We start from the raw sequence: 461,373 nt of genomic DNA on the forward strand, positions 1-461,373 counted from the left end.
GCCTTGAAATTCCGGCCGGTTCGCGACGACTTGAAGTTCGTCAGCAGGTCCGTGCGGCCTTCTTCGAGCAGCTTGGCCATCTGCTCGCGGGCGATTTCCTGCTGCAGGATCACCTTGCCGGAGCGGAAGTCGCAAGTCTTCGGATTGGCGACCGAGTTCTCGCAGACGTAGCTCATGCCGTGCTCGAACACCCGGCCCTTGCACTTCGGGCACGCGCCGACCGGCTGCTGATCGGAGAAGTCGGGCGGTTCGCCGTCTTCGCCGCCGGCATCCTGGCCGAAGTCGAATTCGAGCTTGTAGTTCTTGATCTCGTCGTCGAACGAGAGCTTCAGGATCGCCGAGAACGGCCGGCCCATCTTGCTGCGGAAACCCGACAGCGGCCCGATCGTCTTGTTCTGCAGCAACTCTTCGACTTCCGGAATCTCGAACTGGCGTCCGCCCGGAATCTTCGAAATCGAGAACTCGCACTTCGAGCAGGCAAAGCGCCGGTAGTTCTCCTTCACCTGACCGCCGCAATTCGGACACGGCGTTTCCAGCGTTGCGTAGTCGCCCGGGATCGTGTCGGAGTCGTACTCTTTCGCGCGCTTCACGATGGTCTGCGTCATGCGGGCGATTTCCTGCATGAACGCGTCGCGCGGCAGGTTGCCGCGTTCCATTTGCGAGAGCTTGTATTCCCACTCGCCGGTCAATTCCGGCGCCGTCAGTTCCTTCACGCCGAGACCGCGCAACAGCGTCATGAGCTGGAAAGCCTTGGCGGTCGGAATCAGATCGCGGCCTTCGCGAATCAGATACTTTTCACCCAGCAAACCTTCGATGATCGCCGCGCGCGTGGCCGGCGTGCCGAGCCCTTTGGCGGCCATCGCTTCACGCAACTCGTCGTCTTCGACGAGTTTGCCTGCGCCTTCCATAGCCGACAGCAAGGTGGCTTCGTTGTAGCGTGCGGGCGGTTTCGTCACCAGTTGCTGGGCGGCGATCCTGTCCGTCTTGACCTTCTCGTCCTTCTGCACCGGCACGAGGTTCGCGTCTTCGCCGCTGATCTCGCGGCCGTAGACCTGCAACCAGCCCGGCTCGACCAGCACCTTGCCTTCGGTCTTGAAGTGATGGCCGACCACTTCCGTGATCCGCGTCGTCACCTTGAATTCGGCGGCGGGGAAGAACACCGACAGGAATCGCTTCACGACGAGGTCGTAGAGCTTCTGTTCCGGCTCGGACAGGTTCTTCGGCGCTTGCAGTGTCGGGATGATGGCGAAGTGGTCGCTGATCTTCGAGTTGTCGAAGATGCGCTTGTTCGGCTTCACCCAGCCCTTGTCGAGCACCTGCTTCGCGAACGGCAGATAGTTGTTGCTCTCCTTGAGCATGCCGAGCGTCTCTTTGACCGTATCCATATAGTCTTCCGGCAGCGCGCGCGCGTCGGTACGGGGATAGGTCAGCACCTTGTGCTTTTCGTACAGCGCCTGGGCGAGGCCCAGGGTGTTCTTCGCCGAGAAGCCGAAGCGGCCGTTGGCCTCCCGCTGCAAGCTGGTCAGGTCGAAGAGCGCCGGCGACAGTTGCGTGGACGGCTTCGATTCCTCAGTCACCGTGCCGATCTGGCCACGGCACGCGGCGACGATCGTCTCGGCCGCGGGTAGCGACCACAGGCGCGAATCACGTTTTTCCGGATCGAACTCGTCGCGCTTGAATTTCGGATCGAACCAGCGGCCCTCGTAGAAGCCGGCCGAGCAGACGAACTCCGCCTTGACTTCCCAATAGTCGCGCGGCACGAAGCGGCGAATCTTCTCTTCGCGCTCGACCACGATCGACAGCGTTGGCGTTTGCACCCGCCCGACGGTGGTCAGGAAGAAGCCGCCGCCCTTGCTGTTGAACGCGGTCATGGCCCGCGTGCCGTTGATGCCGACCAGCCAGTCCGCCTCCGAGCGGCAGCGTGCGGCATCGGCGAGCGGTTGCATCTCTTCGTCGCTGCGCAGACGGGCGAAGCCGTCGCGGATCGCGCCCGCCGTCATGGATTGCAGCCACAGGCGCTGCACCGGCTGCCTCGCTTTCGCGTGCTGCGCGATCAGGCGGAATATCAGCTCGCCCTCGCGCCCCGCGTCGCATGCGTTGATCAGACGGTCGACGTCCTTGCGCTTGAGCAGCTTGGTCAGCACCTTCAGGCGCGACTCGCTCTTGGCGATCGGGTTGAGATCGAAGTGCGGCGGGATGACGGGCAGATTGGCGAAACTCCACTTGCCGCGCTTGACTTCGTAGTCTTCGGGCGCGGCAATTTCCAGCAGGTGGCCGACTGCCGAGGAAAGGACGTACTCGTCGCTTTCGTAGTATTCGTCATGCTTGGTAAAGCCGCCCAAAGCGCGCGCGATGTCGTTCGCGACGGAAGGCTTTTCGGCGATGATCAGTGCTTTGGACATGACTCGATGTGAGGTTGGTAGATCAGGGTTGATGGCCGTGAGTGCGCTTTTAATCAGCGCGACCCTCGTTTGCGACCTTTGCGACCCATTAACGACCGCTTTATAGCACACGCCGCGAAACCGGCGTGTCAAGTGCCATAAAGCGCGCCATGATAATTGCGTGCTCAGGCATCGGGCAAGCGGCGGCGAACGCCTTGTGCGCCGTCCGCAACGCCCGGGCCGCCCGGCTCGCAGGCCGGCGGCGCAATCACGCCGTGGCTAGCGCGGGCCGCAGTTTGGGCGCGCCGCTGACGCCGGGCAGGGCCGTCAGATCAGACAACATCCGTTCCACAATCGCCGCATGCGGCAGCACGGTGCCAAAAAACCGCGTCGTAACCGAATCTTCGATCAGTATGGTCGGAAAATTCTCCACATCCAGATCGTCGAATCGGTCCGCATGAGTTTCAATGTCGATCCATGCGAAACAGATTTCCGGGTGCCGGTCGGCCAGTTTGTCGAACGCGTCCCGGTACTCACGGCAGGTTCCGCACCATTGCGCGCACAGGCAGGCAACGAATAGCGTCTCGGCTTCGTTGACGCGCTCGGCGATCCGGTCTTGGTCGGTGTCGAGATTCAGCGCGGGCATGGTGGTTCCTTGCGTACTTTTGTCAGGTGCTTTGGCGCGAATGTAGCATGGCCGATCGCGAATGGTCGCCGAACCTGGTCAATGCGGGGTTAGCCGTGGCTCGCCCGCATGAAGCGGCCGCCGGGCAGCACGGTGACCTGGCCGGCAAGTTCGAGTTGCAACAAGGTGCTTTGCAGCGTCGCGTCCTCCATCTCGGTGCGGGTAGCGAGAATTTCAAGCGTGGTGGGTGAATGGCCGAGTGCGGTGAGGAGGCGTTCGGCTTCGGGATCGACCGGTCGGTGGGCCGGCGCGGGGTTCGGGGCTGTTGCTGAGTCGGCGGCAGATGTCTCTGCCGTCTGCGCCGTTGCCGGTTTCGGCCGAACCGTTGTCGCGCCATTGACCGCTGGCGCCTTCCCTGAACCGGCATCGTTCCAGAGAATGGCGTGCGCCGGACCCGAAGCCGCCCGCGGTGCTTCCCGTCGCGTGAAGCCCAGTTCCTCCAGCACCTCGTCCGGCGTTTCCACCAGCTTCGCGCCTTGTTTGATGATCCGGTGACACCCGCGCGACAGCGGCGCGTGAATCGAGCCGGGCAACGCAAAAACATCGCGCCCCATCTCGTTGGCGAGCCGCGCCGTGATCAGCGAGCCAGAGCGCATCGCCGCTTCGACGATCACCACGCCGCTGACGAGCCCGGCGATCAGCCGATTACGCTGCGGGAAATTGGCGGCGCGCGCGGGCGTGCCGAGCGGCCATTCGGAGAGGATCGCGCCCTGTACCGCGATCTGCCGCGCCAGCGCGTGATGCGCCGACGGGTACACGAGGTCCGCGCCCGTGCCGATCACGGCGACGGTGCTGCCGACGCCCTCCAGTCCGCCCCGATGCGCGGCGCCGTCGATGCCGAGCGCGAGCCCCGAGATGACGGTGACACCGGCCACCGAGAGCTCCCGTGCGAAGCGCTCCGCGTCTTCGACACCTTGCGGTGTAGCGCTGCGGCTGCCCACGAGGGCGACCGCTCGCGTATGCAGCAGATTCAACCGGCCCTTTATATATAGCAGGGGCGGGGGATCGGGCATGGTCAGCAGTGCCGGCGGGTAAGCGGGGTCGTCGAGCGTGACGATCTGATTGCCGGGTTGCTCGCGCCACGCAATCACCGCGTCGAGCTGGGCGTCGAATTCGGGGCCGGTCGGCGCCAGCGCCGCGCGTGCCGCAGCCTCGCCGGCAATCGCGGCGAGTGCCTCGGGCGCCTGATCGAAGATCGCTTCAGGCAGTCCAAAAGCGCACAGCAGCAGGCGCAGTGCCGCGGGTTTCAGCCCCGGTGCGAGTGAAAGGCGCAGCCACGCGGCGAGTTCAATGTCGGTTGCAGGCAAGGTGCGCATTGCGTGTCGATCCTCCTACTGGGCCAGCGGGCAGGCGGGCGCCATGCTAAAATTTTCATCATCCGAAATAACTGCAGCGCCGCGCCCACCCGCGCGGGCTCGTCGTCTAGCGCATGTAGCGCGTTGAATCGAACCGGTTCGACACCATCTATCCTGTGCGCAACGCGACGAACCCACAACCTGGCCGAATGGCCAACGCGAGCCTTCCACCGGTCAGCGGCGCCTGAAAATCACACTCGAAATCATGGCTTTACTGAACATCATCAATTACCCGGACAAACGGCTGCACAAGATTGCGAAGCCGGTCGAAGCGGTCAACGACCGCATCCGCCGCCTCGTCAAGGATATGGCCGAGACCATGTACGCCGCGCCCGGCGTCGGCCTCGCGGCGACCCAGGTGGACGTGCATGAGCGTGTGATCGTGATCGACGTGTCGGACGACCATAACGAATTGCTTACCTTCATCAATCCGGAAATCATCTGGTCGAGCGACGAAAGAAAGCTGTCCGAAGAGGGGTGTCTCTCGGTGCCGGGCATTTACGACAATGTCGAGCGCGCGGAGAAAGTGCGCGTGCGGGCGCTCAACGAGAAGGGCGAAACCTTCGAGATGGACTGTGAAGGCCTGCTTGCGGTGTGCATCCAGCACGAAATGGATCACCTGATGGGCCGCGTGTTCGTCGAGTATCTGTCGTCGCTCAAGCAGACGCGCATCAAGAGCAAGATGAAGAAGCTCGCCCACGCAATGTAATGCGCGTTCACCTCGCCTACCGCCCCCGTTCATGAGTCATTCGTTGCGCGTCATCTTTGCCGGTACGCCGGAGTTCGCCGCGGCCGCACTGGCCGCGATCCACGGTGCAGGTTTTCCGGTGCCGCTCGTGCTCACCCAGCCGGACCGGCCCGCCGGGCGCGGCATGAAACTGCAGGCGAGCCCGGTCAAGCGCTATGCGCAGGAACATGGGCTCGCCGTCGCCCAGCCGCCTTCGCTGCGTCGCGCCGGCAAGTATCCTGAGCAAGCCGCCGCCGCGATCGGGCAACTGCGCGCCACGCCGCACGACGTCATGGTGGTGGCTGCTTACGGTCTGATCCTGCCGCAGGAAGTGCTCGATATTCCGCCGCTCGGCTGCATCAACATTCACGCGTCGTTATTGCCGCGCTGGCGTGGCGCGGCGCCGATCCATCGTGCGATCGAAGCGGGCGACGCCGAAACCGGCATCACGCTGATGCAGATGGACGTTGGTCTCGACACCGGCGCCATGATCTCCGAAACACGCACGGCGATTTCCGGCGACGACACCACGGCCACGCTGCACGACCGTCTCGCGCAAGACGGCGCGAAGCTGATCGTCGAGGCGCTGGTCGAACTGGAGCGCACCGGCAGGCTGGCGGCAACGCCCCAACCTGCGGAAGGCGTCACCTACGCGGAAAAGATCGGCAAGCACGAAGCCGCGCTCGACTGGCGCCGCCCGGCGGCCGTGCTCGCGCGCCAGGTGCGTGCGTTCGACCCGTTCCCCGGCGGCGTCGGCACGCTGGAAGACGGCACGTCGATCAAGATCTGGGCCGCGATTCCCGCCGATACAAAAGCTGGCGGCGCACCTGGCACGATCGCCGAGGTCACGCCCGAAGGCGTGGTCGTGGCTTGCGGCGAAGGCGCGCTGCGTCTCACGCAATTGCAGAAACCCGGCGGCAAGCGCCTGCCGGTGCGCGAATTCCTGGCCGGTTCGACGCTGGCCGTGGGACAACGCTTTCAACTTCCCGAAGCAAAGTAACACGCTTGCGCATGGCCTGAACATCGTCCGTTCGGCCGATGTTCGAGCCCCGCTGGACAAGCCGGCCGCGCGTTAGAATCCTCCCTGCAACATCCCGCATTTCAAGGATTCTCATGTTCGGCATCACCCATTTCGAATTTTTCGTCGTCGCGGTCTTTCTTCTGAACGTGACGCCGGGTCCCGATACGGCTTATATCGTTGGGCGTAGCGTCGCTCAAGGCCGCGGCGCGGGTCTGATGTCGGCGCTCGGCATCTCCGCGGGCTGCTGCGTTCACTCGCTCGCCTGCGCGTTCGGCTTGACGGCGCTGCTGGCAGCGTCGGCCGCGGCATTTACCGTCATCAAGTTCGCCGGCGCTATTTATCTGATCTATCTTGGTGTGCGGCTGATTTTCGCCAAACCGGCCGCCGATCAGGCGGCGGGCGAAGCGCGCGCGGCCGGCGCGCCCAAGTCGTTGCGGCAGCTTTTCCTGCAAGGCTTCTGGACCAACGTGCTGAATCCCAAGGTGGTGCTGTTTTTCGTGTCGTTCTTTCCGCAATTCGTGGCGCTCGGCAGCGACCACAAAGCGCTCGCCTTCCTCACGCTGGGCGCCGTGTTCGTCGTGATGAGCACGCTGTGGAACAGCCTTGTGGCGTGGGTCGCCGGCAGTGTGACGCGGCGCTTCTCCGGGCGGCCGCTGGTGAAGCAGTGGCTCGACCGCGGCGTTGGCGGCGCGTTTGTCGGCTTGGGCATCAAGCTAGCCACCGCGTCGAGATGATTGAATTTTCCTCGCGCGCCCATATCTAACGTTTCGCTTACAATCAGGCGCCGCGATCACGCGGTGCAGATATGAACCCCGCGTTAGGGCAAGGAGTTGCAGACATGTTCAATTGGGTCAAAACCGCGATGTTGATGGCCGCGATCACGGCCCTTTTCATCGTGATCGGCGGGATGATCGGCGGGTCGCGCGGCATGACGATCGCGCTCGTGATCGCCCTTGGAATGAATTTCTTTTCGTACTGGTTCTCGGACAAGATGGTGCTGCGCATGTACAACGCGCAGGAGGTCGACGAAACCAGCGCGCCGCAGTTCTATCGCATGGTGCGCGAGCTTTCCACGCGCGCCGGCCTGCCCATGCCGCGCGTGTACCTGATCAATGAAGATGCGCCGAACGCGTTCGCCACCGGCCGCAATCCGGAGCATGCGGCGGTCGCCGCCACCACCGGCATTCTGCGTGTGCTGTCCGAGCGCGAAATGCGCGGCGTGATGGCGCATGAACTCGCGCACGTGAAGCATCGCGACATTCTGATTTCAACCGTCTCGGCCACGATGGCCGGCGCCATTTCCGCGCTGGCGAACTTCGCGATGTTCTTCGGCGGGCGCGACGAAAACGGTCGGCCCACGAACCCGATCGCGAGCATTGCGGTCGCGCTGCTGGCGCCGATCGCCGGTGCGCTGATTCAGATGGCGATTTCGCGGGCACGTGAATTCGAAGCCGACCGCGGCGGCGCACAGATTTCCGGCGACCCGCAGGCGCTCGCTTCGGCGCTCGACAAGATCCACCGTTACGCGAGCGGGATTCCGTTTCCCACCGCCGAGCAGCATCCGGCCACCGCGCAAATGATGATCATGAATCCGTTGGCGGGCGGCGGCATCGCGAATCTGTTCTCCACGCACCCGGCTACCGAGGAACGCATCGCACGTTTGATGGAAATGGCGCGCACGGGGCGCTTCGAATAACGCCGCGACAACACCGCGCGCGGCGTTCAGGAAGGCGAGTCCGAGGGCTCGCCTTTTTATGCGGAACGCAAAGGGAAAACGAACGAGCGGCGGCGCTGCTGCCGGATCACCTGATCATCAATTGCATTCACGACGGTTGAGGGTGCCCGGCGCAGGGCCGAACCCGCGCTCGAACTCCAGCCTTTCCTGCGCGCCGTGCACGTGCAAAAGCCAACTCCGGCCGCTGCCGGCTGGCCGCGGCGGTCCGCGCACCGCGCCACGCTACAATGTGTGCTGATTGCGTCGCGCGCTCCGCGCGGCCCGCCTTAGCCTTCTTCATGACCATAAAGCCTTCTTCGCGCACTGCTTCCGCACCGGCGCGTCCGCGCGAATCCCGTTTGTCGATGCTGCATCTCGCGCCCGAGTCGCTCGGCTTCGCGCTCGACTGCGCGGGCCAGGCTGTCGGCGCAGTGCGTCTCGGCGCAGCGTTGCCGGCCGCGCTGCAATCCGTCTTCGTGTCCGCGCCCGAGGGTAGCGTCGCGGCCGCGCGCGGCGCGGTGCAGGACATCGCGTACCGCACCATGCGGCGTCTGGCGACCGCCGAGTGGCTGATCGCGAAGCTGGTGAAAAAGGCGCCGCCGCCGCACGTCGGTCATGTGCTCGCCTGTTCGCTGGCCTTGCTTGTCGACGACGAAGCGAACGCAGCCTACGCGCCGTTCACGGTGGTCGATCAGGCGGTGAGCGCGATCGCCGCGCGTCGTGAATTCGCTTTTGCCAAGGGGCTCGTCAATGCCGTGCTGCGCACTTTCCTGCGTGAGCGCGAGACGCTGTTGAGCGCCGCGCAAGCCGACGAAGTGGCGCGCTGGAACTACCCCGCCTGGTGGATCGATGCGGTGAAGCGCGCATGGCCCGACGCATGGCAGTCGGTGCTCGCCGCCGGCAACACGCAAGGTCCGCTGACGCTGCGCGTGAACGCGCGCCGTTCGACTGTGGACGCCTACCTGCAACTGCTGCAGAACCAGCACATTGCCGCAAGCAAGGCGGGAGACTACGCCGTCAAGCTCGCCACGCCGATGCCCGTTGACCGCATTCCGGGCTTCACCGACGGTGTCGTTTCGGTGCAGGACGCCGGCGCGCAACTCGCCGCGCAACTGCTCGGCGTGCACGACGGTATGCGCGTGCTCGACGCCTGCGCCGCGCCCGGCGGCAAGACCGGCCATCTGCTCGAACTGGCCAATCTTCAGCTCGTCGCGCTCGAAAGCGACGCCTCGCGTGCGCGCCGGATCGGCGAGAACCTGCAGCGCCTCAAGCTCGAAGCGGAAGTGCGGATCGGCGACGCCGGCACGCCCGCGAAATGGCACGACGACATCGACCAGCCATTCGACCGCATTCTCGCCGACGTGCCGTGTTCGGCGTCGGGCATCGTGCGGCGCCATCCGGACATTCGCTGGCTGCGCCGCGCGTCCGACATTCCCGCGCTGGTCGCCGAGCAGCGCCGCATTCTCGACGCGCTGTGGCCGCTCGTGAAACCAGGCGGCGAGTTGCTCTACGTTACGTGTTCGATCTTTCCCGAAGAAGGCGAGTTGCAGGCGCAGTGGTTTGGAAACAAGTATCAGGATGCGGTACGATTGGACGCGCCGGGGCAGCTGTTGCCTTCAGTCGCTCGCGCGCCCGCCGACGCATCGGCCGGTTCCCATGCCGGACAATCCGCTGAAGACAGCGCCGGCGCGAACTCAGACCACGACGGATTCTTCTACGCGCGCTTCCAGAAACGGTGACCATTAAACGCTTCTTCCCGCTTCGGCTCGCTGCCGTGCTCTGGATCGCGCTGGCCGTATGGCTGGCGGCGCCGGGCGTGGCGCATGCTGACTCGATCGCGGTGCAGCGTGCGTCGCTGCAAGCCGACAACACCGGCTGGAACCTCGACGCGCGTTTCGACTTCGACCTGAACAGCAATCTCGAAGACGCGGTCAATAAAGGCATCCCGCTCTATTTCACGACCGACTTCGAATTGAGCCGGCCGCGCTGGTACTGGTTCGACGAGCAGCCGGTGAGCGTGTCGCAAAGCATCCGCCTGTCGTTCCAGCCGCTTACGCGTGAGTACCGCGTGTCGAGCGTGTCGTCCGGCGGTTTGCAGCTCGGCTTCACCACGCTCAAGGATGCGCTCGCGGTCATCAAGCACATCACGTCGTGGCATGTGATAGACCGCAATGACGTGCACGCCGGGGAGAACTACACCGCATCGGTGCGTATGCAGCTCGACATCGCGCTGATGCCCAAGCCGTTTCAGATCGACGCGGTGAACAACCGCGACTGGAATCTCGCATCCGAATGGAAGCGCTTTACCTTTACGGTGACCGAACGTGCTAAATAAAGTGCGCTCCGCCACCAGTGTCAGCAGCATCGTCGTGCGCGTGCTGGTGTCCACGGTCGCGGTCACGGCCGTGTTGCTGCTCGTGCTGCTGGCCGCCGCCAGCGCGAACACCGAATTCTTCGACCGCTATTACCAGTGGCTCTATGCGGCCAATCTCGCGGTCGCGATGATCTTTTTGCTGGTGGTGGCGACGCTCGTCATCATCATCATCGCGCGGCTGAGAAAGGGTAAGTTCGGCACGCGGCTCCTCGCGAAACTTGCGTTCTTCATGGCGCTGGTCGGTGTCGTGCCGGGCGGGATCATCTACGTCGTGTCATACCAGTTCGTGTCGCGCAGCATCGAGTCGTGGTTCGACGTGAATGTCGAAACCGCGCTCACGTCCGGCCTGAATCTCGGGCGCGGCATGCTCGACGCGTCGCTGTCCGATCTGCAGACCAAGGGCCGTTTGATGTCCGAGCAGCTCGCGAGCGCGGACGCCGCCGGCACCACGCTCACGCTGCTGCGTCTGCGCGATCAGTTCGGCGTGCAGGATGCGACGATCGTCGAACCCACGCGCAGCATGTCGGGTGCGACGCCCGATATGCACGTGGTCGCGCAGGCATCCGGCAACTACGCGACGCTCGTGCCGAACGACCTGCCCACGCCGCTGATGATCGATCAGGCGCGCGGCCGCGGCTATGCGGCGATCGAAGGCGAAGTGGACGGCGATCCTCACGCGCATGGCAGCAAGGGCGTGCTGCGTCTGCGCGTGGTGCAGCGCATTCCCGACTCGAACGCATCGCTGCTGCAGCCCACCGAACGCTTCCTGCAACTCACGCAGCCGGTGTCGCCCTCGCTCGCGCGCAACGCCGATGCGGTGCAGCGCGCGTATCGCGAGTACCAGGAGAAGGCGCTCGGCCGCACGGGTCTGCGCAAGATGTACATTGGCACGCTGACGCTTGCGCTGTTCCTCGCCACCTTCATCGCGATGATGCTGGCGCTCGCGCTCGGCAATCAGCTGGCGCGGCCGTTGTTCCTGCTCGCGCAAGGCACCAAGGAAATCACGGAAGGCGACTACACGCCGAAGCGCGAAATCAAATCGCGCGACGAACTGGGCTTTCTCACGCAGTCGTTCAACGCGATGACACGGCAGTTGTCCGAAGCGCGCGCGGCCGTCGAGAACAACCGCATCGCGCTCGAACATTCGAAGGCGTATCTGGAAAGCATTCTCGCGAACCTGACCGCGGGCGTGTTCGTATTCGACCGGCAGTTCAGGTTGACCACGGCGAATCGCGGCGCCGAACGGATTTTCCGTCAGCCGTTCCAGGCCGTGATGGGTTCGGCGCTGGATCAGATCGGCGTGCTGAGCGAATTCGGCGGCATGGTCCGCAAGGCTTTTGCCGATCGCGAAGCGGCGAGCGGCGATGGTCACGACGATCGCGGCCACTGGCAGCAGCAGTTTTCGGTGCAGGTGCCGGGCGAAACCGAGCCGCTCACCTTGCTCGTGCGCGGCGCGCGGCTCGTCTCGGCAACGGATCGCGATGCGGAAGACATGCAGACGTCCGGCTACGTGGTGGTGTTCGACGATATTTCGGACGTGATCTCCGCGCAGCGATCGATCGCATGGGGCGAGGTCGCGCGGCGGCTCGCGCACGAGATCAAGAATCCGCTCACGCCGATCCAGCTTTCCGCCGAGCGTTTGCAGATGAAGCTCGCCGACAAGCTGTCGCCATCCGACGCCGATGTGCTGAAGCGCGGCGCGACCACGATCGTCAACCAGGTCGCCGCCATGAAGCAGATGGTCGATAATTTCCGCGACTATGCGCGCACGCCGCCGGCGGTGCTCGCGCATCTGCAACTGAATGATCTGGTCAGCGAAGTGCTCACGCTGTACGGTATCGAAGAAGGCAAAGGCGCGATCCAGGTCGAGCTCGCTGCGTTGCCGGCCATTCGCGGCGACGCGACGCAATTGCGTCAGGTGATTCACAACCTGCTGCAGAACGCGCAGGATGCGGTAGCGGACCTCGAGCATCCGCGTGTGTTGCTCGAGACGAGGACAGTAGAATACGGAGACCCCGACGCGGAAGGCAAAGTACGCGTCGCGGTGCGTCTGACGGTGTCGGACAACGGGCCGGGCTTCTCCGCGCGTATCCTCACTCGTGCATTCGAACCTTACGTGACGACCAAGGCCAAAGGTACGGGCCTGGGTCTTGCGATGGTCAAGAAGATCGTCGACGAACACGGCGCGCGCATCGACATCCGCAATCGTATGAAAGCGGGCGATGTCATCGAGGGCGCGCAGATCTCGATCCTCTTCCTTCAACTGGCAGACGATGCCGCGACACCTGGAACAGGGCCGCGTCCGGCGCACGGCGGTGCGTCGCAGGGAAAGACAAAAGCAACAGTGCAGACAAGGGCAGCGTAAATGGCAACCATCCTGGTGGTAGATGATGAAATGGGCATCCGGGAATTGCTCTCGGAGATCCTGAGCGACGAAGGGCATGTCGTGGAGGCCGCGGAAAACGCGCAGGAAGCGCGCGAGTTCCGTTTGCGCCAGGCGCCCGACCTGGTGCTGCTCGACATCTGGATGCCCGACACCGACGGCGTGACCTTGCTCAAGGAATGGGCGGCCCAAGGGCAACTCACCATGCCGGTGATCATGATGTCCGGCCACGCGACGATCGATACGGCGGTTGAAGCAACCAAGATCGGCGCGCTCAATTTCCTGGAAAAGCCGATTGCCTTGCAGAAGCTGCTGAAGGCCGTCGAGCAGGGCCTCGCGCGCGGCAACGCGGCGGGTGCGCCGGGCGGCGCGGCGGCCAAGCCGGTGTCGCCGGTGAGCGCCTCGGCGGTGGCTTCGGCGGCGGCCTTGCCGATGCTTTCCACCGACGGCCTCGGCAGCGGCGCGCTGGCTGCGCAAACTGCCTCGATCTCGTTCGATATACCGCTGCGCGACGCGCGCGATGCGTTCGAACGCGCGTACTTCGAATATCACCTCGCGCGTGAGAACGGCAGCATGACGCGCGTGGCGGAGAAGACCGGCCTGGAGCGCACGCACCTGTATCGCAAGCTCAAACAACTGGGCGTCGATCTCGGCAAAAACAAAGGTGAGTGAGGCCCGTGACCGGCGCAAGTGAGGTCCGGCGCTCCGCTTGCAGATTCCATGCTCACACATTTTTTCGACAAGGGGCTTGCCCCACTGCAGACCCTTTGATATTATTTCGTTCTTCGTTGGCCCGGTAGCTCAGTTGGTAGAGCAGCGGATTGAAAATCCGCGTGTCGATGGTTCGATTCCGTCCCAGGCCACCAGGATTCAGCCCCAGGAAATCGCAAGATTCCTGGGGCTTTTCCTTTGTGCGTCCCTATTGTGATGGGCATGGCGGGCGTCCATTGCTTCGGCTCGTGTGCGCCGCGCGGCGAGGGGCAGCCGGCGGGGTTCGGCGCAGCATGATAAAATCGCGCCAGTTCAAGGACTTGCACGTGAGTGCGTCGCCTGAGTGCCGCGCGGCAACGCCGCCACCAGCACCGAACCCTCGCCCGACGATTAACGGTATAAGCGCCCAGCGACTCTGCATGCGCAAGGCGCGGCCTATACTGCTTTGGGCCGGCAGCAGTGCCGGCACGCGTCGCGCCGCGTTGCTTGCATGGCGCACCTCGCGCAGCGCGACGTGGCACTCTTCATTCACGGAGTTTCACGGTGATCCGCAAAGACGCTAAACGTAGCGCTCTGGTGCTGTTTTCCGGCGGCCAGGATTCTGCCACGTGCCTCGCCTGGGCGCTCGAACGTTATGAAACGGTCGAGACCTTGGGCTTTGATTACGGTCAGAGGCACCGCGTCGAACTGGAATGCCGCGAGGGGTTCCGCAATGCCGTCGTGCGCGCGTTCCCCGCATGGGCAGACCGTCTCGGCGAAGACCATATGATCGATCTGTCGGTGCTCGGCGCGATCAGCGACACGGCCATGACGCGCGAGATCGAGATCGAAGCCACGGCCAACGGTTTGCCGAACACGTTCGTGCCGGGCCGCAATCTGATGTTCATGACCATCGCCGCGGCGATTGCCTACCGGCGTGGTTTGCAGGTGCTGGTGGGCGGCATGTGCGAGACGGATTTCTCGGGCTATCCCGATTGCCGCGACGACACCATGAAGGCGTTGCAGGTCGCGCTGAACCTCGGCATGGACACGCGCTTCCTGCTCGAAACACCGCTGATGTGGCTCGACAAGGCCGACACCTGGCGCCTCGCGCACGAGCTCGGCGGCGCTGAACTGGTCGAACTGGTGCGCGTCGAGACCCATACGTGCTACCTCGGCGAGCGCGCGGAACTGCACGCGTGGGGCTTCGGTTGTGGCGAATGTCCGGCCTGCCGCCTGCGCAAGCGCGGCTACGAAGCGTATCTGGCCGGCGAGAACGTCACGGAGCCGGTCTGACGTTTCCCGCACCGGCGCAGCTAGGGCACACACGGCTCAGGCAACTATTTCAGGAACAAAGGCAGAAAGCAGCATGACTTACGCGGTCAAGGAAATCTTCTACACGTTGCAGGGCGAGGGCGCGAATGCCGGGCGTCCGGCCGTCTTCTGCCGGTTCGCCGGCTGCAACCTGTGGTCGGGCCGCGAGGAAGATCGTGCGGAGGCGGTGTGTCGCTTCTGCGATACGGATTTCGTCGGCACCGATGGCGAGAACGGCGGTAAGTACCGCACGGCTGAAGATCTGGTGCGGATGATCGCGTCGCAATGGCCGCAAGGCGAGGGCGAGCGCTTCGTGGTGTGCACGGGCGGCGAGCCGATGCTGCAGATCGACCAGCCGCTCGTCGACGCGCTGCATGCCGCCGGCTTTGAAATCGCTATCGAAACCAACGGCTCGCTGCCGGTGCTCGAAACGATTGACTGGATCTGCGTGAGCCCGAAGGCCGACGCGCCGCTCGTCGTGACCAAAGGCAACGAACTGAAGGTCGTGATCCCGCAGGACAACCAGCGCCTGTCCGAGTATGCGAAGCTCGACTTCGAGTATTTCCTCGTCCAGCCCATGGACGGCCCTTCGCGCGAGATCAACACCAGGCTCGCGATCGACTGGTGCAAACGCCATCCGCAATGGCGCCTGTCGATGCAGACCCACAAGTATCTGAACATTCCCTGATTTGCCGTGCTGACGATTACACGAAAACTCGAATTCGACGCGGGTCACCGCATTCCCGATCACCGCAGCCAGTGCCGTAATCTGCACGGTCATCGCTATGTGCTCGAAATCACGCTGCAAGGCGATCTGGTCGACACCGAAGGCGCGCCCGACCGCGGCATGGTGATGGACTTCGCCGACGTGAAGTCGCTCGCCGTCGAGCATCTGGTCGACAAGTGGGATCATGCGTTTCTGGTCTATGAAGGCGACACGCAGGTGCGCGGTTTCCTTGAAACGATGGCCGGGCACAAGACGGTCGTGCTCGATCGCATTCCCACCGTCGAAAATCTGGCCGCCGTCGCGTTCGGCATTCTCGCGAACGTCTACGATGCCCACTACGGCGTGAATCTCCGTTTGCACAAGCTGCGTCTGTACGAGACGCCGAATTGCTGGGCCGACGTGATCCGCGACTAGACTCGGCGCCGCCGCATTCCCGCCGCATTCCCGCAGGAAGTCGCGTCGGGTGGCGCGCCAACCCTCGCGTTATTGTCACGGTATGATCGCTCCGATAACCACACGGAGCGAGACATGCCGGTCACCGCATTGCGTCGCAGCAGGCATCCAGGCCACCACGGCCTGAGCCATTGTCTTTCTCTTTCTCTAGCCCGTCACGCCGGCATTGCACGTTGCGGTTCGGGCGGCGCATGTCATCGCCGCTGCGGAGCGCGGCGATGAGCAGCCTGACCAATCCCCTCAAGCAGCGCCTCAAGGAAACCGGGCCGCTGTTCGGCCTGTGGCTCTCGCTCGGCAGCGATGCCGCGGCCGAAGCGCTCGCGCACGCCGGTTACGACTGGCTGCTGATCGACATGGAGCACGCGCCGAACGATAGCGGCGACGTCGCCTCGCAATTGCGCGCGATCGCCGCCGCGCATCTGCCGAGCGAACCGGTGGTGCGCGTGCCGGCCAACGAGGCATGGCTCGTCAAGCGCGTGCTGGATGCCGGCGCGCGTACGCTGATGTTCCCGAATATCGAGTCCGCGGACGAAGCGGCGCGCGCCGTGCGTCTCACGCAGTATCCGACCGCCGGCGCGCTCGACGGCGAGCGCGGCGTTGCCGGCGTGGTGCGGGCCGCGGCCTACGGCATGCGGCGCGATTACGTGCAGACCGCCAACGCGCAGATTGCGACCATCGTGCAGATCGAATCGGCGCGCGGCTTGCAGGAAGTCGAAAAGATCGCGGCGACGCCGGGTGTCGATTGCCTGTTCGTCGGACCGGCCGACCTCGCCGCGAGCCTCGGTCATCTCGGCGATTCGAAGCACGCCGACGTGCAGGCCGCGATGGCGCGCATCGTCAGCGCCGCGGACAAGGCGGGCATTGCCGCCGGGATTTTTGCTATGGACGTCGCGAGCGCAAAGCAGCATCGCGACGCCGGTTTTCGTTTTATCGCTCTGGCCGCCGACGTCATGTGGATGTTGCGCGCGACTCGCCAGGCGTTGCAGGAGGTGAGGTCATGAAGGGGATGGTGCAGTGCGTCGTGGTGCGTCTGGCGCTCACGGCGGCGTTGATGGCGAATGTGGCGGCGTATGCGCAGGACCGCGTCGCGAAGTCGGACGATCCGGAGACGCAAACCGCCGTCGCCGACTACAACGCCGGCAATCTCGGCGCGGCGCTGGCCGAGTTTCGCAAGGCCGCCGAGCGCGGCAGCCGGCTTGCCGAGTTCAACTACGCGATGATGCTGCTCAACGGCGAAGGCACCCCGGCCAATGTCGATGAAGGCAAGAAGTGGCTGCGCAAGGCTGCGGACGCCAACATGTCGCACGCACAATACGTGTACGGCAAGATGTACGACGATGGCGAGTTCGTCGGGCGCGATCCGGTGGAGGCGCACCGCTGGTTTCTGAAGGCGGCCCAGCAAGGGCATGTGCAGGCGGAGTTGGCGCTGGCCAATCAGTTCCTCGACGGGCGCGGCACCGAACGCGACAACAGGCAGGCGTTCGTCTGGTACAAGAAGGCGGCGCAAGGCGGCGACATGACCGCGCAATATGTGACCGGCTCGTTCTACGAGCGCGGCGGCGACGGCGTGGACAGGAATCTCAACGTGGCGCGCGCCTATTACGCCGCGGCGGCGGCGCAGGGCGATCCGGCGGCGCGACTCAAGTATCAGCAGCTCAGCGCGCAGTTGCGCGATCAGAAGGAAGTGAAGCCGCAGTAAATGAACAGGGGGCGCTCCGTGATGATGGTGCGCCCCCTTCGGCTTGTGTAGCGATGTTTCGGGCCATGTTCGCGCTCTGCAACATGCCCACCGCACTTGCTAGCTCTGCATCAACCGCTTCTGCCGCGCGATGCTCATGATGAGGCCGATGGCAACCCCCAACGTGGTCAGCGCCGTGCCGCCATAGCTCATGAACGGCAACGGCACGCCGACCACCGGCAGGATGCCGCTCACCATGCCGATATTCACGAATGCGTAGGTGAAGAACGCCATTGTCAGCGAGCCGGCCAGCAGGCGTCCGAATAGCGTCGCGCCATTGGCCGCGATATACAGCCCGCGCGCGATCAGCAGCATGTACAGCGTGAGCAGCACGATGCCGCCCGCCAGTCCGAACTCTTCGGAGAACACCGCGAAGATGAAGTCGGTGTGCTTTTCGGGGATGAACTCCAGATGCGCCTGCGTGCCCTTCAGCCAGCCTTTGCCGAACGCACCACCCGAGCCGATCGCAATGACGGCCTGGATGGTGTGGAAGCCCTTGCCGAGCGGGTCGGAGGTCGGATCGAGCAGCGTGCAGATACGGTGCTTCTGATAGTCGTGCATCAGCGGCCATTGCACTTCGGGCTGACAGATCTTGTCCTGGAAGGCGGCGATGGAGCCGACCGCGATCACGCCTGCAATCAGCACCGGCACGATCAGCTTGAAACTCAGACCCGCGAAGTAAATCACGAAGAAGCCGGCCGCGAACACCAGCACCGCCGTACCGAGGTCGGGTTGTTTGGCGATCAGGCCGACCGGCACTGCGAGAATTAGCAGACCGACCAGAAAATCGTACCAGCGCATCACGCCTTCGCGGCGCTGGTAGTACCACGCAAGCATCAGCGGCGTGGCGATCTTCAGGATTTCAGACGGCTGGATCACCACGCCGACATTGATCCAGCGCTTCGCGCCCTTGCGCGTGAGGCCGAATAGCGCCACCGCGACCAGCAACGCAATCCCGAATGTGTAGAGCGGGACCGCGAAGCGCATCAGCGTGGTGGGCGGAACATTGGCGAGCGCCCACATCAGCACGAACGTCAGCATGATGTTGCGCAACTGGTCTTCCACGCGGCCGGGGACGTCCAGACTCGCGCTGTACAGCGTGACGATGCCGACGCACAAAAGCAGAAACACGATCAGTGCGAGCGGACGGTCGAAGCCCGCGAACATCCGCTTGATGCGATCGAGCCAGGCGCGCTTGTCGAATTGCATGCCTTTCTCCTTACTCGTCGATGCCGCCGGAAACCGGCTGGCGTGGCGACGTGGCCTGAATACCGTCATCGCGCGACGGTGCCGCGGCGCTCGGCGCCGGCTCGCTGGCCGGACGGGGTTTATGCGGGGCGCCGGATTTACGCGGCGTCGGATTCTTTGCGGCAGCGGACGTGGAGGCGGCCACGGGCGCCGACGCGGCAGCAGATGCCGAGGCCGATGCCGCGCTCGCCGCCGAGGCAGCCGCCGCAGCGGAGGCCGCCTCTGCGGCCGAAGCCGCACCGGGAATCGGCAGGGCAGTGAAGCCCGCAGCGACCTTGACCGGCTGCACCGCCTCCTGTGGCGCCGGTGCGCCGCCGACTTCGGGCGCGGACGCGTCTTCGGTTGCCGATGCCGCTGCCTCGATGGCCGCCGCCTGAGCGCCCGGTTTGTTCTTGCCGACGAGGTAGTAGTCGAGCACCTTCCGCGCGATCGGGCCCGCCGCTTCCGCACCCCAGCCGCCGTTTTCGACGATCAGCGCGAGCGCGATCTTCGGCTGCTCGGCCGGTGCGAAGGCGATGAAGAGCGCGTGGTCGCGCAGATGTTCGGCGATCGCGTGGCCCTTGTAGTTCGCGCCTTGCAGCGAGTAGACCTGCGCCGTGCCGGTCTTGCCGGCCGCCTGGTACGGCGCGCCGACGAATAGTTTCGACGCCGTGCCATTGGTCACGACGCCTACCATTGCGCGCTTGATGATGTCGATATCCGATTGCTTCACCGCGATCCTGTCGCTCGGATCGCGCACGACCGGCCGGGTCTCTTTGGTGATCGGGTTTTCGATGTCGCGCACGAGGTGCGGCTTCATCACGACACCGTTGTTCGCGAGTGTGGCCGTGGCGTGAGCAAGCTGGAGAATGGTGAACGAGTTGTAGCCCTGGCCGATGCCGAGACTGATCGTCTCGCCTTCATACCACCGTTGCTGTTCGGGCTTGCGGTACGCCTTGCGCTTCCATTCGGTGGACGGCAGGATGCCGCGCGCCTCGCCCGAAATGTCGATGCCGGTGATCTGGCCGAAACCCCACGGCTTCATGAAGTTGGCAATATTGTTGACGCCGAGATCGTGCGCGAGCATGTAGAAATACGTGTCGTTCGACACCACGATTGCGCGGTTCATGTCGACCCAACCCTGGCCCGAACGCACGTCGTTGCGGAACGTGTGACCGCCGAAGGTGTACGAGCCCGGATCCTGGAAGCCCCAGCCCGGCGTGCGCTTATGCAGTGTGAGCGCGGCGAGCGCCATGAACGGCTTGTAGGTCGAGCCGGGCGGATAGGTGCCGTGCAGCGGCCGGTTGAGTAGCGGATGGTCGGGCGAATTGTTGAGATCGTCCCACGTCTGCTGGTCGATGCCGTCGACGAACGAATTGGGATCGAAGCTCGGCGCGGACACGAACGCGAGCACGTCGCCCGACGATGGCTCGATGGCGACCAGCGCGCCGCGCCGTCCCGCGAAGGCCTGCTCGGCGACCTGCTGCAAGCCGATATCCAAAGACAGCACGAGGTTGTTGCCCGGCGTTGCCTGGGTGCGCGACAAGGTGCGCACCGGGCGGCCGCCGGCGGTCACTTCCACTTCCTCGAAACCGGTCTGGCCGTGCAGTTCGGTCTCGTAACTCTGCTCGACGCCGATCTTGCCGATGTAGTCGGTGCCCTTGTAGTTGTTCGCGTCCAGCCGCGGATCGTAGTGGTCGGGATCGCTGTCGTTCTGGTCGCTGGCGTCGTCGATACGGTCCTGATCGCGCTGCGAAATCCGGCCGATGTAGCCGATCACGTGCGCCGCCGTCGGTCCGAGCGGATATTGGCGGAACAGGCGCGCGCGCACTTCCACGCCGGGAAAACGGAAGCGCTGCGCGGTGAAGCGCGCGACTTCGTCGTCGGTCAGGCGGGTGCGGATGGGCAGGCTCTCGAAGTTCTTCGAGTCTTCCTGCAGCTTCTTGAAGCGGCGGCGGTCGCGCGCGTCGATCGAGACGACGGTGGCCAGGTTGTCGATCACGTTTTCGAGCGAGTCGTTCAGCTTCGAGGGCGTAATTTCGAGCGTGTAGGCCGAGTAGTTCTTGGCCAGCACCACGCCGTTGCGGTCGGTGATGATGCCGCGGTTCGGTACGATCGGCGCGACGGAAATGCGGTTTTCATCGGCTTGCAGCGAGTATTTGCTGTAGTGCCAGACCTGCAGGAACAGGAACCGGAAGCCGATCAGCCCGAAGCAGACGAACACGAACAGACCCGCCGCCGCGACGCGCAGGCGGAACTTCGAGAGCTGTTGCTGGGTGTCCTTGAATTCGGTCATGCGATTCTGCAAAAGGCCGGATGACGGCCATGATGAGTGTGCGCCTTTTCCGGCCGGAACCGGAAGGCATGAACTGCGATGCGCGTCGAGCGGGCCGGCAACGTGGGTTCCATCAGAACGGCCGGCGGGCCCGATGCGTGATCAAATTGGCCGGGTATCGTCCGGATCGGCCGGGCGGCGCTGCGGCATCAGCAGCAGCATGCTGGCAATCGGCCACAGCGCGGCTTCGACGAAACCGTCGATCAGATAACCCCAGCCTGGAAACGCCGCGCCCGTGAGCAGACGGATCACGAACGGCACCAGTTGCGCGACCACCAGCAACGGCATGACCGCGAAGGTCTGCACGCCGAGCGACATCCACAGCACGCGGCGGTGGATGGTAATCGCGCCGTACGACAACAACGTATACGCCAGTGCGTGCTCGCCGAGCAGGCTGGCGTTGTGCACGTCCATCAGCAAACCCAGCAAAAACGCGATGCCCATGCCGACCTTGCGCGGCTGGTGCACGTTCCAGAACAGCAGCACGAGCGCCACGAAGTCCGGCACGCCGACAAGGCGCCCCCACGGCATCAGGTTCAGCAGGAACGCCGCGGCGAGGCTGAACGAAATGAAGTACGGATTGACCGGCTGCAGAATGTATTGCGGACGGTTCATGGCTGCGCCCCCGGCGTGGCTTGCGGCTTCGCGTTCTTCTCGGCGGCCGGTTTCTTTTCGGCGGCGGACTTCTTCTCCGCGGCTGCGGGTTTGGCCGGCGCCTTTTCGGCGGGCCTGGCCGTTGCGGGCTTCTCGGCTGCGGGTTTTTCGCCCGCTTTTGCCGGAGCTTTGTCCGCCGCGGCTTTGCCGTCCGCGGGCTTGCCGCCCTTCTTCGCTTTCGCGTCTTTTGCGGCCGTGGCTGCGTCGGGCTCTTCGGCGGGACGCGGCGGCACATTGTTCACGTAATGCAGCACCAGCAACTGACGCGCGCCGCGCACCGGCGCGACCGGCAGGCAGATCACGCGCGCGAACGCCGTATCGGCCTGCTTGTCGACCCGCACCACCCTGGCAACCGGCAGGCCCGGCGGATACACGCCGTCGAGTCCGCTCGTGACGAGTTCGTCGCCGGACTGGATGTCGGCGCTGATCGGCACGAAGCGCAGATCGAGCGTGTCGCCCTTCGGCGTGCCGTAAATCACGCTGCGCAAGCCGGTGCGCACGACCTGCACGGGCACCGCCTGATCCTTGTCCGTGAGCAGCGTGACTTCGGCTTGCAGCGGGAAGACGCGTGTCACCTGGCCGATCACGCCGTCTTCGTTGACGACCGGCGAACCGTTCTGGATGCCTTGCTGCGCGCCGCGGCCGATCACCACCTTCTGCGTGAAAGGATCGCGCGTGTCGTACTGGATCTCGGCGGGCAGCGATTGCGTGGTGGAACGCTGGGACAGTTGCAGCAGCGCCCGCAAATGCGCGTTTTCGGCGGCCAGTTCGGCGGCCGTATTCGCTTGCTGCGAGAGTTGCAGATCTTTGGCGCGCAGCTTGTCGTTTTCGCTGCGCAGCGTGGCGCTGGTCACGGCCAGGTCGGCCGCACCCACGAACATGTCGCGTGGCACGAGCGCCGCGCGTTGCAACGGATAAAGACCCGCGCCGAGCACGCCACGCACGATTTCGAGCGTTTTGAAGCGGGCGTCGGAGATCAGCAGGGCAAGCGCGAGCACGACGAAAAACACGAGTCGTGCGAGAGCGGACGGTCCTTGCTTGAACAGGGGCGGCGGACTGTATTCCATGGTCGGCGCCGGGGGCGTGAGCGGTTGGGTGAGACGGCGGCGCGCTAGGAGCGCGCGTTCAGCAAGCGGAGGCTGGCAGGCCCAGCCAACGGCAAACCGGCCCGCAAGGGGCCGTTTGCCAGATCCGCGCTACTGACATGGAGACGGGCTCGCTTACTCGTACGAGAAGATGCTGCCCAGCTTGTCCATGCGTTCGAGCGCCATGCCCGAGCCGCGCACAACGCAGGTCAGCGGGTCTTCGGCGACGAGCACCGGCAGGCCGGTTTCTTCGGCGAGCAGGCGGTCCAGATCGCGCAACAGCGCGCCACCGCCCGTGAGCATCATGCCGCGCTCGGCGATGTCCGCGCCGAGTTCCGGCGGCGTCTGTTCGAGCGCGATCTTCACCGACGACACGATCTGGTTCAGCGGATCGGTGAGGGCTTCGAGAATTTCGTTGCTGGAGATCGTGAAGCTGCGCGGAATGCCTTCCGACAGATTGCGGCCCTTCACTTCCATTTCCTTGACTTCGGAACCCGGGAAGGCGGAGCCGATTTCCTTCTTGATGGCTTCGGCCGTTTGCTCGCCGATCAGCATGCCGTAGTTGCGGCGGATGTAGTTGACGATGGCTTCGTCGAACTTGTCGCCGCCCACGCGCACCGAGCCTTTATAAACGATGCCGCCGAGCGAGATCACGCCGACTTCGGTCGTGCCGCCGCCGATGTCGACGACCATCGAGCCGGTTGCTTCCGACACCGGCAGGCCGGCGCCGATGGCGGCCGCCATCGGTTCTTCAATGAGGTAGACCTGCGAAGCGCCCGCGCCGTGCGCGGCTTCCTTGATCGCGCGGCGTTCGACCTGGGTCGAACCGCACGGCACGCAGATGATGATGCGCGGCGACGGCGAGAACATGCGCGATTCGTGAGCAGTTTTGATGAACTGCTTGATCATTTGCTCGGTGACGGTGAAGTCGGCGATCACGCCGTCTTTCATGGGGCGGATCGCCTCGATGTTGCCCGGCACCTTGCCGAGCATCTGCTTGGCTTCCTTGCCGACTGCCTGAATGGTTTTCTTGCCGTTGGGACCGCCTTCCTGACGGATCGAGACCACCGACGGTTCATCAAGAACGATGCCCTTGCCACGCATGTAGATGAGCGTGTTGGCCGTGCCGAGGTCAATGGCCAGATCGTTGGAGAAGTAGCTGCGCAAAAAACCGAACATTCAAAATCCTGTCTCGCTTGGGGCCGGGCCTCGCAACGTATGCGCAGGGCGGCAGCGGAAAAAATAACAGCTTCAACCGGGCGGAAGCGGCGCCACAGGAACTTGAAGCTGCGAGGGAGTCTACCGGAGGCCGGTGCAAAGCCAGGCCAGAAAATTCCGAACGATCTTTGGGAATAGTTCAGAAAGGCCTTGGTAAGTCGGTCCGGGTTTGGGTCGAACGCGTAATGATACCTTATAATTTTGGATGTTTTGAAGGAAACGGGCGGCACTTTTTGCCGCCGCTGGCCCCTTTTTCGAGGGCTTCCTCCAGCGTCGTAACCCGCTGTCGCAGCGCTGTTTTTGTGTGCTGCGGCGGTCCACCACATTTTCCGGTGACTGCATGGCTCTGACCCTGACCGATGTAAAACGTATCGCGCATCTTGCGCGGCTCGAACTGGCCGACGCCGAAGCTGAGCACACGCTCGTTCAGCTCAACGATTTTTTCGGCCTCGTCGAGCAGATGCAGGCGGTCGATACCACCGGCATCGCACCGCTTGCCCACCCGATCGAGCAGATCGAAGACGTCGCGCTGCGTCTGCGCGACGACACGGTGACCGAAACGGTCGAACGCGAAGCTTTCCAGCGCCCGGCGCCGGCCGTGCAGGACGGTCTGTACCTCGTGCCGAAGGTGATCGAGTAATACCCGCGCATCGGGCCCGGCGCGGAGTGCGGGGCAGCTTTCCTTCGACCTGCCGCCGTGCGGCATATCGACTCGTGGCCCCGGCGCTCGCGTGACCGTCGTCTCCGGCTTTCTCGGCTCGGCTTGCCGGCGGGCAGCCGAATGCCTCCACGGCAGCGTGACTGCGCTGCCGCGCTCTTCAGGATAAAACGCAATGCATGAAAAAAGTCTGACCGAACTGCGCGCCGCCTTGACGGCGAGGGAATGCTCCGCAGTCGAACTGGCGCAGCTCTATCTGAAGCGGATCGAAGCGGCCAACAGCCTGAACGCATTCATCCAGGTCGACCCCGATCTGACGCTCGCGCAGGCAAAAGCCGCGGACGCGCTGCTCCATACCGGCCACGCCGGCCCGCTGGTCGGCCTGCCGATCGCGCACAAGGACGTGTTCGTCACCAAAGGCTGGCGCTCCACGGCCGGCTCGAAAATGCTGTCCAACTACGAGAGTCCGTTCGACGCGACCGTGGTCGCGCGTCTGCAGAACGCCGGCATGGTGTGCGTGGGCAAGACCAACATGGACGAGTTCGCAATGGGCTCGTCCAACGAGAATTCGTACTTTGGTCCCGTGCAGAATCCGTGGGACGTCAAGGCCGTGCCGGGCGGTTCGTCGGGCGGTTCGGCGGCGGCCGTGGCCGCGCGCCTCGCGCCCGCTGCAACCGGCACGGATACCGGCGGTTCGATCCGTCAGCCGGCGTCGTTTTCCGGCATCACCGGCATCAAACCCACGTATGGCCGCGTGTCGCGTTACGGCATGATCGCGTTCGCCTCGTCGCTGGATCAGGGCGGGCCGATGGCGCGAAGCGCCGCGGATTGCGCCACGCTGCTCAACGCAATGGCCGGTTTCGACGGGCGTGATTCGACCAGCCTCGTGCGTGACGACGAAGACTACACGCGCTACCTCGGCCAGCCGTGGAAAGAAGACGGCGCCGGCAAACCGCTCGCCGGCCTGCGCATCGGCCTGCCGAAAGAGTATTTCGGCGCCGGTCTCGCCGACGACGTGCGTGCCTCGATCGACGCCGCGCTCAAGCAATACGAAGCGCTCGGCGCCACGCTGGTCGAGGTTTCGCTGCCGAAAACGGAGTTGTCGATCCCGGTGTACTACGTGATCGCGCCGGCGGAGGCTTCGTCGAACCTGTCGCGTTTCGACGGCGTGCGCTTCGGCCATCGCGCCGCGGAGTATCGCGATCTGCTCGACATGTACAAGAAGTCGCGCGCCGAAGGTTTCGGCCCGGAAGTGAAGCGCCGCATTCTGGTCGGCGCCTACGTGCTGTCGCACGGCTATTACGACGCGTACTACCTGCAGGCGCAGAAGATCCGCCGCATTATCGCGCAGGACTTCCAGGAAGCGTTCAGACAGTGCGACGTGATCATGGGGCCGGTCGCGCCAACGGTGGCGTGGGATCTCGGCGCGAAGGGCGACGATCCGGTGCAGATGTATCTGGCCGACATCTATACGCTGTCGGTGAGCCTCGCCGGTTTGCCGGGCATGAGCGTGCCGTGCGGCTTCGGCGCGGGCGCGAATGCGCAGCGTCCGGTAGGTCTGCAGATCATCGGCAACTATTTCAATGAAGCCCGGATGCTGCAGGTGGCCGACGCGTTCCAGCGCGCGACCGACTGGCACCGCAAAGCACCGGCAGGAGTGTGAGCACCATGACCAAGCAATGGGAAGTCGTGATCGGTCTGGAGACCCACGCGCAACTGTCGACCCACTCGAAGATTTTTTCGGGCGCCTCGACGCAATTCGGCGCTGCGCCGAATACGCAGGCCTGCCCCGTCGATCTGGCGTTGCCGGGCACGTTGCCGGTGATGAACCGCGGCGCCGTGGAGCGCGCAATCCAGTTCGGCCTCGCGATCGGCGCGACAGTGGCGCCGCGCAGCATCTTCGCGCGCAAGAATTATTTCTACCCCGATCTGCCCAAGGGCTACCAGATCAGCCAGTACGAAATCCCCGTCGTGCAGGGCGGCCAGGTGACGATTCAGGTGCCGGCCAATGAAAAGGCGAATACTCCGGCGTACGAAAAGGTCGTCAACCTCACGCGCGCCCACCTCGAAGAAGACGCGGGCAAGTCGCTGCACGAAGACTTCGCGGGCATGACCGGCATCGACCTGAATCGCGCCGGCACGCCGCTGCTCGAAATCGTCACCGAGCCGGAAATGCGCAGCGCGGCGGAAGCGGTCGCCTACGCGAAGACGCTGCATACGCTCGTCACGTGGCTCGGTATCTGCGACGGCAACATGCAGGAAGGCTCGTTCCGCTGCGACGCGAATGTATCGGTGCGTCCGGTCGGTCAGGCGGAATTCGGCACGCGTGCCGAGATCAAGAACCTGAACTCGTTCCGCTTCCTCGAAGAAGCGATCCAGTACGAAGTGCGCCGTCAGATCGAACTGATCGAAGACGGCGGCACGGTGGTGCAGGAAACGCGTCTGTACGATCCGGACAAGCGCGAAACGCGCTCCATGCGCAGCAAGGAAGACGCACACGATTACCGCTATTTCCCCGATCCCGATCTGATGCCGCTCGTGATCGACGCGGCGTGGGTCGAGCGCGTCAAAAGCGAAATGCCGGAACTGCCGGTTGCGATTCAGCAGCGCTTCGTCACGCAATACGGTTTGACGCCGTACGACGCCAACGTGCTGACGTCGAGCAAGGCAATGGCGGCGTACTACGAAGCGGTGGTGAGCAAGCTCGGCCCGGCCAACGCCAAGGCCGCGGCGAACTGGCTGATGGGCGAAGTGTCGTCGCAACTGAATCGCGAGGACCTCGACATCGCTGCGAGCCCGGTATCGTCCGCGCAACTTGCGCTGCTGCTACAGCGTATCGCGGACGGCACGATCTCCCACAAGATCGCCAAGGAAATTTTCCTGTCGATCTGGGAAGAGAAAGCCACCGACGAAGCCGCCACCGATCGCATCATCGAAGCGAAAGGCCTGAAGCAGATTTCGGATACCGGCGCGCTGGAAGCGATCATCGACGAAGTGCTCGCCGCGAATCAGAAGTCGGTCGAGGAATTCCGCGCCGGCAAGGAAAAGGCGTTCAACGCGCTGATCGGCCAGGCCATGAAGGCGACCAAGGGCAAGGCCAATCCGGCGCAGGTGAACGAACTGCTCAGGAAGAAGCTGTCCTGAACTGAAGCAGGGTTGAAAAAAGTACGGCCGAAGCGTTCGCGCTTTGGCCACCGCGGGCTGTTGCCGGAAACGAAAGTGGGGCAGCGGCCCGTTTCGTTTGCGGGTCCGTTTAAACGCAGATCACGGAGTGTGTGGATGGCCAGGCAACCCGAACTCGACGACTTCCGCGTGCCGTATTTCGGCGACGGCAAGAAGAAAAACAAATTCTCGCTCGACGGTTTCGATCCGGCTGCAAAACCATTTTCGGCCGGTTCGAAAGACGCCGACAAAACCCGGTTATCGGAAATCGGCGCGAAGCTCGACATCCAGCAGGAGCGTCTGCATGCGCAACAGCAGCGCCGTGTCCTGCTGGTGCTGCAGGGCATGGACACGAGCGGCAAGGACGGCACGATCCGCGCGGTGTTTCACGACGTCGATCCGCTCGGCTTGCGCATCGTGCCGTTCAAGGCGCCGACGCCCGTCGAAATGGCGCACGATTTTCTCTGGCGCGTGCATTCGCAAGCGCCTGCCGCGGGCGAACTGACGGTTTTCAACCGCAGTCACTACGAAGATCTGCTGGTGCCCACCGTGCTCGGCAATCTGGACGCGCAAGCCTTCGAGCAGCGCTGCCACCACATCCGCCAGTTCGAAGCGTTGCTGGCCTATAGCGGTACGACCATCATCAAGTGCATGCTGCACATTTCCAAAGACGAGCAGCGTGTGCGTCTGCAGGCGCGTATCGACGATTCGACCAAGCATTGGAAATTCGACGTCGCCGATCTCGACGCGCGCAAGCAGTGGGACAGGTATCAGGTGGCGTATGGTGAGGCGCTGGCCGCGACATCGACCGAATACGCGCCGTGGTACGTGATTCCCGCCAACTCGAAGACGCACCGTAATGTGATGGTGGCGGAGTTGCTGCTGCGCACGTTCGAAGCGCTGAAGCTCGAATATCCACCGGCCAAAGAATCGCTGAAGGGCATCAAGATCGTCTGACCGCTGCCCTTTGCTTCAGAAACGAATCGACCATACAAGGAACGACATGTTGCGTGTGATTACCGCCAACCTGAACGGCATCCGCTCAGCGGCGAAGAAGGGCTTTTTCGACTGGTTCGGAGAACAGAAGGCCGACGTGCTGTGCGTGCAAGAAATCAAATGCTCGCAAGACGACATGACCCCGGAATTCATGGCGCCGCACGATTTCACCGGCTATTTTCAGCACGCCGTGAAGAAAGGCTATAGCGGCGCGGGCGTGTACACCCGTCACGAACCGGACGAAGTGGTGATCGGCTTCGGCAGCGAGGAATTCGATCCGGAAGGGCGCTATGTCGAACTGCGTTTCGGCAAGCTGTCGGTGATTTCGGTGTACGTGCCGTCGGGTTCGAGCGGCGACGAGCGCCAGCAGGCCAAATACCGTTTCATGGACGAGTTCATGCCGCATCTCGCGGAACTGGCTCAGGAGCGCGAAGTGATCGTGTGCGGCGACGTCAACATCGTCCACAAGGAAATCGACATCAAGAACTGGAAGAGCAACCAGAAGAATTCGGGTTGCCTGCCGGAAGAGCGCGCGTGGCTCACCAAACTGTTCGATGAGGTCGGTTACGTCGACGTGTTCCGCACGCTCGACCAGCGGCCGGAACAGTACACGTGGTGGAGCAATCGCGGCCAGGCGTATGCGAAGAACGTCGGGTGGCGGATCGATTATCAGATCGCCACGCCGGGTATCGCGAGCAAGGCGAAACGCACCGACGTGTTCCGCGATATCAAGTTCAGCGACCATGCGCCGCTGACGGTCGACTACGACCACAAGCTCAAGAAGTAAGCGGAGTTCGCGTCCTCGCGGCAGAAGAGGCTGATGTCGGCCTCAGGGGGACGCTTCGTCAGCGCAGAGCCGCGGGTACGTTCTTCGGCCCGCGCAACTCAATCGCGGACCGGTTTGCGGCGCGGACGGCCCATGCCGGCGTAATCCGGCAACGTGTCCACTGTTTTGCCGATCGCTTTTGCATAGAGCGGCAGCATGTCGGGCAAGCGCTTGACGATGTCCTGGCGGCGCGCCGACGTGTAGGGATGCACGTAGATGAAGCCCTGCTCGCGGTTGCCGCGCGTGGCCTGCGCGAGCTTGTCCCAGAGCGTGACCGCCGCGCGCGGATCGAAGCCGGCGCGCGACGCGATATCGCTGCCGATCACATCGGCTTCGGTCTCGTCGGTATTCTCGTACTTCATTTCCAGCAGGCGCGAGCCGATGCCGAGCGGCGCCGCGCCGAGATCGGCGAGCCCGAATAGCTGCGGGATCGTGCCGGACGAGTCGAGCTGGCTCGCCTGCAACTGGCCGAGCCGCTCGCGTGCATGTTCGCGCAGCGCGTGCGCGATCTCATGGCCGATCAGCATGCCGAGTTCGTTGTCGTTCAGACGCGCGCGGTCGAGCAGGCCGCCATATACGACGATCTTGCCGCCCGGCAGGCAGTACATGCGGATATCGGTCGAGCGCACCACCGCTACATCCCACTTCCAGTTTTTGGCCCGCTCGTTCCATTTCAGCGAGTACGGGATCAGCTTGTCGACGATCGAGCGCACGCGCGTGACATGCGCATCGGTGTCGCCGTACAGACGGTTGGCGTGCTCGGCGCCGTACGCGATCTGGTTGAACTCTTCGGCGGCTTGAGCCTCGAGCATCGGCGATGGGATCAGGTTGCGGAACACCAGGTAGCCGCCGTAGCGCAACTGCGTGTTCGGGCTGTACGGTGCGGATGCGGCGGGCGCTTTGGCCGCTGCGGACGGCGCCGATGTCGCCGCGGGCGTCCTTGCCGTGACCGGAGCCGGTGGCGTCGATGGGGCCGACGAAGGCGGCGTGGCCGCGGCGGGAGCACTACCGGCGCTTGCGGCGCTGCTCGCGCCTGGCGCCGCCGACGTCGCGCTTTCCTGGCTCGCCGCGCCGGCCGCGGGCTTCGCCGCTGGTGTAGCCGAGGTGGCCGGTGACGGCGCCGACATCGCTGCCGGTGCGCTGGTAGCGGCCGCCGGCATGGCTGTCGCGTGGGCGTTCAACGGCGCGGCCAACGTCAGGCTCACACTGCCGAGTGCCCACACTGCCCGCAGCGCCGCGCGCCCGACCGTGCGTGCGGGACGCCGGGACCGGGTCGAGCGCAACACGCCCATCGGGAGACGCGCCTTCACGACTGCGCCCTCCACGGCGCAATGCGCAGCAGAAGCACCATGCCGGGCAACGCCAGCGCGGTACAAACGATGAAGTAATCGAACCAGCCGATCTGCGCGACCACATAGCCGCTTGCCGCGGAAGCCAGCGTGCGCGGCACCGAAGCGAGGCTCGTGAAGAGCGCGAACTGGGTGGCCGTGTAGCGCGGATCCGTGGTGCTGGCGATATAGGCGGTGAAGGCCGCCATCGTCAAACCGGTGGCGAAGGTCTCGAAGCCGTACACGAGCGCGAGCGCGACCGAACGCGGCTCGAGCTGAACGGCCCAATCGACGCCCACCAGCGCGAGCAGCTTCGTCGTGCCCTGGCTCAGCCAGACGGCGATGTCGTAAATCGCGACGAGACCTGGCGAGGCCGGTCCGAGATGCGCGAGCCACGCGAAGCCGAGCGTCGACACCATCTGCAGGATGCCGAAGATCCACAAGCCCCGGCCAATGCCGATTTTCATCAGCCAGATCCCGCCGACGATCCCGCCCGCCAGACTCGCGCCGAACGCCGTGGTTTTCGCGATCACGCCGATCTGCGTGCGCGAAAAACCGATGTCGAGAAAGAACGAGGTGGACAGCGTGGTCGCCATCGTGTCGCCGAGCTTGTACAGAAAGATGAAACCGAGCACGAACAGTGCGCCACGCCAGCCGTCGCGCTGAATGAATTCCTTGAATGGCTGCACGATCGCCTCGCGCAGGTTCCTGGGCGGCGTGCCGTGAACCGCGGGCTCGTGCACCACCAGCGTCATGACCATGCCGGGCAGCATGAACGCGGCCGTCACGATGAAAACGGTGCTCCACGGCAAATGGTCGGACAGGATCAGCGCGAGCGAACCGGGTACGAGCGCCGCGATCTTGTAAGCGTTCACGTGCACCGCGTTGCCGAGTCCCTGCTGCGTATCGCTCAGCAATTCACGCCGGTAGGCATCGATCACGATGTCCTGACTGGCACCGAAAAACGCGACCAGCGCCGTCAGAGCGGCCACCGTCCAGATCGACTCTTTGGGTGACACGAACCCTAAGGTTGCAATGGCGCCGGCCACCAGGATCTGCGTGACCAGCATCCAGCCGCGCCGTCTGCCCGGACGCCAGCCGGGGAAGCGCGGCACGTAGCGGTCCATTAGCGGCGCCCAGATAAATTTCCAGGTGTACGGGAACTGGATCAGCGCAAACAGGCCGATTTCCTTCAGATTGACGCCTTCGGAGCGTAACCACGCCTGCACCAGATAGACGAGCGTGAACAGCGGCAATCCCGACGTAAAGCCGAGAAAGACGCAGATCAGCATGCGCGTATTCAGGAACGCGCGCCAGCCGGGATGTTCTTCGTGAGCGGTAAGTGCAGGCGCCTCGTGCGGCGGGTTCGACATGTGGATAACTTGCGTTAGCTTTTCTTGACGCGATAGACCGCAAGACTACCACGCCAGTTCACGCCCCAGCGCACCACCTGACCCTCGTGGAGCACTACGCGGTCAAGAATTTCGATGCCGACTTCCGGCGCGAGCGCCTCGAAATCCTCGATGGTCAGCACCCGCACGTTCGGCGTGTTGTGCCACTGATAAGGCAGCGACTTCGACACCGGCATGCGGCCCCGGAGCACCGAGAGCCGATGCGCCCAGTAGCCGAAGTTCGGGAACGACACGATGCACTCCTTGCCGACCCGCACGGTCTCGCGCAGGATCGCGGCCGTCTGGTGAATGGTTTGCAGCGTCTGCGACAGAATCGCGAAATCGAAGCTGCCGTCTTCGAACAGGCGCAGACCGTCTTCCAGATTCTGCTGGATCACGTTGACGCCGTTTTGCGTCGACGCCAGCACGCCCGCGTCGTTGATCTCGATGCCGTAGCCCAGCACGTCCAGTTCTTCGCTCAGCAGCGAGAGCAGCGAGCCGTCGCCGCAGCCCAGATCCAGCACGGTGGCGCGCGGTTCGACCCAGCGGGCGATCGCGCGGAAGTCCGGGCGCAGCGCCAGATAGTCCAGGGCTCGCTGGTTCATGCGTTCACCTCGTTCGCAATACGTTCGTAGTAAGCGCGCATCAGGTTGTGATAGCGCGCGTCGTCGAGCAGGAAGGCGTCGTGGCCGTGCGGCGCGTCGATTTCCGCGTAGGTGACCGTGCGCTTGTGATCGAGCAGCGCCTTCACCAGTTCACGCGAGCGGGCCGGCGCGAAGCGCCAGTCGGTCGTGAAGCTGGCGATCAGATATTTCGCCGTGGTGTGCGCGACCGCGGCCGTCAGGTCGCCGGCGAAGGCCTTGGCCGGATCGAAGTAGTCGAGCGCGCGGGTGATCAGCAGATACGTATTCGCGTCGAAGTAGTCGGCGAACTTGTCGCCCTGGTAGCGCAGGTACGACTCCACCTCGAACTCCACGTCGAAGTTGAAGTTGTACGCGTCCAGCGCGCCTTCCGCGCGCCGCAGCGAGCGGCCGAATTTCTCGGCCATGTCGTCGTCCGACAGATACGTGATGTGGCCGATCATGCGCGCGACGCGCAGGCCGCGCTTCGGCTTAACGTTGTGCGCGTAGTAGTTGCCGCCGTGGAAGTCCGGGTCCGACAGGATCGCCGAGCGCGCAACCTCGTTGAACGCGATGTTCTGCGCCGACAGCTTGGGTGTGGACGCGACCACGATGCAGTGAGCGACGCGCTCCGGATACATCATGCTCCACGCGAGCGCCTGCATGCCGCCGAGGCTGCCGCCCATCACCGCCGCAAAGCGCGTGATGCCGAATTGATCCGCGACGCGCGCCTGGGCGTTGACCCAGTCTTCCACCGTCACGACGGGAAACGTCGCGCCGTACGGATTGCCGGTAGACGGATCGATGCTCATCGGCCCAGTCGAGCCGAAGCACGATCCGAGGTTGTTCACGCCGATCACGAAGAACTTGTCAGTGTCGAGCGGCTTGCCCGGGCCGACCATGTTGTCCCACCAGCCGATGTCCCTGGGGTTGTCGGCATACACGCCCGCCACGTGGTGCGACGCGTTGAGCGCGTGGCACACCAGCACCGCGTTGCTACGCGCGGCGTTGAGCGTGCCGTAGGTCTCGACCATCAGGTCGTAACCGGCGAGCGAACTGCCGTTCTGCAACGGCAGCGGCTCGGTGAAATGCATTTTTTGGGGAGCGACGATACCGATCGATTCCATTCATTCCGCCATTTAACAAAACAGGGCGGCTAGATGGCGTCGGCGAAGCACGGAAGAGAATGACTGTGTGCGCGGCTGACGACCTCTTTAGCCGCATTTATAGTGAGCCGCGGGAAACGTTTCCCGGCAGTTCGCGCGCCCGCAATCGAGTCAGCAAATCGGCGCGTACATGGTTTTTGATGCAGGTGTTCTGGGTGTTCTGTATGTTGCGGAGTGCGGCTCCAGATGCATCGGGGCGCCGCAGTCAGGCACAAAGTATAGCGGAAATTTTCATGCGGCAACGTCGCGGGGGGCGCGGCGCGGTGCACGCCGCGCGGACTACTGAAGAATCAGCAGCAGTTGCGCGTCGGCGTGTTCGGCGGGCGGCCGCGCGAAGCCGCTGCGTACATACCGGTGCCAGCGGCCGATGATATAGCTCAGCAGCAGACTCGCGCGAATGGCGGGATCGTAGTTGGCCGGCAGTGGGACGGTGTCGTGCTGTGCGATGGTGCCGTCAGCCGGACTCGCGCCGGCGTTCGCTTCCATTTGGGCGAGGCGCAGACATTGTTTCAGCGACGCTTCGACGCGCTCCAGCATCTGATTGACGCGCTCGGTCAGGCGTTCATGTTCGCCGACCAGCGCCTCGCAGGTCAGCACGCGCGTCATGCCGGGGTTCTTCGCGGGAAAGTTGAGCAGCATCAATGCGATTGCGCGGGCCTGCAGCACGCCGTTGCTTTCCTTGTCGGCGATCTGGTTGATCAACCCGAAGATGGTTTGCTCGATGAACTCGATGAGCCCTTCGAACATCTGCGCCTTGCTGGCGAAATGCCGGTACAGCGCGGCTTCCGATACGCCTAGCCGGGCGGCCAGCGCCGCGGTGGTGATCTTTTCGCTTTTGGGCGTTTCCAGCATCGCGGCGAGCGTCTGGAGGATGTGCACGCGACGCTCGCCCGGTTTCAGGCGTTGCGCGCGCGGGGCGGCGAGCGTGGTGGTCGGTTCGTGTTCGGCTAAGACTTGGTCAGGCTTGTCGATCGGCTGCATGGCTGTCGTCCCGTCTGCTGTCTCTTCAATCGAACCGAGCGGGTGCTCAGTCGTAGCGATTTTAACGAACGAATGGTCCGGTCGACATAGTGCGGCCGGCCGGTGCCCGGCAGGCGCGTCGGCACGCCGTCCGCGTGCGGCTTGCGCGGCAGGTGGCCGGTGATCCACACCGTGCGGATGCCGAGGCGCCGGTAGTTCTTCAGATGCGAGCGCGTGTCTTCGACGAGGATCACGTCCTTGAGCGAAACATGAGCGTCGCGCATGGCTTTGCGCAGCATCGCATGGTCGGGTTTGGCGCGCCAGAGGCGGCGGTCGCGCATGTGTTCGATGGCGATCACCTGCTCGAACAGACGCTCGATGCGCAGTTCGGCGAGCACCGCGCGCGCATAGGCTTCGGGCGCATTGGTCAGCACGATCTTGCGGCCCGGCAAAGCAGCCACGAGGCGCGCCACGCCGCGCTCGTGGCGGATCATCGAGCCGAGGTCGGGGAACGTGTGCACGACCTTCAGGAAATCGTTCGCGTCGAGCGGATGGTGGCGCGTGAGGCCGAGCAGCGCCGCGCCGTAGCGCTGCGTGTAGCCGGTGCGCAGACGGTTCGCTTCTTCGAGGTCCACTTGCAAGGCGTCGATGATGTACTGCGTCATGCCGTGATTGATTGCCGGAAAGATCGCGTGCGATGCGTGGTGCAGCGTGTTGTCGAGGTCGAACAGCCAGACCGGACGGCCACCTGCGATATGCGGACGATGGCGTCGGGAAGTAGGAGTGCGCATGATGGAGTACGCCGTTCAGGCGCGAACCGTCGCCTCACGCGGCGAACGCGAGCGGTTCACGGTGCGGGCGGCGAAAAAAGAAGGGAGAGCGGAGCGGCGCATTGCCGGCCGCCGTGGACGCTATGCGTGCCGACGAACGACCGGGCGGCGCGACTGCACGGCGCACACGGCACGTCATGCCGATGTGCCGTGCGCGCCGGATTCGAGGCAGGAATCAATGTGAGCGGATCATCGTGCCGAACGGCTGTTCGGTGAGAATTTCCAGCAGCACCGAGTGCTCGATGCGGCCGTCGATGATGTGCACCGACCGCACGCCGCTCTTGGCCGCGTCCAGCGCCGACGAGATTTTCGGCAGCATGCCGCCGGAGATCGTGCCGTCCGCGAACAGGCCGTCGATTTCGCGCGCGGACAGATCGGTGAGCAGATTGCCTTCCTTATCCATCACGCCGGGGATGTTGGTCATCATGACCAGCTTTTCGGCGTTCAGCACCACCGCCAGCTTGCCCGCGACCAGGTCCGCGTTGATGTTGTACGACAAGCCGTCTTCGCCGAACCCGATCGGCGAGATGACGGGAATGAACGCGTCGTCCTGCAGCGCTTTCACGACCGCCGGGTTGATCGCCTCGACTTCGCCCACCTGGCCGATATCGACATACTGGCCCGGATTGTCGCGATCCGGCATCAGCATCTTGCGGGCGTGGATCAGGCCGCCGTCTTTGCCTGTCAGGCCGACCGCGTGACCGCCGAAGTGGTTGATCAGCGTGACGATGTCCTGCTGCACTTCGCCGCCGAGCACCCATTCGACGACTTCCATCGTTTCTTCGTCGGTGACGCGCATGCCCTGGATGAAGGTGCCCTGTTTGCCGATCTTCTTCAGCGCCTGGTCGATTTGCGGACCGCCGCCGTGCACGATGACCGGATTGATGCCCACCAGCTTCAGCAGGATCACGTCGCGCGCGAAGCCCTGCTTCAGACGCTCTTCGGTCATGGCGTTGCCGCCGTATTTGATGACCACGGTCTTGCCGTGATACTGGCGAATGTAGGGCAGCGCCTCGGCCAGGATTTCAGCCTTCAGGGTGGGCGCAATCTGCGAAAGGTCGGGAAGCTCGGACATGGCGGCAGGCTCAGGCACGGAACAGTTGAATCAGGGCGAATTGTACAGGACTGGCGCGCTGCAACAGGGTTTTCGGTAGCCGCGCGAGCGGCGGGCGCAGCGGGCTTTGCGCGCCGCGCAATCGCGGGTCGCAGGTGCCAGCCGGGATCGAGCGTAGCGCGGTTTGGCGGCCCTGTGAATTAGCCGAACGGACGACTCACGGCGGTTCGCCAGACGTGGCATCATTTCCCGATCCAGGCTGAAGCGAGACCATCCGGCCCGTCATGAAACCGTCCGTCTCCCGCTCCCAAAGCAGCGCGCGCTGCCCGCGCTGCGGCAGCGCGTTCGATTGCGCCATGCATGGGCAGCCGTTCGACTGCTGGTGCCGAAAAATGCCGCCGTTACCGGCGGACAGGCTCGATCCGGGCGGACGCTGCCTATGCCCCGAGTGTCTCGCCGCCGAAATTGCGCGGGCGACTCAGGCGCCGCCCGGTGTGTGATTGACAGAAAAGTCCCGAGGAGGCGCTGTTTCACGGAAGCGCCCGGGCGAATCATGCCGCGCGGCGCTCGCCCGCCAATGCCTTCAGATCACGCGCCACCGCTGCCAGCGCCGGCTCCCATTCACCGAACCGCGGTTGGCGGTACAGCGTGGCGCCCGGATACCACGGGCTGTCGCGACGGTCGAGCAGCCAGACCCAGTGCGGGTTGACGTCGAGCAGCACCCAGGTGCGCTGACCGAGCGCGCCGCTCAGATGCGCCGCCGACGTGCAAACGGTGATGACGAGATCGAGCGCGCCCACAAACGCGGCGGTGTCGTCGAAGCTCGTGAATTCCGCGGTGCAGTCGGTCATTGACAGGCCGGCCGCTCGTGCCGCCGCGACCTCGTCGGTTGCGCCCGGCTGCAACGAATAGAACGCCACGTCCTGCATGCCGCCGAAATACGCCGCATAGCGTTCCCACCCGACACGGCGAAATGGATTGCGCTGATGGCTGTGGCTACCCGTCCATGTCAGCCCGACCTTGAGCCTCGATTCGCCCGCCAGCCTTTTTTGCCACGACCGGATCGCAGCCGGGTCTGCATGCAGGTAGGGCGCCGTGGCGGCCGGAATCGTTTCCTCCCGCGTATCGAATATCAGCGGCAGGCTGAGCAACGGGATTTCGTAGTCGAACGCGGGTAGCGATTCGACGCCGCCGCCCGCCGAGAACTCGTCCGCGTGAGCGCCCAGGCTGCGCGCGAGCAGTGCGCCCATTTGCGGGAACGAGTTCCAGACGAGCCTGCCGCCTTCGCGATGCACTCGCCCGGCGAGCATCGGGATATAGCGGCAGAACTGCAAGACGTCGCCCATGCCTTGTTCGCCCCAAACGAGCAGCGTCTTGCCGGCCAAAGGTTCGCCGCGCCAGAGGGGCGCCGGCATGACCGGGCGGTTCCCGCCCAACTCCGCGGAGCCGTCCCAGCGCGCCTCGTGCGAGGCCCAGCCGTGCTCGTAATCGGCACGAATGAGTTGCAGCATGGACAGGTTGGAGCGCAGGGCGGGGTCGTTCGGGCCCAATGCGCAAGCAGTCTGGGCGGCCCGCTCCGCCTCGCTCCAGCGTTGCGCCTCACGCAGCGTCAGCGCATAGTTGTTGTGCGCCAGCGGGCTATGCGGTGCGCATTGCACGGCTTTGACGCCGGCTTCGAGCGCGCGCGGCAGATCCCTATTCATGCGGTATGCGTTCGTCAGATTGGTCCAGCCGTCGCCCTCGCCGGGCTCGTCGCGGACCGCGCATTCCAGCAGCGCGATCTGCTCGTTCAGGTCGCCGCCGACGTGCGCCAGTGCACCCGCGAGATTGCTGCGCAGACACGGCAATCGCGGATCGATGGCGAGTGCACGGCGATAAGGTGCGATGGCCTCGCCATGCCGGTTCGCTATCTGCAATGCGTAGCCGTGACGAAAGTGCGCCAGAGCGCGGTGCGGATCGAGTTGGGCAATAATGGCGGCGAGTTCGATTGCGTCGCCGAGGCGGTGTTGTTCGAGCAGCGTAGCCGTGAGCGATGCGAGCGACGCGTCGTCCAGTGGATGGAGTCGCGCTGCGGCGTCGAGACAGCCGGCCTCGGTTTGCGCCGTGCCGTCGTGCCGGGCCGCTGCGGCTTCTCGCAAAACAGTCAGGAAAGCTGATGAGGCATCGGCCTCGCCGGAGGAAGTAGGTAGCATGGATAGGCTGCGCGACGGAGAAACCGATAACGAGGGATCGGTTCGTGCGGCGCTGTCGCAAAAATTCCCATGTTACCGGCGCAAGCTCGCAAGGTAAGTCGGACGAGTCCGAACAGGTAAACTAACGTCATGCATCGTATAACCAACACTGGCCGCGTCAATCTCGGGCATCTGTTCTGGCTGCGCAGTCTCGCGATCATTGGCCAGCTGATGACGATTGCGTTCGTGCAGACCTTCATCGGCGTGCAGTTGCCGTTGCCTGCCATGCTGCTCGTGATCGCGCTCGAAGTGATCTTCAATGGACTCACATGGTGGCGCGTTTCGCAGCAGCGGCCCGAATCCAACATGGAGCTGTTCGGCCAGATCTGGGTCGATCTGGGCGCGTTGTCCGCGCTGCTGTTTCTCTCGGGCGGCACCACCAATCCTTTCGTTTCGCTCTACCTGCCCTCTCTCGCGATTGCCGCGGCGGTGCTGCCGTGGCATCTGATGGCCTGGCTCGCGGCGTTCGCCGTGGCCTGCTATGCCGTGCTGGGTTTCGATTCGGTACCGCTGAATCTCGACAATCCCGCGAACCTGTTCGACTACTATCGCGCGGGCATGTGGGTGAACTTCATGGTCAGCGTCGGCCTCATTGCATGGTTCGTTGCGCGCATGTCGGGAGCGCTGCGGCTACGTGACGCAGCCCTCGGAGACGCGCAGCAGCGCTTGCTTCACGATGAACGCGCGGTCGCATTGGGCGTGCAGGCCGCCACTGTTGCTCACGAAATCGGTACGCCTCTGTCTACAATTGCAATGTTGTCCGAAGAATTGCGCGACGCCGCACGCTCCGACAAGGGTCTCGCGCCATACACAGCCGATCTCGAACTGCTCGAACAGCAGATGGCGCTGTGTACTTCGGCGCTTGCCCGGTTGCGCAGCCGGGCTTCCACGAGCGCCAGCCGGCAACCGGTCGGCGAGTGGCTCGAGTCGTTCGGCGAGCAGTGGCGCCTGCGTCATCCGCATGTGAAATTCGAGCGGCTCGGCATGCCGCCCGCGGAGGTCAGTCTTGACGATACCGTGGCCGTGAGTCAGATTCTCACGATTCTGCTCGACAACGCCGCGCGTGCAAGTCGCGATCACGTCACGCTGTCCTGCTCGCTTGCGGCGCGTGGAGATCAGATCGTATTCGAAGTCTGCGATGCGGGCTCCGGCATTCCGGCCGCGCTGCGCGGCTCGCTGGGGGCGATGCCGGTCGAGAGTACGCAAGGCGGGCACGGCGTGGGCCTCTATCTGGCTTTTGCGGCGGCCGCGCGTCTGAAGGGATCGATCGAGCTGACCGATGTCAGCGCGATCAAGCCGCGCGGTACGCGTGCGGTCCTGAAACTGCCGCTCGCCGCGCGCAAATTTTTTGGCTCGGGCCGTCATGGTGCCGAGCCATCCAACACGGAGAAACAAGTATGAGTGAAATGAATTTTCTGGTGATCGACGACGACGAGGTGTTCTCCGGCATCCTCGCCCGTGGTCTCACCCGGCGCGGCTACATGGTGAGCGAAGCGCACAACGCGGATGAGGCCATCAAGCTGGCGAATCAGCAGAAGTTCAGCCAGATCACGGTGGATCTGCATCTCGGCAATGACTCCGGCCTCACGCTCGTCGCGCCCTTGCGCGATCTGCAGCCCGACGCGCGCATGCTGGTGCTGACCGGCTATGCGAGCATCGCCACGGCGGTGCAGGCGGTGAAGGACGGCGCCGATAACTATCTGGCGAAGCCTGCCAACGTGGAGACGATCCTGTCCGCGCTGCAAAGTGAAGCGAGCGCGCTACAGGCAGAAGAGGCGATCGAGCATCCCACGCCGCTGTCGGTGGCGCGTCTTGAGTGGGAGCATATTCAACGCGTGCTCGCCGAACACGGTGGCAACATCTCGGCTACAGCGCGCGCGTTGAACATGCATCGGCGAACGCTGCAGCGCAAGCTCGCGAAGCGGCCGGTCAAGCAATAAGCGCGGCGTCCCGGCTGCGTTTGCCGTGAGCAAATGAAAACGGGCTGCCTTGGTAAAGGCAGCCCGTTTTTTATGCGGATCACATCAGATCAGATCTGTCACAAGCGGTGATGAACATATCACCGCCTGAGGCATTCTCCGCGCCGATATCACAGCACGTAACGCGACAGATCTTCGTCTTCCGCCACTTCGTTCAGTGCGCGATCGACATAGGCCGCGTCGATCTGCACCGTGCGGCCCGAGTGGTTGCCGGCCGCGAACGAGACTTCCTCGAGCAGCTTTTCGATCACCGTGTACAGGCGGCGCGCGCCGATGTTCTCGGTTTTCTCGTTGACCGCGTACGCGATTTCGGCGAGGCGCCGAATGCCGTCGTCGGCGAATTCGAGATGCACGTCTTCGGTGGCGAGCAATGCCTGGTATTGCTTGACGAGGCTCGCATCCGTAGACACCAGGATCGATTCGAAATCGTTCACCGACAGCGAGTCCAGTTCGACGCGAATCGGAAAGCGGCCTTGCAGCTCCGGAATCAGATCGCTCGGCTTGGCGAGGTGAAATGCGCCGCTGGCAATGAACAGAATGTGATCGGTCTTCACCATGCCGTACTTGGTGTTGATCGTGGTGCCTTCGACCAGCGGCAGCAGATCGCGCTGCACACCCTGACGGGAGACTTCGCCGCCGCCGGCTTCGTTGCGCGAGGCGATCTTGTCGATTTCGTCGAGAAACACAATGCCGTTCTGCTCGACGTTCTGCACCGCCTTGGTTTTCACCTCTTCGTCGTTCAGCATCCTGGCGGCTTCTTCGTCGGTGAGTGCTTTTAGCGCTTCCTTCACCTTCATCTTGCGGCGTGTTTTCTTGCCGCCGCCGATGTTCGCGAACATCGAACGGATCTGCTCGGTCATGTCTTCCATGCCGGGCGGCCCCATGATGTCCATGCCGACTTGCGGCTGTTCCACGTCGAGCTCGACTTCCTTGTCGTCGAGCAGGCCTTCGCGCAGACGCTTGCGGAAGGTCTGGCGCGTGGTGCTGCCTTCGTCCACGGTATCAGCGGCGCCAGAACTCGCGCCGAAGCCGACCGGGCGCGCGCTCGGCAGCAGAATGTCGAGGATGCGGTCTTCGGCCTGATCTTCGGCCTTGGTTCGCACCTTGCGCATCTCCGTTTCACGCGTCTGCTTGACCGAGATTTCGATCAGATCGCGCACGATGCTGTCCACGTCGCGGCCTACGTAGCCGACTTCGGTGAACTTGGTGGCTTCGATCTTGATGAACGGCGCGTCCGCGAGTTTTGCCAGACGCCGCGCGATTTCGGTCTTGCCGACGCCGGTCGGTCCGATCATCAGAATGTTCTTCGGCGTGATTTCCTGACGCAGCGGCTCTTCGACCTGCTGGCGACGCCAGCGGTTGCGCAACGCGACGGCCACCGCTTTCTTCGCGCGGCCTTGGCCGATGATGTGTTTGTCGAGTTCCGAGACGATCTCGGCAGGGGTCATGGTGCTCATCGTGGGTCCTTACTCGATCGTCTCGATAACGCGGTTGTGGTTCGTGTAGATGCACATGTCGCCGGCAATCTCCAGCGACTTCTCCACGATTTCGCGGGGCGACAGCTCGGTGTTATCAGCGAGCGCTTTCGCGGCGGCTTGCGCATAGGCGCCGCCCGAACCGATCGCGCAGATGCCGCCTTCCGGATCGAGCACGTCGCCGTTGCCGGTGATGACGAGCGTGGTGGTGGCGTCCGCGGCGATCAGCATGGCTTCGAGCCGGCGCAGCATGCGGTCGGTGCGCCAGTCTTTGGCGAGTTCGACGGCGGCGCGCGTGAGGTTGCCCTGATGTTTTTCCAGCTTCGCTTCGAAGCGGTCGAGTAGCGAAAAGGCGTCGGCCGTGCCGCCGGCAAAGCCGACCATCACCTTGCCGTTATAGATGCGCCGGACTTTCTTCGCGCCGCCTTTCATGACGATATTGCCCAGCGTCACCTGGCCGTCGCCGCCGAGCGCGACCTTGTCGCCGCGGCGCACGGAGACGATCGTCGTGCCGTGAAATTGCTCCATATGCGTTCCTCTTTGCAAAACGGGTAGGACGCGGCAGCGCAATGCGCTACCGCATGAATCCTGAAAGCGGACGGCGCGCGGCGCTGGAACCGAACTGGCCGGCGCGCGCTCGTGCAGCGCATGTCGGGTTTATTTTAGGGCGTGCGCGGTCATATCAAGAGCCGGCAAATGGCATAAGACAAAAAACACGCGATTCGGTGCGGGGGAGTGGGGGATGCAGAGAGGGCGTGTGCGAGCGGGCGCCGCACAAAAGAAAAAGGCGCACGGACCACCGTGCGCCTCTCGACGAAGCAGCGTTTCAGGGCGCGGAGCCGAAGCCGCGCCGCAAGCGTTCAGTCGCCGAACAGCTTCTGGCGCAATTCGCGGCGCTCCTGCGCTTCGAGCGACAGGGTGGCCGTGGGCCGTGCGAGCAGACGCGGAATGCCGATCGGCTCACCGGTTTCTTCGCACCAGCCGTATTCGCCCGAATCGATGCGCGCGATTGATTGCTGCACCTTCTTCAGCAGCTTGCGCTCGCGGTCGCGCGTGCGCAGTTCGAGCGCATGCTCTTCCTCGATCGTTGCGCGGTCGGCCGGGTCCGGCACGATGACCGTCTCGCGCAGATTCTCGGTCGTCTGGCCGGCATTGCGGAGAATGTCCGCTTGCAGCTGTTCGAGCTTGTTCTTGAAGAAGGCGAGCTGATCCTCATTCATGTAATCCTTGTCGCTCATCTTCAGGATTTCGGCTTCGGTCAAGAGTCGTTTCGTCGTCATCTGGCTAACTTCTTCAATGTGAGGCAAAACTCTTACGTAGTGCCCGCACTTTCGTATTGCCCGCAAAGGCACCTCGAGGACGCGGAGCGCCAGGGCGGGCACGGACGGTGGACTGCCGTGACGCCGAAGCGCCTCGTGCCCACACGCCGGGCGTCGCAACGCCAATGCGGGGCCGAACTCCTCTGGAAACCGATTCTCAAATGCTCCTGAGGTATTGCTTGCCGGCAACGGGCCTTTTCAGACTGTGCCAGCCGGCATTGTCGGCGTATTGTCCGGATAAGATTTTCCGGCGCCGTTTCAGGCCCGGCGCAGGATACGCGCTGACCGGGCAATTCGTTCTCATTCTCCAGTGGGCACGTATTGTAACTGAATCACAATCTGGCACCGCAACTGGTGAAAATCCCCCTGCGGCGCGCCGATATCCCGAAAATATAACGCGCGCTCGACCAAAAAGCGATGGTCGTGCACGCTTTAATACGGCAGGGTTTTCACGCGTTTTTCACACGCGTGCCTTTTCAACGGGCTTTCGGCCGCCGCCGGCGATATTCAGCAGATGATTATCCCGGACGCGCGTATTTTGCTAATGCGCGCGCCCGGGGCCAGCAGCACGATGCGTGCCGCGCCGCAGGTTTTCAGCGAGAGCCGATGCCACTCCGCGACGGTTCGCTTGGCCACGCTCAGACGAGGCAGGCGTCCAGACCGTCGGTGATCAGGTCTTGCGGCAGTTCGATACCGATAAACACCATCTTGTTGGTCTTTTTCTCGATCGGCTGCCATTTCGCGGCCAGATCGCTTCCCATCATCTGATGCACGCCCTGAAACACGACTTTGCGGTCTACACCCTTCATATACAGCACGCCCTTGTAACGCAGTAGCCGTTCGCCGTAAATCTGCAGAATGCCGCCGAGGAAGTCTTCGAGCTTGTTCGGATCGAACGGACGGTCGTTGCGGTAGACGAACGACTTGATCTTGTCGTCATGGTGCGCATGGTGGTGGTGATGCCCATGATCGTGGCCTTCGTGATCGCAATGGCCGTGATCGTGATCGCAGTTCGCGTGATCGTCGTGCGTATGGCCGTGCTCGTCATGCGCGTGAGCATGGCTGTGCGCGTGCTCGTCTTCGACGAGGAAATCCGGGTCGATCTCGAGCTTCGAATTCAGGTTGAAGCCGCGCAGGTCGAAGATTTCCTTGATGTCCGCTTCGCCGAAATTGACGACTTTGATCGCCGCCCGCGGGTTCATGTGCAGCAGACGGTGGCGCAGATCGGCCAGGTGCTTTTCATCGACCAGATCGGACTTGGTGATGAACAGGCGATCGGCGAAACCGACCTGGCGCTGCACCACTTCGTGTTCGTCCAGTTGGTGATTCGCGTGCTTGGCGTCGACCAGGGTGATGATCGCGTCCAGCAGGAATTCGTTGGCGATCTGGTCGTCCATGAAGAACGTCTGCGCGACCGGGCCCGGGTTGGCGAGGCCCGTGGTTTCGATCACCACGCGGTCGAAATCCAGTGTGCCGGCCTGCTTCTGCGCCGCCAGATCGCCCAGCACGCGCGAAAGGTCGCCGCGAATCGTGCAGCAGATGCAGCCGTTGCTCATCTGGATGATCTGCTCGCCCGTGTCCTGCACGAGGATTTCGTTGTCGATGTTTTCTTCGCCGAACTCGTTCTCGATCACGGCGATCTTCATGCCGTGCTTTTCATTCAGGATGCGCTTGAGCAGGGTGGTTTTGCCGCTGCCGAGAAAGCCGGTCAGGATGGTGACTGGAATCATGTTGGTCGCCTGTATTGTCGTGAAACGGTGCGTAGTCGAAGCCTGGGCGGGCGCGGCAGCCTGATGGCGCGCTGCCCTGTCCAGCCGGTTATTGAAACATATTCGCCGGGCCGGCGCTGGCGCGCGGATACGGGCCCCGCTTTCGCCCGGGCCGGCGGCGCCGGGAAATACCCCTCAAATTATGGGCGATCAGGCGATTTGCAACAGCAGGCCCTTCAGATACTCGCCTTCCGGAAATGCCGTCAGCAAGGGATGATCCATCCCGGCGCCAAGCCGCTTGAGAATCCGGGCATCCACGCGCGCGTCGGCGGCCGCGCCCGAGATGATCTTCTGAAACAGTTCGGAGTCGATCGCGCCGGAGCACGAATAGGTGAACAGCAGGCCGCCCGGCCGCAGCAATTTCAGGCCGGTCAGATTGATGTCCTTATAAGCGCGCGACGCGCGGTCCACATGTTCACGCGACGGCGCGAATTTCGGCGGATCGAGCACGACCAGATCGAAGCGCTCGCCGTCGTCGTAAAGACGGCGCAGCGTTTTGAAGGCATCGGCGTCGAGCCACGTGGCGCGTTCGGCGTCGAAACCGTTGGCCGCCACGTTCTGCTGCGCGATCGCCAGCGCGTCGCCCGACGAATCGATCGACACCACCCGTTTGGCGCCGCCTTTCAGCGCGGCCAGTGAGAAGCCGCCGGTGTAGCAGAAGCAGTTCAACATATCGCGATCCTGCGCGAGCTGCTGCACCAGCGGGCGGTTGTCGCGCTGATCGACGTAAAAGCCGGTTTTGTGGCCGTTGCGCACATCGACGTGATACCGCACGTCGTTCTCGCTCACGATCAGCGCTTCCGACGGCGGTTCGCCCGCCAGCACGCCGGTGATCTGTTCGAGCCCTTCCTTCTGGCGAATCGACACGTCCGAGCGTTCATACACATTCGGGCAGCCGGTCGCGCCCGTCAGCGCCGCGACGATCGCCTCTTTCCACGCCTCGACGCCCGCGGCCATGAACTGGCAGACCAGCTGGCTGCGCTGGCCTTCGTCTTCGGCCACGTAGTGATCGACGATCAGGCCGGGCAGGCCGTCCGCCTCGCCGAAAATCAGCCGCACCGCGCCGGTGTCGTGAACCATCGTCTGACGGTGCGCGAGCGCGCGCTGCACGCGGCGTTTGAAGAACGCGTGGTCGATCGGCTCGGTCTCGTCGAAGCTCCACACGCGGGCGCGGATCTGCGAATGCGGACTGTAGGCCGCGCGCGCGAGAAAGCGGCCATCGTGTGCGCGTACCAGCACGGTGGCGCCGGGCGCGGGATTGCCGTCGATCCGGTCGATCGCGTTGGCGTAGACCCACGGATGGCGGCGCAGCAGCGATTTTTCTTTCGACGGTTTGAGCGTAACGGTATTCATCAGGGTGGTCAGAGTGAGCAATGGGCCGCGCGGCTCGGCGCGCGCGGCAGGTAAAGCGAAGGCGGAGACCGTACGCCGCGACTCGCGTCGCGGCGTCAGTCGCGTTTCTTGGCGCGCGGATGCGCCTGATCGTAGACGTGCGCGAGATGCTGGAAATCGAGCGCGGTGTAGACCTGCGTGGCGGTGATGCTGGCGTGGCCGAGCAGCTCCTGCACCGCGCGCAGATCGCCGCTCGACTGCAGCACGTGCGTGGCGAACGAATGCCGCAGCACGTGCGGATGCACGTTGGCGGGAATGCCGGCGACCAGCGCCGCGCGCTTTACGCGCTCGCGCACCACGTTCGGTGACAGGCGATTGCCGCGCGCCGACAGGAACAGCGGATGCGGATCGTGCTTCACCATCTGGTCGCGGACCGCGAGCCAGGCGGCCAAGGCTTCCAGCGCCTTGCTGCCGACCGGCACGACGCGGCGCCGGTTGCCTTTGCCGAGCACTTCGACTTCAGCCGAGTCGAGCTTGATCCAGCCGGCGGAGCGGTAGCCATCGGCATCGGCGAAACGGGCGTCGAGGCCGACCAGTTCCGCGAGACGCAGGCCCGACGAGTAAAACAGTTCGAGCATGGCGTGATCGCGCAAACCTTCGGGCGATGCAGCGGGCGGGCTCTCCATCAGACGCGTGGCGTCGTCGACGGAAAGTGCTTTGGGCAGCGTTTTGGGCTGCTTCGGCGCGCGCACGGTCGCGACCGGATTGGCCGGCAGATCGACGCGGCCGGCGAGCCAGCGATAAAACGCGCGCCATGCCGAGAGGCGGTGGCTGATCGAGCGCGCCGTCAGGCCGCCTGCGTGCGCCCGTGAAACGGCGCCGCGAATGTCCACGGCGCTCAGGCTTTCGAGCGGCCGGCCTTTGGCCAGCAGCTTGAGTTCTTCCAGTTCGTGGGTGTAGCCGCGCAGCGTATGCGCCGAGAGCCGCCGCTCGTGTTCGAGATTCGACAGATAGGCGGCGATCGGGTCGGCGGCGGTCACGGTGGGCTTTTTTGAGCGGCTGGCGCTGAGTGGAGCGCCGCTTAGCGCGGCAGCAGACGGCTCAGCGCGGCGCTTGCCAGCGCGCCGATCTGGGTGAGGAAATCCGTTGCCATGCCTTCGTGAAAGCGGCGCGCGTCGGGCGAGCCCATCACCAGCAGGCCGAAAGTCGGGGCTTCTTCGTTGCCTTCAGGGTCGCGCAGCGCGAGCAGGGCGATCGACTCGGTGGCGTGCGCCGACTCGGGCCCCGCCTGGCCGGCCGCGCTCTCGTCGCCGCCGGATGCGCCGGACGGCGCCAGCCACTGCGCCGCTTCGAAACCGGTATTCGCGCCGCAATACGGCGTGGTCAGGCTGCCGGCGAAGATGCGCACTTCCTCGCCGACATGGCGCGCGAAGTCGGCCTGCGTGTAAGGCTCGGCGACGTCCCACACGCGCAGCGCTGCTTGCGGCACGTCGAAAATATCGCGCAAGCCGGTGGCGATCGTACGCGGCAGCGCGTACGGATCGCGCTCGGCGATCACGCGGATGGTCCAGCGGTTGAATTTCGACGCGATGCTGTCGTTCTCGTGGCCGTAGCGCAGGAGTTCGGCGAGGCGGCGTTCGAGATGCTTGTTCTTGTCGCGCAGCATTTCCATCTGCCGTTCCTGCAGCGACACCGCGGCTTTGCCGTGCGGATTCGCGAGCCGGATCGTCGCGAGCATCTCCGCGTGGTCGGCGAAGAATTCGGGGTTGGCGAGCAGGTATTCGGCGACTTCGCGATCGTTCATGGTTTCGGCTAAAAGACTTCGGGGCGACGCCTCGGGGCGGCGCGTCGGTCAATGAGTTCAGGCGGCCTGTGACGCCGCCGGTCAGTCGGGCAGCTCGATCTCGCCTTCGAAAACGGTCACGGCCGGTCCGGCCATGAGTAGCGGTTCGCCTTCTCGCGTGCTGTCCCACGAGATGGTCAGGTCGCCGCCGTGCGTGTGCACGCGCACGGGTGAGTCGAGCAGCCCGCGCCGGATGCCGGCCGCGACCGCCGCGCATGCGCCCGTGCCGCACGCCAGCGTTTCACCCGCGCCGCGCTCGTACACGCGCAGCCTGATTTCATTGCGGCCGACTATCTGCATGAAGCCCGCGTTCACCCGCTGCGGAAAACGCGCATGACGCTCGATCACCGGGCCTTCGGCCAGCACCGGGAACGCTTCGACGTCGCCGACGACCTGCACGGCGTGCGGATTGCCCATCGAGACCACCGAAATCCACCGTGTCGTGCCGCTCACGTCGAGCGGCCAGAGCGTGTCCGCTCCCTCGCGGCGGCCTTCGAGGCCTTTGGTGGCGAACGGCACGCGCTCCGGGTCGAACACGGGCGTGCCCATGTCGACCAGCACTTCGCCGTTTTCCTGCATGGTCAGCGTGATGGTGCCCTTCTGCACCTGCACGCGCACGCTGCGTTGATCGGTGAGGCCGCGCTCGCGCACGAACTTGACGAAGCAGCGCGCGCCGTTGCCGCAATGCTCCACTTCGCCGCCGTCGCAATTGAAGATGCGATATCTGAAATCGACACCGGCCACCGTGGGCTTTTCGACCAGCAGCAACTGGTCGGCGCCGACGCCGAAATGCCGGTCCGCGAGCGCGCGCACCTGCGCCGGCGTCAGGTTGACCGGTTGGGTGTAGCCGTCGAGCACGACGAAGTCGTTGCCCGCGCCGTGCATCTTGGTGAATTTCAGTTTCATCACGCTATTGTAAGTGACGCGCCCGCAGGTGAGCCGAACGCCGTATTTTTTCCGCGTCCGGTCGCTTTCCACACGGGCCGCGTGGGCGGCCGTTCAGTTCAGTACACGCTCGGGTCGCCGGGCGGCCGGGTCTTGAAGCGCTTGTGCACCCAGTAGTACTGCTCGGGCATCAACGGAATCTGCTCTTCGAGAAAGGCGTTCATGCGGCGGGCGTCCGCGTCGTCGTCGCCGGTCGGGTAGTTCTCCCACGGCTTGAACACCTTGAGCCGGTAGCCTTTGTAGTTCGGCAGCACCTCGCCGATGAACGGCACCACCTGCGCGTGCCCGACCTTGGCCAGACGCCCGACCGCGGTCAGCGTGCAGGTCGGCACGCCGAAGAACGGCACGAAGGTGGAGTTGCGCGCGCCGTAGTCCATATCGGCGCCGAGCATGACCGGTTTGCGCTCGCGCAGCCAGCGCAGCACGATGCGCGCGCTGTCGGCGCGGCTCGCCATGTCCGCACCGAAACGCGCGCGCGCCGCTTTGGCGACTGCCTCGAGCTCCGGATTCGACATCGGCTGATAGAGCGAGCCGCATTGGCGCCTGAGCGAATAGTTCAGGAAGATCGAGCCGGCCTCGATACCGACGAAGTGAAAGCCGAGAAACAGCGTGGGCGGCAGATTCGGGTCGGTCAGATCGATCGCGCTGTCGAGCTGGATCAATTTTTCGAGCTTCTTCGCCGAGCCGAACCACTGCACGCTGCGTTCGAGGTAGCTGCGGATCGCGTGGCGGAAATGCTTCTGCGCGACGTCTTCGCGGCGTTCGTCGCTCCATTCGGGGAAGCACAGCTTCAGATTGATGTGGACGATGCGTTTGCGCCGGCTCGGGATCTGATACAGCAGCCAGCCGAGGCCGTCGCCGAAGCGGGCGATCAGGCCGTAAGGCAATAGTGCAAACAGTTTCAACAGCCCGATCGCGAGTTTTGCGCCATAGCGGCTCAGCATGCCGCCTCCTGGAAAGAGGCGTTGCGCGTGACGGGCTTCAGGAAAGCGGAGAAGTTGACGTAATACCGCACTCGTGGACACTCTGTGACAATCTGAGGAAGTCGCTATAATAAGGGCTTCGCCGAGTTAATAGACAACTTGCGGGGCGAAGCCGGTGGCTGCAAACCATGTGATTTGCGCCTGTCGGTAAGGTAATCCGCTAAAGCGTCGCCGCTTCAAGGCTCCCGAAGCTGGCTACGTGAAACTCAACCGTAACCACAAAACAGGAGTCTGCAACGTGGCAAACGACTATCTCTTCACTTCCGAATCCGTCTCCGAAGGCCATCCCGACAAAGTCGCGGATCAGATTTCCGACGCCATTCTCGACGCCATCCTGGCTCAGGACAAATACTCGCGTGTCGCCGCGGAAACGCTGTGCAACACGGGTCTCGTCGTGCTGGCCGGTGAAATCACCACGACCGCTAACGTCGATTACATCCAGGTCGCACGCAACACGATCAAGCGCATCGGTTACGACAACACCGACTACGGCATCGACTATCGCGGCTGCGCCGTGCTCGTCGCGTATGACAAGCAATCGCCGGACATCGCCCAGGGCGTGGACCGCGCGCACGACAACAACCTCGATCAAGGCGCCGGCGACCAGGGCCTGATGTTCGGTTACGCGTGCGAAGAGACACCGGAACTGATGCCGTTGCCGATCCACCTGTCGCACCGTCTGGTGGAGCGTCAGGCGAATCTGCGCCGTGACGGCCGTCTGCCCTGGCTGCGTCCGGACGCGAAGTCGCAGGTCACCGTGCGTTATGTCGACGGCAAACCGCATTCCATCGACACCGTGGTGCTGTCCACGCAGCATTCGCCGGACATCGATCTGGGCACGCTGCGCGAAGCCGTGATCGAAGAAGTGATCAAGCCGACGCTGCCGGCCGACCTCATCAAGGGCGACATCAAGTTCCTCGTGAACCCGACCGGCCGTTTCGTGATTGGCGGTCCGCAAGGCGATTGCGGCTTGACCGGCCGCAAGATCATCGTCGATACGTACGGCGGTGCCGCACCGCACGGCGGCGGCGCGTTCTCGGGCAAGGACCCGTCGAAGGTCGACCGTTCGGCGGCCTACGCCGGCCGTTATGTCGCGAAGAACATCGTGGCCGCGGGCCTGGCTTCGCGCTGCCTGATCCAGGTTTCGTACGCGATCGGCGTCGCCCAGCCGACTTCGGTGATGGTGAACACGTTCGGCACCGGCCGCGTGTCGGATGCGGTCATCACGCGTCTCGTGCAGGAGCATTTCGACCTGCGTCCGAAGGGCATCATCCAGATGCTCGACCTGCTGCGCCCGATCTACGAGAAGAGCGCCGCCTATGGTCACTTCGGCCGCGAAGAGCCGGAATTCACGTGGGAATCCACGGACAAGGCGCTGGCACTCGCCGAAGCCGCCGGCACGGAACCGGTTGCCGCGTTGGCCGAGTAAGCGCAAGCCGTCCTTTCAAGTAAAAACCCCGCCCGGCGCGTTGAGCCGGGCGGGGTTTTTTTTATCGCCGTCGCCAGTCCATGAACTGAATGGCGACGTAATCGACCGATGGCTTCACCAGCCGCGAAGTCATGTCGTGTCGTCAGTCAATACGGAACTTGAGTCGCGCCAGGTCCGGCAGCGCGTTCTGTACTCGCGCGCCTTAACGGCTCGCAAACGCGAACGCGAACCAGCCGGTGCTGCCGTTCGTCGACATGCGACGCGGACGGCGGCTCGAATTCTGCGGCACGGCGACCGCTGCGCGCGGCGCGGCGAGACGCAACGGCGTGGGTTTGCGCAGCAGCGTGCGCAGCGAGAAACGGCGCGAACTGCCTTGCAGGCGCAGCGCGGAGAAGAACGTATTGAACCAGGTGCGAATGCCGTCGACAGCTTTGGCGTCGCGCCATTGTTCGCCCAGCGCGCGAGTGCGTGTGGCATGGTGACGCAGCGCGCGCACGACGTGGCGACGCGCCGGACGCGCCGCTTTCAGTGCGGCGCGGGTGAGAGGGGTGCTCAGGAGAGTATGCATGGCTTCACTGGTAGGCAACGTGTCGCGCGACGGAGTGTGCGCCATGAAGAGCACCAAATGTGCCAATGGCGATGTCGCAATGAACGGCGCGAAAGCCTCGAATGCGATGGAAAAGTGCACGGAATACAGCGGAGTCGGCCCTGTCGGCCTCGACGCGGCACAAAAGTGCGGGAATGGCGATCAACATGCAGCGCAGGTTACACGCGATTCGTGACGTCAGAAAGTCGGTTTTTACCCTGCGAATACGGGTTTTTCCGGGGTTAATCGTGAATCGCGGCGGCGGGGTCGTGCCCTTTGCGGGCGATTATCGTGCGCGCTTGCCCATTCGAAGTGCCGCGAAATCGCGCGCCGCGCGTGAAAGTAGTGCGTAAGGCTGCCGTTTTCGGACCGTGAAACAGCACACTGGGCGATCGCGCCCGTTTTACAATCGAGCATCAGCTAGTCGACAGTAACGGAACACCATGTCACTTCATTCCAAGAAAGAGCAGATTCAAACGTTGCGGGAGCAGGGTTTTGTCGTGGTGCCCGGATTGGTGTCGGCCGGGCGTTGCGAAGAACTGAAACAGATCGCGCAGCGCCAGCTGGAAGAGGCAGCCGCGCCGATCGAGTTCGAAGCGGATCTGCAATATCCCGGCGCGCCGGAGTCCAGGCAGGCAGCCGGCGGCCATACGGTGCGGCGGCTACTGGACGCGTACGCACGTCATCCGGGTTTTGCGCGCTGGGCGACCGCGCCGGAAATTCGCGGCTGGATGGAGTTGTATTTCGGTGAAGAGCCGCGCCTGTCGCGCGCGCACCATAACTGCATGATGACCAAGCATCCTGCGTACGGCAGTTTGACTGGCTGGCATCGCGACGTGCGGTATTGGTCGTTCGAGCGCGACGATCTGGTTTCGGTGTGGCTCGCGCTCGGTTCGGAGACGGTGGATAACGGCGCGCTGTGGATGGTGCCGAAGTCGCACAGCGCCGCGTTTACATCCGACCGGTTCGATCAGGCCAAATTCTTCCGCTCCGATCTGGAAGAGAATCAGGAATGGATTCGTACTGCGGTGTCACCTGAGCTCAAGGCCGGCGACGTGGTGTTTTTCCATTGCAATACGCTGCATTCAGCCGGCAAGAACATCACCGATCAGGTGAAGTTTTCACTGGTGTACACGTATCACGGCGCGAGCAACGTGCCGTTGCCGGGAACCCGCTCGGCCGCGAAGCCCGAGGTGGCGTTCTAGAATTTCCGGTTCCAGGTTTCCGTTCTTTCGCGGCGGCGCTCGCGGTCCCTGTACCCGATACCGCAAGCGCCGCATAGGCGCACTCGCTGTTACCGCTTGCGTCCCGACAAGGCCATGCCCGTCAGGCCGGCGATCGTCGCCGCCACGCCACCCACGAGCAGCAGGATCGCCTTGTTGGTCGGCGAGCCGGTAAAGACGCGCGAGACGTCGCTGCTCACCGAATTGAACGCCTGCCCGCCGAAATACAGCAGCACGATACCGCCGACAATCAACGCGATGGAAATCGCCTTCGTCATCTATCTCTCCCGTCAGCCTGAATCGGGCAAAGTGTAGGGGAGCCGCAAGCAATCGTCCATCCCGCATACTGGGCGTCTGCATGCATCACGTCGATTCGCTACCATAGCGGTCTGGCCGCATCCCCAGCTACAAAAAATAAAGCGGCACGCCTCCCGCAGCATGCAATTGCCCATGCCCGCACCGGTCGGGCGCCTTCACCATCAAGGACACTAGCAATGGCTTACGAAGCAGCTTCAGAACGCTATTCGGATATGCAGTACCGCGTCTGCGGCAAGTCGGGACTCAAGCTGCCGGCGCTATCGCTCGGCTTGTGGCACAACTTCGGCGACACCACGCCGATCTCCACGCAGCGCGACATCCTGCGCACGGCTTTCGACCTGGGTATCACGCACTTCGACCTCGCCAACAATTATGGGCCGCCGTACGGCAGCGCCGAAACCAACTTCGGCCGCCTCTTCAAGGACGACTTCAAGCCGTATCGCGACGAACTGCTGATTTCGTCGAAGGCCGGTTGGGACATGTGGCCGGGTCCGTATGGACAAGGCGGCGGCTCGCGCAAATACGTGCTCGCAAGTCTCGATAAGAGCCTGCAACGCATGGGCCTCGATTACGTCGATATTTTCTATTCGCATCGTTTCGATGCCGAGACGCCGCTCGAAGAAACCGCGGGTGCGTTGGCGAGCGCCGTGCAGCAAGGCAAGGCGCTGTACATCGGCATTTCGTCGTACTCGGCAAGCAAGACGCTCGAAATGGCGAAGCTGCTCGCCGAATACAAGGTGCCGCTGCTGATTCATCAGCCTTCGTACAACATGCTCAATCGCTGGATCGAGCATGAGTTGCTGGGCGCACTGGAGAAAGCCGGCGCGGGCGCCATCGCGTTCACGCCGCTGGCTCAGGGGCTGCTCACGAGCAAGTATCTGAACGGCGTGCCGGAAGACGCGCGCGTCAACAAGCCGGGCGGCGGTTCGTTGAAGCAGGAGCATCTGAGCCCGCAGAATATCGAGCACGTGCGCAAGCTCAACGACATCGCGCAACGTCGCGGTCAGAGCCTCGCACAAATGGCGCTCGCGTGGGCGCTGCGCGATCCGCGCGTGACTTCCGTGCTGATCGGCGCGAGCCGCGCGGAGCAGGTGCGTGAAAACGTCGGCGCGCTGAAGAACCTTGCGTTCTCGAAGGACGAGCTGGCCGAGATCGACCGCTACGCGACCGAAGGCGGCATCAACCTGTGGGAAAAGCCGTCGACGGATCAGGCGATCTGATTCCCGCGTCGTCTTTCACGCCGTAGAAGCAGCAAAGCCGCCCACGGGCGGCTTTTTTCGTCTAGACGAGCGCCGGCAAACCCTCGACCAGCACTACCGCGAACACCACGCCGATCAGCGCGCCCAGCACGCGCAGCGCGTTGTGCCGGAATTCCGTCTTGCAGGGAAGCGCACCGACAAACAAGGCCCCGGCCAACGCCATCGGAATGACCAGGATGAAATCGCCGATCGTGAAGTAGGTCGTCATTCTCGTCTCCTTTATATTTTCCGGCGCAGGCGGCGGCTCGATTTATGGAGTCATGCACCGCCCACGCTCGATTTGAGTATAGGAGACAGTCCAGTCGATATAACGGCGCTTTGCGGCGTTGCAGCGGCTATTCGCAAGCCGCTGAACCCGGCAGCGCATGGGCCGCCGCGATTACCGCGACGCAGCAAATACATCGAAAAAGATGAAGCGTTTGCTTACGCCGGGCTTACTTTCAGGCGTCATTCAATGCGGGTTGGGTCATAGAGCGATCACGCGAGAGGCTGCTCCCGTTTGCGCAGACGCGCCGCCGCTATCAGGCCGATGACGAGCAATGCGCCGACCAGTCCGGCGACGCCGTTCCATCCGTAACTCGTCCACATGTGGCCGCCATACGAGCCCACCACGCTCGAGCCGATGTAATACGCGAGCAGATAGAGCGCCGCAGCCTGACCTTTGGCATCTTTGGCGAGACGTCCGACCCAGCCGCTTGCCACCGAGTGCCCGGCGAAGAAACCGAACGTCACGCACGCAATGCCGGCCGCGATCGCCGTTAGCGGATGCAGCATGGTGAGCGCGAGACCGAACGCCATCAATAGCAGGCTGGCGGTGAGCACGCGTGCGCGGCCGAAGGTGTCGGCCATGCGTCCCGACCACGGCGAGGCCACCACGCCCGTCAGATACACGACGAAGATCGCGCCGATTTCCGTCTGATCCAATCGGTACGGCGGCGCCAGCAACCGGTAGCCGATGTAGTTGTACAGCGTGACGAAGCTGCCCATCAGCACGAAGCCGAGCAGGAACAGCAGAGGCAGGCCGGGCCGCGTGAACTGCCTGAGCAGCGCGGTACGGTGATGCGTGAAGCCGAGTCCGCGCCGCGGCACGAAATGACGCGACGGCGGCAGCAGCGCGCGAAACGCGAGCATGGACAGTAGCCCGAGCACGCCAATCGTCCCGATCGCGACGCGCCACGAAAAAAGATCCGCGACGACGCCGGTAATCACGCGCCCGGCCATCCCTCCGATCGCCGTGCCGCCGACATAGAGGCCCATCGCGAGGCCGAGGCCGTCGGGGTGCACTTCTTCCGCGAGATAGGCCATTGCGACGGCGGGCACGCCACCGAGCGCGAGACCTTCGAGCGTGCGCAGCACGAGCAGTTGATGCCAATGCGGCGCGATCGACACGCCGATGGTCGCCAGTGCCGAAATGGTGAGCGACAGCGTCATCAGCTTGTGACGGCTCCAGCCTTCGGAGATGAAGCCGGCGACGAACACGGCAAGCGCGAGCGCAGCCGTGGTCAATGAGAGCGACAGGCTGCTTTGTGCCGGCGTTACGTTGAACGCCGCGGAAAACGACGGCAGCAGCGGCTGCACACAATAAAGGAGCGAGAACGTGGCGTAGCCGGCGAACAGCAGCGCGATGCTGGCGCGCCAGTACGCGCGTGTGCCGCGTTCGAGATAGGGGATGTCGGGCACGGGGGAAGCGGGTTGCAAAGGACAAAAAGGGAGTTAAGGATACGCTGAAAAAGGGCGGCACGGGTCGCTGGAGCGCGCTGCGGGCCGCGGCCGCGGCGGGACCACGACGCAGCCATGACCCAACCATGACCCAACCACGACCCAACCACGACCCACCCACGACCCACCCACGACCCACCCACGACCCACCCACGACCCACCCACGACCCACCCACGACCCACCCAGGCGCCGTGCCCGGCCCCCTTTCACCGCATCGACAAACCCCGGCTACCCGTGCGCGGCTGCATCGCTCGCGGGTGGGGACGGATGCACGATCTGTTCGTCCGTCGGCAGCGCGGACTCGTCCCAGCCGCCGCCCAGCGCCTTGATCAGCGCCACGCTCGCGGCCATGCGCCGGCGCGCGATCGATACGGCATCGCGTTCATTGGTGAGCGCGGTGGTTTGCGCGACCACCACGTCGAGATAGGTGATCGCGCCGTTCCTGTAGCGGTCCGATACGACCGCCAGCGCACGTTGCGCGGCTGTCACCGCGTCGTCCTGCGCGCTCGCTTCCTGTTCGAGCACGCGCAGCGCGGCGAGATTGTCCTCGACCTGGCCGAAGGCGGTCAGCACGGTCTGCCGGTATTGCGCGACGCTTTCGTCGTAGTGCGCGCGGGCCTGTTCCTTGACGGAGGCGCGTCCGCCGAAGTCGAGCAGCGTTCCGGCCAACGTCGGCCCGAGCGACCACAGCCGGCTCGGCGCCAGCAGCCATTGGCTGTAGTTGGTCGCTTCGAGGCCGCCCGTCACGGACAAAACGAGGTTCGGGAAAAACGCCGCCGTCGCCACGCCGATCTGCGCGTTCATCCCGGCGACGCGCCGTTCCGCCGCCGCGATGTCGGGGCGCCGTTCGAGCAATGCGGACGGCACGCCCGCCGCCGCGACGACCGGCACCGCCGCGAGCGGCGCGACCGGCAATGCAAACGTGGAAGGCGGTTGGCCGATCAGGATCGCGATCGCGTGTTCGAGCTGCGCGCGCTGCACGCCGAGGTCGAGCGCTTGGGCCTGGGTGGTTTTCAGTTGTGTCTGCGCCTGCGCGACATCGGCGTCCGTGGCGATGCCGCCGGTATAGCGGTGCTGCGTCAGCTCCAGCGCTTGCCTATAGGCCTCGATCGTGTCGTCGAGCAGTTGGCGCTCCTGATCGAGTCCGCGCAGCTCGAAGTAGTCGGTGGCGAGTTCGGCCTGCATCGACAGCAGCGCGGCTTGTGTGTCGGCGGCGCTTGCCTGCGCTTCGGCTTTCGCGCCTTCGACACTGCGCGACACGCGGCCCCACAGGTCGGGTTCCCACGACGCGTCGGCTTGCACGAGGTAGTCATTCAGCGTGAGACCCGCGGTCGATTTGTGCAGCACGTTCTCCGATGAACGCGCGCGCGAATAGGCGCCGGTCGCGCTGACCAGCGGGAAGAAACTCGAGCGATATTGCGCGACGGTGGCACGGGCGGCGCGAAAGCGTGCTTCGGCAGCCTGCACGTTCTGGTTCGCGCTCGCGACCTGCTGTTCGAGCGCGTCGAGCGACGGATCCGCGTAGACGCTCCACCAAGCGCCGCGTGCGAAAGTGTCGGCGGGTTGCGCGGGTTTCCAGCCGGTGCCGTCGAGTTCCTTGTAGGTGGCGGCGGTGGTCGCGGTCGGCTTCACGTAGTCGGGGCCGACGGTGCACGCGGTGAGTGCGCACGCGCTTGCGAGTGTCAAGGCGCACGCATGCAGCGAGACGCGCCGCAGCGGCCGCACGACGAAACGGCGACGGGATGCCGGCGCGTTCATGACGATGCCTTTACGGACAGCGACGCGGCGACATGCGTGGTGGGCGTGTCTGCCGCAACAGCGTTGGAGCCGCCCGCCGCCCGATCATTGCCCGCGGCTGCGCCGCTGGCGCTTGCCGCACCATCGCGGCTCGCCGCGGCGCCGGATGCGCCCGCCGTGCCCTCACCACCCGCCGCCGAGCCGGAAGCACCGGTCGCTCCTGACGCGCCCGTGGCAGTTCCCGCTTTCGCCGCCACGATCCGCACCGGCGCGCCGTCGATGATCGAGTCCTGCGGATTCAGGATCACCTGCTCATCGCCCTGCAGGCCGGACGCAATCGCGACACGCGTGCCGAAGTCCGTTCCCAGCGACACCGCGATCAGCTTCACCTTGTGCTGCGCGTCGACGGTCGCGAGTTTCACGCCATCCGGGCGGAACAGCAGCGCGTTACCGGGCAGCGTGAACGGCGCCGCGCCTGTGCCCAATTCGAAGTGCACTTGCGCATACGCGCCCGGCAGCAAATCGCCGTTACGGTTGTCGACGTCGACTTCCACCAGCATCGTGCGCTGTTGCGGATCGACGGCGCCCGCGGTGCGCGCCACGGTGCCCGGATAATGTCGCGACGGCGTCTCGGTCAGCGTCAGGAACGCGGTCTGCCGCGCGCGAACCTGCTGCGCGTAGGCCTGCGGCACGTTCACATAAACGCGCAGCCGATCCGCCTGCGCGACGTGAAACAGCTCCTTTGCCGGGCCGCCCGAACTGCCCGCGTCGATCAGCGCGCCGACATCGACATTGCGCGCCGTCACGATGCCGTCGAACGGCGCATACACTTTCTGGAACGACTGCGTTTTCTCGAGTCGCGCCACGTTGAAGCGCGCGGCGTCGAGCGTGGCTTTCTTTGCGAGCATGTCGCCGACCTTTTCGTCGGTTTCCTGCTTCGAGACCGATTTGCTTTTCAGCATCTCGGTCCAGCGCGCGGCGGTGCTTTTCGCGAGCGCATAGTTGGCCTCGGCATTCGCGAGATCGGCGCGGGCCGCGCGCAGTTGATCGTCCACTTCCGGCGTGTCGATCTCCGCCAGCAACTGACCGTTTTTCACCTTCGCGCCGATATCCGCGTACCACTTCTTCAAATAGCCGTTGGTGCGGGCGTAAATCGGCGTGTCGAGAAACGCCTGTACGTTGCCGGGCAGCACGAGATCGAGTCCGGCCGTCGATTTCTGCGGCCGCACGACTTCGACGCTCGTCTGGCTGGCGTGCTCGGCATCGCGTTCGAGCGCCGCATGCGCGTCGTGACGCGACCAGATACCTTGTGCCGCGAGCGCAATGACCGCCACGGCGACCGCGACGGCGATCCAGCGTGCGCGCTTTGTCTTCGCCGGATCGCGCGTGGTGCCGGAGCTGTCTGGACGTTGTCCTTCCATCAAACTTCCCGTGCAAAAATGGTTACTGTGAAGATGCTCGGGCAGTCGGAGCTGCCTCTCGTGCTGCCTGCTGTTGCTGTTGCCGCTATGGCCGGCACGATCGCTGCGGCGCCGTGCATCATGGCTTCTGCACCACATGCTCGGCTGCGCGCAGGCGCCGTGCCGCGAGTCGCCGGTAGATCATCGAAAACACCACCGGCACGAAGATCAGCGTGGCCAGCGTGCCGATCGTCAGGCCGCCTATCACCGCGCGCCCGAGCGGCGCATTCTGCTCGCCGCCTTCGCCGAGACCGATCGCCATCGGCACCATGCCGATCACCATCGCGAGCGCCGTCATCAATACCGGACGAAAGCGCGTGAAGCCCGCTTCGATTGCCGCGCGCGCCGCGTCGCCGTGTTCGAGCAACTGCTCGCGGGCAAAGCTGATCACGAGAATCGAGTTGGCGGTGGCAATGCCGATACACATGATCGCACCCGTGAGCGCGGGGATCGACAGCGTGGTGTGCGTGAGAAACAGCATCCATACGATACCCGCGAGCGCGCCCGGCAGCGCGGTGACGATGATGAACGGATCGAGCCACGACTGGAAATTCACCACGATCAGCAGATACACCAGCAGAATCGCGAACACCAGACCGGCGAACAGACCGGAGAACGAATCGTTCATGGTCTGCACCTGGCCGCGCACTTCGATGGTCGAGCTTCTGGGCAGATCGGCCTTGACGTCGTCGATGATCTTGCGAATGTCGTCGGACACGCCGCCGAGATCGCGGCCGTCGGCGGTGCCGAAAATATCGATGGTGGTCTGCGCGTTGTAGTGCGTGAGCGTGGCGTTGCCTGCTTCGCGCTTCATGGTGGCGAGCGAGCCGAGAATATTGCTGCGGCCGTTCGCGTTCAGCGGAATGTTCGCGAGCGATTGCAGCGAATCGATCGTGTATTGCGGCGCTTCCGTGATCACGTTGTAGCTCACGCCGTTGCGCGGGTTGAGCCAGAACGTCGGCGTGGTTTGCTGGCTACCCGAGAGTGTGATCAGCAGATTGCTCGCAATGTCGCGCTGCGAGAAGCCAGCCTGCTGCGCGCGCGTGCGGTCCACATCGATAAAGATACGCGGCAGATCGGCGGGCTGCTGGATGCGTGCGTCGGCGAGACCGGGCACTGTGCGCAGACGGTTCAGCAACTTCGCCGCGAACACACGATTGGCGGCTACTTCACGGCCCACGATCTGAATGTCGATCGGCGACGGCATGCCGAAGTTGAGCGTCTGGCTGACGATATCCGCGGGCAGGAAGGCGAACTGCACGCCGGGGAATTCGTCGGTGAGCGTGCGCCGCAATGTGCGTACGTAATTCGCGCTCGGATGATGATCGGGATTGAGCGTGATCAGCACGTCCGCATCCGAAGTGCCGATCGTGCCGGTGTTGCTGTACGAGAGGTTGATGCCCGAGACCGGCAAGCCGATGTTGTCGATGATCGAATGCAGCTCGCCCGCCGGTATCAACTGACGGATACGCGTGTCGACGCGATCGGTGACGACCGCCGTTTCCTCCACCCGCATACCGGTTTTGGCGCGCAGATGCAGCGCGATCGTACCGGCGTCGACGGCCGGGAAAAAGTCGCGGCCGAGAAACGGCATCAGCAGCATCGAGGCGCCGCAGCAGACCAGAAACAGCGTCACGAACAGACCCGGCCGCGCGACGCGCGCTTCGAGAAACACGCGGTAACGCTCGCGCAAACGCTCGAAGCCGCCTTCGAATGCGTAGTGCGCGCGCATGAACGGATTGCGCGTTTGCGTCGGCGCGTGATGCAGGTCCGCCGCTTTATGGTGATATCGCAGCAGATATTTCGCGAGCGTCGGCACGAGCGTGCGCGAGAAGAAATACGACGCCAGCATGGCGAACACCACCGCCTCGGCGAGCGGAATGAACAGATAGTGCGCGACGCCCGTGAGCAGAAACATCGGCACGAAGACGATGCAGATGGACAGGGTCGACACCAGCGTCGGAATTGCGATCTGATGCGCGCCGTCGAGAATCGCCTGTTCGAGCGTCTTGCCCTGTTCGAGTTGATGGCTGATGTTTTCGATCGCCACCGTTGCGTCGTCCACCAGAATACCGACCGCGAGCGCCAGCCCGCCGAGCGTCATGATGTTGATGGTTTCGCCGAGCAGGGAGAGCGCGATGATCGACGTGATCATCGACAGCGGAATCGACACGGCGATGATCAGCGTGGCGCGCCAGTTGCCGAGGAACAGCAGAATCATGAGACCGGTCAGGCAGGCCGCGATCAGCGCTTCGCGCAGCACGCCCTGCACGGACGCGCGCACGAACAGCGACTGGTCGGCAACGGGGTCGATGTTCAGCGAGGCGGGCACGAGATTGCGCAGCGTGGGCATCATCGTCTTGATGCGGTCGACGATTTCGAGCGTGGACGTGTTGCCGCTCTTGTTGATGGTCAGGAGCGCCGCGCGCTGGCCGTTCACGCGCACGATATTGGTTTGCGGCTGGAAACCGTCGCGCACATGAGCGACGTCGCGAATATAAACGGTGCCGTTAGCGGTGGATTGGATCGGAATATTGTTCAGGCCTGCCAGCGAATCCGGACTGCCGTTCATTTCCACGGAGTATTCCGTCGAACCGATTTTCGCGGTGCCCGAAGGCAGGATCAGATTCTGTGCGGTGACCGCGTTGACCACGTCCATCGGCGAAAGATTACGCTCCTGCAATTTGCGCGAATCGATATCGACCATGATCTGCCGCTGTTTGCCGCCGTACGGCAGCGGCGCGGAAGCGCCGGGCACGGTGGCGAGCTGGGTCTTCAGGAAGTTGTTGCCGAAGTCGTATAGCTCCTGCTCGGTGAGCGACGCGGACGACAGCGCCAGCCGCAGAATCGGCACCGTCGAAGCGTTGTAACGCAGGATATTCGGCGGCGTGATGCCGGGCGGCAGCGAGCGCAATTGCGTTTGCGACAGCGCGGTGACCTGGGCGAGCGCCTCGTCGATATTCGCGTGCGGCTGGAAAAAGATCTTGACCACCGCGATGCCGTTCAGCGAGGTCGACTCGGTGTGCTCGATATCGTTGACCGCCGTCGACAGGCCACGCTCGTAGTTGAGCACGATGCGCTTTTCCATCTCGTCGGCGGGCAGGCCGTTGTACGACCAGATCACCGAGAGTACCGGAATGTCGATATTGGGGAAGATGTCGGTGGGCGTGCGCAGGATCGTCAAAGGTCCGACGATCAGCAACAGCAGCGCCAGGACGACGAACGTATACGGGCGCCGCAGCGCGAGACGAACGATCCACATGACTAGTTCAACCGCTCAAAGCCGTGCGAAGAGATGTCGCGCGCGTGCCACGCAGGCCGGACACAATGCGCGTAACGGCCGCCGCAGCGGCGCGAGCAGGCCGGCCCAGCGGTCGGATCGAGCAAATGGTCTGGTTGGTGCACGTTTTTGATATCTCACCCCGGCAGGGTTTATGATGGCCTTATTGCGACGCGTTACGCTCCGAATCATCGGTCCGCCGCGCCGTAATGGGAATAGGGCGAAACGACGGGTAAAGAATGTTGAAGTCCGCAGCCTCGAGTTCGCGCTTTCCCCGGCCCCGCAAAACGGGAACAATGACTCGAACCTATCACGCGTATCACGCGCAGCAGATTGGGTGCGTACGCAACGTTATCGGCGGAGCGACGCTTTTATCATCACCTTGACCGGCAAGGAAATCATAAAGCCGGCTATGGGAGAAACGGGGAAACATCATGCAAATCGGTTCCATTGTCCGATCGGTGCATATCGCCGTGCCGCAAGGCGCGCGCGGGATCGTCATGCGCATTCTCGGCGACATGGCAATGGTGGCGTGGTATGCCGGCGAGCCCGGCGCTTCGCTGCAACTGAACACTGAACCCTTTTTCCTTGAAGACCTGATCGATACGGGCGAGCTGGTGCGACCGTCGAGCGCGCAGATGCATTGAAGGCCGTTCGAGTGCAGGCCGTGTGCCAGTTGTAAGCCGCGGCTTGCGCCGCGTTGTGCGTCGTCACCCTCGTCTTTGACGGCGGCGCGGCGCACAATGCCGGCATGAACGACGACATTCTCGATCCACAGGACGGCGCGAACAGCGCTGTGCCTTTCGCCCGGCTCAAGCCGGAAATCGTGCTCGACGCGCTCGACGGCGTGCTCAGCACAGTCGGCGTGCGCACCGACGGCCGCATGCTGCCGCTCAACAGCTACGAGAACCGCGTGTACCAGGTCGGCGTGGAAGATGGCCCGCCCGTGGTCGCGAAGTTCTATCGGCCCGAGCGCTGGAGCGACGCCGCGATTCTCGAAGAACATGCTTTCGTTGCCGATCTCGCTTCCCGCGAAATTCCGGCGGTGCCTGCGCGCGTTTTCGAAGGCCGCACACTGCATAGCTTCGACGGTTTCCGCTTCTCGATCTTCGAGCGTCGCGGCGGCCGCGCGCCGGATCTCGACCGGCCCGACACGCTGGAATGGCTCGGGCGTTTCATCGGCCGCATCCATGCGGTGGGTCAGACGCAGAATTACGTCGAACGTCCCACGCTGGACATTCACACCTTCGGCTACGAGCCGCGCGACTTCCTGCTCGCGCACCGTTTCGTACCGGACAACCTGCGCACCGCATGGGAAACCGTGGTGAACCTCGCGCTCGAAGGCGTGGAGCGCGCGTTCGAGCGGGCCGGCGACATCCGCATGCTGCGAATGCATGGCGACTGTCATCCGAGCAACGTGTTGTGGACCGACGCAGGGCCGCATTTCGTCGACTTCGACGACAGCCGCATGGGACCGGCGGTGCAGGATCTGTGGCTGTTGCTGCCGGGCGAGCGCGCAGAAGCGTCGCGCGCGCTGGCGGATCTGCTCGCAGGCTATGAAGACTTTTGCGACTTCGAGCCGCGCGAACTCTATCTGGTCGAAGCGTTGCGCACGCTGCGGCTGATTCACTATCAGGCGTGGCTCGCGCGCCGCTGGGACGACCCGGCGTTCCCCGCAGCGTTTCCGTGGTTCAACACGCAGCGTTACTGGGAAGACCGCATCCTCGAATTGCGCGAGCAGATCGGCGCGATGCAGGAAGGGCCGCTTTGGCCCGTTTGAGTGCGCGCCCGGCGAAGGCATGCGCTTTCGCCCGCGCTCACGGCGCCTGCGAAGCAACGCTCGACGGCTCCGCCAGCGTCGATTTGACAATTACTTCGGCACGCACGTCGCGCCCGATCGCTTCGATCGTGGGGCGCATCTGCGCGAAGTCGTCGGGTGTGCAGACGTCGCTATCGAAATGCGTGGCGCCGTCGCGCGTCATCGTGACCACGTTGCTTTGCGGGTCGAACGTGTACTGCGACTGGAAATCGACAAAGCGGTCCTGGGTCCGCTTCGCCTCCGGCACGTCGAGCACGCGAAAATTGGCGGGCAACTCGATGCGCGCGCGTTCATGCAGCGCCTGGTTGCGGCAGATGAACGGCTGCGTGCGCTGGCGCTCGCCCAGCCAGTAGCGCGTATCCGCCTCGAAGCCGCCGGCCAGACTCGTCAGCGCCGGAATCGACGCCGCCGCGCCGGGCACCACGAGACTTTCCAGCCTGCCTTTCATCGTGATGGTGAGCGGGCCGTCGGCCACGGTGAGGTCGTTCGTGGTGAGCGTGGCGGTGCCGCGCAGGTTGGCGCTGCGCAATTCGGCCTGAATCGATTCCTCGCGCTGTGCGGGTGTTTGCGTGCGCAGCATGGCGCGCGTCTGTTCGGCGGAAGCGCCGGCCGCCTCCAGCCGGTACGTGAAGCTCGCCGAGCCATCCGGTTCGACCTTGATCGACAGGTCGGTGCTGCGCGTCAGGAGCGCCGTGGCGGGCGTGCGCGAGAGCACACCCTCGCCGACGAGCACGGTCGGCCGGTTCATGTCGGAGGGCGGCAGAAAACCGAATTCGACATTCGACGCGGTCGAATCGGCGTACTGCTGCAAATCCGGTAGCCACGTGATGATGTGATTGATGACGCCGTACCCCGGCACGCTCGGCAGCGTGTAGATCGTGCCGCTGCTGATCAGGGCCGGCTCGTTGCGCACGCCGGCCGCGTCGAGCAACGCGCCGTAAAGCGCGACGTGATCCTTGCAGTCGCCGTAGCGGTTCGCGAGGACCGCGCTCGCGCCGTGCGGCACCACCGCGCCGCGCCCGACGTTGATCGCTACATAGCGCACATTGCGGCGTACCCAGTCGTACAGCGTCTTGGCTTTGTCGCGCGGCGTGCGGTCGTGCGCGGTGAGCTGTTGCGCGAGACGCGTGACGGCGGCGTCGTGCGCGCTCGGGTCCGCGGCGGATTCCCGGTAGGTTGCGGCGAACGCGGCGTAGTCCGGGAAGGTCGAGACCATCAGCCGGTCGCCGTACGACACGTACGCAACCGAGCCGCGCTCCAGGCGGCTGAAATGCGCCTTGTCGTAGCGATATTCGTAGCGCGTGCGGCCTTCGCGCGTCACGGGCTGCACGACGGTGAAGCCGCGCGCGTCGGCATAAAGCGGCTTGCCGGCGGGCAGATCGTAGATCAGGCGGAAGTTGTGCGTGGGTGCGAGATCGGGCGGCGTGAAGTCGCTGAACTGGCCCGGCACGATCGGCTGCTTCTGCGTCTTGCGATAGGTGAGATGCACACGCGCGCCCGGTTCCACGGCGGGAAACACGATCACCTTTTCCTGAATGTCCTGAAACATCGGTGCGTCGAACGAGCGGGCTTCCTGGACGTCGCGGATCTGATCGGGCTGCACGTCGTGACGTACGCCGTCGGCGGTGATCGTGTAGGCCTCGATGATCTGCACGTCCGCCATGTTGCGGTTGAACCAGACATATTGCTGAGCGACCCGCGCGACGCCCGCTTCGTTGTTCACGAGCAGTGTCATCGAATCGAGCTTCGAATAGGAGCCGTCCGCGTTGACGGTGAAGGTCTGCGTCTCGCCTTCGTTGGTATAGGGATCGTCCAGTCTGGCCGCGACGCTCGCCCCCGCGCCGTGGATGCCGGCAAGCCAGCCGAAGGAGGCAAGACAAACCAGGGAAGAAAGGCGCATGGCAGGCTGGTATCCGGACTTAACGTTGGCGGGATCGCCAGTTAGAGTCAGGGCGCGCCGCGCCGATGTCAAGCAGATGCAGCGTGTTGCGATTGAGCAAACCACTTAATTGTGTAATGATATCCATTCTCAATTGAAAGGCGTCGCCAGCTTTCTGTCACATTTCTCCTCTGTGACTACCAGCCAGCCTTTCAGCCGGATAACCTGGACCGCAAGCCGGGTCGTCCGGCACTCCCTTTTAGTCCTTTCCTCGAACACTGCCGGGCGAGCGTACGCGTTGTCGCCGCGTGACGGCGATGGATCAACCTGCTGCGCCTGGAGCCCGGATTTGAACGCGCCTGACTCGATCGACATGAAACCCGCCGCCGGTCACGGCACGCAATACACGGCTCACACGCGGGGGCCCGGCCGTCATCTGATGGACGACGCCGAACAGGCGGCGCGGCGTCAGCGCTCGCGGCGCGCGAATTTCATCAAGTGGCTGCGCAAGGTGCACGGCTGGGTCGGCCTGTGGGGCGCTGTGCTGGGCTTGCTGTTCGGCGCGACCGGGTTTCTGCTGAACCACCGCGGCGGCCCGTTGAAGGTCTCGTCGGGCGAGCCGCAAGTCGAGCAGATGCAGATTCCCGTCCCGCAAGAACCGCTGCGCTCGCCGGTGGAGATGGCGAAGTGGCTCACAGCCGAGTTGAAGATCGACGGCAAGCCGGGCAGAACGAAGCGCGAACCGGCGCATCCGGTGGCGTGGGGCGATCGCAGCACGATGCAGCCGGAATTCTGGCAGGTCGGCATCATGGGGCCGTCGCAAAGCGTGCAGGCCGAATACTGGGTGGGCAACGGCTTCGTCGCGGTGAAACGCACGCAGAACTCGTTTCTCTCGACCATGAACAACCTGCACAAAGGCGTGGGACTGAGCGTCGGCTGGGTGTTGCTGATCGATACGATCGCCGGCAGCATGATTCTGCTTTCACTGACCGGCGTGCTGCTGTGGACCGAGTTGAACAGGCGCCGCGTGGTGGGCGTCGTGCTGGTGGGCGGGTCGGTGATCGCCGCCGTGGTTTGCGGCTTGATGTAAGCGAATCGTTGCGCCGCGCTGAGTTGCTCTGACTCCGCGGTGGGCTGCGGTGCGGCGGCTGAGAACAGCGCGCCGCGCGCAGGCATGATTTCCGTTAAACGCTACACGCCGTTCCGCCCGAAGCGGCAATCTCCCGCGCAGCCTTGGCGCCTTCGACCTGAAGCAAGGTCGGCAGGGATACACCGTTCTTGGCCGCCGTCACTTCCGCAAGAATCGACACCGCGATCTCCGGCGGCGTTCTGCTGCCGATGTAAATGCCGACCGGTCCGTGCAGGCGGCCCAACTCGGTATCGTTCAGATCGAACTCCTTGAGACGCTCGCGCCGCGCCTGATTGTTCCTTCGCGAACCCAGCGCGCCGACGTAAAACGCCGGCGTTTTCAACGCCTCCATCAGCGCAAGATCGTCGAGCTTTGGGTCGTGCGTCAAGGCGATCACCGCGCAGCGCTCGTCGAGCTTCATCTCGATCACCGTGTCGTCGGGCATGGTGCGCACGATCTTCGTGCCGGGAATGTTCCACTCTTCGGTGTATTCCTCGCGCGGATCGCACACGGTCACCTGATAATCGAGCCCGACCGCGATATGGCACAGATAGCGCGACAGCTGCCCCGCGCCGATCACCAGCATGCGGTAGCGCGGGCCGTGAATCGTCAGCAGACGAGCGCCGTCGAAATGCACGCCGTCCGTTGCCTGCGCGTTGTCCAGCCGCGCCGTGCCGGTTGCCATATCCATTTCACGGGCCACGAGGCGCCCGTTCTCCACCGCGCCGCACAGTTCGGCGATGCCGCTTTGCAGCGTCAACGGTTCCAGCACCAGCTGGATCGTGCCGCCGCACGGCAGGCCGAAGCGATGCGCTTCTTCCGCGGTGATGCCGTACTTGACCGCTTCGGGCAGCGTCTGCTCGATACCCCGTTGCCGCACGCGGTCGATCAGATCGTCTTCGATGCAGCCGCCCGACACCGAGCCCACCACGAGCCCGTCGTCACGCACCGCGAGCATGGCGCCCTCGGGACGCGGCGACGAGCCCCATGTCTTCACCACCGTTACCAGTAGCGCGCGATGTCCCTCTTCCAGCCACCGTGCGCTGGATTTCAGGACTTCGAGATCCACGCTGTCCATGATTTCTTCCTTTTGGTTGCGTCGCCGCCGGACTCACCGTCCGCAGCGTCAGTCGATGCCGTATTGTGCGGCACTGTTTGATCGGCTGCATTTCCCCCGGCGCCCGGGGCCGCCGCGCCGTCGGCGCCACCGCCACCGCCACCGCCACCGCCACCGCCACCGCCACCGCCACCGCCACCGCCACCGCCACCGCCACCGCCACCGCCACCGGCTTCGGCTTCGGCTTCGGCGCCGCCCAGCCGGGCGCCGAAGCGCTTGAAGAATTCGCCGGCGATTTTACGCGCCGCGCCGTCGACGAGCCGCGAGCCGATCTGTGCGAGCTTGCCGCCGACCTGCGCATGCGCCGTATAGCTGAGCCTGGTGGCGGCCTCGCCATCGGCTTCGAGCGAAACATGCGCGTTGCCCTTGGCGAACCCTGCCGCGCCGCCCTGGCCTTCGAACACGATGCTGTACGAGTTGGGCGCGTCGATATCCGTGAGTTGCATGCGCCCTTTGAAACGCGCCTTGACCGGGCCGACCGCGGCGCTCAGTGCCACCAGATAGGCGTTCTCGCCGTCCGGATCGATGCTTTCGCAGCCGGGGATGCAGGCGCGCAGCATGTCCGTGTCGTTCAGCGCCTCCCACGCGCTTTGCTGCGAAACGGGCAGCGTATGGGTTTCGGTCAATTCCATGAAGTCGCTCCCGCAGCCCTGGCGCCGACGCTGCGACGAGGCGCGCGCGTGAGCTGCGCGAGGTCGCGGCCGAACGCCGTCAGGCTGTCCAGATTATGAACCGGCCGATGCGCGTCGACATACGGCAGGATGGCCTGCACGCCGCGCGCCTTCGGAGAAAAACCGCTGAAACGCAGCAGCGGATTGAGCCACACGATACGGTGAGCGAAGCGGTGCAGGCGGGCCATCTCGGTGTCGAGCACGTCGATCGCTTCGTGATCGAGGCCGTCGGTGACGAGCAGCACCGTGGCACGTCCGGTGAGCACCCGCCGTGCCCAGCGGCGGTTGAATTCGGCGAGCGCCGCGCCGATCCGCGTGCCGCCGGACCAGTCGACCACCTGTTCGGTGAGCGCCGCCATCGCCACGTCGGGATCGCGCTCGCGCAGCGCGCGTGTCGCGTTGGTGAGGCGCGTGCCGAACAGAAACACCTGCAGGCGTTCGCGCGACTGCAGCAGCGCGTGGCAGAAATACAGCACCGCGCGCGAATAGCTGCTCATCGAACCGGAAATGTCGAGCAGCAGCACGAGCGGCGGTTTGCGTTCGACCACCGCGCGATACTTCCACACCGTCCAGTCGCCGCCCGCGCGCACGGCATGGCGGGCACTGGCGCGCAGGTCCGCATGCGTGCCGTGCGAAGCGGCTTTCAGGCGGCGCGTCGGCTCGGTTGCGAGCGGCAGCCGCTGCCCGCGAATCAGATGACGCAGGGTGCGCCACTCATCGGCGGAAAGGGTGTCGAAATCGCGATGACGCAGGCGTTCTTCCGCGCTGAAGGTGACGTGCGCATGCAGTTCGTGCTGCCCGGTTTCCTGCGGCGCCTTGTTATGCGCTGACGGCGGCGCGCGCACGGCCAGCGCGTCGGCGAGACGGTTGTTGCGTTTGGGCGGCGGCAGGCCGTCGCGAACCTTCGGCAGAAGCAGTGCGCGGAGCTTGCCTTCCCAATCGGGATCGCGCCAGAACAGGTCGAATGCGGCGTTGAACAGATCGCGCTCGTCGGGCGCGGAAACGAGCGACGCCGCCAGCGCGGCGCGCACGTCGTCGCGGCGGCCCAGATCGATCCAGTGCAGCGCGGCGAGCGCATCGACGGCTTGCGCGGGCGACATCGGCAAGCCGGCGCCGCGCAGCAGGCGGACAAAATGGACCACGTTGCGGGCGAGCGTGGGCGTGCCGTCGAGCGGCGTGGCTGCGCTTTTGCCCGATGAGGACGACGCCACGACTCGTCGGCCAGGCCGATCAGCGCGCGAGAGATCGCCTGAAGCGTCGCTATTGCCGGCGTCGAGCCGTGCGCTCTGGGCCGAGGCGCCGCCGTTACCTGCGTCGAATGAGTTCGCCATGCCGGCTATCCAGGCGCCGCAAGACAGTGCGCGATCTGCGCGGCATCGACGCGGGCCAGATCGTCCTGATACTTGAGCAGCACGCCGAGCGTGTCGTGCACGGATTGCGGGTCGAGCTCCGTCACCGACAAGGCTTCCAGCGCGCGGCACCAGTCGATCGTTTCGGCAATGCCGGGCGCCTTGAACAGATCCATGCCGCGCAGCCGATGCACGAAATCCACCGCCCGCCGCTGCAATTCCGCCGATGTTTGCGGCGCGCGAGCGGCAACGATCTCCAGCTCGCGATCGCGTTCCGGATAGCCAATCCATTGATACAGGCAACGGCGCTTCAAGGCGTCATGCACTTCGCGCGTGCGGTTCGACGTCATCACGACGAGCGGCGGCTGCTCCGCGCGGACCGTGCCATATTCGGGAATCGATACCTGGAAGTCCGAGAGCAGTTCCAGCAGAAAGGCTTCGAACGGTTCGTCGGCGCGGTCTATCTCGTCGATCAGCAACACGCGCCGTGCGCCGGGATGATTTTCGTCCGGCATCAGCGCTTGCAGCAGTGGGCGCTTCAGCAGGAATTCGCCGCGATACAAGGTGTCGTTGTCGGGATGCTCGCCGGCGGCTTCGGCCAGACGCAGCGCCATGATCTGGCGCGGATAGTCCCATTCGTAGAGCGCGCTCGCCGTGTCGAGGCCTTCGTAACATTGCAGACGCAACATCGAGGTGCCGAGCATGCCTGCCGCTGCCTTGGCCAGCTCGGTCTTGCCGACGCCCGGCTCGCCTTCGACGAACAGCGGCCGTTCCATGCGCAGCGCGAGATACAGCGCGGTTGCCAGCTCACGGCTGGCGAAATAGCGCTGGGCGGCGAGTTGGGTGAGGGTGTCGTCGATTGAAGCGGGCTGCATGGTGGTCCTGAATCTGCGCAATGAAGCGATGCCAATGAAGCGAGGCGTCGGCGGCGCACGTGAGCGAAGGCGGCTGACGTGCCCGCGCGGGCACGGGTCGCATCAGCCGCGAACGGCGAGGAAAAGCTAAGCGTTCGCCTTCGTCACCGCGCGTGCCGCCAGTACCGGAATCAGATGCGCGCGATATTCGGCGCTCGCGTGCATGTCCGTGTTCAGGTCGGCGCCCGACACCGTCACCGCGCGGGCGGCTTCGGGCGCGAAGTTCGCCGACAACGCGCTTTCCAGCTCCGGTACACGAAACACCGACGCCGCCGCGCCCGTCACCGCAACGCGCACGCCGCTCGCGAACTTCGCGACGAACACGCCGACCAACGCGAAGTGCGAAGCCGGATTGCGGAATTTCTCGTACGCGGCGCGCTCCGGCACCGGAAACTCAACGGCGACGATCAGTTCGTCGGGCGCCAACGCCGTCTCATACATGCCGACGAAAAAATCGCCCGACGTAATGCGCCGCCGGTCCGTGACGATAGTCGCGTCCAGCGCCATCGCCGCGGCCGGATAACAGGCGGCCGGGTCGTTGTTGGCGAGCGAGCCGCCGATCGTGCCGAGCGCGCGCACCTGGCGATCGCCGATATGCGCGGCGAGATCCGCAAGCGCCGGCGATACGCGCCGCAGTTCCGCGTGATCCGCGACATCGGCATGACACACGGCGGCGCCGATCGTCACCGTTTTTCCGTCGACCGTGATCGACTTCAGCGCGGGAATGCGCGTCACGTCGATCAGTTGTGACGGCTGCGCGAGACGCAGCCGCATGGTGGGCAAAAGGCTTTGGCCGCCGGCCAGAAACTTCGCGTCGCTGTCGGCGGTGAGGCTGGCGGCGGCCGCTTTCGGATCCGTCGCGCGTTGATACTCGAATGAATACATGTCGAATGCTCCGCTCAGGATCTCAATGGGCTTGTTTGGCAGCGTGAATCGCGGACCACACGCGATGCGGCGTGGCCGGCATTTGCAGGTCGGTCACGCCGAGCGGCGCGAGCGCGTCGAGGATCGCGTTGATCACCGCCGGCGGCGAGCCGATCGCGCCCGCTTCGCCGCAGCCTTTCACGCCGAGCGGATTGTGCGTGCACGGCGTGCCCTTCGCGGTTTCGACGGTGAAGTCCGGCAGATCGGACGCATGCGGCATCGCGTAATCCATGTACGAGCCGGACAGCAACTGGCCGCTCTCGTTGTCGTATACGCAGCGCTCCAGCATCGCCTGGCCGATGCCCTGAGCGAGCCCGCCATGCACCTGGCCTTCGACGATCATCGGGTTGATCACGTTGCCGAAATCGTCGACCGCGGTGAACTGCTGGATCCGGCACACGCCCGTGTCCGGGTCGACTTCGATCTCGCAGATGTACGCGCCGGATGGATAGGTGAAGTTGGTCGGATCGTAGAACGCGCTTTCTTCGAGGCCGGGTTCGAGCACGTCGAGCGGATAGTTGTGCGGCACGTACGCGGCGAGCGAAATCTCGGCAAACGCCTTGGTGCGATCGGTGCCCGCGACGCGGAATACGCCGTCCTTGAACTCGATGTCTTCCGCAGCGGCTTCGAGCAGGTGCGCGGCGATCTTCTTCGCCTTGGTTTCGATCTTGTCGAGCGCTTTCATGATCGCCGAGCCGCCGACCGCGATGGAACGCGAGCCATACGTGCCCATGCCGAACGGAATGCGGCCGGTGTCGCCGTGGACGATCTCGACGCTTTCCAGCGCAATGCCGAGCCGCTCGGCCACCACTTGCGCGAAGGTTGTCTCATGTCCCTGGCCGTGACTGTGCGAGCCCGTGAACACGGTGACCGATCCGGTGGGATGCACGCGAATCTGACCGACTTCGAACAGGCCGGCCCGCGCGCCCAACGCGCCCGCGATATTCGAAGGCGCGAGACCGCAGGCTTCGATGTAGCACGAATAGCCGAGGCCGCGCAGCTTGCCGTTCTTTTCGGATTCCTGTCTGCGCGCTGCGAAGCCTTTGACGTCCGCGAGTTCGAGCGAACGCGCGAGGATCGTCTCGTAGTCGCCGGTGTCGTAGGTGAGGCCGACCGGCGTCGCGTACGGAAACTCGCGAATGAAATTGCGGCGGCGGATCTCGGCCGGATCGAGCTTCAGTTCGCGCGCGGCCGTTTCGACGAGGCGCTCCACGACATACGTCGCTTCGGGGCGGCCCGCGCCGCGATAGGCGTCGACGGGAACGGTGTTGGTGAAGACCGCTTTCACTTCCGCGTAGATCGCGGGCGTGGCGTACTGGCCGGCGAGCAGCGTGGCGTACAGAATGGTCGGCACGCTGGAGGCGAAGGTGGACAGATACGCGCCCATGTTGGCTGTTGTATGGATGCGCATGGCGAGGAACCTGCCGTCCGCGTCCAGTGCCAGTTCGGCTTTGGTCACGTGATCGCGGCCGTGCGCGTCGGAGACGAACGCTTCCGAGCGCTCGGCCGTCCACTTCACCGGACGGCGGATTTTCTTCGACGCCCAGGTCAGCGCGACGTCTTCGGCGTACAGGAAGATCTTCGATCCGAAGCCGCCGCCCACGTCCGGCGCGATCACGCGCAGTTTCGATTCCGGCAGCGACAGCACGAAGGCGGCCATCAGCAGGCGCTCCACATGCGGATTCTGGTTCGCGACGTAGAGCGTGTAGCTGTCGTCCTGCGCCGAATAGCTCGCGTTGACCGCGCGCGGTTCGATCGCGTTCGGAATCAGCCGGTTGTTGACGATGTCGAGCGTGGTGACGTGCGCGGCTTTGGCGAAGGCGGCGTCGGTGGCGGCTTTGTCGCCGTGGCCCCAGTTGTAGCAGACGTTGTCGGGCACTTCGTCGTGAACGGCGGGCTGGCCGGCGTCGGCTGCATGCGCGGTGTCGACTACCGCCGGCAGCACGTCGTAGTCGACTTCGATCAGTTCGGCGGCGTCTTTGGCGGCCTTGATCGAATCGGCGATGACGAGCGCGACCTGGTCGCCGACGTGGCGCACTTTCGTATGCGCGATGACCGGATGCGGCGGCTCGTTCATCGGCTTGCCGTCGGTGCTGTGGATCAGCCAGCCGCACGGCAGGCCGCCGACGTTGTCAGCGGCCATGTCCGCGCCGGTGAAGATCGCCACCACGCCGGGCGACTGTTTGGCCGCGGTGGTGTCGATGGTGTTGATCTTCGCGTGCGCGTACGGCGAGCGCAGGAATACCGCGTAGGTTTGCTGGGGCAGGACGATGTCGTCGGTGTACTGGCCGTTGCCGGTCAGGAAACGATAGTCTTCCTTACGTTCGACGGAGGCGCCGATCAGGTGAGTTTCGGGTGCGTTCATCGTCGGCTCCTCAGGCGGTGGCCGGTGCGTTGGCCTGCGCGGTGGCATTCGCGGCGGCGTTGGCCGTGCCGGTGGACTTCATGCCTTCGGCGCCTTCGAGCACTGCTTTGACGATGTTGTGATAGCCCGTACAGCGGCACAGATTGCCGTCGAGCTGGGCGCGTACGTCGTCGCCGGTGAGATCCGGCTGGCGCTGGACGAGCGAGACTGCGCTCATCACCATGCCGGGCGTACAGAAGCCGCATTGCAGGCCGTGGCAATGTTTGAAGGCTGCCTGCATGGGATGCAGTGTGCCGTCTTTGGCGAGCCCCTCGATGGTGGTGATTTTCGCGCCGTCCGCCTGCACCGCGAGGATGTTGCAGGATTTGATCGCGCGTCCGTTCAGATGGACCGTGCACGCGCCGCATTGGGCTGTATCGCAGCCGACGTGTGTGCCGGTGAGACGCAGTTGCTCGCGAAGGAACTGGACTAGCAGGGTGCCAGGGTCGATTGAGGCGCTGATGGGCGCGCCGTTCACCGTCAGACTGATGCTGATCGCCATGAAGTTGTCTCCTTATGGGGTGAGACCGGACCTTTTTGCGGTTGTTGTTTGCCTTCGGTTGCCTGTTTTTTTTCGTGGGGCCGGTTGGGGTGTTGCGGGGTTTCTTATGGGGTTGCCGAAAAGTAAAGCACAAATTGGGCTGGGGCGCTATGGGGGGTTTTTTGACTGGTGGGTGGTTTGGGTCGTTGTTTTTTTTGTTGGCCTTTCCTTGAGTTCTTTGTGGTTTATTAGGGTTGCCCCTGTGCGGGGCGGCACTCACTTTCTTTGCATGCCGTGTATGGACCGGAGACATGGGTAACAGGTGTGCGGAGACATGGGTAACACTCTGGGCGAGCGAATCGCCTGGAGCCGGTTATGCCCTGGAACCCGAGAGACACCATGAATTTGCGTCTGGAATTCGTTCAACTGGCCTCGCAGGAAGGCGCCAACCGTCGTGAGTTGTGTCGGCGTTTTGGCATCAGCCCGAAGACCGGCTACAAGTGGCTCGATCGCCACGCAAAGGGTGGCGACACCGCGCTGACGGATCATTCGCGACGGCCCCAGCAGAGCCCGGCACGCACGCCACCGTCGGTCGAGCAGCGGGTGGTCGAACTGCGGCGGGCGCATCCGGCCTGGGGTGGACGCAAGATCAGCCGACGTCTGTGCGATCTGGGTCAAACGGATGTGCCCGCGCCCAGCACCGTGACCGATATCCTGCATCGACACGGGCTGATCGAGCCGGCCGCTTCCGCCGCCGCCACGGCCTGGCAGCGCTTCGAGCACGCGCAGCCCAACGATCTCTGGCAGATGGATTTCAAGGGCTGGTTCGACCTGCAGGACGGACGGCACTGTTCGCCACTGACCATGCTGGACGATCATTCGCGCTACAACGTGACCCTCGATGCCTGCATCAGCACCGACACCCGGATCGTGCAGCATCATCTGGAGCGCACGTTCCGCCGCTACGGGCTGCCGCTGCGCATCAACGCGGACAATGGTTCGCCGTGGGGCAGCCCCAGCCAGCCGGGCCAGTTGACCGAACTGGCCATCTGGCTCATCCGGCTGGGCGTGCGACTGTCGCACAGCCGCGTGGCGCATCCGCAGACCAATGGCAAGGAGGAGCGGTTTCATCGCACGCTGAAGGCCGAGGTGATCGCCGGGCGCCATTTCAGGGACCTGCGCAGCGCCCAGCAGGCGTTCGATGAGTGGCGCTCGGTCTACAACCACCAGCGCCCGCATCAGGCGCTGGACATGGCGACCCCGGTTACGCGCTATCGACCGAGCCCGCGTGCCTACCCCGAGAGCCTGCCGCCGATCGAGTACGGCGCAAACGACCACGTGCAGTACGTGAAGTGGAATGGTGAACTACGCTTCAGGAAGCAGCGCTTCAAGGTATCGAGCGCATTGCATAACCTGCCCGTGGCCATCCGGGAGCGCGTCGGTGAAGAGAACTGCTACGACCTGTTTTTTGCGCATCACCGTTTCGGAACCATCAACCTGAGTCCGCAGGAGTGAGCGGAGCATGTGTTACCCATGTCTCCGCACACCTGTTACCCATGTCTCCGGTCCATACACATGCCGCAAAGAAAGTAAGCAAAGAAAGCGGCTTCACACCGCCAGCCCAGAAGCGGGTCCCCTGGCCTGGAGGAGGCAGTGGTGCATCTGGAATCCGTGCTCTCGCACATTCCGCCCCGGTGACAAGGCCGTCATTCTTCCGGCGGCGCTCCGCGCGCCGTCGCGGTACTTCATCCACCGCCAGCCGTCTCGCGCGTCAGCCACACTTCTCAAGCCCCTGAGCGTTTCTTCCATTCGCAAACCGCCGGCCGTCTCTGCGTCAGCGACAATTCTCGAACCGCTGGCCGTCTGTCGCGCCAGCGGCATTTCCGAACCTTTGGCCGGCTGTTGCGCCGGTGGCGTTCTCGAACCTTTGGCCGGCTGTCGCGCCGGTGGCATTCTTGAACCTTTGGCCGTCTGTTGCGTCGGCGGATCTCCAAGATCCCTGGCCGTTTTGCCTCGGTGGCATTTCTCAATCTTCCGTCCATACAGTCCCTCGCCGAGGCGAAGCCGACGGCTCCCGCGACGCACAAACGCAACCTCCGTCCCGAAGCGAACCGTTCCGGCGAGCGCGGAGCGCGAGGCGGGAAGAATGACGGCCTTGTCACCGGGGCGGAATGTGCGAGAGCACGGATTCCAGATGCACCACTGCCCCCTCCAGGCCAGGGGACCCGCTTCTGGGCTGGCGGTGTGAAGCCGCTTTCTTTGCTTACTTTCTTTGCGGCATGTGTATGGACCGGAGACATGGGTAACAGGTGTGCGGAGACATGGGTAACACATGCTCCGCTCACTCCTGCGGACTCAGGTTGATGGTTCCGAAACGGTGATGCGCAAAAAACAGGTCGTAGCAGTTCTCTTCACCGACGCGCTCCCGGATGGCCACGGGCAGGTTATGCAATGCGCTCGATACCTTGAAGCGCTGCTTCCTGAAGCGTAGTTCACCATTCCACTTCACGTACTGCACGTGGTCGTTTGCGCCGTACTCGATCGGCGGCAGGCTCTCGGGGTAGGCACGCGGGCTCGGTCGATAGCGCGTAACCGGGGTCGCCATGTCCAGCGCCTGATGCGGGCGCTGGTGGTTGTAGACCGAGCGCCACTCATCGAACGCCTGCTGGGCGCTGCGCAGGTCCCTGAAATGGCGCCCGGCGATCACCTCGGCCTTCAGCGTGCGATGAAACCGCTCCTCCTTGCCATTGGTCTGCGGATGCGCCACGCGGCTGTGCGACAGTCGCACGCCCAGCCGGATGAGCCAGATGGCCAGTTCGGTCAACTGGCCCGGCTGGCTGGGGCTGCCCCACGGCGAACCATTGTCCGCGTTGATGCGCAGCGGCAGCCCGTAGCGGCGGAACGTGCGCTCCAGATGATGCTGCACGATCCGGGTGTCGGTGCTGATGCAGGCATCGAGGGTCACGTTGTAGCGCGAATGATCGTCCAGCATGGTCAGTGGCGAACAGTGCCGTCCGTCCTGCAGGTCGAACCAGCCCTTGAAATCCATCTGCCAGAGATCGTTGGGCTGCGCGTGCTCGAAGCGCTGCCAGGCCGTGGCGGCGGCGGAAGCGGCCGGCTCGATCAGCCCGTGTCGATGCAGGATATCGGTCACGGTGCTGGGCGCGGGCACATCCGTTTGACCCAGATCGCACAGACGTCGGCTGATCTTGCGTCCACCCCAGGCCGGATGCGCCCGCCGCAGTTCGACCACCCGCTGCTCGACCGACGGTGGCGTGCGTGCCGGGCTCTGCTGGGGCCGTCGCGAATGATCCGTCAGCGCGGTGTCGCCACCCTTTGCGTGGCGATCGAGCCACTTGTAGCCGGTCTTCGGGCTGATGCCAAAACGCCGACACAACTCACGACGGTTGGCGCCTTCCTGCGAGGCCAGTTGAACGAATTCCAGACGCAAATTCATGGTGTCTCTCGGGTTCCAGGGCATAACCGGCTCCAGGCGATTCGCTCGCCCAGAGTGTTACCCATGTCTCCGCACACCTGTTACCCATGTCTCCGGTCCATACACGGCATGCAAAGAAAGTGAGTGCCGCCCCGCACAGGGGCAACCCTAATAAACCACAAAGAACTCAAGGAAAGGCCAACAAAAAAACACCAACGCACCCACAAACACCAACCAGACAACCCCCCGATTAGCTGCTCAACCTGGAATGCCTCCGCGAATACCCAAAATAAACAACCATCCCAACGAGCAACCAAACCACAAACGCCACCCACGTAACAGCCTGAAGATTAATCATCAGGAAAAGGCAGGAAGCAACCGCCAACACCGGCACAACCGGCACCCCAGGACACCGGAACGCCCGCGGCAATTCAGGATGCGTCTTCCGCAAAACGAGAACCGCAATCGACACCATCGAAAACGCGGCCAACGTGCCGATATTGATCAACTCGGCCAGCACATTCAACGGCACCACCGCCCCGATCAATCCAAAGAAAATCCCCACGAGCCACGTAGTAAAAAACGGCGTAGCGAACCGCGGATGCACCCGCGAAAGCCGCGCCGGCAGCAACCCGTCGCGCGACATGGCGAAAATCACCCGGGTCTGGCCATAAGCCATCACCAGAATCACCGTCAACATACCCAGCACGGCGCCGAGGTCGATAAACCCCGCCACCCACTTTTGCCCCGCAACCTGCAACGCGTACGAGACCGGGTGCGAAATATTCGCGAACTGCGCCGACGGCACGATGCCGGTGACGACGGCGGCCACCGCCACATACAACACCGCGCAAACGCCCAGCGACGCAATGATTCCGATCGGCAGATCGCGCTTCGGATTCTTCACCTCTTCCGCCGCGGACGACACGGAGTCGAAACCGATGAACGCGAAGAACATCACCGCCGCCGCGCCGAACACGCCGTTCCAGCCATTCGGCATGAACGGATGCCAGTTGGCCGGCGTCACATGAAAGACGCCCACGCAGATGACCAGCAACACCACGATCACCTTGATCGCGACCATGATGTTGTTGATCCGCGCCGACTCGCGCACGCCGAACGACAACAGCGCCGTGATCGCCATCATCACGAGGAACGCGGGCAGGTTGAAGAGCGTGTCGTGACCTGGCAACGCACCTGGCGCCGCCGTCAACGCAACCGGCAAGGACACGCCGAAGCCCGACAGCAACGATTGCAGATAACCCGACCAGCCCACCGAGACAGCGGAGGTGGCAAGCCCGTATTCGAGCATCAGGTCCCAGCCGATGATCCATGCGGCCAGTTCGCCGAGCGTCGCATACGAGTACGTGTAGATCGATCCCGCCACCGGAATCGTCGAGGCAAATTCTGCGTAGGCGAGGGCGGCGAAGCCGCAGGCGAGCGCCGCGATCAGGAACGAGATCATCAGCGCCGGGCCGGCCTGCACGGCGCCCGTGCCGGTCAGCACGAAAATACCGGTGCCGATAATGGCGCCGACGCCGAGGAAGGTCAGATCGAGCGCGCCGAGCGCTTTCTTCAAACCGGCGTTCTGAGCACTTGCGGCGATCATGTGCTCGACGCTCTTCTTGCGAAACAGGGACATTGGCGAGGGTCTCCAGTAGTGCACGCGTGTTGCGCGCCGAATGTCGGGAAACCCACGATTTTAGCGGATCGGCACTCTGCACCGTTCTGGCGCGTGCTTTTTACGGCATAGCCGCAAAGCCGAAGAAACCGACGGCCGCGATCCGGATGGGCGGTTCGTCCGCTGCGCGGCCAATCGCAGCAAGGGTTTCGCGCGATGCGCAGGCAGTCGGGAGGGAATTGCTCTCCTGCAAACCGGCCGTGCCGGGCGCGAGCTTTTCAGCACACACAGAGCAGCGTCGGCAGGCGTCGGCGGCGAGAGCGGTCAGCCCGCCATCGCGGGATTCAGATCGATGAGCCGGTTGCTCATCACGTAGAACGTCAGTTCGGCGTTGTTGCGCAGCTTCATCTTTTCGAGCAGACGGGTGCGATAAACGCTGACCGTTTTCACCGACAGCGAGAGCGCCACGGCAATATCCGTCAGCCGCTTGCCCGACGCGAGCATGCACAGCGTCTGATATTCGCGGTCGGAGAGCTTTTCGTGCGGCATCTGTTCGCCGTCGAAGGAAACGTAGTCCGCGAGCGCCTCGGCCATCGCCGGGCTCACGTATTTGCGGCCTGCCGCGACCTGCTGGAGCGCGCCGATCATCTGCGTGGCGTCGACGGTTTTCGACAGGTAGCCGGCGGCGCCCGCTTTCAGCGCGCGCACGGCGTACTGGTCCTCGCGGTACATCGAGAACATCAGCACGGCCACGCGCGGCGCCTTGCGCTTCAGACGCTTGAGTACTTCGACGCCGTTCATGTCGGGCAGCGAAATGTCCAGCAGCACCACGTCGTAGCTGAACCGGGCGACGGCGTCGAGCGCTTCGGCACCGCTTTGCGCTTCGGTCACTTCGCGCGCCACGCCGCGGTCGAGCAGCAACTGACGGACGCCCTGGCGAACCACTGCGTGATCATCGACGAGCAGAATGCGCAGGCTCATGACGTCACGCTCACGATTGCAGGGCGTGCCGACGGGCGCGCGGCGCGTGCGCCAGCATGGCGTCCCAGGCAAAGCGCGCGCGAACGATGGTTCCGCGCGACTGCGTGCCGTTGCCGCTGTCGTCGCCGTTGCGCTCCGCATCGGCGCGCCGTGCGCTGACGCGCAGCGTGCCGTCGAAGGCCGCGCAGCGCGCCTGCATGCCGCTCAGACCGAAATGGCCGTGTCGGCCGCCAGCGTTGCGCGTGACGCCGATGCCGTCGTCGGTCACGATCAGCGTGAGGTGGCGGCGGCTGGTTTCGATGCGCACGTCGGCGGATTCGGCGCGCGCGTGTTTGGCAATATTGTTCAGCGCTTCCTGCGCGACGCGGAATACGGCGAGCGCGGCGTCGGCGGGCAGGCGGGTGAGGCGCACGTCGGCGGCGCAGATGAAACTCGTGCGCAATTGCGTGCGCGCGGCGAAGTCGCCGCTCCAGTGGGCCAACGCGCCGACAATGCCCGCTTCGAGCGACGGCGCATGCAGTTCCGCGACAGCCTGGCGGCTGGCTTCGCACGCGGCATCGAGCGAGCGGTTCGCCACGGCGAGCGCGGCGGCACACTGCGGCGGGGCATCGGCGGGCAGCCAGGTTTCGACGCCGGCGAGCGCGAAGCGGGTGGCGGTCAGCTCGGCGCCTACGCCATCGTGCAACTCGCGCGCCACATGACGGCAAGCGGCTTCCTGCGCCCGGACGAGCTCGGCCGAGAGTTCGCGCACCCGGGCGCGCAACCGTTCGATTTCCAGGTGGGTCGACGAAGCAGGCGCAGCGGACGCGCCGGATCCTTCACGTGCCGATGACGCGGGAAGATGGGCGGCGAACGGGACGACAGTCGACGTATCCATGACCTTCCTTCTCAGAATGCAATGCGGACGGCGAAGCGGGTACGCCGTGGCGGCGCGAAGACGAAAGAACGCATACGGGTCTCAGGCCTCCAGGTGCAAGCCATTGCGCTTAGGGCGCAACAGCCGGATCGCTACAGTGTGACGTAACGAAATTTACATTCAGTAACATGGCGGGCAGGCCACGACAGGCGTGTCAATTTGACTGACAATGCGCCGCGATGATATCTCATAAATAGGAAAAATGCAGTCGCACCAAGGGTTAGCGGCTTGATTTCACGCAATCCATGATGTTTTGTCACGCAATTCCTGTAGGAAGAATGCTGACGCGGAATGTCGTGCGGAAGACATCGATTTGTAACCGGGCAATAAAAAAGGAGCCCGAAGGCTCCTTTCCCTGATTCCGCGGCCAGTGCCGCAAAAATCCAACCGTGGCTTCAGCCAACGAACGCTTTTTCGACCACGTAGTGACCCGGCGCGTTGTTGCTGCCTTCCTGGAAGCCCAGATCGTCGAGCAGCTTGCGCGTGTCGCGCAGCATGTGCGGGCTGCCGCACAGCATGACGCGGTCGTTTTCGAGCGAGAAGCCCGGCACGCCGAGGTCGGCGAACAGCTTTTCGGTTTCGATCAGTTCGGTGATGCGGCCGCGGTTCTGGAACGCTTCGCGCGTGACGGTGGGGTAGTACAGCAGCTTTTCCTGCACCAGTTCGCCCAGATGCTCGTGCGCCGGCAGGTGATCCGTGATGTATTCCTTGTACGCCAGTTCGTCGACGAAACGGCAGGTGTGCGTGAGCACGACGCGCTCGTAGCGGTCGTAAATGTCGGGATCCTTGATGATCGACATGAACGGCGCCAGCCCCGTGCCGGTGGACAGCAGCCACAGCGTCTTGCCCGGCAGCAGGTTGTCGGCCACCAGCGTGCCGACCGGCTTCTTGCCGATCAGGACTTCGTCGCCGACCTTCAGATGCTGCAAACGCGACGTGAGCGGGCCGTCCTGCACCTTGATGCTCAGGAATTCGAGGTGTTCTTCGTAGTTCGCACTCGCGAGGCTGTAGGCGCGGATCAGCGGCTTGCCGTCGACTTCGAGACCCACCATCGTGAACTGGCCGTTTTCGAAACGGAACGACGGATCGCGCGTGCAGGTGAAGCTGAAAAGCGTATCGGTCCAGTGATGGACGCTCAGGACGGTTTGTGAATTCAGGTTGCTCATGGCTTCTTGGATAGTGCGAAAAACAAAGGCGGCCAGTCGTCTTGAGCCGGCCGGCACGGCAAGGGCGATGCTGCGCTAACCCATATGGGAATCACGCGCAATCCGCTATTTTACCGCGCCTGCTGCCTGTAGCGCCGGCGCGACGGTTGAGCGTGGTCAAGCGGGTGACCGAACCCGGAAGCGTCGGCACCGGCGGTCGGTAAAACCGGGCGCCGCGAAGTACGTTGGCATGGATGCGGCCGCGCTTCGGAAGGTACGGCGATGAGCGAAAGCCGCGTACGGCGGCCGCCATCGGCTGTCCGGCATGCGCTGGACAGGCGCGCCGCGCGGGCAACATTTTCAGGATGATACCGAAACCCGCCATGCGCTGCAGCATTGACCCTGCTGATAAAACTGGCAAGAGTCGCACGATTGGTGAGGAAATGGACAATGGCGGGATGCCTGGCGTACGCGTGATGGTGTTTTCATCCGACCCGCGCGGACGTCTCAGGGTTGGTACACAAAGGTGGATAAACCGGTGTAAGACATCCCTGAATTCCAATTGGAATAAGGCTTTTCAAAATTACCGTTTCGATTACTCCGAATTGCGCAAAGTCAACACCAGCGGCGGTGAACCTGAACCGCCGCGCCGCCGAGGCCATCGCGCGACATGGATCAGCAACGCCGCGGCACCCCGCCGGTTACGCCGGAGCCGCCACCCGCTTTTTGCCGCGCTGTTTCAGCACTCGAGCCTGCAACACGATCACGAGCAGCAGGAACACGCCGCGAATCACCGACTGCCAGTACGCCGACAAGCTGATAAAGCCCAGCCCGTTCTCGAAGTTCAGCAGATTGAACACCAGACCCAGCAGCAATACGCCGGCAATCGTCATCGCGATCGAGCCTTCGCCGCCCGTGAGCAACGTGCCGCCGAGCACGACCGCCGAGATGGCGAACAGCTCCCAGCCGACGCCTTCGTTGGGTTGTCCCGCGCCGAACTGCGCGGCGAGGATCACGCCCGCCATGCCGGCGAGCAGGCCGCTCACCGCATAGGCCATCACGAGAGTGCGGTCGACGTTCAGGCCCATCAGCCGCGCGGCTTCCTCGCTGCCGCCGATCGCCAGCGAATGCCGCCCGAAGCGTGTACTGCGCAGCGCGAGCCAGCCGGCCAACGCCGCCACCACGGCGACGATGCCCGGAATCGGCAGCCCGAACAGATCGCCCTGCCCGAAGTTGCCGAAGTTCGATTCCGCGGAGATCGACACCGCATCGTTCTTGCCGAGCAGCAGCGCCACGCCGTGCGCGCCGAGGCTTGTCGCGAGCGTGACGATAAACGGCAGGATCTTCAGGCGCGTGATGATCAGTCCGTTCAGCACGCCGACAGCGAGTCCCGCTGCGCACCCGGCCAGCGCGGCGACCCAACCGCCGTACACGCTGGTCAGCGCGGCGACGACGCTCGCCAGCGCGGCCACCGTGCCCACCGACAGGTCGATGCCGCCCGTGATGATCACGAACGCCATGCCCACCGAGATGAGCGCGAACATCGAGTTGTAGCGCCAGAACGACGTGATGTTGTACGCCGAGCCGAAATGCTCGTAGCGCACGAGACCGAACACGACGAGGGCGGCCAGCGCGAGCAGGATAGGAAGATTCTTTTTCATCGTATCGAGTCCGGAATTTTCTCTGATGCGCGTGAACTAGCGAGACTTACCGCGAGCGCCGCTGCACATAAACGGCGGCGACGATAATGCCGGCCTTGACCACCAGCGCCGCCGCGTCGGGAATGCCGTGCGCGAGCAGCGTGTAGCGCAGCAACTGGATGATCAGCGCGCCGATCAGCGTGCCGCCGATATACGCTTTGCCGCCGGTGAGCGCGGTGCCGCCGACGGCGACTGCCGCGATCGCATCGAGCTCGACGCCGAGCCCGACCACGTTCGCATCCGAGGACGAATTCACCGAGATCGAGATCAACCCCGCCAGTCCCGCGAGCGCCGCACACAGCGTGTAGGCGATCAGCTTCACGGTGGCCGTCGGCACGCCGCACAGATAAGCAGCTTTTTCGTTGCCGCCGGTAATCAGCAGATACTGGCCGAACAGCGTCTTGCGCACGACCCACACGAACAGGGCGACCAGCGCGAGCATCAGCAGCACCTGGAACGGCACGCCCGCCACCTTGCCGAGCGCGATCCACTGGAAGGCGGGCGTGTTGAACGCCTGCAGGCTGCCGTCGGTGACGACCTGCGCGATGCCGCGGCCGGCAATGAACAGCACCAGCGTCGCGACAATCGGCTGCACGGATAACCTCGTCACCAGCAAGCCGTTGAAGACGCCGCACAACGCGGCGGCCAGCACCGGCAGCACGAACGCGAGCGCAATGCCGCCGGGACCGGCAATGTTCAGGAACAGCATCGGCGCGAGCGCACCGGAGATCGCCATCGAGGCGCCCACCGACAGATCGATGCCGCCCGTCGCCACCACCAGCGTCATGCCGATGCCGACGATCACGATCGTCACCACCTGCGTCATGTTGACGTTGAAGGTTTGTAGCGACCAGAAGTGCGGCGTGAAGAACAGGTTGAACAGCACCATCGCGAGCAGAACGATCACTTCGCGCTGCATGGCGAGATGGCGCCATTTGCGCACGGTGGTGGCCGCCGTGGCGCGCGGCGCGGCCGTCATCTGCTGGGCGGTTTCGCCGAGCCGCGGCTCGGTGTGCAACGTTTCGGTGTGCAGCTTAAGCGCCATGACGGTCGCCCTCCAGCGCGTCTTCGATGTGTGCGGCGGTTGCCGTTTGCGCGGCATCGGCCAGTGGCGAATGGCCGTCGCTGCCGTAGGCAATGGCGTCCATGATCGCGGTCTCGCTCATGTCGGCGCCGTTCAGTTCGGCGACCGTGCGGCCGTCGCGGATCACCACGGCGCGGTCGGCCACGGCCGTCAGTTCTTCCAGCTCGGAGGCGGACAGCAGTACGGCGAGGCCCGCGTCGCGCGATTCGCGCACGATCTTCGCTACGTCCGCTTTCGCGCCGACGTCGATACCGCGCGTCGGTTCGTCGAGCAGCAACAGTGAGGGCTCGGCCGCCAGCCAGCGCGCCAGCAGCACTTTCTGCTGATTGCCGCCCGACAGCTCGCGGATAGGCTGATCCGGCGAGCGCAGCTTGATGCCGAGCGACGCAATGAAGCGATCGACGATCGCCTGCTGCTTTTTCACGTCGACCACGCCGTTCTTCGCCAGCGTGCGTAGACAGACGAGCGTGAGGTTGTCGCGCACCGAGAGTTCGGGGACGATGCCTTCGGCCTTGCGGTCTTCGGTGAGATAGGCAAGCCCGCGCGAGATCGCGTCCTGCGGCGACTTCAGCGCCACGTTCTCACCGCCGATCGCAAGCGAACCTCGCTCCAGCGGATCGGCGCCGAACATTAGCCGCATGGTTTCCGTGCGGCCCGAGCCGAGCAGGCCCGCGAGACCCACGGCTTCGCCGGCATGCACTTCGAGCGAGACGTCGCTCACTTTCGGATGCGCGCTCAGATGCGTCGCCGCGATCATCTGCTTGCCGCGGCGCGCGAGGTTCGCTTCGCGTGCTTCCGCGTCTTCCTGGACGACAGCGGCGAGCGTGCGGCCGAGCATCGTCGTGACGAGCTGCAGTTTGTCCATCTCCGCCATCGCGCTTTGCGCGACCGTCTGGCCGTCGCGCATCACCGTGACGCGGTCGCACAGCGCGTACAGTTCATCGAGCCTGTGCGACACGAAGATCACCGCGCGGCCGTCGTCGCGCAGCTTGCGCACCACGGTGAACAGCAACTCCACTTCGCGTTCGTCGAGCGACGAGGTGGACTCGTCCATGATGACCATCTTCGCGTCCGACGACACCGCACGCGCCAGTGCCACCATCTGCTGAATGGCGGTCGAATAGCGGCCAACCGGTTTCTTCACATCGATCTGCAAGCCGAACGATTCGAGCAGCGCGGCGGCGCGTTGCTGTACCGCGCGCCAGTCGATCAAACCAAAACGGCGCGGTTCGCGGCCGAGGAAAATGTTCTCCGCCACCGAGCGGAACGGTACCAGATTGATCTCCTGATAGATCGTGCTGATGCCGGCTTCGCGCGCCTGCTTGGGCGTGCGGAAATCGACCTCGCGGCCTTCGAAGCGCACGCTGCCCGAGCCGCGCCGATAGGCGCCGGTCAGGATCTTGATCATGGTCGATTTGCCCGCGCCGTTCTGGCCGATCAGCGCATGCACTTCGCCGGCGGCGACGCTCAGATGAGCGCCGCGCAACGCGGGCACGCCGCCGAAGCTGATGCCGATGTCCTGCATGTCGAGCAGCGGCGAACGGGTAAGGGGAGAGTGTGGCGTCTCTTTGCCGGATTCCGTCACGGGTTTCCTCCTGATGCATGTGCGGCTTTGTTTGCCACATGCACGCTGGCTATGCATTGCACGTGCGAGCCGGTGCGGCCCTTCGTTCGGGGCACTTATGCGGCCGATGTCGCTGAATCATGGTACGCCGCATAAAAGCGAAGCGACGGTTCGTGCTGCCACGAACCCGTCGCTCCGAACCCTTCCCGTCGCCCGCCCCCCGAGGAGACCGATTCGGGGCGAGGACGTCCTGCGAGGCAATCCCCCGGTCCCGACTTCTCGCAGAGCACCGGCTTGGGGACGGGGGATTTCCTTCGGTGCGCCGCCGGAGCGCGTGGACGCTCCGTTAAGGCACGGCGCTCGAACTTCGAAACTGCGCAGACAGCGCCGCTTCGCGATCAATAGCCGTACTGCATGTTCTGCTGCACGTTGCTCTTGTCGTAGAACTTGTCGGACACCTTGACCCACGTCGGGATCTTTTCGCCCTTCGCGTAACGCTGTGCGACGTCGCACGCGAGCGGGCCGAAGAACGGGCTCGACTGCACGCTTGCGCCGAGTTCACCGGCCGCGATCGCGTCCATGCCACCCTTGGTGCCGTCGATCGTGACGATCTGGATGTCCTTGCCCGGCTGCTTGCCGGCGGCCTTGATCGCGGCGATCGCGCCGAGTGCCATTTCGTCGTTGTGCGCGTACACGGCGGTCACGTCGGGATGCGCCTGCAACAGCGTTTCCATGACCTGGCGGCCCTTGTCGCGCGCGAAGTCGCCGCTTTGCGACGCGATGATCGTCATGCCCGGATTCTTCGCGATGATCTCGTCGAAGCCCTTCTTGCGATCGTTCGCGGCGGACGCGCCAGTGGTGCCTTCGAGTTCGATGATCTTCGCCTTGCCGCCCGTCGCCTTGACGAGCCAGTCAGCGGCGCGATGACCCTGATCGATGAAGTCCGAGCCGATGAACGTGATGTAGTCGCGGCCCGCCTTGGCGACCGACTGATCGACGTCGCGGTCGACCAGGATCACCGGAATGCCGGCCTTTTTGGCTTGCAGCACGATCGGCGCGAGCGGTTTTTCTTCGCGCGGCGGGAACACCAGCAGATCGACGTGCTGCGCGATCATGTTCTGGATATCCGACACCTGCTTGGAGTTCGAACTGTTGGCGTCGGTCAGGACCAACTGCCAGCCGCACTTCGCGGCGACGTCCTTGAAGCTCTTGGTTTCCGCGAGACGCCACGGATTGTTGCTTTCGGTCTGCGCGAAGCCGACCTTCAGCGGAGTCTTGCTGGGCAGCTTGGGCAACGCGTCGTCGGCGTGCGCGGTGGCGACGCCGAAACCGATTGCCAGAGCCAGCAGCGAACCCGCCAGCGGACGAATCTGCTGCTTGCGCACGTGACTGCGCGACTGCGTGTTGAGCGACGCCATGTCTTCCTCCAGTACCTGGTGAGGTAGGTATATTTGCTTTTAGTGTTGCTCCTGCCGGCCGGCGGTGTTTGCCCGACCCGACGTGCCGATTATTTCACCTGAAATTATTATCGGTCAATCACTAATAATATTAGTTATTGGCTTTTTTGCCTCGGTAATTACCCTGACCGAAGCGCGTTCGACAAGCGGACCGTCGAGCTTGACCATGCGATGCCGAACCGGCGCGCCGGCGGCGCGATTGTGTTCTTCCTGCAGCAGGGTTTCGACGGCCCAGCGCCCCAGTTCGTAGTTCGGCAGCACGACGGTCGAGAGAGGCGGATGCGTATGACGGGCGATTTCCTGGTCGTCGTAGCCGAGCACGGAGACGTCTTCGGGCACGCGCAGGCCGAGTTGTTTCAGGGCTTCGATGGCGCCGATGGCGGTCAGGTCGTTGGCGCAGAAAATCGCGGTCGGTGGATTGGGCTCGCGCATCAGCGAGAGCGTCAGTTCAAAGCCGAGGCCCGAACTCCAGTCGCCGTCGCGCACCATTTCCGGCGCGAAAGGCAGGTCGGCGGTGGCGAGCGCGGTGCGGTAGCCTTTGAGCCGGTCTTTCGACGCATCCTGCCAGGGTTCGCCGTTGATATAGCCGATCCGCCGGTGTCCGGCCTGCAACAGGTAGTCGGTCGCCAGGTGACCGCCGGCCACTTCAGCGGGCACCACCGACGAAAACCCGCCTTCGCCCGTATAGCAATTCAGCAGCACGGTCGGCACCTGCGAGAGCGCCACCGGCGGCGTCACCTTGCGCGTATAGACGGTCGCGTAAATCACGCCGAACACGTGCGGATTCGACAGCGTGGCGTCCAGCACCTGCTTTTCGATGTCGGCGTTGCCGTGCGTCGAATAGACCGCCAGCATCTTGCCGCTCGCGTAGGCCGCGTCACGCGCGCCGTCGACGTTGACGACCGGATGCGGACTCGTGGAAATTTCGTCGGCCAGATAGACGATCAGATTGCGCTCGTCGCTCGAAGCCGATACCGGCTCGCGCAGCGACAGCCGGTAGCCGAGGTCGTGCGCGGCTTTCAGCACCTTGTTGCGGGTGGCCTCGGAGAACTTCGCGCCGGTCGCGTTGTTCAGCACGAGCGAGACTGTCGATTGCGACACGCCAGTGAGCTTGGCGATGTCGGTCATGGTCGGACGGCGCTGGGTCGATTTTTTCATTGTGCGGGCCGCGCTGCAGCGGCGCTGGAACTGGGGCATGCCGTGGGCATCGTGGTGTTGACGGTACCACTAATAATATGCGCGCGGCAACGCGCGCTAACCCGCCATCTGGGAGGTGACGATCGATCGTCGCACACAGCTGGGTCGGCCAATTTATTATTAATAATATTGACGGGTGCGCTTTGGCATGCGATTCTCGGTCGCGCGGGCCTGGACAGTCCGCCGGTCGTGCGCTGTGCGCGGCATGCAACAGGAGACCTCGATGGAGACACCGCGACGCGTTCATGCCGCCATCCGTCCGAGCTCCCGCCTTTTCTGACCATGCGCGACGTTTCCTCGAATTCGACCCGGCCGTCCGCGACCGGACTCATGTGGCTCGACGATCCCGCGATCGTCGCCACCGTCGTCACGCTTTCGGCGGGCGCGCAGCGTGTCGTGATCGCGCCCGAAGTGGGCGGCGCGCTGGCGGCTTTCTACGAAACGACGCCTGACGGCCCCTTGCACTGGTTACGGCCGGCCGCGCCGGCCGCCTTCGCCGAACGCGATCCGCTGCGCATGGCGAGTTTTCCGCTCCTTCCGTACTGCAACCGGATTCGCGACGCGCGTTTCGAATTCGACGGCGGCACCATCGACCTTGCCGGCAACGACGCGCGTTTCGCCCACGCGCTGCACGGCAATGCGTGGCGGCATCCGTGGCAAGTGGGAGCGCGCACGGAGAGCTCGGTGGAGCTGCACTTCGAACACGAACCGGATTCGCGCTTACGCGGCGACTGGCCGTTCCGTTATCGCGCGCAGCAGCGAATCGAGTTGAGCGGCGGCGCGCTCCACATCACGCTGTCCGCACAAAACCTTGCCGCGCGGCCGATGCCGTTCGGCATGGGCCATCACCCGTACTATCCGCGCACCGCGCAAACCCGGGTGTACGCCGAAGTGGGCGCCATGTGGCATGCTGACGCCGACGTGCTGCCCACACATCTCGGCCCGCATCCGGCCGTGGCTGCGTTGCGCGAGGGCATGTCCGCCGACGCCTTCGATCTCGACAACAACTTTGCGAACTGGTCGCGCGAGGCGACCATTGCGTGGCCCGACGAACACCGCCGCCTGACGATGATCGCCGACGCGCCATTCGATCACATGGTGGTGTTCGCGCCGGCCAACGAGGCGCAACTGTGCGTGGAACCGGTGACGAACACCACCGATTGCTTCAACGCGGTCGGCATGCGTGAGCAGGTAGGCGGCTGCGTGTTGCAGCCTGGCGAGAAGATCGCCGCGACGGTGAAATGGACGCCGCACAAAAACTAGCGTGCAGCGCCTGTGCCCGCATTTGCTTTTTTGCCTCTTTGCCTATTCGAGCCGCAGGCGTGCCATATACGGCAAGTGATCCGAGAGCCATGCGGTTTCCTGGGTCGGCTGGATCCATTCGACCGGCTTCATGCCGCGCACGAACATTTTGTCGAGCGCAAGCGCCGGTGAAAAAGCCGGAAAGGTGCGGCCAGATTCGCCAAGCAGCGTGGCCACTTCCTGCAGACCATGCTCACGGAAGAGCGGCACGGAATCGTTGCGCCAGTCGTTGAAGTCGCCGGCAAGCACGAGTGGACCTTGCGGTGCTTCCTTCGCGATCCAGTGCGCGATCCAGTTCATCTGACGCAAGCGGGCCGAGCGCGTGAGCGCAAGATGCGCGCACAGCAGCGTGACCGAGTGACCGCCAAAGGTGGCGCGCGCCACCAGTAACCCACGCTTTTCGAAGCGATGCGCGGAGATGTCCCAGCGTCCGCCGAGATCGAGCGGATGCGGCGAAAGGATCGCATTGCCATGCCGCCACGATGGTTTGAAGACGTTCGGTCCGAGCGCGATTTCGAGCTCCAGCGCGCGTGCGATTTCCGTGGCCTGGCAATGCCAGACATCGCTCAGCGGATCGGCTAGCGGCGCGCCGAAACTGCTCGCCAGCACCGGCGCGGGCATGCGCCGCGCCATCGCTTCCTGTAAAAAATAGGCGTCCGCGTGGGTGGATTGCACCCAGCGCTGCATGGCCTGCCAGGCCTGAAAGCCGAGCGGTGTACGGCCTTTATGCAGGTTCCAGCTCACCGCAATGAAATCCTTGGGCGCTACGCTCTCGCGGATCAGTTCTTCGGGGTTTCGCATGCCGCGTTGTCCACGTGTTCTGTTTGGGGGCGTCGGTTAGTCGCGTGCTGTGGGAGTGTGCTCGTGCGTGTTCCTGGCACCGGTTCGATCAGTTTGCCGTGTTGGCGCTGTCCGCGAGACTTGCACGCACGCGGTAGACGAGGTTCGGGTCTTTATCGACGATGGTCCAGCTGGCCCATTGCCCCGGCGCCACCTTCAGACCGGGATGGCTCGCGCTCACCTGGCGCGGTTGCGGCGGCAGCTTGCAGCCGGTGTCGGTTTGCCGGGCCGCGTCTTCCTCGAACGTTTCCTGCGCTTCGATCGACAACGTGACTCCGCTCGCGTCCGCCAGCAGCGGCGAGACGGTGAGCGTGCGCGCCAGATCGATGCTGCCGCCGGGCTGATCCTTGCAGCCGACGTTATGCTGCACGATCTTGTGATGCGTGTCCGTACGCGCCTGACCAACCGTGGTGGTGCCGTCGAACGCGTCGATCTGCTGGCCGTCGCGCATGACCTGCAACTGCCATTGCACGACCTGCTGCGCCGGCCGTGGCGGGGTATTTTGTTGTGTGCCTTGTGCGCTTTGTTGTGCATTCGCAAGCAACGAAGTGCCGAGCAGCACGGCCACGATACTGGTTTTCCACATAGAAGAAAGTCTCCGGTCACCGGATCCGGCGCCATAGTCAGAGGGCCATCTTACGCCTGATGCGCGCAACGCCTTTCTGACACGTCAAACGGGGCCGGGTTCAGCAACAATCCATTTCAGATAAGGCCGGCAATCGCCAAAAACAACCGGCTGTTAGCAGCAGAGCGGCACGACTGCTGGCTTGCACGCGAATATGTCCTCGCTACACTGGACCTGAAACGGCGCCCATCAGGTGCCGCAGCAGCAGGACCAGCCAGACGGGGTGAGCGATGACAACAGCAATGGTCAAACAGGAAATCGCCGTGGCGTCTTTCAGTCGGGTGTACGACCTCGATCAGGTCGAAACCGCGCTGAACGATCTCGGTGAAGGCGCGAACGAGGCACTGCGCGCGACATACGAAAAGATGCTGAAAACCGGCAATCTGCGCTTTTGCGTGAAGCCGAACCGCATGCCGTCGATCGACGATCTGATCGACGCGCTGCCCAATTTTTCAGCACCGCTCGACGACATCCGCAAACAGGTCGCCTTGTGTCTCGAAACCGAAGACCGCCTGGAACTGATGCCGATTCTGCTGCTCGGCGACCCCGGCATCGGCAAGACTCACTTTGCCAGGCAGTTGGCGCGCCTGCTCGGCACCGCCTATCAATACGTGGCGATGAGTTCGCTGACGGCGGGGTGGATTCTGTCGGGCGCCTCGTCGCAATGGAAGAACGCGAAGCCGGGCAAGGTGTTCGATGCGCTGGTGAATGGCAGCTACGCGAATCCGGTGATTGCCGTCGATGAAATCGACAAGGCGACCGGCGACTCGCAATACGATCCGCTCGGCGCGTTGTATGCGCTGCTCGAGCACGATACGGCGCAGACGTTCATCGACGAATTCGCCGAGATTCCGATCAATGCCGGGCATGTGATCTGGATTGCAACGGCGAACGATGAGCGCTCGATTCCCGAGCCGATCCTGAACCGGATGAACGTGTACGAAATCCCTGCGCCGGACCGCGACGGCGCGCGCCGCATTGCCCAGGCGATCTACGACGGGATCCGCTCGGCGCATAACTGGGGACTGCGCTTTCCCGAGGTGCTCGGCGACGCTGCGCTCGATGCGCTGATGCGGGCGTCGCCGCGTGAAATGCGGCGGGCGATTCTGAACGGCTTCGGCGCGGCGCGCATCGACGGGCGCGACCGGATCGAAGCCGGCGACATTCACCTCGATTTCGGAAATCGGCGAAAACCCATCGGGTTTTGACTATTTTTTGGCACTTTTTCGTAAAAAACCGCCTCCTGGTGGGCTTTTCCATAGCCAAACCGGGAATCGGTACCGCAAATGGTGTGAATGCTGCGGCAATTATTGCGGCAGAGGAGATGCCAGGACGCAAGCACTGTCACCTTCGACGGCGTACACTGAACCAGTCTGGCCGATACGTTTGAGACCTGCGCAAGACCGAGTGCCCGCAGTGGTTGCCGACTGCGGGCATTTCTGTCTGTACGGCGTCATACAATTTTGCGTAGCGGTTGCGAATGGACGGGAGCGTTCGACAGCGCGCGGTGTACGGCACGCGTCGGACGCATCCTGTCTTCATCTTGATCGGGCGAACGAGGCAGCGCGCGGCGAAGTCGGCCGCGTCAAGGGACATGGACCAAATCGAATGTGTAGTGATCGGCGCTGGCGTGGTCGGTCTCGCGGTGGCGCGCGCGTTGGCTGCGCGCGGCCGCGAAGTGATCGTGCTGGAAGCGGCGGAGGCGATCGGCGTGGGCACCAGCTCGCGCAACAGCGAGGTGATTCACGCGGGCATCTACTATCCGCGCGGCTCGCTCAAAGCGGCGCTTTGCGTGCGCGGCCGCGAGATGCTCTACGACTACTGCGTCGAGCGTAAGGTGCCGCATTCGCGCTGCGGCAAATTACTGGTCGCCACCTCGCGCAACCAGATTCCCCAGCTCGAAAACATCATGGCCAAAGGCCGCGACAACGGCGTGCTCGACCTGATGCGAATCACCGGCGACCAGGCGCAAGCCCTCGAACCCGCGCTCGAGTGCGTCGAAGCGGTGTTCTCGCCGCAGACGGGCATCGTCGATAGTCATCAGTTCATGCTGGCGCTGCAGGGTGACGCCGAACGCGACGGCGCGGTGTGCGCGTTTCACGCGCCGGTGCAGGGGATCGAAGCGAGCAATGGCCGCTTCAACATCCAGGTGGGCGGTGACGCGCCGACCACGATCAGCGCCGCCTGCGTGATCAACAGCGCCGGCCTGCAGGCGAATGCACTGGCCCGCAAGATTCGCGGACTCGACGCGCGGCATGTGCCGCCGCTCTATCTCGCGCGCGGCAACTACTTCAGCATCTCCGGGCGCGCGCCATTCAGCCGCCTGATTTACCCGATGCCGAATGAAGCCGGTCTCGGCGTGCATCTGACCATCGACCTGGGCGGGCAGGCGCGTTTCGGTCCCGACGTCGAATGGGTCGATGCGATCAATTACGATGTCGATCCGCGTCGCGCGGAATCGTTTTACGCGGCGATTCGCGCCTATTGGCCCGCGCTTCCGGACAATGCATTGCAGCCCGCTTATGCGGGGATTCGTCCGAAGCTTTCCGGTCCCGGCGAACCTGCCGCCGACTTCCTGATTCAAGGCCCGGCCGCGCACGGCGTACGTGGACTGGTGAATCTGTTCGGTATCGAGTCGCCGGGATTGACGGCGTCGCTCGCCATCGCGCAGCGCGTGTGCGAACTGAGCGGCCGCGCGTAATTCGCGCGGTTCACGCGCCTCGCGTATCGCTGCGAGGTCACGGTAAGTGCCCGACTCGCGCGTAATCTCGCGCGTGATCGATCCGCATTGCGCGCGACCTTCGGGCGCGGGGCAGTACTAATTCGCTTATCTCTATCATTTGGGTCGTCACGCGCGACGGCTTCGTTGATATCCTTGGGGACCGCTGTCATCAGAACGGCGATCAGTTCAATAAAACGGAGTGAGTCCCCATGAAATCATCACGTCGTACGTTTTTGATCACCAGCATTGGTGTGGCTTCCACCTTTGCGCTGTCGCGCCAGGCATTTGCCGACGCGCCGAAAGTCTCCGAATCCGATCCGACCGCGCAAGCACTCGGCTACAAGGAGGACGCGAGCAAAGTCGACAAAGCGAAATTCGCCAAGTACGCAGCAGGCCAGGACTGCGGCAACTGCAGCTTCTTCCAGGGCAAGCCGACCGACGCCTACGCTCCTTGCCCGATGTTCGCCGGCAAGCAGGTCGCGGCGAAGGGTTGGTGCAGCGCATATAACAAGAAGGCCTGATTAGCCGACAGCCGCGCGCGCAAACGGTGTTGTGCGAAACGCGCCGCAACATGGCGCTGTGCAGTCGAGGATCCATCATGCAGGCGTCTGCCGCCCCGCGCGGCAGACGCCTTTTTGCTGCTTGAAAACCGCTTGTGCGCTCTTTACACTCCAATGCGACCTCAGCGGCCGGCGTCATTTTTCTCACTCGCGCCGATGCGCCATTGCACCGAAACGACGCACCACAGGATACTTTTCGCAGGCTGGAGATTCGAATGACACCAGCGTCAAGGAGCCTTCATACGCGGGCGGTCGTCGCGGCTGTGATCGGCAATGCGCTCGAGTGGTACGACTTCACCGTGTTCGGTTTTCTGACGGTCGTGATCGCGCAACTGTTCTTCCCGGCCGGCAACGACTATGCGTCGCTGCTCCTCACCACCGCAACGTTCGGCGTCGCTTTCGTCATGCGGCCGATCGGCGGCATCGTATTCGGACTCTACGCGGATCGCGCGGGACGCAAAGCGGCGTTGTCGCTCGTCATCGCGCTGATGACGCTCGGCATTCTGGTGCTCGCGATCGCACCGCCGTATTCGGCGATCGGCATCGGCGCGCCGTTGATGATCGTAGTCGGACGCCTGCTGCAGGGCTTTTCCGCCGGCGGCGAGTTCGGCAGTTCGACGGCGTTGCTGATCGAAGCGGCGCCATTCTCGAAGCGCGGCTTCTACGGCAGCTGGCAGATGGCGAGCCAGGCGGCGGCGCTGCTGCTCGGCTCGCTCATGGGCGCATTGATCACGCGTGGGTTGTCGCCCGAAGCGTTGAAATCCTGGGGCTGGCGCGTGCCGTTCATCCTGGGTTTGATCATCGGGCCGATCGGCTTTTATATCCGCCGGAATCTCGCTGACTCGGAAGCGTTCCTGCTCGCGCAAAAAACCGCGCGGCGCGCGACGCTCGGCGAAGTCTTCAGAAGCCACAGCCGCGACGTGCTCTGCGGACTCGGCTCGGTGATCGCACTCACGGTGACGATCTACGTGCTGATCAGCTATCTGCCGACCTTCGCGGTCCATCAACTGAAACTGCCCTACGCACAATCCTTTTACGCGGTGATCGTCGGCAATCTGCTGTTGACGGTGCTTTCGCCGTTGACCGGCGCCTGGTCGGACCGGATCGGGCGCAAGGGGCTGTCGCTGTGGTCGCTGGTGATCACGCTCGTGATCATCTATCCGCTGTTCGTGTGGCTCGCGGCGGAGCCGAGCGTGTCGAAACTGATTCTCGTGCAGGCGTTGCTGTCGATCACGCTGTCCGGCTATTACGGGCCGTTCGGCGCGCTGATTGCGGAGCTGTTTCCGGCGAATGTGCGCTCGATTGGACTATCGCTCGCGTACAACATCGCGGTGATGGTGTTCGGCGGGTTTGGGCCTTTTATCGTGACGTGGCTGATCGATACCACCGGCTCGCCGCTCGCGCCGACTTACTACGTGATGGGTGGACTGGCGCTGTCGATCGTCGCGGTGGCCTGCATTCCGGGCAAGCGCCACGCCGATCTCGACGCGCAGCGCAAACCGGCCTGAGCGGCGGTTCGCATCCGGTTGCGCGTCGGTGTTCACTGCGGGACTTCGCCGCCACTTCGCATCGCTGCCCTTGGGTGCCTTTGGTGCCTTGGATGCTTTCGGTGCCTTTGCTGCCTTGCTGCCGTCATCACCTTCGCCGTCTTTGCCACTCTCTCCGCCGCATGCGGCGTCTTCGTTCAGTTGCGTGCCTGCATCAACGGCGGCCGCCTGTCGAACCACGGCCGGGCCGTTTCGAGTTGCGTGGCCAGACGCAGAAGCATGGCCTCGCCGCCCTCGCGCGCGGCAAACTGCACGCCCACCGGCAGCCCGCGCGCAGTCCAGTAAAGCGGTACCGACATCGCCGGCTGACCGCTCAGATTGAACAGCTCCGTGCAACCGGCCCACGTGAATGCCTTGTTCGACGCTTCCGCCAGCACCTTCTTCATCAGCGCTTCGAGCGGCATGGCGGTGACGGCGCGCATCTGCATGCGTTCAGCAGAGGTGGGCTGCATCTCGCCGATCTTGATCGGCGGCGCGGCCAGCGTGGCGCACAGAATCACGTCGTAGCGATTCAGCAGATCAGTGAGTCGTTCGGTGATACGGCGCTGTTCTTCGAGCGCGGCGGGCAGGCCACGCTCGCCGAGTTTGCGGCCCACGTGCGCCATCGCCCACGTCGAAATTTCGAATTCGGCACGCAGCGGTTTGCGGCCGCTGATGCGCTCGGCGTTGAGCACGAGATCTTCCGCTGTCACGGACCAGAGCGTGAGGAACGCATGCCGGACCGCCGCGAAGTCGATGCCGAGCGACACCGGTTCGATGTTATGGCCGAGCGAACTGGCGAGTTGCGCGGCGTCGTCCAGCGCGGCGCGCGAGTCGGCGGAAAGCGAGGGCGCCAGCATCGGCTCGGTGACGTACGCGATGTTCAGCGGCTTGCACGGCTCGCGGCTCGCGCTCAGAAACGTGCCTGGTGCGCCGGGCGGTCTGTCCGCATTGCCCGCGAGCAGATCGAGCAGCAACGCACTGTCGCGCACGCTGCGCGATACCGCGTGATCGACGCCGAGTTCGCCGGCAGCCGCCGCTGTCGCGCGCGGCACGCGCCCGCGTGAAGGTTTGAGGCCGAAGAGTCCGCAGCATGAGGCCGGAATGCGGATCGAGCCACCGCCGTCCGACGCATGGGCGAGCGGCACGATGCCCGCGGCAACCGCCGCCGCCGCGCCGCCGCTCGAACCGCCCGGCGTATGGTCGAGATTCCACGGATTGCGGCACGCACCAAACAGTTCGGGCTCCGTATAAGGCATCTGGCCGAGCTCGGACGTGCTGGTCTTGCCAAAGATGTTGAGGCCGGCCGCTTTTACGAGCGTGACCACGGGCGCGTCCTGAGCCGGAATGAAATGGCGGTAGTGGCGGCTGCCCATTGCCATGCGCAGCCCGGCGACCGGTGCGCCGAGGTCCTTGATCAGATAGGGCACGCCCGCCAGCGCGGTTTGCGCGCTTTCGCTCTCCACACGGTGGGCACCGTTCGCCGCGCGGTTTGCGTCGTCGCGCGAAGCACGCAGACGGGCTGCGTCGTAGTCCTTCAGGACAACCGCATTGATCGCGGGATTGACGGCTTCGGTGCGTGAGATCGCTATGTCGAGCAACTCGCGCGCGCTCGCCTCGCGCTTGCGTATCAGTTCGGCGAGGCCGGTGGCGTCATGGGCGAGATAGTCTGAATGCACGACGGATGGGCCCTCGGTATCGAACTCTGGATCGGCATGGTTCTGCATGCGCGCGGTGAACCGTTCTGCCGGACCTCACGCCGCCCGGGCTGATTGCCCCACACGGAAGAAGACGGCGTGCTGCTGACACGCCGTCTTTGAGAGAGTAACTGAGTTATGCGCGCGAATGGCTGGCGCAAACAGAAAGCGCCGATAAAAACACGCAATTGGCGCGTGCAATCGGGCAGCGCGAATGGCCGCACACACAACGCGCCAATCAGAGGCGCGAGTTACAGACGCTCGCCGAGGAAGGTCAACGTGCGGCCATGCGCCAGCGCGGCGGCGCGCTGGTTATACGACGCGCGGTCCGAGCAGTTGAAGCCGTGATCGGCATTCGGATAGATGTGGAACTCGGCGTCGGTGCGGCCGGCGAAGCGCTCCTGAATCTGTCCGATAGCCGACACCGGAATATGCGCGTCGAGCTCGCCGTAGTGGAATTGCATCGGCACCTTGATCTTCGCTGCTTCGTCGAGCTGGTTCTGGATGCCGCCGCCGTAGTAGGCCACCGCTGCGTCGAGCGTGCCTTGCGCCGCGGCCAGATACGCGAGCCGGCCGCCGAAGCAGTAGCCGATCGCCGCAATCTTGCCGGTCACTTCCGGCATGGCACGCAACGCGGCGGCGGCTGCGCCGATATCGGCTACGGCCTGATCGACGTTGGTCTTCTGCATCAGCTCGATGCCCTTCTCGCGATCCGCGCCTTCATACGTCAATTCCACGCGCGGCTGCACCCGCCAGAACACGTCCGGTGCGAGCGCGATGTAGCCGTCCTGGGCATACTGATCCGCGACCGAGCGGATATGGCTGTTCACGCCGAAGATTTCCTGAATGATGATGACGGCCGGTCCCTTGCCGCCTTTGGGCAGCGCAAGGTAGCCGCCGAAACTGTCTTTACCGGCGGGAATGTCGATCCATCGGGAAGTGGTGCTCATGTTGCTCTCCATTGACTCGCGCGCGGCTGCGCGAGGTCGGTCTGAATGAATGCCCGAGGCCTGGATACCTGAAGCGGGGCGGTCAGTTTGCCATCAAAAGAAACGCCTTGCAGAGCGGCTCCAAACGGAGGAAATCTCGTAAGACGATTGAAACGTTCTCGATAATTCATTTCTCCGGCGCCGAGCACCTCGGTACAGTCCAGCGTATCGGCTCGCCCGTGCGGCGAGCGCATTGGCGGAAAAGGAATCCATCATGAGTGAAGTCAATTTTGTGACACCGTTTGCCAGGCGTTTTGGGTTGCGCGTGCCGGTCGTGCAGGCACCGATGGCGGGCGGCGCGACGACGCCGGCGATGGTCGCGGCGGTATCGAACGCCGGCGGTCTCGGTTTTCTGGCGGGCGCGGCGCTCTCACCCGAGAAGATCGCGAGCGAAGTCGCGGCGATCCGCGCGCTGACGGATCGTCCGTTCGGCGTGAATCTGTTCGTGCTCGAACCGGCCGCGCCGGACGACGCCACCGTGCGTACCGCGCTCGAAGCCATCGATCCCTTGCGCCGCGATCTCGGTTTGCCGCCGGGTGGGCCGCTCGCGCGCTATGCGCCGGATTTCCGCGCGCAGCTGGACATGCTGATCGAACTACGCGTGCCGCTCGCCAGCTTCACGTTCGGACTGCTCCCGGCCGACGATGTGGCCCGGCTGCATGCCAACGGTCTATATGTAATAGGTACCGCGACGCACGTTGCCGAAGCTGTAGCCTGGCGCGACGTGGGCGCCGATGCGATTGCGGCGCAGGGCGCGGAGGCGGGCGCGCATCGCGGCACGTTTATCGGCGCCTTCGAAGAGGCGCTGGTCGGTACGATGGCGCTCGTGCCGCAAGTCGTCGACGCGACCGGGCTGCCGGTGCTCGCTGCCGGCGGCATCATGGATGGACGCGGCATCGTCGCGGCTCTTGCGCTCGGTGCGCAAGCCGCGGTGATGGGCACCGCGTTTCTCACCTGCCATGAGAGCGCGATACCGCAGGCATGGAAAACCCGCGTACGGTCCATGTCCGACACCTCGACCTCGGTCACACGCGCGATCACCGGCCGCCATGCGCGCGGCATACGCAATCCGTTGATGCAGCGTTTGAGCGAGGCGCCCCAGAAGATCGCGCCGTATCCCGTGCAAAATGCGTTGACGCAGGAGTTGCGGCAAACCGCGAGCCGCGCGGAAAACGGCGACTATCTTTCGCTATGGTCAGGCCAGGGGGCGCCCTTGGGCCGTGCGCGCCGCGAAGGTCTCGGTGCCGCCGAACTGATGAGCCAGCTCGAACGTGAATGGCGCGAGGCAACGGCGCGCATCGCCACGCCGAACGCTGATTGAGCATGATTCAGGCGCGTCTCGCAACGCCTTGTGGCGTGCCTCCTTTTCAGGCACGGAACGGGCACAAAGCCTATTCGGATGATTAACGGTTTAACGGGATAAAACCTTTAGGCCGTGCTGTAAGACGACAGCCTCACATAGCGGAAACCCGCATGGGCTGGTGCTTTCGGGTCAATCTGTCCAGCCGCGATCGGTGCCTGTTGGATAAACGCTATTAGTGTTGATCCCACTTCCTCAAAAAAGTCCCACAAATTAATTTGATGGCCTACACTTGCGCGCAAGTACGGTTTGCCGCCTGCCACAAACAGTCCGGCGAGCGTGCTGGCCAAGTGCATGAACGATGCAACCGGCGTGGTCGTCCACGGGACTGAGCGACACGTGTTGGGGAAGCGGGGGCACAGGGCGATTACGTTGTTTTTGGGACCGAAACTGGAGACTTACATGAACATCAAGATTCAAAAGCTGTTGCCGATCAGCGCTGCGGCGATGCTGTTCGCAACGTTGGCAACTTCCGCGGCAGCTGACCAGGTCGTCAAGATCGGCCACGTTGCACCGCTGACTGGCGGTATCGCTCACCTGGGTAAAGACAACGAAAACGGTGCACGTCTGGCAGTTGAAGAAATCAACGCCAAAGGCCTGACGATCGGCGGCCAGAAGATCACGCTGCAACTGGACGCACAAGACGACGCGGCCGACCCGCGCACCGCAACGCAAGTCGCGCAGAAGCTGGTCGACGACAAGGTCGTCGCCGTGGTCGGCCACTTGAACTCGGGTACGTCGATCCCGGCTTCGAAGATCTATAGCGATGCCGGCATCGTGCAGATCTCGCCGTCGGCAACGAACCCGGCCTACACGCAGCAAGGTTTCAAGACCACGTACCGCGTCGTCGCGACCGATGCGCAACAAGGTCCGGCACTGGCTAACTACGCAGCGAAGGGTCTGAAAGTGAAGAGCGTCGCGATCGTCGACGACTCGACCGCTTACGGCCAGGGTCTGGCAAACGAATTCGAAAAGACGGCGAAATCGCTGGGCCTGAACGTGATGTCGCATGACGCGACGAACGACAAGGCTGTCGACTTCCGCGCGATTCTGACGAAGATCAAGGGCGAAAACCCGGACGCGATCATGTACGGCGGCATGGACGCCACCGGCGGCCCGTTCGCCAAGCAAGCCAAGCAGCTTGGCCTGCGCGCGAAGGTGCTGGCAGGCGACGGCGTGTGTACCGACAAGCTGTCGGACCTGGCCGGCGACGCAACCGACAACATCGTCTGCTCGGAAGCCGGTATGGCGCTCGAGAAGATGGCCGGCGGCGCAGCGTTCCTCGCCAAGTATCAGAAGCGTTTCGGTCAGCCGATCCAGATCTACGCTCCGTTCACGTATGACGCTGTGTACATCATCGTCGACGCTATGAAGCGTGCTAACTCGACCGACCCGGCCAAGATCCTGGCAGCCATGCCGAGCACGGACTACAAGGGTGTGATCGGTGAAACCACGTTCGACTCGAAGGGCGACCTTCAGCACGGCGTGATCTCGCTGTACAACTACAAGGCAGGCAAGAAGACGCTGCTCGACGTAGTGAAGATGTAAAAATCGCGTGACCGTGGGCAGCGTTGGTCTGTCTTCGGTCGCCTGGTCAGGAAGGCACGCGCGCCGCGAGGTTCGCGTGCCTTTTTCTTTGCCGATTCGTTTTGTGAATCTTTCTTGCCGATCCGCATTGTTCGGAGAATGCCGTGACCACTGTGACCCGTTCGTTCGACGACGCATGGCGCCGCTGGATTGCCGAGAATCTGCTGCTCGACGCACCGCCCTCCGCGCTGCATGGCGCACTGCTCGGCCACGGTTTCGATGCGGCCGATGTCACGCGAGAAATCGAAGCGGCGCTCGCGAGTCCTTATTTTCACGGCGCTGCGCGCTTGCGCAATCGTTTGCGTAAGCGTGAATGGATTTTGTCGGTGTATAGCGAACTGAATCGCATGCGCGCGGCGAGCGGTGTGATCGAACGGTGCGAACGCTTATCGCGCGATGCGTTCTTTGAGCAGTATTACTTTCAGAACCGGCCAGTCATTATCACCGGCGCATTCGATTTCTGGCCTGCGTGTTCGCGTTGGAATTGGGACTATCTTCGCCGGCAGTGCGGCGATTGCGAAGTGGAAGTGCAGTTCGGCCGCGAGTCGGATGCGAATTACGAAATCAATCAACCCAGGCTCACGCGCATGATGCGCTTTGCCGATTATGTCGATCTAGTCGAGCAGCGCGGCCCGACAAACGATTTCTATATGACCGCCAATAACACCTCGCGCAATCGCGCGGCGCTCGCGGCGTTATGGTCCGATGTGCCGCCAATCGACGCCTATCTGGATGCCGCGTCGCCCGACACCGGTTTCTTCTGGATGGGACCGGCCGGAACAAAGACGCCGTTTCACCATGACCTGACCAACAATTTCATGGCGCAGGTGATCGGCCGCAAACACATCAAACTCGTGCCGCTGTCCGATACGCCGTATATGGCGAACCACCTGCATTGCTATTCGCGAGTGGACGGCGGTGCGATCGACTTCGACAGTTTCCCGTCGATGCGGCAGGCGCAATTGATCGAGTGCACGCTCGCGCCAGGCGAACTGCTGTTTCTGCCTGTCGGCTGGTGGCATTACGTGGAAGGAATTGACGCATCGGTGACGATGACGTTTACCAATTTTCTTCGCAGCAACGATTTCTCGCGTCGCTACGATACGTATCACGAACTATGACGTGCGGTTGAATGGAGCGCCGCGCTGAAGCGTCGCGGTCGGAATGCGATGCTGGAGGTGAGAAGCGTCGTGAATCGGCTAGAAGTGGCGCAAAGCGGGGAGAAGCGCGGAAAAAGGCGAAAGAAGCGCGGAGCGAAACATGGAGAAAAGCGCGCAGCGAAACATAAAAAAGCGCTGATAAAAGCGCTGATAAAAGCCCGGCAAAAAAATCGGCGAGCCGGTTGCCCGGCTCGCCGCCCCCTTCGACGCTTGTTTGTTCGCGCCGTTATTTGCTGTCGTTGTCTTTGTTCGTCACTTCCTGATTGCCAGAGCGCCGAGACCGCCGAGCAGGCCGCCGCCGGTCGTGCCGCCTGCCGACGTCGCCGCACCGCTCAAGGCGCCGGTGACGGTGGTCAGCAAACCGGTGACCGGCGCGAGCGGATTGCTGCCGCCGCCACCCGATCCTGTGGCCGAGCCCAGCGCGCCCGTCAGCGACGACACGGCCGAGGTCACGGGCGCAAGCGGATTGCCGCTGCTGTTCGTCGCGCCGCTCAAGGCACCAGTGACCGAACTCACGACGCCGGTAAGCGGCGCGAGCGGACTACCCGAGCCCGTGCCGCCAAGGCCGCCGAGGCTGCCGGTCAAGCTGCTGACGACACTGGTCAACGGTGCGAGCGGGCCGCCGGCGCCGCTTCCGCCCGTCAGGCCACCGCTCAAGGTGCCGGGCAGCGCGGTGAGGATGCTGGTCAACGGCGCGAGCGGTGAGCCCGTGCCTGCGCCGCTGCCCGGATTCAGAATGCCCGTGATGCCGCCGAGCGGATTGCCGCTACTCGGGGCGCCAGCCGTCAACAGGCCGCCCGCGGACGTGACCGTGTCGCCGAGTTTGGTGACGACGTTGCCGAGATTCTGGCCGACCGGATTACCGGTCGCGCCGCTGAGCTTGCCGCCGGCGCTGTCGAGACCATGACCGATTGTCGAAAGCAGGCCGTTTAGCGGTGCGCCGAGACCCGTCGTGTCGCCGACGGTTTGCGTCGTCTGCGCGAGCGTGCTCGTGATCGGCGTGATCGCGGTGGAGACCGTCTGCGTGACTTGCTGGATCGGGCCGTTCGTCAGTTGCGAACCGAGTTGGGTGCCGAGGCCGCTGACCGCGTTGCCGACCGTCGAGACCGTGCTGCCGAGCGGCGTGGTCAATGCGCTCAGCGGCGCGGTGGGGCCGCTGCCGAGGCTCGTGACCAACTGGCCGGCGCTGTTGACGGCCTGGCCCGCGTCGTAGACCAGGTTGCCACTGCTGCCGAGCGTCGTGCCGAGCGGATTGGTGGAATTGCCAAGCTGGCCGAGCCCGTTCGCCACGCCTGTGCCGACGGCGGTCACGCCGTTGCCGAGATTCGATACCACGTTGCCGAGCGCCGTGGTGGTCGCCGGATTCGCGCCCGGAATCGGCGTGAGGCCGATCTGGCTGCCGACGGCGGAGACGGTTTGGCCGGTGGCGGTGATCACGTTGCCGGTGTTTTGCACGACGACGCCGATGGGGTTGGCGCTGGTGGGGGTTGGTGTCGGTGTTGGTGTTGGTGTTGGTGTTGGTGTTGGTGTTGGTGTTGGTGTCGGTGTCGGCGTCGGCGTCGGCGTGCCGCCGCCCGAACCGCCTCCGGCACCTGCACCCGCGCCACTTCCCGTACCTGGCCTCGTCAGCGTGCTCCCGCAGCCTGTCAGGATGATCATCGACGTGACGCACATGGCGATCGCCGTCAGCTTGAATTTGCGATTCATGGTCTGCTCCCCCGTAGTTCTGGAAATTACTTTGCCTGGGGGAGCTAATTGCAAGGCCTATGCCATTTTTATCCACACGTCGGCGGCATGGAGTAAACGTCTATAAATCATAGTGTTGTCGACGCGAGCGCGAAAGCTGGCGAGACTCGTTTCAACCGACGTGTCGCGGAACACCTCATTGCGCGGCCCGCACGTAACGTAACGTCAGGCGCGCGCTTCGCACGGACCTCACATGCTCCGACGCAGCCGCGGCGTGCTTGTGCGTCAGATCTTCAAACGCCGCAACACCTTCGGGCCCGCGAGCGCGATCAACGCGGAACAGATGGCGACCACTGACAACCCGATCGGCAAACTGCTCACCTGCGTCACCGCGCCAATGATCACCGGCCCGAGCAGCAGCCCGAAGTACGCCAGCCCGGCAACGTGCGCCAGTCCCTCCGCCGCGTGAATCCCTTTGACGCTCGCCGCCGCCGCGAACAGCACAGGCATCATGTTCGCGAGGCCGAGACCCATCATCGTGAAACCGATCAGCGCCGCGACCGGATTCGGCAGCAACAGCGCACCGACCATGCCGACGCAGGCGAGCGTGGCGCTGGCCATCACCAGTTGCGGAGCACCGAAGCGGGCGCGCACCGCGTCGCCGGCAAAGCGCGCGGCCGCCATGCCGCCCGAAAACGCCGCGTAGGCGGCACTCGCCAGCGCGGGCGAGGCCAATACGACGTCACGCATATAGACAGTGGCCCAGTCGTACATCGCGCCTTCCGCGATCAGCGCGACCAGCGCCATCGCGCCGAGTGCCCACAGCGCCGGCGAGCGCCAGCGGTTGGCGCGCGGCGTGGCGGAGTCGGGATGTTCGGCGTGCGGCACGTGCGGCAGCACGGAAGGACAGGCGGCCAACAGGACGAGCGCGCTGACCGCGGCGGCCAGCGCGAGATGGACCGCCGGCGCCATGCCGCGCGACAGCAGCGCGCCGCCGACCGCCGCGCCCGCCATCCCGCCAACGCTGAACATGCCGTGCAACGACGACATGATCGGCTTGCCGAGCGCTTTTTCGACGGCGCTGGCCTCGGCGTTCATCGCGACATCCAGCGTAGCCATGCCCGCGCCGAAGGTGGCCAGCACGGCCAGCAGCAGCCAGTACGTCGGCACAACCAGGATCAGCGCCGCGCACACCGCCATCACGAGGCCGCCGCTCAGGCAGGCGCGCCGCGTGCCGACCCGCGCGATCCACGAAGCATTGGCCGCCATCGCGCCGATCGAGCCGCCGGCCACTGCCAGCAGCGCAAAGGAGAGCATCGCCGCGTTCAGATGGAAACGGTCACGCACCGTCGGCACATGCACCCCCCACGACGCGTACATCATGCCGGCGATGAAAAACACCGCCATCGTGGCGATACGGGCGCGCTGCCGAGCGGTATCGGACAGTTCGCGGTGAGCGGCGGGAAGGGCGGCGTATTCGGAAGAGCGGTCTGACACGGAGATCTCGAGGAGGGAGACGCGGGAGAAAGCGCGTTGAAAGCGAAATTCCGATTCTAACGAAGCATGCTGTTTTATGCTGGAAGGCGGAATCCGCATAGTTGCGGTTGTTCGGCTCAGCTCAGCTCGGCTCAGCTTGACCGGACTGGCCTCGCGCGGCGTGCTTGCCGCTTTTCTATGATTCGCCGCAGATCTGTGAAGGAGCACACACTTGAACATTCCCGCTCACGCCCCGCTGCATCTGCTGCACACGGCCGCCGTCGGCACGCTCGCCACTCACGCTCGGCAGCCGGAAGGCTTTCCTTATCCGTCCGTGCTGCCGTTTGCACCGGACCCGCAGCATCGTCCGACGATCCTGGTGAGCCGGCTCGCCGAGCATACCCATAACCTGCACGCCGACCCGCGCGCCGGTTTTCTGGCAGTCGACGCCCCCGACGGCGACGTGCTGAGCGGCCAGCGCGTCACGCTGCTCGGCACCTTCGAACCGATCGACCCGACGCCCGAGGTCGTGCAACGCTATCTGCGCTACCACCCGGACGCGGAGCGCTATCTGGTGCTCGGCGACTTCACGTTCTGGGCGATGCGGCTCGAACGGCTGCGCTATATCGGCGGTTTCGGCGCAATGGGATGGCTGGATGGCGCGGAACTCGATCTATTGCCGCCACTCGCTTTCGATGAAGAGAACGCACTCATCGCCCAATTCGCCGGCCATGCCGAAGGAATTCACCTACTGGGCGCCGACCGATATGGCGCGGATCTGAAAGTGAACGGAGTGCGAAGCCGTTTTGTCTTCGACGACGCGAAACTCAATATCGGGAACCTGCGCGCGGCGCTCGAAGATTGCATGCAGCGCTACGCTAATTAGCGCTTTTAGCGCTGTTTTGGGGAAAACGCTCATGCGTAATAACGCGACAAACGCCCGTAGCAATAAGCTACGACCGTTCAGATGCAAGCTTTCATGGCATGAAATGTTGTCGGCAAATGGCACCTTCAATTTTCATATTTTGAGAGATAATCTCGTAATTACCGACGTTGACTGCGTTTTTCAGCAAAATCTGAAATCAGCTATTTGAAAGGAAGCGGTGTATATGGCGGGGGCCGGAAATTTTTTGAAACGTATTTTGATTAATTTAACGCGTGCGCTTTTGTAGTTTTGAGCTAACGTCAAGAGTGGTGTACGAACATTTTGATGGCGGTCGATTTCAAGCGGCGCGTTTCTGCTGAACCGGTCGATCGTCTTGCACCGGTTCGCCGTCCTTAAAGGCAATGCCCTCGAGCAACAGCTTGATCTTTTCCGGGCCGTTAATACGGCGCCAAGTCTTCTCAGCCTCCTCGATCAGCTTGAATGCCAGACCGAGGAAGGTTGGTCGCGACACGCAATTGCGCGTACGTGTCGTGCGGTGCCGCACGGTCGCGAACGTCGACTCGATCGCGTTGGTGGTGCGCAGATGCTGCCAATGCTCGGCAGGGAAGTCGTAAAACGCGAGCAAGCTGTCTCGATCCTTCTTCAGCGTTTCGGCTGCTTTCGGATATTTCGCCGCATAGATCGACACGAAACGATCGAACGCGGCATGTGCCTCGGCGCGCGTGGCGGCCATCCAGATCGCCTGCATGTCCGCCTTCGCGCGCCCCTGTTGCGACTTCGGCAGCGCATTGAGCACGTTGCCCATCTTGTGAAACCAGCAGCGCTGGCCACGCGTGGCCGGAAACACTTCTTCCAGGGCCGCCCAGAAGCCCATTGCGCCGTCGCCAACAGCCAGCAATGGCCCCGCCTGCAAGCCACGCGCTTTCAGCTCCAGCAGCAGCTCCAGCCACGACGCCTTCGTCTCACGGTAGCCGTCGCCGATCGCCACGCGCTCTTTGCTCCCATCCGGCCTCACGCCGATGATCACCAGCAGGCATTGACCGTCCGAATTCTCGCTGCGCAGCCCGGTGTGAATGCCGTCGACCCACCAGTACACATAGCGCGATTTCGACAAGTCTCGCTTGCTCCAGGCTACGTGTTCTTCGGTCCATTGCGCCTTTAGCCGGCTCACCACATTCGCCGACAAACCCTTGGCATCCTCACCCAACAGCACGCTCAACGCTTCGCTCATGTCGCCCGTCGAGATGCCCTTCAGATACAGCCACGGCAACGCGGCGCTCACGCGGGGCGACTTCCTCACGTACGGCGGCACGATCGACGAATTGAACTTCACGCCTGATCCCGATCGATCGCGCACCTTCGGCACTTTCACCGGAATCGGCCCGGCCGCCGTCAATACCTCGCGTTCCGGCAAGTAGCCGTTGCGCACCACGGCGCGCTGCCCGTGCATGGTCTTGACGTTCGCGAACCGCTCCATCAGCTCTGCCAGCTCCGCTTCAATCGCTTGTTGAATCACCTGCCGTGCTCCTTGGCGGACCAACTCGTCCAGGCCGAGACCGGCACCCGATAGACCGATGACTTCTTTTTCCGTAAACTTGCTCATGGTGGATGGTTTGTTGTTTGCTGGTTTCCGACTTCGACAATCAGATTCTCAGCTGAAACCTCCACCGCCTTCAACCTTCCGCCTCAACTCCCCCGTACACCACTTCCGACTTTAGCTCTGTAGTTTTTCTATTTTGTGTTAATCTCGCTATCAAATTCCGAGGCATGATCTACCTTCAAAGGGCAAGCTGGCTTCAGACCGGCAGTCATTTATCCAAACCACAAGGGAACCTATGTCTTCCTACAAGGAACTACTCGCTCAGCGCGAGAAGCTCGAAAAGCAGATCGAAGAAGCGAAGTCGCGCGAATACGCGGAAGTGTTGAATGAGATCAAGCAGAAAATGGCCGACTACGGCATTTCTCTGACCGAACTCGGCGGTGGCCGCGCCGCCAAGGGTGCCAAAGCCGCTCGTCCGCGCGCCGGTGTCGCACCGAAGTATCGGGACCCGGACAGCGGCAGCACGTGGTCGGGCCGCGGCAAGCCGCCGCGCTGGATCGCAGGTCTGGATCGCGAGAAGTTTCTGATCCAGAAGTAATGCGTTGAGCAGAAGGTAATGCTTCTGCCCATCAGTTAATACGAATAGCTTCAATCAGATGCACTTCTTATAGCGTCTGCCGTTGCAACAGAGAACCGCGTACCGTCTAGGGCGCGGTTTTTTATTGCCGCGGCAAAACGCCGCGATTTTGTCGTGCATACTCCACGAAAGTGGAACGCGAATGCTTTTCGTTTAGATAAGCAACTGATTTAAAAGGAATTTTTGAGGTATCCCGGGCGCGTGCCGGGATGCGCCGGGTAGAATGCAAGCATTGAACTTTTCACTCTGCTTCTGAGATGCCTGCCGCCGCCGCTGTCCAGTCCGCCGGAAAACATCGCATTGCGCGCAAAACGACTTTTGTCAGTATCGCGCTCAATGCCGTGTTGATGACGCTGCAAATCGTTATCGGCGTGTTTGCCCACTCCCAGGCATTGGTCGCCGACGGCGTCCATTCCCTCGCCGACCTCATTTCCGATTTTGTCGTATTGATCGCCAATCGGCACAGCGGGGCTAAGCCCGACGCGGATCACAATTATGGGCATAGCCGCTATGAAACCGTAGCGTCGTTATTTCTGGGTGCGCTGCTGATCTCGGTGGGCGTCGGTATGTTGTGGCGGGCCGGAACGCGCCTCGCCGATCTGCAAAACATCCCGGCCGTGCATATGAGTGCGCTCGCGGTTGCGGTGCTGGTTCTGGTTTCCAAAGAGAGTCTGTTCCGCTACATGCTGCGCGAAGCGCAACGCGCGCGGTCGGCCATGTTGATCGCCAATGCGTGGCATGCGCGCTCGGATGCGGCGTCGTCGCTGGTGGTCGCAATCGGTATTGTTGGCAGCCTCGCCGGCGTGCGTCTGCTCGATCCGATTGCCGCGGCGATCGTCGGCTTCATGGTGGCGCGCATGGGGTGGATGTTCGGTTGGGACGCGCTGCAAGACCTTTCCGACCGCGCGCTCGACGACGCCACCACCGCCAATATGCGCGCGTTGCTGCTCTCCACGCCCGGCGTGCGCGACGTGCACGAAGTGCGTACGCGCAAGATGGGCGACTTCGCGCTCCTCGACGCGCACATTCTGGTCGATCCGCTGATCTCCGTTTCCGAGGGGCACTACATCGCCGAGTCCGCGCGTCTGCGCGTGCTGACGGACAGCCGCGTGCTCGATGCGTTGATTCATGTCGATCCCGAGAACGACGCGGTTGCGCACCCGCCCGTCGATTTGCCGACTCGCGAGCGGGTGACTGCGGAGGTAAACGCAGCATTGGCGCCTCACGGCATGAAGGCGGCGGCGGTCAACATCCACTACCTGAGCGCGGGGTTGGATGTCGAGGTGGTGCTGCCGGATACGCCGTCGCGGGCGCCGGAAAGGGACGTGCAACGGCCTGGGCGAATCGACCTCGCCGCGCTCAAGGCGCGTCTGGGGGCTCGCAGACTGGACGTGTTGCAGGAACTGGGCACGTCGTCAGCCGGAACTGCTCCGGCAATCGAGCCAAAGACCAGCACGGCCGTTGACTACACGAAGGCTACTGAACCTCATAGCGCCACCTGACGGCTGCGCTGCGCGCGCATGCTGTGGTTACGGCGCGCAACAAACGACAAACGACAACCTTCAGCGATCAGCGCGTCACAACGGCAACTGCGTATCGAATTTGATTTCGCGCAGCACGACGCTCGTACGAACCTGCGCGACGGCGGGAATCTTGAAGATGCGTTCGTGCAGGAAGGTATCGTATGCCTTGATGTCCGGCGCGACGATCTTCAGGATGTAGTCGGACTCCCCGGTCGTGCTGTAGCACTCGGTGACTTCCGGGCAGGTGGTGATTTCCCGCTCGAACTGTTCCACGCCGCCTTCGGTGTGCCGCGTGAGATGGATATGGGCGAGGGCGCACACGTGCAGGCCGAGCTTTTCCCGATCGAGCAGCGCCGTGTAGCGCTGGATCACCCCCGATTGCTCCATGTCCTTGATGCGCCGCCAGCATGGCGTGCTCGACAGGCCGACCTGGTCGGAAATTTCTTGCACCGAGCGGCGTGCGTCGAGCTGCAGCAGGCGCAGGATTTTTTGAGAGAACGTATCGAGTGTCAACTGCGCCTCCGTTTGCGTCGCCGTATCAACGCATGGTAGAGGGGGCGAAAACGAAACGCAATGTAAAACGGCCTCGACGAGGGAGATTACCTAATTTGCCGGTTTCTCAGCGGGGTTTTGTCCTGTGCCGTCCCCATCTTTACCGGCCGCGAGCGTGATCGCCTGACTGGCGCGTAGATCCTTCAACATATTGCAGAAAAGCGCGCCCTGTTCGATGGCGTCATCCAGCGCGACATGCGTATGCGGATGCTCGTCGAACCAGTGTTTCGGAAAGCGCGGCTTGATGTTCTTGCGGTACGGCAGCCCGGTCATGGCGAAGGCCAGCGTCTTGATGTCGAGCGCCGACCACGAAAACGGACAGCGGCCGACAAACCGCATCATGTACCAGAACATGTATGTGAAGTCGAAGCCCGCCGGCATCGCCACGAACACCGGCTTGCCCGGCAGCGCTTCGACCCAGTCGACGTACGCCGTCAAAGCAGCCACGGGCGTCTGCAAATCCTTGCGGCAGGCTTCCCATGCTTCGGGCTGAGTCTTCCACCACGCTTCCTGCACGGGATGCGGCCGCGCTCCCTCGAGCAGTTCGAGATTCGCCGAGAAGGTTGCGATCAACCGCTTGTCTTCGGTGTAGGCGGCGGAGGCGAAACTGAGCATGGAATGCGGACCGGGAATCGGGCCGTCCGCTTCGACATCGGTGCTCACGTAGATTTCGCTGCTCATGCCTCGACTCCGTCGCAGACGTACGGATTGGTGCGGCGTTCGGCGCCGAACGTGGAAGTCGGCCCGTGGCCCGGGACGAAGGTGACGTCGTCGCCGAGCGGCCAAAGTTTTTCGCGGATCGAGCGCACCAGATCCGCGTGATTGCCGCGCGGAAAATCCGTGCGCCCGATCGAGCCGGCGAACAGCACGTCGCCCACCAGCGCGAGCCGATGCGCGCGGCTGAAGAACACCACATGGCCCGGCGTGTGGCCCGGACAGTGATAGACCTCGAGGATTTCGTCACCGAACTGCACGGTTTCGCCGTTCTGCAGCCAGCGGTCCGGTTCGAACGCTTCGGCGGCGGGAAAGCCGAAGCGCGTGCTTTGATCGGGCAGCTTGTCGAGCCAGAAGCGTTCGTCGGGATGCGGACCTTCGATCGGCACGTCATAGCGCGAGGCCAGCGTCTTCGCGCCGGCGCAGTGGTCGATGTGCCCGTGCGTCAGGAAAACTTTTTCGACGCTCACGTTCTGCCGCGCGATTTCGCCCTGGATGACGTCGAGATCGCCGCCCGGGTCGACGACGGCCGCGCGCCCGGTTGCCTCGCAAACGAGCAGCGAGCTGTTCTGCTGGAACGGCGTGACGGGGATCAAGGTGACTTTCATGGATGAGCGCGCCGCTGGAAAAACGTTGATTGTACCGGCCTCTCGTCCATACCCGCCGAGCTGCTCAAGCCGCGTCGCAGCGGGCTTTCCTCTGCCCATTTTTGCAGCAGGAGTGAAAATTCATCAAGGTTTTCAGTCGCTTGTCATCCCGAAATTCTGTTTTGGGTATAATGGTCTCCATGCACAGGGAACTGTGCTGCCACAAGGCGATGCGTCCCCATCAAAAATGGGCACGCGGATCGCCACTCAAGTATGGGCTGTCGCACTTATGGACGGCCATCAGGTATCGATGCATTCGATGCACACGTCTTGCCCAGCCAGGCGCCACGCGCCTGCTACGGAGTTAAATACCGTGACGCTGGGTGGGGCCTACGCCGCCGTTCCTGCACGCTGAGTTTCGCGCGCAAGAACGTGTTTGCCACGTTCGATGGCGGCATGTGGGGTCTGGTCAGGCTGCCGGGGACAGGTTGCGCCAGACGTGAAAATTAACCGTGCGGTAGCGGCTAGGTGAGCCGCATCCGGGCTTTGACGTACTGCGCTCATCCGCGCGGCGCGTTGTCGTCCATTGCCGCCGGAGTCGCAGGCAACACGCTCAACTTTCGCGTGATGCGGCTCGACAATGTGATTGCACGTCTTATGAAAACTCGGTTATCCCGTGGTCTGGGGACTCTTTTTGCCTTTTTTGCGCTGGCGGGTTGCGCCACGCCTCCGGGCGCCGGCAACACGTCGGAGAGCGGCGTGCCGCAGAGCACAAAAAATACGCAGGCGGGCTCCTTCGGACCGCAAGCTTTCGGTAGCGCGCCGGCCTCCGACGTGACCGCCAGGGGCTCCGCGCTGGCCGATGCAAAGCCACTTACGGATGAGGGTTCCGGCGTTTCGGACTTTCATCAGACGGGTCGCGCTTCGTGGTACGGCCGCGGCTTTCATGGCCGCCGTACCGCCAACGGCGAACGCTACGATATGCACGCGCTGACCGCGGCGCATCGTACGCTGCCGCTCGGCTCCTATGTGCGCGTGACGAATCCGGCCACGTCGCGCTCGGTGGTCGTGCGCATCAACGACCGCGGCCCGTATGCGCGCGGCCGCGTGATCGATCTGTCGATGGCCGCTGCCGCCGTGCTCGACATGCGCCACGCGGGTACGGCGCGCGTCGAGATCGAAGGTCTGACGCAGCAGGAAGCACGTGCTGCGCGTGATGAAATGCTGGCATCGAACTCGGATTCGAGCGCCGAGAAGTGATGTAGCGGCGGCGGGCGCGCTTCGCAGCGCCCGTGCAGGATGGCGGGTGTTCGCACCGCGTCCGCAAACAACAAGGGCCGCGTCGCGCGGCCCTTGTTGTTTGCCTGCCAGCTTTATTCTTCGTCTTTCTTTAGCGCCAGCGCGCGCGTATACAGCGCGTTGCGCGACGCTCCGGTGATGGCCGCCGCCACCTTGGCCGCGCTGCTCACCGTCAACTCTTCCAGCAGAATCCCCAGTAGCGCGTCGTGATCGTGTTCGCCGGCGGTTTCCGGTTGCGCGCCTTCCACTACCAGCACGAATTCGCCGCGCTGCCGGTTCGGATCGGCAGCGAGCCATGCTGGCCCTTCGGCCAGGGTGCCGCGATGCAGCGCTTCGTGTAACTTCGTCAATTCCCGGGCGATGAGCAGCTTGCGCTCGCCGCCGAATGCTTCCGCCAGTGCTTGCACCGTTTCAACGATCCGGTGCGGCGCTTCGTAGAACACCATTGCGTGAGGGTGGTTCGCGAGCGATTGCAGCGTTGCGGCGCGCGCCTTCGCCTTCGGCGGCAGGAAGCCGAGGAACGAGAACGTCGCGACCCAGTCGCCGGCCGCGCTCAATGCGGTCGCGAGGGCGCTTGCGCCGGGCAGCGGAATGACGGGAAAGCCAGCTTCACGGACCGCGTCGACGAGCTTCGCGCCGGGGTCCGAGATGCCGGGCGTGCCGGCATCGGAGACGTAGGCCACACGCTCGCCCGCTTGCAGATGCTCGATCAGGCGTAACGCCGCAGCCCGCTCGTTGTGCTGATGCACCGCGACGAGCGGCTTCGAGATGCCGTAGCGCGCGAGCAGTTGGCCCGTGTTGCGGGTGTCTTCGGCCGCGATGCGGTCCACCAGTCCGAGCACATGCAGCGCGCGCAGCGTGACGTCGGCAATGTTGCCGATCGGCGTCGCCACCACATATAGCGCGGCAGTCGGATACTGCTGCCCTTGCGCGAGTTCGGAGAGAGGAGTCATGAGGCAGAAGACGCAAACAGACGGAACGAGGCCGCCATTGTGCCACGCGGTGCGGGGCGGCTCGGGGGACCTCGGCGACAGGCAGACGGTGCGCGCGGTGGCGCCGATCGGCGCATTCGCCACGCCGGACAACTTTTCGGCGCCCGTCGGGTCCAAACTCGTCGGCGCGGCCTTCGAGGCGCGCGCGCAGGAGTTTTTGCAGCGGCAGCGCTTGCGGTTCGTCGCGCGCAATGTGGCATGCCGCGGCGGCGAGATCGATCTCGTGATGCGCGAGCGTGACGGCGCGCTGGTGTTCGTCGAAGTGCGGGCGCGCGCGCAGCGCCGGTACGGCGGCGCGGCGGCGAGTATCGGTTGGCGGAAGCAACAGCGCATCGTGCGCGCCGCGCAGCATTATCTGGCGACCCGTAGCTCCCAGTTGCGCGATCAGCCCGCTTGCCGGTTCGACGTGATCGCGTTCGAAGCCGGCCGGCTCGTGTGGTTGCGCGACGCGTTTCGCGCCGACGAAGTCTGACGCCATGCGCGGAGAACGCGTGTGAGTGCGATAAACTTGCGCTCGCGTGCCGGCCACGGGATAACGTCGACAACGCAGCAAGCGGCGCAATTCGTGATGTTTTCGCGCACATGCACTGCGTTGCCGGTCAGCTTCAACGGAGCGGTACGAGTTCGCAATACGACTTCACAACACGGCCGCGCATTGCGGTCTACTCGCGGTAGAAGATAGAGACTCGATGTCAGTCGAACGCATTCAACAACACTTCCGCGACAGCGCGGCGGTCAAACTCGAAGCCCTCGAAACCCTGTCGATGCCGATCGCCGCTGCGATCGACACGATGTTCGCCGCGCTGGCCAACGGCAATCGCATTCTTGCGTGCGGCAACGGCGGATCCGCGGCCGACGCGCAACACTTCGCGGCCGAACTGATCGGCCGCTTCGAGCGCGAGCGGCCGGGCTTGCCGGCGATCGCGCTGAGCACCGACACGTCGGTATTGACCGCCATCGCCAACGACTATTCGTTCGAACAGATTTTTTCGAAGCAGGTCTGGGCACTCGGCCAGCCCGGCGACGTGCTGCTGGCGATCACCACGTCCGGCAATTCCGCCAACGTGCTCGCCGCGATCGAGGCCGCGCACGAGCGCGAAATGATCGTGGTCGCGCTGACCGGCAAGGGCGGCGGCCGCATGCAGGACGTATTGAGCGACACCGATATTCATGTGTGCGTGCCATCGGATCGCATCGCGCGTATTCAGGAAGTGCATTTGCTGACCATCCATTGCCTGTGCGACGGCATCGATGCCATGTTGCTGGGCGAAGACTGAGACCGATTCCGAAGGAGAGCTAGTTGATGAGCGTATTCCGCGTCAAGAAGACACTGGTGAGAACCGTGCTGGTGGTAGGGTTCGCGGCGGGGCTGTCCGCAACATTGCAGGGCTGCTTTCTCGCCGTTGCCGGCGCGGCGGGCGGCGGCGCGCTGGTGGCGACCGACCGGCGCACGCTCGGCGCGCAGACCGAAGATCGCGAGTTGCAGGTGAAGGCGCTTTCGCAGATCAGTCAGAACCTGCCGGACAACGCGCACGTGAACGTGGCCGTGTTCAACCGCCGCGTGCTGTTGACGGGTGAAGTGGCGGGGGATGTGTCGAAGCAACGTGCGGAGACCATCGTGCGCGGCTTGAACAACGTCACTACGATCGTCAACGAACTGGCGATCATGCCGGCGAGTTCGTTTTCGTCGCGTACGAATGACACCTACCTCGAAACGCGTGTGAAGACCGCGCTGATCGCCGAGAAGAACATTTCGGCGAACAACTTCAAGGTCGTGGCCGAGCGTGGCTCGGTGTATCTGATGGGCCTTGTGACGATGGACGAAGGCAATCGCGGCGCGGATGTGGCGAGCCGCGTGCCGGGCGTGGTGCAGGTGGTGAAGGTGTTCCAGTACATCCAGCCGCAGGAAGCCGTGGCGGCAGCCGCCGCAGCGGGGACGGCACCCGTGGCGGCTTCGCAACCGGATGCGGGCGCGGCGACTGTCGGCGCTATTCCTGATTCGTCGGTGAGTTCGCGGCCGCTGGAGCAGCAGGCGCCGGCGCCGGTCAGCAATTCGAACTCGGTGCATCCGGGTAATCCGAAGGCGACGACGCCATGAGGCGCGGTGTTGCTGTTGCTGTTGCAGCGAGCGTGCTGATGGGTGGTGCGCTGACGGGTTTGGGCGTATCGGCCGCGCGAGCCGCGGATGCGCCGCGCGGACAACTGGTCGCCAACGCGAACGCGTGCATGGGATGTCATGCGGTGGACCGCAAGCTGGTCGGTCCGTCGTTCCAGCAGATCGCCGCGAAGTACAAGGGCGACGCGCAAGCGCAGGCGAAGTTGGCGCGCAAGGTGAAAGAGGGCGGCTCCGGCGTGTGGGGCATGATTCCAATGCCCGCGCATCAGACGATGAGCGATGCGGATATCCGCACGGTGGTGGATTGGGTGCTTGCGGGGGCGCCATCCAGGTGAGGTTTGCCGGTGCTTTTTTGCTGGTATTCGGGTTGCTATTCGGGCTTGGCAAAGTGGAAAAGGCCTGTGCTAGAATTGCTTGCACGTTGGGGGGGTAGCTCAGCTGGGAGAGCGTCGCGTTCGCAATGCGAAGGTCGGGAGTTCGATCCTCCTCCTCTCCACCAAGTTTTTCTTTAGAAACAACGCACTACGTCTTGCGATGTAGTGCGTTGTTTTGCATTCTGCTGCAGGTTTCTGCCAAGAATGCTGACCTCTGCTCACCGACCCGCCGGTATATTGCAAGATTTGGCGTAGCCTTCCATCGTTCCTTGCCTCAATCGCACTTGCGAGACGGTTCTCGAAAGCCGGCTTCGTCCTCTCCACGATAGTCACAACGGACCGAGTCAAATTCAACTCCTCGATTGCGCCCGCCTCGTAGGAAATCTTGTTTGAGCCATCCCGCTCCATGCAACAGACAATCACCCGTTCGTCGTCGCAGGTGACGGCGAGGTTGGCGTTGTGGTTGACCATCACGACTTGCCGGGGCCGTTTAGCCCTCTTAATCACACCAGGCAACAGATTGTAGACAGTCTCACTGTCGAGGTCTCTTCGGGCCGGACCAAGATGATGGGGACGCGATCCCGGTCGACGAGAAACCAGAAGATGAGTAGCGGTGCGCCGCGCTGACCGGGAGACAAGCCGCTGGAGTGCGTCGCTGCCCAGCATCACGCCGTAGCTGAGGTCCACGTATTCGAGCCCGTAGAGGAAGTCGTAAAGCCGTCCGCGCGTAGGAGCGTCGCCGTGGACATCCGCCTCCTGTGGCGGAGGGAGAATGCCTCCCTTTACTGTTCTTATACCAACGAATTGCCCAGAAGGTCAGCATCGCGGCAGCGATACCGGACGGAGACCGGGCGCGAACTCGCGGATTCTCGAAAATCTATTGATTCTTGAGATGAGGAGAGCCTTGACCAGCAAGCCTTTTCGGGGATCGGAGATATCTAATATATAGCTGGAACGAGCTACTGCCGCGCAGACGGTGGCGCTGACCGAGGCCACTTCAATGTGGATCGTCGGTAAACAGTCACTGCTCGCTGCAAGGTCCTTGCGGCTCGCTCAAAATTGTACTGAGGTGTCGCAAATCTTGATAATCTCAATTCTGAGAGCACGTGTAATAGACGGTCGATCGGGGGGCGGAATTGCAAGGCCACGGAGGAACGGCTTTGCGCTCCGCAGAAGATCACCGTCGTTGAATAAAAGGAAAAAATCGTGAAGAAGCTCCTCCCGTTGTTGCTTGTAGCCAGCTTAGCCGCGTGTTCACAAAAACCGGAAGTCGCCTGCAACGGTGACGACGCAAAGTCTGTGGTGACCTCGATATTGAAAGACGCTTTAGTGAAGCAGATCACTTCGGACTTTGCTGGGCCAAATTCCAATGTACAGGTCAACGTTGACGGGGCGTTGATTCGGGCAACTGTCGACAAAATCGGTATCACTCTCGACGACGTGCTGACGACGAAGAGTGATCCGAATAGCACCAAGAAATTCTGTTCAGCAACGATGCGGCTCTCGGTGCCGGCTGATGTCGTTTCCAATGCCGATGCGGCAAGAAGCATGCTGTCGCTTAACAGCTCTCATCAGGGCGCATTGCAGGCCGGCGTCGATTTCGATGCGAATACGGTTAAGGCGTCGCTCGAATATGGAGTCCAGCCGACGGACGACGGCAAGAAAATCTACGGTAGCACTGAGGGGAATAATGCGGCGCTTACGTTTGCGTCAACGTTGGTTGAAGAGTCGTTTGTAAAGACGGCGCTGGAAAGGCAGAAGGCTGAGCAAGCCAAGCAGGAACAGCAAAAGGCGCTGCAGGCGCAGCAACAGCAAGCCGAAATCGCACAGGCACAAGCAGCGGACAACGAGGCTGCCCTTCAAAAAGCGCAGTCGGACATGAAGATGGCCAACGATGCCATCAACGTTGTTTGGAATGCCGGGAGCAAGGAGTGGCGGCAAGCATTGTTGCCAGAGCAACGATTGTGGCTTGCTCAACGCGAGAACGACTGCAAGATAAAAGCGCTCGATAGCGGAACGCCGGATACTACCGCATTTCAAACGAACAAGCTGAATTGTCAGGTGCAGATGACCGTCGATAGAACGCAAGCACTGAAAATTTCGCTGCAGCAGAGCCTGTCGCAGCAGTCGGTTGCTGGAACAAGCTCAACTTCCGCACTACAACCCACATTGACCACCAGCTTCGATTGTTCAAGCGCGCGTTCTGATGCTGAGCATATTATCTGTAGCGATCCAGAACTCGCAGCGGACGATGTTGAGCTGTCGAGGATATTCGCCAGGGCGAAGGCCGCCGTAACCGATCAAGCGGCATTCCGGGAGCGTACCCGTCAACAGTGGAACTACCGTGAGCAGAGCTGTCACGACCGAAACTGCCTGGTTCGATGGTACGCCGACCAGAAGACTGCTCTGACACAGATTGCACAGACTGGCCGAGTAGATGCGAATTAGTCAGCTATGCGACCCATGACAACCTGACAGCCTGGCGGATAAAACAAAACGCGTGCGGCCATTGCGGTCGTGCGCCAAGGCGGCAGCGAGTATTCGTGAGAATCCTGTTTCATCTGTTACCGAGGACTGAACCCACGAATTTTGAAAATCTGTGGGTTCTGAAACCTCGACAAATCTTGTCTGGCATAGCTTTTCCGGGTTCGCAAATCTCATATACGGATAGAGATACCTCTTTGCGCCAACGGCTTCGCCGACATGCAGCGACAAGCGACAAGCGACACGTCGGACAGCCTGGTGCACCGTTGAGGCAGAGAGGCAACGTGCGCTGCGAAGATCCTCGCATATTCTCTAACCGAATTGGCTTCCCCACCCCGCTTCCCCACTCCATATCCCTCCGTCCAAAGCGAACTGCCCTATGACGCCTTCCACAAGCTACCATCGATATTCTGACAGTCGCCGCAGACGACGCAGCCACTCCAACTCATCAACCGCCGCTTGAATTGTCCCGTCGCTCAGCATCGCTTTTTTTCCGGCCCGCAGCGTTCCACGCCGCTCACACCGAAGCATAGCCATTCGCCAGATACTTCCACCCACGCAGCAATCCGCAACGACGGAGCACACATGACTCACCACTCTTCACGCCCGAGTATCACTCGCCCGCGCAAGACGCCGAGCCAGGCGCGCGCCGAGGAAACCGTGGAATCGATCGTCGAGGCGGCTGCTCAGGTGCTGGAAGCCGAGGGGCTCGAAGGATTCAATACGAACGCGATAGCCCGGCGCGCGGGTGTCAGCATCGGGTCGCTATATCAATACTTTCCTGGCAAGGATGCGCTGACGGTCGCGCTGATCCAGCGAGAAACCAGGCGGTTCTACCACGATGCAGCAGCCGCGCTGACTCAGCGGAGCGGCAAGGCCGCGCTCGAGTATCTGATCGGCGCATCGGTACGCCAGCAGCTACAACGACCTATGCTGGCGAAACTGCTCGATGTGCAGGAAAGCAGCCCCGCCTTGCGTGGCGAGGTCGAGAAAGTGGAGTTCGACGCGCTGGTCGTAGCGATCGTCAAGCGTGTGGCGCCGCGACTCGAGCATCCTGAAGTAGCCGCAGCCGATCTGCTGGCAATCGTCCAGGGCCTGACAGACGCAGCAGGCCAGCGCGGAGAGCGTGACCTCGAAAGCCTGGAACATCGCGTGCGCGCGGCCGCTTTCGGCTATCTGTCGAGGATCGCGAAGCGCGATAAGCATTCGCCACGAGCGGGTGGAATGTGAGCAATCATCGCGGCACGAGCGTGCCTCTCCGTCCGTCTCGCCCACTACACCAAGGACTCGCGGCGCACGATCGAGCGATTGCAATGCGAGTTGTTGAATGCGAGCTTTTACTTATATTCTGACGTCGTCGGGCAGAGGTGCCCGCAGTTATCCGAAGAGAGACCGACGATGAATGATCTGATCAGCAACATGAAGCTCAACCACCTGAGCTTTCCCTCGGCCGACACGGCCGCTACCGCGCAGTTCTTCGAGCAATACCTCGGCTTCACCGTTTCAGGTGTCTGGGAGAAGTCCTACATACTCAAGCGCCCCGGCTTCGACGTGGTGATCGACCATACCGGCAGCGACGTTCCGGCTTGGCCCCGGGCGTTCCACGCCGGGTTCGAACTCCCGAGCCTCGAAGCGGTGCGGAAGTTATATGAACGCTTCAAGGCGGACGGCGTAGAAATGGAGACGGAAGTCTTCAACAATGGCCGCGGTTCACGCTTTTTCTGTCGGGCACCCGGCGGCGTGATGTTCGAACTGAACACGCGTGCAGACGCCGCGCCCGAGTATCGCGATTCTTTCCAGAACTGAAGGAAGCGCACGCACAACAAACGCCAGCTCAATTGTCAACGCCAACACATGCTGTAGCTACGATGTGTTGGCGTTACCTATTCGCCGAAGAGCAACTTCACCATCAACTCCGCAATAGCGTCCATATCCCTCAGGTCGCCAATCCGATGGTTGATGACAAAGCCGTCGAACGCCATCCAGACAACGTGGGCGAGGAGGTCGTCGCACACGATAGTTTGCCTTTCCTCCGGCAACGTCTCGCGGATCAATGCCGAAGTGACCGCTTCCACCCGCGCAAGAAGCGAATTCGGTTTCCCCCCACACCCCGGAAAGCCCCCGTAGCAAATACGCATCCCCCAAAACTCCAAGCCCCGCCCGGCCGCCTCAGCCGCCCTCAAGCCCCCCCAGCACTGCCGCCAACTCACGCACCGCCGGCTCCGCAAGCGGCTGAAGCGGCCTACGCGGCGCGCCCACCGAAAACCCTCGCAACGCAAGCCCGGCCTTCACCGTCGTCGGCAAGCCGCCCTTCATGATGCACTGCAGGAACGGCAGCAAGCGATAAAAAACCGCTCGCGCAAGCTCCATATCACCCTTCTCACAAGCCTCATAAAGCTTGACTGGCCATTGCGGCACGAGGTTCGGCGCCGCCGTGCACCACCCGGCCGCCCCTGCCGCGAAGGCTCCGAGCGCCAGCGGATTACTGCCGTTGAAAAACGGCACGCGCCCGTCCGACAGCTGCGCAATCCGGTGCATCCGCTGAATGTCGCCGGTGCTTTCCTTGATCATCGTGACGTTGTCGATCTCCCTCGCGAGCTTCACGATCAGTTCGGGCTGCATGTCGATGCCGCTCGTCGCCGGATTGTTGTACACCATGATCGGCACGCTGATCGCCTCGGCGATCGTCGCGTAATGGCGGAAGATTTCCGCTTCGTTGAGCTTCCAGTAAGACACCGGCAGCACCATCACCGCATCGGCGCCCACTGATTCGGCGAACTTCGCACGGCGCACCGCGTTGCGGGTCGTCAGGTCGGAAATGCCGACAATGACCGGCAGGCGCTTCGCCACGCGTCTGACCGATGCCTCGGCCACCGTGTCCCATTCGTCGTCGCTGAGATAGGCGCTTTCGCCCGTGCTGCCGAGCGGTGCGATGCCGTGCGAGCCGCTGTCGACCAGACGATCGATCAACCGGTTCAGCGTCGGGACATCAACGCTGCCGTCGTGCAGATCGAACGGTGTTACGGGGTACGAAATGATGCCGCGAAATTCTGTGCTTTTCATAGGGATGCAGCTCCTTGGATCGATAGGTAAGAGGCGTCAGGCGAGACAATCGCGGTGCATCGGACTGCGCAGCGCGCGGCGGGCGAAGTAGGCGAACGTCGCCTGATTGCGTTTGGGTGTGGAAATCCAGTCGTGTGCTTCCCGGCCGAGTTCGGCGGGAATGGGCTTCACGTCGCCGGCCGCCATTGCGAGCAATTGCATTTGCGCGGCGCGCTCAATCAGGAGCGCGAGCGTGCAGGCCTCTTCGATCGTGCTGCCGGTGACCAGTTGGCCATGATGCGAAAGCAGGATCGCGCGCTTCCCGCCGAGCGCCGCCGAGATGATTTCGCCTTCTTCGTTGCCGACCGGAACGCCTGGCCATTGTTCGAGAAACGCGCAATCGTCATGGAGCGGGCACAGATCCATGTGCGAGACGACGAGCGGCGTTTCCAGCATCGACAGCGCGGCGACATGCAGCGGGTGCGTGTGGATGATGCAGTTCACATCCGGTCGCGCCCGATAGATCCACGTGTGAAAGCGGTTCGCCGGATTCGGCATGCCCTCGCCGGAGACGAGCTTCAAATCCTGATTCACGTGGACGAGGTTCGACGCCGTGATCTCGTCGAAGCCCAGGCCGAAACGCTGTGTGTAGTAAGTGTCCGGCTCGTCGGTGCGGGCGGTGATCTGCCCGGCGAGCCCGGAATCGTGGCCCTGCTCGAACAGAATCCGGCAGGTCAGTGCGAGCTTCTCGCGAGTCGCCCATACGAGTTCGGGCAAGGCGGTCTGCATCTGCCGCTCTGCGGTTGCCACTAGTTCGCTTTTTGAAGTAGTGAGAGTGTCTGCCATGTGCAATCCCAATCGAAGAGGATCCTGGGTGGAAGTGGCGAAGGCGCCGAATCCGGCTCCAGCCACGCGTCGATGCGACGACGTGGATTCCATCTTAGAAACGTTGTGGACCATAAAAAACATCCAGATTTATAATTTCATCTGGTCCAGAAAGAAAGGGGGCGCCATGCTGCGCACGTGGAAGCTGACGTTGCGGCCAGAGCGCAATCGCAGCGAATCGATCCACCTGCAGATCGTCCAGGCGATCGTCGAGGACATCCGTCGCGGGCGGCTGGTGTCCGGCACCGCATTGCCGGGCACGCGCGCGCTCGCCGACGACCTGGGCGTGAATCGCAAGACCGTCGTGCTCGCTTATGACGAGTTGACCGCACAAGGCTGGATCGAAACGGAGGCAAAGCGGGGGAGCTTCGTCTCGTCGCGGCTGCCGGCGCTGGAATTCAAGCCGGAGGCGACGCACGAACGGCCGTTTCCGGTGGCCTTGTCCGACGATGGCGCAAGCCTCTATCACGAGGCCATGTCGCCCGGCGAAGCGAACGGCTCAGGCAATATCGCGTTCACCGACGGCGTGCCCGACACCCGCCTGATCCCGTTCGATGTACTGTCGCGCGCATTCCGGCACGCGCTCGTGTCGTCGGCGCGCGCGAACGCGCTCGGCTACGCTGATCCGCGCGGCACGCCCGAACTGCGAGAGGCGATCGCCGCGATGCTGCGCGCCGAACGTGCGCTCAACGTCAGCGCCGACAATATCTGCGTCGTGCGCGGCAGCCAGATGGGCATTTTTCTCGCCGCGCGTTTGCTGACGCGCCCCGGTGACACCATCGCGTTCGAAACGCTCAGCTACCCGCCTGCGCGCGCGGCGTTTCTGTCGTGCGGCGCCGAGCTTGCCGCGATCGAACTCGACCAGTACGGGCTGGTGCCCGATTCGCTCGAAGCGCTGTGTCGAAAGAAGCCGGTACGCGCCGTGTTCACCACGCCGCATCATCAGTTTCCGACCACTGTGACGATGCCCGCCGACCGGCGCCTGAGACTGCTCGACCTCGCACGGCGCTATGGTTTCGTCATCGTCGAGGACGATTACGATCCCGAATTCCATTTCGACTACAAGCCGGTCCTCCCGCTGGCGAGCATGAATGCATCGGAGCAGGTATTTTTTATCGGCTCGTTATCGAAAGTGCTCGCGCCGGGACTGCGGCTCGGGTATATCGCGGCGTCGAAGGAAGCCATTGCGCGCTGTGCCGCGCAGATCATGCTGATCGACCGGCAGGGCAGCGCGCTGACGGAAATGGCGGTCACGGAACTGATGGCAAGCGGCGAACTGAAACGGCATATCAGGCGCGCGCTGAGAACGTATGAACGGCGGCGGGACTTCTGCGCGGAATGCGTGCGGCGCGAACTGGGCGACAAGGTGTCGTTTGCGGTGCCCGGCGGCGGTCTCGCGTTGTGGCTGACGTTGTCCGGTCAGGTTGCCGCCGGCGAACTGGTGGATCGGGCTGCGCAGGCGGGCATTCGCCTGCTCGCCGGGCGGCAGTTCTCACCGAACGGCGAGGACGTGCAAGGCGTGCGGCTGGGCTACGGCAATCTCGATGAAACCGAAATGGCCTCCGCGCTCGCGCGGCTCGGCCGCGCGGCGCGGCGCGATAGTCGCGCTGGTGCAGGGAGTCGGGCGCAAGGGTTCTACTTTCCATTGCGCCTCGCTCGGCGGTCCATTAGCAAAGCCAGGCAGCTTGCCTGATCGCGCCGCCCGTACAAGCTCGGCGCCCGATCAGGAAAGAACGTTCAGAACTGATTCCAGCCGTCATCCGCACCGACCGCTACAGCGGCCGTCGGCCGCGTGGCAACAGGCGCGCAACCAGGCGCAGCACCGGGCGCAGCACCATGCGCGGACATCGCGCGCACGACGCGCCGCACCGGCGCAGCAACAGCCGGTTCGCGCGGCGACTTCTCCTTCTGCAAACGGGCAGCGGAAACAGAAGCCTCCACCGCATCGCCATTCAGAATCTGAAAGAATGCCACGGCCTCATTCAACTGTTCGCCCTGATCTTCCATCGACCGCGAAGCCGCCGCCGCTTCTTCTACCAAAGCGGCATTCTGTTGCGTGACGTTGTCCATCTGCGTAATCGCAAGATTGACCTGCTCGATGCCGCGGCTCTGTTCACTCGACGCCGCCGCGATCTCCGACATGATGTCCGTCACCCGCGCCACCGCCGTGGTGACTTCGGCCATTGTCCTGCCTGCTTCACCAGCGAGCGCCGAGCCGTCGCGAATCCTGTCCACGGAAGTGGCGATCAGATCCTTGATCTCCTTGGCCGCGCTCGATGAGCGCTGCGCGAGGCTTCTGACTTCGCTCGCGACCACCGCGAAACCGCGGCCCTGTTCGCCGGCGCGCGCGGCTTCGACCGCCGCGTTGAGCGCGAGAATGTTCGTCTGGAACGCAATGCCTTCGATGATGCCCGTGATGTCCGCGATCTTCGTCGAGCTCTCGCTGATATCGTGCATCGTATTCACGACCTGGCCGACCACCTCGCTGCCTTTCTGCGCGACCGACGAAGCATTCGTGGCCAGCAGGCTGCCTTGCTGCGCATTGTCGGCATTCTGCTTCACTGTGGAAGTGAGCTCTTCCATACTCGACGCCGTTTCCTCAAGCGAGGCTGCCTGCTGTTCGGTGCGCTGGCTCAGGTCCATGTTGCCAGCGGCGATCTGGCGCGCCGCGCCGGCGATGCTCGTGCTGCTGTCGCGCACGCGTGCGACGATCGTGGTCAGCCGTTCGTTCATCTCGCGCAGGGCGCGCAGCAGCCGGCTGGTTTCGTCGCTGCCGCTGACCGCGATGCGCGTGCGCAGATCGCCTTCCGACACGGTGCGGGCTATGTCGATCGCCTGACGCAACGGGCCGGTCACCGAGCGCGTGATCAGCACGCATGCGCCGATTGCAAGCGCCACCGCAATCAGGCTGATCGCGATCAGCAGATTGCGCTGGTTCTCGTAATGCATCGCGAATTCGTTGATCAGCTGTTCCTGGCGACCATGCGCGTAGTCGGTATACGCATTGGTCGCGCTAATCAGCGCGGCGAGCAGCGGCCGGCATTGATCGTCCATCTTGACGATCGCCTCGTCGTGTTTACCGGTCAGCGCGAGATTGACGATGTCGGTGGCGACCGGCCCGTACAACGCCTCCACCCGATTGATTTCCGCGACGAGGCGGCGCCCCTTCTCCGTCACGTTGCTCGAGGTCGCAATCATGTCGTTGAGCTTCTTCAGATTGGTGTGCACGTCTTCGTGTGCGCGCAGCACGTCGGCTTTCTCTATTTCGAGGTCCTGAGGTTTGGTGACGAGCACGAGATTGCGCGCGGCGATGGCCCGCCGATCGACAGCGGTTCGTACCTGCATGACCATGTCCGCGCGTGCGTTGACGCCATGCACGAAGGTGGAAAATCCATCGGTCGAGTCGCCGAGCGACTTCAGGGCAAGCATGGAAACCGCAACGACGATAAGAGACAGAATGCCGAAGCCGGCAATGAGTTTGGCTTTGATGGTGAGGTGCATCGATGTCACGATTTTTTTCTCCAGTAACGAAACGTGAATGCGTTCGCAATGGACTCTCAGGTCCGGGCATGGGGGTGTCTATGTGACCGCCGTACATTGCGGCGGCCCTGCGCATCTACCTGTTCGTTTCAACGTCGAGCGTCGGCACAAACAGGTGCCCCGTTGATGGAATATCGGTTCGCGACTCCCAAATACTGAGGGTGGGGCGGGTATGTCTCTATAAGGTTTGCGAAAGATGAACGAAGAAGGCGCAATTTTGTGCTGAATGAATATATTTGTTCATGCGGAGACAACATCGGGTTACGTTTTCATGTCATGTTTCGACGCGCGCATAGCGCGGCGCGAACGTGTACATAAACGCTTGAACGCAGTTTTGTTTGTGGCTATGATTGAGCAATCACTCATTTATGGTTCGAGATCGAACCGATCTGCATGGCCCGTCCCAAGAGCGAAGACAAACGTAATGCCATTCTTGCTGCTGCGGCGCAGGTCATCGCCGAGCAGGGGCTGGGCGCGCCCACCTCGCGCATCGCCAGGGTGGCGGGTGTGGCGGAAGGAACGCTGTTTACGTACTTCGACAATAAAGACGATCTGCTGAACGTCCTGTATCTCGACATCAAGGGCGAACTGCGGGAGGTAATGATGACGGCTTATCCCAGGCGCGCAGGCGTGCGCGAGCGCGTGCAACACGTGTGGAACCGCTTTGTCGACTGGGGCGTCGCGCAACCGCACAAGCGCCGCGCTATGGCGCAGCTCGCCGTGTCGGAACGCCTGACCGACCATACGCGCTCGGCAGGCATGCAGTCGTTCGCCGACATCAACGCGATGATTCAGGCGAGCGTCGCGAGCGGCGCATTGCGGGATCATCCGCCGGCATTCCTGTCGGCGATCATGGGCGCTCTGGCGGAAACGACCATGGACTTCATCGCTCGGGAACCGGCTAACGCCGAGCGCTACCGCCAGGCGGGTTTCGACGCGTTCTGGAATGCGATCGCGCGTCATTAATTTTTTTGTCACGTTAATGAGTGATTACTTGCTCAACTAAACTGAAGGAGTGAACGATGGCTAAGGTCTGGCTGGTTACCGGCAGCGCCCGCGGACTCGGGCGGGAAATTGTCGAAGCAGCATTGCAGGCGGGCGAGCAGGTGATCGCCACGGCGCGCGATCCGCGTCAGTTGGAGGATCTGTTGGCGCGTCATGGCGAACGGATTCGCACGGTCGCGCTCGACGTCACCGATCCGCAGGCTGCGCGGCAAGCCGTGCAAGCGGCCCTCGACGCGTTCGGCCGGCTGGACGTGGTGGTCAACAATGCGGGTTTCGGCCATCTGGTGCCGTTCGAGCAAACCTCGGAGGACGATTTCCGCGCGCAGATCGACACCAACTTTTATGGCGTCGTCAACGTGACGCGCGCGGCGTTGCCGGTGCTGCGGCAGCAGCGGGCGGGGCACATCATCCAGATTTCGTCGGTGGGCGGACGCGTCGGGATCGCGGGCCTGAGCGCGTACCAGGCGGCAAAGTGGGCGGTGGGCGGCTTCACCGAGGTGCTCCGCCAGGAACTCGCGCCCTTCGGCGTTCACGTCACCGCGCTCGAACCGGGCGGCATGAAAACCGGCTGGGGCGATCAGGCGGCGGGCGCCACGCCGGAATTGCTGGCGGATTACGTGCCCTCGGTCGGCGCCGTGTCGGATATGCTCTCGCAGTACATCGGCCACGAAGCCAGCGATCCGGCAAAGGTCGCGCAGGTTGTGCTCAAGCTCGCGTATCACGATGCCTTGCCGGCGCATCTTTTGCTCGGCAGCGATGCGTTGCATTACTGTGGCGCAGGCGACAAGGCGCGCGCGGCCGACGCGCAAGCGTGGCAGGCCGTCAGCGTGTCGACGGATTTCTCCGCGCCGGCGGCGTTGCCGCCGTTTCCGGCCGCAGCGGCGAAAGCTTGAGCGCGCTGTCGGGCAGCCGGGTCGGCGCCATTTCATCCACTGCAAGCTGAGGAGGCGTGCAGGACAAGGCGGACGCCGCCCGCTTGCGGGCGTTATCCGAAGCACTGACTAACGCGCGCTGGCCGGGCGCGCTCATGGAGCATGCATCATGAAGGTTCTGATATTCGGCGCGACCGGCATGGTCGGACAGGGCGTATTGCGCGAATGCCTGCGCGCGCCCGACGTCGAAGCGGTCCAGACTGTTGGCCGCACTCGCAGCGGGCAGCTCGATCCACGGCTCACCGAAGTGATCCAGCCCGACCTGACCGATACTCGCGCGATCGAAGCATCGCTCAAGGGTTTCGATGCGTGCTTCTTCTGCCTGGGCGTGTCGTCGGCGGGGCTGCGGGAGGCGGAGTATTCGCGCCTGACCTACGACCTGACAATGGCGGTGGCACAAACGCTCGCCCGCCTCAATCCGCAGATGACTTTCGTCTACGTGTCCGGCTCGGGCACCGACAGCACCGGGCAGGGCCGCAGCATGTGGGCACGCGTCAAGGGGCGCACCGAAAACGCGTTGCGGCGGCTGCCGTTCAAGGGCGTCTACCTGTTCCGTCCCGGCGTGATCGAACCGCTGAACAGCGCGCGTTCGAAAACCCGCTCGTACCGGCTCTTCTACACGCTGGCGAAGCCCTTCCTGTCGACGCTGCGTGCGCTGCTGCCCAACCAGATTCTCAGCACGGAAGACATCGGCCTCGCAATGCTGGCAGTCGCACGCCACGGCGCCGGCAAGGCGGTGCTCGAGACCGCCGACATCCGTGCATTGAGCCGCTCAGCATCCCGACCCGTCCTCGATCTGCACGCCGGCTAAAAGCGGGCGAGCCTTTGAGGTTCGCCCAAGCCGGCAAAAAACCCGCCTCGTCGATAATTCCGCGCGTCACAGCGTCTGGTACGCTACCGGTTCACGGTACGCGCCTATCCGGACGCGGCCCTCCTGTTCACGCGCATTGGTCCGCGCATGCCCGAACGACAAGTCATGGTGACGCGCCGACCGAACATCGTGATTGCGATCAGTATCGTGCTGGCCAGCGCGATACTTGCAATCGCCGTGTGGGTGCTGGCGCAGATGCGCGACGACGCGTTGCGGCGCGCCCAGGACTCCGTCTTCAACGTGTCGCTGCTGGTCGAACGCGACGTGTCGCGTAATCTGGAGATCTACGACCTTTCTTTGCGCGCGGTGCTCGACGGCCTGAAGCAGCCGGGCGTGCTCGACCTGAAGCCGGCTATGCGCCAGATGGTGCTGTTCGACGGCTCGGCCAGCGCGAAAGACATGGGCTCGATCCTCGTGACCGACGAGGCCGGCAACGTCAGGTTCGACTCACAGGCCACCCCGCCGCGCCAGGTGAATCTCGCCGACCGCGATTACTTCAAGGTTCAGCGCGACTCTCCCAACGCCGGTCTGTTCATCAGCCACCCGTTCATCCCGAAAGTGGGCGGCAAAGACGTGAGCATCGCGCTGAGCCGGCGGATCACGCGGCCGGACGGCGGTTTCGGCGGCGTGGTGGCCGGCACCATGCGCCTTACCTATTTCCACAGTCTGTTCGCCGGCATGAATCTCGGCGTTGGCGGCTCGATGGCGCTGATGCTGAGCGACGGCACGATGCTGATGCGGCGTCCGTACGACCCGAAAATGATCGGCATCAATCTGACCGGCACCGCCAATTACTCGCGCTTCACCGAGCAGCCGAGCGGTGACTTCTTCGGCACGGCGGCGCTCGACGGCGTCGAGCGCTGGTATGCGTTCCGCCATATCGACATGTATCCGCTGATCCTCGACGTCGCGCTGTCCACGCGTGACATCTACGCGCAATGGCGGCACCGTGCATGGATCATCGGCTCGCTGATCGCCGCGCTCGACGTGACGATCATCGCGCTGGCCGTCCTGTTCTCCCAGCAACTGCGGCATCGCCGCGCGGCCGAAGAAGAGTTGCGCGTGCTGGCGTGCACCGACGGCCTGACCGGCCTCTTCAACCGCCGGACCTATGAGCAGCAGGCGGAAGGAGAGTGGCGCCGCGCGCAGCGCAACGCGCGTCCGTTGTCGATGCTGCTGATCGACGTCGACAATTTCAAGGGTTTCAACGACCTGTACGGCCACTCGGCGGGCGACGAAGCGCTGATCGGCGTAGCGCGTTGCATTTCGCAGAGCGTGCGGCGCCCCGGCGACACGGCGGCGCGCTACGGCGGCGAAGAGTTTGCCGTGCTGCTGCCGGATACCGACGAAGCCGGCGCAACCCGCATTGCCGGGAAGATCTGCGCCGCGGTTGAAGCGCTGCAGCTTCGCCACGTGGCGAGTTCGCACTGCGTGCTGACGGTGAGCATTGGTGTCGCGACCACGCGAGGCCAGGCATTTGCCACGAGCCGCGCGCTCGTGGACGCCGCCGACGAGGCCCTTTACGAAGCCAAGGATGCCGGCCGCAATTGCGTGCTGTGCTTTGGCGCGACGACCCACGCGACCCACGCGATGCATGCGACGCTGGGCACCACCTCCGTAGCGGGCACGGGCACTAAGAAGCTGTTGCGAAATTAGTTAAACAGAGGCTTTAGGCGCGTCCAGCAAATTAAGGCGCAAGCCAAAGACAGGAATGCTTCGTGAACATGCGCATAGCGTTCGTAACGAATCTTGAGCCGTCGAAACGAGTGAAGCCACGCAATCGAACGCTCGACTGGCCAACGTGTTTTGCCGAGCCCACTGCCATGCGGCGCGCCGACTTTTGCGAGTAGTGGCGTGATGCCTCGCTCACGCAAGCGTTGCCGATGGGGTTCGGAACTGTAGCCCCGGTCGCCCTGAACGATTCGCGGCTTGTGCAAGGGACGACCCCGCTTGCCCCGGATGCGCGGAATGGCATCGACCAGCGCATCAAGCTGGGTAATGTCGTGCCGGTTCGCCGCGCTCAGGATGACCGCGAGCGGGATGCCTTGCGCGTCGACGATGAGGTGGTGTTTGCTGCCGAGCTTGCGCCGGTCCGTGGGATTCGGGCCGGTTTTTTTCCCGCCAGCACGGCGCGAATCGATGAGCTGTCGACGAGCGCACGCGAGAAATCGATTTCGCCACGGCGACGCAGTTCGGCGAGCAACGCTTCGTGAATGTGTTGCCAGACACCTGCCTTTTGCCACGCGACGAGCCGTCGCCAGCAAGCTGTGCCTGAACCACATCCCATTTCTTGCGGCAGAAGGTTCCACGCAATGCCTGAGCGCAGCACAAACACGATGCCGGTCAGCACCGCTCGGTCGGGTTTCGGTTTGCGGCCCGCAAACTGGCGATTGCGTGGTGCTCGCGCAGGCAGCAGTGGTTCGATGAGTAACCACAATTCGTCGTCTATCAGTTCTTTAGGCATCGCTTCCTGTCAGGCAAAACAAGACAGAAAGTTAACACCAAGCCGGAAAAGTTAACAGACCCAAAACTTAATTTCGCAACAGCGTCTAAAGCGAACAACCCGATATGACACATCGAGCGGAAGTCGTAGCCGCACGCATGAAGGTATCCGCGTTGCATGAACAACGGATCGTGCGGACAAAAAAAACCGCTCACGCAGGGGAAGCGTGAGCGGAAAAGTCGGAGAGTTACAACATCGCATGCGCTTGCTCATGGGGATCAACGCAGCAAGCCAAGTTTAGGTCCTCGCCCACGCTCGACATATCAGACGATTCCCAAAAAATTTGTGCTGACTTGCGGCTGCCTCGTTCTTCTGCGATGCGGCCCGCCGCACCAAGGGCAATACCGATCTGTCGCAGCGCACCGAACAGCAGGCGGCCGTCACGATGTTTTCGCTGGAGGCCCCGCGCGGCCGCCGAGCGCGCGGCCATCGTCACGGAAGCGGCGGAGCGCGCCTGGACCTGCACTGAGCGCGGGGTTCGCCGTTGCATGCAGCGTGGCTACGCGCTATGCGCCGCGTGGCCACGCCGCGCATTTCCCCGAACTTGCCAGGCCCAATGGCACTCCGTACACTCGCGCGTAATTCATGGGCGGCGCCTTGTTCCGGCGCGGCCCACCATAAAAACGCCGAACAGAGGAGAACCCCGTCATGGCCGATTCGTATTTCCCCCGCTGGCGCGCGCAGCCCGCGGCTGCCGAAGGCCGCATCGTCGGCACCGACGAGCGGCTCGCGTGGCCGCAGATGTTCGCGATGGGCGTGCAACACGTCGTCGCGATGTTCGGCTCGACGGTGCTCGCGCCGTTGCTGATGGGCTTCGATCCGAACCTGTGCATCTTCATGTCGGGCATCGGCACACTGTTGTTCTTCGTGCTGGTGGGCGGGCGCGTGCCGAGCTATCTCGGTTCGAGCTTCGCGTTCATCGGTCTCGTGATCGCGGTGACTGGGTACGGCGGCCACGGTCCGAACCTGAACATTCCGGTGGCGCTGGGCGGGATCATCGCGTGCGGCGTGGTGTATGCGGTGATCGGCCTGATCGTGTCGGCGGTCGGCACGCGATGGATCGAAACGCTGATGCCGCCCGTCGTGACAGGCGCGATTGTCTGCGTGATCGGTCTGAATCTGGCGCCGATCGCGGTGCATGGCGTGAGCGGCAGCAACTTCGATTCGTGGATGGCGCTCGTCACCGTGCTGTGCGTCGGCGCGGTGGCGGTGTTCGCGCGCGGCATGCTGCAGCGTCTGCTGATTCTGGTCGGCCTGCTGATGGCATATGTGATCTATGCGATCGTCACCAACGGTCTCGGCATGGGTAAGCCGATCGATTTCACGATCGTCGCGAACGCAGCGTGGTTCGGTATGCCGCACTTCACGGCGCCGGTTTTCAACATGCAGGCCATGACCCTGCTCGCGCCGATCGCGGTGATTCTGGTGGCGGAGAACCTCGGGCATATCAAGGCGGTGAGCGCGATGACGGGCCAGAACCTGGACCGCTACGTCGGCCGCGCATTTCTCGGCGACGGACTCGCGACGATCGTCTCGGGCTTCGCCGGCGGCACCGGCGTCACGACGTATGCCGAGAACATCGGCGTGATGGCCGTCACCAAAATCTATTCGACGCTGGTTTTCGTGATCGCCGCAGTGATCGCGCTGGTGCTGGGCTTTTCGCCGAAGTTCGGCGCGGTGATCCAGACCATTCCGGGACCGGTGCTGGGCGGCGTGTCGATCGTCGTGTTCGGGCTGATCGCCGTGACCGGCGCGCGGATCTGGGTCGTCAACAAGGTGGACTTCTCGGACAACCGGAATCTGATCGTGGCCGCGGTCACGCTCGTGCTCGGCGCCGGTGATTTCTCGCTGAAGCTCGGCGGCTTCGGTCTGGGCGGCATCGGTACCGCAACGTTCGGCGCGATCATTCTCTATGCGCTGCTGAGAAGGAAGCCGGTGCAAGGTCCGGTGGCCTGATTTTTTCTCTCCGGTATCAGCGGGTTCACCGGCGGCGTCGGCCTCTTCTTTCGTGATGTCTCATTCGAAGCAGCAGGCGCCCGCCGCCGGAACCGCAACCCGGCAGCGCGTCATTTCCTTCGCGCCGTCAGCGCAGTCTCCGACAGATCCACTTCGCGCATGAGCTTGTTCAACGTCTCGTCGTTGATAGCCTGGCTGCTGCGCAGCGCGAGCAGCGTCTTGCGCTCGGCGCGCATGGCCGCGAGCTTCATCCTGAACTCCAGCGCGTCGGCGCGGCGCGCCAGTTCGCGCGGTTCCTGCTCTTCGTCGAGCGTGGCGAGGCGGCGCCGATAGAGATCCATCACGCGCGCGGTGACATCGGCCGCATACGCCGAAGCGGATTCGTCCAGATCCGCGCACTCGGTGTCGTGCACCTCGTCGACGGCGCGAATCGCGGCTTGCGCGGCCAGCGTACGCGCGAGCAACTCCTCGGCGGCATGTGGATCCTTGCCGCGCCGCCAGCCGCTCAGCAACAGCGGCAGCGCCACCACCGCCACCAGCAGCGAGAGCAGGATCACGCCGGACGCAATGAAGATCGCCAGATCGCGGCCCGGCAGCGGGACGCCATCCGGCAACACCTCCGGCAACGACAGCACGCCGGCGAGCGTCACGGCTCCGCGCACGCCGGCCACCGTCGTCACCGCGACCGTGCGCAAGCCCGGCACCGCATTCGCCATGCCCCGCTTCGTGGCGCCGCGGCTCGCGACCCAGCGCAGCAGCCACACCCACACGAAGCGCATCGCATAGAGGGCAGCAGCCACTGCCGCGATATAGCCGATCAGCAGCCCGACCTGCGCGTTGCTCGTCTCGTGTGCATCGAGCAGCGCGCGGCCAAGAATGTGCGGAAACTGCAGCCCCAGCAGAATGAACACCATGCCGTTGAAGACGAACTCGATCATCGTCCACGTGCTGTTGGCGCGCACGCGCGAGGACACCGGCCCGGCATTCGCGAGGGTCGCGTAGTTCATCGTCATGCCGGCGGCGACTGCGGCCAGAATGCCCGACAATTCGAAGCGCTCGGCGATCAGATAGGCGGCGAACGGAATCAGCAGCGTCATCACGACACCGGGCGCCGGATCGCCGTCTTCAGTGAGATTCAGGAAGCGCGCCGACACGAAGCTGAACAGCCAGCTCACCGCCGCGCCCGTCGCGATGCCGCCCACGGAGATGATCACGAAACTGATCGACGCGTCGCGCAGCGAAAACACGCCGGTCAGCGCCGCGGCAATCGCGAACTTCAGCGCGACCAGTCCCGACGCGTCGTTCATCAACGCTTCGCCTTCCAGTATGTGCATGAGCCGCCCGGGAATCTTGCCCTTGCCGACGATGCCGGACAGCGCCACCGCATCGGTCGGCGACAGCACCGCGGCCAGCGCGAACGCCACCGGCAGCGAGATCGACGGCACCAGTGCATGCACGAAGTAGCCGACCACCAGCACCGTCACGAAGACCAGCCCGAGCGCGAGCATCAGGATCGAGCGGCGCGCCATGAAGAACTCGCGCTTGGGAATGCGCCATCCGTCCGCGAACAGCAGAGGCGGAATGAACAGCATCATGAAAATTTCCGGATCGAAGGTGACGTGCAGCCCGAGCTTCGGCCACGCGAGCAGCGCGCCGATCGCGATCTGCACGAGCGGCAGCGGCAACGCGATGGGCAGGATGCGGATGACGACGCCCGATGCGGCGACGGCGAGCAAAAGAATCAGTACGGTAAAGACAATATCCATCGGTCTATTTCTGGCGATATGACGGCGTTGCTGCGGTGGCCTTCGGTGAGCATCGACGATATGGCCACGCGACGCTGACGAAGTGTAAGGCAGCAGTTTAGCCCGACGACGCGTCGCGCCATCGCCGGGCCGGCATGTGGCGCCGATGCGTGGCGCATGACTGCCTCGAACGGCCTGGCGCACCTTAACGGTGCGTATCACGCCCACAGGCGGCGCATGCTCCCGTCTGCGGGCGCAGTCTTTCGTCCAAATTTCATTGGAATGTGTGTCAGCGTGCGCATGGAGCTTGCTTAAGGTATATCGATGACGCACATTTGAGAGACGGCGCCGAGGTTGTTCGCCTTCGCGTTCGGACCGGCCCGGCTCTCGCGTGAGAGGACTGCATGACGATTGCGCAACAGGAAAGGACGGCCGGCGCGCCGCATGGCTTCGATGTCGAGATGACGTCGGGGCTCGAACGTTTTACGGTGAAGCATGGCGAACTCACGCTGAGCAGCGTGTTCCAGCCGATTTTCAGCCTCTCGCATATGCGGGCGGTCGGCTACGAGGGCTTGCTGCGCGCGCATGACGCGCTCGATCGGCCCGTGTCGCCGCTCGACGTGTTCGGCGAGGCCGCGCGCCTCGGCGAAGTGCTGCAGGTGGACAGGCTCGCGCAGACTCTGCATCTGGAGAATTTCAAGGTGCTCGGCGCCGAGCGTGAGTGGCTGTTCCTGAACGTGCATCCCGCGGCGCTCACCGATCCCTATCTGGCGGCCGCGTTGCTGGCCACGCTGAAGCGGCTCGACCTGTCGCCGCGGCGCATCGTGCTCGAGGTGCTGGAGCATCGCGCGGAAGATCTGGAGCGTCTCGCCGACGCCGTGCGGCAGTTCCGCGAGCGCGGTTTCCTGATCGCGCTCGACGACTTCGGCGCGGGACACTCGAACGTCGAGCGGATCTGGCAATTGAATCCCGATATCGTGAAACTCGACCGCATCATGCTGTCGCACGCAGCGCACCGCGCGGACATGGCGACGATTCTGCCCGGCCTCGTCGCGCTGCTGCACGAAGCAGGCAAGCTCGTGCTCATCGAAGGCGTGGAAACGGAGCATGAAGCGCAGATGGCGCTCGCCTGCAACGCGGACTTCGTGCAAGGCTTTTTCTTCGGCCGCCCGAATCCGGGTGCGGCCGACGCGTTGCACGCGACCACCTGCATCAGCGAACTGACCGAGCGTTACCGCGACCAGGCCGAAGCACGCGAGCGCCGCAATGCCAGCCGGCTCGCGCCGTACCTGCGGGCTTTCGAGCGGGCGGCGGAACGCCTCGCGGCCGGCGAACCGCTCGAAGAGGTGTGCTGGAATTTTCTTGCGCTGGACCATGCCGCGCGCTGCTTCCTGCTCGACGCGAAGGGCAGGCAGGCGGGCCGCAACGTCGTGCTGCGCGCCGACCGTGCGGCGCATGAAACGCGCTTTCTGCCGCTGGCCGACGCGCAAGGGGCGAACTGGCTGCGTCGCCCGTATTTTCGCGACGCGATCAATGCGCCGGAACGGGTGCATGTGACGCGCCCTTATCTGTCGATCAACGAGGCGTTGCCGTGCGTCACGCTTTCCGTGGCGACGCGGGTTGGCGAGCAGACCTGCGTGCTGTGCGGCGACATCGACTGGGTGGACGAAGAGCGTTATTGAGTGTTGAGTGTGCCGCCTGACTGTCGCCCTGCGACGATTCCTTTCGGGGGTGACAAAACTACCAGGGGCGGCGCGGCGTATTTTTGGGGGATCATGTCGGTTTCAACGATCCTCAGCCGTGCTTATGTCCGCTCTTCTGGAAGTCATCGCCACGACCGTTGCCGACGCGCGCCTTGCCGCGCAAGCGGGCGCCAACCGTCTCGAACTCGTCACAGCGATGGGCGAGGGCGGCCTCACGCCGAGCCTCGGCCTGATCGAAGCCGTAGTGGCGGCGGTCGAGATTCCCGTGAACGTAATCGTGCGGCCGCATAGCCGTTCGTTCGTGTACGACGCCGACGACTACGCAGTGATGCTGCGCGACGTGCGGGCGGTCAACGCGGCGGGCGCGAACGGTGTCGTGATCGGCATGCTCGACGCGGCAGGCGGGATCGACCGCGAAGGTCTCGCCCGCGCGATCGATGCGGCCGACGGATTGGCCATCACCTTCCATCGCGCGTTCGACGAGGCGCGTGATCTGCGCGAATCGCTCGACGTGCTGCTCGGTTTCGACGCCGTGACGAACGTGTTGACCTCGGGTGGGCAGCCATCGGTACTGCATGCGGAAGCTACGATCCGTGAACTGGTGCGGCAAGCCTCCGGTTCGCACTTGACGGTGCTGGCCGGCGCCGGTTTGACGGTCGATGCGATCGCCGGTTTTGTGAGCGGCACGCAAGTCGAAGCGGTGCATTTCGGTTCAGGCGTTCGGGTGAACGGCAACGGTCTCGCGCCGGTGGACGCCGACAAGGTCGCGAAGGTCAGAGCGCTGCTGGACGCGCAGACGTAAGCGTCCCGACGCATCGCGCGGACAAATCATCGGGCAAAGAAAATGCCGCTGCGGGATCGCTCCCGAAGCGGCATCTATTCACGCATGTCCGCGTGCGGCCAACCGCGTGGCCAGTCTTGCGATAACACTACTTCGCCACGACCACCGGAATCCCGCGCAACTGTCCCGCGCCTTTCACCTCTTCCAGCGATTTGCGCACCGACTCGCCCGTTGCCGCTTCGATCCGCAGGCGTGCGGCGAGGTCGCGCTCGCCACGCTTCACACCCGCCAGATTCGCGAGTTTCACGTGACCATAGCCACGTACACGGGCGTGCAGATCGGCCAGCTTCGCCACGTCTTCGAGGTTGTCGGCGCCGAGCTTCGCGAGCGCACGCTGCAACGTGGTTTCGTAGTCGCCGGCGAGTTCGCGCTCCATCTTGCGCTCCAGCGTGCGGCCGAACGGATCGAGTGGCGTGCCGCGCAGAGCGCGGAATTTCGCCAGCGTGCCAAGCACCGGCCACATCCATTGACCGAAGGTTTTCTTGGCCGGATTCTTGCCGGGTTCCGGGCGCGTGAGCGTGGGCGGCGCGAGATTGAACTTGATGCCGAAGTCCTTGCCGGCCACGCCTTCGAATTGCGCTTCCAGTGCTTCACGGAATGCGGCGTCGGTATGCAGGCGCGCCACTTCGTATTCGTCCTTCACCGCGAGCAGGCGATAGAACGTGGTCGCCACCGCGCGCGTCACGCGCTCGCTGTTCGCATCCGCGGCGGTTTCCGCGCGGCGTGCCGCATCGACCAGCGCGCGATAGCGCTTCACGTAGCTCGCGCCGCCGTAAATCTGGAGACGCCCTTCGCGGTGTGCGATCAGTTCGTCGAGCGTATCGACGCGCACAGGCTGCTTCGCCTGATGCCGTGCTTGCCACAGCGATTCGAGCGCGGCCGGATCTTCGGCAGCGAGGCGGCCGATCGAAAACGCGAGCTGGTTCATCGGCACCGCGACGTTGTTCAACTCGATCGCACGCATCATCGCGCCGAACGAGACCGGCACCAGACCGAGTTGCCAGGCATAACCGAGCATCAGAATGTTCGCGCCGATGGTGTCGCCGAGAAAGCGCGTGGCGAGCGCCTGCGCGTCGCACGTCGACATGCGTTCGGCGCCGGCCGCGTGACGCATCTTGTCGAGCAGCGCGTCGGCGTGCAGCGTTGCGTCCGGATTCGTCACGAACGTCGCGTTCGGAATCGCGTGCGTGTTCACGACAATGCGCGTGCGGCCATGACGTACCGTTTGCAGCGCATCGGCGCTCGCGCCGACCACCATGTCGCAGGCGAGCAGCACGTCGGCCTGTTGCGTGTCGATACGCACCTGGTTGAGCCACTCGTCGCGCGCGGCGAACCGCACGAACGAGAGCACCGCCCCGCCCTTTTGCGCGAAGCCCATGAAGTCGAGCACCGACGCGCTCTTGCCTTCCAGATGCGCGGCCATGCTGATCAATGCACCGACCGTCACGACGCCCGTGCCGCCGACGCCCGTCACCAGAATGTCGTACGGCGCGGCGTCGAGATGCGTGGCGGGAAGCGGCAGCGCGTCGACGCGCGCGGCGAGTGCCGCCGGATCGAACGCGGCGCCCGCGGCTTTCTTCAGCTTGCCGCCTTCCACCGTGACGAAGCTCGGGCAGAAGCCGTTCACGCACGAGTAGTCTTTGTTGCACGACGATTGATCGATGCGGCGCTTGCGGCCCAATGCCGTTTCAACCGGTTCCACCGACAGGCAATTCGACTGCACGCCGCAATCGCCGCAGCCTTCGCAGACTTCCTCGTTGATGAAAAGACGCTTGTCCGGATCGGGGAATTCGCCTTTTTTCCGGCGCCGGCGTTTTTCCGCCGCGCAGGTCTGGTCGTAGATCAGCACGGTCACGCCGTCGGTGTCGCGCAATTCGCGCTGCACGGTGTCCATTTCACTGCGATGGTGGAACGTGGTGCCCTTCGGAAAGAGGTCGTGATGGCCGTCGTACTTTTCCGGCTCGTCGCTGACCACGACGAAGCGCGACACCCCTTCGGCTTCCACCTGGCGCGCGATCTGCGGCACCGAGATGCTGCCGTCCACCGGCTGGCCGCCCGTCATCGCAACGGCGTCGTTATAGAGAATCTTGTACGTGATGGTGGCTTTCGCGGCGACCGCCTGGCGGATCGCCAGAATGCCGGAATGGAAGTACGTGCCGTCGCCGAGATTCTGGAACACGTGGCGCGTTTTCGTGAACATGGAATGCGACGCCCAGTCCACGCCTTCGCCGCCCATCTGGATGAGACCGGTCGTGTCGCGCTCCATCCACGACGCCATGAAGTGACAGCCGATCCCCGCATGCGCGATCGACCCGTCAGGCACTTTCGTCGACGTATTGTGCGGGCAGCCCGAGCAGAAATACGGCGTGCGCTTCACGCTGTCCGCGGCGTTCGAGAGAATTTGCGGCGCGACCAGATCGACCACGCGTTCGCGGCGATCGAGCGCGGGCTTGTGCTTTGCGAGCCAGTTGGCGAACACCGGCAGAATGCGCGACGGCCGCAATTCCCCGAGCGACGACAGCAGCAGCGTGCCGTCTTCGGCGTTCTTGCCGACCACGATCGGCCGCGTGCCTTGCGTGCGGTTGTACAGATAGTCCTTGATCTGCTGTTCGATGACCGGGCCTTTCTCCTCGATCACCAGCACTTCGGACAGGCCGGAGACGAACGCATCGATACGCGTCATTTCCAGCGGAAACGACAGGCCGACCTTGTAGATGCGCACGCCGGCCGCTTCCAGATCGGCGACCGTCAGATCGAGGCGGCGCAGCGTCTCCATCAGGTCCAGATGCGCCTTGCCGCAGGTCACGATCCCCACGTTCGCGTGCGGGCTCGGCGCGATCCATTTGTCGATGCTGTTCACGCGCGCGAAGTGCCGCACCGCGTCGAGCTTCGCATGCATGCGCGACTCGATCGTCAGGCTCGGCAGATCCGGCCAGCGATTGTGCAGGCCGCCGGCCGGCGCTTCGAAATCCTGCGGCGCGGCCCAGTCGGTGCGCAGCGCGTCGAGATCGACGGTCGAGCCCGATTCGACCGTTTCGGAGATCGCCTTGTAGCCGACCCACGCGCCGGAGAAGCGCGACAATTCCCAGCCGTACAAACCGAACTCGAGCATGTCCGCGATGTTCGACGGATTGACGACCGGCATATGCCAGGCCATCAACGCGAAGTCGCTCTGATGCGGCATGGACGACGACACGCAGCCGTGATCGTCGCCCGCCACCACCAGCACGCCGCCGTGCGGCGACGAGCCGTAGGCGTTGCCGTGCTTGAGCGCGTCGCCGGCGCGGTCCACGCCCGGGCCCTTGCCGTACCACATCGCGAAAACGCCCTCGACGGTGCGCTCCGGGTCCGATTCCACTCGCTGCGTGCCGAGTACGGCGGTGCCGCCGAGTTCTTCGTTGATGGCGGGCAGGAAGCGGATATCACTCGCCGCGAGCAGTTTCTTCGCCTTCCACAACTGCTGATCGACCATGCCGAGCGGCGAGCCGCGATAACCGCTGATGAAACCGGCGGTGTTCATGCCGCGTGCCTTGTCGGCGGCGCGCTGCATGAGCACGAGGCGCACCAGCGCTTGCGTGCCGGTCAGGAAGATGCGGCCGCGCGTCGCGGTGAGGTTGTCGGACAGCTTGTAATCGGCGAGTGCGGGCGTGCCGTCGATGGGCAGGCGAGCGGTCATGGGTGAGTCTCCAATATTTGCATCCGCGCGCGGTGGTGGGGACCACAAACGTCACGCAGCGAAAGAGACTCTATTTTTTAGCGCCGATTGGAGTGGATTTTTTCTACTTTGACCAGTCGTTCACGAATAGGCGAGAAGAGCCGCGCGTTTTAACGGAGTTTTGAGATAGATCTACCGCGCCGCGGTCGTATTCGGGTCTGCCCTGGTGCGGTTTCCGCGCGTGTCGAACGTCTTATGGCGTGGGCGCCGTTGCTCTCGCGGCGGCGATCGGCGCCTCGTCGAGCGGCGCGATCTCGTCGAAATGCGAGTAGTCGATATGGCTCACGCCGTCCTGCTCGCTCATGATGTCGACGAAACGGTAATGCCAGCGGATCTGATCGCACGACCACAGGTGGCGTGCCTGCATGGTTTGCGCGGTCGACTCGTCGACGCCTTCCAGCGTCAGAATCAGCGAAGTGTCGCGTTGCTTGAGCGTTTCGGCGGTTTCGCCGAACAGCGGGCTGCTCTCGTCGACGATATGCATGACCGTCCAGCCCAGCTTGAACACCGGGTGCTGATCGCGCACCAGCGTCAGATCATAGAGTTTGCGCAGCGTATAGCCTTCGGCGGTGGTTTCCTGGCGCAAAAGGCGCAGCCTTGCGTGCGCTTCGGCGATCACGTTCTGACGCGCGTTGGCCGAGCGCACCATCAGCGTCATGCGGCCGTCGAGCGGCCGGATCACCGCATAGCGGGCGAACATGATCTTGGCGTGCGGGCGCGAAAAGCGCGCGAAGATCAGGCCCGTCGCCAACGCAATGCTGGACATGCCGACGAAAATTTCCAGCGTGGCGATCCAGTGCGCGTAGACGGTTTGCGGATGCATGTCGCCGTATCCGACCGTGGCGAGCGTTTCGACGCTAAAGAAAAACGCGCCGCCGAAACCGGCGGGAAACTGGTTGGCGATCGGCGCGCTGCCCAGCATGTAGAGCGTGGCGAACGCGGTGTTGAGCAGCAGGAACAGCACCGCGAGCGAGACGAAAAACGTCGGCCAGCGAACCGCGAGCGCGCGGTGATAGAGATCCTGCCAGAGCGGTGTCGGCACGCCGTGCGCGATGATCACGCGATCGTCCAGGCGCAGTTCGCGGCTGCCGCGCGGGCGGCGCGTTGGCGCGCGTGCTTCGCCGTTGCCGAAGGCGGAAGGACGGTCCGTGGGTTTTGTAGCCATCGCTGATTCGTGGAAATGAAAAAAGGCCAAAGCGTAGCACGCCGCCTGGTCTGCGAAAGCTGATTTTCGGCGGATGTGCAGGCGCGTCGCGGGTGTGGCGGAAAGGGCCGGTGCGGTGTGCTGTCGTGCTCACGTCCGGCCTTGCAATACGTGTGCGCGCATCGCGCCGGCGCGCTACTGCGCGCCACGAACGGCGCTTCGTTCACGCATGCCGGTACGGCGTCATCGCGCCCGGCGCCGTGCAATCAAGCACTCAAACAACCATGCAACCACGCAACCACGCAACCACGCCACGGCTGCGCGCGCGTCACACTTACGGAAAAGCGCGCGGCCTGGGAATGCCCGCACCGTGTTCGATATCGTCGACGGCCTGCTGATGAGCCGCCGCGACCGCTTCGGTCTCGGCATCGTAGCCGTTGTCGCCGCCTACCGTCGTCCACGGTTTGACGGCTTTTTCGCGATGACGGATTTCGTATTCCGCATCCCAGCGTGCACCGTTGAGTTGGAGCGGGCGGACGTGAATCGAATACACGCCGTACAGGAAGAGTTGTTCAGCCATGACCGCCTCCGGCCGGTAGGTCCAGGGTGGCGCAACGCGAACGCACAGGCAAACGCAAACGCGAAGGGCGCGGCGCCGGTCTGCCTAGAGTTCGATTTCCCCGAGGATGCGATGAGCGAGCGCCTTGGCTTCCTCGAGGGCTTCCTCCGGCGTCGACGAAGTGGCTTCGACTTCGTAGACCGTGGTTTCCTGGTCGGCGGTTTCGTCGCCTTCGTCGCGCGAGAGGGTGACCACGCCCTGCCAGGTGTCTTCTTCTATTTCTCTTGTCGAGGCAATGGCCGTGTAGATGCCTTTGGTGTAGGTGATGTCGTCCATGCCGTCTCTCCGTCTTCCAAAGGTTTCGGTTTTTTCATCCTAGCACGATGATGAAGGTTCGGTTCTCCGCGCTGGCGGCGCTCCCTGCCGGTGACAATGCGCGCCGCACAAGGCAACAGGATTACAGCAGCGCGACCACTTCATCGAGCGACGGCGCGTGCGCGCCGGCATGGCGGCACGCGGCCGCCCCGGCGGCCAGCGCGAACGCGAGGTGTTCGGGCCACGCCCGCTGCGGCGCGGTCATCAGGCTGAACAGCAGGCCGCCGATGGACGCGTCGCCCGCGCCGACCGTGTCGACGACCTCGACGCGCGGCGGCCGGGCCTCGGTCACCACGGCGCCGTCGATCAGCACGGCGGTCTCCGGTCCGCGCGTCACCAGCACGGTGGCGGCGGGGTTCATGGCCCGCAGTTGCGCAAGCGCGCTGGCTTCGTCGTCGGTTTTGAAGAGCAGGCGCAGGTCTTCGTCCGATACCTTGATCAGATCCGCGAGCGCGGCCATTTTTCGCAACGTGGGCTCGTAGCCATGCTCCATCAGATTGCGGTAGTTCGGATCGAAACTGATTTTCACGCCTTGCGAGCGCAACTGCGCCGCGAGCGCTGCGAGCGTGTTGCCGAGCGGCTGCCGCACGAGGCTGATGCAGCCGAAGTGCGCCCACTTCACGTGGCTCGCCCAGCCTGCCGGCAGGCGTGCCGGATCGAAAGCCAGATCGGCGCCGTTCTCGCCCATGAAGAAATACGCGGGCGGATGCGTCTGATGCACGATCGCGAGCAGGGGCGGGCGTTCCACGCGCTGCATGAAGCGCATGTCGAGCCCTGCGGCGACGCTGGCGTTCCACAGTTCGTCGGAGAAATTGTCGACGCCCAGTGAGCCGGCGCATGCCGTGGGCAGGCCGAGCCGCGCCACGCAGCGCGCCACGTTCCAGCCGGCGCCACCGGGACGCGAGAGCCATTGGGAAGGGCCGGTGCGCACGAGATCGGTGAGGATGTCGCCGGCTGAGACGAAGAGAGGGAATTCGCTGTTCACGCCAGGGTTGCTCATTTTGTCTGCTCCGCGGATTCGGATGCGGCGGCCGCGCCATTGGGCAGCGCGTGGGCCAGGACCTCGTAGCACGCGCCCATCGTGTGATAGTCGGTCTTGCCGGCCGGGCTTTTTTCGTCGCTGTACTTGCGGTTGTCGCACGTGAGGATGCGATACCACGCGCCATATTTGTGATCGACGAAATGCGCCCAGCTATAGCGCCAGATCTCGTCGTACCAGTCCCAGAAGCGTTCGTTGCCGGTGCGCTTGCCGAGCAGCGCCGCCGTCGCGAAAGTCTCGGCCTGGACCCAGAAATACTTGTCGTGGTCGCACACGGTGCCGTCGGGTCCGAAGCCGTAATAGAGGCCGCCGTGGTCTTCGTCCCACGCGTGCGTCATGGCGGCGTCGAACAGTTCGATGGCGCGCGGCAGCAGCCACGGCAACGGACGGTAGCGCTCGAGGATCAGCAGCAGCTTCGCCCATTCGGTTTGATGCCCCGGCTGAAAACCCCACGGGCGGAAGATGTTCGAGCTGTCTTCCTCGTTGTAGTGCCAGTCCACCGACCAGTCGGCGTGAAAGTGCTCCCACACCAGACCCTGCGACAGCTTCGCCTGGCGCAGCGTGATATTCGACGCCACCCGCTCGGCGCGATCCAGATAGACGAGATGGCCGGTCGCTTCGTGCGCGGCGAGCAGCGCCTCGGTGGTGTGCATGTTCGCGTTCTGCCCGCGATACGAACTGACTTGCCATCCGGGCGAGGCTTCGTCGGCGTAGAGGCCCGCAGCGGCGTCCCAGAAACGGTGCTCCATCAACTCGAAGGTCGCGCCGATCATCGGTTTCGCTTCCTCGATGCCGGCCATTGCCGCATGCGAATACGCGAGCAGGACGAACGCGAGGCCGTAGCAGTGGCGCGTCGCATCGAGCGTGCGCTTCCTGCCGTCGTGCCATTCGAGTTCCCAGTCGTAGCCTTCATGCTGGGCGTCCCAATGCGCCTCGCGCAGGAACCGCAAACCGTGGCGCGCGTATTCGAGATGCTGCGGGTCGCCGAACTGGCGATACGCCATCGCGTAGTTGAAGACGAAGCGGCAACTGCTCACCAGATGCCGGGTGGTCCTGTTGTAGACCGTACCGTCGTCGCGGAAGAAATGGAAAAAGCCGCCGCTCGGATCAAGCACGTTCGGCGCGTAAAAGCGCAGCGTGTCCTGCACGTGCGAGAGCAGAAAGTCGCGCGAGCGGAAGCTCTCGACGGGCGGCACCGCGGCGGCGCCGTTGGCGGGGTGTAGCGGATCGGATTGCGTCATGGCGTTTTCACCAAAGTACTGGCACGGGCAATGAGATGGACGGGCAGACGGACTTCCGGTTCGGCGGGTGCGTCTTCGAGCAGGAGCTCGACGCCGCGCCGGCCGAGCGCTTCCTTGTCGACCGAGATGGTGGACAGCGGCGGCGTGGCATGCGCGGCGGCGGGAATGTCGTCGAAACCGATGATGGCGATGTCCTCGGGCACGCGCAGGCCGCGCGCGAGGCATGCGCGCAGCGCGGCGAGCGCGGCGGCGTCGTTGTAGGCAAACACGGCGTCGGGGCGCGGGCCCGGTGCGTCGAGCAGTTGATGCATGGCGCGCGCGGCGCCGCTGGCGGGGTCGAGGCCTGCGTCGATGGTCACTTCCAGCGACGGGTCGAACAGCAGCCCCGCTTCGAAAAACGCGCGCCGGTAGCCGAGCGCCCGCTGCGCGATGCTGAAGTGCGCAAGCGAGCCGCCGATGAACGCGACGCGCTTGCGCTGCTGTTCGAACAGATGCCGCATGGCAAGCGTGGCGCCCGCGGCGTTGTCGAGATTCACCGAGCGCAGGCCGGGCGCCCACAGGTCGATCAGCACGAGCGGGCGCTGCATGGCCACCAGCGTGGCGAGCGTTTCCGGTTCGACGAAACCGGCAATCGCCACTGCATCCGGCGCATGCAGGCGCATTTGCTGGATCACGTCTTCAGTCGGGCCGGCGGTCAGCACGGACGGCACGATGCCGCGCTCGCGGCAGGCATCTTCCACGCCGTGCAGCACGTGCGAAAAGAACGGGCTCACAGCGAAATTGTTGTGCTGACGGTGCAGCAGAAAGGTGAGACGGCGGATGCGCGGGCGCAATTGCGCGGCGTCATAGCCGAGCTTGCGCGCCGCCTCGACGACGCGCTCGCGGGTGGCCTCGGAGAGACCCGGCTGGTTCTTCAATGCGCGTGAGACGGTGCCGATCGACACGCTGGCCGCGCGGGCGACGTCGCGGATAGTTGTGGCCATCGAATCAGGCGGGCGCGCGTGGGCGGCCGCACGGTGTTTGGGTTCGGGCGATTGTATAGTAAAACCGTGCTAAAACAGCCCGAGAATCCGTCGATCGATACCCGTAAATACCCGTACGCTATGGTCTTGGTCCGAAATTTTATGTTTAGTAAAATTAGCTAAACAATCTCCGAAGCCGCCTCGGTAAGCCGCATCTTCACTCTAGCGAGACATGCACGGCTTCTGCTTGTCCACGCAGTAACGCCACGCTCTCGTCCGCGTCGATCAGCACGAAACCGCTCGCCTCGTGTTTCGCGCGCCGCTTGGCCAGTGCCGCAACGGAGGCGATTTCCTCGCTGGTATAGAGCGACGGTCCCTCGCCGGGCTCGACGTGCACGCAGCCGATCGCCATCGTCACGAAACCGAAGAAGGTCGGATTGCCGCGCCGGTCCTCGCCGTGAATACCGCCGGCGAGCCGGTCGGCCGGCGCGTAAAAGCGCTGCGCGCCCTCGTTGAATACGTGGATCGCGCGCAGCACGCGTTCGCGCCAGTCTTCGCTCTGGAACAGAATCAGGAAGTCGTCGCCGCCCACGTGTCCGAGGAAGTCGCGGGTCGGGTCGCACACGTCGGCGAGCACGAGGGCCGCGAATTTCAACACTTCGTCGCCTTGCCAGTAGCCGTATTGATCGTTGAACGGCTTGAAGTGATTCAGATCGACGTAGCACGCGTAGAAACCGGCGTCGTTGCCGAGCAGGCGGGCAATGTGCGAACTGATCGGGATATTGCCCGGCAGGAAGGTCAGCGGATTCGCGTAGCGCGCCGCTTCGATGCGCACCTCGGTCACCGCGCGCACGAGGTTTTCGCCGGTGCCGAGGCCGGCGTATTTGCCGTTGTCGGTGATGACGAAGCCATCGGCGAGATAGCGCTGATCGTCGCTCGCGAGGAGCTTGGCCATCTGCTCGACCGTCATCGATTTTTCGATGATGACCGGCGACGCGTTGGCGAACAGCAGGCAAGGGCGCTTGCCGAACAGTTCCCGGTGATACGGCAGCGCGTAGCGGTCCATGAAACTGCGGCGGTTGATCAGCGCGACCGGCTCGTCGTGCTCGACCACCGCGACCGCGTGCAGGTCGGGCAGACGGTTGAACAGTTCGAGCACGTCGTTATTGGTGGCCTGGCGCGGCAGCGCGGGCGCGTGCACCAGCATTTTCGCCGACGCCATGCCGCCCGAAGGCGACGCACTGCTCACCGTGCGCGTGGTTTCGGGAAACACCGCGATGTGGCCGGCGCGAAGCGCGTCGCGGGCGTCGTCGGTCACCTTGCGGGCCGGCTGCGCGTGCGGACGGCCGAAGAAAAACCCCTGACCGCAGCCGATCCCCATGTCGCGCACCACGATCAGGTCCGCTTCGTTTTCGATGCCCTCGGCCACGAGCCGCGCACCGCTTGCGCTGGCGAAGTGCTGCATGGCGCGCACGGCTTCGAACTTGAGCGGGTCGCAGGCAATGTCGTGAATGAAGAAGCGGTCGATCTTCACGACGTCCGGCTGCAACCGCACCCACAGGTTCATGCTGGCGTTCGCGGTGCCGTAATCGTCGAGCGCGAATTGCGCGCCGTCACTGCGCAGCGCCGCGATCACGGGCAGGAAACTGCCCACGTCGGGAATCGTGCTTTGCTCCGTCAGCTCGATTACCAGCCGCTGCGGATCGACGCCGTGATGACGCAGGAGCGCTAGCGTTTCATCGCGCGTCCCGGCCAGTTGGCGGAGTGCGCCCGCGCTGAAATTCAGAAACAGCTTGCCGTCGAATTCGAGCCGCGCGAACGCTTCGATGCAGGTGCGCGCGGCGGCGCGTTCGAGTGCGATGCCGCAGCCCTCGGCGAGCGCTTGCGAAAACAGCGCGAACGGTGCTTCGAGCGGCGTGCCCGCCGGCCCGCGAATCAGACCTTCGTAGCCGAGGATCGCGCCGTCTTCGAAATCGATGATTGGCTGGAAAACGGCGGACAGATCGCGCCGGGCTATCAGTTCCTCGATGCGCGGCGCGGCGGATCGGGAGGGCGGGCTAGGTTGCATGGCAGGTGGGGTAGCGATCGACCTTTGGCTTATCGGCCGGACCTGCGGGTAATTAAGTGAACTTTTAGTGACGCGTCGCACCGGCGCGGTGCGGCTGGATTTGCGTCTGCAGCGGCGGCCTTCCGTTCGCCGGGTCCGCGTTGCCAGGAATCTGCCTATGCCGTCCGGACGAGGCGACAGCGGCGGCGTTTGCGCGTGAAATAACAAAAAAGCCGCGCGAGGCGGCTTTCTTCAAATGACGCTCAGGGAGGGCGCTTATGAATGTCCTGTTTGCATTGCGCGCGTATTCAATGGCGCGCGACGGCGGCGGCGGGCCGCTCGCGCGAGGCGGCGCGGGTCTCGCCGCTGGTGTCGCGCGCGCCCCAGCGCTGCGCGAGCGCGGCGCACACCATCAACTGGATCTGGTGGAACAGCATGAGCGGCAAGACCACCGCGCCCACCGCATGCGAGGCGAAAATCACCTTGGCCATCGGCACGCCGGCGGCGAGACTCTTCTTCGAACCGCAGAAGATGATGGTGATCTGGTCCGCGCGGCTAAAGCCGAGCCGCTTGCTGACGAACATCGTTACAGCCAGAGCGAGAGCCAACAGCACGACGCACACCACCAGCAGGCCGCCGAGCGCGGAGAGCGGAATCTGGTGCCACAGGCCTTCGGTAACGGCCTCGCTGAATGCGCCGTACACCACCAGCAGGATCGAGCCCTGGTCGACGAATTTCAGCACGCCGCGATTGCGCTCGATCCACTTGCCGATCAGCGGGCGCAGCAACTGCCCGGCCACGAACGGCACCAGAAGCTGCAGCACGATATTGCCCACCGTGTGCCACGGCGAAGCACCGCCGCCGGCCGCCTGATTGGTGATGACGACGCTGACGAGTGCGGGCGTGATGAAGATGCCGAGCAGGCTCGAGGCCGACGCGCTGCATACGGCAGCCGGCACGTTGCCTTTGGCAATGGACGTGAACGCGATCGACGACTGAACCGTAGACGGCAGCGTGCAGAGGAAGAGGACCCCCGCATAGAGCGCCGGCGTGACAAGTGGCGAAAGGAGCGGTTTAAGCGCGAGGCCGAGCAGCGGAAACAGCGCGAACGTGCTGAGCAGCACTACCGCGTGCAAGCGCCAGTGCGTCGCGCCCGCAACGATCGCTTCGCGTGAGAGTTTGGCGCCGTGCAGGAAAAACAGCAGGCCGACCGCCACGTTCGTCACCCAGTTGAACCCGACGGCGGCCTGACCGTGAACCGGCAGGAAGCTGGCAAGGATCACGGTGCTGACGAGGCACAAGGTGAAGTTGTCGGGAAGCAGTTTCGGGCGAGCCATATCGGAATCTCGATTCAGTGACGCGGAAAAGCACGCGGGCCGCACGTATGAAGGCGCCGCTCCAGCTTATGGGAAACGTCTATTGTTGTTGATTTCTGATTGAAAATGCAAATTCATTTACCGAATCGATTAATGAGGATCGCGCATTGTGGCGCCTGTTTCCGGAAGAACCCGCACGGCATGGAGGCTGTTTTCAGTATTGGCGACGCCATCTGTTTGGTCCATGCACTTTTAACAATCCAGATGAAAACGGGACCGCGATTCGTCATACGCAAAGCCCTGTCTGTTATCTCGCTAAGGTCTTGAAAGCAAGCGTTTTCCGGGCGTTCACGCAAGTGCTCTGTCGTAGAAAAACGTCGCAGTAACAAGGTGTTACATCCGCGGGCGAGGCCTAACACTTTTTGGCTCGACACCCTCTGCCCGCACCCATAAATTACGGTTCAAAGGCCGTCGGGATGCCTAGCGTTGCGATATCGTCGCAGCGCTCATGCCAGTCCCAAAACAAGTCCATCGCAGCTCGAACGGTGGGCTTTCAGGCAAGTCTTCGGGCATGAGAGTCACTGGGTGGACGGGTTGTCGAGAACGAGGCACTGGGCGTTGGGCGCGGTTATCGCCGCGCTGTGCTCGTTCGCCTATGCGAAAGCGCCTGGCATGCCGCACGGCGGCAGTGGCGGCTATGCGCATGCCCCCACCAATCACGCCGTACGCGGCAACCTGCATCACGGCGGCAGTTACAACGGCGCAACTGCGGGACCAGCGCATACCACAATGGCGGATCGCGACGCGCATCTGCCGCGCGGTGGAGTGAATGGCGCGGGCGGCAATTATGGCAACGGGTTCGGGATTTACAACCCGGGCATGCGCCGCGTAGCCGCACCCGCCGGTTACGCCGGCGACGGCCGCGGCGGCATGCAGTACGCCGGCGCCATCACGCCGGTGAGTGCCGAGTCGCGTGCCGTGCCGCGGCCGCCGGTCAATGCGCCGGTCCGTGCCGGCTCGATCCGCGCGGACGTCGCCCGTTACAACGAAGAACGCGGTGCCACGCGCGCCATGCAGCGCCAGGCGGACGACCCGCGCCAGCCGGAAGGCTCGCCTTACCGGAATTAGGCGTTGCGCGGACATCGCGTCCGCCACGCCCGCCGAACCGCCTCCGAACCCCTTCTCCTCGTCTTCGAGATCGCCCGACAGCGGCGCTGCGCTTCGTCGCGCCCCAGGTCTGCCCGCCAGGTGACGTTTCGACGCCACACTTTTTTGAAAACACTCGGCAGCACGGCCCCTCCCGTCGTCAAATCAGGTCGTTTCTGCGGCGGTGCGTCATTCGCTTGTCATCTTGAGCGTGATCGCACCGTCCGGCGCAGTGTCAGCAATGCTTTGCGCGGTGCGGCAGAGGTTGCGGCGACACCGCGAGCGCACGGTCGGCCGGGGCTTTTATCAGGCCGATAAACAACAAAACTAATCAGAGCGATATACCCGCAATAACCAGCGATATTTTTGTTCATAAAAATGGTCCGCAAAGATGGTCCCGCCCAGATCGGCTCAATGATCGAACGGACAACAACAATGGTTCGCGTGAGCGCCCCTTTCGCACAGCCACACCCCTTTTGACAAAGACAGGAGAACCCATGAAAGCAAGCATCAGCAGTGCGCTGAAGACCACCCTCAAGGCAACCGCGTGTGCCGCTCTGCTGGCCAGTGCATCGTCTGCTTTTGCGCAATCGAGCGTGCAGCTCTACGGTCAGGTCGACGAATGGGTCGGCGCGCAGAAATTCCCGGGCGGCAAGACTTCGGTGCAAGTCTCCGGCGGCGGCATGTCGACTTCGTACTGGGGCCTGAAGGGGGCGGAGGATCTGGGCAACGGCTACAAGGCGATCTTCGCGCTGGAAGGCTTCTTTCTCGCGCAGAACGGCCAGTACGGCCGCTTCACGGGCGACACGATGTTCTCGCGTAACGCGTACGTCGGTATCGAATCGCCCTACGGCACGGTTACCGCGGGCCGCCTGACGACGCCGCTGTTCGTGTCGACGATTCTGTTCAACCCGTTCATCGACTCGTACGTGTTCTCGCCGATGGTCTATCACACGTACCTCGGCCTCGGCACGTTCCCCACCTACTCGACGGACCAGGGCGTGACGGGCGACTCCGGCTGGAGCAACGCGGTGTCGTACTCGTCGCCGAACTTCAACGGCCTCTCGGCGACGGCCATGTATGCGCTCGGCAACACGACCGAGAACGGCGCGAAGAAGTGGAGCGGCCAGGTGCTGTACTTCCACGGCCCGTTCGCGGCAACGGCCGTCTATCAGTACGTGAACTTCAACAACGTGCCGAGCGACCTCGGCAGCTTCAGCACGTCGGGCGTGCCCGGCCTGAAGAGCCAGAGCGTCGCGCAGCTCGGCCTGTCCTACGACCTGAAGTTCGTGAAGTTCTTCGGCCAGTACATGTACACGTACAACGACCAGCAGGTCACGAGCTGGCACGTGAACACGGCGCAGGGCGGCGCCTCGGTGCCGTTCGGCCCGGGCACGGTGATGGCGTCGTACGCCTATTCGCGCGACGGCGGCGGCTTCGACCAGACCCGCCAGACGGCTGCGATCGGCTACGACTATCCGCTGTCCAAGCGCACGGACATCTACGCGGCTTATCTGTACGACCACATCAGCAATCAGTCGAGCGGCAACACCTACGGCGTCGGCCTGCGCGCCAAGTTCTGAGCGTCACGGCCGCGCCGCGCGGCGCCTGCTCGCGGGTATCGCGCACTGGCCGCATCAGCTTGATCTCCCAAGCCCGTCTTCTTCCGAAGGCGGGTTTTTTTGCTTTCTGACGCCGGGATTCCTTTCATGGACGCGTGCTTTGCCGACCAGCTTTTGATAAACCCGGCAAAATGCCGTCGATTGATTCCTGAAGCGAGCGATTGAGATGGATACCCTCGTCAGCATGAAAGTGTTCCGGCATGTGGTCGAAGTCGGCAGCTTTGTCGGCGCGGCCGAACGGATGGAGATGTCGGCGGCGATGGCGAGCAAACACGTGATGCATCTCGAACAGCAACTCGGCGCGCGGCTCCTGAACCGCACCACGCGGCGGGTCGCGCCCACCGAGGCGGGCCGCGAATATTACGAGCGTCTGAGCCAGGTGCTCGCCGAGCTCGAAGAGGCCGAACAGGCGGTCGGCGCCGCGAGCGTCGTGCCGCAGGGGCGCTTGCGGGTGTCGTCGCTGTCGGCGTTCGGTTTGAGCCATGTGATGGCCGCGGTGGCGGACTACGCCGCGCAGTATCCGCAGGTCACCGTCGATATGACACTCTCCGACCGGGTGGTCGAACTGATCGACGAAGGTTTCGATGTCGCCATCCGGGCTTCGCCGGGCGGGCTCAAGTCTTCTTCATTGATCGCGCGGCAGATCGCGACCGCGCATCTCGTGCTGTGCGCGTCGCCTGCCTATCTGAAACGGCACGGCACGCCGAAAACCGTGGCCGACCTCGCGCGTCACAACTATCTCCAGTACGCGGGCGTGTCGGCGCTCGAAATCGCGCCGGCAACCGGCGAAGCTTCTTCGCGCGTACGCCTGACGGGCAACCTGATCGTCAACCATCTCGAAGCGCAGCGTGTGATCGTGCTGCAGGGCGCGGGCATCGCGATGCTCGGCACCGAAGTGATCGGCGACGATCTGGCCGCGGGGCGCCTCGTGCCGCTGCTGGTTGACGACGTGCCGCCGCGCGAGCTGCCGATTTATGTGGTCTACGCGAGCCGCCGGCATCTGTCGGCCAAGGTGCGCTCGTTTGTCGACTTCCTCGCTGAGCGGTTCGCCAACGAGTCGCTGTGGCCGTCGCTCGAACAGATCAAGGCGTTGGCGGTGCGGTAGGCGCCGAGGACGGTCAAGCGCCGCGAACCGTTTCGCTATACTGGTTGCCAGCACCCATACGCGTAACGATCTGGGGGAGACATGACCGATCTGTCCACGCCGCAGCGCGCCGGCAGCCACAAGCTGCCCGCGGGCCGGCGACTGCGCTTTGTCACCGCGGCTGCGTTGTTCGACGGCCACGATGCGTCGATCAATATCATGCGGCGCATTCTTCAGGCGAGCGGCGTCGAGGTGATTCACCTCGGCCACAACCGCTCCGTCGATGAAGTCGCCACCGCCGCGCTGCACGAGGACGCCGACGGCGTCGCCGTGTCCAGCTACCAGGGCGGTCACAACGAATATTTCCGCTATCTGGTCGACTTGCTGCGCGCGCGCGGCGGCGAGCGCATCAAGGTGTTCGGCGGCGGCGGCGGGGTGATCGTCCCCGAAGAGATCGCCGGGCTCGAACGCTATGGCGTCGAGAAGATCTATTCGCCGCAGGACGGCCAGCGGCTTGGTCTGCAAGGCATGATCGACGATATGATCGCGCGCTGCGCCGAAGGTGCGCGCGCGGCGGCGGCCACAGGGGAGAGTCAGGTCGGCGCGTGGGCGGCGGAGTTTTCGGAGCATGGGCTGCCGCGTTTTGATTCGCGCGACGACGTGGGTGTTGACCGGCAGGGGGCCGTCGCGCGCAATCCGTCGAGCGAGGCGAGTCGCGTGGCCGCGGCGGGGCGCGGCGATCATTTGGACAGAGGCGTCCGCGCGGCCAGCACGGCCGACACGGCCGACACGGCCAACACGGCCAACACGGCCAACACGGCCAACACTGGCAGCGTAGCGGACGCAGCGGACGCAGCGGACGCAGCGGACGCAGCGGACGCAGCCGACGCAGCCAGCACAGCCAGCACAGCCAGCACAGCCAGCACAGCTAGCACAGCTAGCACAGCCGGCATCCCCGACCCGGCATCCCTGGTTTTCCGCCGACTCGCGCAACTCATCAGCGCGTTCGAAACGGCCGCCATCGACGTCAACACGCGGGACAAGCTGTCCGCTCTAGCAGAAGTAACCGCGATCCCCCTCCTCGGCATTACCGGAACCGGCGGCGCCGGCAAATCGTCGCTCACCGACGAATTGATTCGTCGCTTTCGCCTCGACTACGGCGACGCCCTCACCATCGCCGTGCTCGCCATCGACCCTTCGCGCCGCAAGTCCGGCGGCGCGCTGCTGGGCGACCGCATCCGCATGAACGCGATCGGCGACTGGGGCGGCGGCGCGCGCGTGTACATGCGCTCGATGGCGACGCGCGAAGCATCGAGCGAAATCTCCGACTCGCTGCCCGACGCGCTGATGCTCTGCAAGGCGGCGGGCTTCGATCTGATCGTCGTGGAAACATCCGGCATCGGCCAGGGCAATGCGGCGATCGTGCCGTTCGTCGACGAATCGCTGTATGTCATGACGCCGGAATTCGGCGCGGCCAGCCAGCTGGAGAAGATCGACATGCTCGACTTTGCCAGCTTCGTCGCGATCAACAAGTTCGATCGCAAAGGCGCGCGGGACGCGTTGCGCGATGTCGCCAAGCAGGTGCAGCGCAATCGCGCCGACTTCGCGAAGTCGCCGGAAGCGATGCCGGTGTTCGGAACGATCGCCTCGCGCTTTAACGACGACGGCGTGACCGCGCTGTATCGGCACGTTGCCGAAGCGTTGCGCAAGCATGGTTTGCGTTCGGGCGGCGGCCGTCTTGCCGCGCCCGAAGATCTGCGTTTTTCGAGCGGGCGCAACGCCATCGTGCCGCCCGCCCGCGTGCGTTATCTGGCGGATATTGCGCAGACGATCCACGCTTATCGCGAGCGAGCCGATGCGCAAGCGCGCCTTGCGCGCGAGCGCTGGCAGCTGATCGAGGCGCGCAGGATGCTCGTTGAGACGGGTGAGGCCGCAAGGTCCACTGTTGCCACAAGTGCAAGCCCAGGAGCAAGCGCAAGCTCGAAAGCAAACGCATGTACAAGCACAAGCTCGAAAGCAAACGCAAGCCCAGGAGCAAACACAACCGCGAACTCAAACGCTTCCGCAACCAGCGGCACAGCCACCCCAACCGACGCGCTCAACCCAACCCTCTCGCAACTCGACACGCTGATCACCCAACGCACCGCCTCGCTCGGCGAACGCGAGCGCATCCTCCTCGACACCTGGCCGGAAATCGTCGCCGCTTACTCGGGCACTGAACACATCGTCCGCGTCCGCGACCGTGAAATCCGCACCGCGCTGACCGTCGCGACGCTTTCCGGCTCCGAAGTCCGCAAAGTCTCCCTGCCGAAATTCGTCGATCACGGCGAGATTCTGCGCTGGCTGATGCTCGACAATCTGCCCGGCTACTTCCCCTTCACCGCCGGCGTGTTCCCGTTCCGCCGCGAAAACGAAGACCCGACCCGCATGTTCGCCGGCGAAGGCGATCCGCAACGCACCAATCGCCGCTTCAAACTGCTCTCGGAAGGCATGCCGGCCAAACGTCTGTCGACTGCGTTCGATTCGGTCACGCTGTACGGTGAAGAGCCGCACGAGCGTCCCGACATCTACGGCAAAGTGGGCAATTCCGGCGTCTCCGTCGCGACGCTCGACGACATGAAGACGCTCTACGACGGTTTCGACCTCTGCGCGCCGGAAACCTCGGTCTCGATGACGATCAACGGCCCCGCGCCGACCATCCTGGCGATGTTCTTCAACGTCGCGATCGATCAGCAAATCGCGCGTACGACACAGCGGCAAGGCCGCCCGCTCACCGAAGACGAACTCGCCGCGACGCGCCGCACCGCGCTGGAAAACGTGCGCGGCACCGTGCAGGCCGATATCCTGAAGGAAGACCAAGGCCAGAACACCTGCATTTTCTCGACCGAATTCAGCCTGAAGGTGATGGGCGATATTCAGGCGTACTTCGTCGAGCATGGCGTGCGCAATTTCTATTCGGTCTCGATCTCCGGCTATCACATCGCCGAAGCCGGCGCGAATCCGATTTCGCAACTCGCGTACACGCTCGCGAACGGCTTCACGTATGTGGAGGCCTATCTCGCCCGCGGCATGTCGATCGACGACTTCGCGCCGAATCTGTCGTTCTTCTTTTCAAACGGCATGGACCCGGAGTACACGGTGCTGGGCCGCGTCGCGCGACGCATCTGGGCCGTCGCCATGCGCGAGCGCTACGGCGCGAACGAACGCAGCCAGAAGCTCAAGTATCACGTGCAGACGTCGGGCCGCAGCCTGCACGCGCAGGAGATCGACTTCAACGATATCCGCACCACGCTGCAGGCGCTGATCGCGATCTACGACAATTGCAATTCGCTCCATACGAATGCGTTCGACGAAGCGATCACCACGCCCACCGAGGAATCCGTGCGCCGCGCGGTGGCGATCCAGTTGATTATCAACCGTGAATGGGGACTCGCGAAGAATCAGAATCCGAATCAGGGCAGCTTCGTGATCGAGGAGCTGACCGACCTGGTGGAAGAAGCGGTTCTGGCCGAATTCGACCGGCTGACCGAGCGAGGCGGCGTACTGGGTGCGATGGAAACCGGCTATCAGCGCGGGCGCATCCAGGACGAGTCGATGCTGTATGAGCACCGCAAGCACGACGGGTCTTATCCGATCGTCGGCGTGAACACGTTCTTGAGCGCGCATCCGCATGAAGCGCCGCAGCCGATCGCGCTAGCCCGTTCCACCGACGATGAGAAACAAAGCCAGTTGCAACGCCTGCGTGCTTTCCAGGCGCAGCATCGCGACGCGGCGCCGGCCGCGCTCGAACGCCTGAAGCGCGCCGTGATCGACGATGAAAATGTGTTCGCGGTGCTGATGGATGTCGTGCGTGTCTGCTCGCTCGGACAGATCACGCACGCGCTGTTTGAAGTGGGCGGGCAGTACCGCCGCAATATGTAAGCGCGGCTGCGTGGTGGTCGCTGCGACTCTGCGTGAAGCCGGGCCGCAGCGCAAGACCGTGCAGATCGAGCGTCTCAGCTCAAGCGCCCCGAACCAGGCGCCTGTGCCGGCGCGCTCCAGGCAAACGCACAACCACAACGCGTCGCGCCTGGGTGCATCACCTCAACGCGCAATCCCCAGCCGCGCCTTCGCGTCGTCATATTCCTTCGACAAACGCTGCACCAGTTCGCTCACGCTCGGCACGTCGTCCATCAGGCCGACGCCCTGGCCCGCGCCCCAGATGTCTTTCCACGCCTTCGCCTTGTCGCTGCCGAAGTTCATCTTGGTCTTGTCCGATTCCGGCAGCGCGTCCGGGTCCAGCCCCGCGTTGACGATGCTTTCGCGGATGTAATTGCCGTGCACGCCGGTGAACAGGTTGGTGTAAATGATGTCCGACGCGGTGGAATTGACAATGGCCTGCTTGTAGCTGTCCACCGCGTGAGCCTCTTTGGTCGCGATGAAGCGCGTGCCCATGTAGGCGAGGTCCGCGCCCATCGCCTGCGCGGCGAGAATCGAGCCGCCGTTGGCGATCGAGCCCGACAGCACGATCGGACCGTCGAACATGCGCCGCACTTCGCCGACCAGCGCGAACGGCGAGGTCGTGCCCGCGTGGCCGCCCGCGCCGGACGCGACCAGGATCAGACCGTCGACGCCCGCCTCCAGCGCTTTCTGCGCATGACGCAGATTGATCACGTCGTGCAGCACGATGCCGCCGTAGCTATGCACGGCGTCGACGATTTCCCGTGCCGGCGCCCGCAGGCTCGTGATGAAAATCGGCACCTTGTGTTCGACGCATACGCGCACGTCGTGTTCGAGCCGCGTATTCGACTGATGGACGATCTGGTTGACCGCGATCGGCCCGATGATCGCATCCGGGTTGGCCGCTTTGTGCTCGGCGAGCTGCGTCTGGATCTGCGTGAGCCATTCGTCGAGCAATTCGGCCGGGCGCGCATTCAGCGCGGGAAACGAGCCGACGATCCCGGCCTTACACTGAGCCAGCACGAGTTCGGGATAGCTGACGATGAACATCGGCGAGGCGACGACCGGCAGCGCAAGTTTTTGCAGAACGGCGGGCAATGCCATAGTGCGAGTCTCCTGATTTGAGCGAACCGGTGCGAGGTTGAGCGCCCGGCGATGACTGAGTTTAGCGGCACATGGCGTGCGGCGCTTTCATCAGCCGCAGCCATCCGATAATTTAAGAACGATCGTTCGATTATAGGCGATGCGCGGCGCTCGCGTCCGGCCGCTGCGTTTGGAACAGTTGGAAGGAGTGTTCAGGTTCTATGCTTGCGTGGGCTGTCCCACCTCGCGCGGACACATTGGCCTCCTACAATGCAGTGACTCCAGATCACAAGAGAGACGTCATGGCCTTCGAGAATTTCACGCCCTTTCGCGTCGCCGTGGGCGATGTCGATATTTTTGGAGTGAAGGGCGGAGCGGGCCCGCCTCTTCTTTTGTTGCACGGTCATCCGCAGTCGCATCTGATCTGGCGGAAGTGCGCTGCGCGACTGGCCAAACATTTCACCGTCATCGCCACCGATCTGCGCGGCTACGGCGCATCGGGCAAGCCGCCGAGCGACGCCGAACATACGCCGTATTCCAAGCGCGTGATGGCGGCCGATCAGGTCGCCGTGATGCGTCATTTCGGCTTCGAACGTTTTCTCGTGTGCGCACACGACCGCGGCGCACGCGTCGCGCATCGAATGGCGCTCGATCATCCCGACGCCGTCGAGCGTCTGATGCTGCTCGATATCGCGCCGACGCTCGCAATGTACGAGGCCACCGACCGCACCTTCGCGACGCACTACTTCCACTGGTTCTTCCTCATCCAGCCGGAGCCGCTGCCCGAGACGCTGATCGGCGCGAACCCGGCGGCTTATGTCGATGCGGTGATGGGCGGCCGTCATGCGGGTCTGGCGCCGTTCGATCCCGCCGCGCTCGACGCCTATCGCTCGGCGCTCGCCCAACCAGGCGCCGTGCACGCGATGTGCGAGGACTACCGCGCGTCGGCGAGCATCGACCTGGAGCACGATCGGGCCGATATCGAGCGCGGTCACAAGATCGGCTGCCCGCTGCGCGTGTTGTGGGGCGACAAGGGCGTGATCGAGAAGTGCTTCGACGCGCTGGCCGAATGGCGTCATGTGGCGCGCGACGTGAGTGGCCGCGCGCTGCCTTGCGGACACTACATACCCGAAGAAGCATCGGACGAACTGGTCGCCGAAATGCTGTCTTTTTTCGAAGCGGTCGAGCAGTAGGTCCCGTTCGTCCGCTGCGGTCGTGCGTGAAGCCGCGCTCGCCGTCGTTCCGCCGTAGCGGCGTGCCACAATGCTACGGATTCCCGAGTAACTGGAATCCGGCATTGTTCATCCAGACGGACTAATGTTTCGAAAGCTGTGTGACTACAGCGCTCTGTGGTGTGACGTGTATGCAGCTTTAAAAGCTGGCGTCAAACTTCTGTAGGGAAATCACCGATGCGGCCAAAAAACCGGCGCGCGTATCATGCATCTTGACGCTGATCACGTCCGACAGAATTTCCGCCGCTCGCCTGTAATGGTCGAGCGGCTTTCTTTTTGTGGCGACGGTTCGCGTATTCCGGATGGTTCGAGCCAGCGGCGGCGCGTCATGCCGCGCGCGCGACAACGCGCTCGCCATCCACTTCCAGCGGCCCGTTCCTCGCGGCCAATTCCTCGACGATGTTTTTCACCAGCGCGGGCCACTCGCCGCGCGGCTTGAGCATCGTCGCGGCGGCGCGCATCACGGCGGCGTCGTCGAGCATTTGCAGCAGAGTGTCGAAGCGCATCGCGCGGACTTCGAGCAGCTTGAACACGATCAGCACCTTCAGCGCGTTCTTTGCGTTGCGGGCCGGATCGGCACGCAGCCACGCAACACGCGAAAACGCGCGCTCCAGCGCCTGTTCGACATTCGTGAAGGGTGCGCCGTGGCCGGGTATCACGAGGCGTACGTCGAGCTTCGCAATGGCTTCGAGCACCGCCTGTTCCTCGGCGAAACCGCTTTCGCCTTCCAGTTCCGGAAAGATCACGCCGAAACCGTTTTCCCAAAGCGCGTCCGCGCTGATCAGGATGCGCTCGCCGGCGCAGTAGAGCATCAGCGAATGCGGATCGTGGCCGGGCGCGCCGAGCACTTTCCAGTCGAGCGCGCCGAGCCGCAACTGCGCGCCGGGCGCAATCGTGCCGGTGAAGGTGAAGCGCTCGCACGTCTGGCCGGTCGCGCGAAACGTGAGGCGTGTGTCGTCCCAGTCGCGCACGGCACCGGCTTCCGAGGCGGGAATCACGGTGCGGCACGGCCATGTGGCCTGCAGAAGCGCATTGCCGCCGCAGTGGTCCGAATGCAGATGCGTGTTGACGATCAGATCGAGCGGCCGCGCGCCGAGCGCCTGCCGCACCAGGGCGAGCGTTTGCGGCGCGTGCGTGGCGTAGCCGGTATCGACAAGCGCGGCGCATGCGTCGTCCAGCAGCAGCACGTTGTTCGACGAAAGCCAGCCGCGTTCGAAAACCCGAATCGATTCCGGTAGCGTGATCATGGCGAGTTGGGCGCCGCGTTTGCGTGTGTGTTCGCTGCGGCTTCAGATTTCGGCATGACGAGAATGGTCGACGAACCGGTCAACATGGTGTCGCCGCGCTGATTCACGACTGTGCCTTCAAGTTGGGTCAGATCGCCGTTCAGGCTCGGCTTCCAGTAAGCGTCCTTCACGCGCCAGGTGATGGTGAGCGTGTCATTCGCGCGGACGGCTTTCTTCAGCTTGATATCGAACTCGAGACCGAGCGGTTGCGCGTAGGTCGAAAAATGCGTGGCCAGCAGCGCCATGAAATGCGCGGTCGGCTGCGTGCCGGATGCGATCAGTCCGCCAAAGCGGCTTTGCGCCGCATACGCCTCGTCGTGATGCAGCGGGTTGTGGTCGTTCACCAGCGAGGCGAACGATTTCACCGACTCCGCCGATAACTCCAGCGTCGAACTGAACGTCTCGCCAATCGTGACGATGCGCGGCGCGGCGTTCATCGCGGCACCTTCGGCAGGTTCGCGACGAGCTTTGCGTGGCGTACGTGGATCGCGTCCCAGACCGCGCGCTTCGCGTCGCCGTCGAGCAGCGACCAGCCGGCGATTTCGTCGATGGTGCGCAGGCATCCTTCGCACCAGCCGGTCGACGCGTCCATCCTGCACACGTTGATGCAAGGCGAGGGCACGGCGCGGTCGTCTTCGTTATCGAGGCCTGCTGTCATCGTCGTCATCGTTACCGTCATCGCGTCACGCCGTTTCGCGCAGCGCCACGTCGACCACCGGCGCGCCCGTCAGCGCGATCAGCTCCTGTGCCGTCAGGTTGAACACCGCATGCGGATGGCCCGCGGCGGCCCACAGGCTGTCGAGTTCGAGCAGATCCGCGTCGATCAGCGTGACCGGTTCGGTGGCGTGACCGATCGGACAGACGCCGCCGATCGCATAGCCGGTTTTTTCGCGGACGAACTTCGCGTCCGCACGGCCGATTTCGCCGACCTGCGCGGCGACCTTCTTTTCGTCGACGCGATTCGCGCCGCTCGCGACCACCAGCACCGGTGCGTCGTCTTCGCGGCGGCGAAACAGGATCGACTTGGCGATCTGCGCGACCGAGCAGCCGAGTCCCGCGGCGGCTTCGGCGGAGGTCTTGCCGGTTTCCGGCAGCATCACGATCCGGCCCGCGTGACCGCGTTCGCGCAACAGCAGCGCGACGCGGCGTGCCGAGTCCGGCAGCGCGGTGAGATCGTCGGTTTCGGGAGAAGCGTGGTCCGTCATCGTTTCAGGTCCTGAGTGTTGGCATGACAGTTGGCATGAGTGCCGGGCGCATGCGCCGGGCCGGCGTCAGACGCAGTTCGCCGCTGCTTCGCTGCGCGCTTTGGCGAGCAGCGCTTTACCGGCGCGCGACACATTGGGCCGGCCGATCGAGGTCGAGATGAAATCGCCGATCGCGACGACTTGCGCGAGATCGATGCCGGTTTCGATGCCGAGGCCGTTCATCAGATACAGCACGTCTTCGGTTGCGACGTTGCCGGTCGCGCCCTTCGCATACGGACAGCCGCCGAGGCCCGCCACCGACGCGTGATAGATCTCGATGCCTTCCAGCAACGCCGCGTAGATATTGGCGAGTGCCTGACCATAGGTATCGTGGAAGTGGCCCGACAGGCGTTCGCGCGGAAACACCCGCGTGACCGCTTCGAACACTTCACGCGTGCGCTTGGGCGTGCCCACACCGATCGTATCGGCGATATCGATTTCGTCGCAGCCGAGCGCGGCGAAGCGCTCGACGACGTCCACCACCGACGCCACCGGCACTTCACCCTGATACGGACAGCCCAGCGCGCAAGAGACGCTGCCGCGAATCCGCACGCCGTGCTCCTTGGCCGCCTGCGCGACGGGCGCGAACCGGCCGATGCTTTCCGCGATGCTGCAATTGATGTTCTTCTGCGAGAACGCTTCGCTGGCGGCGCCGAAAATCACGATCTCGTCGGCACGCGCGGCGAGCGCGCCCTCGAAGCCGCGCAGGTTGGGCGTCAGCACCGAGTAGATCGTGCCGGGGCGCCGTTCGATACCGGCCATCACGTCGGCGCCGTCCGCCATTTGCGGCACCCATTTCGGCGACACGAACGAAGCGGCCTCGACGTTACGGAAGCCCGCCGCCGACAACCGGTTGATCAGCTCGATCTTGGTCGCGGTGGGCACGAATTCTTTTTCGTTCTGCAGTCCGTCACGCGGACCGACTTCGACGATTTTCACTTGCTGGGGTAGGGCCATGATCTGTCTCCATGCAACTCGTTGACGCCGCGCGTGGCGGCGCTCCTTCAATGGGATTGGCTGTGTTCAGTATCCGCGTTCCAGATTCACCACTCCGCCAACTGTATCGCCTCGTGCGAGCGCCGTGATTTTCCGCGCGACCTGGACGACGCTTTCCTCGCGCAACGTCAGCGCGGACACGTGCGGCGTGATCGTGATGCGCGGCTCGCGCCAGAATGGATGATCCGGCGGCAGCGGTTCTTCGCGGAACACGTCGAGCGTGGCGGCGGTGAGCTGGCCGCTCGCGAGCGCGTCGAGCAGATCCTGCTCGACCAGATGCCCGCCGCGCGCCACGTTGATCAGATACGCGCCGCGTGCGAGTTTCGCGAAGGTGCGTGCGTTCAGCATGTCGCCGGTATCCGGCGTATGCGGCAGCAGATTCACCAGCACTTTCACGCCGTCGAGAAACGCGTCGAACTGCGCTTCGCCGGCAAACGTCTGAATGCCGTCGATCTGCCGCGGGCTGCGGCTGTAGCCGCGCACCGGCACACCGAACGCCGCCACCGCCTGGGCGACATGCGCGCCGAGCACGCCAAGTCCCAGTACGCCGACGGTAAAGGTTTCACGCGGATGCGGCTCGAGCACTTGCCAGCGGCGCTCGGCTTGCAGCGTCTGATACTCGTCGAAACGGCGCAGATAGCGCAGCACCGCATGCGCGACGTACTCGGCCATTTGCGGCGCCATGCCGGTGTCTTCCAGGCGGATCAACTGCGCGTTGCGCGGCAACGTGCCGGGTTGCGCGTGTTCCAGCGCGAGGATCGCGTCGACGCCCGCGCCCAGATTGAAGATGGCGTGCAGATCGTCGCGTCCGGCCAGCATCTCGCGCGGCGGACGCCACACCACTGCGAAATCGGCCGGCGCGGTGTCGCCCGGCTGCCATTCACGCAGATCGGCCGCCGGCAGCGCGCGGGCGAAGTCGTTCAGCCACGCGGTGGCGTCGGCATGCGGCATGTAGAAGAGGATTTTCATACGGTCTGGAAGGCGCCTGCGAGGTCGCGGCGGGTGACGGAGAAGCCACCGCGTGACCGATGCGACAGCTGCAACGCTGCGGACGACACTTGCTGCATGAGGCCTCCTCCTTTTATGGATAGGCTTCATTCTACTTTTTCGACGCGCATCGCGCGCGTTTGCGCACGGGCGTGCGGTTCCGGCGATGGTTTTCCGTCGGCAGGCCCGTATCTGGCGGAGCTTTGCGGGCGCATTCGGGTGCGTATCCGGCCATGCATCGGGTCGCGCTTTTTATCCGCGCGTTCATCCGTACATTTGCCCGCGTATTTGTCCCATAACCAAAGCACAAAAACTTGGTTCGCCCAGACGGCGCCCGGCGCGACAATCATTACCCGGATTTCCGCAGCGAGGCACCCACATGCTTTCATGCACCAGATCGACATGGCCGCCACGGCTCGTCACGGTTCCCGGCCTGCACGGCAGCGAGGGCGCGCACTGGCAGACCTGGCTGGAGCGGCAGTTCGCGCGCTCGCTGCGCGTCGAGCAGGCCGACTGGGACGCACCGGACCTCGCGCTGTGGTCCAGGTCGTTGCGCGATCTGCTCGCGCGTGAGCGCGGGCCGTTCGTGCTGGCCGCGCATAGCTTCGGCTGCCTTGCGGCCGCGCATGCATTGCAGCAGGCGCCGTATGCGAACGACGTGGTCGGCGTGCTGTTCGTGGCGCCCGCGAGTCCGCAGAAATTCGCCTTCGCCGGAGCGTTCGACGCGCGGCGTCTCGGCGTGCCGTCCATCCTGATCGGCAGCCAAACCGATCCGTGGATGTCGCTCGCCGGCGCACGCGATCTCGCGCAGCGCTTCGGCAGCGCGTTTGTGAATCTCGGCGACGCGGGGCATATCAACACCGCGGCCGGCTTCGGTCCCTGGCCGCGCGCGAAGTATTTCGTGGACACCCTGGTGCATTGCGCGGCGCCGCTGCGGTTTCGCGAGGAGTCGATCGAGGCCGCGCAGCACGCATTTATCTGAATGGTCGGGCCGGCGTTCGGGCAGGTGAGGCGCGCGCACGCGGCACAGACCGAGTAAGCGATCCGTTAGAATCCCGCTTCACGCTGCACGTTCGTGCGGCCACTGGTTTTCATCAACGAAAGGCGGGGACAGGATGGCAGGCAAGACGGGGACTTCGCGCTGGCTGGCAGCCGGCATGACGGCAATGACGCTCGCGCTGGCGGGCGTGCCGGCAGCGCACGCAGAGACGTCGCTGCTCAACGTGTCGTACGACGTGACGCGTGAGCTGTACAAGGACATCAACGCTGGCTTCATTGCCGCGTACAAGCAGAAGAGCGGCGAGACCGTCTCGATCCGCCAGTCGCATGGCGCGTCGAGCGCGCAGGCGCTGTCGGTGCTGCAAGGCTTGCAGGCCGACGTGGTGACGATGAACCAGCCGAACGACATCGACCTGCTCGCCGAGAAAGGTCAACTGCTGCCGGCCAACTGGCGCACGCGTCTGCCGAACGACAGCGTGCCCTACACCACCACGATGGTGTTCCTCGTGCGCAAGGGCAACCCGAAGCACATCAAGGACTGGGACGATCTCGCGAGGCCAGGCGTGCAGGTGATCATCGCCAATCCGAAGACATCGGGTAACGGGCGCTATACGTATCTGGCCGCGTGGGGTTATCGCAAGCAGCACGGCGGGACCGACGCGCAGGCGCTCGACTTCGAAAAGGCGATCTTCAAAAACGTGCCGGTGCTCGACACGGGCGGCCGCGGCGCGACGACCACGTTTACGCAACGCGGTATCGGCGACGTGCTGGTGACGTTCGAAAACGAAGTGGCGCTGATGGACACGGGCGTGGGCGGGGGCAACTTCGAGGCGGTGTATCCGTCCGTGAGTTTGCTGGCGGCGCCGCCGGTTTCGATCGTCGACAAGGTGGTCGACAAGCGCGGCACGCGCAAGGAAGCGCAGGCGTATCTCGACTATCTGTGGTCGCCGGCCGCGCAGGAGATCATCGCGCAGCATCACTTGCGTCCGCAGGACAAGACCGTGCTCGCGAAGCATGCGTCGGAGTTCAAGGCGATCAAAACCTTCACTGTCGAAGAGATGTTCGGTGGCTGGCAGAAAGCGCAGCAAACGCATTTCTCCGATGGCGGGACATTCGATCAGATCATCGTCGACAAGAAGTAATTTCCGGCTTCACAAGTAAAAAGGCTGCCTCGTGGAAAACGAGGCAGCCTTTTTTATCGCGCGTGTTCTACTGCACGCGACGCATGCGCTCAGTTCGGCGCAGCGTGTTTATCGCAGCCATGTTCGCAGCCGCTTTGATCGAGTGGCATCTGCTGCGCGGCCTCGGCGCGAATGCCGAGACGTTCGAGCAGTTTGCGGTCGGCTTCGGCTTGCGGGTTGCTCGTGGTCAGCAATTGATCGCCGTAGAAAATCGAGTTCGCGCCCGCGAGGAAACACATGGCCTGCAACGCTTCGTTCATTTGTTCGCGGCCGGCCGACAGACGCACCATTGCGCGCGGCATGGTGATGCGCGCAATCGCGATCGTGCGCACGAATTCGAACGGGTCGATCGCTTCGGTGCCGGTCAGCGGCGTGCCTTCCACCTGAACCAGATTGTTGATGGGCACCGATTCCGGATACGGATCCATGTTCGCCAGTTGCGCGATCAGGCCCGCGCGTTCACGGCGCGACTCGCCCAGACCGACGATCCCGCCGCAGCATACGTTGATGCCCGCGTCGCGCACGCGTTCGAGCGTGTCGAGGCGGTCCTGATACGTGCGCGTCGAAATGATCTGACCGTAGAACTCCGGCGACGTATCGAGATTGTGGTTGTAGTAGTCGAGGCCCGCTTCGCGCAGCCCTTGCGCCTGATGCGTTTCGAGCATGCCGAGCGTCACGCAGGTTTCAAGGCCCATTGCCTTCACGCCGCGGATCATGTCCTTGATCGGTTCGAGGTGACGGTCTTTCGGGTTGCGCCACGCGGCGCCCATGCAGAAACGCGTCGCGCCGTTTTCCTTGGCGACCTTCGCGGCGGCGAGCACTTCGTCGACCGGCATCAGCTTGTCGGCTTGCAGGCCCGTGTCGTGATGCACCGACTGCGGACAATACGCGCAATCTTCCTCGCAGCCGCCGGTCTTGATCGACAGCAGCGTGGACAGTTGCACGGTGTTCGCGTCGAAATGCTCGCGATGGGTTTGCTGCGCCTGGAACATCAGGTCGTTGAACGGCAGTTCGTACAACGAGACGATGTCCGCCACGCGCCAGCGCGCGAGCTGCTTCGTGCCGGCTGCGGCGTTGTTGTTGCTGGCGGCGGCCGTGTCGGTGGACGCCGGAGCGATGTTCAGTTGCGTCATGTCGTCGATCCTCATGGATGGATGTGATGGTGGTTCAGCGCTGCGCATGCGCATGGCGCAGCGTTTGCAGAAGCCGGTTGATGTCGAGTTGCTCCGCTGCGAGCTCGGGCGAAGCCGGGTTCAGATGCGGCACGATGCCGAGCAGCGGCGCGTCGTATGCGCGGGCGAGATGCTCGCGGATCGACGCGATGTTTTCGTCGGGGAAGGTCATGTCGGGATCGATGCGGTTCGCGACCCAGCCGGCGAGCGTGAGCCCGCGCGCGGCGATTGCTTCGGCGGTGAGCAGCGCATGGCTGATGCAGCCGAGCCGCATGCCCACCACCAGCACCACCGGCAGCTCCAGGGCGACGGCGAGATCGGCGGTGTCCTGGGCAGCGGTCAACGGCACGCGAAAACCGCCGACGCCTTCCACCACGACGATCTCCGCGCGCTTGAGTGCTTGCGCGTGGCAGTCGACGATATGGCCGAGATCCAGCGTGACGTTTTCCAGCGCGGCTGCGATGTGCGGCGCGGCCGGTTCCTTCAGCAGATACGGCGTGCGTATCTCGGGCGGCAGCAGGACGTTCGAGGCGGCGTCGAGTTGATCCGCATCTTCGTTGTGCAGCGCGCCGTCCAGTTCGAACGCGCCGGCTGCGACCGGCTTCATCGCGGCCGCTTGCAGGCCTTCGCGGACGAAGCCGCGCAACAGCGCCGCTGAGACGAACGTCTTGCCGATTTCCGTATCGGTGCCGGTGATGAATAAGGACAGTGCGTTTTGACTCGTGCTACTCATGCCGCTTTCGCTCCGAGTTGCTGCAAGCCTGCTTCAAGACGATCCAGATCCGCCTGCGAGTGCGCGGCCGATAACGAAATGCGCAAACGCGACGTGCCGGTGGGCACGGTGGGCGGACGGATCGCCGGCACCCACAGGCCCGCGCGATCGAGCGTGGCCGCGATCTCGAGTGTGGCGTCGTTCGCGCCGATGATGAGCGGCTGCACGGCCGTATGCGAATCGACCGGTAGCCACGGCGTTGCCTTGAGCATGGCGCGCGTGCGCCCGATCAATTGCTGAAGATGCGCGCGCCGCGCATCGCCTTCCTCGCCGCCGATGATGCGCAGACTCGCCGACACCGCATGTGCCGCAGCCGGCACCGACGCCGTGGTGAAAATGTACGGGCGAGCGCGCTGCACGAGCCATTCGATCACCGTCTCATGCGCCGCGACGAACGCGCCGGAGACGCCTGCCGCTTTGCCGAGCGTGCCGATCGAAATGAGATTCGGCGAACGCAGCGCGGCTTGCGCGATCGCGCCGCGGCCTTGCGGGCCGAGCACGCCGAAACCGTGCGCGTCGTCGACGATCAGCCAGGCGCCGTGTTGTTCCGCGAGTTCGAGCAGACGTGGGAGCGGCGCGATATCGCCGTCCATGCTGAAGACGGTGTCGGAGACGATCACCTTGACGTCGGCGTCCGAGGCTTCGAGCATCGCGCTCAGCGCGTCGGTATCGCAGTGCGGGTAGATCTGCACGTCGGCGCGGGACAAACGCGCGCCGTCGATCAGCGACGCGTGATTCAGCGCGTCGGAGAAGAGCGTCGTGCCGCGGCCCGCGAGCGCGGTGAGCGTGGCGAGATTCGCCATGTAGCCCGTGCTGAAGTAGAGCGCGCGCGCATTCTCGACGAAGCCGCCGACGAATTCGGCGAGATCGTCTTCGAGTTGCGCATGCGCGCGCGAGTGGCCGCCGAGCAGATGCGAGCCGCCGCTGCCCGCGCCATAGCGCTGCGCGCCTTCAGCGATGGCCGCGATCAGTTGCGGATGCGCGGCGAGGCCGAGATAGTCGTTGCTGGCGAAGCCGATGATCGCGCGGCCGTCGACGGTCATGTGGGCCGCGCACGGCGTGTCGGCGGTGCGGCGGCGACGGCGCAGGCCGCGCGCGTCAATCTCCTTCAGCCCTTCGGCGAGTGTGTCGAGCAGATGCATTAGCGGGTCTCCGCGAGCGTGGCGTCGAAGGTCTCGCGCGTGCGCGAGGCGAGCAGCGCGAGTTCTTCGTCGTCGAGGATATAAGGCGGCATCAGATACACCGTCGTGCCGATTGGGCGCAGCAGCAGTTCGCGCCGCAGCGCGTTTTCGAAGAAGCGGCGCGAGAATGTTCTGGCCTGCTGAGCATCGTCGATCAGGGCGTCGAACGCGAAGATCGTGCCGCACTGACGCAGATTGCGGACTTGTTCGTGTTCGGCGAGCGGTGCGAGCGCGGCTTTCAGCTTCGCGGATTTTTGTGCGTTGACGGCGATCACGTTGTCGGCTGCGAACAGATCGAGCGTGGCGAGCGCCGCGCGACAGGCGAGCGGATTGCCCGTGTACGAGTGCGAGTGCAGGAAGCCGCGCGCGGTGTCGTCGTGATAGAAGGCTTCGAAAATTTCGTCGCGCGACAGCACGATCGAGAGCGGCAGATAGCCGCCGCTGATGCCTTTCGACAGACAGATGAAGTCCGGCCAGATACCGGCCTGTTCGCACGCGAAGAAAGTGCCGGTGCGGCCGCAGCCCACGGCGATTTCATCGGCGATCAGATGTACGCCGTACTGATCGCACAACGTGCGTAGTCCGGCGATATACGACGCGTCGTGCATGGCCATGCCGGCTGCGCACTGCACGAGCGGCTCGACGATCAGCGCGGCGATTTTCGTGGCGCGTGCTTCGAAAAGCGAGCGGACGTGATCGAGCGCGCGGCGAGCGACATCGGCGGCGGTTTCGCCGGCTTGCGCGAGGCGGGCGTCTGGAGACGCTACGACGTGCGCGTGGCGGATCAACGGGTCGTAGGCGTCTTTGAAGAGTGCGACATCCGTGACGCCGAGCGCGCCGATGGTTTCGCCGTGGTAACTGTTGGCGATGCAGACGAATTCCTGCTTGTCGGCGAAACCGCGATTGCGCCACGAGTGGAAGCTCATTTTCAGGGCGATTTCGACGGCGGACGCGCCATCCGATGCGAAGAATGCGTGGCCGAGCGTGTTGCCGGTGAGCGCGCTGAGGCGCTCCGCGAGTTCGATGGCCGGTTCGTGCGTGCAGCCGGCGAGCATGGCGTGTTCGAGCGTGTCGAGCTGGTCTTTCAGTGCCGCGTTGATGCGCGGATTGGCGTGACCGAACAGGTTGACCCACCAGGAGCTGATCGCATCCAGATAGCGATGGCCGGCGCGGTCGTAGAGCCACGCGCCTTGACCGCGCGCGACGGGGACGAGCGGCAGGCGTTCGTGGTGCTTCATCTGGGTGCAGGGGTGCCAGACGGCGCGCAGGCTGCGGGCGATCCAGTCTTCGGGGGCGGGTGGTGGCGCTGATTTTTCCAAAGGGGTGCTCCAGGGGGCTTTTTTTGCCGCTGCGCGGGCGTGGCTTTTTGGGGGCCATTTTGGGGCGTGCTGCGCGTCTTTTTTTGCGCTGCGCGCGGGCCTTGGCGGGCGTGCGGGGTTGAGATTAGCGGTTTATTTAGGGATGTGCACCTGGGGGCGGTGGGCGGTTTTTGCTCGCGGCGCTGGGGTTGGTTGACGTTCGATGCAGGTAGTTTCTGTTCTCGATGGAAGGTTGCTGATCGATGCAGTTGGCGACGGCAAAGTAGTTGGGTTTTACTGGCGGGAATTGGGGTGGGGGGTGGTTTTTTGTCTGTGCAGGGCTTTGTGTCTGTGTTCCTGGGGGCTTGGCCTTTCCTTGCATTCACGGTGGTCTGTTAGCGTTGCCCCTGTGCGGGGCGGCACCTACTTTCTTTGCCGCGGCAAAGAAAGTAGGCAAAGAAAGCCGCTTTACACCGCCAACTCTTAAGCGGGTCCCCTGGCTTGGAGGGGATAGTGGTGCATCTGGAATCTGTGTCGTCGCGCATTCAGCCTTGGTGACAAGGCCGTCATACTTCCCGCCTCGCACTGCGTGCTCGCCGGAACGGTCCGGTAAAACCAGTGTTGTGCGTGTGTGGGGCGTCGGCTTTGGCTCTGCGTGGCGCCGAAAAGTGTCGCGAGCTTGTGTGCAGACGGCACACAGAACGACGGCGGTGATGGAGGCGCCGTCCGCTAACTCAAGAGGCCGCCAGCGGTTGAGAAGACTGTCGCGCAAGGAACAGGCAGCAACCCTAAAGGCCCGGTTCGCGCCCGTCGCGACTGGCGAGCAGAGAGATATCGCCCGCGCGCGAGGCAATCAGCGATTTGAGAAACGGCGCGCGCAAGAAGTGTCGGGGAAGATATCGCCCGTACGAGAAGCGACCACTGGTTTTAACGAACTACCGCGACGGCGCGCGCAGCGTCGCCGGAAGAATGACGGCCTTGTCACCAAGGCTGAATGCGCGACGACACAGATTCCAGATGGTCCACTACCGTGACTGTGCGGGGGACCCGCTTAAGAGCTGGCGGTGTGAAGCGGCTTTCTTTGCCTACTTTCTTTGCCGCGGTGTATGGACCGGAGACATGGGTAACAGGTGTGCGGAGACATGGGTAACACTCTGGGCGAGCGAATCGCCTGGAGCCGGTTATGCCCTGGAACCCGAGAGACACCATGAATTTGCGTCTGGAATTCGTTCAACTGGCCTCGCAGGAAGGCGCCAACCGTCGTGAGTTGTGTCGGCGTTTTGGCATCAGCCCGAAGACCGGCTACAAGTGGCTCGATCGCCACGCAAAGGGTGGCGACACCGCGCTGACGGATCATTCGCGACGGCCCCAGCAGAGCCCGGCACGCACGCCACCGTCGGTCGAGCAGCGGGTGGTCGAACTGCGGCGGGCGCATCCGGCCTGGGGTGGACGCAAGATCAGCCGACGTCTGTGCGATCTGGGTCAAACGGATGTGCCCGCGCCCAGCACCGTGACCGATATCCTGCATCGACACGGGCTGATCGAGCCGGCCGCTTCCGCCGCCGCCACGGCCTGGCAGCGCTTCGAGCACGCGCAGCCCAACGATCTCTGGCAGATGGATTTCAAGGGCTGGTTCGACCTGCAGGACGGACGGCACTGTTCGCCACTGACCATGCTGGACGATCATTCGCGCTACAACGTGACCCTCGATGCCTGCATCAGCACCGACACCCGGATCGTGCAGCATCATCTGGAGCGCACGTTCCGCCGCTACGGGCTGCCGCTGCGCATCAACGCGGACAATGGTTCGCCGTGGGGCAGCCCCAGCCAGCCGGGCCAGTTGACCGAACTGGCCATCTGGCTCATCCGGCTGGGCGTGCGACTGTCGCACAGCCGCGTGGCGCATCCGCAGACCAATGGCAAGGAGGAGCGGTTTCATCGCACGCTGAAGGCCGAGGTGATCGCCGGGCGCCATTTCAGGGACCTGCGCAGCGCCCAGCAGGCGTTCGATGAGTGGCGCTCGGTCTACAACCACCAGCGCCCGCATCAGGCGCTGGACATGGCGACCCCGGTTACGCGCTATCGACCGAGCCCGCGTGCCTACCCCGAGAGCCTGCCGCCGATCGAGTACGGCGCAAACGACCACGTGCAGTACGTGAAGTGGAATGGTGAACTACGCTTCAGGAAGCAGCGCTTCAAGGTATCGAGCGCATTGCATAACCTGCCCGTGGCCATCCGGGAGCGCGTCGGTGAAGAGAACTGCTACGACCTGTTTTTTGCGCATCACCGTTTCGGAACCATCAACCTGAGTCCGCAGGAGTGAGCGGAGCATGTGTTACCCATGTCTCCGCACACCTGTTACCCATGTCTCCGGTCCATACACCGCGGCAAAGAAAGTAGGTGCCGCCCCGCACAGGGGCAACCCTAATAAACCACAAAAACCAAGAAAAAGCCGACCACCCAAGCGTAGGAAACCACAGATCAACGAGCCCGAGCCCGACCCAGCAGACCGCCGAGCAGGCAAAAACCCCCCACCTTCACTCCCGACTGGCAACATCCCGCCGCCCATCGACGCCACCCGCGCCCGAGCCCGCACCCGCACCCCCCTCAGCCGTCTGCGAAGACTGCTCCCCCCAAACAACCGAATTATTCACCGCATACAACCGGCAAGGCGCCGAACTCTGCTTCTGGCAATTAGCCACAGCAACCGACATCGGATCATCGCCACCTTCAGCCCACGACCAGGCCCCCGTATCAGACACAGCAAACGCCCGGCTAGGATACTGATGCAAGAAATTCCGATACCCATTGCGTCCGGCTTCATCGACAAACGGCACGGAGTCGACCGCATCGACGGCGGCAAACCCGCTCGCCTTCGGCATGGAAGGATCCGCCACGCGATACTGCACGCCAGTCGGCATGCCCACACGCGCAAGGAAAGCCTCGACAGCCGGCCACCACACATGCACGCCGTCACGGTCGCCGACCAGCCGGTGCGCGTCGTTCTTGTAGCTACCGAAATCCACCATCTTCGCGCTCGCGCCATGCGCACCATACGCGGCATACATGCCCGCCACCAGCGGCGCGTTCCAGACCGAATCGTTATCGCCATACATCCACAGCGACGGCACCCTGGTCTTCTCGCCATATGCGCCGAATGCGCGCGTCAGATTGCCCTGCCAGTCGCTGCAGGCATCCTGCCGCAAACCGCCCGAGAAATTGATCAGCGCCCGCACGCCCGGCGCGGCTTCCGTGCCGTACGCCATCGTCGCCAGGCCGCCGTGCGAGGTGCCGGCCACCACGATGTGGGTGGCGTCCACGTAAGGCTGCTTCGACATGAAGTCGATCGTGGCGGCAACGTCGCCGGCCTGGCCGATGCCGTTCTTTTCAACGTCGCAACCGTCCTGCTGATAAACGCCGTCCGAGTGGCCGAAACCCTGGCGGTTGGGCGCCACCACCACGTAACCGCGGCGCACGAACTCGCGTGCGAACGGCAGCGGGTCGCTGCGCTCCTGACTGCGCGGGTCGCCGGGAATCTTGCCGTGGTTGAAAACGATCATCGGAAACGGGCCCGCGCCGTCCGGCTTGTAGATCGTCGTTTCGAGGGTGACCGTGCCGGCAGCGTCGACCGGCACGCGGATGATCTGTTCGTTGAGACCTGCGGTGGGCAGGTACACGTCGTCGTCGAGCGCGATGCGCGGCACGCGCGCGCGGGTCAACGGTCCCGCCTGGGTGTCGGTGAGCGGGTCGGCGTGCGCGAGCGTGACCATGCACGTAGCCGCTGCACAGATCACCGCACACTTCGTCAGAACCTTGCTGAACACCATTGACGCACCCGCCTCAAAAACTTGCCCTGAACACCGTCATGCCTGGTTGTCGAAAATAATCGCTGACATTTGCCTTTCGGGCAGTTTTCGACAAACAAAAGCACACTCGCGCACGGAGTGCGCCAAAGGCGCACGCACGCTAATCGAGATCGCACGGGATAAACCCAAACGGCCGACGCGACCCCACGCGCCGATGATGAGCGTCACGCCTGCTGCCTGAAGCCGCCGCCGGACCCACACTGTCTGGTGCCCGGCAGGGCGTCCTGCGCAATTTGCGGAGTTGGTATGAATCGGCTCTCGCAACGTGACGTCATGAAGCTACGGCCTTATCCTGGCACGACAATTTTGTTTTGTGCAATCAAGGAGAACCCGCGACGCAAAATTTGCCGCGCGCCGATTTGCCGCCTGCGGCCGCTCGATGCAGGCCTCGCGGGTGTTTGGTGCAACGAAGCAATCAGGCGCGGCGCGGGCGTTGTGGCATCGAGCCAACATGAAAAAATGGCCCTGCTATCAGGGCCATATGTGAGCGCGGCGTAGGGACGCGTGGCGTGGTGTAAGAAGCGGGAAGGCTTATTCGCTGACGTCGCCGTCCACGTAGCGCCAGCGGCCGTCTTCTCCGCGCACGAAGCGGCTCAGTTCGTGCAGCCGGTGCGCGCGGCCGCCCACCTTATAGCGCGCGACGAATTCGACCGTGGCGTGATGAGCGTCGGTTTCGGCGAACGCCTTGATCTGCAGTCCGAGCCAACGCGGCGCATCGGGGGCGGCCGGGTCCGCGTCGAGGTCGGCGGGGCAGGTGTGAGCTGCCCAGGTGGCGCGCAGATAATCCGTTGCACCCACAACATACGCGCTATAGCGCGAACGCATCAGTTCATGAGCTCGTGGCGCGGCTTCGCCGCCGTCGATATAGCGGCCGCAGCATTGCGCGAAGCGGGGCGCCCTGGCGCCGCTGCGCTGATCGGGCGCGGCGCCGCCGCAGGGACAATCGGAAGGTCGTTGTAACGGCAACAGTTGCTTATTCATCAGTCTTTCAGCCAAGACCGCGCGCGATCAGGATTTTCTGGATGTCGCTGGTGCCTTCATAGATCTGGCAGACCCGCACGTCGCGGTAGATCCGCTCGACCGGGAAGTCGCTCAGATAGCCGTAGCCGCCATGAATCTGTAAGGCGGCCGAACAGATGCGCTCGGCGGCTTCGGACGCGAACAGTTTGGCCATCGCGGCTTCGGTGAGGCAGGGTTGGCCGGCGTCTTTCAACGAGGCGGCGTGCCAGATCAACTGGCGCGCGGCCTCGAGTTGCGTCGCCATGTCGGCGAGGCGGAATTGTACGGCCTGGTGCGAAAAGAGCGGCACGCCGAAGCTCTCGCGCTCCTTCGCATAGCTCAGCGCGGCTTCGAACGCGGCGCGCGCCATGCCGACGCTTTGCGCGGCGATACCGATGCGGCCGCCTTCGAGCCCCGACAGCGCGATCCGGTAGCCTTCGCCTTGCGCGCCGATCAGGTTGGCGGCCGGCACGCGACAATCCTCGAAAATGATCTGCGCGGTGTCCGACGAATGCTGGCCGAGCTTGTCTTCGACCCGCGCGACGACATAGCCCGGCGTATCGGTGGGCACGATAAACGCGCTGATGCCGCGCTTGCCCGCGGCTTTGTCGGTCACGGCCATGACGATCGCGACATGGCCGTTCCTGCCGCTCGTGATGAACTGTTTGACGCCGTTCAGCAGGTACTCGTCGCCCTCGCGTGTCGCGGTGGTGCGCAGCGCGGAGGCGTCGGAACCGGCTTGCGGTTCGGTCAGGCAAAAGGCCCCGAGCATGTCGCCGCGCGCGAGCGGCGTGAGCCACTCGCGTTTCTGCGCGTCGTTGCCGTAGGTCAGCAGGATGCTGCACACCGGGCAGTTGTTGACGGAGATGGCCGTCGACGTGCCGCCGTCGCCGGCTGCGATTTCTTCGAGAATTAGCGCGAGCGCCAGCGCGTCCATGCCGGCGCCGCCGTATGTTTCGGGCACCAGCACGCCATACGCGCCGAGTTGCGCGAGCTGGCGGTGCACGTCTTTCGGAAACGTGCGCTCGCGGTCCCATGTCGCCGCATGCGGCGTGATTGCTTCGCGGACGAACGTGCGCAGTGCATCGCGCACCATCAGGTGATCCTGATCAAGCACCATACGTGTGTCTCCTGTCGACCAGAGTTAGCGCTTCAGCGCTTACTCTGGTCCCATGCACGGCGGTCGACCAGAGTTAGCGCTTCAGCGCTTACTCTGGTCCCATGCACAGCGGTCGACCAGAGTCAGCGCTTTACCGCCAACTCCGCTCCCATCCAAGCCTCCACTCACCAGTCGAGTAACGTACCGTCGTACTGATAAAACCGGCCGTTGAATGCTTCATGCTCGGTCGCCGCTTGCGCGAGCACTTCACGCATGCCGGTAACGCTGCGCGCCGGATCGATCGCAGCCTGCGCGCCGCCCAAGTCGGTGCGAACCCAGCCCGGATGCAACGAAATGCACGCGGCGCGCTTTGCCTCCAGCGACGCGAGTTTCAGCGCATCGTTCAGCGCCGCCTTGCTCGCGCGATACAGCCAGCCGGTCGTGCCGCTCGCGTCGCCGATGCTGCCCATCTTGCTCGAAATCACCGCGAATACGCCGCCCGCTTCTTCGACGAGCGGCAGCAGGATCGGCATCAATTGCATCGGTCCGCGCACATTGGTGTGCATGACGTGGTCGAAGTCTTCGGCGGTGATCGTCTCGATGCCTTCGGTGCGCGGGCCGTAGACGCCCGACACCAGAATCGCCGCATCGAGCCGTTCACCGTCGAGCTTCCAGCCGAGCGCGGCGATTTCCTCCGGCATGCTCACATCGAGCGAGAACGTTTCCGCGCCGAGTTCGTTCAACGCGTCAAGCGCGGCGCCGTCGCGGGCGGTGGCGAGCGCGCGCCAGCCGCTCTTCTTGTACTGCCGCACAAACTCCTGGCCAATGCCACGCGACGCACCGACGATCAACACAGTCTTCATCGAACACCTCAAGCCATCAAAACAGAGCGCCGCGAAAACGCGCGTTACACGAGTTCGATACCCATTGCCGTCGCTTCGCCGCCGCCGATACACAGCGTCGCGACGCCGCGCTTGCCGCCGCGCTTTTTCAGCGCGCCGATCAGCGTGACGAGAATGCGCGCGCCCGACGCGCCGATCGGGTGGCCGAGCGCACAGGCGCCGCCGTTCACGTTGACCTTCTCGTGCGGCAGATGGTGCTCCTTCATGGCGGCCATCGTCACGACAGCAAAGGCTTCGTTGACTTCAAACAGATCGACTTCGTCGGCGCGCCAGCCGTTCTTCTCGAACAGCTTGCGAATCGCGCCGACCGGCGCGGTGGTGAACTTCGCCGGTTCCTGCGCGAGGGTCGAGTGGCCGACCACGCGCGCAATCGGCTGGACGCCCAGGCGCTTCGCCGTCGACTCGCGCATCATGACGAGCGCGGCCGCGCCGTCGGAAATCGACGACGAGTTCGCCGCCGTCACGGTGCCGGTTTTGCTGAACGCGGGCTTGAGCGTCGGAATCTTCTCGATGTTCGCTTTGAACGGCTGTTCGTCGCGATCGATGGTGACTTCGCCCTTGCGGCTCTCCACTTTCACCGGCGCGATTTCCCAGGCGAACGAACCGTCCTCGTTCGCACGCTTAGCACGAGCGAGCGACTCGACGGCGAACGCGTCCTGCGCCTCGCGCGTGAAGTCGAACGAAGCCGCGCATTCCTCGGCGAAGGAGCCCATCAGACGGCCTTTTTCATAGGCGTCTTCGAGACCGTCGTAGAACATGTGGTCGATCACCTGACCGTGGCCCATGCGCATTCCCGCCCGCGCTTTGGGCAGCAGATACGGCGCGTTCGTCATGCTTTCCATGCCGCCCGCAACGATCACGTCGACGGAACCCGCGGCGAGCATGTCGTGCGCGAACATGGCCGCGCGCATGCCTGAGCCGCACATCTTGTTCACCGTGGTGCTGCCGGTGGCGAGCGGCAAGCCGGCGCCGAGCGCGGCCTGACGCGCGGGCGCCTGGCCGAGGCCGGCGGGCAGCACGCAACCCATCACCACTTCGTCGATCTGTTCGGGTTTAAGGCCGGCGCGCTGCACGGCCGCCTGGATTGCCACCGAACCCAATTGCGGCGCGCTCAGCGTGGCGAAGTCGCCCTGGAATGCCGCCATCGGCGTGCGGGCCACGCCCACGATGACGATCGGATCAGCTTTTGTCCCGCTCATGTGTGTCTCACTCATGTTTAAGCTCCTTGATGACGCCTTCGACAATGGCCGGCACGTCGCCGAGCTGCGCCGCGTCGGCGGCCACCACGTCGTTGTCCGCGTTGTGTGCGCCGCCGGCCGACACTGCCGCCACACACTTCTGATAGGTTGCGTCGAGCGCGCCCGGCTCGCGGATCGTCATGCCGAGATTGCGCACCTTGCCGTCATGCACGCCATACGCCCAGCCGTGCACGGTCAACTCCTGGCCGCGTGCCCACGCGTCGTTGACGATGGTGGTGCGGCATACGTTCATCACCTGTTCGATCGCGTTCAGTTCGACCAGGCGCCGGTGACGCGCCTCACCGATCGGCCATTCCTCGATCAGCGCCGCATGCTTGGTGCGCACGTCCTGCACGTGATGCAGCCAGTTGTCCGCGAGACCCACGCGGCGGCCGTGCAGCGCCGCGCCGACGCCCGAGCAGCCGTAGTGGCCGACCACCATGATGTGCTTGACCTTCAGCAGATCGACGGCGAACTGGATGACCGACAGACAGTTCAGATCGGTATGCACCACCACGTTGGCAATGTTTCTGTGCACGAACACTTCGCCCGGCGGCAGGCCGATGATCTGGTTCGCCGGCACGCGCGAATCGGAGCAGCCGATCCACAGATACTCGGGCGTCTGCTGATGAGCGAGGCGCGAAAAATACTCAGGGTCTTCGGACAGCTTGCGGGCAACCCACGCTTCGTTGTTGTCGAACAGATGCGAGAGCGGATTGTCAGGAGGCGAAGCGTTAGTGTTCATGGTGCGTCTGAGTGGTTGCTCGACCGCTTGACCGGTCGATGTCGTTACATAAGGTTAGGACGAGGCATTCAACACGGCGAGCAGCGTATGAGTCTCACGCTGCCCGCACGCTGCGCCCGGCGTCCGGCGCGTCCTGCTCGTTTGATGCGGCTCCGGCGGCATCGGCAAAGCGCTCCGGATAGCGCATGCAGAAGCGCACGCTGCCGTCGTACGGGAAAAAATCGGCCAGTTCGCCTTTCAATAGATGATCCTTGTGCCGTTGCCATAGCGCAGGATCGAAGAAGTCCGCGTGATGCTGCATGAAGGAACGGCGCACGCGTGGGTCGCCGAGCAGAAATGTGCCGTACGTCTCCGGGAAAATATCGTGCGGGCCGACCGAGTACCACGGCTCGCCGGACATTTCGTCTTCCTCGTTGCGTGGCGCCGGCACCGCGCGCACGTTGCAGTCGGTCAGATATTCGATTTCATCGTAGTCGTAGAACACCACGCGGCCGTGACGCGTGACGCCGAAGTTCTTGTACAGCATGTCGCCCGGAAAGATGTTCGCCTGCATCAGTTCCTTGATTGCATTGCCGTATTCCTTGATGCCGTGTTCGATGTCCTCGTCGTTGCCGTTCTGGAGGAACAGATTCAGCGGCACCATGCGGCGTTCGATATACATATGGCGAATCACCAGGCTGTCGCCGTCGTATTCGATCAGCGACGGCACTTCCTTTTCGAGTTCACGCACCAGCGCTTCATCGAGCCGCGAGACCGGCAACGCGACGCTCGAATATTCGAGTGTGTCGGCCATGCGGCCCAGGCGGTCGTGCCGTTTGACGAGCTGATACTTTTCCTTGATCTGCGCGCGCGTGGTTTCCTTCGGCGGCGGGAAGCTGTCCTTGATCAGCTTGAACACGTACGGAAACGAGGGCAGCGTGAACACCAGCATCACGAGCCCCTTGATGCCGGGCGCGATGATGAACTGATCGCTCGAATGCGACAGGTGATGCAGCAGGTCGCGATAGAACAGATTCTTGCCCTGCTTCTGCAAACCCACCGACGTATAGATTTCCGCTTTCGGTTTGCCCTGCATGATGGTGCCGAGAAACTCGACATAAGCGGACGGCACTTCCATATCTACGAGGAAGTACGAATGCGAAAAGCTGAAAATGATCAGCAACTGGTCGCGCTTGAGCAGTACCGTGTCGAGCGCGAGCACGCCCGGTTTCACATGCCGCAGCGGCACCGCGAACGGCATCAGCAGATCGCCGTTGATGATCCGCCCGATGATATACGCCGACTTGTTCCGGTAGAACAGCGACGAGAGCACGTGAATCTGAAAGTTGGGCGCTTCGTCGAACACGCCGAACGCGTCCTGGATTGCCTGCATCACGCAGCCGACGTCGCGTGTCAGGTCTTCAAACGGCGGCTCCAACTGGAAGTTCGTGACAATGCGTTCGAGCGTTGCCGCGAGCCCATCCTTGCCGGGATAGTACGCACGGTAGGTCGGCTTCGCGGCCGGTTCGTCGTTCTCGATGTATTCGGTCGAGATGGCCGGGCGCACGAAAATGAAATCGTTGCTGAAGTACGAGCGGTGCAGGATCTTGCAGCACACCGAATTGAAAAACGTCTCCGCGCATTCGGGCTGGCGGTGCGTGGTCAAAAGGCCGATATAGTGCAGCTTGATCTGCTGCCACACTTCGTCGTCGATATTTTCCGCGTCGTATTCGTCTTCGAGCAGTTCGACGCATTCCTCGACGCGTTCGTCGTACGAGGTAATGCGGTCGCGCGCGAGCTTTTGCAGACCATGCCAGTCGGCCTGTTCAAAGAGCGTCTTGGCGTGGATCGCGGCGTCGCGAAAAATCCGGTAATGCCGGTCGAATCCTTCGAGCATCGTCTGTGCGACGTCAAAGCCGATTTGCGACGACAGCAATTTGGGAAAGTGATTCATGTCGACCGTGCATTCGTCTCATGTCGTGAAGACACCCGTGATTGTATCGCCCGGGTGCGCCCGCGACGCGTCGCGCCGCCCTTGTTCATGCCGGCCTGGCTTCGCGTGTGCCGGTTTCCAGCAGCGCGCGCGCCTGGGTTTCGTATTGCGCGAGGTCTTCGAGCGTCGCGTTCAGGTCTTCCAGTTGACGCTCCAGCACTTCGCGATGACGCGCCACCGTGGCGAGGAATGCGTGCAATTGCGGCACCGTGTCTGTCGGCGACTCGTACACGTCCAGCAGATCGCGAATTTCCGACAGCGTGAAGCCGAGCCGCTTGCCGCGCAACGTGAGCTTCAGGCGCGTTCGGTCGCGGCCCGAATAGACGCGCCGCAAGCCGCTCGATCCTTCACGGCTCGGCGAGAGTAAACCCTGGTCTTCGTAGAAGCGGATCGCGCGCGGCGTGACGTCGAATTCCCGCGCGAGCTCGGTGATCGTGTATTGCGTGTTCATCGGGGCATTCCGTGGCCGGGCAGAAAATCGGATTGAACGATAGAATCGACGTTTACGTTATCGTCAACTTGAGTTGAACGCAACCAGGCGCAATACGGCCGCAGTACGGCACCAGCACGCCGCAACCACGCCGACCGGCATCGCATACCTCGCCATGCCGGTCGGCCGACGGAGGAAGACACCCACAATGAATGCACTCGAACACCAACTCGACTACCCGTTCAACGACGCCTTGCCGGACCCGGGTCACGCAATGGAAGTCGCGCCAGGTGTGTTCTGGCTGCGCATGCCGCTGCCGTTCGCGCTGGATCACATCAACCTCTGGCTGTTGCGCGACGAAATCGACGGCCAGCAGGGCTGGACAGTGGTGGACTGCGGCATTGCTTCGGACACGATCAGGGAGAACTGGGAGAAGGTGTTCGACTCGGTGCTCGACGGTCTGCCCGTGCTGCGCGTGATCGTCACGCATTGCCATCCCGATCACATCGGCCTTGCGCACTGGATCTGCGCGGGCGGCGACAAAAAGCGCTGGGACGTGCGGCTGTGGACGACGCTCGGTGAATACATGCAGGCCCGTGTGATGGCGGCTGGCGACGGTTCGAATGCGGGCGGCGAAGGCGCGGCGCGGCACTTCGCGCGGCACGGTGTGACCGACGAGGAATCGCTCGAAAAACTGCGCAATCGCAAGAGCTATTACTCCAGCCTCGTGCCGGAGATTCCGGGCCAGTATCGCCGTCTGCGGGAAGCGGACGGTGTGAAGATCGGCGGCAAGACGTGGCGCGTGGTGACCGGCTTCGGCCATTCGCCGGAACACTGCGCGTTGTTCTGCGAAGAGACCGGCGTGCTGATCTCCGGCGACATGGTGCTGCCGCGCATTTCGACCAATGTGTCGGTATTCGATATGGAACCGGAAGGCTCACCGCTCGCGCTGTATCTGGAGTCGCTCGGCCGCTACGAGACGATGCCGGAGGACACGCTCGTGCTGCCGTCGCATGGCAAGCCGTTTCGCGGCGTGCGCACGCGGATCCGGCAATTGCGCGAGCATCACGACGCGCGTCTGGCGGAAGTACGCGAGGCATGCGCGGAGCAACCGCAGAGCGCGGCGGATATCGTGCCGCTCATGTTCAAGCGCCAGCTCGATATTCATCAGATGACGTTCGCGATGGGCGAAGCGTTGGCTCACCTGCATTTGCTGTGGCTGGCGGGCGAGTTGAAGCGTAAGCAGGACGCGGACGGCGTGATACGGTTTTCGCCCGCGTGATCGCGGGTGGCGCGCAGATAAAAAAGCCCGGTGCTGACGCAACCGGGCTTTTTTCTGCGCGTTCACACGCAGAAGCGATTACTGCACCGACACCGTCCCGAAGTTCTGCCGTCCAAACGGACTCACGTGATAGCCGCTCACGTTCGTACGCGTGATCGCCGCCGCGGTCGGATAGCCCAGCGGAATCCACAACGCCTGATCGTGAATGACCTGCTGCGCCTGCTCATAGGCTTTCGCGCGCTTTGACTGATCCGGCGTTGCCTTGCCGTCCGCAATCAGCTTGTCCAGATCCTGATCGCAGAAACGCGCGAAGTTGATGCCCGATTTCACCGCGTTGCAGCTGAACAGCGGCGAGAGGTAATTATCCGGATCGCCGTTGTCGCCCGCCCAGCCCATGAACAGCGAATCATGCTGGCCTTGCTTGGCCTCCTTGATCAGTTCACCCCACTCGATCACCTTCACCTCGGCCTTCACGCCGATCTTCGCGAAGTCGGCTTGCAGCAGTTCCGCGCCGGCCTTCGGATTCGGATTCAGCACGCTGCCGTTCGGGCGTACCCAGATGGTCGTTTCGAAGCCGTTCGGATAGCCCGCGTCGGCGAGCAGTTTCTTTGCCTTTGCCGGGTCGTACGGCCACGCCTTCACGGACTTGTTGTAGCTCCACGTGTTCGGCGGATACGGGTTCACGGCCGGCGTCGCCGTGTTGTCGAACACCGTCTTCAGATACGTGGTGCGGTCGAACGCCATGTTCAGTGCCGCGCGCACCTTCTGGTTGTCGAGCGGCTTCTTTTGCGTGTTCAACGCGACGAACGCCGTCATGAAGGCCGGCGTCTGCACGATGGCGAGCGACTTGTCGCTTTTCGCTTCGGCAAGATCCTGCGGCTTCGGCGACAAGGCGATCTGGCATTCGCCCGCTTTCACCTTTTGCGCCCGCACCGTGGCGTCCGGCGTGATCGCATAGATCAGGCGGTCGATCTTCGGCTTTGGACCCCAGTAGGCCGGGTTCACGTCGTAGCGGATCACGGCGTCTTTCGTATAGCTCTTCAGTTCGAACGGACCCGTGCCGATCGGCTTCGAATTCAGATCGGCCTGCTTGCCGGCCTTGAGCAACTGGTCGGCGTATTCAGCCGAATAGATCGAGGCGAAACCCATTGTGAGGATCGACACGAAGGTTGCGTCCGGCGCGTTCAGTTCGAACTTGACGGTGTTGTCGTCGACCTTGCTGATGGATTTGATGAGCTTCGGCAGGCCCATCGACTGCGCATGCGGGAAGCCGCTCGCGCCCGCTACCTTGTGCCACGGATTGCTGTCGTCGAGCATGCGCTCGAACGTGAAGACGACGTCGTCGGCATTCAGCGGCCGGGTGGGCTTGAAGTAGTCGGTGGTCTGGAACTGCACGTTGGGGCGCAGATGGAACGTGTACGTGAGGCCGTCGGCACTCACGTCCCACTTGTCGGCCAGCGCCGGTACCACTTTCTTCGCGGCCTCGTCGTACGAGACCAGCGAGTTGAAGATCACGTCGGCCGACGCATTGGTCGTGACGAGCGAATTGAACTGCACGACATCGAAGCCGTCGGGGCTCGACTCGGTACAGACGGTCAGCGGTTTGGCGAGCACGAGCGCGGGCGCCGTGAACAGTACGGCGGCTGCGAGCAGTTTGAAGCGCATAGGATCTCCCATAACGAGCGCAGTCAGGCAGTGCGTCTGGTTGTGTGGTTATGTTCCGTTGACGAGAAATGGGCGGCTGTCCAGCGTAGCCGCCTTCTTTATTGTGATACGTTTCCGGCGCTGGCGCAGGGTTGAGGGAACCGCCTATGCGTGCGTCGGCCTTCGCGAAAGCTTATCGAAGGGTGGTTGCGCCGACAACAACATAATCCACATATTCATATGGACGGGTTGTGGCCGGCCTCGCGGCGCGCAGCCTGCGTTCATGCCGCCGCGGCGCGCCGCAGCAGGTACGCAATGCCTTCGATCGCGCGCACGCCGTACCACGACACCATTTCCCCGTCGATCAGCTCGATGCGCTTGCCGGCCAGCCGCGCATCGCGCTTCAGTGCGTCGCAATGGGTCTGCGTAAAGCGATACGGCTCGCTGGAGAGCAGGACGCGCTCGACACGGGCGAGCCACGGCGCGCTGTCGAAGTCGAGCGCCGGGTAGCGTCCGGCGCCTGCCGTACCGCCTTGCACATCGGGCAGCGTGTGCCAGTTCACGAGCCTCAGCATCGCGGAGATATAAGTATCGCGCGCCACGGTCATCCAGGGCTCGCGCCAGATCAGATACAGCACGTTTTGCGGCGTGAACGCGTGCGCGGCCGCCTCGTGCAGACGGGCTTCGAGCGCTTCGCCCAGACGCTCCGCTTCCCGCGCGCGATCGAAGATCGCGCCCAGCAGCGTGTAGAGCGCCAGATTGTCCCGCGGTGTCTGCGGATGCGTCACGACGATATGCGGCACGAACCCGCGCAATTGCTCGACGGTATCGCGCTCGTTTTCGTCGATATTGACGATCAGATGGGTGGGGCGCAACGCGCGAATGGCGTCGGGATTCACGGCCTTGGTGCCGCCGACCTTGCGGACCTGGCGCGCCTTGTCGTGCGGATGCACGCAGAAACCCGTGCGGCCGACAATCTGCCGGTCCAGACCGAGCGCGAACAGCAGTTCGGTGATGCTCGGCACCAGCGAGACGATACGTGCCGCGGGTCCTGCGGGTTCGTGCGCGACGCCGGCTGCATCGACCGCACCCGGTTGCATGGCTTACTCGACCTCGGCGGCGGTGCGCGGCTTGCGCGGCGCGCGCTCGAACGCACGGTCGTAGAGCCAGCGCGGCAGCACATGCAGCAGCATGGCCACGATGCGCATCTGCCAGGGGAACACCGCGAAGGCCGTTTGACGCTCGATTGCCTGCGCCACCTTCACGGCGAAACGGTCGGCATCCATCAGGAACGGCATGGTGTATGGGTTGTGCTCGGTCATGGGCGTGCGGATATAGCCGGGCGCAATGGTGACCACGCCGACGCCGTGCGGCCGCATTTCGACGCGCAACGCTTCCAGATACTTGAGCGCCGCCGATTTCGACGCGCTGTACGCGCCGGAGCCCGGCAAGCCGCGCACACCGGCGACGCTGGCGATTCCCACCAGCGTGCCGTGTCTCGCGGCGCTCATCGCGGCGGCGAATGGCTCGAACGTGGCGACCATGCCGAAGTAGTTGATATCCATCACTTCGCGGAAGGTGCGCAGGTCGCCGTGGCCGGTGACCGCACCGCGGCTGACGCCGGCGTTGGCGATCACGACGTCCGGCAAGCCGTGCTGCGCGATGAATTGCGCGGCCGCGTCGGCGAGCGCTTCGGCGTCGCGAACGTCGACGGAATAGGTGGAGACGGTGCTCTGCGGATGGGACTGCTGGAAGGCGGCGAGGGCGTCGCCGCGGCGGGCCACGAGGCCGAGAACCGCGCCGCGCCGCGCATATTCGGCCGCGAGCGCGAGGCCGATGCCGCTCGAGGCGCCGGTAATGAAAACCTTCAACGGTGAACTCATTCCGGCGCCCTGGCTTTACATCTTCTTGGCGCGGACTTGCGCGACCAGGTAATCCAGCACCTGGATCGTGCCCGGCAGGCTGTTGGTGGCGGCGGGGCCGGTTTCATACTTGCCTTGGACTGCCAGTGTCGGCACGCCGTCGATCTTGTAGTCTTCCAGCAGCTTCTTGTCTTTCTGCAGCGCGCTTTGCGTGGAGAACGAGTTGTACGCGTCCATGTATTTCTTCGGATCGACGCCGTTCTTCGCGAGGAATTTGGACTGATCTTCCGGCGTCAGCAGGTAGTCCTTGTTGACGTGGATTTCGTTGAAGACCTTCGGCGTGAGTTGCGTGGCGAGGCCGAGTGCGTCGAGCGCGTGGTACATCCTGGAATGCGGAATGAAGTCGTCGCGGAAGGCGACCGGCACGCGCTTGAACACCACGTCCGGAGCCTGCTTCTTCACCCACGCTTCGAGGTACGGGTTGAATTCGTTGCAGTGCGGGCAGCCGTACCAGAAGAATTCGGTGACTTCGATCTTGCCGGCGGGCACGTCGGTTGGCTGCGCCGTGGGCAGCACGGTGTAGTCCTTGCCCGACACCGGCGCGGCCGGCGAAGCGTGCGCCGTGGCGGCAACGAGCCCTAGCGAGAGGAACAGAATGCTCAGCAGTTTTTTCATGTTGTGTCGACCCAGGTTTGCGTAAAGCAGTGGCGCCACGCAAATGCCCGCCACTGTCTTCGAGATTCGGCGCTGGACGGTTTCAGCCGTCCGTCGTGCTTGTGACACGCGCCGCGCGCCGATAGTTCGGCGGCGGCGCGTTCCGGCAAATCACCGTTTGTTTCTTTTTGCTTATTGTTTCGTGAAGCGGATCACCGCGGTGTCCACGCCCGCGTCGGACAGACGCTGGCGGCTCGAATTCATGTCTTCGAACTTCGAGAACGGCCCGATGCGGACGCGGTAATACGTGACGCCGCCGGCGTCGCGCTGCGTGACCTTCGATTCGAAGCCCTGGAAGGCGAGACGCGCGCGCTGCTGTTCGGCGTCCGCCGCGGTCTTGTACGCGCCGACTTGCAGGAAGTAGCCGGTGTTCGCGTCGCCCGCTGCCGGCGCCGCGCCCGAACCGGGCCTGGCGTTGGCGGCGGTGGACGAACCGCCCTTAGGCGCCGCGCCCGCCGCGGTGGCGGCCGGCGCGCTTGCGGCTTGCGGCTTCTTCACCGGCGCGGCGGCCGTGCCGGTGCCGTTGTCCTGCGCGGGCTTCGGCGCGACTGCCGTGCCGTTCGCGTTGCCGGCGTTGCCGTTGGCGGGCGGCACTTCGACGATCTGCGGCTCTTCCAGCATGCCCGACTGCGTCTGCGCGTTGGTCTGGCCCGGCGCGGTGTTCGGCGGCGCCGGCTGCGCGGCCTGCGGCACCGGCTGACCCGGCGTCTTGCCTTGCAGCGGACGGTTCGGGTCGTACTGCGGCTGGCTCGCGCCGGAATCGGACGCCGCGGGCGGCGCCACCTTCGAGACGAATGGCGTGGGCGCACGGGTGATATACAGCGCCACCACTACCGCGATCGCAAGGCCGACGATCAGGCCCAGCACGATGCCGAGAAAAGTCCCCCCGGTTTGTTTCGATTGCTTTGTTGTGCGGCGTGGTTTTGCCATCGTATGAATCACCTGCAAAAAGAATCCTGGAACGGCCGTCGATTATAACGACGGCCGCATGCATGTTGCGCCGGAGGACTTACATCTTGACGGGAGCGGAGACGCCAATCGTCGCGAGGCCGTTGGCCAGCACCTGACGCGTGGCCGCGAGCAGCGCCACGCGTGCATTGCGCTCGGCCGCATCGTCGACCAGCACGCGCTCAGCTTTGTCATTGTAGAACGAGTGGAATTCCCCGGCGAGGTCGCGCAGATAGAACGCGACCGCGTGCGGCGCGAGTTCGTCGGCGGCATGTTGCAGCATGTCCGGGAATTCGGCGAGCTTGTTCAGCAGGGCCATCGCGCGTTCGCTGGTGAGCGGCGTGACGTCCACGTCCGCCAGCGTGCTTTCGTCCATGTTGTAGCGCGCCTTGCACTCGGCGATCACCGAGCAGATCCGTGCGTGCGCGTACTGCACGTAATGCACCGGATTCTCGTCGTTCTGTTTCAGCGCGAGGTCGATGTCGAACACGAACTCCGTGTCCGCCTTGCGCGAGATCAGGAAAAAGCGCACGGCGTCGCGGCCGCGGCGAATCGTTTCCTCGTCGATCAGATCGACATCGACTTCCGAGCCCGGCGTCGCGCCGCCCGACCATTCGATCAGGTCGCGCACCGTCACGTAGCTGCCGGCGCGCTTGGAGATTTTCACCTCTTCGCCGTTGCGCATGACCGTGACCATTTTGTGAAGAATGTAGTCGGGATAGCCCTTCGGAATGCCGATGCCGAGACCCTGCAGGCCGGCGCGCACCCGCGCGATCGTGCCGTGGTGGTCCGAACCCTGAATGTTGATGACCTTGGTGAAGCCGCGCTCCCATTTGGCGACGTGATACGCGACGTCCGGCACGAAGTACGTATAGGTGCCGTCGGTCTTGCGCATCACGCGGTCCTTGTCGTCGCCGTCGTCGGTGGTGCGCAGCCACAGCGCGCCTTCCTGCTCGTAGGTCTTGCCGGCGGCGATCAGCGCCGCGACGGTCTTTTCGACGCGGCCTTCCTTGTACAGCGAAGACTCCAGGTAGTACTGGTCGAACTTCACGCCGAACGCCTGCAAGTCCATGTCCTGCTCGCGGCGCAGATATGCCACGGCGAACCGGCGGATCGCTTCGAGGTCTTCGACGTCGCGCGCGCCGGTGACCGGCTCGCCGTCGCTCGCGGCCACGGTGGCGCCGTTCAGATAGTCTTTCGCGATGTCGGCGATGTACTCGCCGTTGTATGCGGAAGCCGGCCAGCCTTCGTCGCCGGGGGCGAGGCCGCGGGCGCGCGCCTGGGTGGACAGGGCGAGCGTCTGGATCTGCACGCCGGCGTCGTTGTAGTAGAACTCGCGGTGCACGTCCCAGCCCTGGCTGGCCAGCACATTCGAGAGCGCGTCGCCGAGCGCGGCCTGGCGGCCGTGGCCGACGTGCAGCGGGCCGGTCGGGTTGGCCGAGACGAACTCGATCAGCACATGCTTGCCGGCGTCGCGTTGCGAGCGGCCGAAGCGTTCTTTTTCAGCGAACACAGCGGCGATCACCGCCTGCTTGGCAGCGGCGGTGAGGCGCAGGTTGATGAAGCCGGGGCCGGCCACTTCGGCGGCTTCGACGAGATCGCGGGCTCCCGGTTGCGCGAGCAGCGCGTCGACGATCTGTTGCGCAAGCTGGCGCGGATTGGCGCGCAGCGGCTTGGCGAGTTGCATCGCCACGTTGCATGCGACGTCGCCGTGCGCGGCGACCTTCGGGCGCTCCAGCGTGATGGTGGGCGAGACGAACGCGGCTTCGGACGCGCCTTGCGAGGCAAGCGCGACCTGCTTCACCGTGTCGGCGAGCAGTGTTTCGAGGGTATGTTTATGTGCAGGCAGCATGCTTGTTGCGAGTCCAGTGAGGCAATCCGGTGATGCGGAAGAGGCGCCGGCCGCGCGCGAGGTGCGGCCGGTTGGTCAGAAGCGTGGAAAGCGGCACGCACCCGCTGCGGCGTATCAGGCGCGCCGGCTGCGTTGCCTGCGACATCAGGCACGCTGCCTGCGACACGCCAGACGCAGTGGGCGACGCGCTGCCGTGGCGCCGGCCGGCGCGGCTGACAGCGGTATGACGCGGGGCGCGGCCAGCCGGCCCAGCCACGCCACGTATGCTTCGCCGCTGCGGCGCATTGCGGCACGCTTTTCCGTCCAGACGGATTTTAGCAGGTGCTAATATGTTCAATGAGATGCCCAGCAAGGGCCGTGGCCGCCACGCCTGATCGGCGAGCCAACGTAACGCGCGCCGGCGGCTGTCTTCGAGCCGTTCGCGCGCCAATCCAACATAACGAAAAAGGGAACAGTCATGCTGATTACTTTCAAATGCCGCGCCTGCCCGGACGTGATGATGCTGGAAAATCTTGCGCAGTTTCTGGTCGGCATCGTCGGCAAGCGGCTGGGTGAACGCGGCGTCATCACTCACGACGAACTGAGCCCGGCCATCGAGAAACTCGAAGCAGCAATTTCCGTCGACAAACAGGAACGTGCCGAACACGACGGCCATTTCCACGAAGGAGAAGACGGCCACGAGCATCATGAGATTCCGCCGGGACTCGCGCAGCGCGCGTATCCGTTCCTCGACATGCTGCGCGCGGCGCAGAAGGAAAACGCCGATATCGTCTGGGGTCTGTGATCCCGGATCGGGCCACGGGCCGCGGCACTGCGCTTCGCTTCGCAGAGCCGTTGCGCCCGGCGGTGCGAACCTCGACATGCCCATGAAAAGAGCCCGCTTGTGCGGGCTCTTTGTCGTTCAGAGATTCGAACCGGCTGGCGTTGCCGTGCTGCTTACTGGCTGGCGGCGTCCGCCGCAGCGGCTGCTGGAGCCGACGCACCTTTCTTCACTTTCTTCTTCTTCGGCTTCTTGACGTGTTTCACCGTGGGCGGCGAATACGAACTGACCGAACTGGAGCCGCCAGGCGCGGCGGGCTGGGCCAGTGCCACCGAGGCGCCCAAGGCAAGCGAAACAGCGGTCAACAACAGCGTCAGCTTCTTCATACGATTTTCTCCGTTGACGATTGCAATTAATGAGCCGACGCGTTTTGGCCGCGTCTGGCGGGGTCAAGCCGCCTCAGTCTACAAAGCCGAAAATTACGTTGCCGCAAATATTCAGTCTTTCATGCCCGATATAGTGGGTTTCCCGCCACGCCTCGCCGCCCGGCGCTTACAGCAAAGGCGCGAGGGCTCGCTCCGCATCCGTTTTCGAGAGCGACATGCGCCTCGCGTAGTCTTCCAGCTGGTCCTGGCCGATCTTGCCGACCGAGAAATAGGTGCTGTCCGGATGTGCCAGATAGAAGCCGGAGACGCTCGCCGCCGGCAGCATGGCCAGCGATTCGGTCACGCTCATGCCGATTTCGGTGGCGTGCAGCACATTGAACATGTCGCGCTTCACCAGGTGATCCGGGCAGGCCGGATAGCCGGGCGCCGGACGGATGCCGCGGTACTTTTCCGCGATCAGTTCGTCGGTGGAGAGCGTTTCGTCATTTGCGTAACCCCACAGGTCGCGCCGCACGCGGGCGTGCAGCGCTTCGGCGAAGGCTTCGGCGAAACGGTCGGCGAGCGCCTTCAGCATGATCGCGCTGTAGTCGTCGTGATCTTTTTCGAACTGCTTTTCCTTCACGTCGACGCCGAGTCCCGCCGTCACCGCGAACATGCCGATGTAGTCGGCCACGCCCGAGTCTTTCGGCGCGATGAAGTCAGCGAGCGACCGGTTCGGCCGCATCACGCCGTCCACCACCGGACGCACGCTTTGCTGGCGCAGATTGCGCCACGTGAGCGCGACTTCCGAGCGCGATTCGTCCGTGTAGATTTCGATGTCGTCGTCGTTCACCGTGTTGGCGGGCAGTAGCGCGATCACGCCGTTCGCCTGGAGCCAGCGGCCCTGGATCAGACGCGCGAGCATCGACTTGCCGTCCGAGAACACGCGCCGCGCCGATTCGCCGACGATCTCGTCGTTCAGGATGGCCGGATAGGGGCCCGCCAGGTCCCACGTCTGGAAGAACGGACCCCAGTCGATATAGGTCGCCAGTTCGGCCAGATCGAAGTTCCTGAACACGCGGCGGCCGATGAACTTCGGCTTGACCGGCTGATAGCTCGCCCAGTCGACCCTGGTCTTGTTGGCGCGGGCTTCGGCCAGCGTGACCATAGGCAGTGCTTTCTTGTTGGCGTGCTGGTCGCGGATCCGGTCGTAATCGGACTTGAGTTCGTCGAGGTACTTCGCCGCGCCCTCGTCGGACAGCAGGCTCGACGCGACGGAAACCGAGCGCGACGCGTCCGGCACGTAGACCACCGGCCCTTCGTAATGCGGCGCGATCTTCACCGCGGTGTGCACGCGCGAGGTGGTGGCGCCGCCGATCAGCAGCGGAATCTTCTTGATGCGGAAGTAGTCGTCGCGCTGCATTTCCGATGCGACGTACGCCATCTCTTCGAGGCTCGGCGTGATCAACCCGGAGAGCCCGATGATGTCCGCGCCTTCGACCTTCGCCTTGGCGAGAATGTCGTTGCACGAGACCATCACGCCCATGTTGACCACTTCGAAGTTATTGCACTGAAGCACCACGGAGACGATGTTCTTGCCGATATCGTGCACGTCGCCCTTCACCGTGGCGATGACGATCTTGCCCTTCGCACGCACGTCGGCGCCGGCTTCGGCGAGCTGCTTCTTCTCTTCCTCGATATACGGAATCAGATGCGCGACCGCCTGCTTCATGACGCGCGCCGACTTCACCACTTGCGGCAGGAACATCTTGCCCTGCCCGAACAGGTCGCCGACGATGTTCATGCCGTCCATCAGCGGGCCTTCGATCACATTGATCGGACGGCCGCCTTCGGCGGCGATCTTCGCACGCACTTCCTCGGTGTCTTCGACGATGAAGTTGGTGATGCCATGCACGAGCGCATGCGACAGACGTTTTTCGACCGGCTGGTTGCGCCACTCCAGATTCTCTTCCTTCTTCGCGGCGCCGGTCTTGAACTTGTCGGCGATTTCGAGCAGCCGGTCGGTGCCGTCTTCACGGCGGTTCAGCACGACGTCTTCCACGCGTTCGCGCAACTCCGGATCGAGGTCGGCATACACGCCGAGCTGGCCCGCGTTGACGATGCCCATGTCCATGCCCGCCTGGATCGCGTGGTAGAGGAACACGGTGTGGATCGCTTCGCGCACCGGATCATTGCCGCGAAACGAGAACGACACGTTGGACACGCCGCCGCTCACCTTCGCGTACGGCAGATTCTGCTTGATCCAGCGCGTTGCGTTGATGAAGTCGACCGCGTAGTTGTTGTGCTCTTCGATGCCGGTCGCGATCGCGAAGATGTTCGGATCGAAGATGATGTCTTCCGGCGGGAAGCCGACTTCGTTGACGAGGAAGTCATACGAGCGCTTGCAGATCTGCGTCTTGCGCTCGAAGGTGTCGGCCTGGCCCTGTTCGTCGAAGGCCATCACCACGGCGGCCGCGCCGTAGCGGCGAATCAGGTTCGCGTGGTGGCGGAACGCTTCTTCGCCTTCCTTCAGCGAGATCGAGTTGACGATGGCCTTGCCCTGCACGCACTTCAGGCCCGCTTCGATCACTTCCCACTTCGACGAGTCGATCATGATCGGCACGCGCGCGATATCCGGTTCCGACGCGATCAGATTCATGAAGCGCACCATCGCCGCTTTCGAATCGAGCATCGCTTCGTCCATGTTGACGTCGATGATCTGCGCGCCGTTTTCGACCTGCTGGCGCGCGACCGCGATCGCATCGTCGAACTGGTCGTTCAGGATCATTCGCGCAAACGCCTTCGAGCCGGTCACGTTGGTGCGTTCGCCCACGTTGATGAAGAGCGTCCCGGACGTGACGTTGAACGGCTCGAGGCCGGCAAGGCGCAAGGTGTGATCGGTCATGGCGTTAGCTCGTATATTCAATATTGGGTTGCTGCGCCTGCAGGGCAGGCAGCGTCACGATGCGGTCGTACCATTGGCGGAAGTGCGGGCATTGTTCGCGAATTCTGTCGAGGCCGATACGAGCGGCAGCGAGGGGGCCGTGGCGGACCTTGCGGTAACGCGGTTGCAGCCGTTCGAGCCGTTTCGATGGCGCGGTCTGCGGCGAGTCGTTGATCCATTCCGGATCGTCGACGGCGGCTCGGGCCGCGATCAGCGGGTCGCTTTGTTCGTGCCACTCGGGTTCGACATCGCATAGCCGGGTGACGTCGGAGAACAGTAGCGATTCGAATTCGTGCGGCTGCACGTGCGGGATGAAACGCTCGGGGCGACACTCAGCGAATCCGACAACGTCTTCGTGCAACAGGCGTTCAATGTGTGCCGCGCGTGTGGCCGGCGTCTGCCCTTTCGATGCCATGACACCACGAAACGACTTGTCGAGTCCATAAAGGTCGATGAGCGTCGTGACGTAGGTGTCCGCGCGCTGGCGCAACGTATGGCCGATGAACTTGCGCACGCGTTCCAGGCTCAGCGCGCCGCCGCGTTGCTCGCGGGATGTGCTGATAAGCCGTGCGCTGGCGTAGACGTGGTTTGCGCCGAGTGCGGGCGCCAGAACATCACGCACGAATGTCTCTTCAGTCTGGCCTTCGCCGACAATGATCAATTCGACCATTATGCCGGCCTCCCGCCCAACACGTTCTGTTTCCACAGATCGCCGAGCGAATAGTCGTCGAGCCAATCCTGGAGCTGTACGGCGTCCAGACGATGGAAGGTCGAGGCATTGTCCTTCCGGTCGACCACGATCACGTCTTCCGGCTCCAGGCGGTCGAGCAGTTCGACCGATTGGGTCGAGACGATCAGTTGCTTCTGCTCGGACGCGCGCTTGAGCAGATCGGCGAGCAGATTGATCGCATAGGGATGCAGGCCGAGCTCCGGTTCGTCGATCAGAATAGTGGCCGGCATCAGTTCCCACGGCTGGAGCAGCAACGTGCCCAGACAGATGAAGCGCAACGTGCCGTCAGACAGCGCGTGTGCGGTGAACGGCGTGTCCGGGTCACCGCGCTCGGTCCATTCGAGTTGGATCTTCGAGGCCGAATCTGCGCGGAACACGAAATCGTCAAAAAATGGCGCGACGAGACGGATGGTATCGACTATCTGGCGATAGCTTTCCGCATGCTCCGTTTTCAGCATGCGCAGGTAAGCGGCGAGATTGGCGCCGTCCACCTTGAGCCGCAGGGTGTCGTTGAGCGCGTGCGGTTGTTTGACTTTGGCTTTCTCGCCCGTGTCGTGGAAGTGATACACGCGCGTGCTGTTCAAAATGTCATCGATGAGGGGGGATTTCTGCTGCGCCGCAAGCTTTTTCAGATCGGATTCGTCCTTGTTTCCACCAAGAAGACCTACTTCGCCTGGGCGAGAGCCGCGCGAATGCAGCCAATACTGTTCGTTCGTGAAGATTAGCCGGTTGTCGTTAGTCACGACAAGTTCGAACCGGTAATGATCGTAGTCGGTGCCAAAATTCAGTTCCCCCTCGATCTTGTCCGTCAACTTCCTCGAAAAATGCAGCAATGTGTCTGATCCGCCTTGCTGCTGGACAAATAGTTGTAAGCGTCTTTCATACATCTCGGCCAACAACTTGAAGAAACCAATAAAGTTGGACTTCCCCGCCCCATTGGCGCCGATCAACACGTTCAGGTTGCGCAACTCGAAATCGCGCAACTCACGTATCGACTTGAAACCCGCAATCGTCAGTTTGGTGACGCCGGCCATTGCTCGATTCCCATCCAGGTAGACGCTGCGATCAAACTGTTTCAGTATCGGTTTCCCGATAGTTTGCCCACACGCGCGGCTTCACGCCAGCCAGCGCCTGCGCAATCGCCGCAATATGCTCCGGCGTCGTCCCACAGCAGCCGCCGGCAATATTCACGAGCCCGGCCTGTGCGAATTCCTTCAGCAAACCAGAGGTATCCGCGGGCAATTCGTCAAAGCCCGTATCGCTCATCGGATTCGGCAAGCCGGCGTTCGGATAGCACGACACATACGTGTCGCACAGCTTGGCCAGCTCGGCGATATACGGGCGCATCAAAGCCGCCCCCAGCGCGCAGTTCAAACCGAAGGTGAGCGGTTTGGCGTGCCGCAGCGAGTTCCAGAAGGCTTCGACTGTCTGGCCCGAGAGAATGCGTCCCGAGGCGTCGGTGACGGTGCCGGAGATCATGATCGGCAGCCGCTCGCCGGTATCTTCGAACAGTTCGTCCAGTGCGAACAGCGCTGCCTTCGCATTGAGCGTGTCGAAAATGGTCTCCACGAGGAACAGATCGACGCCGCCGTCGAGCAACGCCCTGGCCTGCTCGTAGTAGGCCGCGCGCAGTTCGTCGAAAGTCACGTTGCGGGCGCCCGGATCGTTCACGTCGGGGGAAATGCTCGCGGTCTTCGGCGTCGGTCCGATCGCGCCGGCGACAAAGCGCGGCTTGTCGGGCGTCGAATACTTGTCGCACGCGGCACGCGCCAGTTTTGCGGACTCGAGATTCATCTCGACCGCGAGCGCTTCCATACCGTAGTCCGCCTGAGCGACCGTGGTCGCACCGAACGTATTGGTTTCGACGATGTCCGCGCCCGCCGCCAGATACTGCTCATGGATCTCGCTGATGATCTGCGGCTGCGTGATGGACAGCAACTCGTTGTTGCCTTTGATGTCGCGCCCGTAGTCCTTGAAGCGCTCGCCGCGATAACGGGCTTCGTCGAGCTTGTAGCGCTGGATCATCGTGCCCATTGCGCCGTCCAGAATCAGGATGCGCGACTTGAGCAGCGCGGGCAGCGCCGCGCCGCGCGTGTAGGCGGCGTCGGGACGGACTGGCGTGGCGGTTTGAGCGGGCTGGTTCATGGCGGACGAGGGCTTGCGCCGGCTTTTTCGGGAAACCTGTCATTGTAGCCGCTGCCGGGCGAAATCGCCCGGCGCGGGCGGTACGGCCGCCTCGCCTATGCGGGCGCGCTGCGTGGGAAAGAACGGGAAAATAGCGTAGCGGCGTCGCAAAGAAAACGGCCCAGCGAGGCAAAAGCCTGCTGGGCCGCGTCACAATTGCCGACCGACTTGTAAAAGCCGCCGGGCTGCCCGCTAACGGGGCCAGACGGCGCGGTCGATGTATGTCGCCAAAAACGTCAAGCCAAACCCTTCGCTTAGTGAAGAATCACGGGTTGATGCATCAGGCTGTCGAACTGGCCGAGGAATTCGTCTACTTCATCCAGCGACGGTTCCTCTTCGATCAGCTTCTGCACGTGTTCGCGAAACCGCGCCGCCATTGCTCCGTCGATATAGATCTCGCGCTGCATGTTTTTGTCGACGATCTCGTAACCGCCTGACTTCATGGCCAGAGGACCTTCCTGCGGCGGAAACTCGACGACACAATAATTGGGGCTGTTGTAGATCATTTGCATGGCGACACTCCTTATTTCCGTTGGCTCCTGGCCAGTCCTGCGCCATAGGTGGAGCGTATGGTTTGGAATTCAAGGGGTGGGTCCGGATTGATGCTTGTAAAGGTTCCGAACCTACCGGTTAGACCGGCCTTTCAAGAAACGTTTCAAGCAGTGCAGCAAAACGGTGAGATTGCTCGACGGGCGCGAGATGAGCGGCATCCAGCAGTTCGAAACGTGCGCCTTCAATGGCGTCTGCTATCGCCTGCGTAGCAGCAGGCGGCGTGCCCGTGTCGTGGCGGCCCGCCACGGTCAATGTTGGGCATCGGATTGTTGCCAGCTTACTGCGTACGTCGAAATCGCGCAGGGCTTCGCACGCCCTGGCGTAGCCTTCTGACAACGTCTGCAGCAATACGTCGCGGATCTGCTCGACGGCTTCGGGGTGCGCGCTCTGAAAATCGGCTGTCAGCCAGCGGTTCAATGTCGCGGGCACGAGCGGCGCCATCCCGTCGCTGCGGGCCGCCGCGGCACGCTGATCCCAGCTGGCGCGGGCTTCCGGCAGCGTGCCGGCGCTGCTGTCGGCGATCGTCAAGGTGTCGACGCGCGTGGGATGATCGAGCGCGAACTGCTGCGCGACCATGCCGCCCATCGACATGCCCACCAGGTGCGTATGAGGTGCATCGAGCGCGTCGAGCAGCGCGGCGAGATCGTGCGACAGATCGGCGACGCTGAAGGGCGCGCCGGATATCGCGGTCTTGCCGTGGCCGCGCAGGTCGTAGCGCAATACGGTGTAGTCGTCGCGAAAATAGCCGGCGAGCTGGTCCCAAACGGACAGATCGCCGCCAAGCTGGTGGGCGAATGTCAGCCACGGGCCGCCGCCTTCGTTGCTCAGCACATAGCGCGTCTCGATACCGTTGATGTTCACTTGCATGCGGACTCCTTTGAAGAGGAACGCAGTGGAAGGGACCCTTCGCGCAAGCCGTACCCCAGCCGGGGTACACGGCTGACCGTATATACGCAGCGCCGACGCGAACGGTTGCAGCAATGTGTTGCGAGTGAGCGTTGGCGTGGAAGTTTCGCCGATCTGATCGAGACCCTGCGCAGTGTGTGGCTTTCAGGGTTTGATGATGCCGGGTGTATCGGCGGGGCTGGTCGAATCGACAGGTGAAGGTGAAGAGGGCGCGGCGCCGGGCGTAACGGCCGGTGAGGCCGAAGGAGACGATCCGCCCGGATTGTCAGGGGAAGCCGCGCCGGCATCGCCGTTGTTCTCCGGCGGGCTGCCGGCGTTTCCGGCGTTGAGCTTGCCACGCCACACCAGCTCGAACTGCGTGCCGTTCGGTTCCGTCTGAACGATGCGCGCGGGCAGCCAGCCGAGCGACGGCGCGAGCCATACGTCGATGCGGCGCAAGTCGCCGTCACGGCGGGGCAGGCGCTTGAAATGGCGCGTATCGAGGAACCCCTGGTCCGTGCGGATGGTTTCGTCGCCGATCGTCTCGACCGGCCAGTTTTCGCCGCTATCGTTATCGACCACGAAGAACTGCCGCGTCACGCCGGGCTTGTAGGCGGCCGGGTCACCACGCACGAGGCTGGCCAACTGCATCACCATGCTGAAGCGGTCTTGCGCGCCGTCGGGCAACGGCAGTGCGGCCGGGGTGCGCGTAAAGGCGATTTTCCTGTCGGTGCGATTGAAGATCGCGATGTCTTCCGCCCGGCGGCCGCGCTTTTCGATGTACTGATCCGGCGCGAGGCCGAATGCGTCGATACGGCCGTGGCTCGAATACACGAATGTGCCGACAAAAGGCAGCGGCACGGAGACGACCATCTCGTAGCTTTGTGCGCTGCTGGTCCAGTGGATCGTGCCGGGCTGGTTGCGCACGCCGTTGTAGAACGTGTCGTATTGCAGTTCGCCGGATGGCGGGACGGAGAACTTCACGCCGGGCGACGCCTGCGGCGCACTTGCCGGCGCGGGCGCGCTGGCCGCCGTGCTCGCGGCGCCGGCGGCGGCGTTGGGAGCCGCATTGGCGCCTGCTGCGTCCGGCGCGCTCGCCACGGCGTCCGATGTCGCCGCAGGCGTTGCCGGCGCGGCTTGCTTGGCCGGTTGCAGCGCCGTCAATACAGGTTCGCGCGGCTTGTGCGCCGCAGTTCGGCGCGCGGGCGCGGGTTCCGGCGTGGACGACGCGGCGGCGGCCGGATTGCGTTCGACACGTTCCGGCGTCAGCAATGCGACCTGCACGGGCACATGCCCGTCGTCCGACGGATTGAGCGTCGCGCGGTTGCGCTCGACCCATTGCGCGGCAATCCAGTGCAACACGGCCACGATCAGCAGCACCGCGATCCAGCGTCCCGCGCGCCAACCGGTGCGCGGCCCGCTGGGCGGCGTGCGATCGGAGCGGCGGGCGGCGGGAGCGGTGGACATCGGTAGATGAATGTGTGGGCAAGGAAAGCGTGGGGTTTGAATATCAGCGGACGTGCGCTGCGACGATTGGCAAAGAAGCGCGAGGCCTGATCTGCGAAGCCGGCTGCGAACCGGTTCGACCGCACTGTTGCAAGCGATGTTCCGCGTCGACGAAAAGACAAAGACCCGCACGCGCGACGCGCCGCCGCGCAACACCTTCGATGCTTTGCGGCCGGCTCGTCAGCCGTTTGCGTTATAACCGGCGATCGCCTTTCGCGTCACAGCCGGCGTTCGCACCAAATCCCACGCGCGCTATCACGCCTGTTCGTCACGTGGCGCCGCACTATACCCCAGCTCATACGAGAGCTTTTGCGCGCACTCGCGCAATGCCGTATCGATCTCGCCACCCCAGCGAATGTCGAACGCGCCTTCGTGACCGAGCGCGACGAGGCCGAGCGCCAGTTCGCCGGTCGAGTCGAACACCGGCATGGAGAACGCATGGATGGTCGGCAGCAACATGCCTTCCACGCGCGCCGCCTGGTGCGCACGCACTTGTGCGAGCACCTGTTCGACTTCGTCCCGGGTGCGCGGGCCGCCCGTATGCGACGAGCGGCGCGAATCGGCCAGTTCGCGTTCGAGCATCGCGGCGGTCTTGCTCGACGGCAGATATGCGGCGAACAGCAGGCCCGTGGCGGAACTGAGCAGCGGCATGACATCGCCGAGCTTCAGCGAGGCCTTGGCCGGATAGCTCGATTCCATCCAGTGCACCATGGTCGGCCCCTGGTTGCCCCATACCGCGATGCCCACCGTGAGATCGAGCCGGTCGCGCAATTCGGACAGCGCGATGCGCGCGAGCTTGACGCCGTCGACGCGAGCAAGCCGCGCAAGCCCCAGTTGCAGGGCAAAACCGCCCAGTTCGTAACGACCCGACAGGGCGTCTTGCGAGACCACACCGAGACGCAGAAAACTCACCAGATAACGGTGCGCTTTTGCCGGGCTCATGCCGGCACGCTGGGCAAGATCGCGCAGCATCATGGCGCGCGGCTCGTGGGTCAGGACGTCGAGCAATCTGAAGCCGACTTCGATCGACTGGATGCCCGAACGCAGCTTTTCCTCGCCGGTCTCGGCGTTTTCGTCGTCGGATTCGGGCGTGTCGAGCGGTTCAGCGGCGTCGGCGTCGGTGCGGATCGCACCGGAGCGGGCAGTTGGAGGCATGAGCAGGGCGCACGGAGCGCATTCAAAGGTGACGCATTCAAAGGTGCTATCAGGGTGAGGCAGGCGCGGGCACTTGGGCCGTGTCGATTCACCATCGTAGAATAGATTCCCTCTATCGTCACTAACACGGTTCGCTCATCTATGAAACTTGCCACGCTGAAGGACGGCACGCGCGACGGCCAGCTGATCGTCGTGTCCCGCGACCTGCACACCGCGGCCATCGCCGACGCGATAGCGCCCACGTTGCAGCGCGTGCTCGACGACTGGACCTTCTACGCGCCGCAACTGCACGATCTGTACGACGCGCTCAATCAGGGCCGCGCGCGCAACACCTTCGCTTTCGACGCCAGGGAGTGCATGGCGCCGCTGCCGCGCGCGTTCCAGTGGGCCGACGGCTCGTCGTATGTGAACCATGTCGAACTGGTGCGGCGTGCGCGCGGCGCGGAAATGCCGCCGGAGTTCTGGACCGATCCGTTGATGTATCAGGGCGGCAGCGACGACTTCATCGGACCGAAGGACGACGTGCTGTGCGCGTCCGAAGCATTCGGCATCGACTTCGAAGCGGAAGTCGCCGTGATCACCACCGACGTTCCGATGGGCGTCACGCCCGACCAGGCGCTCAGGAGCGTGCGTCTCATCACGCTGGTCAACGACGTCTCGCTGCGCAATCTGATCCCGGCCGAACTCGCGAAGGGCTTCGGCTTTTTCCAGAGCAAGCCGGCCACGTCGTTCGCGCCGGTCGCGGTGACGCCCGACGAGCTCGGCGAACACTGGCGCGACGGCCGCGTGCACCGGCCGATGATCGTCCACTGGAACAATAAGAAAGTCGGCCAGCCGGACGCCGGCACCGACATGGTGTTCCACTTCGGCCAGTTGATCGCGCACGCGGCGAAGACGCGCAACCTGCGCGCCGGCGCGATCGTGGGCTCGGGCACGGTGTCGAACAAGGACGCCAGGCGCGGCTATTGCTGTATCGCCGAGAAGCGCTGCCTCGAAACCATCGAGCACGGCGCGCCGCAAACCGAATTCATGAAGTACGGCGACACCGTGAAGATCGAAATGTTCGACGAAGCGGGCAAGTCGATTTTCGGTTCGATCGACCAGGGCATCGCGCCGCTGGACTGACGCACAGGGCGCACCGCGGTTGTGCCGAACGCGGCGCCTGGGTTGCATGCCCCGCATGTTGCCCGTGCCGCGCCGGATTCGAAAGGGTTTCGCCCGATGCCGCGGCGAGTGCGCGCGGCTACACTGACTGGCGCGGCGGCATGCCCCGGGGGCTGGCTGCGAGTTCATCGCAGGCGCGCCGCGAAGCAGCGTAGGAAAGGCACGTGAACCGTGCACGGGCAAGTCCATCGGCAGCACATCAAAACGAAAAACCGACGTGAGGAGACAAGCATGCCGCAAATCGAATCCCTTGAACCTCGAACCCGGCGCGCTCGCGTGTCGAATCTGCGCCTCGATCAATCGCGCGACCGGCTCGCGCGCCGTGCCGTGGCGTTATGCGCGGCACTCGCCGGCCTGTTGCCCGGCATTGCACTGGCGCAGGTGAAAATCGGCCTCGTGCTGTCGCTGACCGGGCCGGCCGCTTCGCTCGGCATTCCCGCGCGCGATACGGTCGCGCTGCTGCCCAGGCAGATCGGCGGGCAGAGTGTCGAATACATCGTGCTCGACGACGCGTCCGATACCACCCAGGCCGTGCAGGACACCAAGAAGCTGATCTCCGAGAATCACGTCGACGCGATCATCGGCTCGTCGATCACGCCGAATTCGCTGGCGATGATCGACGTGGTTGCCGAAGGTGAAACGCCGATGATCTCGCTGGCGTCGTCGGCGAAAATCATCGAGCCCGTGGATGCGAAACGCCACTGGGTCTTCAAGACGCCGCAGACCGACGCGATGATGGCGTCGGCGATCGCCGAACACGCCAGCCTGCATGGCGTCAAAACCATCGCGTTCATCGGCCAGGCCGACGCGCTGGGCGAAACTTTTTACACCGAGGTCGCGAAGTTCGCGCAACTGCATCACATCGATATGGTGGCGAGCGAGCGCTTCAATCGCACCGATCCGAGCGTGACCGGCCAGGTCCTCAAGATTCTGGCGACGCATCCCGATGCGGTAGTGGTCGGCGCGGCCGGCACGCCCGCCGCGTTGCCGCCGAAGACGCTCCGGGAACGCGGCTACAAAGGGCTGATCTATCACAATCATGGGGTCGGCAATAACGACTTCCTGCGCGTGTGCGGCGCGGATTGCAACGGCACCTTCCTGCCCGCGAGTCCGGTGCTGGTCGCCGCCCAATTGCCGGCGGATCATCCGGCCAAGCGGCTCGCACTCGATTACATCGCGCGTTTCGAAGCGGTGCGCGGCGCTGGCAGCGTGTCGGCCTTCGGCTCGTACACGTGGGACGCGGGCATGCTGCTCGGCCATGCGGTACCGGTCGCGCTGAAGACTGCCGCACCGGGCACGCCGGAATTTCGCCGCGCGCTGCGCGATGCGCTCGAGTCGACGCGAGGTCTCGCGGATACCAACGGTGTCGTCAACATGAGCGCGACGGACCATCTCGGGCTCGATCAACGGGCGCGTGTGATGGTCGAAATCAGGAATGCGAAGTGGGTTTATCAGCCGCGCTGAAACGAGCGGGCGCACGCGCTTTCCAGGAAAACGCCACCCCGTCCAACGGATACACCGACACCGATTTACGGATTGCTGATCATGTCTCAGACACCACACGGTAACGACGCGTTTTACGCGCACTATCAATCGCTCCAGTTGCATCGCCATCCGCACGGCGTGCTCGAAGTCGTGATGAGCGGCGAGGGCGCCAACAGGAGCGGACTCGCCACGGCCAACGCACGCATGCATTTCGAGCTCGCCGAGATCTGGCGCGACATCGACCGCGATCCCGACACGCGTGTCGCGATCATTCGCGGTGAAGGCAAAGGATTTTCGGCCGGCGGCGACCTGCAACTCGTCGAAGACATGGCGACCGATTTCGACGTGCGCGCACGGGTGTGGCGCGAGGCGCGTGATCTGGTCTACAACGTGATCAATTGCAGCAAGCCGGTCGTGTCGGCCATGCACGGGCCGGCGGTGGGCGCGGGGCTCGTGGCCGGCCTGCTCGCCGACATCTCGATCGCGGCGAAGACGGCGCGCATCATCGACGGTCACACGCGTCTGGGCGTGGCCGCGGGCGATCACGCGGCGATCGTCTGGCCGCTCCTGTGCGGCATGGCGAAAGCCAAGTACTACCTGATGCTGTGCGAGCCGGTGAGCGGCGAAGAGGCTGAGCGCATTGGGCTCGTGTCGCTCGCCGTCGACGAAAACGATCTGCTGCCGAAAGCTTTCGAGGTCGCGCAGAAGCTGGCCAACGGCTCGCAAACGGCGATTCGCTGGACCAAGTACGCGTTGAACAACTGGCTGCGTTCGGCGGGGCCGGCGTTCGATACGTCGCTCGCGCTGGAATTCATGGGTTTTGCCGGGCCGGATGTACGCGAAGGCGTGAACTCGCTGCGCGAGCGGCGCGCGCCGGATTTCGGCGGCGCCGACCCGTGGCGCGGGCAGCCGTCCGGCAACGGCACGGCGGGCGGCGAGCGCTCGTGATGCTGCGTCCCGCGCGGTATGATCGGATCAGACGCGCGCGCAACGGCGCTCCTTCCTCACCTTATGCAGCGAGGCGACAAGCATGACTACTTCTGACACCACGCCGCCTTTCCCCGGCTTTCCCGGTTTTCCGCCCGCTGAAATGCTCGAGCGCATGTGGGGCATGATGCGGATGTCGCCGTTCGGCTCGGCTTTCTCCGGTGCGCAACCGGGCGGCGGCCTCGGCCCCTCGCTCTCGATGATGTCCGACATGATGGCGCCGCTCACCAATGTCGAAGAACTCGACAAGCGCATCACCGACATGCGCGCGGTGGAGCAATGGCTCAAGCTGAATCTGAGCATGCTGCAATCCGCGATTCAGGCGCTCGAAGTGCAGCGCGCGACGCTCGCGACATTGCGGGCGTTCGGCGCCTTCGCACAGTCGTCGATGTCGCAGCCCGCGGCGGCATCCGCAGCGCCGAGTCCCATGCCGGCGACGGGCTGGCCGCATCCGGCCGCGCCGGCACCTGCGCCGGCCGCTTCGGCGAGCGCAGGTTCGTCGGCCGAAGAGCCCTCCGGCGACGAAGAGCAGGCGCCCGCAACGCCGCCATTCGACGCGTCCGCGTGGTGGAATCTGCTGCAATCCCAGTTCAACCAGATCGCCCAGTTCGCGATGACGCAGCCGGCGGCCACGGCAGACAGCGCGGCAACGGATTCCGCGCCGGGCGAGGAGGCGGCTTCCGCATCCGGCGGCGAGCCCACGGGCGACGCGCCGCAAGCGCCCGCGCAAGGCGCAGAGCACACAACCACGCGGCCGGCAGCGAAGCGGGCGTCGACTTCGGCGAAGCGTGCGAGCGGCACCACCAGCACGAGCAGCGCAAGCAGCGCGAGCCCGAGAGCCACGAAAAAGCCGGTCTGACGCGAGCCATGAAACACGGTGGCGCGACTTGCGGCCCCGGCGCCGTGTGCCAAGGCGAATTCGCATCTGTCATGGTTTTGACGCCGATCTTCGAGACACTCCGCGAATCTCGCATTTTCTTGCGGAAGGTCAGCCAGGCACTGGAATTGCGCCTGTTACGGTGCGGGTTCCGTCAGGTCAGCGTGCTATCATTGTGTAAGCTTCACTGCTTTTGGGCGTGCGTTGAAAACAATCAATCCAACCGCCCTTGCTCCATTCGCCGCCGGCACGATCGGCGCAGGGCTGGACGGTGCGGTTTTCATCGCAAACTGGCTCGACCTCAGGCACGGGTATCCCTCACCCACGGTTGGCCGCGCAGCGCGTAACAAACGGCTAGGCGCATGCGCAAAACGCCAGGACTTCTTTGCCGCCAGGTGCATCTGGGCGGCCGATTACCGCGTAAAATTGAATGCTTGGCCGGCAAAATGGCGCGCACCTGGTGCGATCCGTTCGTCGTGAGCAAAACGTACTACATGCAGTAGTAACAGACACAGACAGTATGCGTAGAACAGGGGTGGGACTATGAACACCATGCTTTATCCGGAACTTTATAAATCGCTCGAATCCGTTCGATGGGACATGGAGAAAGACATTCCCTGGGACAAGTTCGATGCATCGCTATTGACCGACGAGCAGGCAGCGACGATCAAGATGAACGCGATCACCGAATGGTCGGCATTGCCCGCAACGGAAATGTTTCTACGTGACAACCATCACGACAGCGATTTCTCCGCGTTCATGAGCGTGTGGTTCTTCGAAGAACAGAAACATTCGTTGGTGCTGATGGAATATCTGCGCCGCTTCAAGCCGGAAATGTGCCCGACCGAAGAAGAGCTGCACGCCGTGCGCTTCGAATTCGATCCGGCGCCGCCGCTCGAAACGCTGATGCTGCATTTCTGCGGCGAAATCCGCCTGAATCACTGGTATCGCCGTGCTGCCGAATGGCATACCGAGCCGGTCATCAAGCACATCTACGAAACCATCTCGCGCGACGAAGCCCGTCACGGCGGCGCATATCTGCGCTACATGAAGAAGGCGATGGCGCAAACCGGCGACATCGCGCGTGCCGCGTTTGCGAAGATCGGCGTGCTGATGGCATCGGCGCGCCGCACGGAAAAGCCGTTGCACCCCACCAACCTGCACGTGAACCAGGCGCTGTTCCCGCGCGACACGATTCAATCGCGTCTGCCGGATCCGGAATGGCTCGAACGCTGGCTCGACGAGCAGATCCGTTTCGACGACAGTTGGGAAAAGAAGGTGGTCGAGCGCATTCTGCACAACCTGTCGCTGCTCTTCGAGCGCACGTTCAATACGGCGCAGGAACTGAACCGCTACCGCAAGGAAGTGGTCGCGCGCCTGCAGGCTGAGCAGAAGTCGGCCGAACAGCCGGCTTGATGGTCGCGAGCGCCTGACTCCGGTTCGCGGCAAAGGCTGCAAACGGATTGGGGCTTCAGGAAAGGCCCGGCACGCGCGAGCTTGCCGGGCTTTTTTTGCTTCTTGCCGTGCACCGTGTATCGTGACGGCACTTCCTTGTTCCTCACCGACTCCGTCATGGCCGCTACTTTTGAACGCAAGATCCTTACGCGCGATGCTCTCGTGACGCTGCGCCCTTCGCTGAGCTCGCCGGTGGTGTTTACCAACGGCGTATTCGATATCCTGCATCGCGGGCATGTCACGTATCTCGCGGATGCCAGGGCGTTGGGCGCATGTCTGGTTGTCGGCGTGAATAGCGATGCATCGGTTCGCATGCTCGGTAAAGGCGACGACCGGCCGATCAATAACGAGGCTGACCGGATGGCCTTGCTGGCGGCACTGGAGAGCGTCGACTACGTCGTGTGCTTCGGCGAGAAAACGCCCGTGGAGTTGATTTCGGCGCTTCGGCCGGATGTGCTCGTCAAGGGTGGCGACTACGACATGGACGCGTTGCCCGAGTCGGCCATTGTGCGAAGCTGGGGCGGCAAGGCGTTGGCGATTCCCTTCGAGCATGACCGCTCCACCACTGCGTTGCTGAAGAAAGTCCGCACGCAGGGCTGAAGGCTGAATGCCGTATCAATGACGCTACGCTGAAGGCGAAGCATTGCGCGGGCTCCCGCACCTTTCCTGCTCGCTGCATGACGGCCTGCATGGCGGCCGACATTACTGCGCCAGCGCGGATGCCGCGATCGGCGCCACCGGTGCCGGTCCACCCACCACCGCCTGATCGGCGGCCTCCGCTGCCGTGACCGGTTGCACTTTCAACCATTCCGGATGAACCTGGCGGTTCAGATGGTTGGGCTCGCGTCCGCCGGCTGTGGGCGTCGGGCCGAATACGCCGCGCACCGCGACGAATGCCAGCATGTTGGCAAGAAACAGTATGGCGATCAGCCAGCGCAGCATTGTTGGTTTTCCCCGTCCAGAAGTTGAGCCGCCGTTATCCCGTGGCTATTCCGCCGCGATCCATGTGGCCGTGATTCAGGCCCCACGTTCCGCTGCGCGCCCGGCGGCAATCAGCGCAAGACCGGACAGCACGAGCGAATCGTGGCGAGTATGCGGCACTTTCAGTGCGCTCGCCACTTCGTCCACCGCGCCGCCGCTGACCACGAGCCGCACCGGCACCTGCCACTCGTCCTGCAGATCGCGCCACATGCGTTCGACGAGGCCCGCTTGCGCCAATGTGCAGCCGGCGGACAACGAGCGCGGCGTATCGGTTGCAAAGAACGGGCCGCGGCGTGCCGCGTCACGCGTACTGCCGTCCAGCAGGCCGCGTGCCGCGCTGGCGTCGAGTGTCGGCAACTGTGCCGTGTGCTCGCCCAGCGAGCGCATCATCAAAGTCCAGCCAGGCGCGATCAGGCCGCCGACAAAGCAGCCGTCCGCGCGCAATGCCTCGAGCGTGGTTGCCGTGCCGAACGTCGCGATCAGCAGATGTTCGCCCGGAAACGCCGCGTGCGCGCCGATCAGGCCGGCCCAGCGGTCGCTGCCGAGCATATGCGGCGCAGTGTAGCTGTTGGTCACGCCGCATTGCTGCGCGCAGGCGCTGATGGTCGTGAGCGGCAGTTGCGGCCAGCGCGCTTCGAGCAATGCGGCAATCCGCCTGGCGACGCTTTCGCCCGCAACGTTCGACAACCATGCACCGCCCGGCGTGGGCAAGCTCAGCCAGTCCGGCTGATGCTCGCCGCCGTGCGTCAGCGCGCCGCTCGCAATCTGCGAACCGCCCGCCTGCACCAGTGCCCACTTGATGCGGCTATTGCCCGCGTCGATCAGCAAACAGGGCGCGCCGCTCGTCATGCAGCACCGTCGGCGAGACGCAGGGAGACGTCGCCGGTCGCCACAGTCTGGCGACCGCTTGCGGTATCGAGCAGCAACTGACCCTGTTCGTCCACACCCGCTGCCACGCCGCGCATCTGTTCCTCGCCTTGTTCCAGCAATACGACTTCGCGGCCCGCGTAGGCGTGCACCGCGTTCCAGCGCGCCTGGAACGGCGCGAAGCCTTCAGCGCCGAAGCGCTGCAAGGCCGGTTCGAGCGCGTTCAGTTCGGCGGCCAGCGTGTCGGTGAGATTGGCGTTGGGCAGCGCGCGCTGCAATGCGGTCGGCATGGTGCCGCGCGCCTGCGGCGGCGTACCGGCGTTCAGCGCATCCACTTTGGCGGCGAGTTCGGCCGCGCCCTTGACGTTGGTGCCGATGCCGATCACCACCGCGCTGGCGTTTTCCGTGCTCCACGCGGTTTCGATCAGGATGCCGGCCAGCTTGTCGCCTTCGAGCAGGACGTCATTCGGCCACTTCAGTGCGATCTGGCCGGGACCGGCGACCGGCAGCGAGCGCAGCCCGTCGACCAGCGCGACGCCCACCGCGAGGCTCAGACCCGCGAGTCCTTCGAGCGGACGCGGCAGCACGCACGCCACCGAAAACAGCAGTGCATTGCCCGGCTCCGCATACCACGGACGGCCACGGCGGCCGCGCCCGGCGGTCTGCAGATACGCGACCCGCACGATTGGCCGCGGCAGCGCGCCGGCCTTGCGCGGCAGCGCCTTGACGCGGGCCATCAGGTCGGCGTTGGTCGAGCCGGTTTCCTCGACGATTTCGATCGGCCAGTCATGCGCGTGCGGGCCGAACAGGGCGACGGCGCGCTCACGGTCGATGCGCCAATCGGCTTGGGTCGCAGTTGCGGCAGCGGCCGGCGGGGGAGTTCTGGAAGCGTTCATGGCTCATATTGTAGCGACAGCGAACCCGGGGAGCCGACGTGGACGGTTCATCGGCCGCGCCTTCGTTACAATGGCCCCTAATCCGATAACCAGATTCAGCGATCCTTGAACTACGACACTCCGCCCGGCCTCGAAGTCGCGGCAGGCAGCCAAGGCAAGATCGTCCGGCTCTCGGGCCAGTGGACGGCGCTAGCGCTCGCGCGCGATCGGGCTACCGGGCACGTGATTCCCCTGTTGCTGTCACTGGTCGGCGCCGAAGGCATCGGCGGGTGGGACCTCTCGCGCATCGACCGGATGGACCACGTGGGCGGCCAGGCGCTGTGGCGCGTGTGGGGCCACAAGATGCCGGCGGACACCACGCTCACCGATACGCAACGCGACATTTTCGAGCGCATCGCCCTGCTCGACACCGTGCGCGAGACGGCCGAGCCGGTGATCAAACTCGATCCGTTCACGCGGCTGGGGCTCGCGATCTTCTCGTTCTTCGAGCATCTGTATGGCGGCGTGGCCATGCTCGGGCGCGTCGTGCTCGATCTGCTGGCGATCGTGCGCAAGCCGAAGATCACGCCGTGGACCGAAATCTCCGCGAACGTCTACAACGCCGGCACGCAGGCGTTGCCGATCACCGCGCTGGTCGCGTTCCTGATCGGCATCGTGCTGAGCTATCTGTCGGCGCAGCAACTGCGGCTTTTTGGCGCAAACCAGTACATCGTCAATATTCTCGGCCTCTCGGTGATCCGCGAACTCGGACCGGTGCTCTCGGCGATTCTGGTGGCGGGCCGCTCGGGTTCGGCGATCACTGCGCAGATCGGCGTGATGCGCGTGACCGAAGAGCTCGACGCCATGCGCGTGATGGGCATTCCGCATGGCCTGCGGCTGATCCTGCCGCGCGTGCTTGCGCTCGGCGTGGCGATGCCGCTGCTCGTCATGTGGACCAACATCATCGCGCTGACCGGCGGTGCGCTGGCCGCCAGGATCGTGCTCGGCATCGACATGAGCTACTTCGCGCGGGCTTTGCCGGGCGTGGTGCCGGTGGCGAATCTGTGGATCGGGCTCGGCAAGGGTGTGGTGTTCGGCATGCTGATCGCGATCGTCGGCTGTCACTTCGGTTTCCGTATCAAGGCCAATTCGCAAAGTCTCGGCGAAGGCACGACGACTTCCGTGGTGACCTCGATTACGATCGTGATTCTCGCGGACGCCGTGTTCGCGATTCTCTTCCAGAACGTGGGGCTCGGATGATCGCGCCACTCACTCAGGCCGTGCGCGGCCAGCCGGTGCCCTCGATCGCCGAACCGGTGATCGAAGTGATCGACGTGACCAAGCGCTACGGCCGCAACATCGTGCATCAGCATCTGAATCTGGAAGTGCGGCGCGGCGAGATCATGGCGATCGTCGGCGGCTCGGGCTCCGGCAAGACCACGCTGGTGCGGCAGATTCTCGGTCTCGAACATCCTTCGTCCGGCACCATCAAGCTGTTCGGCGAGGATCTCGCGACCATTTCGCCGGAGACCGCGCTGCTGATGCGCAGCCGCTCCGGCATGCTGTTTCAGCGCGGCGCGCTGTTCTCGTCGCTCTCGGTGTTCGACAACATCGCGCAGCCGGTGCGCGAACTCGGCAAGGTGCCTGAAGATCTGTTGCGCGACATCGTGATGCTCAAGCTCGAGATGGTCGGCCTGCCGTGCAAGCATGCGTCGAAAATGCCGTCGGCGCTGTCGGGCGGCATGATCAAGCGCGTGGGCATTGCCCGGGCGATCGCGCTCGAACCGGAGCTTCTCTTTCTCGACGAGCCGACCGCCGGGCTCGATCCGCAGGCGTCCGATGAATTCGTCGAGCTGATCTCCGCGCTGCACCGCGCGCTCGGCCTGACGGTGGTGATGGTCACGCACGATCTCGACACGATGATCGCGCTGTCCACCCGCGTCGCGGTGCTGGCGGATCGCAGGGTGCTGGTCGCCGCGCCGGTCGAAGAGGCGGCGGCGGTCGATCATCCTTTCATCCGCGAATATTTCCTCGGCTTGCGCGGGCGGCGCGCATTGCAGGCGTTGCCGCCGGAGCGCCGTGCGAAGCTGCCGCGCGCGGCGCTCGAGCCGGCGTCGTCCGAATTGCCGCTGTGAATCAGGGAACCTGACAATGGAAAACAAATCGCATGCCTTCTGGGCGGGGCTCTTCACGGTCGTTCTGCTGGCGGCAATCGCGGTGGCGGCTTTTTTGTTCAACGTCGACCGTTCCGTGCGGGTGCCGTACGATCTGATTGCGCGCACCAACGTCACCGGCCTGTATACCGACGCTGCGGTGCGCTATCGCGGGCTCGACGTCGGCAAGGTGCAGTCGATCAAATTCGATCCGGACCATCCGGGGCAGATTCTGATCCGTATTCTCGTGGACACGCACGCGCCGATTACCCACTCGACATTTGGCAGCCTGGGTTTCCAGGGCGTGACGGGTATTGCGTTCATCCAGCTGGACGACAATGGGCGCGACCCGTCGCCGCTGCCGTCGTCGGACAAACAGGTGGCGCAGTTGCCCATGCGCCCGGGCTTGCTCGATCAGTTGCAGCAACGTGGCGACGTGCTGCTGCGTAAACTCGAAAAAGTCGCAAACGACGTCGACAATCTGTTGTCGCCGGAAATGGCCGCGCAGTTGCAAGGCACGGCGGCGAGCCTTCAGAAAGCCGCGGACGGCGTCGCCACGCTGACCCAGCAATTCGCGCCGGCCGCCGGCAAGCTGCCCGGCACGATCGACCAGCTGGATCGCACGCTCGCGTCGACCAATCAGCTGATCACCGGTCTGAACCGCCCGGACGGCCCGTTCGAGACCAACCTGAACAAGGTCGGCACGGCGGCGCAGCAGGCCGGCGACGCGCTGACGTCGATGAACGGCTCGTTGCAGGAACTGTCGGCGCGGGTCGGCTACGACACCTTGCCGCGCGTCAATTCGCTCGCTGAAGACGTGCGCTCCGCTGCCCGCTCGGTGGACCGCGCAGCCGATACGTTCAGCACCAGCCCGCGCAGCGTGCTGTTCGGCGCCCCGGGTGCGGCGCCCGGTCCGGGCGAAGCAGGGTTCAAGTGGCCCGCTCCCCGCGCCGCCAGATGATTTCGAAGGTTTGAAGAAAGGAAGATTGTCATGTCACGCTCGATTCACCGATTGTTGTCCTCGAGCGCCGCGCTGGCGGTGCTGCTCGCATTCGGCGTGCTGGCCACGGGCTGCGCGGGCACGCCCGCGGCCATTTCGGACATCCGCTACGATTTCGGGCCGCCGGCTCCGGCGGCGTCCGCGGGCACGTCGCCGGCCGTGAAGGTGCTGGATGTGACCGCGCCGGACGTGCTCGAGTCCGACAAGCTGATGTACCGCCTCAGCTACGCGGACGCCCAGCAGACCGCGTCCTACGCGAACAGCCACTGGACCATGACGCCTTCGCAGTTGCTGACCCAGCGCCTGCGTGGCGCGCTCAGTTCGCGCGGCACCGTGCTGACCGGCGCCGACGGCGTGTCCGCGCCGGTGCTGAAGGTCGAGCTGAGCGAGTTCGAACAGGTCTTCGACAGCCAGTCCAAAAGCCACGCCGCAGTCACCGCGCGCGCCACGCTCACACAGGGCGGCAAGGTGCTCGGCCAGCGCACTTTCATCGCGCGCGCGCCGTCCAGTTCGGGAGACGCCGCCGGCGGCGCCCAGGCACTCGCCACCGCCAGCGACGATCTGGTCGCGCAGATCGGCGCGTGGCTCGGCGTGCAGGCGCTGGTCGCCGCGCAATGACCGGCTCGCAGCGCACGCAACGGAGCGCTGCATGAGCGAACGATCCTGGCTGCGCCGCCCGTCGGTGCTCGCCCGGCAGGCGCTGGTGCTCTATACCGCGCTGATCGTCTATGGGTCGTGGTATCCGTTTTCGGGCTGGCGCTCGCTCGGTCTCGGTCCGTTTGCCTATCTGTCCGATCCTATGCCGCAGTACCTGACGGCGTTCGACGTCGTTACCAACGTGCTCGGCTATATGCCGTTCGGTGCGCTGGTGGTGCTCGCGGTCTACCCGCGCTGGCGCGGCACGCTCGCGGTCGCGCTTGCCTTCGTGCTCGGCGGCCTGCTGTCCGGCGTGATGGAAGCCGTGCAAACCTATCTGCCCACGCGTGTCGCCTCCAACCTCGATCTCGCGGCCAATGCGCTCGGCGCGCTGCTCGGTGCCGCGATCATGTCGCCGGCAACGGGCGCGCTGCTCGACCGCGGCTTGCTGCGGCGCTTGCGGCTCGTGTGGTTCGAGCGTGATCGCGCTGCGCTCGCGTGTCTGGTCGCCGCGTGGCCGTTCGCGACCATGTATCCGGCGCCGCGCCTGTTCGGTCTCGGCAACTGGCCACGCGCGCTATGGTTGCGTTTCGATTCGACGACGCAAGACGCGTTGCTCGCGTGGACGCCGCCAGGCTGGCACGTCGGCACCTGGCCGGCTCTCGTCGCCGCCTGGATGCCCGACGACGTCTGGGAAGCCGTGATCACCACGCTCAACCTGTTCGCCGCGCTCGCACTGGCGTCGCTGCCGGTGCGCCGGCATGCGCCGCGCGTGCGTCTGTTGCTCCTGTTTGTCTTCGTGACCTTGTGCGTGAAGGTCGGCGCGACGTTTCTGCAATCGCAGTCCGGCCTCGCATTCGACTGGGCCACGCCGGGCGCGCTCGCGGGGCTCGTGTGCGGCACCGCGACCGCGCTGTTTGCGCTGCGTCTGCGGCGCAGGTCGCGCGCGGCGCTGGCAGGCGGCGCGCTGACGGTCACGCTGGTGTTCGTCAATCTGCTGCCCGTGAATCCATATTTCGACGCCGTGCTCGCCGACTGGCGGCAGGGGCGTTATCTGCACTTCAACGGTCTGGCGCACTGGCTCGCGTGGATCTGGCCGTATGCGGCGCTGGTGTGGCTCGCGTATGTCGTCGAACAGGCGTGGCTCAAGCGGCGCATGGAGCGCGTGTGAAGCAGCTGCGAAAGAGCTGTGGAGCAGCTATGAAGCAGCTATGAAGCGGGCGTAATGCGCAAGCAAGGCACGCGCAAGGCACAGGCGAGGCACAAGCGAGGCACAAGCGAGGTGCGGCCGGCGTCAGCGACCGGCGGTCCCGCTCGTTATAATCGTTCGCACAACAGGCGCGCCGCTGTGCATCCAGCGCCATTCTCACCCTGGCAGTTTCGCCCCCCGGACATCATGGACTCCTTCTACAAGTACCACGTCTTCTTCTGTCTCAATCAGCGCGAGCCCGGCGCCGAGCGCCCGAGTTGCGCGAATTGCAATGCGCAGGAGATGCAGGAGCATGCAAAAAAACGCGTGAAAAAACTCGGTCTCGCAGGTCCGGGCCAGGTGCGCATCAACAAGGCCGGTTGCCTCGACCGCTGCGAGCTCGGCCCGGCGCTCGTCGTGTATCCGGAAGGCGTCTGGTACACGTATGTCGACGAGAGCGACATCGACGAAATCGTCGACTCGCATCTCGTGAACGGCAAGATTGTCGAGCGTCTGAAAATCGATCAATAAGCCTCGCCATGAATGCCTATACGAAGAAATATCTGATCGACGGCCCGGTCGGCAAGATCGAGGTCGCGGTGGATCTGCCCGACGAGACGCGCGAAAGCGGTGCCGCGCCGCGTGGCATCGCGCTGGTCGCGCATCCGCATCCGCTGTTCGGCGGCACGATGGACAACAAGGTCGCGCAGACGCTCGCGCGCACGCTCGTGCAGTTGAACTACGCGACCTATCGCTCGAATTTTCGCGGTGTCGGCGAGACGCAGGGGGAGCATGACGCGGGCATCGGCGAGCGCGACGATCTGCGCGCCGTGCTCGATCACATGCGGGCCGAACCGGGTCAGGCCGATCTGCCCCTCGTGCTGGCGGGGTTTTCATTCGGCACGTTCGTGCTGTCGCATGTGGCCGCGACACTGCGTGAAGAAGGTCAGGAGATCGAGCGAATGGTGTTCGTCGGCACTGCGGCGAGCCGCTGGGACGTGGCCCCCGTACCGGAGAACACGATCGTGATTCACGGTGAAACCGACGAGACGGTTCCCATTCAATCCGTTTACGACTGGGCGCGGCCGCAGGAATTGCCGGTTGTCGTGATTCCGGGGGCGGAGCATTTTCTGCATCGCAAGCTGCACGTTCTGAAGCGGATCATCGTCGACGCGTGGCGGTGAGCGGCGCGCGGCATGCGTTTTCCGGGGTACAGGTACGCACAAAACGCAAATTTATCGCCGCCTCTCGCGCAAAGTTGCCCGCAGAGCACGCGTATAATGGCGACTCTTTTTTGGGCGCAGCGTTGCCCATCCGGCCGTTCGCGCGACGCGTAGTGTCTTTTCGCCGCAGCGGTGCCGGATGCAGGGCGCGCTGCGCGAACCGATCGCGTGGCCGGAAGTCCAATGGGCGCCGTGCCGTTTTTACGGCCGGACGCTCGCCGACCGGCTCTTCCAAACAATGCGCCCTGCGCGCGATGTATTTTTCTGCACGAATCGACCCTATGCGTTTCTCCATCTCCGGCCGCACGTCCTTCCCTTCTGTTGCTTCCTTCGTTTCCCCTACGCTTGCGCGTGCCGTCACTCTCGGCGTCGTGTTGCCGGCCACGCTCGCCGCCAGCACGGCGTTCGCACAGGTGCCGCCGCCGGCAGTGAACGCGCGCTCGTGGGTGCTAGTCGACGCCACCAGCAATCAGGTGCTCGCCTCGGGCAATGCCGACGAGCGCGTGGAACCCGCATCGCTCACCAAGCTGATGACGGCGTACCTCGTCTTCGAAGCACTGCAGACGAAGAAAATCAACATGGACCAGACGGTCATGCCGAGCGAGGCCGTGCGCCGCGTGCGCACCGACGAATCGCGCATGTTCATCGAAGCGAACAAGCCGGTGACCGTGCACGATCTGGTGTACGGCATGATCGTCCAGTCGGGTAACGACGCGGCGATCGCGCTGGCCGAACTGGTCGGCGGCAGCGAGTCGCAGTTTGTCAACATGATGAACACGGAAGCGCAACGCCTCGGCATGAAGCACACGCATTTCGCCGACGTGAACGGCATGCCCGACCCGCAGCACTACACGACCGCGGGCGACCTCGCGATCCTGTCGGCGCGTCTGATCCGCGATTTTCCTGACTACTACAACATCTTCTCGGTCAAGGAATTCACGTACAACAAGATCAAGCAGCCGAACCGCAACCGCCTGCTGTGGATCGACCCGACGGTAGATGGTCTGAAGACCGGTCACACGCAAGCCGCCGGCTACTGCCTGATCGCGAGCGCGAAGCGTTCGCTGCCGGGCACGACCGACGCGTCGCGCCGCCTCGTCTCGGTCATGATGGGCGAGACCAAGGAACACGACCGCGTGCAGGACAGCCTGAAGATGCTGAACTACGGCTATAGCGCGTACGACACGGTGCGTCTGTACAAGGCGAATCAGGTGGTGGGCACGCCGCGCGTCTACAAGGGTGCGCAGGACACCGTGCAGATCGGCGTGAAGAGCGACCAGTACATCACCGTGCCGAAGGGCATGGGCGACAAGGTGAAGCCGCAGATCGAGCAGATCGATCCGCTGATCGCGCCGCTCGCGAATGGTCAGCAGGTCGGCACGGTCAAGCTGGTCGCCGACGGCAAGGTGCTGGCGCAGTTCCCGGTGGTGGCCTTGCAGGCCGTGCCGCAAGCCGGCGTGGTCGGCCGCGTGTGGGATTCGCTGATGCTCATGTTCAACAAGAAGAAGTAAGAGCCTGATTGCAATGACCGCTGTTTCCGATGTTTCGTCCGATCCGATTGTCTATCTGAACGGTGAGTTGGTGCCGTTGTCCGAAGCGCGCGTGCCGGTTCTTGACCGCGGCTTTATTTTCGGCGACGGTATTTACGAAGTCGCGCCGCTATACGCGCACCCCGCGCATGCGGGCGGCCGTACGCCGTTCCGTTTCCAGCAGCACCTGGCGCGCCTCGCGCGTTCCGTCGACAGGATCGGCATCGTCAATCCATTGAACGATGCCGGCTGGCGCGCGCTGATCGCGCAGGTGGTCGCGGCGAACGAGGCGGGCGGCGGTTTGCGCGCCGGTCAGGACGCGATTGCCTATATTCAGGTCACGCGCGGTGTCGCGAAACGCGGCCATGCGTTTCCGGCCGGCATCCAGCCGACCGTGTTCGTGATGGTGACGCCGCTGAGCCTGCCGGACGCGGCGCAGCGCGCACAAGGCGTGCGTTGCGTCACCGCTGAAGACCGTCGCTGGCTCAATTGCGACATCAAGTCGGTGTCGCTGCTGGGCAACGTGCTGATGGCGCAATATGCCGCGGAGAACGACGCGTTCGAGACGATCCAGTTTCGCGACGGCATGCTGACCGAAGGGTCGTCGTCGAATGTGTGGATGGTGAAGGACGGCGTATTGTCCGCGCCGCCGCGAAGCCACAAGATTCTCGAAGGGATTCGCTACGGGCTGATCGAGGAACTGGCAGGCGAATGCGGTATCCGTTTCGAAGCGCGCGAGATCAGCGAAGCCGAACTGCGCGCGGCGGACGAGATCCTTGTCAGTTCGGCAACCAAGGAAGTGCTGCCGGTTGCGCAGATCGACGGCCAGCCGGTTGGCGAGGGCAAGCCGGGTGCGGTCTTTGCCGCGCTGTACGCGGCTTATCAGCGAGCCAAGACCCAGGAAGCGCGCGAGGCGCGGCAAGGAGTAGAGAATGAGTCCCGTGAACGAATCACTGTTTGAGTTTCCTTGCGATTTCCCGATCAAGATCATGGGTAAATCGCACCCCGAATTCGCCGAAACGATCGTCACGGTGGTTCAGCAGTTCGACAATGAAGTCGACGTTTCGCGCGTCGAGATGCGGCCTTCCAGCGGCGGCAACTACACAGGTCTGACGGTCACGGTGCGCGCCACGAGCCGCGAGCAGTTGGACGATATCTACCGCGCGCTCACCGGCCACCCGATGGTGAAGGTGGTGCTGTAAAGCCTCGCCCGGCGCCTTGTTTTATGGCGTGACGCGCAATGCGTTCGCCGCCATATCGGCGCTTGCGGCGGGTCCCACCTCGCAGGCCCGGTCGAACAGTTGCCTGAAGCGTCCCACCTCCTCGAACACCCAGTCGCGGAACGCCCTGACCCGGGCGGTTTCGAGCATCTGCGGCGGACAGATGAAGTAGTACTGCCACGGGCTCGGCCCATCCACGTCGAATAAGCGCACGAGGCGGCCGGCCGCGATTTCGTGCATGGCCAGCGAGCGGCGCGTGAGCGCGACGCCCTGGCCGTCGATGGCCGCTTGCAGCAGATTCGACGAATCCTGGTACAGCACGCCGCGCTTTGGTTCGGGCCAGTCGGAGAGGCCGGCGGCGTCGAACCAAGGCCGCCAGAGTTCGTCGTCGGAACGCAGCAGCGGGACGTTGGCCAGATCGGCCGGCGTTTGCGGCAGCTTGCCGCCGTTGAAATCCGGCGCGCAGGCGGGAAAGAAGATCTCCTCCAGCAGCAACTCCGCATGCAGCCCCGAATATTTGCCTAAGCCGAAACGGATCGCCACGTCGACGTCGTCGCGCGCGAAATCCGTTAGCGCGTTGGTGGACAGGAGTTCGAGGTCCCACTGCGGATGCGCCTCGATAAAGCTGCCGATGCGCGGCGTCACCCAGCGCGCCGCAAACGACGACAGCATGGACACCACGAGCCGCCGTTCGCGGTCGCCCGCGCGGATCTGGCGGGTGGCGTCGGCGAGCGCCATCAGCGCGGCGCGCACGTGCGTGGCGTAACGCCGGCCGGTTTCGGTGAGCCGCACGCGCTTGCCGTCGCGCGCGAACAGCGAAACGCCCAGCTCGGCCTCCAGCGCTCGGATCTGGTGGCTGACGGCGCCGTGGGTGACGAAGAGTTCGTCGGCGGCGCGCGAGAAGCTTTCGTGACGGGCGGCGGCCTCGAATGCCTTGATCGCGTTCAACGCGGGTAGTTGCCGGAGGTCCATGACAAAATTTCTCACATAGAGGTGAAAATAGATCGTTTTGCGTAAACCCTTGCTACGCCTAGGATTGTAGTCACGAAACGATTTTTGGCGAGGGTATCATGCGAGAAATTTCCTCTAGCATCGCGTTTGAAATCCGCAACGGCGAAACGGTTCCCCTGAAGGTGGCGCGCAGCACGAGACTGGTGGTTCGCGGCGGTGCGATCTGGGTCACGCGTAGCGACGACACGGAGGACTACTGGCTGCAGCCCGGTCATACGCTGCGGCTTCGGCGCGGCGAACGGCTGTGGCTGAGCGCCGAGGGCGACACGCAGGCAAGAGTGGCGTTTTCAGTGCCGACGCGCTGCGACGAGCGCGCGCTGAACTGGTTCGCGCGGATCGGCGAACGGCTGGTGGCGCGTGTACGGGGCGGCTGGCGTACCGTTTGACTGGCTGAATTGGCTGAATTGGCTGAATTGGCTGAATTGGCTGAATTGGCTGAATTGGCTGAATTCGCGGAACTGGCGGAACTGGCGGAACTGGCGCGTGGTGGGCCGGATGGGGCCGCTGCATGGTTGAGCCAGCACGACTGGCCAAACCGCGCTGCGACATCTGGTATGACCGGCGCGGCCGCGCTATCTTGACTCGACGCTGCGGACCTCCCCATTCCCGGCGGGGATCCGCAGATTTCGGTAAACTGACGGGATCATGTGCGCCACCCCGGTTTCTCCGACTCCCTTACCCGCAACGGCACCGCTCGCGCTGCGCTGGCGTGGCACCGAACCCTACGAAGCCAGTTTCGAAGCCATGCGCGCGTTCACCGACGGGCGCACCGCCGAGACTCCCGACGAAATCTGGCTGGTCGAACATCCTCCCGTTTTCACGCTAGGCCAGGCCGGCGACCCAGCGCACCTGCTGGCGGCTGACAGCGGTATTCCTCTGGTTAAAGTCGACCGCGGCGGGCAGATTACGTATCACGGCCCCGGCCAGGTGGTTGCCTACCTGCTGCTCGATTTGCGCCGTCGCAAATTGATGGTGCGCGAGCTGGTTACGCGGATCGAGCAAGCCGTGATCGACACGCTTGCGGCGTATAATCTCGCCGGAGAACGAAAGGCGGGCGCCCCCGGTATCTATGTGGCGCCCGGGCCGGCCGCCGGGTCGCACGCCGGCGCCAAGATCGCGGCGCTGGGTTTGAAAATCCGCAACGGCTGCAGCTATCACGGCGTGAGTCTGAACGTGAACATGGATTTGCGGCCGTTTCTCGCCATCAATCCATGCGGCTACGCGGGGCTCGAAACAGTCGATATGGCAACGCTAGGCGTTACCGCCGGCTGGAACGACGTGGCCCGTACCTTTGCAGCATGTCTCACCGCAAACCTCGACGGCAGTCCCGCGGCCGTCGCCCAACCGCAGGCCGGTGCACTTACCGCCTGACTGGACCGAACGAATGACTGACGTTACCGCGAACCTCGCAGCTTCTCCCGCTCCTGATGCCGTGCCGGCTCCCGCCGCCTACGACGCCACCGCGAAGCAGAAAGCGCAAGCCAAGACCGCCCGTATCCCCATCAAGGTCATCCCGATCGAAAAGCTGAAGAAGCCGGACTGGATTCGCGTGAAAGCGGCCACCGGCAATTCGCGCTTCTACGAAATCAAGCAGATTCTGCGCGAACATAACCTGCATACGGTGTGTGAAGAAGCGAGTTGCCCGAACATTGGCGAGTGTTTCGGCAAGGGCACCGCGACCTTCATGATCATGGGCGACAAATGCACGCGCCGCTGCCCGTTCTGCGACGTCGGCCACGGTCGCCCGGATCCGCTCGACGCCGACGAACCAGGCAATCTGGCGCGCACGATCGCCGCGCTCAAGCTGAAGTACGTGGTGATCACCAGCGTTGACCGCGACGATTTGCGTGACGGCGGCGCGGCTCACTTCGTGGAATGTATCCGTCAGACGCGCGAGCTTTCGCCGCAGACGCGCATCGAAATCCTGACGCCGGACTTCCGTGGCCGTCTGGATCGTGCGCTCGGTATTCTGAATGCCGCACCGCCCGATGTGATGAATCACAACCTCGAAACGGTGCCGCGCCTGTACAAGGAAGCGCGTCCGGGTTCGGACTATGCGCATTCGCTGAAGCTGCTGAAGGACTTCAAGGCACTGCATCCTGACGTGGCCACCAAGTCCGGTTTGATGGTCGGCCTCGGCGAAACCGAAGAAGAGATTCTGCAAGTGATGCGCGACCTGCGCGAACACGACGTGGATATGCTGACGATCGGCCAGTACCTGCAGCCGTCGGAACACCATCTGCCGGTGCGCTCGTACGTGCACCCGGACACGTTCAGGATGTACGAGGAAGAAGCGTACAAGATGGGTTTCACGCACGCAGCCGTGGGAGCGATGGTTCGTTCGAGCTACCACGCCGACTTGCAGGCGCATGGAGCCGGCGTGGTCTGAGTATCTTCGCTAGCTGGCTGTCAGATTGGGAAAAGCCTGCATGTGTTGCAGGCTTTTCTCTTTGGGCGGCCAAACATTGAGCGCTGGAATCACACGCGGTTGATCCGCATCTGCGAGTCACCGGTAATACCGTGCGAGCAGCATGCAGATCGAGGCCATCGTTCCGCCGATGATGGAAAAAGGAATGGTGAGTTCGATGATGCGATAACGCAGCTCACGATTCTCCATGATGTGGTCGATCAGATTGGGCATTTGAGTTCTCCCTGTTGGACGTGCTTAAAAGTATAGCTGAGACCTCTTTAAATTAGTTAGGTTAACGAATAATGAGATAGGGCGAAAGTCGCGGCTATCGTTGCGGTCATGATCACTGATGTCCACATCAATCTCCGCTCCGGCGGCTCGTCGCCACATCCACCGTGCGGCGTCGAGTCAGCTGCGCCGAACGACACGAGAATACACGCCGCGACCATAAACAAAACATGCCAGAGCAATCCAGCCAGCATGAAAGCCAGCGTGTTTTTTGTGGATGCCCCGCTCAATGCGCTTCCGATCTCGTAGCATGCACCGGCGCACATCGAAATGACGACCCAGAGAAGCTGTCCGTCCTGGACCGAGCGTATCGCAATCCCCTTCGACGACTGCCTATAAAAGCGCGAAAAGCTCAACAGGGGAAGCAGCGCAAAAGGGGCACACACCGGCACGCCGACATTGAAAAACAACCAGCTAAGCCGGCTAAAAAATTCGATCATAGGAATGCGAAGTTTTGCAACGCAAAGATGATCCTGTCTCGGTCGGCTAGAGGTCAATCGGCCGAACGGCCAGCTTGCGCCCAAGCGCGGCAAACCGCATCATTCGCTGGAACCGTTCGGCTGCCCGCGGCAACAGTCGCCGCCAACCAACCCAGCGCGAAAAGCAATGCTAAAACAGCGTGATTAGCAATCGCGGATTAATTAGAACCGGCCGCGAACAAACTGCCTATAGTCGAAAGCCTCCCGAACCTTACCTACAAAAGAGGCTTTCCGATGAACCGCTTCCGCCGTTCGCTTGCCGCGTTTGCTACGCTGCTTGCACTGTCCGCGCCGTTTGCATCCGTGGCGCACGCCGACACCAAAGAAGTCGTGATCGCGTATCAGGACATGGTGGTGCCGTGGCGTTACGCGCAGGCCACCGGCGAAGTGGAGAAAGCCACCGGCTACAAGGTCACCTATCGCAAGCTCGGCAGCGGCGCCGACGTGATCCGCGCGCTGGCCTCCGGCTCGGTGCAACTCGGTGAAGCCGGCTCGAGCCCGATCGCAGCAGGGCTGTCGCAGGGCGTGGATATTTCGCTGTTCTGGATTCTCGACAATATCAACGACGCCGAAGCGCTGGTCGCGCGCGACGGCTCCAATGTCACGAGCGTCGCCGGTCTCAAAGGCAAGAAGATCGGCGTGCCGTTCGTCTCTACCTCGCACTTTCATACGCTGGTCGCGTTGCAGAGCGCCGGTGTAAATCCGTCCGACGTCAGGATCGTCAACCTGCGTCCGCCTGAAATCGCGGCGGCGTGGGAGCGCGGCGATATCGACGCAACGTACATCTGGGACCCCGTGCTGGCCAAGGTCAAGAAGAACGGCAAGGTGCTCATCACGTCGGGACAGGTCGCGCAGCAGACCGGCAAGGCGACCTTCGACGGATTCGTGGTTGATCGCAAGTTCGCGAGTCAGAACCCCGAGTTCGTCACGCGTTTCGTGAAGGTGCTCGCCGCGACCGACGCGAATTATCGCGATCACACGTCGGCATGGACGGCCACGTCGCCGCAGGTCGAGGCGGTCGCCAAAGAGTCCGGCGCCAATGCGCAGGAGGTGCCGGCGAGCCTCGCGTTGTATGCGTTCCCGACGCCGGCCCAGCAGGCTTCGAACGCATGGCTCGGCGGCGGCGCGCAATCGGGCGCGGCGAAGTCGCTGGCTGCCACCGCGGCGTTTCTGAAGACGCAAGGCACGATCCAGAATGTGCTGGCCGATTATTCGACCGGCGTCGATCCGCAGTTCGTACAACGCGCGGCGCACTGAGCGTCGCGCGTTGTCTCCAGTCAGCATCACGAGGTCCGGCGATGAGCGGTCTTGAAATACGGCAATTGCAAGTCGCCTATGAAGGCGCGCGTGGCGCGGCGCCGCATGTCGCGCTGGCCGATGTCGATCTGCGCATCGAGCCCGGCGAGTTCGTGGTTGCGCTGGGTGCGTCGGGTTGCGGCAAGACGACCTTGCTCAACTGCATCGCGGGCTTCATCCAGCCGACCGAAGGCGAGGTGCGGCTGAACGGCGAGCCCGTTCTCGGGCCGGGCGCGGACCGCGGCGTGGTGTTCCAGAAATATGCGTTGATGCCGTGGCTCGACGTGCTCGACAACGTCGCGCTCGGCTTGCGTTTTCAGCGCGTACCCAAGGCGGAGCGCGAGCGCATTGCGCTCGAGATGCTGAAGCTCGTCGGACTCGAGAAGCATGCGCGCTCGCAGGTCTATGCGTTGTCGGGCGGCATGCAGCAGCGCGTGGGGATTGCGCGCGCGCTGGCAAGCGATCCGCAAGTGCTGCTGATGGACGAACCGATGGGCGCGCTCGACGCCATGACGCGCGAGTCGATGCAGGAGCTCGTACTCGACGTGTGGGGGCGCACGCGCAAGACGGTGTTCTTCATTACCCACAGCGTCGAAGAGGCACTCTTCCTTGCGACGCGCCTCGTCGTCATGACGCCGGGTCCGGGCCGCATCGCCGATAGCTACGACTTGCCGTTCGCGCAGCGTTTCCTGCAGACGCGCGATGCACGGGCGGTCAAGTCGTCGGCGGATTTCATCGAATGGCGCGAGCGGCTGGTGCGCCGCCTGCATGAGCGCAATCAGGAAGAGGTGGTGTCGTGACGGCTTCGCGTGAATCATTGGGCAATGTGCCGCTCGCCGAAACCGGCAAGCGGCCGCAACGGACCGCGCGTCCCGTACGCGGCTGGCGTTTGCCCGGCGAAGGGCCGACCGCGGCACTCAGCGCGGCGTCGGTCACGACGCTCGCGGCGTTGTGGTGGCTTGCCACGCATCTGCACTGGTTGCCGCCGCTATTTCTGCCGACGCCCGAAGCCGTATGGGCCGCGTTCATCGATGCGTGGCATGGCCGCATTCAAGGTGGCTTGCCGCTCTCCGAGCATCTCGCCTGGAGTGCGTTGCGTGTGTTCGGTGCGTTTGCGCTGGCCGCGGTCACGGCCGTGCCGGTCGGTATTCTGATGGGCGTGAGCCGGGTCGCGCGCGGCCTGCTCGATCCACCTCTGGAGTTCTACCGGCCGCTGCCGCCGCTCGCTTATCTGCCGCTGGTGGTGATCTGGTTCGGCATCGACGAAACGGCGAAGATCGTCGTGATCTATCTCGCCTGCTTTGCGCCGATTGCGATGGCCGCGCGCGCCGGCGTGCGCAGCGCAACCATCGAGCAGATTCATGCGGCGTATTCACTGGGCGGCAGCTTCTCGCAGATCGTGCGGCACGTGGTCTTGCCGGCGGCGCTGCCGGAGATTCTGACCGGCCTGCGTATCGCGATCGGTTTCGGCTGGACCACGCTGGTTGCCGCCGAAATGGTCGCGGCCACTGCGGGGTTGGGTCAGATGGTGCTGAACGCGTCGAGCTTTCTGCGCACCGACGTGGTGGTGATGGGCATTGTGCTGATCGGGCTGATCGCTTGGTTCTTCGATCTGGGTATGCGCGCGCTGGAGCGCCGCCTCGTGCCGTGGAAAGGGCGCGTGTAGCGCGGCGGCTGCCGCTCAGCGCCAGGCGCAAGCCCAGGTCCAGGTCCAGGCAAGCTCAGGCAAACAGCTCGATCACCGGCCAGCCGCGTTCCGAAGCGACGGCACGCAAACGCGGATCGGGATTGGTCGCGACCGGATGGGTGACGCGCTCCAGCAAGGGGACGTCGTTGATCGAATCGCTATAGAACCAGCTCTCGTGGAAATCCTGCAGCCGATGCCCGAGCGAAGCCAGCCAACTCTCGGTGCGCGTGATCTTGCCTTCGCGGAAGGTGGGGGTGCCGACAGCGGTGCCCGTGAAGCGCGCCGATGGATCGCCGCCTTCGGTGCCGAGCTCGATTCCCAGCAGATGCTCGAAACCGAGCGCCTTGCCGATCGGCTCCGTGATGAACACATTGGTGGCGGTGACGATGCAGCAAAGATCGCCCGCGTCCAGATGGCGTTGCACGAGTTCGCGCGCGGCAGGCAGGATGGCCGGCGCAATCACCTGCTGCATGAACTGCGCGTGCCACGCGTTGAGTTGCTCGCGTGAGTGGCGGGCGAGCGGCGCCAGCGTATAGTTCAGATAGGCGGCCATATCGAGCGTGCCGGCCACATACTGCCGGTAGTAATCGTCGATTTCCTGCGCGTGCCGCACGGCGCCTTCCACGCCCAGTCCGGCAATGAAGTGGGCCCACGCCTGATCGCTGTCGAGCGGCAGCAGCGTGTGGTCCAGGTCGAACAGCGCAAGGTTGCGGCTCATCCAGAGTCCTCGTGTTTAAGGGGGGTGTGGTCGAACGCCATGCATGACTGGCCATGAGCCGGCACACAGCAATCCACAGTTTTGCACGAGCGTATATTTAAACGCACAAAATTACAATATGGCAAAAATGTGCAACACTACTGTCATATACGCTCCGGTGCCGGTTCGCGCGGCACGCGGTTCGGGTCATGGCAGCAGGAACGGATGCGCAGTGCCCTATGTTGATTCTCCTAAACCTTCTGGCCGGTGTGGCGCTCCTCGTGTGGGGTTCACACATTGTGCGCACCGGCATCCTGCGGGTTCTCGGCGCCGATCTGCGCAGCGTGCTGGGGCGCAGCACCAGTAGCCGCTGGCGGGCGTTCCTCTCGGGTGTCGGCGTCACGAGTCTGGTACAGAGCAGCAATGCCACCGCGGTCATCGTCACGTCGTTCGCGGCGCAAGGACTTTTACCGCTCGCCAGCGGTCTCGCGATCATGCTCGGCGCCGACGTCGGCACCGCATTGATGGCGCGGGTTCTCACACTCGATCTGTCCTGGTTGTCGCCGATCCTGATTCTGCTCGGCGTGCCGCTCTTTTTGTCGCGCAAGCAAACCCGTCTCGGCCAGGCCGGCCGCACGCTGATCGGCCTCGGGCTGATCCTGCTGGCGCTGCGTCTGATCGTCGAAGCCGCCCAGCCCATGATGCAAGGCGCCGGCGTGCGCGTCATGTTCGGTGCACTGACCGGCGACACCATGCTCGACGCGCTGGTCGGCGCCGCGTTCGCCATGCTGTCCTATTCAAGCCTTGCCGCCGTGCTGCTGACCGCGACGCTTGCCTCATCCGGTGTGATTTCGCTGAAGGTGGCGCTGTGCCTCGTGATCGGCGCGAATCTGGGCAGCGGCCTGCTGGCGCTCCTCGGCACCGTCGCACAGAACGCGGCGGCGCGGCGGCTCGCGTTGGGCAGTTTTGCGTTCAAGCTGGCGGGCGCGTTGCTGATCCTGCCGTTCACTTCGCTGCTCGCGCGCGGACTGCCGGTATTGATCGCGAATCCGCGTGAAGCAACCGTTGGATTTCACCTGATCTATAACGCGCTGCGTTGCTGCGCGTGCCTGTCGCTGATCGATCCGGTGGCGCGCATCTGTGTGCGCATTCTGCCCAACCGGCCGGTGCCGAACGGCGAGCTACGGCCGCTCCACCTGGACACCGCCGCGCTGTCCACACCCACGCTCGCGCTCGCGCATGCCGCGCGCGAGGTGCTGCGGATCGGCGACATCGTGCGCACCATGCTCGACAATGTCGCGGACCTGATCCATCACAACAATCTGGACAAGGCGCGGGAAACGGTGCGCATGGACGACGACGTGGACGAGCTCTACGCCGCGGTCAAAACCTATCTGACGCTGATCTCGCGCGAGCAGCTCGACGAAGCCGACAGCCGCCGCTGGACCGACATCATTTCATTGACGATCAACCTGGAACATGCGGGCGACATCATCGAACGGATCGTGGGCGATATCGAGGAAAAGAAGATCGCTCACCGGCTGTCGTTTTCGGAGGAAGGGCTGGGTGAACTGGACGATTTGCAGGCACGCCTCGTCAGCAACCTCCAGCTTGGCCTGTCGGTGTTTCTGAATAACGACTTGCGGTGCGCCGAGCGCCTGCTGGCGGAGAAGGAGCGCTTTCGCGATCTGGAGCGCGCCTATTCATACCGGCATCTGGACCGGCTCGCCGGGCAAACCTTGCGAAGCATCGAGACCAGTGCACTGCATCTCGATCTGATCAGCGACATGAAGCGGCTCAATTCGCTATTCTGCTCGACCGCCTATCCGGTGCTCGACGCAGCCGGCGCGTTGCACGACACGCGCCTGCGCAAGCGCGCGCTCGATACGATGCACGTGAAGGAATAGGCTTCCCGCCTCACGCCTCACGCCTCACGCCTCACGCCTTACGCCTCGCACCTCGCACCTCGCACCTCGCACCTCGCACCTCGCACCTCGCACCTCGCACCTCGCACCTCGCATCGAGCCCCGGGTACAGGCCTCGACCCTAAGCGAGAACGATCTCTTCGAGCTTCTTTTTCAGCGACGCAAAATCGGCGGCTTCGGCCGCCTTCTTGTTGGTGACGAGCACGTCGATGCGATCGACTGGGCAGTAGGAAATACGGCTGCGCTGGCCGATCTTGCTGTAATCGGCGAGGATCACCACGCGGTCGGCGTTGGCGACCATCGCGCGCGCCACTTCGGTTTCGGCGTGGTCGTAGTTGGTCGCGCCATGCCGGTGATCGACGCCGACGGGCGACAGCAGCGCAAGGTCCGCGCGATAGCGCTGGATGTCGAGCACGGTGGTGGCGCCGGTGGTCGCCATCGCGCGGTCGCTGATCGAGCCGCCGAGCAGGATGACTTCGTTGGCGGCTTCGGCCTGATCGACCGCTCCGCGCATCTTCAGCGCGACGTCGATCGAATTGGTGACGACGGTGAGGTTCGCGAGCTTCGCCAGTTCCTCGGCCAGCGCGGTGGTGGTGGTGCCGGCGTCGATGAAAAGCGTCTGGCCGCTCGCGATCAATCCTGTAGCCGCCTTCGCGATGGCGGTTTTGGATTTGACGCGCATGTGCACGCGCTCGGCGATCGGCGCTTCGTCCGCGGGCTTGATCGCGCCGCCATGCACGCGCCGCAGTTCACCGAGCGCTTCGAGGTCGAGCAGATCGCGCCGCACGGTTTCGCGCGACACCCCGAGGTCCGCCATGATCCGTTCCGTGGACACGCGTTGAAGCGTGGACAGCAACGCTCGAATTCTCTGATGACGGTCTTCCTGCCACATACATGTTTCCCTGGATGCGTACGCGCGTTTGTTTAGCTTGTTGTTAACTGCGACATCGTGGTCACGAATGTGTGTCCGGACGATGTCAAGCGTACTACTTTAGTCGAATTGTGTTGTATTTTTTTGGCAGCTTGCAAGTTTGTGTATTTAACTTTAGCCTTCGCAGATTGAAGCGCCAAGCCTGTTTCGAACATCAAATGTTCGAAAAGGAATTGAAATGTCCGATTTCGAGCATTTTGCGGCGTTTTTTGGCAATCTGACCAGATGGTGCCGTCACCATAATGGATCCTGGGATCCGCTATCTGCGCGATGCTCATGTGGTGTCACGTTGCTCGATGACGGTACGCTTCGTCATCCTGACAATGATGTCGCGATGTCCGGCGCGGTGGAAACACGAAGCGTATATCCGGCTATCGCAGCGCGTGCTCTGGCGCGATACTACCCGCCAGGCTCGCGCGTGAAGGGACAACCTGAAGCATGCGTGCTTCATTGATGGCCAGGGCAGCAGTGGCGGCAGGCAACGTGTCGAGAGCATAGTCAACCGCTCTATCTGAAAGGTAACGAGACGTGGGAAACGGGATTAATCGCGCTTCATCCGCAGACTGGCCTTATCCGCGACTGGCCGCGCATCGCTGCGGCGGCTCGCTGGCGCCGGAGAACACGCTCGCCGGCTTCGACGCCTGCGTGCGCTATGGCTACCGCATGGTCGAGTTCGACGCCAAGCTATCCGCCGACAACCAGCTCTTTCTGCTGCACGACGACACACTCGAGCGCACCACCAACGGCCACGGCGCCGCCGCGGATCACACATGGCAGCAACTGGCCACGCTCGACGCCGGTACATGGTACGGACCGCAATTCGCCGGCACGCGTCTGCCGACGCTCGCCGAGGCGGCCGGGCGCTGCGCGCGCGACGGCATTGCCGCCAACATCGAGATCAAGCCGTGTCCGGGCCGCGACGAAATCACCGGAACGCTGGTGGCAAGCGGCGCGCTGACGCTATGGCAAGGACAGACGCCGCCATTGCTGTCGTCGTTTTCGTTCGAGGCACTGGCCGCCGCGCGCGACGCGGCGCCGTCATTGCAACGCGGCATGCTGTTCGACGAGGTGCCGGCGGACTGGCTGCGTGTCGTGCGTGAACTCGACTGCGTGTCGTTTCACGCGAACCATCGGTATCTGAGCGAGCCGCTGGTCGCCGAGATTCATGGCGCCGGCCTGCGCGTGCTCGCCTATACGGTCAACGACCCGGCGCGTGCGCAACTGCTCGCGCAATGGGGCGTCGACATGATTTGTACAGATCGCATCGATACACTGCGACACGACATGTTCTCCGCGCCGGCCAACCCGGCCTGAACATGGTGCGGGCGCGCAGGTGCAGCCATGCACGTGCACGCTCTCTGAAGCTCGAACCAGAAATTTTCCAAACGTAGCAATTTCGGCAGAGGATGGGGAAGACCATGAACCGCACTGCGTTAGCTCGCATACTTTCGATATCGGCCGTTGCGGGTGTCACCGCCGCCGGCGTCAGCAGCAGCGCTTCGGCCGCGCCGCTCGATGTCCTGATCGCCGCCGCGAAGCAGGAAGGCCAGCTCACCGTGATAGCGTTGCCGCACGACTGGTGCAACTACGGCGAACTGGTCGCCGGCTTCCAGAAGAAGTACGGCATCAAGATCAACGAACTGAATCCGGATGCCGGTTCGGGCGACGAAGTCGAAGCCATCAAGGCGAACAAGGGCAACAAGGGCCCGCAGGCGCCTGACGTGATCGACGTGGGTCTCTCGTTCGGTCCGACCGCGAAGGCAGAAGGGCTGCTGCAGCCGTACAAGGTCGCCACGTGGAACTCGATTCCGAAAGAGTCGAAAGACGCCGACGGCTATTGGTACGGCGATTACTACGGCGTGCTCTCGTTTGAAGTCAATGCCGACATGATCGACAAGGCGCCGTCCGACTGGAGCGATCTGCTCAAGCCGGACTACAAGAATGCCGTCTCGCTGGCCGGCGACCCGCGCTCGGCCAATCAGGCGATCCAGGCCGTGTATGCAGCCGGCCTCTCGCAAAGCAAAGGCGATGCGAGCAAGGCCGGACAGGCCGGGCTGACCTATTTCGCCAACCTGAACAAGAATGGCAACTTCGTGCCGGTGATCGGCAAGGCGGCCTCGCTCGCGCAAGGCACCACGCCGATCATCGTGCGCTGGGATTACAACGCGCTGGCCGACCGCGACACGCTGAAGGGCAATCCGAAGGTGCAGGTGGTGATTCCGAAGACGGGCGTGGTCGCCGGCGTGTACGTTCAGGCGATCAGCGCTTATGCGCCGCATCCGAACGCGGCCAAGCTGTGGATGGAGTATCTGTACTCGGACGAAGGCCAGATCGGCTGGCTGAAGGGCTACTGCCACCCGATGCGCTATACCGAACTGGTGAGCGGCAAGAAGGTGCCGCAAGCGTTGCTCGACAAGCTGCCGCCGCCTTCGTCGTACAAGAACGTCGTGTTCCCGACGCTGTCGCAACAGGACGCGTACAAGGACACCATCACGAAGCATTGGGACGAAGCGGTCGGCGCGAACGTCAAGTAAGGCGTAACGCGCAGGTCGCGGCGGCAGCGGAGCAAGCGCGCCGCGACACAAAAAACGCAGCATGAAGTTTTGCCGCACCGGCGCGCCGCTGCTCGTGATGAGCGCAGCGCGCCGGGTGCGTTTGCCAGATTGCCCCAAGGGTGAGCTATGAGCGCTTCATCGGATGCCGGGTCGGTGCAGCCGGAATTGCTGGTTCCGCCTGTACCCAGCCCAACGCCTCGCGTCGACGGTCCGGGGCGCGCGTCGCAGTTCCTCGCGTGGATCGGCGTGGTGCCGTTCTTTACCTTCGCGCTGCTGTTCCTGATTCTGCCGACCGGCTTCCTGATGGTCGGCGCGTTCCAGGATTCGCAAGGCCACTTCACGCTCGCCAATTTCCGCGACCTGCTCCAGCCGACCGTGATGGACGCATACTGGATCAGCTTCAAGGTGAGCGCCGCCTCGTCGCTCGGCGGTGCGGTGATCGGTTCGCTGCTCGCCTGGGCGGCGGTGCAGGGCAAACTGCCGGGCTGGATTCGCCCGACCTTGATGACGTTCTCCGGTGTCGCGTCGAACTTTGCCGGCGTGCCGCTCGCGTTCGCTTTCATCTGCACACTGGGCCGCGTCGGGCTCGTCACCGTGTTGCTGAAGAAATACCTCGGCTTCAATCTGTACTCGACGGGCTTCAGCATCCTGAGTTTTTCAGGTCTGACGCTGACCTACCTGTATTTCCAGATTCCCCTGATGGTGCTGATCGTCACGCCTGCGCTCGACGGCCTGAAGCGCGAATGGCGCGAGGCCTGCGATTGCCTCGGCGGCACCGCGTTTCAATACTGGCGCTACGTCGCGCTGCCGGTGCTGTGGCCGAGCGTGCTCGGCGCCGCGCTGCTGCTGTTCGCCAATTCGTTCGGTGCGGTCGCGACGGCTTACGCGCTGACCGGCAGTTCGCTGAACATCGTCACGATCCTGCTGTACGCGCAGATTCGTGGCGACGTGATGCATAACCAGAATCTCGGCTACGCACTCGCGCTCGGCATGGTGCTCGTTACCGGCCTCTCGAATGGCGGCTACATCTGGCTGCGCTCGCGCGCTGAAAGGGGGCGCCGATGAAGAGCCAATCGCGCGTGGGTGCGTGGACCGCGATGATCGTCGGTTCGCTGTACTTTCTGATTCCGTTGATCGCGACGTTCGAGTTCAGCTTGCGCATGAAGCGCGGCGCGTACAGCTTCGAAGCGTATAGCGTCGTGCTCGGCGATCCGCGCTTTCAGGCCTCGTTCGGCTATTCGATCCTGATGGCGCTGCTGACGATCGTGGTCGGCGTGCTGCTGGTGGTGCCGACCGCTTACTGGGTGCAGTTGCGTTTGCCGAAGCTGCGGCCGGTGGTCGAGTTCATCACGCTGTTGCCGCTGGTGGTGCCGGCTATCGTGATCGTGTTCGGCTACCTGCGCATCTATAACAGCAGCTCGATTCTGCCGCTCACCGGCAACGAGCGCGCCACGGATCTGTTGCTGGTGTTCGGCTACGTGACGCTTTCGCTGCCGTACATGTACCGCGCGGTCGATGCCGGCCTGCGCGCGGTCGATGTGCGTTCGCTCACCGAAGCGGCCGAATGTCTCGGCGCGAGCTGGCCGACCATTCTCTTCAAGGTGATCTTTCCGAATATCCGTTCGGGCATTCTGTCCGGCGCGTTTCTCACCTTTGCGGTGGTGATCGGCGAATTCACGCTGGCGAGCCTGCTCGACCGGCCTGCGTTCGGTCCGTATCTGCAATTGATCGGCGCGAACCGCGCGTATGAACCGTCGGCGCTCGCGATCATTGCGTTCGTGATTACGTGGGCGTCGATGGGGCTGATTCAGGTATTCGGCTCGGCCCGTGCAATGAGCGGCCAGAAAGTTTAATCAATGAGTTTGATCCAATGAGTTTGACGGACTGAGGCAGCGAATCATGGCATTCCTTGAGATCGAAAATCTGCATAAGTCCTTCGGGGCGAACACGGCGCTGCATCACTTCGATATGAAGATCGAACGCGGCGAGTTCATTACTTTCCTCGGGCCGTCCGGCTGCGGCAAGACGACGGTGCTGCGCATGATCGCCGGCTTCGAAACGCCGACGCGCGGCGTCATCCGGCTGGACAACAAGGACGTTACCCACCTTCGCACGCGGCAGCGCAAGGTCGGCATGGTGTTCCAGTCGTATGCGCTGTTTCCGAACATGACGGTGGCCGAGAACATCGGCTTCGGGCTGAAGATCACGCATCGGCCGCAGGCGGAGATCAATCAGCGCGTCGAGGAGATGCTGCAACTGATCAAGCTGCCGCAACTGGGCGGGCGTTATCCGTGGCAATTGTCGGGCGGCCAGCAGCAGCGCGTGGCGCTCGCGCGCGCGCTCGCCGGCAAGCCGCAGGTGCTGCTGCTCGACGAACCGCTTTCCGCGCTCGACGCCAAGATCCGCATTTCGTTGCGTCAGGACATTCGCGCGTTGCAACGCGAACTCGGTATCACGTCGATTTTCGTCACGCACGATCAGGAAGAGGCGCTGTCGATTTCCGACCGCATCGTCGTGATGAACGAGGGCCGCGTCGAGCAGATCGGCTCGCCCTCCGAGATCTATAACTATCCGCGCACGCGGTTCGTCGCGTCGTTCGTCGGCACGCTGAATATTCTGGCCGGTCATGTGGTCGATCCGGCAACCGGCAGGATGGTGGTGGACGGTCAGGAGTTGACCACCACGCAGGAGTTGCCGTCGAACGACGCCGGCAAGAAGCGCCTGCTCGCGCTGCGGCCCGAGGCGATCGTGCTGGAGCCGGCCGCGCCCGGCCGCAACACGCTGAACGCGACCGTCGAAGAAGTGAATTTCCTCGGCGCCGTGGTGCGTATCAGAACGCGCGTGAAAGACGCGGTGATTTCGCTCGACGTGTTCAACGACCCGAATCGCGGTTTGCCCGAACGCGGGCAGCCGGTCTCGCTGGGTTTCTCGCACGAGAATCTGCTGGTGCTCGAAGAAGGCGGCGTTTAGAGGTTGCAGATCGCGAGGCGTGCTGGCTTTCGGGCAAAAGGCACGCCGTAGAAATCCTTAGGGGTTATCCCGAGGCTGGAGTCGCAATGGATTCCGGATTCCCCGACGCCCCTTGTCCGGATTTCCGGAATCCCGGACGACGTGCGCCGTGAAGCGCCAGAAAACCCATAAGAATCAAAGCGCCGAGCCCGGCGTCGAACTGGCATCGACCTTGCAAAACAGATATCGCGGCCGCAACGGTCCGACAACTAAAGCAAGGAGACAACGATGTCCGATTTCCCTTCCCGGTATTTCTGAATTCGTCGTCTTGTCGCGGTCTGATGCCGTGCACAGGCGTGACGACTATTCGTTCGCATGATGCGCAGCGTGGCAGGCCATTGAGCTCATCCACATCGCAGGAACCATCGTGAAGAAACCTATCCACAAAGTGCTGTACGTCCAGGTGATCGTGGCGATCATCATCGGTATCGGGCTCGGGCATTTCTACCCGGATCTCGCCGTCGACATGAAGCCGCTCGGCGACGGCTTCATCAAGCTGATCAAGATGGTGATCGGGCCGATCATTTTCTGTACAGTGGTGACAGGTATTGCCGGCATGGAGGATATGAAGAAAGTCGGCCGGGTGGGCGGCAAGGCGCTGCTGTATTTCGAAATCGTCTCGACCTTCGCACTGGTGCTCGGCCTTATCGCCACGCATGTACTGAAGCCGGGCGTCGGCTTCAACATCGATCCGGCCACGCTCGACGGCAAGGCCGTCGCCTCGTACGCCGCGAAAGCGCACGGGCAGACCACGGTCGACTTCCTGATGCACATCATTCCGGATACGCTCGTCTCGGCGTTCGCGCAGGGCGAGATCCTGCAGATCCTGCTGATCGCGCTGCTGTTCGGCGCGGTGCTCGCCACGGCCGGTGAGAAGGGCAAGGTCGTGACGGGCTTTATCGACGGGCTCTCGCATGTGCTGTTCGGCATCGTGCGCATCATCACCAAGCTGGCGCCGATCGGCGCGTTCGGTGCGATGGCCTTCACGATCGGCAAGTACGGTATCGGCTCGCTGTTGCCGATGCTCAAGCTGATCGGCACGTTCTATCTGACCTCGGTCGTGTTCGTGGTGGTGGTGCTCGGCATCATCGCGCGTGCGGTGGGCTTCAACATCCTGCGCTTCGTTGCGTACATCAAGGAAGAGATGCTGATCGTGCTCGGCACGAGCTCGTCCGAAGCGGCGCTCCCGCAACTGATGCTGAAGCTCGAACGGCTCGGCTGCTCGCGTTCGGTGGTGGGCCTCGTGGTGCCGACCGGTTACTCGTTCAATCTCGACGGCACCAACATCTATATGACGATGGCCGTGCTGTTCATCGCGCAGGCGACCAACACCGACCTGACATGGACGCAGCAGCTCACGCTGCTCGCGGTCACCATGCTGACCTCGAAGGGCGCGAGCGGCGTGACGGGCGCGGGCTTCATCACGCTGGCGGCGACGCTTGCCGTGGTGCCGACCATTCCGCTGTCGGGCATGGTGCTGATTCTGGGTATCGACCGCTTCATGAGCGAATGCCGCGCGCTGACCAACATTGTCGGCAACGGTGTGGCGACGGTGGTCGTGTCGGCGTGGGAAAAGGAACTGGACCGCAGCAAGCTGAACGCCGCCTTGCGCGGCGACGTGGCGATCAAAGAGCCGGCCGGCGTTTAAACGGCGCATCGGCAACCCGCTCCAGCGCAACCCCGACGGCCGCGGATACCAGCGTATGAAACCGGTGTCCGCGCGCCGAACCTCCGTGCCGTCGGCCGACGAAGCTTGCGCCGACGGCACGTCGCCTTATGCCACAATAAACGATCCTCACCGATCGGATATTGCCAACGTGACGCGCCGCCTGCTGATCCTCTTCGCGCTCGTCGCCGGGCTCGTGGCAGCGTGCGGGCTCACGTACAGCATCGCGTGGCAAAGCGGCATCGACCATTTGCGGCGCAACGCCGCGGTGCGAGTCGACCGTACCACGAGCGCGCTGAAGAGCACGCTCGAACGCTACGAATCGCTGCCTTATCTGCTGGCGGAACACCCTATCGTGCAGGACGTGCTGGTCGATCCCAGTGCGGCCAATGTCGCGCGCGCCAATCTTTATCTCGAAGACCTGAACCGCCACGCGCGCGCCACCGTCACGTACATCATTCCGCTCGACGGCTTTTGCGTTGCGGCGAGCAACTGGCGCGGGCCGGGCAGCTTCATCGGTGCCGGCTACCAGTTCCGGCCGTATTTTCTCGACGCGGTCAAAGGCGGCGTGGGCCGCTTCTTCGGCATTGGTACGATTTCGCAGGCGCCGGGCTACTACATCTCGCAGCCGGTGCGGCGCGACGGCAGGATTGTCGGCGTGGCGGTCGTCAAACTCGATCTCGAATGGTTTCAGGGCGCGGATGCGTCCGAGCCGCTCGTCGTGACCGACGACCACGGCGTGATTTTTCTGTCGTCGATACCGGCGTGGAAATACCACACGATCCGGCCGCTGTCGGGGCCGGTCGCCGATTCCATCTACCAGGCGCGTCAATACGCGCAGCAGCCGATTCCGCCGCTGCCGGTGTCGATCGAACGCACGCTCGAAGGCAACGCGCAGATCGTGCGCATTGGCGGCGGCCGCTATGCGCCACGCTATCTCGCGTCGCGGCGCGGCATGGGTGAGCCGGACTGGCATCTGATCACCATGTCGCCCGTCGATCCGGTCGACGCCGACGCGCGCAAGGCGACCATCGTCACCGGGTTCGGCTACGTATCGCTGGTGTTGCTCGCGTTCTACTGGAGAATGCGCCGTGCTCGCGTACGCGAAGTAATGCGCAGCCGCGCGCTGCTGCAAAAGGCGTACGCCGAACTGAACCGGCGCGTCGCCGAGCGCACCGCGGATCTCTCGCAGGCGAACGAACAGTTGCAGAAAGAAGTGGCCGAACGCACGCGCGCCGAACAGGAGTTGCGCGCCGCGCATGATGAACTGATCCAGGCGAGCAAGCTCGCCGCGCTCGGTCAGATGGCGGCCGGCATTACGCATGAACTGAATCAGCCGCTCGCCGCGTTGCGCGGTTTCTCGGACAACACACGCGTGCTGCTCGAACGCGGCGACCAGGTGTCGGCGCGCGAAAATCTCGAAGCGATCGCGGCGCTCACTGAGCGCATGGGCAAGATCACCAATCAGCTGAAACTGTTCGTCGGGCGGGCGCGGCCGCGCAGTGCGCGTGCGCCGATCGTGCGGGCGTTGCGTAACGTCGTCGCGCTGCTGCAAAAGCGCTTGCAGGGCGTCGAGGTCGAACTCGTCCTGTTCGATGCGCAAAGCGGCACGCGTGCGCCGCTGAGTCTCGCCGACGACCATCCCGAACTGGTCGCGCATTGCGACGATCTGCGCCTCGAACAGGTGCTGATCAACCTGCTCGGCAACGCGCTCGATGCGACTGCCGACATCAACTCGCCGCGCATTTCGATCGAGATCGAAGTCGCCGACGCGAACCTGTCGTTCGCCGTCAGCGACAACGGCCCCGGTATTGCCGACGACGTCCTGCCGCGCCTGTTCGAGCCGTTCTTCACCACCAAGGAAATGGGCCAGGGGCTGGGACTCGGGCTGGCGATATCGTCTTCGATCGCGCGCGATTGCGGCGGCTCGCTCGTGGCGCGCAACGCGCCGGGCGGCGGTGCATTATTCGTGTTGACGCTGCGCCGCGCGCGCGTGCAGACGAGCCACACACCGGACCCGCTGACAACGGGCTCCTGAATCACACGGAAAACGCCATGCTGAATCACGGCCTGCAAGTGCTGTATATCGAAGACGACGAACTGGTGCGGCGCGCCAGCGTGCAGAGTCTGCAACTGGCGGGCTTCGAGGTGATCGGCCATGCGTCGGTGGAATCGGCGGCGAAGACGATCGGCGCGGACTTCTCCGGCGTGATCGTCAGCGACATTCGCTTGCCGGGCGCAAGCGGCCTCGACCTGCTTGCGCAATGCCACGAGCGCGCGCCCGACGTGCCGGTGATTCTGGTGACGGGCCACGGCGACATTTCAATGGCCGTTCAGGCCATGCGCGACGGCGCGTACGACTTCATCGAGAAGCCGTTCGCGTCGGAACGTTTGATCGAAACCGTGCGGCGCGCGTTGGAGCGCCGCAAGCTGGTGCTGGAAAACCTCGCGTTGCGCCGTGAACTGGCGGAGCAGAGTTCGGTGGCGCCGCGGATCATCGGCAGGAGTCCGGCGATCGAACAGGTGCGGCGGTTGATTGCCAATATCGCGCCGACGGACGCCTCCGTGCTGATCAACGGCGACACCGGCGCGGGCAAGGAGCTGATCGCGCGCAGTCTGCATGAACTGTCGCCGCGGCGTGACAAGCCGTTTATCGCAGTGAACTGTGGCGCGCTGCCGGAGCCGATGTTCGAATCGGAAATGTTCGGCTACGAGCCGGGCGCATTCACCGGCGCGGCGAAACGGCGGATCGGCAAGCTCGAGCATGCGTCGGGCGGCACGCTGTTTCTGGACGAAATCGAGAGCATGCCGCTCGCACTACAGGTCAAGCTGCTGCGCGTGCTGCAGGACGGCGTGCTGGAACGGCTCGGCTCGAATCAGCCGATTCGGGTGAATTGCCGCGTGGTCGCCGCAGCCAAGGGCGACATGGCCGAGCACGTCGCGGACGGCTCGTTCCGGCGCGATCTGCTGTACCGGCTGAACGTGGTGACGATTGCGCTGCCGCCGCTCGGTGAGCGTCGCGAGGACATCGTGCCGCTTTTCGAACACTTCCTGCTGGACGCGGCGGTGCGTTATCAACGCCCGGCGCCGATCCTCACAGACCGTCAGCGCGCGGGCCTGATGCAGCGCGACTGGCCGGGCAACGTGCGGGAACTGCGCAACGCCGCTGACCGCTTCGTGCTCGGCGTCGCCGACGATCCCGTCATGTCTTTCGGCGACGACGGCGCGGCCGCGCAGCCTTTGAAAGAGCGCGTCGAACAATTCGAGCGGGCGGTGATCGCGGAGGCGTTGGAGCAGGCCGGCGGCGTGGTCGCCGTCGCGGCAGACAGGCTGCAACTCGGCAAGGCGACGCTCTACGAGAAGATCAAGCGATATCGCCTCGCGGCCAAAGGGGAAGGGGAGCGGTGAACAAATGAAAACGCCGGCGTTGGGACGTGACGCCGGCGTGTGCGTGAAGCGAGGGCCCTGGAACCAGATTGGAGCGAGCGGGCCGCGGGCCAGGCCGCGCGCCGCAACAGTTCAGGCCGGCTTCAGCGCCTTTTCCAGCAATTGGTCGAGTTCCGCGAATTGCGGCTCGCCGACGTAGCGCTTGAGAATCCTGCCGTCCTTGTCTACCAGGAACGTGGTAGGCGTGAGCTGGACGTTGCCGAACTGCCTGGCGGCCGAGCCGTCGTCCATTGCGACCTTGAACGGCAACTGGCGGGTCTGCGTGTAGTTGGTCACGTACATCGGCGCGTCGTAGTTCATCGCCACGGCGACGAATTCCAGACCCTGGTCCTTGAAGCGGTTATAGGTCTGAACCATCTGCGGCATTTCCTTCATGCAGGTATCGCAGCTCGTCGCCCAGAAGTTGACGAGGTAGACCTTGCCTTTCAGGTCGGCGGTCGAGACTTTCTGGCCGGACAGCAACGTGAAGGTCGCATCGGGCACGCGCTGCTGACCGGCAAACGCGAAATAACCGGCAACGGCGATCGCAATGGCCACGGCGGCGATGATGATGTAGCGAAGCGGATTCGCACGCCGGGCAGCGGTGGACGGAGTGGAGCTCATGAACGGAACCTCGAGAGTCGCGCGGAACGCGCGGGACAGTACGCCGGTTTGGGCTTTCGGCCCGGTGCTGGACAGCGTCGCTATTGTAGCCCCATTCCGGCGGCGCGGCAGGAGGCGGGCCGGGAGCGGATAATAGGGCTTTACGTTCTCGTCAGCCCGATCTTCTGTCCCCATGTTTCGAACTGTTTTTTGCCTTGATCGCCTTGGTTTCGTGAGTCGTTTCTTGAGTCGCTTCCTCGGCCCGATTCTGTTTCGCCATCCCATGACCGGCGGTTCCCCGAGCCCGGTTTCTGTCCGGTTTGCGCCCGGCGCCGTTTCCCGGCAGTCGAAGGCGCGTGCAGCAGTGAGCGCGCTGGCTTGCGCCCTGGCGTTAGGCGGCGCGCTGAGCGCATGCTCGCCGACCTTCGACTGGCGCACCATCATGAACAACGACAACGGCTACACCGTCGACCTGCCCGCGAAGCCGGGCAATGATCAGCGGGCCGTGCAGATATACGGCAAGCCGATGCAGATGGCGATGCAGACGGCTGAAGCCGGCGACGCCGTGTTCGCGGTCGGCACGGTGATGCTGCCGGACGACAGCGAAGCCACGCAGCGCGCCGCGCTCGACTTCCTGCGCACCGGCCTTGCCCGCAACGTAGGCGCTGCTCCGGAGGCCCGCGCGGTGCAGATCCCGCTTGCCGCCGGCGGTCAGGTGCTCGGCCTGGAAATGAAGCTGAGCGGCGAGGCCGGATCGCAGCACGAAGCACGCACGGTCTACGCCCGGCTCGTGGCGCACGGACGGCATGTCTATCAGGCGGCCATCATTTCACCCAAGCCAATGCAGCAGGAACAGGTCGACCAGTTTTTTTCGTCGTTCCAACTGTATTGAGACCGGTATTTTTGGCCGATTAGCGTGTAACCGCTTGCCGAAGAGTGGCGCTCCGCAGTGAAAGTTCCTTCGCAGCATCGCACGCTAATTCCCGGTTTACGTTGAAGTTTTTCCGTTACTCACAGAGCCTGTGGATAACTCTGTTGAGAACTCGGCCGAATCGGCCGGAGATGCCCATTCTATGGGCACTCTGTCAGATTCAGGCCGCTCGGCGGGTTAGAAAAAAGCCAGTCAAATCAATGCCTTTTAGATCCGGGCCGCGACGGACCTTTCAGATGTTTCAAAATTTGTCTGGAACGTAGACATGTGCATAAGTCAAGTCTTGACAGCAGATTTTTCGCCTTATACCGATCCAAAAGCCCGGCGATACTGGATCGCCTCAGCGATCTGCGCGGCGCTCGGCATGGGCGCGCCGGCGAGGTCGGCGATAGTGCGCGCCACCTTCAGAACCCGGTAATACGCGCGCGCCGACCAGCCGAAACGCTCTCCGGCTTCACGCAGCAATATTTCGCCCGCGGCGTCGGGCTGGCACATCTCGTCCACTTCCCGTCCTCCTAATTCCCGGTTGGTTTTGCCCTGACGGCTCAATTGACGCTCGCGAGCGCGGTTCACGCGCGCGGCAATGGCCGCGCTTGTCTCCCCAACGGCTGTCGAACGGGCCGACAGTTCCGCCGGCGTGAGTGCGGGAATCTCCAGCTGGATATCGATCCGGTCGAGTAGGGGCCCGGAAAGCTTGCGCAGGTAGCGTGCCGCGATCTCGGGTGTGCAGCGGCAGCGGCCTTGGGGATCGCCGCGCCAGCCGCATGGGCACGGATTCATGGCGGCGATCAGCTGGCACGCGGCCGGGAAATCCGCCTGCAGGGCGGCGCGTGAAATCGTGATGCGGCCGGCTTCGAGCGGTTCACGCAGCGTTTCGAGCACGGCCCGATCGAATTCGGGGAGCTCGTCGAGAAACAGAACGCCCAGATGCGCCAGCGTAATTTCACCGGGCTGCGGCGGATTGCGCCCGCCCACCAGCGCCGCGGCGCTCGACGAATGATGCGGGGCGCGAAACGGCCGCCGCCGCCACTGCGAAGGCGTGAAACCGGCCCGGCTGGCGGACAGGAGAGCGGCGGAGCTGAGCGCTTCGTCGTCGGTCATGGGCGGCAGGAGGCCGGGCAGGCGCGCGGCGAGCATCGATTTACCCGCACCGGGCGGCCCGACCAGCAACACGTGATGGCCGCCCGCCGCGGCGACTTCAAGTGCCCGCCGCGCGCCGCGCTGACCGATCACGTCGCCCATATCCGGATCGGCGGCGCTTGCGCAGTCGGCGAGTTCCGGCGCGGCAAGCGGATGGAGCCGCGCGTCGGGCGCATCCGCCAGGTGAGCGCATAGCGAAGGCAGATCGGCGGCGCCGTAGACGTCGACGCCGGGCACGAGCGCCGCTTCCGCCGCGCTCGCGGCGGGCAGGTAGAGCTGTGGCACAGGATGTGCAGCTGGCTCGCTGGCAGCGAGCTCGCCTGAAATTCCAGAAGCTGCGCCGCCGTGAGACACGCCGCCGCGTGCAGTTCCGCAGGCCATTGCGAAAGCACCGCGCATCGGCCTGAGCGCGCCGGTCAACGACAGCTCGCCCGCGAATTCGCGATGCAGCAAGGACTCGGCGGGAATCTGGCCGCTCGCCGCGAGAATGCCCAAAGCGATCGGCAGATCGAAGCGGCCGGATTCCTTCGGCAAATCGGCGGGTGCGAGATTGACGGTGATGCGCCGGACAGGGAAGTCGAAATTGCAGTTCTGCAATGCCGCGCGCACGCGCTCGCGGCTTTCGCGCACTTCCAGATCAGGCAGCCCGACAATCGAAAAAGAGGGTAATCCGTTCGCGAGGTGGACCTCGACGGTTACTTCGGGCGCGCGGCCAGCGGCCGGCGCGCGACTGCGCACCACGGCAAGCGACATGTTTTCTCCCGTCGGACGACGCGCCGCAGACGCGCGCAAGTCCCCTGAAACGCTGATGACGTCACGGCTCGCTTGCCTGTGATGTGCAGCACTGCGCGGCGAGTATGCCGCGAGAAGGATTAGGGCGTTTGCGTGACCGGCAGCTTCTGTTCGAGCTCGGCGACACGGCGTTCCAGTTCCTCCAGGCGCGCGCGCGTGCGCACCAGCACCTGGGTCTGCGTATCGAATTCCTCACGCGTGACCAGGTCGAGCCTGGAAAAACCCTGCGACAGCATGGCTTTCACGTTGCGCTCGACATCTTTGGCTGGCGAATTCTTGAACAGCTCGCTCATGCGGGCCTGAAAGTCGTTAAAAACATCGTTCGGTTGTTTCATGGTGTTCCCTCTGTTGCACAAAAAGTGTGCATGTTTCGTTACGTCTGTGCTTTGCCGCGCTGAATGGGCGCTGTTGGTGCATGTGCCGTGGTGCGCCCCTGGCGCATGAGCCCCTTTGGTGCGTGCCCGCGCGTTCAAAACCTTCGAACACTCTAGCAACGATCCATACGCCGCGCCAGCGTGCCCGCCCAGCGCTGGCCTTCCGGCCAGGGCCGCTTGCGCCCCTTTTGCGGCGCCTGCGGTGCGCAGTCTGACACAACATGGCATGCGAGTTGCTGTTACTGCCCCGCGCGCACTGCCGGCACCTTTTTCCGGCAGCGGAACGAGACCACGCGAACGGGTTACGGGTACGCAAACGAGAGTTACGCAACGGGTTACGCAAACGGGTTACGCAACTAAGCGAGGGATTTCATGAAACTCATTACCGCAATCATCAAGCCGTTCAAGCTCGATGAGGCGCGCGAAGCCTTGTCGGCCATCGGCGTCTCGGGCATCACGGTGACTGAAGTGAAAGGCTTCGGTCGTCAGAAGGGGCACACGGAGCTGTACCGCGGCGCCGAATACGTCGTCGATTTCCTGCCGAAGGTGAAGATCGAGGCGGCTGTCTCGGACGACATCGTCGACCAGGCGATCGAGGCGCTGGAACGCGCAGCGCGCACCGGCAAGATCGGCGACGGCAAGATCTTCGTCACGCCGATCGAGCAGGTGATCCGGATTCGCACCGGGGAGACCGGCGCGGACGCTCTGTAATACCAAAAGATAGCGACACAGATAGCGATAAGAGGAAACGAAAGATGCGCAAATTATTGATGTCCTTGCTGATGGCCGGTTCGCTGCTCGCGGGCGGTATCGGCGCTGCTCTCGCGGACGACGCGTCCGCTCCCGCAGCCGCCTCGGCTCCCGATGCGACGGCGAGCGCCCCGGCACCGGACGCTTCGGCGGCACCCGCTGCCGCCGCCGCTTCGGCACCCGCCGCCGATGCATCCGCCGCACCGGCTGCCAGCGCGGCCGCCGCACCTGCTGCATCGGACGCCGCGCCGGCCGCGCCGACCGCACCGTTCTCCGTCGATTCCTCGAAGATCAATTCCGGCGACACCGCCTGGATGCTGACTTCCACCGCCCTCGTGCTGTTCATGACGATCCCGGGTCTGGCACTGTTCTACGGCGGCATGGTCCGCAAGAAGAACGTGCTCGCGATCCTGATGCAAAGCTTCGCGATCACCTGCGTGGTGACGATCGTCTGGATCGTGATCGGCTACAGCCTTGCCTTCACGCCGGGCAGTTCGTTCATCGGCGGCTTCTCGCGCGTCTTCATGGCGGGCATGAGCTACATCAAGGGCGACAAGGCCACGACGCTGACCGTCAGCCATCTGGCCCCGACGATCCCGGAAACGGTCTATTGCGTCTATCAGATGACGTTCGCGATCATCACCCCGGCACTGATCACGGGCGCGTTTGCCGACCGTATGAAGTTCTCGGCGATGCTGGTGTTCATGACGCTGTGGTCGATCATCGTCTACTCGCCGATCGCACACATGGTCTGGGAACCGACCGGCTGGCTGGCTAGCGCGGGCATCCTCGACTTCGCGGGCGGCACGGTGGTGCACATCAACGCCGGTATTGCGGCGCTGGTCTGCGCGCTGGTCCTCGGCAAGCGTATCGGCTACGGCAAGGAAGCGATGGCGCCGCACAACCTGACGCTCACGCTGATCGGCGGCGCCATGCTGTGGGTGGGCTGGTTCGGCTTCAACGCGGGTTCGGCAGTGGCGGCTGACGGCCGTGCCGGTTTCGCGATGTTCGCAACCCAGGTGGCAACTGCCGCGGCAGCACTCGCCTGGATGTTCGCTGAATGGGCCGCCAAGGGTAAGCCGTCGGTGCTCGGTATCGTGTCGGGCGCAGTGGCAGGTCTGGTGGCGATCACGCCGGCTTCGGGCTTCGTCGGTACGCTCGGCTCGCTGGTGATCGGTATCGTGGCAGGCGTGGTCTGCTTCTGGTCGGCAACGTGGCTCAAGCACAAGCTCGGCTACGACGATTCGCTCGACGCGTTCGGCGTGCACTGCATCGGCGGTATCGTGGGTGCGCTCCTGACCGGCGTGTTCGCGGTCAAGGACATCGGCGGCGCGGACGGCAGCGTCATCCTGCAAGCCAAGGGCGTGCTGACGACGCTGATCTACAGCGGCGTGGTGAGCTACATCCTGCTGAAGATCATCGACATGGTGATGGGCATTCGCGTGACGGAAGAACAGGAACGCGAAGGTCTGGACGTGAGCCTGCACGGCGAACACGTCGAGTAAGCAACGTACCGCGCGAGCCCGCGCTCCCGGGCTCGCCGGATCAGAAATAAGCGCAGCGACTTTGGCCCGCCTTCATGGCGGGCTTTTTTCTTGCGCGCTATCTTGTAAACAGCAGTTTTCCCCGCCTATCATGGCGATAGCGAGAATGCATTCGCGTCCGCTTGCGAATGGAGAAACCGTCCCCAAATGGACAAAGCATTTGCTCTACAATCTTTTTTCTCCAGTCTGCGAGTGATCAATGGTTCCGCACCTAGTTACGGCGTTAAACGGCCCGCTGCTCGATCTTGAGCGGAAGATCCTCGACGCCACGCCCGCCATCGAACGCTGGTTCCGGCTCGAATGGCAGGAGCACACGCCGCCGTTCTACTGTTCCGTCGATCTGCGCAACGCGGGTTTCAAGCTCGCGCCGGTCGACACCAATCTGTTTCCCGGCGCATTCAACAATCTGCCGCAGGAAGTGCTGCCGCTCGCCGTGCAGGCCGCGATGGCCTCGATCGAGAAGATCTGCCCGGACGCCAAGAACCTGCTGGTGATTCCCGAGCGCCACACGCGCAACGCGTTTTATCTGGAAAACGTCGCCCGTCTGGCCGCGATCATGCGCCAGGCCGGCTTGAACGTGCGCTTCGGCACGCTCGACGAAACCATCAACGGGCCCGTCACGATCGCGCTCTCCGACGGCCAGAAACTCGTGCTCGAGCCGCTCGAGCGTTCGCCGCGGCGCCTTGGTCTGAAGAATTTCGACCCGTGCTCGATTCTGCTGAACAACGATCTGTCGGGCGGCATCCCGCCAGTGCTCGAAAATCTGCACGAGCAGTATCTGCTGCCGCCGCTGCATGCCGGCTGGGCCGTGCGCCGCAAATCCACGCATTTTTCCTGCTATGACGACGTCGCGAAGAAGTTCGCGAAGATGGTCGAGATCGATCCGTGGATGATCAATCCGTACTTCGCGCATGTGGAAGGCGTCGATTTCCAGGAACGCACCGGCGAAGAAGCGTTAGCGGATGCGATCGACGGCGTGCTGAAGAAGATCGCCAAGAAGTATCGCGAGTACGGCATCTCCGAGAAACCGTATGTCGTCATCAAGTCGGATGCGGGCACCTATGGCATGGGCGTGATGACCGTGCACGACGCGTCGGAAGTGGCCGCGCTCACCAAGCGCGAACGCGCCAAGATGGCGGCGACCAAAGACGGCCTGGAAGTGCACGACGTGATCGTGCAGGAAGGCGTGTACACCTTCGAGCGCATCGGCGAAGAAGTGGCCGAGCCGGTCGTGTACATGATCGACCGCTATGTGGTGGGCGGCTTCTACCGCGTGCACGGCAGCCGCGAACGCGATCAGAATCTGAACGCGCCGGGCATGCACTTCGTGCCGCTCGGCTTCGAGCACACGGCGCTGCCCGACGCGCACGCCAAGCCCGGCGCGGCGCCGCCGAACCGCTTCTACATGTACGGCGTGGTGGCGCGGCTCGGGCTGCTGGCCGCATCGGTCGAACTGGAAAAGACCGATCCGGAAGCGATCCAGGTTTAAGCCACCCTGGGTGGGCGATGGCGGCATGCGTGCCGCCATCGCCATTTCCAACGACTATATTTACGATCAATGCCAAGCCCATCAGGGCGCACCGGGACCTTCATGGACATTCTTTTCATCGCCGATCCGCTCACGCAATTCAAGATCTACAAAGACTCGACCTACGCGATGATGGCCGAGGCGGCGCGCCGGGCTCATGTGGTGTACACGTGCGAGCCGCAGCATCTTGCGTGGACGGGCGGCGAGGTGGAGGCGAACGTGCAGCGCGTGGAGATCGTCGGCGACGGTGCCGATCTGCAGCGCGACGTCTGGTACAGCGCCGAAGCGGCCGCGCCGCGTTCGCTCAGGAGTTTCAGCGCGGTGGTGATGCGCAAAGACCCGCCGTTCGACATGGAATACGTCACGTCGACATGGCTGCTGGAAATGGCGGAACGCGCCGGCGCGCGCATTTTTAACAAGCCGCAGGCGATTCGCGACCACTCCGAAAAGCTCGCCATCGGCGAATTCGCGCAGTTCGTCACGCCTACGCTCGTCACGCGCGACGCGACCCGCCTGCGCGCCTTTCACGAAGAACACGGCGACGTGATCCTGAAGCCGCTCGACGGCATGGGCGGCATGGGCGTGTTCCGCGTCAAGGCGGACGGCATGAACCTCGGTTCGATCATCGAAATGCTGAGCCACGACGGCACGCGTTCGGTGATGGCGCAGAAATTCATTCCCGAGATCAAGGAGGGCGACAAGCGCATTCTGCTGATCGGCGGCGAAGCCGTGCCGTATTCGCTCGCGCGTATTCCTCAGGGCAATGAAGTGCGCGGCAATCTCGCGGCCGGCGGCCTCGGCATGGCGCGTCCGCTGACGGAGCACGACCGCAAGATCGCCGCTACGCTGGCGCCGGTGCTGGCTGCGCGCGGTTTGCTGCTGGTCGGACTGGATGCGATCGGTGACTGGCTGACCGAAGTGAATGTGACGAGTCCGACATGTTTCCGCGAGATCATGGATCAAACCGGCTTCGACGTTGCCGCCATGTTCATCGACGCGCTGGAGCGCGCGGCGGGTTGATGATGCGGTCCGACGGGTGCTCTTGAATGGCCGCCATGATCCCCAAACTGTGTATTAAATCCGCATCAGGCGGCGCGGTGGCTTTGGCGTGAAAATGAGCCTGATACAATGCCGCTCTCGCGCGCCAGGCCGGATCGGTGGCATCTGCCGGGTGTCATCGGGATGCATGGCAGGCTGATCGCGGGCAGCGAGCGCGCGTTTTTTTGCTTGCGCGGGCACGCTCCCGCGCGCGGCGGATCGCTCGTCGCATCATGCGTTCCGGCCCTCATGGCCCACGGCCGGCCGAGGGTGCAGACGAACCGGGCCGGGTCCCGGTCCACGGTTGGGGCCGTTCTTTTGCAGTAAGGCTGACATGGCAGGCATTCTGATCATTGCGCACGCTCCGTTCGCCACCGCGTTGCGCGATTGCATTTCGCACATCTATGGTGGCTTGCCGGCTCGCATCGGCGTAATCGACGTATCGCCGGATTGCGACCCCGCACAGCAGGTCGCGTTCGCGCATGCCGAGGTCGAGCGTCTCAAGGAAGAAAACGGCGCACTTGTGCTCACCGATATGTTCGGCGCCACGCCGGCGAATATCGCCGGCCGGCTTGCTTCGGTGCCGAATGTGCGCGTGCTGTGTGGCGTCAACCTGCCGATGCTGGTGCGCGCGGTCTGTTATCGCGCCACACCGCTCGACACACTGGTCGACAAGGCGCTTGCGGGCGCCACCAAGGGCGTGCACGCAATCGGACCGGCCACGCCGGCGCCCGTCGCGCCCACTGCGGAGTCCGGCGACTGTCTGCCCGCACTGCCGCCCGACGCGGCATCCGGCGGCGACTGTTTACCGGCCTTGCCGGCCGACGCCGATCTGACGCAGAAAGCCGGTCCAGCCGGTCTGTAATCAGAGAGCCGCACGGCCGGCTGCCAGGTTTCAAACGCATTGCCACTGGTTTGCAGATTCACTTTTCACAACAACACTTACCCGCGCTTCGGACCATTACATGCTGCAACAGGAAACGACTATCGTGAACAAGCTGGGGCTGCACGCGCGCGCGTCGGCCAAGTTGACGCAACTCGCGGGCAACTATCAGGCGGAAATCTGGATGAGCCGTAACGGCCGCCGTATCAATGCGAAGAGCATCATGGGTGTGATGATGCTGGCCGCGGGTATTGGCAGCACGGTGCTCATCGAAACGGAAGGCGCGGACGAAAAAGAAGCAATGGACGCATTGCTGAAACTGATTGCGGATAAATTTGGCGAGGGTCAGTGAGCTAGCGCGTCCACGTTGCGATGAGCGCAAACGCCGCGGCTGTCCGCGGCGTTTTTTTTAGCGCGTGACAATGGGCAGACGAAAGCGTGCGAGGGCGCGCTTACGGCAATTCGTGCTGCGCTGCACACAGCCCCGGCGTATCTGCGAGGGGTGCGGAATTTATAATGGCGAAGAGTGTCTGAGAGCATTGCAGCGGTTTGCCGCGGCATTACACAACTAGAGGAGGTGCGCGTGTCCTTCACGCTGCATGGAATTCCCGTGTCACGCGGTATCGCCATCGGGCGGGCCTATCTGATCGCCCCGGCTGCACTTGACGTAGACCACTATCTGATTGAACCGGCCCAGATCGACGGCGAGGTCGAGCGCTTTCGCGCGGCCCAGCAACACGTGCATCGCGAGCTCGACGCGTTGCGCGCCGATCTCGCCGCAGACGCACCGAGCGAGATGGGCGCGTTCATCAACGTCCACTCAATGATCCTGAACGACGCGATGCTCGTGCAGGAAACCATCGACCTGATCCGCACGCGCCGCTACAACGTCGAGTGGGCGCTGACCGAACAGCTCGAGCGCCTGTCGCGCCATTTCGACGATATCGAAGACGAATACCTGCGCGAGCGCAAAGCCGATATCGAGCAGGTGGTGGAGCGCGTGCTGAAGGCGCTCGCCGGCGCGTCGGTCGCGCTGGTGGACGGCGTGCACGGCGCCTGCGACGAGATGATCGTGGTCGCGCACGACATCGCGCCGGCCGACATGATGCAATTCAAAACGCAAACGTTCCAGGGTTTCGTCACGGACCTCGGCGGCCGCACCTCGCATACAGCGATCGTCGCGCGCAGCCTGGGCATTCCGGCCGCGGTCGGCGTGCAGCATGCGAGCGCGTTGATTCGCCAGGACGACCTGATCATTGTCGACGGCGATCATGGCATCGTGATCGTCGATCCCGCGCCGATCGTGCTGGAGGAGTACTCGTACCGGCAGAGCGAGAAAGCGCTCGAACAGCGCAAGCTGCAGCGGTTGAAGTTTTCGCCCACCCAAACGCTGTGCGGCACGCGTATCGAGTTGTGCGCGAACATCGAGTTGCCGGAAGACGCGCGCGCGGCGCTCGAGGCGGGGGCGATGGGTGTCGGCCTGTTCCGCTCCGAGTTCCTGTTCATGAATCACAAGGACCGCTTGCCGGAAGAGGAAGAGCAATTCGCCGCCTACCGTCGCGCGGTCGAATTGATGAACGGCCTGCCGGTCACGATCCGCACGATCGACGTGGGCGCCGACAAGCCGCTCGATTCGATGGGCGGGGGCGACGGCTATGAAACCGCCGCGAACCCGGCCCTGGGTCTGAGAGCGATTCGCTGGAGTCTCTCCGAGCCGCAGATGTTCCTCACGCAGTTGCGCGCAATACTGCGCGCGTCGGCGTTCGGTACCGTGAAGATTCTGATTCCGATGCTCGCGCATGCGCAGGAGATCGACCAGACACTCGATCTGATCCGCGAAGCCAAGCGTCAGCTCGACGACGCGGGCATCGCCTACGATCCGAACGTGCAGGTGGGCGCGATGATCGAGATTCCGGCTGCCGCCATCGCATTGCCGCTGTTCCTGAAGCGGCTCGATTTTCTGTCGATCGGCACCAACGATCTGATCCAGTACACGCTGGCGATCGATCGCGCGGACAACGCGGTCGCGCATCTATATGACCCGCTGCATCCCGCGGTGCTGCATCTGATCGCGTTCACGCTGCGCGAGGCGAAGCGGGCGGGTGTGCCGGTGTCGGTGTGCGGCGAAATGGCCGGGGACCCGGCGTTGACGCGTCTGTTGCTCGGCATGGGTCTCACCGAGTTCTCGATGCATCCGAGCCAGCTGCTGGTGGTCAAGCAGGAAGTGCTGCGCGCGCATCTGAAGACGCTGGAAAAGCCGGTGGCCGATGTGCTGGCTTCGTTCGAACCGGAAGAAGTGCAGGCCGCACTGAAGCGGGTGACGCTGGCGTGAGTTGCCGGATTCACGTCTTCGAATGAGAAACGCCGCCTTATGGGCGGCATTTCTTTTTCAGCCTTGATTGCATCGACAGCCTCGATGCACGAAATCAGACCGCGTGTGTCTGCCCGCACACCGGGCAATCCGGCTGACGCGCGATGCGCATGGTGTTCCATTCCATGCGCAACGAATCGAGCATCATCAGGCGGCCAAGCAAAGGCGTGCCGATTCCGCCGATCACCTTGAGCGCTTCGGCGGCCTGCATCGAACCCACGATGCCGACTGTCGGCGCGAACACGCCCATAGTCGAACACGCGACTTCCTCGAAGGGCTGGTCTTCGGGAAACACGCATGCATAGCAGGGCGACGCTTCGTCGCGGAAATCGAAGGTGCTGATCTGGCCGTCAAAGCGCAACGCCGCACCCGATACGAGCGGCACGCCGTGCTTCACGCACGCGCGGTTGATCGCGTGGCGCGTCGCGAAGTTATCGGTGCAGTCGAGCACGACCGTGGCATGCGGGACTTGCGCGTCGAGCCACGCGTCGTCGACGCGCTCGGCCACTGCGTTCACCACGACCTCGGGATTGATCCGCGCGATCGCGTCCCGCCCGGACTCCACCTTCTTGCGCCCGACAGATGCGGTCACATGCAGGATCTGCCGTTGCAGATTGGTCAGATCGACCGTATCGGCATCGACCAGCGTCAGGCGGCCGACGCCCGCTGCGGCGAGGTACATCGCAGCGGGTGAACCCAGACCGCCCGCACCGACGATGATCGCGTGCGCGTCGATAAAACGCTGCTGCGCCTCGATGCCGATTTCGTCGACGAGGATATGGCGGGAATAGCGAAGGAGTTGATCGTCGTTCATGGCGGGGCGCGTGAGTGTGTCGCGCGATGAGATGCAGGTCCGATGGGCCTGCCGTGCGCGGTTTCGTTATTTTAATCGCGCGGGGGAGCGGGTGTTCCTGCTGGTGCCGGCTATTGCAGCCGGCTAATGCCGTTGGCTATTGCAGCCGTGCCTTCGCAGCATGTTCCGCTGCGAAGGCACGTTGGGCTCGATGCCTGGTTAGTTGCTTGGCGTAGCAGGCGCCGAGGCCGGAGCCGATGCACCGGGCACCGGTTGCGTGGGCTTGACCGCGACCGGCGCGGAAGCCGACGCCGGTGGCTTGTTCTGCGCGAGACGACGCTCGGTCAGCGACTTCGACTCCTGCACCGGCTTGCCTTCCAGCTTGTTCAGAGCCTGTTGCAGCATGAAGTCGTCGGCCGAACCGAATTCCACCGGCTTGCGCTCACGATCCTTCTGACGCTGTTCCGGCGTCTTCTTGTCGTTCTGCTCTTCAAGCTGGCGCAACTGGTCCATGCGTTCCTGTTCGCGCTGTTCCGCTTCCTTCTTCTCGTTCGGGTCCTGCGTATTCGCAAGGTGATTCGAGTAGTCGACTTCGCGGGTGACGAGCGCGTCGTCCGGATCGCCTTCCGCGTATTGGTCGACCGCGATGTCAGGGCGGATGCCTTTGTTCTGGATCGAACGGCCGCTCGGCGTGTAGTAGTACGCCGTGGTCAGACGCAGTGCCGTGTCCGCCGTCATGGGCCGCACGGTCTGCACCGAACCTTTGCCGAAGGTGGTCTTGCCGACGATCAGCGCACGGTGCTGATCCTGCAGCGCGCCCGCGACGATTTCCGACGCCGACGCGGAGTACGCGTTGGTCAGCACGATCATCGGCACGGTCTTGAAGATGGGCGCTTCGTCCTTCAGCGGATCGCTGTCGAAAGACTGCAGGCGGTAGTTGTCGTAAGTGTCGCGATAGACCTGCTTCGAATCCGGAATCTGGCCGTTGGTGGACACCACCACCGAATTCGGCGGCAGGAACGCGCCGGCTACGCCGACCGCGCTTTGCAGCAGACCGCCGCCGTTATTGCGCAGGTCGAGCACGAGACCTTTCAGATTCGGCTGCTGACGCGCGATGTCCTGCAGCTTCGCGGCCAGATCAGGCGTGGTGCGTTCCTGGAAGCTGGTGATACGCACATAGGCGTAACCCGGCGCGAGGATCTTCATCTTGACCGACTGGACCTTGATGATCGCGCGCGTCACGGTGAGCGGGAACGTGCGGTCGTCGGTCTTGCGGAAGATGGTGAGCGTGACCTTGGTGCCCGGGTCGCCGCGCATCTGCTTGACCGCCTGGTCGAGCGTCATGCCGCGCACGGGTTTGTCGTTGATACGCGTGATCAGGTCGCCCGGACGGATGCCGGCGCGGAACGCGGGCGTGTCTTCGATCGGCGAAATCACTTTGATCAGGCCGTCTTCCGACGAGATCTCGATGCCGAGACCGGCGAAGCGACCCTTGGTCTGCTCCTGCAGTTCCTCGTAATCGGTCTTGTCGAGATACGACGAGTGCGGGTCGAGGCTCGACACCATGCCCTTGATGGCGGCGGTGAGAAGCTTTTTGTCGTCGACCGGTTCGACGTATTCATGCTTGATTTGCCCGAACACTTCGGCAAACAGCCGGAGCTGGTCCAGCGGCAGCGGTGCAACGGCGCTGGAGGCGGCGCTAGCCGGTTGCTGCGCCGAAGCGGAAAGCTGCAGAGTGGCAAATACACCGGTAGCAAGGCCCGCGGCAATCAGGCCGATATTTTTCAGGTTCTTTCGCATAGAGTCTGTTGCGGTCGGAAGCGCGTGGCAGCGTCGATAGAGATGGGGACGGACAAGTATAACTGCACACCCGCCAAGTCAGGGCGGAGCGCAGGCAATCGTGATTCGACAGCACGGGGCGGACCTGGTTCGTGAGATCGGGCCCGCCAGGCCGAAGTAATGTGCCGTAACAGGATTGATCGCGGCCGGAAAGAAGGCGCGCGCGAATGAGGCGAGCCGCGCCGACCGGTATGTCTTGCCGGTCGGTGCGGCCGTTAGCCGCCATTCGCTTCGTTTCTGACGGCAACATGGCGGCGAGATGGCAAATCAGCCTGCCTTTCCCTGCCTGGCGACTGCGGCCTGCGCCTTGGCGATCGCTTCCTGGTCGCCCAGATAGTAGTGCTTGATTGGCCGCAGGTTTTCGTCGAGTTCGTAAACGAGCGGCACGCCGTTCGGAATATTCAGACCGACGATGTCGTTGTCCGAAATATCGTCGAGGTATTTGACGAGCGCGCGGATCGAATTGCCGTGGGCGGCGATCAGCACCTGGCGGCCCGACTTGATGGCCGGCGCAATCGACTCGTTCCACAGGGGCAGAACGCGCGCGACCGTGTCCTTCAGGCATTCGGTGAGCGGCAACTGTTCGCGCGGCACTTTGGCGTAGCGCGGATCGTTGTAGGGCGCGCGCTCGTCCGTCGGCTCGAGAGCGGGCGGCGGCGTGTCGTAGCTGCGGCGCCAGACCAGCACCTGTTCGTCGCCGAATCTGGCGGCCGTCTCAGCCTTGTTCAGACCCGACAGCGCACCGTAGTGCCGTTCGTTCAGACGCCACGAATGGACCACCGGCAGGTACATCAGATCCATCTTGTCCTGCACGTGCCACAAGGTGCGGATCGCGCGCTTGAGCACCGACGTGTAGGCGATGTCGAACGTGTAGCCCGAATCCTTCAGCAGCACGCCCGCTTGCTGCGCCTCATTGTTGCCCTGCTCGGTGAGGTCGACGTCGACCCAGCCCGTGAAGCGGTTTTCCTTGTTCCACGTCGATTCGCCGTGGCGGATGAGAACGAGTTTGTACATGAGATTGCCGGTCGGTAGTGAGGAAGCGGTAAAGCGCTGCGGGGTCCTCCGGAGGAGCGCCGCCATCGCGTCAGACGGTTATTTTATAATGGGTGGATTGCCCTTTTCGATTTCTCTCTTTTTCGGCGGATTTTCCGTGAAGTTTTTCACTGATTACACAAACCTTGTACTGATCGCTATCGTCCTCATCTCCGGTGGGTTGCTGCTGTGGCCGACGATCAGCCGGCGCGGCCGCGGCGGCCTGTCGGCCGCTGAAGCCACTCAACTGATCAACCGGCGCAATGCGGCGGTCATCGACCTGCGTCCATCCGCCGACTTCGCCAAAGGGCATTTGCCCGCGGCACGGCACCTTGAATTTGCGGAGCTGCAGGCGAAGGTCGCGCAACTCGTGAAGAACAAGACCAACCCGGTACTGCTGGTATGCCAGACCGGCCAGCAGTCGAACAAGGCAGCGCGTATCGTGCAGGATGCAGGGTATGCGGAAGTCCATGTTCTCGAAGGCGGTGTCGACGCCTGGCAGAAAGCCGGCATGCCGGTTGTGAAACAAGGAGTAGCCAAGTGAACAAAGTGATCATGTACAGCACCCAGGTGTGCCCATATTGCCAGATGGCCGAACGTCTTTTAAAGTCGCGCGGCGTCGAGCACGTTGAAAAGGTACTGATCGACAAAGACCCGGCCCGTCGTGAAGAAATGATGACCCGGACCGGTCGTCGCACGGTGCCGCAAGTGTTCATCGGCGAGACGCATGTCGGCGGGTACGATGACCTTTCCGCGCTCGATCGCGCGGGCGGTTTGATGCCGCTGCTCGAAGCAACCGCCTGAATTCGCGCGCCCGCAGGCGCGTGAAAAACGGCGGCTGAACACCAAGCCGGCGCGTCTCCGCCTCATCCGGGCGGGCGGCGTGCCGCAACGATCTGGCGGCCCATGCGTGCATGGGCCGCCGCTATGCATACCTATCAGGGAATCACTTCATCATGTCCGACGAGAATAACCAGCCGTTCTTCAACATCCAGCGTATCTATCTGAAGGACATGTCGCTCGAGCAGCCGAATTCGCCGGGCATCTTCCTCGAGCAGGAAATGCCGTCGGTCGAAGTCGAAGTCGACGTGAAGGCCGAGCGCCTCGCCGAGACGGTGTTCGAAATCCTCGTCACGGGCACGGTCACGGCCAAGGTGTCGGACAAGGTTGCGTTCCTGATCGAAGCCAAGCAAGCCGGCATTTTCGACATCCGCAATATTCCCGCCGAGCAGATCGACCCGCTGGTCGGCATTGCCTGCCCGACCATCCTGTTCCCGTACCTGCGCTCGAACATCGCCGACGCGATCACCCGCGCCGGTTTCCCGCCGATCCACCTCGCCGAGATCAACTTCCAGGCACTGTACGAGCAACGCCTCGCGCAGATGGGCGGCCAGGACGGCGCGGCGCAAAACGGCGTCACGCACTAAGGTGTCGCGAGCAGTGCCGGCTATGAAGGTTGCCGTCCTCGGCGCCGGCGCATGGGGCACCGCGCTCGCCGGCCATCTGGCCGTACGGCACGACACAGTGTTGTGGGCGCGCCAGCCCGCGCTCATTGCCGATCTCCGCGCTTCACACGAAAACGCCCGCTATCTGGCGGGCGTTGCGTTGCCGCCGGCGCTTCGCTATGAAACGGATCTGAACGCAGCGCTCGACCACGCGCTCGCCGACAACGCGTTATGCGTCGTGGCAACCCCCGTGGCCGGACTGCGCGGTCTGTTCCGGGCCATGCGCGATGCAGGCAAAGTGCCGGCGCATGTGGTGTGGCTGTGCAAAGGTTTTGAAGCCGACTCGCAGTTGATGCCACATCAGGTGGTCGCGGCCGAACTGCCGGAGCACGGCAGCAACGGCGTGCTGTCGGGTCCGAGTTTTGCGCGTGAAGTCGGGCAGGGCTTGCCGGTCGCGTTGACCATCGCCAGCGCTTCGGCGGCGTGCCGCGAGCGCACGGTGGCCGCGTTCCATCACGGCGCCATGCGCATCTATACCGGCGACGACGTCGTCGGCGTGGAAGTGGGCGGCGCGGTGAAAAACGTGCTTGCCATTGCCACGGGCATTGCCGATGGACTCGGGCTCGGTCTGAACGCGCGTGCGGCATTGATCACGCGCGGCCTCGCTGAAATGTCGCGCCTCGGCGTGACGCTCGGCGGCCGTGCGGAAACCTTCACCGGTTTGACCGGCCTGGGCGATCTGATCCTGACCGCCACCGGCGATCTGTCGCGCAATCGCACGGTCGGCCTGCAACTCGCTGCGGGCCGCACGCTCGACGATATTCTCGGCGGCCTCGGTCACGTGGCCGAAGGCGTGCGTTGCGCGCAAGCGGTTCTTGCGATCGCCCGCGCACATGCAATCGAGATGCCTATCACGCAGGCGGTGTGTGCCGTTCTGTTCGACGGCGTGGCTCCGCGCGACGCCGTCAGCGCCCTGCTGCGGCGCGACTCCAAAGCCGAATAAGCCTTGTCTATCAGCCGTTTGGCGCGCAAAAGCGCTGAACGACTGCCCGCTATCGCTGTCCACGTTTTTATCGACGCTACGGATCAGCGAGGTTCCCATGCTCCGTTTCAATCGTTGCACGCTCGAAGCACGCGTGGTCGACATCACCGAACTCGCCGTGGATGCGATCGTCAATGCCGCGAACACGTCGTTATTGGGCGGAGGCGGCGTGGATGGCGCGATTCATCGCGCGGCCGGCAAGGAATTGATCCGCGAGTGCGAGACGCTCGGCGGCTGCGCGACCGGCGACGCGAAGCTGACACGCGGCTACCGCTTGCCGGCCAGATACGTGATTCACGCAGTGGGTCCGCGCTGGCGGGGCGGCGGGCATGGCGAGGCCGATTTACTGGCGTCCTGCTACCAGCGTTCGCTCGAGGTGGCGCGCGAGGCGCAGTGCACGAGCATTGCGTTCCCCGCGATCAGTTGCGGTATCTACCATTTTCCCGCCGACGAGGCCGTGCGGATTGCGCTCGGCACGGTGCTCGCCACCTTGCCGCGTACGCCGCAGATCGAACAGGTGGTGTTCGCCTGTTTCGACGACGCCATGTTCGCGCGCTACGAAGCTGAATTGATGCGCCGTCAGGCGCCGCCTTCGAAGCCGGTCTGACGCCAGGCCTCGAACACCACGACAGCGACGGTATTCGACAGGTTCAGGCTGCGGTTGCCCGGCCGCATGGGCAGGCGCACGCGCTGTTCGTCGGCGAACTGGCCGAGCACCGGGTCGGGCAGGCCGCGCGTTTCGGCGCCGAACACGAACCAGTCGCCGGATTGAAACGCGCGCTCGTGAAAGCGGCCCGAGCCGCGCGTAGTGAACGCGAACATGCGCGCCGGGTCCGGCGATTCTTTGGCGATGAACGCCGCCCAGTCGGCATGCACGTTCATTTGCGCGTACTCGTGATAGTCGAGGCCGGCGCGGCGCATTCTGGCGTCGTCGAGCGGAAAGCCGAGCGGTTCGATCAGATGCAGCCGGGCGCCGGTGTTGGCGCACAGACGGATCACGTTGCCGGTGTTCGGCGGGATTTCCGGTTCTACGAGAACGACATTGAACATGGTGAGCTCAGGTTGAGACTAGTTTTTCGGCGTGCGCAGCGCGACGAAGTTGGTGACCTGGCGCGCACCGGCGGCCTTGAGCGTGCGTGCCAGCGCTTCGAGCGTCGCGCCGGTCGTCATCACATCGTCGACAATGCCGACGTGCAGGCCTTGCACGGATCCTGCAACCTTGAAAGCGCGGCCTACGTTCAGGCGGCGGGCGTCGAGATCGAGCCGCGACTGCGGCGCGGTGTGAATCACCCGATGCAGCAAGGTTGCGTCGCTGCGCACATGCAGCGCGCGAGCCAATGGCCTCGCGATCTGCCACGCCTGGTTATAGCCGCGCTCGACGAGGCGTTTTCTGGCAAGCGGCACGGGCGCGATTACATCGGGCCATTCGGCAAGCTCCAGCCACGAGTCCTGGGCAAGACGCGCAAGGCGTTGCCCGAACTCGTGCGCCAGCATCAGGCGGGCGCGGAATTTCAGGCCGACCGCGAGGGTGTCGAGCGGCGCCCGGTAGTCGGCAAGGGCGAAGGTGGCGTCGAACGGCGGCGGCTCGCCGGCGCAATCCGCGCACCGGTACTGCGTGCGGGCCGCCCATTGCGTGACGGATAGCGGCACCGCGCAGACGGTGCATCGCAACCGCTCTTCATTCCAGTAGGCCGCGTCGCAACCGGCGCAAATTGTCGTATGCGACAAATTGCCACATAACGCACACAGATTGGGCAGCGCAACCTGCGCGACGCGCGGCCATGCCGAATGCACGGCGCGCGCAAAACGCGCGAACCGGCTGCCGGAAAACGACGAAATGGACCGGAGTGGCATGACTGGGCTGTCCGCGGAGGCCTTCCACGCTGAATGGAGGGAAACGAACGAGTATACTTCGGGCTCTACGCCAGCACGACACTCATGTCCCCAACTCCCGCTCAATCAGGCCGTCCGGCCTATGATTCCCAGCGCCTCCGGCGGATCTTCGACCGCCGCGCGTCGACTTTCAGCGAAGTCGCGTTCCTGCCGCGCGAAATCGCGCAGCGCATGCGCGAGCGTCTCGACTACATCAAGGTCACGCCGTCGAGCGTGCTCGACGCCGGCTGCGGCATGGGTGAAGACATTCCGGCTTTGCGCGAGCGCTTTCCCGAGGCGCCGGTGTTCGGCTCCGACCTGTCGCACGGCATGCTCACGCGCGCGCTGCAGCACGATTCGGGCGACACGAGTTGGCGACGCTTTTTGCCGGCCACGCTCGGCAAGGCGCTCGGCGCCCGCGGACCGCGCTTCGCGCAAGCCGACTTTTCGGCGCTGCCGTTCGCGGCCGGCGCCTTCGAATTTATCTGGTCCAATCTGGCGCTGCACTGGCACTCACGGCCCGACCTCGTGTTTCCCGAATGGCAGCGTGTGCTGAAAGTGAACGGCTTGCTGATGTTCAGCACGCTCGGTCCCGACTCGCTCAAGGAGCTGCGCGGCGCCTATGCCGAAGTCGAGGCCGCGCACGGCGTTGCCTCGCGCAAGCATGTGATCGATTTCGTCGATATGCATGATCTCGGCGATATGCTGGTCGAAAGCGGCTTCGAGATACCCGTGATGGACCAGGAAGTCCTGACCATTACCTATAAGTCTCCCGAATCGCTGCTCGCCGACGTGCGCCGCTGGGGCGCCTATCCGTTCGAGCGCGAAGCGTCGTCGGGCGCCGTCGCGCGCAGGCTGCACAAGGCTTTGCTGGCGGCCCTCGAAGCCCGCCGGCGCGCCGACGGCACGCTCGCGCTGACCTTCGAGGTGATCTATGGACACGCATGGAAAGCCGTGCCGCGCACCACGGCCGAAGGTCATGGGATCGTGCGGATCGAGGACATCGGGCGGGGTTCGGCAAGGAATCGTTGAGGAATCGATGAGGCGGTAAAGACGGCATCTGTTATGCCTGAAATTAGCGCTTCAAAAGACCCGCAAAAGGTGCGTCAAAACCGCGCGGAGGCTTGTCGCGCCTGGCTTGTGGGCGAATCGACGCTTGCTTGTGGATGCTATGGATCGCGCCTATAATGCGTCAGTTTGTCGCCCGGAGTTCCCACATTTGGGGCGGCAGGCCCGAGGCACAGGGCAGCAAGATAAGATGACGTGACGGTGGTCGCTCGGCCAGAATAGCGGTCGCAAGCAATGACCGCAGGCGGCGATTCGCGGGAGGCAGCGATGGAAGCATCAGATCTGCTGACGGATTCAGAACCAGTTCTCAAAGACTGGACGATGAAACGCAACTGTTCGATATCGCCGCGGCAGTTCATATGTTTCTACGTGTCGCTTGCGTTTTTCTCGCTGGCAATTGCTTTCATGCTGGTTCTGGTCGGCGCCTGGCTGGTGTTGCCGTTCACCGGTATCGAATTGCTGGCGGTGGGCGTCGCGTTTGCCATATATGCGCGTCATGCTGTGGATTACGAGCGCATCCGGTTGTTTCAGAACCGGCTCGTCATCGAGCAGGTCAGCGCCGAGCAGCTCACGCAGTTCGAGTTCAATCCGCGCTGGGTGCGGATCGAGGCGGGCGCAACGCCGCGCGACCGGATCAAACTGGTCTCGCGCGGCCAGACGATCATGATCGGGCAACATCTCGCGCAGTATCGGCGCGCGCAGTTCGCAGGCGAATTGCGTATGTGGCTCACACGTTGTTAGACGTGTTGAGAGGCGCGGCGTTCACGGGGAGCGCGAGGCAACCTGCCAGCGGGGTCGAGGGTTTGAATGGAAATTTTGGGTAAGGAAGCTATGAAAACAATCAAGCGAGCCCTCATGGGCGTGCTGGCGATGAGCGGACTGCTTTTCGCCGGTGCCGCCCTGGCAGTGGGCGATGTTCCGGGCGGCCCTGCCGTCAACGAGATCAATCTCCAGCCGCCTGCGACGAAAATCGCTGAGGAGCTCTTCAGCCTCCACATGTTCATGCTGGTGCTTTGCACGGTGATTTTCGTCGGCGTGTTCGCCGTGATGTTCTATTCGATCTTTGCCCACCGCAAATCGAAAGGCCACAAGGCTTCGAATTTCCACGAAAGCACCACCGTCGAAATCATCTGGACGATCGTGCCGTTCATCATCGTGGTGTTGATGGCGCTGCCCGCCACCAAGACCGTCGTCGCGATGAAAGACACCACGAATGCCGACCTCACCATCAAGGTCACCGGCTATCAGTGGAAATGGGGCTACGACTACGTGAAGGGCCCGGGCGAAGGCATCAGCTTCCTGTCCACGCTGGCCACGCCGCGTGCGGAAACCGACGGTCGCCAGCCGATCTCCACCACATATCTGCAGGAAGTCGACAATCCGCTGGTCGTTCCGGTCGACAAGAAAATCCGCATCATCACCACCGCGAACGACGTGGTCCACTCCTGGTACGTGCCGGCTTTCGGCGTGAAGCAGGACGCGATTCCGGGTTTCGTGCGCGACACGTGGTTCAAGGCTGAGAAGGTCGGCACGTTCCGGGGCTTCTGTACCGAACTGTGCGGCAAGGAACACGCGTTCATGCCGGTGGTGGTCGAAGTGCTGTCCGCCGACGACTACGCGAAGTGGGTCGACGCGCAGAAGAAGAAAATGGCCGCCGGCCAGGACGATCCGAACAAGACCTACACGATGGCCGAGTTGATGGAACGCGGCGGCAAGGTGTACGCGGCGAACTGCGCGGTCTGCCACCAGCCGACCGGCAAGGGTGCAGGCGCATTCCCGGCGCTCGACGGCAGCAAGATCGCCAACGGTCCGATCGCCGAGCACGTCAGCCTGGTGCTGAAGGGCAAGAACGCGATGCCTTCGTGGGCGCCTACGCTGAACGACGTCGAAATCGCCTCGGTCATCACGTACGAACGTAATTCGTGGGGCAACCACACCGGCGACATTCTCCAGCCCAAGCAGGTTGCGGACGCGCGTAACGGCAAGCTGCCGGAAGGCGGCAACCATCTGGCCGACGCGGGCGCGGCAGCGAGCGGTGCAGAGGCGGCTTCGGGCGCCTCGGGTGCGGAAACGGCAGCGGCCGGCTCGGACAGCGCGGCAGCGCAGGCAACACTTCCGGCCAGCATCTACTTCGACACTGGCAAGAGCACGCTGCCGGCCGAGGCGAAAGCGGCGGTCGAGGCGGCCGCGGCCTACGCGAAGTCGCATCCGGACGCGAAATTCACGCTGTCGGGCTTCACCGACGCCACCGGTTCCGCGGACCTCAACGCGAAACTCGCGAAGAGCCGTGCCGAAGCCGTGCGCGACGCGTTGAAAGCAGCCGGCATTGCCGAAGACCATATTATTTTGAAGAAGCCGGAAACGATCACGGGCGGCAGCGACGCGAAAGAAGCCCGGCGTGTTCAGATCAGCCCGGCTGCCTGACGTGTTCATGGTCAGCACCGCAGTATTCGCTTTAGGAGATTGTCATGTCTAGCATCGGACACGATGTAGTCGCGGGCCACGAGCACGTGCACGGCGACCATGCCCACGAAACGCCGCATGGCTGGCGCCGTTGGCTGTTCGCAACCAATCACAAGGACATCGGTACGCTGTACCTGATCTTCTCGTTCACCATGTTCCTCTCCGGGGGCGTGATGGCGCTGATGATCCGTGCCGAACTGTTCGAGCCGGGCTTGCAGATCATGCGTCCCGAGTTCTTCAACCAGTTGACCACCATGCACGGCCTGATCATGGTGTTCGGCGCGATCATGCCGGCCTTCGTCGGCTTCGCGAACTGGATGGTGCCGCTGCAGATCGGCGCATCGGACATGGCTTTCGCCCGCATGAACAACTTCAGCTTCTGGCTTTTGCCGGTGGCGGCTGTCCTGCTGGTCGGTTCGTTCTTCGCACCCGGCGGCGCGACCGCCGCGGGCTGGACGCTCTACGCGCCGTTGTCCACGCAGATGGGCCCGGGCATGGACTTCGCGATTTTCGCGGTCCACCTGATGGGCGCTTCGTCGATCATGGGCGGGATCAACATCGTCGTGACGATCCTGAACATGCGCGCCCCCGGCCTCACGCTGATGAAGATGCCGATGTTCGTCTGGACGTGGCTGATCACCGCGTACCTGCTGATCGCCGTGATGCCGGTTCTGGCAGGCGCGATCACTATGGTGCTGTTCGACCGTCACTTCGGCACGTCGTTCTTCAACGCGGCAGGCGGCGGCGACCCGGTCATGTACCAGCACATCTTCTGGTTCTTCGGGCACCCCGAGGTGTACATCATGATCCTGCCGGCGTTCGGGATCGTCTCGCAGGTGATTCCGGCGTTCGCGCGCAAGCCGCTGTTCGGCTATAGCTCTATGGTGTATGCAACCTCGTCGATCGCGATTCTGTCGTTCATGGTCTGGGCGCACCACATGTTCGCCACCGGCATGCCGGTGACGGGCCAGCTGTTCTTCATGTACGCAACCATGCTGATCGCCGTGCCGACGGGCGTGAAGGTGTTCAACTGGGTCGCGACGATGTGGCGCGGTTCGCTGAGCTTCGAAACGCCTATGCTGTTCGCGGTCGGCTTCCTGCTGGTGTTCACGTTCGGCGGCCTGTCGGGCCTGATGCTGGCTATGGCGCCGCTCGACATCCAGTATCACGGTACTTATTTCGTGGTGGCGCACTTCCACTATGTGCTGGTGGCGGGCTCGCTCTTCGCGCTGTTCGCCGGCTGGTATTACTGGGCGCCGAAGTGGACCGGCTGGATGTACAACGAAACGCGCGGCAAGATTCACTTCTGGGCGTCGATGTTCTTCTTCAACCTCGCGTTCCTGCCCATGCACTTCGTCGGCCTTGCCGGTATGCCGCGTCGTTACGCTGACTATCCGGCACAGTTCACGGACTGGAACCAGGTCATCACGATCGGCGCGTTCGGCTTCGGTCTGGCGCAGGTCTACTTCCTGTTCGCGGTTGCACTGCCGGCCTATCGTGGCGGTGGCGAACTCGAAAAGGCCGGCGACAAGCCGTGGGACGGCGCAACGGGCCTCGAATGGACCGTGCCGAGCCCGGCTCCGTTCCACACGTTCGAAAACCCGCCGACCGTCGAGTAATTGGCGTACGGTGGGGTGCCGGCTCGGGTGGCGCAGCAGCGCGCCGCCGGAGCCGGCAGCCACGAAAGTCGCGGCGGTACCTGAGTCACGAAACGTATTCAGAAAGTCGAGCATGGCGCGCAATCCTCAAGAAAGACGTACGCCCGAGCAGATTCGCGCGGGCAACCGGCGGATCGGTTTCGTGATGTTCGTGATCGCCGCGGTCTTTTTCGCGAGCGTCATCATTCATCAGAAGTGGTTCTCCTGACGGAACGGTTCAAGTCTGTTTGCAGGTTTGTTGAGGATTGAGATGTCGACGCAACCACCGGCTCAGGCCGACCGTTCTTTTAACCGTCCGATGCTGATCAAGCTGTTCATCGTCGCGTTGATGATGTTCGGTTTCGGCTTCGCTCTGGTGCCGATGTACCGCGCGATCTGCCAGATCACCGGCATCAACAACCTCGTGCAGCGTGATGTCACGGTACGCGAGGCGAAGAACACGCAGGTCGACATGAGCCGCACGATTTCGATCGAATTCGACGCGAACGCGCGCGGCCCGCTGGGTTTCAAGCCGGAGCAGCGCAGTCTCGACGTGCATCCGGGCGAAGTGACAACGGTGATGTACGAGGTGAGCAACGAACAGGCGCGCACGATTCAGGCGCAAGCCATTCCGAGCTACGCGCCGAAGCAGGCCACCGAGTACTTCAGGAAGATCGAGTGTTTTTGTTTTACGCAGCAGACCTTGACGGCGAATCAGACGAAACGGATGCCGGTGGTGTTCGTGGTCGATCCGAAGTTGCCGAAGGACGTGAAAACGATCACGTTGTCGTACACGTTCTTTGAATTGAATACGCCGGTGTCGGCGACAGCCGGAAGCGCGGCGCCCACGGCAAACACGGCGGCCACCGCCGCCAATCCCGCCTGAAGGCTTGCGCCGCAGACGAAGGAAGACGAAACAAGATGAGCGACAACGGCGGCAGCCCGCGCAGAAGCAGTTTTGGCCAGTCGATGCGTGCGGTGTTCTGGTCGTTTTTCGGGGTGCGCAAGCGCCGCGATCTGGAGGCGGACGCCACGCAACTGAACCCGTTGCACGTGATCGCCGCAGCGTTGATCTGTGCGGCAATTTTTATCGTGGTGCTGATTCTGATCGTACGCGCCGTGGTAGGTTGAAGCACCACGCGCACATATGGAATCGGGCGAAGCAGCGCCCAGGAATTAGAGAGAAGCGGTGCGGTATCGACGCGCCGCCGAAGATACAGCCGGAGATTCCGGAACAACTGGACTGAAGTGGAGAATCAAGAATGAGCGGTCAAAACGAGAGCCCGTACTATTTCGTACCGCATCCGTCGCGGCATCCGATCAGCGCCGCTGCTGGGTTGCTGGTCATGCTCGGATCGCTTGCGGCCTGGATCAACGAACATGACTGGGCGCCGATCGGCGTTGTCGCCGGTTTGTTGTGGCTGCTCTTTACGTTGTGGCACTGGTTCGGCGACGCGATCGCCGAGTCGGAAGGCGGCATGTACGGCAAGAATGTCGACAAGTCGTACCGTTGGAGCATGAGCTGGTTCATCTTCTCCGAAGTGATGTTCTTCGGTGCGTTCTTCGGCGCGCTGTTCTATGCGCGTGAAATCGCGCTGCATCAATTGGGCAGCCTCGATTACAAGCTGATCTGGCCGGACTTCTCGGCGGTGTGGCCGAACAACGGTCCGGCAGCGCTGGTCTCGACCTTCAAGTCGATGCAACCGTGGCCGGTGCCGACCATCAACACCGCGCTGCTGCTTTCCTCGGGCGCGACGCTGACGGTATCGCACCACGCGCTGCGTGAAAATCACCGCAAGAAGGCGATCATCTGGCTGGCTGCAACGCTCGTGCTCGGCGTTTGCTTCCTGTTCCTGCAAGGCTTCGAGTATTTCCACGCCTATAACGAACTGAATCTGACGCTGTCGTCGGGCGTGTATGGTTCCACGTTCTTCTTGCTGACGGGCTTCCACGGCTTCCACGTTTTCCTCGGCGGCACGATGCTGGCAGTCGTGCTGGTGCGCATGATCCGCGGTCACTTCACGGCGGACCATCACTTCGCGTTCGAAGGCGCGGCCTGGTATTGGCACTTTGTGGACGTCGTGTGGCTCGGGCTGTACGTCGTCGTGTACTGGCTGTAACGCAGTCTGGCCTGCGCCGGCCGGCAACCCCGCATGTGCGGGCCATTCGCGCAACGTCTTTCGGGACGCGGCGCACGAGCAGTACGCAAGACTTATGCAGCGCCGCCCTCGACCCTGTCAGGGCGGCGTTTTGTTTGGCGGCGTGGAGAGAGTTCCGCCGGGCTCAGCGCCCGTAGGGAATGCCGGTCGATTGAATCCAGCCCATCCAGTGAGCGAACAGGATGAACAGGAACAGCGAGATCGACAGACCCACCCGCGTGGCGAGCGACCAGACCATCCGCTTGGTTTTGCCCTTGTCATGCATCATGAAGTACAGCGCCGACACCATGCTGGCGATGATCAGGACGAAGGCGATGGGAACGAGAATGTGCATGGAACCAGCTGAAATCAGGAAGCGCAGAGGCAAGACGTTTATTATCGCACCGCGCGCCGGCGTTTGCCGCACGGCTCCCGTAACGCCGCGAGTGGCCCTGGAGCGTGCCCGATGAAGATTCGCCTCGTGCCCGCGCTGCTGATTCTGCTGGTGATCGTGGTAACCGTGCGGCTGGGTTTCTGGCAGCGCGACCGCGCGCATCAGAAGGAAGCGCTCGAAGCGCGCATCACGCAGTTCGAGAACGCGCCCGCGCAGCCGGTGAGCGCCGCGCCGGTCGAACTGAAGGACATCGAGTTTCATCACGTGAAGGCGCGCGGCAGTTTCGTCGCGGATAAAGTCGTCTACCTCGATAATCGTCCGTATAACGACCAGCCGGGCTTTTACGTCGTGATGCCTTTTAAACTGGCCGACGGCGGCTACGTGCTGGTCAATCGCGGCTGGCTGCCGCGCAACATGAACAATCGCGAAACCATCGCGCCGTACACGACGCCGCAAGGCGAAATCGAAATCGAAGGCATTGCGCGGGCGGACGCGTCGCGTGCTTTCGAGTTGGGGCAGGGTGGTTCGGCCGAGCATCAGCTGATCCGCCAGAATCTGGACACCGCCGCGTACGCCGCGGAAACCGGCCTGCCGCTGCAGTCGTTCGTGATCCAGCAATTGAGCGACGACGGCGACCAACTGGTGCGCGACTGGCCCGCGCCTACCAACGGCGTCGAGCGCAACTATGGCTACATGTTCCAGTGGTGGGGCATGGCGGCCGCGGCGCTGGTCTTCGGCCTGTATGCCGCGCGCCGCGCCGCGAAGAAAGAGCACGCGCCGGGCGTGTAACGCAGCCCATGCGGCTTCGCGGCCAGAGCCGGGCCGCGAAGCCGTGCAATCAATGAAAGAGGTCCTGTAGTGTCGACGCAATCTCCCCGTTCGCCGCAAGCCGGCAAACCCGCCGCACCCAAAGTCATGCCCGGCCAGCCCAACGGCAAAGGCTCGTGGGAGCGCGGCCGCTGGATCCTGCTGCTGCTCGCGATCATCTGCGCCGCGCCGATCGCCGTGTCGTATTTCACGTACTACGTGATCAAGCCGACCGGCGGCAGCACGAGCTACGGCACGCTGGTCGAACCGCAACGCCCGATTCCCGATTCGCTCGTGGTCACGGGCGAAGACGGCAAGCCCGTCAAGTTCGCCACCCTGCGCGGCCACTGGCTGTTGATCTCGGTCGACAACACTGCATGCGACAAGGCGTGCGTCACCAAGCTCTACTTCATGCGACAAATCCGCGCAGCTCAGGGCCCGGAACGCGAGCGCGTCGTGGAAGTGTGGTTGCGCACCGATGCAGGCAACGTCGCAGACGTGATACAAAAGGCCTATCCCGACACCAACATGATGATCGCCGATCCGGCGCAGGTGGCCGCGTGGCTGCCTACGGAGAGCGGCACGAAAATCACCGACCACATCTACATGGTCGATCCGAACGGCAACCTGATGATGCGATTCCCGAAAGATCCGAACCCCAGCAAGATCAAGGGCGACGTGACCAAGCTGCTCAAATGGTCGAGTATCGGCTGATGCCGCAACCTGGGTAAAAGAGATGTTCGTACTGCAACTGGCTTTGATCGGCTTGTGTATCGCGTTGTTGCCGCTGTCCTACGTGTGGGTCAAGGCCGACGACAACAAATTCCGCAAGCTGGTCTGGCTCACCACCTTCCTCACGCTCGATCTGGTGATGTTCGGCGGCTTCACGCGGCTCACCGATTCGGGGCTCGGCTGTCCGGACTGGCCGGGCTGTTACGGCACGTCGTCGCCGTTCATCGCGCATGCGGCGATCACGGCCGCGCATCAGGCAATGCCCACCGGGCCCGTCAGCATGACGAAGGCGTGGATCGAAATGATCCACCGCTACTTCGCGATGGCGATCGGCGTGCTGATCATCGCGCAGACCATCATTGCCTGGACGGCGCGCGTCAAACGGCGTCCGTTGCACGTGTCGCCGTGGTGGCCGACCTCGTTGCTGCTGCTGATTCTGGTGCAAGGCGCGTTCGGCGCCTGGACCGTGACGATGAAGCTGCAACCGGTCATCGTGACGACGCACTTGCTGCTCGGCCTCGCGCTGCTGGGCACGCTCGGCTGGTTGGCCGCGCGGCAGACGCCGTTGCCTGCTTACGAGCCCGAAGCCGCGCGCTGGCGCGCAGCCGCGCTCGCGGGTCTGGTGCTGCTGATTGCGCAAATTGCGCTGGGCGGCTGGGTCAGCACGAACTACGCAGTGCTCGCATGCACCGATTTCCCGACCTGCAACGGCCAATGGGTTCCGCCGATGGACTTCGCGCACGGCTTCCACCTGTGGCGCGCGCTCGGCATGACCGGCGACGGCGACGTGATTACCCAGGACGCGCTGGTGGCGATTCACTGGACGCACCGCACGTTCGCTATCGTCGTGGTCGCTTATCTGGTGTGGCTGACGCTGAAGCTGCGCCGCTTCGAGTCGCTGCGGCGGCCGGCCAACGGCGTGCTGCTGGTGGTGCTGATCCAGTTCATCACAGGGCTGTCGAACATCGTTCTGCAATGGCCGTTGCCCATTGCGGTGGCGCATAACGGTGGGGCCGCGATCCTGCTGCTTCTGCTCGTTATGTTAAACTTTCGGATCGCTTATAGCCGTCCCGGCCGCGCCGTGTTCCCAGCGCGCGATGCCGCGCCAGCGTGACTCCACATGGACAGCACAACACTTTCCCAAACGCCCGGTAGCCGGGTCTCCCAGTACATCGCCCTGACGAAGCCGCGCGTCACGCAACTCGCCGTGTTCTGCGCAGTCATCGGCATGTTCCTGTCGACGCCCGGCATGGTGCCGTGGACTCCGCTGATCGGCGGCACGGTCGGCATCTGGTTGCTGGCCGGCGCGGCGTTCGCCATCAATTGCCTCGTCGAACAGAAAATCGACGCGAAGATGCGCCGCACCTCGTGGCGTCCATCCGCGCGCGGCGAAATCACCACCGCGCAGATTCTGCTGTTCTCGGCCGTGCTCGGCGGCCTCGGCATGTGGACGCTGTACACGTTCGCCAATCCGCTCACCATGTGGCTCACACTGGCCACGTTCGTGGGCTATGCGGTCATCTATACGCTGCTGCTCAAGCCTGCCACGCCGCAGAACATCGTGATCGGCGGCGCCTCGGGCGCCATGCCGCCGGCGCTCGGTTGGGCGGCGGTCACCGGCCATGTGCCGGGCGACGCGTGGATTCTGGTGCTGATCATCTTCGTGTGGACGCCGCCGCATTTCTGGGCGCTCGCGCTGTATCGCCGCAAAGACTACGAAAACGCCGGCCTGCCTATGCTGCCGAACACGCACGGCGAGAAGTACACGCGCCTGCATATTCTGCTGTACACGGTCATCCTGTTCGCGGTCACCATGATGCCCTTCATCTCCGGCATGAGCGGCGTGGTGTACCTCGCGGCGGCCGTGCTGCTGGGCGCCTTGTTCCTTGCCTATGCGTGGAAGATCTATCGGGAGTACTCGGACGATCTGGCGCGCAAGACTTTCCGTTATTCGATCGTCTATCTCTCGCTGCTGTTTGCGGCGCTGCTGATCGACCACTATGCGCGCGTCCTGATCGGCGCGTAATACCATGCTCAAAAACCGCTTCGCGCGTACGGCGCGTGCTGCCGTGATAGCCTGCGCGCTCGGCGGCGCCTTGCTGGTGGCGGGCTGCGGCAAGCAGCCGCCGGCGTTCCAGAATCTCGACATCACCGGCAATACGCAATTCGCGAGCAACTTCTCGTTGCCCGACACGTCCGGTCACATCCGCACAATGGCGGACTACAAAGGCAAGGTGGTGGTGCTGTTCTTCGGCTACACGCATTGCCCGGATGTTTGTCCGACCACGATGGCCGAGCTCTCGCAGGCGTTGCAGCAACTCGGCCCGGAAGACGCGAAGCGCGTGCAGGTGCTGTTCGTCACCGTCGATCCCGAGCGTGATACGCCGGCCTTGCTCGCGCAATACGTGCCGGCGTTCAACCCGACGTTCGTCGGCTTGCGGCCGGCCGATCAGGCGCAACTCACCAGGATCACGAAAGACTTCCGCGTCTACTACGCGAAGGTGCCGGGCAAGACACCTGACAGCTACACAATGGACCACACGGCAGCGAGCTACGTGTTCGACACGGACGGCAAGCTGCGTCTGTTCGCCCGTGACGGCCAGGGCGCAACGCCGTGGGTTCACGATATCAAGCTGCTGCTCGACTGACGCACCGACCCGTGCGGGCCGTGTCACATCACGCGCCCGCTTTCAACGCCCCTCGCTTTACCACGCTCAAGCCGGAATCGGCAGATTCAATCCCGCCGCAAGCCGCGTCGTCCTGAATTCCGTCACCTCGTAGCGCGCAAGGTTTTGCTGCGCGAACGGGTCGCTGGCGAGAATCTCATCCATCTTATCGCGCTCGATCCGCACCGCCAGAATGATGCCGCCGTCGCGCGGCACCTTCGGCCCTGCGGCGACAAACACGCCTGCTTCAAACTGTCGCGCCAGAAACGCGCGATGCGCTTCCAGCGCGTCGTCGATGCGATCGAGCGATGCGGTGTAGATGAGGTCGATGACGTACATGCTGTTCTCTCGAGCAGTGAAATGAGCCGCCGGAACGTGCGGCGAAGCCCTCGATTATCGGTCAGAGCGCGACTCACTGCGCGCGATCAGCCAGCCCGCACGCCGCGGGTCCATGCCGACGGTTTCCTTACAGCATCTCTCAAGTCGGCCGTCCGCAGTGCCGTTATATCGGTGGCAATCGTTTGCGCGCAACGCGGCACTGCGTGCTCGCGACTGCGAACGGAATATGACTCACACGAGAGAGACCACAACAATGAGCAGGATGAGTTTGAATCGCAAACTATGGTTGTCGCTCGCGCTCGTCTGGCTGGGCCTGCTGGGTGTCGGGGTGTGGAGCGCGGTCGAAACGCGCGGCACGATGCTGGCCGAGCGCAAGGCGGGCATGGTGAATCTGGTCGATGCGGCGCAAGGCATCGTGAGCGGCTATTACGCGCTTTCGCAAAGCGGCAGGATGAGCGAAGCCGATGCGCAGCGCGAAGCGCTCGCCCGTCTCGCGGCCATGCGTTACGGCGAATCCGGCTATCTGTTCGTGATGGATTCGAAGCCGGTGGTGCTGATGCATCCCACGCTGCCGCAAATGACCGGCAAGGCGGTCGGCGACTTCAAGGACCCGGACGGCAAGCTCCTGTACGTGGCGATCGTCGACGCGGCCAAGGCGAGCGGGCGCGGCTTCGCGCAGTATCGCGGACGCCTGCCGCACAGCGAAACGGCAGTGCCGAAACTCAGCTACGTGGTGCGCTTCGCGCCGTGGGACTGGAACATCACGAGCGGCGTGTTCATCAAGGACATCGACACGGCCTACTACGAAACGCTGCTGGGTCACCTTGCCGTCGTGCTGGTGATCGGCGCGGTCATCTCGCTGGCGATGCTGCTGATCATCCGCAACGTGCGCGCGAGTCTCGGCGGCGAGCCCGGCCAGGCGGCGCGGCTCGCGGCGAGTATTGCGCAAGGCGATCTGACGCAGGTGGTCGAGGTTCGTCCGCACGACAAGACCAGCATGATGGCGGCCATGAACGAAATGCAGAATCGGCTGCAGCGGACCATCGGCGAGATTCGTCGCTCGGCGGAATCCATCGCATCGGCTACGCAGCAGATTGCGGCGGGCAACAGCGATCTGTCACAGCGCACCGAGCAGCAGGCCGCTTCGCTGCAGGAAACGGCGGCGAGCATGGAAGAGCTCACCGCAACGGTCAAGCAGAACGCCGACAACGCGCGGCAGGCGAGCGGACTTGCGCATAACGCGTCCGAAATCGCGACGCGCGGCAACGACGTGGTGAGCCGCGTGATCGGCACGATGGGCGAGATCAACGACAGCTCGCGGCAGATTGCGGAGATCATCGGCGTGATCGAGGGCATTGCTTTTCAGACCAACATTCTTGCGCTGAACGCGGCCGTCGAAGCTGCGCGTGCCGGTGAGCAGGGGCGCGGCTTTGCCGTCGTCGCGGGCGAAGTGCGCAGCCTCGCGCAGCGTTCGGGAACCGCGGCCAAGGAGATCAGGCAGTTGATCAGCGCGTCGGTGGAGCGCGTGCACAACGGCTCGACCCTCGTGCAGCAGGCCGGCACGACGATGGGCGAGATTCTGCAAGCCGTGCAGCGCGTGACCGACATCATGGGTGAGATCGCTGCGGCATCCGAAGAGCAGAGCAGCGGCATTTCGCAGGTTGGCCGCGCCGTCACGCAGATGGACGAAGTGACGCAGCAGAACGCGGCGCTCGTCGAGCAGGCGGCGGCCGCGGCGGCTTCGTTGCAGGATCAGGCGGGGCGCCTGCGTGAAGCAGTGAACGCGTTTCGCGTGGATGGTGCTGAAGATGGCGCGCAGGGTTCGGCTGTGGTGGCGGCGCGCAGAGTGACGGCGACGGTGACCCAGGCGGCGACAGCGCGCGACATCGGCGCGGGATCGCAATCTGCGCCGGCATCGGCACGCGCGGAGCCTAAGCTGCCGGCGTCAGCAAGGGCAGCCGGCGCATCGGCGTCGGTCTCTGCGCTGGCATCGGCATCGGCCACGCCTGTCGCGAGCGCGAAGCCGGCCGCCGCGCCGCGCGCAGCAGCCGAGACCGCCAGGGCCACCCAGTCCGACGACGACTGGACCGCGTTCTGACCACATTCTGACCGCGGCGGACCGCGTACCGCTCGCTCCCGCGCACACGCGGTCTCGCCCGGTCCAACGCGCATAACCATATGCGATCGAGGTATTTCCCATCTCGCCGGGCGTATGAGACCATTTGCGGTCCAGTTGGCGACGCATTGCCAGAAGCAATGTTTGCTGCCGGCTTCCACCCGAATCTGACATCGATCAGAAATCGATGACTTGTCGAAAAACTCGTCGACAAAGCCTTCGATCAGAAACAGCGAGAATCACATGCAGCGCAGAAATATCCTCAAAGCCCTCTCAGCAGTCATCGCCGGCGCGGCGATCGTCACCAGCTTCGGCGCGCACGCCGACGACAAAGTGATCAAGGTCGGCACCATCGGCGGCCCGGACGCGCAAATCTGGGAAGTCGTCACGAAAGTGGCGAAGCGCGAAGGCCTGAACGTGAAGGTGGTCGAATTCAACGACTACGTGCAGCCGAACGCCGCGCTCGACGCCGGCGATCTCGACGCGAACAGCTTCCAGCACCAGCCGTACCTCGACAGCCAGATCAAGCAGCGCGGCTACAGGATCGTCAACGTCGGCCTCACGTACATCTCGCCGCTCGGCATCTATTCGAAGAAGCTGAAGTCGTTGAAGGATCTGCCGCAAGGCGCGAAGGTCGCGGTGCCGAACGATCCGTCGAACGAAAATCGCGCGCTGCTGTTGCTGCAAACGCAAGGCGTGATCAAGCTGAAGGCCGGCGCCGGCACGAACGGCAATAACGCGACGCCGCTCGACGTCGCGGAAAATCCGAAGAAGATCAAGCTGATCGAACTGGACGCCGCGCAACTGCCGCGCTCGCTGTCGGATGTCGACGCCGCCGCGATCAACACGAACTTCGCGTTGGCCGCCGGCCTGCAGCCGACCAGAGATGCGATCGCGCTCGAAGACGTGCATAGCCCGTACGCGAACCTGATTGCCGTGCGCACGCAGGATAAAGACAAGCCGTGGGTCAGGAAGCTGGTTGCCGCGTATCAGTCGGAAGACGTGCGCCAGTTCATCAAGACGCAGTTCAAGGGCTCGGTGGTGCCGTCGTTTTAAGCCGCGACGCTTTTCTACAGATCCAGCTCCCATCGCTCGATCGTCAGGTCCCGGCCGAAGCGGCGCTCAGCCGCTGCGCTGGCAAGCCTGAAGCCGGCGCGCTCGCACAGGCGCCGTGGTTGTTCCAGCGAGGTGGCCGTTGTCAGCGTGAGCTTGGTATAGCCCGCGCGCCTTGCGAAGCGCATGCATTCGCTCAACAACTGGCTGCCGATCCCCAAACGCTGCACGTCCGGCTCCACCCACAGGAGCCGCACGCCCGCCACCGTCGTCGACACTCCGACGATGCAGACCGAGCCGACCACCACGCCTTCCTGCTCGGCCACCCAGCACATCTCCCGCAGCGGATCGTTGCGTTGCGTGTAATCGGCGACGATTCGCGCGAGCAATCCTTCAAACGACTGATCCCAGCCGTATTGCGCGGCGAACCACTGCGCCTGCCGATACACGAGCCAGCCGCATTCGCCCGCGCGCGGCTGGCGGAGCGTCACGAGTTCGTGCCTGGGCTCGGTCCCGAGTAGCCGTTCGATCACTTTCATCGCAGCGATCAACTGATCCTGCGAGAGCGGCGAGAGTCCGGCGAGCAGCGTCGACACTTCTTCGATCGCCGCGGTATCGAGCGGCGCGTAGGCGGCGTAGCCGTTGTCCGTGAGCGCGATCAGCGATTGGCGCGCGTCGGTGTCGGACGGGCGGCGCGTGATCAGATTGCGTCGTTCGAAACTGGTCAACAGGCGGCTGAGATAACCGCTGTCGAGACCGAGGGCGCGCCCGAGCACCGAGGCGGTTTGCGCGCGCCCCCGGTGGAGTTCGTGCAGCACGCGCACCTCTGTGAGTGAGAAGGCGCTCTTTGCCAGATGCTCGTGGAGTGCGCCAATGTGCTGGGCGTAGAAGCGGTTGAAATGGCGGACGGCCTGAGCACGCCGCCGCGCCTCGGAATCGGTCAAATGCTGCTCCCCGGGGGAATTTTTGTGGCTTGCTACCCAGCACTATATTGGAACGCCCCCCTTTGCAAAAGCCGCTCCAGCAAGGGCCCGATTGAAGTGGTATTAAAAAGGTATCGATCACGGCTCCCGTTCTGGCGGGCTGAAAAGCGTATTTGCACCACCTGGCCGCCTTCCTGAGCGGCGAATGCGGGTAAATCCTGAGTCCCGAAAACCCCTCCCCAACCCCTGCAAATACCCCTTCGAGCCTTATCCGGCAAGGCTTTGCACGGCATCATACCAACATGGAACCAGTCGATTGACTGGTATTATGTTGGTTATATAATGGGCTCTCATTTTTCGTAGGCCTACCTTTTCGCGACGGCCGCCGGAGTCTCATGGAAACTCGCTGGTCCGCACTGATGCCTGACGCCCGCAACGTCACGCCGCTCTATTTGCAGCTCGCGCGCAATCTTGCGACAGCGATTCATTGCGGCGTGTGGTCGGCGGGCGAGGCGCTGCCCTCGGAGCGTACGCTTTCGGACGCGATCGGCGTGTCGCGCATCACGGCACGCAAGGCGATCGAGTTGCTGGTCGAGCAAGGCCTGATCCGGCGCGCGCGTGGCGCGGGCAGTTTCATCACGCCGCGCGTCGAAGACCCGCTCTCGCGGCTCACCGGTTTCACGAAGAAGATGCAGCAGCGTGGTTTCCGGCCGGATTCGGTATGGCTCGAGCGCGATATCCGCGCCGCCAACCGTGACGAACTGGTTCATCTCGGGCTGTCGCCCGGCGCGGCGGTGGCGAGTCTGCGGCGCTTGCGGCGCGCGGACGGCATCGTCATGGCGGTCGAGCATTCGGCGCTGCCGGCCGCGATCGTGCCCGACCCGCAAGCCATCGGCGATTCGCTTTACAGCTATCTCGAACATCGTGGCGCGGCGGTCGTGCGCGCGCTGCAGCACTTTCGCGCGGTCAACGCTTCGAGCGAGATCGCCGCGTTGATGGATATCGAACCGCGCTCGGCGCTGCTGGTCATTACCCGTATTGGCTATAGCGCCGACCAGCGCGCAATCGAGCTCACCGACACGTATTGCCGCGACGATTACTACGACTTTGTCGCTGAATTGCGCACCTGATCGGCTCGACCAGGCAGCGCTCGAAGCCTGCAACTCAAGCTGCGCAGCCAGCGTGCGCAGCCGCCCTCAGGCGCCATTCAGTCACGCCCCGTATCACGCCTCACCAGAGAGACTCATGCTGACCGGAAACATACTCACCACCGATGGGTGGATTCACGGCACGCTCGAATACGAAAACGGCCGCATCACGGCGCTCGCCGGCGACCGCGTCGATCCGTCGACCAACGACGCGCCGTACATCCTGCCCGGCTTCATCGATCTGCACGTGCATGGCGGCGGCGGCGCCGACGTGATGGAAGGCGACCGCGCGATCGAAACCATCACCCGCACGCATGCGCGCTACGGCACGACAAGCCTGCTCGCCACCACCATGACCGCGCCGCGCGACGAATTGATGAGCGTCGTTGCGGGGCTCGGCCACAACGCGCGGATCCGCACGCCGGGCGGCGCGCGCGTGCTCGGCGTGCATCTGGAAGGGCCGTACATCAATCCCGGCAAGCTCGGCGCGCAACCGGACGCGGCGGTCTCGGCGGTAATGGACGAAGTGCTGAAGTATCTGTCCATCGCGCCGATTCGCGTGGTCACGCTGGCGCCGGAGATTGCCGGCCATATGGAGATCATCTCCGAGATGGCGGCGCGCGGCGTGCGCGTGCAACTGGGCCATTCGCTCGGCACCTACGACGACGCCGTCGCCGCGCTCAAGCACGGCGCCTGCGGCTTCACGCATCTGTTCAACGCGATGTCGCCGCTGCACCATCGCAATCCCGGACTCGTCGGCGCGGCGCTCGCGCACGCCGAGTTCGCCGAAATCATTCCCGATCTGCTGCACGTGCATCCGGGTGCGATCCGCGCGGCGTTGCGCGCGATTCCGCGTCTCTACGTGGTCACGGACAGCACCTCGGCCACCGGCATGCCCGACGGCGAATACCGCCTCGGCAGCCAGCATGTGACGAAGTGCCTCGGCGGCGTGCGTCTCGCCGACGGCACGCTCGCCGGCAGCACCCTGACGATGGATCAGGCGCTGCGCAATCTCGTGTCGATCGGCTTGCCGATCGCCGATGTATCGAACCGTTTGTCGCGCTACGCCGCCGACTACCTGGGCATCGAAGACCGCGGCCGCATCGCGCGCGGTGCATGGGCCGACGTGGTCGTGTTCGATCGTGAACTGGCGTTGAGCGCGACTTACGTCGAAGGAGAAGCAATTGTCGAATATGCTTAAAGAGGCGCTGGCGTCCGCTGAAACGGTCGCCGCGCAACTCATGGATACCTCGCGCGTCGAGGCATTGGCGGCGAAGCTTGCGCAGCAGCCGCGTCATGTCGCGCTGACGGTCGCGCGCGGCAGCTCCGACCATGCTGCGAGTTACTTCGCCAGCCTGACGATGAGCCGCCTCGGCGTGCCGGTCGCCTCGCTGCCGATGTCGGTCGCCACGCTCCAGCAAGCGCCGCTGCAGGTGTGCGATCAGCTCGCGCTGGCCTTCTCGCAATCGGGCAAGAGCCCGGATCTGGTCGGCACGATGGAAGCGCTGCGCAAAGCGGGCGCCTTGACGGTAGCCGCTGTCAACGTGTCGGGCTCACCCCTGGCCGACGCGTGCGAATTCGAGTTGCCGCTCGTCGCCGGTCCGGAACTGAGCGTCGCGGCCACCAAGAGCTATATCGCGATGCTGTCGATTTCCGCGCAACTCGTCGCGCATTGGCAGAAAGACGCCGAACTGCTCGCGGCGTTGAAGACGCTGCCCGAAGCACTGCGTGCGGCAGGCAAGCTCGACTGGTCGAATGCCGTGGAGGAATTGCGCGGCGTGGAGCGCATGATCGTGATCGGTCGCGGTCTGGGTCTTGCAATCGCGCAGGAAGCCGCGTTGAAACTGAAGGAAACCTCCGGCATTCAGGCCGAAGCGTTTTCGAGCGCGGAAGTGCGTCACGGTCCGATGGAACTGATCGACCGCGACTACCCGCTGCTGGTCTTCGCACCGCGCGGTCCGGAACAGGCCGGCTTGCTGCAACTCGCGCGCGACATGCAGGCGCGCGGCGCCCGTGTTCTGCTCGCGGCGCCGGCCGACGTGCCGGAAGCCACGCTGCCGCTCGCCATCACCGCTCATGCGGCGCTCGATCCGATCGCCGCCATCCTGTCCTTTTACGTGATGGCAGCCGGCCTTGCCGCCGCGCGCGGGCGCAATCCCGATGCGCCGCGCCATCTCAACAAAGTCACCGAAACTCACTGACGAGAAATCAGATGCGACGTGTCGAGGAGTCCCGCTTGATGAGCCATTCTGAAGGCCATATCGTTTTACTCGCGCCCATGACCGGTCCGGTCGTGCCGCTCGCGAACGTGCCCGACCCGGTGTTTTCGGGCGGCATGTTCGGCGACGGCATCGGCATCGATCCGCTCGAGGGCCGGCTCGTCGCGCCCTGCGACGGCACCGTGACGCATCTCGCGCGCACCGGTCACGCGGTGACGCTGGCGACTGCCGAAGGCGCCGAGATTCTGCTGCATATCGGTATCGATACGGTTGCGCTGAACGGCAAGGGCTTTGCGCCGATGGTCGCGCAAGGCGCCCACGTGCGAGCCGGCCAGGTGCTGATCGAGTTCGACCAGGATCAGGTGGCGCTGAATGCGCCGAGCCTTGTTTCTGTGGTCGCGATCGCCAATTCCGATGCGTTCGAAATCGTCGAGCGCGTGCAAGGCGGCCTGCTGAAGGCGGGCGAAACGCCGCTGCTGGTGCTGCGCGCGCGCGGTGGCGCGGCGGCCGAGGCTTCGCGTCAGGCGAGTGCGACGAACGTCGCGGAAGAAGCGCGTCAGCAAGTCACGCTGGTCCATGCGGGCGGTCTGCATGCACGTCCGGCGGCGCGTGCCCGTGAAGCGGCGCGCGGTTTCGATGCACGCGTCGAAGTGCGTTACGAAGGGCGTAAGGCGGCGATCGAAAGCGTGGTCGGTTTGCTGGGACTCGGCGCAGGTGAAGGCGCGACGGTCGAATTGCTCGGCATCGGTCCGCAAGCCAGAGCCGCGATCGAAGCCATTGCGCACGAATTGACGCGTGAAGCACAGGGTGAAGCGGAAGAAAAACCCGCGCGTGAAAGTTCGCCGGCGCCGCAGGCCGTGGGGCATGCGGCAGACGAAGCGCTCGCCCCGAATACGCTTGCCGGCGTCTGCGCCGCACCGGGCGTCGCGGTCGGCAAGCTGGTGCGCTGGGACGACGCGGATATCGATCCGCCGGAGAAGGCGGCCGGCACGTCGGCTGCGGAAAGCCGGTTGCTCGACAAGGCGATTGCCACTGTCGATGCGGACCTCGGCACGACCGTGCGTGACGCATCGCAACGCGGCGCGGTCGGCGAAGCGGGCATTTTCGCGGTGCACCGCGTGCTGCTCGAAGATCCCACGCTGCTCGACGCCGCGCGCGATCTGATCAGCCTCGGCAAGAGCGCCGGCTTTGCATGGCGCGCAGCGATCCGTGCGCAGATCGCCATCCTCGCGAAAATCGAAGACGCGTTGCTCGCGGAACGCGCCGCCGATCTGCGGGACATCGAGAAGCGTGTTCTGCGCGCGCTCGGTTATACGAACGCCGCGTCGCGCACGTTGCCGGAAGAAGCGGTGCTCGCAGCGGAAGAGTTCACGCCGTCGGATCTGTCGACGCTGGATCGCTCACGCGTTACCGCACTGGTGATGGCGCGTGGCGGCGCGACCTCGCACGCGGCGATCCTCGCGCGTCAGGCAGGCATTCCCGCGCTGGTGGCAGTCGGCGACGCGCTGCATGCAATCCCTGAAGGCACGCAAGTGGTGGTGAACGCCACGACCGGGCGCCTCGAATTCGCACCGACCGAGCTCGACGTCGAACGCGCACGTCTGGAGCGCTCGCGTCTTGCCGGTGTACGCGAAGCCAATCGCCGCACCTCGCAGCAGGCGGCCGTCACGTCCGATGGCCGTGCAATCGAAGTGGCCGCGAACATCGCCACGCTCGACGACGCGAAAACCGCCGTCGAAAACGGCGCCGATTCTGTCGGCCTGTTGCGCACCGAACTGTTGTTCATTCACCGCGCCGCCGCGCCGACCACGGACGAACATCGTCAGAGCTACCAGGCAATCGTCGATGCGTTGAGCGGCCGCACCGCGATCATCCGCACGCTGGATGTCGGCGCGGACAAGGAAGTGGATTACCTGACGCTGCCGCCCGAGCCGAATCCCGCGCTCGGCCTGCGCGGCATCCGCCTCGCGCAAGTGCGCCCGGATCTGCTCGACGATCAGTTGCGCGGTCTGCTCGCGGTGCGTCCGCTCGGTGCCGTGCGCATTCTGCTGCCGATGGTGACCGATGTCGGCGAATTGATCCGCATCCGCAAGCGTATCGACGAATTCGCGCGCGAGTCGGGCCGCACGGAGCCGATCGAAGTCGGCGTAATGATCGAAGTGCCGTCGGCGGCGCTGCTCGCCGATCAACTGGCGCAACACGCGGATTTCCTCTCGATCGGCACCAACGATCTGACGCAATACACGCTCGCGATGGACCGTTGCCAGGCCGACCTGGCCGCGCAGGCGGACGGCCTGCATCCGGCTGTGCTGCGCCTGATCGCGGCCACCGTGCAAGGCGCCGGCAAACACGGCAAATGGGTCGGCGTGTGCGGCGCGCTGGCGGGCGATCCGCTTGCAATGCCGCTGCTCATCGGCCTCGGCGTGACCGAGTTGTCGGTCGATCCGGTTTCGGTGCCGGGCATCAAGGCGCGGGTGCGCAACCTCGATTATCAGCTGTGCCGTCAACGCGCCCAGGATGCCCTGGCGCTCGAATCGGCGCAGGCGGTAAGAGCAGCAAGCCGCGAAACCTGGCCTTTGGACTGAACCCAAACGGTCCGCAGCCGGGCTTCGTTCAAACACTACGTACAGCTACAAAACTCAACGAAGAGACAAGGATTGGAGGTATCAATGGATGGGAATCCGTTTCTGAAAATTCAGCGGCTGGGACGCGCGCTGATGCTGCCGATCGCGGTGCTGCCGGTTGCCGGCCTGCTGCTGCGACTCGGCCAACCCGATGTGTTCAACATCAAGATGATCGCCGACGCCGGCGGCGCGATCTTCGACAACCTGCCGCTGCTGTTCGCGATCGGCGTGGCAGTCGGCTTCGCGAAAGACAACAACGGCGTGGCGGGTCTGGCCGGCGCGATCGGTTATCTGGTCGAAGTCGCGGTGATGAAGGACATCAACGACAAGCTCAACATGGGCGTGTTGTCAGGTATCGTGGCGGGTATCGTGGCGGGCTTGCTGTACAACCGATACAAGGACATCAAGCTGCCCGACTACCTCGCGTTCTTCGGAGGGAAACGCTTCGTGCCGATTGTCACGGGGGTGGTCTGCCTCGCGCTCGGTATCGTGTTCGGCTATGTGTGGCAACCGGTGCAGGCCGTGATCGATACGGCCGGCCACTGGCTGACCACCGCCGGTGCGCTCGGCGCGTTCGTGTTCGGCGTGCTGAACCGTTTGCTGCTCGTCACGGGTTTGCATCACATCCTCAATTCGCTGACGTGGTTCGTGTTCGGCACGTTCACGCCGCCGGGCGGCGCCCCGGTGACGGGCGACCTGCATCGCTTCTTCGCGGGCGACCCGACTGCGGGCACCTTCATGACGGGCTTCTTCCCGGTCATGATGTTCGGCCTGCCGGCTGCCTGTCTCGCGATGTTCCACGAAGCGCCGAAGGAGCGCCGCGCGGTGGTCGGCGGCCTGCTGTTCTCGATGGCGCTTACGTCGTTCCTGACGGGCGTGACCGAGCCGATCGAATTCAGCTTCATGTTCCTCGCACCGGTGCTGTACGTGATCCACGCGTTGTTGACGGGCCTTTCGCTCGCGATCTGTTCGGCGCTCGGCATTCACCTCGGCTTCACGTTCTCCGCAGGCGCAATCGACTACGTGCTGAACTACGGTTTGTCGACGCGAGGCTGGTGGGCGATTCCGATCGGCCTCGTCTATATGGTGGTGTACTACGGGCTGTTCCGCTTCTTCATCCGCAAATTCAACATGGCGACGCCGGGCCGCGAACCCGCCGCAGCCGACGAACAGGTCGATTCGTTCAGCGCGGGCGGCTTTGTCTCGCCGGTCGCCGGCGCAGCCGTGCCGCGTGCGCAGCGTTATATCGCGGCGCTTGGCGGTGCGGCGAATCTGTCGGTGGTGGATGCGTGCACGACGCGTCTGCGTCTGTCGGTGGTCGATTCGAACAAGGTCTCCGAAAACGAACTGAAGACGATTGGCGCGCGCGGCGTGCTCAAGCGCGGCTCGACTAACGTGCAGGTGATCATCGGACCGGAAGCGGACATCATCGCCGACGAAATCCGCACGGTGATCGCGCAAGGTGGCGGCCATGCGGTGACGCCGGCCGCTGCTGCCACGGCTACTGCCGCTGCGGCGGTTGCGCCGGTCGCGGCCGCGGGCGATCAGGCCCGGGGCGGCCCGCTCGATCCCGATCCGCTGCGCTGGCTCGCCGTGTTCGGCGGCGCGGGCAACGTGGTGTCGCTGGACGCGGTGGCGGCAACGCGTCTGCGTGTGGTCGTGCGCGATCCGTCGGCGGTCGATCGTCAACGCCTGGCGACGCTCGATACCGCATGGGTTTCGGCGGACACGTTCCATATCGTCGTCGGCGAGGCCGCGCAGCGCTACGCTGAAAAGCTCGCGACGCGTCTGTCGCCGGGTACGGGTGCCGGCGCGGCGCCGCAGCCCGCGTAATTCCATCGGCGCTTCGAGCCGCGCCGACTTCGGTCTACCGCGCGGTTCGCGAGCTACGATAATCGAGAAGCCTCCGGAATTCCGGAGGCTTTTTTTGTACGGCGCGATACGCACGCTTGCCGGTGCGGCGCAGCAGCGCAGCGACGGCCTGATCCGAAAACAATTGGGTAAGCTAACTAATGAGATTCGAGTGCCTTGTCATACCGGCAAGGCGTGTTCGTTCACGCTCAGGAGTTGCCCATGTCAATGCGATCAGCAATCTGTTTGATGTTCTTCCTGCCGGCCGGCGTCGCTTATGCCGGTGGCCAGTTCAACGTCCAATGCGCGTATTCGCATACGCTGCCTGACGATGCGATCATCTATCCAGGCCAGCCTGGCAGGGCTATGGTGCATGACTTTTTCGGGAACACCGGTGCCGATGCATACAGTACGTACTACTCGCTGAACGACAACAAGGTGAGCACCTGTAATGTCGCGGCGGATCCTTCGTCGTACTGGGTTCCGCAGTTAAAGCGCGCGTCGGGAATTGTAGTGCCGGGCTATCAGAAGACCTACTACAAGAACGATCAACCGGTGGTTCCGCTGCACACGATCCCAGCGGGGCTGGAAATGCTGGCGGGCGATCATCGTTCATCCTCGCCCAAGCCGCAGATCAACTATCTGTGCCGCGGCGGTTCCTACACGCAAATCGCGCCGACCCGCTGCCCTGTCGTAACGGACAGCAGCGGCACCTACGCGCAGCTGGATATCTCCGTGCATTTTCCGGATTGCTGGGACGGCCGGACCCTGGTGCCGAGCATGGCCAGTCACATCATGAATATGGCCTACCGGCAGGCCGACGGCAAATGTCCAGCCGCGTATCCGGTCAAGATTCCTGAATTGCAACTCAACGTTGCATACGACCTCGGCCAGGATCCTGATCTCTCCACCGCGCAATTGTCGATGGACCCGATTCTCGTGAATGGCACGTGGGTGCCGCAGTGGGGAAGCCTGTACACGGCGCACGCCGATTTCATCAACGCCTGGAAGATCGATTCGCTGCAATACGCGGTCGACAACTGCTCCAATGCGGATATCGCGTGCAGCAACAGCATTCCGACGTATTACTCGAAGGCGAGCGCCGATGTGTGGATGGACGGCAGTGGTGTCGCGCATGCGAGCGATAGCACGATGATCTCGGACGCGGCAAGTACCGTGTTGATCAAATTTCCGACGCCCACCGACCTGAAGGATTATCCGTACACCAATTCGTATCTGCAGACGCTTGCGCAGAACGTGACGGATACGAGCGCGGTGACGCTGGATATTTACGCTGCTTCCACGAACTGGAATGACACCGCGAACCTGCCAACGACGGCGGCCTGCAACACGAATCAGCGCATCGGCGGCATCTACCTGGATAACGCGCTGCAGCCGCGCATCAACGACATTACGCGCTATGTCGCGTCTCAAGTCGCCGCGGGCGCGTCGCAGATCGGCGTTTGCATTCGCAACGCGACTGGCCGGACCGTGCAGATTTCTTCACGCGACGGTACACGAACACCCGCGCTGTTCATGAAGTAGCGCGCCCGGTGTGAAAGCAGGCGGGCGCCATATTCCGTTGAGCCGCGCACAAAAAAACGGCACCTCGAATTCAAGGTGCCGTCCGTTTCTTCCACCGGCACGCGGCCGGCCGAGGGCGCGTCAATGCGTCTTAGGCTTGCCCGCTTCCAGCGGCCGGCGCGATTCGAGCCACATCACGTTGATGATACCGAACGCCAACGCCACGCCGATTCCGAGAATCCAACTGAAATACCACATCACAAACTCCTGTCAGGCGTAGTGCCGGTCAATACATTGAATGGTGATTCTCTTCGAGCGCCGCCGCGGTCACCTTGCCGCGCATCACGCGATACACCCAGCTCGTATAGATCAGGATGAGCGGCAGGAACACGATCACGGCGATCAGCATGATCTGCAGCGTCATGCGGCTCGAGGTGGAATCCCACACGGTGAGGCTGCTGCGGCCGTCGAGCGAGGAGGGCATGATGAACGGGAACATCGAGAAGCCCGCCGTGAGGATCACGCCGATGATCATCAGCGAGGTCGCCAGAAAGGCGCTCTTCTCGAAGCGCGAGCGCGCGAGCAGCGTGGCCAGCACACCGCCCGCCAGACCGGCCACCGGCGCGGCCACCATCCACGGATAGGTCGCGTAGTTGGCCAGCCACAAACCGGGCGCGCCGGTCACGCTCTTGAGCAGCGGATTGGCCACCGTGTCGAGCGGCGCGGCGTCGACCAGCTGATAGCCGCCGATCATCGTGGCGATCAGCGCGCCGGCAATCAGGAACAGCACCACGGCCGCGAACGAAGCGATCCGCAGCGCGAGCGATGCGCGCTCGGCCACGATGTCGTCCGCTTTCATCTTCACGAAGGCGGCGCCATGCGCGGCCAGCATCGACACGCTGACGAGCCCGCACAGCACCGCGAACGGGTTGAGCAGCGCGAAGAAGCCGCCGTGATAGGTCACGCGCAGATCGGTGTCGAACGAGAACGGCACGCCTTGCAGCAGGTTGCCGAACGCGACGCCGAACACGAGAGCCGGCACGAAGCCGCCGACGAACAGTGCCCAGTCCCACGCGCTGCGCCAGCGCGGATCCTCACGCTTGCTGCGGTAGTCGAAGCCGACCGGCCGGAAGAACAGCGAGAACAGCACCAGCAGCATGGCGAAATAGAAGCCGGAAAACGACGCCGCGTACACCAGCGGCCACGCGGCGAACATCGCGCCGCCCGCGGTGATGAGCCAGACCTGATTGCCTTCCCAGGTCGCGCCCACCGTATTGACGACGATGCGCCGCTCGGCGTCCGTCTTGCCGATGAACGGCAGCAGGATCGCCGCGCCCATGTCGAAGCCGTCGGTGAGTGCGAAGCCGATCAGCAGTACGCCGATCAGTACCCACCAGATCAGTTTGAGGGTTGCATAATCCATGATGATCTTTTCCCTTGAATCTCGGTGGCGGCGAATCAGGCGACCGTGCTGGTCGGCAGCGGCCGGTTGTCCAGCGGCTGATCCGGTGACGGTTGTTCGTGGTGATAGCGGCCCGTATGCAGCGAAGAAGGGCCGAGCCGCGCGTACTTGAACATCAGCATGATTTCGATGATGAACAGCACCGTGTAGAACACCACGAAGCCGCCGATACTCAGATACAGGTCGCCCGCGGTCAGACTCGAGGCCGACAGGTTAGTCGGCAGAATGCCCGCGATGGTCCACGGCTGGCGACCCACCTCGGCGACGATCCAGCCGAATTCGGCCGCGAGCCAGGGCAGCGGAATCGCCCACAGCGCCCAGCGCAGGAACCAGCGGCGCTTTTCCAGCAGCAGCGAGCGTTGCGCGCAGAACCAGAAGGCGAGCACGAAGGTGGCGAGGAACAGGATGCCGAGGCCCACCATCAGCCGGAACGAGAAGAACACGGGCGCCACCGGCGGGATCGTTTTCTTCGCGGCCTGGGTGATCTGGTCCGGCGTGGCGTCGGTGACGTTCGCGGTGAACTGCTTGAGCATCAGGCCGTAGCCGAGATCCTGCTTGTGCGCGTCGAAGGCGGCTTTGGCTTCGTCGGTGACGTCGCCCTGTTTGAGCTTCTGCAGCGCGGCGTAGGCCAGCATGCCGTTCCTGATGCGCGCTTCGTTGCGCACCATCAGGTCTTTCAGGCCGACCACGGGTTCGTCGAGCGAACGGGTGGCGATCAGGCCGAGCGCGTAGGGAACCCGGATTGCGTAGTCGGTGCGCTCTTCTTTCTGGTTCGGAATCCCGATGATCGTGAACGGAGCCGGCGCGGGCGCGGTTTCCCATTCGGATTCGATCGCGGCGAGCTTGACCTGCTGGACTTCGCCGGTGCGGTAGCCGGATTCGTCGCCGAGCACGATCACGCACAGCGTGGACGCAAGGCCGAAACCGGCGGCGATCGCGAACGAGCGCAGTGCGAATTCGGTGTCGCGGCGCTTGAGCAGATACCACGACGACACGCCGAGCACGAACATCGAGGCCGTCACGTAGCCGGCGGAGACAGTGTGCACGAACTTGACCTGCGCGACCGGATTGAACAGCACGGAGAAGATGCTGTCGAGTTCCATGCGCATGGTCTGGTAGTTGAAGGTCGCGCCGACCGGATTGTTCATCCAGCCGTTGGCCACCAGAATCCACAGCGCCGAGAGGTTCGAGCCGAGCGCGACGAGGAACGTCACGATCACGTGCTGCACCCTGGAGAGCCGCTTCCAGCCGAAGAAGAACAGGCCGACGAAGGTGGATTCGAGGAAGAACGCCATCAGGCCTTCGACGGCGAGCGGCACGCCGAAAATGTCGCCCACGTAGTGCGAGTAGTACGACCAGTTGGTGCCGAACTGGAATTCGAGCGTGAGACCGGTGGTCACGCCCATTGCAAAGTTGATGCCGAAGAGCTTGCCCCAGAACTGGGTCATGTCCTTGTAGATCTGCTTGCCGGTCATCACGTAGACCGATTCCATGATGACGAGCAGCCAGGACAGGCCGAGCGTGAGCGGGACGAACAGGAAGTGATAAAGCGCCGTGATGGCGAACTGGAGGCGCGACAGTTCTACGACTTCGCTAACGGGCATGTTGATCACCTTGGGACGGATGCGAGGCAGGCACGGAGAGCAGCGCCTGCGCGACTTGCTCGGGCGGCAGCGACATGTTTTCCGCCTGAGGATGATTGAAGAAGGTGTACTTGAGCACCATCAGTAATGCGAACTTGATGGCGAGGACGATGGCGATATCCCGCGCCAGCGTCGGACCGCGCACCCAGCCGTCGAACCTTTTACGCAGGCTCGGGCGGCGGATGGTATTGCGATTGAGGGCTATGGTCATGATCGGTAGAAGGCAACTTCACACCGGTGAATCCGGCTGGCGCCAGGCCGCTTCAACGGTCTGGCGAGTGCATCCCGATTCTAGGAGCAGAACCTCGCACGCAACGGTTCGGCACTGCGGCATTGGGTCGCGAGACTTGCCCCGTTTGGCCTGTATTGCCAGGTGGTTTGTGTTACGTCAAGAAATGCGTTGACCGTGCATCCTGGCGTACGGAGGTGTGCGAACGTGCGCGCGACCAGCGCGCTGCGCGGGCGAAAAAAAAAGCCCCGCCGTCTTACGAGGGCGAGGCTTGGCGGTCTGGCTACCGCGCGCCGGACGAACCGGCGTGCTGAAACGCTTCAGGCTTTACGCATATTCGGTGAGTGCACCGCGCATCTTCTTCATTGCGCTCGCCTCGATCTGGCGAATACGTTCGGCGGACACGCCGAATTCGTCGGCCAGTTCGTGCAGCGTGGAGCCGCCCGAACCGTCGTCTTCCACCTTCAGCCAGCGTGCCTCGATGATGCGGCGGCTGCGGGCGTCCAGTGCGTCCAGCGCGCTCGCGATACCGTCGCTTTGCAGCTTGTCGCGCTGACGCGAAGCCAGCACGGCGGTCGGTTCGCTATGCGAGTCGGCCAGATAGGCGATCGGCGCGTACGACTCCTCGCCGTCTTCAACCTGGCCTTCCAGCGCGATGTCGCCGCCCGAGAGGCGCGTTTCCATTTCGGAGACTTCTTCGCGTTTCACATTCAGCTCTTTGGCGAGACCTTCGATCTCGTCCGGCGTGAACGCGCCCAGCCCTTGCTTGTGGCTGCGCAGGTTGAAGAACAGCTTGCGCTGCGCCTTGGTCGTGGCGACTTTCACCATGCGCCAGTTGCGCAGAATGTATTCGTGGATCTCGGCCTTGATCCAGTGCATGGCGTACGACACGAGGCGCACGTTCTGCTCCGGATCGAAGCGCTTCACGGCCTTCATCAGGCCGATATTGCCTTCCTGGATCAGGTCGGCGTGCGGCAGTCCATAGCCCAGATAGTTGCGCGCGATCGACACGACCAGCCGCAGGTGCGACAGGACGAGGCGGCGTGCGGACTCAAGGTTGTCCTGCTCGCGAAATTCGGTGGCGAACTGGCGTTCTTCCGCCGGCGTCAGCATCGGAATCCGATTTACGGCCTGGATGTAGGCGTCGATATTGCCCAGTTGACCGGGCAGCAGCGAGGAATGCGAGAGCGCCAGTGCACCTGCCGAAGCGGCCTTAGCCGACGACGGGCTCAAAGTACTCGGAAGGGTCATTGCATGGCTCACGTGGAAAACTCCTTTGGAATCAGACAAAAGCTTGTTCAGGTAACGACTCCAGCGTTGGATGTTAGCACTCTGATTTGCCGAGTGCTAATACTTAGAGGCCGTAAGGGCATCGAGGTTCCGCAAATTCCTATTGAAATTCACGATTCAATAGCCATGCGATGCCCTCTTGGGAGTCTTTGTGCCTGGCGTAGAAATTACCTAACAAATAGCCTTCGTGATGATAACTGACCGATTTTTGTCATATTTGAAGAGACTAATTGCGAAAACTGCGAATCCTTCATACGATCCGCCAAATTGAGATTGACTTTAGAATACGCAAAACTGTTACTAATTGTTCAACGTTCGACGGAACTCGGGTGTTAGATGAACAACAAAAAGAATGTTTTGCGTGATCTGGCGCTAAAAATCACGGCTGGAGCCGTGCTGGTGGGCGCTTCGGGAGTGGCCTCGGCTGACCAGTTCGGCGTGCAGGTGGCCGGCGGACTGGGCGATCGCCACGTCAAGAAGCTCGATCTCGGCTTTGTCTGGGATCCGGATCTGAACTGGTGGCAGATCGGCGACTGGCATTTCTCGCTGATCGGCGAAGCGCACGTGGCATGGTGGCACACCAATGAAGGCAACGTGCACGACAATATCGGCGAGGTCGGCGTGACGCCGATCATCCGCTTCATCAAGGAATCGGGGCCGATCCGCCCGTATGCCGAACTGGGCGCGGGCATCCGCCTGCTCTCGAGTCCCCGCATCTCTTCGACCTTTACGCTGGGCACCGCGTTCCAGTTCGCCGACATGGCGGGCGTGGGCATGCAGTTCGGCAACCGCCAGCAGTACCAGGCGGGCTATCGCTTCCAGCATATTTCCAACGGCGGTATCAAAGAGCCGAATCCTGGTATAAATTTCCACCAGCTATATCTGCAATATAACTTCTGACGACCGTGGCCACGTTCGGCTCACCGGTGCGAGGGGCTGAGCGATGGCGGCAAAGATAATCGAAGCGATTCGCGGGCTCGAGCGAGAGCGTTTCCGGGCGATGGTCGACGGCGACGGCCAATCGCTCGACACGCTGCTCGCGGAGAACGTGAGCTACGTTCACACGAACGGCAAGCGGGAAACGAAGCGGCAGTTCATCGACGGGATTGTTGCGGGGCGCCGCCGCTACCGGCAGATCGAGGTGCAGTCGCAGGACGTGCTGCCGGTTGGGCGGGAGACCTGCGTGGTCACCGGCCGGGCGCTGATCGAAATGGAAGCGAATAACGGAGCGCTGCTGTTTCCGATCGCCTACACGGCGATCCATACGCAGGCAGATGGGCAATGGCGTCTGATTGCCTGGCAGGCCACGCGTTGCGCAATCGAGTGAGAGTGAGCCGTTGCGGTCACTCCAGCCGCGCGGCTGCGGTGCGCGCATCCGGTTGCCACGGGCATGCGGGTTACGCGCTGGTGGTTCGCTGTCCGTTCGCTTTTGCCTCGCCTCGACGTCCGCTCGTGCGTCGTTGCAGCCCGATTCCGAAGCAGCGACGCTTTCCCTGAGCTACGCCATTCCCGCACGCGACTATCCGCCGCATCCGTTCGGGCCGCTGCCGGCACTTATACCGCGCCGTCACACCGGCGTTTTCGCGACGTCCACGATCAGTTCGACCTGCCGTTCAATCGCGCTCGGCACGGGCGCTTCGCCGCGCAGGACAGCGCTGATCCAGGCGGCTGTCGTCGGTGCGTCCCTGGCGTCGGGCAAGTCGACTTCCGGCGCATCGGGTGACGAGCGTTCGTGCGGCACGCGGGTTTCGCAGATGCCGTCATGCAGCCAGTCGACCTGCACCTGACGGCGCGTATCGGCCACCGCTTCGCCTTCGGTGCCGCGCGCGAGCAGCGCGCCGCCGGCGGCCGCGTCCGGATGCGTGTTGAACAGCTGCGTCAGACTGTCGCGATAGGGCGGGTGCGTGTAGTTCACCAGACGCAAGCCCGCCGGCGCGAACGGTTGCAGGATTTTCACCAATGTGTGCGTCGAATTACGCACGCCCATGCGCCGGCGCAGCGCGAGAAGGCGCGCAAGCTTCGGCGCGAGCACGTCGATCGGCGCAAACGCGAGACGGCGCTCGGCGAGACCATCTTCGATGTCGGCGTGCGACTGCGCGTGCGGAATTTGCAGATGCGTGAAGATTTCCGCGCTCGTCACGCGGCCCGGATCTTCGGTTACGCCATGCACCAGCACCGGCACGCCCTCGCGCGCCAGCAGCAGGGCGAGCAGCGGCACGAGATTCGGCTGCTTGCGCGCACCGTTGTAGGTGGGGATCGACACCGGCCGAAACGCGCCGTGCGGCAGATGGACCGGCTCGAACGATGCATGCGCGCCGGCCAGCATCGCGGCGAGTTCGTCGGCGGTTTCGCCCTTCACGCGATAGGCGAGCAGCACCGCGCCGAGTTCGAGATCGGCCACGCGGCCGTCGAGCATGGCGGTGTAGAGCGCGCGGGTATCCTCGGCGGTCAGCGCGCGGGCGCCGTTCGGGCCGCGGCCGATTTCCTTGATGAAGCGGGCGCAGGGGAAGAGGTTGGCGGTGTCGGCGGAGTCGGTCATCGGGCGGAGTGGAACGTATTGGCACGCCGCCCAAGGGCGGTCGGCCACGGTATTCAAGGGACGCTATCCGGTGTGAGTATCGCATCTATAGCGATCCGGCGAGACACCGCAGCCGCGGCGCCCACCCTGCCGACCCACGCGGAACTGCCGCGCGCGGCGCTTTGCTGCGCGTTACACTCGATGTTTTATCGCCGCGCTGGCGGCACACATCAAGGAACGGAGAACGGGATGAGTTACGTATTTGCACCCGCACCGGTGGTCGCGGTGCCGGTTGTGGGGTCCAGCGAGCAGTTCGCGGTGCGTCGCATCTACTGTGTGGGCCGCAATTACGAGGCGCACGCGCGGGAGATGGGACACGATCCTGATCGCGAACCGCCGTTCTTCTTCACCAAGCCGGCTGACGCGGTGCTGTACGTCGCGCCCGGCGCCACCGGCGAGTTTCCTTATCCGCCGCAGTCGAAAAATGTCCATTTCGAAATGGAAATGGTGGCGGCGATCGGCAAGGGCGGCAAGAACATTGCCGCGGAAAGCGCGCTCGATCACGTCTACGGTTACGCGCTCGGTCTCGATATGACGCGCCGCGATCTGCAGGCCGAAGCGAAAAAGCTCGGCCGCCCCTGGGATACGGCGAAGGGTTTCGATCACTCGGCGCCGCTCGGCCCGATTCATCCCGCCGCGACGGTCGGCCATGTCGGCAAGGGCGCGATCTGGTTGTCGGTGAACGGCGAGGAAAAGCAAAGCTCGGATGTGTCGCAACTGATCTGGTCGGTGGCCGAGACGGTTGCATATCTGTCTACGCTGTTCGAACTGCAACCCGGCGATCTGATCTTCACCGGCACTCCGGAGGGCGTCGGCGCGGTGGTGCCGGGCGATCTGATGAAGGGCGGCGTGGACGGGCTCGGCGAATTCAGCGTGCGCGTCGTCTGACGGCTGGTTTGGGGGGGGAGACAGACAACATGAAGCTCTATAGCTATTTCCGTAGCTCGGCGTCCTATCGCGTGCGCATTGCGCTGAACGTGAAGAATCTGCCGTACGAGTACGTGCCGGTGCACCTCGTGCGCGAGGGCGGCGAGCAACTGAAGCCGGAATACCGCAAGGTGAATGTGGACTGCGTCGTGCCCACGCTCGTCGAAGGCAATGACGTGATGCCGCAGTCGCTCGCGATCATCGAGTATCTGGAAGAAACGCATCCCGAGCCGCCGCTTCTGCCCAAAGCGCCGGTCGATCGTGCGTATGTGCGGGCGCTGGCGTTGCAGGTGGCGTGCGAGATCCATCCGCTGAACAATCTGCGCGTGCTGAAGTATCTGAAGCACACGCTGGGTGTCGACGACTATGCGAAGGACGCGTGGTACCGGCACTGGGTGGAAGCGGGGTTCGCCACGTTCGAAGCGCATCTGGCCGGCGATTCACGCACCGGCAAGCTGTGTTTCGGCGATACGCCGACAATCGCCGATACCTGTCTGATTCCGCAGGTGTTCAACGCGCAGCGCTTCAAGGTCGACACGGCGAAATTTCCGACGATCCAGCGCATCTACGATCACGCAATGCAACTCGACGCGTTTGCCCGTGCGGCGCCAGACGTGCAGCCCGACGCCGAGTAAGCCGGCCTCGTCCATCGGCGAGGCAGGATGAAAAAAGGGCACTCCGCGGAGTGCCCTTTTTGCTCTCTGAGCCGCAAACGCCGTGGCGTTCAGCTGCCCAGCAATGCGTCGGAAAACTCTTCCGCGCTGAACGGCTGCAAGTCCTCGACCTTTTCGCCGACGCCGATGAAATACACCGGGATCGGACGCTGCCGCGCGATCGCGGCCAGAATGCCGCCCTTCGCCGTGCCGTCGAGCTTGGTGACGATCAGGCCGGTGAGGCCGAGCGCGTCGTCGAAAGCCTTCACTTGCGCGAGCGCGTTCTGGCCGGTGTTGGCGTCGATCACCAGCAGCACCTCGTGCGGCGCGCCTTCCTGTGCCTTGCCGATCACGCGCTTCACCTTGCGCAGTTCTTCCATGAGATGCAGTTGGGTCGGCAGGCGGCCGGCCGTGTCCGCCATCATCACGTCGATCTTGCGGGCACGCGCGGCACCGACCGCGTCGAAGATCACCGCCGCCGGGTCGCCGCTTTCCTGCGACACCACCGTCACGTTGTTGCGCTGGCCCCAGATGGCCAGTTGCTCGCGCGCGGCGGCGCGGAACGTGTCGCCCGCTGCCAGCAGCACCGACTGATCGAAGCTTTGCAGATGCTTGGCGAGCTTGCCGATACTGGTGGTTTTGCCCGCGCCGTTGACACCCGCGATCATCATCACGAGCGGCTGCGCGCGGCCGAGCATCAGCGATTTTTCCAGCGGCTTGAGCAGATCGACCAGCAGCGTGCGCAACGCTGCCTTGACCTGCTGAGGATCGGTGAGGCGCTCGGTGCGCACTTTTTCGCGCAGCGCTTCGAGCAGGTATTCGGTGGCGTCCACCCCTGCGTCCGACATGAGCAGTGCGGTTTCGAGCTCTTCGTACAGATCTTCGTCGATCTTCGTGCCGACAAAGATGCCAGTCAGGCTCGAACTCGTCTTCGACAAGCCGGTTTTCAGGCGTGTCAGCCACGAGCGCTTCGCGCCCGCGTCCGGCAGCGGCGGCGGAACGATTTCGACGGTCCCGGGCGCGGATTCTTCCGGCTCGGGCCCGATTGCGGGCGCCGCGGCTGTCTCGACGCGAGCCGGGGCCGCCGCCGGGCGCGGTGCGACCGGCGCGACAGGCGCGGGTGCCTGCACGGCGGCTTCGGGCGTCGAGCCTTCTGGCGCGCTTTGCGACTCTTCGGGCGCGTTATCGGACTCTTTCGAACCCTTGAATCGTTTGAAAAAGCTGAACATGATCTGGCGTGGTGAGAGCGCGCGCCGATGCGCGCGGCCGGCACGAGACCGGCGGGAGCGGCAGGCAGCGTTGCGATGCGGGATGCAAGGCGCTGGAAGCCGCACATTTTATCAGGCGCGCCGCTGCCCGTCGTATCGGCCGAACGGCCAGGCTGGACGCGCGGCGTCGCTGTGGTAACGTTGGCGCTCCGGCCCTCACGTATCGACGTCGCGGGCGCTTTCAAAACGTAATCGAAACTGCATGCCCCGTTCCGCACCTTCGCGCGCCCAAGGCGCTTCATCCAAAGGCGGCAAGCCGCACGCCATCCGTATCATAGGCGGCGACTGGAAACGCACGCCGCTGCCCGTGCTCGATCTCGACGGCTTGCGCCCCACGCCCGATCGCGTGCGCGAGACGCTATTCAACTGGCTCGGCCAGAATCTGGAGGGCCAGCGCTGTCTCGATCTGTTCGCCGGCAGCGGCGCGCTCGGCTTCGAGGCGGCGTCGCGCGGCGCGGCCCGGGTATTGATGGTGGAGCGCAATGCGCGGGCCGCCGGCCAGTTGCGCGCCAACCAGGAACGCCTGTCGGCGCGCACGATCGAAATCGCTGAAGCCGACGGTTTGCGCCTTGCCGCGAGTCTCGCGCCCGGATCGTTCGACGTGGTGTTTCTCGACCCGCCGTTCGGCACGGATCTGCTCGGCAAAGCCCTTGCGCTGGCGGCGCCGCTAGTGAGCGCTAACGGATTTCTGTATGTGGAAGCGGGAGAGGCGCTCGAACTCGAGGGTAACGAGACGCTCGCCGGCTGGGAAATCGTGCGGCAAGGTAAAGCGGGCGCTGTCCACTTTCATTTGCTGCAGCGCGAAAATAAGGAATAATGCGCGTTCCAAAACAAGCGCCGGGCGGTTTGCCGTCACGCGCGCGGTCGGTGCCAAATGCGTCGCGTGGACGCTTTGACGTGCCCTTTGTCTGAAGAGAGGAGAAATCTCATGGTAGTCGCCGTGTACCCGGGCACGTTCGATCCGCTGACACGCGGTCACGAAGACCTCGTTAGGCGCGCGTCGAGCATCTTCGACACGCTGGTGGTGGGCGTTGCCGACAGCCGCAACAAGAAACCATTTTTCACACTCGAGGAGCGCCTCGACATCGCTCATGAGGTGCTTGGGCACTACCCGAACGTCCAGGTCATGAGTTTCAAGGGGCTGCTGAAGGATTTCGTACGCAGCAATAACGCACGGGTGATCGTGCGTGGACTGCGAGCCGTGTCGGACTTCGAATATGAGTTCCAGATGGCCGGCATGAATCGCTATCTGCTGCCCGACGTCGAAACCATGTTCATGACGCCGTCCGATCAATACCAGTTCATTTCGGGCACGATCGTGCGCGAGATTGCGCAGTTGGGCGGCGACGTCAGCAAGTTCGTGTTCCCGTCGGTCGAGCAATGGCTGAAGGAGAAGGTTGCCGCGCTGGATCCGGCCAACGGTGCTTCGGCGGCGCAACCGTAACCGGCGTAAACTGTCGGTTTGACGGATCAAAGTCGGCTGCGGCCGGCGTGAAGTGAGAGAAGCATGGCCTTGATGATTACCGACGAGTGCATCAATTGCGACGTCTGCGAGCCCGAGTGCCCGAACGACGCGATTTCGATGGGCCCGGAAATCTATGTGATCGACCCGAAGAAGTGTACCGAGTGCGTCGGGCATTTCGACGAGCCGCAATGTATTCAGGTGTGCCCGGTCGAGTGTATCCCGCGCGATCCGGAGCATCTGGAGACGCCCGGCGAGTTGATGGCGAAGTACCACGCGCTACAGGCTGCAAAGGGCGAGTGAAGTTCGAAGTCTAAAAAAACGGCGAGACCTTTCGGCCTCGCCGTTTTTTTTTGCCGCAACGTTTCTGCGCTGTTCGTCGTGTTAACCGACGTAAGCGCTGAAGATGTCCCGCAGCGCGTCCAGAAGAATGTCGCATTCGGCGTCCGTCCCGACTGAGATCCGCAAATGCTGGTCGATTCGCGGAGCCTTGAAATGGCGCACGAAAATTTCCTTGTCCCTCAACCGCAATGCGAGCGTTGCGGCGTCGTAGCCTTCGTGGCGTGCGAACAGCAGATTCGCGGCCGACGGCAGCACCTCGAAGCCCAGCGCCGTCAGCCCGGCCGCCAGTCGTTCACGGCTCGCCACGACCTTGGCGCACGTGTCGCGAAACCATGCGTCGTCTTCGTACGCCGCCGCGGCGGCAGCCTGCGCGAGGCGGTCTAACGGATAGGAGTTGAAGCTGTCCTTTACACGGTTCAGCGCGCCGATCAGGTCCGGATTGCCGAACGCAAAGCCGACGCGCATCCCGGCCAGCGAACGCGACTTCGATACGGTCTGAACGACCAGCAGATTCGGATAGCGATCGATCAAACCGATGGCCGACTGCGCGCCGAAATCCACGTACGCTTCGTCGATCACCACCACGGAATCGGGACTGCTCGCCACCAGGCGCTCGATATCGGCAAGCGGCAGCGGGCGGCCGGTCGGCGCATTCGGATTCGGGAACAGGATGCCGCCGTTCGGCGACATGTAATCGTCGACGTGGATCGTGAAGCTATCGTCGAGCGGGATAGTCCGGTAGTCGACTTCGAACAGCCGCGCGTACGTCGGATAGAAGCTGTAGGTGACGTCCGGAAACAGCAGCGGCTTGTCGTGCTTGAGCAGTGCCTGGAACGTGAGCGCGAGCACTTCGTCCGAGCCGTTGCCCGCAAAGACCTGCTCGGCGCGGATGCCGTGGTACGCGGCAACCGTTTCGCGGAGCTTTTGCGCCGTCGGATCGGGGTAGCGGCGCAGCGATTCGGCTGCGTCGCCCAGTTCCTGCCGGATCGCTTCGAGCACACGAGGCGACGGCGGATACGGATTCTCGTTGGTATTCAGCTTCACCGGATGCGTAACCACGGGCTGCTCGCCAGGCACATATGGCGTCAGACGGTGAACGATGTCACTCCAATAACGGCTCAAGCGATTCTCCCAAGCAGGAAAGTTACGGTCGATGGCGGCACGGCAGCCCGGTTCCGGCAGAGGCGCCGCCTACGGATTGCGATGCAGTTGCATCATCGCGCGCTCGAGCTCGCCCTTGATGACTTGCGGCATCACGGCGAGTGCGCGCTCGATCGATGCATCGATCACATCCTGCTCTTCCCGCCGCGGCGGTTTCAGCACGTAGTTGGCGACGTCCGGCCTGGCGCCGGCGCGCGCGCTCTCGGGAATCAGGTCACGCGGATGCCCGATGCCGATCCGCAACCGCCAGTATTGCTGCGACGACAGATGCGCGGTGATGTCCTTGAGCCCATTATGGCCGCCGCTGCCACCGCCCAGTTTCAACTTGACGCTGCCGGGCGGCATGTCGAGTTCGTCGTGCGCGACCAGAATTTCGTCGGGAAGAATCTTGAAGAACTGTGCAAGCGCCACGACCGACTGGCCCGAGCGGTTCATATACGTCTGCGGCTCCAGCAAGTGCACCTCCTCGCCGTGAAGCCGTGCCTTGGCGTAGAAACCGTGGAAACGCCGCTCGTCGCGCAACGTCGTGCCTGCTTCGCGGGCCAGTTGATCGACCAGCCAGAAGCCGGCGTTGTGGCGCGTCGCGGTGTATTCGGCGCCCGGATTGCCGAGGCCGACGATCAGCTTGATCATGATTGCGTAGGTCCATCTGGCCCGGAAGCCGAACGCGGCCGAACCGAAAAAAACCGAAAAAAAACCCGCCGGGGCGAACCTCGGCGGGTCACATCGACCGTTTCATTGAAACGGATCGAGAGGATACTTGCTCAGTGCCTCGGGGCGCTCAAGCAGCCGGCGTTTCGCCTTCGCCTTCAGCAGCGGCGGCCTCGCCTTCAGCGATTGCACCAGCCGGGATCGTTGCAGCTGCGATCACCGGGTTTTCTGCTTCGACGTGGGCGACCAGCGTCACACCTGCCGGCAGCTTGATGTCCTTGGCGTGAACCGAGTGACCCGCTTCGATGGTGGCCAGATCGACTTCGAGGAATTCCGGCAGTGCCGAAGGCAGGCACTCGATTTCGATTTCGTTGATGACGTGCGAGATCACCGCGCTCGACAGCTTCACTGCCGGGTTCGTTTCCTGATTCAGGAAGTGCAGCGGCACCTTGGTGTGCAGTTTCTTCTTCGCGTCGACACGTTGGAAGTCCACGTGCAGCACGAGCTGACGGAACGGGTGGTATTGCACGTCGCGCAGCAGAACCTGTTGCGACTTGCCTGCCACTTCCAGATCGAGGATCGACGAGTGGAAAACTTCTTTCTTCAGCGCGTGCCACAGCGCGTTGTGGTCCAGTTCGACCAATTGCGTTTCAGCACCAGCGCCATATACGATGCCCGGGGTCTTGCCCGAGTTACGCAGGCGGCGGCTCGCACCCGTACCTTGCAAAGAACGCTCGAAAGCGACTACTTTCATGTTGAATCTCCATTGCACTGCCCGCGACCAGGCAGTAAAAACGGGGCCTCCAAGCCAGATGGCTGAGGCCCCAGAGCTGCGGCACGAACCTTCGTTCGTTCATGCCGATTGTGCAAAAGCGCGGTGTGCCGCCTGAAGCGGCGCGCTGCGCCTTCGCAAATACTTAACTTTCAGCGAACAGCGACATCACCGAATCGCCGCGGCGAATCCGCGAGAACGTTTCGGCCAGCAGGCCAGCGCTGGTCAACGAGCGGATCTTCGCGCACGAGCGGGCTTCTTCGCCGAGCGGGATCGTGTCCGTGACAACGAGTTCGTCGAGTGCGGAGGCAGCGATACGCTCGCCCGCGCCGCCCGACAGAACCGGGTGAGTGGCATAAGCGAACACCTGTTTCGCGCCGCGTTCCTTCAGAACCTGAGCTGCCTTGCAGAGCGTGCCGGCAGTATCGACCATGTCGTCCATGATCACGCAGGTACGACCTTCGACTTCACCGATGATGTTCATCACTTCGGCAACGTTCGCCTTCGGGCGGCGTTTGTCGATGATCGCGAGATCGCAATTGAGCTGTTTGGCCAATGCACGGGCACGCACCACGCCGCCGACGTCCGGCGAAACGACCAGCAGATTCTCGTAGTTCTGCTTGCGCAGATCGCCGAGCAGCACGGGCGTAGCGTAGATGTTGTCGACCGGAATGTCGAAGAAGCCTTGAATCTGGTCGGCGTGCAGATCCATCGTAATGATCCGCTCGACGCCGGCGATTTCCAGCATGTTCGCCACGATCTTCGCCGAGATGGCGACGCGCGCGGAACGCGGGCGGCGATCTTGACGGGCATAACCGAAGTAGGGGATGGCTGCGGTGATCCGGCCTGCGGATGCGCGCTTGAGCGCATCGACCATGATCATCAGTTCCATCAGATTGTCGTTCGCCGGTGCGCACGTGGACTGCAGGACGAAGACATCCTTGCCACGCACGTTTTCCTGAATCTCGACCTGGATTTCACCGTCCGAGAAACGGCTGACCATTGCTTTGCCGAGGGGAATACCGAGGATTTTGACGACTTCCTGTGCAAGCGCGGGATTTGCGTTGCCAGTAAAAACCATCAGGCCGTCATGGCTGCTCATCGTGCACCTGCTTCAGGCTGGGGGCGAGGGGAAATGCGAGAAATTTTGGCAGGGGAGAAAGGATTCGAACCTTTGCATGCCGGAATCAAAATCCGGTGCCTTAACCAGCTTGGCGACTCCCCTACACTAACTCTGAGCTCCGCCGAACGTGGAGTTTCGTTCGACGATGCAAAACTTATGACGCGAAAGTAAAGAGTGGATGCTGATCGAGACTTGCGGCCACTGCGCTGTTCCATTCGGCTGGCAGTTTGGCTTGCACCGCTTCTGCTTCAGCTTTACTACGGAACGCTGCAAAGACACTTGCACCTGATCCAGACATCCGCGCTGGCGCGACGTTTTCAAACCATCGCAGCACTTGCGCTACTTCCGCGTACTTTCCTACGACAACCTGCTGCATGTCGTTCCGGCCAAAACTTTCTGGCCATTCAGTGTTGCAGCTAAGTTCTGCAGGAAAGTCCGTAATTGTGAGGGGTTTTGAATCTCTTGTCAACGCTTTTTCGGAGAAAATCGCTGCAGTCGGAACATGAACCCTCGGCGTCACTACCAGGAAATGGCGCGGCGGCAATTGTACAACGTCTAAAGCCTCTCCGACACCCTGAGCGAACGCATTTTTTCCAAACACAAAAAACGGTACATCCGCACCGAGTTTCAACGCCAGCGCCTGCAATTCGAGGCGCGGCAGGTTGAGCTTCCACAGACGGTTGAGCGCGAGCAGTGTCGTCGCTGCGTTGGAGCTGCCGCCGCCGAGGCCGGCGCCCATCGGCAGGCGTTTGTCGATTTCGATATCGACGCCTTCGGGCGAGCCCGTATGCGTTTTGAGCAGCGTCGCGGCGCGCACGGTCAGATCGTGTTCCGGCGGCACGTCGGCGATTTCGGTGCGGCGCGTGATGAGCCCGTCGTCGCGTCGCGTGAAGTGCAGCGTGTCGCCCCAATCGAGCAACTGGAACACCGTTTGCAGCGTGTGATAGCCATCCGGCCGGCGGCCGGTGATGTGCAGGAAGAGGTTGAGTTTCGCTGGCGCGAGGCAATCGCGCAGCGAATCGGTCGTTTCAATCATGAGTCGAGGCTACATGCGCCACGTGGCGCTGAAGAAGCGGCAAGGTCGCGCGCGAAAAAGATGCGTGAAAGGTGCGTGAAGCGGCACCGGTTACTGATGATCCAGGACGAGCTTGATGTCGAGCGGCGGCTCCGAGCGCGTCAGGTTGACGCGCTTCACGCCCGTGGCAGGCGGCTCGACATACGCCAGGTAGTCGATCGTCCAGCCGTCCTGCGTGATCTCTTTCAGCCGCGACGGCTGGTCGGGATCCTTCTCGGTCCTGGCGCGCGAAGTGGGTGCCGGCGACGGTTGCAGCCAGTAGCGCAGCCCCTCGACCGGCAGTGCGAAGCCGAGCGCATTCTGCATCAGCGTGGAGACGTTGTCCGCGGTGAGCGGCTGGCGATTCGGCAACTCCAGCGTGGCCGACGCTGGCGACGACGTCACCACCGCCAGCGTCTGGCCGAGCGGATTGCGTAACTCCAGAGTCACGGTATCGCCGGTTTCCTGCCAGGCGAAATTGCCGTAGGCGTTGCGCTGCTGGCCGTTCTGATCGTTGTACTGGACCGCGAAACGGCCCTGGTAAGAACGGCTCGTCTGCGCGGTGACGGAGGTTGCGGCATTCGACGTGGATGGCCCCTGCGGTTTCACCGACGCACAACCGGCCAATGCGACAACCGCCGCCGCTGCGAATCCGAGCGCCGCGCCACGCGGCGCCCGGGGAAAGGAAATCAGACGGGAAAGACGCATCAAAGATCGTTCACCTGAAGACGTTGGAGCGTTTTGACCAGCGTGTCGTTGTCCGGTTCGAGCTTGCGCGCGTCGCGGAAAGCGGCGCGGGCCTGATCCTGATTGCCCGTTTTCCACAACACTTCGCCGAGGTGCGCGCCGATTTCAGCATTCGGCTGCATGTCGTAGGCTTTGCGCAGCAGCTTGATCGCGTCCGACGTGTCGCCCATCCGGTATTTGACCCAGCCGACGCTGTCCATGATGAATGCGTCGTTCGGCGCCAACGAGGAGGCCTTCTCGACCAGCTTGTCCGCCTCGGCGAGGCGCTGATTGCGATCGGCCAGCGAGTAGCCGAGCGCGTTATACGCTTGCGGATTGTCGGGCTGCGTCTGGATCAGCTTGCGCAACTGCGTTTCCATGACGTCGTAATGGCCGGTCTTTTCGGCGGACATCGCGTAGTCGTAGGTCAGATCGGGGTCGTCGGGGAACTGCGCCGTGGCTTGCTGCAGGCGCGTTTCGGCCTCGGGGTAACGCCTCGCATCGAACAGGATCGCCGCGTCCGTGCGCGCGATCAGCGCCTGGTCGCGCGGGTCCGGCGCCGGCAGATTGGCGAGCAGCTTGCGCGCGTCGTCGGCCTTGCCCTGCTTGGCGAGCAATTGTGCGCGCGTGATCTGCGCGGGCACATATTGCTGGCTCGACGGCGAGATTTTGTTCAGCCAGTCGCTCGCGGCCGCGTCGTTCTTCTGTTCGAGCGACAGTTGTGCAAGGTAGATATACGCCTGGCCGGGATCCGCGCCCGGCGTTTTTTCGGCTTGCTGCGCGTACTGGGTCAGGTACGTTTGCGCTTCATTGAAATTCTTCTGCTGGATCTTGATCAGCGCGAGCGCCATGAGCGGCGTGAGATCGTTCGCGTTGTTCCTGTGCATGATCTCGAACTGCTTCTGCGCGTCGTCCAGACGGTCGCTCGCAAGATACATCTGGGCGAGCGCGAGACGGGCGTCATGCGATTTCGGATTCTGCTGCACGTACTTTTCGAGCGAGGCGATGCCTTCCTTGCGCTCTTCCGGGCCCATTTGCGACAGCATCAGCGCGGCCGGCAAATAGTCGGGCTTGAGCGCGAGCGCCTGCTCGAGCGACTTGCGCGCACCCGGCGCGTCGTCCGATACGAGCTGCTGTCGTGCAAGTGCCAGTTGCGCTTCCGGCCGGTTCAGGTCGTTCTTGAGCAGGTCCTGCAGCACGTGCAGGCCGCCGATCCGGTTCGGGCCGCGCGAGAGCAGCAGCTGCAGCGCCAGAATCGCGCTGCCGCGATTGTCCGCGGGCACCCGCGCGAGTTCGCGGGCGAGGATCGGCTCCGCGTCGTCAGGGCGGCCGGACAGCACGAGCAGCGACGCGTCGAGTTGCGCGGCGCGTTCCGAGTTCGGCGCATACTGCTGCCACAATTGCGCGGCGGCCAATGCGTCGGACGGGCTCTGCGCGGCCAGCGCGATTTCGGTGGCGCGTTGCGCCATGCGAGGATCGTGCGTGTCGCGCGCAAGGGCGAGGTAGGTCTGATAGGCGGGCGCCGGCTGGTCGCGCTGCAGCGCGACTTCGGCGGCGAGCACCTGGAATACGATCTGGCTCGTCAGCGGCACCCCGGGCAGGGACTTCTGGTCTTCCGCCGAGGCCGGCCCGAGCGGGTCGGGGAGGGTGACCGAGGTGTCGTCCGAGTCCGGCGATGAATCCTGCGCGTGCGCGGGCACGGCAGCCAGCGCCCAGACGGCGAGCGCCGCCGCGCCGAGCATCCGGCGAGCGGACACGGCGTGCGGTACGCGGAATGCGCTAGCCGGGCGCTTCAAAAACAGCTTCACGAAGGACAAGTTCATGGAAATCCGTTCAATGTTTCGGACGATTGTAACGCGCTCGCTACAATACGCGCACAACCACTCACGCAAGTTGCAGACCAGTTAGACATGCCAGAGTTGCCAGAAGTTGAGGTTACCCGACGGGGAATCGAACCGTATGTGTCCGGGCGCAAGGTTGAACGCGTCGAAGTGCGTACGCCGGCGCTGCGCTGGCCGATTCCGGCCGATCTTGCGAAAACCTTGCGCGGCCGCGTGGTGCGTAAGGTCGAGCGGCGCGGCAAGTACCTGTTGTTCGAGATCGACGCGGGCTGGTTCATTGTGCATCTTGGCATGACTGGGACGCTGCGGGTGCTGCGCCACGTACCGCATCCGCCGGCCGCGGCGAAACACGATCACGTCGACTGGATCTTCGACGAGTTCATTTTGCGCTATCGCGATCCGCGGCGCTTCGGCGCAGTGCTGTGGCATCCGCGTGAAGCCGGCGACGTGCTCGAGCATCCGCTGCTTGCGGGCCTCGGCGTCGAACCGTTTTCGCCCGCGTTCTCCGGCGCGCTGATGCACCGGCTCACGCGCGGGCGCAAGGTGTCGGTAAAGCAGGCGCTGCTGGCCGGTGAAATCGTCGTGGGCGTGGGCAATATCTATGCGTCGGAGAGTCTCTTTCGCGCCGGCATCCGGCCGGCTACCGCGGCGGGGCGCGTCTCGCTCGTGCGCTACGACCTGCTGGCGGACGCCGTGCGCGTGACGCTCGCCGCCGCGATCGAGAAGGGCGGCAGCACGCTGCGCGATTTCGTCGGCAGCAACGGCGAGAGCGGCTACTTCCAGCTCGACTATTTCGTCTATGATCGCGCGGGGCTGCCGTGCCGCGTGTGCGGAACGCCGATCAAACAGATCGTACAGGGGCAGCGTTCAACGTATTTCTGTCCCACCTGCCAGCGCTAAACCGTCCATGCCTTCTCGCTTAACTCCGCGTTCTACCTCGTCCGGCGCGCCTGCGGCGCCTGCTTTTCCTGTCATGTCCGATTTTTCCGCGCGCCTGATCGCGTGGCAGCGTCAGCATGGCCGGCATGATTTGCCGTGGCAGAACACGCGCGACCCGTATCGCATCTGGCTGTCGGAAATCATGCTCCAGCAGACCCAGGTGTCGACGGTGATTCCGTATTACGCGAAGTTCCTCGCGCGTTTCCCGAGCGTCGCCGCGCTCGCCGCCGCGCCGTCCGACGACGTAATGGCGCTGTGGGCCGGTCTTGGCTACTACACGCGCGCGCGCAACCTGCATCGCTGCGCGCAGGTCGTGGTCGAGCAGCATGGCGGCGGGTTTCCGACGTCGGTCGAGGAACTGGCCGAACTGCCGGGTATCGGCCGTTCGACGGCGGCGGCGATTGCGTCGTTCGCGTTCGGCGCGCGCGCGACGATTCTCGACGGCAATGTGAAGCGCGTGCTGGCGCGCGTGTTCGGCGTCGAAGGTTTCCCCGGCGAAAAGAAAGTCGAAAACGCGATGTGGACGCTGGCGGAGTCGCTGCTTCCGTCGAATGCATCGGATGCCGAAGTCAGCGCATACACGCAAGGCTTGATGGACCTCGGCGCGACCCTGTGCGTGCGCGGCAAGCCCGACTGCCTGCGTTGCCCGTTCGCCGTCGACTGCGTGGCGAACGTGACGGGACGTCAGCGCCTGCTGCCCACTGCACGTCCGAAAAAGACCGTGCCGACGCGCCGCACGTGGATGCTGGTGCTGCGTGACGGCAACGCGGTGATGCTGGAGAAGCGGCCGCCGTCGGGTATCTGGGGCGGCTTGTGGAGCCTGCCCGAAGCCGCCGACGAAACCGCGCTCGCCGAGCGTGCGCGCGCCTTCGGCGGCGACGGTGCGGTCTCGCCGCTCGCGCCGCTCACACATGTGTTCACGCATTTCAAACTGGATATCGAGCCGCGGCTCGCGGAACTGGATCGCGGTGTGGGCGCGTTGGCCGCGTTAGGCGATGCGGACACGGCGTGGGTCGCGCTCAGCGATCTCGATTCGTTCGGTGTGCCCGCGCCGGTGCGCAAACTGCTGGACAGTTTGCAGGGTTCGCTGATCTGAGCAATCCGGCGCGGAGTACGGCGGCCGCCGTCAGAGCAATTGATGTTGCTGCATGTAGTGGTGAACCACATCGATCCGCGCGCCGGCGTCCTGCAACTCCATCAGTTTCTGGCGAGCACGCAGCGCAATCGGCAGCACTTCGGCGAGACGGTTCGACACCCACGACGGATCGTCGAGCCGGAACGGCTCTGCAAACGGCAGGCTTTCCGGATCGCGTTCGCGGATCGTTGCGATGATCCGTTCGAGCACTTCCGCGCATGCGCCGAATCTGGCCAACTGCTCGTTGCCTTCGAGCGGCCTGTCTTCGCCGAGCGGCTCCGCCATGCCGACCAGCAAGCCGCTCGACTCCACCCGATGCGACAGCAGGCGAAAACGCCGCGTGCCGCGTGCGCGAATCAGCAGCATGCCGAAGGCTTCGACATCGCACTCCTCGATTTCGGCGAGGCAGCCAATTGATTCGGGCACCGAAGGCTCTTCTTCGCGCGCCACTTCCGCGCCGCTTTTCAGCAGACACACGCCAAACGGCGTTTTTTCACGCAGACAGTCGCGCGCCATATCGAGGTAGCGCGCTTCGAAGATCTTCAGCGGCAAAAGGCCGTCGGGAAACAGCACCGTATGCAACGGAAACAGCGGCACATCGGCAAGCACAGTAGAAGAAGACATGGCGCAACGCTTCGAGTTGAGGCCGCGCGATGCGGCCGGTTAAGCCACTAACTTCGATGATTCGCCGGCTTCGACCGGCGCATCGCGGTGCCGCACAATGACATTCGCCGATGCCGCGAGACGCGCGGCGAGCGTCTCCGCAATGAACACCGAGCGGTGCTGGCCGCCCGTGCAACCGATCGCGACGGTGAGATAGCTGCGATTGTCGTCGCGGAAATGCGGAAGCCACTTGGCGAGAAATTTCTCGATGTCGTCGATCATTTCATGCACCACCGGCAGCGCATCCAGAAAATCGATCACCGGTTTGTCGAGGCCCGTGAGCGGCCGCAATTCATGATCGTAGTACGGGTTCGGCAAGGTGCGCACGTCGAACACGAAATCCGCGTCGAGCGGCACGCCACGCTTGAAGCCGAACGACTCGAACATCAGCACGAGCCCGGAATCCTTCTGCTCGATGAAGCGTTTGACCCAGGCGCGCAGCACGTTCGCGCGCAGATTGCTGGTGTCGATCTGATGGCCGAATTCGGCCAGCCCCGCCACGAGTTCGCGTTCGCGTTCGATCGCCTCGGCAAGCGAGTTGAGCAGGCCGACATCCGCGTCGTGCGAGGTTGAACCGGACAGCGGATGGCGGCGGCGTGTTTCGGAAAAGCGTTGAATCAGCGACTGTGTGCTCGCGTTCAGGAACAGCACCCGCACGTCGTGGGCACGCGACAGGTCGCGAATCATGGCGGGCATTTCGTCGAGCGAAGCGCTCGAGCGCGCGTCGATTGCGACCGCAAGGCGATCTTGCCCGTCTTCGGCGAGATAGGAAGCCAGCTGCGGCAGGAAACGCGGCGGCAGGTTGTCGACGCAGTAGTAGCCTGCGTCTTCAAGCGCGTTCAGGGCAACTGATTTGCCGGAGCCGGATATACCGGTGATCAGGATTATGCGCATGGAGTCGTCGAAACCGTAGATTTCATCATAGCATCTGGTCCCCATGCGCGTACCCGCGCCCGCCGCTGGCCGCAGTCACGGCATGGTCTTCTCGACTCAGATCAGTTTGCCCGGAAACTGGCTGTCGGGGTCTTGCATCGCGAGGCGCTGGCGATCCATGAAGTCGCGCAGCGTGTCGATGCCGCGCAGTTGCAGGATCGTATTGCGCACGGCGGCTTCGACCAGCACGGCGAGGTTCCGGCCGGCGGCCACCTGAATCGTGACCTTGCTGATTGGCAGGCCGAGCACGTCCACAGTCTGGCTCTCCAGCGGCAGCCGCTGGAATTCGCCGTCGGGCCGGCGGACCAGTTGCACGATCAGCTTGAGCTTCATTTTCCGGCGTACCGCCGTTTCACCGAAAATCGTCTTGATGTCGAGCAGACCGAGGCCGCGCACTTCCAGCAGGTTTTGCAGCAGCGGCGGGCAACGCCCTTCGACGAAGTCAGGACCGAGGCGCACGAAGTCCACTGCGTCGTCGGCCACGAGACCGTGGCCGCGGCTGATCAGCTCCAGCCCGAGTTCGCTCTTGCCGAGGCCCGAGTCTCCCGTGAGCAGCACGCCCATGCCGAGGATGTCGAGAAACACGCCGTGCAACGTGGCGCGCGGCGCGAGAATGCGCGACATGTAGAGGCGCAGGCTGTCGATCACCGCGGCCGCGGACATCGGCGTGGTGAAGAGCGGCGTGGACGAGCGCGTGCAGCGCAGCACCAGTTCCGGCGGCGCGGGGACGCCGCCCGCCACCACCAGAAACGGCGGCTCCAACGCGATCAGCTCGGCCATGTGGCGCGAGCGGTCTTCGTCGGTTTGGCGCTTGTAGTAGTCGATTTCGGCGTCGCCGAGCACCTGGATCCGGTTCGGGTGGATCAGGTTCAAGTGGCCGACGAGGTCGGCGCTCGACGTGGCATTGGCGACTGATTCCGAAGAAAAGCCGCGCTCCCAGCCTTCATGCCCCGTCAACCAGCTGAGCTTCAGCGTGGCGGCGTTATCGTCGAAAATGCTCTGGGCGTTGATGCTGGACGTATCCATGAGTCAGTGACTCCAGTGTGGGCCGCTTGCCGGGCAACACGGCGGCCGCGCTAGCGCGGGCCGTTTGCGTTGCCGGACTGTCTCCGCATGCGGGCCGATGACCGGGCGGATAACCGGCGTGCGGATAACCGCCGATGCATCAAGGTTGCCACTGAGTGAGCAGGCGATGCAACGTTTCGCGGTCCTGTTCCGTGTGCAGGCGCTCGCGGGTTTCGCGATCGGACAGCAACTGGGCGATTTCCGAAAGGATTTCGAGGTGTTGCTGAGTGGCCTGTTCAGGCACGAGCAGGAAGATGAGCAGCGAGACCGGCTGACCGTCGGGCGATTCGAAGGGGATGGGTTCGGCAAGGCGGACGAACGCGGCGAGCGGCTGCTTCAAGCCTTTGATCCGGCCATGCGGAATCGCCACGCCTTCGCCAAGGCCTGTCGATCCGAGGCGCTCACGCGCGAACAGATTGTCAGTGACCGTGCTACGGGCTATGCCGTTCTGGTTCTCGAAGATCAGGCCCGCTTGCTCGAACACGCGTTTCTTGCTGGTGACCGATAGTCCGACGACGACGTTCTCGAGGGGAAGAAATTTGGCTAAACGATTCATGTTGACAGGCGAAAACGTGGCCTGGGTTCTCCTCGCTGGGGCGTTTGAGTGGCGTTCCATTCGTTTGATGCTCACGGCGACGTGCGTGGGAGTCCGAAAGCGCAGGACTCCGGCCGACCGATTTCCGCTTGAGCTAACTTGACCCCGATGGTAACCGGAACATTATAGAACAGGGTAGCGACGGATGGTGCGGCGCGCCATCAATGCGCAATGAGTTCGTTCGGGCATCCTCACTTGCTGCGGGGCCGTGCGGAAAACGGCGTCCGGAAACAAAAAACCGCCCGGTTTCGGGCGGTTTCGCTGGCTAAGGGGAAACGAAGACCTACGGAAGAGAACCTTCTGATTTCCCTTACTGCGGCGGCACGTCCAGTTGCGGCGCCGGTTGATACTTGATCGCCTCATGCGCATGGCCTTGCAGGCGATCCTTATGGCGAATGACTTGCCGGTCGAGCTTGTCGATCATCAGATCGATCGCAGCGTACAGGTCGCTGTCACAGCTCTCGACAAAGAGATCCTTGCCCTTGAGATGCAGGTTGATTTCAACCTTTTGACGCTTTTCCTTTTCCTTGTGGTTGTTGTCGACCGAGAGGACCACACTGCCGTCGATGACCTGATCGAAATGTCTTAGCACCCTATCCAGTTTGGTGATCACGTATTCGCGCAACGCAGGCGTTACTTCGAGGTGGTGTCCACTGATCTGCAGATTCATAGTGCTTCTCCAAGCTAATGGCCGCTTGTTCCGCACGATGACGAAGGTCCGGTCGATCTGTCGGCTTGCCTGAGTCGCCCCCCGGTGACTGACTTCTGGCAGGTCGCATCGGCCGGCCTGTCCGCCAACTGCGGAGCGGCCGGTAAATGCCCGCCACGAAAGGCGACGGGCTCAAGACAAACGCCGGGCCGCCCCAAGTTGTCTTGCCCCCTTGGGGGGCTGGCGCGAAGCGACAGTTCTGGGGGGCGCTATAACGACTTGCGCAGGTTGACTGCCGGAATCTTGAGCGCTTCACGATATTTCGCGACGGTACGCCGTGCGACCACGAAGCCCTGTTCCGCCAGCAGTTCGGCTATGCGGCTGTCTGAAAGAGGAGATTTCGGGTTTTCCGCTCCTATCAGTTGCTTGATGAGCGCACGGATCGCCGTTGAAGACGCCGCGCCGCCCGTGTCAGTCGAAACGTGTGATCCGAAGAAGTACTTAAATTCAAGCGTCCCGAATGGGGTCAGCATGTATTTGCCGGTTGTCACACGCGAGACAGTTGACTCGTGTAGGCCCAGCGTATCAGCAATTTCCCGCAAAACCAAGGGGCGCATGGCAATTTCGCCATGCACAAAAAAGCTCTTTTGACGCTCCACAATGGCTTGCGCCACCCGGAGGATCGTCTCGAAACGCTGCTGGATATTTTTGATCAGCCAGCGCGCTTCCTGCAGTTGCTGGCGCAACGAACCGCTGCCCGGATCGCCCCGGTTATTGCGCAGGATATTCGCGTAAAGATGGTTGATACGCAGCTTGGGCACGACTTCCGGGTTCAGCTCGGCCTGCCAGCCCTGTGCTGTTTTACGCACCATGATGTCCGGCACGACATAGTCCGCTTCGGCCTTGCCGTAGGCGGCGCCGGGGAACGGTTCGAGCGAGCGGATCAGCACGTGTGCATCGCGCAGGTCGTCGTCGCTGGCTTTCAGATGTTTGCGCAGGCGCGTGAAGTCGCGCGCCGCGAGCAATTCCAGGTGGTGCGCTACGATTTCGAGCGCAAGCGTGCGGGTAGGTGAGGCATCGAGTCGCAGCAATTGCAGCTTGAGACATTCCGACGCGGAGCGCGCGCCGACCCCGGCCGGGTCGAAGCTATGCAGCAGCGCAAGCGCGGCATTCAGCTCGTCGAGGTCGACTTCGAGCTCTTCGGGCAGATCCGCCAGCACTTCTTCGAGCGTGGCGGCAAGGTAGCCGTCGTCGTCGAGCGACTCGATCAGGAACGTGACCAGCGCGCGGTCGCGCGGACTCGCCTGGGTGACGCGCAATTGCGCCATCAGGTGATCGCGCAGCGAGGTGCTCGATTCGTGGATTTGCAGCGGCGGCAGGTCGTCGTCGTCCGAGGCGTTGCCCGAGCGGCCGTAGTCGTCGAGATTCCATTGCGACGCGTCGCCGTTACTGTCGCCCGCGAGGCCGTTGTATTCGTCCACGCCCTGCGGCTCGCCGTTCTCGGCGCGCTCGCTGCTGCTGGTGGACGATGACGACGTGCTGCCGCCCATCTGGTCGGGCGGAGCGGAGGAATTCGGCGCCTGGGCGATCAGCGAGCCGTCGGCCGCCACGCGCAGCGGGCTCGCGATCCAGTCGTCCTCGTTCTCGAGGAGCGGATTCTGCGAGATCGCCATTGCGACTTCCTGCTGCAATTCGAGCGTGGACAACTGAAGCAGCCGGATGGACTGCTGCAGTTGCGGCGTCAGCGCAAGATGCTGCGATAGGCGGAGTTGGAGGCTGGCTTTCATGGCAAGTTGAGATTCATTGTAGAGAGTTTGCCACGACCGCGATACATTGCGACATTCGCAATTACACGTGCGCCTCTCGCGTGCGCCCTGCATGAGCTCCTTCAGGCGGCGCCGGGCGCGAAGCGGCCCAAGTCGAAATGAGGTGTGCGGTTGCCGCACAAGGAGCCGGCGGGTGCGCACTCGCACTGCCGGCAATCCTTGGTGCGCTTACATGCGGAAGTGCTCGCCCAGATAGACGCGCCGCACGCTTTCGTTTTCGATGATTTCGGCCGGTGCGCCGGCCGCCAGCACGCTGCCGTCGCTGATGATATAGGCGTGATCGCAGATGCCGAGCGTTTCGCGCACATTGTGATCGGTAATCAGCACGCCGATATTGCGCTGCTTCAGAAACTTGACGATTTTCTGGATTTCCAGCACGGCGATCGGGTCGACGCCGGCGAACGGTTCGTCGAGCAGAATAAAGCTCGGATTGGTGGCCAGCGCCCGGGCAATTTCAACCCGGCGGCGCTCGCCGCCGGAGAGCGACAGCGCCGGATTCGCGCGCAAGTGCGCAATCTGCAGTTCGTCGAGCAGGGCTTCCGTGCGGCTCGTGATGGTGTCCTTGCTGAGCCGCTTGCCGTTGTCTTCGTGCTGCAATTCCAGCACCGCGCGAATGTTTTCTTCGACGCTGAGCTTGCGGAACACCGAAGCTTCCTGCGGCAGATACGAAAGCCCAAGCGAAGCGCGCTTATGGATAGGCAGCAGGCTGATGGACTTGCCGTCCAGATCGATTTCACCGGCGTCGAGCGGCACGAGGCCGACGATCATATAGAACGAGGTGGTCTTGCCCGCGCCGTTGGGGCCGAGCAGACCGACCACTTCGCCGCTTTTCACGTCGAGCGACACGTCCTTGACGACCGTGCGCGAACCGTAACGCTTTTTCAGGTTGCGCACCACCAGCGAACTGCTGGTGCCGGCGGGCTTGCGATTGGGGAGAGACGCAGAGGTGCTCACTGGTTCGGCGCTCCCTGGATCGTCGTGGACGGCGCGAGCGTGGCCGGCGCGCCGTTCAGCGGCGCAGCGCCGCCATTGCGCGGCGCCAGCATGGCGCGCACGCGACCCGTGGGATTGCCCGGGCCGGCGACGTCCTTGCCTGCCTTCGCGGTATAGAAGTCGCTCTGGCCGTCATAGGTAATGACGCTGCCGTGCACCTGGTCCATCACCGTGGAGAGGCCTTGCAGGCGTTTCACCGTGGCGTTGGTGGTGAGCGTGGTCAGATCCTGCTTGCCGTCGTAGTCGATCCGAACGGCCGTGCCTTCGATGTATTCGTCGAGGCCTTCGCGCTTCTGGCGGAAATACGACAGATTGCCGCCGCTCGACGTGCCGGTGGCGTACTGATAGCCCTGCGGGTCTTGCGTCACTTCGACGCGTTCGGCCTTGATCACGATCGTGCCTTTGGTCGCGACCACATGGCCGGTGAAGATGTTGACCTGCTTGAGGTCGTCGTAAGTCATGTTGTCCGCTTCAATGTTCAGCGGCTTGTCCTTGTCGGCACGGTCCGCGTGCGCGAGCGGCGCGAAGCCGGCGAGCGGCAACGCGACGATCAGCGCGGCGAGTCCGGCGCGGCACGCGGACAGGGAGCGCGAGCGGCCGGTGTCAAAACGGGGGAACGATTCGTTCATGCAGTCACGCCTGGAATGGATTACCCGGGTTGCTTGGGCGAGCTGCCGCCTGTTTCGGACGGGGCGATCGAGCCTTTCACGTTGCCGAACAGCTGCATCACCCGGGTGACGTTGTTGTAGTTCATGCCGCTGGCAGTCATCACCGACATGCCGCGCTGAAGTTTAACCGGCTTTTCGGTCTCGATCACATCGTCGTTGACCAGCACCCTAAAATGCTGCGAATCCGCCTGCATCTGCGGATCTCCGTAGCCGGGCGCCCGCAAAATGCGCGCGTTGTCGTACAGATCGACGATCGACGCGTCGCCGTTCACCTTGCCGGTGTCGCCGGTGGCGGTGACGATCGGCTTGCCGGGCTGGAACGCGCGCATGGCCGGCTTGACCAGGTCGCTCAGCTCGTCGTCTTCGTAGTGGATCAGCGACTGGGCGGTCAGCCGGTACTGCGTCGAGCCCGACTGGTCGAGTTCGGAAATCGAGAAGTTATCGGCGAAGTAGTCCGGCGTGTGTTCCTTGGGACGCACCACGCCTTCGTTCTGCCGGGGCAGGGTGGCTTGCAGCAGCCACCACGTGATACCGGCGAGCGCGGCCATCGCGACCAGCGGAATCAGCGAAGTCAGGCGAAACTGGTTCATCCGACGAGGCCCCGCTGTTCGCCGCTACAGGCGGCCGCCAGCAACGCCTCATACTTATGTTGTGCACGCAGCAGCGTGTCGCAGACTTCGCGCGCCGCGCCGCGGCCGCCGCGCGCTTCGCTGACCCAATGGGCCCGCGCGATCACTTCGGGATGCGAGTTGGCCGGCGCCGCCGCGAAGCCGACCTTCAGCATCACGCCGAGATCGACCCAGTCGTCGCCCATGTAGCCGCATTCTTCGGCCGTCATGCCGGTTTGCTGCAACAGGTCCGCGAACGCCTGGGGTTTGTCCTGCACGCCCTGATAGACGTGCGTGATATTCATTTCCTTCGCCCGTGCCGCCACGATGCCCGACTTGCGCCCGGTGATGATCGCCGTTTCGATGCCGGCCTGGCGCAGCAGCTTCATGCCGTGGCCGTCCATCGAATTGAAGCCCTTCATGGTGTCGCCTTCCGCCGTGAACAGCAGGCCGCCGTCGGTGAGCACGCCGTCGACGTCGAAAATCATCAGCTTGACGCGGCTTGCGCGCTCGGTCGCGGTAGCAGGGGCGAGGGCCATCAGATCACCTTCTTCGAGAACAGGTCGTGCATGTTGAGTGCGCCGATCAGCTTGCCTGCTTCGTCCACGACCAGCATCTGATTGATGCGGTGGCGCTCCATCAGTTCCACGGCTTCGACCGCCAGTTGATCCGGGCCGATGGTGCGCGGGCCGGCGGTCATCACGGAGGCGATCGGCAACTGACGGAAATCGCCCTCGCGTTCGAGCACGCGGCGCAGGTCGCCGTCGGTGAAAATGCCGGCCACGTGATCGTCGTGATCGACGATCGCGGTCATGCCCATGCGCTTGGCGGTCAGCTGGAACAGCGCGTCGCGCACGGTGGCCTCGGGTGTGACCTTCGGCAGATCGTCGCCGGTGCGCATCACGTCGCGTACATAAGTGAGCAGACGCCGGCCGAGCGCGCCGCCCGGATGCGAGCGGGCGAAGTCGTCGCGGCCGAAGCCACGCGCGTCGAGCACCGCGAGCGCGAGCGCGTCGCCGAGCGCGAGCGCGGCGGTCGTGCTGGCGGTGGGCGCGAGGTTCATCGGGCAGGCCTCTTTCGCGACGCCGGAATTCAGGTGCACGTCGGCCAGTTGTGCGAGACTCGAAGACGGACGGCCTGTCATTGCAATCAGCTTCGCGCCGAGCCGCTTGATGAGCGGCAGGATCGCCATCAGTTCTTCGGTTTCACCGGAGTTGGACAGGGCGATGAACACGTCTTCGGCGGTGACCATGCCGAGGTCGCCATGACTGGCTTCCGCGGGGTGCACGAAGAACGCCGGCGTGCCGGTGCTGGCGAGCGTAGCCGCGAGCTTGCGGGCCACGTGGCCGGATTTGCCGATGCCGGAAACGACAACGCGCCCGCGGCAACCCAGGATGAAGTCGACCGCCCCGACGAAACCGTCGTCGAGTTGATCGCGAAGCGCGCGCACGGCGTCCGCTTCGATGTCGAGCACGTCGCGAGCGAGCGCGAGTGCCCGGTCGCCATTGATTTTCGCTATCATTCGCGAAGTATAGCAAAGGCGCCTGTTCGCCGCGCCGGGCCTGCTGTGCCGAGCCGCTGTCTTTATTGCTGCCTTTAACGGCCCCTCAACCTTGTCGCACGGCGTTTGGCGTGCGCGGTTCCGCTGACGAACGAGGACGCTTTACCCATGCGTTTTTGCCGATGATTTCCCCGCTCGAAATGACGCTGTTCCTGCTGCTGGCATCGGTAGCGGGCGTGGTGACCTTTCGCTTTCTGAATCTTCCGCCCATGCTCGGCTATCTGACGGTGGGCATCGTGGTCGGGCCGCATGCGTTCGGTTTGATTCCCGACTCGGCGGGCGCGCAGAACCTGGCGGAATTCGGCGTCGTGTTCCTGATGTTTTCGATCGGGCTGGAGTTCTCGCTCGCCAAGCTGCGTTCCATGCGCCGCCTCGTGTTCGGTCTCGGCCTGCTGCAGGTGCTCGGCACGATCGCGGTGGCGGTCACGCTCGGCTTCGTGCTGGAACGCTGGGTGCATATCACGTGGCAGGCGAGCGTGGCGCTGGGCGGCGCGCTCGCCATGTCGTCGACGGCGATCGTCAGCAAGATGCTGGCGGAGCGGTTGGAGATCGAGACGGAGCACGGCCGCAATATCTTCGGCGTGCTGCTGTTCCAGGATCTGGCGGTGGTGCCGCTGCTCATCGTCATCGCGGCGCTCGGCGGCAGTTCCAAAGATCTCGTGAGCTCGCTCGGCGTGGCGGCCATCAAGATCGTCGTGGCGCTGTCGCTGCTGCTGATCGTCGGGCAGCGTTTCATGACGCGCTGGTTCAACGTGGTGGCGCGGCGCCGTTCGCAGGAACTGTTCATTCTGAATCTGTTGCTGGTGACGCTCGGTTGCGCGTTCATCACCGACAAGTTCGGGTTGTCGCTCGCGCTCGGCGCATTCATTGCCGGCATGCTGATCGCCGAGACGCCTTACCGGCATCAGGTGGAAGAAGATATCAAGCCGTTTCGCGACGTGCTGCTCGGGCTCTTCTTCATCACCACCGGCATGCTGCTCAATCCGCGTGTGATCTGGGAGCATCCGCTGATCGTGCTCGGCTTCCTGGTCGGGCCGATCCTGCTGAAAGCGGTCATGATCACAGGCCTCTCGCGACTGTTCGGCGCGTCGCCGGGCGTCGCGATGCGCACCGGCATCGGCCTCGCGCAAGCGGGCGAGTTCGGCTTCGTGCTGCTGAATCTGATTCTCGACAAGCATCTGGTCGACGCCACCCTGCTGCAGGCGATTCTCGCCGCCATGCTGCTGTCCATGCTGGCCGCGCCGTTCCTGATCCAGAACGCGGATCGCATCGTGCTGCGCCTGTCGTCGACTGAATGGATGATGCAGTCGTTGCAGATGACGCGCATCGCCACGCAGAGCCTGAAACAAAGCGGCCACGTGATCATTTGCGGGTACGGCCGGGCCGGACAGAATCTGGCGCGCATGCTGGAGCACGAAGGGTTGTCGTACGTCGCGCTGGACCTGGATCCCGACCGCGTCGCGGCGGCGGCGGCGGCGGGCGAGTCGGTCGTGTTCGGCGACGCCGGGCGGCGCGAGTCGCTGCTCGCCGCCGGTATCCACCGCGCGGCCGCGATTGCGATCACCTACGCGAACACGCCATCGGCATTGCGCGTGCTGCATAACATTCACGAACTCGAACCCACGCTGCCGGTAATCGTGCGTACCGTCGACGACGCCGATCTGGAAAAGCTGCTGGCCGCGGGCGCGACCGAAGTGATTCCGGAAATCGTCGAAGGCAGTCTGATGCTTGCCTCGCACACGCTGGTGGTGATGGGCGTGCCGATGCGGCGGGTGGTGCGGCGGGTCGAGGAAATGCGCGATGAGCGCTATGCGCTGCTGCGCGGCTATTTCCACGGCGCCGACGACGTGGACGACGACGACGGCCACGAACAGGTGCGGCTACAATCGGTGCCGGTCGACGAAAACTCGGACGCCGTGGGCCGCACGCTCGCGGAACTGGGCCTTTTCGAGGTGGGCGTCGAAGTGACGGCGATTCGCCGGCACGGCATTCGCGGCGTCGAGCCGGACCCGTCCACCAAGCTGCGTTCGAGCGATATCGTGGTGCTGCGCGGTTTGCCCGAACAGCTGGCGGAGGCCGAGGAACGGCTCTCGAAGCATCGGCGCGCGGGCGCCGCCGCCTAGCGCCTGTACCCCGGCTGCGCGCGTTCCCGCCGCGGCATCCTGGTTTGGTTTTTCATCGGACCTGTCGAGGTCCATCCGGAGACATCATGTCCAACGCGCTTCCGAGCGCGCCGCTCGATGCGGCCGATTACATCAAAAGCCACATCCGCACGGTGCCCGACTGGCCGGAGCCGGGCGTGCAGTTCCGCGATATCACGCCGCTGCTGCAGGAGCCGAAGTCGCTGCGCGTGCTGATCGATCTGTTCGTGCAGCGCTATATCGACGCGAAGCTCGACTACATTGCCGGGCTGGACGCGCGCGGGTTCATCATCGGGCCGATTCTCGCGTATGAGCTGAACCTCGGCTTCATTCCGATCCGCAAGGCGGGCAAGCTGCCCTACAACCGGCTCGCGCAATCTTATGAACTCGAATACGGCTGCGCAACCGTCGAGATTCACGAAGACGCCTGCAAGCCCGGCGACCGCGTGGTCATCATCGACGACCTGATCGCCACGGGCGGCACGATGATGGCCGGCAAGATCCTGCTCGAACGGCTCGGCGCGGTCGTGGTGGAAGGCGCGGCGATCATCGATCTGCCCGAACTCGGCGGTTCGAAGCTGCTGCGCGACAGTGGGCTGGCGCTCTATACGGTGACCGGATTCGAGGGTCACTGATCACCGGCAGCCAACCCGCTGCGAACTTCTTCTTTCTGTCCATCGAGAAGGTCAAAAGCATGCCTGACTTCCTGCTGTTTCTCGCTACCTCGATTGCGATCACCGTGGCACCCGGCCCGGACAATCTGCAAGTGCTCGCGCGCGGTATCTCGCAGGGCCGCGCGGCAGGGTTCGTGGCGGCGCTCGGCTTTGCGGCCGGCATCACGTTTCACACCACGCTTGCCGCGCTCGGCGTGGCGGCGCTGCTGCGTTCCTCGCCGACGGCCTTTACGGCGATCAAGCTCGCCGGCGCCGCTTATCTGATCTGGATCGGCATCAAGGCTCTGCGCAGCCAGGGGCTCGCAACCGCGCACGAGCGCGCGCCGCAGCCGTTGATGGCGGTGTTTCGCCAAAGCGTGCTCGGCAATCTGCTGAATCCGAAGGTGACGTTGTTCTTCGTCGTGTTTCTGCCGCAGTTCGTGCAGCCGAACGGCACGCAAAGCGTCACGCTGCAGATGCTCGAACTCGGCGTGCTGTTCATGTTGCAGACGGTGGTGGTGTTTTCGCTGTTCGGCGTCTGCGCGGGGATGGTGGGCGGATATCTGAAGCGCCGGCCGCGCGTGGGCGTGTGGCTCGATCGGCTCGCCGGTGCAACGTTCATCGCCATCGGGATTCGCGTCGCGTTGCGCGATTGAGGCGATCGACGCGGCGCTCGGCGCTCAGCGCCAGGTGCTCACCGGGCAGGACCGCGAACCGTTTGGAGCTTGACATGACTTTGCCTTGCATCACCGCCGCGCGCCGCTTCGACGTGCAGGCGCACGTGCCGTTCTGGATCGACGCCGAACAGGTCGGCTGGATCCGCGCGAGCGACGTGCCGTCACTCGCGCGCTGGCCCGATGTGTTCGACCTCGACAATGCGCGTGTGACGCTGACGCCCACGTTCAATACGGTGGATCTGCGCAGCGCCGCGCTCGGTTCCGTGATCGGCGCGCTCGCCGCCGAAGGCCGCATTCCGGGCTGGCGCAACGAGACCTACGCGATCCGCAATGCGTTCGACGCGCCGCCGCTCGCGTATATCGAACGCGCGGCGTCGCGCTTCTTCGGCACGATGACCTACGCGGTGCATCTGAACGGCGTCGTAGAATACGCGGACGGCGCACCGCAATTGTGGATCGCGCGCCGCAGCGACACCAAGGCGACCGACCCGGGCATGCTCGACAATGTCGTGGCAGGCGGGATCGGCTGGGGCTTTGGCGTCGAGGCGACGATCATCAAGGAGTGCTGGGAAGAAGCCGGCATTCCCGAGGAGATCGCCGCCCGCGCCGTGGCCGGCCGCACCGCGCATGTGCTGCAGTCGTTGCCGGAAGGCACGCAGGCCGAGCAGATTTTCATCTACGACCTCGCGCTGCCGGCGGATTTCGCGCCGCGCAATCAGGACGGCGAAGTGGGCGAGCACCGGCTCGCGCGCATCGACGAAGTGGCGCGCTGGATCGAGGAGGGCGCGATGACGGTCGATGCGAGTCTGGCCACGCTGGATTGCCTGCTGCGCCGCCGCTGGATCGATGAAGACGCGTGCGCCGGGATCGAGGCTCTGTTCGTGCCGCCGGTGTTCGCCTGACCGCCGCAAATGGTGCGTGCGCAACGAACTTGCCGAAACACGTTGCATCGAACCATGCACACCGAACAAACCACGCATTGAAGAAGGGAGTCACCCAGGTCATGTCGACCGATCACAGCTTTATCCTCAAACTGTCGTGCGCCGACCGGCCCGGCATCGTTCACGCCGTGTCGGGCTTTCTGTTCGAGCGTGGCAGCAATATTCTCGACTCCGCGCAGTTCGGCGACAGCCGCACCGGCGAGTTCTTCATGCGCGTGCATTTCCAGCAGGTGGGCGGTGATCCGGGTCTGGAGGCGTTGCGCGCGTCGTTCGCGACGCTCGCAGAACAGTTCGGCATGCGCTGGGAGTTGCACGACGCGTCGGTCAAGCCGCGCGTGGTGATCATGGTGTCGAAGATCGGCCATTGCCTGAACGATCTGCTGTTCCGCTACCGCACCGGCCAGTTGGGTATCGAGATCGCGGCGATCATCTCGAACCACAAGGAGTTCTATCAACTCGCCGCCAGCTACGACATTCCGTTCCATCACTTCCCGCTGATGGGCGCCACGCCCGAGGCGAAAGCCGCACAGGAAGCGCGCGTGCTCGAAGTGATCGACGAGCATCAAGCCGACCTCGTGGTGCTCGCGCGCTACATGCAGATTCTGTCGCCGAAGCTGTGCGAAGCGCTGGCCGGCCGCGCGATCAACATTCATCACTCGTTCCTGCCGAGCTTCAAGGGCGCGAAGCCGTATTACCAGGCATTCGACCGCGGTGTGAAGCTGATCGGCGCGACGGCTCATTACGTGACGACGGATCTCGACGAAGGTCCGATCATCGAGCAGGAAGTGGAGCGCGTCGACCACAGCATGACGCCGGAGCAATTGACGGCGATCGGCCGCGACGTCGAATGCGTGACGCTCGCCCGTGCGGTCAAGTGGCACGTTGAGCATCGCGTCGTGTTGAACGGCAGCAAGACGGTGGTGTTTCGCTAAAGCGGCTGATCGCTTTGCAGTAGTGGGTTGATGACAGATGGCGGCGGCCGGATCATTCCGGCGCCGCCATTTTGCCAACTAGGGCCGCGCCGCGGACCGGCCCGCGTCCCGCGCGGCACTCGCATTTTGCGCGGAGCGGCGGCGCGCATTCAGCTTCTTTAACCAGATCAGCAATCCGGTCGCGCTCAGCACGGCGACCGCAACGCCGACTGCGCTAATCAGAATCCGTCCGCCGAGACCGAGGATGCGCCCCGAGTGCAGCGGGAATTGCACCTGCAGGAAGATGTCGCCCGCCGTGCCTTTGCCGGGGATCTGCGCGGCGAGTTGCCTGCCGGTGGCCGCGTCCCAATACATCCACGGATTGCCGAGACCGATATCGCCGTGGTCGTTGCCGGTCGCGTAGAAGCCGACGCCATACGCATGCATGAATTCAGCGTAGTAGATGCCGCCCGGCGCGACGCCGAGGTTCCGCGCTTTGCCGGCCTGCTCGGCCAATTGCACGATGCGCTCGCGGCTCAGCACCGTGTCGCCGGGCTGCGGGGCGCGGCGGATTTCAGGATTGTTGACCGGATCGGGCGTGAGCGGCGAGAACAGCGACACGATGGGGCGCACCACCGGCGCTGAAAGATTCATCGATATCGATGTCAGCGCAACGATCAGCAGCAGGCCCCAGATCCACACACCGCCGGAGCGGTGCAGGTCGAAAGTGAGCGCATAGCCGCCGCGCCCGAAGCGGAACGCGAACGACTTGCGCCACACCTTGACGCTCGGAAACGACAGCCACAGCGCGATCACGCTGTCGAACAGCCAGACGATGCCGACGATCCCCATCAGCCATGTACCGATATCGACGCCGCCCGTGAACGGCAGCTGCAGCGTGTAGTGGAGCTTGTAGATGAACGGGATCAGATTGAGCCGCGCGAGCGAAACGGCGCCCCACTCGCGGCGCCCCTGGATTTCGCCGGTAGCGGGGTCGACGGCGATCTGATTGAAGTCGAGCGGATAGGGCTGCCGCGTGGCCGGGTCGGTACGCGGCAGCACCATCATTTGCAGCGTGTGGCCCGGTTCGGCCGCGAGCGGCAGATAGGTCACCTGCAGACGCGGATCGGCGGCTTCCACGCGGCGCGCCAGTTCCAGCCCCGACAGCGCTGTGCCGGCGGTGCGCGCCTTGAAGAACGACGGGTTCAGCGCCGCATCGAGCTCATGGTCCCACGCGATGACCGCGCCGGTGAGGCCGGCGACGAACAGAAATAGCGCTGTGGCAACACCGAACCAGCGATGCAGGCGGACGAGCTGCCGCCTCATGGGCGAGCCGGCGGAACGGAGTTCGAATGGCGTGTCACGACAGAGGTTTGATGTAAATGGGAATTGTTCGCATCTTATGGAATCATGCCACGCACTGCAAGTTTGTCGTAAGTGCGGCATTGCGACGCGACACTTCCGGGTTCTTCCGTTTCTCCAGGCGGTCCGGCCAGCAAGGCTTTCCTCGAAGGTAGACCAGGTATATGCGACAAAATGCCGCATATCGAAGTTACAGTTCGCATGAATCCTCTGCATCATCGCGGCCCGGTGAGATCTCATCTGGATCAACACCAAGAATGAGAAGGGCGCGGCCAACAACGGCAACCGTGTGGCCGGCGCGCCGCGGTTCGTGGTGGCGGGTCACGCGACTTACTCGGTGCCGTATGTGCCGGGGCCGCGTATCGGCGCCGACGCGAAGTTCCGCGTGGCGATCGGCAACCTGCTCAATCGCCGCTACTGGGAGTATCGATACGCGGATTACGTGACGCCGGACGATCCGCACGTTGTCGCTGAATGCGGGCATCGACTTCCGAGCATAAAAAAAAGCGGCACCGAAGTGCCGCTCTGGTTCGCGTGGCCGCGCCGCCTGCCGGCTCAAACCAGCCGCAAGTAGATCAATTCCCGTTTGATGTACGCATAGAAGATCGGCGCCGCGACCACGCCGGGAATGCCGAACGCCGCTTCCATGATGAGCATGGCGATCAGCAGTTCCCACGCGCGCGCCTCGATCTGCCCGCCGACAATGCGCGCGTTCAGGAAGTATTCGAGCTTGTGGATCAGGATCAGGAACACGAGCGACATGACCGCCGCCGGAAAGCTCACCGAGAGCGCCACCGCGACGATGATCGTGTTCGAGATCAGATTGCCGATCACCGGCAGCAGGCCGACGATGAACGTGACCAGCACCAGCGTCTTGGACAGCGGCAGCGTGTCGTGGAAGATCGGCAGGATCACCAGCAGGAAGATGCCGGTGAAGACCGCGTTGATCGCGGAAATCTTCACCTGGGCGAACACGATACGGCGGAACGCATCGGCGAAACGTGTCACGCGCGTGACGAAGGCCGTGGACAGCGGCAGCCGCTGCATATGCTTCTGCGCGCCGACCGCGATGATCGCGCCGATGATCATGCCGATCAGGATATGCGTGAATGCGCGCGCCGCGGTCTTGCCGCTTTGCTGCAGCATGTTGGCGTGCGTCTGCATCAGCTCCGCCGCCCTGGTCTTCATCTGCTCGGTATCGACCGGCAGATAGTTGGCGACGAATTGCGGAATCCGGCCGCGCGCCTGGTCGATCAGCTGCATGGCCTGATCGAGCAGCTTCTGCACGCTCGGCACGTCGTTCTCGAAATGCTCGATGATGCCGAGCGTGAGCCCCGTCAGCGCGCCCACGATCACCGTGGCGAGAATCACCACGGCGAGCCAGCGTGCCCGCCTGCTCGACATGTGACGCTCGATACGCGGCGCGATAGTGTGGACCAGCTGGAACACCAGCAGCCCGGCGAGCAACGCGCCGAGCAGCTTGAGTTCGATGACCGCCCACATGCCGAACAGCATCACCACGTAACTGCCGATTTCGACTGCCGACAACCTCGGCAGGCTCATGTCGCTAGTCAGCCTGACCGGGCGTGGGCGCAGGTCCTGCACTTGCCCGTCTTCGCTCGCCTGATTCCGCTTGGTCATGGCTTATTCGTCCCCAACCCGAGTTGTGCCGCGTTACTTTTTGCTGGCCGCGCGTTTCAGCAGAGGCGCCAGGTATTTACCGGTAAAACTTGCTTTCGACTTCGCTACCTGTTCCGGCGTGCCTTGGGCAACGATCTGCCCGCCGCCCGCTCCGCCTTCCGGTCCGAGGTCGATGACCCAGTCCGCGGTTTTTATTACATCGAGATTATGCTCGATGATCACGACGGTATTACCCTGGTCCCGCAACCTGTGAATCACTTCGAGCAGCAGCGCGATGTCGTGAAAGTGCAGGCCGGTAGTCGGTTCGTCAAGTATGTATAGTGTGCGACCGGTATCACGCTTGCTCAGTTCCAACGATAGTTTGACGCGCTGCGCTTCGCCGCCCGAGAGCGTGGTGGCCGACTGGCCCAGCCGGATATAGCCCAGACCGACGTCCAGCAAGGTTTTCAGCTTGCGCGCGACGACCGGCACCGGCTTGAAGAACTCATAGGCGTTCTCCACCGTCATGTCGAGCACTTCGCTGATGTTCCTGCCTTTGTACTGAACGTCCAGCGTTTCGCGGTTGTAGCGCTTGCCGTGACAGACATCGCACGGCACGTACACGTCCGGCAGGAAGTGCATCTCGACCTTCAGCACGCCGTCGCCCTGACAGGATTCGCAGCGGCCGCCCTTCACGTTGAACGAGAAGCGGCCGGCTTCGTAGCCGCGCTCCTTCGCCGCCGGCACACCCGCGAACAGTTCGCGGATCGGCGTGAAGAGGCCGGTGTAGGTGGCTGGATTCGAGCGCGGCGTGCGGCCGATCGGCGACTGGTCGACGTTGATCACCTTGTCGAAGTGTTCGAGGCCCTCGATCGATTCGTATGGCGCCGGCTCCGTGGCCGAACCGTACAGGTGATGCGCGACCGCGTGATACAGCGTGTCGTTGATGAGCGTGGACTTGCCCGAACCGGACACGCCGGTCACGCAGGTCAGCAAGCCGACCGGCAGATCCAGCGACACATGCTTCAGATTGTTGCCATATGCCTCGACGATACGCAGACGCCGCTCGTCCGGCGCCTTGCGTTCGTCCGGGAACTCGATGTTGCGCGCGCCGGACATGTACTGCCCGGTCATCGACGCCGCGTTCGCCTGCACCTGTTTGGGCGTGCCCTCGGCGATCACCATGCCGCCGTGTTCGCCCGCGCCCGGTCCCATGTCGACCACGTAGTCGGCCATGCGGATCATGTCTTCGTCGTGTTCGACGACGATCACCGAGTTGCCCAGGTCGCGCAGATGCTTGAGCGTGGCGATCAGCCGGTCGTTATCGCGCTGATGCAGGCCGATGGACGGTTCGTCCAGCACGTACATCACGCCGGTTAGCCCCGAGCCGATCTGCGAGGCGAGGCGAATGCGCTGCGCCTCGCCGCCCGACAGCGTTTCCGCGCTGCGCTCCAGCGACAGATAGTCCAGCCCGACGTTGTTCAGGAACATCAGCCGCGCGACGATTTCCTTGACCACCTTGTCGGCGATCTCGCGCTTCGAGCCTTCCAGGCGCAGCGTCTGGAAATAGCCGAGCGCGTCGCGCAACGGCCAGCCGCTGATTTCGAAGATGCCGCGCGCGTCGCTGTCCGTGCCGATCCGCACGAAGCGCGCTTCGCGGCGCAGCCGCGTGCCGGCGCAGGCCGGGCAGGGCTGGTTGTTCTGATACTTGGCGAGCTCTTCGCGCACCGCGACCGAATCGGTCTCGCGATAACGCCGCTCCAGATTCGGGATGATCCCTTCGAATACATGCTCGCGCACCGAAGTGCGGCCGCGTTCGTTGATGTACGAGAACGGGATTTCCTGCTTGCCCGAGCCGAACAGCAGGATCTTGCGGACCTTCTCCGGCAGGTCCTCGACGGCGGTGTCGATATCGAATTCGTAGAACGCCGCGAGACTTTGCAGCATCTGGAAGTAGAACTGGTTGCGCCGGTCCCAGCCCTTCACCGCGCCCGCCGCGAGCGACAGCGACGGATGCGCGACCACCCGCTTCGGATCGAAGAAAGTGATCTGGCCGAGGCCGTCGCATTCCGGGCACGCACCCATCGGGTTGTTGAACGAGAAGAGGCGCGGCTCCAGTTCCTGCAGCGAGTACGAGCAGATCGGGCAGGCGAACTTCGAACTGAACAGATGCTCCTTGTCCGTATCCATTTCGAGCGCGATCGCGCGGCCGTCGGCAAGACGCAGCGCCGTTTCGAACGATTCGGCCAGACGCTGCTTCATGTCGGGGCGCACTTTCAGGCGGTCCACGACCACGTCGATGGTGTGCTTGTCGTTCTTCTTCAGTTTCGGCAGCGAGTCGACTTCATAGATTTTCGCGACGCCTTCATTGGCGGTGCCGCCGCCCGAGCGCACACGGAAACGGATAAAGCCTTGCGCCTGCATTTCCTCGAACAGTTCGACGTGCTCGCCTTTGCGGTTCGCCACCACGGGCGCGAGGATCATCAGCTTCGTTTCATCCGGCAGGGCGAGCGCTGCGTCGACCATCTGCGAGACGCTTTGCGCTTCCAGCGGAATTTCGTGGTCCGGACAGTAGGGCGTGCCGACCCGTGCGAACAGCAGACGCAGATAGTCGTGAATCTCGGTGACGGTGCCGACCGTGGAACGCGGATTGTGCGAGGTCGCTTTCTGCTCGATCGAGATGGCCGGCGACAGGCCTTCGATCAGATCGACGTCCGGCTTCTCCATCAATTGCAGAAACTGGCGCGCATAGGCGGAGAGACTTTCGACGTAGCGCCGTTGTCCTTCCGCATAGAGCGTGTCGAACGCCAGCGACGATTTGCCCGAGCCTGAAAGGCCCGTGATGACAACGAGCTTGTGACGGGGTAGGTCGAGGTTGACGTTCTTCAGGTTGTGGGTGCGAGCCCCACGAATACGGATTTGTTCCACGGATTTATTCCATGAACTGGCGGAAAGAGGAAGAGGCTAAACCTGCTACTATAACGACTTTTCAAGACCGCCGTTACGGCTTCCTGACAGCCTGAAGAGGCGTCGAAGCGAGCTGTAAGGCAGCGATCCAGCGTCGCGGGCAAGAGGTCTAACTGGGGCCGTTTTCCGCGAGTACAAGGCAACCGCGAGGCAACCGCAGGGCAACCGCGAGGCACCAGCGGGAATGCCGGGCTGTCCGCTCAACGCCGCGCCGCATGCCGGCCCGCCGTCCTGCGGCAAGCCGCGCGGTTCGTGGCCGCCTTGCCGCTGTGCCCGCCCGCGGTGTGCCGCCCAGCTCATTCAAAGAACGCTCCCGATGTCCAATCCGTCCGCCACTTCCTCACGCATGAGCGCGCCTGAACTGCGCGCGACCGTGTCGCTTGCCGCGATCTTCGCGCTGCGCATGCTGGGTCTCTTCATGATCATGCCGGTGTTCTCGATCTACGCGAAGACCATCCCCGGCGGCGACAACGTGCTGCTGGTGGGTATCGCGCTCGGCGCGTACGGCGTGACGCAGTCCATGCTTTACATCTTCTACGGCTGGGTCTCCGACAAGGTTGGCCGCAAACCGGTCATTGCGACCGGCCTCCTGATCTTCGCGCTCGGCAGCTTCGTGGCGGCGGGCGCGCACGATATGACGTGGATCATCGTCGGCCGGGTGATTCAGGGCATGGGCGCGGTGTCCTCCGCGGTGATCGCGTTTATCGCCGACCTGACCGCCGAAGAAAATCGCACCAAGGCAATGGCGATGGTGGGCGGCAGTATCGGCGTGTCGTTCGCGGTGGCGATCGTCGGCGCGCCGATCGTGTTCCAATGGGTCGGCATGAGCGGCCTGTTCACGCTGGTCGGCATCTTCTCGATTCTGGCCGTCGGCGTGGTGCTGTGGATCGTGCCCGATGCGCCCAAACCGGTGCACGTGCGCGCGCCGTTCGCCGAAGTGCTGCACAACGTCGAATTGCTGCGGCTGAATTTTGGCGTGCTCGTGCTGCACGCGACGCAAACCGCGTTGTTCCTCGTCGTGCCGCGCATTCTCGAAGCCGGTGGTCTGCCGGTCGCGTCGCACTGGAAAGTGTATTTGCCGGTCATGGGCCTCTCGTTCGTGATGATGGTGCCGGCGATCATCGCCGCGGAAAAGCGCGGCAAAATGAAAATCGTGCTGCTGTCGGCAATCGCTCTTATCCTGATCGGACAGTTGTTATTGGGCGTCGCTCCGCATACGATTCTGAGTGTGGCGGCGATCCTTTTTGTGTACTTTCTCGGCTTCAATATTCTCGAGGCTTCGCAGCCTTCGCTGGTGTCGAAGCTGGCGCCCGGAACCCGCAAGGGCGCGGCCGCCGGCGTGTACAACACCACGCAGTCGATCGGTCTTGCGCTGGGCGGGGTGGTCGGCGGCTGGTTGCTGAAGGCGGACGGTCAGAGCGCTGTGTTCTTCACTTGTTCGGGGCTCGTCTTTTGCTGGCTTATAATCGCCGCAAAGATGAAACAGCCGCCGCGCAAAGCGTAATACGGCGCATCCCGAACTCATCCAGAACTCACCCGGCGGCGGGCAGAGGCGCAGTTCCGGTCTCGGGCCCGCCGGCCCTGAAACGCGAACCGTGTATTGCCGCGCCGCCCGTAACGGAATCAACAGGAGAAACTCATGGCATCCGTGAACAAGGTCATTCTCGTCGGCAATCTCGGAGCCGATCCGGAAGTCCGTTATCTTCCGAGCGGCGACGCAGTGGCGAACATCCGCCTTGCAACGACGGATCGGTACAAGGACAAGGCGTCCGGCGAAATGAAGGAAGCGACCGAGTGGCACCGTGTGTCGTTCTTCGGCCGCCTCGCGGAAATCGTGTCCGAATATCTGAAGAAGGGCTCGTCGGTGTACCTGGAAGGGCGCATCCGTACCCGCAAGTGGCAGGCGCAAGACGGCACCGACCGTTACTCGACCGAAATCGTCGCTGAGCAGATGCAGATGCTGGGCGGCCGCGGCGGCTCGATGGGCGGTGGCGGCGACGAAGGTGGTTATAGCCGCGGTGAACCGTCGGAGCGCAGCGGCGGCGGTGGTCGCGCGGCGTCCGGTGGTGGCTCGCGTGGCGGCAGCGGTGGCGGCGCCGGCGGTGGCGCGAGCCGTCCGAGCGCGCCGGCTGGCGGCGGCTTCGATGAGATGGACGACGATATTCCGTTCTAAGCCTTCGCAGCCAAAGAACGTGAACACCAACCCCGCCTTCGTGCGGGGTTTTTTCTATCCGCTCGACGCTCGCGGCAACCGCGTTCGAACAACCGCTCCAAACATCGAACACGTCGCCCCACCCCGCACACCGTCAATTCAATAAGCGTCCATCTGTGCCGCAAAACCGCCCGCTTCTTCCGTCTCCGCTTCCGGCTCGCCGAGATACGGGCGGTCAGGGCGAATCCAGTGCGCGGCAATCGGTCCGAGCACGAGAAAGAACATCGACAGCGCGAATACCGGCTCCCATGAATGCATCGTATCGACCAGCCAGCCGACGAGCGGCGGCGACACCGAAGCCGCAATCCCAAGCCCGGTGTTCATGATGCTGCTCGACGTTGCCGCGTGATTGGGCGCGAGGTCCATCGCGACTGCCCACAGCGGCGCGGTCACGAGTTCGGAGAGAAACAGCGCGGCAGCCAGCGAGAACGCAGCGAGCGTCGCCGACGGGTGCAGGAACATCGGCACGAAGAACACGATCGGTGCGAGAAACCCGATGGTGATCAGCGTCTGGCGCGATCGGCGGATGTTGCCGGTCTTCCTGAACATCAGATCGCTGAGCCAGCCGCCCAGCGTGGTGCCGACGACGCCGCTCAAGAAAATTCCCGAACTGAAGACGGCTGAATGCCGGATATTCAGGTGATACGCCTGCGCAAAGAACGACGGCATCCAGTTCAGAAAGAACCACAGTATCCAGCCGTGACAGAAGCTCACCACAGTAGCCGGCCAAAGCGCGCGCAATAGCGGCGCCCAACGCATCGGCACACGCGTCTTGCCGACCTTCGCGGGCAGCCGTGCGATATCTTCCGGCGTGATACCCGGATGATCGGCGGGATTGTCGCGGTAATACCAGACCCACAGGACGACCCACGCAAGACTCGCCGCGCCGAGCAGGATGAACGCGATGTGCCACGAAAACGCGGTGATCAGGCCAGCCACGAGAATCGGCGTGGATGCATTGCCGAGCCGGGCGCACGCATGCGTGATGCCTTGTGAAAATCCACGGCGCTCGGGCTCCATCCACGCGGTCAGCGCGCGAGCCGAGGCCGGCACGATCGGGCTTTCACCCAGCCCGACGACGAAGCGCGCCAGCAGCAGTGTCGCGAGGCCGCCGGCGAAGCCGGTCAGGAGCGTGCCCAGACCCCACAGCACGCCGCACACCGCAAGCATCTTGCGGGCGCCGAGGCGATCGCCGATAAAGCCGCCCGGAATCATCGCGAGCGCATAGGTCAGCGCAAAAGCGGAAAACACGATGCCAAGCTGTGAATTGCTCAGATGCAGATCGCGACGGATCGCGAGAGCGGCAGTAGAGATATTCGTGCGGTCCACGTACATCAGGAACGACATGATGCACAGGACAACCAGTACGCCTGTGGTCGCGGAAAAGCGGCTGCGCCGGCGGATCGATTCCATCGTGTCTCCTTCTTGCGACTACGCAACGACACGTGCCGTTGCGCCTTGTGTCGCGGCGTCGCGGGAATGGCGCCCGCGACGCCGTACGTCGAACAGCTCGCTATGAATTGGTTTGATGCGAGCCGGAACGTTTTACTCGAGTACTTCGCCGTGCACGCCGGCCGCGAGTGTCTTCTTTTCCCAGCGCTGCATCGGCACGACTTCGGCAACCGGGCCGTTCGGCGAGCGGAACTTGACCGGCAGATGACCCGGCGCCGTGAGGATCTCGCCGCCGTTTTCCTTGATCTGCTCGATGAACGCGTCGAGGTCTTCCACTTCCATGCCGATGTGATGAATGCACGGCGCCGGACCGGCGAAATCGGCTTCATCCGAATCAGACGACTCGTAGTGAATCAGCGTCAGATCCATATAGCCGTCGGTCAGGTGATGCGAAATGTGATCGCCGTTCTTGCCCTTGCGGCGCACCGTATTCACATGCTTGTAGCCGAACACGTTCTCATAGAACGCGCGCTCTTTCTCGACGTCTTCGACCTTGAATGCGATGTGCTTGATGAAATTCGGCATGGTCCATCTCCTTTGATGTAAGCGCGCGAGCCTGCGCGATGAAGATCAGTCTAGGACGGCATGCGTTTTCAGTCAATCGAATCATTCGAATGATTCGAATTAATGGATAGGTTCGGGTTGATGCCGATTGCCGCCGGGCGCCGGTTCCTGTGGTGTTCCGGCGTGTCCCGGCACGGTCGCGGTGACGCATATAGGTGTCGATCCTGTATCCTTCGGAGAATTCGCCGTGCGGGCTGCGAATCGGGCCGGGGCGGCGCATGTCGTACGTGCGCTCGCGGCCATTTCATCGCGGTTCGAGCGGCTCGTTCCGACTTCTTTCTCTTCACTCTGACACTGACCTGAATGCCAGGATTTCGTACTCCGGGAGAGCAACCGCTCTATGAAATCGTCCGCGCCCGTATTCTCGAGCGCCTGCGTACCGGCCAATGGACGGCCGGCGACAAGATCCCCGCAGAGCCGCAACTGGCCGAAGAATTCGGCGTGGGCATCGGCACGATCCGCCGCGCCGTCGAAGAACTGGTGGCCGAGCGCCTGCTGATTCGCCGCGCGGGGCGCGGCACGATCGTCGCGAAGTTCGCCGACGAACACGCGTTCGACCAGTACTTCAGCTTTGTCGATACGACCGGCGAGCTGATGAAGGTGACCGCGCGCCTGCTGCGCTTTGGCAAGGAGCGCGCGAGCCCGGCGCTCGCCTCGACGCTCAGGCTCGAGCGCGGCGCACGGCTTGCCACTGCGGATAATCTTCGGCTGCATGACGACGTTCCGGTCATGCTCGATCGCTTGTGGATGCCACTCGACGTGTTTCCGGACCTCGACGCAGGAAAGTTCGAAGCGCGGCGCGGCTCTATCTACGGTTTTTACCAGGAGCACTTCGGGATTTCAGTCGTGCGCGTGGTGGAAGACCTGGGCGGCGCGGCCGCCGACGAAGAAGCGGCGCGCGCGCTCAACATTGAAGTGGGCGCGCCGGTGCTGCGCATCGAGCGCACGGCTTACACGTTCAAGGACCAGCCGGTCGAATTTCGCGTGCGCCTTGTCGATTCGAGCCGCTGTTCCTATCGGAACGTGCGCGGCTTGCAGGACTGATCGGCTATTGCCGGAACCGTGCGATCGTGCCGAGGGCCGGCTCGCCGAACACGGTTTCGCACCATCCGCGCGCCTCGTCGGCGAGCGCGGCGTTCCAGCCGCCGTGCTGCGCGTTGTCGACGAATTTTTGCGCGAGTTCGGCGCCCGTCAGCGGCTCGCGCGCACCGCCGCGCATATGCGGCTGACGCACTTCCTGCACGGTGCCGTCGTTGAGCGTGGCGCGCAGATGGCCGGTGAAATTGTCCGGATACTCGTTATCCGGGTCGATCACGTAGCGGATCTTGCCGGCCAGCGCGAGCACCGCGGGATCGTGAATCCGGGCTTCGGTGAATTGACCGAAGCCCGCTTTGCGATCGAAGAAACCCACGGCCATGCAGAACGGTGTGCTGAATTTCGCGGCATAAGCGGTCGGCGGCCGATGCTTGACGGCGAGTTCTTCCCATAGACGATGCACCGTGCCTTCGCCGACTTCGCACACGATGTCGCGAATCTGCTCCGCCTGCACGCCGCGCTCCGCGAGTGCGATGGCGCAATCGATATACGGCTGGGTCATGGTCCCGCACGCATAGGGCTTGAACGCGATCGTTTCCATGATCCACGACTCGCCGAGCGTCTCGAGCACCGGCGAAAAATCCGGCGCGCGAGACGGCGCGAACGCCTTGAAGAAACCGTGCTTGCCTTCGAGCACGGTGCGCGGGCCGTCGAAGCCGCCGCGCGCCATCAGCGCCGCGCGAATGCCCGACTGGGCGGCCCAGCCGGCATGCATGCGTTTGGTCGACGTGCCTTCGGCCAGATACTCGATGATCCCCGCCGCCATGCTGCCCGCAATACCGAGCGCCGACGTGGTTTGCCGTGCCTCCAGGCGCAGCGCGGCCGCGACGCCGCCGGCTGCCGCAAGTGCGCCGATCACGGCGGTCGGATGGAAACCGGCGCTATGAATTGCGCGCGGTGCGACGAGACTCAGCCGGCACATCAACTCCGCGCCGACGGCGATGCCGCGTAGCAATGCTTCGCCACCGAGGCCTTCGCGTTCGCAGGCCGCGAGCACCGCGGGCACGACCACGGCACCCGAATGCACCGGGCCGCCTTCAAAGGTGTCGTCATAGTCTTCGCCGTGCGCGGCGGTGCCGTTGATCAGCGCCGCATCGAACGCGCTGAAGCTGCCCGCGTGGCCGAGCGCCGTGCACGCGCCGCCCGGATCGGTGGCCTGCAGCGTCGCCCGGACATAGGATTCGCCGCGCCCGGCAATGCACAAGCCGGTTACGTCGAGCAGCAGCAGACGGGCGATTTCGACCGTCCGGTCCGGCAATGCAGACGCATGCACATCGGCGATCCAGGCGCCCAGTTTTTCGGCAATGACGCCGGGTCCTTCTGGTTTTTCAACGCTCATATGGGTGACCGCTCCGAGTCGGTATTGAAATGCGTGCGCCGCTGTGCTGCGCGTTTGCAAAGCGTGGGGCTTGCTAGCGTTGCTAGCGCGAACCGTCGGCGAGGGTGGTTTGCGCCGCTTCGCCAGCAGGGACTTCGGCTGCGGACGCGGTGTCGTCGGCGTTGTGCGCGGCGATTGCGCGCTGGAAACCCGCCTGCACGTGCTGACGCATGGCCTGCGCGACGGCTTCGGGGTCGCGCCTTGCAAGTGCGTCGAGAATCAGCCGGTGTTCGGTGTGCGACGCCTGCGAGCTGCCCGCAATGGAGAAGCCGCGGCGGCGCAGCAGATGCATGCGGTTGACCACCTGCCGGTACAGGCCAAGCATTGTTGCGTTGCCCGACAGTTCCATCAGCCGGTCATGAAACGCAATGTTCAACGTGAAGTAATTATTCAGCTCGCCATGGATCGAGCTGGCTTCGAGTTGATCGAGCATGGCGTGCAGATCCTGCAACTGCGTGTCGGTGATCCGCGACGCCAGCCGCCGGCCGGCCAACTCGTCGAGTCCGGCGCGCACTTCATAGAGTTCGGCGGCTTCCGCATCGGAAATCTCGCGGATGTAGACGCCCCGATTCTTTTCGAGCCACACGAGACCGGCTTCCTCGAGTGCGCGGAACGCCTCGCGCACCGGACTGCGGCTGATTTTCAGATGCTCGGCGAGATCCATCTCGTTGAGTTTCATGCCGGCCTCGAGCTCGCCAGTCTTGATCCGGCGAAGGATCTCCTCCTGCACGAGACCGGACAGCGTAACGGAGCGAAGCAACTCGAGCGAACTGGTGGGGCGGGGCATGGACGGGCCTGTATGAGGAAAACGGGCAGTGTACTACGCACATTGCGTCTTGAAGATTGTCGACAACATACTATTCACCGCACGAGCGCGCAACTAGAACTTGCCACTATTTGCGTATTGTCGACAATATGTACAATGAGATTCCGCACTTTGGCGATTGCGGTTTCATGCGTCCATCGTCGCGTCCTCGCGCCGACAGCGTGCGCGTTGGCGAAATCATTGTCGACAAAAAACAGGCTGCGATACCCACGAACGCGGCGGACCGTGGATTCAGGAGACGAGATGTCGAGTTCGATCGACCTGGCAGTCGTAGTAGCGCGCCCGTATCGCGTGTTCATCGCCACATGGGCGGGCTGGATGCTGGACGGTTTCGACAACGCCATCTACATCTACGTCATCGTGCCCGCGTTGACCGAGTTGCTGCCCAAAAGCGGCTTCGTGGCCGATCACGCGCATATTGCACGGCTCGGCGGCTTGATGTTCAGCCTCTTCATGCTCGGCTGGGCCTGCTCGATGTTCTGGGGCTGGTGCGCGGACCGATTCGGCCGCGTCCCTACCATGTGCGCGACCATCCTCATTTATTCGATCTTCACCGGCGCTTGTGGGCTCGCGCCCGGCATCGTATCGTTCGCGATCTTCCGTTTCCTGACGGGTTTCGGCATAGGCGGCGAATGGGCCGCCGGCGCGCCGCTGCTTCAGGAGTCGGTGCCAGAGCATCTGCGCGAGCGTTTGTCGGGCTGGCTGCACACCGGCACGCCGATCGGCTTTCTGCTGGCTTCCGCCGCCGCGCTGGTGATTCTGCCGCTGGGCGGCTGGCGGGTTCTGTTTCTGATCGGCAGCGCACCCGCGTTGCTGACCATCTGGCTGCGGCTCGGCGTACCGGAGTCGCGCCGCTGGCAGGAACAGCGTCGCGTGCAGGGGCCGCGTGCGCGTGTGCGCGACCTGTTCGCGCGCGACATGGCGCGCACCACGTGGTCGGCCGCGCTGATGATGACGTGCCTGATATTCGGCCTGTGGTCGTCGACCTTCTGGATTCCGACGCTCGTGATCACGTGGCAGCGCGCGGGCGGCGCATCCGTCGCCGATGCGCAGTATCTGGGCTCGCTGAGCGGCTTGATCCTGAGCGTCGGCACGCTCGCCGGTTGCGTTGCGATGCCGTGGATCGTGCGCTGGATTCCGCGTCGTAAATCGGTCGCCAGCGTGTTCTTCTCCGGCGCGCTGATCTGCAATGTCGCCTCGTACTTCGGCATTGTGGTGTTGCTGAAAAGCCTGCCGCTATTCCTGATCACACTGCCGCTGCTCGGCTTCTTCACAAGCGGCGTGTTCTCGCTGTTCACGATCTGGCTGCCCGAAATGTTTCCGACGATGCAGCGCGCGCTCGGTTCCGGATTCGCCTTCAGCTTCGGCCGCGTCCTCGGCGCGGCGGGACCGTCGATTGTCGGCGCGCTCGCGGCGATGTTCGGTTCCTATCCGCTCGCGATCACCGCGGTTTCGCTGATCTATCTGGTCGGTCTGTTCTGCGTGAAGTGGGCGCCGGAAACCGCGCACCGGGCATTGCGGCAGTGACTCTATGTATTCCGAACGATCCGCGTCGCATGTTGACGGGCGTCCGCGACAATCGAAAATGAAGGAGCAAACCATGCAACACGATAACCGGCAGGGCGGTTCGCGATGAAATCGAAAGCAGGCATGTTCACCGGTACGACAGGCAGGGTTTTTCTGCTGATCTGCGCGATGTATTTCATCGAATACGTCGACCGCGTGAACCTTTCCATTGCGGCGCCGCTGCTGAAGTCGGAGATGCATCTGTCGAATACGCAGCTTGGTATCGCGCTCTCGGCGTTCGGCTATTGCTATGCGATTTTTCAGGTCGTCAACGGTTATCTGGGCGACCGGATCGGACCGCGCCGGATGCTGGCGTTCTCCGGCATTCTGTGGGCGCTCGGCACGCTCGCGACCGGTGTCACAGGCGGCCTCGCGACGCTGGTGCTCTCGCGCGCGCTGGTCGGTCTCGGCGAAGCCGGCACGATTCCGAACGCCACGCGCGCAATGGCCAACTGGGTTCCGCTGGCAAAACGGGGCTTCGCGCAAGGCTTCACGCACTCGGCCGCGCGCGCGGCGGCCACCGTCACGCCGCCGCTGATCGTGCTGCTGATTCCGCTGCTCGGCTGGCGCGGCGCGTTTATCGCGCTCGGTTGCGTCAGCGCGATCTGGGTGGTGGTCTGGGCACTGTATTTCCGCGACGACCCACGCACGCATCCGTCGATCACTGCCGGCGAAGTCGACACGTTGCCGCCGTATGCCGGCCCGCGCCATCGCACGGCGGTGCCGTGGTGGGCGCTGATCCGGCGCATCCTGCCGGTCACGCTGGTGTTCTTCTGCCACGCATGGACGCTGTGGCTGTATCTGAGCTGGCTGCCGAGCTTCTTTGTCGGCGTGTACGGGATCGATCTGAAGAGCACGGCGCTGTTCACGTCGGGCGTGTTTCTCGCCGGCGTGGTCGGCGATACGGCGGGCGGCCTGTTGACCGATGCGATCTACCGCCGCACCGGCAATCTGAATACGGCGCGCCGCAACGTGATCATCATGGGCTTTGCGGGCTCGCTGCTGTTTCTCACATGCGTGCTGTTCGTGCGCGACCGCACCGTGATCGCGTTGTGTCTGGCCGCTGCACTATTCTGTCTCGAATCCACCGAAGGCCCGATCTGGGCGGTGCCGATGGATATCGCGCCGGCCTTCGCGGGCGTCGCGAGCGGCTTCATCAGCACGGCGGCCGGACTCGCGGCCGTGGTGTCGCCGGTCGCGTTCGGCCTGATCACCGACATGACGGGCAGCTACCGCCTGCCGTTCGTCATGTCGATCGCGCTGCTGCTGGTGGGTATCGGGCTGTCGTTCTGGATTCGCCCTGACCGGCCGCTGCAAGCCGGCGCGAAACCCACGCTATCAACGAAATCACTGGGAGTGCATTCATGAAAGGAGAAGTCAGCAGCGTCGCGGTCGTCACCGGCGCGGCGCGCAATATTGGCCGCGAGATCGCGTTGCAACTCGCGGCGGCGGGCAATGCGGTGATCGTCAATGCGCGCAGTTCCGCCGCCGAGGCCGCCGAAGTCGTGCGCGAGATCGAAGCGGCGGGCGGCCGCGCGGCCGCGCATCTGGCCGACGTCAGCGAACCGGCAGGCGCGCGAAGTCTGATGGAAGCGGCGATTGACCATTTCGGGCAGATCGACATTCTCGTCAACAACGCCGCGGTACGCCGCGAAGTGCCGTTCGCGGAACTGGATTTTGCGCGCTGGCGCGAAGTGATGTCGGTGATTCTGGACGGCGCGTATCTTTGCGCGCACGCGGCGCTGCCCTATCTGCGGCAGTCGAAGGCCGGCGCGATCGTCAATATCGGCGGCATGTCCGCGCATGCCGGTTCGGCCGGCCGCGCGCACGTCATTGCCGCGAAGGCGGGACTCGTCGGTCTGACGCGCGCGCTCGCGCACGACCTGGGTCCGGACGGCATCACCGTCAACTGCGTCGTGCCCGGTCTGATTGCGACCGTGCGCGGGGGCTCGGCGGGCAATACCGAACCTGCGCATCACGCCGAACGCACCACGTTGCTCGGCCGGCGCGGCCAGCCCGACGAAGTCGCGAGCCTCGTGCAGTTTCTATGCGGCCCGACAGCACGCTATCTGACGGGACAGGCGATTCATGCGAACGGCGGCGCCTTTCTAGGCTGAGCGCCGGCTGACCAGCGCCCGGCCAATGCCTGACCAGGCCGGCGGCGCAAACCACACGCGCCGTCGCCAGTCCCACCCGGCGTCGAACCCGAGGGCGAGGGTTTCGTAGGAGGATTGCTTATGCAGTAACGATCAGATTGATTAGTACAACATATCGGATGGTTTCACTCACAAATAAATCATGACCTGGTGGAGAAGACAAAATGAGGAAGTCGCTTTTTGCATTGTCGATATTGAGCACCTTTGCCGCGAGCGCGCATGCGCAGAGCACGATGACGCTGTACGGCATTCTCGATGAAGGTGTGATGATCAACACGAACGCGAAGAACGTGGTGAACGGCAAGAACGTGGGCGGCCGGCAGTTCTCGATCGATTCCAACGCGGGCACGCAGGGCAGCCGCTGGGGCCTGCGGGGCGCCGAGGATCTGGGCGGCGGCATGAAGGCGATCTTCGTGCTGGAGTCGGGCATCAACGTCAGCACGGGCGCGTTCGGGCAGGGCGGCACCGCATTCGGCCGGCAGGCTTTCGTGGGTCTTGCCAGCAGTTCGCTCGGCTCCGTCACGTTGGGCCGCCAGTACGACAGCATCAACGATTACGTCGGCAATTACGGCTTTGCCGCGGCATACGGCGGTTCGACCACGGAGCATCCGGGCGACCTCGACAACGTCAATCATACGTTCCGCGCGAACAGCACGGTCAAGTACGCAAGCCCGAATTTCAACGGTCTGACTTTCGGCGGCACGGTGAGTCTGGGCGGCGTGGCGGGCGAGGTTTCGCAGTCGAGCGGATACAGCCTCGGCGCGAACTATGGACACGGACCGGTCGGAATCGCCGTTGCGTACGAACTGTTCCGGAATCCGTCGGCGCTGGGCTCGATCCTGAATAGCAACGCCAGCGCCACGACGTTCAATTCGCTGAATTCGGGCTATCTCGGCACGAAGCCGGCCAACTCGCTGCAAATCATCACGACAGGCGGTTCGTATGATTTCGGCCCGGCAAAAATCGGCGCGGTGTATTCGAATACCCGATACATGAATATCGGCGCATTCGGTGGCGCGAGCGCAACCTTCAACAGCTATGAACTGAACGGTCTCTATCGATTCACGCCGGCGCTGTCGATCGCGGGTGAATACAACTATACGAAGGGCAATGCAGTCAGAGGCGACATTGGTGACCAGAAGTACAACCAGTTCTCGCTACTGATCGACTACGCCCTGTCCAAGCGTACCGACGTCTACTTCCTCGGCACTTTCCAGACCGCGAGCGGCACGAGTTCAACGGGTGCCGCGGCGGTCGCGGATATCGGCAGTCTCGGCGATTCGTCGAACAATCATCAGGCCGTGGCGCGTATCGCGATCCATCACAAGTTCTAGGCGCGCTGCTGTTTGCTGTTCCACACGCAAAGCTCAGGGCATCGGTCGATGCCCTGAGCTTCGGTTGCTCACGTCTTACGCGCAATTACGACGCGGGCATCGCGAGTCTATTTTGCGCCGACCGTCACGGCGCGAACCTTCGCGACCTCGGCGGCGGAAACATCGGTCGCGCGATTTCCCCAACTACCGCGGACAAAGCTCAGTAGATCGGCGATCTGCCGATCGGTCAGACGCCAGCCGAAATCGGGCATGGCGAGCGGCGTCGGTGCCGCTGCCGTGGACGGCATGTGCGAGCCGCTCAAGACGATATGAATCAGCGATGCCGGATCGTCGCTGAGCACCGCGGCATTGCCGTTCAGACTCGGGAACGCAGGCATCGCGCCCGTGCCGTCGGTGCGATGACAGGCGGCGCAGTTGTCCAGATAGAGACGCGCGCCGGCTGAATCGACGTGACCCGCCCTGAGCGCGCTCGCCGTCCGGTCCGTATAAGTCGTCTGCGGTGCGACCGTCGGCGTCGCACGCGCCTGCAAAGCCGGCGACGTCAGATACGTTGCAATCGCGTTCAGATCGTCGTCGTGAAGATACTGCGTGCTGTCGTCGATGACTTCCGTCATCGGACCGAACGCCGCGCCGTCGTGCAGACGTCCGCTGCGCAGGTAGGCGACGAGGTCCGCCTTGCCCGATACCTTGCTGCTGTCGGATGTCTGCAGCGGGTGTCCGCGCAGGTTTGGCGCGTACCAGCCCGCGAGCGTATTGCCGGACAGAAACACGGTGTTGTCCTTGTCGTCGAGCGCGGTTTCCTGCCCGAGCATGCCGTGCGGCGTATGACATGCGCCGCAATGCGCGAGCCCTTGCACCAGATACGCGCCACGATTCCATTCGACGCTCTGGTGCGGGTCCGCCCGATAGGCCGGATGATCGTGCGCATACCAGCGGTCCCATATCGACATCAACACGCGGACGTTGAATGGAAACCGCAGTGCCGAGGCACGATTGGTTTGCTCGACGGGTTTGACGCCCTGCGTGAAATAGCGGTACAGCGCGTGCATGTCGGCGTCGTCGATCTTTGCGTACGACGGATACGGCATGGCCGGATAGAGACGATGGCCGTCTTTGGCGATACCCTGGCGCAACGCCGTGGCGAAGTCGTCATAGCTATAGCTGCCGATGCCGGTCGATGCGTCCGGTGTGATGTTGGTCGAATAGAGCGTACCGAAGGGCGTCGCAAGCGGCAGGCCGCCGGCGAACGGTTGCGCCTTGTTCGCCGTGTGACAGGCCGCGCAGTCGCCGGCTTTCGCGAGATACGCGCCTTGAGCCAGTTGCGCGTCGACCGTCGTCGGCGCGGGCACGGTGCCGGGCGCCTGCGCGTTCGCAGCGCCGGGCGTGCCGCTGCAGATCAGCGCAAACACGGGTATCAGGTATTGCTTCAAGCGGTCGGGAATCATGTTCATGATGGCCGCTCATGCCTCGACCAGCGGGCCGGGATTCTTCAGATAGGTCTCGCGAATCGCTTTCGCCGCGTAGTACGTCATTGCGCCGATCGTGCCGGTCGGATTGATGCCGAGATTTTGCGGAAATGAACAGGCGCCCGCCACGAATACGTTCGGAACATCCCAGGACTGGAGATATTTGTTGACCACGCTGTTATCCGGCCGGTCGCCCGCGATCGCGCCGCCGGTCGTATGCGTGCTCTGATACGGGCCGACGTCGAAGTGATCGCCCGGCTTGCCCGCATTGATGGCAACCGATGCCGGCTTCGGGTTCATCGCGCGCGCGACTTCGGCGGCCTTGTGGCTGACGAACTGCGTCATGCGGCCCTCGTTGTCTTTCCAGTCGAAGGTCATGCGCAATAACGGCAGCCCGTACGCATCCTTGTAGGTCGGATCGAGATCGAGGTAGTTGTCGCGGTACGACATCACGGAGCCTTGCGTGGAGATGGCGAACGAATGCAGATAGTGATCCTTCACTGCCTTCTTCCAGCCTGATCCCCACTTCGGCGTGCCGGGCGGCACCAGCGCCTGCGCAATCGGGCGGCCGCCCGTTACGGTTGCAAACGTGATCGCACCGCCAATGAAATTCACCGGACCGTGATCGAAGTTGTCCGCATTGAAATCGTCATAGACCACACCGCCCGATCCCGAACCGATGAACGGATTGATCGCGACGTCCTTGTCGAAGAAGACGGGAATCTTGCTGTTCTTCTGATAAGCGTAGTTTTTGCCGACGGTGCCTTCGCCGGTAGCGGGATCGTACGGCTTGCCGATACCCGATAGCAGGAGCAGGCGCACGTTGTGCATCTGGTAAGCACAGAGCGCGACGATATCCGCCGGCTGCTCGACCGTGCGTCCCTGCGCGTCGATGTAGGTGACGCCGGTTGCGCGCTTGCCGGTCGGGTCGAGATTGACCTTGATGACCGCCGAGCGCTCGCGCAATTCGAAATTGGGCTTTCTCGCGAGCGCCGGAAGAATGCACGTTTGCGGCGACGCTTTCGAAAACATGTAGCAGCCGAACAGCTCGCAATAGCCGCAGAAGTTGCACGGCCCTAACTGCATGCCATATGGGTTCTTATAGGCTTTGGATGCAATCGACGCGGGCGTTGGATACGGGTGATAGCCGACTTCACGCGCGGCCTGCTCGAACAGCATCGACGGATACGCGGTGGGCAACGGCGGCAACGCGTAGTCGCGCGAGCGTGGCGCCTCGAACGGGTTACCGCCGCTGATTGGCCGGCCATTGAGGTTGCCCGCCCTGCCCGAGGTGCCCGCGACGTACTCGAAGCGGTCGTAGAACGGTTCGAGCTCGGCCGCGCTGACCGGCCAGTCCTGAATCGTCATGTCGTCGGGAATGAACTGCTTGCCGTAGCGTTGCTCGTAATGGCTGCGCAGTTTCAGGTCGGCGTCGGTTGCGCGATAGGTGAAGCCGTTCCAATGCACGCCCGAGCCGCCCACGCCGTCGCCGAACAGAAATGCGCCGTACTGGCGCAGCGGCAACGCGACCTCGTTCGCCTGGCGGCGGATCGTCACGGTCTCGTGCGCGAGGCTTTGCATCAGCTTGTAACGCTGCACGTAGGTCAGTTCGTCAGCGATCTTCGGATACGCGAAGTCAGGATAGGTGTCGCGGTTCTCGCCGCGCTCGAGGCCGACCACGGTAAGGCCGGCGTCCGCCAGTTCGATCGCCATGATCGAGCCGGACCAGCCCATGCCAACGACTACCGCGTCCACTTTGGGTTGACTGATATTCGCCATGTGTCTCCTCCTGGCGTGTGTTTTATGTGGTGCTGCGCTGAAACCGGTTAGATAAGGATCACGCTATGTTTTGCCTTCTATCGTCGCGGGACCGAGCGGGTACACCTTGCCGGGTTGCGCGACCCAGTCGAGATAGTCGGCGCGCGCGCCGGGAAAACCGATCATGGTCCAGCTTGCGGCGTGTCTGTTGCCGCCGTGAATCGGGTCGGAGAAATAGCCTTCCTTCGTGTTCTGCCACAACAGCGCGATGAAATGACCGGCAGAGGTCTGCCCGAATCTGACCTTGCCGGTATCCATGCCATGCAGCAGCGCGTCTTGCTGCGCGGCACTCAACTGCACGAAACCCTTGCCGCCGAAGTGCGCCTTGCAATAGCCGTCGAGCGCCGCAATGCCGGTGCGGTAAAGGTCGCGCGGCGACATCGGACTTTGATAGCCCGCGAGCGGTGTGGCGTCCGGATGGAACGGACCCTTCATGTACCAGCCCGCCGCATGGCCGAAGGCGCCTTCCATCTGCCTGTCGATAAATGCCGCGACGTCGAGTTCCAGCGCGCCCGGTCCTTCCGCGTCGGCGGGAATCAGGCGGTCGATCGCCGCCTGAATCAGACGCCATTCGTCGGGCTTGAAAAACTTTGGCTGGTACGCGGCCGGGCTTGCGCTGTCCGTGCCGGCCTCGCCCGACGCCGACGCCACGGCGTCGGCGGGGCGTTGACACGCTGCGAGGCTGCCCGCCACCGGCAAGACTGCGACGGTGTTGATCAGGAACCGGCGCCGTGATGGAACGATGGAAGTCGTCGTTGACGCCGCCGCGGGTTTGTCATCCATGAGACGCTGCTCCGTTCGTTAAGAAGGTATCCTGATCAATGCGGTTCGTGCCCGCCATCGGAGCGCCGCACTCCACGTGGAAACAGCGAGCCGTACGCCTACTTCAGCGCGTCCGCGCCCGCCTTGCAGATATCCGCATCCTGATCGCCGCTGCCGCCGCTGCATCCGATCGCGCCGACGATCTTGCCGCCGATCACGAGCGGATAGCCGCCGGGCGAGGCGACCACCGAAGGATCGAGCGTCGCCGAATAGGTATGGCCGGCTTCGAAGCCGTTATAGAACGTGCGCGTATCGCGGCGGAATCGCGCAGCGGTCGCGGCCTTGCGCAGCGCGATGTTCGGCGACGAGTTCTGCGTGTCGTCCATCTTCGCGAACGCGACGAGCTCTCCACTCGGATCAGTCACCGCGATGGCTTCGGGCCAGCCGTGCCGGGCGGCTTCGGCTTCAGCGGCCTGGAGCGCCTGATTGGCGTTTTGCAGGCTGATCGGCATGCCGTACGGAATGTCGAACGGCGAGCGCGCCGGCAGGCCGCCGGCCGAAGGCTGGGAGGCGGGCGTCTGCGCGTTGGCGTCGCCCAGTGCCACGCCCAGTGCGGCGCCGAGCGAGAACAGCGCGAGCAGCGAGGCTTTGATCATTCGCTTGTTGGTCATATTGGGTTTTCCGTGTTGTGGCCGGTCAGGCGTCGAGCGCGTTCAGCAAGACGGCTGGTGACGACTTCGCCCGCCGTGTCCGGCACACCGGGCGAAGCGCGTCGCTCAGTCGAGCGAAGTCCAGCGCGTGCCCAGCGCGTCGGTAATGGCGGAGGCGTCGAAACGATACGCCATCAGCGCGGCAAAGCCACGCCGTCCGTCGATCGACGCGGCCGCGCTCGTGAACCCGTGCTTCGCGATCATCGCGGCTTCGAGCGCGTCCGCCGCGGCCTTGCCGATCTCGATCGCTTCCATTGCGTGGTCCGCGTTGTGCGCGAGTCCCGCTGCCTGGGTTGCCGCGATGCCGAGCGCGTGACGCGTATGCGCTTCGTCGAGGCGCAGCAGGCGCGATACCGCCAGCACCGCACCCAGCAGGCCCACCGACGACGCCACGTTCCAGCGCGCGCGGAACTCGTCGCTATCGACCGCGGCGAGAATGCGCGTGGCGGCTTCGGTACCGATTGCGACGGCGGCGATCGCATCGCTTTCGGACGAACCGAGCTTGTCGCCGGTGGCGATTACGGCGGCGAGCACCGGCATTGCCGGCGACGCGGCGGCCTGGGTCGCGAGCGATGTGCCGAGAATCCAGGCGCGGGTGCGCGAGTCGGTCGTCGCGCTGCCTTGCGATTGCAGCAGTGCGGTGATCTGCGCGGTGGAGCGCGTCGCCGGATCGGTGAGCAGGCGGGCGTGCGTGAGCGCGTCGCGCGCGGCGCCGAGCGCGGACTCGGCCGAAGCGGGCAGCGCGGCGACGGCGAAGCCGGCGAGCGCGTCGGAGACGACGGAATGTTGAGCGGCGTTATGCATGATCAGTTTCCATTGCGAGAGCGTGTCGGCGCGCACAGGGCGAAGAGCGCGTCGAGATTGGCGGCGGTGTCCAGCGTCGCCACGGCGGCGGCAAGCTGCGCGGCGGTGCCGTCGCCCAATTGCGAATCCACCAGCAGACGGACCTTGTGCATCAGTTCGTCGTTGGTCAACGGGCGCGCAAGGCTGCCGCGCGCATGTTCGACGTGATGCTCGACGAGCGTGCCGTCTTTCAGCGTCGCCGTGATAAAGACCTCGTCGCGGTTGACCGCCGCGTCGGGCGCCAGCTTCGTCAGCGCGCGCACTGCGGTGACGTCGTCCCGCACCACGCGTGCGTCTTCGTATTGCGCGAGACCCACCTGGCCGTCGCACAGCGCGGCGGCCACGCCGTGAATCGCGCTGAAGCGCGCCTGCAGGCCGTCTTTCGGCTGCGGGTTACCCATCAGTTCGGGCACGAGCGGATGGCAGCGCAGCGTGATCGACTCGATCGACTGCACGTCGGCGATCCGCGGCGCGAGCGCGAGGCCCGCATCGATTGCCGGATGTGCGACGATCCCGCACGGATACGGCTTGTACGTGTTGAAAAGCAGTTCCCAGCGCTCGCCGAACGCGCCGTTCATCAGATCGAAATCGACCTTCGTCGACAGCGAATGCGAGTAGCCGCCGGCGGCTTCGAAAATGTCGGCGGCGGCGCGCTGGCCCTGCTGCGCGAGACGCGCGGCCGCAATGCCGTTCGCCGCCGCCTTGCCGGGGTGATAGGGCTTGGTCATCGTGCCGAACGCTTCGCGCTGGCCGACGAACATCGAGGCGGCGATCGAGACCGCTTGCGCCAACTGCGCTTCGTCGAGGCCGAGCAGCAGCGCGGCCGTCACCGCGCAGCCGATCACGCCGCACGTGCCGGTGATGTGCCAGCCACGGTCGTAGTGTTCCGGCGAGATCGATACGCCGACCCGCAACTGCGCTTCGCAGCCGAGCGTGAACGCCGTCAGCGCGGCCGCGCCGGTGGGCCGCGCTGACGGCGCGAGGGCGGTCAGCACGGCGAGCACCGAGGCGGCCGGATGGATGACGGTCGCGAGATGCGTGTCGTCGAAATCGTCGAGGTGGCCGGCAAAGCCGGTCGCGAGTGCCGAAAAATGCAGGTCGACCTTTTCGCTGCGGCCCGGCACCGGCGCGACCGGGGCCACGCCCAGTTCCGCGGCTGCGGCGAGGATCGCGTCGACCCCCGGATGCCGCGACGCACCGATCGAGGTGCCGATGACATTGATCAGCGAACGCCTGGCTTCCTCTGCGACCGGAACCGGCAGCGGACGCTGCGCCAGTGCGAAAAGGCCGTGCGCGAATGCGGCGGCGATGGAACTCATTGAGACAACTCCTCCAGACGAATGCCGTTGGTCTTCGGCCCTAGCAGCCCGACCATCACGACGATCACGAACATGGCTGACGAAATCAGCACGAACACGGCGGGCACGCCCGAATGCTTGAGCAATGCCGCCACCCAGAAACCGACGAAGATCGAACTCAGACGGCTCCAGCTAAACACGAAACCGACGGCGCGGGCGCGAATCCGGGTCGGATACAGCTCGGCCTGATAGGTGTGAAAGATACCGATCAGCCAGTTGTTCGCGATGGTCACGGCGCTGCCGAACAGCAGGATCAGCAACGGCTCGCGCACCATGCCGAACAGTACGCCGGCCACCGCCACGACGATCGCGCAGCCGACCAGTTGCCACTTGCGCTGGATGCGCTCCGCACACGCCATCGCACCGAGCGCGCCTAGCGGCGTCGCGAACGCGATCACCATCGTGTAGAGCAGCGAATGCGTGATCGTGATGCCTTTCGTGTACAGCAGCACCGGCACCCACGCGCCGAAGCCGTACACGCCGAAGGTCTGGAAGAAGTTGAAGAACGACAGCATGATGGTGCGGCTCAGATAGCGGCCTTTCCACATCTCCGACCAGGAACCGCCGTGCTCGCCGGTCAACGGTTGCGGCGCGCGCTGTGCCGGCGCCTGCAATGCGCGGCCGGTTTCCGCGACCACGCGAGCCTCGATCGCGTCGACGATCGCGCGCGCTTCGTCGAGCCGGCCTTTGCTTTCGAGCCAGCGCGGCGACTCCGGAAGGCCGCGCCGCATGAACCAGATCAGCACGGCGCCCGCCGAGCCGATGATCATCACCCAGCGCCAACCCTCGAGACCTAGGATGGTGTGCGGCACGAGCAGAAACGACAGTACGGCGACGGTCGGCACGGAAGTCAGGATCACGAGGATGCTGAACGCGCTGTAGCGGCCGCGGGTGTGATGCGGCGTGAGCTCGGAAATATAAGTGTCGACAGTAATGAGCTGCACGCCGATGCCGAGGCCCGCGACGAAGCGCCAGAGATCCATCGCTTGCGGCGAATGCTGGAACGCCGCGGCGAAGGTCGCGACCGAATAGATCAGCATTGCGCAGGTGAATACGGCGCGGCGTCCGAAGCGGTCGGTGAAGCCGCCGAGCGCCACCGTGCCCACGAACATTCCGGCGAAAAACGAGCCGAGAAAGCTGGCGAAGCCGTCGACGTCGAACAGGCCGGCCGTGGTGGCGCGATACAGGCCGCTGCTGATGAGTCCCAGTGAGATATAGGCCGCCATGAACATTTCATAAAACTCGAACCAGCCGCCGATCGCGATGCGTGCGACGAGGCCGCTGAAATAGCGCGTCGGGGGCAGGCGGTCGAGCCGCGCCGAAACGCTTGCTTGCACGCCGGCCGTGCCGGCAATCTCCTTTTCCATGTACATGCCGTCTCCTGGCTGGACTGATGTCCTATATTGATAGTGTCGACACTTTTGGCAAGTGTAGGACGAATCATCGGCATATTTCAAGTGAAATTCTATTAACTGTACACACTTTATGGAGTTGAACGGGAAGTCGGATGAGTCTCGCCGGGCGGTGGTTTGCTAGAATCCGTCCACGCAGCGGGGCGGCGCGCCCACGGATATCGAGGACAAGGAATAACGGGATGGACGAAACTGTCGACACACGCGACGACGAGGAGCAGGGCGACGCATCGCCGGTCGGGGAGATCGTCGACTGGGTGGCGCGCGGCATCATCGAAGGCCGGCTGCAGCCGGGCGACGATCTCAATTCGGTCGATCTGGCGAAACGCTTCAACGTGAGCCGCACGCCGGTGCGCGAAGCGCTGTTCGTGCTGAACCGCGAACGTCTGGTCGACTGGTCGCCGCGACGGCGGCCGCGCGTGTCGTCCATGAGCCTCACGGAGGTGCGCGAGATCTATCAACTGCGTGTCCTGCTATACGGCCAGGTGTCGCTCGCGATCGCCGAGCAAGCCACCGCCGGGGACATCGATTCGTTATGGCGCGCTCACGCGCGTCTGGCCGACGCGGCTGCGCGCGCCGATGTCGACGGCTATTTCTGGGCCAACGTCGCGTTTCGCGATGAAGAGCTGCGAATAAGCCGCAACGGCATCTTCAAGGAAGTGCTCGACTCGATGCGCATGCGCACCAACCGGCTGCGCCACCTCAGCACGTCGTTGCCCGGCCGCATGCAGCGCTCGTGCTCCGATCATCAACGGCTGTGCGAAGCGTATGCGGAGCGCGACGGCACGCTCGCGGCCGCGCTCAACCGCTCGATCGTGCTGACCGCGTTACAGGCGATCGAGCAGGTGTGGGAGTCGGAATCCGGCAAGGGTTGAGGCACTTGCGGCGCCGCGGCGCATCGCTTCTTCCGCATCCGGAACGTCTGCCAGGGATAAACCTGGTCACCAGTCCTGGCGTGCCTCAGCGGCACGTTTGAGCGCCCTCGCCAACCGGTTCGACGAATGCCGCCTTGACATTCGTCCGTCCGCCGACAATACTCGAATCATAGTTTGTACGGACAAAGTAACAAACCGAGATAAAGTTAGCCGAAACAGGAGACAGGCATGGAATCAGACGTCGCAGTCAAAACCCGCATTCGCGCCAGTTACGGGCGCTACCTCGAAGATTTCCAGGTGGGCGATATCTACGAACACCGTCCCGGGCGCACTATTACCGAAGCCGACAACATCCACTTCTCGCTGCTGACCATGAACTTCCATCCGATGCATTGCGATGCCGCCTACGCCGCCAGAAGCGAGTTCGGCCGCCTGCTCGTGAATAGCGGTCTGACGGTTGCCGTGGTGCTCGGACTCTCGGTGAACGACGTGAGCGGCAAGGCGATCGCCAACCTCGGCTGGAAAGAGATTCGCCTGACCGGCCCGGTGTTCTGCGGCGACACGATCTATGCAGAATCCGAAGTACTCGACAAGCGCGAGTCGAAGTCGCGTCCGGGGCAGGGCATCGTCACCGTGCAGACCCGCGCGTTCAAGCAGGACGGCACGCCGATCATGGACTTCGTGCGCAGCGCGCTGGTGCCGGCACGCGGGCACGGCGTCGGCGATTGATTGAAGCGGCAACGCTGCATCGTGTCGATCGCCGCATGAACGGGCTGAGCGCCCCGGCAGCGTGAAAACGACAGGCAGCACATAGCGCGCACCTGCCGGCAAGAGCAGTCCGCGCGCGGATTCCGGCGGCGCCCGAACAGGCGCCGCGATGCGGCAAGCGCCTACGCGCACCGCATGCACGCCAAGGAGACAAAGGTGGCTATCGGTATCGTCAACTCGGGCGCGCGACTCGATCGCCTGCCCATCGCGTCCTTTCACTGGAAGATTCTCGGGCTCATCAGCGCGGGCGCCTTTCTCGACGCCTTCGACATCTATCTCGCGGCCGGCGCGCTCGGCGCGATGGTGAAAGCGGGCTTTTCGGATCTGAAGCTGAACGCGCTGTTCATCTCGGTGACGTTTCTCGGCATGCTGATCGGCGCGGGCTTTGCCGGTTATCTAGGCGACCGCTTCGGCCGCCGCTCGTCGTACCAGACCAATCTGCTGATCTTCGGCATTGCGTCGATCGCCGCGTGCTTCGTGCCGAACATGATGTGGCTGATCGTGCTGCGGCTGATCATGGGGGTCGGCCTCGGCGCCGAACTGGTGGTCGCGGCGGGCACCTTGTGCGAATTCATCCCGCCCGCGTCGCGCGGACGCTGGACCGCCTTGCTCGCGCTCATCATCAATTCCGGTTTGCTGGTGTCGACTGCCGTGGGTTACGTGGTGATTCCGCATCTGGGCTGGCGCTATATGTTCGCGATTGCCGGCGTCGGCGCGATTATCGTGTGGGTGCTGCGGCACCGCATGCCGGAATCGCCGCGCTGGCTCGAATCGGTCGGACGCAGCGACGAAGCCGAGGCCACCGTTTCCGCCATCGAGCACGAGGTACAGCGACAGAAAGGTTCGTTGCCGCCGGTCGAGCGCATCGAAAATCTGGAAGTGCCGAAAGCGCCATTCTCGGCACTGTTCTCGCACGCCATGCTCGGCCGCACGCTGGTTGCCATTCTCACGGCAGTTGCCGTGAATATTTCGGTGTACGGCTTTGTTGCCTGGCTGCCCACCTTCTTCGTGAAGGAAGGTCTCACCATCGTGCAATCGCTCGGCTTTACGACGCTGATGGCGTTCGGCGCACCGGGCGGCGCGTTGATCGGCTTTCTCTGCGCGGATCGTGTGGGCCGTGCGCGTGGCCTGGTGATCTTCGCGATCGCCACGATCGTGGTCGGCTTCATCTATCCGAACATGCACGCGGGTTGGGCGATCAGCAGCGTCGGTTTCGTGCTGGTCACCTGCATCTATACGGTCACCACGCTCGGCCTGTTCGCCTACATTCCCGAACTCTTTCCGACCGAACTGCGTCTGCGCGGCACGGGCACGGCAGGCGTATGCGGCCGCGCTGCCTCGATGACCACGCCGTATCTCGCGGTGGTGCTCTACAACTCGTTCGGTGTATCCGGTGTGCTGGCGATGGTGAGCGGTGTTCTCGCGCTGCTGGTGCTCGGCATTCTGCTGCTGCGTGTGGAAACCAATCAGCACGCGCTCGAGCGGATCTCGCCGAGCCTCGACACCGATTCCGATCCGATGCCCGCTACCCAGCAAGGTTAAATCACCATGACTTCACTCGACTCCTCCGTCACGCTCTCTGGTCAGTACGCGCGCTTCGGCGTGGGCCTGCAATTGCGCGACGTTCCGCATGCGGTGCAGACGCGCGCCAGGCATCTGATTCTCGACGCCGTAGGCATTGCGCTCGCGTCGCGCGGCTATCCGTATGCGGATGTCTCGTTCGCCGCATTCTCCGAGTTCGGCGGCGGCACCTCGCCGGTGATCGGCTACGGCCGGCGGCTCGGCCTGCGCGATGCCGCGATGATGAACGGCGTGCTGATTCACGGTCTCGACTTCGACGACACGCATTCGCGCGGCGTCATCCATTCGACCGCCAGCGCCCTGTCTTGCGTGCTCGCGCTCGCCGATCGCGACGCCGTGAGCGGCGCGGATCTGCTGGCCGCATATATCGTCGCGATGGAAGTGTCGACGCGCGTGGCGTCGGCGGCCAGGGGCGGATTTCACGACGCCGGTTTTCATCCGACAGGCCTGGTCGGCGCGTTCGGCTGCGCGGTTGCCGCGGCGCGTCTGTTGCAACTGGACGAGGCGCGGGCCGCGCATGCGCAAGGCATCGTGCTGTCGATGGCGGCCGGCAGCCTCGAATTCCTCGAAGACGGCGCGTGGACCAAACGCGCCCATCCCGGCTTCGCGGCCGCTTCGGCCATTACGGCAGCGACGCTCGCGAAGCACGGCTTCACCGGCCCGCGTCTGGCCTACGAAGGACGCTTCGGTCTCTACGCGAGCCACCTCGGCAAGCCGCTCGACGCGGCCGATCGCGAACTCGCCAGCGAAGGCCTCGGCAGCTCATGGCAGATCGATGAAGTAGCGATCAAACCGCTGCCCGCTTGCCACTTCACGCATGCGGTGGCCGATGCGGCGATGGCGCTGCATCGCGAGCATCGTTTTTCCGCTGAATCGCTCGACTCGATCCGGCGTGTGGTTGCCAGGGTGCCGCGCGGTACGGTCGAGATCGTGTGCGAACCGGTCGATGCGAAGCGCAAACCGGTTACCGCCTACGACGCGCAATTCAGCGTGCCGTACATCGTCGCCACCGCGTTGCTCAAAGGCCGCTTCACGCTCGACGAACTCGAACCGGCCGCGCTCGCCGATCCCGCCGTGCTGGCGCTTGCTGCGCGGGTCGATTACGAAATCGACCCCGACACGACTTTCCCGCGCCACTACACCGGCGAAGTCGTGGTGGAGCGCAGCGACGGTTCGCGCGTCGCGCATCGCGAGGCGATCAATCGCGGTTGCGCGGACCGGCCCGTCAGCAACGACGACATCGTCGCCAAGTTCCACGCGAACGCGCAGCGCAGCGTTTCGCGCAGCGCCGCCGAACAGATCGCCCAAGCCGTATTGCAACTCGACGAACGGCCGGCCCGCGCGCTTGCCGACACGCTTGCTGGACTCACCGCATCCTGAGGACGTCATCATGACCGCAACTGAACTCGACACGCTGGAAAACGATCAACTGATTCTCGACATGCTGGACCGCTTTCTCGAAACCGAGGTGCGTCCTTACGTCCACAAGTTCGATCATGACGATATCTACCCGGCGGAGATCGTCGAGAAGATGAAGGAGATGGGCCTGTTCGGCTGCATCATCGATCCCGAGTATGGCGGGCTGGGTCTGTCGACGCGGACCTACGCGCAGATCATCGCGCGCATCTCGCGGGTCTGGATGTCGGTGAGCGGCATCATCAACTCGCATCTGATTCTCGCAATGCTGGTGCAACGCAACGGCACGCCGGAGCAGAAAAGCAAATACCTGCCGAAGTTCGCCACCGGCGAGTGGCGCGGCGGCATCGGCCTCACCGAGCCCGATTGCGGCACCGATCTGCAGGCGATCCGCACCACCGCGAAACGCGTGGGTGACGAATACGTGGTGAACGGCAACAAGACGTGGATCACCAACAGCAAGCATGGCAATACGCTGGCGCTGCTGGTGAAGACGGATACGACGGCGCAGCCGCGGCATCGCGGAATGAGCCTGTTGCTGGTGCAGAAAGGGCCGGGATTCGAGGTCAGCCGTCAGTTGGAAAAGCTCGGCTATAAGGGTATCGATACCTGCGAGTTGTCGTTCAACGGTTACCACGTATCGACCGACGCGCTGATCGGCGGTGTGGAAGGTAAGGGCTTGCAGCAGATACTCGGCGGCCTCGAACTCGGCCGGATCAATGTCGCGGCACGCGGCGTCGGCGTCGCGCAAGCCGCGCTCGACGAATCCGTCAGTTATTCGCAGCAGCGCAAAACCTTCGGCAAGCCGATCTGCGAGCACCAGGCGATTCAGTTGAAGCTCGGCGAGATGGCGACGCGTGTCGAAGCGGGCCGCCTGCTGGTCGACGCCGCCGCGCAGAAATACGACCGCGGTGAGCGCTGCGATATGGAAGCGGGCATGGCGAAATATTTCGCGACCGAAGCGGCGCTGGAAAACAGCATCGAGGCCATGCGCATTCATGGCGCGTACGGCTATTCGAAGGAGTACAACGTCGAGCGGCTGTATCGCGATGCGCCGCTCCTCACCATCGGCGAAGGCACCAACGAGATGCAGCGCATCATCATCGCGAAGCAGCTGATCGAACGGAGTCCGGTATGAGTTTGCCTCTTTCGGGTGTGCGGGTGCTCGCCATCGAACAATATGGCGCCGGGCCGTTCGCGACCCAGCATCTCGCGGACCTCGGCGCGGAGATCATCAAGATCGAGCATCCGACCAACGGCGGCGACGTCGGCCGCGCAGTCGGCCCGTATTTTTTCGGCGACGGCGATAGCCACTTTTTCGAAGCGTTCAATCGCAACAAATGCAGTCTCACGCTCGACCTGAAGAAGCCCGAAGCGCGCGCAGTACTGCTCGACCTCGTCGCGAAGAGCGATGCGGTGTTCAACAATCTGCGCGGCGATTTGCCGGCGAAACTCGGGCTCACTTACGAGCAACTGTGCGAGGCGAATCCGAAGATCGTGTGCGGGCATCTGTCCGCGTATGGTCGCACCGGCAGCCGGGCGGCATGGCCTGGCTACGACTATCTGATGCAGGCCGAAGCCGGCTATCTGTCGGTCACGGGCGAGCCCGACAGTCCGCCGGCGCGCTTCGGCCTGTCGATCATCGATCTGATGACCGGCACGACTGCGGCGATGGCGCTGCTCGCCGGACTCGTCGATGCGAAGACCTCGGGCAAGGGACGTGACATCGACGTGAGTCTCTTCGACGTCGCGCTGCATAACCTCGCGTATGTCGCGACGTGGTATCTGAACGGCGGCGTAGTGACGGGGCGCGAGAACCGCTCCTCGCATCCGTCGCTCACGCCGAGCCAGTTGTACAAAACGCAGGACGGCTGGATTTTCCTGATGTGCAACAAGGAAAAGTTCTGGGGCGTGCTTGCCGAGGTGCTCGATAAACCGTCCTGGGTGACCGATCCGCGCTTTTGCAACTTCCAGGCGCGTCTCGCGAATCGCGAGCTCGTGCAGACCGAGCTCGACGCGGTGCTCTCCGGCGCCACCACCGCGCAATGGCTCGAACGCTTCGGCGGCCGCGTGCCGGCCGCGCCGGTGTTCAACGTCAAGGAGGCGCTGGAGAATCCCTTCGTGGCAGAGCGCGAATGCGTGGTGAACGCTGTACATCCGCGTTTCGGCACGGTACGCGGCGTGGCCGCGCCGGTGCGGATCGACGAACCCTTGCCGACGCGCGCGGCGCCGGACCTCGGGCAGGACACGCAGCGTCTGCTCGACGAGCTGGGCTACGGTGCGGAAAGGATCGCTTTGCTGAGAGAGGCGGGTGTGGTGCAATAAGGCCGGGCGGGCAACCGTCCGCTCTTCCACTTTTTTGCACACCAAGATGGCCACGACAGTCCTCGGGCAACAGCCGCGCTACATGCAACTGGCACAAACGCTCCTCAACGAGATTCAGGGTGGGCAGTTTCCCATCGGCACGTTGCTGCCGACCGAGTTCGAGTTATGCGAGCAGTTCGGCGCGAGCCGCTTCACCGTGCGCCAGGCGATCAAGCAGCTGGAGCAGCGCGGCCTGGTGGACCGGCGGCCCGGCATCGGCACCCGCGTGAAGGCCACGCAGAGCGAGACTGCGTACCGTCAGGTGATGGAGCGCCTGAGCGATCTGCACCGTTACACGTCCGACACGGAGCTGGAAATCGCCTCGACGCAGACCGTCGAGATCGATGACCCGGATCTGATCGAGCGGCTCGGCGCAAAGCCGGGCGAAACCTGGCTGCTGGCCGAGGGCATTCGTCTCTCGCCGGAGAGTGTCGAACCGATCTGCCACACCGAGGTGTATATCCACCCGGCGTTCCGTTCGTTGGCGGGTTTGAGCGGCCGGACGCACGTGCCGATCTACACGCTGATCGAAAAGCAGTTCGGCGAGCAGATCACCGAAGTGCAGCAGGAAATCCGCGCGGTCGCGCTGCCGGCGGCGCTGGCGCAACGTCTGAACGCAAAGCCGCGTTCGCCGGCGCTGTGGTTGTGCCGCCGTTATCTGAACCGGCGGGGGCAGGTGGTCGAACTGACGATCAGCGTGCATCCGGCGGATCGCTATAGTTATTCCGAAACGTTTCAACGCGACTGGCACGCGAACTAGCAATCTTGCGCCGCGTGCCGTTCAGGAGAACAACATGGACGCACGCAGTTATCTGTTCGTGCCGGGCGACCGCCCCGAGCGCTTTGCCAAGGCGCTCGGCACCGGCGCCGACGCGGTGGTGATCGACCTCGAAGACGCGGTTGTGCCGGCGGCGAAGCTTGCCGCGCGCGACGGCCTGCGGCGCTGGCTGCCGACAGTAGACCCGGCGCGGCTGATCGTACGCGTGAACGCGGTCGGCACGCCGTGGCATCTCGAAGATGTGGAGATGGTGCGCGCTTCCGGCGTTTCCGTGATGATGCTGCCGAAGTCGGACAGCGCGCGGCAACTCGCCGAGGTCGCCGCGCGGCTGCCATCAACGGTCCGGATCGTGGCGCTCATCGAAACCGTAGCGGGAGTGGTGGCGATGCGGGAAATTGCCGGCGTGCCGTCGGTTGCGCGGCTTGCCTTCGGCACGGTGGATTTTTGCGGCGACGCCGGCATTGAAGGGCTCGGCGCGGAACTGGATTATGTGCGTTCGCAGATGGTGATCGAATCGCGCTATGCGGGCCTCGCCGCGCCGATCGACGGTGTGACCCCGGAGCTCGATCATCTGGAGCGTCTGACGGAACATGTGGCCGGCGCGCGGCGTTTCGGCTTCGGCGGCAAGCTGTGCATTCACCCGCGGCAGGTGGAGCCGGTCAACCGCGGTTTCGCGCCCAGCGAGGACGAGCGCCGGTGGGCGGCGCGGGTTCTCGCGGCCTGTAGCGAGCATCCGGAAGGCGCGTTCGCGGTGGACGGCAAACTGGTCGACCGGCCGGTTATCGAGCGGGCGAAGAAGATCGCGGAATTCGACACGCTCATCCACTAACGACGTGGCGCGTTTGGGCCGGCGGCAAGGCGAGCCATGCCACGCTCACCGGCTCAGGTGGTCCAGCGCATCTCTCATAGGCGAACTGGAGATCACCAGCGGCCCGGTAAATGGCGTATCCAGATCGACGATCACATAGATCGCGGAAGCAATCGACACCGCGCCCAGCGAAATGGTGACCAACGCCAGCGCGTTGCGCGGCGCGATCAGGCCGAAACTCAGAAAGATCACGCCCAGCCAGAACGTCAACGTCTTGAGGAACGGCTGGGAAATCGAGCTGTGCGCTTCCTCGATGAGCTTCCACCGCGCGTCCACCACGCGCCGGTATTGCGCCAATCCGTCGTTGAGCGCGCGCTGCTGCAGCGGGTCGTGCGCCCGCAGTTGCCGCAATTCCTTGCCCACGGCGGTCAGCATGTCGCCGAGCCGCGTGTTCTCCAGCTTCTCCGAGTTGCCCTGCGATGGCCCGATGTCTTTCGGATACTCGCCCGTGGGCGGCGTTTCGGCGGGCCACGTCGAGGCAATCGCCGCCGCGGTGTACTGGCGCAACAGGCGCCGGGCCGGATCGGTATCCGCGCCGTAATCGCGCAAGGTCGTGTCGAATTCGATCAGGTCGGCCGCGTAGGCGCGCAGATCATTCGATGCCGTGTCGAAGCTGGACTTCGCGGACGCCGTCATCAAGCCGAGTACCAATGCGGCAAACGTCACCAGCATGCCGATAACCAGCTGGATCAACTGCACGGTTTCGTGCGCCTTGTGCTCTTCGGGCAACAGCGGCCGCACCCACACGCCCACGCCGGTGGCGGCGAGCAATAGAACAAAAACCACCAGGGTCGAGCCGACTTCAGACATATGAATGCTCCGCAGACGAACCCCCGTCACTTTCCATCAACCGCCGGTCGCCGGAAACCCGGGTAGTCCCGCAACGCCCGGCGCGAGTCGCGGTTCATGCCCGCTCGTATGTTGATGTATCACAAGCGCCGGCGTGATCGACCATCAAGTTTTCGATTATCGCGCCGTAGTCCTTACATGTGGCATTCACCTGAATTCGAACATGAGTTGCGGACCTGGTCGATCCGGCTTGGGCGCAGCACGCATGGCCGGGGCTCTTGTCGGGCATTCGGTCAGGTAGCCCATTGGAGACAAGCCCGATGTTGAAAAATCTGTCGATTCGTACCTGTCTGACCATGCTGATCGCGTTCTTCGGTCTCGCGCTGCTGGTCGGCGCCGCCGCCGGTCTGCTGTCGCTGCGTTCGAGCAACGCCTCGCTGCAGCAGATGTACACCGTCGACACACCCGCTGTCGCCGACCTCGAAGGCAGCGCCAGCCAGTTGTTGCGCCTGCGTCTCGCGCTGGCGACGTACGCTTCGCTCGTCGATCTGAACGATCAGGACGGCGCGAACGCCGTGCTCAAGCGTTTCGATCAGTACCAGAAAGCCTCCGACGACCGCCTTGCCCACTTTGTGAGCCGCGCGGGCACGGACGCCGACGAACAGCGTCTCATCAAGGAGATGCAGGACAGGCGCGACGCCTTTCTGCACGAAGCCGTCGAGCCGGCTCTTGCCGCGCTCAGGTCGAACGACAGGGCGGCCTTCCAGCAATTGCAGGCGCACAAGCTGCCGTCGCTCTATAGCGCGTACGAAAAGGCCATGCTCGCGCTCGAACAGTTGCAGCTCGATCACGGCGCGCAACGCTATCAGGCTGCGCAGGATCTGTTCTACGTGATCTGTGTCGTGGTGGCGGTCGGCATGGTCGTATCGCTGCTCGGCTCGCTGATCGGCCGCGCGGTGCTGGTGCGCGCGATCGTCAGTCCGGTCGACGCCACCATCGCGCAGTTCCAGCGCATGTCCAGTGGCGACCTGACCGGCCAGATCGTCGTGAGCAGCAGCAACGAAATGGGCCGTCTCGCGGCCGCGTTGCAAAAGATGCAGGAGTCGCTGGTCGCGACGGTGAACTCGGTGCGTCAAGGCACGGAATCCATCGACACCGGCGTGAGCGAGATTGCCGCGGGCAATACCGATCTGTCGCAACGTACCGAGGAACAGGCCGCGTCGCTCGAAGAGACGGCGGCAAGCATCGAACAGCTCACCTCGACGGTCAAGCAGACGGCGGACAACGCGAAGCAGGCCAGCTCGCTCGCGCAGGGTGCATCCAGTCTGGCCGCGCAAGGCGGCGATCTCACCGGGCAGGTGGTGGGCACGATGCATGGCATCGTCGACGATTCGCGGCGGATTGCCGACATTGTCGGCGTGATCGAAGGGATCGCGTTCCAGACCAATATTCTGGCGCTGAACGCCGCAGTCGAAGCCGCGCGCGCCGGTGAGCAGGGACGCGGCTTCGCGGTGGTGGCGAGCGAAGTGCGCTCGCTCGCGCAGCGCAGTGCGGCGGCGGCGAAGGAGATCAAGGGTTTGATCGACGAATCGACGGCGCGCGTGCAGGCCGGCTCGCAACTGGTTGAACGCTCGGGCTCGACGATGACCGAGATCGTCGACGCGATCGCTCGCGTGAGTTCGATCATGGGCGAAATTGCGGCGGCGGCCATCGAGCAGAGCACCGGCATCGATCAGGTCAATCTCGCGGTCGCGCAGATGGACGAGGTGACTCAGCAAAATGCCGCGCTGGTGGAGCAGGCTGCGGCGGCGGCGAGTTCGCTGGAAGAGCAGGCGCGGCGGTTGACTGCCGCCGTGTCGGTGTTCCAGACGGGCAGCGGGGCGACGTCGTCTTCCGGGTCTTCCGGGCGGCGTGGCGGCTCGTCAGCCGCGCCGCAGACGGCCGATGCGGATGAGTTCGCTACGGCCTGATAGCGGTGAACGTTCGGCGTTGCGACGCATCCGGTATCTGGAACTTGCACCGCAACGCAGCCAGCACATCCGTTACTGCATGGCCGCGTAGTACCTGGCCAGGCTGTCGATCTCAGCAGGCGTCATCCGCCGCGCGACGTTGCGCATCTGTTCGTTGATGTCGTTGCGCCGCGCGCCGGAAGCAAAGGCGCGCAACTGCGCCGCCAGATAGACCGACGACTGTCCGCCCAGCCACGGCGCCGCACCCTTGCGATCCAGTTGGCCGTGGCATGCGGCGCAAGGCGCGATATTGCGCTGCGGATCGCCCTGCATGGCAAGCTTCACGGCATTCGCATCCGGTTCCGTGCCGGTGGCCGGCACCCCCGCCGCGGGCGCTCCTGGCAGGGACGCATAGTAAGCGGCCAGATCGTGCAGATCCTGGTCGCTGCGCGCCGCGATGATCGGTTGCATGATCGCGTTCTGGCGCAGGCCGGTCTGGTAGTCGCGCAACTCTTTATAGATCACGTCGGCATACTGCCCGGCGAGTGCGGGCGCCGTCACCTGCACCGTGCCCAGCACGCCGTGACACATCGAGCAATTCTGCGTGGCAATGGTCGCGCCGCGGCCGATCGAAATCGCGTCGGCGCGCACGCGCCGCAAAGGCGGCAGGACCACCACTTCGCTCGGCGCCGGGCCGGTGAGATTGGTGCCGCCATACCAGCTCGACGGCGCGCCCGCGGCGCTGCAGATCGTCGCCCACAGGCCGCGGTCGCCGAACGCGTTGTTCGCCGAAGGCAGCCAGATGAAGCCGATCAGTATCGACACGACGGCAATCGCAATCGTGCCGCCCACGCTCAACGTGAACCACGGGTTGCGCAAGCTGAAGACGCGTTCCTGATTCATCGCTGTGCTCCGACGACAACTGCCGGCACGGAGGTCTGCGGCAATCTGAGCAACTGCACGATCGGCACACTGTAGTTGACGACCGTGAGGCCGATCATCAACGCCACCCATAAACCGAAGCTGTTGAGCGCGGCCGGCACGCGTTCAACCGGCTGCGTCGCGCTGGCAAAGCGGAAGCCTTGCTGCTGCACCACCGGGCCGAACTGCGACCTGGCGAGAATGTAGACGAACAGCACGCCGGACACCACGAGAATCAGGCCGCCCACCGCCGACATGCCGACCCAGAACGCCTGCGATTGCATGCCCGGCGTGTTGTAATCGTAATAGGCCATGCGGCGCGGTGCGCCGAGCAGGCCGACATAGTGCCACGGCAGCGTCACCACCATCATGCCGATGAACCACAGCCACAGTTGCGTGCGCACCAGCTTCACTGAAGCGAGCGCGCGGCCGGTCAGTTGCGGCCACAGTTCGTAGGCGATCGCGAAGTACATGATCACGATCGCGCCGCCGAAGATCAGATGGAAGTGCCCGGTCACCCACTGCGTGTTGTGCACGGTCGAGTTCAACTGGTAGCTCATGTTGATCAGCCCGCCCGCGCCGCCCAGACCGAGCATCACGAACGAAAACGCGAGCACGAGCATCATCGGGTTCTGCCAGGGCAGCGCGGTCAGCCAGCCGAACGCGCCCTTGCCGCCGCGCAGCCTGCCGGCGATTTCAACCGACGCGCAGATCGTGAACACCGTGAGCAGCGTCGGCACCGACACCATGCCGGTGAACACGGCGTGCAGGAATTTGAAGCCGGAGCCGACCTGCGGATCGGCGAACAGATGGTGGATACCTATCGGCATCGCGAAGACGAGGAACAGGATGAACGACACGCGTGCCATCGAATCGCTGTAGAGCCGTCCGCCGATCGCGCGCGGCACCAGCGTGTAGTACGCGATATACGCGGGAATCAGCCAGAAGTAGACGATCGCGTGCAGCGTCCAGGAGAACAGGATGCGCGACAGGCCGGCGTCGATCGTGTTGGTGAGGCCGAACGCGACCGGCAGGATCTGGAACAGGATTTCCAGCGCAGCGCCGATGGCGGTCCATGCCCACAGATACGCGCCCGCCACGTTGGCGAACATCGCGAGCGGTACCGGCTTGCCGGGGTTGGCGCGTTTCCAGATGCGCAGGTTCACATGCATCAGCGCGACCCAGATCCACGAGCCCACCACCACCAGCACCACGCCGAGGTAATAGAAGGGACTGCCGATCATCGGCGGATAGAAGGTGTAGAGCACCGAGGCCTGGCCGAGCGCCACCGGCACCATCGCCATCACCGCGCCCACCGCCAGCATGATGAAAGCGGCCCATGCCCATTTGAGACCCACGAGGCGCTGCGCGAGCGCGAGTTCGACGATTGCGTAGCCGAAGCCCATCGATATCAAGGTGGGCAGCACATAGGCCATCACCGTGCCGTGCGCGGTTACCGAACGATAGTAGAGCTCGGGGTCGCCGACCCACGGCAGCAGCGGGCTGCGCACCAGCATCTGCCAGGCGCCGAGAAACAGCGCGATCAGAAACGCAATGAAGGCGAGCCAGAAATGCGCGAGAACGAGTCGCTTAGCGTGAAACACAGCTCAGCCTCCGTGATTGTCGGGCTTGTTCGAAGAAGGTGGCTTTGTCGATGACTTTCACGTGTGCCCACATGGTCTGATGCCCGAAGCCGCAGAACTCGTGGCACGGCATGGTGTGATCGGCGGGCGTGTCGAAGCGCGTGTTCAGCGTGGCGACGTAGCCCGGCACGACCATCGTGTTGATGTTGGTGTCGGTGACGAGCAGGCCGTGCACCACATCCGCGCTGGTGGTGCGGATCGTGATCGGCGTGTCGGCCGGCACCAGCAGACATTGCGGCGTGAACGAGTATTGCTGCGCGATGAAGCGCACCACGACCGAACCGTCCGGCTCGACCGCGCTGCCCAGATTGTCTTCGACGAATTCGCCGGACAGTTGCAGCCGCGACGGGTCGATCGTTTCGACGCGCGAAGGCGGCATCATCGCCCAATGCAGCCCCGAGTACACGATCACGGCCAGCATCAGCACGATCAGCGCGACGGCGAAAATGGCCCAGCGGCGCTCGGCGCGTAAGGCGACCGCGTGGCCGCCGCCCGATTGATGATTGGAATCAGTCGACATGATCAGTGAACGACGCCGCGTGGCAGAAACACGAGAAAGTAGAAGCCGAACCAGATCGCCATGACGATCAGCGTGGCGACGCCGGCCACGGCGATCGCGCCATGCGGGCCGGCCGCGACGACGCGTTCCACTTCTTCGTCCGTGGGTGGGGCCGCGCTACCGGTATCGTTTGCTTCCATCTAAAGGTTCTCCAGTGCGGCGGTTCAATGCAGCGGTGCGTTGCGCAACTCGTTGACCTCGCGCGACGTCACGGGCTGGCCGTGATTGCCCCACGCGGTGCGGATATAGGTGACCACGGCGGCGGCGTCGGCGTCGTTCAGTTCCTGGCCGAACGGCGGCATGCCGTACGGTTCCGGATTGCGCATCGTGCCCGGCGGGAACCCGCCGTTCAGCACGATGCGAATCGGGTTGACCGAGGAGTCCATTTCAATCGACTGGTTGCCGGCGAGCGGCGGGTAGTGCTGCAACTTTCCTTCGCCCTTTGCGCCGTGGCAGAGCGCGCATTTGTCGGCGTAGATTTTTTCGCCGAGCGCGAACACACTGGTGTTGGTCGGCGCCGACGGCCCGGACTTGCGGCCGCTCTTGTCCGGCAAGGTCTTCAGGTAGACGGCCATCGACTTGACGTCCTCTTCCGTCATGTACTGAAGGCTGTGGTACGTGACTTCGGCCATCGGCCCGTACACGGCGCCGCGATCGGAAATGCCCGCTTGCAGCAGATCGACGATGTCCTTGATGCTCCAGTCGCCGAGGCCGCCGTCCTTGTCCGAAGTCAGCGACGGCGCGTACCAGTTCTGCACGGGGATCAGACCGCCCGCGAACTGTTCGCTTTGCGACGAACCGCCGAGCATGTTGATCTTGGTGTGGCACATCGTGCAGTGACCGAGCCCTTCGACCAGATACGCACCGCGGTTCCATTCGACGGATTTGGTCGGATCGGGCTGGAACTCGCCCTCGCGGAAATACAGCGTGCGCCAGCCGTACAGCAGGTTGCGCTGATTGAAGGGGAAACGCAGCGTGTGCTTGTGGTTCGGCTCGCGTACCGGCGCGACGGTTTGCAGATAGGCGAAGATCGCGTCCGAGTCCTGGCGCGTGACCTTGGTGTACTGGGCGATCGGCATGGCCGGATAGATGAGCGTGCCGTCCGGCGTGCGGCCGGTGCGCATCATCTTGAAGAACGCGTCCTGACTCCAGGTGCCGATGCCGTATTGCGCGTCCGGGGTGATGTTCGGCGAATACAGCGTGCCGAACGGCGTTTCCATGGCGAGGCCGCCCGCGAACAGTTTGCCGCGCGGCGCCGTATGGCAGGCGACGCAGTCGCCGGCGCGCGCCAGATACTCGCCGCGTTTGACGAGGTCGGGGCGCGTGTCGGCACTGGCGCCCGGCGCGGATGCCGTGGTGTCGGCGGCGCGTGCTTCGGCGATCAGCGGCGTATGCGATGCGCGCAGAAGCGCGGCGCTGCCGGCCACGATCAGGCCGGCAATCAGCAGGCCGGACACGAGCGGTGCCCGCGTGCGCCGACTGCGCCGACGCTTCGTCGCGGTGAACCAGGTGTCGAGCAAAGTGGTGCGCAGCGCGCGCAAAGAACCCGGAGTGCGAAGTGTCGGCTTCATTGCGGTTGGCTCCCGCAGGCGAGAGGCAGCCGCTCTCCGGACGCAGGCGCGGGGCGAGGGTCAGCCGGACGCGGCTGGCGTGCGAGCCAGCTCGATACGGCGGTGATGTCCTTGTCGGAGAGCTTGACCGCGATCGAATGCATGCAGTCCGGCGCGAGCGCGTGCCGCGTGCCCGAGCGCCAGGTGCCCATCTGCCCGGCGATATAGCTCGCGTGCAGACCGAGCAGGCCGGGAATGCCGGGCTGCGTGCCGGTCATGCGCGCGCCGTGGCACGCAATGCACGCCGGTATCTTGCGGGACGGGTCGCCTTGCGTGACGAGGCGCTGCCCGGCGGCGAGCACCGCGGGCGCGACGTTGCTTTGATCGGCGTTCGGGTAAGGCGGTTGCAGATCGGCGAAATATTGACTGATCTTGCGCAGGTAGTCGTCGGGCAGGAAGGCGAGCAGATAGCCCATTGGCGGGTAGGTGCGGCCGCCGTCGCGGAATGCAGTCAGCTGATTGAACAGATACTCGGCCGGTTTGCCGGCAATGCGCGGAAAGTAGTCGTTGTTCAGGCCTTGGCCCTGCACGCCGTGACATGAAGTGCAGGCACGCACGCGCTCGTCCATTGCCGAAGGCATGGTACTGGACGCGTCGGTGGCGGCGAGCGCCACGCCGCTCCACAGGACGTAAAACACTAACAGGACATACGATCGGACAGTTCTACGATGCACGCCAGACCTCTGTTGGGAACGTTCTTCTTCTCGATTATTTCTCGCGCGTTCGCTCATGGATTTGCACCTGAATCCGCGCGCGGCGCGTGGCAACTCCGCCAGTTTTTCTCGAGTCTTTCTCGTATAACAACTGCAAAAAAAAGCAAATCGAAAACGGACTTATTCTTGAATGGCGTATGCTGATTTGCTGCGGCGATGCGATTGCCTTGTAGAACGATGATCTGCCTGAACGCGCCAGTGGTGGCGGCTGCCGGGCGGCGGGATTAAAGCTTGAAGCGTTCAGCAGCGCGTACGAGGTTGCAGGAATTCATTCGGCGCGTCAACAACAAACCAAAGCTTGCTTGACCTGACTCAAGTTCATGATAGGCGTCCGCTAGAGGGCTTTCAACGTTTCGTTGCAGATCATCTCGCTCGCCGACGGTATCGCGCGAATGTGATTGTTTGATGATGGATCACGGGCCTTGGCAAGATCGTGTGGACCTTGTCGTCTGCGCGATCGGTCGCGGTCAACTGAAGAGCCGCATCAAGGCCGTGCGAGCATTGCTCACACGTTCGCTTTCGCCGATCCGTCCAGGCAGCAGATGAAACTCCACGGCGGGCAGCGCGGGCAAACCCACGCTCGCCGGACAGGCCACCACGCCGCCGCCGATCGACGATTCGTTCAGACAGGAAATGCCGAGCCCGGCCTTCAGCGCGAGTTGCAAGCCCGCCACGCCGGAGGCGGAATGCGACACCACATACGGCACCTTGTGCTCGTCGAGCAGCTTCACGACGAAACGCTGCAACTGGCAGCTCGACGGCAGCAACACGAGCGGGTAGGGCGTGGCCGGCCGCGGACTCGAATCGGCTGCGCTGACCCACAGCAGTTTTTCGCGCCGCACCACGATACCTGGCGCACCGGAGCGCCGGCCGGCGCCGCGCGCGCTGCCCGTGACGAGGCGCAGCGACAGGCCGATGTCGAACGACGCGTCGTCGCCCGCACTGCTGTCGATCACCGCGCTCGGCAACACGGTGACGTGCAGCTTCAGGCGCGGGTGCTGTTCCGAGAACGTTTTGAGAATGCGTGCGATGTCGTGCGGACGGTAGTAATCCGTGATGGCGATGCGCAACTCGCCGTCGAGCGAGCGGCCTTGCAGGTCTTCGAAAGCCGCTTCGCTCATCGCGATGATGCGTCGCGCATGATCGAGCAGACGGCTGCCGGCGTGCGTGGCGCTGACGCCCTGCTTGCTGCGTACGAAGAGCGGCTGGCCGGCGCGCTCCTCGAGCTTCTTCAACTGTTCGCTGACGGAAGACTGGGACAGGAACACGCGCTCCGCACCCGCCGAGACGCTGCCCGATTCGGCGACCGCGACAAAGGTCCGCAACTGCGTCAGGTCGAATCCGCGTTGGCTCATGATTCGGTATATCCGATGGAAGTGATCTGAATTTCCGGCTTTTCCGATGGTAAGCCGAGCCGTAGGATACCTCCAGATCATTTGCGGAGGGTGAGATGGGAAACGAATCAATGGCGGCCGTGCGGTTATCCGGCGGGCGTCCGGCAAGCCACCGGTGGAAGGTGCTCGGAGTCGGGTTCGCTGCGAACGCGAGTTTTTCGGCGGCGTTTTCAGGAATTCCAACGACAGCGGTTTTCCTGCGCTCGGGCTATCACCTGGGCAACGACGGGTTGGGTCTCGTGCTCGGCATGCTCGGCCTCGGCATCGCGGTCAGCGAATTGCCGTGGGGACTGCTGACCGACCGCTGGGGCGACCGGCGCGTCCTGCTGCTCGGACTGCTTTCGACCGCGGCGGCGCTGGCCGCGCTGGCGCTATTCGTCGTGCCGTCCGCTACGCATGTGCCGGGCGTGACGACGCTCGCACTCGGCCTGTTGCTGGTCGGACTGCTCGGCGGCAGCGTCAACGGTTCGAGCGGCCGCGCGGTGATGGCCTGGTTTCGCGAAGGCGAGCGCGGTCTCGCCATGAGTATCCGGCAGACCGCGGTGCCTGCGGGCGGTGGTCTCGGCGCGTTGCTGTTGCCGGCGCTCGCCTCGCGCTTCGGTTTCGCGAGCGCTTATACCGTGCTGGCACTGGCATGCGCGGTGACGGCGGCATTCGCGTGGCGCTGGCTGCACGAACCCTCTCATATCGATGCCGACGGCGCGCGCGAAGTCCGCGCCACGGCGGCGAGCGGCGTGCGCACGAGGGTCTCGCCGTTGCGCGACATCGGCATCTGGCGGGTGGCGCTTGGCGCCGGAACGTTGTGCGTGCCGCAACTTGCGGTGGTGACGTTTGGAACGGTGTTCCTTCACGACTTCAGCCGCGCCGGGGTGCTGGCTGTCAGCGTGACGATGGCCGCCGTGCAGACAGGCGCCGCGATCGCGCGGGTATGGAGCGGCGGTTGGACGGACCGGCGCGGCAATCGGCGGGCGTACATGCGCGCCTGCAGTTTGCTGACGGCGGTGCTGTTCGCCTCGCTCGCGCTGCTGACGGGTCTCGCCGGCATGCATCACGCGGCACTGACCGCGGTGTTCGCGCCGATGGTCGTGCTGGGCGGCGTGAGCGCGTCGGCATGGCACGGCGTCGCGTTTACGGAACTCGCCACGCTGGCGGGGACGAGCCGCGCGGGTACGGCGCTGGCGATCGGCAACACCTGTGTCTTTCTCACGCTGTTCGTCACGCCGCTGGCGATTCCGCCGCTGTTGAGCATCGGCTCGTGGCCGATGGTGTGGGCGGTGGCCAGCGTCTGCGCATTGATCGCGTTACCGGTGTTTCCGCGAGCGGCGCGTGAACGCGAACTGAGCGCGGCGCGCATCGGCGACGCAAGCCGATGAAATCACGGCGCCGCTCGGCGATACGGCGGCCGGCGCGCTTTTGCTCACGCAGGAGGCGTTGTATCGAACTTCGGTGATGAGGGCCGAGCCGTCGAACTTCAGACGGAAATGGGTTGTTTGAGAAACAGAAAAATATTCATTTTGCGTATTTACTCCGTGATTCCTTGATAAATCCACAATGGTCAATTGGTTTTCCGCAGGATTCGGAACGTTCCGATTTTCGTGAAGTTACGGCGGTGATTTTATGGCCGACTTGGCGCGCCACGCGTCGTCAAGGGGCCGTCAAAAAATGCGCGAGCGTGTCAGATTTTTCCGCGCATTTGAAAATAATCCTACAACAAACGAGAGAAAATCCCGGTGAAACTTCGAATTATCCTGGCGGACGATCATCCATTCGTTTTGCTTGGCATCCGCACGACGCTAAAAATGCATGCCGGCGTCACCATTGTCGATGAGGCGACGAGTCCCGATTCGCTGCTCGAACGCTTGCAGAACACGCCCTGCGACGTGCTCGTCACAGACCTCGCCATGCCGGAGCTCGCGGGCGCGAACGACGACGGCCTCGATCTTGTCCGGCGAATCCGCTGCGACTGGCCGCGGTTGCGCATCGTGGTGATGACCACGCTGACCAACGCGGCGATTCTTCGCGCGATCGTCTCGGACGGCACCGTGAGCATGCTCGGCAAGGCTGAATCGATGGACGAGCTTTGGCAGGCGATCGCCGCGACCCGGCACGGCGAAGCCTACCTCGGACGTTCCATCATCGAAGCACTGGCGCGCCCGCAGAACCTCGAATCCGAACGGCCGCCGGCGCCGCGTTTATCGTGCGTCCAGGCCGAAGTCGTCAGGCTGCTGGTGGACGGCCGGTCGATCGCTGAAATTGCCGCGGCGCTCGGCTGCCATCGTCGCACGGTCAGCCGCAAAAAACGCGAGGCGATGACGAGGCTCGGTGTCACCAACGACCCCGGTCTTTTCTCTTATGTGCGCGCAAATGGAATTCTTGGTTTTGAATCGTATATCTAGGCAATTTACTTTTTGAATTGAATGAGGTTGTTTCGGACCGATCTTATGTCCATTTTCTGAAAAATGTTTAATGATCGGCACAATAGCTGGTTTCACTGAAGAGGGCGGCAGCAATCAAGGTATGGAGGAAAAATAGAAGATGCGCGACACCGCAGAGGTAAGCACGCCCATTCGAGCCATCATCGCGGACGATCATCCCCTGGTGTTGCTGGCGATCGAAAATCTGATCGGCGGTTATCCGAATATGCAGATCGTCGGCCGCGCAGCCGACGCCACTGAACTCTTCACGGAAGTCGACCGCAGTTCATGCGATCTGGTGCTCATGGACCTCTACATGCCAGGCGGTGCCGACGGCAGCGGACTGGAAGTCGTGAGGCAGTTCAAGACGCGCTACCCCGGCATTGCGCTCGTCGTGCTGACCATGGAAACCGCGGCGGCCGAACTGCAGAAGGTGATTTCGCTCGGCGCGGACGCACTGGTGAGCAAGCGCGACCGGATCGATCTGATTCACGTGGCCGTCGTCACGGCGCTGGCACGCGAGTGCTATGTCGGGCCGGCAGTGCGTGCATTGATCGCTGACGCAACGGTGACCCAGCGGCTCGATTTTGTCCGGCAGATGCTGTCGCGCCGCGAACTCGAGGTGTTCACCCAGTATGCATCCGGGTATGGAGTGACCGAGATCGCGGCGCGTCTGGGGCGCAGCGTCAAAACGATCAGCGCGCAGAAATGCACCGCAATGCGCAAGCTTGCTCTGCACAGCGACGCGGAACTGTTCCGCTTCGCTGTCGAGTACGGAGTGATCCCGGAGGAGCGCGTGCAGAACCTGTGACGAACCGGCGGCGTGTCGCGCCGCGGCGCGACGAATATAAGATGCATTGGCATCGCCTGGGGAAGCACATCTCGTGCAGGGCATGCCAATCGATAAGACAACAAAAATGAGACAAAAGATTCGCGTCATCGTGGCGGACGATCACGACTGCGTTCGTGTCGGCGTCAAGCAAATGCTGCAGTCCGTGCCGCACATCGAATTCGTCGGTGAAGCGGCGGACACGCACGGGCTGGCCGAATTACTCGACGCCTGTGCGTGCGACGTCGTCGTTTCGGATATCACCATGCCGGGCATTCATGGCGGCAGCAACGCAGTGCCGTTTCTGCGTCGCCTGTTGCGGGGCCGGCCGCATCCTTGCGTCGTCGTCCTCACCATGATCTGTCATGCGCACATGCTTACCGGCCTGTTGCATATCGGCGTGGGCGGCATCGTCGATAAACGTGAGACCGTCACCGCGTTGATCGATGCAATCGAGGCGGCTTTTAGCGGCCACGTCTATCTGTCGGCGCACGCGCGTGCCGCAATCGAAATGGCGGATGCGCCGCCGCAGCTTCGCGCCGGCATGTTGAGCGCACGCGAATGGGAGATCTTCCAGCTTTATGTGCAAGGTCTCGCGGTCCACCAGATCGCGGCGCGTTTGCAGCGCAGCGGCAAGACCATCAGCACACAGAAACGCAGCGCAATGCGCAAGCTCGGCCTGGAAACGGAAGCCGACCTGATCGACTATGCACGCCAGATCGGACTGGCCTGAAAACAGGTGAGCGTATCGCATTGCGTCGCCGGAAGAGGAGTGCGGAGAACCGCGAATTTAAGAGTGTTCCGATTGGTTACGAGACGTTGCCGTCTCATAGTTCTGAGCTCACTGCGGCTTTATTCCATGCTCCCGTGACGAAAGCAGACATTTCGTCGCACTGAGCAATGCCCGAGCCGAGAGAATTCAGGCAGATGTCTTATGGCAATCGTGCAATGCCGTCTGCCCCGTAGACAGAAACAGGAGGCGGCATGGTGGCGTTAGGTAAGCGGTTGTTGGTCGAGAGTGCGGGCACGGCGTGGCTGGTTTTCATCGGTTGCGGGAGCATCGTGTTGAACGTCGGTGCGATCCAGCAGGCGGGCGGCGTGCTGGAAGCGGCGTTGGCATTCGGCCTCGCTCTCGCTACAGCCAGCTACTGCGTGGGCAGCCTGTCCGGCGGTCACTTCAATCCCGCCGTCACCGTGGGCTTTACCGTCGCGCAACGTTTTCCGGTCAGGGATCTGCTCCCCTACATTGCCTCGCAGATTTTCGGCGCGATCGTTGCCGCAGCACTACTTCTTTATGTGGCGGGCGGCCGTCCCGGCTTTGACCTGCACGCTACCGAGTTCGCGGCGAATGGTTTCGGCGACCATTCTCCGGCTGACTATCAAATGCATTCGGCGCTGGCAATCGAGTTCGTGCTGTCCTTCTGCTTTGTCATGGCAACCCTCGTGATCTCCCGCCGGCATGACATGGAGCCGATTGCGCCGCTCGTGGCCGGCGCCTGCCTCGTGCTCGTCTATCTGGTGTCGATTCCGGTTACCAACGGCTCGGTCAATCCTGCCCGCTCCACCGCCCAGGCGCTGTTCGTCGGCGATTGGGCGCTGGATCAGCTCTGGCTGTTCTGGGCCGCGCCTCTATCGGGCGGCGTTATTGCCGGCGCTCTGTTTTCGTTTCTGCACGGCAAGCCTGACAACCATACTGCTGCGCTCGCCGAGGGGCGAGGCGAAGTTGTCTGAGTATTGCCGGGTGCCATTGTCGTGTCTTCCGTCAATTTTCCGCCGGACGTTGCAATGAGGCGCGCGCTTGAACGCGTGCGGCTCTGTCTGCTCGCATGGTGCCTGATTGCCGCCGCCCAGACGGCAACCGCGGCCCAGCTTTTCGACAATCGTTCGAACAGCCAGGTTGTCGCGGCGTTTCCCGCGAAACTGACGGTCGGCGTTCTCGCGGGCGGCTGGCTGCCGCTCGACGCACTGCAGGACGGTCGTCTCACCGGTATGAGTGTCGACTATCTGCGCGCGCTTGTCGGGCCGAATGTCGTCATCGAAGCCAAGGCGTTTCCTGACGTATCGCAACTGCTTGCCGCCGCATGCGCCGGAAACGTCGATCTGTTGACGAGCGTTGCCCGCACACCGGAGCGTGAGCGCTGCCTGAGTTTTACCGCGCCGTATTTCCGTTCTTCGTCGTCGGCCGTGGTTCGCCGCGACGGTGACAGTTACGCGAGTCCCGCCCTGATCGCCGGAGCGCGCATTGCGGTAGAGAAGGGGTTTGCACTCGAGCGCGTGGCCCGCGAGCGCTTTCCGCACGCCCAGATCAGCGCGTTCGCCACGACGCACGCGGCACTCTCCGCGGTGGTCCGGGGCGACGCCGACGTCTATCTCGGCTTCACGCCGGCCGTGCAATACGCGTTGGCCACCGAGGAGTTTCGCGGCCTGCATGTCGCCTTCGAAGAGAGCAGCCGGACCGCCAATCTGCGCTTCGCCGTGCCGCGCAGTCACGCTGCGTTGCGGGACCAGCTCGATGAGGCGCTCGCGTCGATGAACCCGGCCGACGAGGCGGCGATTCGCGTGCGCTGGCTGTCCGGCAACTTCGACGCGAAGCCCGTGCCCACCGCGCCACGTCTTGTGCTGACGCCGCAAGAACAGGCCTGGCTGCGTTCATTGCCGCCGTTGCAGATCGGTTTCGACAACGGCTGGTCGCCGTTCAGCTACGTCGACAGCTCCGGCCGGCCGGCCGGCATTGCCGCCGACTATCTGGCGTATTTGAGCCGCACGCTCGGCGTCGTATTCAACCGTGCCCGCACGGCTGACTGGCCCACCGCTATCGAATCGTTTCAGCGCGGCGAACTCGCCATTCTCGCCACGGCGTCGATTCACGATCCGCGACTCAAGGGCGCGCGGCATACCGTCGCTTACGAAAGCTATCCGCTGGTGATCGTCGGGCGTGAGGACGAACCGGCGGCCAGATCGTTGAGCGATTTCGCATCGCGCCGCGTCGTCGTTTCGTCGCACGTTGCCGGTTCGATTCCGCTCGCGTTCGAGCGAATTCCGGCGGACCACGTCGTTATCGCGCCCAGTCTCGACGACGCGCTCGACATGGTCGCGGCAGGTGAGGCGGACGTTCTGGTGGGCAACGTGGCCGCCATCGACATCCTGCTCAAGCAGCGCTACGACAGCGTCCTGAAAATCCTCGGCACGGTCGGCGAATCCGACGCGCTCGACTTCGCCGTGCGCACGGACCTGAGCCCGCTTGCCGGGCTGATCGACCGCGCGTTGCTGGCCATGCCGCCCGCGGAAAAGCAGCGCATCCGGCAGAAGTGGGTCACCGGTAATTCACCGGAGTCCGGCTTATGGAGCGTCACCGCGGTGCGTCTGCTGCCGTTGCTGATCGGCATCGGCGTCGCGCTGCTGATTACCTTGCGCGCCTATCTGCTGCTGCAACGGGAAGTCAGGCTGCGCAAGAAAACCGAACTCGAACTTGAATTGCAGCTGAATTTCCAGGAAACCATGATGAAGATGGTGCCGTATCCGCTTGTCGCCATCGACCTCGATGGTCGCTATATCGCCGTCAACGAGGCCTATGAGCAAGCCTGCGGAATGAGCCGCGAGGCGGTGATCGGACGAAACACCGTGGACGTTCAGACGTGGGGCGAGGCCAACAGCCGGATCCTGACCGACATGACTCGCGAGATGCTGAACGGCCGGGAGACCGCGCAGCTGGAATTGCAGTTCGAGCGCGGCGCGGGCAACGTGCGGCACGGCCTGTTCTGGGCCAGTGTCTGCCGTGACGGCGACGGTCAACCGGCGTGCGTGCTCGGCACGGTGGTCGATATCACGGACATCCGCCGCGCCGAAATGCGCGCGCGCGAAACCGAACGGCGCCTCTTCGACGTGACGCGTTCGCTGCCGGCGGTGGTGTTTCAACTGCGCCGCACTTCTGATGGCGCGTATTCGTTTCCGTATATCGGCGGTGATACGCGGCATCTGCTGGGCGGAAAAGACGGCTCGTTGAACCGCAGCGACCACGTCGATTTCCAGCGCGTGTGCGAGGAGGACCGGGCGTTCGTGCTGGCGGAACTCGAGCGCTCGGCGCTCTGCGAGACGCCGGTGAATATGGAGTTCCGTTTCGAAGGCGACGAGGAGATCAAGTGGGCGCGCGCGGAACTGGTGCCGCGTCGGGAAGCGGATGACAGCGTCGTGTGGAGCGGCTACTGGGTGGATGCCAGCGTCGAGCACGCCCGCTCCGACGAGCTTGCGCGAGCCCGCGACCTGGCCGAAGCCGCCGCGCGCGCCAAAGACGACTTCTTCGCGATGATGAGCCATGAAATCCGCACGCCGATGAACGGGGTGCTCGGTCTCGTGGAGGTGCTGGAGCGCACGCCGCTCAACACGGACCAGGGTGAAATGCTCGGCATGATCCACGAGTCGGCGGGTGCGTTGCTGCAGATCCTCGACGACCTGCTCGACTATTCGAAAATCGAAGCCGGCCGGTTGACGATCGAGGCCGAATCCATCGACATACGTGAACTGGTGGACAACGCTGTCGGCCTGCTGGCCGGCCGGGCCCATGAGAAGGGTCTGAAAGTGCGCGTGGATATTGCGCCGGATGTTGCAGCCACCCTGCGAGGCGACAGCGTCCGGTTGCGGCAGATTCTCTTCAACCTGCTTGGCAATGCGATCAAGTTTACGCCGCAAGGCGAGGTCGACGTGCGCGTGTCGGTGTTCGCGCAGGCCGACGGTGTTCAGACGCTCGAAATGACTGTCGAGGACACCGGCATCGGCATCGCGCCGGAGGTGCAGAACCGGCTGTTCGAGCCGTTCGTGCAGGCGGAATCGTCCACCACGCGCCGCTTCGGCGGCACGGGGCTCGGTTTGACGATCTGCCGCAAGCTGATCGATCTCATGGGCGGCTCGCTCGCGTTGCACAGCGAACCGGGCAGCGGCACACGCATGACCGTGAGACTCGACATGGCTGTCGAGACCCAGCGTTATTCCGTCAACGGTTTGCGTGGCAAGCGCGGGCTCGTGGCAACCGGAGACGCACGGGTTGCTCAAGCTTTGATGCACTTCGGCGAGGCGCTAGGACTCACGTTGCGCCGCGTGCCGCCCGATGCGCCGGAACTGCGCGATCGCGTCGCACTGGCAAATCTGGATTTGCTGTTCGTGAACGAAGACGTGACTTTGCCCGCGGACGTACGCCCGCGCACACGCGTCATTTGCCTGACCGAGAAGCCGAAGCCGACCGGTTACCGCATTCTCGACGACAACGTGCGCCTCAGCATCAACCCCATTTCGTGGCGCGGCCTCGGTGCCGCGTGCGCCGCCGCGATGACAGGGCTGCCTTCGGTGCCGCGCTCGGCGGGCACGCCACGTGCGCCCGAGGGCGGCCCTCCGCCGCCGGACCGCGAGCGGGCCATTGCGAGTGGCCGGCTGATCCTCGTGGCGGAAGATCATCCGGTGAATCAGGAGTTGATCCGTCATCAGCTCGCGCTACTGGGTTTCGCCTGCGACGTGACGAACGACGGCGCGGAAGCGCTGGCCGCATTGCAGCGCACGAGCTACGGATGTCTGATCACGGACTGCCACATGCCGAACGTGTCGGGTTATGAACTCACGCGGCGTATCCGTGAAGGTGAGGAGGGGGGCGCGCATCGGCTACCCATTCTGGGTATCACGGCGAATACCGCGCCCGAAGACCTGAATCTGTGTCGGGACGCCGGTATGGACGACAGCCTCGTGAAACCAACCCGGCTGGCCACGCTGCGCGACTATCTGAGCCGTTGGTTCGGCTCCGACAGCGCGGCGCATGCTGCGCCTTCGGAGTCCGTCGGAGCACCCGCGATCGCCGCAACGGATGTTCAAGGCGGCGCCGACCCGTTCGTCCCGGTGGACCTGGGGCATATGACCCAATTGTGGGGAAGCGAATCGACCGTCAAGGCGTTGCTCGACTCGTTCGTCTCGTCGGTGCGCGAAGACGTGCAGTCCTTGTCGCCGTTGCTCGAGCGCGTCGGCTCCGAGCGCACGGAGCTGGAGCGCGTACGCGAGTGGCTTCATCGCGTGGCGGGGGCGGCGAGCGTCCTGCAATATCCGCCGCTGCTCATGGCGCTTGAAGATTACCGTCGCGAAATCAATGTCAAGCCGCCGGAACGTGTGCGCAATGACGGCATGGTTTTAATCGACAAGTGCAACGCCATGCTGGACGGAATAGAACAGCAGGCCGCATTGCTCGTATAACGGTCGGCCGTTCGAGAGACCGGCTGCATCTATTTCGCATAAATGTGACCGCTTCGCAGCGGAGCGGTTCATTGTGGACGCGAGCGAGAGATTCAAACGAAAAAAAACGCGGCCGAAGCCGCGTTAAAGATTTGGAGACATCCCTCGATGAAGGAGTCACTTCTCGCAGTCGGAAGCATAACCGGGATAGTGCGATTGATTCATTACGAAATCCACAATTAACTGTTTGAGAAAATCGCTTAAAACGCCTTTCGTGCATCACGTCAGCGTCATGTTTGCATGGGCAGCGCTCGGTAACGACGGCGCGCGGCGGCGCTTTCCGAGCGATATCGCGAACGTTTTCTGCTCATCGGCCGCTCTCCGGATCACTACGGACAACTACGAAGTTGGCGTGTTTCATCGTTCGAAGGTGTGGCGGCGCGAACGGTTCCCGGCCGCAAAGCGCGTCGCGCCCTCGCTGTTCGTGCGCACTCTCCGCGACAAACGGGCTCAACGGATTTGAACTAGTATGTGGTGGCTCCGCGCGGCCGAAATGTCGGTACGGCGGTCCATCAAGTCCGGAGAAGACCATGATTGCGCTTCGAAAAATGAATCTCGCTGTGGTGTTGTGGGCGTTGGCGTCGGGCGTCGCCTTCGGGGATACGGTGGCCTTGAAGGCGGATCTCGAACCGTCGAGCGAAGTCCCGCCTCGCGTGAGCCACGGACACGGCATGCTGAACGCCACTTTCGATACCTCGACCAAATCCCTCCAATGGACGGTCACCTACGAAGGCTTGAGCGGCCCGGCAACCGCCGCGCATTTCCACGGACCCGCGCCGGTGGGTCAGAACGCCAAGGTTCAGGTGCCGATCGACAAGAATGCGCTTGCCAGCCCGATCAAGGGATCGGCGGCGCTCACCGAGCAGCAGGTGACGGATCTGATGGCGGGGCAGTGGTACTTCAACGTGCATACCGCACAAAATCCGATGGGCGAAATCCGCGGGCAGGTTTTGCCGGCGAACTAGCGCGCGGAAAGTCTTACCGGGCGGCGCCAACCTTTTTGAGATTAGAAGCCGCCGTCCACCGGCACTGCCGCGAACGCACGTAACATGACAGGACACATTCGAAGGAGCGTGTCCTGATGAGCTGGCAAAGCGCACTCGCGTGCTGGTATCTGCGTAGGCAGTTTCGACCCGAGACCCTCAAGCCGGGCATCAATGTAGAGAGGGCGCGCGCGCTGACCGCCAAACGCGTCTGGTCGCCACGCGTGCCTCGCGGCTGGCATCTGCGTGAGCTGTACGGCCAGGACGACGCGCCGTTGCGCGGCGAATGGATCGAGCGTGCGGACGGTTCGCCAGTTGCTGGCGCCGGCCCGATCGTGCTGTACTGCCACGGCGGCGGCTACTATTTCTGTTCACCTCGCACGCATCGCTCGCTCGTGTTCGGTCTGGCGACGCGCGCCAATGCGGCAATCTTTTCGCTCGACTACCGCCTCGCGCCCGAGCACCGCTTTCCGGCTGCGCTGAACGATACGACGGCGGCCTATCGCCGGTTGATCGGAGGAGGGATCGCGCCGGAGTCGATCGTGATCGCAGGCGATTCGGCTGGCGGCGGCCTCGCGCTTGCCACGCTCGTAGCGCTGCGCGACGCCGGCGACCCCATGCCGGCCGGCGGCCTGCTGTTCTCGCCGTGGACCGATCTGGCCGCGACCGGCGCCAGCATCCACGGCAACGACGGTCTCGATCCGATGTTCAGCGGTCCCGCGATCGCGCCGGCGGGGAAAATCTATCTAGGCGACACGCCGGCCACGCATCCCTACGCCTCGCCCGTTTATGCCGATCTGCACGGCTTGCCGCCGCTCTTCATCATGGCCGGCAGCACGGAGGTGTTGCTCGACGACTCGCAGCGCGTGGCCGACAACGCGCGCGCGGCAGGCGTCGATTGCGAACTGGAAGTGTGGCAGAAGATGCCGCACGTCTGGCCGATCTTCGCGCCGTTCATCCCGGAAGGAAACCGCGCGCTCGACCGTGCCGCCGGTTTCGTGCGGCGCGCGACGAGCCGCGCGGCTCAGCCGTCGAGCGCGATGTCGATGGTCTGATACGCGGCCTCGACCGTTTGCTGGCCGTATTGCCGCTCCAGCCGCCGCACGGTGAAGTGCGCGTGCGCGACCTGCTGGAAGTGGTCGATGAACACCGTATTGACCATCGCGCCGAGCACCGCGCCGATCGCCGGGATCGACTTGGCGGCGATCTGTTCGCTCACCTGCACCGAAAAGCGCGCGGCGATCGTGTTGACGAGGCGCAGCAAGGCCGCGGAACCGTGCGTGGTGAAACCTTTGGTGGCGATCTCGGACGACGCCTTCGACACCGCCTGCGCCAGCGCGCCGCGCATGATGAAGTAGCCGAAGTCGGCGTCGTCGTCGGCACTCGACGTGCTGCCCATGCCGAGCACGGTCAGACATTGCAGTTGCGTGTCGATCGAGGTCAGATCCTCACCCTCGCTGCGCGCGATGTCGCAGATCGAGCGGAACATCAGCGTGGTCGTGACCGGCAGTTCGACGGGCAGCGCGAACAGTCCGAATGCGCCGCCGGCCGCGCCAGTGGTCGCCACGGCGAACTTGTGCAGCAGATTGCTCGGTTTCTCGGGCGCCACGAGCGCAAGCGCGCCGTCCCTTCGCCCCAGCGTGCGCAACGCAATCGCCAGACACTTGCGCAGCGCCAGCTCGGTCGCGTCCGCGACTTTTTCGTTGGCGAACGCCGGCATGCGCGAGAGCAGCTTTTCCAGCGGCGCACCGACCATGCTGGCCAGTTTCATCGCCAGCGCGGGGCTCTCCAGTTCATGTTTCGCGCGCCGCAGCGCCTTCAGGTCGTCGTCCGATAACGATTGTGCTGCGAGCGAACTCGGCTCCATGTGCCTCCCTGGCGTCATGTGATGTGTGTTTTTCAGGTGTTGCCGCGGCGGCATACCGCAGCGGCATGTGCCGATTAGAGCGTCTCGCCGTGGTATGATTCCCGATCGTTTGACGAGTCAACAGTTGTTCCATCAAAAATGGCTGTCCATACCGCGGCCCACCACTCGAGTGGGCAAGTTTTACCTTTCCGTGAATCGCTGCTGGCGATGCTCGGCATCTCCTTCGTCACGATGCTGGTCGCGCTCGACCAGACCGTGGTCGGCACCGCCTTGCCCACCATCGTCGCCGAACTCAAGGGTTTTGAGTTGTATGCCTGGGTCGCCACGTCGTATTTGCTGACCTCGGTGATTACCGTGCCGATTTTCGGCCGGCTTGGCGATTATTACGGGCGCAAGCCGTTCGTGATCGCGTCGATTGTCGTGTTCACGGGTGCCTCGGTGCTGTGCGGCGCGGCCAACAACATGCTGTTCCTCGTGCTCGCGCGCGGTCTGCAGGGCATTGGCGGCGGCATGCTGGTCGGCACCGCGTTCGCCTGCATTCCCGATCTGTTTCCCGACTCGGTCGTGCGGTTGCGCTGGCAGGTGGTGATGAGTTCGGCGTTCGGTATCGCGAACGCGGTCGGGCCGTCGCTCGGCGGGTTCCTCACGCAGTATTACGGCTGGCGCTCGGTTTTCTACGTGAATCTGCCGGTCGGTCTGCTGTCGCTGTTTTTTGTCTGGCGTTTTCTGCCGCATCTGCGTCATGTCGAACACGAAGGCAAGATGCGGCTCGACTGGCCCGGCGCGGTGCTGATCGCCGTGGCGCTCGGCTCGCTGCAACTGTTCGTCGAGTTGCTGCCCAAGCATGGCGTGACCTTGAGCGTGGCCGCGCTGCTCGCGTTGAGCGCCGCGTCGGCTTACGCGCTGTGGCAGTGGGAAAAGCGCTGCCCGACGGCGATCCTGCCGGTCGACATGTTCCGCAATCGCAGTCTCGCCGCACTCTTCACGCTGGCCGTGCTGGGCGGCTTCACGATGTTCTCGCTGCTGTTCTACGCGCCGCTGCTGTTCCAGGGCGGCTTCGGCATGTCGCCGAAAGAGGCGGGGCTCGTCATCACGCCGCTGGTCGTGTTCATCACGATCGGCAGTATCGCCAATGGTCGCATTGTTTCGCGCGTGCGCAATCCGAATCTGATGCTGTACGTGGGCTTTACGCTGCTCGCGCTGGCGTGCCTGGGCGTGGTCGTGGCGACGCGCGCCATGCCGCAATGGCTGTTGATGGCGTTCATGGTCGTCGGCGGATTGGGACTCGGCTTCGTCATGCCGAACCTGACGATCTTCGCGCAGCAGACGGCCGGCCGCGAACACCTCGGCATTGCGACGGCGCTGCTGCAGTCGCTGCGGATGATCGGCGGCATGCTCGGCACGGCGCTGACCGGCACGCTGGTCAGCCACATGTACGCGAGCGGCGTGCGCAGCGCGCTCGAAAACGATCACGCGTCGCACTGGTTCGCGGATCTCGGCGATCCGCAAATCCTCATCAATCGCGACGCGCAGACCACCTTGCTCGGCCAGTTGGCGCACGCGGGCCATAACGGCGCGATGCTGCTCGAGAGCGCGCGCGAAGCGCTCGTGTCGGCGATTCATCTGGGGCTCGCAATGGCGGCGATCATCGCCGTGGTATCGGTCTGGCAAAGCCGCCGTGTGCCGCCGATCAAGCTCCAGCGCAAGCTCGAACCCGTGATTCACGCGGACTGATTCTTGGACTTATCGTTTTACTGACAGATCATGGAAGAACAGGACCGCGTCGCCGTCATGCAGCAATTCGGCCGCACTTACCGGACGTTCATGTCGGCCTTCGAGGCGCACGTTGGCCACCCGCTGCCGCGCTGGCGCATTCTGCTCGCGTTGCACGAGCAGGGTGGCGAGTCGTCGCAGAAGCGTCTGGTGGAGCGCTTGCGCGTCGACCCGGGCGCGCTGACGCGGCAACTGAAAACGCTGGAGGGTATGGGCTGGATCGCTCGCAGCATGGACACGCGCGACAACCGCGTGACCAACGTGCGTCTGACCGAAGCGGGGCAATCGGCCACCGAAGCCAGCTTGCCGCGCCGCAATGCGTTTCTGCACGACACGATGGCGGGGTTGCCGGACGATGCGCTGGGCGCGCTGTCGGCGGCGTTGAAGCTGCTCGAAGCAAGGATCGGCGAGGTGGCGGCGATGGCCGGCGCCGCCGGAGCGGGCTCTATCGATATCACGCAGCCACCCGCGGCCGTGGCGGGCGAAGCTCCGCGCCAGCCTTGACCTGCTGCCGGATGCAGATGAACGCAGGCGGTTCTTTGGAACCACTGCGCGACCATTCGCCCCGCGTGGAACGCCACGAAACGTCACGAAGGGCACGCTCCGTTCTCTCGGAACGCACCCTTCGCAAGAACAATCAGAAAAACGTTTCGATCACTTCCGTGACCCGATACGCCGGATCGACCACCAGCACCTGACGCCATTTGTCGAACGTCAGACACGGATGCGAGATGTCGAACGCGATCATGTCGCCCACTTTCAGATCAGCGCCCGCGGGAATCCGCAGATATGCATGCTGATCCATCAAGCCGAAAATCTCCCAGCCTTCGCTCGCCGCGATATCGCGCGGTGCTTCGTTACCCGGACGATAGTGGCGCGCCGGCTCCGGCATGCCCGCGTCGAACGCGGAATCACGCTTGCCCAGACCGATGATCGCGCGATCCGGTTCGGGAATCGACTGCACATACGCCCACAATTGCAGCGCGGGAAGCAGCCCTTCGCCCATTTTCTTCGCGACCGGATTGCGCGCGAAGATGTCCGTCTGCGCCTTGCGATAAATACCGACATCGTGTGTCAGATAGCAGCCCGGACGCAGCACGACCTCGACCTTGCCGGTCTCCGAGGCCTTCACGAATTCCTCCGCGACCACGTCGTACCAGGCCGACCCCGCGCCTGACAGCACTGCCGGCGCACGCGCAAAGCGCTCCTGCTCGACGAGTTCACGCGTCACCGCGACCGCGCTTTGCAGAAACTCGCGCACCTCGTGCTCTTCCTTGAGCACGCCTTCATACAGTTCGACGCCGGCGAGCTTCAGCGTGTCCGGATAGCGTGTAATCGCCTCGAGCACCGCGTTGCGTTGCGCCGCGTCGCGTACACCCGTGCGGCCGCCCGGCACGCCGAGTTCGAGCAGCACCTGCAACTGCTTGTTCACCGACTTGAAAAACTCGCCCAATTGCTCGACGCCTTCCACCGAATCGACGAGGCAGAAGAATTCGAATTCCGGATCGCTCAGCAACTCGGCGACCATCATCATGTTGCGGCGGCCGACCAGCTGATTGGCCATCAGCACGCGCGAGACGCCGCCGTGGTAAGCCGCACGCACCTGATGCGCGGTGGCGAGCGTGATCCCCCATGCGCCGGTTTCGAGCTGGCGGCGAAACAGTTGCGGCGCCATCGTAGTCTTGCCGTGCGGCGCGAGCTTCACGCCGTATTCCGCCACAAATGCCTGCATCCACTTCAGGTTGTGCTCCACCCGGTCCGCGTACAGCACGGCGGCCGGCAGGCTCACGTCTTCGTTCAGCAGGTTCCACTCCAGACGCGCGGCATCCGTGAGCTGGATGCTGGTACCCGGAACCATGCCCAAGCCCTTGCTATAAGGATCAATCGTCGCGCCCTGATAGTTTGTAACTTTCATGTCTCCTCGCTCCATCGTCCAGTTAAATTGAATCAAAGTTGACTTTAGCATGTTACCGAAAGTACGATGGATGAAGAAATGTTATTTAGTACCACGGTTTGCCGGAGGCGCGTTGTCAGCCTTCGTTGAGCCTTCGCGCCACATCCACAGTCCGCAATGAACTCAACCGCCGAACCGCTGGCTTTCGACATCGTCGCGCGCATTGCCGAATGCGCGCCCGAGCTGCGCTCGGCCGAACGCAAGGTCGCCGCGCTGATTCTCGACGATCTGACCGGCGCCTCGCGCGCCAGCATCGGCGCGCTCGCGCAGCAGGCCGAGGTGAGCGTCGCGACCGTGACGCGCTTTGCCAAGGCGGTGGGTTGCCGCGACGTGCGCGAACTCAAGCTGCGGCTGGCGCAGGCCGCGGCGGTCGGTCAGCGCTTCCTGCAGCCAGGCCCGAGCGGCGCGCCTGAGCCGATCGCGACCCGGGTGTTCGACGAATTGCAGACCACGCTGGCGCACAACCATCAGTTGCTGCGCCAGGCGCCGCTCGGCGAAGCGGCTGCCGCCTTGCGCGCTGCACGCATGATCTACGTGTTCGGCATGGGTGGCGGTTCCACCGCGCTCGCCGACGAGATGCGCTTCAGGCTCGTGCGTCTCGGCCGGCCCGTGGCGACCTATCAGGACGGCTTGCTGCAACGCATGGTGGCGAGCACCGTGTCGCGTGACTGTGTGGTGATCGCGCTGTCCACCACGGGGCGTGTGCCCGAGATGGTCGAAAACTGCAAGATCGCGCGCAGCTACGGCGCGACCGTGGTCGCGCTGACCGCGCCGGCTTCGCCGCTTGCGAGGCTGGCCGATTGGGTGATCCCGATCGTCGCGTTTGAAACTGATTTCATTTACAAGCCGTCGTCGTCGCGCTACGCAATGATGATGGCGCTCGATGTGCTCGTCACCGAACTCGCCGTCAGTCAGGGCGACGAGAGCCGCGAACTGCTGCGCCGCATGAAGCATGCGCTCGACACGCACCGCGGCGGCGGCGATCGACAACCGTTAGGAGACTGATCCATGCATTCGCATCCCGAAGCCGCCGATACGCTGATCTTCGGCGCGCAACTGTACGACGGCACGGGCGCGCCGCCGGTCGAGCGCGATGTCGCGGTGCGTGACGGCCGCATCGTCGCGATCGGCAATCTGTCGAACTGGCTGGCCGAAGAGGTGATCGAGGCCGAAGGCCGCGCGCTGGCGCCGGGCTTCATCGACGTTCATACGCACGACGACACGCACGTGATCCGCTCGCCGCAAATGCTGCCGAAGATCACGCAAGGCGTGACGACGGTGATTGTCGGCAATTGCGGCATCAGCGCGTCGCCGGTTGCGCTCAGGGGCGAGCCGCCCGATCCGATGAACCTGCTCGGCGAGCGCGACGCGTTCCAGTATCCGACCTTCGCCGCGTATGTCGCAGCGGTCAATGCGGCGCGGCCAGCGGTGAACGTCGGCGCGCTGATCGGACATACGGCGTTGCGCAGCAACCAGATGGACCGGCTCGATCGCGCGGCGACCGGGCAGGAAATCGAAGCCATGCGCGCTCAACTCGAAGAAGCATTGGCCAACGGCGCGCTGGGTTTGAGCTCGGGGCTTGCCTACGGCTCGGCGTTCGCCGCGCCGGCCGAAGAAGTGATGGCGCTGGCTGAACCGCTCGCCGCCGCCGGCGCGCTGTACACCACGCATATGCGCACCGAGTTCGACGCGATTCTCGACGCAATGGAAGAAGCGTATCGCGTGGGCCGTCATGCGCACGTGCCGGTGGTGATTTCGCATCTGAAGTGCGCTGGGCCGTCGAACTGGGGCCGCAGCGAAGAAGTGCTGAAGTCGCTGGAAGGCGCGCGCCGCCTGCAGCCGGTCGGTTGCGATTGCTATCCATACAACCGCAGTTCGTCGACGCTCGATCTGAAGCAGGTGACGGGCGATATCGACATCACGATTACGTGGTCGGAGCCGCATCCGGAGATGGCGGGCAAGCTCGTGAAGGAGATTGCCGCGGAGTGGGGCGTCACGCAGCAGGAAGCGGGCAAGCGCCTGCAACCGGCGGGCGCGGTGTATCACAACATGTCCGAAGACGACGTGCGGCGCATTCTCTCGCATCCCGCGACGATGGTCGGCTCGGACGGTTTGCCGAACGATCCGCTGCCGCATCCGCGCTTGTGGGGCGCATTTCCGCGCGTGCTTGGCCACTATGCGCGCGACGCGGGCTTGCTGCCGCTCGAAGAAGCGGTGCGCAAGATGACCAGCCTGTCGGCGCGGCGCTTTGGTCTGGCGCAGCGTGGCGAGGTGCATATCGGCTATCACGCCGATCTGGTGCTGTTCGACCCGGCCAGAGTGCGCGATGCGGCGACGTTCGAAAAACCGCAGCAGGCCGCCGACGGTATCGACGCGGTGTGGGTGAACGGCGTGTTGTCGTACCGCGACGGCGAAGTGATGGGCGAGCGCGCCGGTCACTTCGTGGCGCGTGGCGCGGCGTCGAAGGGCGACGCGCACGGCGCGTTCTGAATTTTTGATCGATTGATTGCGGCGCGCGGGGCGATTCTGCCGAACGCGCGTCGGACTATTCAAGGAGTGTAGTGATGAAACGATATGGTGTTGAAGGCGGGAAGGGAACGGGCGGTCAGCATATGCCGTTTGCACGTGCGGTCGAAGCCGACGGCTGGCTGTTCGTGTCGGGCCAGACGCCGATGGAAAACGGCGAAGTGATCAACGGCGGCATCGTCGAGCAGTCGCACAAGGCGATTCAGAACGTGTTCGCGATTCTGAAGGAGGCCGGCTATGGCGCGGAGCATGTGGTCCGCTGCGGCGTGTGGCTGGATGATCCGCGTGACTTCGCGTCGTTCAACAAGGTGTTCCGCGAGTACTTCGGCGAGAACCCGCCGGCGCGCGCCTGCGTGGTTTCTTCGATGGTGATCGATTGCCGCGTCGAAGTGGACTGCGTGGCTTATAAGAAGCCCACGGCCTAAGCCTGCACATTCAGCCGGTTCGTTCGCCGCAAATTCGCATCGACTCGGCGCGGCGAACAACCTGCTTTTCTTACTGCCGCGCGAGCCGCATATTGTCCGGCATCGGCAAGTTGTAATTCGTGCGGAACGGATTGATGTCCAGCCCGCCGCGCCGCGTATAACGCGCGTACACCGCAAGCTTCACCGGCTTGCAGGCCTTCAGCACGTCGACGAAAATCCGCTCGACACATTGCTCGTGAAAGCCGGTGTGATTCCGGTACGAGATGATGTAGCGCAGCAAGCCTGCGTGATCGATCTGCGGGCCCACGTAATGAATCTGCACGCTGCCCCAATCCGGCTGCCCCGTTACCGGGCAATTCGACTTCAGCAAGTTGGAAAACACCGTTTCTTCGACCGGCGCTTCATGCAGTGCCGCCTTCAGCAAAGACGCGTCCGGCTGATAAACGTCGGTGTCCAGATCCAGCCGGTCCAGCGACAAGCCTTCGAATTCTTCCATCTGCAATTTGCCGAACTTGTACGGCGCCGTTAGATGAACGGAAACCGTCGCGCCGCACGACGCGGACACATCGCGCCTGATCGTGTCGCGTACGGCGTCCATCGACTCGAAAGCGGTCTGCGCGAACGAGCCGAGATAAAGCTTGAACGACTTGGATTCGACGATATTCGGCGAATCCGCCGGCACGAAGAAAGTCGCCACCGCGATTTGCGGCTTGCCGCGCGCATTCAGCCAGGACAGTTCGTAGGCATTCCAGATGTCCGTGCCGAAGAACGGCAACTGCGCGCCGATGCCGATCGCCTCGCGCGCATTTTTTCGCGCGATCGGAAACAGCAGCGACGCGTCGTATTGTTCGGTGTAAGTGGAGGCCTTACCCAGCGGGGATTGTTCGGGTGTCATGATGCGTTCACGATGCCACTCATCACATGCCCCGTCGCCGTCACGACGCGGGCCGATTCGCAGTGGCCAATTTGGTCGTCGAAGAAAAAGTCCGGCTCGAACTCGCGCAGAAATGCGCTCTTGTCGAGGCCGCCGAGGAACATCGCTTCGTCGATTTCGATGTTCCACGCCATCAGGGTGCGGATCGCGCGCTCATGCGCGGGCGCCGAGCGCGCCGTCACCAATGCCGTACGAATATGCATGGGCGCGGCTTCGTCCGCGAGTTTTTGCAACCGGTGCAGCGCTTCGAGCAACGGCTTCAGTGGGCCGTCCGCGAGCGGCAGATCCTTGTTGTGAATCTCGTGGCCGACAAAGGCGCGCAAACCGTCTTTCTGGAACACGCGCTCGGCCTCGTCGGAAAACAGCACGGCGTCGCCGTCGAAGGCAATGCGGATTTCGTCCGGATACTTGCTCGCCATTTTCGCCGATTCCGGCAGCACGCGCGCGGCGGGAAAGCCGGCGGCGAGCGCGTCGCGCACGTCCTGCTGATTCGCCGATAAAAACAGCGACGCGTTCAGCGGCTTCAGGTAGCCGAACGGCGCGCGCCCACGCGTGAACACGCCGCGTTCGATGGCGAGCCCATGTTCGCGGCACGAATGGAACGCACGCAGTCCGCTGATCGGATCGCTGCGCGAGAGAATCACCACTTCGACGCGATGGCCGCCCGCGTTCAATGCCAGCAGCTTGCGGATCAGCGGGAATGCCACGCCCGGTTTGGCGGGCACGGCGAGGCGGTCGCGCTGCAATGCTTCATAGGCTTGCAGGTTGCCTTCCTCGTACACGCGGTTCTCTTCCTCGAAGTCGAACAGCGCGCGCGACGAGATTGCCACCACCAGTTTGTCGACAAGCGAAAGAGCCATCTGCGCGTTTCAGTCCCAGGTGCGGTTAAGGTTAATCAAGCGAGAAACAGGCGATACACCGGGTTGCGCGTCTCTTCCCAGTTCGGATAGCCGAGCGTGGCGAGAAACTGGTCGAACGCCGCATCCTCGCTCTCCGGCACCTGGATGCCGACCAGAATCGAGCTATAGTCCGCGCCCTGGTTGCGATAGTGGAACAGGCTGATATTCCAGTTCGGCGCCATCGACGAAAGGAATTTCATCAGCGCGCCCGGACGTTCGGGAAACTCGAAGCGGAACAGCCGTTCGTCGTGCGCCAGAGGCGAGCGGCCGCCTACCATGTAACGGATGTGCTGCTTGGACAGTTCGTCGAAAGTCAGATCGACGGTGGCGAAGCCGTGCGCTTCGAACGCCCCCGCGATCTGCGCGGATTCGCTGCGATTCCTGATCTGCACGCCCACGAAGATATGGGCGGAATTCGCGTCCGCAATCCGGTAGTTGAACTCGGTGACGCTGCGCGTGCCCACCAGTTCGCAGAAACGCCGGAAACTGCCGCGCTCTTCGGGGATCGTCACGGCGAACACGGCTTCACGCGCTTCGCCGACTTCGGCGCGCTCGGCCACGAAGCGCATGCGGTCGAAGTTCATGTTCGCGCCCGATGTGATCGCGATCAGCGTCTGGTTCTCGATGCCTTCGCGCTCCGCATACTGTTTCGCCCCGGCCACCGCGAGCGAGCCGGCGGGTTCCAGCACGCTGCGGGTGTCCTGGAACACGTCCTTGATGGCGGCGCATAGCGCGTCGGTGTCCACGAGCAGCACGTCGTCGAGATATTCGCGGCAGAGGCGGAAGGTTTCTTCGCCGACCAGTTTCACCGCCGTGCCGTCCGAGAACAGGCCGACTTCGTTCAGCGTGACCCGCTCGCCGGCTTTCAGCGATGCGGCCATCGCGCACGAATCATCGGTCTGCACGCCGATCACCTTGATCTCGGGCCGCACCGATTTCACATACGCGGCCACGCCTGCCGCGAGTCCGCCGCCGCCGATCGGCACGAAGATCGCGTGAATAGGCCCCTGGTGCTGGCTCAGGATCTCCATTGCCACCGTGCCCTGTCCGGCGATCACGTACGGATCGTCGAACGGATGCACGAAGGTCAGGTCGCGCTCTTCCTGCAGTTTCACCGCATGGCCATACGCGTCGCTATACGATTCGCCGAACTGCACCACTTCGACGGTCGGGCCGCCGTGTGCTCGCACTGCATCGACCTTCACCTGCGGCGTGGTGACCGGCACCACGATGATCGCCTTCACGCCCATGCGCGCGGCCGACAGCGCGACGCCCTGCGCATGATTGCCCGCCGACGCGGTGATCACCCCGCGTTCCAGCGCCTCGGCCGGAATATGCGCCATCTTGTTGTACGCGCCGCGCACCTTGAACGAGAACACCGGCTGGTTGTCCTCGCGCTTCAGGTAGACCGGATTGCGCAGACGTGCAGACAGATTCGGCGCGCGTTCGAGTTCGGTCTCGCGGGCGACGTCGTAGACGCGCGCGGTCAGGGTTTTCTTCAGGTAGTCGTGGGAGGCCATGCGGGTGGCGCGGAGCGCTGTGTGAGACCGGAAAGGGTCAATGATAGCGCCAACGGTGTGCGCCAAGGCCTTCGGCTTATGCATCCAAGCCGTGCCGCAAAGCCTCGCCCGACCGTTCGGTCGGTCAATCGGGCGTAGGGGTTTGTCACGCGATTCGCCATGAAAGTGGCCAAAGTCCGGTCGCAGTTCCGATTTCAGGCGTCAACGCGTGCCGGGATCATGCGGTAGAATTCCGTTTTGGAATAAGGATCGGAAGATGCACTGGCAGCCTCGGATCGCCCACCTGATGCCCGCCCCGCGTGAGTCTTGCCCCGCGGCGGAGCGTCACGCCCGCCACGCACGATCGTGTAGCTGTATCTGAGCGCCGCGAAGCGACCGGTGTGGGTTGGCCGTCGGTCGTGCTTCGCTCCCCTAGAAGATTTCCAGCATTGCGCCCCACGCGCACCGTCAGCCGGCGCCTCGTCGATGAGCGCGTCGGGTTGACCCACCGAGTCGTCCAAACATGAACGCACCTCAAGTTTTCGATCCGCACGGGGCCGCCGCTGCGGTGGCCGCCGATCCCGAAGCGCGTCTGCGCGAAATTCCTTATAACTACACGTCGTTCTCCGACCGTGAAATCGTCATCCGCCTGCTAGGCGACGCCGCCTGGGCCGCGCTTGCCGAACTGCGCGCGGAACGCCGCACCGGCCGCTCGGCACGGATGCTGTACGAAGTGCTCGGCGACATCTGGGTGGTGCGCCGCAATCCGTATCTGCAGGACGACCTGCTCGACAACCCGAAGCGCCGGGCAATGCTGATCGAAGCCTTGCACCACCGCTTGAGCGAGATCGAGAAGCGCCGCCGCGCCGATCTGACCGAACACGGCGACGAAGCGGGCGTGGACCGCGCCGCGCGCGTCGAAACGCTGGTTCAGGCCGCGCGCCGCGCTGTCGACGAATTCGCGAGCGAATTCCAGAAGACCTACGATCTGCGCAAGCGTGCGACCAAGGTGCTCGGCAAGGTCACGGAAAAGGACAACATCAAGTTCGACGGCCTGTCCCGCGTCTCGCATGTGACCGACGCGACCGACTGGCGGGTCGAATACCCGTTCGTCGTGCTCACGCCGGATACGGAGGCCGAGATCGCCGGCATGATCAAGGCGTGTTTCGAACTCGGTCTGACCGTGATTCCACGCGGCGGCGGCACGGGCTACACGGGCGGCGCGGTGCCGCTCACGCCGTTCTCGGCCGTCATCAATACTGAAAAGCTCGAACAACTGGGCGCGGTCGAAATGACCGAGCTGCCGGGCGTGGACCGCAAAGTCGCGACGATTTTCTCCGGCGCGGGCGTGGTGACGCGCCGCGTGACCGAGGCGGCCGAGCAGGCCGGCTTCGTGTTCGCGGTCGATCCGACCTCGCTGGATGCATCCTGCGTGGGCGGCAACGTCGCGATGAACGCGGGCGGCAAGAAGGCGGTGCTGTGGGGCACGGCGCTGGACAACCTCGCCTGGTGGCGCATGGTCGACCCGGAAGGGAACTGGCTCGAAGTCACGCGCCTCGACCACAACATGGGCAAGATTCACGATATCGAAGTGGCGCGTTTCGAGCTCAAGTGGTTCGACGGCAACTACGCGCCGGGCGAAAAGCTGCTGCGCACGGAAGCGCTCAATATCAAGGGCCGGGTGTTCCGCAAGGAAGGCCTGGGCAAGGACGTCACGGACAAATTCCTCGCCGGTTTGCCGGGCGTGCAGAAAGAAGGCTGCGACGGGCTGATCACGTCCGCGCGCTGGGTGCTGCACAAGATGCCGGCACATACGCGCACGGTCTGCCTCGAATTTTTCGGCCAGGCGCGCGACGCGATTCCGAGCATCGTCGAAATCAAGGATTACCTGTTCGAGACGTCGAAGCAGGGCGGCGCGATTCTCGCGGGCCTCGAACATCTGGACGAGCGCTATCTGCGCGCGGTGGGCTATGCGACCAAGAGCAAGCGCAACGCGTTTCCGAAGATGGTGCTGATCGGCGACATCGTCGGCAATGACGCGGACGCGGTGGCGCAAGCCACCTCGGAAGTCGTGCGCATGGCCAACGGCAAGAGCGGCGAAGGCTTCGTCGCGGTCAACGCCGAAGCGCGCAAGCGCTTCTGGCTCGACCGCAGCCGCACGGCCGCCATCGCCAAGCACACCAACGCGTTCAAGATCAACGAAGACGTGGTGATTCCGCTCGACCGCATGGGCGAGTACACGGACGGCATCGAACGCATCAACATCGAGCTGTCGATCAAGAACAAGCTGCAACTGGTCGACGCGCTCGAAGCGTTTTTCCAGGCCGGCAAGCTGCCGCTCGGCAAGAGCGACGACGCCAACGAAATCCCGAGCGCCGAGTTGCTCGAAGACCGCGTGCAGCAGGCGCTGGATCTGCTCAAGCGCGTGCGCACGCGCTGGGAATTCCTGCGCGACAGGCTCGATCTGTCGCTGCGTGAAGCGCAGCACTATCTGGTCGGTCTCGGCTACGAAGCGCTGGCGGAGAAGTTCGCCGATCGCGCGGACGCGCAGCCCGACGCCACCGTGTTCCATATCACGCAGGACCGCACGATCCGCGTGTCGTGGAAGCAGGAGATCCGCGCCGAACTGCGCCAGATCTTCAACGGTGGCGAGTTCAAGCCGATCCTCGAAGAAGCCCAGGCGATCCATAAACGGGTGCTGCGCGGCCGTGTGTTCGTCGCGCTGCACATGCACGCGGGCGACGGCAACGTTCACACGAACCTGCCGGTCAACTCCGACAACTACGAGATGCTGCAGGACGCCCATACGGCGGTCGCGCGCATCATGAAGCTGGCGCGTTCGCTCGACGGCGTGATTTCCGGCGAGCACGGGATCGGCATCACCAAGCTCGAATTCCTGACGGAAGAGGAGATCGGCGAATTCCGCGCCTATAAGCAGCGCGTCGATCCGCATGGCCGCTTCAATGCGGGCAAGCTGCTCGAAGGTGCCGACCTGCGCAACGCCTACACGCCGTCTTTCGGCCTGATGGGCTACGAATCGCTGATCATGCAGCAGTCCGACATCGGCGCGATTTCCGAATCGATCAAGGACTGTTTGCGTTGCGGCAAGTGCAAGCCGGTGTGCGCGACCCACGTGCCGCGCGCGAACCTGCTGTACAGCCCGCGCAACAAGATTCTCGCCACCTCGCTGCTGGTGGAGGCGTTCCTGTACGAGGAACAGACCCGCCGCGGCGTGTCGATCAAGCACTGGGACGAGTTCAACGACGTCGCGGATCACTGCACCGTCTGTCACAAATGCGTGACGCCGTGCCCGGTGAAGATCGACTTCGGCGACGTCACCATGAACATGCGCAACCTGCTGCGCAAGATGGGCAAGAAGAAGTTCAATCCGGGCAACGCGGCCGGCATGTTCTTCCTCAACGCCACTAATCCGCAGACCATCAACCTCGCGCGCACCGCGATGATGGGCATCGGCTACAAGGCGCAACGCCTCGGCAACGAAGTGCTGAAGAAGTTCGCGAAGAAGCAGACCGCGCACCCGCCGGCAACCGTCGGCAAGCCGCCGGTCACGCAGCAGGTGATCCACTTCATGAACAAGAAGATGCCGGGCAACCTGCCGAAGAAAACCGCGCGCGCGTTGCTCGATATCGAAGACAACAAGATCGTCCCGATCATCCGCAATCCGAAGACGACCACCGCGGACACGGAAGCGGTGTTCTATTTCCCGGGCTGCGGCTCCGAGCGGCTGTTCTCGCAAGTTGGTCTCGCCACCCAGGCCATGTTGTGGGAAGCCGGCGTGCAAACCGTGCTGCCGCCGGGCTACCTGTGCTGCGGCTATCCGCAACGCGGGTCGGGCCAGTTCGACAAGGCCGAGCAGATCGTCACGGATAACCGCGTGCTGTTCCACCGCGTCGCCAATACGCTGAACTACCTCGACATCAAGACGGTGGTGGTGTCGTGCGGCACGTGCTATGACCAGCTCGCCGGCTACGAATTCGAGAAGATTTTTCCGGGCTGCCGGATCATCGACATCCACGAGTTTCTGCTGGAAAAAGGCATGAAGCTCGAGGGCGTGAACGGCGTGCGCTACATGTACCACGACCCGTGCCACACGCCGATCAAGACGATGGACCCGGTCAAGCTGGTCAATCAGCTGATGGGCTCGGAGAAGGACGGCTACCAGATCGAGAAGAACGATCGCTGCTGCGGCGAATCGGGCACGCTCGCGGTCACGCGTCCGGATATTTCCACCCAGGTGCGCTTCCGTAAGGAAGAGGAGATCCGCAAGGGCGCGGCCAAGCTGCGCGGCATTCCTTTGGTGGCCGAAGCCGGTGCGAACGGGATCAATCCGGCCAATGCATCGGCCGGCTCGGCGGGTGCGCCGGACGGCTCCGTGCTCAAGGCCGGCGACGGCCCCCAGCCGAAAGGCGCGACGGACGTGAAGATCCTCACGAGCTGCCCGTCCTGCCTGCAAGGCCTGTCGCGTTACAACGAGGATGCGGGCATCGAGGCGGATTACATCGTCGTCGAGATGGCACGTCACGTGCTCGGTGAAGACTGGATGGTCGACTACGTGCAACGGGCGAACAATGGCGGAATCGAGCGCGTGCTGGTTTAATGGCACGACCGACGATTTCTGCCTGAGGACGACGATGGACTGCGTTTTTTGCCGTGAAGATGGCGGCGATGTGCTGTGGCACGACGACACGCTGCGTGTCGTCCTAGCCGACGAACACGATTACCCGGGCTTTTGCCGGGTGATCTGGAACGGCCATGTCGCCGAATTTTCCGACCTCGACGGAAACGACCGCGATCGCGTGATGAAGGCCGTGTATGCGGTCGAGCGCGCGATCCGGCGCATCCTTCAGCCGGCAAAGGTGAACCTGGCGAGCCTCGGCAACCAGGTGCCGCATGTGCACTGGCATGTGATCCCGCGTTTTTCGAACGACGCTCATTTTCCGCTGCCCATCTGGGCGCCGCGCCAGCGCACGGTGTCCGAAGCCATGCTGTCGTCGCGCCGCGCGCAAGCCACCCTGCTGCGCGAAGCGGTGCGGCAGGAAATCGAACAGGCGCTGGGTTGAGCGCCCGCCAACCTGGCGCGTCGCGCTACGCGTCCGGGCGCGCGGGAAGACTTGAGACGGCGTTTTCTATGAGGTCAATATGAGTGGTCTGACTCCCGATACTCCGGTGCCGACCGGCGTGGTCGTGCATTCCAAATCGCGTGTGCTCGAATTGCAGTACGCAAACGGCGATTCGTATCGCCTGCCGTTCGAGCTGCTGCGCGTGTATTCGCCGTCGGCGGAAGTAATGGGCCACGGGCCCGGCCAGGAAACCCTGCAGACCGGCAAGCGCGAAGTGACGATCACCATGATCGAGGGCGTCGGCAACTATGCGCTGCAGCCCACTTTCTCCGACGGACACGCCACCGGCATCTATTCCTGGGACCTTCTGTACGACATGGCGGTGCGCCAGGATGAACTCTGGGCCGCGTATCTCGCCAAACTTCAGGCGGCCGGCGTCGACCGCGATACGCCTATGGTCCAGGCCGGCGCTGCGCACGGGCACTGTCACTGATACGATTCGCCCCATCGCCGCACTGATGCGGCGCAACATTTCAGAATACGCGAAAGGACGAGCGCGATGAGCAAAACCCACTTCGGCTTTCAATCGGTCGACGAACAGGACAAGGCGCAGAAGGTGGCGGGCGTGTTCCACTCGGTTGCCGCCAACTACGACTTGATGAACGACCTGATGTCGGGCGGGTTGCACCGGGCGTGGAAGATGTTCACGATCGCCCAGGCCAACGTGCGGCCGGGCTACAAGGTGCTCGACATCGCGGGCGGCACGGGCGACCTGTCGAAGGCGTTTGCGAAGCAGGCCGGCGAAACCGGCGAAGTCTGGCATACCGACATCAACGAATCGATGCTGCGGGTGGGCCGCGACCGTCTGCTGGACAAGGGTGTGATCACCCCGGCGCTGCTCTGCGACGCCGAGAAAATTCCCTTTCCGGACAATTACTTCGACGTGGTGACCGTGGCATTCGGCTTGCGCAACATGACGCACAAGGACATCGCGCTGGCGGAAATGCGGCGCGTGCTGAAGCCGGCCGGGCGTCTGCTGGTGCTGGAATTTTCGAAGGTGTGGGATCCGCTCAAGAAGGTCTACGACGTCTATTCTTTCAAGGTGCTGCCGTGGTTGGGCGAGCACTTTGCGAAAGATGCCGGGAGCTATCAATACCTCGCGGAATCGATCCGGATGCATCCGGACCAGGAAACTTTAAAAACAATGATGGAACAAGCGGGCCTGGACGGCGTCAAATATTACAATTTGTCAGCTGGCGTGGTAGCTTTACATGTGGGGACCAAATACTAGGGTCCCTAACCCGTCGATTTTTAAAGGAAAGTACGAAAATGTCCGATTCAGGTGTGTTATCTCCCCGTAAGGTTAAGCGGTCGTTGGTGAGAAGAATCGGACTGATCGCGATGGTCGGTCTGATCATGGCCGGCTCCCTCGCTTCGCTCGATGCGGAAGCTCGCCGCATGGGCGGTGGCCGTAGTATTGGCCGTCAGTCGAATAGCGTGACGCAGCAGTCCGCGCCGTCGCAACCTTCCCAAGGCAATCAGGCCATGCAGCAGCGTGCGCAGCCTGCCCCGGCGCCCGCGCCGGCTCCGGCCGCGCAACCTAACCGCTCGCGCTGGCTGGGGCCGATCGCCGGTCTGGCGGCCGGTCTCGGCATCGCCGCGCTGTTGTCGCACTTCGGTCTGGGCGGCGCGTTCGCGGGCGCGATGGCCAATATCATCGTGATTGCGATCATCGCCATGATCGGTATCTGGCTGATCCGCCGCTTCATGGGGCGCAAACGCGACACGTCTCAACCGGCGTACGCGGGCGGCTCGCCGTCGCTCAACTCGAGCGGCATGGGCTACTCGCAGGAACCGCGTTATACCGCGCCGCCCACCGGCTCCTACCTCGAACCGCAAGGCAACCCGCTGAGCACGCCGGCCATCAACACCGCGCCCGCCGTGCCGGCCGGCTTCGATTCGGAAGCGTTCCTGCGCAACGCCAAGGTCTACTTCGTGCGCCTGCAAGCCGCATGGGACGTCGGCAACACGGAAGACATCCGCGAATTCACCACGCCGGAAATGTTCGCCGAGGTGAAGGTCGATCTGTCTTCGCGTGGTGCCGAGACGAATCAGACAGACGTGGTGCAACTGAACGCCGAGTTGCTGGGCGTGGAAGAGCGCGCGAACGAATACTTCGCCAGCGTCCGCTTCTCGGGCCTGATCCGCGAAGCGCCGGGCGCGGCGGCGGAACCCTTCGTCGAAGTCTGGAACCTGTCCAAGGCGAACCGCGCCGGCGAAGGCTGGCTGCTGGCCGGCATCCAGCAGGTGGCGCAGCACTGAGACGACAGCGCGCCGGGGTCGCGTGAGGGCTGCATGACCTGACCTGGCTCATGAGGTTGGCCGTTCGGCATAGCGAGCCGCGAAGCCAACGGACGTTACAATAGGAACCCGCGCGGGCACCTTGCTCGCGCGGGTTTTTTCTTGCCACTTTCAATGACCCTCGCCGCCAAGCCATTCGCTGCTGCTGTCAATCATCTGCTCGCCCGCGAAACGTGGGCTCGTGAGCGCCTCGCCCCGTACGCGGGCAAGACCGCGAAGCTGTCCTGTCTGCCAGTCGTGCTGATGCTGCTGGTGCAACCGGACGGCTATCTGAGCGCGGTCGCCGCCGCCGAGGCGCAACACTTCGACGTGACCATCGCGGTGCCGTCCGACGCGCTGCCCGCCTTCGTGCAAGGCGGCCAGGCGGCGGTGATGAAGCACGTGAAGATCGAAGGCGACGCCGAATTCGCCACCGTGATCGCGAAGCTCGCCGAGCATCTGCGCTGGGAGCCGGAAGAAGACCTGGCGAGGCTCATCGGCGACGGCCCGGCGTGGCGCGTGGCGTCGGTCATGCGCACGGTGGGCGAACAGGTGCAGCGCGCCGGGCGCAACCTGCTCGACACCGCCGCCGAGTATCTGCTCGACGAGAATCCGCAACTGGTGCGCCGGGCGGCGCTCGAGGACTTCAACGTCGAACTGGCCCGCGCGCGCGACGCACTCGCACGCGTGGAAAAACGCATCGAGCGTCTTGAACAGAAGGTCGAAGCCCGCGGCGCCCAAGCGCCGGGCGGCGCCGCCATGTCGCGCGGCACGCGCTAGTCACCGGGCACAACTATGCGTTTTCTGCGTTTCCTCAAGATTTTTTTCACGGTCATCCGCTTCGGTCTCGATGAGATGATGCTCAGCCGCGTCAACGACCGGCGCGTGCGTCTGCTGTTGCGCATCACCACCATCGGCCGCAAGTTCGACGCGCCGCCGGGCGTACGTTTGCGGCTCGCGCTGGAAAGCCTCGGGCCGATCTTCGTCAAGTTCGGGCAGGTGTTGTCCACCCGGCGCGATCTGTTGCCGGTGGATATCGCCAACGAACTGGCGAAACTCCAGGATCAGGTGCCGCCGTTCGATTCGGCGGTGGCGATCGGGCTGGTCGAGAAGTCGCTCGGCGCGCCGGTCGACGTGCTGTTCGACGATTTCGAGCGGGTGCCGGTGGCGAGCGCCTCGATCGCGCAGGTGCACTTCGCCACGGTGAAGGCGGGGCAACACGCGGGCAAGGCCGTCGCCGTGAAGGTGCTGCGGCCGAACATGCTGCCGGTGATCGATTCCGACCTTGCCCTGCTGCGCGACATCGCCGTGTGGGCGGAGCGGCTGTGGGCCGACGGCAAGCGTCTGAAGCCGCGCGAGGTGGTCGCCGAATTCGACAAATACCTGCACGACGAACTCGACCTGATGCGTGAGGCAGCCAACGGCAGCCAGTTGCGGCGCAACTTTGCCGGACTCGATCTGCTGCTGGTGCCGGAGATGTACTGGGAGTTCTGCACACCCACGGTGCTGGTGATGGAGCGCATGGTCGGCGTGCCGATCAGCCAGGTGGAGACGCTGCGCGCGGCGGGCGTGGATATTCCGAAGCTGGCGCGCGAAGGCGTCGAGATTTTCTTTACCCAGGTGTTCCGCGACGGCTTTTTCCATGCCGACATGCATCCGGGCAACATTCAGGTGAGCCTCGATCCGGCGCATTTCGGCCGCTATATCGCACTCGACTTCGGCATCATCGGCGCGCTGTCGGACTTCGACAAGAACTACCTCGCGCAGAACTTCCTTGCGTTCTTCAAGCGCGACTACCATCGGGTCGCAACGCTGCATCTGGAGTCGGGCTGGGTGCCGCCGACTACCCGCGTCGAAGAACTCGAAAGCGCGATCCGCGCGGTCTGCGAACCGTACTTCGACCGCGCGCTGAAAGATATTTCGCTGGGCCAGGTCCTGATGCGCCTGTTCTCGACCTCGCGCCGCTTCAACGTCGAGATCCAGCCGCAACTGGTGCTGCTGCAAAAGACCATGCTGAATGTAGAAGGTCTCGGCCGCTCGCTCGATCCCGAACTGGATCTGTGGAAGACCGCCAAGCCGTACCTCGAACGCTGGATGAACGAACAGATCGGCCTGCGCGGCTGGTACGAGCGCCTGAAGATCGAGGCGCCACAATGGAGCAAGACGCTGCCGCAACTGCCGCGCCTGATCCATCACGCGCTGGCCGAGCGCCACGACCACACGCGCGGCGCGAACGACGAAATGATTCGCCAGATTCTGCTCGAGCAGAAACGCACCAACCGGTTGTTGCAAGGCCTGCTGCTGTTCGGTGTGGCGGTGGGTGTCGGCGCGGCGCTGGCGCGGGTGTTTCTGGCGCTCGCTTACGGCGGCTGAATGCAATCCCCAGGAGGCACTTGATGAGCGATCCGACCCAACCCGCCGTGCCCGACTTCGAAACGCGCGATCCCAACTCACCCGCTTTCTGGGACGAGCGTTTCGAGCGCCGTTTCACGCCTTGGGATCAGGCTGGCGTGCCGGCCGCGTTTCAGTCGTTCGCCGCCCGCCACAGCGGCGCGGCCGTACTGATTCCGGGCTGCGGCAGTGCCTACGAAGCGGTGTGGCTGGCCGGACAGGGCAACCCGGTCCGGGCCATCGACTTTTCACCGGCCGCCGTCGCGGCGGCGCATGAGCAACTGGGTGCGCAGCACGCGCAACTGGTGGAACAGGCGGACTTCTTCACCTATGAACCGCCGTTCACGCCCGCGTGGATTTACGAGCGCGCATTCCTCTGCGCGCTGCCGCTCGCCCGCCGCGCGGACTATGCGCACCGGATGGCGGATCTGTTGCCCGGCGGCGCGTTGCTCGCGGGCTTCTTTTTCCTTGGCGCGACGCCGAAAGGGCCGCCGTTCGGCATCGAGCGCGCGGAGCTCGATGCGCTGCTCACGCCGTACTTCGACTTGATCGAAGACGAAGCCGTGCACGATTCGATTGCCGTTTTCGCGGGACGTGAGCGCTGGCTAACCTGGCGCCGCCGCGCCTGAACGCGCGGCTGTGGCGCGTCACGGCCGCGCGGACCGGACTTGATTCGACAGCGGCCGCCCCCACTTGAATGGACGGCGGCTGCGTCGGGCGCTCGTCCCCAAAATCCGGGGAACGGGTATCGTTTGCGGCTATAATTCAAGGCTTTGCAAGCGTTTACAAGATTTCAGTAGGGAAAAGGATCATGCCGATCTACGCTTATCGTTGCGAATCGTGCGGCTTCGGGAAGGATGTGCTCCAGAAGATGAGCGATCCCCAGTTGACGCAGTGTCCCGAGTGCGGGAAAGACACTTTTCGCAAGCAGGTCACTGCTGCGGGCTTCCAGTTGAAGGGCTCCGGCTGGTATGTGACCGATTTTCGCGGCGGCAACGGCGGTACGAGCGCGCCTGCCAAGCCCGACGCCAATGGTGCCTCGAATGGCGCCTCCGGCGAGAATGCGGGCGCCAATAACGGCGCCGCAGCACAATCCACGGCTGCGGAAGGCGGTTCGGCCGCAGCCGGTTCATCGAACGCGGCCGCAACGCCGTCCGCGCCTGCTGCCGCACCGGCCGCTTCGGCGAGTTCGAGCGGTTCCGGCAGCGCCTAGTGGGACTGCCGCCCTGTGGGGCGGCGCACACGCCGCGCGTTGGGCTTCGGCCCGCGCGGCTTTCTGGCGGTACACATGACGACGAAAAAAACGACGCTCAAATCGGTGTTCCTGACTGGCCTGCTGGTGCTGGTGCCTTTGGCCATCACGCTGTGGGTGCTCGGCCTGATCATCGGCACGATGGACCAGACGCTGTTGCTGCTGCCGGCGGCCTGGCAGCCGGAGCGGCTGTTCGGTTTTCGCCTGCCCGGCCTCGGCGCGGTGCTCACGCTGGCGTTTATCTTTGTCGTTGGGCTGTTGACGCAGAACTTCATCGGCCAGAAGCTCGTGAAGTGGTGGGAACTGCTGGTCGGTCACATTCCGGTGGTCGGCCCGATCTACACCAGCGTCAAGCAGGTGTCCGACACCCTGCTGTCGAGCAGCGGCAACGCGTTTCGCAAGGCGCTGCTGATCGAGTACCCGCGCCGCGGCTCTTATACGATCGCGTTTCTGACCGGTATTCCGGGCGGCGACGTGCTCAACCATCTGAAAGAAGATCACGTCAGCGTGTATGTGCCGACTACGCCGAATCCCACGTCCGGCTTCTTCCTGATGGTGCCCAGGAGTGAAGTGGTCGAGCTCGACATGACGGTCGACGCTGCGCTCAAGTACATCGTCTCGATGGGCGTCGTGGCGCCGTCCGCGCCGCCGGCGCCGGTGCGCCGCACGACAGTCGAGCCTCCGCTGTAATGCCGGCGCGCTGCTGTGTTTCACTGCGGCGCGCCGTTCAACCAATGCAAAACGAAAGACAAACATCATGTCGATGAGATCTGAATACTGCGGTCTGGTGACCGAAGAACTGCTGGGCCAATCCGTCTCGCTGTGCGGCTGGGTGAGCCGCCGCCGCGACCACGGCGGCGTCATCTTCATCGACCTGCGCGATCGCGAAGGCCTCGTTCAGGTCGTCTGCGACCCGGACCGCGCGGAGATGTTCAAGGCGGCCGAAGGCGTGCGCAACGAGTTCTGCCTGCAGATCAAGGGCGTGGTTCGCGCCCGTCCGGAAGGCACCACGAACGCTGCGCTGAAGAGCGGCAAGATCGAAGTGCTGTGCCACGAGCTGATCGTGCTGAACCCGTCGATCACGCCGCCGTTCCAGCTCGACGACGACAACCTGTCGGAAACCACGCGCCTCACGCACCGCGTGCTGGACCTGCGCCGTCCGCAGATGCAGCACAACCTGCGTCTGCGTTACCGCGTCGCGATCGAAGTGCGCAAGTACCTGGACGCGCAAGGCTTCATCGACATCGAAACGCCGATGCTCACCAAGAGCACGCCGGAAGGCGCGCGCGACTACCTGGTGCCGTCGCGTACGAACCCGGGCCAGTTCTTCGCGCTGCCGCAATCGCCGCAGCTGTTCAAGCAGTTGCTGATGGTGGCGAACTTCGATCGCTACTACCAGATCGTCAAGTGCTTCCGCGACGAAGATCTGCGCGCCGACCGTCAGCCGGAATTCACGCAGATCGACTGCGAAACCTCGTTCCTGTCGGAACAGGAAATCCGCGATCTGTTCGAAGCGATGATCCGTCACGTGTTCAAGGAAACGATCGGCGTCACGCTGGACGAGAAATTCCCGGTCATGCTGTATTCGGAAGCCATGCGCCGCTTCGGTTCGGACAAGCCGGACCTGCGCGTGAAGCTCGAATTCACGGACCTCACGGACGCCGTTCGCGACGTCGACTTCAAGGTGTTCAGCACGCCGGCCAACACGAAAGACGGCCGTGTCGCGGCGATTCGCGTGCCGAAGGGCGGCGAGCTCTCGCGTGGCGACATCGACAGCTACACGGAATTCGTGCGCATCTACGGTGCGAAGGGTCTGGCGTGGATCAAGGTCAACGAAGTCGCGAAGGGCCGTGACGGTCTGCAAAGCCCGATCGTCAAGAACCTGCACGACGAAGCGGTGAAGGCGATCATCGAGCGCACCGGCGCGCAGGACGGCGACATCATTTTCTTCGCGGCGGATCGCGCGAAAGTGGTGAACGACAGCCTCGGCGCGCTGCGTCTGAAGATCGGTCATTCGGAATTCGGCAAGGCCAATGGTCTGGTGGAAAGCGGCTGGAAGCCGCTGTGGGTGATCGACTTCCCCATGTTCGAATACGACGAGGAAGACAACCGCTACGTCGCCGCGCATCACCCGTTCACGAGCCCGAAAGACGAGCACCTCGAGTATCTGGAAACGGATCCGGCGCGCTGCCTCGCGAAGGCCTACGACATGGTGCTGAACGGCTGGGAAATCGGCGGCGGTTCGGTGCGTATCCACCGTGAAGAAGTGCAGAGCAAGGTGTTCCGCGCGCTGAAGATCAACGCGGAAGAAGCGCAGGCCAAGTTCGGCTTCCTGCTCGACGCGCTGCAATACGGCGCGCCGCCGCACGGCGGTATCGCATTTGGTCTCGACCGCATCGTCACGATGATGGCCGGCGCCGATTCGATCCGCGACGTGATCGCGTTCCCGAAAACGCAGCGCGCGCAGTGTCTGCTGACGCAGGCGCCGAGCGAAGTGGACGAGCGCCAGTTGCGCGAGTTGCACATTCGTCTGCGCCAGCCGGAACCGAAGGCGTAATGGCATAAGCGGAACGAGTGCTGTCTGAAAACGACAGCGGGCAGCAACCGGAAAAGGCGCGTCATGCGCCTTTTTCGTTTTTTGCGTTACAGTCGATGCAACCGCGTTCGACCGCTTGTCGAACACTCGCCGACATGTACCGCGCACGCGTTGCGCCCAGTTTTTACGCCATGCCGAAACCGCCGAAGATTCCGCAATCCGTACTCGTCATCATCCATACGCCCGCGCTCGACGTACTGCTGATCGAGCGTGCTGATCACGCCGGTTTCTGGCAGTCGGTCACGGGTTCCAAAGATCGACTCGATGAGCCGCTCGTCGAGACGGCGGCGCGTGAAGTCGCCGAAGAGACCGGCATCGTGGTGGGTGGCGCGCGGGTGCCGCAGAGCGCGTTGTTCGACTGGCAATATTCGATCGAATACGAGATCTATCCGGAGTTCCGGCACCGCTACGCCGAAGGCGTGATCCATAACACCGAACACTGGTTCAGCCTGCAGGTGCCGGAGCAGCTTGAAGTCACGCTGGCGCCGCGCGAGCACACCGCATTCATATGGCTGCCGTATGAAGAGGCGGCATCGCGCTGCTTTTCGTCGTCGAATGCCGATGCGATCCTGCAGTTGCCGAGGCGGTTGAGTGGGCGTGCCGTGGTTGGGCAATCCGGGGAGCGTAACCGGTGAGCGTCGGCGGCGCGCGCCGTTTCGCCCGACTGCGGCAATCGCTGCTCGGCCGCCGCTATTGGCAACGCTATCGGTTCACCAGCGGCAACGACGTCAAGCTGCTGCGTTCCGGCGACGAGTTCTTCAGCGCATTGATCGCGCGGGTCGATGCCGCGCAGAGCGACGCGGTGCTCGAAACGTATATCTTCTGCCATGACAACGCCGGTCAGGCGGTCAGCGCGGCGCTGCTGCGCGCCGCCGCGCGCGGCGTCAAAGTGCGGGCCATCACCGACGGCATCGGCACCGCGCGTTTGCCGATGTTCAACGAGTGGGCCGCCGCCGGCATCGACCATCGTATCTACAATCCGCACCTGTTCGGCCGCTTCGGCTTTTCGCGCACGCACCGCAAACTGGCGGTGATCGACGATCAGTTCGCGTTCTGCGGCGGCATCAACATCGTCGACGATTACGAGAACAACGGCGAGAAGCTGCCGTACCGGCGCTGGGACTTCGCGGTCGAATTGCATGGGCCGGTAGTAAGCGATATCCGTCAGGCGTTCGAGGTGCAGTGGCGGCGGATTCGCCTCGGGCATCGGCCGATCGAGTCGATGGTGCCCGATCTCGGGCCGCAGACCGCGGCTTCGCTAGGCAGTCTGCGGCGCCGGCGCCGCCGCCGTAACGAGGCGCTGTGGGCGGGCGGTCAGCCCTGCGTGGCGTTCGTCGCACGCGACAACCTGATCAACCGCCGCGCTATCGAAAAGGCATATCTGGCCGCGATTGGTCAGGCGCGCAATGAGGTGCTGCTCGCCAATCCGTACTTCATGCCGGGGCGCAAACTGCGGCGCGCGCTGGTGTTCGCGGCGCGGCGCGGCGTCGTGGTGAAGCTGATCATCGGGCGCAAGGAATTCAAGGCGCTCGATTATGCTGTGCCGTTTCTGTATCGCTCGCTGCTCAAGGCCGGTGTGCAGATCGCGGAGTACGAGAAAACGCTGCTGCACGGCAAGGTCGCGGTGGTGGATTCGAACTGGGGGACGGTCGGCTCGTCGAACCTCGACGCGCTGAGCCTGATGCTCAACAACGAAGCCAACGTAGTGCTGGTGAACGATCCCGCGATCGACGCGCTGCGCGAAGCGATCCTCGTCGCCTTCAAGGACTCGCGCCGCATCGACGAGGCGCGCTACGACGCCCGTCCGGCCGGCGAGCGCGTGCTCAACTGGCTCGCTTACACCACCTATCGGGCTGTGATGAAGCTGCTGACGGTCGGCGGCTACGACTGATTCGCGGTGACGCGCTGATGCGTTGGCAAACGCCGGCCGTGCGCGGCCGGTGCGAGTGGAACTGAGGTGCAACGCTTGAGCCGCGTTGCGCGCCTTGTGCCGCGCATCAAGCCACGGCACGGCACACGGCACGGCACACGGCACGGCACACGGCACACGGCACGTTTCAGAACGCTCCTAGAGACGGGCCGCCACCCCTGCAAAGATAATCTGCGCTCGTCATGGATCGGGCGGCCGGGCGAATTGCGCGCGCCACTCCAACCCCCTTCCTCCCGTCAAGCCTCGCTGCCGTTTCGACTGCGCGCTCACGGCAACCGGAACGGCGGCGTCATGCTCACGCATCCGGATACGTATTCGCCAACCATGCCCACTTTCCCTTCTTCGCCGGCCGCCGACCATTCGAGTCTCCATGACGAGGCCGTGCAGGCCTATCAAGCCGGCCGCCATGACGCGGTGCGGACACTCGCCGAGCGGATCCTGGCCGAGGATCCGGAGCATGTCGGCGCCATCCACTTGCAAGGCCTGCTCGCGCTTGCGTCCGGCCACGCACGAGAGGCGCTGCGCTCGCTCGAACGCGCGATCCAGATCCGGCCGGAGCCGATCCTGTTCAACACGCTCTATGCGATTCGCCTGAACCTCGGAGACTTCGCCGGCGCCGTGCAGAGTATCCGCCAGGGACTCGCGATCCAGCCGGACTTTGCCGCGTTCCACTACAACCTCGCGTTGACGCTGCAACATCTCGGTCATATCGAGGACGCCGCGCTCGGCTATCGGCGCACGCTCGAACTCGATCCGGACAACTCGGCGGCGCATAACAATCTCGGCCGCGTTTGCGCGGACCTCGGCGCAATGGAAGAGGCCGGGCGGCACTACCGGCGCGCTATCGAGCTGTCGCCCGCCAACCTTGTCGCGCGCAACAACCTCGGCATGGCTTTGCTCGCGACCGGCCGCTACGACGAAGCGTGGCCTTATTTCGAGGACCGCTGGGTCAGTTTCAAGCACACCGATGGCCGGCCCGCGCCCGCGCCGGTGGAAGTGCCGCTGCCGCGCTGGCCGGGCGCGGGCGTGTCCGTCGGCCAAGGCGCGCAAGCGGTGCAAAGCCTTCTCGTGCTTCACGAGCAAGGCCTCGGCGACAGCTTGCAGTTCGTGCGCTATCTGCCGCTGGCGCTCGCGCATTTTGCCCGGGTCGGTTATGTGTGCCCGCCGGCCTTGCGGCGCCTCTACGAACAATCGTTGTGTTCACGCTGGCCGGGCCTCGTGCTGCTCGACGCCATCCCCGCCGATCTGGCCGGGTGGGACCGCTACATTCCGCTGATGTCGCTGCCAATGGCGTTCGCCACGCGAGTCGCGACGATCCCCGCCGCGCTTCCTTATCTGTATGGCGACGCCGGGCAAGCCGCCGCCTGGCGCGCGCGGCTCGACGCGCTGCCGGCGCCGCATCTGCCGCGCGTCGGCGTGGTGTGGGCGGGCGGCCATTCGGGCATTGCCGTGGACCGACTACGCAGTCTCGCTGCCGTGCAAATCGCGCCGTTGCTGGCGTTGCCTCACGTGCGCTGGATCAGCCTGCAAAAGACCGACGACCCGGCCAAGCTTGCCGACGCTGTCACCCGGACGCACCTGACCGACTGGACCGACGAAATCGGCGACTTCGCGGATACCGCGGCATTGATCGAGAACCTCGACCTCGTGATTTCCGTCGATACCTCGGTCGCCCATCTTGCCGCCGCGATGGGCAAGCCGGTGTGGCTCCTCAACCGCTTCGCCGGTTGCTGGCGCTGGCTGTATGGTCGCGACGACAGCGCGTGGTATCCCGGATTGCGTCTTTTCACCCAGACGCGGCGTGCCGATTGGCATGATGTGCTGGAGCGGGTCGTCGTTGCTCTTACGCAAACTTTCCCCATGCACGACAACGCGCACTCTCTCTTGCCGAGCGTGCCTGTCGAGCGACCTTGAGCGGGCGGTGGCAGCGGCGGCAACCCTTTTCAGACCTGCCTCTCACGAAGCGAGCGGATGCACGTTCCATGCTGCGATCCACGGCGCCACCGCAGGCCATCCAATAGTCGCACTACGCCAAATCGTTCTGGATTCGCGCCGATTTGCTGCATGATATCGGCCGGCTGCGCTAATCAGAGAAACGTGCACTTCGACGGGCACCCGCTGTCCAACCGCTGTCTTAAGGCAAACGCCTCTAAAAAATCTCAATCCTCTGATTGACGAATGCCGCAGAATTGAAATCAGGTTAGAAACCGGTTTCTAATAAAGTCCTTGTTTCGCGGACGGCAGCACTCAATAATAGTACGGCCGTTCGATTTTCTTTCGGTCACATTAGAACGGTAAAAAGCTATGCGAAAAGGCGAACAGACGCGAGCCGCAATTCTCGACGCAGCACTTGATCTGGCAAGCCGCGACGGACTTGAAGGTCTGACGATCGGGTTGCTGGCCGAGCGTATGCAGATGAGCAAAAGCGGTGTGTTCGCGCATTTCGGGTCGCGCGAGGATTTGCAGGTTGAAGTCGTGCGCGAATATCACCGTCGTTTCGAAGACGAGGTGTTTTTCCCGAGTTTGCGCGAGCCTCGTGGATTGCCGCGCTTGCGCGCGATGATTTCCCGCTGGATCGAGAAACGCATTCAGGAAGTCACTACCGGCTGCATCTATATCAGCGGCGCCGTCGAATACGACGACCGCGCGGATAACCCGGTGCGTGAACAACTGGTGTCGAGCGTGACGATCTGGCGTGCGGCGCTCACGCGCGCGATTTCGCAGGCAATGGAAGAAGGGCATCTGCGTGCCGACACCGATCCGCAACTGATGCTGTTCGAACTGTACAGCTTCACGCTCGGTCTGCATCACGACGCGCGCTTCCTGCATTTGCCGGATGCGGTGCGTCTCACGTGGGCCGCGCTGGAAAAACTGATTGTTTCGTATCAAAGCGAAGGCCGTTAGCAGCGTCGCCGCCATTGAGGCGGATTCAGCGGCGCGGAAAGTTCCGGTTCACGGACTCGGCTAACAGCCTGGCTTCTTGTCAAACTTGGGAGAGAGAGTCATGGGACAGTACGCCGCGCCGCTGCGCGACATGCAATTCGTGTTGCACGAACTGCTCAACGTCGAAGCCGAAATCAGGCAGATGCCGAAGCACGCGGATCTCGACGCCGACACGATCAACGCGGTGCTCGAAGAAGCCGGCAAGTTCTGCTCCGAAGTATTGTTCCCGCTCAACCACAGCGGCGACCAGGAAGGCTGCACGTACGTCGGCGACGGCGTCGTGACCACGCCGAAGGGCTTCAAGGAAGCCTATGCGCAGTACGTCGAAGCCGGCTGGCCCGCACTGGGCTGCGATCCGGAGTACGGCGGCCAGGGGCTGCCCGCGTTCGTCAACAACGCGCTGTATGAAATGCTGAACTCGGCGAATCAGGCGTGGACCATGTACCCGGGCCTCTCGCATGGCGCGTACGAATGTCTGCACGCGCACGGCACGCCGGAGTTGCAACAGCGCTATCTGCCGAAACTCGTCGCCGGTGTCTGGACCGGCACGATGTGTCTGACCGAGCCGCATTGCGGCACGGACCTCGGCATTCTGCGCACCAAGGCCGAACCGAACAGCGACGGCTCGTACGCGATCAGCGGCACGAAGATCTTCATCTCCAGCGGCGAACACGATCTCGCGGAGAACATCGTTCACCTCGTGCTCGCGCGTCTGCCGGATGCGCCGAAGGGCACCAAGGGCATTTCGCTTTTCATCGTGCCGAAGTTCGTGCCGAACGAGGCGGGCGAGCCGGGCGAGCGCAACGGCGTGAAGTGCGGTTCCATCGAACACAAGATGGGCATTCACGGCAACGCGACCTGCGTGATCAATCTCGACAACGCCAAGGGTTGGCTGGTTGGCGAGCCGAACAAGGGCTTGAACGCCATGTTCGTGATGATGAACGCCGCGCGTCTCGGCGTCGGCATGCAGAGCCTGGGCCTGACCGAAGTCGCGTATCAGAACTCGCTGGTGTACGCGAAAGAGCGTCTGCAGATGCGTTCGCTGACCGGCCCGAAGGCGCCGGACAAGGCCGCCGACCCGATCATCGTGCATCCGGACGTGCGCCGCATGCTGCTCACGCAAAAAGCCTACGCCGAAGGCGCGCGCGCTTTCTCGTACTGGTCCGCGCTGCATATCGACAAGGAACTGTCGCACGCTGACGAATCGGTGCGCAAGGAAGCCGCGGACCTCGTCGCGCTGCTCACGCCGATCCTGAAAGCGTTCCTGTCGGACAATGCGTTCGAAGGCACCAATCACGCCATGCAGATCTACGGCGGCCACGGTTTCATCGCCGAGTGGGGCATGGAGCAGTACGTGCGCGACGCGCGCATCAATATGATCTACGAAGGCACCAACGCGATTCAGGCGCTCGACCTGCTCGGCCGCAAGATCCTCGGCGACATGGGCGCGAAGATGAAGAAGTTCGGCAAGCTGGTGGCCGAATTCGTCGAAGCGGAAGGCGTGAAGCCGGAAATGCAGGAGTTCATCAACCCGCTCGCCGACATCGGCGAAAAGGTGCAGAAGCTGATGATGGAAATCGGCATGAAGGCCATGCAGAACCCGGACGAAGTCGGCGCCGCCGCCGTACCGTATCTGCGCACCGTCGGCCACCTGGTGTTCTCGTATTTCTGGGCGCGCATGGCACGCATCGCGCTGGACAAGGAAGCCTCGGGCGATCCGTTCTACAAGGCGAAGCTCGCCACCGCACGCTTCTACTTTGCGAAGCTGCTGCCGGAAACGGCCATGACGATCCGTCAGGCCCGCGCCGGCTCGAAGTCGATGATGGAAGTCGACGAAGCGCTGTTCTAAGCCACATCGCGGCAGGCGCCACGCGCTGGAAAATGCGTGGCGCCTGCGTCAGCCACCTGTCGCGAAGCGTCCAACCAGGCTTCGCGACCCCGCATATCTCCCCGGAGGAACGACGTGAGCAATCTGATCATTCGCAAGGTAGCCGTGCTCGGCGCCGGCGTGATGGGCGCGCAGATCGCCGCGCACCTGATCAACGCCAAGGTGCCCGTGCTGCTGTTCGATCTGCCTGCCAAGGAAGGCCCGAAGAACGCGATCGCGCTGAAGGCGATCGAGAATCTGAAGAAGCTGTCGCCCGCGCCGTTCGGCGTGAAGGACGACGCGCAATACGTCCAGCCGGCCAACTACGACGACGACATCGGGAAGCTCGCCGAATGCGACCTCGTGATCGAAGCGATCGCCGAGCGCATGGACTGGAAGCACGACCTGTACAGGAAAGTAGCGCCGCATCTCGCGCCGAACGCGATTTTCGCGACCAACACGTCGGGCCTGTCGATCACCGCGCTCTCGGAAGGTTTCCCGGATGAACTGAAGGCGCGCTTCTGCGGCGTGCACTTCTTCAATCCGCCGCGCTACATGCACCTGGTCGAACTGATCCCGACCGCGACCACACGCCCGGAAATTCTCGACCAACTCGAGTCGTTCCTGACCAGCGTGGTCGGCAAAGGCGTCGTGCGTGCAAAAGATACGCCGAACTTCATCGCCAACCGCGTGGGGATTTTCTCGATTCTCGCTGTCGTGACCGAAGCCGCGAAATACGGCCTGCGTTTCGACGAAGTGGACGACCTGACCGGCGCACGTCTGGGCCGCGCGAAGTCGGCCACGTTCCGTACCGCGGACGTGGTCGGTCTGGACACGATGGCGCACGTCATCAAGACGATGCAGGACACGCTGAAGGACGACCCGTTCTATCCGGTCTACGAAACGCCGGCTGTGCTGGCCGAACTGGTGAAGAAGGGCGCGCTGGGCCAGAAAACTGGCGGCGGCTTCTACAGGAAAGAAGGCAAGGCGATCAAGGTGCTCGACGCGAAAACGGGCGAGTACGTGGACGGCGGCGCGAAGGCGGACGAACTGGTCGGCCGCATCCTGAAGCGCCCGCCGGCGGAGCGTCTGAAGCTGCTGCGCGAATCGGAGCATCCGCAGGCGCAGTTCCTGTGGGCGATTTTCCGCGACGTGTATCACTATATCGGCGTGCATCTGGAATCGATCGCCGACAACGCGCGCGACGTCGATCTGGCGATCCGCTGGGGCTTCGGCTGGAACGAAGGCCCGTTCGAAGGCTGGCAGACGGCCGGCTGGAAGCAGGTCGCCGAGTGGGTGCAGGAAGACATCGCAGCCGGCAAGGCGCTCTCGAACGCGCCGCTGCCGTCGTGGGTGCTGGAAGGTCCGGTGGCCGAGAAAGGCGGCGTGCATACCAACGAAGGTTCGTGGTCGCCGGCTTCGAAGACGTTCGTGCCGCGCTCGTCGCTGTCGGTCTACGACAAACAGGTGTTCCGTGCGCCGCTGGTCGGCGAAACCGCCGCTGATCCGAAGACCTACGGCAAGACGCTGTTCGAAACCGACGCCGTGCGCGCCTGGGTCGACGATCGGGCCGGCGAGAACGATGTGCTGATCGTGTCGTTCAAAAGCAAGATGAACACGATCGGACCGTCGGTGATCGACGGTCTCACGCAGGCGATCGAACTGGCCGAAAAGGACTACAAGGGTCTGGTGGTGTGGCAGCCCACGTCGCTGAAACTCGGCACGCCGGGCGGCCCGTTCTCCGCGGGCGCCAACCTCGAGGAAGCGATGCCGGCCTTCATGATGGGCGGCGCGAAGGGCATCGAGCCGTTCGTGAAGAAATTCCAGCAAGGCATGTTGCGCGTGAAGTATGCAAGCGTGCCGGTCATTTCGGCCGTGTCGGGCATCGCGCTCGGCGGCGGTTGCGAACTGGCGCTGCATAGCGCGAAGCGGGTCGCGCATATCGAGAGCTATCTCGGGCTGGTGGAAGTCGGCGTGGGTCTCGTGCCCGCCGGCGGCGGCCTGAAGGAAGCGGCGCTGCGCGCGGCGGAAGCGGCGACGCAAGTCGGCGCGACCAACGACCTGCTGAAGTTCGTGCAGAAGTCGTTCGAAAACGCGGCGATGGCGAAGGTCTCGGCCTCCGCGCTTGACGCCCGCGCGATGGGCTACCTGAAGCCGTCCGATACGATCGTCTTCAACGTGTTCGAGTTGCTCGACGTCGCGAAGAAGGAGGCGCGCGCGTTGTCGGCGGCGGGTTATCGTCCGCCGCTGCGGGTCACGCAAGTGCCGGTGGCCGGCCGCTCGGCGATCGCGACCATCAAGGCGTCGCTCGTCAACATGCGCGATGGCCGTTTTATCAGCGAGCACGACTTCCTGATTGCGAGTCGCATCGCGGAAGCGGTGTGCGGCGGCGACGTGGAAGCGGGCAGCCTGGTCGATGAAGAATGGCTGCTGCAACTCGAGCGTCGTGCGTTCGTCGATCTGCTCGGCACGCAAAAGACGCAGGAACGGATCATGGGCATGCTGCAAACCGGCAAGCCGGTGCGCAACTGAGCGACGAGCCAATAGGAGATTCAAATGGCAAAGCAATTGCAAGACGCATACATCGTCGCCGCGAGCCGCACGCCGATCGGCAAGGCGCCGCGCGGGATGTTCAGGAACACGCGCCCGGACGAACTGCTGGTCCACGCGATCAGGTCGGCTGTGGCGCAAGTGCCCGGCCTCGACACCAAGGTGATCGAAGACGCGATCATCGGCTGCGCGATTCCGGAAGCGGAACAAGGCCTGAACGTGGCGCGCATGGGCGCGCTGCTGGCCGGCCTGCCGAATACCGTCGGCGGTGTGACGGTGAACCGCTTCTGCGCGTCGGGCCTGACGGCGCTGGCGATGGCGGCGGACCGCATCCGCGTCGGCGAGTCGGACGCAATGATCGCGGGCGGCTGCGAATCCATGAGCATGGTGCCGATGATGGGCAACAAGCCTTCCATGTCGCCGCATATCTTCGATCGCAATGAAGATATCGGCATCGCGTACGGCATGGGCCTCACGGCCGAGAAGGTCGCCGAGCGCTGGAAGATCAGCCGCGAAGCGCAGGACGCGTTCTCGGTCGAATCGCACCGCCGCGCCATTGCCGCGCAGCAAGCCGGCGAGTTCAACGACGAAATCGCCGCCTACACGATCACCGAACGCTTCCCCGATCTCGCCACCGGCGAAGTCCGCGTGAAGACCCGCGAAGTCTCGCTCGACGAAGGTCCGCGCGCGGAAACCTCGCTCGAAGGTCTCGCCAAACTGCGCGCAGTGTTCGCGAACAAGGGTTCGGTGACGGCGGGCAACAGCTCGCAGACCTCGGACGGCGCGGGCGCGCTGATCGTGGTGTCGGAAAAGATGCTGAAGGAATTCAACCTGACGCCGCTCGCGCGTTTCGTCAGCTTCGCCGTGCGCGGCGTGCCGCCGGAGATCATGGGCATCGGTCCGAAGGAAGCGATTCCGGCCGCATTGAAGGCCGCCGGCCTGAAGATCGACGACCTGGACTGGATCGAGCTGAACGAAGCGTTCGCCGCGCAATCGCTGGCGGTGATTCAGGACCTCGGTCTCGATCCGGCGAAGATCAACCCGCTCGGCGGCGCGATCGCACTCGGCCACCCGCTGGGCGCAACGGGCGCGATTCGTGCGTCGACCGTGGTGCATGGTTTGCGCCGCCGTAACTACAAGTACGGCATGGTGACGATGTGCGTCGGCACGGGCATGGGCGCGGCGGGCATCATCGAGCGCCTGTGAGCGTGATCGCCCCGCTGTTCAGCCCGGCGTTCGCTTCGGTCCACACGGCGAGCCTCGGGGCGCCCCCTTGGGGCGACCCGTTAGGCACGCGCAACGGTTCGCAGGCCATCCGGCTTGCGAACCGTTTTTACATTCTGAGCAGGAGGACGAGGAGATGACGATGGATATTCTGGTCGAGCGCGCCGACGGCGTGCTGACGATTGCCTTCAACCGGCCCGACAAGAAAAACGCGATCACGGCCGCCATGTACCAGACGATGGCCGACGCGCTGGTTCAAGCGCACGGCGACGCCGCGGTGCGCGCCGTCCTGATTCGCGGCAGCGCGGGCATTTTCAGCGCCGGCAACGATCTCGAAGATTTCATGAAGGCGCCGCCAATGGGCGAAAACGCGCCCGTATTCCAGTTCCTGCGCGCGATCAGTTCGGCGGAGAAGCCGGTGGTGGCGTCGGTAGCGGGCCCGGCGGTGGGCATCGGCACGACCTTGCTGCTGCATTGCGATCTGGTCTACGTGGCCGACACGGCGAGCTTTTCGCTGCCGTTCGCGCAGCTCGGCCTGTGCCCTGAAGCGGCGTCGAGCCTGCTGTTGCAGCGGGTGAGCGGCTACCAGGCGGCGGCGGAGAAGCTGCTGCTCGGCGAAGCGTTCGACGCCGCGGAGGCGCAACGCATGGGCTTCGTGAATCGCGTGCTGCCCGCCGCCGAGGTCGACGCGTTCGCCGCTTCGCAAGCCGCGAAGCTGGCCGCGTTGCCGGCCTCGTCGCTGCGTGTGACGAAAAGCCTGATGAAGCGCGCGAGCTACCAGGAACTGCAAACGCAGATGTCGGAAGAAGCCGTGCATTTCGGCAAGATGCTGCTCGCGCCCGAAGCACGCGAGGCGTTCAAGGCGTTCTTCGAGAAGCGCAAGCCGGACTTCCGGCAGTTCGACTGAGCGGCGGCCCTGAGCGCTTGAACCACTTCGGGCGCGAGCGCTCGGGCGTAGAACGGACCGGCCGGCTTGGGCGGGCTCCAGCTTTTTGCGCGGCTGGGGGTTCGCCCGCTCGCAGGTCGGGCACGCTGCCGTTCAACGCTGCGCCGGCAGCAACGTATCGTAGTCGACGTAGCTCTTTTCGCGGCAGAAGCTCACCAGCCGCACGCCCGCCTTGCGGGCGATCGCAATGGCCAGCGAAGACGGCGCCGAGATCGTGGCGAGCATCGGCACGCCGACGCGCGCGGCCTTGCGCACCAGCTCGTAGCTGGCGCGGCTCGACAGAAACACGAAACCCTCTCTGGTATCCACGCGATCGAGCACGAGCTGGCCGATCAGCTTGTCGAGCGCGTTGTGGCGGCCCACGTCCTCGAACGCGTAGCGAATCGCGCCCGCCGCGTCGCACCAGGCGGCGGCGTGCAAACCGCCGGTCAGCCGCGTCAACGCCTGATGCTCGGGCAACTCGCGGGCGGCGCGCGCGATGGCGTCCGGCGCAAGCCGTTGCAGAAAGCCGGTGTCCGGCACACGCTCGGGTTCGAGATCCAGCAGATCGATGCTTTCGATACCGCACACGCCGCAACCGGTGCGCCCGGCGAGCGCGCGGCGCTTTTCCTTCAGCGCGACGAATGCCTGCTGCACCACCTGTAGCTGCACTTCGGCGTGCGGCAATTCGTCATTGTCATGCAGTTCGACCTCGATGTCCTGAATGTCGCTGCCGCGCTCCACGATCCCCTCGGAAATGGCGAATCCGACCGCGAATGCTTCCAGATCGCGCGGCGTGCACATCATCACCGCGTGCGAAATGCCGTTGAAGACGAGCGCCACCGGCCATTCCTGACCGACGTGGTCGGTGACGGTTTCGACCTCCGCGCCGCGATGCCGGCGCACCTGGCGTTCCACCGCGCCCGGCTGTCCGGCTGTTTCCAGTTCGTTCAAGCTAGTACTCCTTTGCCATGCTGCGCGTGCCTGAGCAGTTGGCGGGCTCGTGCGTTGCCGCCAGACCACGCCGCCATCGCGCGAATAAGGTTCTAAAATACCTCAAGCCGGGCTTGCGCGTTGCCCGCCATCCACGAGGGACACTGTCATGGGACTCAACGAAGCGCCGCTTCTGTTCAACTTCGAGGTCGAGTCTTCGGAGAATTTCACGTTTATCCCGATGTCGGTGCGCTTCAACCTCGACCGGTTCGGGCTGCGCATCTCGCTCCAGCAATGGCAACTGCTGCCGCTCGAAGACCGCAAGCTGCTGGCGCGCTTCCCGGTCGAGGAAGACGCGGAAATCGAGCCGAATTTCGATCATGCCCTGTTCGAAATGCTGCGCACCCACGCGAACGTCGAGCCGGAATGGTTCACGCCCGAAGAAGCGCCGGCCTGGCGTCGCACCGATAGCGTGCCGGAGGGCATTGCGCATCAGGCGCAACTGGCCGGCATCGCCGCGCCGGGCGTGGCCCGTTGGGCCGAACTGGCGCCGTTCAAGCGCTACGTGCTTGCCAAGCTGTCGCGCAAGCCGGAGGCCAACCACGACTTCGTCCCGGCCATGAAGGAGTTCGGTGCGGCCGGCTAGGTGCGGCCGGTTAGGTGCGGCCGGCCACGTTTTTTTCATCCACTACCCTCAACCTGTTCCGAACCCTGCCGTTATCCAAGGGTTGGCGCGTAAAGAAACTCGTATCGATGCGGCCCGATGCATCGAAAGCGACCGCGCGCTCCCGCCGGCAGAACGATTGACGTTCGGAACCCATGACTCCTTTTCTATCGAAGCGGCTGCTGATCAACCTGGCGGTCGTCGCCGCGGCGGTCGGCGCGAACGCGTTCGTCGCCTACGCGCAGATTTGCGGCCAACGCGACGCCGACGCACGCATGCTGCGGTCGACGAGCGTGCGCCAGAACCTCGACGCCTACCAGTCGGCGCTCGACGGCGGCCTTGCCGCGCTCGGCCGCTTCGAGACGTCGGGCGAGTCCGCGCCGGCCGGCGCGGCGACCAGCATGGCCGCGACGCTCACGCGTCTGGAGAGCGACCTGCGCGGCGAACTTGCCGGCGACCCCGCCATGCTCGACGCGCTCGCCAGGCTGAGCGCGGACAGCCATGCGTTGCAACACGACATCGACGACGCGCTGCTGAGGAGCGCCGACTCCGGCGCGAGCGCCTCGCGTCCGTGGGCGGCCTCGACCTATACCCATCTCGGGCTCGGCATGCACCGCGTCGAAGCCGCGCTGGCCGCGCTGCGCGGCGAGGAGAACCGCGCGTTGCGGGCCTCGCTCGCGGCGTCGGCGAGCGAAACCCAGCGGGCCATGTTCCTGCTGATCGTGACGATGCTGGCCGGCAGCGTGCTGCTGATCTACACGTTCGGCGCCCGTGAAAGCAGCGCGCGCGAGAAGCTGCGCACCGTTCGCGCGCTCGGCCGCAACGACGAACGTTTTCGCGGCCTGTTCGACGACCATCCGGTGCCGATGTATATCGTCGATCGCGAGACGTTGCGCTTTCTCGCCGTCAACGCGGCCGCGATCCAGCAATACGGCTATTCCGAAAGCGAATTTCTCGGCATGACGATCCGCGCGATCCGGCCGAAAGCCGAGATCTCGCGTCTCGAATCGCATCTTCAGCGTAGCGACGCGACCCACCACGGCCGCACGATGGCGGGCATCTGGCATCACCGGCGCAAGGACGGCTCGACGATCAGCGCCGACATTTCGTATCACGCGCTGAACTTCATGGGCCGCGCCGCATTCTTCGTGCTGGCCGACGACGTCACCGACCAGATCAACGCCGAAGCCGAAGCGCAGCGTTCGAACCAGATGCTCGAAGCGGTGATCGACAATATTCCGCAGCGCATTTTCTGGAAGGACCTGGAGTCGCGCTATCTCGGCTGCAACATGGCGTTCGCGCGCGACGCCGGACTCGCGTATCCCGAGCAGGTGGTGGGCAAGAGCGACGCCGACATGCCGTGGCGCGACTTCTCCAGCCTGCTGAACGACCACGACAGGGAAGTGGCGAGCACCGGCGTGCCGAAGATGAATTTCGAAGTCGATCTGATGATCGACGGCGTGCACCGCACCACCGTCACGAGCAAGCTGCCGTTCACCGACGGCGACGGCCGCGTAATCGGCGTGCTCGGTTCGTACACGGATATCACCGAGCGCAAGCGCGCCGACCTTGCGTTGCGCCTGCAAAGCCGCGCGCTCGATGCGAGCGTCAACGCGATTCTGATCACCGCGCCGTCGCCGGCCGGCAATCTGATCGAGTACGTGAACCCGGCGTTCATGCGCATTACCGGCTACGACGCCGCCGAGGCGATCGGCCACGATTGCCGCCTGCTACAGCGCGACGATCGCGACCAGGAAGGCGTCGCGCTGATCCGCCAGGCGCTCGCCGCGAACCGCGAAGTGAGCGCCGTGGTGCGCAACTATCGCAAGGACGGCGCGTTGTTCTGGAATCAGCTCTTCATCGCGCCAGTGCCGGATCAGGACGGCGTGATCACGCATCACATCGGCGTGATCAACGACGTGACCGATCTGATGCGCTATCAGGAACAGCTCGAATATCAGGCCAACTACGACAGCCTGACGCGCCTGCCGAACCGCAATCTGCTGCGCGACCGTCTGCAGCACGCGTTGATCGTCGCGCAGCGGCATCACAAGGGCGTCGCGGTGGTGTTCATCGACCTGGACGGCTTCAAGAACGTCAACGACAGCCTCGGCCACAGCGTGGGCGACCGGCTGCTGAGCGTGGTTGCCGAGCGCCTGGCACGTTGCACGCGCACGAGCGATACGGTGGCGCGGCACGGCGGCGACGAGTTCGTGATCGTGATGACCGATACCGTCGACGAAAAGTCGCTGATCGCGTGGATGGAGCGCGTGCGCGTGTCGATCTCCGAGCCGGTCTGGCTCGACGGCACCGAGCTGTACGTTGGTTGCAGCATGGGCGCGAGCCTGTTCCCGCAAGACGGCGAAGACGCCGAAACGCTGATGAAGAAGGCCGATCTGGCGATGTATCGCGCCAAGGACATGGGCCGCAATACGTTCCAGTTCTATCAGCCGGAAATGAACGCGAGCGCGGGCACACGTCTGAATCTCGAACGGCGCTTGCGCCGCGCGCTGCGCGACAACCAGTTCCTGCTGCACTACCAGCCGCAGGTGGATATCGTGAGCGGACAGATCGTCGGCACCGAGGCGCTGGTGCGCTGGCGCGATCCGGAAGTCGGACTGGTGCCGCCGTCGTCGTTCATTCCGGTGGCGGAAGAAAGCGGGCTGATCGGGCCGCTCTCGGAGTGGGTGCTGCGTGAGGCGTGCCGCCAGAACAAGGCCTGGCAGGACGAAGGCTTGCCGCCGGCGCGCGTCTCGGTGAATCTGTCCGCGCGCGTGTTCCAGCAGCGCGATATCGCCAAGCTGGTCATGCAGGTGCTGGACGAGACTGGCCTGGAGCCGCAATACCTCGAACTCGAGCTGACCGAAAGCACCATCATGCGCAATGCCGAAGAAGCCGTGTCGATGCTCAACGAGCTGCACGCGCTCGGCATTGGCCTTGCCATCGACGACTTCGGCACCGGCTATTCGAGTCTCAGCTATCTGAAGCGCTTCCCGGTGGACCGCCTGAAGATCGACCGCTCGTTCGTCTCCGACATTGGCATATCGGGCGACGACGAAACGATCACCTCGGCGATCATCGCGCTCGCGCACTCGCTGAAATTGCAGGTGATCGCCGAAGGCGTGGAGACGTCCGCGCAGCTCGACTTCCTGAAAGAGCGCGCGTGCGACGAAATGCAGGGCTTCTACTTTGCAAAGCCGTTGTCGACGGACGCCATTTCCGAACTGCTGCAGGGTGGCGTGGGGCGCGAACTGGCCACAGTGTGAGCGTTCGCGCCCGGTGTGCTCATTGCGCCGGCGTGCTCAGGAAAACCGGTAACGCTTCCGCCTTTTCGGAGAACGACTGCAGGACGGGATGCGCCGTCTTGCCGACCATTCCCGGCAACATCATCTGCGTGAATTGCCAGGCCACCGCCACGGTGACGTCGGCCGCGTCGAACTGATTGGCCTCGACCGGCAGCGTCGCCGCCGCGAGGTCGCGTTCGAGCTCGGCGTAAGCGGCGAACAACTGCGTGCTCACGCGCTCGATCCACGGCTCATGCTGCTTCGCCTCCGGCCGCAGATTGCGTTCGTAGACGATCTGCACGCTCTTCTCGCACGCGGCAAGCGCGAGTCCCGTGAGACGGGCGGCGCGCAAGGCGGCGTCGGGCCGTGTCGGGAAAAGCCGCTGGTCCGGCCCGGCGAGCGTGGCGAGGTACTGGAGAATCACCGTCGAATCCATCACGGTCTGGCCGTTGTCGGCGATCAGCGTGGGCGCCTTGACGACCGGATTGATCTTCGCGAACTGCTCGTAGGTGCTGAACACCGAGATCGCCTCATGCTCGAACTCGAACTTCAGCAATTTGAGGCAGATAGCGACCCGGCGTACGTAGGGCGAATCCAGCATTCCGATCAGTTTCATCTCATTCCCGTTAGAACATCTATCATGGCGCGCCGCCAGCCGCGGCGCTCTCGCGGTTCCCATGCCGGCACGGAGTGGGGCGCTTCGAACCGATAGATTAAGCATCTCCGCCGATCAAAAAAAGCGACAATTAACGACGATTTACGTCAGAATTTCTTACATGAAACCGATCCCGCCTTTGACCGCGCTGCGCTGCTTCGAGGCCGTCGCCCGCCTGGGCGGCGTGACGCAGGCGGCGCGCGAACTGCATGTCACGCACTCGGCGGTAAGCCAGCAGATCAAGGTGCTGGAAGAGTCGATGGGCGTCGCACTGTTCATGCGCGCGGCGCGCGGGCTGCGGCTGACCGAGGAGGGCAGGCTTTACGCGCTCGACATCCGCATGGCGCTGCGCGATATCACGCATGCCACGCGCCGCGCGCAGGCCCGCCCGCACGAAAGCGAACTGGTGATCACGACCTTGCCGTCGTTTGCTCAGCACTGGCTGGTGCCGCGTCTCGCCAGTTTTCGCGACGCGCATCCGTATTACCGGATCCGCTTGCTGACGAGTTTGCAGGTCGAGGACTTCCGCCAAGGCGTGAGCGATATCGGCATTCGCATGGGTCAGGGGCATTGGCCCGACGTCGCGCAACAGAAACTGTTCGACGACGAGATGGTGGTGGTCGCGGCGCCGCACTTCGCGCTCGCGCCGGATGGCCGCTTTCCGGTCACTGCCGCGGACGTGATGGCCTGCCCGCTGATCTCGAGTCCCGATACGCCGTGGCATGAGTGGTGCCAGGCGGCACAGGTGTCGGAGCCGGCCGAAGGTGCCGTGGTGCTGTCGGCGAACGATTCCAATCTCGTGATCGCCGCCGTGCTGCAGGGCCAGGGCGTCGCGCTCGAACGGCGCAGTCTCGTCGCGTATGCGCTCGCGCGGGGCGAACTGCTGCAGATCACCGATATTCGCGTGCCGTACCCTTATCCGTACTGGCTGGTGTGGCAGCAACGCGAAATCCTCGATGCCGCGCAGGCGCATTTCGCGCAGTGGATAGAAGGTGAGGTCGACGCCTACCTGCGCAACGGCAGCGCGCCTGCGGCGGCGATTCGTGCGGGTTAGCCCGTGCCGGTTCGCGTAAACGGTTTTTCGAAAAACGCTTCGGTCGGCTATATTCGTGGTTCCCATCTCAGACTGCGCTGGGAACCACGAAGCACCGATTCACGTGGCGTTGCGCCCGCTTTTCGCTGCTCGCACCGGGTCATGGGCGTTTCGCCGTCGACTATTCGCCAATCCGACTGGAGAGAACAATGACGTCGTCACCTGCAAAGAAACTGTCTGTGTTGCTGGCATCGGTTGTACTGAGCGTGGCATGTGCCGCGCCGGCGTTCGCGCAAAGCGGCGGCGGTGGCGGCGGTCCCACGGGGAGCGATTCTGACGCGGCCGTTCCGTCGGCCGCCTCGAAGGCGGCACCGAGCACCAAGGCTCAGCGCAAGGCCGCGCGCAAACAGGCGCGGGCGAAGAAAAACGCCGAGTTGAAAAAGTTGGAGGCCAACGGTTATCAGCCGTCGCGTAACGATCCGAACTATCCGAACGACATTCAGAACGCGCAGAAGAAGGCGGGAATCGGCACGGCGGCGAGCCAGTAAGGCACACCGCCGAAGCCGAAGCCGAAGCGCAACGAGGCGCCGGAGCGCCTCGTTTTTCGTTTACCGCGAACCGCTCAATCCAGCGTCGGCAGCGCGCGCGGACGCCTGTCGCTATCGGTCGCGACATAGGTCAGCGTGGCTTCGGTGACTTTCACGAGGTCTTCGGTGAGGCTCATGCGCTGCGCGTAGACCTCGACCTCGACGGTGACCGACGTATTGCCCGTCTTGACGATATCCGCGTAAAAGCTCAGCAGATCGCCGACGAACACCGGCTGCTTGAACACGAACGAATTGACCGCGATGGTGGCCACCCGCCCGTTGGCACGGCGGCTTGCCGGGATCGAGCCGGCAATGTCCACTTGCGCCATGATCCAGCCGCCGAACACGTCGCCGTGGACGTTCGCATCCGAGGGCTGCGGCACCACGCGCAGCGCGCAGTGCTTTTGCGGGAGTTGAAGAAGATTGGTCATCGGGGCACCCTTGAGAAACGTGTTGGTTCGATCGGCTGGACCAGCAGGCGGGGCAATTCACGACAACGGTACGGCACGCACCGCGCGGCCAACGTGCCACCTACGGCCGGACAACCCATGAAAAGCGGCGCCAGCCGGCTTCTGCGACAATAGAAAGATCAGGAATTGTACGGGAAAGCGCCCAGCCGGGTCGCGCGACAAAATGCAGTGTGCCGGGCCGGCATGCCGCGGTCGGCGCGCCGCTGCGAACTCCGGCATTTCCACACTCTCCCCAGCCGATCCCATGCGCCGTACGCCCTCGTCCGAACTCTCCCCGATCTCCACCCAGCCGCGCAACGACTGGCAGACGATTCTGCCGCTGCTGCCGTATCTCGCCACGTATAAGTGGCGGGTGGCTTTCGCGCTGAGTTGCCTGATCGGCGCGAAGGTTGCCAACCTGGGCGTGCCGATCGTCATGAAGCGGATCGTCGACAGCCTCGCCTCGGTGCAGCATCTCACCGCGCTCGGCCGCGCCAACGATTCGCCAGGCATCGTCCTGCTGGGCGGCGTCGGCCTGATGGTGGTCGCGTATGCGGTGGTGCGGCTGTCCACGTCGCTGTTCACCGAACTGCGCGAGATCCTGTTTTCGAAGGTGACCGAAAGCGCGGTGCGGCAACTGGCGCTGAAAGTGTTCCGCCATCTGCATGCGCTGTCGCTGCGCTTTCATCTCGAACGGCAGACCGGCGGCATGTCGCGCGATATCGAGCGCGGCACGCGCGGCATCACGCAGCTGATCTCGTATTCGCTGTACAGCATTCTGCCCACGCTCGTCGAAGTCGGGCTCGTGCTCGGCTTTTTCGTCGTCAAATACGAGGCGTATTACGCGGTGGTCACGTTCATCGCGCTCGCGGTGTACATCGTCTTCACGGTGAAGGTCACGGAATGGCGCACGCATTTTCGCCGCACCATGAACGATCTCGATTCGAAGGCGAATTCGCGTGCGATCGATTCGCTGCTGAACTACGAGACCGTCAAATACTTCGGCAACGAAGAGTGGGAAGCGAGCCGTTACGACGAAAACCTGAAGCGCTACCGCACGGCGGCGATCAAGTCGCAGCGCTCGCTGTCGGCGCTGAACTTCGGCCAGCAGGCGATCATCGGCACCGGGCTCGTGTTCATTCTGTGGCGCGCCACGCAAGGCGTGATGGCCGGGCGTCTCACGCTCGGCGATCTGGTGCTGATCAACACCTTCATGCTGCAGCTTTATATTCCGCTGAATTTTCTCGGCGTGGTGTATCGCGAGTTGAAGCAGAGTCTCACCGATATGGACCGCATGTTCACGCTGCTCGGCGCGGCGCAGGAAGTGCCCGACCTGGAAGGCGCGCCCGCGCTGCGCGTGAGCGGCGCTCAGGTGCGCTTCGAACACGTGAACTTCGCGTATGAACCGGCGCGCCAGATTCTGCACGACGTGAGCTTCACCATTGCGGCGGGCACCACGACGGCGGTGGTCGGCCATAGCGGCTCGGGCAAATCGACCCTCGCGCGGCTGATGTTCCGCTTCTACGATCTGGACCGCGCGACGGGCGGCGCGATCACGATCGACGGTCAGGATATTCGTGACGTCACGCAGGATTCGCTGCGCGCGTCGATCGGGATCGTGCCGCAGGATACGGTGCTGTTCAACGACTCGATCTATTACAACATCGCTTACGGCCGGCCCTCGGCGACACGCGAGGAAGTGATCGCGGCGGCGCGCGCGGCGCATATTCACGAGTTCATCGAGGGCTTGCCGAAGGGCTATGACACGCCGGTCGGCGAGCGTGGCCTGAAGTTGTCCGGCGGCGAAAAGCAGCGCGTGGCGATTGCGCGGACCATCCTCAAGAATCCGCCCATTCTGCTGTTCGACGAAGCGACCTCCGCGCTCGATTCGCGTTCCGAGCGGGCCATTCAGCACGAGCTGGATCAGATCGCCCGCGAGCGCACCACGCTGATCATCGCGCACCGGCTGTCGACCGTCGTGCATGCGCAGCAGATCATCGTGATGGACAAAGGACGGATCGTCGAGCGCGGCACGCATGCCGAACTGTTGCGCGCGAACGGGCTGTTCGCGCAGATGTGGGCGTTGCAGCAGCAGCGCACGACAGAGGCGCCGGAATCGGCGGAAACGGTCGGCGCGGGAGACGCTGGGCGATAGACTACTGCGGTGATTTTTTGTGTGGTTGCCTGGCAATCGGCGCGGCGCCAGGCTTTGGCGCCAAACGCCAAACGCCAAACGCCAAACGCCAAACGCCAAACGCCAAACGCCAAACGCCAAACGCCAAACGCCAAACGCCAAACGCCTAGCTCCCGGCTCCTGCCGCGCGCAAACGCTGATCCAGTTCCCCCAACTGAGCGGGCGTGCCGACGTTCTCCCACAAGCCCTCGTACAACTCGCCACTCGCCAGACCGCGTGCAATCGTCTCGCGGTAATACGGCGTGAGCGCGCGCCGCGTGTCGCGCGGCAAATCACGGAACATGCGGGTGTCGTAAAGACCGATGTTGCCGAACGTGAAGCGCGGCTGCGCTTCGAGCGACAGCGCGCCGTCAGCCAGACCGAAGTCGCCTTCAGGATGAAACGCCGGATTAGGCACCATCACGAGATGCATGCCCGGTTCGGGCAATGCGGCGAGCTTCTCCGCGCGCGCATTCAACGTGGCGTAATCGAAGTCCGCATACACATCGCCGCTGACCGCGACGAACACTTCACTCGCGCCGCTATCTTCGAGCAGCGGCAACGCCTGCACGATGCCGCCCGCCGTCTCCAGCGCCTCGCGCTCGGGCGAGTAGCGCAACGCCACCTGCCAGCGCGAGCCGTTGCCGAGGGTGGCTTCGATCTGCTCGCCGAGCCACGCGTGGTTGATCACGATGGTTCGAAAGCCCGCCTGCGCGAGCCGTTCGATCTGCCAGACGATCAGCGGCTTGCCGCCCACTTCGAGCAAAGGCTTGGGACGCGTGTCGGTCAGCGGCCGCATGCGCTCGCCGCGGCCTGCGGCGAAAATCATTGCTTTCTTCACGGACATCGTCATCGGTCAGAAGGTGTAGCCGACTTCATTCGCGCGGCCTTCGAGATCGTCGAGCAGCCTCGCGAACGGACGCAGCGGCGCATAGCGTTCGGCGACCTTGCGCGCATAGCCGATGAAACGCGGCAGGTCCTTCATGTAGTGCGGTTTGCCGTCGCGATAGTTGATCCGGCAGAAGAGGCCCAGCACCTTGATGTGCCGTTGCAGACCCATCCATTCGAGCTGGCGGTAGAACTCGCCGAAATCGGGATCGACCGGCAGACCGGCTTTTCTGGCCCGCTCCCAGTAGTACACGAAGCAATCCAGCTCGAATTCCTCGTCCCAGCTCAGGAACGCGTCGCGCAACAGGGAGGCGACGTCGTAGGTGATCGGGCCGTACACCGCGTCCTGGAAGTCCAGCACGCCCGGGTTGACCGGCGCGGGCCCGGCGGCGACCATCAGATTGCGCGGCATGAAGTCGCGCAGCATGAACATCTGCGGCTGCGCGCGGGCGCTCGCGATCAGCAGCGCGAACGTGCGGTCCAGCACGCCACGGGTTTTTTCGTCGGCCTCGCGGCCCAGATGCCGGCCGAGAAACCACTCCGGCATCAACTCCATCTCACGGCGCAGGAAGGCTTCGTCGAAGGGCGGCAGCACGCCTTCGCGCGAAGTGAGTTGCCAGCGGATCAGCGCGTCGAGCGCGTCGCGCATTAGCGTGCGGGCGCGGTGCGGGTCGTCCTGTGGGTTGTCCGGGTTTTGCGCTTCGGTCAGCGCGCCAAGGTACGAAGCGGTGCCCAGATCCGTGACGAGCATGAAGCCGGCCTCGAAATCGACCTCCAGCACACCCGGCACGTGCACGCCGGCGGCTTCGAGCAATTGCGCGACCTGCACGAACTCGCGGCACTTTTCGGGCGGCGGGGCGTCGACGGCGATCAGCGTGGCACCGCTTTCGCCTTCCGCCGCCTTACCGGCGAGCCGGAAATAGCGGCGGAAACTGGCGTCGGACGAAGCCGGAACGAGGGTGTCGAGCTCGAGCGCATAGCGCGCCGCGTGGCCTTGCAGCCAGGCTTCGAGCAGTTCGAGACGGGTGTCGGTGGAGTCTTGGAGTGGGGGCAGCGTCATGAAAACCGGCGGCAAATTCAGAGGGGCAACGTCTTGCCATATAATACCCCACGACTTTTTTGACGCGGCTCACGCCGGCTTTCGCGTATTCCGCTTTACCGCCCGCCTCATCGTTCTACAGATTGTAAATATTGATGTGCAGCCGACTGTCACGGTCGGGGTGTGCAGGCGGTGGACCGTGACTGCAGAAGCTGACGGACTGGCCGATTCGCCAAACGATACATGCCGCCTAGACAGCTTTCCCAAACGACTCCCTCTTGTGCCGTAGTGCCGCGCAAAAGGCGGCTCGTCGCGGCGTTGATCGCCGTTCCGGGCCTGATGCCCGCGCTTGCGCACGCCCAGCTGGTGGGGGAAGCTGCGCAGCCGCAACCGATCGACGCGCCCTGGGGTATGCAGCTCGCTCCGCAGCTCGAAGAACGTCCGCTGCAGCCCGGCCAGAAGCCGGCCACGTTCGTGCTCGGCGACACCACGAGCGGCACCACCGACCAGGACATGGCCGCCAAGGGCTCGGCCGAAGTGCGCCGCAATACGGTCGTCATCAAGGCCGACGCGCTGCATTACGACCAGGACACGGACATGGCCGACGCGTACGGCTCGGTCCACGTGGTCAACAACGGCAATTCGTTCGTCGGGCCCGAAGCGCATATGCGCGTGGATTCGAGCGAAGGCTTCATGACCGCGCCGAAGTACCACTTCAACGTGACGGGCGGCTCGGGCAGCGCGGAGCGCGTCGACCTGCTCGACAACGAACGCTCGGTCTTCACCAAAGGCACCTACACGGCGTGCGCGTGCGCGGACGATCCGGCCTGGTACATCAAGGGCAGCGAGTTCGATTTCGACACCGGCGCGGACGAAGGCGTCGCCCATAACGGCGTGCTGTTCTTCCAGGGCTTTCCGGTGTTCGCTTCGCCCTGGCTGTCGTTCCCGCTCTCGGGCGAACGGCGCAGCGGGGTGCTGCCGCCCACGTTCTCGCTGAGTTCGTCGAACGGCTTCGAACTGTCGGTGCCGTATTACTTCAACATCGCGCCGAATCGCGATCTGACGCTCACGCCGCGTCTGATCTCCAAGCGCGGTGTGCAGTTGCAGTCCACGTTCCGCTATCTGTCGCCCACGTATTCCGGCTCGATCACCGGCGAATTCCTGCCGGACGATCACCTGACCAAGACCAACCGCTACGCGCTGTATATCCAGCACAACCAGAACTTCGGCAACGGGTTCGGCGGCTACATCTACTACAACAAGGTCTCGGACAACACGTATCCGGAAGACCTGTCGTCGTCGGTCAACCAGTTCATGAACGGCACCCAGCTCCTGTATCAGCAGGAAGCCGGGTTGACCTACAACAACGGTCCGTGGTCGGTGCTCGCGCGTGAACAGCACTGGCAGACGCTCACGCCGTCCGTGGCGCCGTACGGCCGCGAGCCGCAGTTGAACGTGAAGTACGCGAAGTACAACGTCGGCGGCTTCGACTACGGCGCGGAAGCCGACTACTCGAATTTCCGCATCACCACCGCGGACATGACCCAGGGTCAGCGGGTGATGTTCAACCCGTACCTGTCGTATTCGGTGGTCGGGCCGGGTTACTTCGTCACGCCGAAGGTGCAATGGCACTTTGCGTCGTACAACCTGAACCACCTGAGCGACGCCGACGTCGCGGCCGGCACGCCGAAAAACTTTACCGAATCGATCCCCACCCTCACGTTCGATACGGGACTGGTCTTCGACCGCTCGGTACGGATCTTCGGTCAGGATTACATCCAGACGCTCGAGCCGCGCCTGTACTACGTGTACACGCCGTATCGCAACCAGCAGTCGGCACCGCTGTTCGACACCGCCGATTCGGATTTCGGGCTGGCGGAGATCTTCACGCCGAACACCTTCGTCGGCAATGACCGGATCGCCGACGCGAACCGCCTGACGGCCGCCCTCACCACGCGTTTCATCGACGCGGCCACGGGCGACGAACGGGCGCGTTTCGTGATCGCGCAGCAGTATTACTTTCAGGATCAGCGGGTCACGCTGCAGTCGACTCAAACCAGCGCGCAGGCCACCCATTCGGACCTGATCGCGGGTGCGTCCCTCAAGCTCGGCGCCGGTTTCGCTTCGGAAACGGCGTTCCAATATAATGCCGACAACAACCAGTTGGTGAAGACGAGCGTCGGCTTCGGGTTCAGTCCGGCCACCGGCAAGGTGATCAACGTCGCGTACCGCTACACCCGCGCGAACACCACGCTGGACAACACGCCGATCAATCAGGTGCTGATTTCGGGCCAATGGCCGCTCGCGCACCGCGTGTACGGGGTCGGCCGTTTCAATTACGACCTGGGCGGGCACCGGATCGTCGACGGCCTGGTCGGCCTGCAATACGACGCCGACTGCTGGACGCTCGGCGCCGGGATCCAGCGCTATGCGAACGGCCTGAACACCTCCGGGCAGAATCAGTCGAGCACGCGGTTTCTCGCGCAGTTGACGTTCAAGGGCTTGTCGAGCGTCGACAACGGGCTGATGACCGCGTTCCGCAGCAGCGTGGCGGGCTACACGCCGTTGCCGCCGCCGCCGCCGCCGGAATCGCGTTTCACCAATTACGAATGACGCTCGCCCGATCATTTATAAAGTGCGAAAAGACGGGCCAGGCGCGCCCGACATCATTGGAGTATCTGTGGCAATCATGAAAAAGCTTCGCTTGGCAACGCTTGCGGCCGGTCTTGCGGCCGCGGCGTCTTTCCTGTCGGTTGCGCCGGTGCAGGCGCAAGCGCTCTCCGGCAGTGGCGGCCAGACGGTCGACACCATTGCCGCAGTGGTCAACAACGGTGTCATCACGCGGCGCGAACTCGACGAACGCATGGGCCTGATCACCCGCCGCCTGAACCAGCAGAACGCGCCGGTCCCGCCAATGGACCAGCTGCGCCAGCAGGTGCTCAACCAGATGGTGCTGGAACGCATCCAGTTGCAGAAGGCGAAAGAAGACGGCATCACTATCGACGACGCCACCGTGCAAAAAACGCTCGAACGGCTTGCCGCGGCGAACAACCTGACACTCGACGTGTACCGCTCGCGGATCGAGGCGCAAGGCGTGCCCTGGACCACGTTCACCAGCGACGCGCGGACCGAACTCACGCTCTCGCGCCTGCGCGAGAAGGAAGTGGACAGCAAGGTCACGGTCTCGGACGCCGAAGTCGCGAACTACATTGCCAGCCAGCGCGGCCCGAACGCCGGCCTGACGAGCGACCTGCATTTGCAGCACATTTTTCTGAAGGCGCCGCTGAACGCGTCCGAAACCGATATCGAAGCGGCACAGCGGAAGGCTCAGGCGTTGCTCGCCGAGGCCAAGGGCGGCGCCAACTTCGAAAAGCTGGCGAAGTCGAATTCGCAAGCGCCGGATGCATCGAAAGGCGGGGACACGGGTTTCGTTTCGCCGTCCAAACTGCCGCCTGAATTCGTCAAGGCTGCATCGGCACTGCGCCCGGGCGAGGTCAATCCGGATCTGATCCGCACCAGCGACGGTTTCGAGATCGTGCGGCTAGTCGATCGCCGCGCGGGGCAGGGCACCAGCTCGGATGCGCCGAAGCTCGTGCAAACGCACGTGCGTCACATTCTGCTGCGCGTCGGCGACGGCATGTCGGAGCCGCAGGCGCGCCAGAAGCTGCTCGAAATCAAGAACGAGATCGCCGCGGGCGGCGACTTCGCCAAATTCGCGCACACCTACTCGCAAGACGGTTCGTCGTCGCAAGGCGGTGACCTCGGCTGGATCAGCCCGGGCGAGACGGTGCCGGAATTCGAGCGCGCGATGAACAGCCTGCAGGACGGCCAGATCAGCGACCCGGTTCGCAGCGAATATGGCTACCACCTGATTCAGGTGCTGGGCCGCCGCGAATCCGAAGGCTCGGTCGCGCAGCAGATGGATCTGGCGCGCCAGGCCATCGGCCAGCGCAAGGCGGAACAGGCCTACGCCGACTGGTTGCGCGAACTGCGCGACACCGCGTATGTCGAAGTGAAGCCCACGCTGTCGAGCACGCAATAACCGTCATGACAACCGCCGCCCAGTCCGTCCGCCCACCGTTGCAGATCGCGATCACGACCGGCGAGCCCGCCGGCGTCGGCCCCGAGCTGACGGCGCAGGCGCTCGCCGGCGCGGCGGCGCATTGGCCCCACGCGCAGTTCATCGTGCTGGGCGACGCGGACCTGCTGGCCGAACGCGCGCGCGCCGTGGGTGTCGATTGGCGCGCGCTGGTGGCGGACGGCAAGCGCGTGCGCCTGCAACACCGGCCGCTTGCGGCGCCTGCGGTCGCGGGCAAGCTGAACGCGGCCAACGGCCGCTACGTGCTCGATCTGCTCGACAGCGCAATCGACGCAGCGGTGGCCGGCACCTTCGACGCGATCGTGACCGCGCCGCTGCAAAAGAGCACCATCAACGACGCCGGCGTGCCGTTCACCGGCCACACCGAATATCTGGCCGAGCGCACGCATACGCCGCGCGTGGTGATGATGCTGGCCGGCACCGGCAAGCGGCCGTTGCGGGTCGCGCTGGCAACCACGCATCTGCCGCTCAAGGATGTTTCCGCCGCGCTGTCGATCGAAGGCATTCTCGAAACGCTTCGCATCATCGATCACGATTTGCGGCATCACTTCGGCTTGCCGGCGCCGCGTATTCTCGTGACCGGGCTGAACCCGCACGCGGGCGAAAACGGTTATCTTGGCCGCGAGGAAATCGAGGTCATCACGCCGGCGCTAAAGCTCGCGGACGCTCAAGGCATCGACGCGCGCGGCCCGTACCCGGCCGACACGCTGTTCCAGCCGCGTTACCTGGAGCAGGCCGACTGCGTGCTGGCCATGTTCCACGACCAGGGTCTGCCGGTGTTGAAGTACGCCACGTTCGGCGAAGGCATCAATGTCACGCTCGGCTTGCCGATCATCCGCACTTCGGTCGATCACGGCACCGCGCTCGACCTGGCGGGCACGGGCCGCGCCGACGCGGGCAGCCTGATCGCTGCGATCGATACGGCGGTGTCGATGGCGCAGCATCGCCGCGCGGGCTGATTCGGCGCCGCGGCGCCTTGCACGTTCGTTGCGCGTTCGTTGCGCGTTTTATACGCTGCCGCGGGCAGCAGGTGCGGCACGGCGCGCCCGCGCAACCAAGCGCATCGAGCAGCAGGTTCTTTTTTTCCCAAGCAGTTCTCTTTCTTAGCGTTTCTTCGATGTCCACCAGCAGACAGCAACAGGGCCGGCACCAAGGTCATATCGCGCGCAAGCGTTTCGGTCAGAATTTTCTGGTCGACATGGGCGTGATCGATTCGATCGTCGACGTCATCCGGCCGCAGCGCGGCGAGCGCATGGTCGAGATCGGGCCGGGTCTCGGCGCGCTCACCGAGCCGCTGATCGAGCGTCTGGCGACGCCGGAAGCGCCGTTGCACGCCGTCGAACTGGATCGTGATCTGATCGGCCGTCTGAAGACGAAATTCGGCGACCTGCTCGAACTGCACGCGGGTGACGCGCTCGCGTTCGACTTCGGCTCGCTGGCCGCGCCCGGCGACAAGGCGTCGCTGCGCATTGTCGGCAATCTGCCGTACAACATTTCGAGCCCCTTGCTGTTTCATCTCACGGCGTTCGCGCATTGCGTGATCGATCAGCACTTCATGCTGCAGAACGAAGTGGTCGAGCGGATGGTGGCGGAGCCGGGCACCAAGGCGTTCAGCCGTCTCTCGGTGATGCTGCAATACCGCTACGTGATCGACAAGCAACTCGACGTGCCGCCCGAAGCGTTCAACCCGCCGCCGAAGGTCGATTCGGCGATCGTGCGGATGATCCCGTACGAACTGCATGAACTGCCGCCCGTCGACGAGCGCGTGCTCGGTGAACTGGTGACGGCCGCGTTCTCGCAGCGCCGCAAGATGCTGCGCAACACGCTTGCCGCGTATCGCGATTCGGTGGATTTCGAAGGGCTGGGCTTCGACTTGCAGCGCCGTGCCGAAGACGTGCCGGTGGCGGAATACGTGCGCGTCGCGCAGATCGTGGCAGCCAGCAAGGCTTAAGCGGTGGGCGTGGACGGTTGAGCTGCGAACTGGCGGCTTCGACGCGCTTGCGCTCGAAGTGGCCAGCCGTTGTTGCGGTGCCCGAATTCATCACCCGCGAATTCGTCGCCCCCGAATTCGTTACCCCCGAATTCATCGCCCATCTCGCCACTGCCCTAAACCGTCACCCGCTTTGCCGGCGCGTTGACCAGCGCAATGCCGGTCAGCACCAGCACCGCAGCCATCAGAAAACGCAGGCTGAACGACTCGCCGAGCAGCAGCACGCCGAAGGTCACGCCGAATAGCGGCGTGAGGAACGAGAACACCGACAGGCGCGACGCGATATAGCGCGTCAGCAACCAGAACCACACCAGATAGCTGACGAACGCCACCACCACGGCCTGATACGCGAGGCTCACCATTGCCAGCGGCGTGACGGTTTCCACGCGCGCCTGGCCGAGTGCGAGTGCAAGCGCGAGCAGGACCGCCGCCGACACCGTCAGTTGATAGAACAGCGTCTTGCTGGCGCTCGAATGAGCGAGGCGCGTGGCGCGCACCACCACGGTGGTCGCGGCCCACGCGATGCCGGCCAGCACGCCGAGCGCGTCGCCGGCGACACCCGTCAGCACCGGGCTTTGCGCGGCGCGGCCATGCAGGAAGCCGTCCGCGAACGCGAGCGCCATGCCCGCGAATGCCACGAAGATGCCGAGCCACTGAATGCGCCGCATGCGTTCGCCGTCGACGAACCAGTGCAGACCGAGCGCCGTGAAGCACGGCGCGGTGTACAGAAAGACCGCCATGCGCGACGCGCTGGTCAGCGTCAGGCCGAGAAAAATGCACACGAACTCGCTGGCGAACAGCACGCCCGCGAGCAGGCCGGCGCCCAGGGTGCCGTCGTCGCGAAAGAGCGGCGTGCCGCGTGAGCGCGCCCAGCCCCATACCAGTACCGCCGCGATCGCCGAGCGCAGGCCGGCCTGAAAAACCGGCGGCAGCGCCACGTTGGTGCTCTTGATCGCGACTTGCTGGAGACCCCAGATCGCGCACAGGCCGATCATCAGGAGGATGGCGAAGCTATCCGGGGCGCGGCGTGCGGGCAGTGCGGAGGTGCTCATTGGGCGGAGGCGGGTCGGGAACAGGTCGTACGATAGCAAACCTGCCCACCTCGCCAACCGATGACCCCACCGCCTACGCGTGCTTCTTACAGGCCGCAAGTTTTTTGCTGATTTCACAACACCTGCGCAACACCTTTATCAGACTAATTTCGCACTCTTGCCTTTTCGCGCTAAGGTTCAGCCACAAACGTTTCATCAGGACTTTCGCACCGGCTGCATCCGGTGCGGTGCAAGGCTTCCCAGTACGAAGAATGCGAAGAACAGGCGGCCAGCATGCTGGTGTCGCTGGACCATCCGCCACGGCAGACGAACCTGATCCGCGTAACGCGGAGCCTGTACGAGGAAAAGCGATGAAGAACGTAGGCAGGTGGGCCGCGGCCGCAGTGCCCGCGGCGTTGGCGTCGTTGGGGTGCCAGATGGCGTACGCGCAATCCAGCGTGACGCTGTACGGCGTGGTCGACGAAAGCGTGCGCTATCTGACTCACGCGAACGCGGCCGGCGATTCGTCGATCGGACTCGGCAACGGCGGCATGACGCAGAGCCGCTGGGGATTGAAGGGCGTCGAGGATCTGGGCGGCGGCTGGTCTACCTTCTTCAAACTCGAAAACCGCATCTATATCAATAGCGGCCAAAGCGATCCCACACTGCCGTTCTTCAACGAAGCGCAGGTCGGCGTGCGCTCCGATTCGTACGGTCAGATCATTCTCGGTCGTCAGTACAACGTCGTGATCGAAGGCGTCACGGTGGCCGGCTACGGCAGCAATTCCTGGATCCCATACGACTTCAGCTTTCAACCTGAAGTGACGATGACGGGCGGCATCTGGACCAGCAACCAGGTGCAATATCAGGCGAGATATAACGGCTTCACGTTCGCGGCCGGCTACGCATTCGGCGGCAACGCGGGCAATTCCTACGGCAGTCAGATCGGCGCGGCCGCGGCTTATAAACCGGAAGGCGGTCCGTTCAGCCTGGGCGGCGCGTACGAGGAGTCGAAGGATTCCGTCAACGGCGCGGCGGCGAAGACATGGACCTTCGGCGGCGCGTACACGTGGAATCTGACGCGCTTTTCCGCCGGCTACATCGTCAATCAGAACGACGCGGGCTTTTCGAATTTCGCCAACGGGCCGTTCACCGCGCCCGTGCTGGCGGCTCTCAAGTACACGGACTTTGCGCGGCGCCGCATGATCATGGGCGGCATCACGCAACAGGTGAGCAACAAGTGGCACTTTGCAGCGAACGTCTGGCGCACGCTGCAGGACGGCAAGACGGCGGCGCAGGACGGCTCGGCCTGGCAGTACCAACTGGTGGCGGACTACAACCTGTCCAGACGCACCGACATCTATCTGGAAGGCGATTATTCGATCTATCGTGGCGATCTGATCGGTGCGCAACTGCAGGGCGTCAACGGCGTCGGGCTTGCGCAGAAGGGCTCGCAGATCGGGTTGATGGCAGGCGTGCGGCATCAGTTCTGAGTGCGGCTTTCCGTTTGGCACGCTCTGCAGCGGCGCGTGATTCCGGGTACATTTACGGTCTCGCTATCATGCAACAGGGAGTGCACAATGCGCCTGCTTCACACCATGCTCCGGGTCGGCGACCTGGATCGCTCGATTGCCTTTTACACCGAACTGCTCGGCATGAAACTGCTGCGCCGCGACGATTATCCGGACGGCAAATTCACGCTGGCATTCGTCGGTTACGAAGATGAGCGCGACGGCACCGTGCTCGAACTCACCCACAACTGGGACACGCCTTCTTACGACCTCGGCACCGGTTTCGGCCACCTCGCCGTCGAAGTGGACGACGCCTACGCCGCATGTGACAGAATCAAGGCACAAGGCGGCACGGTGGTGCGCGAAGCCGGCCCGATGAAGCACGGCACGACCGTGATCGCATTCGTCACGGATCCGGACGGCTACAAGATCGAGTTCATCCAGAAGAAGAAATGAAGCAGGGCGGCGGGGCGAGATCGAACGATGAATAACAGCAATCCCTACTTCAAGGAACTCGACGAGATCCACGTCGAACTCGCGGCCCTGTTCGACGGTTCCGCGGACGAAGGCGCGCTGCAACGAATCATGGCGCGCTTCGCGCCGCAATTCACGCTGGTCATGACGTCAGGCATCGCACTGGATTATGCCGGCTTGCGCGAGACATTCTCGAAGCTGCGCGGCACGCGTCCAGGCTCGCAAATCAGCATCCGCGACAAGGAGATCGTCGCCGAATATCCGTCAGGGGCGGTGGTGAAATATCGCGAGTATCAGCGCGACAACACCGGCAACGCAAACGTGCGGCGCTCCACGGCGGTGATGGATCTCAACGCGCACGGCAAGGTGACGTGGCGTCATCTGCAGGAAACGTTCTGCTCGGAATGAGCGGCAGAGTGTGAGAAGCCGGCGCTTCAGTTTGAAGTTGAAGCGCCGGCTTCAAGGCGCGAGGTGCCAGGCCCGAGGCCTTAAAGCGTCGGCAGCAATTCCGGCGGATGCGACTTCAACGTCTGCCGCGCCTCGCGGAACTCCGGAAAAATCGATTCGACGGTTTGCCAGAAACGCGGGCTGTGATTCATTTCACGCAGATGGGCGAGTTCGTGAGCGACCACGTAATCGATGATGGAAAGCGGAAAGTGAATCAGCCGCCAGTTCAGGCGAATCTTGCCGTCACTCGAACAACTGCCCCAACGCGTCGCCGCTGAAGAAAGCGCGTACGCGCGATAGTTCACGCCCAGCTTTTCCGCGTAAATGGCGAGCCGCTCGCCGAACAGGCGCTTTGCTTCGCCTTGCAGCCAGCCTTGCACGCGGTCCTTGATCTGCTGCGGGTCTGCTTGCAACGGCAACGGCACTTGCAGTGCCGCGTCTTCCGCGCTGAACGCGAGCGTGCCTTGCGGCGAGCCGAGCTTCACGCGCACGGGCTGACCGAGATACGGCACTTCGGCGCCGTCTTTCCAGTCGACCTTCGGCAATGCGCGCTGCTCGACACGCGTTTGCCATTCGATCAGCTTCGTGAAAATCCAGCGCTGCTTTTCGGTGATCGCGGTTTCGATATCGGCGAGCGTGACCCAACGCGGTGCTGTGATCGTCAGGCCGGTGCTGTCGATCGCAAATCCGATCGAGCGGCGCGCCGAACGCTTGAGGACGTAATGGAGCGTGCGCGAGCCGATTGCGAGGCTGCGCAGCTTGCTGCCATCCGGTGCGGGCGGCACGGCCGCTTGCTGGCCGCCTGGCGAGCTCTGCGAAGCGCCGGGCGTTGGTGCGGAAGGTGAAGGAGACGACGACGTCGACCCCGGCTCGGCGAAGAGCGGGAGATCGAGTTGCCGGTTATCGAGCGCCGCAGCGGGCTGCGGCGTAGGAGACTTCTGCATCGGATTCGGCTTCGCGCTAATACGCCTTCGAGGGCGTGGGCGCGTCAGATTGGTGCGGCGGCGGAACTGCTTTCCGCCGCGCGGTACGCGGTAGGATCGATGCGACGCATTTCAGCTTCGATCCACCGTTCGACGCGCGTGTTCACTTCATCGGGCGTGAGCCCCGTCGTCTCGATCGGCTTGCCGATCGACACTGTGACTATACCCGCATATTTGAGAAACGAGTTGCGAGGCCACACACGTCCTGCGTTGTGTGCGATCGGCACGACCGGTGCGCCGGTCGCTATCGCGAAACGCGCGCCACCGGTTTTGTACTTGCCTTGCGTGCCGGTGCGGGTGCGTGTGCCTTCCGGAAACATGATGACCCACGCGCCTTCCGCCATGCGCGCCTTGCCTTGTTTAATGACGGATTCGAACGCGTACTTGCCTTCCTTGCGATCGATGTGAACCATCTTCAGCAGGCCGAGCGCCCAGCCGAAAAACGGCACGTACAGCAATTCACGCTTGAACACGTAGCACAGCGGCCGCGGCATCAACGCCGGAAACGCCAGCGTTTCCCATGCCGATTGATGCTTGGAGAGCAGCACGGCGGGACCGTCGGGGAGGTTCTCCATGCCCTCGATCCGGTAGCGGATACCGTTCAGCCAGCGCACCGTATGCAGCGTGGCGCGACACCAGCCGGCGGCCATCCAGTAGCGCTTGTCGGCGCGCATGAACGGAAATGCGATGAAGCATGCAGTCGCGTACGGCACCGTGAACAGAACGAAGTAGATCAGCAGAAGCAAAGAACGGATGAAGCGCATCGGCGTGGTCAGTGAGGAATGGGGACGCGCGTGGCGCGCGTCACTCTTGAGCGTCGGCGAGGAAGTCGAGCGCGAACGCACGCAGGTCGTCGTGCACGATCGTGCCTTCGGGCAAGCCGCCGGCCGCGAGCGTTTTGCGGCCCTTGCCCGTCAGCACCAGGTGAACCGGATGGCCGAGCGCCGCGCCGGCTTGCAGATCGCGCATGGCGTCGCCCACTACCGGCGTATTTTCCGGATCGACCTCGAAGCGCTCCGTGATCATCTTCAGCATGCCGGGCTTCGGCTTGCGGCATTCGCAGTGGTCCTCCGCCGTGTGCGGGCAGAAGAACACCGCGTCGATGCGCCCGCCGACGGCGGCCGCCATGCGATGCATCTTCAGGTGCATTGCATTGAGCGCGTTCATGTCGAACAGGCCGCGGCCGATGCCCGACTGGTTGGTCGCGATCGCCACGCGGTAGCCCGCCTGGTTCAGACGCGCGATGGCTTCCAGCGCACCGGGCAGGGCGACCCATTCGTCCGGCGACTTGATGAACGCGTCGGAGTCGACGTTGATCACGCCGTCGCGGTCGAGGATCACCACTTTTTTGGTCGGCATGGCGCGGGGCTCAGGCGGCGAGTCGGGAAATGTCGGCGACGCAGTTCATCTGCTGATGCAGTGCGCCGAGCAAGGCCAGACGGTTGGCGCGCAACGCGGGATCTTCGGCGTTGACCATCACGTCGTTGAAGAACGTGTCGACCGGTTCGCGCAACGCGGCGAGCGCGGTCAGCGCACCCGTATAGTCGCGCGCGGCCAGTTGCGACTGCACGCGCGGCGCGACCTGTTCGAGTTGCGCATGCAGGGCTTTTTCCGCCGCTTCGACGAGCAGCGTGACCTGCACACCGCCGGTCGCCGCGCCTTCCGACTTCTTCAGGATGTTCGAGATGCGCTTGTTGGCCGCCGCGAGCGAAGCCGCTTCAGCCAGCGACGCGAATTCGCGCACTGCATCCAGACGCGCGACGATGTCGTCCAGGCGCGTGGGGTTCAGCGCCAGCACCGCGTCGATTTCGCCCGGCGCATAGCCGCGCTCGCGCAGCAGACCGCGCAGCCGGTCCATGCTGAACTCGTAAATGGCTTGCGTCGAATCGACGACGTTCGGCACCGCGGCGAATTGCGCGTAAGCGTTGCGCAGCAGTTCGACGAAGTCGACCGGCAGTTGCTTCTCGACCAGAATGCGCAGCACGCCGAGCGCGTGACGGCGCAACGCGAACGGGTCTTTCTCGCCGGTGGGTTGCAGGCCGATGCCCCAGATGCCGACCAGCGTTTCGAGCTTGTCGGCCAGCGCGACGACGGTGCCGGTTGCGGTAGCGGGCAATGCGTCGCCGGAGAAACGCGGCTGATAGTGTTCCGAGCACGCGAGCGCGACTTCTTCCGGCTCGCCGTCGTGGCGCGCGTAGTAGGTGCCCATCGTGCCTTGCAGCTCGGGGAATTCGCCGACCATGTCGGTGATCAGATCGGCCTTGGCGAGGCGCGCGGCGCGCTTCGCGAGCGCCACGTCCGCGCCGATCAGTCCGGCAATCGCGCCGGCCAGCGCTTCGACGCGCTCCACGCGTTGCAGTGCCGAGCCCAGCTTGTTGTGATACACGACGTTCGCGAGCAGCGGCACGCGATCGGCGAGCGTCTTCTTCTTGTCCTGCTCGAAGAAGAACTTCGCGTCGGCCAGACGCGGACGCACCACGCGCTCGTTGCCTTCCACGATATCGCCCGGCGTGGACGTTTCGATATTCGACACGATCAGGAAGCGCGAGCGCAGCTTGCCGTTCGCATCGGTCAGCGCGAAGTATTTCTGGTTGGTCTGCATGGTGAGGATCAGGCATTCCTGCGGCACTTGCAGGAATTCGTCCTCGAAACGGCACGCATAAACCACCGGCCATTCGACCAGCGACGTCACTTCGTCCAGCAGCGATTCCGGCATCACCACCTGGTCGCCGTTTGCTTGCGCGAGCAGATGCGTGCGGATGGTCTCCTTTCGATCGGAGAAATTCGCCACTACGCGGCCTTTGTGCAGCAGCGTCTCGGCGTACGAATCCGCGTGCTGGATCTGCACGAAACCTTCGGAGAGGAAACGGTGGCCGAGCGTGGTGTCGTCGGCGTCGATGCCGAGCGCGCTCACCGGCACGATCTGTTCGCCATGCAGCGCGATGAGGCGATGCGCCGGACGCACGAATTGCACGTTGGTGCCGTCCGGACGCTGATACGTCATGACCTTCGGAATGGGCAGCCTGGCGAGCGTTTCGTCGAGCGCGCTTTGCAGGCCTTCGGCGAGCGTGGCGCCGGGCGCGGCATAGCGCAGGAAGAACGCTTCAGCCTTGCCGTCCTGTGCGCGCTCCAGGTCGTTCACCGAAAAATCGGGGAAGCCGAGCGCGGCGAGTTTCTTGGCGAGCGGCGCGGTGGGCTGGCCGTCTTTATCCAACGCGACGGAAACCGGCAGCACTTTTTCACGCACGTGTTTTTCCGGCGCGACCGCGCGCACGTTCTTGATCGTGACGGCGAGGCGGCGCGGCGTGGCATAACGTTCGAACGACAATTCGCCTTCGACCAGGTCGCGCGCCGCGAGGCGCTGCGCAATGCCTTCAGCGAAGGCGTCGCCGAGACGCGCGAGCGCTTTCGGCGGCAATTCTTCGGTCAGCAGCTCGACGAGCAGGGTAGCTTGATGGGGTTGAGTCATTTCTTGATGTTCTCGTCAGTCCTGGTCGATCTTGCGTTCGACTTTCAGCGGCGGCGCCCATGCGGGCATGGCGGCGTCCTGTTCGTCAGTCGTGAGGCCGGGTACGCCGTGCACCGGATTGCCGAGCATCGGGAAACCGAGCTTCTCGCGCGAATCGTAGTAAGCCTGGGCGACCAGCTTCGACAGCGCACGAATGCGGCCGATATATGCCGCGCGTTCCGTGACCGAAATGGCGCCGCGCGCGTCGAGCAGGTTGAACGTGTGGCCGGCTTTCAGCACCAGCTCATAGGCGGGCAGCGCGATCTGCGCTTCGATCATGCGTTTGGCTTCGGCTTCGTAGCTGTTGAAGATCGAGAACAGCAACTCGACGTTCGCGTGCTCGAAGTTGTAGGCGGACTGTTCGACTTCGTTCTGATGGTAGACGTCGCCATAAGTCAGGCGACGCAGTTCGGGGCCGTTCGGGCCTTGCTCTTCCCACTCCGTCCAGACCAGGTCGTAGACGTTTTCGACCTTCTGCAAATACATGGCGAGGCGCTCGAGGCCATACGTGATTTCGCCGAGCACCGGCTTGCAGTCCAGACCGCCAACCTGCTGGAAGTAGGTGAACTGGGTCACTTCCATGCCGTTCAGCCACACTTCCCAGCCGAGACCCCAGGCGCCGAGCGTGGGGTTTTCCCAGTCGTCTTCCACGAAGCGCACGTCGTTCTGCTTCAGGTCGAAGCCGAGGGCTTCGAGCGAGCCGAGGTACAGGTCGAGGATATTTTCCGGCGCCGGCTTGAGCACCACCTGGTACTGGTAGTAGTGCTGCAGACGGTTCGGGTTCTCGCCGTAGCGGCCGTCTTTCGGACGGCGCGACGGTTGCACGTACGCCGCGCGCCACGGCTCGGGGCCGATCGCGCGCAGGAAAGTATGGACGTGGGACGTGCCCGCGCCGACTTCCATGTCGATTGGCTGGAGCAACGCGCAACCCTGCTTGTCCCAGTACGACTGCATTGTCAGGATGATTTGCTGAAACGTGAGCATGAAGTGCCTTTCGGGCATGGGGCCGCGCCGTGAACGCCGAAGCGCGCCGGGGTGGCCGTGGAGCGAAGTGCTAAACCAGAGATTTTAACGGAAAGGGAGGGGGGTGTCCGTTTTGCGGGGTCGGACGGGAGTTGGCGGGTTCTCTGGACGACGAAGAGCTGCGTTTTGCGGCTCTTCGTCAACAGGCGTGCGTCAAACGCGGCTCTTCGGCAAGCCAATCACGTCGCCGCCAACTCCACCTTCGGCGAGAACGAATCGCTTTGCGCCACCGGCCAGTACTTCTCGAACAGCGAGTAGCGATAATTGCCGTTGAGCAGATCGTTCGGATCGAGATACTTCAGCAGCTCCGACATCAACTGCACCTCGTGCGACGACACGCGCCGCACGATGTGATGCGCGCGCAGCTCAGCCGGATGCTTCAACCCCGCGGCCTGAATGATTTCCTTCAGCGCATGCAGCGTGTTGTGATGGAAATTGAAGACGCGGTCTGCCTTGTCGGGAACCACCAGGGCGCGCTGGCGCACCGGGTCCTGCGTCGCGACGCCGGTCGGGCAGCGCCCGGTGTGGCAGGTCTGCGCCTGAATGCAGCCCACCGCGAACATGAAGCCGCGCGCCGCGTTGACCCAGTCCGCGCCAATAGCGAGCGTTTTGGTAATGTCGAACGCGGTGATCATCTTGCCGCTCGCGCCAATGCGAATACGTTGCCGCAAGCCGATGCCCACCAGCGTGTTGTGCACCAGCAGCAGGCCTTCCTGCAACGGCACGCCGACGTGATCCGTGAATTCCAGCGGCGCCGCGCCCGTGCCGCCTTCCGCGCCGTCCACCACGATAAAGTCAGGCAGGATGCCCGTTTCCAGCATCGCCTTTGCAATGCCGAAAAATTCCCACGGGTGCCCGATACACAGCTTGAACCCGGTCGGCTTGTCGCCCGACAGCGTGCGCAGACGGTCGACGAATTCCAGCAGGCCGCGCGGCGTGGAGAACTCCGAGTGCGTGGCCGGCGAGATGCAGTCGCGGCCCATCGGCACGCCTCGTGTTTCGGCGATTTCCGGCGTGATCTTGGCGGCCGGCAGCACGCCGCCGTGACCCGGCTTCGCGCCTTGCGAGAGCTTCACCTCGATCATCTTCACTTGCGGCTCGGCGGCCTGCTTCGCGAACTTCTCCGCGCTGAAGGTGCCGTCTTCGTTGCGGCAGCCGAAGTAGCCCGAGGCGATTTCCCAGATGATGTCGCCGCCGTGCTCGCGGTGATACTTCGACATCGAGCCTTCGCCGGTGTCGTGCGCGAAGTTGCCTTTTTTCGCGCCGAGGTTCAGCGCCATGATCGCGTTCGCCGACAGCGAGCCGAAGCTCATTGCCGAGACGTTGAAGATCGACATCGAATAAGGCTGCGCGCGATCCGGTCCGACGACGATGCGGAAGTCGTGGCTATCGAGCCTGGTCGGCGCGAGCGAGTGGCTGATCCATTCGTGCGCAACGGCCTTGACGTCGAGCTCCGTGCCGTACGGGCGGCTGTCGACGTCGTTCTTCGCGCGCTGATAGACGATGCTGCGCTGGGCGCGCGAGAACGGCTTTTCGTCGGTATCGCCTTCAACGAAATACTGGCGGATTTCCGGCCGGATGAATTCGAACAGGAACCGGAAGTGGCCCCACAGCGGATAGTTGCGCAGGATCGCGTGACGCTGCTGTGTCAGGTCGAACAGCCCGAGCGCGACGAGCGCGAGCGGCACGATGATCCAGAACCACGAAATGTGATGCGTGGCGGCGAACGCCGCACAGACCGCGAACAGCGCGGCTGCGCACCACATGGCGAGATAACGTCGAGAAAACATGGGGACTCCGGTGCAGTGAGGATCGTCACGGCGGGATCGCCAGCGCCGTTGGCGCCGGCGGAATCCGTCGTGAAGGAAAACGGGCGACTGCGTGTCATGGTGACGCGAATGGTGACGCGAGTTGCCGCTTGAACAGCGAACGCATGGACGCCGCGAGCAGATTCAGCCGTGCCCGCGCGGCGGCGCGCTGCATTGCCGATCGATTGAATGCATGGTCAACGGGCGGTCAGCAGCGCCGCTTTCTGAGGCTGTCGTGTGGCCGGCTGGCCGGTCACCGCATGTTCGATGATGCCGCCGCCCAGGCACACGTCGCCATCGTAGAGCACGGCGGATTGCCCTGGTGTGACAGCCCATTGCGCCACGTCGAAATTCAGTTCGAACAGGCCTTCGCCGGCTCCCGCCGAGCTGAACGTGCACGGCGCGTCCGCTTGCCGGTAACGGGTTTTCGCGCCGCACGCAAAGCCGTCCGCCGGCGGCTCGCCCGCCACCCAGCTCGTGTTGCCCGCTGACAGCGTATGGCTGAGCAGCCACGGATGATCGTGGCCTTGCGCGACGTACAGCGTGTTCGACGGGATGTCCTTGCCGGCCACGAACCACGGCTCGCCGCTGCCGTCCTTGCTGCCGCCGAGTCCGATGCCCTTGCGCTGCCCAAACGTGTAGAACGCGAGGCCGATATGTTCGCCGACCACTTTGCCCTCGGTGGTTTTCATCGGGCCGGGCTTGGTGGGCAGATAGCGGTTCAGGAAGTCGCGGAACGGCCGTTCGCCGATAAAGCAGATGCCGGTCGAATCTTTCTTCTTCGCATTGGGCAGCGCGATCTGTTCGGCGATTTCGCGCACTCTGGTTTTCGGAATTTCGCCGAGCGGAAACAGCGTTTTCGACAACTGCGCCTGATTCAGCCGATGCAGGAAGTACGACTGATCTTTCGTATGGTCGAGCGCCTTCAGCAGCTCGAAGCGGCCGTTGTTCTCGCGCACGCGCGCGTAGTGGCCGGTCGCGATGGTTTGCGCGCCAAGCGACATGGCGTGATCGAGGAACGCCTTGAACTTGATCTCGGCGTTGCAGAGCACGTCCGGATTCGGCGTGCGGCCGGCCGAATATTCGCGCAGGAATTCGGCGAACACGCGGTCCTTGTATTCGGCGGCGAAGTTGACCGCTTCGACGTCGATGCCGATCAGGTCCGCCACCGAGACCACGTCGATCCAGTCCTGCCGCGTCGAGCAGTACTCGCTGTCGTCGTCGTCTTCCCAGTTTTTCATGAACAGGCCGACCACGTCGTAGCCCTGTTCCTTCAGCAGCCACGCGGTGACCGACGAATCGACGCCGCCCGACATGCCTACTACGACTTTCTGCTTGCTCATAAGGTGCTCACTGGGTGCTGCATGACTTCATGGATCGTGGGCGGCCGCTCGTGACGGCCGCCGCGATATTTACTGTTTGGGCCCGACCGAATGCGTGTGCACGAAGTCGAGCGGGAAACGCCGGCCCGCGAGGTAGTCGTCGAGACATTGCATGACGAGCGGCGTGCGGTGCCGTTCGGGACAGGCGCGCAATTCGCCCGCGCTCATCCACAACGTGCGGACGATGTCAGGGTCGAGCGCGCGCTCCGGGTCGGGCTCGCCGCCTGCGCCGCAATAGGTGAAGCGCAGGTAGGTGACACCCTCGTTGCCGGGCCGCTCGAAGTGGGTCATGTACATGCCCACCAGCGCCTCGGGCGCGAACGGATGGGCGGTTTCCTCGAGCGTTTCGCGGACCACCGCTTCCAGCAGCGTTTCGCCCGCTTCCAGATGGCCGGCGGGCTGATTCAGGCGCAGGCCGTCGGCGGTATGTTCCTCGACCACGAGAAAGCGCCCGTCACGCTCGACGATGGCCGCGACGGTGACGTGCGGCAGCCAGGTTTCCGGTTTCATGGGTGCGCATTTTACCGTTTATAGGCCTCGCCTGCCGGGAAGCGGACCGGTGCGCGGCGTTCCGCTCCACCGGCCCGCAGACCCGCCACGACGCAGCCTGCGTCCGCCAAGGCCCCCCGCATTGTCCCCGATTTCGACGCGGCGCCCGTTTCGGTTAAAGTGAGGCGTTAGCCGTTGCACTTGCAAGCCGGCGTGCCTCGTCGGCGGATCTGTCGTAAAACAGGAAGTCGAGGAGGAACAACGATGCACATCGGAGTGCCAGCCGAGACGCGCGCGCACGAAACCCGCGTCGCCGCGACGCCCGAGACGGTCAAGAAGTACGTGACCCAGGGCCACCGGGTCACGATCCAGAGCGGCGCCGGCACCGGCGCAAGCTTTCCTGACGACGCCTTTACGGCCGCCGGCGCGGAGATCGTCGACGCCGCGGCCGCTTTCGGCGCCGATCTCGTTCTCAAGGTGCAGTCGCCGACCGACGCCGAACTGCCGCTTCTGAAGCGCGGCGCGGTGCTGGTCGGCATGCTCGATCCTTTTAATACCGAAAACTCATCAAAGCTGGCGGCAGCCGGCGTCACCGCGTTCGCGCTCGAAGCCGCGCCGCGCACCACGCGTGCGCAGAGCCTCGACGTGCTGAGCTCGCAGGCCAACATTGCCGGGTATAAGGCGGTGCTGCTCGCGGCCACGCTGTACCCGCGCTTCATGCCGATGCTGATGACCGCCGCCGGCACCGTGAAGGCCGCGCGCGTGCTGATCCTGGGCGCGGGCGTGGCGGGCTTGCAGGCGATTGCGACTGCGAAGCGTCTGGGCGCCGTGATCGAAGCATCTGACGTGCGTCCCGCGGTCAAGGAGCAGATCGAATCGCTCGGTGCGAAATTTCTCGACGTGCCCTACGAAACCGACGAGGAGCGTGAAGCCGCCCAAGGCGTCGGCGGTTATGCGCGGCCTATGCCGCCATCGTGGCTCACGCGTCAGTCGGCGCTAGTTCATGAGCGCGCCAGACAGGCTGACGTGGTGATTTCCACCGCGCTGATTCCGGGGCGCGCCGCGCCGACCTTGATCTCGGTGGAAACCGTGCAGGCGATGAAACCCGGCTCCGTGCTGGTCGATCTCGCGGCGGGACGCGGAGCCGAGTACGAAGGCCGGCGCGGCGGCAACTGTCCGTTGACCGAAGCGGATCAGGTGGTGATCAGGCACGGCGTGTCCATCGTCGGCTATACGAATCTGGCCTCGATGGTGCCCGCCGACGCGTCGTCCCTCTACGCGCGCAACCTGCTCGATTTCCTCAAGCTGATCATCACGAAGGAAGGCGCCCTGAACATCGATCTCGCGGACGACATCGTCGCGGCCACGCTGCTGGCCCGCGACGGCGAAGTCGCGCGCAAAGCCTGAGCAGTCAATTGCATGGGACCGAGGTAAGCGCCGACGCGCTTACTCTGGCCGACATCGAATCAATACATAGGAGAGCGGCGATGGAAGTCATCAACCACACCGTCATCAACCTGATCATCTTCGTGCTGGCGATCTACGTCGGCTATCACGTGGTCTGGAACGTCACGCCCGCGCTGCACACGCCGCTGATGGCCGTGACCAACGCGATTTCGGCGATCGTGATCGTCGGCGCAATGCTCGCTGCGGGACTGACCTTGGGCGCGCCGGGCAAGTTCTTCGGCACGCTGGCCGTCGCACTCGCGGCGGTCAACGTGTTCGGCGGATTCCTCGTGACGCGGCGAATGCTGGAGATGTTCCGCAAGAAAGAGCCGAAGAAGCTGATTGCAGACAAGACGGCAAAGGAGAACGCGTAATGAGTCTGAACGTCGTCACGCTGCTTTATCTGGTCGCGTCGGTCTGCTTCATTCAGGCGCTCAAGGGGCTGTCGAATCCGAAGACCGCGCGCATCGGCAATACCTTCGGCATGGCCGGGATGGCGATCGCGATCCTCACCACCATCGCGCTGATCGTCAAGCAGGCTAACGGGCTCGGGTCGAACCTCGGTTTGGGGCTTGGACTGCTGCTGGTCGCGCTGGTGATCGGCGGCGCGATCGGCGCGTTCGTCGCCGCGCGCGTGGAAATGACCAAGATGCCGGAGCTGGTCGCGGCGATGCACTCGCTGATCGGTCTGGCCGCCGTGTGTATCGCTTATGCGGTGGTGTCCGAGCCGGCGGCGTTCGGTCTGGTCGATCCGGAGAACACCGCGCCGGGTTTCCTGCCGTATGGCAATCGCGTCGAGCTGTTCATCGGCACGTTCGTCGGCGCGATCACGTTCTCCGGTTCGGTGATCGCGTTCGGCAAGCTGTCGGGTAAGTACAAGTTCCGCCTGTTCCAGGGTGCGCCGGTCGTGTATGCCGGGCAGCATCTGATCAACCTGCTGCTCGCGCTCGCGATGCTCGGCTTCGGCGTGATCTTCTTCCTCACGCAATCGTGGCTGCCGTTCATCATCATGACGGTGATCGCCTTCGTGCTGGGCGTGCTGATCATCATTCCGATCGGCGGCGCGGACATGCCGGTGGTGGTGTCGATGCTGAATTCGTACTCGGGCTGGGCGGCGGCGGGCATCGGCTTCTCGCTGAACAATCCGATGCTGATCATCGCGGGCTCGCTGGTGGGGTCGTCGGGTGCGATTCTGTCGTACATCATGTGCCGTGCGATGAACCGCTCGTTCTTCAACGTGATTCTCGGCGGCTTTGGTAACGAGCCGGGCGCGGCTGCCGCGGGCGGCGCGGCTGAACAACGTCCGGTGAAATCCGGTTCGGCCGACGACGCGGCATTCATGCTCGGCAACGCAGAGACCGTGGTGATCGTGCCGGGTTATGGGCTGGCGGTGGCGCGCGCGCAGCATGCGTTGAAGGAGTTGACCGACAAGCTGGTCGGAAAGGGTATCGAGGTGAAGTACGCGATTCACCCGGTGGCCGGACGGATGCCGGGGCACATGAACGTGCTGCTCGCCGAAGCCGAAGTACCGTACGACATGGTCTATGAAATGGACGACATCAACGGCGAGTTCGGCCAGGTCGACGTGGTGCTGGTGCTCGGCGCGAACGACGTGGTGAATCCGGCGGCGAAGAACGATCCGAAGTCGCCGATCGCGGGCATGCCGATCATCGAGGCGTACAAGGCGCGCACGGTGATCGTGAACAAGCGCTCGATGGCGGCGGGTTACGCGGGTCTCGACAATGACCTGTTCTACATGGACAAGACGATGATGGTGTTCGGCGATGCGAAGAAGGTGATCGAAGATATGGTGAAGGCGGTGGAATAAAGCCGCCTGGAACAGGATGGCGGTTTGCCTCGCAACGGCAAACCGCCATCCTCACTTCGACCTGGCATTCACATGTCGCAACAGATCCGCAAGCCGTTTGCCTTCCTGATCCGGATACTGTTCGAGCACCTGAAGATTCTGGATCTTCTCCAGTCCGAAATTGCGGAAATCGCTGCGCAATTCACACCACGCGCCAAGCGTCCAGCGCGCGCCCCAATACGCGAGTGCAAGCGGCCAGACCCGTCGTTCGGTCGCCGCGCCATTCACGTCGACGTAAGCGAAGCTCACCACGTGCCGCGTATCGATCGCGCGATGCAGCGCGTCCAGTTGCGCCGAAAAATTACCCTTGATGTGAAACGACGGCGCGAAAACCGCCAGCCTTTCCAGCGCCGCGCGCTTGTCGGCGGGCATGGCCGAAGCGATTTTGGCGAGCGCGCCGCGCGCGCCGCCGGCAAAGGCGGCGCCTCCCCATGACTCGAGCATGCGTGCGCCCGCGGCGAGCGCGGCCAGTTCGTCGGCGGTGAAGGTGAGCGGCGGCAAACTCGCCGTGCGGCTCAGCCGGTAGCCGATGCCGGCTTCGCCCTCGATCGGCACGCCAGACAGTTGCAGATCACGCACATCGCGATAGACCGTGCGCAGCGAGATATTCAGCCAGTCGGCGAGTTGCTGCGCGGTGGTCAGACGCCGTCCGCGCAGCAGTTCGGCGATCTGGAACAGGCGGTCGGCGCGGCGCGTCATCGTGGGCGTGGTGTAGAGGAGGACCGGGACAGTCCCGCGATGATAGCGCCGCATGCCGCGCTCCGGTCGGCGTTCGTGCGCGGCGCCTCGCGCCCGCCGCGCGTGAGCGTCGTGATGCGCTTGAGCTTAACCGTTTGTCCGCGAATGCAGGCCGAGGCGGTTGCCTTCCGTATCGGTGAAGAACGCGATATAGCCGATGTCCTGCGGCAGCTTGATTACCGGACCGTCGGTCTTGCCGCCGGCTTTCTCCACGCGCGCGAGGGTGGCGTCGACGTTCGGCTGCGCGTTCAGGTAGACGAGCACGCCGTCGCCGGTCGGCGTCATCGAGGGGCTGTGGACGATCGCGCCGCCGGTGGCCGGTTCCTCGTAGCCGAACACGGCGATCGGCTGGCCGCCGATTTCCTGCACGTTCAGTTTGACGTCGAGCGCGGCCTCGTAGAAACGAACGGCGCGATCGAAATCGACGGACGGAATCTCGAACCATGCAACAACTTTGGATGATGTGGACATGTCACTCTCCTGGGGATGGCGGGTAAGCCGTGCAAAGCGCCGGATGGCGTGAGAAGGAGTGTGCGGGGGTGCTACTGACAGCGTGGTGTCAGTAGGGAGTGGCAGGAGCAGTGAAAGAAGCGGTGAAAGCAGCGATGGGGCCGAAGCAGGCGGCAGGCGAAAAAAACCGCGAGGCCGGTTCGCGGCTCGCGGTTCTTATCGCCTCGCAGCGGCAGCGCCGAAAGCGCTGCGCTGTGCGTCAAGCCGCCGGCGTATCGGTTTGCGGCCGCTGCCGCACGCTGCCCGCGATCAGATCGAAGCGGAACAGCCGGCATTCGAGCGCGCCGTTAAAGAGCGGTGTCTTGGTCGATTCACGCAGACGCAACTGGCCGGGCAGCTTGCGGTCCGATGTCAGGATGAACGCATGCCAACCGGTGAAGCGTTGCTTGAGCGCGTCGCCGAGCGACTGGAAGAATTCGCTGTCCGGCGTTTCCTCCTGGGCGCGGCGAAAGCCGTCGTCTTCGCGGCTGTCACGATTGCCGCGGCCTTCACGAAGCTCGCCGCGCGCATTGCGTCCGCGCACTTCGATCCGTTCGCCATAGGGCGGATTCGCGACGAGAATGCCCGCCGCGGATGAGGGCGGCGTCATGTTGCGCGCGTCGAGCTGCTTGAGCGGAATGGACGGCAAGCCGGCGCGCTGGAAGTTGGCGCGCGCCTTGTCGAGCATGTCGCCGGAAATATCGCTGCCGAAGATCTGCAGATCGGCGCGTGAATTACGCGCGGCGTGTTTCGCGTCGAGCGCGGCGGCCTTGAGCGTTTGCCAGGTTTTGGCCTCGTATTGCTTGAGCTTCTCGAAGCCGAAGCGGCGTTCCGCGCCCGGCGCGATATTCAGCGCCACCTGCGCGGCTTCCGCGAGGAACGTGCCGCTGCCGCACATGGGGTCGTACAGGGGCGTGCCGGCGGTCCAGCCGGTCAGACGCAGAATGCCCGCGGCCAGATTCTCGCGCAGCGGCGCCGCACCCTTGTCGAGGCGCCAGCCGCGCTTGAAGAGCGGGTCGCCCGAGGTGTCGAGATACAGCGTGCAGTCGGTGGCGGTGAGAAACGCGAACACGCGCACGTCGGGCATGGCGGTGTCGATACTCGGACGCGCGCCGCTGACTTCGCGCAGACGGTCGCAGATCGCGTCCTTCACGCGCAGTGTGGTGAATTCCAGGCTGCGCAGCGGCGATTTGATCGCGGTGACGTCCACCCGCAGCGTTTCGTTTGCCGAGAACCATTGTTCCCAACGCTGTTCGACCGCGAGCGCGTAAATGTCCTGCTCGCTGCGATACGGACGATGCGCGACTTTCAGCAGCACGCGGCTCGCGAGGCGCGAGTGCAGGTTGGCGGCCATGCCGGCGGCCCAGCCTCCGCGGAAATGCACGCCGCCCGGCACTTGTGCGCCGGCTGTAAACGGCGCGCCGTTCAGGTGCTGGGCGGCAATTTCGGCGAGTTCGGCCGCGAGCGAGGCTTCAAGGCCGCGTGGGCAAGGGAGGAAGAAATCGAAGGACATTGAGGTTGCCGGAAGGCGTTGGATAAGGCGCTATTGTACGCGGTCGGGGTGGGCGGCCCTGCGCGATTGCCTGGCGGCAAGCCGCGGCCGGCTGGGCGCGCGGCGCGGCGAGCGGTTTCTGCCGCCAGCCTCTACCTGGCTGCGCGTGCCGCTTTTGCCGGCCAGACGAGTTCCAGCGGATGCCGGAACAGCCGTTGCCAGATCGCGCCGCGCAGCGAGCGCACCGCGTTGCGCCGCAAGTCGCGCGATTTCACCGCCATGTAGAAGGCGAGCGCGAAACTCACGGCCACGTTGAGTATCGCCATGCTGCCGACACCCGCCACCGCCCACCACAACTCCGGCAGCTTCAGCGCGTCCTTGCCGAGCACGCCGAGCGCGACGCCGATCGAGCCGGCGCTGAGCGTGACGTGACGCACTTCGAAGGAAAACGCAAACGCGGTGAGAATGGCCGGCACCAGGCCGAGCATCAGCCCGAGCGTGATATTGCCGACCACCCTCGCCACATTCGCACGGCAAAACCGCGCGATCCGCTCGGCGCCGGCCGCGCCCAGCGTCATGCGCAGACGGCGGTTATAGGTGAGGGCGTCGGCAACGCGATGCAGCACGAACCAGTTGTCCGCCCAGCCCGCAAGCAGGCTGGACGACCACAGCAGCACGCCGGTCAATGCGGCGTAGAACGGTGTCGGCCCCCAGAGCGAGAAGGAGTGCAGCGTGGCGTGCGCCTTCTCCGGCGAAATGATGTTGGCGCGAAACAGCGCATGCCACAGCAATTGCACGCCGAAGCACACGGGAAACACCAGCAGGACGTTGCCGAGCACCGCGGCGGCCTGGGTGCGCATCAGCGCGGTCACTGAACTGACGAAGCTGTCGACCCCTGCCGGCGTGCCGACACCGTCGAGTTCCCGCGCGAGCGTCGGTGCGGTCATGGCCGGCTGCTTGGTGGCGAGCGAGAAGTGCAGGAAGTGCATCAGCAGGAAACTCGCCGCGTAGTTGATGCCGGCCAGCAGGCCTTCGAACATCGCCTGAAAATGCGCGCCGGTAATGGCGAATTTCACGCACACCGTGACGACGGTGACGAGACCGCCGCCGGCCGCCATGCGCAGCATCTTCAGATATTCGGCGCGATCGCGGGCGATGTAATGCTCGCCGGTATCGGCGCTGTATTCGACGACCTTGCGCGCCAGCAGCGAAAAGTTGCTGCGCACCAGGTGCGCGACGCTCTGGCTCGCATGGTTCGCGTTGACGAGTTCGGCGGTGAGGCGCGCGCCTGCGTGCGGATCGTCTTGCGCCATCCAGGCATTCAGCAGATGCTCGGCGCGAACGATCCGCATGCGCATCCGTTCGACCTGGAACACGATGTCGACGCTCACGCCGTTGCGATAGAGATGCGCGAAGACGTTGTCCGTCGCGCCGCGGCATTCGTCGAGCAGCAGCCGCAGATAGTTGACCTCGTGCAGCAGCGGCTCCTGCGGGCCGCCGGCCACGAACGCCTGATGGACGGTTTCGACGGCGAGCATTGCGCGCGTGAGCCGGTAGAACGGCTGCTTTTCCATCGCGACGCGCACGTCGCTGGCCTCGTGCGCGGCATGGCCGTCGCGATCGCGGTGCGCGTGAGCGGAGCCGCGCTCGTCCGGATCGGCTCGGCCCAGACGGCTGCGCACGGTTTGTGACAGGCCCGTGGAACTGATCTGGCAGGTCAGGTTATGCAGCGCGGCCAGCAGGTCGAGCGAAAACGGTGTGGTATCGCGCTGTTCGTCTTCGTCCGCCGCGTAATCGAAAAGTGCGTGGATGCGGATCAGCAGGTCGGTGGGCAGCGCGCCGATCCATTCGGCGTCCCGCTCCGAGCTGAACATGAGCGTGACGATCGCGGTGAGGTCGCGCCGGTTCGGCGCGGGCGGAATCAACGCGGCTTCGAGTCGCTCGAACAGCGCACCGAAGAAGCCTGAATGCACGGGCATGCCGGCGTCGCACAGCAGCGAGAGGCCGTCGCTCTCGCGCAGCAGGGCACGCAGAATACCGGCGACGTTGCCCTTCCAGACCGGGTTGCGGTCGAGCACATGGAGGAGATAGCGGATTCGCGTGTGCGTTGGCGTGGAGTGGTGGGCGTTGTCTCCAGCGGCGGCTGCGCCGGCCTCGACTGCGTGGCCCCGGCGAATCCAGTGGGCGAGTTCGATCAGCCATTCGCTACGCTCCGGATACGGTGCGGTCCGGTCGGCGATTGCCAGCAGCGCATCGAGCTGGTGACCGCCGTCGCGCGAAGCGCGCCATTTCCTGATGAATCGTCTGAGCGAGTCGAACACTTCAGGCGCCGGCTCCCGCAGTGCTGTCCGCTGAAGGACAGGGTGGCACGGCCACACTCACCGCTGTCCCCTTGGTCGAAGCCGAAGCGGCTCCCCTCGTGCCTTGACCTTGCGGCGCAGCGGCAGCCATTGCCTGCACGGCGGAAGCTATCTGCACGGATATCCGCTGCAGCGCCTGCCGATGCCCGTCGACCAGTGCGTCGTACCCGCCGCTCACCGGTGCGCTGACCACGCTGCGGCACGTCATCACCGCGTTGCTGCGTACCGAGCGGACGCTCCACACTGCATCGATCAACGCATGCGAGCCGGGCCATGACTCGAAGCGCTGCACGTTCATGCCGACCCGATACACCGGCGTGGCATCCGGCCGTGCGGTGCCATACACGTCGATGGTGTTCAACTGCTGCGTGAGACTCGTCGACAACGCGCGCCGGATCTCGTCGCCGGGCAGCGAAGCCCAGCGCTCTTCTTCGAGCACCTTGACCTGCGTCGGTCCCGTTTGCACGACCAGCTGATTCTTCGACACCTGCGGCGGCACGTCGATCGGCGCGACTTCGATCAGCCACGCCGGCGCAGCCGGGGTCCGGCCGCTGACCGGCGCCGCCGCTGCGGCAGTGCTGTCCGATCCCAGCGTATAGAAGCGGCTCGACGGCGACGAGCACGCCGCCAGCGCCACCAGTCCGGCCAGCGCGCCGGCAAGAACAGCACCACGCGCGAGCCCGCGCGGCGGGCGGGGGAGCCGGGCAAACATCATGGTTTATCTCCTGATTTACCGCGCAACAGCGATTCGGGATGGCGCTCCAGATAATCCGACAGCGCATTGAGCGACTGCAACGTGCGCGTCAATTCCTGCAACGCCTGATGAACATCGGACTGCAACGGCGAATCCTGCTGCAAGGTCGCCTCGGCCGAACCGAAGGTCTGCTTCGCCGCCGCGAGCGTGTCGCGCGCCTGCGGCACCACTTCCTTGTCGAGTCGCGTGAAGAGCTGATCGGCGTTCTTCAGCGCGCTGTTCAGGTTGTTGCCGATCTGGTCGAACGGCACTGCGTCGAGCTTCTTCGCAATGTCGGCGACCTGGAGCTGCAACTCGTCGAGCGTGTTCGGAATGGTCGGCAGTTCGAGCGGATCGCTCGCCACGTCGACGGTTGCCGGCGGCGCCTTCGGGAAGATGTCCACCGCCACGTACAACTGGCTCGTAATCAGATTGCCGGTGCGCAACTGGCCGCGCAGACCATGTTTGACGAGCTGTTGCAGCATGGTTTGACCCGCCAGGCTGCCCGGTGCCGGCGCGGTCTCGCGGAAGCGTCTGCCAAGCCGGTCCGGATAGAGGTTCATCGTCACCGGCATGGTGAAGCTGCGCGTCTTCGGATCGTAGTCGATGCCGATGTTGGTCACCTGGCCCAGCACGATGCCGCGGAAATCGACCGGCGCGCCGATCGACAGGCCGCGCAGCGACTGGTTGAAGTTCATCACCACGCGCAGCGGCACGCCGTCCGGTTCGCGCATCGCATCGGCTTCATCCGAACCGAGGCGGAAGGTCATGTTGTTCGGCGCCTGCGCGCCTACGCCCTGACCCGGCGGCGACTGGAACGACAGCCCGCCCACGATCACCGTTGCAAGCGACTGGGTGTTCAGCTTGAAGCCGCTGGAATCGAGCCGCAGATCGACGCCGCTCGCATGCCACCAGCGCGAATTGGTGCCGACATACTGGTCGAACGGCGCGGACACGAAGACCTGCATGGTCACGCCGGTGCCGTCCTTGTCGAGCGAGAAGCCGACTACCTGGCCGACCTGCACGCGCCGGTAAAAGATCGGCGAGCCGATGTCGATCGAGCCGAGCGAGTCGCCATGCAGGATGAACTGGTGGCCCTTCTGGTCGCCGGTAATCGGCGGCGGGGTTTCCAGGCCGACGAAGTTCTTCTCGGTATCCGGCGAATGGCCGGCGTCCGCGCCGATGTAGGCGCCCGAGAGCAGCGTGGTGAGACCCGACACGCCGCTCGCGCCGACACGCGGCCGCACCACCCAGAAACGCGAATCCTTGACCGCGAAGTCTTCGCCTTCCTTGGTCAGCTGGACCTGCACCAGCACGTGCGACAGATCTTTCGACAGCGTGATGGTCTTCACGGCGCCGACGTCGACGTCCTTGTACTTCACCTTGGTCTTGCCGGGTTCGAGGCCTTCGGCGCTGACGAAACTGATCGTAATGGTCGGGCCTCTCGCGGTGACCGATTTGATTACGAGCGCGATGCCGATCAGCGCGGCAATCAGCGGAATCACCCAGACGAGCGAAGGCAGCCAGCGGCTGCGCGGTTCAATGTCAGGGTCGGGGAGTTGGGGCGGCAGCTTCGGTCCGTTCGAATCGTTGCGCGGCGCATCGGGGGCGGGCGTCGGTTCTTGCGGGCTAGTCATGTTTGAGATCCTGAGGTTTTGGGGTACTGCCTTCCACGTGGTCCCAGATGAGGCGTGGATCGAACTGCATGGAGGCCATCATGGTCAGAATCACGACCGAGCCGAAAGCGATGGCTCCGGGGCCCGCCGTAATCACGGCAAGCGACTTGAAGCGCACCAGCGCGACGGTCAGCGTGACGACGAACACGTCGAGCATCGACCAGCGCCCGATCCGCTCGACCATCCGGTAAAGCGTGATGCGCTGATCGGGCCGCCAGCGCGAACGGCGCTGCGCCGTGATGGTGAGCAGCACCAGCACGCTCAGCTTGAGCATCGGCACCATGATGCTGGCGACAAACACGATCACCGCGAGCGGCCAGTCGCCCGAGGTCCAGAAATAAACGACGCCGCTCATGATGGTGTCGTCTTCGGAACCGAGCAGCGACGAGGTGTGCATCACGGGCAGCAGATTCGCGGGAATATACAGC

At 63.8% G+C, this 461,373-nt stretch carries 415 protein-coding genes, 3 tRNA genes and 1 pseudogene (2 of these 419 running past the window's edge); 213 read left to right on the forward strand and 206 right to left on the reverse strand.

Going from position 1 to position 461,373, the window contains the following annotated elements; all coding sequences use genetic code 11:
• The 3 genes from BXE_RS00215 to dprA form a co-directional block, all read right to left on the reverse strand.
• Positions 1-2,402, reverse strand: partial view of a DNA topoisomerase III gene (locus BXE_RS00215; protein WP_011486439.1) — the 5' portion only. Its footprint begins 265 nt before the window's first position; 2,402 of the gene's 2,667 nt are visible here — the first part of the coding sequence; it begins with the start codon at positions 2,400-2,402; its stop codon lies beyond the left edge, outside the window.
• A gap of 247 nt (positions 2,403-2,649) precedes the next feature.
• Positions 2,650-3,027, reverse strand: coding sequence for a thioredoxin family protein (locus BXE_RS00220; protein WP_011486440.1), 378 nt, complete (start codon positions 3,025-3,027; stop codon positions 2,650-2,652).
• Between the two features lie 89 nt (positions 3,028-3,116).
• On the reverse strand, positions 3,117-4,382 hold the full coding sequence (gene dprA, locus BXE_RS00225; RefSeq protein WP_011486441.1) for a DNA-processing protein DprA: 1,266 nt from the start codon (positions 4,380-4,382) through the stop codon (positions 3,117-3,119).
• 244 nt (positions 4,383-4,626) lie between these two features.
• On the opposite strand from dprA, the gene def reads away from it, so the two are divergent.
• The 14 genes from def (at position 4,627) to BXE_RS00295 (ending at position 17,523) form a co-directional block, all read left to right on the forward strand.
• Entirely contained in the window at positions 4,627-5,130 is a 504-nt protein-coding gene (gene def / locus BXE_RS00230) for a peptide deformylase (RefSeq protein WP_011486442.1), read from the forward strand.
• A gap of 31 nt (positions 5,131-5,161) precedes the next feature.
• A complete protein-coding gene (gene fmt, locus BXE_RS00235; RefSeq protein ID WP_011486443.1) occupies positions 5,162-6,148 on the forward strand; it encodes a methionyl-tRNA formyltransferase in 987 nt (328 codons plus the stop codon).
• 113 nt (positions 6,149-6,261) lie between these two features.
• Positions 6,262-6,903 (forward strand): LysE family translocator, encoded by a 642-nt coding sequence (locus tag BXE_RS00240; RefSeq protein ID WP_011486444.1) that lies wholly within the window; start codon positions 6,262-6,264, stop codon positions 6,901-6,903.
• Between the two features lie 104 nt (positions 6,904-7,007).
• Positions 7,008-7,865 carry a zinc metalloprotease HtpX gene (htpX, locus tag BXE_RS00245; protein WP_007179712.1) on the forward strand — a complete coding sequence of 286 codons (858 nt, stop codon included), beginning with the start codon at positions 7,008-7,010 and terminating at the stop codon, positions 7,863-7,865.
• A gap of 317 nt (positions 7,866-8,182) precedes the next feature.
• The gene (gene rsmB / locus BXE_RS00250; RefSeq protein ID WP_038457111.1) at positions 8,183-9,622 is read left to right on the forward strand and encodes a 16S rRNA (cytosine(967)-C(5))-methyltransferase RsmB; all 1,440 of its coding nucleotides are present in this window, start codon (positions 8,183-8,185) and stop codon (positions 9,620-9,622) included.
• On the forward strand, positions 9,619-10,218 hold the full coding sequence (locus BXE_RS00255; RefSeq protein WP_011486447.1) for a DUF4390 domain-containing protein: 600 nt from the start codon (positions 9,619-9,621) through the stop codon (positions 10,216-10,218). Before rsmB ends, BXE_RS00255 begins: the two co-directional genes overlap by 4 nt.
• Positions 10,208-12,622, forward strand: a complete 2,415-nt coding sequence (locus BXE_RS00260; RefSeq protein WP_038457109.1) for a sensor histidine kinase — start codon at positions 10,208-10,210, stop codon at positions 12,620-12,622. Before BXE_RS00255 ends, BXE_RS00260 begins: the two co-directional genes overlap by 11 nt.
• On the forward strand, positions 12,623-13,312 hold the full coding sequence (gene esaR, locus BXE_RS00265; RefSeq protein ID WP_011486449.1) for a response regulator transcription factor EsaR: 690 nt from the start codon (positions 12,623-12,625) through the stop codon (positions 13,310-13,312).
• Positions 13,313-13,430: 118 nt separating this feature from the next.
• Positions 13,431-13,506: transfer RNA gene (locus BXE_RS00270), tRNA-Phe, on the forward strand.
• 388 nt (positions 13,507-13,894) lie between these two features.
• Positions 13,895-14,626: a 7-cyano-7-deazaguanine synthase QueC gene (queC, locus tag BXE_RS00275; RefSeq protein WP_038457106.1), complete on the forward strand. Its 732-nt coding sequence runs from the start codon at positions 13,895-13,897 to the stop codon at positions 14,624-14,626.
• Positions 14,627-14,699: 73 nt separating this feature from the next.
• Positions 14,700-15,332, forward strand: coding sequence for a 7-carboxy-7-deazaguanine synthase (gene queE, locus BXE_RS00280; RefSeq protein WP_011486452.1), 633 nt, complete (start codon positions 14,700-14,702; stop codon positions 15,330-15,332).
• Positions 15,333-15,338: 6 nt separating this feature from the next.
• Entirely contained in the window at positions 15,339-15,785 is a 447-nt protein-coding gene (queD, locus tag BXE_RS00285; protein WP_011486453.1) for a 6-carboxytetrahydropterin synthase QueD, read from the forward strand.
• A gap of 257 nt (positions 15,786-16,042) precedes the next feature.
• Complete coding sequence (locus tag BXE_RS00290; protein WP_011486454.1) at positions 16,043-16,825, forward strand: HpcH/HpaI aldolase family protein; 783 nt, start codon at positions 16,043-16,045, stop codon at positions 16,823-16,825.
• Positions 16,822-17,523, forward strand: a complete 702-nt coding sequence (locus BXE_RS00295; RefSeq protein ID WP_011486455.1) for a tetratricopeptide repeat protein — start codon at positions 16,822-16,824, stop codon at positions 17,521-17,523. The genes BXE_RS00290 and BXE_RS00295 overlap by 4 nt, the downstream gene beginning before the upstream one ends.
• A 99-nt stretch (positions 17,524-17,622) precedes the next feature.
• Here the strand turns inward: BXE_RS00295 and rodA are convergent, their stop codons facing one another.
• The 5 genes from rodA to BXE_RS00320 form a co-directional block, all read right to left on the reverse strand.
• Positions 17,623-18,771, reverse strand: a complete 1,149-nt coding sequence (rodA, locus tag BXE_RS00300; RefSeq protein ID WP_011486456.1) for a rod shape-determining protein RodA — start codon at positions 18,769-18,771, stop codon at positions 17,623-17,625.
• Positions 18,772-18,781: 10 nt separating this feature from the next.
• Positions 18,782-21,085 carry a penicillin-binding protein 2 gene (gene mrdA / locus BXE_RS00305; protein ID WP_011486457.1) on the reverse strand — a complete coding sequence of 768 codons (2,304 nt, stop codon included), beginning with the start codon at positions 21,083-21,085 and terminating at the stop codon, positions 18,782-18,784.
• Between the two features lie 141 nt (positions 21,086-21,226).
• Positions 21,227-21,739 (reverse strand): rod shape-determining protein MreD, encoded by a 513-nt coding sequence (gene mreD, locus BXE_RS00310; RefSeq protein WP_011486458.1) that lies wholly within the window; start codon positions 21,737-21,739, stop codon positions 21,227-21,229.
• On the reverse strand, positions 21,736-22,845 hold the full coding sequence (gene mreC, locus BXE_RS00315) for a rod shape-determining protein MreC (RefSeq protein WP_011486459.1): 1,110 nt from the start codon (positions 22,843-22,845) through the stop codon (positions 21,736-21,738). Before mreC ends, mreD begins: the two co-directional genes overlap by 4 nt.
• 153 nt (positions 22,846-22,998) lie before the next feature.
• The gene (locus tag BXE_RS00320; protein WP_004189550.1) at positions 22,999-24,042 is read right to left on the reverse strand and encodes a rod shape-determining protein; all 1,044 of its coding nucleotides are present in this window, start codon (positions 24,040-24,042) and stop codon (positions 22,999-23,001) included.
• Between the two features lie 379 nt (positions 24,043-24,421).
• Here BXE_RS00320 and gatC point away from each other — a divergent pair, with 379 nt between their 5' ends.
• From gatC to BXE_RS00345, 5 genes are all read left to right on the forward strand, one after another.
• Entirely contained in the window at positions 24,422-24,721 is a 300-nt protein-coding gene (gene gatC / locus BXE_RS00325) for an Asp-tRNA(Asn)/Glu-tRNA(Gln) amidotransferase subunit GatC (protein WP_007179698.1), read from the forward strand.
• A 193-nt stretch (positions 24,722-24,914) separates the two neighbouring features.
• On the forward strand, positions 24,915-26,402 hold the full coding sequence (gene gatA / locus BXE_RS00330; RefSeq protein ID WP_011486460.1) for an Asp-tRNA(Asn)/Glu-tRNA(Gln) amidotransferase subunit GatA: 1,488 nt from the start codon (positions 24,915-24,917) through the stop codon (positions 26,400-26,402).
• A 5-nt stretch (positions 26,403-26,407) separates the two neighbouring features.
• A complete protein-coding gene (gatB, locus tag BXE_RS00335) occupies positions 26,408-27,883 on the forward strand; it encodes an Asp-tRNA(Asn)/Glu-tRNA(Gln) amidotransferase subunit GatB (RefSeq protein ID WP_011486461.1) in 1,476 nt (491 codons plus the stop codon).
• Between the two features lie 135 nt (positions 27,884-28,018).
• Entirely contained in the window at positions 28,019-28,858 is an 840-nt protein-coding gene (locus BXE_RS00340; protein WP_011486462.1) for a PPK2 family polyphosphate kinase, read from the forward strand.
• A 46-nt stretch (positions 28,859-28,904) separates the two neighbouring features.
• On the forward strand, positions 28,905-29,684 hold the full coding sequence (locus BXE_RS00345) for an exodeoxyribonuclease III (RefSeq protein ID WP_011486463.1): 780 nt from the start codon (positions 28,905-28,907) through the stop codon (positions 29,682-29,684).
• Positions 29,685-29,782: 98 nt separating this feature from the next.
• On the opposite strand, the gene BXE_RS00350 is transcribed toward BXE_RS00345, so the two are convergent.
• The 7 genes from BXE_RS00350 to argB form a co-directional block, all read right to left on the reverse strand.
• The gene (locus tag BXE_RS00350; protein WP_081435469.1) at positions 29,783-31,015 is read right to left on the reverse strand and encodes a M48 family metallopeptidase; all 1,233 of its coding nucleotides are present in this window, start codon (positions 31,013-31,015) and stop codon (positions 29,783-29,785) included.
• Between the two features lie 14 nt (positions 31,016-31,029).
• Positions 31,030-32,424, reverse strand: coding sequence for an AmpG family muropeptide MFS transporter (locus tag BXE_RS00355; protein WP_011486466.1), 1,395 nt, complete (start codon positions 32,422-32,424; stop codon positions 31,030-31,032).
• A gap of 14 nt (positions 32,425-32,438) precedes the next feature.
• The gene (gene metW, locus BXE_RS00360; protein WP_011486467.1) at positions 32,439-33,047 is read right to left on the reverse strand and encodes a methionine biosynthesis protein MetW; all 609 of its coding nucleotides are present in this window, start codon (positions 33,045-33,047) and stop codon (positions 32,439-32,441) included.
• A complete protein-coding gene (locus BXE_RS00365) occupies positions 33,044-34,189 on the reverse strand; it encodes a homoserine O-succinyltransferase MetX (protein ID WP_011486468.1) in 1,146 nt (381 codons plus the stop codon). Before BXE_RS00365 ends, metW begins: the two co-directional genes overlap by 4 nt.
• Before the next feature lie 318 nt (positions 34,190-34,507).
• On the reverse strand, positions 34,508-35,209 hold the full coding sequence (gene slmA / locus BXE_RS00370) for a nucleoid occlusion factor SlmA (protein ID WP_011486469.1): 702 nt from the start codon (positions 35,207-35,209) through the stop codon (positions 34,508-34,510).
• The gene (locus BXE_RS00375; protein ID WP_011486470.1) at positions 35,176-35,979 is read right to left on the reverse strand and encodes a pyrimidine 5'-nucleotidase; all 804 of its coding nucleotides are present in this window, start codon (positions 35,977-35,979) and stop codon (positions 35,176-35,178) included. Before BXE_RS00375 ends, slmA begins: the two co-directional genes overlap by 34 nt.
• Before the next feature lie 214 nt (positions 35,980-36,193).
• Entirely contained in the window at positions 36,194-37,093 is a 900-nt protein-coding gene (gene argB / locus BXE_RS00385) for an acetylglutamate kinase (protein ID WP_007179687.1), read from the reverse strand.
• 263 nt (positions 37,094-37,356) lie between these two features.
• Here argB and BXE_RS43740 point away from each other — a divergent pair, with 263 nt between their 5' ends.
• A complete protein-coding gene (locus BXE_RS43740; RefSeq protein WP_081435471.1) occupies positions 37,357-37,572 on the forward strand; it encodes a cysteine-rich CWC family protein in 216 nt (71 codons plus the stop codon).
• Positions 37,573-37,623: 51 nt separating this feature from the next.
• Here BXE_RS43740 and BXE_RS00390 read toward each other — a convergent pair whose 3' ends face one another.
• The gene (locus BXE_RS00390; RefSeq protein WP_011486471.1) at positions 37,624-39,264 is read right to left on the reverse strand and encodes a tetratricopeptide repeat protein; all 1,641 of its coding nucleotides are present in this window, start codon (positions 39,262-39,264) and stop codon (positions 37,624-37,626) included.
• Positions 39,265-39,393: 129 nt separating this feature from the next.
• On the opposite strand from BXE_RS00390, the gene BXE_RS00395 reads away from it, so the two are divergent.
• Both BXE_RS00395 and BXE_RS00400 read left to right on the forward strand, forming a co-directional pair.
• On the forward strand, positions 39,394-40,704 hold the full coding sequence (locus tag BXE_RS00395; RefSeq protein WP_011486472.1) for an ATP-binding protein: 1,311 nt from the start codon (positions 39,394-39,396) through the stop codon (positions 40,702-40,704).
• The gene (locus BXE_RS00400) at positions 40,701-41,243 is read left to right on the forward strand and encodes a response regulator transcription factor (RefSeq protein ID WP_011486473.1); all 543 of its coding nucleotides are present in this window, start codon (positions 40,701-40,703) and stop codon (positions 41,241-41,243) included. The genes BXE_RS00395 and BXE_RS00400 overlap by 4 nt, the downstream gene beginning before the upstream one ends.
• Before the next feature lie 149 nt (positions 41,244-41,392).
• On the opposite strand, the gene hslU is transcribed toward BXE_RS00400, so the two are convergent.
• The 9 genes from hslU to BXE_RS00445 all read right to left on the reverse strand — a co-directional run bounded on the left by hslU (position 41,393) and on the right by BXE_RS00445 (position 50,909).
• Complete coding sequence (gene hslU / locus BXE_RS00405; protein WP_011486474.1) at positions 41,393-42,739, reverse strand: ATP-dependent protease ATPase subunit HslU; 1,347 nt, start codon at positions 42,737-42,739, stop codon at positions 41,393-41,395.
• 9 nt (positions 42,740-42,748) lie between these two features.
• On the reverse strand, positions 42,749-43,285 hold the full coding sequence (hslV, locus tag BXE_RS00410) for an ATP-dependent protease subunit HslV (protein WP_007179682.1): 537 nt from the start codon (positions 43,283-43,285) through the stop codon (positions 42,749-42,751).
• A gap of 332 nt (positions 43,286-43,617) precedes the next feature.
• Positions 43,618-44,037 (reverse strand): RNA polymerase-binding protein DksA, encoded by a 420-nt coding sequence (gene dksA / locus BXE_RS00415; RefSeq protein WP_007179681.1) that lies wholly within the window; start codon positions 44,035-44,037, stop codon positions 43,618-43,620.
• Between the two features lie 677 nt (positions 44,038-44,714).
• Positions 44,715-45,806, reverse strand: a complete 1,092-nt coding sequence (locus BXE_RS00420; protein WP_007179680.1) for a CobW family GTP-binding protein — start codon at positions 45,804-45,806, stop codon at positions 44,715-44,717.
• A 189-nt stretch (positions 45,807-45,995) separates the two neighbouring features.
• A complete protein-coding gene (locus BXE_RS00425) occupies positions 45,996-47,198 on the reverse strand; it encodes a class I SAM-dependent rRNA methyltransferase (RefSeq protein WP_011486476.1) in 1,203 nt (400 codons plus the stop codon).
• 95 nt (positions 47,199-47,293) lie between these two features.
• Complete coding sequence (gene xerC / locus BXE_RS00430; protein ID WP_011486477.1) at positions 47,294-48,217, reverse strand: tyrosine recombinase XerC; 924 nt, start codon at positions 48,215-48,217, stop codon at positions 47,294-47,296.
• Between the two features lie 41 nt (positions 48,218-48,258).
• Entirely contained in the window at positions 48,259-48,981 is a 723-nt protein-coding gene (locus BXE_RS00435) for a DUF484 family protein (protein ID WP_011486478.1), read from the reverse strand.
• Between the two features lie 81 nt (positions 48,982-49,062).
• A complete protein-coding gene (gene dapF, locus BXE_RS00440) occupies positions 49,063-49,926 on the reverse strand; it encodes a diaminopimelate epimerase (RefSeq protein ID WP_011486479.1) in 864 nt (287 codons plus the stop codon).
• 98 nt (positions 49,927-50,024) lie between these two features.
• Positions 50,025-50,909, reverse strand: a complete 885-nt coding sequence (locus tag BXE_RS00445; protein ID WP_011486480.1) for a lipid A biosynthesis lauroyl acyltransferase — start codon at positions 50,907-50,909, stop codon at positions 50,025-50,027.
• A gap of 277 nt (positions 50,910-51,186) precedes the next feature.
• On the opposite strand from BXE_RS00445, the gene metK reads away from it, so the two are divergent.
• On the forward strand, positions 51,187-52,377 hold the full coding sequence (gene metK / locus BXE_RS00450; protein ID WP_011486481.1) for a methionine adenosyltransferase: 1,191 nt from the start codon (positions 51,187-51,189) through the stop codon (positions 52,375-52,377).
• A gap of 202 nt (positions 52,378-52,579) precedes the next feature.
• Here the strand turns inward: metK and BXE_RS00455 are convergent, their stop codons facing one another.
• Positions 52,580-52,945 (reverse strand): hypothetical protein, encoded by a 366-nt coding sequence (locus BXE_RS00455; protein WP_038457094.1) that lies wholly within the window; start codon positions 52,943-52,945, stop codon positions 52,580-52,582.
• On the opposite strand from BXE_RS00455, the gene BXE_RS00460 reads away from it, so the two are divergent.
• Both BXE_RS00460 and BXE_RS00465 read left to right on the forward strand, forming a co-directional pair.
• Positions 52,944-53,159: a hypothetical protein gene (locus BXE_RS00460; RefSeq protein WP_038457091.1), complete on the forward strand. Its 216-nt coding sequence runs from the start codon at positions 52,944-52,946 to the stop codon at positions 53,157-53,159. The genes BXE_RS00455 and BXE_RS00460 overlap by 2 nt on opposite strands.
• Before the next feature lie 247 nt (positions 53,160-53,406).
• Positions 53,407-54,168, forward strand: a complete 762-nt coding sequence (locus BXE_RS00465; RefSeq protein ID WP_011486483.1) for a phytanoyl-CoA dioxygenase family protein — start codon at positions 53,407-53,409, stop codon at positions 54,166-54,168.
• Positions 54,169-54,257: 89 nt separating this feature from the next.
• Here BXE_RS00465 and BXE_RS00470 read toward each other — a convergent pair whose 3' ends face one another.
• Positions 54,258-54,464, reverse strand: coding sequence for a DUF3185 family protein (locus BXE_RS00470; protein ID WP_011486484.1), 207 nt, complete (start codon positions 54,462-54,464; stop codon positions 54,258-54,260).
• A 216-nt stretch (positions 54,465-54,680) separates the two neighbouring features.
• Between BXE_RS00470 and mgrA the strand changes: the two genes are divergently transcribed.
• Positions 54,681-55,724: an L-glyceraldehyde 3-phosphate reductase gene (mgrA, locus tag BXE_RS00475; protein WP_011486485.1), complete on the forward strand. Its 1,044-nt coding sequence runs from the start codon at positions 54,681-54,683 to the stop codon at positions 55,722-55,724.
• 61 nt (positions 55,725-55,785) lie between these two features.
• Here mgrA and BXE_RS00480 read toward each other — a convergent pair whose 3' ends face one another.
• From BXE_RS00480 to BXE_RS00500, 5 genes are all read right to left on the reverse strand, one after another.
• Positions 55,786-55,971 carry a hypothetical protein gene (locus tag BXE_RS00480; protein ID WP_007179669.1) on the reverse strand — a complete coding sequence of 62 codons (186 nt, stop codon included), beginning with the start codon at positions 55,969-55,971 and terminating at the stop codon, positions 55,786-55,788.
• Between the two features lie 269 nt (positions 55,972-56,240).
• Positions 56,241-57,443: an MFS transporter gene (locus tag BXE_RS00485; RefSeq protein WP_038457088.1), complete on the reverse strand. Its 1,203-nt coding sequence runs from the start codon at positions 57,441-57,443 to the stop codon at positions 56,241-56,243.
• Between the two features lie 268 nt (positions 57,444-57,711).
• Positions 57,712-59,241, reverse strand: a complete 1,530-nt coding sequence (locus BXE_RS00490; RefSeq protein ID WP_011486487.1) for an efflux transporter outer membrane subunit — start codon at positions 59,239-59,241, stop codon at positions 57,712-57,714.
• Positions 59,238-60,641 (reverse strand): efflux RND transporter periplasmic adaptor subunit, encoded by a 1,404-nt coding sequence (locus BXE_RS00495; protein WP_011486488.1) that lies wholly within the window; start codon positions 60,639-60,641, stop codon positions 59,238-59,240. Before BXE_RS00495 ends, BXE_RS00490 begins: the two co-directional genes overlap by 4 nt.
• A gap of 118 nt (positions 60,642-60,759) precedes the next feature.
• The gene (locus BXE_RS00500) at positions 60,760-63,942 is read right to left on the reverse strand and encodes an efflux RND transporter permease subunit (RefSeq protein WP_011486489.1); all 3,183 of its coding nucleotides are present in this window, start codon (positions 63,940-63,942) and stop codon (positions 60,760-60,762) included.
• A gap of 452 nt (positions 63,943-64,394) precedes the next feature.
• Here BXE_RS00500 and BXE_RS00505 point away from each other — a divergent pair, with 452 nt between their 5' ends.
• Both BXE_RS00505 and BXE_RS00510 read left to right on the forward strand, forming a co-directional pair.
• Positions 64,395-64,607 carry a hypothetical protein gene (locus tag BXE_RS00505; RefSeq protein WP_007179664.1) on the forward strand — a complete coding sequence of 71 codons (213 nt, stop codon included), beginning with the start codon at positions 64,395-64,397 and terminating at the stop codon, positions 64,605-64,607.
• 104 nt (positions 64,608-64,711) lie between these two features.
• On the forward strand, positions 64,712-65,740 hold the full coding sequence (locus BXE_RS00510; RefSeq protein WP_038458422.1) for a serine/threonine protein kinase: 1,029 nt from the start codon (positions 64,712-64,714) through the stop codon (positions 65,738-65,740).
• Between the two features lie 37 nt (positions 65,741-65,777).
• Here the strand turns inward: BXE_RS00510 and BXE_RS00515 are convergent, their stop codons facing one another.
• On the reverse strand, positions 65,778-67,679 hold the full coding sequence (locus BXE_RS00515) for a DUF3857 domain-containing transglutaminase family protein (RefSeq protein WP_011486491.1): 1,902 nt from the start codon (positions 67,677-67,679) through the stop codon (positions 65,778-65,780).
• A gap of 328 nt (positions 67,680-68,007) precedes the next feature.
• Here BXE_RS00515 and BXE_RS00520 point away from each other — a divergent pair, with 328 nt between their 5' ends.
• A complete protein-coding gene (locus BXE_RS00520; RefSeq protein ID WP_011486492.1) occupies positions 68,008-68,748 on the forward strand; it encodes a PepSY-associated TM helix domain-containing protein in 741 nt (246 codons plus the stop codon).
• A 94-nt stretch (positions 68,749-68,842) separates the two neighbouring features.
• Here the strand turns inward: BXE_RS00520 and BXE_RS00525 are convergent, their stop codons facing one another.
• The 7 genes from BXE_RS00525 to BXE_RS00555 all read right to left on the reverse strand — a co-directional run bounded on the left by BXE_RS00525 (position 68,843) and on the right by BXE_RS00555 (position 76,668).
• A complete protein-coding gene (locus BXE_RS00525; RefSeq protein WP_011486493.1) occupies positions 68,843-69,865 on the reverse strand; it encodes an XdhC family protein in 1,023 nt (340 codons plus the stop codon).
• Positions 69,838-70,536, reverse strand: coding sequence for a CoxG family protein (locus tag BXE_RS00530; protein WP_011486494.1), 699 nt, complete (start codon positions 70,534-70,536; stop codon positions 69,838-69,840). The genes BXE_RS00525 and BXE_RS00530 overlap by 28 nt, the downstream gene beginning before the upstream one ends.
• Entirely contained in the window at positions 70,527-71,906 is a 1,380-nt protein-coding gene (locus BXE_RS00535) for a vWA domain-containing protein (RefSeq protein ID WP_011486495.1), read from the reverse strand. Before BXE_RS00535 ends, BXE_RS00530 begins: the two co-directional genes overlap by 10 nt.
• A 5-nt stretch (positions 71,907-71,911) precedes the next feature.
• Positions 71,912-72,799: an AAA family ATPase gene (locus BXE_RS00540; RefSeq protein ID WP_011486496.1), complete on the reverse strand. Its 888-nt coding sequence runs from the start codon at positions 72,797-72,799 to the stop codon at positions 71,912-71,914.
• A 126-nt stretch (positions 72,800-72,925) separates the two neighbouring features.
• Entirely contained in the window at positions 72,926-73,723 is a 798-nt protein-coding gene (locus BXE_RS00545) for an FAD binding domain-containing protein (RefSeq protein WP_011486497.1), read from the reverse strand.
• 22 nt (positions 73,724-73,745) lie between these two features.
• Positions 73,746-76,127 (reverse strand): xanthine dehydrogenase family protein molybdopterin-binding subunit, encoded by a 2,382-nt coding sequence (locus tag BXE_RS00550; RefSeq protein WP_011486498.1) that lies wholly within the window; start codon positions 76,125-76,127, stop codon positions 73,746-73,748.
• Positions 76,128-76,137: 10 nt separating this feature from the next.
• Complete coding sequence (locus BXE_RS00555) at positions 76,138-76,668, reverse strand: (2Fe-2S)-binding protein (RefSeq protein ID WP_011486499.1); 531 nt, start codon at positions 76,666-76,668, stop codon at positions 76,138-76,140.
• A 354-nt stretch (positions 76,669-77,022) separates the two neighbouring features.
• Between BXE_RS00555 and BXE_RS00560 the strand changes: the two genes are divergently transcribed.
• A complete protein-coding gene (locus BXE_RS00560) occupies positions 77,023-78,162 on the forward strand; it encodes an IS481-like element ISBxe3 family transposase (protein WP_011486500.1) in 1,140 nt (379 codons plus the stop codon).
• Positions 78,163-78,988: 826 nt separating this feature from the next.
• Here BXE_RS00560 and BXE_RS00570 read toward each other — a convergent pair.
• The 11 genes from BXE_RS00570 to BXE_RS00620 all read right to left on the reverse strand — a co-directional run bounded on the left by BXE_RS00570 (position 78,989) and on the right by BXE_RS00620 (position 91,679).
• Positions 78,989-80,128, reverse strand: a complete 1,140-nt coding sequence (locus BXE_RS00570) for an IS481-like element ISBxe3 family transposase (RefSeq protein ID WP_011486500.1) — start codon at positions 80,126-80,128, stop codon at positions 78,989-78,991.
• Positions 80,129-80,333: 205 nt separating this feature from the next.
• The gene (locus BXE_RS00575) at positions 80,334-81,725 is read right to left on the reverse strand and encodes an amino acid permease (RefSeq protein WP_011486501.1); all 1,392 of its coding nucleotides are present in this window, start codon (positions 81,723-81,725) and stop codon (positions 80,334-80,336) included.
• Between the two features lie 303 nt (positions 81,726-82,028).
• Positions 82,029-82,685 (reverse strand): response regulator transcription factor RqpR, encoded by a 657-nt coding sequence (gene rqpR, locus BXE_RS00580; RefSeq protein ID WP_011486502.1) that lies wholly within the window; start codon positions 82,683-82,685, stop codon positions 82,029-82,031.
• Positions 82,686-82,695: 10 nt separating this feature from the next.
• Complete coding sequence (locus BXE_RS00585; protein ID WP_011486503.1) at positions 82,696-83,562, reverse strand: sensor histidine kinase; 867 nt, start codon at positions 83,560-83,562, stop codon at positions 82,696-82,698.
• A gap of 434 nt (positions 83,563-83,996) precedes the next feature.
• Entirely contained in the window at positions 83,997-84,767 is a 771-nt protein-coding gene (locus BXE_RS00590; RefSeq protein ID WP_011486504.1) for a ferredoxin--NADP reductase, read from the reverse strand.
• A gap of 91 nt (positions 84,768-84,858) precedes the next feature.
• Positions 84,859-85,143, reverse strand: coding sequence for a hypothetical protein (locus tag BXE_RS00595; RefSeq protein WP_011486505.1), 285 nt, complete (start codon positions 85,141-85,143; stop codon positions 84,859-84,861).
• Positions 85,144-85,447: 304 nt separating this feature from the next.
• Complete coding sequence (locus BXE_RS00600) at positions 85,448-86,407, reverse strand: ABC transporter permease (RefSeq protein WP_011486506.1); 960 nt, start codon at positions 86,405-86,407, stop codon at positions 85,448-85,450.
• 46 nt (positions 86,408-86,453) lie between these two features.
• Positions 86,454-87,425: an ABC transporter permease gene (locus tag BXE_RS00605; RefSeq protein ID WP_011486507.1), complete on the reverse strand. Its 972-nt coding sequence runs from the start codon at positions 87,423-87,425 to the stop codon at positions 86,454-86,456.
• A 55-nt stretch (positions 87,426-87,480) separates the two neighbouring features.
• Positions 87,481-89,055, reverse strand: a complete 1,575-nt coding sequence (locus BXE_RS00610; RefSeq protein ID WP_233518851.1) for a sugar ABC transporter ATP-binding protein — start codon at positions 89,053-89,055, stop codon at positions 87,481-87,483.
• Between the two features lie 437 nt (positions 89,056-89,492).
• On the reverse strand, positions 89,493-90,512 hold the full coding sequence (locus tag BXE_RS00615; protein ID WP_011486509.1) for an ABC transporter substrate-binding protein: 1,020 nt from the start codon (positions 90,510-90,512) through the stop codon (positions 89,493-89,495).
• A gap of 114 nt (positions 90,513-90,626) precedes the next feature.
• Positions 90,627-91,679, reverse strand: a complete 1,053-nt coding sequence (locus tag BXE_RS00620) for a LacI family DNA-binding transcriptional regulator (protein ID WP_038457078.1) — start codon at positions 91,677-91,679, stop codon at positions 90,627-90,629.
• Positions 91,680-92,030: 351 nt separating this feature from the next.
• On the opposite strand from BXE_RS00620, the gene BXE_RS00625 reads away from it, so the two are divergent.
• Entirely contained in the window at positions 92,031-93,011 is a 981-nt protein-coding gene (locus tag BXE_RS00625) for an aldose 1-epimerase (RefSeq protein ID WP_085953597.1), read from the forward strand.
• Positions 93,012-93,053: 42 nt separating this feature from the next.
• Here BXE_RS00625 and BXE_RS00630 read toward each other — a convergent pair whose 3' ends face one another.
• Both BXE_RS00630 and BXE_RS00635 read right to left on the reverse strand, forming a co-directional pair.
• Entirely contained in the window at positions 93,054-93,851 is a 798-nt protein-coding gene (locus BXE_RS00630) for an endonuclease/exonuclease/phosphatase family protein (protein ID WP_011486512.1), read from the reverse strand.
• An 88-nt stretch (positions 93,852-93,939) separates the two neighbouring features.
• Positions 93,940-94,476: a hypothetical protein gene (locus BXE_RS00635; RefSeq protein ID WP_011486513.1), complete on the reverse strand. Its 537-nt coding sequence runs from the start codon at positions 94,474-94,476 to the stop codon at positions 93,940-93,942.
• Between the two features lie 269 nt (positions 94,477-94,745).
• Between BXE_RS00635 and BXE_RS00640 the strand changes: the two genes are divergently transcribed.
• The 4 genes from BXE_RS00640 to BXE_RS00655 all read left to right on the forward strand — a co-directional run bounded on the left by BXE_RS00640 (position 94,746) and on the right by BXE_RS00655 (position 99,305).
• Positions 94,746-95,723, forward strand: a complete 978-nt coding sequence (locus BXE_RS00640) for an AAA family ATPase (protein WP_011486514.1) — start codon at positions 94,746-94,748, stop codon at positions 95,721-95,723.
• Positions 95,724-96,109: 386 nt separating this feature from the next.
• Positions 96,110-97,216 (forward strand): NAD(P)/FAD-dependent oxidoreductase, encoded by a 1,107-nt coding sequence (locus BXE_RS00645; protein ID WP_011486515.1) that lies wholly within the window; start codon positions 96,110-96,112, stop codon positions 97,214-97,216.
• A gap of 230 nt (positions 97,217-97,446) precedes the next feature.
• Positions 97,447-97,758 (forward strand): high-potential iron-sulfur protein, encoded by a 312-nt coding sequence (locus BXE_RS00650; RefSeq protein ID WP_007179637.1) that lies wholly within the window; start codon positions 97,447-97,449, stop codon positions 97,756-97,758.
• A 254-nt stretch (positions 97,759-98,012) separates the two neighbouring features.
• The gene (locus tag BXE_RS00655; protein WP_011486516.1) at positions 98,013-99,305 is read left to right on the forward strand and encodes an MFS transporter; all 1,293 of its coding nucleotides are present in this window, start codon (positions 98,013-98,015) and stop codon (positions 99,303-99,305) included.
• 176 nt (positions 99,306-99,481) lie between these two features.
• Here BXE_RS00655 and BXE_RS00660 read toward each other — a convergent pair whose 3' ends face one another.
• Together BXE_RS00660 and BXE_RS00665 are read right to left on the reverse strand one after the other, a co-directional pair.
• Complete coding sequence (locus tag BXE_RS00660) at positions 99,482-101,050, reverse strand: amidase (protein WP_011486517.1); 1,569 nt, start codon at positions 101,048-101,050, stop codon at positions 99,482-99,484.
• Between the two features lie 221 nt (positions 101,051-101,271).
• The gene (locus tag BXE_RS00665) at positions 101,272-101,970 is read right to left on the reverse strand and encodes a dienelactone hydrolase family protein (protein WP_011486518.1); all 699 of its coding nucleotides are present in this window, start codon (positions 101,968-101,970) and stop codon (positions 101,272-101,274) included.
• Between the two features lie 253 nt (positions 101,971-102,223).
• Between BXE_RS00665 and BXE_RS00670 the strand changes: the two genes are divergently transcribed.
• From BXE_RS00670 to BXE_RS00680, 3 genes are all read left to right on the forward strand, one after another.
• On the forward strand, positions 102,224-103,330 hold the full coding sequence (locus BXE_RS00670) for an NAD(P)H-dependent flavin oxidoreductase (RefSeq protein ID WP_011486520.1): 1,107 nt from the start codon (positions 102,224-102,226) through the stop codon (positions 103,328-103,330).
• A gap of 441 nt (positions 103,331-103,771) precedes the next feature.
• Positions 103,772-104,917: a branched-chain amino acid ABC transporter substrate-binding protein gene (locus BXE_RS00675; RefSeq protein WP_038457076.1), complete on the forward strand. Its 1,146-nt coding sequence runs from the start codon at positions 103,772-103,774 to the stop codon at positions 104,915-104,917.
• Between the two features lie 143 nt (positions 104,918-105,060).
• A complete protein-coding gene (locus tag BXE_RS00680) occupies positions 105,061-106,077 on the forward strand; it encodes a cupin-like domain-containing protein (protein WP_011486522.1) in 1,017 nt (338 codons plus the stop codon).
• A gap of 291 nt (positions 106,078-106,368) precedes the next feature.
• Here the strand turns inward: BXE_RS00680 and BXE_RS00685 are convergent, their stop codons facing one another.
• Positions 106,369-107,823, reverse strand: coding sequence for a collagen-like triple helix repeat-containing protein (locus tag BXE_RS00685; RefSeq protein ID WP_011486523.1), 1,455 nt, complete (start codon positions 107,821-107,823; stop codon positions 106,369-106,371).
• Between the two features lie 264 nt (positions 107,824-108,087).
• On the reverse strand, positions 108,088-109,299 hold the full coding sequence (locus BXE_RS00690) for an MFS transporter (protein ID WP_011486524.1): 1,212 nt from the start codon (positions 109,297-109,299) through the stop codon (positions 108,088-108,090).
• A gap of 211 nt (positions 109,300-109,510) precedes the next feature.
• On the opposite strand from BXE_RS00690, the gene BXE_RS00695 reads away from it, so the two are divergent.
• Positions 109,511-110,164: a HugZ family protein gene (locus tag BXE_RS00695; RefSeq protein ID WP_011486525.1), complete on the forward strand. Its 654-nt coding sequence runs from the start codon at positions 109,511-109,513 to the stop codon at positions 110,162-110,164.
• A 337-nt stretch (positions 110,165-110,501) separates the two neighbouring features.
• Here BXE_RS00695 and BXE_RS00700 read toward each other — a convergent pair whose 3' ends face one another.
• Positions 110,502-111,767, reverse strand: a complete 1,266-nt coding sequence (locus BXE_RS00700; RefSeq protein ID WP_011486526.1) for an IS256 family transposase — start codon at positions 111,765-111,767, stop codon at positions 110,502-110,504.
• Between the two features lie 232 nt (positions 111,768-111,999).
• Between BXE_RS00700 and BXE_RS00705 the strand changes: the two genes are divergently transcribed.
• Positions 112,000-112,302 carry an H-NS family nucleoid-associated regulatory protein gene (locus BXE_RS00705; RefSeq protein WP_007179626.1) on the forward strand — a complete coding sequence of 101 codons (303 nt, stop codon included), beginning with the start codon at positions 112,000-112,002 and terminating at the stop codon, positions 112,300-112,302.
• Positions 112,303-112,598: 296 nt separating this feature from the next.
• A complete protein-coding gene (locus BXE_RS00710; RefSeq protein WP_011486527.1) occupies positions 112,599-113,843 on the forward strand; it encodes a cation diffusion facilitator family transporter in 1,245 nt (414 codons plus the stop codon).
• 75 nt (positions 113,844-113,918) lie between these two features.
• On the opposite strand, the gene BXE_RS00715 is transcribed toward BXE_RS00710, so the two are convergent.
• From BXE_RS00715 to BXE_RS00725, 3 genes are all read right to left on the reverse strand, one after another.
• Positions 113,919-114,377 (reverse strand): Lrp/AsnC family transcriptional regulator, encoded by a 459-nt coding sequence (locus tag BXE_RS00715; protein WP_011486528.1) that lies wholly within the window; start codon positions 114,375-114,377, stop codon positions 113,919-113,921.
• Between the two features lie 90 nt (positions 114,378-114,467).
• On the reverse strand, positions 114,468-115,097 hold the full coding sequence (locus tag BXE_RS00720) for an exonuclease (RefSeq protein ID WP_011486529.1): 630 nt from the start codon (positions 115,095-115,097) through the stop codon (positions 114,468-114,470).
• On the reverse strand, positions 115,094-115,738 hold the full coding sequence (locus BXE_RS00725; protein WP_011486530.1) for an MBL fold metallo-hydrolase: 645 nt from the start codon (positions 115,736-115,738) through the stop codon (positions 115,094-115,096). Before BXE_RS00725 ends, BXE_RS00720 begins: the two co-directional genes overlap by 4 nt.
• Here BXE_RS00725 and BXE_RS46330 point away from each other — a divergent pair.
• Entirely contained in the window at positions 115,737-116,132 is a 396-nt protein-coding gene (locus BXE_RS46330; protein WP_158340934.1) for a hypothetical protein, read from the forward strand. The genes BXE_RS00725 and BXE_RS46330 overlap by 2 nt on opposite strands.
• Before the next feature lie 242 nt (positions 116,133-116,374).
• A complete protein-coding gene (locus BXE_RS00730) occupies positions 116,375-116,977 on the forward strand; it encodes a septal ring lytic transglycosylase RlpA family protein (protein ID WP_011486532.1) in 603 nt (200 codons plus the stop codon).
• 113 nt (positions 116,978-117,090) lie between these two features.
• On the opposite strand, the gene rsmI is transcribed toward BXE_RS00730, so the two are convergent.
• Positions 117,091-117,969 carry a 16S rRNA (cytidine(1402)-2'-O)-methyltransferase gene (rsmI, locus tag BXE_RS00735; RefSeq protein WP_011486533.1) on the reverse strand — a complete coding sequence of 293 codons (879 nt, stop codon included), beginning with the start codon at positions 117,967-117,969 and terminating at the stop codon, positions 117,091-117,093.
• A 37-nt stretch (positions 117,970-118,006) separates the two neighbouring features.
• Between rsmI and BXE_RS00740 the strand changes: the two genes are divergently transcribed.
• The 8 genes from BXE_RS00740 to BXE_RS00775 all read left to right on the forward strand — a co-directional run bounded on the left by BXE_RS00740 (position 118,007) and on the right by BXE_RS00775 (position 124,788).
• Complete coding sequence (locus BXE_RS00740) at positions 118,007-118,480, forward strand: YraN family protein (RefSeq protein ID WP_049782212.1); 474 nt, start codon at positions 118,007-118,009, stop codon at positions 118,478-118,480.
• Between the two features lie 217 nt (positions 118,481-118,697).
• Entirely contained in the window at positions 118,698-119,285 is a 588-nt protein-coding gene (locus BXE_RS00745) for a phosphoheptose isomerase (RefSeq protein ID WP_011486535.1), read from the forward strand.
• A gap of 26 nt (positions 119,286-119,311) precedes the next feature.
• The gene (locus tag BXE_RS00750) at positions 119,312-120,106 is read left to right on the forward strand and encodes a BON domain-containing protein (RefSeq protein ID WP_011486536.1); all 795 of its coding nucleotides are present in this window, start codon (positions 119,312-119,314) and stop codon (positions 120,104-120,106) included.
• A complete protein-coding gene (locus BXE_RS00755; RefSeq protein WP_011486537.1) occupies positions 120,103-120,459 on the forward strand; it encodes a c-type cytochrome in 357 nt (118 codons plus the stop codon). The genes BXE_RS00750 and BXE_RS00755 overlap by 4 nt, the downstream gene beginning before the upstream one ends.
• An 88-nt stretch (positions 120,460-120,547) precedes the next feature.
• Positions 120,548-120,623 (forward strand) — tRNA-Ala (locus tag BXE_RS00760).
• 1,081 nt (positions 120,624-121,704) lie between these two features.
• Positions 121,705-122,946 (forward strand): lysozyme inhibitor LprI family protein, encoded by a 1,242-nt coding sequence (locus BXE_RS00765; protein ID WP_011486538.1) that lies wholly within the window; start codon positions 121,705-121,707, stop codon positions 122,944-122,946.
• Between the two features lie 621 nt (positions 122,947-123,567).
• On the forward strand, positions 123,568-124,212 hold the full coding sequence (locus BXE_RS00770; RefSeq protein ID WP_011486539.1) for a TetR/AcrR family transcriptional regulator: 645 nt from the start codon (positions 123,568-123,570) through the stop codon (positions 124,210-124,212).
• Between the two features lie 168 nt (positions 124,213-124,380).
• Complete coding sequence (locus BXE_RS00775; RefSeq protein WP_011486540.1) at positions 124,381-124,788, forward strand: VOC family protein; 408 nt, start codon at positions 124,381-124,383, stop codon at positions 124,786-124,788.
• A gap of 77 nt (positions 124,789-124,865) precedes the next feature.
• On the opposite strand, the gene BXE_RS00780 is transcribed toward BXE_RS00775, so the two are convergent.
• Genes BXE_RS00780 through BXE_RS00790 form a run of 3 tightly spaced genes read right to left on the reverse strand, consistent with a single transcriptional unit; the run spans position 124,866 to position 126,870 of the window.
• A complete protein-coding gene (locus BXE_RS00780; protein WP_193352958.1) occupies positions 124,866-125,120 on the reverse strand; it encodes a hypothetical protein in 255 nt (84 codons plus the stop codon).
• Positions 125,121-125,151: 31 nt separating this feature from the next.
• Entirely contained in the window at positions 125,152-126,045 is an 894-nt protein-coding gene (locus BXE_RS00785) for a dihydrodipicolinate synthase family protein (protein ID WP_011486542.1), read from the reverse strand.
• Positions 126,046-126,081: 36 nt separating this feature from the next.
• Positions 126,082-126,870, reverse strand: a complete 789-nt coding sequence (locus BXE_RS00790; RefSeq protein WP_011486543.1) for an aldolase — start codon at positions 126,868-126,870, stop codon at positions 126,082-126,084.
• Positions 126,871-127,036: 166 nt separating this feature from the next.
• Here BXE_RS00790 and BXE_RS00795 point away from each other — a divergent pair, with 166 nt between their 5' ends.
• Positions 127,037-128,602 (forward strand): PLP-dependent aminotransferase family protein, encoded by a 1,566-nt coding sequence (locus tag BXE_RS00795; RefSeq protein ID WP_011486544.1) that lies wholly within the window; start codon positions 127,037-127,039, stop codon positions 128,600-128,602.
• A gap of 44 nt (positions 128,603-128,646) precedes the next feature.
• On the opposite strand, the gene BXE_RS00800 is transcribed toward BXE_RS00795, so the two are convergent.
• A complete protein-coding gene (locus tag BXE_RS00800; RefSeq protein ID WP_011486545.1) occupies positions 128,647-130,410 on the reverse strand; it encodes a methyl-accepting chemotaxis protein in 1,764 nt (587 codons plus the stop codon).
• A 432-nt stretch (positions 130,411-130,842) separates the two neighbouring features.
• Here BXE_RS00800 and BXE_RS00805 point away from each other — a divergent pair, with 432 nt between their 5' ends.
• The 4 genes from BXE_RS00805 to BXE_RS00820 all read left to right on the forward strand — a co-directional run bounded on the left by BXE_RS00805 (position 130,843) and on the right by BXE_RS00820 (position 134,913).
• Positions 130,843-131,415 (forward strand): TetR/AcrR family transcriptional regulator, encoded by a 573-nt coding sequence (locus BXE_RS00805; protein WP_011486546.1) that lies wholly within the window; start codon positions 130,843-130,845, stop codon positions 131,413-131,415.
• A 56-nt stretch (positions 131,416-131,471) separates the two neighbouring features.
• On the forward strand, positions 131,472-132,347 hold the full coding sequence (locus tag BXE_RS00810; RefSeq protein WP_011486547.1) for an SDR family NAD(P)-dependent oxidoreductase: 876 nt from the start codon (positions 131,472-131,474) through the stop codon (positions 132,345-132,347).
• Between the two features lie 148 nt (positions 132,348-132,495).
• Positions 132,496-133,197: an NAD(P)H-binding protein gene (locus BXE_RS00815; protein ID WP_011486548.1), complete on the forward strand. Its 702-nt coding sequence runs from the start codon at positions 132,496-132,498 to the stop codon at positions 133,195-133,197.
• Positions 133,198-133,362: 165 nt separating this feature from the next.
• Positions 133,363-134,913 (forward strand): sensor domain-containing diguanylate cyclase, encoded by a 1,551-nt coding sequence (locus tag BXE_RS00820; protein ID WP_038457072.1) that lies wholly within the window; start codon positions 133,363-133,365, stop codon positions 134,911-134,913.
• On the opposite strand, the gene BXE_RS43755 is transcribed toward BXE_RS00820, so the two are convergent.
• A protein-coding gene (locus BXE_RS43755) for an IS5 family transposase (protein ID WP_407668610.1) occupies positions 134,910-135,721 on the reverse strand; the annotation gives its coding sequence in 2 pieces (ribosomal slippage) (positions 134,910-135,385 and positions 135,385-135,721; 813 coding nt in all). The genes BXE_RS00820 and BXE_RS43755 overlap by 4 nt on opposite strands.
• 687 nt (positions 135,722-136,408) lie before the next feature.
• Between BXE_RS43755 and BXE_RS00835 the strand changes: the two genes are divergently transcribed.
• Positions 136,409-137,716, forward strand: a complete 1,308-nt coding sequence (locus BXE_RS00835) for a solute carrier family 23 protein (protein ID WP_011486551.1) — start codon at positions 136,409-136,411, stop codon at positions 137,714-137,716.
• Between the two features lie 110 nt (positions 137,717-137,826).
• Here BXE_RS00835 and BXE_RS00840 read toward each other — a convergent pair whose 3' ends face one another.
• Entirely contained in the window at positions 137,827-139,482 is a 1,656-nt protein-coding gene (locus BXE_RS00840; protein WP_011486552.1) for a Na+/H+ antiporter, read from the reverse strand.
• Positions 139,483-139,865: 383 nt separating this feature from the next.
• On the opposite strand from BXE_RS00840, the gene BXE_RS00845 reads away from it, so the two are divergent.
• Complete coding sequence (locus BXE_RS00845; protein WP_011486553.1) at positions 139,866-141,143, forward strand: sensor domain-containing phosphodiesterase; 1,278 nt, start codon at positions 139,866-139,868, stop codon at positions 141,141-141,143.
• A 124-nt stretch (positions 141,144-141,267) separates the two neighbouring features.
• Positions 141,268-141,966 (forward strand): copper homeostasis protein CutC, encoded by a 699-nt coding sequence (locus BXE_RS00850; RefSeq protein ID WP_011486554.1) that lies wholly within the window; start codon positions 141,268-141,270, stop codon positions 141,964-141,966.
• Between the two features lie 127 nt (positions 141,967-142,093).
• On the opposite strand, the gene BXE_RS00855 is transcribed toward BXE_RS00850, so the two are convergent.
• The 9 genes from BXE_RS00855 to BXE_RS00895 all read right to left on the reverse strand — a co-directional run bounded on the left by BXE_RS00855 (position 142,094) and on the right by BXE_RS00895 (position 154,424).
• Entirely contained in the window at positions 142,094-145,681 is a 3,588-nt protein-coding gene (locus tag BXE_RS00855; protein ID WP_011486555.1) for an indolepyruvate ferredoxin oxidoreductase family protein, read from the reverse strand.
• 232 nt (positions 145,682-145,913) lie between these two features.
• Entirely contained in the window at positions 145,914-146,885 is a 972-nt protein-coding gene (locus BXE_RS00860) for an ion channel (RefSeq protein ID WP_011486556.1), read from the reverse strand.
• A 313-nt stretch (positions 146,886-147,198) separates the two neighbouring features.
• A complete protein-coding gene (locus BXE_RS00865; protein ID WP_011486557.1) occupies positions 147,199-147,444 on the reverse strand; it encodes a hypothetical protein in 246 nt (81 codons plus the stop codon).
• A gap of 84 nt (positions 147,445-147,528) precedes the next feature.
• A complete protein-coding gene (locus BXE_RS00870; protein ID WP_007179583.1) occupies positions 147,529-147,759 on the reverse strand; it encodes a hypothetical protein in 231 nt (76 codons plus the stop codon).
• A gap of 121 nt (positions 147,760-147,880) precedes the next feature.
• Positions 147,881-148,798, reverse strand: a complete 918-nt coding sequence (locus BXE_RS00875) for a carbohydrate kinase family protein (RefSeq protein WP_011486558.1) — start codon at positions 148,796-148,798, stop codon at positions 147,881-147,883.
• Positions 148,795-150,078 (reverse strand): AGE family epimerase/isomerase, encoded by a 1,284-nt coding sequence (locus BXE_RS00880; RefSeq protein ID WP_011486559.1) that lies wholly within the window; start codon positions 150,076-150,078, stop codon positions 148,795-148,797. Before BXE_RS00880 ends, BXE_RS00875 begins: the two co-directional genes overlap by 4 nt.
• Complete coding sequence (locus BXE_RS00885; protein ID WP_011486560.1) at positions 150,075-151,061, reverse strand: LacI family DNA-binding transcriptional regulator; 987 nt, start codon at positions 151,059-151,061, stop codon at positions 150,075-150,077. The genes BXE_RS00880 and BXE_RS00885 overlap by 4 nt, the downstream gene beginning before the upstream one ends.
• 196 nt (positions 151,062-151,257) lie before the next feature.
• A complete protein-coding gene (locus tag BXE_RS00890) occupies positions 151,258-153,108 on the reverse strand; it encodes an EAL domain-containing protein (protein WP_011486561.1) in 1,851 nt (616 codons plus the stop codon).
• 287 nt (positions 153,109-153,395) lie between these two features.
• Positions 153,396-154,424 carry a bile acid:sodium symporter family protein gene (locus BXE_RS00895; RefSeq protein ID WP_011486562.1) on the reverse strand — a complete coding sequence of 343 codons (1,029 nt, stop codon included), beginning with the start codon at positions 154,422-154,424 and terminating at the stop codon, positions 153,396-153,398.
• A 564-nt stretch (positions 154,425-154,988) separates the two neighbouring features.
• Between BXE_RS00895 and BXE_RS00900 the strand changes: the two genes are divergently transcribed.
• From BXE_RS00900 to BXE_RS00915, 4 genes are all read left to right on the forward strand, one after another.
• On the forward strand, positions 154,989-155,531 hold the full coding sequence (locus BXE_RS00900; RefSeq protein WP_038457068.1) for a hypothetical protein: 543 nt from the start codon (positions 154,989-154,991) through the stop codon (positions 155,529-155,531).
• Between the two features lie 515 nt (positions 155,532-156,046).
• Positions 156,047-157,132: a porin gene (locus BXE_RS00905; RefSeq protein WP_011486565.1), complete on the forward strand. Its 1,086-nt coding sequence runs from the start codon at positions 156,047-156,049 to the stop codon at positions 157,130-157,132.
• A gap of 205 nt (positions 157,133-157,337) precedes the next feature.
• Positions 157,338-158,276, forward strand: a complete 939-nt coding sequence (locus BXE_RS00910) for a LysR family transcriptional regulator (protein WP_011486566.1) — start codon at positions 157,338-157,340, stop codon at positions 158,274-158,276.
• An 81-nt stretch (positions 158,277-158,357) separates the two neighbouring features.
• A complete protein-coding gene (locus BXE_RS00915; protein ID WP_011486567.1) occupies positions 158,358-162,176 on the forward strand; it encodes a methylmalonyl-CoA mutase family protein in 3,819 nt (1,272 codons plus the stop codon).
• A gap of 162 nt (positions 162,177-162,338) precedes the next feature.
• Here the strand turns inward: BXE_RS00915 and BXE_RS00920 are convergent, their stop codons facing one another.
• A complete protein-coding gene (locus BXE_RS00920) occupies positions 162,339-163,298 on the reverse strand; it encodes an NAD(P)H-dependent flavin oxidoreductase (RefSeq protein ID WP_011486568.1) in 960 nt (319 codons plus the stop codon).
• A gap of 281 nt (positions 163,299-163,579) precedes the next feature.
• On the opposite strand from BXE_RS00920, the gene BXE_RS00925 reads away from it, so the two are divergent.
• Positions 163,580-164,470, forward strand: coding sequence for an alpha/beta fold hydrolase (locus BXE_RS00925; protein ID WP_038457065.1), 891 nt, complete (start codon positions 163,580-163,582; stop codon positions 164,468-164,470).
• Positions 164,471-164,648: 178 nt separating this feature from the next.
• Here the strand turns inward: BXE_RS00925 and BXE_RS00930 are convergent, their stop codons facing one another.
• From BXE_RS00930 to BXE_RS00965, 8 genes are all read right to left on the reverse strand, one after another.
• On the reverse strand, positions 164,649-164,867 hold the full coding sequence (locus BXE_RS00930) for a hypothetical protein (protein WP_038457063.1): 219 nt from the start codon (positions 164,865-164,867) through the stop codon (positions 164,649-164,651).
• Positions 164,836-165,756 (reverse strand): MBL fold metallo-hydrolase, encoded by a 921-nt coding sequence (locus tag BXE_RS00935; RefSeq protein ID WP_011486570.1) that lies wholly within the window; start codon positions 165,754-165,756, stop codon positions 164,836-164,838. The genes BXE_RS00930 and BXE_RS00935 overlap by 32 nt, the downstream gene beginning before the upstream one ends.
• A complete protein-coding gene (locus tag BXE_RS00940; protein WP_011486571.1) occupies positions 165,753-166,232 on the reverse strand; it encodes a MaoC family dehydratase in 480 nt (159 codons plus the stop codon). The genes BXE_RS00935 and BXE_RS00940 overlap by 4 nt, the downstream gene beginning before the upstream one ends.
• Positions 166,229-166,453 (reverse strand): DUF1289 domain-containing protein, encoded by a 225-nt coding sequence (locus BXE_RS00945; RefSeq protein ID WP_038458403.1) that lies wholly within the window; start codon positions 166,451-166,453, stop codon positions 166,229-166,231. Before BXE_RS00945 ends, BXE_RS00940 begins: the two co-directional genes overlap by 4 nt.
• 25 nt (positions 166,454-166,478) lie before the next feature.
• The gene (locus BXE_RS00950; protein WP_011486573.1) at positions 166,479-167,000 is read right to left on the reverse strand and encodes a YbaK/EbsC family protein; all 522 of its coding nucleotides are present in this window, start codon (positions 166,998-167,000) and stop codon (positions 166,479-166,481) included.
• A 66-nt stretch (positions 167,001-167,066) separates the two neighbouring features.
• The gene (locus tag BXE_RS00955) at positions 167,067-167,996 is read right to left on the reverse strand and encodes a hydroxymethylglutaryl-CoA lyase (protein ID WP_011486574.1); all 930 of its coding nucleotides are present in this window, start codon (positions 167,994-167,996) and stop codon (positions 167,067-167,069) included.
• Between the two features lie 66 nt (positions 167,997-168,062).
• A complete protein-coding gene (locus tag BXE_RS00960; RefSeq protein WP_011486575.1) occupies positions 168,063-169,004 on the reverse strand; it encodes a 2-hydroxyacid dehydrogenase in 942 nt (313 codons plus the stop codon).
• A 125-nt stretch (positions 169,005-169,129) separates the two neighbouring features.
• On the reverse strand, positions 169,130-169,372 hold the full coding sequence (locus tag BXE_RS00965; RefSeq protein WP_011486576.1) for a hypothetical protein: 243 nt from the start codon (positions 169,370-169,372) through the stop codon (positions 169,130-169,132).
• Between the two features lie 29 nt (positions 169,373-169,401).
• Here BXE_RS00965 and BXE_RS00970 point away from each other — a divergent pair, with 29 nt between their 5' ends.
• A complete protein-coding gene (locus BXE_RS00970) occupies positions 169,402-170,004 on the forward strand; it encodes an RBBP9/YdeN family alpha/beta hydrolase (RefSeq protein ID WP_011486577.1) in 603 nt (200 codons plus the stop codon).
• Positions 170,005-170,137: 133 nt separating this feature from the next.
• Positions 170,138-171,163 carry a sulfate ABC transporter substrate-binding protein gene (locus BXE_RS00975; RefSeq protein ID WP_011486578.1) on the forward strand — a complete coding sequence of 342 codons (1,026 nt, stop codon included), beginning with the start codon at positions 170,138-170,140 and terminating at the stop codon, positions 171,161-171,163.
• A gap of 89 nt (positions 171,164-171,252) precedes the next feature.
• On the opposite strand, the gene bioB is transcribed toward BXE_RS00975, so the two are convergent.
• Genes bioB through bioA form a run of 4 tightly spaced genes read right to left on the reverse strand, consistent with a single transcriptional unit; the run spans position 171,253 to position 175,646 of the window.
• Complete coding sequence (gene bioB / locus BXE_RS00980; protein WP_011486579.1) at positions 171,253-172,335, reverse strand: biotin synthase BioB; 1,083 nt, start codon at positions 172,333-172,335, stop codon at positions 171,253-171,255.
• A 34-nt stretch (positions 172,336-172,369) separates the two neighbouring features.
• Entirely contained in the window at positions 172,370-173,107 is a 738-nt protein-coding gene (gene bioD, locus BXE_RS00985) for a dethiobiotin synthase (protein WP_011486580.1), read from the reverse strand.
• Positions 173,104-174,288 (reverse strand): 8-amino-7-oxononanoate synthase, encoded by a 1,185-nt coding sequence (bioF, locus tag BXE_RS00990; RefSeq protein ID WP_011486581.1) that lies wholly within the window; start codon positions 174,286-174,288, stop codon positions 173,104-173,106. Before bioF ends, bioD begins: the two co-directional genes overlap by 4 nt.
• Positions 174,288-175,646: an adenosylmethionine--8-amino-7-oxononanoate transaminase gene (bioA, locus tag BXE_RS00995; RefSeq protein WP_011486582.1), complete on the reverse strand. Its 1,359-nt coding sequence runs from the start codon at positions 175,644-175,646 to the stop codon at positions 174,288-174,290. Before bioA ends, bioF begins: the two co-directional genes overlap by 1 nt.
• 1,162 nt (positions 175,647-176,808) lie before the next feature.
• Between bioA and BXE_RS01000 the strand changes: the two genes are divergently transcribed.
• On the forward strand, positions 176,809-177,948 hold the full coding sequence (locus tag BXE_RS01000; RefSeq protein WP_011486500.1) for an IS481-like element ISBxe3 family transposase: 1,140 nt from the start codon (positions 176,809-176,811) through the stop codon (positions 177,946-177,948).
• 214 nt (positions 177,949-178,162) lie between these two features.
• Here the strand turns inward: BXE_RS01000 and BXE_RS01005 are convergent, their stop codons facing one another.
• From BXE_RS01005 to BXE_RS01040, 8 genes are all read right to left on the reverse strand, one after another.
• On the reverse strand, positions 178,163-179,452 hold the full coding sequence (locus BXE_RS01005; RefSeq protein ID WP_011486584.1) for a dienelactone hydrolase family protein: 1,290 nt from the start codon (positions 179,450-179,452) through the stop codon (positions 178,163-178,165).
• A 570-nt stretch (positions 179,453-180,022) separates the two neighbouring features.
• On the reverse strand, positions 180,023-180,472 hold the full coding sequence (locus BXE_RS01010) for a YchJ family protein (protein WP_011486586.1): 450 nt from the start codon (positions 180,470-180,472) through the stop codon (positions 180,023-180,025).
• 7 nt (positions 180,473-180,479) lie between these two features.
• On the reverse strand, positions 180,480-181,610 hold the full coding sequence (locus BXE_RS01015) for an acyl-CoA dehydrogenase family protein (RefSeq protein WP_011486587.1): 1,131 nt from the start codon (positions 181,608-181,610) through the stop codon (positions 180,480-180,482).
• 164 nt (positions 181,611-181,774) lie between these two features.
• A complete protein-coding gene (locus BXE_RS01020; protein ID WP_011486588.1) occupies positions 181,775-182,452 on the reverse strand; it encodes an SDR family oxidoreductase in 678 nt (225 codons plus the stop codon).
• Positions 182,453-182,496: 44 nt separating this feature from the next.
• Positions 182,497-183,705 (reverse strand): acetyl-CoA C-acetyltransferase, encoded by a 1,209-nt coding sequence (locus BXE_RS01025; protein WP_011486589.1) that lies wholly within the window; start codon positions 183,703-183,705, stop codon positions 182,497-182,499.
• Positions 183,698-184,474, reverse strand: a complete 777-nt coding sequence (gene can / locus BXE_RS01030; protein WP_011486590.1) for a carbonate dehydratase — start codon at positions 184,472-184,474, stop codon at positions 183,698-183,700. The genes BXE_RS01025 and can overlap by 8 nt, the downstream gene beginning before the upstream one ends.
• Before the next feature lie 94 nt (positions 184,475-184,568).
• On the reverse strand, positions 184,569-186,407 hold the full coding sequence (gene aceK, locus BXE_RS01035; protein WP_011486591.1) for a bifunctional isocitrate dehydrogenase kinase/phosphatase: 1,839 nt from the start codon (positions 186,405-186,407) through the stop codon (positions 184,569-184,571).
• 85 nt (positions 186,408-186,492) lie between these two features.
• The gene (locus tag BXE_RS01040; protein ID WP_007179545.1) at positions 186,493-186,897 is read right to left on the reverse strand and encodes a MerR family transcriptional regulator; all 405 of its coding nucleotides are present in this window, start codon (positions 186,895-186,897) and stop codon (positions 186,493-186,495) included.
• Between the two features lie 187 nt (positions 186,898-187,084).
• Here BXE_RS01040 and BXE_RS01045 point away from each other — a divergent pair, with 187 nt between their 5' ends.
• A complete protein-coding gene (locus BXE_RS01045) occupies positions 187,085-188,158 on the forward strand; it encodes an MBL fold metallo-hydrolase (RefSeq protein WP_011486592.1) in 1,074 nt (357 codons plus the stop codon).
• A 78-nt stretch (positions 188,159-188,236) separates the two neighbouring features.
• On the opposite strand, the gene BXE_RS01050 is transcribed toward BXE_RS01045, so the two are convergent.
• From BXE_RS01050 to argS, 6 genes are all read right to left on the reverse strand, one after another.
• Positions 188,237-189,823 carry an ABC transporter substrate-binding protein gene (locus tag BXE_RS01050; protein ID WP_011486593.1) on the reverse strand — a complete coding sequence of 529 codons (1,587 nt, stop codon included), beginning with the start codon at positions 189,821-189,823 and terminating at the stop codon, positions 188,237-188,239.
• A gap of 260 nt (positions 189,824-190,083) precedes the next feature.
• Positions 190,084-190,902 carry a cobalamin-binding protein gene (locus BXE_RS01055; RefSeq protein WP_011486594.1) on the reverse strand — a complete coding sequence of 273 codons (819 nt, stop codon included), beginning with the start codon at positions 190,900-190,902 and terminating at the stop codon, positions 190,084-190,086.
• 3 nt (positions 190,903-190,905) lie between these two features.
• Positions 190,906-191,685 (reverse strand): SDR family oxidoreductase, encoded by a 780-nt coding sequence (locus BXE_RS01060; protein ID WP_011486595.1) that lies wholly within the window; start codon positions 191,683-191,685, stop codon positions 190,906-190,908.
• A gap of 15 nt (positions 191,686-191,700) precedes the next feature.
• Entirely contained in the window at positions 191,701-192,339 is a 639-nt protein-coding gene (locus tag BXE_RS01065; protein WP_011486596.1) for a thiol:disulfide interchange protein DsbA/DsbL, read from the reverse strand.
• 171 nt (positions 192,340-192,510) lie between these two features.
• The gene (locus BXE_RS01070) at positions 192,511-193,326 is read right to left on the reverse strand and encodes an SPOR domain-containing protein (RefSeq protein WP_038457058.1); all 816 of its coding nucleotides are present in this window, start codon (positions 193,324-193,326) and stop codon (positions 192,511-192,513) included.
• Positions 193,327-193,387: 61 nt separating this feature from the next.
• Positions 193,388-195,178, reverse strand: coding sequence for an arginine--tRNA ligase (argS, locus tag BXE_RS01075; RefSeq protein ID WP_011486598.1), 1,791 nt, complete (start codon positions 195,176-195,178; stop codon positions 193,388-193,390).
• Positions 195,179-195,635: 457 nt separating this feature from the next.
• On the opposite strand from argS, the gene BXE_RS01080 reads away from it, so the two are divergent.
• Positions 195,636-195,962 carry a DUF1840 domain-containing protein gene (locus BXE_RS01080; RefSeq protein WP_007179537.1) on the forward strand — a complete coding sequence of 109 codons (327 nt, stop codon included), beginning with the start codon at positions 195,636-195,638 and terminating at the stop codon, positions 195,960-195,962.
• Between the two features lie 152 nt (positions 195,963-196,114).
• Here BXE_RS01080 and BXE_RS01085 read toward each other — a convergent pair whose 3' ends face one another.
• The 9 genes from BXE_RS01085 to BXE_RS01130 form a co-directional block, all read right to left on the reverse strand.
• Positions 196,115-196,324: a hypothetical protein gene (locus BXE_RS01085; RefSeq protein WP_038457056.1), complete on the reverse strand. Its 210-nt coding sequence runs from the start codon at positions 196,322-196,324 to the stop codon at positions 196,115-196,117.
• A 166-nt stretch (positions 196,325-196,490) separates the two neighbouring features.
• Positions 196,491-199,208, reverse strand: coding sequence for a methionine synthase (gene metH, locus BXE_RS01090; protein ID WP_011486599.1), 2,718 nt, complete (start codon positions 199,206-199,208; stop codon positions 196,491-196,493).
• A 4-nt stretch (positions 199,209-199,212) separates the two neighbouring features.
• Positions 199,213-199,917, reverse strand: coding sequence for a DUF4276 family protein (locus tag BXE_RS01095; protein ID WP_011486600.1), 705 nt, complete (start codon positions 199,915-199,917; stop codon positions 199,213-199,215).
• A complete protein-coding gene (locus BXE_RS01100; protein WP_011486601.1) occupies positions 199,917-201,011 on the reverse strand; it encodes an AAA family ATPase in 1,095 nt (364 codons plus the stop codon). The genes BXE_RS01095 and BXE_RS01100 overlap by 1 nt, the downstream gene beginning before the upstream one ends.
• A 31-nt stretch (positions 201,012-201,042) precedes the next feature.
• Positions 201,043-202,122 carry a homocysteine S-methyltransferase family protein gene (locus BXE_RS01105; RefSeq protein ID WP_011486602.1) on the reverse strand — a complete coding sequence of 360 codons (1,080 nt, stop codon included), beginning with the start codon at positions 202,120-202,122 and terminating at the stop codon, positions 201,043-201,045.
• Between the two features lie 293 nt (positions 202,123-202,415).
• The gene (locus tag BXE_RS01110) at positions 202,416-202,673 is read right to left on the reverse strand and encodes a BTH_I0359 family protein (protein ID WP_007179533.1); all 258 of its coding nucleotides are present in this window, start codon (positions 202,671-202,673) and stop codon (positions 202,416-202,418) included.
• Between the two features lie 118 nt (positions 202,674-202,791).
• The gene (locus BXE_RS01115) at positions 202,792-203,580 is read right to left on the reverse strand and encodes an alpha/beta fold hydrolase (protein WP_011486603.1); all 789 of its coding nucleotides are present in this window, start codon (positions 203,578-203,580) and stop codon (positions 202,792-202,794) included.
• A gap of 183 nt (positions 203,581-203,763) precedes the next feature.
• Positions 203,764-205,065 carry a DUF3108 domain-containing protein gene (locus BXE_RS01120; protein ID WP_011486604.1) on the reverse strand — a complete coding sequence of 434 codons (1,302 nt, stop codon included), beginning with the start codon at positions 205,063-205,065 and terminating at the stop codon, positions 203,764-203,766.
• Between the two features lie 294 nt (positions 205,066-205,359).
• Positions 205,360-206,259 carry an IclR family transcriptional regulator gene (locus BXE_RS01130; RefSeq protein WP_011486605.1) on the reverse strand — a complete coding sequence of 300 codons (900 nt, stop codon included), beginning with the start codon at positions 206,257-206,259 and terminating at the stop codon, positions 205,360-205,362.
• 141 nt (positions 206,260-206,400) lie between these two features.
• On the opposite strand from BXE_RS01130, the gene BXE_RS01135 reads away from it, so the two are divergent.
• From BXE_RS01135 to rfaE2, 6 genes are all read left to right on the forward strand, one after another.
• On the forward strand, positions 206,401-207,384 hold the full coding sequence (locus BXE_RS01135) for a fumarylacetoacetate hydrolase family protein (RefSeq protein ID WP_011486606.1): 984 nt from the start codon (positions 206,401-206,403) through the stop codon (positions 207,382-207,384).
• A gap of 270 nt (positions 207,385-207,654) precedes the next feature.
• Positions 207,655-208,887: an ABC transporter substrate-binding protein gene (locus BXE_RS01140; protein WP_011486607.1), complete on the forward strand. Its 1,233-nt coding sequence runs from the start codon at positions 207,655-207,657 to the stop codon at positions 208,885-208,887.
• An 81-nt stretch (positions 208,888-208,968) separates the two neighbouring features.
• Positions 208,969-209,856, forward strand: coding sequence for an enoyl-CoA hydratase/isomerase family protein (locus BXE_RS01145; protein ID WP_011486608.1), 888 nt, complete (start codon positions 208,969-208,971; stop codon positions 209,854-209,856).
• 82 nt (positions 209,857-209,938) lie between these two features.
• Entirely contained in the window at positions 209,939-210,754 is an 816-nt protein-coding gene (locus tag BXE_RS01150) for a PhaM family polyhydroxyalkanoate granule multifunctional regulatory protein (RefSeq protein ID WP_011486609.1), read from the forward strand.
• A 561-nt stretch (positions 210,755-211,315) separates the two neighbouring features.
• Positions 211,316-212,188, forward strand: coding sequence for a ferritin (locus BXE_RS01155; RefSeq protein WP_011486611.1), 873 nt, complete (start codon positions 211,316-211,318; stop codon positions 212,186-212,188).
• A 156-nt stretch (positions 212,189-212,344) separates the two neighbouring features.
• On the forward strand, positions 212,345-212,827 hold the full coding sequence (gene rfaE2 / locus BXE_RS01160) for a D-glycero-beta-D-manno-heptose 1-phosphate adenylyltransferase (protein WP_011486612.1): 483 nt from the start codon (positions 212,345-212,347) through the stop codon (positions 212,825-212,827).
• 102 nt (positions 212,828-212,929) lie between these two features.
• On the opposite strand, the gene BXE_RS01165 is transcribed toward rfaE2, so the two are convergent.
• From BXE_RS01165 to BXE_RS01175, 3 genes are all read right to left on the reverse strand, one after another.
• Positions 212,930-213,169 (reverse strand): hypothetical protein, encoded by a 240-nt coding sequence (locus BXE_RS01165; protein ID WP_011486613.1) that lies wholly within the window; start codon positions 213,167-213,169, stop codon positions 212,930-212,932.
• Between the two features lie 75 nt (positions 213,170-213,244).
• Positions 213,245-214,057, reverse strand: coding sequence for a type III pantothenate kinase (locus tag BXE_RS01170; RefSeq protein WP_011486614.1), 813 nt, complete (start codon positions 214,055-214,057; stop codon positions 213,245-213,247).
• Complete coding sequence (locus tag BXE_RS01175) at positions 214,054-214,971, reverse strand: biotin--[acetyl-CoA-carboxylase] ligase (RefSeq protein ID WP_011486615.1); 918 nt, start codon at positions 214,969-214,971, stop codon at positions 214,054-214,056. Before BXE_RS01175 ends, BXE_RS01170 begins: the two co-directional genes overlap by 4 nt.
• A gap of 105 nt (positions 214,972-215,076) precedes the next feature.
• Between BXE_RS01175 and BXE_RS01180 the strand changes: the two genes are divergently transcribed.
• The 10 genes from BXE_RS01180 to BXE_RS01225 all read left to right on the forward strand — a co-directional run bounded on the left by BXE_RS01180 (position 215,077) and on the right by BXE_RS01225 (position 223,882).
• Entirely contained in the window at positions 215,077-216,210 is a 1,134-nt protein-coding gene (locus tag BXE_RS01180) for an MlaE family ABC transporter permease (protein ID WP_011486616.1), read from the forward strand.
• Positions 216,207-217,085, forward strand: a complete 879-nt coding sequence (locus BXE_RS01185; protein WP_011486617.1) for an ABC transporter ATP-binding protein — start codon at positions 216,207-216,209, stop codon at positions 217,083-217,085. Before BXE_RS01180 ends, BXE_RS01185 begins: the two co-directional genes overlap by 4 nt.
• Before the next feature lie 16 nt (positions 217,086-217,101).
• Positions 217,102-218,064, forward strand: coding sequence for an MlaD family protein (locus tag BXE_RS01190; protein WP_011486618.1), 963 nt, complete (start codon positions 217,102-217,104; stop codon positions 218,062-218,064).
• Between the two features lie 30 nt (positions 218,065-218,094).
• Entirely contained in the window at positions 218,095-218,721 is a 627-nt protein-coding gene (locus BXE_RS01195; protein WP_011486619.1) for an ABC-type transport auxiliary lipoprotein family protein, read from the forward strand.
• Between the two features lie 31 nt (positions 218,722-218,752).
• A complete protein-coding gene (locus BXE_RS01200) occupies positions 218,753-219,910 on the forward strand; it encodes a VanZ family protein (RefSeq protein ID WP_011486620.1) in 1,158 nt (385 codons plus the stop codon).
• Positions 219,911-220,135: 225 nt separating this feature from the next.
• Positions 220,136-220,459 (forward strand): (2Fe-2S) ferredoxin domain-containing protein, encoded by a 324-nt coding sequence (locus BXE_RS01205; protein WP_011486621.1) that lies wholly within the window; start codon positions 220,136-220,138, stop codon positions 220,457-220,459.
• Between the two features lie 8 nt (positions 220,460-220,467).
• Positions 220,468-221,112, forward strand: a complete 645-nt coding sequence (locus tag BXE_RS01210; protein ID WP_011486622.1) for an alpha/beta hydrolase — start codon at positions 220,468-220,470, stop codon at positions 221,110-221,112.
• A gap of 320 nt (positions 221,113-221,432) precedes the next feature.
• Positions 221,433-222,662, forward strand: a complete 1,230-nt coding sequence (locus BXE_RS01215; protein ID WP_038457052.1) for a D-alanyl-D-alanine carboxypeptidase family protein — start codon at positions 221,433-221,435, stop codon at positions 222,660-222,662.
• 13 nt (positions 222,663-222,675) lie between these two features.
• A complete protein-coding gene (locus BXE_RS01220) occupies positions 222,676-223,641 on the forward strand; it encodes a D-amino acid aminotransferase (protein WP_011486624.1) in 966 nt (321 codons plus the stop codon).
• A complete protein-coding gene (locus tag BXE_RS01225; protein WP_007179511.1) occupies positions 223,613-223,882 on the forward strand; it encodes a DUF493 family protein in 270 nt (89 codons plus the stop codon). Before BXE_RS01220 ends, BXE_RS01225 begins: the two co-directional genes overlap by 29 nt.
• A 21-nt stretch (positions 223,883-223,903) precedes the next feature.
• Here BXE_RS01225 and BXE_RS01230 read toward each other — a convergent pair whose 3' ends face one another.
• Entirely contained in the window at positions 223,904-224,872 is a 969-nt protein-coding gene (locus tag BXE_RS01230; protein ID WP_011486626.1) for a transcriptional regulator GcvA, read from the reverse strand.
• 98 nt (positions 224,873-224,970) lie between these two features.
• Here BXE_RS01230 and BXE_RS01235 point away from each other — a divergent pair, with 98 nt between their 5' ends.
• The 4 genes from BXE_RS01235 (at position 224,971) to lipA (ending at position 227,300) form a co-directional block, all read left to right on the forward strand.
• Complete coding sequence (locus BXE_RS01235; protein ID WP_011486627.1) at positions 224,971-225,297, forward strand: DUF2917 domain-containing protein; 327 nt, start codon at positions 224,971-224,973, stop codon at positions 225,295-225,297.
• A gap of 9 nt (positions 225,298-225,306) precedes the next feature.
• Positions 225,307-225,492, forward strand: a complete 186-nt coding sequence (locus tag BXE_RS46335) for a hypothetical protein (RefSeq protein ID WP_158340932.1) — start codon at positions 225,307-225,309, stop codon at positions 225,490-225,492.
• 64 nt (positions 225,493-225,556) lie between these two features.
• Positions 225,557-226,282, forward strand: a complete 726-nt coding sequence (lipB, locus tag BXE_RS01240; protein ID WP_011486628.1) for a lipoyl(octanoyl) transferase LipB — start codon at positions 225,557-225,559, stop codon at positions 226,280-226,282.
• A gap of 13 nt (positions 226,283-226,295) precedes the next feature.
• Complete coding sequence (gene lipA, locus BXE_RS01245; RefSeq protein ID WP_011486629.1) at positions 226,296-227,300, forward strand: lipoyl synthase; 1,005 nt, start codon at positions 226,296-226,298, stop codon at positions 227,298-227,300.
• A gap of 117 nt (positions 227,301-227,417) precedes the next feature.
• Here lipA and BXE_RS47815 read toward each other — a convergent pair whose 3' ends face one another.
• A complete protein-coding gene (locus BXE_RS47815) occupies positions 227,418-227,552 on the reverse strand; it encodes a hypothetical protein (protein ID WP_267886369.1) in 135 nt (44 codons plus the stop codon).
• A 56-nt stretch (positions 227,553-227,608) separates the two neighbouring features.
• Positions 227,609-228,049: a hypothetical protein gene (locus BXE_RS01250; RefSeq protein WP_038457048.1), complete on the reverse strand. Its 441-nt coding sequence runs from the start codon at positions 228,047-228,049 to the stop codon at positions 227,609-227,611.
• Between the two features lie 273 nt (positions 228,050-228,322).
• Here BXE_RS01250 and tauA point away from each other — a divergent pair, with 273 nt between their 5' ends.
• The 3 genes from tauA to BXE_RS01265 are packed head-to-tail and all read left to right on the forward strand — an operon-like array spanning position 228,323 to position 231,050.
• A complete protein-coding gene (gene tauA / locus BXE_RS01255; protein WP_011486632.1) occupies positions 228,323-229,345 on the forward strand; it encodes a taurine ABC transporter substrate-binding protein in 1,023 nt (340 codons plus the stop codon).
• Between the two features lie 41 nt (positions 229,346-229,386).
• Positions 229,387-230,184, forward strand: a complete 798-nt coding sequence (locus tag BXE_RS01260) for a taurine ABC transporter ATP-binding protein (RefSeq protein WP_011486633.1) — start codon at positions 229,387-229,389, stop codon at positions 230,182-230,184.
• Positions 230,185-230,210: 26 nt separating this feature from the next.
• Entirely contained in the window at positions 230,211-231,050 is an 840-nt protein-coding gene (locus tag BXE_RS01265) for an ABC transporter permease subunit (protein ID WP_233518850.1), read from the forward strand.
• A gap of 55 nt (positions 231,051-231,105) precedes the next feature.
• On the opposite strand, the gene BXE_RS01270 is transcribed toward BXE_RS01265, so the two are convergent.
• Entirely contained in the window at positions 231,106-231,789 is a 684-nt protein-coding gene (locus tag BXE_RS01270) for an HAD family hydrolase (protein ID WP_011486635.1), read from the reverse strand.
• 218 nt (positions 231,790-232,007) lie between these two features.
• On the opposite strand from BXE_RS01270, the gene BXE_RS01275 reads away from it, so the two are divergent.
• Positions 232,008-233,675, forward strand: a complete 1,668-nt coding sequence (locus tag BXE_RS01275) for a Na/Pi cotransporter family protein (RefSeq protein ID WP_038457045.1) — start codon at positions 232,008-232,010, stop codon at positions 233,673-233,675.
• Positions 233,676-233,814: 139 nt separating this feature from the next.
• Here BXE_RS01275 and BXE_RS01280 read toward each other — a convergent pair whose 3' ends face one another.
• Positions 233,815-234,585 (reverse strand): DeoR/GlpR family DNA-binding transcription regulator, encoded by a 771-nt coding sequence (locus BXE_RS01280; protein WP_011486637.1) that lies wholly within the window; start codon positions 234,583-234,585, stop codon positions 233,815-233,817.
• A gap of 567 nt (positions 234,586-235,152) precedes the next feature.
• On the opposite strand from BXE_RS01280, the gene ugpQ reads away from it, so the two are divergent.
• The 8 genes from ugpQ (at position 235,153) to BXE_RS01320 (ending at position 245,262) form a co-directional block, all read left to right on the forward strand.
• Entirely contained in the window at positions 235,153-235,938 is a 786-nt protein-coding gene (gene ugpQ / locus BXE_RS01285; protein WP_011486639.1) for a glycerophosphodiester phosphodiesterase, read from the forward strand.
• A gap of 104 nt (positions 235,939-236,042) precedes the next feature.
• A complete protein-coding gene (locus BXE_RS01290) occupies positions 236,043-237,158 on the forward strand; it encodes an ABC transporter substrate-binding protein (protein WP_011486640.1) in 1,116 nt (371 codons plus the stop codon).
• 147 nt (positions 237,159-237,305) lie between these two features.
• Entirely contained in the window at positions 237,306-238,244 is a 939-nt protein-coding gene (locus tag BXE_RS01295; RefSeq protein WP_011486641.1) for an ABC transporter permease, read from the forward strand.
• A complete protein-coding gene (locus BXE_RS01300; RefSeq protein ID WP_007179495.1) occupies positions 238,241-239,032 on the forward strand; it encodes an ABC transporter permease in 792 nt (263 codons plus the stop codon). The genes BXE_RS01295 and BXE_RS01300 overlap by 4 nt, the downstream gene beginning before the upstream one ends.
• Before the next feature lie 46 nt (positions 239,033-239,078).
• Complete coding sequence (locus tag BXE_RS01305) at positions 239,079-240,149, forward strand: ABC transporter ATP-binding protein (protein ID WP_011486642.1); 1,071 nt, start codon at positions 239,079-239,081, stop codon at positions 240,147-240,149.
• A gap of 406 nt (positions 240,150-240,555) precedes the next feature.
• Positions 240,556-241,836 (forward strand): dicarboxylate/amino acid:cation symporter, encoded by a 1,281-nt coding sequence (locus BXE_RS01310; RefSeq protein ID WP_011486643.1) that lies wholly within the window; start codon positions 240,556-240,558, stop codon positions 241,834-241,836.
• A 55-nt stretch (positions 241,837-241,891) separates the two neighbouring features.
• Entirely contained in the window at positions 241,892-243,892 is a 2,001-nt protein-coding gene (locus BXE_RS01315; RefSeq protein WP_011486644.1) for a sensor histidine kinase, read from the forward strand.
• A gap of 17 nt (positions 243,893-243,909) precedes the next feature.
• The gene (locus tag BXE_RS01320; protein ID WP_011486645.1) at positions 243,910-245,262 is read left to right on the forward strand and encodes a sigma-54-dependent transcriptional regulator; all 1,353 of its coding nucleotides are present in this window, start codon (positions 243,910-243,912) and stop codon (positions 245,260-245,262) included.
• Between the two features lie 111 nt (positions 245,263-245,373).
• Here the strand turns inward: BXE_RS01320 and BXE_RS01325 are convergent, their stop codons facing one another.
• Positions 245,374-245,904, reverse strand: a complete 531-nt coding sequence (locus tag BXE_RS01325) for a TlpA disulfide reductase family protein (RefSeq protein ID WP_011486646.1) — start codon at positions 245,902-245,904, stop codon at positions 245,374-245,376.
• Positions 245,905-246,166: 262 nt separating this feature from the next.
• Here BXE_RS01325 and BXE_RS01330 point away from each other — a divergent pair, with 262 nt between their 5' ends.
• Positions 246,167-246,775 carry a hypothetical protein gene (locus BXE_RS01330; RefSeq protein WP_011486647.1) on the forward strand — a complete coding sequence of 203 codons (609 nt, stop codon included), beginning with the start codon at positions 246,167-246,169 and terminating at the stop codon, positions 246,773-246,775.
• Between the two features lie 342 nt (positions 246,776-247,117).
• Here BXE_RS01330 and BXE_RS01335 read toward each other — a convergent pair whose 3' ends face one another.
• Positions 247,118-248,707, reverse strand: a complete 1,590-nt coding sequence (locus tag BXE_RS01335; protein ID WP_011486648.1) for a YifB family Mg chelatase-like AAA ATPase — start codon at positions 248,705-248,707, stop codon at positions 247,118-247,120.
• Between the two features lie 119 nt (positions 248,708-248,826).
• Entirely contained in the window at positions 248,827-249,081 is a 255-nt protein-coding gene (locus tag BXE_RS01340) for an accessory factor UbiK family protein (protein WP_011486649.1), read from the reverse strand.
• Positions 249,082-249,492: 411 nt separating this feature from the next.
• On the opposite strand from BXE_RS01340, the gene BXE_RS01345 reads away from it, so the two are divergent.
• The 7 genes from BXE_RS01345 to ptsP (BXE_RS01380) all read left to right on the forward strand — a co-directional run bounded on the left by BXE_RS01345 (position 249,493) and on the right by ptsP (BXE_RS01380) (position 257,195).
• On the forward strand, positions 249,493-249,831 hold the full coding sequence (locus tag BXE_RS01345; protein WP_006048089.1) for a P-II family nitrogen regulator: 339 nt from the start codon (positions 249,493-249,495) through the stop codon (positions 249,829-249,831).
• 44 nt (positions 249,832-249,875) lie between these two features.
• Complete coding sequence (locus tag BXE_RS01350) at positions 249,876-251,375, forward strand: ammonium transporter (protein WP_011486650.1); 1,500 nt, start codon at positions 249,876-249,878, stop codon at positions 251,373-251,375.
• Between the two features lie 238 nt (positions 251,376-251,613).
• Positions 251,614-252,903, forward strand: coding sequence for a glutamate--cysteine ligase (gshA, locus tag BXE_RS01355; RefSeq protein ID WP_011486651.1), 1,290 nt, complete (start codon positions 251,614-251,616; stop codon positions 252,901-252,903).
• A gap of 102 nt (positions 252,904-253,005) precedes the next feature.
• On the forward strand, positions 253,006-253,962 hold the full coding sequence (gshB, locus tag BXE_RS01360; protein WP_011486652.1) for a glutathione synthase: 957 nt from the start codon (positions 253,006-253,008) through the stop codon (positions 253,960-253,962).
• 352 nt (positions 253,963-254,314) lie between these two features.
• On the forward strand, positions 254,315-254,845 hold the full coding sequence (locus tag BXE_RS01370) for a PTS sugar transporter subunit IIA (RefSeq protein ID WP_038457037.1): 531 nt from the start codon (positions 254,315-254,317) through the stop codon (positions 254,843-254,845).
• Between the two features lie 100 nt (positions 254,846-254,945).
• Positions 254,946-255,215, forward strand: coding sequence for an HPr family phosphocarrier protein (locus BXE_RS01375; RefSeq protein ID WP_007179472.1), 270 nt, complete (start codon positions 254,946-254,948; stop codon positions 255,213-255,215).
• Positions 255,216-255,446: 231 nt separating this feature from the next.
• Positions 255,447-257,195, forward strand: a complete 1,749-nt coding sequence (gene ptsP / locus BXE_RS01380) for a phosphoenolpyruvate--protein phosphotransferase (RefSeq protein WP_038457035.1) — start codon at positions 255,447-255,449, stop codon at positions 257,193-257,195.
• A 94-nt stretch (positions 257,196-257,289) separates the two neighbouring features.
• Here the strand turns inward: ptsP (BXE_RS01380) and BXE_RS01385 are convergent, their stop codons facing one another.
• From BXE_RS01385 to gpmA, 3 genes are all read right to left on the reverse strand, one after another.
• Positions 257,290-258,048 carry a HesA/MoeB/ThiF family protein gene (locus tag BXE_RS01385; protein WP_011486655.1) on the reverse strand — a complete coding sequence of 253 codons (759 nt, stop codon included), beginning with the start codon at positions 258,046-258,048 and terminating at the stop codon, positions 257,290-257,292.
• Positions 258,049-258,246: 198 nt separating this feature from the next.
• Positions 258,247-259,827 carry a S41 family peptidase gene (locus BXE_RS01390; protein ID WP_011486656.1) on the reverse strand — a complete coding sequence of 527 codons (1,581 nt, stop codon included), beginning with the start codon at positions 259,825-259,827 and terminating at the stop codon, positions 258,247-258,249.
• A 306-nt stretch (positions 259,828-260,133) separates the two neighbouring features.
• Positions 260,134-260,880 (reverse strand): 2,3-diphosphoglycerate-dependent phosphoglycerate mutase, encoded by a 747-nt coding sequence (gene gpmA / locus BXE_RS01395; protein WP_011486657.1) that lies wholly within the window; start codon positions 260,878-260,880, stop codon positions 260,134-260,136.
• Positions 260,881-261,016: 136 nt separating this feature from the next.
• Here gpmA and BXE_RS01400 point away from each other — a divergent pair, with 136 nt between their 5' ends.
• From BXE_RS01400 to BXE_RS01420, 5 genes are all read left to right on the forward strand, one after another.
• The gene (locus BXE_RS01400) at positions 261,017-261,442 is read left to right on the forward strand and encodes a rhodanese-like domain-containing protein (protein ID WP_011486658.1); all 426 of its coding nucleotides are present in this window, start codon (positions 261,017-261,019) and stop codon (positions 261,440-261,442) included.
• On the forward strand, positions 261,439-261,702 hold the full coding sequence (gene grxC / locus BXE_RS01405) for a glutaredoxin 3 (protein WP_007179466.1): 264 nt from the start codon (positions 261,439-261,441) through the stop codon (positions 261,700-261,702). Before BXE_RS01400 ends, grxC begins: the two co-directional genes overlap by 4 nt.
• A 152-nt stretch (positions 261,703-261,854) precedes the next feature.
• On the forward strand, positions 261,855-262,325 hold the full coding sequence (gene secB, locus BXE_RS01410) for a protein-export chaperone SecB (protein WP_011486659.1): 471 nt from the start codon (positions 261,855-261,857) through the stop codon (positions 262,323-262,325).
• A gap of 22 nt (positions 262,326-262,347) precedes the next feature.
• On the forward strand, positions 262,348-263,346 hold the full coding sequence (locus BXE_RS01415) for an NAD(P)H-dependent glycerol-3-phosphate dehydrogenase (RefSeq protein WP_038457032.1): 999 nt from the start codon (positions 262,348-262,350) through the stop codon (positions 263,344-263,346).
• A 97-nt stretch (positions 263,347-263,443) separates the two neighbouring features.
• Positions 263,444-263,992, forward strand: coding sequence for an O-acetyl-ADP-ribose deacetylase (locus BXE_RS01420; RefSeq protein WP_011486661.1), 549 nt, complete (start codon positions 263,444-263,446; stop codon positions 263,990-263,992).
• On the opposite strand, the gene trmL is transcribed toward BXE_RS01420, so the two are convergent.
• Both trmL and BXE_RS01430 read right to left on the reverse strand, forming a co-directional pair.
• Entirely contained in the window at positions 263,965-264,435 is a 471-nt protein-coding gene (gene trmL / locus BXE_RS01425; RefSeq protein ID WP_011486662.1) for a tRNA (uridine(34)/cytosine(34)/5-carboxymethylaminomethyluridine(34)-2'-O)-methyltransferase TrmL, read from the reverse strand. The two genes, BXE_RS01420 and trmL, sit on opposite strands and share 28 nt — an antisense overlap.
• An 18-nt stretch (positions 264,436-264,453) precedes the next feature.
• Complete coding sequence (locus BXE_RS01430) at positions 264,454-265,239, reverse strand: ComF family protein (protein WP_011486663.1); 786 nt, start codon at positions 265,237-265,239, stop codon at positions 264,454-264,456.
• Between the two features lie 84 nt (positions 265,240-265,323).
• On the opposite strand from BXE_RS01430, the gene BXE_RS01435 reads away from it, so the two are divergent.
• The 8 genes from BXE_RS01435 to BXE_RS01470 all read left to right on the forward strand — a co-directional run bounded on the left by BXE_RS01435 (position 265,324) and on the right by BXE_RS01470 (position 272,545).
• Positions 265,324-266,289 carry a methyltransferase domain-containing protein gene (locus tag BXE_RS01435; RefSeq protein ID WP_038457029.1) on the forward strand — a complete coding sequence of 322 codons (966 nt, stop codon included), beginning with the start codon at positions 265,324-265,326 and terminating at the stop codon, positions 266,287-266,289.
• A 303-nt stretch (positions 266,290-266,592) separates the two neighbouring features.
• Positions 266,593-267,066 carry a DUF2244 domain-containing protein gene (locus BXE_RS01440; RefSeq protein WP_011486665.1) on the forward strand — a complete coding sequence of 158 codons (474 nt, stop codon included), beginning with the start codon at positions 266,593-266,595 and terminating at the stop codon, positions 267,064-267,066.
• A gap of 66 nt (positions 267,067-267,132) precedes the next feature.
• Positions 267,133-268,749 carry a cytochrome c oxidase subunit II gene (coxB, locus tag BXE_RS01445; RefSeq protein ID WP_011486666.1) on the forward strand — a complete coding sequence of 539 codons (1,617 nt, stop codon included), beginning with the start codon at positions 267,133-267,135 and terminating at the stop codon, positions 268,747-268,749.
• A gap of 44 nt (positions 268,750-268,793) precedes the next feature.
• Positions 268,794-270,407, forward strand: a complete 1,614-nt coding sequence (gene ctaD / locus BXE_RS01450; RefSeq protein ID WP_007179457.1) for a cytochrome c oxidase subunit I — start codon at positions 268,794-268,796, stop codon at positions 270,405-270,407.
• Positions 270,408-270,519: 112 nt separating this feature from the next.
• Positions 270,520-270,654 (forward strand): cytochrome oxidase small assembly protein, encoded by a 135-nt coding sequence (locus BXE_RS47035; protein ID WP_007179456.1) that lies wholly within the window; start codon positions 270,520-270,522, stop codon positions 270,652-270,654.
• A 42-nt stretch (positions 270,655-270,696) separates the two neighbouring features.
• The gene (locus BXE_RS01460; RefSeq protein WP_011486667.1) at positions 270,697-271,311 is read left to right on the forward strand and encodes a cytochrome c oxidase assembly protein; all 615 of its coding nucleotides are present in this window, start codon (positions 270,697-270,699) and stop codon (positions 271,309-271,311) included.
• 35 nt (positions 271,312-271,346) lie between these two features.
• Positions 271,347-271,556 (forward strand): DUF2970 domain-containing protein, encoded by a 210-nt coding sequence (locus BXE_RS01465; protein WP_011486668.1) that lies wholly within the window; start codon positions 271,347-271,349, stop codon positions 271,554-271,556.
• Between the two features lie 131 nt (positions 271,557-271,687).
• On the forward strand, positions 271,688-272,545 hold the full coding sequence (locus BXE_RS01470; protein ID WP_007179453.1) for a cytochrome c oxidase subunit 3: 858 nt from the start codon (positions 271,688-271,690) through the stop codon (positions 272,543-272,545).
• Between the two features lie 163 nt (positions 272,546-272,708).
• On the opposite strand, the gene BXE_RS01475 is transcribed toward BXE_RS01470, so the two are convergent.
• The gene (locus tag BXE_RS01475) at positions 272,709-272,918 is read right to left on the reverse strand and encodes a twin transmembrane helix small protein (protein ID WP_007179452.1); all 210 of its coding nucleotides are present in this window, start codon (positions 272,916-272,918) and stop codon (positions 272,709-272,711) included.
• 111 nt (positions 272,919-273,029) lie between these two features.
• Here BXE_RS01475 and BXE_RS01480 point away from each other — a divergent pair, with 111 nt between their 5' ends.
• The 5 genes from BXE_RS01480 to BXE_RS01500 all read left to right on the forward strand — a co-directional run bounded on the left by BXE_RS01480 (position 273,030) and on the right by BXE_RS01500 (position 277,144).
• Positions 273,030-273,746 (forward strand): SURF1 family protein, encoded by a 717-nt coding sequence (locus BXE_RS01480; RefSeq protein ID WP_011486669.1) that lies wholly within the window; start codon positions 273,030-273,032, stop codon positions 273,744-273,746.
• Positions 273,747-273,815: 69 nt separating this feature from the next.
• A complete protein-coding gene (locus BXE_RS01485) occupies positions 273,816-274,478 on the forward strand; it encodes an SCO family protein (RefSeq protein ID WP_011486670.1) in 663 nt (220 codons plus the stop codon).
• Positions 274,479-274,500: 22 nt separating this feature from the next.
• Positions 274,501-275,610: a COX15/CtaA family protein gene (locus BXE_RS01490; protein WP_011486671.1), complete on the forward strand. Its 1,110-nt coding sequence runs from the start codon at positions 274,501-274,503 to the stop codon at positions 275,608-275,610.
• 6 nt (positions 275,611-275,616) lie between these two features.
• A complete protein-coding gene (gene cyoE / locus BXE_RS01495; protein ID WP_011486672.1) occupies positions 275,617-276,522 on the forward strand; it encodes a heme o synthase in 906 nt (301 codons plus the stop codon).
• A 4-nt stretch (positions 276,523-276,526) separates the two neighbouring features.
• Entirely contained in the window at positions 276,527-277,144 is a 618-nt protein-coding gene (locus BXE_RS01500) for an SCO family protein (protein WP_011486673.1), read from the forward strand.
• A gap of 66 nt (positions 277,145-277,210) precedes the next feature.
• Here BXE_RS01500 and BXE_RS01505 read toward each other — a convergent pair whose 3' ends face one another.
• Positions 277,211-277,501: a YciI family protein gene (locus tag BXE_RS01505; RefSeq protein WP_011486674.1), complete on the reverse strand. Its 291-nt coding sequence runs from the start codon at positions 277,499-277,501 to the stop codon at positions 277,211-277,213.
• A 253-nt stretch (positions 277,502-277,754) separates the two neighbouring features.
• Between BXE_RS01505 and BXE_RS01510 the strand changes: the two genes are divergently transcribed.
• On the forward strand, positions 277,755-279,599 hold the full coding sequence (locus BXE_RS01510; protein WP_081435474.1) for a methyl-accepting chemotaxis protein: 1,845 nt from the start codon (positions 277,755-277,757) through the stop codon (positions 279,597-279,599).
• A 261-nt stretch (positions 279,600-279,860) separates the two neighbouring features.
• On the forward strand, positions 279,861-280,673 hold the full coding sequence (locus BXE_RS01515; RefSeq protein WP_011486676.1) for a MetQ/NlpA family ABC transporter substrate-binding protein: 813 nt from the start codon (positions 279,861-279,863) through the stop codon (positions 280,671-280,673).
• 14 nt (positions 280,674-280,687) lie between these two features.
• Here the strand turns inward: BXE_RS01515 and BXE_RS01520 are convergent, their stop codons facing one another.
• Positions 280,688-281,614, reverse strand: coding sequence for a bifunctional helix-turn-helix transcriptional regulator/GNAT family N-acetyltransferase (locus BXE_RS01520; protein ID WP_011486677.1), 927 nt, complete (start codon positions 281,612-281,614; stop codon positions 280,688-280,690).
• A gap of 374 nt (positions 281,615-281,988) precedes the next feature.
• On the opposite strand from BXE_RS01520, the gene BXE_RS01525 reads away from it, so the two are divergent.
• The 6 genes from BXE_RS01525 to BXE_RS01550 all read left to right on the forward strand — a co-directional run bounded on the left by BXE_RS01525 (position 281,989) and on the right by BXE_RS01550 (position 290,980).
• Complete coding sequence (locus BXE_RS01525) at positions 281,989-282,723, forward strand: GntR family transcriptional regulator (protein WP_007179442.1); 735 nt, start codon at positions 281,989-281,991, stop codon at positions 282,721-282,723.
• Positions 282,724-282,838: 115 nt separating this feature from the next.
• Positions 282,839-283,942 (forward strand): N-acetylglucosamine-6-phosphate deacetylase, encoded by a 1,104-nt coding sequence (nagA, locus tag BXE_RS01530; RefSeq protein ID WP_011486678.1) that lies wholly within the window; start codon positions 282,839-282,841, stop codon positions 283,940-283,942.
• On the forward strand, positions 283,935-284,942 hold the full coding sequence (locus tag BXE_RS01535) for an SIS domain-containing protein (RefSeq protein WP_011486679.1): 1,008 nt from the start codon (positions 283,935-283,937) through the stop codon (positions 284,940-284,942). Before nagA ends, BXE_RS01535 begins: the two co-directional genes overlap by 8 nt.
• A 38-nt stretch (positions 284,943-284,980) precedes the next feature.
• Entirely contained in the window at positions 284,981-287,545 is a 2,565-nt protein-coding gene (gene ptsP / locus BXE_RS01540; protein WP_011486680.1) for a phosphoenolpyruvate--protein phosphotransferase, read from the forward strand.
• Between the two features lie 84 nt (positions 287,546-287,629).
• The gene (gene nagE, locus BXE_RS01545; protein WP_011486681.1) at positions 287,630-289,417 is read left to right on the forward strand and encodes an N-acetylglucosamine-specific PTS transporter subunit IIBC; all 1,788 of its coding nucleotides are present in this window, start codon (positions 287,630-287,632) and stop codon (positions 289,415-289,417) included.
• Between the two features lie 240 nt (positions 289,418-289,657).
• Positions 289,658-290,980: a DUF1996 domain-containing protein gene (locus BXE_RS01550; protein ID WP_011486682.1), complete on the forward strand. Its 1,323-nt coding sequence runs from the start codon at positions 289,658-289,660 to the stop codon at positions 290,978-290,980.
• Positions 290,981-291,100: 120 nt separating this feature from the next.
• Here BXE_RS01550 and cydX read toward each other — a convergent pair whose 3' ends face one another.
• The 5 genes from cydX to rpoH all read right to left on the reverse strand — a co-directional run bounded on the left by cydX (position 291,101) and on the right by rpoH (position 295,556).
• Positions 291,101-291,217, reverse strand: coding sequence for a cytochrome bd-I oxidase subunit CydX (cydX, locus tag BXE_RS01555; protein ID WP_011486683.1), 117 nt, complete (start codon positions 291,215-291,217; stop codon positions 291,101-291,103).
• A 28-nt stretch (positions 291,218-291,245) separates the two neighbouring features.
• A complete protein-coding gene (gene cydB, locus BXE_RS01560; RefSeq protein WP_011486684.1) occupies positions 291,246-292,382 on the reverse strand; it encodes a cytochrome d ubiquinol oxidase subunit II in 1,137 nt (378 codons plus the stop codon).
• A gap of 35 nt (positions 292,383-292,417) precedes the next feature.
• Complete coding sequence (locus BXE_RS01565) at positions 292,418-294,025, reverse strand: cytochrome ubiquinol oxidase subunit I (RefSeq protein ID WP_011486685.1); 1,608 nt, start codon at positions 294,023-294,025, stop codon at positions 292,418-292,420.
• The gene (gene cydP / locus BXE_RS01570) at positions 294,015-294,275 is read right to left on the reverse strand and encodes a cytochrome oxidase putative small subunit CydP (protein WP_011486686.1); all 261 of its coding nucleotides are present in this window, start codon (positions 294,273-294,275) and stop codon (positions 294,015-294,017) included. The genes BXE_RS01565 and cydP overlap by 11 nt, the downstream gene beginning before the upstream one ends.
• A gap of 345 nt (positions 294,276-294,620) precedes the next feature.
• Positions 294,621-295,556 (reverse strand): RNA polymerase sigma factor RpoH, encoded by a 936-nt coding sequence (gene rpoH / locus BXE_RS01575; protein WP_007179432.1) that lies wholly within the window; start codon positions 295,554-295,556, stop codon positions 294,621-294,623.
• Between the two features lie 363 nt (positions 295,557-295,919).
• On the opposite strand from rpoH, the gene BXE_RS01580 reads away from it, so the two are divergent.
• The gene (locus tag BXE_RS01580; protein WP_011486688.1) at positions 295,920-296,483 is read left to right on the forward strand and encodes an acyloxyacyl hydrolase; all 564 of its coding nucleotides are present in this window, start codon (positions 295,920-295,922) and stop codon (positions 296,481-296,483) included.
• Positions 296,484-296,526: 43 nt separating this feature from the next.
• Positions 296,527-296,910 (forward strand): nuclear transport factor 2 family protein, encoded by a 384-nt coding sequence (locus BXE_RS01585; protein ID WP_011486689.1) that lies wholly within the window; start codon positions 296,527-296,529, stop codon positions 296,908-296,910.
• A 240-nt stretch (positions 296,911-297,150) separates the two neighbouring features.
• Here BXE_RS01585 and ybiB read toward each other — a convergent pair whose 3' ends face one another.
• Complete coding sequence (gene ybiB / locus BXE_RS01590; RefSeq protein WP_011486690.1) at positions 297,151-298,122, reverse strand: DNA-binding protein YbiB; 972 nt, start codon at positions 298,120-298,122, stop codon at positions 297,151-297,153.
• Between the two features lie 228 nt (positions 298,123-298,350).
• Here ybiB and BXE_RS01595 point away from each other — a divergent pair, with 228 nt between their 5' ends.
• Positions 298,351-299,049 (forward strand): fumarylacetoacetate hydrolase family protein, encoded by a 699-nt coding sequence (locus BXE_RS01595; RefSeq protein ID WP_011486691.1) that lies wholly within the window; start codon positions 298,351-298,353, stop codon positions 299,047-299,049.
• A gap of 29 nt (positions 299,050-299,078) precedes the next feature.
• Positions 299,079-299,723 carry a maleylacetoacetate isomerase gene (gene maiA, locus BXE_RS01600; protein WP_011486692.1) on the forward strand — a complete coding sequence of 215 codons (645 nt, stop codon included), beginning with the start codon at positions 299,079-299,081 and terminating at the stop codon, positions 299,721-299,723.
• Between the two features lie 89 nt (positions 299,724-299,812).
• Here maiA and ftsY read toward each other — a convergent pair whose 3' ends face one another.
• Positions 299,813-300,970, reverse strand: a complete 1,158-nt coding sequence (gene ftsY / locus BXE_RS01605) for a signal recognition particle-docking protein FtsY (protein WP_011486693.1) — start codon at positions 300,968-300,970, stop codon at positions 299,813-299,815.
• A gap of 241 nt (positions 300,971-301,211) precedes the next feature.
• Between ftsY and rsmD the strand changes: the two genes are divergently transcribed.
• From rsmD to BXE_RS01625, 3 genes are all read left to right on the forward strand, one after another.
• Positions 301,212-301,826 carry a 16S rRNA (guanine(966)-N(2))-methyltransferase RsmD gene (rsmD, locus tag BXE_RS01615; RefSeq protein WP_011486694.1) on the forward strand — a complete coding sequence of 205 codons (615 nt, stop codon included), beginning with the start codon at positions 301,212-301,214 and terminating at the stop codon, positions 301,824-301,826.
• A gap of 111 nt (positions 301,827-301,937) precedes the next feature.
• A complete protein-coding gene (gene coaD, locus BXE_RS01620; RefSeq protein ID WP_007179424.1) occupies positions 301,938-302,453 on the forward strand; it encodes a pantetheine-phosphate adenylyltransferase in 516 nt (171 codons plus the stop codon).
• 63 nt (positions 302,454-302,516) lie between these two features.
• On the forward strand, positions 302,517-302,774 hold the full coding sequence (locus BXE_RS01625; RefSeq protein WP_011486695.1) for a YfhL family 4Fe-4S dicluster ferredoxin: 258 nt from the start codon (positions 302,517-302,519) through the stop codon (positions 302,772-302,774).
• Positions 302,775-302,855: 81 nt separating this feature from the next.
• Here the strand turns inward: BXE_RS01625 and hisC are convergent, their stop codons facing one another.
• From hisC to BXE_RS01665, 8 genes are all read right to left on the reverse strand, one after another.
• Positions 302,856-303,935, reverse strand: a complete 1,080-nt coding sequence (gene hisC / locus BXE_RS01630) for a histidinol-phosphate transaminase (RefSeq protein ID WP_011486696.1) — start codon at positions 303,933-303,935, stop codon at positions 302,856-302,858.
• A 69-nt stretch (positions 303,936-304,004) separates the two neighbouring features.
• Positions 304,005-304,607, reverse strand: a complete 603-nt coding sequence (pth, locus tag BXE_RS01635) for an aminoacyl-tRNA hydrolase (RefSeq protein WP_011486697.1) — start codon at positions 304,605-304,607, stop codon at positions 304,005-304,007.
• A gap of 148 nt (positions 304,608-304,755) precedes the next feature.
• Positions 304,756-305,379, reverse strand: a complete 624-nt coding sequence (locus BXE_RS01640) for a 50S ribosomal protein L25/general stress protein Ctc (RefSeq protein ID WP_011486698.1) — start codon at positions 305,377-305,379, stop codon at positions 304,756-304,758.
• 163 nt (positions 305,380-305,542) lie between these two features.
• Positions 305,543-306,499: a ribose-phosphate pyrophosphokinase gene (locus tag BXE_RS01645; protein WP_006048037.1), complete on the reverse strand. Its 957-nt coding sequence runs from the start codon at positions 306,497-306,499 to the stop codon at positions 305,543-305,545.
• Positions 306,500-306,545: 46 nt separating this feature from the next.
• Positions 306,546-306,622 (reverse strand) — tRNA-Gln (locus tag BXE_RS01650).
• A 52-nt stretch (positions 306,623-306,674) separates the two neighbouring features.
• Positions 306,675-307,556 carry a 4-(cytidine 5'-diphospho)-2-C-methyl-D-erythritol kinase gene (gene ispE / locus BXE_RS01655; protein WP_011486699.1) on the reverse strand — a complete coding sequence of 294 codons (882 nt, stop codon included), beginning with the start codon at positions 307,554-307,556 and terminating at the stop codon, positions 306,675-306,677.
• A 90-nt stretch (positions 307,557-307,646) separates the two neighbouring features.
• Positions 307,647-308,282, reverse strand: a complete 636-nt coding sequence (gene lolB, locus BXE_RS01660; protein WP_011486700.1) for a lipoprotein insertase outer membrane protein LolB — start codon at positions 308,280-308,282, stop codon at positions 307,647-307,649.
• Positions 308,282-310,123, reverse strand: a complete 1,842-nt coding sequence (locus tag BXE_RS01665) for a tetratricopeptide repeat protein (protein ID WP_011486701.1) — start codon at positions 310,121-310,123, stop codon at positions 308,282-308,284. The genes lolB and BXE_RS01665 overlap by 1 nt, the downstream gene beginning before the upstream one ends.
• An 87-nt stretch (positions 310,124-310,210) precedes the next feature.
• Here BXE_RS01665 and mutM point away from each other — a divergent pair, with 87 nt between their 5' ends.
• Positions 310,211-311,041, forward strand: coding sequence for a bifunctional DNA-formamidopyrimidine glycosylase/DNA-(apurinic or apyrimidinic site) lyase (gene mutM, locus BXE_RS01670; protein WP_011486702.1), 831 nt, complete (start codon positions 310,211-310,213; stop codon positions 311,039-311,041).
• Between the two features lie 7 nt (positions 311,042-311,048).
• Complete coding sequence (gene mutY / locus BXE_RS01675) at positions 311,049-312,176, forward strand: A/G-specific adenine glycosylase (protein WP_011486703.1); 1,128 nt, start codon at positions 311,049-311,051, stop codon at positions 312,174-312,176.
• A gap of 30 nt (positions 312,177-312,206) precedes the next feature.
• Here mutY and BXE_RS01680 read toward each other — a convergent pair whose 3' ends face one another.
• The 11 genes from BXE_RS01680 to kdsD all read right to left on the reverse strand — a co-directional run bounded on the left by BXE_RS01680 (position 312,207) and on the right by kdsD (position 321,737).
• The gene (locus tag BXE_RS01680; RefSeq protein ID WP_011486704.1) at positions 312,207-312,839 is read right to left on the reverse strand and encodes an LON peptidase substrate-binding domain-containing protein; all 633 of its coding nucleotides are present in this window, start codon (positions 312,837-312,839) and stop codon (positions 312,207-312,209) included.
• Positions 312,840-312,878: 39 nt separating this feature from the next.
• Positions 312,879-313,772 (reverse strand): RNase adapter RapZ, encoded by an 894-nt coding sequence (gene rapZ / locus BXE_RS01685; RefSeq protein ID WP_038458391.1) that lies wholly within the window; start codon positions 313,770-313,772, stop codon positions 312,879-312,881.
• A gap of 96 nt (positions 313,773-313,868) precedes the next feature.
• Positions 313,869-314,837: an HPr(Ser) kinase/phosphatase gene (hprK, locus tag BXE_RS01690; protein WP_011486706.1), complete on the reverse strand. Its 969-nt coding sequence runs from the start codon at positions 314,835-314,837 to the stop codon at positions 313,869-313,871.
• Between the two features lie 139 nt (positions 314,838-314,976).
• Positions 314,977-315,492: a PTS IIA-like nitrogen regulatory protein PtsN gene (gene ptsN, locus BXE_RS01695; protein WP_007179411.1), complete on the reverse strand. Its 516-nt coding sequence runs from the start codon at positions 315,490-315,492 to the stop codon at positions 314,977-314,979.
• Between the two features lie 289 nt (positions 315,493-315,781).
• A complete protein-coding gene (gene hpf, locus BXE_RS01700; protein WP_007179410.1) occupies positions 315,782-316,141 on the reverse strand; it encodes a ribosome hibernation-promoting factor, HPF/YfiA family in 360 nt (119 codons plus the stop codon).
• A 248-nt stretch (positions 316,142-316,389) separates the two neighbouring features.
• Positions 316,390-317,907 carry an RNA polymerase factor sigma-54 gene (locus tag BXE_RS01705; RefSeq protein ID WP_011486707.1) on the reverse strand — a complete coding sequence of 506 codons (1,518 nt, stop codon included), beginning with the start codon at positions 317,905-317,907 and terminating at the stop codon, positions 316,390-316,392.
• Positions 317,908-318,114: 207 nt separating this feature from the next.
• Entirely contained in the window at positions 318,115-318,900 is a 786-nt protein-coding gene (gene lptB / locus BXE_RS01710; RefSeq protein WP_011486708.1) for an LPS export ABC transporter ATP-binding protein, read from the reverse strand.
• Positions 318,897-319,568: a lipopolysaccharide transport periplasmic protein LptA gene (lptA, locus tag BXE_RS01715; RefSeq protein WP_011486709.1), complete on the reverse strand. Its 672-nt coding sequence runs from the start codon at positions 319,566-319,568 to the stop codon at positions 318,897-318,899. Before lptA ends, lptB begins: the two co-directional genes overlap by 4 nt.
• A 20-nt stretch (positions 319,569-319,588) precedes the next feature.
• Positions 319,589-320,197 carry an LPS export ABC transporter periplasmic protein LptC gene (lptC, locus tag BXE_RS01720; protein ID WP_011486710.1) on the reverse strand — a complete coding sequence of 203 codons (609 nt, stop codon included), beginning with the start codon at positions 320,195-320,197 and terminating at the stop codon, positions 319,589-319,591.
• The gene (locus BXE_RS01725) at positions 320,194-320,754 is read right to left on the reverse strand and encodes a KdsC family phosphatase (RefSeq protein WP_011486711.1); all 561 of its coding nucleotides are present in this window, start codon (positions 320,752-320,754) and stop codon (positions 320,194-320,196) included. The genes lptC and BXE_RS01725 overlap by 4 nt, the downstream gene beginning before the upstream one ends.
• Complete coding sequence (gene kdsD, locus BXE_RS01730) at positions 320,754-321,737, reverse strand: arabinose 5-phosphate isomerase KdsD (protein WP_011486712.1); 984 nt, start codon at positions 321,735-321,737, stop codon at positions 320,754-320,756. Before kdsD ends, BXE_RS01725 begins: the two co-directional genes overlap by 1 nt.
• A 161-nt stretch (positions 321,738-321,898) precedes the next feature.
• On the opposite strand from kdsD, the gene BXE_RS01735 reads away from it, so the two are divergent.
• The 5 genes from BXE_RS01735 to purU all read left to right on the forward strand — a co-directional run bounded on the left by BXE_RS01735 (position 321,899) and on the right by purU (position 327,120).
• Complete coding sequence (locus BXE_RS01735; protein WP_011486713.1) at positions 321,899-323,899, forward strand: monovalent cation:proton antiporter family protein; 2,001 nt, start codon at positions 321,899-321,901, stop codon at positions 323,897-323,899.
• An 86-nt stretch (positions 323,900-323,985) separates the two neighbouring features.
• Positions 323,986-324,552: an adenine phosphoribosyltransferase gene (locus BXE_RS01740; protein WP_011486714.1), complete on the forward strand. Its 567-nt coding sequence runs from the start codon at positions 323,986-323,988 to the stop codon at positions 324,550-324,552.
• Positions 324,553-324,611: 59 nt separating this feature from the next.
• Entirely contained in the window at positions 324,612-325,226 is a 615-nt protein-coding gene (locus BXE_RS01745; RefSeq protein ID WP_011486715.1) for a LysE family translocator, read from the forward strand.
• A 74-nt stretch (positions 325,227-325,300) separates the two neighbouring features.
• Positions 325,301-326,149, forward strand: a complete 849-nt coding sequence (locus BXE_RS01750; RefSeq protein WP_011486716.1) for an NUDIX hydrolase — start codon at positions 325,301-325,303, stop codon at positions 326,147-326,149.
• Positions 326,150-326,250: 101 nt separating this feature from the next.
• Positions 326,251-327,120, forward strand: coding sequence for a formyltetrahydrofolate deformylase (gene purU, locus BXE_RS01755; RefSeq protein WP_011486717.1), 870 nt, complete (start codon positions 326,251-326,253; stop codon positions 327,118-327,120).
• Positions 327,121-327,198: 78 nt separating this feature from the next.
• Here the strand turns inward: purU and BXE_RS01760 are convergent, their stop codons facing one another.
• Positions 327,199-328,425: a PepSY-associated TM helix domain-containing protein gene (locus BXE_RS01760; protein WP_011486718.1), complete on the reverse strand. Its 1,227-nt coding sequence runs from the start codon at positions 328,423-328,425 to the stop codon at positions 327,199-327,201.
• Between the two features lie 268 nt (positions 328,426-328,693).
• Here BXE_RS01760 and BXE_RS01765 point away from each other — a divergent pair.
• Positions 328,694-328,961, forward strand: a pseudogene (locus BXE_RS01765) (TonB-dependent siderophore receptor); the annotation flags it as partial.
• 55 nt (positions 328,962-329,016) lie between these two features.
• Here the strand turns inward: BXE_RS01765 and BXE_RS01770 are convergent.
• Entirely contained in the window at positions 329,017-330,102 is a 1,086-nt protein-coding gene (locus tag BXE_RS01770; RefSeq protein WP_011486719.1) for an AI-2E family transporter, read from the reverse strand.
• A 33-nt stretch (positions 330,103-330,135) separates the two neighbouring features.
• Entirely contained in the window at positions 330,136-333,009 is a 2,874-nt protein-coding gene (uvrA, locus tag BXE_RS01775; protein ID WP_011486720.1) for an excinuclease ABC subunit UvrA, read from the reverse strand.
• Between the two features lie 355 nt (positions 333,010-333,364).
• Here uvrA and BXE_RS01780 point away from each other — a divergent pair, with 355 nt between their 5' ends.
• Both BXE_RS01780 and BXE_RS01785 read left to right on the forward strand, forming a co-directional pair.
• Positions 333,365-334,552 (forward strand): MFS transporter, encoded by a 1,188-nt coding sequence (locus BXE_RS01780; RefSeq protein ID WP_041743926.1) that lies wholly within the window; start codon positions 333,365-333,367, stop codon positions 334,550-334,552.
• 135 nt (positions 334,553-334,687) lie between these two features.
• Positions 334,688-335,221, forward strand: coding sequence for a single-stranded DNA-binding protein (locus BXE_RS01785; RefSeq protein ID WP_011486721.1), 534 nt, complete (start codon positions 334,688-334,690; stop codon positions 335,219-335,221).
• Positions 335,222-335,359: 138 nt separating this feature from the next.
• Here BXE_RS01785 and BXE_RS01790 read toward each other — a convergent pair whose 3' ends face one another.
• Both BXE_RS01790 and BXE_RS01795 read right to left on the reverse strand, forming a co-directional pair.
• Complete coding sequence (locus BXE_RS01790; protein WP_011486722.1) at positions 335,360-336,673, reverse strand: MFS transporter; 1,314 nt, start codon at positions 336,671-336,673, stop codon at positions 335,360-335,362.
• 132 nt (positions 336,674-336,805) lie between these two features.
• Positions 336,806-337,237 carry a VOC family protein gene (locus BXE_RS01795; protein WP_011486723.1) on the reverse strand — a complete coding sequence of 144 codons (432 nt, stop codon included), beginning with the start codon at positions 337,235-337,237 and terminating at the stop codon, positions 336,806-336,808.
• A 342-nt stretch (positions 337,238-337,579) separates the two neighbouring features.
• On the opposite strand from BXE_RS01795, the gene BXE_RS01800 reads away from it, so the two are divergent.
• Positions 337,580-338,320 (forward strand): GntR family transcriptional regulator, encoded by a 741-nt coding sequence (locus BXE_RS01800; RefSeq protein WP_007179390.1) that lies wholly within the window; start codon positions 337,580-337,582, stop codon positions 338,318-338,320.
• Between the two features lie 4 nt (positions 338,321-338,324).
• On the opposite strand, the gene BXE_RS01805 is transcribed toward BXE_RS01800, so the two are convergent.
• Together BXE_RS01805 and BXE_RS01810 are read right to left on the reverse strand one after the other, a co-directional pair.
• The gene (locus BXE_RS01805; protein WP_011486724.1) at positions 338,325-339,710 is read right to left on the reverse strand and encodes an MmgE/PrpD family protein; all 1,386 of its coding nucleotides are present in this window, start codon (positions 339,708-339,710) and stop codon (positions 338,325-338,327) included.
• Between the two features lie 82 nt (positions 339,711-339,792).
• Positions 339,793-340,536: an FCD domain-containing protein gene (locus BXE_RS01810; RefSeq protein ID WP_011486725.1), complete on the reverse strand. Its 744-nt coding sequence runs from the start codon at positions 340,534-340,536 to the stop codon at positions 339,793-339,795.
• Positions 340,537-340,818: 282 nt separating this feature from the next.
• Here BXE_RS01810 and BXE_RS01815 point away from each other — a divergent pair, with 282 nt between their 5' ends.
• From BXE_RS01815 to BXE_RS01830, 4 genes are all read left to right on the forward strand, one after another.
• On the forward strand, positions 340,819-342,102 hold the full coding sequence (locus BXE_RS01815) for an MFS transporter (RefSeq protein ID WP_011486726.1): 1,284 nt from the start codon (positions 340,819-340,821) through the stop codon (positions 342,100-342,102).
• Between the two features lie 105 nt (positions 342,103-342,207).
• The gene (locus BXE_RS01820; RefSeq protein WP_011486727.1) at positions 342,208-343,509 is read left to right on the forward strand and encodes an MFS transporter; all 1,302 of its coding nucleotides are present in this window, start codon (positions 342,208-342,210) and stop codon (positions 343,507-343,509) included.
• Positions 343,506-344,258 carry an SDR family NAD(P)-dependent oxidoreductase gene (locus BXE_RS01825; protein ID WP_011486728.1) on the forward strand — a complete coding sequence of 251 codons (753 nt, stop codon included), beginning with the start codon at positions 343,506-343,508 and terminating at the stop codon, positions 344,256-344,258. The genes BXE_RS01820 and BXE_RS01825 overlap by 4 nt, the downstream gene beginning before the upstream one ends.
• A 203-nt stretch (positions 344,259-344,461) precedes the next feature.
• A complete protein-coding gene (locus BXE_RS01830) occupies positions 344,462-345,631 on the forward strand; it encodes a porin (RefSeq protein ID WP_011486729.1) in 1,170 nt (389 codons plus the stop codon).
• 107 nt (positions 345,632-345,738) lie between these two features.
• Here BXE_RS01830 and BXE_RS01835 read toward each other — a convergent pair whose 3' ends face one another.
• The 7 genes from BXE_RS01835 to BXE_RS01865 all read right to left on the reverse strand — a co-directional run bounded on the left by BXE_RS01835 (position 345,739) and on the right by BXE_RS01865 (position 353,961).
• Complete coding sequence (locus tag BXE_RS01835) at positions 345,739-347,082, reverse strand: cytochrome c (RefSeq protein ID WP_011486730.1); 1,344 nt, start codon at positions 347,080-347,082, stop codon at positions 345,739-345,741.
• 9 nt (positions 347,083-347,091) lie between these two features.
• Positions 347,092-348,876, reverse strand: a complete 1,785-nt coding sequence (locus tag BXE_RS01840) for a GMC family oxidoreductase (protein WP_011486731.1) — start codon at positions 348,874-348,876, stop codon at positions 347,092-347,094.
• A gap of 63 nt (positions 348,877-348,939) precedes the next feature.
• Positions 348,940-349,698 (reverse strand): gluconate 2-dehydrogenase subunit 3 family protein, encoded by a 759-nt coding sequence (locus BXE_RS01845; RefSeq protein WP_011486732.1) that lies wholly within the window; start codon positions 349,696-349,698, stop codon positions 348,940-348,942.
• A 98-nt stretch (positions 349,699-349,796) separates the two neighbouring features.
• The gene (locus BXE_RS01850) at positions 349,797-350,348 is read right to left on the reverse strand and encodes a GlcG/HbpS family heme-binding protein (RefSeq protein WP_011486733.1); all 552 of its coding nucleotides are present in this window, start codon (positions 350,346-350,348) and stop codon (positions 349,797-349,799) included.
• A 105-nt stretch (positions 350,349-350,453) separates the two neighbouring features.
• Positions 350,454-351,191, reverse strand: a complete 738-nt coding sequence (locus BXE_RS01855) for an MmgE/PrpD family protein (RefSeq protein WP_011486734.1) — start codon at positions 351,189-351,191, stop codon at positions 350,454-350,456.
• 2 nt (positions 351,192-351,193) lie between these two features.
• Positions 351,194-352,549, reverse strand: coding sequence for an MmgE/PrpD family protein (locus BXE_RS01860; RefSeq protein ID WP_011486735.1), 1,356 nt, complete (start codon positions 352,547-352,549; stop codon positions 351,194-351,196).
• Positions 352,546-353,961 (reverse strand): MFS transporter, encoded by a 1,416-nt coding sequence (locus BXE_RS01865; protein ID WP_011486736.1) that lies wholly within the window; start codon positions 353,959-353,961, stop codon positions 352,546-352,548. Before BXE_RS01865 ends, BXE_RS01860 begins: the two co-directional genes overlap by 4 nt.
• A 221-nt stretch (positions 353,962-354,182) precedes the next feature.
• Here BXE_RS01865 and BXE_RS01870 point away from each other — a divergent pair, with 221 nt between their 5' ends.
• The 8 genes from BXE_RS01870 to BXE_RS01905 all read left to right on the forward strand — a co-directional run bounded on the left by BXE_RS01870 (position 354,183) and on the right by BXE_RS01905 (position 362,611).
• The gene (locus BXE_RS01870) at positions 354,183-354,875 is read left to right on the forward strand and encodes a GntR family transcriptional regulator (protein ID WP_011486737.1); all 693 of its coding nucleotides are present in this window, start codon (positions 354,183-354,185) and stop codon (positions 354,873-354,875) included.
• A gap of 228 nt (positions 354,876-355,103) precedes the next feature.
• Positions 355,104-355,604, forward strand: coding sequence for a MaoC family dehydratase (locus tag BXE_RS01875; protein WP_011486738.1), 501 nt, complete (start codon positions 355,104-355,106; stop codon positions 355,602-355,604).
• Positions 355,605-355,778: 174 nt separating this feature from the next.
• Entirely contained in the window at positions 355,779-357,185 is a 1,407-nt protein-coding gene (locus BXE_RS01880; RefSeq protein ID WP_011486739.1) for an MFS transporter, read from the forward strand.
• Between the two features lie 6 nt (positions 357,186-357,191).
• Positions 357,192-358,604, forward strand: a complete 1,413-nt coding sequence (locus tag BXE_RS01885; RefSeq protein ID WP_011486740.1) for an MmgE/PrpD family protein — start codon at positions 357,192-357,194, stop codon at positions 358,602-358,604.
• Between the two features lie 10 nt (positions 358,605-358,614).
• Positions 358,615-359,778 (forward strand): acyl-CoA dehydrogenase family protein, encoded by a 1,164-nt coding sequence (locus tag BXE_RS01890; RefSeq protein WP_011486741.1) that lies wholly within the window; start codon positions 358,615-358,617, stop codon positions 359,776-359,778.
• Positions 359,775-360,965: a CaiB/BaiF CoA transferase family protein gene (locus tag BXE_RS01895; RefSeq protein WP_011486742.1), complete on the forward strand. Its 1,191-nt coding sequence runs from the start codon at positions 359,775-359,777 to the stop codon at positions 360,963-360,965. Before BXE_RS01890 ends, BXE_RS01895 begins: the two co-directional genes overlap by 4 nt.
• Positions 360,966-361,011: 46 nt before the next feature.
• Positions 361,012-361,764 carry a GntR family transcriptional regulator gene (locus BXE_RS01900; protein ID WP_011486743.1) on the forward strand — a complete coding sequence of 251 codons (753 nt, stop codon included), beginning with the start codon at positions 361,012-361,014 and terminating at the stop codon, positions 361,762-361,764.
• 34 nt (positions 361,765-361,798) lie between these two features.
• Complete coding sequence (locus tag BXE_RS01905; protein ID WP_011486744.1) at positions 361,799-362,611, forward strand: HpcH/HpaI aldolase/citrate lyase family protein; 813 nt, start codon at positions 361,799-361,801, stop codon at positions 362,609-362,611.
• A gap of 45 nt (positions 362,612-362,656) precedes the next feature.
• On the opposite strand, the gene BXE_RS01910 is transcribed toward BXE_RS01905, so the two are convergent.
• Positions 362,657-363,460, reverse strand: a complete 804-nt coding sequence (locus tag BXE_RS01910; RefSeq protein WP_011486745.1) for a hypothetical protein — start codon at positions 363,458-363,460, stop codon at positions 362,657-362,659.
• A 299-nt stretch (positions 363,461-363,759) separates the two neighbouring features.
• On the opposite strand from BXE_RS01910, the gene BXE_RS01915 reads away from it, so the two are divergent.
• Complete coding sequence (locus tag BXE_RS01915) at positions 363,760-365,409, forward strand: methyl-accepting chemotaxis protein (RefSeq protein ID WP_011486746.1); 1,650 nt, start codon at positions 363,760-363,762, stop codon at positions 365,407-365,409.
• Positions 365,410-365,481: 72 nt separating this feature from the next.
• Here BXE_RS01915 and BXE_RS01920 read toward each other — a convergent pair whose 3' ends face one another.
• The 7 genes from BXE_RS01920 to BXE_RS01945 form a co-directional block, all read right to left on the reverse strand.
• Entirely contained in the window at positions 365,482-366,291 is an 810-nt protein-coding gene (locus tag BXE_RS01920; protein ID WP_011486747.1) for a c-type cytochrome, read from the reverse strand.
• Positions 366,288-367,913 (reverse strand): b(o/a)3-type cytochrome-c oxidase subunit 1, encoded by a 1,626-nt coding sequence (locus BXE_RS01925; protein ID WP_011486748.1) that lies wholly within the window; start codon positions 367,911-367,913, stop codon positions 366,288-366,290. The genes BXE_RS01920 and BXE_RS01925 overlap by 4 nt, the downstream gene beginning before the upstream one ends.
• Positions 367,900-368,472: a cytochrome c oxidase subunit II gene (locus BXE_RS01930; RefSeq protein ID WP_011486749.1), complete on the reverse strand. Its 573-nt coding sequence runs from the start codon at positions 368,470-368,472 to the stop codon at positions 367,900-367,902. The genes BXE_RS01925 and BXE_RS01930 overlap by 14 nt, the downstream gene beginning before the upstream one ends.
• Before the next feature lie 2 nt (positions 368,473-368,474).
• Positions 368,475-368,651: a hypothetical protein gene (locus BXE_RS46340; protein WP_011486750.1), complete on the reverse strand. Its 177-nt coding sequence runs from the start codon at positions 368,649-368,651 to the stop codon at positions 368,475-368,477.
• Between the two features lie 24 nt (positions 368,652-368,675).
• Positions 368,676-370,082 (reverse strand): c-type cytochrome, encoded by a 1,407-nt coding sequence (locus BXE_RS01935; protein WP_011486751.1) that lies wholly within the window; start codon positions 370,080-370,082, stop codon positions 368,676-368,678.
• The gene (locus BXE_RS01940; protein WP_038456997.1) at positions 370,079-370,795 is read right to left on the reverse strand and encodes a c-type cytochrome; all 717 of its coding nucleotides are present in this window, start codon (positions 370,793-370,795) and stop codon (positions 370,079-370,081) included. The genes BXE_RS01935 and BXE_RS01940 overlap by 4 nt, the downstream gene beginning before the upstream one ends.
• Before the next feature lie 506 nt (positions 370,796-371,301).
• Positions 371,302-372,189 (reverse strand): LysR family transcriptional regulator, encoded by an 888-nt coding sequence (locus BXE_RS01945; RefSeq protein WP_038456994.1) that lies wholly within the window; start codon positions 372,187-372,189, stop codon positions 371,302-371,304.
• A gap of 95 nt (positions 372,190-372,284) precedes the next feature.
• Between BXE_RS01945 and BXE_RS01950 the strand changes: the two genes are divergently transcribed.
• The 8 genes from BXE_RS01950 to BXE_RS01990 all read left to right on the forward strand — a co-directional run bounded on the left by BXE_RS01950 (position 372,285) and on the right by BXE_RS01990 (position 383,773).
• Positions 372,285-373,601: an MFS transporter gene (locus tag BXE_RS01950; protein ID WP_038456992.1), complete on the forward strand. Its 1,317-nt coding sequence runs from the start codon at positions 372,285-372,287 to the stop codon at positions 373,599-373,601.
• A gap of 357 nt (positions 373,602-373,958) precedes the next feature.
• Entirely contained in the window at positions 373,959-374,624 is a 666-nt protein-coding gene (locus BXE_RS01955; RefSeq protein ID WP_011486755.1) for a response regulator transcription factor, read from the forward strand.
• A 139-nt stretch (positions 374,625-374,763) separates the two neighbouring features.
• Positions 374,764-375,453, forward strand: a complete 690-nt coding sequence (locus BXE_RS01960; RefSeq protein WP_011486756.1) for a response regulator transcription factor — start codon at positions 374,764-374,766, stop codon at positions 375,451-375,453.
• 106 nt (positions 375,454-375,559) lie between these two features.
• Entirely contained in the window at positions 375,560-376,204 is a 645-nt protein-coding gene (locus BXE_RS01965; protein ID WP_038456991.1) for a response regulator transcription factor, read from the forward strand.
• 251 nt (positions 376,205-376,455) lie between these two features.
• The gene (gene aqpZ / locus BXE_RS01970; protein ID WP_011486758.1) at positions 376,456-377,202 is read left to right on the forward strand and encodes an aquaporin Z; all 747 of its coding nucleotides are present in this window, start codon (positions 376,456-376,458) and stop codon (positions 377,200-377,202) included.
• 54 nt (positions 377,203-377,256) lie between these two features.
• Positions 377,257-381,696, forward strand: a complete 4,440-nt coding sequence (locus BXE_RS01975) for an ATP-binding protein (RefSeq protein ID WP_233518836.1) — start codon at positions 377,257-377,259, stop codon at positions 381,694-381,696.
• Between the two features lie 569 nt (positions 381,697-382,265).
• Positions 382,266-382,700 carry a CHRD domain-containing protein gene (locus tag BXE_RS01985; RefSeq protein ID WP_011486761.1) on the forward strand — a complete coding sequence of 145 codons (435 nt, stop codon included), beginning with the start codon at positions 382,266-382,268 and terminating at the stop codon, positions 382,698-382,700.
• Between the two features lie 116 nt (positions 382,701-382,816).
• Positions 382,817-383,773 carry an alpha/beta hydrolase gene (locus tag BXE_RS01990; protein ID WP_011486762.1) on the forward strand — a complete coding sequence of 319 codons (957 nt, stop codon included), beginning with the start codon at positions 382,817-382,819 and terminating at the stop codon, positions 383,771-383,773.
• Here BXE_RS01990 and BXE_RS01995 read toward each other — a convergent pair.
• Positions 383,743-384,585, reverse strand: a complete 843-nt coding sequence (locus tag BXE_RS01995; RefSeq protein WP_011486763.1) for an EcsC family protein — start codon at positions 384,583-384,585, stop codon at positions 383,743-383,745. The two genes, BXE_RS01990 and BXE_RS01995, sit on opposite strands and share 31 nt — an antisense overlap.
• Positions 384,586-384,723: 138 nt before the next feature.
• On the opposite strand from BXE_RS01995, the gene BXE_RS02000 reads away from it, so the two are divergent.
• Positions 384,724-386,319, forward strand: coding sequence for an MDR family MFS transporter (locus BXE_RS02000; RefSeq protein ID WP_011486764.1), 1,596 nt, complete (start codon positions 384,724-384,726; stop codon positions 386,317-386,319).
• Between the two features lie 30 nt (positions 386,320-386,349).
• Positions 386,350-386,862, forward strand: coding sequence for a MarR family winged helix-turn-helix transcriptional regulator (locus BXE_RS02005; protein WP_011486765.1), 513 nt, complete (start codon positions 386,350-386,352; stop codon positions 386,860-386,862).
• A gap of 133 nt (positions 386,863-386,995) precedes the next feature.
• Here the strand turns inward: BXE_RS02005 and BXE_RS02010 are convergent, their stop codons facing one another.
• Complete coding sequence (locus BXE_RS02010; protein WP_011486766.1) at positions 386,996-388,273, reverse strand: amino acid deaminase; 1,278 nt, start codon at positions 388,271-388,273, stop codon at positions 386,996-386,998.
• Positions 388,274-388,429: 156 nt separating this feature from the next.
• Here BXE_RS02010 and BXE_RS02015 point away from each other — a divergent pair, with 156 nt between their 5' ends.
• From BXE_RS02015 to BXE_RS02025, 3 genes are all read left to right on the forward strand, one after another.
• Positions 388,430-389,317 carry a MurR/RpiR family transcriptional regulator gene (locus BXE_RS02015; protein WP_011486767.1) on the forward strand — a complete coding sequence of 296 codons (888 nt, stop codon included), beginning with the start codon at positions 388,430-388,432 and terminating at the stop codon, positions 389,315-389,317.
• 3 nt (positions 389,318-389,320) lie between these two features.
• The gene (locus tag BXE_RS02020; protein WP_011486768.1) at positions 389,321-390,802 is read left to right on the forward strand and encodes an N-acyl-D-amino-acid deacylase family protein; all 1,482 of its coding nucleotides are present in this window, start codon (positions 389,321-389,323) and stop codon (positions 390,800-390,802) included.
• 74 nt (positions 390,803-390,876) lie between these two features.
• The gene (locus BXE_RS02025; protein WP_007179354.1) at positions 390,877-391,263 is read left to right on the forward strand and encodes a RidA family protein; all 387 of its coding nucleotides are present in this window, start codon (positions 390,877-390,879) and stop codon (positions 391,261-391,263) included.
• 70 nt (positions 391,264-391,333) lie between these two features.
• Here BXE_RS02025 and queF read toward each other — a convergent pair whose 3' ends face one another.
• Genes queF through ilvA form a run of 3 tightly spaced genes read right to left on the reverse strand, consistent with a single transcriptional unit; the run spans position 391,334 to position 394,700 of the window.
• Positions 391,334-392,158 carry an NADPH-dependent 7-cyano-7-deazaguanine reductase QueF gene (gene queF, locus BXE_RS02030; RefSeq protein ID WP_011486769.1) on the reverse strand — a complete coding sequence of 275 codons (825 nt, stop codon included), beginning with the start codon at positions 392,156-392,158 and terminating at the stop codon, positions 391,334-391,336.
• A complete protein-coding gene (locus BXE_RS02035) occupies positions 392,155-393,057 on the reverse strand; it encodes a 5'-nucleotidase (RefSeq protein ID WP_011486770.1) in 903 nt (300 codons plus the stop codon). Before BXE_RS02035 ends, queF begins: the two co-directional genes overlap by 4 nt.
• A 35-nt stretch (positions 393,058-393,092) precedes the next feature.
• Positions 393,093-394,700 (reverse strand): threonine ammonia-lyase, biosynthetic, encoded by a 1,608-nt coding sequence (gene ilvA / locus BXE_RS02040; protein WP_011486771.1) that lies wholly within the window; start codon positions 394,698-394,700, stop codon positions 393,093-393,095.
• A 418-nt stretch (positions 394,701-395,118) separates the two neighbouring features.
• Here ilvA and BXE_RS02045 point away from each other — a divergent pair, with 418 nt between their 5' ends.
• The 19 genes from BXE_RS02045 to BXE_RS02135 all read left to right on the forward strand — a co-directional run bounded on the left by BXE_RS02045 (position 395,119) and on the right by BXE_RS02135 (position 419,676).
• Positions 395,119-399,213 (forward strand): DUF3683 domain-containing protein, encoded by a 4,095-nt coding sequence (locus tag BXE_RS02045; protein ID WP_038456987.1) that lies wholly within the window; start codon positions 395,119-395,121, stop codon positions 399,211-399,213.
• A 34-nt stretch (positions 399,214-399,247) separates the two neighbouring features.
• Positions 399,248-399,676 (forward strand): HIT family protein, encoded by a 429-nt coding sequence (locus tag BXE_RS02050; protein ID WP_011486773.1) that lies wholly within the window; start codon positions 399,248-399,250, stop codon positions 399,674-399,676.
• A gap of 79 nt (positions 399,677-399,755) precedes the next feature.
• On the forward strand, positions 399,756-400,169 hold the full coding sequence (locus BXE_RS02055; protein WP_011486774.1) for a gamma-butyrobetaine hydroxylase-like domain-containing protein: 414 nt from the start codon (positions 399,756-399,758) through the stop codon (positions 400,167-400,169).
• A 66-nt stretch (positions 400,170-400,235) separates the two neighbouring features.
• Positions 400,236-400,967, forward strand: coding sequence for a bifunctional demethylmenaquinone methyltransferase/2-methoxy-6-polyprenyl-1,4-benzoquinol methylase UbiE (ubiE, locus tag BXE_RS02060; protein ID WP_011486775.1), 732 nt, complete (start codon positions 400,236-400,238; stop codon positions 400,965-400,967).
• A 38-nt stretch (positions 400,968-401,005) separates the two neighbouring features.
• Positions 401,006-401,998 (forward strand): Tim44 domain-containing protein, encoded by a 993-nt coding sequence (locus BXE_RS02065; protein ID WP_011486776.1) that lies wholly within the window; start codon positions 401,006-401,008, stop codon positions 401,996-401,998.
• A gap of 153 nt (positions 401,999-402,151) precedes the next feature.
• Positions 402,152-402,796, forward strand: coding sequence for a ubiquinone biosynthesis accessory factor UbiJ (locus BXE_RS02070; protein ID WP_011486777.1), 645 nt, complete (start codon positions 402,152-402,154; stop codon positions 402,794-402,796).
• A 15-nt stretch (positions 402,797-402,811) separates the two neighbouring features.
• Positions 402,812-404,389 carry a ubiquinone biosynthesis regulatory protein kinase UbiB gene (ubiB, locus tag BXE_RS02075; protein ID WP_011486778.1) on the forward strand — a complete coding sequence of 526 codons (1,578 nt, stop codon included), beginning with the start codon at positions 402,812-402,814 and terminating at the stop codon, positions 404,387-404,389.
• Between the two features lie 23 nt (positions 404,390-404,412).
• Positions 404,413-405,036 carry a thiopurine S-methyltransferase gene (locus BXE_RS02080; RefSeq protein WP_011486779.1) on the forward strand — a complete coding sequence of 208 codons (624 nt, stop codon included), beginning with the start codon at positions 404,413-404,415 and terminating at the stop codon, positions 405,034-405,036.
• A 182-nt stretch (positions 405,037-405,218) separates the two neighbouring features.
• Positions 405,219-405,620, forward strand: coding sequence for an FmdB family zinc ribbon protein (locus BXE_RS02085; RefSeq protein WP_011486780.1), 402 nt, complete (start codon positions 405,219-405,221; stop codon positions 405,618-405,620).
• Between the two features lie 75 nt (positions 405,621-405,695).
• Positions 405,696-406,349, forward strand: a complete 654-nt coding sequence (locus BXE_RS02090; RefSeq protein ID WP_038456984.1) for a DUF502 domain-containing protein — start codon at positions 405,696-405,698, stop codon at positions 406,347-406,349.
• Positions 406,350-406,416: 67 nt separating this feature from the next.
• On the forward strand, positions 406,417-408,216 hold the full coding sequence (gene aspS, locus BXE_RS02095; protein ID WP_011486782.1) for an aspartate--tRNA ligase: 1,800 nt from the start codon (positions 406,417-406,419) through the stop codon (positions 408,214-408,216).
• A gap of 170 nt (positions 408,217-408,386) precedes the next feature.
• Positions 408,387-408,890 carry a dihydroneopterin triphosphate diphosphatase gene (gene nudB / locus BXE_RS02100; protein ID WP_038458371.1) on the forward strand — a complete coding sequence of 168 codons (504 nt, stop codon included), beginning with the start codon at positions 408,387-408,389 and terminating at the stop codon, positions 408,888-408,890.
• Positions 408,887-410,146 carry a cardiolipin synthase ClsB gene (clsB, locus tag BXE_RS02105; protein ID WP_011486784.1) on the forward strand — a complete coding sequence of 420 codons (1,260 nt, stop codon included), beginning with the start codon at positions 408,887-408,889 and terminating at the stop codon, positions 410,144-410,146. Before nudB ends, clsB begins: the two co-directional genes overlap by 4 nt.
• 330 nt (positions 410,147-410,476) lie before the next feature.
• Positions 410,477-412,099, forward strand: coding sequence for a tetratricopeptide repeat protein (locus BXE_RS02110; RefSeq protein WP_011486785.1), 1,623 nt, complete (start codon positions 410,477-410,479; stop codon positions 412,097-412,099).
• 390 nt (positions 412,100-412,489) lie between these two features.
• The gene (locus BXE_RS02115) at positions 412,490-413,089 is read left to right on the forward strand and encodes a TetR/AcrR family transcriptional regulator (protein WP_011486786.1); all 600 of its coding nucleotides are present in this window, start codon (positions 412,490-412,492) and stop codon (positions 413,087-413,089) included.
• A 100-nt stretch (positions 413,090-413,189) separates the two neighbouring features.
• The gene (locus tag BXE_RS02120; RefSeq protein WP_011486787.1) at positions 413,190-414,977 is read left to right on the forward strand and encodes an acyl-CoA dehydrogenase C-terminal domain-containing protein; all 1,788 of its coding nucleotides are present in this window, start codon (positions 413,190-413,192) and stop codon (positions 414,975-414,977) included.
• Between the two features lie 114 nt (positions 414,978-415,091).
• Positions 415,092-417,527, forward strand: coding sequence for a 3-hydroxyacyl-CoA dehydrogenase/enoyl-CoA hydratase family protein (locus tag BXE_RS02125; protein ID WP_011486788.1), 2,436 nt, complete (start codon positions 415,092-415,094; stop codon positions 417,525-417,527).
• Between the two features lie 24 nt (positions 417,528-417,551).
• Positions 417,552-418,751 (forward strand): acetyl-CoA C-acyltransferase, encoded by a 1,200-nt coding sequence (locus tag BXE_RS02130; RefSeq protein ID WP_011486789.1) that lies wholly within the window; start codon positions 417,552-417,554, stop codon positions 418,749-418,751.
• Positions 418,752-418,905: 154 nt separating this feature from the next.
• Complete coding sequence (locus tag BXE_RS02135) at positions 418,906-419,676, forward strand: enoyl-CoA hydratase (protein WP_011486790.1); 771 nt, start codon at positions 418,906-418,908, stop codon at positions 419,674-419,676.
• Between the two features lie 132 nt (positions 419,677-419,808).
• Here BXE_RS02135 and fdhD read toward each other — a convergent pair whose 3' ends face one another.
• Positions 419,809-420,648 (reverse strand): formate dehydrogenase accessory sulfurtransferase FdhD, encoded by an 840-nt coding sequence (gene fdhD / locus BXE_RS02140; RefSeq protein ID WP_011486791.1) that lies wholly within the window; start codon positions 420,646-420,648, stop codon positions 419,809-419,811.
• A gap of 148 nt (positions 420,649-420,796) precedes the next feature.
• Between fdhD and BXE_RS02145 the strand changes: the two genes are divergently transcribed.
• Complete coding sequence (locus tag BXE_RS02145; RefSeq protein ID WP_011486792.1) at positions 420,797-421,273, forward strand: nitrate reductase associated protein; 477 nt, start codon at positions 420,797-420,799, stop codon at positions 421,271-421,273.
• Between the two features lie 173 nt (positions 421,274-421,446).
• Entirely contained in the window at positions 421,447-424,557 is a 3,111-nt protein-coding gene (locus BXE_RS02150) for a sensor domain-containing protein (RefSeq protein ID WP_011486793.1), read from the forward strand.
• Positions 424,558-424,576: 19 nt separating this feature from the next.
• On the opposite strand, the gene BXE_RS02155 is transcribed toward BXE_RS02150, so the two are convergent.
• Positions 424,577-425,191: a glutathione S-transferase N-terminal domain-containing protein gene (locus tag BXE_RS02155; protein WP_011486794.1), complete on the reverse strand. Its 615-nt coding sequence runs from the start codon at positions 425,189-425,191 to the stop codon at positions 424,577-424,579.
• Between the two features lie 160 nt (positions 425,192-425,351).
• Here BXE_RS02155 and BXE_RS02160 point away from each other — a divergent pair, with 160 nt between their 5' ends.
• Both BXE_RS02160 and BXE_RS02165 read left to right on the forward strand, forming a co-directional pair.
• A complete protein-coding gene (locus BXE_RS02160) occupies positions 425,352-426,284 on the forward strand; it encodes a LysR substrate-binding domain-containing protein (RefSeq protein WP_011486795.1) in 933 nt (310 codons plus the stop codon).
• A gap of 188 nt (positions 426,285-426,472) precedes the next feature.
• Positions 426,473-426,811 carry a DUF4148 domain-containing protein gene (locus BXE_RS02165; protein WP_011486796.1) on the forward strand — a complete coding sequence of 113 codons (339 nt, stop codon included), beginning with the start codon at positions 426,473-426,475 and terminating at the stop codon, positions 426,809-426,811.
• A 74-nt stretch (positions 426,812-426,885) separates the two neighbouring features.
• On the opposite strand, the gene BXE_RS02170 is transcribed toward BXE_RS02165, so the two are convergent.
• Positions 426,886-427,281 (reverse strand): acyl-CoA thioesterase, encoded by a 396-nt coding sequence (locus BXE_RS02170; RefSeq protein ID WP_011486797.1) that lies wholly within the window; start codon positions 427,279-427,281, stop codon positions 426,886-426,888.
• A gap of 283 nt (positions 427,282-427,564) precedes the next feature.
• On the opposite strand from BXE_RS02170, the gene BXE_RS02175 reads away from it, so the two are divergent.
• Positions 427,565-429,454 (forward strand): ABCB family ABC transporter ATP-binding protein/permease, encoded by a 1,890-nt coding sequence (locus tag BXE_RS02175; RefSeq protein ID WP_038456981.1) that lies wholly within the window; start codon positions 427,565-427,567, stop codon positions 429,452-429,454.
• Positions 429,455-429,599: 145 nt separating this feature from the next.
• Here the strand turns inward: BXE_RS02175 and murU are convergent, their stop codons facing one another.
• Positions 429,600-430,325, reverse strand: a complete 726-nt coding sequence (gene murU, locus BXE_RS02180) for an N-acetylmuramate alpha-1-phosphate uridylyltransferase MurU (RefSeq protein WP_011486799.1) — start codon at positions 430,323-430,325, stop codon at positions 429,600-429,602.
• 3 nt (positions 430,326-430,328) lie between these two features.
• Positions 430,329-431,420: an aminoglycoside phosphotransferase family protein gene (locus BXE_RS02185; RefSeq protein WP_011486800.1), complete on the reverse strand. Its 1,092-nt coding sequence runs from the start codon at positions 431,418-431,420 to the stop codon at positions 430,329-430,331.
• Positions 431,421-431,642: 222 nt separating this feature from the next.
• On the opposite strand from BXE_RS02185, the gene BXE_RS02190 reads away from it, so the two are divergent.
• The 4 genes from BXE_RS02190 to rsmA all read left to right on the forward strand — a co-directional run bounded on the left by BXE_RS02190 (position 431,643) and on the right by rsmA (position 437,449).
• Positions 431,643-434,012, forward strand: coding sequence for an LPS-assembly protein LptD (locus BXE_RS02190; protein ID WP_011486801.1), 2,370 nt, complete (start codon positions 431,643-431,645; stop codon positions 434,010-434,012).
• Positions 434,013-434,079: 67 nt separating this feature from the next.
• Positions 434,080-435,441 carry a peptidylprolyl isomerase gene (locus tag BXE_RS02195; protein WP_011486802.1) on the forward strand — a complete coding sequence of 454 codons (1,362 nt, stop codon included), beginning with the start codon at positions 434,080-434,082 and terminating at the stop codon, positions 435,439-435,441.
• Positions 435,442-435,446: 5 nt separating this feature from the next.
• The gene (pdxA, locus tag BXE_RS02200; protein ID WP_011486803.1) at positions 435,447-436,457 is read left to right on the forward strand and encodes a 4-hydroxythreonine-4-phosphate dehydrogenase PdxA; all 1,011 of its coding nucleotides are present in this window, start codon (positions 435,447-435,449) and stop codon (positions 436,455-436,457) included.
• A gap of 158 nt (positions 436,458-436,615) precedes the next feature.
• The gene (rsmA, locus tag BXE_RS02205; RefSeq protein ID WP_011486804.1) at positions 436,616-437,449 is read left to right on the forward strand and encodes a 16S rRNA (adenine(1518)-N(6)/adenine(1519)-N(6))-dimethyltransferase RsmA; all 834 of its coding nucleotides are present in this window, start codon (positions 436,616-436,618) and stop codon (positions 437,447-437,449) included.
• 155 nt (positions 437,450-437,604) lie between these two features.
• Here rsmA and BXE_RS02210 read toward each other — a convergent pair whose 3' ends face one another.
• Positions 437,605-438,540 (reverse strand): DMT family transporter, encoded by a 936-nt coding sequence (locus tag BXE_RS02210; protein ID WP_038456979.1) that lies wholly within the window; start codon positions 438,538-438,540, stop codon positions 437,605-437,607.
• 350 nt (positions 438,541-438,890) lie between these two features.
• Here BXE_RS02210 and BXE_RS02215 point away from each other — a divergent pair, with 350 nt between their 5' ends.
• The 3 genes from BXE_RS02215 (at position 438,891) to BXE_RS02225 (ending at position 440,912) form a co-directional block, all read left to right on the forward strand.
• Positions 438,891-440,012: a porin gene (locus BXE_RS02215; protein WP_011486806.1), complete on the forward strand. Its 1,122-nt coding sequence runs from the start codon at positions 438,891-438,893 to the stop codon at positions 440,010-440,012.
• 87 nt (positions 440,013-440,099) lie between these two features.
• A complete protein-coding gene (gloA, locus tag BXE_RS02220) occupies positions 440,100-440,486 on the forward strand; it encodes a lactoylglutathione lyase (protein WP_007179314.1) in 387 nt (128 codons plus the stop codon).
• 27 nt (positions 440,487-440,513) lie between these two features.
• On the forward strand, positions 440,514-440,912 hold the full coding sequence (locus BXE_RS02225) for a hypothetical protein (protein WP_011486807.1): 399 nt from the start codon (positions 440,514-440,516) through the stop codon (positions 440,910-440,912).
• A gap of 80 nt (positions 440,913-440,992) precedes the next feature.
• On the opposite strand, the gene BXE_RS02230 is transcribed toward BXE_RS02225, so the two are convergent.
• The 8 genes from BXE_RS02230 to BXE_RS02265 all read right to left on the reverse strand — a co-directional run bounded on the left by BXE_RS02230 (position 440,993) and on the right by BXE_RS02265 (position 450,165).
• The gene (locus tag BXE_RS02230; protein WP_011486808.1) at positions 440,993-441,895 is read right to left on the reverse strand and encodes a M48 family metallopeptidase; all 903 of its coding nucleotides are present in this window, start codon (positions 441,893-441,895) and stop codon (positions 440,993-440,995) included.
• 44 nt (positions 441,896-441,939) lie between these two features.
• Entirely contained in the window at positions 441,940-442,698 is a 759-nt protein-coding gene (locus BXE_RS02235) for a lysophospholipid acyltransferase family protein (protein ID WP_011486809.1), read from the reverse strand.
• A 40-nt stretch (positions 442,699-442,738) separates the two neighbouring features.
• Positions 442,739-443,293, reverse strand: a complete 555-nt coding sequence (gmhB, locus tag BXE_RS02240; protein WP_011486810.1) for a D-glycero-beta-D-manno-heptose 1,7-bisphosphate 7-phosphatase — start codon at positions 443,291-443,293, stop codon at positions 442,739-442,741.
• A 10-nt stretch (positions 443,294-443,303) separates the two neighbouring features.
• Positions 443,304-445,403, reverse strand: a complete 2,100-nt coding sequence (gene glyS, locus BXE_RS02245) for a glycine--tRNA ligase subunit beta (RefSeq protein WP_011486811.1) — start codon at positions 445,401-445,403, stop codon at positions 443,304-443,306.
• Between the two features lie 15 nt (positions 445,404-445,418).
• Complete coding sequence (gene glyQ, locus BXE_RS02250; RefSeq protein ID WP_011486812.1) at positions 445,419-446,426, reverse strand: glycine--tRNA ligase subunit alpha; 1,008 nt, start codon at positions 446,424-446,426, stop codon at positions 445,419-445,421.
• A gap of 218 nt (positions 446,427-446,644) precedes the next feature.
• Positions 446,645-448,255: an FMN-binding glutamate synthase family protein gene (locus BXE_RS02255; RefSeq protein WP_011486813.1), complete on the reverse strand. Its 1,611-nt coding sequence runs from the start codon at positions 448,253-448,255 to the stop codon at positions 446,645-446,647.
• Between the two features lie 215 nt (positions 448,256-448,470).
• Entirely contained in the window at positions 448,471-449,616 is a 1,146-nt protein-coding gene (gene mnmA, locus BXE_RS02260; RefSeq protein ID WP_011486814.1) for a tRNA 2-thiouridine(34) synthase MnmA, read from the reverse strand.
• A gap of 69 nt (positions 449,617-449,685) precedes the next feature.
• Positions 449,686-450,165 carry an NUDIX hydrolase gene (locus BXE_RS02265; RefSeq protein WP_011486815.1) on the reverse strand — a complete coding sequence of 160 codons (480 nt, stop codon included), beginning with the start codon at positions 450,163-450,165 and terminating at the stop codon, positions 449,686-449,688.
• A gap of 243 nt (positions 450,166-450,408) precedes the next feature.
• On the opposite strand from BXE_RS02265, the gene BXE_RS02270 reads away from it, so the two are divergent.
• From BXE_RS02270 to BXE_RS02280, 3 genes are all read left to right on the forward strand, one after another.
• Entirely contained in the window at positions 450,409-451,551 is a 1,143-nt protein-coding gene (locus BXE_RS02270) for a Re/Si-specific NAD(P)(+) transhydrogenase subunit alpha (protein ID WP_011486816.1), read from the forward strand.
• An 80-nt stretch (positions 451,552-451,631) separates the two neighbouring features.
• A complete protein-coding gene (locus BXE_RS02275; RefSeq protein ID WP_007179302.1) occupies positions 451,632-451,964 on the forward strand; it encodes an NAD(P) transhydrogenase subunit alpha in 333 nt (110 codons plus the stop codon).
• The gene (locus tag BXE_RS02280; protein WP_011486817.1) at positions 451,964-453,418 is read left to right on the forward strand and encodes an NAD(P)(+) transhydrogenase (Re/Si-specific) subunit beta; all 1,455 of its coding nucleotides are present in this window, start codon (positions 451,964-451,966) and stop codon (positions 453,416-453,418) included. Before BXE_RS02275 ends, BXE_RS02280 begins: the two co-directional genes overlap by 1 nt.
• A 51-nt stretch (positions 453,419-453,469) precedes the next feature.
• On the opposite strand, the gene BXE_RS02285 is transcribed toward BXE_RS02280, so the two are convergent.
• The 7 genes from BXE_RS02285 to BXE_RS02315 form a co-directional block, all read right to left on the reverse strand.
• A complete protein-coding gene (locus tag BXE_RS02285) occupies positions 453,470-454,210 on the reverse strand; it encodes a helix-turn-helix transcriptional regulator (protein ID WP_011486818.1) in 741 nt (246 codons plus the stop codon).
• Between the two features lie 72 nt (positions 454,211-454,282).
• Positions 454,283-454,666 carry a VOC family protein gene (locus BXE_RS02290; RefSeq protein ID WP_011486819.1) on the reverse strand — a complete coding sequence of 128 codons (384 nt, stop codon included), beginning with the start codon at positions 454,664-454,666 and terminating at the stop codon, positions 454,283-454,285.
• A 238-nt stretch (positions 454,667-454,904) separates the two neighbouring features.
• Positions 454,905-456,197, reverse strand: coding sequence for a THUMP domain-containing class I SAM-dependent RNA methyltransferase (locus BXE_RS02295; RefSeq protein ID WP_011486820.1), 1,293 nt, complete (start codon positions 456,195-456,197; stop codon positions 454,905-454,907).
• A 131-nt stretch (positions 456,198-456,328) separates the two neighbouring features.
• Positions 456,329-458,497, reverse strand: coding sequence for a site-specific recombinase (locus BXE_RS02300; protein ID WP_011486821.1), 2,169 nt, complete (start codon positions 458,495-458,497; stop codon positions 456,329-456,331).
• Between the two features lies 1 nt (position 458,498).
• Positions 458,499-459,251: a PqiC family protein gene (locus BXE_RS02305; RefSeq protein ID WP_011486822.1), complete on the reverse strand. Its 753-nt coding sequence runs from the start codon at positions 459,249-459,251 to the stop codon at positions 458,499-458,501.
• On the reverse strand, positions 459,248-460,906 hold the full coding sequence (locus tag BXE_RS02310) for an intermembrane transport protein PqiB (RefSeq protein WP_011486823.1): 1,659 nt from the start codon (positions 460,904-460,906) through the stop codon (positions 459,248-459,250). The genes BXE_RS02305 and BXE_RS02310 overlap by 4 nt, the downstream gene beginning before the upstream one ends.
• Positions 460,899-461,373, reverse strand: the 3' portion of a protein-coding gene (locus tag BXE_RS02315) for a paraquat-inducible protein A (RefSeq protein WP_007179294.1). The gene runs 176 nt beyond the window's last position; 475 of the gene's 651 nt are visible here — the last part of the coding sequence; its start codon lies beyond the right edge, outside the window — the gene reads right to left on this strand; its stop codon occupies positions 460,899-460,901. The genes BXE_RS02310 and BXE_RS02315 overlap by 8 nt, the downstream gene beginning before the upstream one ends.

The organism is Paraburkholderia xenovorans LB400, from assembly GCF_000013645.1.
Classification (GTDB): domain Bacteria; phylum Pseudomonadota; class Gammaproteobacteria; order Burkholderiales; family Burkholderiaceae; genus Paraburkholderia; species Paraburkholderia xenovorans.

Coding starts and splice junctions, on each gene's coding strand:
- BXE_RS00220 (WP_011486440.1), bottom strand. CDS start 3,027: ATGCCCGCGCTGAATCTCGACACCGACCAAGACCGGATCGCCGAGCGC.
- dprA (WP_011486441.1), bottom strand. CDS start 4,382: ATGCGCACCTTGCCTGCAACCGACATTGAACTCGCCGCGTGGCTGCGC.
- def (WP_011486442.1), top strand. CDS start 4,627: ATGGCTTTACTGAACATCATCAATTACCCGGACAAACGGCTGCACAAG.
- fmt (WP_011486443.1), top strand. CDS start 5,162: ATGAGTCATTCGTTGCGCGTCATCTTTGCCGGTACGCCGGAGTTCGCC.
- BXE_RS00240 (WP_011486444.1), top strand. CDS start 6,262: ATGTTCGGCATCACCCATTTCGAATTTTTCGTCGTCGCGGTCTTTCTT.
- htpX (WP_007179712.1), top strand. CDS start 7,008: ATGTTCAATTGGGTCAAAACCGCGATGTTGATGGCCGCGATCACGGCC.
- rsmB (WP_038457111.1), top strand. CDS start 8,183: ATGACCATAAAGCCTTCTTCGCGCACTGCTTCCGCACCGGCGCGTCCG.
- esaR (WP_011486449.1), top strand. CDS start 12,623: ATGGCAACCATCCTGGTGGTAGATGATGAAATGGGCATCCGGGAATTG.
- queE (WP_011486452.1), top strand. CDS start 14,700: ATGACTTACGCGGTCAAGGAAATCTTCTACACGTTGCAGGGCGAGGGC.
- BXE_RS00290 (WP_011486454.1), top strand. CDS start 16,043: ATGAGCAGCCTGACCAATCCCCTCAAGCAGCGCCTCAAGGAAACCGGG.
- BXE_RS00295 (WP_011486455.1), top strand. CDS start 16,822: ATGAAGGGGATGGTGCAGTGCGTCGTGGTGCGTCTGGCGCTCACGGCG.
- rodA (WP_011486456.1), bottom strand. CDS start 18,771: ATGCAATTCGACAAGCGCGCCTGGCTCGATCGCATCAAGCGGATGTTC.
- mrdA (WP_011486457.1), bottom strand. CDS start 21,085: ATGACCGAATTCAAGGACACCCAGCAACAGCTCTCGAAGTTCCGCCTG.
- mreD (WP_011486458.1), bottom strand. CDS start 21,739: ATGAACCGTCCGCAATACATTCTGCAGCCGGTCAATCCGTACTTCATT.
- mreC (WP_011486459.1), bottom strand. CDS start 22,845: ATGGAATACAGTCCGCCGCCCCTGTTCAAGCAAGGACCGTCCGCTCTC.
- BXE_RS00320 (WP_004189550.1), bottom strand. CDS start 24,042: ATGTTCGGTTTTTTGCGCAGCTACTTCTCCAACGATCTGGCCATTGAC.
- gatC (WP_007179698.1), top strand. CDS start 24,422: ATGGCTCTGACCCTGACCGATGTAAAACGTATCGCGCATCTTGCGCGG.
- gatA (WP_011486460.1), top strand. CDS start 24,915: ATGCATGAAAAAAGTCTGACCGAACTGCGCGCCGCCTTGACGGCGAGG.
- gatB (WP_011486461.1), top strand. CDS start 26,408: ATGACCAAGCAATGGGAAGTCGTGATCGGTCTGGAGACCCACGCGCAA.
- BXE_RS00340 (WP_011486462.1), top strand. CDS start 28,019: ATGGCCAGGCAACCCGAACTCGACGACTTCCGCGTGCCGTATTTCGGC.
- BXE_RS00345 (WP_011486463.1), top strand. CDS start 28,905: ATGTTGCGTGTGATTACCGCCAACCTGAACGGCATCCGCTCAGCGGCG.
- BXE_RS00350 (WP_081435469.1), bottom strand. CDS start 31,015: ATGGGCGTGTTGCGCTCGACCCGGTCCCGGCGTCCCGCACGCACGGTC.
- BXE_RS00355 (WP_011486466.1), bottom strand. CDS start 32,424: ATGTCGAACCCGCCGCACGAGGCGCCTGCACTTACCGCTCACGAAGAA.
- metW (WP_011486467.1), bottom strand. CDS start 33,047: ATGAACCAGCGAGCCCTGGACTATCTGGCGCTGCGCCCGGACTTCCGC.
- BXE_RS00365 (WP_011486468.1), bottom strand. CDS start 34,189: ATGGAATCGATCGGTATCGTCGCTCCCCAAAAAATGCATTTCACCGAG.
- slmA (WP_011486469.1), bottom strand. CDS start 35,209: ATGCAGCCGATCGACAAGCCTGACCAAGTCTTAGCCGAACACGAACCG.
- BXE_RS00375 (WP_011486470.1), bottom strand. CDS start 35,979: ATGCGCACTCCTACTTCCCGACGCCATCGTCCGCATATCGCAGGTGGC.
- argB (WP_007179687.1), bottom strand. CDS start 37,093: ATGTCCGAGCTTCCCGACCTTTCGCAGATTGCGCCCACCCTGAAGGCT.
- BXE_RS43740 (WP_081435471.1), top strand. CDS start 37,357: ATGAAACCGTCCGTCTCCCGCTCCCAAAGCAGCGCGCGCTGCCCGCGC.
- BXE_RS00390 (WP_011486471.1), bottom strand. CDS start 39,264: ATGCTACCTACTTCCTCCGGCGAGGCCGATGCCTCATCAGCTTTCCTG.
- BXE_RS00395 (WP_011486472.1), top strand. CDS start 39,394: ATGCATCGTATAACCAACACTGGCCGCGTCAATCTCGGGCATCTGTTC.
- BXE_RS00400 (WP_011486473.1), top strand. CDS start 40,701: ATGAGTGAAATGAATTTTCTGGTGATCGACGACGACGAGGTGTTCTCC.
- hslU (WP_011486474.1), bottom strand. CDS start 42,739: ATGAGCACCATGACCCCTGCCGAGATCGTCTCGGAACTCGACAAACAC.
- hslV (WP_007179682.1), bottom strand. CDS start 43,285: ATGGAGCAATTTCACGGCACGACGATCGTCTCCGTGCGCCGCGGCGAC.
- dksA (WP_007179681.1), bottom strand. CDS start 44,037: ATGACGACGAAACGACTCTTGACCGAAGCCGAAATCCTGAAGATGAGC.
- BXE_RS00420 (WP_007179680.1), bottom strand. CDS start 45,806: ATGATTCCAGTCACCATCCTGACCGGCTTTCTCGGCAGCGGCAAAACC.
- BXE_RS00425 (WP_011486476.1), bottom strand. CDS start 47,198: ATGAATACCGTTACGCTCAAACCGTCGAAAGAAAAATCGCTGCTGCGC.
- BXE_RS00435 (WP_011486478.1), bottom strand. CDS start 48,981: ATGAACGATCGCGAAGTCGCCGAATACCTGCTCGCCAACCCCGAATTC.
- dapF (WP_011486479.1), bottom strand. CDS start 49,926: ATGAAACTGAAATTCACCAAGATGCACGGCGCGGGCAACGACTTCGTC.
- BXE_RS00445 (WP_011486480.1), bottom strand. CDS start 50,909: ATGCTGAGCCGCTATGGCGCAAAACTCGCGATCGGGCTGTTGAAACTG.
- BXE_RS00460 (WP_038457091.1), top strand. CDS start 52,944: ATGGCTTCACTGGTAGGCAACGTGTCGCGCGACGGAGTGTGCGCCATG.
- BXE_RS00455 (WP_038457094.1), bottom strand. CDS start 52,945: ATGCATACTCTCCTGAGCACCCCTCTCACCCGCGCCGCACTGAAAGCG.
- BXE_RS00465 (WP_011486483.1), top strand. CDS start 53,407: ATGTCACTTCATTCCAAGAAAGAGCAGATTCAAACGTTGCGGGAGCAG.
- BXE_RS00470 (WP_011486484.1), bottom strand. CDS start 54,464: ATGACGAAGGCGATTTCCATCGCGTTGATTGTCGGCGGTATCGTGCTG.
- mgrA (WP_011486485.1), top strand. CDS start 54,681: ATGGCTTACGAAGCAGCTTCAGAACGCTATTCGGATATGCAGTACCGC.
- BXE_RS00480 (WP_007179669.1), bottom strand. CDS start 55,971: ATGACGACCTACTTCACGATCGGCGATTTCATCCTGGTCATTCCGATG.
- BXE_RS00490 (WP_011486487.1), bottom strand. CDS start 59,241: ATGAACGCGCCGGCATCCCGTCGCCGTTTCGTCGTGCGGCCGCTGCGG.
- BXE_RS00495 (WP_011486488.1), bottom strand. CDS start 60,641: ATGGAAGGACAACGTCCAGACAGCTCCGGCACCACGCGCGATCCGGCG.
- BXE_RS00500 (WP_011486489.1), bottom strand. CDS start 63,942: ATGTGGATCGTTCGTCTCGCGCTGCGGCGCCCGTATACGTTCGTCGTC.
- BXE_RS00505 (WP_007179664.1), top strand. CDS start 64,395: ATGCAAATCGGTTCCATTGTCCGATCGGTGCATATCGCCGTGCCGCAA.
- BXE_RS00510 (WP_038458422.1), top strand. CDS start 64,712: ATGAACGACGACATTCTCGATCCACAGGACGGCGCGAACAGCGCTGTG.
- BXE_RS00515 (WP_011486491.1), bottom strand. CDS start 67,679: ATGCGCCTTTCTTCCCTGGTTTGTCTTGCCTCCTTCGGCTGGCTTGCC.
- BXE_RS00525 (WP_011486493.1), bottom strand. CDS start 69,865: ATGGACAGCGTGGATCTCGAAGTCCTGAAATCCAGCGCACGGTGGCTG.
- BXE_RS00530 (WP_011486494.1), bottom strand. CDS start 70,536: ATGGAATTGACCGAAACCCATACGCTGCCCGTTTCGCAGCAAAGCGCG.
- BXE_RS00535 (WP_011486495.1), bottom strand. CDS start 71,906: ATGGCGAACTCATTCGACGCAGGTAACGGCGGCGCCTCGGCCCAGAGC.
- BXE_RS00540 (WP_011486496.1), bottom strand. CDS start 72,799: ATGCAGCCCGCTTCAATCGACGACACCCTCACCCAACTCGCCGCCCAG.
- BXE_RS00545 (WP_011486497.1), bottom strand. CDS start 73,723: ATGTATTCATTCGAGTATCAACGCGCGACGGATCCGAAAGCGGCCGCC.
- BXE_RS00550 (WP_011486498.1), bottom strand. CDS start 76,127: ATGAACGCACCCGAAACTCACCTGATCGGCGCCTCCGTCGAACGTAAG.
- BXE_RS00555 (WP_011486499.1), bottom strand. CDS start 76,668: ATGGCGATCAGCATCAGTCTGACGGTGAACGGCGCGCCCATCAGCGCC.
- BXE_RS00560 (WP_011486500.1), top strand. CDS start 77,023: ATGCCCTGGAACCCGAGAGACACCATGAATTTGCGTCTGGAATTCGTT.
- BXE_RS00570 (WP_011486500.1), bottom strand. CDS start 80,128: ATGCCCTGGAACCCGAGAGACACCATGAATTTGCGTCTGGAATTCGTT.
- BXE_RS00575 (WP_011486501.1), bottom strand. CDS start 81,725: ATGTCCCTGTTTCGCAAGAAGAGCGTCGAGCACATGATCGCCGCAAGT.
- rqpR (WP_011486502.1), bottom strand. CDS start 82,685: ATGAGCCTGCGCATTCTGCTCGTCGATGATCACGCAGTGGTTCGCCAG.
- BXE_RS00585 (WP_011486503.1), bottom strand. CDS start 83,562: ATGGATACGTCGACTGTCGTCCCGTTCGCCGCCCATCTTCCCGCGTCA.
- BXE_RS00590 (WP_011486504.1), bottom strand. CDS start 84,767: ATGAGCAACCTGAATTCACAAACCGTCCTGAGCGTCCATCACTGGACC.
- BXE_RS00595 (WP_011486505.1), bottom strand. CDS start 85,143: ATGCTGCAGCGCATGGCGGGTTTCGGTATCATCCTGAAAATGTTGCCC.
- BXE_RS00600 (WP_011486506.1), bottom strand. CDS start 86,407: ATGAAAAAGAATCTTCCTATCCTGCTCGCGCTGGCCGCCCTCGTCGTG.
- BXE_RS00605 (WP_011486507.1), bottom strand. CDS start 87,425: ATGACGGCCGCGCCGCGCGCCACGGCGGCCACCACCGTGCGCAAATGG.
- BXE_RS00610 (WP_233518851.1), bottom strand. CDS start 89,055: ATGCAGGACATCGGCATCAGCTTCGGCGGCGTGCCCGCGTTGCGCGGC.
- BXE_RS00615 (WP_011486509.1), bottom strand. CDS start 90,512: ATGGCGTCGCTCAACACGCAGTCGCGCAGTCACGTGCGCAAGCAGCAG.
- BXE_RS00620 (WP_038457078.1), bottom strand. CDS start 91,679: ATGACCGACATCGCCAAGCTCACTGGCGTGTCGCAATCGACAGTCTCG.
- BXE_RS00625 (WP_085953597.1), top strand. CDS start 92,031: ATGCGCGACGTTTCCTCGAATTCGACCCGGCCGTCCGCGACCGGACTC.
- BXE_RS00630 (WP_011486512.1), bottom strand. CDS start 93,851: ATGCGAAACCCCGAAGAACTGATCCGCGAGAGCGTAGCGCCCAAGGAT.
- BXE_RS00635 (WP_011486513.1), bottom strand. CDS start 94,476: ATGTGGAAAACCAGTATCGTGGCCGTGCTGCTCGGCACTTCGTTGCTT.
- BXE_RS00640 (WP_011486514.1), top strand. CDS start 94,746: ATGACAACAGCAATGGTCAAACAGGAAATCGCCGTGGCGTCTTTCAGT.
- BXE_RS00645 (WP_011486515.1), top strand. CDS start 96,110: ATGGACCAAATCGAATGTGTAGTGATCGGCGCTGGCGTGGTCGGTCTC.
- BXE_RS00650 (WP_007179637.1), top strand. CDS start 97,447: ATGAAATCATCACGTCGTACGTTTTTGATCACCAGCATTGGTGTGGCT.
- BXE_RS00655 (WP_011486516.1), top strand. CDS start 98,013: ATGACACCAGCGTCAAGGAGCCTTCATACGCGGGCGGTCGTCGCGGCT.
- BXE_RS00660 (WP_011486517.1), bottom strand. CDS start 101,050: ATGCAGAACCATGCCGATCCAGAGTTCGATACCGAGGGCCCATCCGTC.
- BXE_RS00665 (WP_011486518.1), bottom strand. CDS start 101,970: ATGAGCACCACTTCCCGATGGATCGACATTCCCGCCGGTAAAGACAGT.
- BXE_RS00670 (WP_011486520.1), top strand. CDS start 102,224: ATGAGTGAAGTCAATTTTGTGACACCGTTTGCCAGGCGTTTTGGGTTG.
- BXE_RS00675 (WP_038457076.1), top strand. CDS start 103,772: ATGAACATCAAGATTCAAAAGCTGTTGCCGATCAGCGCTGCGGCGATG.
- BXE_RS00685 (WP_011486523.1), bottom strand. CDS start 107,823: ATGAATCGCAAATTCAAGCTGACGGCGATCGCCATGTGCGTCACGTCG.
- BXE_RS00700 (WP_011486526.1), bottom strand. CDS start 111,767: ATGAGCAAGTTTACGGAAAAAGAAGTCATCGGTCTATCGGGTGCCGGT.
- BXE_RS00705 (WP_007179626.1), top strand. CDS start 112,000: ATGTCTTCCTACAAGGAACTACTCGCTCAGCGCGAGAAGCTCGAAAAG.
- BXE_RS00710 (WP_011486527.1), top strand. CDS start 112,599: ATGCCTGCCGCCGCCGCTGTCCAGTCCGCCGGAAAACATCGCATTGCG.
- BXE_RS00720 (WP_011486529.1), bottom strand. CDS start 115,097: ATGAGCAGCGAAATCTACGTGAGCACCGATGTCGAAGCGGACGGCCCG.
- BXE_RS46330 (WP_158340934.1), top strand. CDS start 115,737: ATGGATGAGCGCGCCGCTGGAAAAACGTTGATTGTACCGGCCTCTCGT.
- BXE_RS00725 (WP_011486530.1), bottom strand. CDS start 115,738: ATGAAAGTCACCTTGATCCCCGTCACGCCGTTCCAGCAGAACAGCTCG.
- BXE_RS00730 (WP_011486532.1), top strand. CDS start 116,375: ATGAAAACTCGGTTATCCCGTGGTCTGGGGACTCTTTTTGCCTTTTTT.
- rsmI (WP_011486533.1), bottom strand. CDS start 117,969: ATGACTCCTCTCTCCGAACTCGCGCAAGGGCAGCAGTATCCGACTGCC.
- BXE_RS00745 (WP_011486535.1), top strand. CDS start 118,698: ATGTCAGTCGAACGCATTCAACAACACTTCCGCGACAGCGCGGCGGTC.
- BXE_RS00750 (WP_011486536.1), top strand. CDS start 119,312: ATGAGCGTATTCCGCGTCAAGAAGACACTGGTGAGAACCGTGCTGGTG.
- BXE_RS00755 (WP_011486537.1), top strand. CDS start 120,103: ATGAGGCGCGGTGTTGCTGTTGCTGTTGCAGCGAGCGTGCTGATGGGT.
- BXE_RS00770 (WP_011486539.1), top strand. CDS start 123,568: ATGACTCACCACTCTTCACGCCCGAGTATCACTCGCCCGCGCAAGACG.
- BXE_RS00775 (WP_011486540.1), top strand. CDS start 124,381: ATGAATGATCTGATCAGCAACATGAAGCTCAACCACCTGAGCTTTCCC.
- BXE_RS00780 (WP_193352958.1), bottom strand. CDS start 125,120: ATGCGTATTTGCTACGGGGGCTTTCCGGGGTGTGGGGGGAAACCGAAT.
- BXE_RS00785 (WP_011486542.1), bottom strand. CDS start 126,045: ATGAAAAGCACAGAATTTCGCGGCATCATTTCGTACCCCGTAACACCG.
- BXE_RS00790 (WP_011486543.1), bottom strand. CDS start 126,870: ATGGCAGACACTCTCACTACTTCAAAAAGCGAACTAGTGGCAACCGCA.
- BXE_RS00795 (WP_011486544.1), top strand. CDS start 127,037: ATGCTGCGCACGTGGAAGCTGACGTTGCGGCCAGAGCGCAATCGCAGC.
- BXE_RS00800 (WP_011486545.1), bottom strand. CDS start 130,410: ATGCACCTCACCATCAAAGCCAAACTCATTGCCGGCTTCGGCATTCTG.
- BXE_RS00805 (WP_011486546.1), top strand. CDS start 130,843: ATGGCCCGTCCCAAGAGCGAAGACAAACGTAATGCCATTCTTGCTGCT.
- BXE_RS00810 (WP_011486547.1), top strand. CDS start 131,472: ATGGCTAAGGTCTGGCTGGTTACCGGCAGCGCCCGCGGACTCGGGCGG.
- BXE_RS00815 (WP_011486548.1), top strand. CDS start 132,496: ATGAAGGTTCTGATATTCGGCGCGACCGGCATGGTCGGACAGGGCGTA.
- BXE_RS00820 (WP_038457072.1), top strand. CDS start 133,363: ATGGTGACGCGCCGACCGAACATCGTGATTGCGATCAGTATCGTGCTG.
- BXE_RS00835 (WP_011486551.1), top strand. CDS start 136,409: ATGGCCGATTCGTATTTCCCCCGCTGGCGCGCGCAGCCCGCGGCTGCC.
- BXE_RS00840 (WP_011486552.1), bottom strand. CDS start 139,482: ATGGATATTGTCTTTACCGTACTGATTCTTTTGCTCGCCGTCGCCGCA.
- BXE_RS00845 (WP_011486553.1), top strand. CDS start 139,866: ATGACGATTGCGCAACAGGAAAGGACGGCCGGCGCGCCGCATGGCTTC.
- BXE_RS00850 (WP_011486554.1), top strand. CDS start 141,268: ATGTCCGCTCTTCTGGAAGTCATCGCCACGACCGTTGCCGACGCGCGC.
- BXE_RS00855 (WP_011486555.1), bottom strand. CDS start 145,681: ATGACCGCTCGCCTGCCCATCGACGGCACGCCCGCACTCGCCGATTAC.
- BXE_RS00860 (WP_011486556.1), bottom strand. CDS start 146,885: ATGGCTACAAAACCCACGGACCGTCCTTCCGCCTTCGGCAACGGCGAA.
- BXE_RS00865 (WP_011486557.1), bottom strand. CDS start 147,444: ATGGCTGAACAACTCTTCCTGTACGGCGTGTATTCGATTCACGTCCGC.
- BXE_RS00870 (WP_007179583.1), bottom strand. CDS start 147,759: ATGGACGACATCACCTACACCAAAGGCATCTACACGGCCATTGCCTCG.
- BXE_RS00875 (WP_011486558.1), bottom strand. CDS start 148,798: ATGAGCAACCCTGGCGTGAACAGCGAATTCCCTCTCTTCGTCTCAGCC.
- BXE_RS00880 (WP_011486559.1), bottom strand. CDS start 150,078: ATGACGCAATCCGATCCGCTACACCCCGCCAACGGCGCCGCCGCGGTG.
- BXE_RS00885 (WP_011486560.1), bottom strand. CDS start 151,061: ATGGCCACAACTATCCGCGACGTCGCCCGCGCGGCCAGCGTGTCGATC.
- BXE_RS00890 (WP_011486561.1), bottom strand. CDS start 153,108: ATGCAACCTAGCCCGCCCTCCCGATCCGCCGCGCCGCGCATCGAGGAA.
- BXE_RS00895 (WP_011486562.1), bottom strand. CDS start 154,424: ATGGCTCGCCCGAAACTGCTTCCCGACAACTTCACCTTGTGCCTCGTC.
- BXE_RS00905 (WP_011486565.1), top strand. CDS start 156,047: ATGAAAGCAAGCATCAGCAGTGCGCTGAAGACCACCCTCAAGGCAACC.
- BXE_RS00910 (WP_011486566.1), top strand. CDS start 157,338: ATGGATACCCTCGTCAGCATGAAAGTGTTCCGGCATGTGGTCGAAGTC.
- BXE_RS00915 (WP_011486567.1), top strand. CDS start 158,358: ATGACCGATCTGTCCACGCCGCAGCGCGCCGGCAGCCACAAGCTGCCC.
- BXE_RS00920 (WP_011486568.1), bottom strand. CDS start 163,298: ATGGCATTGCCCGCCGTTCTGCAAAAACTTGCGCTGCCGGTCGTCGCC.
- BXE_RS00925 (WP_038457065.1), top strand. CDS start 163,580: ATGGCCTTCGAGAATTTCACGCCCTTTCGCGTCGCCGTGGGCGATGTC.
- BXE_RS00930 (WP_038457063.1), bottom strand. CDS start 164,867: ATGGCGAGCGCGTTGTCGCGCGCGCGGCATGACGCGCCGCCGCTGGCT.
- BXE_RS00935 (WP_011486570.1), bottom strand. CDS start 165,756: ATGATCACGCTACCGGAATCGATTCGGGTTTTCGAACGCGGCTGGCTT.
- BXE_RS00940 (WP_011486571.1), bottom strand. CDS start 166,232: ATGAACGCCGCGCCGCGCATCGTCACGATTGGCGAGACGTTCAGTTCG.
- BXE_RS00945 (WP_038458403.1), bottom strand. CDS start 166,453: ATGACAGCAGGCCTCGATAACGAAGACGACCGCGCCGTGCCCTCGCCT.
- BXE_RS00950 (WP_011486573.1), bottom strand. CDS start 167,000: ATGACGGACCACGCTTCTCCCGAAACCGACGATCTCACCGCGCTGCCG.
- BXE_RS00955 (WP_011486574.1), bottom strand. CDS start 167,996: ATGGCCCTACCCCAGCAAGTGAAAATCGTCGAAGTCGGTCCGCGTGAC.
- BXE_RS00960 (WP_011486575.1), bottom strand. CDS start 169,004: ATGAAAATCCTCTTCTACATGCCGCATGCCGACGCCACCGCGTGGCTG.
- BXE_RS00965 (WP_011486576.1), bottom strand. CDS start 169,372: ATGATTGTCGCGCCGGGCGCCGTCTGGGCGAACCAAGTTTTTGTGCTT.
- BXE_RS00970 (WP_011486577.1), top strand. CDS start 169,402: ATGCTTTCATGCACCAGATCGACATGGCCGCCACGGCTCGTCACGGTT.
- BXE_RS00975 (WP_011486578.1), top strand. CDS start 170,138: ATGGCAGGCAAGACGGGGACTTCGCGCTGGCTGGCAGCCGGCATGACG.
- bioB (WP_011486579.1), bottom strand. CDS start 172,335: ATGACGCAACTGAACATCGCTCCGGCGTCCACCGACACGGCCGCCGCC.
- bioD (WP_011486580.1), bottom strand. CDS start 173,107: ATGAGTAGCACGAGTCAAAACGCACTGTCCTTATTCATCACCGGCACC.
- bioF (WP_011486581.1), bottom strand. CDS start 174,288: ATGCATCTGCTCGACACACTCGCCGAAGGGCTGAAGGAGATTGACGCG.
- BXE_RS01000 (WP_011486500.1), top strand. CDS start 176,809: ATGCCCTGGAACCCGAGAGACACCATGAATTTGCGTCTGGAATTCGTT.
- BXE_RS01005 (WP_011486584.1), bottom strand. CDS start 179,452: ATGGTGTTCAGCAAGGTTCTGACGAAGTGTGCGGTGATCTGTGCAGCG.
- BXE_RS01010 (WP_011486586.1), bottom strand. CDS start 180,472: ATGAATAAGCAACTGTTGCCGTTACAACGACCTTCCGATTGTCCCTGC.
- BXE_RS01015 (WP_011486587.1), bottom strand. CDS start 181,610: ATGGTGCTTGATCAGGATCACCTGATGGTGCGCGATGCACTGCGCACG.
- BXE_RS01020 (WP_011486588.1), bottom strand. CDS start 182,452: ATGAAGACTGTGTTGATCGTCGGTGCGTCGCGTGGCATTGGCCAGGAG.
- BXE_RS01025 (WP_011486589.1), bottom strand. CDS start 183,705: ATGAGTGAGACACACATGAGCGGGACAAAAGCTGATCCGATCGTCATC.
- can (WP_011486590.1), bottom strand. CDS start 184,474: ATGAACACTAACGCTTCGCCTCCTGACAATCCGCTCTCGCATCTGTTC.
- aceK (WP_011486591.1), bottom strand. CDS start 186,407: ATGAATCACTTTCCCAAATTGCTGTCGTCGCAAATCGGCTTTGACGTC.
- BXE_RS01040 (WP_007179545.1), bottom strand. CDS start 186,897: ATGAACACGCAATACACGATCACCGAGCTCGCGCGGGAATTCGACGTC.
- BXE_RS01045 (WP_011486592.1), top strand. CDS start 187,085: ATGAATGCACTCGAACACCAACTCGACTACCCGTTCAACGACGCCTTG.
- BXE_RS01050 (WP_011486593.1), bottom strand. CDS start 189,823: ATGCGCTTCAAACTGCTCGCAGCCGCCGTACTGTTCACGGCGCCCGCG.
- BXE_RS01055 (WP_011486594.1), bottom strand. CDS start 190,902: ATGCAACCGGGTGCGGTCGATGCAGCCGGCGTCGCGCACGAACCCGCA.
- BXE_RS01060 (WP_011486595.1), bottom strand. CDS start 191,685: ATGAGTTCACCGTTGAAGGTTTTCATTACCGGCGCCTCGAGCGGCATC.
- BXE_RS01065 (WP_011486596.1), bottom strand. CDS start 192,339: ATGAAAAAACTGCTGAGCATTCTGTTCCTCTCGCTAGGGCTCGTTGCC.
- argS (WP_011486598.1), bottom strand. CDS start 195,178: ATGCTGCCTGCACATAAACATACCCTCGAAACACTGCTCGCCGACACG.
- BXE_RS01080 (WP_007179537.1), top strand. CDS start 195,636: ATGCTGATTACTTTCAAATGCCGCGCCTGCCCGGACGTGATGATGCTG.
- BXE_RS01085 (WP_038457056.1), bottom strand. CDS start 196,324: ATGAAGAAGCTGACGCTGTTGTTGACCGCTGTTTCGCTTGCCTTGGGC.
- metH (WP_011486599.1), bottom strand. CDS start 199,208: ATGACCGATCACACCTTGCGCCTTGCCGGCCTCGAGCCGTTCAACGTC.
- BXE_RS01095 (WP_011486600.1), bottom strand. CDS start 199,917: ATGGTCGAATTGATCATTGTCGGCGAAGGCCAGACTGAAGAGACATTC.
- BXE_RS01100 (WP_011486601.1), bottom strand. CDS start 201,011: ATGGCCGGCGTCACCAAACTGACGATTGCGGGTTTCAAGTCGATACGT.
- BXE_RS01105 (WP_011486602.1), bottom strand. CDS start 202,122: ATGAACCAGCCCGCTCAAACCGCCACGCCAGTCCGTCCCGACGCCGCC.
- BXE_RS01110 (WP_007179533.1), bottom strand. CDS start 202,673: ATGCAAATGATCTACAACAGCCCCAATTATTGTGTCGTCGAGTTTCCG.
- BXE_RS01115 (WP_011486603.1), bottom strand. CDS start 203,580: ATGCAAGTGAACATCAACGGTATCGAGACGCGCTATGTGCTGAGCAAC.
- BXE_RS01120 (WP_011486604.1), bottom strand. CDS start 205,065: ATGTCCACCGCTCCCGCCGCCCGCCGCTCCGATCGCACGCCGCCCAGC.
- BXE_RS01130 (WP_011486605.1), bottom strand. CDS start 206,259: ATGCCTCCAACTGCCCGCTCCGGTGCGATCCGCACCGACGCCGACGCC.
- BXE_RS01135 (WP_011486606.1), top strand. CDS start 206,401: ATGAAACTTGCCACGCTGAAGGACGGCACGCGCGACGGCCAGCTGATC.
- BXE_RS01140 (WP_011486607.1), top strand. CDS start 207,655: ATGCCGCAAATCGAATCCCTTGAACCTCGAACCCGGCGCGCTCGCGTG.
- BXE_RS01145 (WP_011486608.1), top strand. CDS start 208,969: ATGTCTCAGACACCACACGGTAACGACGCGTTTTACGCGCACTATCAA.
- BXE_RS01150 (WP_011486609.1), top strand. CDS start 209,939: ATGACTACTTCTGACACCACGCCGCCTTTCCCCGGCTTTCCCGGTTTT.
- BXE_RS01155 (WP_011486611.1), top strand. CDS start 211,316: ATGAACACCATGCTTTATCCGGAACTTTATAAATCGCTCGAATCCGTT.
- rfaE2 (WP_011486612.1), top strand. CDS start 212,345: ATGGCCGCTACTTTTGAACGCAAGATCCTTACGCGCGATGCTCTCGTG.
- BXE_RS01165 (WP_011486613.1), bottom strand. CDS start 213,169: ATGCTGCGCTGGCTGATCGCCATACTGTTTCTTGCCAACATGCTGGCA.
- BXE_RS01170 (WP_011486614.1), bottom strand. CDS start 214,057: ATGACGAGCGGCGCGCCCTGTTTGCTGATCGACGCGGGCAATAGCCGC.
- BXE_RS01175 (WP_011486615.1), bottom strand. CDS start 214,971: ATGAACGCTTCCAGAACTCCCCCGCCGGCCGCTGCCGCAACTGCGACC.
- BXE_RS01185 (WP_011486617.1), top strand. CDS start 216,207: ATGATCGCGCCACTCACTCAGGCCGTGCGCGGCCAGCCGGTGCCCTCG.
- BXE_RS01190 (WP_011486618.1), top strand. CDS start 217,102: ATGGAAAACAAATCGCATGCCTTCTGGGCGGGGCTCTTCACGGTCGTT.
- BXE_RS01195 (WP_011486619.1), top strand. CDS start 218,095: ATGTCACGCTCGATTCACCGATTGTTGTCCTCGAGCGCCGCGCTGGCG.
- BXE_RS01200 (WP_011486620.1), top strand. CDS start 218,753: ATGAGCGAACGATCCTGGCTGCGCCGCCCGTCGGTGCTCGCCCGGCAG.
- BXE_RS01205 (WP_011486621.1), top strand. CDS start 220,136: ATGGACTCCTTCTACAAGTACCACGTCTTCTTCTGTCTCAATCAGCGC.
- BXE_RS01210 (WP_011486622.1), top strand. CDS start 220,468: ATGAATGCCTATACGAAGAAATATCTGATCGACGGCCCGGTCGGCAAG.
- BXE_RS01215 (WP_038457052.1), top strand. CDS start 221,433: ATGCGTTTCTCCATCTCCGGCCGCACGTCCTTCCCTTCTGTTGCTTCC.
- BXE_RS01220 (WP_011486624.1), top strand. CDS start 222,676: ATGACCGCTGTTTCCGATGTTTCGTCCGATCCGATTGTCTATCTGAAC.
- BXE_RS01225 (WP_007179511.1), top strand. CDS start 223,613: ATGAGTCCCGTGAACGAATCACTGTTTGAGTTTCCTTGCGATTTCCCG.
- BXE_RS01230 (WP_011486626.1), bottom strand. CDS start 224,872: ATGGACCTCCGGCAACTACCCGCGTTGAACGCGATCAAGGCATTCGAG.
- BXE_RS01235 (WP_011486627.1), top strand. CDS start 224,971: ATGCGAGAAATTTCCTCTAGCATCGCGTTTGAAATCCGCAACGGCGAA.
- lipB (WP_011486628.1), top strand. CDS start 225,557: ATGTGCGCCACCCCGGTTTCTCCGACTCCCTTACCCGCAACGGCACCG.
- lipA (WP_011486629.1), top strand. CDS start 226,296: ATGACTGACGTTACCGCGAACCTCGCAGCTTCTCCCGCTCCTGATGCC.
- BXE_RS47815 (WP_267886369.1), bottom strand. CDS start 227,552: ATGCCCAATCTGATCGACCACATCATGGAGAATCGTGAGCTGCGTTAT.
- BXE_RS01250 (WP_038457048.1), bottom strand. CDS start 228,049: ATGATCGAATTTTTTAGCCGGCTTAGCTGGTTGTTTTTCAATGTCGGC.
- tauA (WP_011486632.1), top strand. CDS start 228,323: ATGAACCGCTTCCGCCGTTCGCTTGCCGCGTTTGCTACGCTGCTTGCA.
- BXE_RS01260 (WP_011486633.1), top strand. CDS start 229,387: ATGAGCGGTCTTGAAATACGGCAATTGCAAGTCGCCTATGAAGGCGCG.
- BXE_RS01270 (WP_011486635.1), bottom strand. CDS start 231,789: ATGAGCCGCAACCTTGCGCTGTTCGACCTGGACCACACGCTGCTGCCG.
- BXE_RS01275 (WP_038457045.1), top strand. CDS start 232,008: ATGTTGATTCTCCTAAACCTTCTGGCCGGTGTGGCGCTCCTCGTGTGG.
- BXE_RS01280 (WP_011486637.1), bottom strand. CDS start 234,585: ATGTGGCAGGAAGACCGTCATCAGAGAATTCGAGCGTTGCTGTCCACG.
- BXE_RS01290 (WP_011486640.1), top strand. CDS start 236,043: ATGAACCGCACTGCGTTAGCTCGCATACTTTCGATATCGGCCGTTGCG.
- BXE_RS01295 (WP_011486641.1), top strand. CDS start 237,306: ATGAGCGCTTCATCGGATGCCGGGTCGGTGCAGCCGGAATTGCTGGTT.
- BXE_RS01300 (WP_007179495.1), top strand. CDS start 238,241: ATGAAGAGCCAATCGCGCGTGGGTGCGTGGACCGCGATGATCGTCGGT.
- BXE_RS01305 (WP_011486642.1), top strand. CDS start 239,079: ATGGCATTCCTTGAGATCGAAAATCTGCATAAGTCCTTCGGGGCGAAC.
- BXE_RS01315 (WP_011486644.1), top strand. CDS start 241,892: ATGAAACCGGTGTCCGCGCGCCGAACCTCCGTGCCGTCGGCCGACGAA.
- BXE_RS01320 (WP_011486645.1), top strand. CDS start 243,910: ATGCTGAATCACGGCCTGCAAGTGCTGTATATCGAAGACGACGAACTG.
- BXE_RS01325 (WP_011486646.1), bottom strand. CDS start 245,904: ATGAGCTCCACTCCGTCCACCGCTGCCCGGCGTGCGAATCCGCTTCGC.
- BXE_RS01330 (WP_011486647.1), top strand. CDS start 246,167: ATGACCGGCGGTTCCCCGAGCCCGGTTTCTGTCCGGTTTGCGCCCGGC.
- BXE_RS01335 (WP_011486648.1), bottom strand. CDS start 248,707: ATGTCGCTTGCCGTGGTGCGCAGTCGCGCGCCGGCCGCTGGCCGCGCG.
- BXE_RS01340 (WP_011486649.1), bottom strand. CDS start 249,081: ATGAAACAACCGAACGATGTTTTTAACGACTTTCAGGCCCGCATGAGC.
- BXE_RS01345 (WP_006048089.1), top strand. CDS start 249,493: ATGAAACTCATTACCGCAATCATCAAGCCGTTCAAGCTCGATGAGGCG.
- BXE_RS01350 (WP_011486650.1), top strand. CDS start 249,876: ATGCGCAAATTATTGATGTCCTTGCTGATGGCCGGTTCGCTGCTCGCG.
- gshA (WP_011486651.1), top strand. CDS start 251,614: ATGGTTCCGCACCTAGTTACGGCGTTAAACGGCCCGCTGCTCGATCTT.
- gshB (WP_011486652.1), top strand. CDS start 253,006: ATGGACATTCTTTTCATCGCCGATCCGCTCACGCAATTCAAGATCTAC.
- BXE_RS01370 (WP_038457037.1), top strand. CDS start 254,315: ATGGCAGGCATTCTGATCATTGCGCACGCTCCGTTCGCCACCGCGTTG.
- BXE_RS01375 (WP_007179472.1), top strand. CDS start 254,946: ATGCTGCAACAGGAAACGACTATCGTGAACAAGCTGGGGCTGCACGCG.
- BXE_RS01385 (WP_011486655.1), bottom strand. CDS start 258,048: ATGAACGACGATCAACTCCTTCGCTATTCCCGCCATATCCTCGTCGAC.
- BXE_RS01390 (WP_011486656.1), bottom strand. CDS start 259,827: ATGCGAAAGAACCTGAAAAATATCGGCCTGATTGCCGCGGGCCTTGCT.
- gpmA (WP_011486657.1), bottom strand. CDS start 260,880: ATGTACAAACTCGTTCTCATCCGCCACGGCGAATCGACGTGGAACAAG.
- secB (WP_011486659.1), top strand. CDS start 261,855: ATGTCCGACGAGAATAACCAGCCGTTCTTCAACATCCAGCGTATCTAT.
- BXE_RS01415 (WP_038457032.1), top strand. CDS start 262,348: ATGAAGGTTGCCGTCCTCGGCGCCGGCGCATGGGGCACCGCGCTCGCC.
- BXE_RS01420 (WP_011486661.1), top strand. CDS start 263,444: ATGCTCCGTTTCAATCGTTGCACGCTCGAAGCACGCGTGGTCGACATC.
- trmL (WP_011486662.1), bottom strand. CDS start 264,435: ATGTTCAATGTCGTTCTCGTAGAACCGGAAATCCCGCCGAACACCGGC.
- BXE_RS01430 (WP_011486663.1), bottom strand. CDS start 265,239: ATGCCACTCCGGTCCATTTCGTCGTTTTCCGGCAGCCGGTTCGCGCGT.
- BXE_RS01435 (WP_038457029.1), top strand. CDS start 265,324: ATGTCCCCAACTCCCGCTCAATCAGGCCGTCCGGCCTATGATTCCCAG.
- BXE_RS01440 (WP_011486665.1), top strand. CDS start 266,593: ATGGAAGCATCAGATCTGCTGACGGATTCAGAACCAGTTCTCAAAGAC.
- coxB (WP_011486666.1), top strand. CDS start 267,133: ATGGAAATTTTGGGTAAGGAAGCTATGAAAACAATCAAGCGAGCCCTC.
- ctaD (WP_007179457.1), top strand. CDS start 268,794: ATGTCTAGCATCGGACACGATGTAGTCGCGGGCCACGAGCACGTGCAC.
- BXE_RS47035 (WP_007179456.1), top strand. CDS start 270,520: ATGGCGCGCAATCCTCAAGAAAGACGTACGCCCGAGCAGATTCGCGCG.
- BXE_RS01460 (WP_011486667.1), top strand. CDS start 270,697: ATGTCGACGCAACCACCGGCTCAGGCCGACCGTTCTTTTAACCGTCCG.
- BXE_RS01465 (WP_011486668.1), top strand. CDS start 271,347: ATGAGCGACAACGGCGGCAGCCCGCGCAGAAGCAGTTTTGGCCAGTCG.
- BXE_RS01470 (WP_007179453.1), top strand. CDS start 271,688: ATGAGCGGTCAAAACGAGAGCCCGTACTATTTCGTACCGCATCCGTCG.
- BXE_RS01475 (WP_007179452.1), bottom strand. CDS start 272,918: ATGCACATTCTCGTTCCCATCGCCTTCGTCCTGATCATCGCCAGCATG.
- BXE_RS01480 (WP_011486669.1), top strand. CDS start 273,030: ATGAAGATTCGCCTCGTGCCCGCGCTGCTGATTCTGCTGGTGATCGTG.
- BXE_RS01490 (WP_011486671.1), top strand. CDS start 274,501: ATGTTCGTACTGCAACTGGCTTTGATCGGCTTGTGTATCGCGTTGTTG.
- cyoE (WP_011486672.1), top strand. CDS start 275,617: ATGGACAGCACAACACTTTCCCAAACGCCCGGTAGCCGGGTCTCCCAG.
- BXE_RS01500 (WP_011486673.1), top strand. CDS start 276,527: ATGCTCAAAAACCGCTTCGCGCGTACGGCGCGTGCTGCCGTGATAGCC.
- BXE_RS01505 (WP_011486674.1), bottom strand. CDS start 277,501: ATGTACGTCATCGACCTCATCTACACCGCATCGCTCGATCGCATCGAC.
- BXE_RS01510 (WP_081435474.1), top strand. CDS start 277,755: ATGAGCAGGATGAGTTTGAATCGCAAACTATGGTTGTCGCTCGCGCTC.
- BXE_RS01515 (WP_011486676.1), top strand. CDS start 279,861: ATGCAGCGCAGAAATATCCTCAAAGCCCTCTCAGCAGTCATCGCCGGC.
- BXE_RS01525 (WP_007179442.1), top strand. CDS start 281,989: ATGGAAACTCGCTGGTCCGCACTGATGCCTGACGCCCGCAACGTCACG.
- nagA (WP_011486678.1), top strand. CDS start 282,839: ATGCTGACCGGAAACATACTCACCACCGATGGGTGGATTCACGGCACG.
- BXE_RS01535 (WP_011486679.1), top strand. CDS start 283,935: ATGCTTAAAGAGGCGCTGGCGTCCGCTGAAACGGTCGCCGCGCAACTC.
- ptsP (WP_011486680.1), top strand. CDS start 284,981: ATGAGCCATTCTGAAGGCCATATCGTTTTACTCGCGCCCATGACCGGT.
- nagE (WP_011486681.1), top strand. CDS start 287,630: ATGGATGGGAATCCGTTTCTGAAAATTCAGCGGCTGGGACGCGCGCTG.
- BXE_RS01550 (WP_011486682.1), top strand. CDS start 289,658: ATGTCAATGCGATCAGCAATCTGTTTGATGTTCTTCCTGCCGGCCGGC.
- cydX (WP_011486683.1), bottom strand. CDS start 291,217: ATGTGGTATTTCAGTTGGATTCTCGGAATCGGCGTGGCGTTGGCGTTC.
- cydB (WP_011486684.1), bottom strand. CDS start 292,382: ATGGATTATGCAACCCTCAAACTGATCTGGTGGGTACTGATCGGCGTA.
- BXE_RS01565 (WP_011486685.1), bottom strand. CDS start 294,025: ATGCCCGTTAGCGAAGTCGTAGAACTGTCGCGCCTCCAGTTCGCCATC.
- cydP (WP_011486686.1), bottom strand. CDS start 294,275: ATGACCATAGCCCTCAATCGCAATACCATCCGCCGCCCGAGCCTGCGT.
- BXE_RS01580 (WP_011486688.1), top strand. CDS start 295,920: ATGAACAACAAAAAGAATGTTTTGCGTGATCTGGCGCTAAAAATCACG.
- BXE_RS01585 (WP_011486689.1), top strand. CDS start 296,527: ATGGCGGCAAAGATAATCGAAGCGATTCGCGGGCTCGAGCGAGAGCGT.
- ybiB (WP_011486690.1), bottom strand. CDS start 298,122: ATGACCGACTCCGCCGACACCGCCAACCTCTTCCCCTGCGCCCGCTTC.
- BXE_RS01595 (WP_011486691.1), top strand. CDS start 298,351: ATGAGTTACGTATTTGCACCCGCACCGGTGGTCGCGGTGCCGGTTGTG.
- maiA (WP_011486692.1), top strand. CDS start 299,079: ATGAAGCTCTATAGCTATTTCCGTAGCTCGGCGTCCTATCGCGTGCGC.
- ftsY (WP_011486693.1), bottom strand. CDS start 300,970: ATGTTCAGCTTTTTCAAACGATTCAAGGGTTCGAAAGAGTCCGATAAC.
- rsmD (WP_011486694.1), top strand. CDS start 301,212: ATGCCCCGTTCCGCACCTTCGCGCGCCCAAGGCGCTTCATCCAAAGGC.
- coaD (WP_007179424.1), top strand. CDS start 301,938: ATGGTAGTCGCCGTGTACCCGGGCACGTTCGATCCGCTGACACGCGGT.
- BXE_RS01625 (WP_011486695.1), top strand. CDS start 302,517: ATGGCCTTGATGATTACCGACGAGTGCATCAATTGCGACGTCTGCGAG.
- pth (WP_011486697.1), bottom strand. CDS start 304,607: ATGATCAAGCTGATCGTCGGCCTCGGCAATCCGGGCGCCGAATACACC.
- BXE_RS01640 (WP_011486698.1), bottom strand. CDS start 305,379: ATGAAAGTAGTCGCTTTCGAGCGTTCTTTGCAAGGTACGGGTGCGAGC.
- BXE_RS01645 (WP_006048037.1), bottom strand. CDS start 306,499: ATGAGCAGCCATGACGGCCTGATGGTTTTTACTGGCAACGCAAATCCC.
- ispE (WP_011486699.1), bottom strand. CDS start 307,556: ATGATTGAAACGACCGATTCGCTGCGCGATTGCCTCGCGCCAGCGAAA.
- lolB (WP_011486700.1), bottom strand. CDS start 308,282: ATGCGTCTTTCCCGTCTGATTTCCTTTCCCCGGGCGCCGCGTGGCGCG.
- BXE_RS01665 (WP_011486701.1), bottom strand. CDS start 310,123: ATGAACTTGTCCTTCGTGAAGCTGTTTTTGAAGCGCCCGGCTAGCGCA.
- mutM (WP_011486702.1), top strand. CDS start 310,211: ATGCCAGAGTTGCCAGAAGTTGAGGTTACCCGACGGGGAATCGAACCG.
- mutY (WP_011486703.1), top strand. CDS start 311,049: ATGCCTTCTCGCTTAACTCCGCGTTCTACCTCGTCCGGCGCGCCTGCG.
- BXE_RS01680 (WP_011486704.1), bottom strand. CDS start 312,839: ATGTCTTCTTCTACTGTGCTTGCCGATGTGCCGCTGTTTCCGTTGCAT.
- rapZ (WP_038458391.1), bottom strand. CDS start 313,772: ATGCGCATAATCCTGATCACCGGTATATCCGGCTCCGGCAAATCAGTT.
- hprK (WP_011486706.1), bottom strand. CDS start 314,837: ATGGATACGTCCAGCATCAACGCCCAGAGCATTTTCGACGATAACGCC.
- ptsN (WP_007179411.1), bottom strand. CDS start 315,492: ATGGAACGCCACTCAAACGCCCCAGCGAGGAGAACCCAGGCCACGTTT.
- hpf (WP_007179410.1), bottom strand. CDS start 316,141: ATGAATCTGCAGATCAGTGGACACCACCTCGAAGTAACGCCTGCGTTG.
- BXE_RS01705 (WP_011486707.1), bottom strand. CDS start 317,907: ATGAAAGCCAGCCTCCAACTCCGCCTATCGCAGCATCTTGCGCTGACG.
- lptA (WP_011486709.1), bottom strand. CDS start 319,568: ATGAACGAATCGTTCCCCCGTTTTGACACCGGCCGCTCGCGCTCCCTG.
- lptC (WP_011486710.1), bottom strand. CDS start 320,197: ATGAACCAGTTTCGCCTGACTTCGCTGATTCCGCTGGTCGCGATGGCC.
- BXE_RS01725 (WP_011486711.1), bottom strand. CDS start 320,754: ATGGCCCTCGCCCCTGCTACCGCGACCGAGCGCGCAAGCCGCGTCAAG.
- kdsD (WP_011486712.1), bottom strand. CDS start 321,737: ATGATAGCGAAAATCAATGGCGACCGGGCACTCGCGCTCGCTCGCGAC.
- BXE_RS01735 (WP_011486713.1), top strand. CDS start 321,899: ATGATTTCCCCGCTCGAAATGACGCTGTTCCTGCTGCTGGCATCGGTA.
- BXE_RS01740 (WP_011486714.1), top strand. CDS start 323,986: ATGTCCAACGCGCTTCCGAGCGCGCCGCTCGATGCGGCCGATTACATC.
- BXE_RS01745 (WP_011486715.1), top strand. CDS start 324,612: ATGCCTGACTTCCTGCTGTTTCTCGCTACCTCGATTGCGATCACCGTG.
- BXE_RS01750 (WP_011486716.1), top strand. CDS start 325,301: ATGACTTTGCCTTGCATCACCGCCGCGCGCCGCTTCGACGTGCAGGCG.
- purU (WP_011486717.1), top strand. CDS start 326,251: ATGTCGACCGATCACAGCTTTATCCTCAAACTGTCGTGCGCCGACCGG.
- BXE_RS01760 (WP_011486718.1), bottom strand. CDS start 328,425: ATGAGGCGGCAGCTCGTCCGCCTGCATCGCTGGTTCGGTGTTGCCACA.
- BXE_RS01770 (WP_011486719.1), bottom strand. CDS start 330,102: ATGACCAAGCGGAATCAGGCGAGCGAAGACGGGCAAGTGCAGGACCTG.
- BXE_RS01780 (WP_041743926.1), top strand. CDS start 333,365: ATGTCCAATCCGTCCGCCACTTCCTCACGCATGAGCGCGCCTGAACTG.
- BXE_RS01785 (WP_011486721.1), top strand. CDS start 334,688: ATGGCATCCGTGAACAAGGTCATTCTCGTCGGCAATCTCGGAGCCGAT.
- BXE_RS01790 (WP_011486722.1), bottom strand. CDS start 336,673: ATGGAATCGATCCGCCGGCGCAGCCGCTTTTCCGCGACCACAGGCGTA.
- BXE_RS01795 (WP_011486723.1), bottom strand. CDS start 337,237: ATGCCGAATTTCATCAAGCACATCGCATTCAAGGTCGAAGACGTCGAG.
- BXE_RS01800 (WP_007179390.1), top strand. CDS start 337,580: ATGCCAGGATTTCGTACTCCGGGAGAGCAACCGCTCTATGAAATCGTC.
- BXE_RS01805 (WP_011486724.1), bottom strand. CDS start 339,710: ATGAGCGTTGAAAAACCAGAAGGACCCGGCGTCATTGCCGAAAAACTG.
- BXE_RS01810 (WP_011486725.1), bottom strand. CDS start 340,536: ATGCCCCGCCCCACCAGTTCGCTCGAGTTGCTTCGCTCCGTTACGCTG.
- BXE_RS01815 (WP_011486726.1), top strand. CDS start 340,819: ATGTCGAGTTCGATCGACCTGGCAGTCGTAGTAGCGCGCCCGTATCGC.
- BXE_RS01820 (WP_011486727.1), top strand. CDS start 342,208: ATGAAATCGAAAGCAGGCATGTTCACCGGTACGACAGGCAGGGTTTTT.
- BXE_RS01825 (WP_011486728.1), top strand. CDS start 343,506: ATGAAAGGAGAAGTCAGCAGCGTCGCGGTCGTCACCGGCGCGGCGCGC.
- BXE_RS01830 (WP_011486729.1), top strand. CDS start 344,462: ATGAGGAAGTCGCTTTTTGCATTGTCGATATTGAGCACCTTTGCCGCG.
- BXE_RS01835 (WP_011486730.1), bottom strand. CDS start 347,082: ATGAACATGATTCCCGACCGCTTGAAGCAATACCTGATACCCGTGTTT.
- BXE_RS01840 (WP_011486731.1), bottom strand. CDS start 348,876: ATGGCGAATATCAGTCAACCCAAAGTGGACGCGGTAGTCGTTGGCATG.
- BXE_RS01845 (WP_011486732.1), bottom strand. CDS start 349,698: ATGGATGACAAACCCGCGGCGGCGTCAACGACGACTTCCATCGTTCCA.
- BXE_RS01850 (WP_011486733.1), bottom strand. CDS start 350,348: ATGACCAACAAGCGAATGATCAAAGCCTCGCTGCTCGCGCTGTTCTCG.
- BXE_RS01855 (WP_011486734.1), bottom strand. CDS start 351,191: ATGCATAACGCCGCTCAACATTCCGTCGTCTCCGACGCGCTCGCCGGC.
- BXE_RS01860 (WP_011486735.1), bottom strand. CDS start 352,549: ATGAGTTCCATCGCCGCCGCATTCGCGCACGGCCTTTTCGCACTGGCG.
- BXE_RS01865 (WP_011486736.1), bottom strand. CDS start 353,961: ATGTACATGGAAAAGGAGATTGCCGGCACGGCCGGCGTGCAAGCAAGC.
- BXE_RS01870 (WP_011486737.1), top strand. CDS start 354,183: ATGGACGAAACTGTCGACACACGCGACGACGAGGAGCAGGGCGACGCA.
- BXE_RS01875 (WP_011486738.1), top strand. CDS start 355,104: ATGGAATCAGACGTCGCAGTCAAAACCCGCATTCGCGCCAGTTACGGG.
- BXE_RS01880 (WP_011486739.1), top strand. CDS start 355,779: ATGCACGCCAAGGAGACAAAGGTGGCTATCGGTATCGTCAACTCGGGC.
- BXE_RS01885 (WP_011486740.1), top strand. CDS start 357,192: ATGACTTCACTCGACTCCTCCGTCACGCTCTCTGGTCAGTACGCGCGC.
- BXE_RS01890 (WP_011486741.1), top strand. CDS start 358,615: ATGACCGCAACTGAACTCGACACGCTGGAAAACGATCAACTGATTCTC.
- BXE_RS01895 (WP_011486742.1), top strand. CDS start 359,775: ATGAGTTTGCCTCTTTCGGGTGTGCGGGTGCTCGCCATCGAACAATAT.
- BXE_RS01900 (WP_011486743.1), top strand. CDS start 361,012: ATGGCCACGACAGTCCTCGGGCAACAGCCGCGCTACATGCAACTGGCA.
- BXE_RS01905 (WP_011486744.1), top strand. CDS start 361,799: ATGGACGCACGCAGTTATCTGTTCGTGCCGGGCGACCGCCCCGAGCGC.
- BXE_RS01910 (WP_011486745.1), bottom strand. CDS start 363,460: ATGTCTGAAGTCGGCTCGACCCTGGTGGTTTTTGTTCTATTGCTCGCC.
- BXE_RS01915 (WP_011486746.1), top strand. CDS start 363,760: ATGTTGAAAAATCTGTCGATTCGTACCTGTCTGACCATGCTGATCGCG.
- BXE_RS01920 (WP_011486747.1), bottom strand. CDS start 366,291: ATGAATCAGGAACGCGTCTTCAGCTTGCGCAACCCGTGGTTCACGTTG.
- BXE_RS01930 (WP_011486749.1), bottom strand. CDS start 368,472: ATGTCGACTGATTCCAATCATCAATCGGGCGGCGGCCACGCGGTCGCC.
- BXE_RS46340 (WP_011486750.1), bottom strand. CDS start 368,651: ATGGAAGCAAACGATACCGGTAGCGCGGCCCCACCCACGGACGAAGAA.
- BXE_RS01935 (WP_011486751.1), bottom strand. CDS start 370,082: ATGAAGCCGACACTTCGCACTCCGGGTTCTTTGCGCGCGCTGCGCACC.
- BXE_RS01945 (WP_038456994.1), bottom strand. CDS start 372,189: ATGAGCCAACGCGGATTCGACCTGACGCAGTTGCGGACCTTTGTCGCG.
- BXE_RS01950 (WP_038456992.1), top strand. CDS start 372,285: ATGGGAAACGAATCAATGGCGGCCGTGCGGTTATCCGGCGGGCGTCCG.
- BXE_RS01960 (WP_011486756.1), top strand. CDS start 374,764: ATGCGCGACACCGCAGAGGTAAGCACGCCCATTCGAGCCATCATCGCG.
- BXE_RS01965 (WP_038456991.1), top strand. CDS start 375,560: ATGAGACAAAAGATTCGCGTCATCGTGGCGGACGATCACGACTGCGTT.
- aqpZ (WP_011486758.1), top strand. CDS start 376,456: ATGGTGGCGTTAGGTAAGCGGTTGTTGGTCGAGAGTGCGGGCACGGCG.
- BXE_RS01975 (WP_233518836.1), top strand. CDS start 377,257: ATGAGGCGCGCGCTTGAACGCGTGCGGCTCTGTCTGCTCGCATGGTGC.
- BXE_RS01985 (WP_011486761.1), top strand. CDS start 382,266: ATGATTGCGCTTCGAAAAATGAATCTCGCTGTGGTGTTGTGGGCGTTG.
- BXE_RS01990 (WP_011486762.1), top strand. CDS start 382,817: ATGAGCTGGCAAAGCGCACTCGCGTGCTGGTATCTGCGTAGGCAGTTT.
- BXE_RS01995 (WP_011486763.1), bottom strand. CDS start 384,585: ATGGAGCCGAGTTCGCTCGCAGCACAATCGTTATCGGACGACGACCTG.
- BXE_RS02000 (WP_011486764.1), top strand. CDS start 384,724: ATGGCTGTCCATACCGCGGCCCACCACTCGAGTGGGCAAGTTTTACCT.
- BXE_RS02005 (WP_011486765.1), top strand. CDS start 386,350: ATGGAAGAACAGGACCGCGTCGCCGTCATGCAGCAATTCGGCCGCACT.
- BXE_RS02010 (WP_011486766.1), bottom strand. CDS start 388,273: ATGAAAGTTACAAACTATCAGGGCGCGACGATTGATCCTTATAGCAAG.
- BXE_RS02015 (WP_011486767.1), top strand. CDS start 388,430: ATGAACTCAACCGCCGAACCGCTGGCTTTCGACATCGTCGCGCGCATT.
- BXE_RS02020 (WP_011486768.1), top strand. CDS start 389,321: ATGCATTCGCATCCCGAAGCCGCCGATACGCTGATCTTCGGCGCGCAA.
- BXE_RS02025 (WP_007179354.1), top strand. CDS start 390,877: ATGAAACGATATGGTGTTGAAGGCGGGAAGGGAACGGGCGGTCAGCAT.
- queF (WP_011486769.1), bottom strand. CDS start 392,158: ATGACACCCGAACAATCCCCGCTGGGTAAGGCCTCCACTTACACCGAA.
- BXE_RS02035 (WP_011486770.1), bottom strand. CDS start 393,057: ATGGCTCTTTCGCTTGTCGACAAACTGGTGGTGGCAATCTCGTCGCGC.
- ilvA (WP_011486771.1), bottom strand. CDS start 394,700: ATGCATAAGCCGAAGGCCTTGGCGCACACCGTTGGCGCTATCATTGAC.
- BXE_RS02045 (WP_038456987.1), top strand. CDS start 395,119: ATGAACGCACCTCAAGTTTTCGATCCGCACGGGGCCGCCGCTGCGGTG.
- BXE_RS02050 (WP_011486773.1), top strand. CDS start 399,248: ATGGACTGCGTTTTTTGCCGTGAAGATGGCGGCGATGTGCTGTGGCAC.
- BXE_RS02055 (WP_011486774.1), top strand. CDS start 399,756: ATGAGTGGTCTGACTCCCGATACTCCGGTGCCGACCGGCGTGGTCGTG.
- ubiE (WP_011486775.1), top strand. CDS start 400,236: ATGAGCAAAACCCACTTCGGCTTTCAATCGGTCGACGAACAGGACAAG.
- BXE_RS02065 (WP_011486776.1), top strand. CDS start 401,006: ATGTCCGATTCAGGTGTGTTATCTCCCCGTAAGGTTAAGCGGTCGTTG.
- BXE_RS02070 (WP_011486777.1), top strand. CDS start 402,152: ATGACCCTCGCCGCCAAGCCATTCGCTGCTGCTGTCAATCATCTGCTC.
- ubiB (WP_011486778.1), top strand. CDS start 402,812: ATGCGTTTTCTGCGTTTCCTCAAGATTTTTTTCACGGTCATCCGCTTC.
- BXE_RS02080 (WP_011486779.1), top strand. CDS start 404,413: ATGAGCGATCCGACCCAACCCGCCGTGCCCGACTTCGAAACGCGCGAT.
- BXE_RS02085 (WP_011486780.1), top strand. CDS start 405,219: ATGCCGATCTACGCTTATCGTTGCGAATCGTGCGGCTTCGGGAAGGAT.
- BXE_RS02090 (WP_038456984.1), top strand. CDS start 405,696: ATGACGACGAAAAAAACGACGCTCAAATCGGTGTTCCTGACTGGCCTG.
- aspS (WP_011486782.1), top strand. CDS start 406,417: ATGTCGATGAGATCTGAATACTGCGGTCTGGTGACCGAAGAACTGCTG.
- nudB (WP_038458371.1), top strand. CDS start 408,387: ATGCCGAAACCGCCGAAGATTCCGCAATCCGTACTCGTCATCATCCAT.
- BXE_RS02110 (WP_011486785.1), top strand. CDS start 410,477: ATGCTCACGCATCCGGATACGTATTCGCCAACCATGCCCACTTTCCCT.
- BXE_RS02115 (WP_011486786.1), top strand. CDS start 412,490: ATGCGAAAAGGCGAACAGACGCGAGCCGCAATTCTCGACGCAGCACTT.
- BXE_RS02120 (WP_011486787.1), top strand. CDS start 413,190: ATGGGACAGTACGCCGCGCCGCTGCGCGACATGCAATTCGTGTTGCAC.
- BXE_RS02130 (WP_011486789.1), top strand. CDS start 417,552: ATGGCAAAGCAATTGCAAGACGCATACATCGTCGCCGCGAGCCGCACG.
- BXE_RS02135 (WP_011486790.1), top strand. CDS start 418,906: ATGACGATGGATATTCTGGTCGAGCGCGCCGACGGCGTGCTGACGATT.
- BXE_RS02145 (WP_011486792.1), top strand. CDS start 420,797: ATGGGACTCAACGAAGCGCCGCTTCTGTTCAACTTCGAGGTCGAGTCT.
- BXE_RS02150 (WP_011486793.1), top strand. CDS start 421,447: ATGACTCCTTTTCTATCGAAGCGGCTGCTGATCAACCTGGCGGTCGTC.
- BXE_RS02155 (WP_011486794.1), bottom strand. CDS start 425,191: ATGAAACTGATCGGAATGCTGGATTCGCCCTACGTACGCCGGGTCGCT.
- BXE_RS02160 (WP_011486795.1), top strand. CDS start 425,352: ATGAAACCGATCCCGCCTTTGACCGCGCTGCGCTGCTTCGAGGCCGTC.
- BXE_RS02165 (WP_011486796.1), top strand. CDS start 426,473: ATGACGTCGTCACCTGCAAAGAAACTGTCTGTGTTGCTGGCATCGGTT.
- BXE_RS02170 (WP_011486797.1), bottom strand. CDS start 427,281: ATGACCAATCTTCTTCAACTCCCGCAAAAGCACTGCGCGCTGCGCGTG.
- BXE_RS02175 (WP_038456981.1), top strand. CDS start 427,565: ATGCGCCGTACGCCCTCGTCCGAACTCTCCCCGATCTCCACCCAGCCG.
- murU (WP_011486799.1), bottom strand. CDS start 430,325: ATGACGATGTCCGTGAAGAAAGCAATGATTTTCGCCGCAGGCCGCGGC.
- BXE_RS02185 (WP_011486800.1), bottom strand. CDS start 431,420: ATGACGCTGCCCCCACTCCAAGACTCCACCGACACCCGTCTCGAACTG.
- BXE_RS02190 (WP_011486801.1), top strand. CDS start 431,643: ATGCCGCCTAGACAGCTTTCCCAAACGACTCCCTCTTGTGCCGTAGTG.
- pdxA (WP_011486803.1), top strand. CDS start 435,447: ATGACAACCGCCGCCCAGTCCGTCCGCCCACCGTTGCAGATCGCGATC.
- rsmA (WP_011486804.1), top strand. CDS start 436,616: ATGTCCACCAGCAGACAGCAACAGGGCCGGCACCAAGGTCATATCGCG.
- BXE_RS02210 (WP_038456979.1), bottom strand. CDS start 438,540: ATGAGCACCTCCGCACTGCCCGCACGCCGCGCCCCGGATAGCTTCGCC.
- BXE_RS02215 (WP_011486806.1), top strand. CDS start 438,891: ATGAAGAACGTAGGCAGGTGGGCCGCGGCCGCAGTGCCCGCGGCGTTG.
- gloA (WP_007179314.1), top strand. CDS start 440,100: ATGCGCCTGCTTCACACCATGCTCCGGGTCGGCGACCTGGATCGCTCG.
- BXE_RS02225 (WP_011486807.1), top strand. CDS start 440,514: ATGAATAACAGCAATCCCTACTTCAAGGAACTCGACGAGATCCACGTC.
- BXE_RS02230 (WP_011486808.1), bottom strand. CDS start 441,895: ATGCAGAAGTCTCCTACGCCGCAGCCCGCTGCGGCGCTCGATAACCGG.
- BXE_RS02235 (WP_011486809.1), bottom strand. CDS start 442,698: ATGCGCTTCATCCGTTCTTTGCTTCTGCTGATCTACTTCGTTCTGTTC.
- gmhB (WP_011486810.1), bottom strand. CDS start 443,293: ATGCCGACCAAAAAAGTGGTGATCCTCGACCGCGACGGCGTGATCAAC.
- glyS (WP_011486811.1), bottom strand. CDS start 445,403: ATGACTCAACCCCATCAAGCTACCCTGCTCGTCGAGCTGCTGACCGAA.
- glyQ (WP_011486812.1), bottom strand. CDS start 446,426: ATGCTCACGTTTCAGCAAATCATCCTGACAATGCAGTCGTACTGGGAC.
- BXE_RS02255 (WP_011486813.1), bottom strand. CDS start 448,255: ATGTTTTCTCGACGTTATCTCGCCATGTGGTGCGCAGCCGCGCTGTTC.
- mnmA (WP_011486814.1), bottom strand. CDS start 449,616: ATGAGCAAGCAGAAAGTCGTAGTAGGCATGTCGGGCGGCGTCGATTCG.
- BXE_RS02265 (WP_011486815.1), bottom strand. CDS start 450,165: ATGAAACCGGAAACCTGGCTGCCGCACGTCACCGTCGCGGCCATCGTC.
- BXE_RS02270 (WP_011486816.1), top strand. CDS start 450,409: ATGCACATCGGAGTGCCAGCCGAGACGCGCGCGCACGAAACCCGCGTC.
- BXE_RS02275 (WP_007179302.1), top strand. CDS start 451,632: ATGGAAGTCATCAACCACACCGTCATCAACCTGATCATCTTCGTGCTG.
- BXE_RS02280 (WP_011486817.1), top strand. CDS start 451,964: ATGAGTCTGAACGTCGTCACGCTGCTTTATCTGGTCGCGTCGGTCTGC.
- BXE_RS02285 (WP_011486818.1), bottom strand. CDS start 454,210: ATGCGGCGCTATCATCGCGGGACTGTCCCGGTCCTCCTCTACACCACG.
- BXE_RS02290 (WP_011486819.1), bottom strand. CDS start 454,666: ATGTCCACATCATCCAAAGTTGTTGCATGGTTCGAGATTCCGTCCGTC.
- BXE_RS02295 (WP_011486820.1), bottom strand. CDS start 456,197: ATGTCCTTCGATTTCTTCCTCCCTTGCCCACGCGGCCTTGAAGCCTCG.
- BXE_RS02305 (WP_011486822.1), bottom strand. CDS start 459,251: ATGATGTTTGCCCGGCTCCCCCGCCCGCCGCGCGGGCTCGCGCGTGGT.
- BXE_RS02310 (WP_011486823.1), bottom strand. CDS start 460,906: ATGACTAGCCCGCAAGAACCGACGCCCGCCCCCGATGCGCCGCGCAAC.